We start from the raw sequence: 461,373 nt of genomic DNA, 5'->3' as shown, positions 1-461,373 counted from the left end.
CGCTTCTTTAATTAAAACCCTGTCGTCTGGATGCACTATGGACTTCCACAATTCAAAATTAATTTCAGCATCATAATCAATCCCAAGTATATCATTAAAAGTATTAGAGGTTTCTCCTAATAATGTTTTTATAAATAATTTAAAACTTCCAGTTTTTGCTATTTTTTGTGCCTCTTGTAATGCTTTTGCGCTTTCTTGTATTTTAACTTCGGATAGCTTACGTTGGGTAACATCTTGCATGGTTCCTATTATTTTTACAGCTCTCCCCTCACTGTCATACACCAGCTCTCCAATACCATGCACCCATAGCTCTTGCTTGGTATCTAATCTTAATATCCTGTATTCTTTATTAAACTTTATATTGTTTTTTATACCCTCTTCAATATAAGTCAGCATTCCGTCTCTATCTTCCGGATGAATAAGACTCCCCCATCCCTCCATTGTGTTTGGGTGTTCTTTATGAATACCGAACAATCGTCCTAGAATGGCAGACCCTTTCCAAGTCATTGTATTTAAATCCACGGTGTACGACCCAATGTTTGCAACTATCTGAGACTGTCTTAAATTATACTCACTTTCTTGAAGTTTTAATTCTGACTGTTTACGACTTGTAATATCTTGTATTGTACCTATAAAATTAACCGGTTTATCATGGTTATAAATAACTTCGCCTAAACCATGAATCCATTTTAACTCCTTTTTATCTTTAGTCAGTATTCTATATTCTAAATCAAATTTATGATCACTTTTCTGACTATTAATTAAAGCCTCTTTAATTATTAATCGGTCTTCAGGATGCACTATAGATTGCCATAATTTAAAATCTACGGGCTTGTCATACGGTATACCAATAATATCATTAAACGTATTAGAGTTTTCTGAAACTAAATCTTTTAAATTAAGGTTAAAACTTCCAATTTTAGCTATTTTTTGTGCTAAACGTAATGACCTTTCACTTTCTTGGATTATAATTTCGGACTCTTTTCTACTTGTTATATCTTGGATGGTTCCTATTAATTTGATAGGTTTAGCTTCATTATCAAAAAGTAATTCACCGACACCCAGCACCCAAATATTTTTATTATCAATTGCTCTAACAACCCTATATTCTCTGCTAAACTTCTTGTTATTTTTAACACAATATTCAAAATAGTCTAACAGTTCTGCTCTTTCATCTAGATGGATTAAATCGCCCCAGCTTTGTACTGTTCTAACGTAAGACTTATCAATACCTAAAATTTTATCTAAAACATCAGAGCTTGTCCAAGTCATGGTATCCAGCTCTACAGCATAAGACCCAATGTTACCCACAATCTGTGACTGTCTTAAAATATACTCGCTTTCAAAAAGTTTTATTTCTGCTTTTTTACGGTCGTTAATATCTTGAGTGGTTCCAATTACTTTAAAGGGCACTCCTAAACTATCCAAGACTAATTCTCCAAAACCATGTACCCACACAATTTTATTATTGTCTTTTCTAATAATCCTGTATTCCTTATTAAAACGTTCCCCCTTGACTAATACATTATGCTCAAAGTGATTTAAAACTTCTTCTTTATCTTCAGGATGAATAATGTTTACCCAGTCATCAACAATTTTAATTTTTTGATTTTTAAAACCATAAATATCATCTAAGACTTTTGAGCATTTCCAGGTTTTAGAAACCATATCAAACGAAAAAGTCCCAATATTAGCAACCGCTTGTGATTGCCTTAAATTATATTCGCTTTCTTCAAGTTTTACCGCCGCCTTTTTACGCTCTGTAATATCTTGCGTAGTTCCAATTATTTTTACTGGATTTGTATTACTATCAAAAAGCAACTCACCAATAGCATGTACCCAGATTTCTTGTTCAGTATTGATTTTTATTGCCTTGTATTCTATATTTATTTTTTTTCTATTATGAATACAGTAATCAAAATGTTCTAAAACTTCTTCTTTTTGTTCTGGATGAATGATTCTACACCAGCCATCTTTGTCTCTGATATAATGTTGATCAATTCCAAAAATATCATCTAAAACAGGAGAACTTCCCCATGAATCTGATTCTAAATCAATAGTAAAACTGCCTATATTAGCTACTATTTGAGACTGCCTAAGGTTATGCTCACTCTCTAAAAGTCTTATTTCTGCCTTTTTACGTTCTGTAATATCTCTGGCAATTGACAGAATTCTGTTTTCTTTTTCTCTTTTTGCTGAAACTTCAATATTAAGTATGGTCCCATCCTTACAAATTAGTTTTTTCTCAAAAATAACAGAGACACCAGACATTAGCCTATCATAGTGTTCAGTACTTTCTATAATGGGGCCAACAACAATATCTTTTAATTGTAATTTTGAAAACTCTTTTAGCGTGTAACCTAACTTTGTGTATGTTGCCTTATTAAAACTATGTATCTTACCATCAAACGAATACGTCAAAATAGCATCACTTGCATGATTGACAAGTGTTTTATACGACTCGTCTCTTTTCTTAATCTCGGCCATAATATTAAATTTTACAATGGCTATTTTGGCAAGATTAACTGCTGAATTTAACTCCTTAATATTACCTAAAGTAGGTGTTTTAATTGCACTACTATATATAGCAAAAGTCCCTAATACTTTGTTTTTTTCTGAAAGTATTGGAATAGACCAGCACGATTTTAAATTATACTTTAAAGCTAAATCCTTATAATCCACCCACAACGCATGTGTACTTATGTCCGCAACTATGATTGCCTTTTTTGTAAATGCAGCGGTCCCACAAGACCCAACTGATTTACCAATAGCTATACGCTTTATAGCCTTAGCATAAGCTTTAGGCAAACTTGGTCCTGATATAAAATTTAAATGAACTCCATCCTCTTCTAATAAACTTATAGACACATAAAGCTCTGGTCGACTTGCTTCATAATTATTAATGATGTGATTAAACACCTCTTTAATAGGCTTGTTGTTTGCTATTAGATCTAAAATAGCGTTTTCATTAATTAGTTTTAACTCAACTTTTTCGCGTTCAAAAATTTCTTTTTCTAAATCTTGATTTTTCTGTTCTAACTTACTAATTAAACGTTTACTGTATAATTTTAATACTTCTTGCTCTGTAAACTCTTCTTTAATTTTTGGTTTTTCCGCAGTGCTATCCGTTTCCAATAATGTTTGGATTAGGCCCAAAATCTTATCCGGGTCTGTTGGTTTTCTTAAAAAATGAGCAGCTCCAAGTTTCAGACCAAAATCTTCGTCTGTTTTCTCTGTATATGTAGAGGTGTAAAACACAAACGGAATGGCTTCAAAACGTTTGTCTTTTTTACAAGCTTGACAAAACATATAGCCATCCATAACTGGCATTAAAATATCAGAAACAATAAGGTCAACAGTATTATCTTCTAATTTATCAAGCGCTTCTTTACCGTCATTAGCTTCAATAACCGTGTACCCTTCTTTTTCTAATAACACCCTAAGAAGATATAGGTTTTCAAAAATATCATCTACTATTAATATTGTCTTCATATTATTTATTATTAGAATATGATAATGGTAATTTAAATGTGAAATTACTTCCTTTTCCTACTTCACTTTCCACCTCAATAGTTCCTCCAAGCTTATTAATTAAACTTTTACAAATAGAAAGCCCTAGCCCCGTACCCTCGTGTTGTTTGTTTTTATCTCCTTTTATTTGAACAAAAGGTCTAAACAGTTTACTAAGATCTTTATTATCTATACCAATACCTTGATCTATAATTTGTGTAACTAATAGTTTATCTTTCACTTCTACCTTTATTACAATTGTGCCTTGACTTGAAAATTTAATAGCGTTTGAAATCAAATTTAAAAGTATTTGTTCTACACGCCCTTCATCACTAACCAAAGTAATATCCATCTCGCTAATTTCTGTTCGAATATTAAGCCCTTTACTAGATATTTGAGGCGCTAAAAATGCTATTGTTTTGTCTAGAGAAACTAGATAATAAAAAGGACTAAATGACACTTTTAGTTTACCAGCTTCAATTTTAGAAATATCCAAAATATCATTAATCAAACTTAAAAGATGCTCTCCACTATTTTTAACCATTTTAATTTGCTTTTTCTGCTCATTATTTAATGGTCCTGCTATCTCTTTTAATAATAAACCTGTAAAACCAATTATGGAATTCATAGGTGTTCTTAACTCATGTGACATAGTTGCTAAAAAGGCCGATTTCATTAAATCTGCAGATTGAGCTTTGACTTTTTCTTTTTCTAATTCCTCAGTTCTTAACGCTACTAATTGTTCTAAATTATTCCTGTATTTTTCTAATTCAAATTCTGCCTTTTTTCGTTCAGAAATATCCACTAAAGTCCCTATGTAACCGTATAATTTATTATTAACATCATATAATCCACTTGTTTTAGCAGTAAGCCATAGTGTTTCTCCTTTTTTATTTAATAACTTAAAATCTGAAATTAAATCTTTTCCTTGACTAATTGCTAGCTTCCATTCTTTAGCCACCCTATTTTGATCATCTGGGTGTATTGCATTTACCCAACCCGAACCTAAAGACTCATTAAAAGTTAATCCAGAATATTTTATCCATTCTTCATTAACATAATTACATAGCCCTTCTTTATCCGATTGATAAATTGCGACAGGCGCATTAGATGATAACCGTTTAAATAATTGCTCACTATTTATTAATTTTTCTTCAGCCTCTTTACGCTCTGTCACGTCCTGTATCAAAGATAAAACAGTATCTACTTTTCCATCTGAAGATTGTAAAACAGAATTATACCATTGACAATAAATAACCTTTCCTGCTTTTGTATTATTACGGTTAATTATTGTGTTGCTTTTTACCTTACCACTTCTTAACTCGTTAGAAATACTCTCCGTTTTAGGTATATCTTCTTCAAAAACCAAATTTAAATCAATCAATTGTTTTCCTAAAGCTTCAGATGCTTTCCAACCAAAGATATTTTCGGCTTGTGCAGACCAGCTAGATACTATAAAATCTTTATCCCATTCTACTATCGCCAATGGAGAGTTATTTAAGTGTGTTGTCAAGCGTTGGTGCGCCATCCTAATTTCTTCGTCTGCTTTTTTAATTTCAGTAAGATCTCTTATTACCCCAATTATAAATTTATCACCATTACTATCAATAAATCGGGTTTTTTTACTAGAAAGAATTTTAACATTATTATTTAAACTAATAGTTTCTTCTGAAATGCTCTCCACACCGGTTAACAACACTTCTCTATCACTCTTCAAAATCTTTTCTTCTACTTGTGAAGAAAGATTATCCGTCATTTTCTTCCCAATAATGTCTACCCTAGGAAGATTAAAATTTAAACAAAAGGCATCGTTTACAAGTATAAATTGACTTTTATCATCCTTTACAAACACAGGATCCCCGATAGTATTAATAATATTATTTAAATATTTTTGACTACTAATAATTTGTTCTTCAGCTTCTTTACGTTCTGTTATATCAACTAGCATCCCAACATAACCATACAATTGATTATTTGTATCATACAAACCTGTAGTTTTTGCAGATAGATATGTTGACTTTCCTTTTTTATCAAGAAACCTATAATCTAATATAAACTCCTTTTTTGAGGCTACTGATTTTTCCCATTCTATCATTACGTAATCTCTATCGTCTGGATGTATTGCATTACACCATCCAGAATCTAGAGCTTCATTAAACGTTAACCCTGAATATTTCATCCATTCTTGATTAACATAATTGCAAGCACCATCTTGATCTGTTTGAAAAATAGCTACCGGAGCATTAGACGATAGACGCCTGAATAATTGTTCACTTTTTATTAGTTTATGTTCGGCTTCCTTTCTATCTGTAGTATCTAAAGCCATACCAATATAACCGTACAACTTATTTTGAGCATCATAAATCCCTACTGTTTTAACAGACACCCATGTGACTTTCTTGTTTTTATGAAGAAACCTAAATTCAGTTTCAATCTCATTATCTTCTGACAACATATATTTTTGCCATTCTACAAGAATCCTATCTTTATCATCGGGATGTATAGTATCTGCCCAACCATATCCCATAGCCTCCTCATAAGATAGTCCTGCGTATTCTGACCATCTTTTGTTTACATAACTACAAGCGCCCTCTGTATCCGTTTGAAATATTCCTGCAGGTGCCTTAGATGTTAAGCGTTTAAATAATTGCTCACTTTTAATTAATTTTTTCTCAGCTTCTTGGTTTTCAGATATATCTTTTGCTACAATACCCAAAGACAATGGTATATTAGTCTTTTCATCCTTAATTATAAACCCAGACATTTCTATTGGAAATAATTGTCCTGTTTTTAAATTTTTAAAGGTTGCTTTCCCATTCCATTCGCTTTTCCTATTAATTACTGTAGAATGCTCGTTTAATACTTTTTTACGTTTGTCGTCTGGAAAAACATGTGATATATTAAGAGGTAAATTGTCCTCTTGTTGCAACCCAATCATTTTTTTACCTTGTATGTTTAGGTAAATAGGTTTACCCTCTAAAGTTGCCAATCCAATAAAGTCATTACTAGTCTCAATTAGAGACAAAAGCATTTGATTATTAGCATCTACCTTTTTTTGTTCTGAAAGATCTCTTATGGTACCAATTATAAATTTATTGCCTTCTTTATCTATAAATCTAGTTTTTTTTGTAGAAATGATTCGTTTTTCTTTTCCTTCTAGCGTAAAACTTTCTTCAGATAAATCCTCAACACCTGTTTCTAGTACTTTTTTATCAACTTCAATAAATTTTTCCCAATCAGCCGATGATAATCCTTCTGGTATTGATCGATCCAAAAGTTGGCTTCTAGAACGATTAAACATTTTGCAAAATGCATTATTAACGATAATCATCTGGCTCTTGTCATTTTTTACAACAACAGGGTCTCCGATATTATTAATTATGTTTTCTAAATTTTGTTCACTTTTATCTAATAATGCTTCTGCATTTTTTAGAGCAGTGATATCATTAAAATAAATGGATATTCCGTCTGGAGATGGGTATATTTTATTTTCAAACCATTGGTCATATGGCGCATAATAGTCGTTAAAATAAACCGTTTCTTGAGTTTCAAAAGCTTTATGATAAGCCTTGTAAAAAGATTGCCCAACACCTTCAGGAAACTCAGTCCAAATATGTTTTCCTATTAAAGATTCTGGTTTCCTTCCTAAAAGATCTGCTGCTTTTTTATTAATATAAGTATAACACCAATTAGAATCTAGAGATACAAACCCGTCTGAAATATTATTTAAAGTATCATTTAACTTCCTGATAGTCCTTTTTTCGACTAACAAATCCAGATATTTTTTTCTGTAATTTAAAACAGAAAAAATTTCGTTATTGTTATTAGTTGTATTCTTAATTTTTTGAGCAATCTCCTCTTCTGAATCTTGAATAAACCCGATATAAGCGATTACTTTTTCATGAGCATCTAATATACTAGCAAAAAAAACAGAAACGGAAAATCTAACCCCATTTTTATGCATATAAACTACCTGAAATTCTCGCTTTACATAACCACTAGATTGTTTTTCAAATAACGCTTTATAATCCTTTCTATATTCTGGAGGCCAAAATGGAAATGGTAAATCAGCGTTAAGCAATTCCGTTTTATCAAAACCTGTAATTTGACTTAGCGCCGTGTTTACAAGAAGTATTTTTCCCTCAGTATTTGTTATTAGTAAACCATCCTGTAAGGACTCTATATAACTATCCGAAAAGCCATATAATTCTTGTAATTCTTTAATTAATATTTTTTCCAACTTACCCATAAAAATATATAGTTACTGCCCCTACATTGTCTTATAATATTTTTAATTATATCCAACAATTGTATATTTTATAAAAAACAAACGGTTTGATTGGAAAAAGATAATTCAATAAAATCAAAAAAGCGAATTAAATCTAAACATTACGATTAAAAACAACTTAGCCATAAACGTTAGAGCATATCGCCCTCCATTAACCTAAAAGAAAGCTGTTTCCTACAATAATAAATTAGTGAAAATTGAGCAAAAAAAACAATAAATAAATAAATAAATAATACAAAATGGCATTTACCTAATTTTTGATAAAACACAAAAATATTTGTATTTGATTTAAGCTTGTTATAAAAATAGTTTAGATCACAGCTTAACAATATACTGTTTTTACTTATTTGTAGCGCCTTTAGTTTTTAGATAAAAGAAGAACACTCTGACAGACTTATTGTATAAAGATTATATTCGTAAATAATAAACGTGACACTAGCTTATTATAATAAATGAAACAAACCAACCTTATATTACTAATAGCAACATTTTTGATTTTTATTAATTGCGAAAAAAAACCGTCGCAAAGCCATAAAACGGATGAAGCATTTGTACTATTTATAAATGCCGAAACCTACGCTAAATCTGTAAAAAGAATAGATAGTATTGCTAAAAATGACATTCTATCAAATCACAACACAGGACTTTTATACTACGAAAAAGGGAAAGCACTTGGTCATTTAGAAAAAGATATTGAAGCGATTGCAAGCTTTAAAAAAGCGTTAGTTTCATTTATTAAAGAAGACAATAAGATTTTTATCGCAAAAACCAATATGCTTATTGGAGATTCCGAAGCTTTTCTTTCTAGAAACGACAATGCCTTAATTCATATTGAAAAAGCATTAAACATTTTTAGGACTATTAGTGACAAAACAGGAGAAGCAAAAGCACTTAATTCCTTAGGGCATATTGCTTTTCAGAATAACAATTTAAAGCAATCTATAACCTATGTAAAACAAGCTGCAACTATCCAATTACAAACCAATAACAAGGAAGAGTTGTCTGCATCTTATAACAATATTGGTTTTATATTAGAACAATCAGACAGTTTAAAAATGGCTAAAGAGTACTACCAAAAAGCCATTGATATAAACAAAGACGTTAATCGTTTAAACTCAAGTCCACTACGTAATTTAGGTTATGTGTTTTTTATGGAAAAACATTACAAACAATGCGATTCTTTATATTTAAAGGCTTTAAAAATTGAAGAAGAAGCAGGAAGATTATCACTTCAAAAAGAAATATATGGTGTTTTATTAGAAAGCGCAATTAAAAATGAAAATTTTAAAAATTCGACAAAATATATTACAAAAAAAGACTCCGTTAATGACTTATTAACCAAAGCTGAAAATGTTGAAAAAATAAAACTAATAAAAGACCAATATAATCTTATTACTAAAGAAAAAGAGCTGAGTCAAGAGAAAAATAGTAATACTAAAAACAAAGTCATCTTTGCTATTTTACTGGGTTTATTATTGTTTTTAGTACTGTATATATTTCAAAAAAACAAAAACAGTAAATTAAAATTAAAACAAGAAAAACTCCTCTTAGAACAAAAGGTATTACAAACTCAAATGAACCCGCATTTTATTTTTAATGCGTTAACTGCTATTCAAAAAACCATTTTTGATAACGACCCTATAAAATCGGCATCTTACCTGTCCAAATTTGCTAAATTAATTAGACAAAATTTTGAGTTTGTTAGCAAGAAGGAGATTCATTTATCAGAAGATTTAGATGCCCTAAAAAACTATATAGAAACACAACAATTAAGGTTTGAAAACAAATTTGATTTCAACATAACTATTGATAATAATATTGATGCTTCTTATATTAAAATACCACCAATGTTATTACAACCATTTGTTGAAAACGCAATAGAACACGGTTTAAAACCGAAATCTGAGAAAGGGCTTTTAGAGATAAAAATCACCAAAGAAAACGACTTATTGTGCTTTAAAATTAAAGATAATGGTGTTGGATTAAGCAAATCGCTTAAAGCAACAGATAGAGAGCACGCTATAGACATCTTTAAAAAACGCTTACATTTAAGGAAATTAGACGAAAGCAAATTATTTTCCATCCATTCAAATAAAAACAGTCCAGGTACAACAGTCACGTTTTATTTAAATTTAATTTAATGTTTAAAGTAGCTATAATAGACGACGAAAAAAATGTGAGAATAGTAATTAAAAAATTACTAAACATCTTGTATTCTAATTGCGAGATTGTCGCAGAAATAGCATCTATAAAAGAGGCCAAACGCCTACTTCCACAAGTAAATCCCGATATTGTACTTCTGGATATTGAGTTGGAAGATGGTAATGCTTTTTCCTTACTAAAACAGTTACCTCAATTAGATTTTAAACTTATTTTTATTACCGCTTTTAATGCATATGCTATAAAGGCTTTTAAATTTAATGCATTAGATTATTTATTAAAACCTATTGATCCTTCAGAGCTACAACATGCGATTGACAAAGCACAAAAACACGTGTCAAATGCTAAAGAACTAAAGCTATTAATAGACAATATTGAAGAAGACAAAACGTCTCAAATTGTAATTAAAACCACCAATAAAATTCATTTTATCAACCTAATTGATATTTTGTATTGTCAAGCCGAAGGTGCCTACGCAAACATTATAACAAAAAAAGAATCTATTTTGGCGTCCAAAAATTTAAAGCATTTTGAAGACCTACTTTCAAGCCATGGTTTTATAAGACCTCATCAGTCCTATTTAGTTAACCAATTAGAAATAGATTTTATAAAAAACAACGCCTTAGTTTTAAAAAACAAAGTTGAAATCCCAATTTCTGTAAGGAAAAAAGCTGAAATTATTTTGTTGTTAGACTCCTAATTACAACGAATACAAAATTATTCGAGACGCTTATAAATTAACCTTTTGTTATTACTATTTACAATAGTATTTTTAATTAAAGTCGATTTATAACACGCTGAATAATGAACTTAATTTACTCTAAAAAAGAAAACCCAAAGCTCTATTTTACTATAGCTTTACTCCTCTTAGGGGTTTTCTTTACAGCTGCTTATGCTATAAACCAATACTTATGGCTTGTATTAGTGCCTATAACTTTTCTATTTACAAAAGGGCTTTATCTATTAAAACAAGAAGAAACACCTGTTTTAAAACTAGACAATGAGGGATTAACTTTATTAAAAGAAAACCAATCAAACACCTTATATATCTACCAAAATATAGTTGAAATTAAGATGAATTCTAACTGGTCTAATGGATTTATCAGAACAAAAAATAGTTCTAAAAAAATTCCTTTAGATTCAATAGGCATACCTATCACACAACAGAAAGAAATAGTCCAATTAATAAACAAGAAACTGGTTAAATAAGTTACAATGTATTCAACAAAAAAAATCAAACTTTATCTAACAATAGGTGCTTTGTTTATAAGTACAGTTTTATTTGCGCAAGTAACACCTGTAGAAAAAACAGCATTACAAGCCGTTTATAACGCACTAGATGGGCCAAATTGGAATAGTCAAAATGATGCAGATACTTCCGACGATTGGGATTTTACACAACCTGTAACTAGTGCGTGGTATGGAATTAGCGTTATTGGAACAAATATAGTAGAACTTCAACTTAGTCATTTTAACGACCAAAACAATTTATCAGGAGTAATACCTCCAGAAATTGGTGATTTTCCAGCTTTAACTAATCTAGAAATTGAATATGCAGATTTATCAGGAACAACAATTCCATTAGAAATAGGAAATTTAACAGCACTTGAAGTTTTAGAGTTAGGCTACAACAGTTTAGATGGACCATTACCTTCAACATTAGGAAACCTAACTAGTTTAAAACAACTAATTATTGATCACAATTCAACTTTAACAGGTACTATTCCAATAGAAATTGGTAACCTGTTGGATTTAGAAAGATTAAGTTTTAGTGACAATAATTTGTCTGGAGATATTCCATCAGAAATAACACAACTAACCAAATTGATATCCTTAGGATTGGATAGAAATCAATTTATTGGGCAAATTCCTACAGCTATAGGAAATCTAATTAAGTTAGAATATCTAACATTATGGGATAATCCTACACTAACCGGACCTTTACCAACTAGTATTGGCAACCTTGTTAGATTAATTAGCCTAGACATAAGTGATACTGCTGTTAATGGAAGTATACCTAACACAGTTTCTGGTATGATAGCCTTACAAAGGTTTCAAATGAGTAACTGTCAATTGTCTGGTAATATTCCTGGAGAGTTTGGAGTTTTACCAGTTTTAAGTTGGTTAAGACTTTATAATAATCAATTATCAGGCAACATCCCTCCTGGACTTGGTAATTCAAACTCCCTAAATAGAATAAACTTATTACAAAATCAATTATCTGGAAATATTCCAGCTGAGTTAGGAAATATACAAAGTTTAGAAGTCCTAAATTTAAGCGCTAATCAATTAACAGGTAACATTCCTGCTGAAATTGGAAATATTTCATCACTAGTAAGTTTAAATTTATATGATAATCAATTAACAGATTTACCTTGGCAATTATCAAATTTAAATAATTTAAGATTTGCAAATCTTGGTAACAACCAAATAAATGGTAGTATACCAATTGAATTTGGAAATTTTACTTCTCTTCAAAAATTAGAGATAAACAACAATCTGCTAACAGGTAATATCCCTTCAGAATTAGGAAATATTACAACCTTAAGAGAACTGCGTTTAGAAAACAACCAGCTAAATGGTACCATTCCTGCTTCTTTAGCAAGCCTTACTAATTTAGAAAGACTACGTATCAGTAACAATCAATTATCCGGAAGCATTCCTGACTTTACAACATTAAATTTATCAAGTTTATATATTAATAATAATCAATTTCAATTTGGAGATTTTGAAAATGAGTTTAACTCGTATGACACTAATATTACTTTTTTTGACGATAATCCTCAAGCCAAAGTAGACAACATAGAAACTAGAAACCTAAATACAGGCGACAATACCACAATAACAACAAACTGCAGTGGAACACAAAACAATTACAAATGGTTTAAAAATGGTACTACAGAAATCGTTGGTGAGACAAATGCAACTTTAATATTAAACAACTTACAACCTACAGATACAGGTATTTACCATTGTGAAATTACAAGTGATATAGTTACTGATTTAACCATTTTAAGAAATGAAGTTACTATTAGTGTTGCAAATCCGCCTTGTACAATACCACAATCTGAAATAGATGCATTACAAGCCATATTTACTTCTTTAGGTGGCGCCAATTGGACCAGTGAAACCGATGGTGTAGATCCAAATGATAATTGGGATTTTACTCAATGTCCAACTAATGATTGGTATGGTGTAGCTATAAGTAATATTAGCGGACAAGAACACGTAACCGAACTTAATCTTAGTAATTTTAATAGTCCAGGTCAAAACAATCTTTCAGGAACTATACCAAATGAAATTGGAGATTTTCCATTCCTAACCTTTTTGGAAATTGAATATGCAGATTTAGCAGGCACAACCATTCCAAATGGAATTGGAAACTTAACCAACTTATTAGAATTACATATAGGAAATAATGGCTTAGTTGGACCCCTACCAACAACAGTATCGGGATTAACATCTTTAACAGATTTTTATTTAGATAATAATGATATTACAGGTATTCCAATTGAGATTGGTCAAATGACTGCTTTAAAGAAAATAGACTTGAGAAGAAATGAGATTGTTATTATCCCAACAGAAATTGGTAATCTAGCAAATCTTACAAATTTAAATGTCAGTTTTAATTTATTAACAACAGTACCTACTACCATAAATAACTTAAGTACATTAACTTACTTAAATCTAAGTGAAAATGATAATTTAACCACTGTACCAGCTATTCCAAGCCTTACAAGCCTAGAATATTTGTTTCTTAACGATTGTGCTATTACGGGAGATTTACCATTAATAAACGCGCCTAATGCAATAAGAATAATAGATTTTTCGGATAATGATTATACAGGCGAAATCCCAATAGAATATGGATATTATAGTACTTTAGAAGAATTATTGGGTTATAATAACCCACAAATTGGAGGTGTTTTACCAACTACTTTTTCTGGTTTAAGTAGTATTGAACAAATAAGATTACAAAATACTGGCTTAAACGGAACTTTAATAGATGAATTATCTGGTCTTATTACATTAACACAATTAGATTTTAGAGATAATAATTTAACAGGTCAAGTGCCTAATACCTACGGGAACCTAATAAATCTTGATCGTTTTTATATTAGTAATAATAATTTAGATGGCGTAATTCCTGCTGCTATAGGAGACATTGATGCCTTACAATTTGTTTATTTTTTCAATAATAATTTTTCAGGAGTTTTACCAAATACATTTGATAATCATCCAAATTTGAATCGTTTTTTAGTTGGTAATAATGATTTTGAAGGTGATTTTCCAGATTTTTCTGGATCAACAAGTTTAACATGGTTAAGTTTTAATAGTTGCAACTATCAATTTGGTGATTTTGAAAATGAATTTAATTTTTACGATACTAGTATTTCTATTTTTGATGATAATCCTCAAGCCAAAGTAGACAATATAGAAACTAGAAACCTAAATACAGGCGACAATACCACAATAACAACGACCTGTAGTGGAACACAAAACAATTACAAATGGTTTAAAAATGGTACCACAGAAATTGTTGGTGAGACAAATGTAACTTTAATATTAAACAATCTACAAACTACAGATGCAGGAATTTACCATTGTGAAGTTACTAGTAATATAGTTACTGATTTAACCATTTTAAGAAATGAAGTTACTATTAATGTTACAAATCCGCCTTGTACAATACCACAATCTGAAATTAATGCACTATTAGCCTTATACTCAAGTACAAATGGCGCTAACTGGACTAGTGAAACAGATGGAGATACTACAAACGATTGGAATATTGCAAACCCAATAGAAGACTGGTTTGGGTTAACTATAGATTGTGCTAACAATACAGTTACTGAAATAAATCTAACACAATCCATAACAAATGGAAATAATCTAATTGGAGTAATTCCTCCTGAGATTCAAGATTTTATAAATTTAACGCTATTGAATTTAGGAAATAACAACATTTCTGGCACTATAATTCCTGAAATATATTCTTTAACTAATTTAGTCACTTTAGATTTAGAAGAAAACTTACTGTCTGGTACTATTTCTCCTCTAATTGCAAACCTGACTTTTTTAACCTATTTAGATTTAGAAGATAATGCAATAACTGGCACTTTAATTCCTGAAATTTATACACTAAATAGTTTATCAGTATTAAACTTAAGAGAAAATCAATTATCTGGTACTATTTCTCCTCAAATTCAAAATTTAACTAACTTAACTAATTTAAATTTATTTTCTAATCAACTTTCAGGAACAATTATTCCTGAAATTGGAAATCTTACTAATTTGGTTAGATTATACTTAGGTAGCAACCAACTAACTGGTAGTATTCCTCCAGAATTAGGAAATCTAACAAGCCTAAATTTATTATGGCTTAATAGTAATCAATTAACAGGAAGTGTACCAAATTCATTTCAAAATCTAACGTCACTAGCCCACTTCTATCTATTTAATAATAATCTTAGTGGAGCAATCCCAGACTTAACTGCGTCACCTTTATATTGGGTAGCAATACAGGGTAACGCATTTCAATTTGGAGACTTCGAAAATGAGTTTGCTGTTTATGATGCTATTTCAGTTGGTTTCTACGATTCGCCTCAAGCTAAAGTTGATGCAATTGAAACTCGAAACTTAAACCTAGGAAACAACACTACAATGGTTACCAATTGCAGTGGATCACAAAACAACTACCAATGGTATAAGAATAATACACCTTTAAATGATACTGGCACTTTTTCTGGAACACAAACAGCAACACTAACCTTAACTAATGTTCAATTTACTGATGCTGGAACGTATCACTGTGAAGTTACAAGCGATATTGTTACAGATTTAACTATAGAACGTAATGATATAACATTAAATGTAACGACTGCTTCTTATTCCATAAACTACATGTCTACTGTAAATGGTGCTATCGTTGGTGACGGCACAGACAACACTAATTATTTTGGACCAAATGATTATGGCGATTATGGAAATTGTGCTTCCGGAAATTGGAGATGGATACATGCTTTATGCTCAGATTGTTTAATTAATAATAAAGATGTTTCAGTAAAACAAAATAATGCAAATGGTTCTACTTGGTTTGCTGGAGGTGGTGCCTCAAGATACATGGTAATAGACTTATCTATGCCAAGAACTTTTAATGAATTAAGAGTTTTTCAAATGTTTAGTGATGGAAAAGTTACTAGTTTAAGAATGTATTCTCATTTAGACACTGCAACCGTACCATTTTATTCTGATGCTGGTTGGATACCTATTTTTACAGAAACTAGCATAGGTGCTGGAGCAATTACTGGAGACACTGTTAGTATGCCTACTATAATAAATTTCCCATACACAACTTCAAGGTTTTTATTAATTGAAGCAAAAAATGATGGATCATTAGGTAATGCGCCATTTACCGAAATAAGAGAATTAAAACTTTTTGATACTAATAGCGTAACACCTGCACCTATAGATGCAATAGAAACACCAGCTTTTACTCAAGTTGATGCAATATGTGAAGGCGAAGCTTTAAGCGCTTTACCGACAACCTCTAATAACGGAATTACAGGCACTTGGTCTCCAACTTTAAATACAACTGCAACAACAGAATATACTTTTACACCAGACTTAGGACAGTGTGCAGATACAGCAGTAATGACTATAACTGTAAATCCTGCCCCATCTGAACCAACAGGTTTAGCTTGCTGGGAAAGCAATACTTGGGACACAACTTCTTGTGCTTGGATAACTTCAGGAACGCAACCAACTGAACCAACTGGATTAGAATGTTGGGAAAGCAATACTTGGGATGCAACATCGTGCGCTTGGATTACTTCTGGTACACAACCAACAGAACCAACAGGTTTAACATGTTGGGAAAGTAACACTTGGGATACAACATCTTGCGCTTGGATTACTTCTGGTACACAACCAACAGAGCCAACAGGATTAGAATGCTGGGAAAGTAACACTTGGGATACAACATCTTGCGCTTGGATTACTTCTGGTACACAACCAACAGAGCCAACAGGATTAGAATGCTGGGAAAGTAATACTTGGGACGCAACATCATGTGCTTGGATTACTTCAGGAACACAACCAACTGAACCAACAGGATTAGAATGCTGGGAAAGCAATACTTGGGACGCAACATCTTGTACTTGGATAACCTCAGGAACACAACCAACTGAACCAACAGGATTGGAATGTTGGGAAACAAACTCTTGGGACGCAACTTCTTGTGCTTGGATTACTTCAGGAACACAACCAACTGAACCAACGGGATTAGAATGCTGGGAAACTAATACTTGGGACGCAACTTCTTGTGCTTGGATAACTTCAGGAACTCAACCAGTAGAACCAACAGGATTAGCATGTTGGGAAAGTAACACCTGGGATGCAACATCTTGCGCTTGGATTACTTCTGGAACACAACCAACTGAACCAACAGGATTAGCATGTTGGGAAACTAATACTTGGGACGCAACATCATGTGCTTGGATTACTTCTGGAACACAACCAACAGAACCTACGGGATTAGCATGTTGGGAAACTAATACTTGGGACGCAACATCTTGTACTTGGATAACCTCAGGAACACAACCAACTGAACCAACAGGATTGGAATGTTGGGAAACAAACTCTTGGGACGCAACTTCTTGTGCTTGGATTACTTCAGGAACACAACCAACTGAACCAACGGGATTAGAATGCTGGGAAACTAATACTTGGGACGCAACTTCTTGTGCTTGGATAACTTCAGGAACTCAACCAGTAGAACCAACAGGATTAGCATGTTGGGAAAGTAACACCTGGGATGCAACATCTTGCGCTTGGATTACTTCTGGAACACAACCAACTGAACCAACAGGATTAGCATGTTGGGAAACTAATACTTGGGACGCAACATCATGTGCTTGGATTACTTCTGGAACACAACCAACAGAACCTACGGGATTAGCATGTTGGGAAACTAATACTTGGGACGCAACTTCTTGTGCTTGGATCACTTCTGGAACGCAACCAAATGAACCAACGGGTTTAGCATGTTGGGAAAGTAACACTTGGGACGCAACATCATGTGATTGGATTACTTCAGGAACACAACCAACAGAACCAACTGGTTTAGAATGCTGGGAAAGTAATACTTGGGATGCAACTTCTTGTACTTGGGTTACTTCAGGAACACAACCAACACAACCAACAGGATTAGCATGTTGGGAAAGTAACACCTGGGATGCAACATCTTGCGCTTGGATTACTTCTGGAACACAACCAACTGAACCAACAGGATTAGCATGTTGGGAAACTAATACTTGGGACGCAACATCATGTGCTTGGATTACTTCTGGAACACAACCAACAGAACCTACGGGATTAGCATGTTGGGAAACTAATACTTGGGACGCAACTTCTTGTGCTTGGATCACTTCTGGAACGCAACCAAATGAACCAACGGGTTTAGCATGTTGGGAAAGTAACACTTGGGATGTAGCTTCTTGTACTTGGATAACCTCAGGAACACAACCAACTGAACCAACAGGATTAGCATGCTGGGAAACTAATACTTGGGACGCAACTTCTTGTGCTTGGATAACTTCTGGAACGCAACCAAATGAAGCAACTGGTTTAGAATGCTGGGAAAATAACACTTGGGACGCAACATCTTGTGCTTGGATAACCTCAGGAACACAACCAACTGAACCAACAGGATTAGAGTGTTGGGAAAGTAACACTTGGGACGCAATATCTTGCGCTTGGATAACTTCTGGAACGCAACCAACAGAACCAACGGGATTAGCATGTTGGGAAAGTAACACTTGGGATGCAACTTCTTGTGCTTGGATAACCTCAGGAACACAACCAACAGAACCAACTGGTTTAGAATGCTGGGAAAGTAATACTTGGGATGCAACTTCTTGTACTTGGGTTACTTCAGGAACACAACCAACACAACCAACAGGATTAGCATGTTGGGAAACTAATACTTGGGATGCAACTTCTTGTACTTGGATTACTTCAGGAACACAACCAACACAACCAACAGGATTAGCATGTTGGGAAACTAATACTTGGGATGCAACTTCTTGTACTTGGATTACTTCAGGAACACAACCAAATGAACCAACTGGTTTAGAATGCTGGGAAAGTAACACTTGGGACGCAACATCTTGTGCTTGGATAACCTCAGGAACACAACCAACAGAACCAACGGGATTAGAATGCTGGGAAAGTAATACTTGGGATGTAACTTCTTGTACTTGGATAACTTCTGGAACACAACCAAATGAACCAACTGGTTTAGAATGCTGGGAAAGTAACACTTGGGACGCAACATCTTGTGCTTGGATTACTTCAGGAACACAACCAGTAGAACCAACTGGATTGGAATGTTGGGAAAGTAACACTTGGGACGCAACTTCTTGTACTTGGACAACCTCAGGAACACAACCAACTGAACCAACAGGATTAGCATGTTGGGAAAGTAACACTTGGGACGCAACATCATGTGCTTGGATTACTTCTGGAACACAACCAACAGAACCAACGGGATTAGCATGTTGGGAAAGTAACACTTGGGATGCAACTTCTTGTGCTTGGATAACCTCAGGAACACAGCCAACTGAACCAACGGGATTAGCATGTTGGGAAACTAATACTTGGGACGCAACATCTTGTGCTTGGATTACTTCTGGAACACAACCAACCGAACCAACAGGATTAGCATGCTGGGAAATAACTACATTTAATTATTCAACATGTGATTGGGAAATAACAGGAACACATCCAGATTTTAATTTAACTGAATCAAATTTAGAAATTGATATTCAAAATTTAACGATTGAAATGGATGTTACAACTATTGAATACAACTACTCAATTGATGGCATTAATTATCAAACAGATAATACGTATTCTAATTTAGCAGCTGGTAACTATACTCTTTATGTATCAGATGAAAACAATTGTGTAGAAAAAACGATCGCTTTTGAAATAATCATCACTCGTTTTAAAGCTCCTAAATATTTTACACCAAACAATGATGACTATAATGATTACTGGCAAGTTCTTGATGTTGACAACACAATAAAACAAATTCAAATATTTGATAGATATGGAAAATTAATTAAACAAATAGATCCTAATTCTGTAGGTTGGGATGGCACTTTTAACGACAAACCTTTACCAACAAATGATTATTGGTACCTGATAGATTTACATACAGGAAATACAATACGTGGCCATTTTACATTAAAACGAGGCTAATAAATTATTTCGATTTGCAAAGATCAGTAGTTACTCTCTTAATTAAGAAATAAGATTTTTTTTAGCACAAAAGAACTATTTAAAAAAAACATTTTAGTAACCTACCCTATAAATCTATTTTGTTAGGTATCATCTGTTTTTTATTTGTTTTTTCACCTCTTGAAGTAGTTTGTTTAAGGTGTTCCCTTTTATGTAATTTTCGTTAATACGCATCGTTTTACCATCTGTAAATTTTAGTTTAACTAATCTAAAACGTAAATAGTTGCTTCTTTTGGCATAAATGGCCAAAATAAAAAAAGCATAAGGTGAAAACGTAAAATCAATTTCTTTTATATTGAAACTTACTAATTCATTCATTTTACGCTGTTTTGTTATAAGTCCTAAAAAGCGATGGGTTTTAAAATAATTTTCCGAAATCTCATAGGTTTTAACATTCCAAAGCCCTATTAAAACAATTATACTACCAAAAGTTAACCACCAAAAACTGGTGCGATGAGGTTTATAGAATTCAAGGTATAATCCAACAACTAAGAGCAAAACACCAATTATAATTAGCTGTAATTGCACATTGTAGTCTACTTTTGTTTTGATTTTTGTTTTTGATGTCTGCATTTTTAATTAAAAAACTTTAGTCATTTACTTCCCAATACAGAAATAAAAATATCAGCAAAAACAATACTTAACAAGGTGTTGGGTACAAAATAGATACAAGATAAAATAAATATACATTTTATTTTTTTTATCATTTTTCACTTTTACCCTAAAAGATAATGTCGCCTGTAATTTCTCCTTTTTTTCTATAATTTCAAATATAAGTAAAAACATTCTTACTTTAAATCATATTGAGAAAGAGCATCTCTATGGATTCGAATTATTTTATCAATTAAAGTAGTTGGTTCTATAACCTTAACACTATTACCATACATTAAAATACGTTCTATTAATGATCGATTAGGAATTACATCCAAAGAGATCTGAAACTCAATATCTGTATCTATAAGTACTTGTTGAGAATGATGCAAAGGTAACGTTTTTACATATTGTCCTTGCTCTGGACTAAAGGACAAAACTACTCTTTGCTTGATGTCTTCAGAATATACCATACCAATAACATCATGATACAAGTAATTAATATCCACATCTGTATTGGGTACAAATGTATTTTCTGTTAGTTGCACGTTGGACACTCTATCAATTCCAAAATTTCTAAATTCTTTTATTCCCTCCTGCTCTCCAACAATGTACCATCGATTAGCATACTCTTTTAATAAGTATGGTTTTAACAAACGTTTTGTGGTCGTGTTTTTTTGAAAATTATAATGTGTAAAACTAATTTCTCTATGTTGCTTTATAGCAGTTAAAAACAACTCTAAATACTGTATTCCTTTAAGCCCTCCGCTATTATCAAACGTAATATGCTCCAAAGACTTACTTTTACTTTTAAAACTTTCTTTTAATAAATCAGCTGTATTTACTAATTCTAAAAAACGAAGAAAGCTTTCAAAATTTGAACTATTTTCATAATTGATATAATAGCTGTTTTTAGAACTGTCATATAATACTTCAACCCCAAATTCATTTCTTAAATCATCAAAATCACGTTGAATCGTACGCTTAGTATGCTCAAAACCGTTTTCAAACAAAAAGTCTTTTATAGCTTCAAAGGACGTATCACGTCCATTTTTAATTTTTTCTATGATTAATGAATATCGTTTTATTTTACCTTGTACAGACATTTATATTGTTTAAGAAATTAATTCTAAACCAGCATAATCATTAACTAGTTCATTCCAGTTTACAGGTGTTTTTATAAAAGTTTCTTTGACCCCTCCAACTTTGGCAAAATCAATATTAACGTCATAACCTGATGTAGAATAATTGTTTTCAGTATACATTTTATGTTCTAATATTAAACCCTGTAAATCCTCTAAAAGATCATAATCTATACGATTTACATAATCAAGATATCTGATACCATGAATAGCTGTTTTTACACCATTAACAACCATGTAAATCTCAATACGGTTATACATATCGATACTGTTTATTTTATATTTTTTATCTGAATATTTACTTAGGTATTCTATGCCATTTCCAGAATCTAAATACGCTTGTAAATCTATTCGTGCTTGTTTATCTGTGGTTTGAGAAATCCCCAAACCACTATACAATACATCTAAAATACTCCCGTAATGCTGAAAAACCTGTTTTCTAGCTTCAATTGGTAACTCATGACGAAACTCTTTTTTTGTTTCTACCAAATCGGCTTTAGTAGGTGTTTCATTATGAGATTCACCATGAATATTGGATACTTGTCTTCTCCAATATTTAGTTTCAATGATGTAGCGGATGGCCATTAATTGTTGATTTGTTTTTTCAAGCTTTCCGCCCACTTATCAAAAGGATCTTTATTTCTAGTATAAAATTGAGAAGTTATATAATAATTTTCAAAGATTTCACTAGTTGTATAATACCCTGAACGTGAGTCTCTATCACTTCTACTCAAAGATTTCCCTTTTTGTCTCATAAATTCAAAATTGATATTAAAAACATCACCTGAATACTTCTTTGATTGTAGATTATCTATTTCTTTTAGAGAAATTAAGTTTTGAGCATATAACTCTTTAGTAATACGTCTAATGTAAGCGGGAACAGTTTCTTCTTTTTTCACTTCTTCCTCAGCTTTCTCAGATTTGAAACCATTGTCAATAAATTGAATAAATGATTTAATTGTATCTTTTGTATATGTATTTATTGTTTCTATTTTCGCGTTATTCTCATCTTTAAGTAATCCTTCTAAAATACTTCTAATTGTAGTATTCGATTTTTCGTTATCATTATTATCCCAATATATATGAGTTTTATTGTTATTAGTGGTCAATTTTTTAAACTCTAAATCAAATTTATCATCCTCTGGTGTAGTATATATAGAATAAATATCAACATCATCAATATCAAAATTTTTAATCTTTGTTAATTCACTTTTTGTTGACTTAATTTGTTTTGCCAACTGGTCTAAAGTTTTAGCTGAAAGAGTTATTTTGTTTTCTATAAGAAACACTTTCTTAATACATTTTTCTGCTGACACGAAATTTATCATTTGCGAATTTTTACCGCCATAATTTTCATCTTTATAACAAACAATTACTATATCTACTCTTTGTTTTTTTCCTTGTTCAAAAAACACTTTATATTCATACTTATAGATATTAAAGTTTTCATCATTTGTAATTACAGGCTCTAAGAATTTCTCTAAAAAGGTATAACCTAAAGAATGATCCGCCCTGGGATCTAACAAATAGCCCAGAAAAGCAGATATGTTATTTTCATTAATTGAGCCATGACCGTTTGCAAGAATTTTAAATATGTTCATTTATTTATCTGTATTATTTAAATTAATATAATTGAGTTAATCTACTCGTAAAACTTAAATCATGGGAACTAACTAAAGCCACTCCATAACCGTTTTGTGTAACAAATACTGGTTATATTGTTCAGACACTTTTTTAAAAGAGGATCTTTCTCCTTTATTTGTATTTACAAAATGATACGCTCTCATAGTTAAATCAAACTCTCTATGTGTCTTTAGTTGTAAAATATTAATGTTTACCGTTTTTAAACAATTAGCTACAAACTGTTTGAGTGCGCCTGTAGTAGATTGTATTTCATTAGAAGCCATATTCCCATATACTTCTAAATAATCTTTAAATTCATTTAACACGTTATCCATTGCTTTATTTTTTGATGAATGCAAATGTTATGCGATAACTACGACAAAACATGTCGTAACCACAAAAAAACTTTTAATCAGTTACGACTAAACCCGTATTTTGAGATTTATAAATGTTTTTTGAATCTATGGATGTAAGTAATCTCTTCCTTTTACAATTAAAAAAAATAAAGGCGCTTGAAAAGTTTAATATTAATACTACAATTTATCGCTATCTTCAGTTTTTGTGTAAGTAAAGGATAACTCTATTATATTTATATTGTCTTTTACTTTACTAATCATGTTTAGAATCCCTATTATTTGGAATATTCCCTTTCTTATTGCCTTAAAATTTAACTGCTTTTTGGAATCCTACTTAAAATCTCAGGTAATTTAATTCCGTAACGATAAAAATTCACATAGTGCTTATAAGCGTCTAAATGTAATTTATCTTTTTTTATATTTTTATTTTGGTTTTGATGAGAATAAATAATTAAGCAATCAAGAACCTTATTAGAATCTTCTTCTCCCAGTAATTTATACATTTTTTCCATCCTAGCATATCCACTTACTTGTCTAGCATCTCTCATTTGTATTTCTTGGTATTCATAATATGGTTTGTATTTTGCATCTACAACAAATTTACATGTATTATCTTCACTTTTTATAATATAATCTGGCTCTTGCCTATTCACTTTTTGATGATAAACAACTTCACCTTTACCCCTAAACTCTTCTCGCAATTTTTTAAAAACATATAGCTCAAATAACTTTGGCATATCGATCCAAAATGGTGGTGTTTTTATTTTATTTGCTTTAATATTGGAAATGTTATACCCGTACTTTTTAAGAATTAATTCAGCTAATTTTAAAGCTTGTGTATATTCTTTAAACATGGGGTTTGGTTTACTACTTTTTAATACTCTGATATCAACCTCTTCTTCTATATTTTCAAATACTGGAGAGATATAATTAAAAACTTCATTTAAATTTATTTTGGAATTAGTTTTAATTTTATCTAAAGCTGAACGCGTGAAGAGTAAAGCTTTTTTTAAAATTTTATTTTCTATTGAATTATACCCAAACTCTTCATATTGGCAAACAGTATAAAGCATTTTTTGTTTGCTATGATTTAATTTTAATGTACCATTTACTAGTATTTTCCCCTTTACTTTAGCATTTAAATTTCTCGTAACTTTGTAATACGACTTTTTTAATCCTTTGTTTACAATTTTTTTTAAAATCTGCAAATACTCTAATAATAACAAAGGTGTTAATTGATCCTGGTATTGCTCTATTTCTAACAAAGGCGCATCAAAATCTATTGTATACAATGATTCTAAATGTTCATAATTTTTAGGCTCTTCTAGTGCTTCAAAAAGCATAAACAAATAATCTATTTCTATATCTTCGTTGTTTACTTTTGGCTGGACGTAAATAGGAACATTAGTTTCACCTATCCAATCAACACCTATATAATAACCAGTTTCAAATTGACATTTCCCATCTTCAGATTGACTTAATTTATAGCAAAATTTATCTGTTTTATCACTAAATAATTTCTCTATAGTTCCGTTAACAGATATTTGATTACTAATAGATTCATTTCTTTTAGATAATAGATAACGATCTTTAGCTTTAAACTTGTTACCAAAATGTTCTCTAAGAATAATCATTTACAAAGCATTTATTTTCTCAATAATTTTTTCATCTCCACTATCTTTTAAGATTCCGTCTGTAACATATTCTCTTAAAATAGGTTTTATCTCATATTTTAATCGTAAATTAAAAGTGTCTTTTTCATGAATAAAGTAGCTGTGCCCCAACCAAACGTCTTCTACTTTAAACTCATCTGACAAAAAAACTGAAGACTCAAATATTGTTTCATCATTTACGGATGCTACATCATTTTTAATAAAGAACTTGGAAACGGCTATAAACTCATCCTTTGCAAATTCTAATGTTGGATCTTTAACTTCTTTATCTTTATTTAACTCTTCATTTGTTAGTACTTTTGGTAAGACATCTACAAAAGCAAAACGTCTTCTAATAGCATAATCAATATATCCAACACTTCTATCCGCAGTATTCATTGTACCTATTATGAAAAGGTTTTTAGGCAGTTCTATCCTAGAATCATCATCTATGACATATAAACTACTAACCTCTCTACCGCGATACTCTAAAGCATATATTAATTCACCTAAAACGGAAGACAAATTAGCTCTATTGATTTCATCAATTACCAGTACATAATTTTGATGTGGATTTTTAATAGCACTCTTAGAGATTTTAATTAAAATCTTATCTTCAGTAGTATAAGCTATATTATTATTATCATCAGATTTAGCGACTATTCCTCTAACAAAATCTTCGTAAGTGTATGAAGAATGAAACTGAACAAATTCGATAAAATCCGTTTCGTCTTCCTCTTCAAACTCCGACATAACGATCGATTGATTAGATTTAATTTTTTCTTTTAGATTTTTAGCTAGGGCATCCTCATATGATTTGTACCCACCTGTTCTTCCAACAACGTTAAATAGTTCCTCATTGTAGGATTTTATAATTTTATCGTATGATGGATTCCATACTTTACTATTTTCACTTTTTACTTTTACAGTCTTATGATCTAAAGCAATTATTTCAAATTCTTTATTACTCTTTCCCGTTAGCTTATCTCCCACTTTAAAAACAGATCTTATAAAAGCTGATGTAATGCGAACATCTCTATTTGGTAGCATAGAGTCTTCTATTTCAATAATAGCTTGATTGTTTTTAGTTAATTCCTTTGCGATTTTTTCTGCTAATCTTGTTTTACCAGTCCCCGGAGGACCTTGTAAAATTATTTGTTTCTTGTTATTAAGTAATTCTTTTATTTCGTTAAATTTCATAATAGGTGATAATCGTTGAATGTTTTTATTAAAATCTGAAATTATTTTATAAGGAGAACCTGAACTAAAACCAGAACTTAAAGATGTTCTTTTTCCTTTATTCCAATTAAATACAAGATTTTTAAGAAATAATTTATCGATATTCCTCCCTCTTTTTAGAATAGTTTCTTTTATCCAAATCACTAAATCATGCCAATGATTATTATTTTCTAAATTATGATAATATTGACCTGGTCTCCCATCCTTAGTTATTTTTTGAATAAATCCATTTTGGTTGTTGTTTGCTAATTGAAGTAATAAATTTCTAAAATCATTATCATTCTCAGAAATCATATCTTCTATTACTAAAATATTTATATCACTTTCCCCACTACCTTGTGGCCATTTGTGATGATTAATATCCAATAAGTATACATTTTCTCCAAAATGATCGTGTAATTCTTCAACATTTTTTACGTTATCTAAACCTCCTATTTCTTTATAAAATAAAGGTTTGGTTGTAAAGCACTGCTTATTAAAATAATACTTAGCTCTCACCACTTTATTCCCAAGCATTTTTTGAGAATCACTTGTAATATCTTCAACCTCTACGGTAAGTTGATTGAAAAAATCTATTGCTTTTAATAATTCTTTTGGTTCCATTTATCTTTTGACTTAAATTGATAGCTCCTTCCCTGATAATCAATTTTCTATTCTCAATTCACGTTTTATCTTCATTTCATTAAGAAATTTGATATTATTTAAAATATCTGTCTTATTCAAACCTTATATATTTAAATGCTTCCTTCCTTACAACAAACAACTATACTCTTCTTTAACAACAAGCTAAAGAGATCAATCTTGTTTTTTAATCAATTACTTCTTCATAACTTACTTCTTCAATATTTTCAAAGGAAAAATTTTGTACACTATTCATCCAGTTCTGAATATTTTCTCTATTTTTTAGAGCTTGATTGTAAGCATTACCGATATTGTTAATCTGGTTTTTAAGCTCAATTAAATTAGGTGCAAAGATTTTTATAAACTCATCTTGGTCATTTATTTTTTTTATTCACATTAATCTTCAATTATCTCTTTAAAATGTTCAAATATCATAACCATAGCTAAGGTATCTAACTCACAGTATTTAAGTAAAGCAGAGGACAATTCATTGATTTCTTCTTCTGTCATATCTGTATATTGTAATTTACCATATGCAGTTAAAGCTGCTCCTCCATTATCTATGTCTTCAATTTCAGATAAAGTATTCTCTAATTCTTCCTCACTCCAACCTTGAAATACGGAAGGCAACATTTTATAAGGGCTCTTCACAATACCATCCGTAATATTTAACCAAATATGATTTTCTGTAAAATTTTTACTTGTTAGATTAATTTTATTTATTGGCTGTGAGTATTTCTCTTGCAAAAATGCACTTGAGCTTAAAGATGCGGGCAATACTGCTTTAATTGAATTTGATCCTTTTGTTAAGGGATTATAATAGTAACGTTTCTCAACTTCCCATAAATCGACCATATCACGTTCTCCTTTCCATGACGTAACACTATCTCTTTTTGAGTGAGAAATATGCTGTATAAAATCTATCAGTTCTTTTTTATCTGTTTCATCTGAAGCAAATAATTGAACATAAATAGCATTTAAAATCGTGTTTTCATGACTAGAATACTTAAATATTGAGCCTTTATCAGTTTCAAGTGCTTTTTTCAAAGCCCTTATAAATTCAAAATTTGGAAAGAAACCAGCTTTATTATTAATGTATTCGTTAGCATGTTCGATTCTACCATCTTCATGATATATATGATGGGAGAATTGGAATGCAATTTGTTCGTAAGGCTTTAATCCTTTGTTAAAAGGTAAAGCAACTGTACTTGTTTCAAAATCAATAAAATGTAATGGATACTTCCATTTTCCCATTTCTTCTTTTAACCCATCTTTATCTACATAAATAGAGAAATCATTGTTAACTTCCTTTTCTATTTGCAACCATTGCCTATGTTTTGTCGTTAATTTTTCAGGATCTTCATTAAACCCTATATTATCTTCTGTCAATTGTTCTTTAAAGTAAATACCTTCTTCAAATAATATAGTTCCTCTTCTAAAGTTATGAACATCAAATATATTAGGCTTTTTAAAATCGTTTTCACTCCACTTATGTTGTTTCGTAAAACACTCCTTAAATCCAGATTTTAAACCCTGCTGTTCTTCATCTTCAGTACATTTATATTCACAACTTTTGCAAGCACTAAAACTAGTTGGCCAATTAGCATAACTATCATTAATATACTTTTCTTTAAAAAAGTCAATTGATTCTTGAAAAGTTAAACTATCATGATATTTATATTTGTTTGTTTCAATATCAGTTACAATTTGTGTAATATTTTTTCGGCCTAAAACAGTATTACCTGTTTCTTCTAGAACACTTACTTTTTTAAGTATTCCAGTTCTATTTTCTCCTTTGTTACTAATTCTAAATAATTGATTTAATCCATTAATACTAGCTTTCCTAGATTTGTCTGCCATCATTAAATATGATTGAATATTCCAACTAGGAAAACATAATTGCATTACGTGTTTTTGAAAGGCAATATCAAATAAATAAGGTTTCCAACCTGAAACCATTTTACCACTTTTACCTATTAAAAGATACTCATTGTCAGGTATAAAAGATTTAGACTTCACTTCAATAAGCTCAATATCATTTCCTTTTTTCACTAATACATCAACACGAATAAATAAGCCATCAATAAGAAAAGCAGGTTCGTAGATAATTACATTTTGTTGCTTTAGCAGATCTTGTGTCTGATGCCATAACAATTCATAATCCCAATCATTACCTTCTATCAATATTCCATTTGGATAATGTAATCTAGCTAATTCTTCTACTTGAAAACCTCCTTGTGCTAGCGCTTGTAAAAAAGGATCATCCTGCTTTTTATTAGCGTATTCTGTTTTACGTGTATAGTACAATTTATTTGGACATTCAAGCCCCAATTTAAATCGTGATTTTGAAAGTATTCTCATATTAAAAAATTTACAGAGGATTACTTATCTAGCTTATCAATAATCGTCCCTATTAAAGTCCCTCCTGCTGCGGTTAACAAGAATAATGGCATACCTATAGCTCCCCCTAAAGCAGCAACACCCGCTCCTCCAAAACCCGCTAAAGCTAAGGCTCCACCACCTCCAATAATACCAAGTTTCTCCGCCCAAGTTGCGTGCTTCCAATAATTCTTAGAATAAGAGCTAATATACTTAGTCGACATTTTAAATGCTTCAGAATTATTGAGTTCCTTTAAAGCTTTTAACTTTTGTTTAAAACTAAGAGACTTATTTTTTTGAATTTCTTTTACTCTTTTCGCCCATTTTAAAAGTTCTTTTTTTTCAATGTCACTTAGATGTTCAATTTTAACGTCATTACTCCCGTCTTTATCATTCATAAAAATTAATTGTTTTCATAATTTATAATTTTAGTAGAGACATTTATAATTCCTGTAACTAATTGATCTTGAAAAAATCTCCATTCATCAGGGTTACATACAATAATTAAGGTGTTTTTAGCTCGACTAATTGCTGTATTAATATTATTAAGACCACTTGACATAGTATTAGTACTATCTGTAAACCACGGTCTTTTTCCATTACCAATATCACATACCGAATATATAACAGTATCCCATTCTTGGCCTTGAGATTTATGCACTGTCAACACTTTATTTTGTCTTTGAAATTCTGGCAAGGCATTGGTTAAAGCTCTTACTTGTGCTGCATAGGGAGCTAATATTGCAACATCACTATCTTCTTTATAATTAGTATTTACTAAAGATTGTATTGCCTCAACCTCAGAGATATTTAAACGTGTATTATTTGTTCTATTAGTAGGGTTTTGTACTTGATAAACAATAATCTCTGTTTCCTCATTCTTTTTAGAATCAAAACCTTCTGGATAAACATGTTGTTTAAGCACTCTTGCTAGTGAATTACCAAATCTAAATGTACCTGTTAAATTAGATTTAACCATACTTTCAAAATCTGCATTGCTCCCTTTTAAATATCTAGACACTATAGTATCTAATGCATCATGTTTAAATAAATCTTCTAGATAAATAGCAGACTGATCCCAAACCATAACTGGTCTAAAATTTTGATTGCTTTGAATATCTCTTTTTGAAATCTCACAAACTGGAGGTAATTGCATATGATCTCCCAAAAGTGTAATTGGTACTTTCTGGTTAAAAAGTGTCATCGCTTTTATTATGTTGGAATAACCTGCCTCATCCAAGAAAATATGGTCTACTCCTAATTTTTTTTCTCTGAATCTAAACAGGTAAGTATCTAATGTAGCACCAATAATAGAAACATTTTTTAATCGCTCTTCTGTACTATAATTAGCCAATCTATCCTGCTCCTCTAAAAGTGTAGCATATTTAAATTGCAAGGTGTCTCTATCTAAATGATTATACTCTTTAGACAAAGACTCATAAACGGGTCTTTCATCTTCAATTTTATCAATTTTCGCATTTATAAGACACAGCAATTCATCTAGATTTTCAGCTGTTATTTTAGGTAAATTAAACCTTAAATATTCTAGATTAAAATTATCTTCTTTGTTTTCAATATTTTGTTCTAATTTATAAATACTAATTCTAGATTTATCAATTAAATCCTCCAATTCTGTTATGCTTTTTGATAACTTTTGCTCATTTAATTCTGCAAGTACCTGCTCATCAATTAAGCTATTAATGCTACTTTTGAAATCTACTTTTTTTGTGAAGATTGAAGCCAACATATATAAAACCGAATCTCGTTTTTTCTCCAAACTTTGTTTTTCACGAGTTATAGAATTTAACTGTAATTCAACTGTCTTTTTATCTAGTGTTAACTGCTCAAATTTAGAAGTGTTTTCTGAACGATTATCTTGAATAATTTTAACTAACTTATGGACTGAATTTAAATCATCAATTAGCAATAATGCTTCTTGTAATTTTTTTTGATTTTTAGTCTCTTTATCTACACCTAGTATACGTTTAATTATATCTAATTGTACATTAACCTGTTTTAATTGGTTTTCCAAACCAATAATTTCACAAACTTCCGGAAACTCATCAGCAAACTTTTTTGAAGGACCACCTAATCGTAATATATTATCACGATTAATACCAGCCTTATCTGTCATTTTTATAACACCTCTATAAATTTGCTCTAAAGCATGGTTTGTTGGTGCTACAATTGCTACTTTTTTATTATTTGCTATGTAATGCAGTATTGCATAACTTAAAACAAATTGTGTTTTACCAGTTCCTGGAGCTCCCCAAATGTAGGTTAAAGGTTTATTGAATATTATATCTAATGCATCTAGTTGTTCTTTAGATGGTTTTTCATTATCAAAAAATATATCTGATGAAGGTGTTTTTAAACTAGAAGCTTTTACAGGGATTGCAATATCATTACCATTTGTTTCATACCATTCTCTTACTCTATCTATCAAGAATTTCATATCTGAAACTATAATCCAATCATTAACATTAGCATTAATAAATTTGGGATATATCTCTGGCTTTACTTTTAATACTATGGTATTAGTATCTCTATCATAAACTTGTATTTTAATACTCTCTACAGTATACTCTGTATTAGAAGGAATGTGTTTAAAAACTAAGGTCTCCTCGTCAAAAATACTACCATTAATATTTAGTTTTATTCTTGTTTTACCAACCTTGTTTATACCTCTTACATTAATATTAAAGACACCTCTTCTATTATCCTCCAAATAATTATAGTAAACATTAGATGCCGAAATACATGTATTTCTAATTTCAGTAATTGTCATAAATAAATTAGTTAAATTATTGAAATTTGGTTAAATGTTCTTCAATATTTATTGGTTTCTCAAAAGCAGAGTCCATATAAAATGGTTTATAAAATTTAAAAATGTGATCTGGATTGTGCTTAATTATTTTTAAAAAACTATACTTCTCTAACAACGGTTTAAACTTTTCATTTTCTTTATCTGATAAACAATTAAAACATAACCAATGTAATTCGTCATCAGTTAATTGGGAATTTATTATTGAAGTATAAGAATATTGTAGTTTATAATTTTCTGTCTTGTCCTGTACAAATTCTTTTTCGTCAATCATTTTTATTATCCTGTACATGTTTCTATGATAATGAACGAAACCTGTATTAAGAGAGAAGTAGATTAAGTTATAAATGTCTTGAAATTTAGTAACTTCCTCATGACCATTTAATTCTAATTTTGAACATTCCATATTTTTATAATTAACTTTTAAAATATAATTTTAACAGCTGATTTTAGAGGCTTTTTCTAGTTGATTTTATTAAAAAAAGAACTCAAAACGCTAACTGGATCTTAGACTAGCTGTTTTATTCTCTCTAAAATTAATTTATTTTCCTTTCAATAAATTATCAAATGGTATAGTCGTTCTTATTCCGACAACTGCTCGTTTATAAAATTCATCTCCTGTTTCTTTAAATTTATCTTCAATATCTGTGAAATGAGTAAATAATTCAAAATTCACTATAGTGCTCTTTTTTAATTCACTTTTCTTCTGTAGACCAATTACCAATCCAAGTCCTAAATTCTTGAAGTTACCATTATATTTATCAGATTGAATGATTTCATTATAATCACCATAAATATGTAAATGTAAATTATCAATAATTTTTTTATTAATATCAAAAGCAATTTGATGTCTTTTAAATGTATCAAAATTTCCTAATAAATAAGCATTAGTTGTTTTTTCTATAAATCTATTACCATCTACTGTATTACCAATATTATTTTCGGTAACAATTTTTTCAGAACTTAACTCTGAAGAATTATTTGTTTCAGCATAAGAGTAATTAATAGAATATTGACCATTAAAAACATAAGCCCAATAATTTTTATAATCACAAGAAAGATTATTAACTTGATCATAAAACAAATTGAGTCCTAAGCCGAACTCATGATTCTCAGGAGTAATTTTCTCTATTTGCTCAGAAAAACTAAAGTTTGAATCATAAGTATATAATTTTTGAGTACCATACTTAGCATATAAATTTAACCAAACCAATCTAACCGAAGACCACTTAGATTCTAATTCGATTTTTTCCTTTTTTGAATCATAATCCTCCAATTCTAATGTTTCTAGTTTTATTTTTAAATCGTAAATTTTCTGTTTAATTTCTTTTATTTCAATTACACTTAAATTCGTATTATTTTTTATTTCTAACTTGTATGAACTTATTAAGTCATCAAGTAAAATCTTGTGATCGTCGTAATCTGTTTTCTTTAAATTTAATTTAGCTTTTTCAGAGTCTAAATCTAATTTATCCTCAAATGTAAACTTATACCTTGTTAATCCCCAAAATGACAAAACAAAGCTCTGATCCAATTTAATATTGATATCAGTACTATATTCTTCATTACTAAACACTGTAGATATATCATTTTTGATTCCTCCATCAAATTTAAAAGTACTTGTTGCTTTTAATTTTTTATCATTTTTTCCAAACCAGTTTTTACTTAGTGCTAAACTTAATTTTGGCTTGACAATATCTAAACTAACATAAGATCCCAAACTGCTTAAATCAGAATCTCCTAAAATAGCTTCTGTTAAGTAATTATTATAAATTTTGGTAAAGGATTTCGAACTAACATATTTAACTGTATCACTACTATTTTGAGCAGTAATTAAAAATGGAAAGAGAAGAAAAAAAGATAATTTTTTCATAATGGTTGGTTTTATTGGTTATTAATTAATAGCGTTTTATTTTTTTTTAAGCACTCAAGTCTTTAAACTGATCTTCTACTTGTTGCATGATTTCTTCTAAGATCTCGTTAAGTTTAGACAAACTTACATTATTACGAATTTCTTTCTTTACGGGAAACCGTATTACTGATTTTGAGTCACCATAAAATATAGTTGTAATTATAAGAAAAGAAGTACTATAAAAATAGTAAAGCAGAACAATTTTTTTATATTGTTAATCAGTTAAACTTTAACATGGTGTTCTCCGATATTAAATTGCTTCCCCACATATTCATTAAAAAAACAACACTTTTGTTAACAAAAAAAAGCGACATTTTCATGCCGCTTTAAATGTTTTCACAACGGAATAATCCTTATTGTGAATTGATTTCAAATTGTTATACAAATATATATTAAAAAAAATAATTTCAATTACGGTTTTCCGTAAACGTCCTAATTTTTATTTTTTTATTTTTATATAAATTAAAAACTCTTGTAGAATGAGAAAAATATTAGGATTGGATTTAGGGACTACATCTATTGGATGGGCTCTAGTAAATGAAGCTGAAAATAAAAGTGAAAATTCAGAAATCATTAAGCTTGGAGTAAGAGTCAACCCGCTTTCTATTGATGAGAAAACAAATTTCGATAAAGGAAAACCAATTTCTACAAACGCTGACAGAACCTTAAATAGAGGAGCAAGAAGAAATTTACAACGGTACAAACAAAGACGTGAAAATTTATTTGAGATTTTAGTAAAAAATAAATTAATCACGACTGAAACAGTATTAACAGAAACGGGAAACAACACGACTCATGAAACTTTAAGATTAAGAGCTAAAGCACCCAATGAGAAGATAGAACTAAATGAATTGGCTAGAGTACTTTTTTCAATCAACAAAAAAAGAGGGTATAAAAGTAGCAGAAAAGCAAAAAATGAAGATGAGGGAAATGCAATTGATGGCATGTCAATCGCAAAAGAATTATATGAAAATAATATTACACCAGGGCAATACGTATATAAGCTACTGTTAAATAAAAAAAAATATATTCCAGATTTTTATCGCTCTGATCTACAAAATGAATTTAATACAATCTGGGAATTTCAAAAACAGTTTCATCCTAATGTCTTAAATGATGAAATGTACAAGAAACTTGAAGGGCAAGGACAACAAAATTCCAGAAAAAGATTTCTTGCAATTCATGGTATTTATACGGCAGAGAACAAAGGAAAAAGAGACGCTGTCAAACTACAGCATTATAAATGGAGATCGGAAGCACCCCTTATTGAATTACCAATAGATAAGGTTGCTTATGTTCTAGTAGAGATAAATAATAATATAAATAAATCTAGCGGATACCTTGGTGCTATAAGCGACAGAAGTAAAGAATTACATTTTAAAAAAGAAACTGTCGGTCAGAATTTATATAGACAAATTAAAGCAAACAATCACACTTCTTTAAGAAGTCAAGTTTTTTATAGGCAAGATTATTTGGATGAATTTGAACAAGTTTGGGAAAGACAAGCTAAATATTACTCAGAATTAACTGCAGAATTAAAAAATGAAATCCGTGATGTAGTAATTTTTTACCAACGAAAATTAAAATCTCAAAAACACCTTATTTCTAATTGTCAGTTTGAAAAACAGCATAAAACTATACCTAAATCCTCTCCATTATTTCAAGAGTTTAAAATTTGGCAAAACTTAAACAATCTAGAATTTGAAAACATAAAAACAAAAGAAAAATGTGTCTTAGATGAAGACTTAAGAATTTCTCTTTTCGAAGAATTAAATTTAAGAGGAAGTCTAACAGAAAAAACAATATTAAAGTTTTGCGATTTAGATTCCACTTGGAAAAGTAATTTCACTCAGGGATTAGAGGGCAACAATACAAATAAAGCACTCTATAATATTTACCAGCATATTGCAACCGAAGAAGGTTATGGTTTTGATTGGGAAAAGAAAACTGCAAAAGAAATAAAAGAAGAACTAAAATTTATTTTTCCTCGAATCAATATTGATGCTACTATTTTAAATTTTGAAACCAAAATTGATGGACAGGCATTTGACAAACAAACAAGCTATCAATTGTGGCACTTACTATATTCTGCCGAAGATGACACAAAAATCTTATCGGAAGATAGCAAGGTTTATGGAAACTCTAATGTAGCTCTAAAAAAGAAGCTTCATACTAAATATGGTTTTAAACCAGAGTATGCCACCATGCTAGCCAATACATCTCTGCAAGATGATTATGGTAGTTTGTCTTCTAGAGCAATTCGTAAAATCATTGTTTTTTTACAAGAAGGCAATGAGTATTCAGAGGCTTGTGCTTTAGCAGGATATAACCATTCTAATAGCCTAACAAAAGAAGAATTAGATAAAAGGATTCTTAAACCAAGATTAGAGATACTGCAAAAAAACAGTTTAAGAAACCCTGTTGTAGAGAAAATATTAAATCAAATGGTTAACGTAATAAATCAAATTATTGATGAATACGGGAAGCCTGACGAAATAAGGATTGAACTGGCTAGAGATTTAAAAAAATCTGCAAAACAAAGGGAAGAAACTACAAAATTTATAAACTCTGCAACAAAAGTAAACGATGACATAAAGTCACTAATTCAAAAAGAATTTGGCTTTACTCCTACAAAAAATGATGTTGTACGTTATAAGCTATGGCTAGAACTTAAAAACAATGGGTATAAAAGCTTATTTACAAACAAATATATACCAAAAGAAAATATCTTTTCTAAAGATATAGATATTGAACATATTATACCTAAAGCCATTTTATTTGACGATTCTTTCTCTAACAAAACATTGGCATACAGAGCAGTAAACCTAAAAAAAGCAGATAGAACAGCAATAGATTTTATAGAACAAGAGTATAACAATGAAGATGTTAATAATTATAAATTAAGAGTAGAAAGTTTATATAAAAACGGAGATATTAGCAAAGGAAAATACAAGAAGTTATTAATGAGTTTAGCTAATTTACCGACAGATTTTATTGCACGAGATCTAGTTAACACACAATACATTTCTAAAAAAGCTAAAAGCATGTTATTTGAAGTATTTCAAAAAGTGGTTCCAACATCTGGTAGGATTACGGATAAATTACGTGGCGATTGGGATTTAATAAATGTAATGAAAGAGCTTAATTTACCTAAATACAGAAGTTTAGGATTAACAGAAACTCAAGAAAGAAAAGGTAATATAAAAATTGAAATAATAAAAGATTGGACAAAAAGAAATGACCATAGACATCATGCAATGGATGCACTTACTGTCGCTTTCACTACACATAATCATATTAACTACATAAACAATCTTAATGCCTCAAGGAATAAAGAAAGTGAATTGCATGCCATTAAAAACACTATTACTAAAGTTTATGAAAATACAATTGGAAATAAAAAAAGAAAATTTATCCCTCCAGTAATTAATTTTAGAGCTCAAGCTAAAAAGCATATTGAATCAATTTTAATTTCTTACAAAAACAAAAACAAGGTTGTAACTAAAAATATTAATAAATCTAAACTAAAAGGTAAAGACAACTTTAATATTAAACAACAGCTTACTCCTAGAGGTCAATTACATAAAGAAACTGTATATGGCAGCTCTAAAAGGGAAATGGAAAAACCCACCAAATTGAACAAAAGTTTTAATAAAGAAACACTAAAGTTAATTATTAACCAAAATTTAAAAACGGTTGTAACTAACCACTTAAAAAAATATAATGACAAACCTGAAGTTGCTTTCGATTCTAAAACAATAAAAAAAGACCCTATTCTTTATAAGGGTTTACCGTTAACAGAAGTTTTTTGTTTTGAAAAAATTTATACCATTCGAAAAAATGTTTCTCCAGATAATTTTAAAACAGAAAAAGATTTAAATAAAATAATCGATAAAAAAACAAGAGAAATTTTAAAACATAGACTTACTCAATTTGGAGCAAAACCTAAAGAGGCATTTGCTGATTTAGATAAAAACCCTATTTGGTTAAATAAAGAAAAAGGAATCACCATAAAGAGAGTCACTATAACAGGTGTTGCCAATGCAGAACCTTTACATTATAAGAAAGATCATTTTGGAAATGAAATTTTAGACAAAAACGGTAAAAAACAAGCTGTTGATTTTGTTAGCACAGGAAATAACCATCATGTAGCTATTTATAAAGATAACAAAGGTAAACTACAAGAAAAAGTGGTTTCTTTTTATGAAGCAGTAGCTAGAGTAAATGAGGGATTACCCATAATCAAAAAAGACTACAACATAAATTTAGGTTGGAAATTTCTGTTTACTATGAAACAAAACGAAATGTTTTTATTTCCTAATGACAATATAAATTTTAATGAAATAGACTTATTAGATAAGAAAAACTATGCTTTGATTAGCCCTTATTTATTTAGAGTACAGAAATTAACTAGTAAAGATTACTTTTTTAGACATCATCTAGAAACAACTATTCAAGATGATAAACAATTAAAAGGAATAACTTTTATTAGAACTGGCTTAAACAATATTGAGAATATTATAAAAATAAGAACCAATCATTTGGGAATGATTGTGCAAATAGGAGAATATTAAAAATGATAAAACAAACTATCTACATAGGTAATCCCTCCTATTTAAAATTAAAACAAAAGCAATTAGTCATACAGGAGCCTGAAACTAAAAAGATCAAAGGAACCGTGCCTATTGAAGATATTGCAATACTGATGTTAGACCATTATCAAATAACAATTTCTAACCAGCTTTTAATAAAATTACAAGGTAATAATGTGGCTGTAATTAGTTGTGACGAACATCATTTACCTTTTGGAATGATGCTTCCTATGTTTGGGCACTCAGAATATTCAGAACGATTAAAACATCAGCTAGCAGCATCAGAACCCTTAAAAAAACAATTATGGAAACAAACTGTTGAGCAAAAAATAAAAAATCAAAAGGCGTTATTAGCATTACACAACAAAATTTCAGAGCCACTAACAACATATCATTTAACTGTTAAAAGTGGTGACTCTACAAATAGAGAAGGTATCGCTGCTCAATTTTATTGGAAACACCTGTTTAATAACTTTTCTAGACAACGTTTTGGAGACGCTCCAAATAATCTTTTAAATTTTGGTTATGCTGTATTAAGAAGCATTGTTGCTAGAGCTATAGTTAGCAGTGGGTTATTACCTGTTATAGGTATTTTTCATAAAAACAAATACAATCCTTATTGCTTAGCAGATGACATAATGGAGCCTTACAGACCGTTTGTAGATAAATTAGTTTATAATTATATTTCTAACAATAATCCTCCTGAACTAAACAAAGTCGCAAAAGCAAAAATTTTAAGTATTGCTACTCAAGATGTCCTTATAGATGGACTGGTAAGACCTTTATTTATTGCTGTAACAACAACTACAGCAAGTTTATACAAATGCTTTACAGGAGAGCTAAGACACATCAAATATCCTGAACTAGATTAAAATGTCAACCAATAGATATAGTGCTTATAAAATTATGTGGGTATACGTTTTTTTTGATTTACCAACCGAAACTAAAAAAGAACGAAAAGCTGCTAATTTATTTCGCAAAAAATTAATAGATGATGGTTTTACAATGTTTCAATTTTCAATTTACTTAAGACATTGCACTAGTAGAGAAAATGCCAAAGTACATACTAGACGAGTTAAATTGAATTTGCCAATACATGGTAAAGTCTGCATTTTAAAAATTACTGACAAGCAATTTGGAAATATGGAATTATTTCATGGCATTAAAAAAGTAGACTTACCAAAACCCGTCCAGCAGCTGCAACTATTCTAAATAGGATCTATAAAAACTAATAAACCTCTATTTATTTACTAATAAAAGTCTTTATTTAAATTCAAAAAAGTAATCCCAATCTATTGATTTAACTCAATAAATTGGGATTGACCTTGTGATTGCTCACGTAAAAATACAATTTGAAATCAATTCACAACTGATGTGTCATTTTATATTTATTAAAGTTTCTTGTGATTGCTCACGTAAAAATACAATTTGAAATCAATTCACAACAACTTGAAACCGATGACATATTAAACAACTCTTGTGATTGCTCACGTAAAAATACAATTTGAAATCAATTCACAACCTTACGGAGCAAAGCCTTAGTCACTATGTTCTTGTGATTGCTCACGTAAAAATACAATTTGAAATCAATTCACAACAGTTTGTACGTGAAGCAGTAGCCGAAAAACCTTGTGATTGCTCACGTAAAAATACAATTTGAAATCAATTCACAACGGAGGACAATCTAAGCTATACATATTTAACCTTGTGATTGCTCACGTAAAAATACAATTTGAAATCAATTCACAACTTGCTAATTCCTTTTTAACATAGAGCGAAACTTGTGATTGCTCACGTAAAAATACAATTTGAAATCAATTCACAACACTCTCTAAGCTAATCTTTAACGCTTCCTGCTTGTGATTGCTCACGTAAAAATACAATTTGAAATCAATTCACAACTGTAATTTGGTTTTTTAAATAGCCATTATACTTGTGATTGCTCACGTAAAAATACAATTTGAAATCAATTCACAACACCATACATCAAGTGACGATTACTTTGTCTCTTGTGATTGCTCACGTAAAAATACAATTTGAAATCAATTCACAACTACCTCGATTTTTTGAGACTCAACAAGCAGCTTGTGATTGCTCACGTAAAAATACAATTTGAAATCAATTCACAACACTTTCTGTGGTATTTTCTATTATACATCACTTGTGATTGCTCACGTAAAAATACAATTTGAAATCAATTCACAACGCAACCATTTGCGCTTTCGTGTACTGCACTCTTGTGATTGCTCACGTAAAAATACAATTTGAAATCAATTCACAACAGTCGTGGGATGGTATTACAGTAATTAATGCTTGTGATTGCTCACGTAAAAATACAATTTGAAATCAATTCACAACTATATACCAAGAAGGAACAGTAGCTTTTTTCTTATGATTTCTCATATAAATATACAATTTGAAATTAATTTACAACTATTTAAAAGTTATTATTATTATTAATATTGGCTTACTTCTTGTGATTGCTTAAGTAAAAACACAATATGACATCTCTCCATTTACTGCCTTCTTTTACACCTCCTCTATAACACTCATAAATGATAATTAAAATAAAAAAAGTCTAGACTAAAATCTTTAAATGCAACAGAATTTTTAGGATCGGAATTATCTAATCCTTGATACAAGCCTAAGAAGGTATCAAAAGCTTATCAGAGACACCTATTCCTTATTTTTTATTGAAGACTAATCTATCTTTCAGGTCATCAATAACCACTTTCTTTTTGACAACTATCATTGCAGTTTTAAAACACCAGAAGTCTTCTCTTAAAGTTTAATCAATTAAAGCAGTTCTATCTGTTAAAAAATATTTTCCTTTTAGTTTTCGATTTGAATAACCGATGTGAAATTTAAAAAAAAGCACATGTTTTTGCTGTACCAATAGCCATTACTAGAATATTTTTTTGTACCAAAGTTCTTGCGGACTTGGAAACTGACCTGGCACTAATTCTGTTTCAATATCACCATCTGCATCTTTTTTATCGTAGAAATAGAAACCATCACTATTACTATTAAAGATAAATGGAATGTATAAAATATCTGTAAAACCAATATGTACTCATTCCAAACTGAACGAAGCAATGGAGTTACAATGTATTTAGCCTTAATATCTGATTCTGTTAGATCTTTTTTTATTCATATTACAATAAGTCTTAAGACTTCTAATAATTTTAATATTCCAATCAGTAATAAAGAGAGAGTTTAAATATAATTTTTTTTTATGAAATTGACATTACGGAAACCCTCATATTGTAAAATTACACCAATAAAACTAGTTAGCTAAACTAAAAAACCACATAAACAACTAAATAACAAAGTGTTAAAAAAAATATAAGATTCAAAAAAAAAGAACGTTGTTTGTTGACATTTTCTCAAAAAGCTAAGCCTACAGGTGGTTTAGACGTCAACAATAAAGAAACAATGTGTCAACATTTACAAATTTAAGAATGTTGCTTATTAGTTGCTTGATTGTTTATACCGTAAGTACCAGCTAGCATGGCTTTACAGTAATTAAGCAACAAATCAACTTATAGCTTCCAACATCTTTTTTGTAAACACATAATGACGTCCTTTGTGTTTAGACTCTTCCACAATAGGCTTATCTGCTGTAGAAAAAGACATATGATATTTAGTATATGTGCTGTTTTTTGGTTCTAATTGATATAAGTTTTTTATAGCTTCTGATATTTTAAAAGAACTAGTTCTAATATTGTTTTTACTTAGTTTATCGACTAAATCACCTACTGAATACTTCAACTCTTCTTTATCAAACTGTAAAAACTCATCAGACAGTATTTGCTCCATCTCTTTATTGATAAATGTTTTATTACCATTCATTAATACTGCTAAGGCACGAGTATATATCTGCTCTTTAGTAAACCACATTCTAGTTTTTCTAGGACTTACAATTTTTCTGTTTGTAATAAAATGAATAAAGTGTGGTAACTCGTTCTGTAATGTCTCTAAAAGGTTTGGATTATCTTCTGATAAGTCAAAGGGTATAATTTTACGCACCCAATACCTAGTTTCGGAATCATCTATGTACACAAAGTTTTCTTCGTTATTAGAACATAAAATAAACTTACCAAAAAAGTTACCTTCTATCTTATCCTTTCCTTTTGCTTCACTTTTATATGTTTTAGCTGTGGATAGGTTTTTTAAACGCTCACTATCTTCTCTTTTATCTAATAACACCTCATCGACTGCAATAATTAACTTAGATGCCCAGTCAGAATTAAACCGACTCCTAAAATCTTCGTTATTATTTATAGTCATGTTGTTTTGAAAAATTAATTTCATCCAATTAATAAAAGTTGTTTTACCTGTATTACGTTGATTACTTACTAAACATAAAATAGGTAAAACTTGCATTGGATTATGCCATAAAATACTGATATAATCTAACCCCATTTCAAACTGTTCTCCAAAAATATGCTGCAAAAACTTTAACGTTTCTGGGTAATCACCTTCGTTAATTTTATGATCTACCTTTTCATATTTATTATAAAAACTATTAATTACTGATTGGTAATTAATATGAGATGGAATTAAACAAAAACCATCATACTTTGACACTTTTTTAACGTAGTCCTTACCGTGGTCCGTAGTTATTTCTGACTTAGACCATTGGACAAGTTTTTTAATAGTATCCTTACTGTTTAATGGCATCATTACATTTTTAAAATATGTAGTACCGATTCTTAAATACTTATCTGTCATAGCTATACTTTTATTGTTAATAAAGATAACTTGGAACGGTCGAGGGTTTCATATTTTTTAGTGAACAACATTTCTATTATTACACCTTGCGCAGAAGGGTCCGCCCTGCATATTTCTTTTACTGTTTCTTCTATTTGAAAAAGCGGTAGCCTTGGCTTAAAACTAATTATTTGAATCCCTATATTTACTCTACGCATTAATTCACTTAGTATTCGAATAGATAATTCGGAATTATTATTGCTTAATTCCCTTAATATAATTTTGTTACATTCTTCTAGTACTGTTAAGCCATCTGGCTTGTTGTATGTAGTGTTTTTCATGGTTTTTTATTTATAAATTAGTATTTGTTGTTGTGTATCAAAATATGCTCTTGATCCATCAAATTGTGGAGAGAGATTTTTAATTAGGACTAACTTTTGTGCGCTTCCCGTTAATAGTTTTTGAATATCTCCTTTTGTTGCTGGTTTGTTTTCTTCTTTAGTAAATAAGCTAGTCGCCATATTAGTTGCCAAAGTTCCTACAGCTGCATTACCAATTCCAGACCAAGACATTTTGTCTTTTGTTGTTTGCATTTTCGGGTTTTCAAATTTAGGTGACAGTTGCTTTATTTTCTTTTTTTGATTAAAAGCATTTACTCTGCAACTGTTACTGCAATATTTTTGAATCCTTCTTCTTCTAGGGGTGTACTGTACACCACAATAGTTACAATTGTATGTATATCTATCCATTTTGCGTTAATTTAACGTTAGACTAACGCTTATTGAAATGGGTTTTTTAAAAGATAATCATTGGCTCTGTCATGAAGTGAAGCATTAGTTTCTTGCTTACCTTCTTTAATCCAATCCATGATTTCGGATTTTAAGAAATAGAGTTTACCCTTTTTATGATAAGGAATTGTGTTTTTATGAACTAATCCATATATACTTCCTTTTGTCATGGAAATAAATGTGGACAGTTCTTCAATGGTCATAAATTCATCTTCCTGAAGAGATTTGTCTCTGCTTAAAGAAAGATTTAATTGAGTAGTAATACGATTGACAAGCTCATTTATAGCTTCGTCATCCATTACAAAAAATTGTTTTTTGTTCATTCTAATTTAATTTATTAGTGATTAATTGTTATACAAAATTAGATTAACAACCTCTCTTAACTAGCTTAATGGATACGCTATGGATATAACATGGATACCATAAGAAACTAGACAACAAATACTTAAACAAAAAAAACCTTTAAAACAAAGTTGTTTTAAAGGTTAAAAAAATTACACATTTTATTATTCTTTATTATTTTATACTTAAATGATTAGAAAAATCAATTTTTAATTCCTCTTCAATTTCTTTTAGACCATGATTTTTTAATTTCACCCCCAATTCACTAATCTTTGATTTTAACTCGTTACGCTTAAATACAGAATATCCTTTTTGTGCCTGTTTATACAAATAACTATCACTAGCGCTTTTAACTTCAAATATCTCAAACTGATCTGTAGCGCCTATTATTAGTATTACCTTGGTTATTTCTGTTAATTTTAAATCCTTAAACCTGTATTTTAATAAGTGAATCAAAACAGCTCTCTCTTTAATGCTAAATTCATTTTGAATAGAATCTCTCGTACTTAAACCTGTATTATTAACGACTACATCACCTTTAACTGCTTCAGATCCGCCTGTTGATATATCTACGACATCCAAACCACGTGATTCGTTAGAATTGTTAGGATGTTTTATTTTAATCATATCTTTGAATTCTTCAGAGTTTTCAAAGCTAATATTTTCAAATTTTCGCCCATAAAAATAATCATATCTATCTAACTCATATACTAGCTTATAGTAACCGTGATAAACACTTAGGTGAATTTGTATTTCTGTAGCAGAATTTGACTCTGCTAGATTTTTAATAAAAACATCTAGTGATTTATGTCCTAACCTTTCATACTCAATTTTTATTTCATTATCAAAAATCAATAAATTAACTTCATCTTCAGTCAAATTCTCATCATACTCAGACCATTTATTCTCAAACAAGTCAACACAGGTTTTTAACCCACTATCTCTTAACTGATTACTAAGCTTTGATCTATGTTTATATAAATCATCTGTGATATTACTAAAAGTTTTATTGAAGCTCTTTTTTCTTGCCTTAGCTGATTTTAGTTTATTTATAGTTTCCGTTTTTATCTCTAAAAAAGTTTTTTCAAATTGCTCTTTATATATCTGTAAGTAATCCATCTAAATCTAGGTTAATTCTATTAGCTGCTATTATTTTATTCTTATCCATAACTTTGGTATATATCTGGGTAGTAGAAACATTTTTATGCCCTAATAGTTTAGAAACAGTGTAAATATCCGTCCCGTTTGCTAATTGAAGTGTTGCATAACTATGTCTAAAATTATGAAATGATATTTTCTTATTGATACCTGAGTCAATAATCCATTGTTTGAGAGGTCTAGTTACTTGTGTATACTTTATATCCTTAAAAACAACTCCCTGACCAACACCTTGCGCTTTTAGCAAACTGTAAGCCGAATCTGAAATAGGATGATTATTGATATTTCCTGTCTTTTGCTCTTTTAGCTGTATATAAGTACCTTGGTGTTTATCCTTATATATGGACTCCCATTTTAAGTTTAAAATATCTGAAAAACGAAACCCAGTTAAAGCAGCAAAAAAAGCCATGTGCTTAATCTTTTCTATTTTTATTTCAGTTTTCCATAAAACATCAAGCTCTTCCTCTGTTAAATACTGTCTATAAGTCTGCTCCTCTTTTATAAACTCTGCATGATCTGCTAAGTCGGTAAGTAAAAGATTTCTCTTATAGGCTTTTTTCAACACCCCTATAAAATGCTTATAATAGGTTGAAGCTGTATTAACGGATAATGTAAGTTTTGAGTCCGCTTTAAGTCTTTTAGTTTCCAATAAAAACAAACGGTACCTGTGTACATGTCCCTCATTTAATTGATGAGTTAAAATCTTGGCTCCAGCAAACTCCGTTAAATATTTTAAAGATGCTTTCCATGCTAAATAATTAGAATGACTAGTTGTGTTTAACTTCTCTCCAACCACCGATTTATAAAACGCTATAAAATTGACACTGATATTAACGTTTTCCTTAAAACCATATTCTTTTTCCCTAAACTGAACTAAACGTTTTGCTCTTATAATTTCAGCAAATTCAGACATCTCCTTATTATGCGCTTTCTGTTTAGCATCTTTAGGTTTGCCATATAATTTCAATTTTAAAAACTCTCGTCTAGTTTCTTTACCTGTTTTAGGATTGGTTATTGCAGGCCAATAATCTAGATATAAACTATACATATCATTAGCCAGTTTCTTTTTACGAACAGTTATATTTGCCATTATAATCTTTTAAAATCTAGTTAGTAGTCTGTCGATTTCAGTTCGCTTTACACGTATCAATCTCTCAGACAAATTAGAAGCCCTAAGTTGCCCTTCTCTAATTAATCTATATGTAGATCTTTTAGAAATATTCAAGAGTGCAGATGTTTCTTTTACAGTCAAATAATCCTTGACTTGAATAACCTCTAAAGGTTCAAGTTTAATTTTTAAGGTATTAGTATTTGACTTTTTTACCTTAGTGGTTCTTTTTCGCTTTTTGTATGCAATTTTAGCACAATTCCCTCCACAAAACCGTGTAACAGTAGTCTTTGCAACAAAAGGTGTGTTGCAATTTTCACAAACTCTATTAATTCGAATATTTGAACTCATTATAACTATTAATTTCTCCTTTTTTTTTGCATCATTAAGGAGATTTAAGATACATTAAGAGAAATTAGGTGTAATTAGGTGTAATTAGGTGCCATCATTTCGCCCTATGGTTCAAATATAAATAAAAACACGAAACGAGGTACAAAATAGGTACAAAAAATACTGAAACTTATTAAAATATAATAAAATTTCAGCATTTATAAAAACCGTAACTAATTGATAATGTGTGTTATAATTTATTTTGTTTTAGTATTTTTTAGTCATTTATTTGCCAATACAGAAATTAGCAAAAATATTACCTAGTAAATCATCACTAGTAATTTCGCCTGTAATTTCTCCAAAATGGTATAATGCTTGTCTAATATCAATTGCTAACAAATCTCCTGACAAACCAGATTCTAAACCATATTTTACTTTCTGAATTTCTTCAAAAGCTTTTAATAACGAATCATAATGTCTTGTATTAGTCACAATTGTTTCGTTATTACGAAGTGCTCCTGTATTTACAAAACCGATCAACTTGTCTTTTAACTCCTCTACTCCAAGTCCTGATTTAGCTGATAATAAATGAACACCTTCAAACTCAAGATTCAACCTATCTAACTCTTCTACATTTAGAGTATCTATTTTATTAGCAATAATTAAAAGCGGTTTTAATGGAAACCTATTTTTAATTTTTTCAATTTCTATTTTTAATCGTTTGCTTTCTGTTTTAAATTCTTCAGCAGAAAAAAGAAGCACAACAACTTGAGCTTGCTCCATTTTTTCGAAAGTTTTCTTGATACCGATACTTTCTACAACGTCTTTAGTTTCTCTAATTCCAGCAGTGTCAATAAATCTAAACCCTATACCTTCTATCACTAACTCGTCTTCAATAGTATCTCTAGTCGTACCTGCAATATCACTTACAATTGCTCTTTCTTCATTTAAAAGGGCATTTAAAAGTGTAGACTTTCCAACATTTGGTTCTCCAACAATAGCGACAGGTATTCCGTTTTTTATAACATTACCTACTGCAAAACTATCTATTAAGCGTTTTAATACAAAGGTTATTTTTTCGACTAAAGCTTGAAATTGAGAGCGATCTGCAAACTCTACATCTTCTTCTGCAAAATCTAACTCCAACTCGATTAAAGACGCAAAATTCATTAGCTCCTCTCTAAGTTTAGCTATTTCGCTAGAAAAACCACCACGCATTTGTTGCATTGCAATTTGATGCGATGCTTCATTATCACTCGAAATTAAATCTGCGACAGCTTCAGCTTGACTTAAATCTAATTTACCATTTAAAAACGAACGCAATGTAAACTCACCTGCATTAGCCATTCTACAACCACTTCTTAAAAACAATTGTATAATTTCTTGCTGTATATAAATAGATCCATGACAAGACACCTCTACAACATCCTCACCAGTATAAGAGTTAGGGTTTTTAAATACAGAAACTAATACTTGGTCAATAGTACGCTTATCATCCACAATATGACCTAAATGTATGGTATGTGTTTTCTGGTTTAAAAGTGTTTTTTGCTTCTTAACAGACTCAAAACAGCGGTCCGCAATTGCGATGGCATCCTTACCTGATAATCTTATAATAGCTACTGCTCCTGCTCCCGAAGCAGTTGCTAATGCTACAATTGTGTCGTTATAAATCATATTGCAAAAATAGACATAAAAAATTCAATTTTTATATTTTATATTTGTGAGAAATAATATTACTATGAAACCATATATCTTACTTTTTCTAGTCGCAACATTAAGTTTTTCTTGTAAACAAGAACCACAAAAGCCTCTTGTTTTTGGAACTAATATTGGTGACTACGCCCCTACATTTACAGCTAAAACACCTGAAGGAAAAGCGTTGTCTTTAGGAGATATTAAAGCAGATCTAATCATTCTAGATTTTTGGGCTAGCTGGTGTGGACCGTGTAGAAGAGAAAATCCAAACGTGGTAAAAATGTATAATAAATACCATAGTAAAGGATTAGAAATTGTTGGAGTATCTTTAGATAAGCAAGGCCAAAAGCAACGTTGGATAGATGCTATTGCTAAAGACAAACTAACTTGGAAACACTTATCAAACCTTGAAGGTTGGCAAGAACCAATTGCACAAATTTATGGTGTGCGCTCGATACCTGCAACCTATATTTTAGATGGTGACGGTAAAATAATTGCTAAAAACTTACGTGGTAAAGCACTTGAAGATAAGGTTGCCGAAATTTTAGGAAACTAGATTTTACCTAATTTTTGCATTACAAATAAAACAACTATTGGAATAGCTAACACTAACACCATTGTTAAATCTGTTTGTAATAACCTAGGCGCAATAATCAAAGTAGTAACATAACCTCCAACAGCACCTCCAAAGTGTGCATCGTGACCAATATTACCTATTTGCTTTTTCATTCCATAAATTGAATATAACAAGTAACCAATACCAAAGACCCAACCCGGAATTATAAAGTTAATTTGCATCCAAGGATCAAATAAAATAGCGGAATAGATAATTCCCATTACCGCACCACTGGCGCCAACTGCACTATAATGGTAGTTGTTTTTATTAAACACTAAGGACAACAAACTTCCAGCTACTAAACTTATTAAATAAATAATTACAAACTTGGTTTGCCCGACTCTTGCTATAACAAGCCATGCAAAAAAGAAAAGTGTAATCATGTTAAACAGTAAATGCTGCGGATTAACATGTAAAAAACCAGAGCTAAATATTCTAAATTGCTCTCCTCTTTTTATAGCACCAACATTAAATTTATACTTTTCAAAAAAAGCCCGATCTTCAAATCCTTTATAGGAAATGATAACATTTGCTGCAATAATTATAATAGTTATTAAATTGAAATTACCCATTATCTAGTTTAAGTTTAAATCAAATATAACATATATTTGTTCTAGCAAAATTAATAAGTATTCATGCAATTATTAGCCTACATTTTAATTTATCCTTTTTTATGGTTAATTTCCATTCTTCCATTCAGGCTATTATATGCTTTTTCTGATGGATTATATTTTTTAATCTACTATATTATTGGGTACAGAAAGAAAACAGTAAAAGAAAATCTTCATCTTGTTTTTCCTGATAAAGCTGAAGCTGAAATTAATGATATTAGAAAAAAATTCTATCATCATTTTTGTGATATGATTGTAGAGGCTATAAAATCTCTAACTATTTCTGAAAAACAAATGATGAAACGTATGACGTTTCCAAACATTGAAGAAATACATAAGCACGAAAACAATAATAAAAGTATTGTTTTAATGTGTGCGCACTATGGTAGTTGGGAATGGATTTTTATCTTACAAAATCATGTTAGTAGCAAAGGATATGCAGTTTACAAGAAATTAGCAAACAAACATTTTGACAAATTAGTCAAACGTATTAGGGCTAAATACAACTCTTACCTTATAACTACTAAGGAAACCGCTGCTACACTACAAAAAGCTAAAAGCAATAACGAATTAACTATAAACGGTTTTGTGTCTGACCAGAGCCCTAAACCACATAAAGCGCATCATTGGTTAGATTTTATGGGTATTAATGTCCCCGTCTATACAGGAGCTGAAATGCTAGCTAAACAATTAGATATGGCTGTGGTCTATTTTGCTGTTAAACGCGTTAAAAGAGGCTATTACCAAACGACGTTTACAACATTAGCGGAAGAACCTAATAGTTTTAAAGATTACGAGATAACGGATGCTTTTTTTAAATTAGTAGAAAACCAAATCCATGAAGCTCCGCAGTATTACTTATGGACACACAAACGCTGGAAACATCGTGATAAATCTCCTGAAGATTACAAATAGTATTCTAAAAAAAAGACCTCAAAATTATTTAAAATTCTGAGGTCTTTTTTTATAATAACGCCTACTACTTTCTCTATCAAAAACAGGTATTACATTTCAAACCAATCACTAACTCTTACATCGTTTTTTGGCACAAATGTTTTATGTATAAACTCATTATTTGCTTTATTATATTCATAATCTTTAGCCCATTCTTCATGGTTTTCTGCCAAAGCAATTAAGCTTTCGCAAACATAATCTACTTCGTTACATGTTGTTGTAGGGTGTATAGACATACGGATCCAACCTGGTTTACGTATTAAATCTCCTAAAGAAATCTGATTGACTAAACTAGTAGACTGTTCTTGATCTACATGTAATAAATAATGCCCGTAAGTACCAGCACAACTACAACCTCCACGAGTCTGAATTCCAAATTTATCATTTAGCAATTTTACACCTAAATTAAAATGTAAGTTATCTATATAAAAAGAAATCACTCCTAAACGTTTTTTTTGATCTCCTGCTAATATATTAATATTGTCAACATGGTCTAAATTACTAAATATTTGGTGCAGTAATTCATGCTCTCGATCCAAAATATTTTTAACTCCCATTTGATCCTTTAACTTTATAGCTAAAGCAGTTTTAATGGTTTGCAAAAAGCCTGGCGTACCACCATCCTCTCTATCTTCAATATTATCAATATACTTATGTTCTCCCCAAGGATTTGTCCAACTAACTGTACCACCTCCCGGACAATCGGGAACCATATTTTTGTAGAGTTTTTTATTAAACACCAATACACCTGAAGTACCAGGACCTCCTAAAAATTTATGTGGAGAAAAGAAAATAGCATCTAACGCTTCGTCTTCATCTTCTGGATGCATATTAATATCTACATAAGGTGCAGAGCAAGCAAAGTCCACAAAGCACACACCTCCATTTTTATGCATTAATTTAGCAATTTGATGGTATGGTGTTTCGATACCTGTAACGTTGCTTCCGCCTATTACAGAAGCTATTTTTAAAGTGCAATCTTTATATTTTTCTAAAAGAATTTCTAAATTTTCTAAACTAAATGAGCCATCATCGCCAGCAGGAATAACTTCTACCTTAGCCATAGTTTCTAGCCAAGACGTATGGTTAGAATGATGCTCCATATGTGTTACAAAAACAACAGGTCTTATTTCATCAGGAATTGTTGTAAATTTTTTTAAGTTTTCAGGTATTTTTAAACCTAAAATACGCTGAAACTTATTGACGACACTGGTCATACCGTTACCCGCAACAATCAAAACATCGTCCGCATTGGTATTAACATGTCCTTTAATAATTTGCCTAGCCTTGTGATAGGCATTTGTCATAGCAGTTCCAGATACCGTTGTTTCGGTATGTGTATTTGCTACAAATGGTCCAAATTGGTTTAGTAATTTATCTTCTATAGGTCTGTACAATCGTCCTGAAGCCGTCCAATCTGTATATATCATTTTTTGAGTTCCGTAAGGCGATTCAAATTCTTGATCTATACCAACAATATGTTTTCTAAATTTAGAAAAATAAGCTTCTAATTTAGACTTTTCAGTTCTTTGTGCTTTTGTAACGTACATAACTTATAACTTAAAGGTTAATATCCTTAGATGTTTGCAATCTGCTTAATCTCCGTAATAATTTTATCAGCTAAATTATCTGCTTCTGTTTGACTTTTAGCTTCCGTATAAATTCTAATAATTGGCTCTGTATTACTCTTACGTAAATGTGCCCAGCTTTCAGCAAAATCTATTTTAACACCATCAATAGTTGTTAAATTTTCGTTGCTGTATTTTTCTTCCATTGCCTTTAAAATAGCATCAACATCTAACGTAGGTGTTAATTGTATTTTCTTTTTACTCATAAAATAACTTGTATACGTTTTGCGTAATTCGCTAACGCTTAGCTTTCTTTCAGCTAACAAACTTAAAAACAAAGCAACACCTACTAAAGCATCACGCCCGTAGTGAGACTCTGGATAAATAATACCTCCGTTACCTTCACCACCAATGACAGCATTGTTCTTTTTCATTAAAGTTACAACATTAACCTCTCCCACTGCTGAAGCCTCGTATGTACCACCATGCTTTTCAGTAACATCACGAAGTGCTCTTGTTGAGCTCATGTTACTAACCGTATTCCCTGGGTTTTGACTTAATACCCAATCAGCACATGCAACTAAAGTGTATTCCTCTCCAAACATCTCTCCATTTTCGTCCATAAAAGCTAATCTATCAACGTCAGGGTCTACAACTATACCAAAATCGGCATTATGCTTTTTAACCTCAGCAGATAAATCACCTAAATGTTCTTTTAATGGCTCTGGATTATGTGGAAAATGACCTGTTGGGTCACAATATAATTTTACAGCTTCTACTCCTAAACGTTCTAATAATAAAGGAATAGCAATACCTCCAGTGCTATTTACCCCATCCACAACAACTTTAAAATTAGCGTCTTCAATGGCTTTTTGATTAACATATTCTAAATCCAATACTTCATCAATATGAATATCGATATAAGCATCATTTTTAGTAATTTTACCTAAGTCATCAACTTCAGCAAATGTCATAGCATCAGATTCTGCAATTTCCAAAATCTTTTGTCCTTCTGCTCCATCTAAAAACTCTCCTTTCGCGTTAAGCAACTTTAAAGCGTTCCATTGTTTTGGATTGTGACTTGCTGTTAATATAATTCCTCCATCTGCATGTTCCATTGGCACAGCAATTTCTACCGTTGGTGTTGTAGATAAATCTAAGTCTACAACATGTATTCCTAGACCAACTAAAGTATTCATTACTAAATTTTGGATCATATCTCCAGACAAACGTGCATCACGACCAACAACTACTTTATAGTCTGTTTTACTACGTTGTTGTTTTAACCAAGTTCCATAAGCTGCTGCAAATTTTACAGCATCAATTGGGGTTAAATTTTCTCCAACTGCCCCTCCAATAGTTCCTCTAATTCCTGATATAGATTTTATAAGTGTCATTCTCTAAATTTGTTTTTAAGTTTTAAAAAATAGCTTTCGTAATATTTAAACGAAAAATGCGCTATTGTTATGGTTAATGCAAAAGTTAATATATAAATAAGGACTATAGCAAAGCCATCATTAAATAAAGCGTGTTTTTGCAGTTTCAAAAATAAGAAAACTACAGCGTTTAAAGCGATAACATGAAACATATATAATCCGTAAGATATCTGTCCTAAATAATTAAGGGTTTTACTTCTAATTTCAACACCAAAATTATTAAGGCAAATACTATGTATAAATAAGCCAAACAATACCATAGTAAAAAGGTTAAATAACCACTCTTGTTTAAAAAACAATAGGCCTGTTGTAAAATACAATAGCGTTAAAACACAAATAGATAATGGTATTAATTTTGATTTTTTTAAAAATTTTAACTGCTTTTTCTCTTCCAATATGGCTACAATTCCTCCAAAAAACATATAGAAAAATACCATAGTAAATTCACTTAAAAAAGAAAAGGTTTCCAAATGATAAAAGATAAAGTAACCCCCAGTTAACAGACATAAAACAAATAAAATCTTGTTTTTATTAATCACAAATAATAATGGTGCAATCACTAAATAAAACTGTTCCTCAATACCAATAGACCATAATATTTCTAAAACACCGCCTGGCATAAATAAATCCTTAAATATATTTGGCAAGAAAAAAACACTCAATAAAATGCCATCCCATAAAGCATAATTGTTTTCAAAAGGAATCCCTAAGTTTGGAAGAATTACCCAATAATACAAAAAGCCAAAAATTACGATTAAATAATACAGTGGAAAAATTCTTAAAATACGTCTGACATAAAATTTCTTAATGGAAAACGTTCCTTTTTGCTTCTCATTATAAATTAATTTAATAATCAAAAAACCACTCAAAACAAAAAACATGCATACCGCTTCTGTCCCACGATTAAATATGGGAGCATCTAAAAAATACGGAAGTCCTTGATTGCGACACAATTGTGGTAAGTGAAAAAACACCACAAAACTAGCAAGTACAAAACGTAACACATCTAAATTAGGTAATCGATTCAAATTATATAATTTACAGGCTAAAAATACATATATTTATAAGATGAATTTTCTTGCGCACATATATCTTTCCGGAAATAACAAAAAAATAACTATTGGTAATTTTATTGCCGATGGTATTAGAGGTAATAAATACGATCATTTTGAAGACCAAATCCAAACAGGTATAAGATTACATTTACAGATTGACACCTTTACGGACGCCCATCCAACTGTAAGAAAAAGCACTAAACGTCTGCATGAAAACTATGGACACTATTCTGGAATTATAGTGGACATTTTATATGATCATTATTTAGCAAAAAATTGGTCCAAATATTCTGATGTTCCTTTAGAAGAATATATTGATGATTTTTATGAAACACTAGAAGATAATTTTGAAATACTACCACAACGTATTCAAAAAATGATGCCTCACATGCTAGCTGATAATTGGCTATTAAGTTATGCCACTATTGAAGGCATATCTAAAGTATTAGAAGGCATGAATAAGCGTACTAAAAATAGATCTAAAATGAATTTAGCTGTTAATGAGCTAGAAGAATTTTATAAAGAATTCGAAGCGGAATTCACTAGTTTTTTTGATGATTTAATAGCCTTTTCAAACCAAACCTTAGACACTTTACAATCTCAATAAAATGAAAAAACTTGTATTAGTTATTTGTCTCTCTGTTGCTTTTTACAGTTGTAAAACAGAACAAAAACGTGGTTTAATAGCAAAAAAAGCTATGGTCGTTTCTGCTAGAGAAGAAGCTTCTAAAATTGGAAGTGCCATTTTAGAGCAAGGCGGGACCGCTTTTGATGCCATGATAGCAACAGACTTAGCTTTAGCAGTATGTTATCCGTATGCCGGTAATATTGGCGGCGGTGGTTTTATGGTGTACCGTTTAGAAGACGGTAGCTTTGGCGCTTTAGATTATCGCGAAAAAGCTTCTAAACTAGCTACCAAAGACATGTATTTAGACAGTTTGGGTAATGTGATCCCTAACTTAAGCACAAAAGGAGCTTTAGCTGTTGGTATTCCTGGTACTATTGCAGGATTATTTGCAGTGCATGAAAAATTTGGAACACTGCCTATTGAAACAATTATGCAACCGGTTATAGATTTAGCAAATCGTGGATTTGTGGTTACAAAAAAAGACCAAGCCGTATTAGATGATAAGCGTGACGATTTTAACACTGTAAATAAAACACCAATCTTATTTAGTAACCATTGGAAAGCAAATGACACTATTAAACAACCTAATTTAGCAAATACGTTAAAAGCCATAATGACTAATGGTCGTGATGAATTTTATAAAGGTGAAACCGCAAAAAAGCTATCAGCATTTATACAAGACAATGGTGGGATTATTACTACCGAAGATTTAGAAAATTATGAAGCAGTTTGGAGAACACCCATAACTTTTGAATATGATAATTTAAACATCATATCCATGTCACCACCTTCTAGTGGCGGAATATGTTTAGCACAAATATTATTACAAATAGAAGATTATAAATTAGATGAATTTGGTCATAACAGTCTTAAAACAATTCAAGTTATTACGGAAGCTGAGCGTCGTGCCTATGCTGACCGCAGTTTTTACTTAGGCGACCCCGACTTTGTAACCATTCCGCAAAACCATTTAATTAGTGCTGCTTATCTAAATGATAGAATGGCTGATTTTAGTTTTGAAAAAGCAACACCATCATCAGAAGTGTCACACGGTAAAGTACAAATTATTGAAAGTGACGAAACAACCCACTACTCCATTGTGGATCAATATGGAAATGCCATTGCGGTAACCACAACATTAAATTCAGGATATGGTTCAAAATTATATAGTGAAGCACTAGGATTCTTTTTTAATAACGAAATGGATGATTTTTCAAGTAAACCTGGCATACCAAATGTCTATGGTTTAATTGGTGCAGAAGCAAATGCCATTGTCCCAGAAAAACGTATGTTAAGTTCTATGACGCCAACTATTGTAGAAAAAAACGGTAAATTGTATATGACGTTAGGTACGCCTGGAGGCTCTACTATTATTACGTCCGTGATGCAGACTATTTTAAATGTACACGAATTTGAAATGTCTATGCAAGAAGCCGTCAATGCTCCAAGGTTCCATCATCAATGGTTACCAGATACTATCAGAATGGAGCCTGACTCATTTTCTGAAGAATTAATAACACAATTACAAGCAAAAGGCTATTCTATAAATCAAGAAAATGCTGATGTTATTGGTAAAGTTGATGGGATATTAGTTTTAGAAAATGGAACATTAGAAGGTGGTGCCGATCGACGTGGTGATGATAAAGCTATTGGTTTTTAGAGTGTGTAATTTTATTTCAATAAAATTAAAACAAAGCAAAAACCAAGTGAATTAAACTAAAAAATATTCCTTTTTTGTCGCAATGCAACGACGTATCGCCTATTTAAGTTTTTATTAAAAAACATGTTGCTACTTGTAAAAGGTTACTCCATATTCATTAATTGATATTTCTAATAGAATCTGCAAAACCCAATTAATAACATCTTCATTACTTATAGGATTTTATATAACGCCTACATTTTTAGAGTAGTAAAGTATTTAACAAATAACACTAACCAATTAAAAACGTAGTATTTTTACTTCATTTTTTTAATTTTTAGATTAACAAAAGACAAAGAACATTTATATTTGTGTTGAAACAACCAATCCTTTTTAAGAATATTTTCTTCTAAAAGCATAGCACTTACAGTGAAAAAGAATAACTAAATATGATAAAAAAACTCTTTACAATAGTGTTTCTTTTTTTTACACTAATAAGCAATAGCACAGACTTTAATAAAGTAGAATTATCTAACATCAAAAAGGTCACAAAAACCAATACCTTTTCTAATTACACTATGCTTCTTAGTGCTACTGGTGAAGAATGCTCAGGAAATGGAAACATACAAATAGACATTAATGCTTCTGAAGTTGGTGCTACATTTGAGTTTTTAGTATATGCCATTTCCGATTTAACTACACCAATAAATAGCGAAACGGTATCCGAAGGACCAATTACGTCTACTAATTTCACTACCAACATAACAACTTTAACTAGTGGAACTTACCTTATCAGAGCTATCGAAACTATTGGCTCCGTTGAAACAATAATAGAACAAGAAATAACAGTACCCAATAATATAATTCCAATTACATTTGATGCCATTCAAGAAAGTGCTTGTTTAGGTACTATTAACGTATTATTAAACTCTGGTAATGTTTTAGAATATAGAGTTAAACAAGCAGGTGTGTTAATCGAAACGATTACTCAGGCTCAAATTGACGCTGGTGCAGCAAGTACATTTACAGATTTAGCTTTTGGAAACTACACTATAGAGGTTGAAGATATTTGTGGTGATATAGTAGTCCAAGGAATTAATTTATTAGATCAAGCTCCTAGCTATAGTAATCCTATCAACTACCCAACCAATATTGATGATAACGACTGCTCTCAAACAAGATTATTAATCTTAATTTACGAAAATCAAAGCTCAGGATCTATTACATCTGCTCTTGACGAAAATTTCTTCCCTTTTTCTGTAACCTTAACTTATGATGATGACGCAGACGGAAACAACACTGTTGTAAGTGACACATGGAACTCTATAGATCAAAATGGGTCATACTACAATCTTCCAACACAAAACACGCCATATAATGTAACCACGGAAGTAACTAACACATGCGGAACTACAGTTTATTTAAACACGATTACTTTTTCTGGTCCACCAAATTTGAATTACTCTATCCGCACCACGCAAGATTGCGGAAAGCAAAATCTATATTTTAGTAACTTTCAAAACTTTGCATTTCCTCTAACTATGGAAGTTGTAACAGCACCACCAGCGTTTGATATAAATAATGACCCCAATTTATACAACTCTATTTTTCCGGTTGGATCTAGTATTTCCGATCCTATTACTTCAAGCAACGCTTTTACTTTTGGAAATTATAATCTAGGTCTCCCTGAGGGTGATTATACCTTTTTATTTACAGACAGGTGTGGAAGACAGTTAAGCAGAAATATATACATGAGCATAGATAACTCTCCTAGAGAATTAAATATTAGAACCAGAGAAGGCTGTGACGAAACTGGTGGTTTAGAAATAAACATAACTAGAGAAAGCACTAGCGACATTACCTCTGCTGCTGGCTTTAATAGCCTAACGATTACCTCCGCTCCTGCAAGTTACACTGGCCCAACTATAATAGACTTATCGACATCCACTGTCAATAATTTTTTTGGAGATTTTGTATACATCTATGATTTACCAGCTGGTGATTATTCTTTTTTTGTAGACACAACATGTGGTTACTCTCTAACAGGTTCAAAAACTATTAATGGAGCTATTGTTGAAGATTTTGACACCGCAATTACATCTTTTTGTGGAAGTTTTAATCTTGATTTAAATGTCACATTTAATGTCAATAAACCATTATTCGTACTTCAAAAATTTAACACTACTGATGGTGTTTGGGCTAATATAAATAGCACCACTGCCGAGTTGACCAATTACTTAGATAATACTGTATTAAACCCAAATAGCACAACATCTGTTATATTAGCTAACTATCAAAATAATTACGGACAATTCATTACTAATAATGGATCGATTAATAACGTTACCGGCTCTGGATTATTTAGAATTTATTATTCATTTTTAAGAAGTGAAGAACAAGACCGTTGTTACAACACACTAGAAGAATTTACAATTGCAGATAATAATATTACGTTAGCCGATTTTGATGTAATCGATTGCGGAGATGGAAATAATGATTTATTTATAGATGCAATAGGTGTCAACTTAAACTATGAAATTATAAGCAGTGATGGTGTCCCGCTTAGCCCGACTATTAATAATGGCAACAACCCTGTTTTTACCAACTTAACACCAGGTCTTTATGTTGTTCAAATAAGTGATGATTGCGGTGCAGTAAGTCTATTTACAATAAACACTAATCAATCACAACCAATTGTCATTCAACCTTATGATTTATGTGTTGGAGAAAATGGATCGCTTACTATCAATACTCTATCTATTATTGATGTGACATGGACTAAAGATGGAGATCCAAGTTTTTCTGCAACAGGAAATGTCATAAATTTTGAACCTTATTCTGCCACAGATATTGGCACATACAATGCCACACTAACCTATAGCGCTAATCCTAATTCTTGTATCAATCAAACATTAAGTTACACCATTACTAATGGACCTCCCAATGCTGGTACTGGACAAACTGTAGATATCGCATTTATAGACACAACTTTAGAAAGCTTGTTTAGTTTTATTACAGGCCCTTATGATAATTATGGAACTTTTACTGAGACGACTGTAATACCTTCAGGAACACTTGATGAAAGTTTATGGGACGCTACGGGTTTAGAAGCAGGAACATACACTTTTGATTATACCGTGGATACCGGATGTAATGGTATTGATAGCACAACAATAACCATAACTATATTAGAAAGCGACTTAACAGCTGTTGACGATTCTGTTTTAGATATTTGTCCATCTACGGTTTATGATAATCTTATTAATGTATTAGATAACGACACTTATGGTCAACTCCCATTAGTGCAAACAGATTTTTTAGTAACCACAGAAGTCGACGATACCAATAATATTATAACTATAGATTCTATGGGAAATATAGATGTCGCTGGAACAAGTATCGAAGGACAAACCTATACATTACAATACAGAATTACTGAAATAACAAATAGTGATAACTTTGATATTGGAGAGGTGACCATAACAATTAAAAACATTACGGAATCTATTTGCCCTACATTTCCGACAAGCCAAACAACTGTGCAATGTTATGATGATATTCCGACCAGCACAACATTAAGTCAATCAGAATTTGAGGCACTTGGAAACGCTAACGCAGTTATTAACAGCAACAGTTGTGGAACCATTGAAATACGAGCTGAAAACAGTCCAAACAATGGAAACTGTAATCAAACTGTGACTAGAACATATACCGTTAGGGAATACTTAGACGCAAATAACAACAACTTATACGATGTTGGAGAACCTGTTTTTTACACCACTATCTGCACTCAAGAGTTTTTAGTAAACGACACAATAGCTCCGGTAATAACAGGAACAATAACTAATACAACTATAGATGGGTGCTCGTCTACTGATGCAAATACAGCTGCCACAACGGTCTCCGATTTAGAATTATTAGGGGTAACAATAACAGATGCTTGTGCAGCAAATACTAACCTAATTGTAACAAATATGGATACTGCATCAGGAAGCTATCCAACTATAGTCACAAGAGTTTACACTATTCACGATGTTTGTGGAAACAGTGCTACAGCAACACAAACAATAACTATTGAAGACAATCAAAACCCAACTATTACATGCCCACCAACTGTAACAGTTGAAGTTGATAGCACATTATGTTCAGCTACAAACGTAAATTTAGGGACACCACCAACTGGATCTGATAACTGTAATATAGCTAATATAACCAATGACGCACCGTCGACTTACCCTTTAGGAGACACCACAGTAACATGGACAGCAACAGACAGTACTGGCAATACAGCGACATGTACACAAATTGTTACCGTCGTAGATCTAGAAAACCCAACAATTGAGTGCCCACCAACGGTAGTAGCATTGGTTGACAATGGGTTGTGTGAAGCTAACAACGTAGACTTAGGCATTGCACCAATCGGCTCTGATAACTGCAACATTGCTAGTATAACTAATGATGCCCCTTTATCTTATCCGTTAGGAGATACAATTGTAACATGGATTATTACGGATGGGTCTGGTAACACAGCGTCGTGCGAGCAACTTGTTACAGTTGAAGATAATCAAGCGCCAACTATTACATGTCCAGCAGCAATTACAGTTAATGCTGATAATGGATTATGTACTGCAAGTAATGTTAATCTAGGCATAGTCCCTACTGGTCTTGATAATTGTAGTATAGCCAGCGTTACTAATAATGCTCCTGCAACTTATCCGCTAGGTAACACAGTAATAACTTGGACAGCTACAGACGGGTCAGGAAATACGGTCTCTTGTACACAAACAATCACAGTACAAGATAATGAAGTACCAAGTTTTACTGCGCCTGCTGATATTGAAATTCTTTCAGATATAAATTCTAATTATGATGCTAACGTAATCGTTACGGGAGATGTTACTGACGAAATGGATAACTGCTCCACAAATATAGAAGCAACTTATACAGATACAGTTTTAAATGGATCTTGTCAAGGTGCTTTTATAATTACTAGAACTTGGAGTTTAATGGACAGTAATGGTAATACGGCAGACAATCAAATACAAACTATAACCGTAACTAACAACACTATTCTTGCCAATCAAAACTTAGACAGTTATACGCTTTGTGACGATAATATAGAAACTGATGGAGACACATCAAACGATAGTAACACGTTTGACCTAAATTCGCAAAATACCAATGTTCTTAATGGTTTAAATACTGCCGATTACGCTGTGGGTTATTATGTATCTTTATTAGATGCGCAACTTGAACAGAATAGTTTACCAAATCAATATGATAATATAAGTAATCCGCAAACTATTTATACTAGAGTAGATAGCACGACACCAGGAAGTGAATGCTACGCTATATCTGAACTTACTTTAATGGTGCTTTCTTTACCAATAATTGAGTTAGCAGATCAATATGTACTATGTAGAGACACTAACGCTACAGAAGTTATAAACACTAATTTGGACCCAAACAACTACTCTTTTGAATGGTATTTTAATGATACACTACTACCTGGAGAAACTGAAGCATCCTTGGAGCCATCAAATACAGGAACTTATAGTGTTATCGCAATAGACAATATAACAGGTTGTCCAAGCTTACCTATAAATACAAGCGTAATATTTAATGAAGCTCCCATTATTACTACGGTAACAACTGCAGCCTTTGCTAACCAACACAATATAACGGTAACCGCTACTAGCGCTACAAGTCTTCACGAATTTAGTATTGATGGTGTTAATTGGTTTATGAACACTCCAAACAATAATAGTTATACCTTTAGTGATGTTACTCCTGGCGAATACACCATTTTTGTTAGAGACACTATTGGCTGTGGAGAAGATACTGTTACTGTCATGATAATTGACTACCCTCTATATTTCACGCCTAACGGAGATGGTACTAATGATACCTGGAACATATATGCTATCCGTAATCAGCCAGATGCTATAATTTACATCTTTGACCGTTATGGTAAATTGTTAAAGCAATTAACTCCGACAGGAGCTGGATGGGACGGAACATATAATGGAAATCCTATGCCCACTAATGATTATTGGTTTACAGTAGAATATATAGAACCAACTACCAATGTTAAAAAAATAATGAAATCTCATTTTACTTTGAAACGATAAACATTAAAAAAAAAATACACTTCGCACCACTTTTATTAACTACAGTCATTGGACACTAGAAAACGGAAAATTAAAAGGTGTGACGGATAAATGTGGTGACCATAAAACTATTGGTTTTTAGATTATACAATTTTAGACTTAACTTTGTCGTTTTAATAATATAAACTCATTAAATGAAACCAAAAAAAATAGTAAAAATCATAGCAGGTGTAATTATCTTTTTTACACTTCCTAGCTTGTTGTTTTTTGGATTTGTTTATTTTAAATATAACGAAGACTTACCTCCTGTTAATCAAACAGAAGCAGCAGATATATTAGCTCACAAAATGCTTATTGCATTAAACGCCGACGCTTATAAAGCGACTCATAATTTAGAATGGACATTTAGACGTAAACACCATTACAAGTGGAATAAAAAAGATAATTTGGTTGAAGTTAACTGGAAAGAATACAAGGTTGATTTAGATTTAAACACCCCAAATAATAATGTGGCTTACATTCATAATTTTAGGGTTGATAATGAGAAAAGTATCGAGTTGATACAAACAGCAACTGATTACTTTAATAATGATTCTTTTTGGTTAGTTGCACCTTATAAGGTCTTTGATAAAGGGACGTCCCGCAGTATTGTAAAGCACAATGGCAAAGATGCTTTATTGATTAATTACACACAAGGCGGCTCTACACCTGGAGATTCGTACTTATGGATTTTAGACGAAAACTATAAACCCACAAAATTTAAAATGTGGGTCGATATATTACCTATTGGCGGACTAGAAGCAACGTGGAGCGATTGGAAAACAACCCAAACAGGTGCAGTATTACCAACACACCACAAACTAATGTTTTTTGGTTTAAATATGGGTGACGTAAAAACTAGCTTATAAAAGCAGACTATTTAAGTCTCCAAATTTTAAACTCTTTCCTTTTGCCTTCTGCTTTAAAAACCACAATAAATCTACTTCCCCTTCTGCCCCACAAATTGTTGATCTTTAGACTTAAATAGCACATTAAAAGTGGTTAAACTTCCATAAATACGTGTAATGTATTGCTGTATATCAACTTTTTCTTGAACATCTAAATTACTAGCATTCACTTTTTGTTCCATCACTCGTAATCGATCTCTAACCATCGTTATTTTCTTAAAAAAGTCTTCAATTTTAATTTCTTTGCTTTTCAAATTACTATCGGCTGGTTTTAACTCTAACACTCCGCCTTTCCACTTATCTCCGATTGGCACAATTTCCGAGACATCGCTATATTTTTTCAATATTCTAACTAAACTACTTTCTATATCAAAAAAACTAACCGAATCCACCTCTCTTTCTGCTGCTTCAATTATTTCAAAATCATCATCTAAAGCAATGGTCTCTAATCCGTTTTCTATAAACGTAACCCAATACTGATTACTATCAAGGTTAGTAACAACTCCTTTTCCATGTTCTGGATGATTAATTCTTGATCCTATTCCTAATATTTGCATTATTAACTGTTTTTGTTCTTTCAAAAATAACAATTATTAAGAAAATCCTAACTAACCGGGCTTTAAAAAGAATTACAAAAAGCGTATATTTGCTACTTTGTCCGTTTCTGGATAATGTTTAAAAATGCTATGAAAAATTTTGAAGAAAACATAGAGGTTAAAGGTGCTAGAGCGCATAACCTTAAAAATATTGATGTCACCATTCCTCGCGAAAAACTAGTCGTTATTACTGGTTTATCCGGAAGTGGTAAATCGTCATTAGCATTTGACACTATCTATGCTGAGGGACAACGTCGTTATATTGAAACCTTTTCGGCTTATGCCAGACAATTTTTAGGTGGATTAGAACGTCCAGATGTTGATAAAATTGATGGGTTATCTCCCGTAATTGCTATCGAGCAAAAAACAACTAGTAAGTCACCAAGATCTACAGTTGGGACAATCACAGAGATTTATGACTTTTTACGTTTATTATTTGCTAGAGGTAGTGATGCCTATAGCTATAATACTGGCGATAAAATGGTGAGTTATAGTGATGACCAAATCAAGGAACTTATTTTAGAAAGCTATAAAGGCAAACGCATAAACATTTTAGCACCCGTGGTACGTTCTAGAAAAGGACATTATCGCGAGTTATTTGAGCAAATTGCAAAGCAAGGTTTTGTAAAAGTCCGCACGGATGGAGAAATCAAGGACCTGGTTAAAGGTATGAAACTTGACCGTTACAAAAACCATGATATTGAAATTGTAATTGATAGACTTAAAATTGATGATGGCGTTGATAATGACAAACGACTATCAGAAAGTATAAACACAGCCATGTACCATGGTGATGATGTACTTATGGTTATTGATCAAGACACACAAGAGGCGCGTTATTTTAGTCGTAGTCTGATGTGTCCAAGTTCTGGTATTTCTTACCCAAATCCAGAACCTAATAACTTTTCGTTTAACTCGCCAAAAGGGGCTTGCGACAATTGTAATGGTATTGGAACGCTATATCAGGTAAACGAAAATAAGATAATCCCAGACGACTCACTATCCATTAAATCGGGTGCTTTAGCACCTCATGGTTCTGAAAAAAAGAGTTGGATTTTTAAACAATTTGAAACAATAGCAGAACGTTATAAATTTAAATTAAGCGACCCGTACAAATCAATTCCAAAGGAAGCTAAACAGATTATAATGTTTGGTGGAAATGAAAAATTCTCAGTCGAAAGTAAAACGTTAGGTATTACAAGAGATTATAAAATAGACTTTGAAGGTGTTGCAAATTTTATAGAAAACCAATACAAAAACGCAGAGTCAACCTCTCTTAAACGTTGGGCAAAAGACTACATGGATAAAGTAGAATGTCCTGTTTGCGAAGGCGCTAGACTTAAAAAAGAATCTTTATACTTTAAAGTAAACGGTAAAAACATAGCTGAATTAGCTAATTTAGACATTAGTGATTTAGCCGTTTGGTTTAAAGAATTGCCAAAATATTTATCAGAAAAGCAAATTAAAATTGCTGAAGAAATTATAAAAGAAATCAGTGCTAGGCTTCAGTTTTTACTAGATGTTGGTTTGGATTATTTATCGGTAAACCGAAGCTCTAAATCCTTATCTGGTGGTGAGGCACAACGTATTAGATTAGCAACACAAATAGGATCACAATTAGTTGGTGTGCTTTATATTTTAGACGAACCTAGTATTGGATTACACCAACGTGATAACGAAAAACTGATTAATAGTTTGGTGTCTTTACGTGATATTGGTAACTCGGTAATTGTTGTGGAACATGATAAAGATATGATTGAGCGTGCCGATCATGTAATAGATATTGGTCCAAGAGCAGGAAAACATGGAGGAGAAATAATTAGTCAAGGTACCCCGAAACAATTACTAAAAGAAAACACATTAACTGCTAATTACCTTAATGGAAAACTAAAAATTGAAATTCCTAAAAAGCGTCGTGAAGGAAATGGTCTTTTTCTGGAACTTAAAGGCTGTACAGGTAATAACTTAAAAAATGTGTCTGTTAAGTTTCCTTTAGGAAAAATGATTGGTGTTACAGGCGTTTCTGGTAGCGGAAAATCTACGTTAATAAACGAAACCTTATACCCTATTTTAAATGCATACTACTTTAATGGTGTTAAAAAACCAATGCCTTATAAAAGCATTAAAGGTTTAGAGCATATTGATAAAGTTATTGACATAAACCAGTCGCCAATTGGACGTACTCCAAGAAGTAACCCAGCGACATACACTAAAACTTTTGACGAAATCAGAAGTTTATTTGCTAAAATACCCGAAGCGATGATCCGCGGTTACAAACCTGGACGTTTTAGTTTTAATGTTACTGGTGGGCGTTGTGAAACCTGTAAAGGTGGTGGTTTACGTGTTATTGAAATGAATTTTTTACCTGATGTTTACGTAGAGTGTGAAACCTGTCAAGGAAAACGCTTTAACCGCGAAACTTTAGAAATTAGATATAAAGGAAAAAGTATTAGTGATGTTTTAAATATGACTATCAATGATGGTGTTGAGTTTTTTGAAAATATTCCTAAAATTCATAGAAAATTAAAAACTATAAAAGATGTTGGCTTAGGTTATATTACCTTGGGACAGCAAAGCACAACGCTCTCTGGTGGAGAAGCACAACGTATTAAGTTAGCAACAGAACTTAGTAAACGTGATACCGGAAATACGTTTTATATTTTAGACGAACCAACAACAGGACTACATTTTGAAGACATTAGAGTGTTAATGATCGTTTTAAATAAATTAGCAGACAAAGGTAATACGGTCTTAATTATAGAACATAATTTAGACGTTATAAAAACCGTAGATCATATTATTGATATTGGTTACGAAGGTGGAAAAGGTGGCGGAAAAGTGATTGTAGAAGGCACACCTGAGGAAGTTGCAAAACATAAAAAAAGCTATACTGCTAAATTTTTAAAGAAAGAATTAGAATAAATAATACGAATAAGACTATATAGTACCTAAATTTATAAACTACAGAAATAAATAAAATAAAGGCAATAAGCCAAAAGAGAGACAAAATATGAGAGAAGAACAACATCCAAAAGGTTGGAACGAGAAAAAAACAAACGATTCTTGGGCGATTTTTAAAATCATGGGAGAATTTGTTAACGGGTTTGAAAAAATGAGTGCCATAGGACCATCGGTTTCTATATTTGGTTCTGCACGTACAAAACCTGATCATAAATATTACAAATTAGCAGAAGATGTCGCAGCAAAAATTGTAAATGCTGGTTACGGTGTTATTACTGGTGGTGGACCAGGAATTATGGAAGCAGGTAATAAAGGAGCGCATTTAGCTGGTGGTACATCTGTTGGATTAAATATCGAATTGCCTTTTGAGCAACACGATAATCCATATATCGATTCTGACAAAAGTATAAACTTTGATTACTTTTTTGTTAGAAAAGTAATGTTTGTAAAATACTCGCAAGGATTTGTTGTGATGCCAGGTGGTTTCGGAACATTAGACGAGCTTTTTGAGGCAATCACATTAATTCAAACTAATAAAATCGAAAAATTCCCTATTATCTTAGTCGGTACAGATTTTTGGGCTGGTTTAATGGATTGGGTAAAATCAACATTATTAGATAAGTTTGAAAATATTAGCGCCAAAGATTTAGATCTTATTCATTTAGTTGACACTTCTGATGAAGTAGTTGATATATTAGATGGTTTTTATAAAGATTATGAATTAAGTCCTAACTTCTAGAAAATAAAATAAGTCTGCACGACGTTTTAAAGGTGTCTTATTAATAGGCATCTTTAAAACTAATGCAAAAAAAGCCTTTAAAACAGATAATCATTGTTGTTAATATTCAACAACAAAGCAAATACTTAAGTTAACAACAACAAAAACAACACATTAAACATAGCATTACAAAATAACCCGTTATAGCACAAAACTATTAACACAGATTTTTCGTATTTATTCAAAGGATTGTACTAAATTTCGGATAGAGTAGACAACGTTAAACCATTTAAAGATTATTAGATTCAATTGAAATTAAATTATTCTATTTTTTTATTATTCTTACTTGGTAGTATTTCGGCTTTAAGCCAAAATAGCATGGATATTAATGCTTTATTTAATACCGAAAAACATACTATTGAAATTACACAAAACATACAGTATCAAAATAAAAGCAATACGCCTTTAGATACTATTTACTTAAATGACTGGAGCCACAGTTACTCTTCCAAAACAACTCCATTAGCAGAACGCTTTGCTGACGAATTTAAAACTACATTTCATTTTGCCGCAAACCAAGACAGAGGTTACACTGTCGTTACTAGTTTAAAACAAGCTAATCAAGACTTGTTTTTTGAGCGATTAAAAAAACAGCCTGACGTTATAAAAGTTGCATTAGACAAACCATTAGCACCCAACGCATCTTATAATTTGACTTTAAATTATATTGTTCAAATACCCAATAATAAATTTACAAGATACGGGGTTACCAATACTGGCGATTATAACTTACGTTTCTGGTACATTACACCCGCTGTATTTGACGGTAAATGGCACTATTACAGTAATAAAGATTTAGAAGATTTGTTTGTAGAGCCTGCAAACATAAATCTTACGGTGACCTATCCTAATAATTTTACGCCTATAAGTGAATTAGATTTGGTTGAAAACAATACTATAGATAGCCAAACATCGACCAAGTTTCAAGGTAACAATAGGATAAACACAAAATTATCTTTAGTAAAGACTAATGATTACAACACTGTTGAAACAGACTTTTTTAGTATTCAGTCTAATATTGACAATGAAGATTTGGATCCAACCAAAGTCGCATTAATATCAGATAAGGTTGCTCAATTTATTACCAGTAATTTAGGAGATTACCCTCATAAAAAAGTATTACTAACTTGGATAGATTATAAAAAAGATCCTATTTACGGTCTTAATCTATTACCTGATTTTATTAGACCATTTGAGGACACGTTTCAGTACGAATTAAAACTACTTAAAACGACCTTAAAAGTATATTTAGAAAACACCCTTTTAATCAATCCACGAGAAGAGCAATGGTTGTTGGATGGTATTCAGATTTACTATCTAAGAAAATATGTAGAAGTCTTCTACCCTAACCAAAAAATACTAGGAAAATTATCTAAGGTGTGGGGCGTTAAAGCTTTCCATGCAGCCGATCTAAATTTTAATGATCAATATCCCTTTTTATACATGCACATGGCACGTACTAATATTGACCAACCTATTGGGATGGCTAAGGATTCGTTATTAAAATTCAATAAAAATATATCCAATAAATATAAAGCTGCTATCGGTTTAGATTATTTAAACGATTTTGTTGGAGACTCCATTGTAGACAAAACATTAAGCAGTTTTGTAAAACAAACCAAACTAAAAAGAACCACGCCTCAGGACTTTCAAGCATTAATAACATCTAAAACAAACAAGGATCTTAATTGGTTTTTTGAAGATTACGTAAAAACTAATAAAAAGATAGATTTTAAGATTAAAAACGTAAAAAAGACTGAAGACTCTATTACCATTACTATAAAAAACCTAAGAAACAATAGCATGCCTGTTTCTTTATTTACTTTGGAAAACGACAGCATTACTTCAAAGCAATGGGTTAATGGTTTTACAGGAACAAAAAAAATTACAATTGCCAATAAGGATGTTGATCAACTAGCATTAAACTACGATTACACAATACCGGAGTTTAACCAACGTAATAACTATAGCAAACTAAATGGCTTTTTCTTAACAAACAAACCGCTACAATTTAGAGTATTTAAAGACATAGAAGACCCTAATTATAATCAAGTATTTTTTATGCCTGAATTTGCCTATAACTTTTATGACGGGCTATCTCCTGGTATAAAATTATACAACAAAACCTTATTGAGTAAGCGTTTTTTATACAATTTAAGCCCAAAGTATGGATTTAAAAGCAAGCAAGTGGTTGGTAGTGCTTCGTTAATTTACAATGCGCGACCTGAAAACTCTGACAACTACAGAACCAAATATGGACTTTCAGGGAACTACTATAATTATGCACCAAATTTAACTTACACCTCTTTTACGCCTTTTATCGATTTTAATTTTAGAGATCATAAAAACTTAAGAGATAACAAGCGTAAATTTTTATCTTTTAGATATATAAATATTAATAGGGAAATAGATCCTACTGGCGAGTTCGAAACTGAAGGAGAACCAAAATACTCCGTATTTAATACCAAATTTGGTATTATAGATAACAACTTAAAAGAGCACGCCTCTCTAATTACAGATCTACAACTGGCTAAAAACTTTGGAAAAATCTCTGCCACTTTAGAATTCAGGAATCTAAACGAACGCAACAAACAATTTAATGTTAGAGTGTTCTCTGGTCTTTTTCTTTATAATGATAGTTATCAAGATTCTGACTTTTTTAGTTTTGCTTTAGACAGACCAACAGATTATTTATTTGATTATAACTATCTGGGTCGTAGCGAGGAAACAGGTGTACTTAGTCAGCAACTTATAATTGCCGATGGTGGTTTTAAATCAAAACTAAAACACCCTTTTGCCAATCAATGGATGACCACCGTTAATACTAGTGCTACCCTATGGCGCTACATAATGATGTATGGTGATGCAGGGGTTATTAAAAATCAAAGCTTTAGTCCAGAATTTGTATACGATTCAGGTATTAGATTAAATCTAGTCGAAGACTATTTTGAGCTATACTTCCCGATATACTCCAATTTAGGATGGGAAATAGGACAACCTAATTACGATGAAAAAATACGCTTTATTGTAACCTTATCTCCTAAAACACTTCTAGGCTTATTTACACGACGCTGGTATTAGTAAATTCTTAACAAAATTTACTTTAACATGCGTAAATTATCGATTAACCAACTAAACCCAACTTATATTATTAAATTCTTAGTTTTTTAGGATTTTTTGATATTGCAGAACTGACAAATTATGATTAAATTTGTTTCAAATAATTCCTTAAAATATGCAAACAAAAGCTAACGCCAAAAAAGACTTGTCTTTTGAAGATTTTAAAAAAGAAGTACTTAACGACTATCACATTGCTGTAACCAGTCGTGAATGTAGTTTATTAGGACGTCGAGAGGTGTTAACTGGAAAAGCTAAGTTTGGAATATTTGGAGATGGTAAAGAAGTACCACAATTAGCAATGGCTAAAGCTTTCAAAAATGGTGATTTTAGATCGGGTTACTACCGTGACCAAACCTTTATGATGGCTATTGGAGAATTAACAATGCAACAGTTTTTCTCTGGATTATATGCAAATACAGATTTAGCAGAAGAGCCTATGTCTGCAGGACGCCAAATGGGTGGACACTTTGCAACGCATAGTTTAGATGCAAACGGAAACTGGAAAAACCTAACACAACAAAAAAACTCAAGTTCTGACATCTCTCCTACTGCTGGACAAATGCCACGACTATTAGGTTTGGCACAAGCTTCAAAAATATATAGAAATGTTAAAGGTATTGATACCACTAACTTTTCTGTAGAAGGAAATGAAGTTGCTTGGGGTACTATCGGTAATGCAAGTACAAGTGAAGGCTTATTTTTTGAAACTATTAACGCTGCTGGTGTTTTACAAGTACCAATGGTAATAAGTGTTTGGGATGACGAGTACGGTATTTCTGTGCACGCAAGACATCAAACTACTAAAGAAAACATATCTGAAATCCTTAAAGGATTTCAACGTGATAAAAATGCTAAAGGTTATGAAATCCTTCGTGTAAAAGGTTGGGATTACGCTAATCTAATTGCAACTTATGAAGAAGCTGCAAAAATAGCAAGAGAAGAGCATGTTCCCGTTTTAATACATGTTAACGAGTTAACACAACCTCAAGGACACTCGACATCAGGATCTCATGAGCGTTACAAAGATAAAGATCGTTTAAATTGGGAAGCTAAAAACGATTGTAATGTAAAAATGCGTGATTGGCTAATAGAAAACAATATAGCGACTGACGAAGAGTTACAAACAATTGAAAAAGGTATTAAAAAGCAAGTTAGAGATGCTAAAAAAGCAGCTTGGACTAGCTATTTAAAACCAGCATTATCTGAAAAAGAAGAGTTAGTTATACTTTTACAAACAGTTGCGGCATCAAGTCCTAACAAAGTGTTTATTGAGAAAATAGCTAACGAATTAGCCGCACTAACAGAACCAAATAGAAAAGATTCTGCTTCTGCTGCAAGACGTGCACTACGTTATTTAATTAATGAAAATACTTCAGAAAAACAACAATTATTAAACTGGATTGATACCTTTTTTGAAAAAGTACAACCTTTATATAGTTCAGATTTACACAACGAAAGTGATTCTGCTGCTATTCATATAAAAGAAGTAAAACCAACATACAGCCAAGACGCAGAAGACGTTGATGCACGTGTTATTTTAAGAGAAAACTTCGATTTTATTTTTAACAAATACCCAGAAACTTTAATTTTTGGTGAAGATGCTGGGAAAATTGGTGATGTAAATCAAGGTTTAGAAGGCTTACAAGACAAATATGGAGAATTACGTGTCTCTGATGTTGGTATTAGAGAAGCAACCATCTTAGGTCAAGGTATTGGTATGGCAATGCGTGGTTTACGCCCAATTGCAGAAATCCAGTATTTAGATTATATCATGTACGCACTTCAAATTATAAGTGATGATTTAGCAACTTTGCGTTATAGAACCAAAGGACGTCAAAAAGCACCGCTTATTATCCGTACTCGCGGACATAGATTAGAAGGTATTTGGCATTCTGGGTCACAAATGGGAGGTGTATTAAACTTAGTAAGAGGAATACACGTTTTAGTCCCTAGAAACATGACTAAAGCTGCTGGTTTTTATAACACTTTATTACAAAGTGATGAGCCTGCTCTAGTAGTAGAATGTTTAAATGGGTATAGATTAAAAGAACAGCTTCCAACTAATATTGGTGAATTTAAAACACCTATTGGAGTTGTAGAAACAGTAAAAGAAGGTGCAGATATTACATTGGTATCTTACGGTTCTACATTAAGAATTGTACAACAAGCAGCAAAAGAATTAGCTGAAGTTGGTATTGATGCAGAAATTATTGACGTTCAATCTTTATTACCTTTTGATTTAAATCATGACATTGTAAAAAGTGTACAAAAAACAAACCGTTTAATGGTTATAGATGAAGACGTTCCGGGAGGAGCATCTGCTTACATTTTAGACCAAATATTAAACAAACAAGACGCCTTTAAGTATTTAGACAGCCAACCAAAAACATTAGCTGCTAAACCGCACAGACCTGCCTATGGTACGGATGGAGACTACTTCTCTAAACCTTCTACAGAAGATGTTTTTGAAGCTATTTACGAGGTCATGCACGAAGCAAATCCTAGTAGTTTTCCCAAATTGAGATAATTACTTTTCAAACAATACCAAAGCACTTATATTTATAAGTGCTTTTTTTATATCTTTAAACTAAATATAACTTTTTTATTACATGAAACGCTATTCATCAATATCAAAAGTATTACCCCTTATATTACTTTTATTTAGTTTTTATACTCACGCTCAAAGAGAATCTGCCAATTGGTATTTTGGAGATAATGCAGGTATTCGGTTTTTTTCTGGCGATCCTGTTGCTGTATTAGACGGTAGCCTAAACACCAAGGAAGGTTGCGCCACAATTTCTGATCCTAGTGGAAATTTGTTGTTTTATACAGATGGGACATCCGTTTGGGATAGAACCCACGACCTCATGCCTAACGGTTATGGTTTAATGGGAGACAGTTCTAGTACAGAATCTGCTATAATAATCCCAAAACCCGGATCATTGTCTATTTATTATATTTTTACAACAGACAGACCTAATTATTATTTAACGCCAGACGATCCTATTGAAGGATTGAATTACACGGAAGTGGATATGAGCCTAAATGGTGGTTTAGGAGATATTGTTACAACTAATAAAAACAATCATTTAATTACTTATAATATTAGTGATGCTGTACAAAACGAATATAAAAACTCAGAAAAGCTAACTGCCGTAACGCATAATAATGGACAAGATATATGGGTTATTACGCAGTTTATGAATAAATTTTACGCTTTTAAAGTTACAAGTAGCGGAGTTAATGAAACACCCACCGTATCAACAGTAACACAGACTGTTTTCCCGCGTATTAATGATATAGGATCCAATGTTACAGCTATTGGTTATTTAAAAGTATCCCCAGACGGATCTAAGATTGCAATCGCACATAGTTCCACGTCATTAGGGAGCCCAACATTGGGTAAACGTAGGTCTGGAAAAGTATTATTGTATGACTTTAACAACACTACGGGTAACGTTACAAACGAAAAATTAATTTTAGAAAACTCTTATCCTTATGGTGTTGAGTTTTCGCCAAATTCTAAATTATTATATGTTACCGCAACACAATTTAGTATCGAAGATAGTTTTGTAGACAGTTCTCTGTTTCAATATAATACAGAAAGCAATAATATAGCAGGCTCACAATATACAGTTAATACATCTTCAAATGTTGCTGGAGCATTACAATTAGGAATTAACGGGAAGATTTATAGAGCAGGATATGCCATATTTAGTACAGGTACCCATCTGTCGGTTATAAACGACCCTAATTCGGTAGGTAATAATTGTAATTATACGCATAACTCTTTTTTCCTTCAAGGCAGAACGTCTCAAATTGGACTTCCTCCATTTATACAATCTATATTCAAGTTTTCTTTTGATTTTGAAGACACTTGCTATAACGACAACACTCATTTTTACATTACCTCAGAGGACCCTTATGATAGTGTTTTATGGGATTTTGGAGACGGAACAACTTCAACCGAAATTGAGCCTTACCATACATACGCGCAATCAGGAAATTATTTAGTAAAACTAATAATGACTTTAAATGGTATAGACTACCAACCTTTGCAAAAAATAGTAAAAATAGAATCAGTTCCAGATGTTATTCAAACACCTTACGATCTTATAACATGTGACTCATTTGATAACGACGCCACAGATGGCATAACTATTTTTAGTTTAAAAGATGCAAATATCGGGTTACTAATAGACCCTACAGAATATATTGACGTGTATTACTACCATACTTTAGATGAAGCCACAAGTGATATTGATAACCAATACGCAATTAACCATGACAACTATACTAACCAGTTTAATGAAGAAATTGTTGTAGCCAAAGTCAAATACCCTGATGCACTTTGTTATAGTATAGCCTACGTTAGATTATCAACTACCCAAGCTGTAGATGTTGGCATGTACCAACTAGAAGCCTGTGATCTATACAACTCATCTTCTGCCCTATTTGACTTAACCACAATAAGGGATCAAGTAATAGCTAATCTGCCATTAACAGGAGATATTACTGTCAAATTTTATCTTTCGCAAGCCAATGCTGCTGGAAACATAAATAGCCTTCCTGATACTTACAATTCTGGAAACAACCTACTTTATATCTCTATTAGTAATGAAAATGTTTGTTATGGCTATGGTCAATTAGAGCTTATTCTGCGTGATTTCCCCGACTTAGAAGATCAAAATATAGAAATATGCTCAAGAGATTTCCCTTTAACGTTAGAAACTGGACTAACACCCGCAGAGGTTGCCAATTATAATATTACTTGGAGCACGACTGAAACCACTAACAGCATAGTTGTAAATCAGCCTGGCATATACAACGTGACAATATCTGATCCGATTTTAAACTGTGAAAAATCTAGTGCTGTAATAGTTACACAATCCCCATTACCCGAAATAGAACAGGTGTTAATCGATGATTATACTGCAACTATTATACTTGCTGAAAGTCAAAGTACTTTCGAATTTGCTATGGACAACGCCAATGGTGTTTTTCAAGAATCAAATGTGTTTAATAATTTATCTCCAGGAATACACACTATTTATGTTAGAGATATAAATCAATGCGAAATCATCTCAAAAGATATAACAGTCATGGGGTTTCCAAAATACTTCACACCAAATAACGATTCTAATCATGATTATTGGAATGTGATAGGCTTGGAAGGAAACCAATATAATTTTATATTAATGTATATTTACGACAGATATGGAAAATTAATAACCATGTTTAATCCAACAACATCACTAGGATGGGATGGTAAGTATAATCAAAAGCTATTACCACAAAATGATTACTGGTATAAACTACGCTTGTCTGACGGGACGTATTACAGTGGTCATTTTACTTTAAGGCAATAAAAAATTACATGAAAGATCAAACAGCGTTAACCACTAGAGACTGGTTAGCAATAGAACGAACAAAACTTGCTAACGAGCGTACTTTTCTAGCCTATTTTCGTACGTTTTTAGTTATCCTAGGAACAGGAATAACCATTTTAAAACTAGACCTATTTGCGGACCTTAAAAACTATGGTATTACACTAATTGCAATAGCTCCAATTATTTTACTTATAGGCGTATTTAGATTATTTAAAGTTAAACGTACTATTAAAAAACATTATAAAGTTTAATTTTGAAATTAGTTTCGCTTACGCGGAAATAAAACATGTTGTAATGAAAGCAGTATCCGTAGTCACCATACGTAAAGAGTTAAAACACAAAACCAGCGAAGAGCTAGCTGAGCTTTGCTTACGTCTATCCCGATTTAAAAAAGAAAATAAAGAACTACTAACCTATTTGCTTTTTGAAGCAGATAGCGAAGCAGGGTATATTGAAACTGTTAAGGCTGAAATTGACGAACAATTTGAAATAATAAATACCGATAGCTTTTTTTACATTAAAAAAAGTGTGCGTAAGATTTTACGAAACACAAAAAAATACATCCGCTACTCGCTTAATAAAGAGACTGAAGTCGAACTACTACTCTACTTTTGTAAAAAGCTTAAAACAATGAAACCTTCAATTTCAAGAAATACAACGTTAACCAATTTGTATGATCGAAATATTGAAGCCATTACAAAAAAAATACTAGCATTACACGAGGACTTACAGTATGACTATACTATGGCGTTGGAGGATATGTAAAAACAGCTTAATATAAAACTACTCAAAAACAAAAAAGCCAACCTTATCGGTTGGCTTTTTAATATTATATTTAAAAGTATTATGCAGTTTGCATGTTATGTTTTCCTTCGTATACTTCTTCAATCAACTTTTTATTAAACGCTGGCAAATCGTCAGGATTACGACTAGTCACTAAACCTTCGTCTACGACTACTTCACTATCCTCCCATTTAGCACCTGCATTTACTAAATCTCTTTTAATGGAGCTAAACGATGTTACTTTACGTCCTTGCAATACGTCTGCCTCTGCTAATAACCATGGTGCGTGACAAATTGCTCCTACAGGTTTTTTATTTGCGAAGAAGGATTTTATAAACCGAATTGCTTCTGGATTACGCCTTAATTTATCGGGATTGATAACACCTCCAGGTAAAACAAGTGCATTATAATCGTCTTGACTTACTTGATCTAGAGTTTTATCTACGTCATAACTATTACTCCAGTTACCGTCTGCCCATCCTTTTATTTTTCCTGATTGTTCTGAGACGATGTGCACGTCTGCGCCTGCTTCTTTTAAAGCTTGCATTGGTTGTTTTAATTCACTTTCTTCAAATCCATTTGTTGCTAAAATCGCAACTTTCTTTCTCTCTAAGTTTTCCATTGTTCTGTTTTGGTTTTAGTTGTTACTATTTCGATTCACATCTAAAGTACTAAAAACACTAGTGTTTACAGAATTACAGCATTGATTTAACTTGGATTTAATAAGATTTGTTAAAGGATAATAGTTAAGTGTTAAATACTAAATTATAACGTTAAAACATTTAACTATTTAGGTTCAATAATTAAATATACAGAAGTACTATCACCAACATTTAAAACTTCATGTTCGCTAATTTTATCTTTAGACCAAGTCACACCAGTTGTTACAGGAATAGTCCGTGTGCCATTTGCATCTGTAATTTGAAACGTGCTTCCAGCTAATGTATAGCCAAAATGCGGTTTATGATAGTGCTTTTGGTGTCCAACATTGGGAGGAAATGTACACTTTAAAATACGTTGCTTTTTTGTTTCATTTAAAACCTCGCAAACTTTTTTCCCTTCCCAACCAGCCTCTAGCGGGTCTGGAAGTGTTTGTACTGTTTTGCATGCAGAAAATAAAACTAAAAATATGATTATATAATAGGGTTTCATGTTAAGATAAATAAAAATTAATACATGATTTTTACTAACATCTCCTTAAGCAAATCACCTTGTGGTACAGCATTACTATCCACACCTTTACTTTTACCATCAAACTCGCGCAGCGTTGCAATAACCTGACTTACTTTACGCATTGGATAATGTCGTGATGCCTCAATATATTCGTTAACAAAATAGGGGTTAACGCGCAGAGCTGAAGCTACAGCACGAGGATTTCGATCCGACATACCATGTAAATGTAACAGTTGAGAGAAAAAACTAAACAATAACGAAACGGTCAAAACCATCGGGTTATCTTTAGGGTTTTCAGCAAAATAATGTACGATTTTAAACGCTTGCGCTGTGTTTTTAGATCCTACAGCTTTACGTAATTCAAAGTTATTGTAATCTTTACTGATTCCAATATTTTCTTCGATATGATCTGGTGTAATCTGCGTGTCTCTAGGTAAAACTATCTGCAACTTATCCAATTCATTACTCAATTTACTTAAATCTGTACCTAAAAACTCTACTAGCATCTGGGATGCTTTTGGCGTAATAGAATATCCTTTTGGTGACAATACGCGACTAATCCAATCCGGAACTTGATTTTCATAAAGCTTTTTACTTTCAAAAACAACACCAGATTTTTTAATTTCTTTATAAACAGCTTTACGTTTGTCTACCTTTTTATATTTATAACAAATTACTAAAACCGTTGTAGGTTGCGGATTTTTGGCATAAGCTGCTAATTGATCGATGGTTCTAGCTAAATCTTGTGCTTCTTTTACAATTACCACTTGGCGTTCTGCCATCATAGGATAACGCTTAGCATTGCTCACAATATCTTCAACCGTTACATCACGACCGTACAAAACCATTTGGTTAAAACCACGTTCTTCCTCCGTTAACACGGTTTTTTCTATAAAATCCGAAATTTTATCAATATAATAGGCCTCCTCACCCATCAATAAATAGATAGGTTTAAGGTTCTTGTTTTTTATATCAATGACTAACTGTTTGACTTCGTCCAAAGGAAAAAATTTTAAAAATTTGGTTTTTGACTTATGAAGGTTAACTTTGAAGAAAACCGAATACAATTTAATGCAAGAGTTAAACTTTCCAAAGTTTGAGTTTCGATTCAAAAATAACGAAAATAAAGTATCTATTTTTGATGTTATACGTAAAAGATTTATGGTCTTACAACCAGAAGAATGGGTAAGACAACATTGCGTACACTATTTAATAACCGTTAAAAAGTACCCGATCTCTTTAATTAACGTAGAAAAGGAACTAAAAGTCAATGATTTAAAAAAGCGCTATGACATTGTTGTGTTTAACACGGATGGCACTATCCATTTAATTGTAGAGTGTAAAGCACCTAAAATAGAAATTAAACAAAATACGTTTGACCAAATAGCACGTTATAATTTGGCGTTAAACGCGACCTATTTAATGGTTACCAACGGTATTAATCATTATTATTGCAACATGGACTTTGAAGCAGAAAAGTATCATTTTTTACAAGATATTCCGGAATATAACGCGCAACACTAAATAAAATACCAAATAACAACTAAATATCTCTTTTTTGAATATAGCAGTAGTCATACTAAATTGGAATGGAAAAGCATTGCTTGAGCAATTTTTACCCGCTGTGGTCTCCTACTCTCAAGGTGCTACTATTTATGTAGCGGATAATGCATCCTCAGATGATTCTGTTGCATTTATAAAAGCAAATTATCCTGAAGTAAAAATTATTCAGAATAAAGAAAATGGTGGTTATGCTAAAGGTTACAATGATGCCTTACAACATGTTGAAGAAGCTATTTATTGCCTTTTAAATAGTGATATCGAAGTTACTCCAAATTGGTTGACGCCCATAGTTGATGCTTTTAAATCGGAAAGTGAAACTGCTATTATTCAACCAAAAATTTTAGACTACAAAGCTAAAACCAAGTTTGAATACGCAGGTGCAGCAGGAGGTTTTATAGATAAATACGGCTACCCTTATTGCAGAGGTCGTATTTTTGATACTATAGAAAAAGACACTAATCAATATCAAAATGCTCCTATTTTCTGGGCTTCAGGTGCTTGTTTCTTTATCAGGAAATCTACGTTTAGAGCATTACAAGGTTTTGATGAGACCTTTTTTGCACACATGGAAGAGATTGATTTATGCTGGAGAGCCTTTAATATAAACTATAACACAAAATACATTGGTGATTCAACCGTATATCACGTTGGAGGCGCCACTTTAAACGCTAGCAATCCCAAAAAAACCTATCTTAATTTTAGAAATAGCTTATTTACTATTACTAAAAATGCTAGCGGAAATTTACCTTCACTAATTTTTATAAGATTAATCTTAGACGGTGTTGCTGCTGCAAAGTTTTTATTTAATTTAAAATTTAAGCATATTTTTGCAATACTTAAAGCACATCTGTCGTTCTACAGGCATCTAAATTCGCTTTTAAAAGCAAGAAAACAAAGTCCGCAAAAAGCCAGTTATTTTACAAATAAGTCTGTTGTATGGTCTTATTTTGTTGATAAAAAGCGTAAATTTAGTCAATTATGATGCTTTTAGCAAAAATTTTGTTAAACCGTATTTTAACATTTTAATTATTTATACTTTTGACGAGTATAAATTTAATTTATCATTCAATAATTATGAAAAAAATCCTATTACTAAGTGCAAGTGCACTTTTATTATTAAGCTCATGTGTATCTAAAAAAGAATTTGCTGCATTAGAAGCAAAACAAAAAGAAACACAGGATTTATTAAACACAGCAACTGTAAAATTAAACTCTTGTTTAGCTGACGAAGCAGCATCTGCAGCTCGTCTTAAAGAAATTCAAGCACGTTTAACAGATATGAAAGCAAATAACCTTGCTTTAATTGAAAGTACTAAAGACATGACAATGTTAACTGCACAAGGTGCTAAAAACGTTGAAAAATCTTTAGAAAGTTTAAAAGAAAAAGATTTAAGAATTACAAGATTACAAGATGCGTTAACTAAAAAAGACAGTGTAACACTAGCTTTAGTAACAAGTTTAAAGAAAGAAGTTGGATTAAATGATCCAGACATCGAAATCAATGTTGAAAAAAGCGTTGTATTTATCTCTTTATCTGACAAGTTATTATTCCAAAGTGGAAGCTACTACATCTCTTCAAGAGCTAACGAAATTTTAGGAAAAGTTGCTACAGTAATTAATGGTAAGCCAAACTTTGAAGCAATGGTAGAAGGTCATACAGACAACGTACCTTACAATAAAGGTGGTGTGTTAGTTGACAACTGGGACTTAAGTGTAAAACGTAGTACAGCTATTGTTAGAGCATTACAAGATTTAGGTGTTGATCCTAAACAATTAATTGCAGCAGGACGTGGTGATCATTTACCTTTAGTTTTAAACGACTCTCCAACAAACAGAGCAATTAACAGAAGAACTAAGATTTATATCTTACCTAAGATTGATCAATTTTATGAAATGATTGAAACTGAAATGAAAAATTTATCTAAAGAATAAGTTTTCTTTTATATAAAACAGAAAAGCTCAACCGAAAGGTTGGGCTTTTTTTATGTACTTATTTAAAATGTCTTTTTATGTATAATACTTGTGTAAATACCCTTAAAAAACCTCAGCACTACAGGGATACACTCTATAATAACAGAAATTTAGTAAAGCCTTATTTATCGTGACACCACACAGACAACTCATTACCTGAAGGATCTAAAAACTGAAAACGACTACCACCAGGAAACGAAAAGATATCCACACTAAGTGTACCTCCAAATTCTAAAACTCTAGCCTTAGCTTGCTTTAAATTATCATGATAAATAACTATTAAAGCTCCATTACTTATAGCTTGTTCTGTTTTTTCAAAACCACCAGTAATTCCGCTAGCTTCAAATGCTACATAGTTTGCGCCATAATCTGTAAATCGCCATCCAAACGCTTTATTGTAAAAGGTTTTTACAGCTTCCAGATCATGAGCTTTAAACTCGATATAATTAATATGGTTGTTGGTTGGTTTCATTATTGACAAATTTCAAGATAGTCTGCTCTTTATTCCTAAATAAATTTAAAAATAAATCTTTTTCAATTTAATTGAATTAAAAAATCTCTATACTTCCTTTTCCTTCTCTAATAATTTCAGGCTGATCACCAGACAAGTCAATAATAGTAGAGCCCTGATTATCTCCGTAACCACCATCAATAACTAAATCGACAAGGTTACCCCACTTTTCTAGAATCAATTCAGGATCTGTAGTGTATTCTAATATAGTATCTTCATCTCTAATAGATGTAGATACTATTGGATTGCCCAAAGCCTTTACTATTTCTAAAGCAATGGCATTATTAGGTACACGTATACCAACCTCTTTTTTCTTCTTAAAAGCAGCTGGTAATGTTTTAGAGCCAGGTAAAATAAAAGTATATGGACCTGGTAATGCTCTTTTTAATATTTTAAAAGTTGAACTGTCTATTTGTTTTACGTAATCTGATAAATTACTTAAATCATGGCAGATAAAGGAAAAATTAGCTTTTTCAAGCTTAACCCCTTTTATTCTAGCAATACGCTCTAATGCTTTTGCATTAGTAATATCACAACCTAATCCATAAACCGTATCCGTAGGGTATATAATAAGTCCGCCTTTTTTTAAGACGTTAACAACCTTTTTAATCTCCTTTGGATTTGGGTTTTCTTCGTAAATCCTGATAAATTCTGCCATAATATTTAGTTTTATGTTTATCCTATAAGCTGAAGTTTTGCAAAACGTAATAATAATTTCTTTTTACCACCAAACTGAAAATTGATTTCTGCTTTAACATCCGCACCTTTGCCTTCAATACTAAGGACATCGCCTCTACCAAATTTTAAGTGTTTTACTATATTACCTACTGCTAATTCTCCTTCAATTAAGTTAGCCTCTGCCGATGGAACTACTTCTGAAGCTTTTTTTAATTTTTTTGGTACACTAATTTCGAAATTTACTGGGTCTTTCTTCTTTGCCACTTTCTTTTGTAATTTAGGTTGTATTGCTTTTTTAAATCTAATTTTGTTTGGTGGTGTATCTCCAAAAATATCTGCTGATAACATTGGGTTAATACGCCTTTCTTCTATTGGAGTAATTATGTCTAGAAACTGATCGTCTATTTCTTCAATAAAACGACTAGGTTCTGAGTCTACTAATTTTCCCCAACGGTATCTTGATAATGCATAAGTTAAATATGCTTTTTTCTCTGCTCTTGTTAATGCTACATAAAATAAACGACGTTCTTCTTCTAGTTCACTACGTGTATTCATACTCATAGCACTTGGAAACAAATCTTCTTCTAATCCAACGACAAAGACATTACTAAACTCTAATCCTTTAGACGAGTGAATAGTCATTAACGCCACGTGATCCGGATCTCCTTTATCACCATCTAAATCTGTTGCTAAGGCTACATCTTCTAGAAACTCTGCTAAATCATCTTTTGAATCAGCAATTTCTAATTGGCCTTCAACAAAATCTTTAATACCGTTTAATAATTCTTCGACATTCTCCAAACGCGTCACGCCTTCAGGAGTACCATCTTTATTAAACTCTTTGATTAAACCACTTGTTTTAGTTACATATTCTGCTAAATCAAAAGCATTTGCTGTTTGATTCATTACTTGATAACTTTTAATAAGCGTTACAAAATCTCTAAGCTTATTTTTAGTTCCCGAATTTATATTTATGTCTACGGTGTCAATATTTTCTAATAAACCGAAAATAGTTTTACCACTCTCATTAGCAGCAACCATTAAACGATCAATAGTTGTTTGACCAATACCACGACCTGGATAATTAATAACACGTTTTAAAGCTTCCTCATCAGAAGAATTTAAAATCAAACGTAAATACGCGGTCACATCTTTTATTTCTTTTCTTTGATAAAAAGACAATCCTCCATAAATACGATACGGAATACTTCTTTTACGCAAAGCTTCTTCCATTGCACGAGATTGCGAATTGGTACGATATAAAATAGCAAAATCACTGTTAGGTACGTGATCTGTCATTTTTGTTTCCCAAATAGCACTTGCTACAAAACGACCTTCGTCACCATCCGTTAAACTACGGTGCACTTGCACTTTTGGACCTTCATCATTTGCTGTCCAAACGATCTTTTCTAATTTTGTCTGGTTATGTTCTATTACTGAGTTTGCTGCACCAACAATGTTTTTTGTGGAACGGTAATTTTGCTCTAAACGGTACATCTTAACATTATCATAATCCTTTTGGAAATTTAAGATATTACTGATGTTTGCCCCTCTAAACGCATAAATACTTTGCGCATCATCCCCTACGACACATATGTTTTGAAAACGGTCCGCTAACGCACGCACGATTAAATACTGACTATGGTTTGTATCTTGATACTCATCCACCAAAATGTATCTAAACTTATCTTGATATTGTGCTAAAACCTGAGGAAATCTTGTTAATAACTCATTGGTACGTAAAAGCAAATCATCAAAATCCATTGCTCCTGCTTTAAAGCAACGCTCTACATAAGCCTGATATATCTCTCCCATTTTTGGACGTCTAGACATCACGTCAGCCTCCATTAATTCTGGATTATTAAAATAAGCCTTGACAGTAATCAAACTGTTTTTGTAAGATGAAATCCTGCTGTAAACTTGTTTTGTTTTATATAAATCTTTGTCTAAGCCCATTTCCTTTATGATAGATCCCATCAATTTCTGAGAATCTTGGGTATCATAAATAGTAAAATTACTTGGATATCCTAAATGATGTCCTTCAAAACGAAGAATTTTAGCAAAAACAGAGTGAAATGTTCCCATCCATAAGTTTTTAGCCTCACTAGCTCCAACTATTTCTGCAATCCTTCCTTTCATTTCCTTAGCCGCCTTATTGGTAAAGGTTAAGGCTAGAATATTAAATGAGTCAATACCTTTGCTCATTAAATAGGCTATCCTGTAGGTAAGTACACGTGTTTTACCCGATCCTGCACCTGCGATAATAATCATAGGTCCATCTACTTGAACGGTAGGCTCGTACTGTGCTTCGTTTAACTGACTTAGATACTTTTCCAAATTGCTTGTTTTTTTAAGGTTACAAAAATAGTTAATGTAACCGTTTTAACCCCTTGTATTTGTTAATAATTATAAACAATTACTCATCTTTTGTACCATCTCCTGCCATAGCAGAGATTAAACCTGCTTGTGTGTTTTTCCAAACAAAATTAAAAATAGACTTTGTACTATCTCTAGTCACTGTTTTAGTATCGCTATCTCTAAAGTTATCCGGCTGATTACTACTGTTTTTAGATACAAAAAGATTAATTATTCCAGAAAGCAGCTTGTTTTTCTCTTTCCCATTATCTTTAAGAATGATAATATCAAAATTAGTATACTTCGTCTTTAAATTTACTGTGGATGTGTTAGAATTTCCATCAATGGTGAAATAAGTCTTAATCAAATCACCTTCTAGCTTTAAATTTAAATTGGGTTGCATAAACGGATTTAAGTCGGCAGCTTTTAGTTTTCCCAATTCTGCTTTAAACACAAAATTGTCAGTTTTGTTAGCAACATCAAAACCCCAATTAACAGCAAGAGGAGTGCTTTCCATGAAAATACAATCTAAAGCAATTGTTGTTTGATTTGGCAACTGATAACCATTGCCTACGTTTTTTAATTGCCCATTAAAACGTTTAAAGTGCAATTGACCCGCATCATGATCCTGTTTTACTTTTTCTTCATAAATGATTGCACCATCTACTATATCCACTTGCTTGACTTGTAACTTAAAGTCCAAATCTCTTAACATTTTACTGTACAGCGGTTTTAGCGTCAAATCATCAACAACCAATTTATCACGGTAAATATTAAATACGGGCAAGTTAATAACTAATTTATCACTTGAAAACCCATTGATTTTTTTGTTTTCAAACGTAACCTTTTGGTTCTGAATTTCTATTTTTGGGATTCTCAAATCAAAATGATCACGTTCTGTTGTAATCACTTTAGACAATTCTTCTTTTGTATAATTCGTCTTTAGACTAAATCCTTCTATGCTAACATTGTTATTATCTAGTGTAAAGTCGTCTACAGTAATTGTTTCAAAAACACCTGCTTTATATTTTAAATTAGTACCATTTAAAATTGAATTTTTAAATACAAAAGGTACTTTGGAGTCTAATTTTGGTTCCATTACAAATTCAGTAATAGCAAAATCAAGTTTTTCTGCTTTAACAATTAACGAATCATTAGCACGATCAAAAATGACTAGATTAGCATTACTTATTGACAAATTATCTGCATGTAACACCTGCTTTAAATTATCCATTATAGATTGACCACCTGTCTCAGTACTCACTAAAGCATTATGATAATACGTGATTTTTGGATCTTTAAAATCAATAGTTTTAACCGCTATTTTATTGTTAATCATATAATCCCAATAACTAAACCCAGAAATAGAAAACGCCGTCATAGCAATTGTAGCATTGACTTTACCTGTTGTTTTTCCTGTAACTTTAAGACTAGGGTCTTCCAAATTAATATGCCCAGTTAAAAGGTTTAACTCTATATCCTGATAATCTAAAGCCATAGATTCTGGTAAATTAACGACAGCAGCTTTTATTTTGTTTTTTACTATTGCTTGCCCTACAAACAACAAAACTGTTGAAACTAAGACACAAATGGCTATTATTAGTGTTATTTTCTTTCTTTTTTGACTCATATTATAAAGATAACCGATAGATCCTAAATACCAATTTTTTACAAATATCTTAACATCAGTAGTACCTACCGTCTACTTAAGGGATTATAATCCTCTAAAACCAGAGTAATAAAGTGTTAAAAAAATGGTCATTTACTATTTTATAAAACTAATTGGCTTGTAATTATAGATAATCCTTATTTTTGATGAAACCTTTGATTAAAAATATGGATACATTTATAAACTTAATTTCAAATATTTCTTGGTGGCTTTGGATAATTATAGCACTTGTTCTTGTTGCTGTACGAGACATTTTTCAGAAAAAACACACCATTAGTCATAACTTTCCAATAGTTGGTCATTTTAGATATATGCTGGAAAAAATTGGTCCAGAATTAAGACAATATCTTGTTGCTAACAACAGGGAAGAGCTACCATTTAATCGTATTGAACGTGGTTGGATTTATGCTTCTGCAAAAAAAGAAAACAACTATGAAGGTTTTGGTACAGACCGCGATATTTATGCACATCAACACATATTTATAAATAATGCCATGATGCCTTATAAGGTTGCAGACTCGCATCCACACGCTACAGATAAATCGTTTTTACCTTGTGCTAAAGTTATGGGAGAACATAGTAAACGTAAAAAACCGTTTAGACCGGGTTCTATAATTAATGTCTCAGCGATGAGTTTTGGCTCGCTTTCCGCGAAAGCGGTAGAATCTCTAAACAAAGGGGTTAAAATAGCAGGCGCTTACCATAATACTGGAGAAGGTGGTTTATCTCCTTATCACAGTCATGGTGGAGATGTCGTGTTTCATTTTGGAACAGGTTATTTTGGTGTTCGTGCAGAAGACGGTGGTTTTTCTATGGAGAAAATGGTAAAATTAGTCGAAGACAATCCTTTTGTTAGAGCTATAGAAGTTAAACTATCTCAAGGTGCAAAACCTGGAAAAGGTGGCGTATTACCTGGTGCCAAAATAACACCAGAAATTGCAAAAATTAGAGGTGTTGAAGTTGGAAAAGACGTCCTATCGCCTCCTAATCACAAAGCGTTTTCTAACGTTCCAGAATTAGTAGATTTTATTGAAGCTATTGCAGAAAAAACAGGACTACCTGTTGGTATTAAAGCGGCTATTGGAAAGCTAGAGCAATGGGAAGAATTAGCAGATATTATGGTTAAAACTGGAAAAGGTCCAGATTTTATTACTGTTGACGGTGGTGAAGGTGGTACTGGTGCTGCCCCTCCAAGTTTTGCGGACCATGTTAGCTTACCCTGGGTGTACGGTTTTGGGGATTTATATAAATTATTTCAGAGTAAAGGCTTAAGCGAGCGTATTGTATTTATTGGTAGTGGTAAATTAGGTTTCCCTGCCAAAGCAGCAATGGCGTTTGCAATGGGTGCCGATTGCATTAATGTAGCACGTGAAGCTATGATGAGTATTGGTTGTATCCAAGCGCAAGTTTGCCATACTAACACGTGTCCAAGTGGTGTTGCTACGCAAAGTAAATGGTTGCAAAATGGTATTGATCCGACTTTAAAATCTGAACGTCTAGCACAATATTTTAGCACATTTAGAAAAGAGTTTGTCGAAATTACGCATGCTGCTGGATATGAGCATCCATGCGAATTTAAAATGACTGATATTGAAGTTAATGTAGATGATCACAATTTATCAAAAGAATTGGATAGTACTTATGGTTACACCAAAACAGTAGTTCCGTTTAACGGAATACAAAGTTTAAAAGATTGCAAATATTTAGGCGGAAAAGCTTAAATCAAACTATTACAAACTAAAAAAGAGGCTTCAATTGAAGCCTCTTTTTTTTACATAAATTTGAGTTTTATTTTATCGATTATCCTTTTCTTAATTTATTTACAACTAGAGTGTCATCTTGATAACAGTCAAACAGTTATTATGTTTAACTCTTTGAAAGGTTTCGACTACGCTCAACCTGACATTACGGTTTTAATTTATTTATAATAATTATGTTATTATTAATTAAACTCAAACTATAACACTAATTATCTCTTAATACATGTATGGCTGCGGATAAAGACTTAACTACGCCATTATTATCTGTATAACTTCCTGTAATTGTAATATCTATATACTGTCCTACTGTTCCAAAATTTGTAATTGTAGATGCTAATGTATTCGGCACACCGTGATCTATATTCAGGCTGTTTAGCTCAATTCCAATATATGAAGAACCATTATCTGGATGCGTCCCTAAAGTAGTTGCACTTCCGCTTATTAAAATACTTTCCCCAATATCGTTCTGACCACCAATACTTATAGAAGTAGAACTCCAAGAATCTGCAGTAATATTACTTAAAAAGTAGTCTACAGGATCATTATCTACTTGAAGTGTAATATATTCTGACACTGCGTTACAAGCTATTATATTTCCAACATCAGCACTTCCAAAATTATACGAGATAGTATCCGTTTCCTGAAATGTATCGTAGTCTACACCTTCTAAACTAAAACTTGTTAAGGCAGCACACTGAATAACAGATAACGTAAAATCGCCATTAGTTACAGATACCGATGCTAATTGATTGCCATAAATTATTGAGGCATAACCATTAGTTACATTTGTGTTTGCACAGTTAACTAAAGTACCACTAATTACAGTTGCTGTAACAGAAGGTAATACTAAACTATAATTAGTATCTACTGAAAAAGAACCGATGTTAGACGAAAACACCTCAACACCACATGGATCAAATGCTTTTAAAGTAAAAGCTTCGTTTATTGGAACAAAACCACAAATATTACCATCGCCATTAGTAAAAGCCGTTCTTCCATTAACTGCATTACTTTCAATAAGTTTAATATCAAGATTAGCTAATGGATTATTACTAGCATCCACAGCATTTATACATAAAATTACCGCAGGAAATGGCGCATCCCAGTTCCACCATGAAAAATGAGAAACTTCTCCTTGATACTTTCCGCCAACCAATGTTGCTTCTCCATCTTCCATCCAGACACCAGAAACCTCATCAAAATGCCATAATGGAATTGTTGCTGGTGCTACTCCGTTTTGTGCAGGATTTATAGGTAACTCTATTTGTGCCACACTTCCATCTGCAATATTCAATTTTTCCCCTGAAGCCCCTTTTAATTCAACATTTAACATCCCGTAAGACACTAAAACACGTTCTTCCCCATTAGCATTTTCAGCTTGCAAATTTCCTGGCATAATTGCTTCGATCGCAGGGTTAGACGTTTCTAAGTGATACATATACACATCTACATTTCCTGAATAAGCATTCCCGTTTTCATCTTTAAAAGCACCATCAAAACTCACTTTAGCGCCATTACTTAATGTAACCTCACTACTACTACCCGATGCTACTGTGCTTACTAGAGTTTCTGCTACAAGCATAATATTAATCATATTGGTTCCCGTAGTTGGCACTACAGATCGCATTCCTTTTAAATAACCAGGTTTTTGCGCGGTAATAAATCCCAATCGCTCTTTAACAGAAACATCATTAATTACAAACATTCCATTATTATCTGTAATTGCTGTTTTATTACCTATTGTAATATTTACATTATCTAAAGGTACAGAAGACTGATCTACAATACGTCCCATAAAATCCCGTTGAATATTAGAACCAAAATCTATTTGAGAATTCCCTGACGTACCTTCTGGCACTTCTGGCATATCAACAGATTCGTTAGGGTTACAAGATGTCAATACCATCATTAGCATGACCATTACACCAAGTATTAATTTAAAGTTTGCGTTTAAAGTTTTCATAATTTAAAGTTTTAACTGTTTAGAATTTATCATTTATATAGTTATATAAACTGATATTGATTTCTGTTACCCCTTATTAACATATTTTTTATAAATTATTTTAAAACATAACTCATATTTATCAGCTAACCTCTTATAATTCAGAAATAACAAGTCAAAAATAATGGATAGCTTTGTTTTTAAATAAATGTGCTTATTAATTAAAGTTGGTTAATAATCAAATCACATGCGCTTCCTTTATTACTTAATCTTGAAACACACCTAAAGTACCTTCGTAATGCCCCGTAAATGTTTCACCTTGCGCATTTACATATACGTAATCGACATCAATAGTACTTTGCGCTGGATTTGTAGTATCTATATTAATAGCATTTATAGTTAACACAGGAATAGGATTACCTGAGCCTTGCATATTTGTAGAGTCATCCATTGTTGGATTTCCATACTCCAACCCACTGATAAAATAAGGAGTTCCAAAAGATTGTACAGCCCCTATATAATCCTCGATTATAATAGTATTTGGTGTTAAGTTTGTAGATGAAAAGACATCGCCATAATATGTGTTACCAGCTGTAGGAGCAGAATTTGCTAAACTTGGATTATCACCTACTGTTAAATTAAAAAATACAAAATTAGAAAGGTTTAATGTAAATATATACTCATCTGCATCTAATGGCGCATTTGGGCTTGAGTCTCCATCTGCCATACGCGCATTTGAGAAGAAAAAATTGTATTCGTCTGGAAAACCGTCATTATTGTCATCGTCTTCATCAATTTCAAAATAAGCATTTGTTGTTTCGTAAAATACAGTGTTATGCGTAAAACCATCGGTTGGTGTTTCTGGAGTCGTTTGTGCATCGTCGTTATTATCACAACTAACTATTGTGATTGCTAGTAGCATTAAAAGTGTTTTTATTGTTTTCATAAGTAAGGTTTTATTTGTTTAATGATATAGATTACTATTGCACTTAGCTTTTAAATTTATAATAGGAAACACTAATAATTAATCTGTTTGCCTGTTATTTTCTAGCTATTTATTTATTCTATTAATATTTTTTTAGAAGAAAGACCTGTTGCAGTTTTTACTTGTAAAAAGTATAGACCATTAGCTAAGTTTGATGTATTTAAAGTGTTTTTTCCTTTTTTAAACTGACCTTGGTTAACTACTTGACCAGTTACACTTGTTAAGCTATAACTTGCTTCGGATTCTATAGAAACGGTTAGATTTTCTTTTGCTGGGTTTGGATAGGCTACAAAAATGGGTTGATTATTAGTCGCATCCTCTATTGATAATGTAGTCTCTATTTGTGTAGTTGCTGTATTGGTTATAATTGGCGAATTATAATCGAAAAAAATACTTGCAGTACTGTCTGCGATATCACCAATAGTAAAATCAGTTTTAGGTTTTATTTTAAAATAAACCCAACCATGACTACCTGGCTCATTAGTCGTACTGTCATCTAAGTAAATGTTTTCAAAAAAGAATTCAGCTTTATTATTGTCATACAACTTTGTAACAAAATTGTGACTTGCAGTCATTGGCTCAAAAGTGTCCCAATCTAAATCGCTATCTAAAAGTGTTTCAACTCTAATATTTATTGCAGATGCTGTACCCGTATTTTGAAAACGAATTCTAACATGTAAAAAGGCTGAAGCTTCCTGAACTGTAATGTATTCACCTTCTAAAAATATAGAATCATTTGGATCGTAAGAGCCAATGGTCATATCATCTACTATAGTTGTGTTGTTGGTAGAATCTATATCTCCTGTAGTTGTTGAAATATTTCCTATATAATTAAGTATGTCTCCATTGTTTACTGGATTATTAGTATCTGTTGGAGTATTTGTTGTTAAAAACACATCGACATATCTACTCTCAAAAGGTAATAAATTACTGTAATTCCAAGTTAGCAGATTTCCAACTTCAGATATTGGCGTTTCAGAAGTACTATTTAAAGTTTGCATATCCTCATCATATGAAAAATCAAAGCTTCCTGAAACAATAGCACTACCATTATTTTTATAAAAAACACGAACAGAAGTTTGAAAACCTGGACGTGCTTCAAATGTTGGTAATACATCAATACTTACGTCTTCTACTAAGCTATTTGCAGTAATGCAATAATCGACTACATCCGTATTTCCTGTGCTTGTAAATATGGATGTCTGACCACTTGGAGACACTGTAAAGAAAGAAGGATAATTTGGAGTTATTGATGTTGTACTAGAAGCATCTGGCGTATATAACGTGTAAACACCATTAGTATTAGTAAAAGTTAAACTAGAGACATTGTTACTTACGGTTGCAATTTTAGTATTTATAGATTTAACATCTGCAGCATCACAACCATTAACATCAAAGTCATAAGCAATAGTACCTGTTATTGTATTTGACATAGCAGGAATGAAAGAACAATTTTCTGCAAAAAACATTTGACTATCTATATTATTAAAGGTAGCGCTGGCATAGACAATATTATCCACGCAAATAAGTGATAAACTAGGATTGTTTTGTACCCGAAAATAAGAAGACGCCGAAAGATCTGTATTATTTCCATTTTTCATGTTTAAACTACTCAAATTATTATCGCTACAATATAATCTAGTCAATGCTGTGCGTTGTTGGGTAACATCTAAACTAGTTATTGCATTAAGTCTACAATCAAGATATGATATTAATGGGTTTTGTAACACATCTAAACTAGTAAGTTGATTATTTCTACAATCTAATATTGCTAAATTGGAATTTTGCGAAACATTTAAATCTGTAAGTTGATTATTCGAGCAAATTAAAGTCGACAACAATGTATTTGCATCAATGTCTAATGCAGACAATGTATTATAACTACAATCTAAATAAGTTAGTCCTGTATTCGGAATTAAATTTATGCTATTTAACTGATTCTGTTTTATTTTAATACTCTCTAAAGTATTAGAATTTGGTAATAGTATTGCTGTTATTTGATTAGAATTTAAATCTAATGTCTCTAGATTTAGCAAGCTGGTTAAGTCTAAACTACCAGCAATATTATTGTAACCAGCAATAACCGTTGTTAACGTACTAGTATTTGGCAATTGCAGCGATGATATTCCTGTAGAATAAGGAGCGCCATTATAGTTAATATTACTTGAACAATCTAAATAGGTTAACTGTGTTAAAGCTGAAATATTTAGACTAGACAAATCGTTAGTACTACAATTTAAATAGGTTAAATTTATAAAAGCCTCAATACCTGTAAAATCATTAATACCATAAACTTCAAGACCTCCTCCTCCAGTACAATTGGGATCCATTGGATCCATACAAGGATCCATCATCATCATGTATTGATAATTTGTAATTGTTAAACTGGTTACTGCCTCTGCTTCTGCTTCTTGTATATCACCATCATTATTAGTATCAATATTAGGATAATAGCTTATAAGCGCTTGTTTAAATTCTTGATCTGGGATATTAACAATTTGAGAATGTGCAGTAAAGCCACATAAAAATGTAAAACAAAAAAATAGTTTGTAAAAGTGTAAAGTTAGTTTCATGATTTCTAGCGTTTTTTAGTTAAGTTTTAGTATTCAACAACCTACATTAAGTTCTTGATAATCAAAATTATTAGAGATTGACCTGGATTAAGTATGCGAATCTTAAAAGTGCTTTTTTTAATTGATAAAACGTCGTTTTCATTTGATAATGTGTTTTATAAAAAAGAATCGACAATACTCACCTAAGTAAATATAATCGACTCTTATATAGACTAATAGCAACTCAAAAATAAGCATGAAACCTAATAAAAACTACCACCAATCTATTACAGGTTATTGTCATGCCACAAAAAACAGTTTTGATTCCATTATCGGTTTTCTTGTACAATAATTTAAAAGACATTATGTTTGTTATACTAAACAAACAACTTATGGAAGAACAATTATTAAATGTCGTCATGTATTCTGTCCCTTCAATAATCACAGGGGTTATCGCTTATCTTTTTTTTAGAGAACACATGCAGAATGAAGAAGAGCGTCGTAAATTTAATATTGTAAAAACCCTTAGTAAAGAGTCTTTACCGGTAAGACTTCAGGCTTATGAGCGTTTAGCATTGTTTTTAGAACGTATATCTCCAAACAAATTATTACTACGTGTGGCACCGCTGTCATCAGACAAACAAGCATATGAGGATTTACTAATAAAAAGTATCGAGCAAGAGTTTGAGCACAACCTATCACAACAAATTTATTTAAGCGACGACTGCTGGACTATAGTAACCGCATCAAAAAGTGCAACTATACAATTAATTAGAAAAGTAAGCATGAGCGAAAAAATAGACTCTGCAAGTAAACTTAGAGAAGCTATTTTAACAGAAATGCTTGACAAATCTGCACCAAGTAATGCCGGTTTACATTACATTAAAAAGGAAGTTTCGGAAATCTGGTAACCAAATTTTACAAAAAAAAAGCCCTATCAAACGATAGGTTTTTTTTTATGTACATAGTGCATCACTACAATGCATTTACACTTTATTTAATGGGCACAGTAGAGCTATACTCATCATGATTTTCATATTTACCTTGCGCATACAAATACCCTTGTAACCACCACTCTTCCATCAGTTTCTTATTAAAAATCAATGAGTTTTCTGTTAACTTAGTTGGTGTATAATATAGGTTTAGCTTCACATTTCTGTGTTTTGCAGCCAATTTTCCAATTGCAATATCCCCTTTTTCTACTTGATCTAACAAATGCCCAAAAAGGTTAATCATTAACGAAAACGGGTTTTTACCCAACACCTTGTTGTATTCCAAATTTTCGCTTTCTAAAACTATAGCATCCACTTCTGTAGCGCCACGCAAAATAGCTTCTCTTATTGGTATTACACAACCTAAACCACCATCTGCATACTCAAAACCATCTTTTATTGCCAATGACATAAACGGAATATAATTGCACGAAATCCAAACCCACTCGCAAAACTCCTCGTAGCTATAATCGTTTATAGACTTATACTCCACTCGGTTTTTAGATAAATTAGTAACCGTAACCACAACATCTTCTTTAGTGGCTTTAATTGTATCATATTCAGCTTTAGTAAAATGCTCTTTAATATGTTTTTTTAGGTTTTTACTTTCTCCAAAAGTTCGTTTTCGTTTAATAAATTGCAAGGCAGTATTAAAATAGTTAATCGACACATACTCTCTATCGCCTTTTTTCTTAACCACAAATGGATTAATACTAAAAATCGAATTCTGATTAACATGTGTATAAATATCGTAAAGCTTACCAATATTACCGGTAGCCAAATGCGGAATTAACAAACTTCCTGTAGATGTTCCCAAAAACATATCATACTGTTTTCCTTCTTGTTCAATTAAATGTTGCGCAACACCACCTGCAAATGCACCTTTACTTCCTCCTCCAGATATGACTAATGCTTTCAAATTATTGTTTTTGGTTATCCTGCAAATTACTAATTATAGATTTATATTTTTCATTTTCAGATAACAAATCTACAAGTTGCTTAGCAAAACTCTTGAAACGCCAATTGTGGTGCTTCGTCGCCTCTAAAAGATTTGTCAAAGCAACGGGATTAAACACACCCAAGCTAGACAAGGTTTCAAAAGCATTTTGTCGTCTTGAAAAGGGTTGCGTAGGATTTGTATAACCTACTAATTCATTAAAAAAAACTTCCGTTTTATCTTGCTCATACTCCGGTGTAGCAATAGCTAAAGCCAACCATAAGATTCTAATATTATAATTATTAAAACCGTAAATCGACTTTGTTTGCTCTAAATATAGGTTTCGCTTACGCGGAAAATTGGCCCATAGGTTATACAATGCTGCTTCAATAGTAATATAAGAAGCATCATTAAGCAACCCTTCATACTGCTTTTGATATTTTAAAGGAACCGTTCTCAAGCCTAAAGCCAAAGTTTGTCTTAACTGAATTTGGTCCGAATTAAATGCCTCTAAAATTAAATCGTCAGAAGTAGGATACTCTGGTTTTGATAACGCTTCCTCTAAAACCGAAACCTGAATAGCATGAAACCCATCAGGCAAAGTTGTAATTAAGCTAGACGGAATGTAATTATCATCTGCATCAGTCCTGAAACTTAAATATGGATTAGTCTGCTTGGTTATTAAAAACGAAGCGGTTTCATTGTCTTCTAAACTGGCTATCATTTGTCCCTCCAACAATGCAGGCGATTTTAACCAACGGTCCACAAATAACGTTAAGTCTTTTCCCGATTGTTTTTCTACTTCAGTTATAAAATTAGAAGTCTCAACATTTTTAAACGCATAACGGGTTAAGTAATCCTCTACAGCCTTTTTAAAGGCTCTGTCACCCACTTTTTCTCGTAAAACATGTAAAGCCCAAGCACCCTTTTTATAAAACGTTGTACTGCTAGATTTTGGATTTAAAAGCGCAGTACCATCTCCTGCTTCATCTTGTGCTTTTAATTCTACATAATACTCATAAAGCCTATTGTAGTAATACGCATCTCCAAATAGATCTCGCTCTGCCAAAAGCGCGTAATACGTTGCAAAACCCTCCTGCAACCAATGGTGCGTCCCCGAAGTTTCCGTAACCAAATCTCCAAACCATTGGTGCGCCAATTCATGCGCATTAACATTAACGTAGTTTTTATCTATAAAACTTGTGCTATCAATCATAAAATCGTCACTAAAAATAGTGCAACTCGTGTTTTCCATTCCTGAATACAAAAAATCTTTTACCGGTACTTGCTTATAGTTTTGCCAAGGATAAGGTACACCAATTTCGTCTTCTAAAAAATCAAACATTTGTTTGGTATATCGGTATGTTGGCTCAATTTTAGCAGAATCTTCTGGATAATAATACAATTGTATAGGTATTCCGCTTTTGGATGTAATTACCTTTTGTTCATATTTGCCAATAGCCAAGGCGACAAGATAACTTGACATTGGTTTTTGCATGTCGTAGTGCCAAGTGGTTGTTGAGTCGTTACTAATTTTATCGATTAATGCACCGTTAGCAATAACCTGATAGTCTTTATCATAAGTAATTGACAAGTTAAATTCGATTTTATCATTCATATCATCAATACTAGGTAACCAATGACTTGTGTACTTACCTTGTCCCTGGGTCCAAATTTGATGAGAGTTTTCTTTTTCAGTGAAGTAGAGCGCTTTTTTAGGCTTTACTCTATACTCGATATTTAACTCATGATACGAATTAGCTTCAAATTGTGGTTTATATATAATTTGCTTTCCGTCATACTCAAAATCAAGATCGTAATGGTCATCATAAAAATTGTTGATTTCAATGTTTACAGCGTCAATCATTAAAGAATCAAACGGCTTCAAGGCTTTATAAATATATTTAGCTTTCCCTTTAACAGTATTGTCTTTTTCAAAACTAACTTCAGCTTTAATAGATATAAAATCAATAAATTCAGTTTGTTGCGCTTTCGCGGAAAGACATAAAAACGTAATAAATAGCACTAAAAAGTATCTCATAAATAAATTTAAACAAGGATTAGACCAAAATACAAATTTTTGTAACGTGTTAACTCCTCTTTCTTTTGATTTCCTTTAAAGGGGAAACAAAATTCATTCATCTCTTTACAAAAAGAAGAGAATTGATTTGCAGTAAGGTCTTTATTGTATTCATTGATCTTGTCCTCTTTTTTTTGAAAACAACCTTCAGTTCGAGTGCCTTGACGCAAGAAAGGTGTATCGAGAACTCCACTTTCTTACAAATGCTTCTCGATACAATTTGCTCATGCTTCACAAATCACTCGAAATGACGCTACGCAGTAAAACACACAATAACAAGCACAAGACGTCAGTTCGAGTGCCTTGACGAAGGAAAGGCGTATCGAGAACTCTACTTTCTTATAAATACTTCTCGATACAATTTGCTCATGCTTCACAAATCACTCGAAGTGACGCTACGCAGTAAAACACACAATAACAAGCACAAGACGTCAGTTCGAGTGCCTTGACGAAGGAAAGGTGTATCGAGAACCAAACACTTTCTAAACTTTTATAAAAACCAACAATTACTTAAACCAAAATCAACTAAAGCAAGACAATGCCAATCGATTTAACTTTCTCTTTAAATCAAAATGCATTAATTTCGTTGTCTATGAGTACTAACTTACAAACTCCAATAGATTACCTAAAAGGCGTCGGACCAAATCGTGCAGATTTATTGCGCAAGGAGTTGGGTATTCACACCTATCAAGATTTAATAAATCTGTTTCCAAACAGATATTTAGATCGTACAAAATATTACAAAATCAACCAATTATTACCTAATGCTGCCGAGGTACAAATTATTGGTAAAATCACAAAATTTGAAGAGATTGCTCAGAAAAGAGGCAAGCGATTAGTTGCTACTTTTAAGGACGAAACTGGCACCATGGAATTGGTATGGTTTAGAGGTCAAAAATGGATTAAGGAAGCTTTAAAATTAAACGCAACTTATGTCATTTTTGGAAAAACAAACTTGTTTGCAAACAAGTATAATATGCCGCATCCTGACATCGAATTACTAACCGAACATCAGGCAAATTTACGAAGTGCAATGCAAGCCATTTACCCTTCAACTGAGAAGTTATCTAACAGAGGAATTAGCAATCGCGTGATGACAAAAATAATGCAAAATTTGTTCCTTGAAACCAAAGGAAGATTTGTTGAAACTTTGTCCGAAAAACTGCTCTCAGAAAACAAATTAATTTCGAAATCTGAAGCCCTTTTAAATGTTCATTTTCCGAAGGATCAAACAGCACTTTCTAAAGCCGAATTCAGACTAAAATTTGAAGAGTTATTTTACATACAATTACAATTAATTCTTAAAAATTTAATTCATAAAACTAAGATTAAAGGATTTCCTTTTGAAACCGTTGGCGCACATTTTAATACGTTTTTCAAAAACCATTTACCGTTTGAATTAACCAATGCGCAGAAGCGTGTATTAAAAGAAATAAGAGCAGATTTAGGTAGTAATGCACAAATGAATCGTCTTTTACAAGGTGATGTTGGCTCCGGAAAAACCATAGTGGCATTAATGTCAATGTTAATAGCGGTTGACAACGGTTTTCAAGCTTGCTTAATGGCACCGACTGAAATTTTGTCAGTACAACACTATAATGGATTACTAGAACTATGTAACAAATTAGAAATCAGAATTAAACTGCTTACAGGTTCAAGTAAAACTTCAGAACGAAGAGAGATACACAAAATGTTAGAAAGTGGCGAATTAGACATCCTAATAGGTACACATGCTGTTTTAGAAGACAAGGTTAAATTTAACAATTTAGGACTTGCAATTATTGACGAGCAACACCGTTTTGGAGTCAAGCAACGCTCTAAGCTTTGGAAAAAAAACACCCTTCCTCCTCACGTTTTGGTCATGACAGCAACTCCAATTCCAAGAACTTTAGCAATGTCTGTTTATGGCGATTTAGACATCTCTGTAATTGACGAATTACCACCCGGAAGACAACCCATAAAAACGGTCCACAGATACGACTCAAATCGACTAAAAGTATTCCGTTTTATTCGGGACGAAATTGCTAAAAAAAGACAAGTGTATATCGTCTATCCTTTGATCCAAGAAAGTGCTCAAATGGACTACAAAGATTTGATGGATGGGTACGAAAGTTTGGTGCGCGATTTCCCGATGCCAGAGTATCAAATTTCCATCGTTCATGGCAAAATGAAACCCGCAGATAAGGAGTTTGAAATGCAACGATTTGTTAAAGGCGAAACACAAATTATGGTGGCAACAACGGTTATAGAAGTTGGGGTAAATGTACCCAATGCTTCGGTCATGGTAATTGAAAGTGCAGAGCGTTTTGGACTAGCACAATTACACCAATTAAGAGGTCGTGTTGGACGTGGTGCAGAGCAAAGTTATTGCATCCTAATGACCAGTCATAAATTGTCAGAAAACAGTAAAACACGTGTCCAAACCATGACCAGTACAAATGATGGTTTTGAGATTGCAGAAGTGGATTTACGACTTCGTGGACCAGGAGATATTATGGGGACCCAACAAAGCGGAATTTTAAATTTACGCATTGCAGATATTGTAAAAGATAACGACATTTTGCAACATGCACGCTATTGGGCAAAAGACCTTTTAACTAAAGATCCAAGCTTAAGTAGTCCTGATAATGCAATTATATTAGAGACGTACCGACAAATGAGTAAATACAAAAACATCTGGAACTACATTAGCTAAGTTTATGACTACAAAAAACACTGACGTACTTATTATTGGCGCTGGATTAACGGGCTTAACACTCGCCTATTTACTTAAATCGCTAAACTTAAAGACGACTATAATCGAAGCTAATACACGTGTTGGTGGACGCATTGTAACCAAACGTAATACCAATGAAGCACCAATAGATCTTGGAGCAACATGGCTAGTACCTCAGCAAACAAATGTTTTAAACCTACTAAAATCATTACAAATTGATGTTTTTGAGCAGTTTTACGGTTCGACAGCTATTTATCAACCAGACCCCAGTAAGCAAGCACAACTAGTGTCTTTGCCTAATAATGACTCCGTAAGTTACCGCATCAAAAATGGGACACAAACACTAATTGAAACCTTAACAGATCAATTATACCAAACAAGCGTACACACCAACACTAGCGCTATTTCAATTCAGCTTAAAGCGGAATACCTCGAAGTAAAAACAAATAAGCAGACCTACCATGCAACCTATGTGGTTTCGACCTTACCTCCTGCCTTATTTAACCAAAACATTAGCCTAACACCAGAATTACCGGAAGTAATCACAGACACCTTATCCAAAACACATACTTGGATGCACAACTCAATAAGAGTGGGTTTTACCTATAAAACTCCTTTTTGGAAACATCCACAAAGCAGCGGAACGATTTATGCTAATTCAGGACCTTTACAAGAGTTTTACGACCATTCTAATGCTGAGCAATCTGCTTATGCGTTAAGTGGGTTTATGAGCTCTAATTTGAGCGATTTAAACAAAGAGCAACGTAAAAATCTAGCTTTAGAGCAATTACAAGGCTATTATGGTGACCAAGCGTTAGCGTATTTGAATTACGAAGAATGCGTTTGGATTGATCAAAAACATACAATTAAACCAGATAACAACTTTTTAATGCCACAGCAAAATAATGGGCACCCGCTTTATCAAGAACGCTATTTAAATGAAAAACTTTTTATAGCTGGAGCAGAAACTAGCGCTGTGTTTTCTGGAAAAATGGAAGCTGCGGTTAGTAGCGCAATGCATGTTTTTGATTCGCTTAAAGCGGAAATTAATTAATATTTAATTACTTCTCGATACAATTTGTTCATGCTTCTCAAATCACTCGAAGCGAGGAAGACACAACCAAACCCGCAAAACACTAATCAACTTAAGTGACATCACCTTAAAAGTATAAATTATAATTATCTTTGTGTAACGTATAAAGGCACAATGCCAAAACCTAAAAGCGAACTACAATTATGCTTCACCTTAAATTAGAAACCGATCCACGTTGGGTCACTATCGCCGAGTCTAACATAGAAGAAATCTTGACTGACCACGCCTGGTGCGAGCAAAAAGCAGCGACTAATGCGATTACCATTATTACGCATAACTCAGAAAAAGTAGATTTAGTTACAGAACTTTTAGAGCTAGCTAAAGAAGAATTGGAACACTTTCAGATGGTTCATGAAATTATTAAAAAGCGAGGCTACACATTAGGTCGCGAGCGCAAAGACCATTATGTTAACGAGCTGTATAAGTTTATGAACAAAGGCGGTAGCAGATTACAGTCTATGGTGGATCGTTTATTATTCTCTGCAATGATAGAAGCCCGTAGTTGCGAGCGTTTTAAGCTATTGTCAGAACGCATTAACGACGAAGAGCTTTCTAAATTTTACTACGACTTAATGGTTAGCGAAGCTGGACACTACACAACGTTTATCACTTTTGCTAGAAAATACGGTCAAGATATTGACGTGGATAAACGCTGGCAAGAATTAGTTGAGTTTGAAGGCGAGCTTATAAAAAGCTACGGGAAAAGTGAAGGTATTCATGGGTAACCCTTGCCCAAGTGCTTACTTAAGTTTTCATTTTACAAACCAAATAAACTCGTAAACTAAAATAATCCCTATGTCAAATTGGTACAACCAAGTTAACCACAAAACAGCACCAATACTTGAAGCGATAAAACAACAACCATTTATAAAACAATTAATGGATGGAACTTTACCACAATCCGTTTTTGAGTTTTATATTAATCAAGACGCTTTATATTTAGCCGAATACAAAAAAAATCTTGCTACTATCGGTGTCAAGTGTTCTGACAGTAATGAGACTCAGTTTTTTTTAGACGCTGCCACAGGAATTATTGCTGTTGAAAACGCATTACATCACGTTTTCATGAAATCAGTTACGTTTAACAACGTCCCCTCTCCTACTTGCGAGCTTTACACAAGTTACTTAACACGCATCATTAACAACCAAACATTAGAAGAAGGCTTGGCTGCTATCCTACCCTGCTTTACTATTTATAAAGCTATTGGAGATTACATTTTAGAACACCAAACTAACAAACAAAACAATCCGTATCAAGATTGGATCAATACTTATGGCGGAGCAGCTTTTGAAGCATCAGTAAATCAAGCAATAGCTATAGTTAATAAATACGCTGAATCTGCAAATAAAGACGTTTTACATAAAATGGAAGTAACCTTTACAAAAGCCTCTAAATTAGAATGGCTATTCTGGGATAGTGCCTATAACAAAGAACAATGGAAAATATAACTTCTAAATACAACACTGTCTTAACCATAGCAGGAAGTGATTCTGGCGGTTGCGCAGGCATACAAGCCGATATAAAAAGCATTAGCGCTTGCGGTGGATTTGCTACATCTGTCATAACAGCATCAACAGCACAAAACACAACAAGCGTTACCGATATACATCCTATGCCCATTGCACATATCAACAAACAGTTAGATGCTGTTTTAAGCGATATACAATGTCACGCAGTAAAAATAGGCATGTTACATTCTTCAGAAGTTATTAAAGCAGTAAGTGAAAAATTAGACTTTTATAATATTAAAAACATCGTTATTGACCCAGTAATGATTGCCACTTCTGGTGACAAATTAATCACGGACACTGCCATCAATGATTTAAAACAGTTTTTATCCAAAGCAACGTTAATAACGCCAAACATACCGGAAGCAGAACTACTAATAGGTCACCCTATCCAATTACAAAATTTAGAAGACACAGCTAAAACTATTGGACAAACATTCCAAACCTCAGTTCTACTTAAAGGAGGCCATTTAGATAATACTACAGATGTCATTACTGATGTTTTATATGTATTAGACAAGGACGATACTGTAATTATCACCAATCCTTGGTATAAAACTAAAAACACGCATGGGACTGGTTGTAGCTTATCGTCAAGCATTGCAACATATTTAAGCTTAAATAATGATTTAGAAACTGCAGTAAAAAAGGGATGTCATTATGTAAATCAAGCCATTTTTAATGGGCAACATAAAGTTTTAGGTCAAGGTAATGGGCCAATAAATCACTTTGGATTGTAGTTAGTTTAAATCACACAACAGTGTAATACAGTTAAAGGACTCTCAACTGAGTGTAAAATCATTCAGTATTTTGGAGAATATATTTTATATTCACAAACGCAATTCGTGACCCCAAAACAAAACCAACCTCATAAATGAAAATAGCACTTTATATCATATTAGGACTTGTGCTAATAATAGTCAGTTTCATTCTTTGGTTTAAAGTTTTTTATCTTCAAGTGCCTAAATTAAACATTCCTAAAAATACTAGTCAAAAAGAAAAAACAGTATTGATTGATCAATGGATACAGGTATTACAATCTAAAATAAAATTTAATGGCGGTATATTAATGCTCAAAGAACACAGACCCCTTTTAGCTAAAACCTATGGCTTTACAAATTTTAGTAAATCGAAACATCTAGACAACAATTCTGCGTTTAGACTAGCTTCACTATCAAAACAATTTACAGCAAGCGGCATCATGTTTCTAAAAGAAAAAACGCTGATAAATTACGATGATCTAGTGTCAAAGTACATTTCAAACTTTCCGTATCAAAATGTAACTATAAGACATTTACTAAACCAGACATCAGGAATACCCGATTCTTATATTGATTTAGCCAAAAAAACAAAAAAGGATATCGGAATACTAACTAATAAGAAAGCTGTAGAACTAATTCTAAAACACAATCCAAAACCTAATTTTTCGCCAAACGATAAATACGAATATTCCAACACAAACTATATAATTTTAGCACGACTAATTGAATTAGTTTCAAAGCAATCTTTTGAGCACTTTATGAAAGCTAATATTTTCATCCCTTTAGGCATGAATAACACTAGGGTTTGGAATCTAATTTCCGAAGACAAAACCTTTCAAGGTAAAACGGAAGGCTTTGAAGATTTTGCTAATGAAGTTAGAGAAATAAAACCCGGTTTTATAGATGGAGTTGCAGGTGATGGTGGCGTTTTTAGTAGTATTAATGATTTTGTAATTTGGGATCAGTTTTGGTACAAAAACAAACTAATTAGTGTCAATAATCTACAAGAAGCATTTAAAAAACCGACACTTAATAATGGCACAAAATCTAACTATGGTTTTGGTTGGGTAATTTTATCTGACAATACAGCTATGCACAATGGTAACTGGCTGGCAGCAAACACTTATTATGTAAGAAACACTAAAAAGAAAATGGGTCTCGTACTTTTGGATAATTCTTCAAACATGCTTTTTGACAAGATTATTAAAAATCTAATTAACTAATTTACTTAATAAATAAGTACGTATTATTTTTTTGTAATTTAACGTAAACAAAAGCACGCTAGCGCTTCTATTTGATAACACCATTAATTATGAAAAACATAATATACATCTTATTCTTAAGCTTAATCTGCGCTTGTAACACGGATGACAACACGGTAACACCTGAACAGACCAATAAAGTTCTATTACTAAAAGTCGACTTTCTAACACACCAATTTGAAGGCGGAAAAGAATTTACGTTTTCAGGGTCAGATAGCTTTACCATTTCATCAACATATAATCCACCAGGAGATTTTGGAGACATACAATTGTATTATAGTGAGCTGAATGAAAAGATTTTTGATGGAACCATTATTTGGTTAGGACTTGGCGAAAGAGCTTACCCAGACACATTAAACACAACCGAAACCTTTACTACCACCACTCAAACTTTGGACTTACCAGAACTTGACTTATTTGAAACAGTAACCTACGATCCGTCGGCATTTTATCCAGAAACTATAGCTTACTCTAATATCTGGAATGCTATCAGTAATTTAGAAGCTGTTACAAACTTCAGAAACTCCAATCCTCAAGGTAAGATTAATCTATTTTTGTATACACCAAGTGTTAGTATCGGAAACCCTGAACAATGGGACTGGTATGTCTATATCAAAAATTAAATGACCAACAATATAAAATACAGATGTACTACTTCTAAATCATACACTATCGATTTTTTAAATTTTGTGTAACAAAATATAAGTTTTCTCTTCTAATAAAATAAGACAGAATACATTTAAATAAATGAAGCGAATACACTTTGAAAATAATAAAAACTGGTTGTGGATTACCGTTTTAGTGCTATCCCTAATATTTATTCTTGTTGGTACATTTGAGTTAATAAAATTTGAGAACCCAAAGACAAACAACACTATTAATCTAGTCGGATATTGTCTGCAAATACTATATTACAGTAACCATTTTTGGAGAAAAAACTATGTCCAATGGAATAAAGCAAACATGATGATAAGGATTAACTCTTGGACAGGAAATAACATCCGTTTTAACACAATAGAAACAACCCAATTTATCGATAAAAAGCTAATTATAACCAAAGATAACGGAGACAAAGTCACTTTTGACATGACTAAAATACAAGAAGCTGATACGCAAAAACTACTAGATATAATCCTTAAAAACACTAGTATTAAATCGGTAAAAAAATAATTACAGCTTCTTTTTTTTATACAAAAAATCCTACAAAAAAAAACACTGTAATTCATACATATTTACTAAATTAGACTCCTAAACACATCACTAGTTTCTTAAAAACAACTTAGGAGTTATAAGAAGCTTATAAAAAATAAAAACAAACCTATGAAGAAAAAAATACTACTTATTTTAATTACAATTTTAAGCACTAATTGTTTTTCGCAAATTTCTTTCCAAAAAGGATATTTTATTGATAGTAACGAACAGAAAACAGAATGTTTGATTAAAAATGTTGATTGGAAAAATAATCCAACAGAATTTGAATATAGACTATCCGAAAATACAGAACAAACGAGGGCAACCATAAAATCAGTAAAGGAATTTGGTATTTACAACTATTCCAAACATGTAAGAAGTATTGTTGACATTGACAGATCAAGTGAAAATTTAGATCATTTAAGCACTAGCATAAATCCCATCTTCAAAAAAGAAGAACTATTTTTAAAAGTTCTAGTAGAAGGACAATCCAACTTATACCAATACGAAGATGGAAATTTAGTAAGATTCTTTTTTAGCAAAAACAACTCTGATAATATTGAGCAGTTAGTTTTTAAAAACTATATAACTTCAGGAGATTTAATAGGAGAAAATAATGGATATAAACAACAATTATTTAATGCATTAAAATGCCAAAATATTAAAGTTAAAGACATTAAGAAAATTAGTTATAAAAAAGAGGACTTGGTTAATCTTTTTGTCCAATATAATGCATGTAATAATTCTAAAACAATCAATTTTGATCAAAAACAAAAAAAGGATTTATTTAATTTAACTCCAAGGCTAGGACTAAACAGTTCTTCATTATTAATAAAAAACACAACATCCAACGCTAGGGATGCTGATTTTGGAAATAAAATAGGATTAAGATTAGGATTAGAAGCAGAAATCATATTCCCTTTTAACAACAATAAATGGGCTATTATTATAGAACCAACATATCAATATTTTAAATCTGAAAAAGAATTACCTACATCAAATGTTAAAGTAGATTACAAATCTATTGAGTTACCTCTTGGAATTAGACATTATTTCTATTTAAACAATGATTCAAAATTATTTATTAATGCTTCTTATATATTAGATATAACCAGTAACTCAAAAATAATTTATGATACTGGAGCTGAATTAGACATCGAAAAATCATCTAATTTAGGATTTGGTATTGGATATAAACAAAATGACAAATACAGCCTAGAATTAAGATACCATACAACTAGAGGTTTATTAAATGGTTACACAGCATATTATTCAGAATACAATACAATCTCAATAATACTAGGATACTCTTTATTTTAAAAACAACCAAAAAGACGCAACAAACCATACATAATACATTAAAACAGAAATACACAAACCTTAATTAATTGATATAAGTTTCTTGAAATTGAAATCACCAATCAAATAAAATACAATCTAGTCCTGGACATCCTTACGCTGACAAAAATTAAAAATTATTAAAAAACAGCGTTTTAATCGCTTTTACTATTAGAATTGCAGAACTATATTTATTTATGGAAATTTTTGACCATTTTGGATTGTATTTCTATTCAGTATGTCACGTTGCCAGTATTTCAAGATTTGATGCGTTAATAAATGAAACAACTGAAACTTTATACGTTCTGGGTGTCTTTTAGACTATTACAAATATTGCTGTTTCTCTTTTTTTATTTTAAAAAGCCGATGTTGGACTGCTAAAAAATATAAATACGTAACAAAGCAACAATACCAAATTATTCCAGACATTGAAAAATCAGGAGAAATAAATTACTAAATTCGAATCGTAATTTTAAATAAACCATTAGTATTAGCTAAAACTAAATTAGCATTACTAAAAAAATAGAATAACAGTATGAAAAGTGAATGGATTGTAAAATATCAGAACTCAGAGATTAAGGTTATAAACACTTGGTTTAACGGAGAAAGATTATTTGTAAATAATGAGTTGCAAGATGAGAGATACGGAATAATAAAATCTGACTTAACTGGACATTTAATTAATAAACATGGAGAGAGAGAACATATTAAAGTTAGTCTTGGCGGGGCTTTTACTATTAAATGCAGTGTTTTCATAGATGATAAAAAAGTAACACCAAAAAAAATAAAATAAAACCTCACCAAACCTAAAATAAAAAATGTGTAGTCAAAAACTTGGCGCAAAAAAGCATAGACCGTAATGGATATAAAAAACGATCAACAAAACAAGCTAACAGACATAAATAAGCCTTCTGAGCAACCCAACAACACAAGTTTAAATCCTGCTAATAGTAAGGAGCCAAATCAAGAAAAACCGGCTAAACGTATAAGACGACAAGCTACGGAGGCACAATTAAACCATCCATTACATGGCGTAAAGCTAGCTCAGGTTTTAGAGCGTCTAGTAGCGCATTATGGCTGGTCATATCTAGGCGATCGTACCAATATTAATTGTTTTATCTACAACCCTACCATGAAATCAAGTTTAGGCTTTCTACGAAGAACCGCTTGGGCTAGAGAGCATGTAGAGGACTTGTATATGGATATGGTAGAAGAGCAAAAGCAGACCCAAAATAAAAGCTAAAAAAAATAGTGTCAGATAAATTATAGCTCAGCAATTACTTTACAAAATAGTATTAAAATAGACATCTACTTAATATTGATTATCTTAAGTTTATTATTGCTAAAAAAACAAAAATGAATTTAAAAAACAAAACGATCACAACCGGATTTATTATTGCTGGATTAATGAATAGTTCTGTGTTAATATTTTCAAGATTCTTTACAAACACGACAATACCTGAATTTGACGCTCAAGTAATGTCTAATTTTGGATTGTTAATGATTTTTATATGGGGATTAGCCTATATTTCTGTTTCAAAAAAGTATAAAAATGTAAAATACCTAATTGCCATATTTTCTATTGAAAAATTCATTTATGGCTCTGTTTGGATTAATTGGATCCTTAACAATAGTATTTCGGATGTTTTTGAAAAAGATGTCATGGCTGGAATATTTTATTCCATTTATGGCATAAATGATTGGTTGTTTTTTCTATTTTTCACCTATGTCTTTATTGGTTTAATAAAAAACAAAAATAGTGCGTAAGCCTATAGAACAAGCTAGACTATCAATAAAAAAACTATACTCCCATTTTACAATTACAAGTTAATCCAAGCTATAAGACACCCCTAACGCCTGTTGTTTATAAAACGGGTATTATTTGTTAATAAGTGACCCAAATTTAAATTTAATATCATTCGGTTTTTGAATTAAAAAAATTAACTTCGTGTCAAACAACCAAACCAACTAATTACACTTTTTATTTAAGGTTAGTATTTGTTTACTGCAAGCATCCTAAAAGTAAATAAGCTTTTTAGTGCATGATTATAAACATTAACAAAAAGTCCTTATATCCATTTAAATACACGGGATATGTATAATAAAAGTAATTATATCACTAGTTGGCAACAATAAAACAAACGAATGAGATTTTCCGAAAGATTAGGTTATAAATCGATAAAACAAGAATTACAATTTGAAATCATAGATATCGAATTGAAAAATACACTTTGGACAGTATTTCTTGATAACTTTATAAATAAATTAGAACGAGACAATTACATTACTGGCAGGAAAGAACTTCATATATATACATATTCTCTTTGGTTAAATTTTTTCAAGCTACCTATAGATATATCACCAATATCCCAAGACCAATATGTAAGCAAAGATTCCTTAATTAATCATATTAGAAAATTCTTTTTTTCTGATGAAACAGAATGGTACGAAATTTATGATTTAATTGAATTTTCCGCAAAATATTCAAAAGGTGAATATTTTGAATTATTTAATAAAATTTTTGAAAGAGAAAAAGCTGGTTATAGATTTCTAAATTCTCAAATTGTACCAATTACATCCAAAGAAGAAATACAAGCAATTGAAGATGCTATAAGTAACAATGATGTTTTTAAATCAGTAAAAACACATTTAGAGACTTCTTTGAAATTGCTTTCAGACAAGCAAAATCCTGATTATAGAAACTCAATTAAAGAATCTATATCTGCAATCGAGTCTATGTGCAAGATATTTATAGGAGATGATAAATCAACATTAGGACAAACATTAAAGAAACTTGAAAATGACGGACATTTGCACCCAGCTTTGAAGAAAGCATTTAGTTCCTTATATGGTTACACGAGTGATGACGCAGGAATTAGACACTCACTAATAGAAAGCGACAGAGAAATTGATTTTTACGAAGCAAAATTTATGTTGACTACTTGTTCTGCATTTATAAATTTTTTAAAAAGTAGGATGTGAAATTACTGTTGCCAACACCGTATATAATTTATTGCTAGTTCTAGCCTACTTACGAAAATCCTCGCGGATTTTCTATTCGGTTTTTATTTGCTAAATTACGTGCTAAACCACGCAACAAACCATATACAAACACGTTGTAAAACATTTTAGAGAAACCAATAAAATTCTAACAATAATTAAACATTTGTGAGTAGTCTAAACGATATATTAGAGAATAACATTAAAACTTTAATTAATTCAGCAAAATCAGTTAGCGGAATTTCTCACCAAGGTCTGAAAGGAACTGGAAGGGAAGAGTATTTAGCTGAATTTTTAGAAAAATACCTGCCACATCAATGGGGAATTGGAAAAGGCTTGGTTCAAGATTCATTAGGAGATGTGTCTCACGAAAGCGATTTAATTATTTATGATCGAAACTCTCTACCACCAACTTTAGTTGGAAAGTCAATAAATATCTTCCCAATAGAATGTGTGAAATATGTATTTGAAGTTAAGTCAACTTTAAATTCTACAGAAGTAAAAACAACAATAGTAAAGTTTAATAAGCTTAAATCATTATATAGTGAAGAAAATGAAAAACCAATTAGAGTTTTATTTAGCTTTAATTCTGATTTAACAAAAAAAACAGACCTTGAGAGAATTAAAGAACTTGATGATGATTTCGATAGGAATTCAGCTATTCAAGTTTTAATAGTCATTGGAAAAGGATATTGGTTTAGAGCTAATAGAACATACACTGTAGTTGAAGAAAACAAAAATGTAACTACTCGTTTATATTATAAAAGAAAACCAAGTCCTGATGTTATTGAATTAAAATCATTCCTCTTTGGTCTTCTTGATACACTCAATCCAGAATTACCTTCTTTTGCTAAATATTTTAGAATTCCACCAGGTGTAGATGGGAAACTTTATGAAGAATTAGAAACAACAATTAAAGTTGAACCTTATGTTCCTGAAAAAAAGGAAAATTTAGATAAACTTTTAATAAAAAGTTCTTTATCTATTGCTCACAAGAGTATAGGCAGGCCTTCAAAAAACATATGGTCAATTTTAAAAATAAGAAAAAAAACTAAAAATTTATATCAGAATAAATTTATAACACAGTCAAATTACAAATTTACAAAGTATAGTATTCCCCAATGTCAAATTGAAATTAGTAATATAGGAAATGAAGAGTTTCTCATTAAATCTTGTAGTATATTAACTTCTAAAGGTTTGAATTTTTTCATAAATAATGATGACGCAGAAATAATTAGTTATCCAATTGTCATTAACCCAAAACAGACAATCATATTATCTTCCGGATTTTTGTGCTTTAAGAAGCACCCTAATTCAATTAAAATGGGAGGAGGATTTGTTTTTAAACAAGGAGATTTCTACGGTAATCACTCTTATAAATTTAAAGATATAATGCAGAATATTGATTATGGAGTTATTGAGATAGTAACAATAGACGGAACAAAAAAATATTCTGATGAGTTTCAACTAACTGAATTTATGCAAACTGATGAGAATAAAAATTACGACTTTCTATTGCTGTATAATCACTTAACACGTGCATTTTCAGGAGATGCTGATTATGTAAAACAAATCAATTCAAGTCACGGAAGAACAAAAAAAATAAAATAAAAAACGTTTTACAACACCGTTTATAATTTATTGCTAGTTCTAGCCTAATTACGAAAATCCTCACGAATTTTCTATTCAGTAATCATTTGCTAAATTAGGTACTTAAACACGCAACTAATCATACACAAAACCTTTAGGAGTAATAAACATTAAAAAAATAAATGAGAATATATATAGATAGCTTTAAAACAGAAGAAGAAATTACTAAAACCCTTAAAGAAAGAATAAAAGGTATAAAGCAAGATATTGAAGTTTATGATAATTCTGATATAAAGCAAATTAAAGGTCTTGATAAAATTATGACTAAAGACGTAATTAATTTCATGAATCAATCGGATATAATAATTCCTATTGTCACTTCTTCATATTTACCTAGCTCTCAAAAAAGCCTTAATGATTATTTAAATAAAATTTCTAATGATAAAGATAAATACTTAATACCATTTCTCTATAATAAATCAAACTGGTCATCTTTAAATTGGGTTGTTAAAAGCAATGTATTCCCTAATACAGCTTCTTCCTATATAGGCCTTGATGAAGACCAAAAATATAATGTGCTCAACAATTTAATTGAAACAATCGAAAACATTTTAATAAAAAGTAAAAAAACAGCATTAATGGAGGTGGAACAAAATTTAAACAAGACTTTAGATGAAAATAATATTGTCTTTATTTCTCACTCTCATGAGGATTCTGATTTCGCTGAATTACTAAAACTGAAACTCGAGAAAGAAAAGATAACTAGTTGGATTGATAATGAAAGACTAAAAATAGGACAAGATTGGAGAGAAGAGATTGATGATGGTATAAAAAATTCTTTAGCAATAATTGTAATAATGACGCCAGAAGCAAGAAAATCAGAATATGTAACTTACGAATGGGCGTACGCTTGGGGAAATGCAAAAAACATATTTCCCATTATGCTAAAACAGACTCCTCTGCATCCAAGACTTGAATCACTACAATATTTAGATTTCACAAATAAAGTATCAAGACCATGGAGTGACTTAATAGAATCAATTAAAAAAATAACGACCCCTAACAATTGATAAAACAAATAGCTTTATTTAAACCTGACAAACAATTAAACGAAACAACTAACATCTAAAAACCACTATTAACAAACCGTAACTTCCATAATTATAAGTTATTACACAACATGAAAGACTCATTCCTAATTTTAATAATTCTGTTTTTATATTTTAGTTGCAAAAAAGAAAACAACCATGAGACTGATGTGGAATTGTGCAACATTTTATTTAAAATGACTGAAGACGACCAAAGAATAAAGAATTTGCCTAAATTAAAATTTGGTTAAAAAAAAGTTAAAGACTCATTGTGGAAAATTCAAACCAAAATAGATAATAAAAACAGTGAATTACTTATTAAAATAACCAAAAAGAGAGGTTGGATAAGTAATATAGAAATAGGTTGTAAAAAAGACATGACACCAGTTGTTATTTTTAGACATGCTCCAAAAAATATTGGATAGAAATCGAACCATTAATTGAAAAAAAATTGGCTGAAAAAAGAATACCTAAAGGAGATTATTGGTTTATTAATAATCATTTAAAAGGTAAACCTTTAGATTTTGAAAGTGATTGAATTAAAATTATAATCGAACAAGGTAACGTGGCACTACAAAGTATAAAATTAATGGCTAGTTCTAACCTACTTGGAAAAAGTCCAATGGATTAAATATTAGTCTTTATTTTACATAATACAAAAACAAACTATCAACCCCTACTCTGCTAATAACAGATCCATAAACGCTGTAAACTCCGTTTTAAACTGTGTAAATTTTTCGCCTGTTGCCGGTCCATTAAAACCAGTATGTATTTTACGTACTTTTCCTTTTTTGTCAATAAATATTGAGGTTGGGTAACTTAATACATGGTTTAACATTGGTAGTTTCTCATTAGCTTTAGACTTACTTGTTGTCCCTGTTTGCGCTAATAGTATTGGATAGGTAATATTTAATCGGTCTTGTAAACGTTTAATAAAACTAAAGGCCTTAGCTTCGGTTTTAGCGTACTCAAACGCCAAGGCTACAAATTGTATGTCCTTTGATTTATTAGCGTTGTAATACTGTGTGTAGTACTTACTTTCGTCTAAACAATTAGGACACCACGTCCCCATTATTTGTACAACGGTTACTTTATTTTTAAACTGATTATCTGTTAATGAGATGGTGTTTCCATCTGCATCAGGAAAACTAAAGGCAAGCGTATCATAACCGTCTTTTAAATAGGTTAAAGCTTCGGCACTTTGCAACTGGTAATTAGCATTACGTTTGGCAGTAAAAGGTTCTTTCCAGTGGTTTCCAGAATAAAAATGTCCATTTATAGTACTATCTGTAACGGTTCCGGTAAATAAAAAGGCATGTGCACCATCAAAGGTAGACAGTTGCAATTGGTTACCATTTACAACACCTTCTAGGTAACGGTAATCTCCAGTTTCAGTCAAAAAAGTACCTGTTACTATATTATTCTCTTGTTTAAAAACGCCTTTTGCGACGTATGTATCTGCTTCAGTATCTGGACTAAATACGGTTTGCCAGTTTCCAGTAATATTAGTTTCCGCTTTAGCGTTACTATCAAATCTGGTTTTATTTTTAGAAGCTGTAAAGGCTTGTTGACGCCCTTTTTCTGCTACAACAAAACGTCCGTTTAAAGTTTGATCTTTAATTTTTGCTACTAACTGTCCTTCAAAAACAGGTAGTTTGATATAAACTGAGTCGTTTTTATACTCGATCTCATCCACTTCAATAACTTCTTCCGCATTATAAATCTCCAAAGTATTAGCATCTTTTACTTTAAAGGTAAAAGGTAACTTTTCTGTATCACTAACGGTTAACTCTGCTCTGTAGGTTCCAAAAGTCAGGAATTCGGTATCATTTTTATCGCAAGAAAAAAGAGAAATAGCAATCAATAAAAGAGAAATATAACGCATGGTAATCTTTATGTTTTTTTTTATAATAATCGTAATATCGCCAAAATACTTACAAAAAAAAAGACATTGCGTTAACAATGTCTTTTTAAATACTATTTGGTGTAAAAATTACTCTTTTACTGTTTCTAACTTAGAGATTGTTGCTTTTCTTTTTTCAATCTGCTCTTTAGTACTTTTAACAGCTGCATCATGCTTTGTTAGTTTAGCTTCTATTCTTTTAAATAGGGCTTCACGTTTTGCAATTTGCTCTTCAGACACTTTACCTTCTGCTTTTTGCTGCTCTAATTTAGCTTTTGCTTGTGTTAATCTTGCTTTTCCTTCTACAATTAACGCGTCACTTCTATTAAGTTTAGCATTGCTTTTATCCATTTTAGCTTTAACCTGCTCTAAACGTTGCTTTTTATAGGCTTCTTTATCACCTTTAAAAGCTTCACGCTCTGCTTTTAGTGCTTCTCTTTTTTTGATTACACTAACACGTTTTGCCATGTTTTGCTCTTTCATTGCGCCTTTAAGTTCTGCTTTTTCTTCAGCAGTAGCGTTTTTCATTTCATCTTTTAACGCGTTACGTTTGTCTTTCAATTCGCTTTTAAGTTCAGTTCTTTCTTCTTTTAAAGCCTCACGTTTATCATTTAATTCCGCTTTACCAGCTGTCATTTCTTCTTTACGTGCTTTCATTTCGGCTTTAGCCTCAGATTTCCCCGCCTTCATTTCGGCTTTACGTGCGTCTTTTTTGGCTTTCATTTCGGCCTTTTTACCGTTTGCCTTTTGCTCTAACTTATCTTTAGTTACTTCTTGCGCTACTAAAGTATCTTGAGCACCAAACATAAATAATCCGGCACATATTACTATTACTTTTAAATGTTTCATTTTAATCTTCGTTTTCAAGTTGATCTAATTCGTGTTCTAAATCTTCAGCATCTTGATCTAATTTATCTACAATGCTATCCGTTTCTACTTCAATAGTTTCTATTTGCTCTGTTGCTTTAATAGTCGCTTCATCCTTTTTTGTGTCTCTACAAGAGGTTACTGAAAATAGCAGAACTACTAATGCTATTTTAAAAATAGTTTTCATAATACGTTTTGATTTAATGATTTATAACTTTATAATGATACGTACAAACGCACACAATTAGATTAGACCACCTAGCACTAACGGACTAATAATAGACAAAATACATATTTATAAGTTGTAATGCGTAATAATTTAAACTTTTTGTCTGAAAGACCTAAATAAATCCTTGTTTAAAAAATGAAATAAAAGCCCGTTTTTAAAATGTAAAAACTACTAAGTATTGTTATATTTGTGGTCTTAATTAGTAGATAAATGAAGATTTCTTACAACTGGATTAAACAATTTATTAAAACCGATTGGTCTCCAGAACAAACTAGCGAATTACTTACAGATTTAGGACTTGAAGTAGAAGGTTTAGACCTATACCAAAGTGTAAAAGGTGGCTTAGAAGGTGTTGTTGTTGGCGAGGTATTAACTTGCGTGCAACATAGCAATGCAGACAAGCTTAAAGTTACCACTGTTAACATTGGACAAGAGCAACCAATACAAATTGTATGTGGTGCACCAAATGTTGCTGCTGGACAAAAAGTACCTGTTGCTACTATCGGAACGACTTTATATACTGAAGAAGGTGAAGCTTGGACCATTAAAAAAGGTAAGATTAGAGGTGAAGAAAGTCACGGAATGATTTGTGCTGAGGACGAGTTAGGTCTTGGTAAATCTCATGACGGTATCCTTGTATTACCAGAAGACACGACTATTGGTACGCCTTGTGCCGATTTATTTGATGTAGAAAATGATCAGGTTTTTGAAATTGGTTTAACTCCAAACCGTGCCGATGCGATGAGTCATTTTGGTACTGCCAGAGATCTAAAAGCCGGTTTACAACAAAAAGGAATTAATGTGGAATTGATTACGCCTAGCGTTAGTGCATTTCATGTAGATAGCAGAACATTAAAAATTGATGTTGACGTCCTTAATAAAGAGTTAGCCCCAAGATATTGCGGTGTCACAATTTCTGGTTTAAAAGTAGACGAGTCTCCAGAGTGGCTAAAAAATAGAATTAAAGCGATTGGATTGTCTCCAATAAATAACGTGGTAGATGCTACTAATTATGTATTGCATGATTTAGGACAACCGTTACATGCTTTTGATGCTAATAAAGTTACCGGAAATAAAATTGAAGTAAAAACAGTATCTACAGGTACAAAATTTACAACATTAGATGGTGTGGAGCGTGAGTTACACGAAGACGATTTAATGATTTGTAATGCTGAAAAACCAATGTGTATTGCAGGTGTTTTTGGAGGAATTGATTCTGGTGTAACAGAACATACTACAAATATATTTTTAGAAAGTGCTTATTTTAATCCTGTTAGCGTTCGTAAAACTGCGAAACGTCATGGTTTAAATACAGATGCTTCTTTTAGATTTGAACGTGGTATTGATCCAAAAATTACAGAATACGCTTTAAAACGTGCAGCTTTATTAATACAAGAAATTGCTGGAGGAGAAATTACTAGCGATATTGTAGATGTATACCCGAATAAAATTGAAGATTTTCAGGTTAGATTAAGTTTTGATAAGGTGACTAAACTAATTGGTCAAGAAATCCCTACCGAAACTATAAAATCTATTCTAACCTCTTTAGATATAAAAATAAACAGCGTTACAGAAACAGGTTTAGGATTAACTATTCCTGCGTTTAGAAACGATGTAACAAGAGAAGCAGATGTTATTGAAGAAATATTAAGAGTTTTTGGATATAATAATATCGAAACAAGCTCTAAATTAAACGCTTCAATCTCTAACGCATCTAGATTTGAAGATTACAAATTACAAAACGTAGTTGGTAATCAATTAGCTGCTCAAGGTTGGTTTGAGATCATGGCAAACTCTTTAACAAGTGCTAATTACTTAGCGTTATCTGATGAGTTAAAAACGGAGCATAACGTAGAAATGCTAAACCCGTTAAGTCAGGATTTAGGTGTTATGCGTCAAAGTTTATTGTTTTCTGGATTAGAAGCTTTAAGTCATAATATTAATAGACGTCAGTCTAATTTAAAGTTTTTCGAATTTGGAAAAACGTATCACGATTACAATGGTACGCGTGAAGAATACAAACATTTATCCTTATTTATTACTGGTTTTAAAACCGAAGAAAGCTGGTCTAATGTACCACAGGCAAAAACAAATTTCTTTTTATTAAAAGGAAGCATTGCTAGTTTGCTAGAACGTTTAGGTATTACACGATACCAAGAAAGTGCTACAAAAAGCGATGTGTTTTCTGAAGGCCTACAATTAAGTATTGGTAGAGATACGCTAGTTAATTTTGGAGTTTTAAAATCTAAAATCACGAAGCATTTTGACATTACACAAGAGGTGTTTTATGCAGATTTTAAATGGGACACTATTATTGAAGTTGCAAAACGTAATAAAATTAAGTTTACAGCCATACCTAAATATCCTGAAGTAAGACGTGATTTTGCGTTACTTTTAGATGACAGTGTTACTTTTGAAAGTTTACAGACTATTGCTAAAAAAACAGAAAAGCAATTACTTAAAAGTGTTAATTTATTTGATGTGTATCAAGGTAAGAACCTGCCAAAGGGTAAAAAGAGTTATGCCTTAAGCTTTACGTTTATGGACGAGCGTCAAACATTAACAGATAAAGTAGTGGATAAAGTAATGAATAAATTACAGAATAATTTTGAGCGTCAGCTTGGAGCAGAATTAAGATAATTATGGCATCGATACTTAAAAAGAACATCACTAATTTAATATCGGGCATTATATTTTTAGCTTATGGTTTTTATAGACTGTATCAATATTTAACAATAGGTTCTGAAGTGACATCAAGTCCTATACGACTTGTAATAGCTTTGGTGTTTTTTGGATATGGTATTTATGCTATTTATACGTATTTCAAAAATTTAAAAAAAGAACAAGCGTAAACACAACAAATTATGGAATCGTTAAGAAACAATAAATACTACAATTTATTTACAGGGCTTTTACTTCTTGGTTTTGGAGGTTTTAGACTGTATCAACATTATACCGCTAATCCAACCTTAAACACGTTTAGATTAGTAATAGCGTTTGCGTCTATTGGTTATGGTATTTATGCGCTCTATAATTTTACACAATTAAAAAAACAAGAGTAAGACAATAATACAACACTTTTAAAAAGCCTTCTACTTACATGGAAGGCTTTTTTGTTTTACAAACATTTATTAGAAAACGTTACTTTTTAACAAAATCATAGCTTTTATTTATTCTAATAGTATTTGAAATAGTTGTATATTTAAGTAACCACTTAAATTATAAGCTATGACAGACTACGTAAAAATATTTGAAGGCAATTTTATTATTGTACAATTAATAAAAACCCGATTAGAAGACATAGGTATCAATCCCGTAATTAAAGATGAAAACGAATCTGGTAGATTAAGCGGATTTGCAGGTGCTAGATTACCGGAGGTTTTTGTTCACGAAAGTGAAGTAGACAAAGCTTTACCTATTATTGAATCTATAAATAACGAAACAGAAGCTTAAGACATACTGTTTTGATATAAAAAAGCCTTCCATTTTCATGGAAGGCTTTTTTTATGCGTGTTGTACTTAAAATAACTTGTAAACTATACCGTATACATTTTATCACGTAACTCTTTGATTTTTTTGTCTTGCATATAATCGTCAAAAGTAGAATATCTATCAATAACTCCGTTTGGTGTTAACTCTACTACTCTATTTGCAACAGTTTGTGCAAACTCGTGATCATGTGTTGTAAATAACATGGTCCCTTTAAAGTTTTTTAAAGAGTTGTTAAACGCTGTAATACTTTCTAAATCTAAGTGATTGGTAGGCTCGTCTAATTGTAAAACGTTAGCTCTAGTCATCATCATTCTAGATAACATACAACGTACTTTTTCTCCTCCAGATAATACGTTACATTTTTTAAGGGCTTCTTCACCACTAAAAATCATTTTACCTAAAAAGCCTCTAATATGTACTTCTTCTCTTTCTTCTTCCGTTTGTGCCCATTGACGTAACCAATCTACTAAGGTTAAATCTGAGTTTTCAAAAAAGCTACTATTATCTAATGGCAAGTAAGACTGCGTTGTTGTAACACCCCAATCAAACTTTCCTGCGTCAGCTTTTAAATTATTATTTAAAATTTCGTAAAAAGCAGTTGTTGCTCTAGAGTCTCTAGAAAATAAAACAACCTTATCTCCTTTTTGTAAATTTAAATCAATGTCTTTAAACAAGTGTTCGCCTTCTAATGTATAAGATAATCCTTCAACATTTAAAATTTGATCTCCAGCTTCTCTATCACGATCAAAAATAATAGCAGGGTAACGACGACTTGTACGTCTAATATCTTCGATATTAAGCTTATCAATCATCTTTTTTCTACTGGTAGCTTGTTTACTTTTTGCTACGTTGGCAGAAAAACGACGGATAAAATCTTCTAATTCCTTTTTCTTCTCTTCTGCTTTCTTATTTTGTTGTGCATGTTGTCTAGCTGCTAATTGAGATGACTCATACCAAAATGTATAGTTACCAGAAAAGTGGTTTATTTTTCCAAAATCGATATCACTAATATGCGTACAAACGGCATCTAAAAAGTGTCTATCGTGAGAGACTACAATAACACAATTGTCATAATTAGCTAAAAAGTTTTCTAACCATGCAATTGTTTCGTAATCCAAATCATTGGTAGGCTCATCCATAATAAGGACATCAGGATTCCCAAATAGCGCTTGTGCTAATAACACACGTACTTTTTGCTTACCATCTAAATCGCCCATTAATGTGTAATGGTACTCTTCTTTGATCCCTAAGTTAGATAACATTGCTGCAGCATCACTATCTGCATTCCAACCGTTCATTTCTTCAAATCTTACTTGAAGTTCTCCTATTCTTTCTGCGTTTTCGTCTGTATAGTCTGCATATAAGGCATCTATTTCTGTCTTAATTTTATACAGTGCTTTATTTCCTTTTAAAATCGTTTCTAAAACAGTATCCGCATCATGCTTGTTGTGATCCTGAGTTAAAACAGACATACGTTTTCCTGCTTCTAAGTGTACTTGACCAGAAGTTGGATCTTGTTGTCCAGAAATAATTTTTAAAAATGTTGACTTCCCAGCTCCATTAGCTCCAATAATTCCGTAGCAGTTTCCATTATTAAAAGTGGTACTTACTTCATCAAAAAGCACGCGCTTACCGAATTGAACTGATAAATTTGATACTGATAACATATTCTTTGTTTTAATTTTGTGCAAAAGTAGAAAATTAACACGAAATAGAAGCTATAGTTTACTCTTTAATAAGTTTTAACAACGCCTTAACACGAGAACTCTGATGCAAGGCATATTTTTGTTTTAATATGATTTGCCCTTATAAACTAATATATGTCTTTTAGACCCATAATTTATACAATACTTTGCTTTAGCGTTTTCTTTTCTTGTAAGAAAGATAAGGATATGTCAGACGATAACACTGCTTTTTTTGGAGGCGAAATCATTAACCCTAGCAGCAAGTATATCGTACTTTATAAATCGTCCACCATTATTGACACGGTTTATCTAGACAAAAAAAACAGATTTAAATATAGCTTCAATAATTTTGAACCTGGTTTATTTAGTTTTTATGATGGTAAAGAATCTCAATCTTTATTAGTACAACCAGGTGATAGTATTATGGTACGGGTAAATACTATGGAATTTGATGAGTCCTTAGTTTTTAGCGGAATTGGTGCCAAAGAAAACAACTACTTAATGGATTTGTTTTTAGAAACTGAAAAGCAAGAACAAGAAGTTTTAGAGATTAGCCAATTAGAACCTAAAGTCTTTGACAAAAAACTATGCGATATCCGACGTGATAAATTAGATAAACTAAAAACGTTTTCTATAAAATACAATACGTCTGAGTTATTTAACACGTTTGCTAAAGCGAACATAGACTACAACTATTTTTACAGTAAAGAAGCGTATCCTTTTATAAACTACGGTAAAAATGAAAGTGATATTTTTAAAACCTTACCGGATAACTTTTTTGATTTTAGAAAAGAAATAAACTACAACAACAGCACTTTAAAGGACTACAGACCATACGTGTCTTTTTTAAGATTTCATTTTAACAATATAGCATTACAAGAGCATTTTAAGCATTCCGAAGACGATACTTATAACAATCAATCACTAGATTATAATTTAGATAAGCTAACGTTAATAGACGCTAAAATAAATGACACGTTTATTAAAAACAGACTGTTATATTATAACATGATTAAGTTTATTAATGTGTCTAAAAGTGTAGACGATTATGATACACTTTTAGCTTCTTTTGAAAAAAAGAGTACTAATAAGGAACAAAAATTTAATGCAACTAGTTTAGTAAATTCATACAAACTATTAAAACCTGGACATGTAATTCCTGATTTAATGGTTTTAGATAATAATGAGCAAGTACAGCATTTAAGAGCTATCATTAAAAAACCTACGTTAATTTATTTTTGGGATGTTACGGACCGTTACCATTTAAAGGTTTGCCATGAGCGTGCTAAAGACTTAGAGAAAAAGTATCCTGAGTTTGATTTTTTAGCCATTAGCATTAACCGTATTAGTGGTAAAGAGCAAACAGAAGTATTAAAACGCAACCATTTAGGATTTACAAACGAGTATCATTTTGAAGATGCGCCAAAAGCTATTGAGCAATTGTCTATAAGACCAATTAATAAGGTGTTTATTGTAGATAAAGACGCTAAGATTATTAATCCAAAAGCGAATATGTTTGACATTACTATTGAAAACGAAATGTTATCTTTAATTAATAAGTAAGCTAATATTACCAGATAAAACATAAAAAAAAGGACTGCAAATTGCAGTCCTTTTTTTGTTATAAAGTGTTTTACTTTAGTCCTTTTTATGATCGTCTTTCACCTCTTCATCTCTGTATTTACAACAGTCATGTACAGATCCATAAGCTTCGTCTGTAGCCTTTATTGCTTTTGTGTCATGTCCAACATTAGCAACGTTTTGCTCTATGGAAGCCAGGTCCGTTTTGTTCTCATCAAAAATCAATTTTAACTCATGTGTGTCTACACTCCAAATAGCACTTTTTACACCTTTAGTTTTAAAACATGCTTTTTCGATTCTTGATTTACACATCATGCAAACTCCATCAACCTCTAAGCTAGCTCTTTTGTTTTTGTCTTGTGCAAAAGTTACTGTGGTTGCAATCATTAATAATACTAATACTAGTTTTTTCATCTTATTGGGTTTTATTGTCTTTATTTAATTTTATATCTTAATCCTGCGTAATACATACTTCCAAAAATTGGGCCATATACAAAGTTAGTATCAAAACTTGAGCCAAACGGATTGTCTGCGCTTACAATTGGATTACTTTGTCTAACATTTGTAATGTTTTCGCCACCTAAATATACTTCTAATTTTGGAGAAAATACTCGTGTCATTTGTGCATTTAAGGTTCCTATTGTCCCTGAATACTCATCTAATTGATATTGCACTGGGTTATTAAGTGTTGACGGGAAACGTTGCTGACTTAACCAATTATAGGTTACATCAAATTTCCAATTACTATTATTTTTAATTTCAGTCTCATAAGACGCATTTGCAAACACACGGTGTTTTGGTGTCAATGGTTTGGTAAGTTTACCTGTTTGGTATTGCGTTTTAACATCGTAATACTTGTAAGCCGTTCTAATATTTAAATGTTCCAACAGATTATAATTTAACTCTACCTGAAAACTATTAGCATAGCTACTACCTTCTAAATTATAAAAACTAACTTCTTGTGCATTTTCTAAATCTACCACAACTTGATTCTGAAAATCTGTACGGTAAAAATCAAACGTTACATCGGCAGCTCTTCCAAACAGGTTAAATCCTTGTAAGTAAGACACACCATAATTCCATGCAATTTCAGGATCTAAACCATAAATATTTCCAGTAGTATTTAAAATTGAAATATTACGCGATGATGCAAACAAGTTCTGGTTTTCAGTAAAAATATTGGCACTACGCTTACCACGACCTACGGAAGCTCTAAAAGCTGATTTACTCCAAGGAGAGTAACGCATGTGTAGTCTTGGTGTAATAAATTCGCCTAATAAATTATGAGAATCCACACGTAATCCAGCGGTTAGCGTAAACATTTCTAAATTATCAAAAGAATACTCAAAAAACCCTCCAAAACTACGTTCCGTTCTTGCAAAACCTTGACCGATAGCAAACTCGTCATAATCATCATAAGTATAATTTACACCCGTTTTAATTTTGTGTCTAGAATCGTCAATAATAGAGTTATAAATAACATTAGAATAAATACTGGTATGATCAATATTATATTGGTTTAAACCAAAATAAGAATCTTGTTTATGATTACTAAACGCAAATTGGACACCCACACTTTGCCAAGGTATTTCTGGGTTTACATAGCCTAACTTAGCAGATAACTCATAACGCTCCGTATCAATCTCACTTCCCCAAGCATTTGTAGTAAGCTTGTCTGTGTTAGGATCAAAATCTAATTGTCCCGATTGTTTTTGGTCATTTAAATAGCGTAAGTTAATAAAACTAACAAACCCTTTTTCTGGATTTGTATATTGCCAACGGTTCATAACATTAACCTGATTATATAAAGGCATATCCATAAAACCATCGTTATTTACATCATGCTTTTCTTGGTGTGTATTACCATGTAAATACACCCCTGTACTCCACTTATCACTAACGTTTGTATTAAAATGTGTATTTAACTCTAAACGCGTACTGCTAGCGCCATAAAGATTTACAAAAAAGGCATTATCCGTTGTAGGCTTAACTAGCTCTGCATTAATCTGACCAGCAATACTCTCAAAACCATTAACAACACTACCCGCGCCTTTTGTAATCTGAATACTTTCCACCCAAGTCCCTGGAATAAAACTTAATCCAAATGCCTGAGAAGCACCTCTGATAGACGGTATATTTTCTGTAGCAATTAAAATATAAGGACTAGATAAACCTAACATTTTTATTTGTTTGGTTCCTGTTACCGCATCGCTAAAATTAACGTCTATGGACGGATTAGTTTCAAAGCTTTCTGACAAGTTACAGCACGCTGCTTTTAATAACTCGTCACTACTTACCAACAATGTATTTTGGGCTCTTAAATAAGACCTTGATGTTGCTTTTTTTCTAGACTGCACAACGACTTCATCCAAATCGCTTGTGGGATTTAAATAATGTGTAATTGCTTTTGCAGAAGTTATAGTAAGCGTATCCGATTTAAAACCAACATAACTAATTACTAGTTGCTTATATTCTGTAGTGTATGGTAACGTAAATTGCCCATTAATATCTGTAGATGTCCCCACACTTGTGCCTAACCAAATTAGGTTAGCGCCAAATAACGGTTGCTGTTTGGTATCTGGATTAGCCTCGTGTATTACACCTGTCAATTGGGTTTGACTTACCATTATAAATGGTAAAAAGCTAAATAAAATGAATAGTTTTTTCATAATTAATTATACATTTTAATTAGCATCCAAACTGCCATGATTAACATGATGGTATTTTCTATAAATGTGGCTTTGGTCATTGGTAGTTTTAAAGCTGTACCCAAACAGGCACATTGTATTGCTTTTTTATCTAAAAGTGCTTTGGTAACGCCTATTGTGGTGATTCCTAAAATTAAAATTGTTGCGCCTAATGCAAATGGTAATTGCATGCGTGTTAAAAATAGTAATCCTAAAGCTAGCTCCAAAAAAGGATAAATAAGTCCGTACTGCGGAATTGCTTTAGCTAACGGATCGTACATTTTAAAGCTTGTAGAAAACCCTTTTAAATCTAAGAATTTAAAAAAGCTAAAAACAATATAAAATAGGCCCATAAAATCTAGCATAAAACTAGCGGTATTCCAGGGTTTATAATTTAATAATACGGCTGCTGCCGAAATATAGCCGAAGATTAAAAACAAAGGAAACAGTTGCTTCCATTGGCTTTTTACTTCAACCGAAGCTAATACGTTTGGCGCTGCTTCCGTTTTACTAATTGTAAATTTTGATGGCAACCCATCCTGAAGTTGCTGTATAGTAATAGGTTTTGACAAGTCAATCTGTGCTTCGGCTTGTTCTAAATTTACCGAAACAGCTGTAACATGTTCTATGGATTGTAACGCTTTTTCAACTGAAGCCTTACATCCATTACAGGTCATACCTGTAACATTGTATGTGTGTGTCATTATATATAATTTAATAAATAGTACCATTATAAAGGTTCCGCGTAAGCGAAACTAATAAAAGCACAATATCAAATAATATAAACATCGTGAAGGACCTGATAATCTAATATCAGATTGGGTGGTGCATAATTTTTATGCGGAATGCTTTGCTTTGGTAAACTTTTAAATAAATGTAAGTAACTATAAACAAAGGTTGTAATTATGTATTGTGTGCTAAAATCTAGATCACTAAACGTGTTAAGTTTTAATTGATCCTGTCCTTTAATAACTTGTACGGTATCACTACAACACGATTTAGTTTTTGTAGGAGTAATAGTAGTATCCGCATCTACGCCACATTTTTTAGCTTTAGTAAAAACAGCGGTATCCACTAAATGATCGCCACAGTAATGACTCTCTATGGTAAAAGATAATGTTGAAAACAACACCACTAATGCCATAACAAAAGATACGCCTTTATTTATTACTGTTTTTATCACGGTACAAAAGTACAAAATAGTTTAATTACTACTGGTATTTAAAAAAAGGTTTAACATGTATTTTAAATTCGTACAATAATTTCGGCACAATTAGTGTTAAGTTATATCTTTGACAATTAAATACCAATTTTATGAAATTTAAATTAACCATATTAGTAACGCTTATAGCCTTAACATTTAGTTTTGGGCAAGACAACAATGCCTTTAAAAGTGGCGAAAAGCTAGTGTTTTCTGCTTCTTACAACATGTCTGGTATTTTAACTGATATTGCAGAAGTTAAAATGGAAGCTAATGAGATGAAAACAAGCGCTTCCACTCTATTACATTTAAAATGTACCGCAACAACATATAGTAACTTTGATAGCTTTTTTAAAATTAGAGATTTATATGAAAGTTATGTTAGCCCAAGAACGGTAACACCATATTTATATAATAGAGAGATTAATGAAGGTGGTTATTACAAATACGTAAAGTATAAGTACAACCATAAGGCTAATTTAGTGGAGAGCTTAATTAGAAAAAAGTCGAAAAACTTTGCTTCTGGATTTTGGGATAAAAATGAAAAAGTAAAAATAAATAATGGTACAAGAGATATTGTAGCTACTATATATAAAATTAGAACTTTGGATATTAAAAAAGCGCCTATTGGAGCTTCGGACACGTTTACTGTATTGTTTGATAACAAATTGACTACATTCAGTTTTAAATTATTAGCTAAAGAAACTATAAATACTGCTTTGGGTAAAAAAGAATGTTACAAACTAGCTATTGGTGCTGCAGGTACTAACGTACTAAAAGGTAATAACTCTAATATTTTATGGTTAACTGCAGACGAAAACAAAATACCTGTATATGCTAAGTTTAAAGTAGCTATTGGTAGTGGTGAATTAAAAATTAAATCTGCAACTGGTTTAAAAAACTAATATATTATGAGAAAAACAAGTATTATTTTAGGATTGATTTTTGCTGTTATTGCTGTAGTTTTAGCCGTATTACCGTTATATAAATTAGCATTTATCCCTGCTGTTTTGGCTTTTATTTTTGGAATTATAGCCTTTTTAAAATCAAAAAAGGAAGCAAAACCAACACATGTTATTCAGGTTATATTTTTGCTAACTATTATTAGTTTAGGATTAGCAACTTACAAAACAATCTTTACTGTATCCGAAGTTGGCGACACTAAAGACTTGCAACAAACAGAAGATAAATTAAACGAAGAAGCTAAAGAAGAATTAGACGATCTTATAATTATTGACTAAGAAACGCTTACCGTTTTATTTATAGATTTATATGGCTTTTTAAGCCTATGTTAAAATGAAAAAATAAGTTGGAAACAACTTATTTTTTCTTGTATTTTTGAAAGTATAACTTTATAAATACTTTTAAATGAAATCCTTACTTTCAATAGCCTCTTTAAGTCTATTATTTATTGCTTGTGGAAGCTCACAAAAAAGCAAAACAAACAATACAAAAGTGGCCGACCCAAGTGTGTACGCTGCGACTATTACACAAGACGATTTAAAAACGGCTTTGTACACCTTTGCTTCTGATGCATTTGAAGGTAGAGAAACTGGTGCCGAAGGGCAAAAAAAAGCTATCAACTTTTTAAAAGAACATTATATCCAATATGGTGTTCCTGCTGCTAAAAAAGATGGGAATTACTTTCAAAATGTCCCTTTACAATTACAATCTAAACCGGATGTTGCTTTAACTATAAACGGTAAAGCATTAAAAAATCTTGAAGATTTTGTATCTATAAACCCAATGGAAACTAGCCAACTTCAGGCTGGGGAGATTGTAAATCTTGGTTACGGAATCCAAGATGATGCTTTTTCTAACTACGGTACTATTGATATTAAAGACAAAGTCGTGTTTTTTATTAATGGCGAACCTAAAAACGCGGACGGTACTTATGTTATCTCTGGAACTAAAGCGGCTTCTAAATGGTCAAATTTTAGAGAAGAATTTGCTTTAAAAAGAGATTTAGCACTAGAAAAAGGCGCTAAAGCTGTATTATACTACAATCCTGATGTTTTTGCTATGGCTGCCTTACGTTATGGTACTTCTAGCGGTAGAATGAGTTTGGTAAGTACTGATAAAAACATGTTTTACTTTTTAGTAAACACACAGACCGTAAAAGCATTGTTTAACAAAGATATTACTAGTTATGATACGTCTTTTAAAAACGAAACTATTACCACTACTCTAGATTTAGATTACACTAACAATTCTAAAGCATTAGCGTCAGAAAACGTAGCTGCTATTATTAGAGGAAGCGAAAAACCAGACGAATACGTCATTGTTTCTGCACATTTAGATCATGAAGGTGTTAAAAATGGCGAAGTATATAATGGTGCTGACGATGATGGATCTGGTACAGTTGCTGTTTTAGAAATTGCTGAAGCATTTGCAAAAGCTAAAAAGGATGGTCATGGTCCAAAAAGATCAATGGTATTTTTAAATGTAACTGGAGAAGAAAAAGGATTATTAGGAAGTAGACATTATACGGACAACGATCCTATTTTTCCGTTAGCTAATACTGTTGCTAACCTTAACATAGACATGATTGGACGTATTGATCCTAAACGTAAAGAAGGTGACCGTAACTACATCTATTTAATAGGTAGTGATAAATTAAGTACAGAACTGCACGAGATATCTGAAAAGGTAAACACAAAGTATACTAACGTTGAGTTAGACTATACTTATAATGACGATAACGATCCTAATCGTTTTTACTACAGATCAGACCACTATAACTTTGCTAAAAACAATATCCCAGTAATATTCTATTTTAATGGTACACATGACGACTATCACAGACCAAGTGATACACCAGACAAAATTGAGTACGATTTATTAGAAAACAGAGCACGTTTAGTCTTTTACACTGCATGGGAATTAGCCAATCGTGATGAAAGAATAAAAGTTGATAAAGGAGAATAAAACTTCCTCATATCCCGTAATATTTACGGGATATGAGGAACAAAAGTAATCATATAACTAGTTGGCAATAATTTAAAAAAAATGAGGAAATCAATATTAATATTTTTAATTATCGGACTAACCAACTGCTTTGGACAAAACCAATCATTTGAAACTGAATCTGATATTGTAACATTTTTAAATCAACGTAAAGTAAATCTATCCGAACCAATTACTTTAAAAAACGGACTATTGACTACTAAAAATATTATGATGGGATTTGATGGAAAACCTGTCTATGAAAGCGAAGTCAAAATAGACCTAAACGATATTCTTGAAATAAAAACCGAATTTTATGAAAAGACAAATATTACTGCATTAAAATTTATTTCAAACACAGACAATTCCATTCAAGAAAAACAACTGAATTCAAACGAATTTCACAAAATAAAAACATCACAAATTAATTTACGTTTTGTAAAATCAGAAACTCTTGTTGATTTATTAAGTTTTTTTAAAAAATATCATTCAGACACTAGAATTGAAAATGACATATTAAAAAATGAACAGTTTGATACATTTATCCATAACTTTTGTATAGAAAAAGAATTCCAAGTCGAGAGAATTAAATTTCCTTTAAAATTAAGTTATAGAAAGGATTTTGAGAATTATAACGCACCATTATTTGATACTATAATTTCAAAGAAAAATTGGAAACACGATGACCTATATTATGACCAAGTCGCAAGATTTCAAATATATGACAACTTTCAAAAGACATTAAAAGACACGGACGAAAGAGTAGTTCATTATAAAGGAATAGAAAACGGAAGAGATTTAGCTTATTTCTTTAAAAGAATTAACGGACTATGGTTTTTAATAGCAATTGAAAACAAGAACGATTAAAAAACTATTGCCAACAATGTATAAAAATAATTGCGGTTTAGTGCTTAATCAAAAGTAGTTGCGTGTTTGCTACGTCTGATTTTCCTTCGGAAAATCCTCGCATGCAAACCCGCAACTATTCTTATACGAGACCGTTGTGTGTAATTAAAAAAACAAAACCGTAGAAAAATGTCTGATAAGAAAAAAACAAATTGGAAAACTACTGACAATAGATTTGTTGCATTTTTAGATTTACTTGGATTTAAGGACAAAGTAATGCGAAAATCTCACGATGAGATTTATGAGGAATTAAATAAAATTGCTTCTTTAAAAAAAATGATAGAATCATCAGTTAAAGATGATTATATAATGGAAAGTTTTGGAGATGTTGATATATATATTGTTAGTTTTTCAGACTCTATCGTTTTGTTTTCTAAAAATGATAGCATAGATAATTTCGTGTTTTTCACTTTTGCTTTAAAATTGATTTTTGCATCAACAATAAAAAATAAAATTGCGCTGAAAGGTGGAATTGCACACGGAACAATAAGTTTAAATAAATCTGAACAAATATATTTTGGACAAGCAATAATCGATGCGTATATAATAGAAGAAGATGTTAATTATTTTGGAATTGTTTGCCACAATTCAATGGAAAAATTTTTAAAGGAAAATCAAGAATTAGAAATGATAAAGAATAGTTATAAATTTATTAATACACCATTAAAATGTGGACTTATTAATCATTATAATTTAGACTACTTTAATCCTTTGTTTGATGATGAACAAAAAAACAAAAGCGATAAAGTCAAAATTGAATTTATCAAAGAAATATTTGAGAGTTTTTATGAAACTGTATCTGGAAGCCCGAGAAGATATGTAGATAATTCCATTAAACTTGTTCAATCTATGTATGATAATAATCAAGTAACATTAACATCAAGTAAAATAAAATAACTACACACAACAACGTGTATAATTAATTGTTGGGTTCTCGCCTATTCGGAAAATCCTACGGATTATCCTCTGGTTCGTTTTCTTTTATTATTTTAGACCTAGCCAACACAACTAACCATACACGAACACGTTAGCAACAAGTGTGTAAATCAGCAAACTACATTTTTAACCCAAAGTTTATTGTCTATTTAAAAAGGGAAATTCAGGTTGGTACGCTCTGAAAAAAATATATTCCTTTACCACATGTTTAATCAAAAAAGACAAACATATTAATTCTGAATTTTGGCTTACCCAAAGTCGATTTTTGCATCGAAAATTTTAGTAAAAAGATTGCTTTTAGCTTTTTACAAAATAGCTAAACTCTGAGTTTGATTATAACAGAATCTAATCTTTACGGCTGAATATTATGAAAATGGATTTTCCCCGGGTTTGTTTTTAAAGACGACAACTTAGTAAACCAATGGACAAAGCTGAATTAAAAAAAATAATGAAAGCTGAATAACGAAATTAAACCAGTTGCTAACAACGCGCATAATTAATATGCTTGGTTTTTATTGTCGTGAAATTCTGCCGAATTTCAATAATGGTTAGTTTTTATTTGCTAATTTAGTGGCTTAACGTCGCATACTTATCATGCACAAACACGTTAGCAACAAGTGTGTAAATCAGCAAACTACGTTTTTAACCCAAAGTTTATTGTCTATTTAAAAAGGGAAATTCAGGTTGGTACGCTCTGAAAAAAATATATTCCTTTACCACATGTTTAATCAAAAAAGACAAACATATTAATTCTGAATTTTGGCTTACCCAAAGTCGATTTTTGCATCGAAAATTTTAGTAAAAAGATTGCTTTTAGCTTTTTACAAAATAGCTAAACTCTGAGTTTGATTATAACAGAATCTAATCTTTACGGCTGAATATTATGAAAATGGATTTTCCCCGGGTTTGTTTTTAAAGACGACAACTTAGTAAACCAATGGACAAAGCTGAATTAAAAAAAATAATGAAAGCTGAATAACGAAATTAAACCAGTTGCTAACAACGCGCATAATTAATATGCTTGGTTTTTATTGTCGTGAAATTCTGCCGAATTTCAATAATGGTTAGTTTTTATTTGCTAATTTAGTGGCTTAACGTCGCATACTTATCATGCACAAACACGTTAGCATAAATATGAAAATACACTCTAAATAAATATGAATTGTCAAAACTGTGAAAATTCAAATGTTGAAATATTTTGTTCGAATTGCGGGCAAAAAAAAATCACAAAAAGGCTTTCTCTTAATGGATTTAAAAAAAATATTTTAGATGTATTTTTAAATTATGAGAATGTGTTATTTAAAACAATTTTCAAACTAATTACGAATCCAAGAAAAGTTATAATAGACTATATTTATGGCAAACGAAAAAGCTATTTCAATCCTATCAAATTACTATTAATTGTCCTAACAATAACCGCTATTTTACCAATTGGAGAAAACCTAACTACTGGAGAAAAGCCAATAGCATTGAAAATAATAGATAGTGAGTATTTCAAATTCTTTCAAATTTTAGTATTGGTTCCATCATATAGCCTTTTCTCATATTTATTTTTTAAAAAATATAAATATAATTTTGCTGAACACTTATTGATAAATACGTATTTTCACTCAATTACATCCTTACTTTTTATCCCTGTATATTTATTAAGAATAAGTAATATTGTAAATTTTAACAGTGGAGAATTAACTTTTTTTTTAGGTTTCGTTATTATGATTTTGCTTTACGGAAATCTTTTCAGGAAGAAAATAATATTAACCATATTCAAAACTATTTTGATTATGTTAATTGGAATTTCAATTTCTATGTTCTTAATATTTTTGATGATTAAATTGATTAATTTATTTGAATAAAATACTTATGCCAACACCGTATAAAAAACATAGCTAATAAGTGCTTAATTCAAAGACTTGGTGTATTTGCTAAGTCCGCCAAATTTTTAAATTTGGCTTTTAAGTATGATAAGTTAAAAACAAAATTTAAAAATTCGGCTAAGTGCTAAATCGAAATTTATCGTATATTTATATGCTACGTTTCTTATACAAATACGTTGTAAAACATTTGAGTGAACAGAATTCCAATCGACATATCGAAATCTAAAAAAGCTGAAAAACTGATTACGAGACAATGGTTTCTTGACAAATTATTCGACTATTTGCTTCCACTAATGCTTGTTGGAATGTTTCCATTTATAGCGATAATGGAATTCAATTCGAATTTAAACAAAGACGAACCGATTGGACTTTCTCTTGCTTTTCTAATTTTTACAATGATAATTGGAGGATTGATGATTTATTCAATTTTCAATGTTTATAAATTAAAGCGGATTAAAGGAATATCGAGAGGAAAAAACTCAAATCTGATTAAAAAGATTGCGAAAAAAAATGAGTGGAATATTTCAGCGAATAATCAACAAATAGCAATAATCAATTTTTCTTGGCAAGATTCAGGAACTGATTGGGGAAAACAAATGACAATAATTTACGATGGAACTGATTTGTTAGTGAATTGTATATCGTTCGGACTTCACTCAAGTCCTTCACCTTTTCATTGGTTTGCGAATAAAAGAAAAGTGAATAAATTAACAACGGAATTTGAAAACGGAATAAAAAACGTTTTACAACAACGTATATAATTTATTGCTTGGTTCTAGCCTACTTACGAAAATCCTCGCGGATTTTCTATTCGGTTTTTATTTGTTAACTTAGTTGCTTAACCACGCAACAAACCATATACAAACACGTTGCCAAGCATAGCGGAATTCCACTCAAACTGAAAAAACAGAACTTTAAAATCACCGAAATTCTGCCGACTCAAACTCCGAAAAACTTACTGTAAACTGAATTTCACTCTGGCGGAATTCTGATCAAACGGAATTTATATAGTTTGCGGAATTTAAGCAGCTTTGTGTGAAATTCAGACTGTTGAACCTCACTCAAATCCGAATTGAAAGCGGATGAATCTATTGCCGAATTCAAACTGTTGTGTTGAATTTCACTCAAACGGAATGACATTGATTATGTGAAATAATTAGCGAAATTCCACGCGTGGCAACAACGTGCATAATTAATATGCTTGCTTTATGCGTATCGTGAAATTCTGCCGAATTTCACTAATGGTTAGTTTTTATTTATTAATTTAGTTGACTTAACAACGCATACTAAGTCATGCACAAGCACGTTACCTGCAAGCTGAACAAAATGCTGAACTACGACCAAATATATAAGATTGGAGAAACACATTCTAATCGACCATTTAGAGGGAAAATTGAGAATTTTAACTTGGCTGAACCTGAAATTTCTCGTGGAGAAAAAGAGGTTGTTGAAATAATTCCTGTTAAACACTCAATGGGTGGAAAATCTCTTTATGATATTATTTGGACAACTAATGCATTTCCACTTATCGTGAGTGAAAGAGTAATTGAATTATTTAAATCAAACGGAATTACGGGTTGGAAAACTTATAACGTTAAAATCTACTCAAAAAAGAATGAGATTATCGACCAAAAATATTATGGACTAATAATAACTGGAAGATGTGGATATCAAGATTATTCCAAAAACTCAATAATTATGGATAAAATCGGAATTATGACAGAGCCACATTCAAAAGGTTTTTATTTTAAAGATGATTATTGGGATGGTTCGGACTTGTTTATGTGTAAGCCGAATGTAAATGGAGAATCAAATATGTTTAGGTTTTGTACTCAAAAATTAGCCGATTTAATAAAAAAAGAAAAAATAAATAATCTGTCTCTTGAAAAGGTAACTGACTTTTCGTTGTCAATTTCCCTGTACGACATTAAGCTGACTGAAAAGCAGAAATTAGAAATGGAAAAATTAAAAGCCAGCAGGTAACACCGTATATAAAAAATTGCTATTTTTAGCTAAATCAAAAGGTCGTTGCACGTTTGTTACGTCTGATTTTCCTTCGGAAAATCCTCGCACACAAACACGCAACTTTCCATATACATAAACGTTAGGCAACATATGAAAAAAACATTCGGAAGTTTAATAATAATTTGTTTTTCAATTTTAAGTTGTTCTAAATCCACGAGCATATCAGCCGAAAAAAATGATGTCTCTAAATATGGATTGAAAGGAAAAGTAAAGTCTATCGAAACAAACCTATACAATTTTGAAATAAAAAATGATTCTATTTTTATAGGTCAAGGAATAAACAACTTTGAATTTGACAGCTGCTCTTTAAAAGAGTTCAACCGTATTGGAATCTTAACCTACGAGAAAACTTATGAAAGTGAATTAAATTACTTTTATGATTCATCTAAAAGACTTACCAAACTAACTGAAAAATATAATAATGAAGATTCACCATCTGTGATTTATGAGTATGATTACAATCAAAAAGACAGTCTGACAAAAGTCATTTATAAAAATGATGATTTGGAAAGAAAAACGATATTTAAAAGAGACGAAATAAACAGAAGAATTAAACGAACTGATTATGTAAGTGATACAATTCAAATGACTTTTAAAGTTGACTACGATAAATCCGGAAATATAATCAACGAAAATACTTACATACAAAAATCAAAACCATCTAAATTAATATCACGAACATATAGTGAACAAAATTTACTGTTAACTGAAAAAATCACAGAATTTCGTTCTTATGACACTTTGAATTACAAAAACATATATTTATATAACAACGACTCAAAAGTTATCGAAATCAAGAATAACTTTATTCATGAAACGGACTATACACAAGTTCTTAAAAAGTACCATTCTGATGGCTGGTTAATTGAAGAACAATGGATTCCGAAAGGTAGTAGCTCTTTTGTTGTCACTACTCAAAAATTTGATAAATATGGAAATACTATTGAATTCTCAAGATTACCAAATGACTATACAGAAAGTGATATTTGGATTAGCAAATACAAATTTGATGAAAAAGAAAATTGGATAGAAAAACAGAAATTTAAGAACGATAAACCAGTCGTTTTAGTAAAAAGAAAAATCGAATATTATTAATAAAAATACGTTGCCTAACACCGTATAAAAATAATTGCGGCTTAGTTCTTAATCAAAGGTCGTTGCGTGTTTGTAACGTCTGATTTTCCTTCGGAAAATCCTCGCATACAAACCCGCAACTATTCTTATACAATTCCGTTGCCACACATTAGATGAACGTAATAGAATTCAATAAATATTGGGAATTAAACTATCCCGAATCAAATCCAATCGGATATAAATTGAGAAGTTATTATCCAAAAAGATGGTTACGAATCCATAGTTTACCCGAATCGAAACGATATGCAGAATCGGAAGAGGAATATCAGATAATTCTAAATAGACAAAATGAACTGATTTCTAATTTAATCGGAGAAAATTCTGATATAATAATTGCAACAGGACAATATGAATGGGAAACAACTAATAAATTATCTACAGAAATAGTTGAGTATTCAAATTTTGATAAAGTAAGGACAATCGATTTGCATAAAATATACCCAGAAGAATATGACGAGAATGATTTTTTTGGTGTTTATATAACGTCTGGTGTTTGGAGAAAAAACAATAAAAATGAACTGTTAAAAAATATTGCAGATGATGAATTTCGAGCAATGTTTGTTTGTCCGAAAAGAAATTGTATTGTAGCACCTTATGATGGCGGAATGGACATAATAGTTGACACTCAAGAGAAAAGAGACGAATTAAAAACTAAATATAAAGATTGGCTTTCTGAACGTAAAGATGGAATGTAGCGGAATTAAAAACGTGTGGCAACACCGTATATAATCCATTGCTAGTTCTAGCCTACTTACGAATATTCCTGCGGAATATTCTATTCGGTTTTTATTTGCTAAATTAGTGACTTTTACACGCAACGTATCATATACAAAACCGTTGCCAAGCATAGCGGAATTCCACTCAAACTGAAAAAATAGGACTTTAAAATAACCGAATTTCTGCCGACTCAAACTCCGAAAAACTTACTGTAAACTGAATTTCACTCTTGCGGAATTCTGATCAAACGGAATTTATATAGTTTGCGGAATTTAAGCAGCTTTGTTTGAAATTCAGACTGTTGAACCTCACTCAAATCCGAATTGAAAGCGGATGAATCTATTGCCGAATTCCAACTGTTGTGTTGAATTTCACTCAAACGGAATGACTGTGATTATGTGAAAAAATTAGTGAAATTCCACGCGTGGCAACAACGTGCATAATTAATATGCTTGTTTTATGCGTATCGTGAAATTCTGCCGAATTTCACTAATGGGTAGTTTTTATTTATTAATTTAGTTGACTTAACAACGCATACTAAGTCATGCACAAGCACGTTGGCAACAAGCTGAAAATGAAACCCAATAACAAACATATAATTGGAATATTATTCTTAATGGCAAGTCTGAACTCTTGCAAGTCTGAAATAAAGAATGAATTGACCGAAAAAACATTTCCAGTAGTAATTGAGGAATATTCAAAAAGCAAATTTCATCATTCTGACACAACAACTTTAACTATCCGAAAAAATGACAGCATAAACTTTCACTTATTTGGACTTGAAATTGATGGAGAGTATGAAATAATTATGGATTTACCTTTCGAATTCAATCTGAATGATAGTTCCCAAATTCTGATTGACAAAATTCCTGTAAAACTGGTTTCTGAAAAACAGTATTCTGACAAAAACAAACGGTTGACTGTCAAGAAATATTATTACGACATCGAAAATCAGGCAGATGAAGAAGGAAACTTTTTTGTGATGGAAGACAGAATTATAGCTTTTAGTTCAGATGCTTGGAATTTGCAAAAATTTTATAAATATGAGAATTCGAAAATTACCGAATTACTAAAAAAAGATACAACTGATTTCTTTTATAGATTTAAAAACGACAGAATAATTGAATAAAAGCCAGTTGCCAACAACGTGTATAATTAATTGTTGGGTTCTCGCCTATTCGGAAAATCCTACGGATTCTCCTCTGGCTCGTTTTCTTTTATTATTTTAGACCTAGCCAACACAACTAACCATACACGAACACGTTGTGGTGCATTTAAACAAACCCTAGAAATGAATTTAAAATTTGCCAAATATTTGATTATTATACTGCTTTTGGCAAATTGTGGAAAGCAAGAAACTGAAATAAAGAATTATGGATTGCCAAAAAGTGAAAGTGGAAGTTTAAATGTATCTCTTGAATTATCGGAATTTAAAAATTATGGAAAGCTCATTGACAGAATTCGTGAAATAACCTGCAATGATAGTATTCCAAAATTAGTTATTAAAGAAAAAAATATGATTCGCAATATATATCCGACTGAACTTTGTGAACCGATAATTTTTGACCCAGAAGGAAAACACTATGTTACTTTCCGAAAAGGAAAACCATACGAGTGGCAAACTATTATAGAAATATTAACTGACTCATTAAGCAAAAAACTGACTGAGGATTTTTCATATTATCGGAATTCGGAAAAACTTGAAAGTTTTCTGATTATTTTAGAATCCGAACGAAATGAAAAAACAAACGGAATTGAGAAATTTATAATTGACATAACAAAAGAATACGATAAACTAGAAACTGATTTGGAACTTAATTTTGCATTTTGGGAAGTAGTTCCATATTTGCCACCACCACCTGCAAATGAAAGCGAAAATGAATAAAAACGACACCACAACACCGTGTATAATTAATTGCTTTGGTAAGTGCTTATTTGGAAAATTCCTTCGGAATTTTCTCGCGTTCGTTTTTGTTTACTAAATTAGTTGCTGAAACACGCAACTAACCATACACAAAACCGTTGCCAAGCATAGCGGAATTCCACTCAAACTGAAAAAACAGAACTTTAAAATAACCGAATTTCTGCCGACTCAAACTCCGAAAAACTTACTGTAAACTGAATTTCACTCTGGCGGAATTCTAATGAAACGGAATTTATATAGTTTGCGGAATTTAAGCAGCTTTGTGTGAAATTCAGACTATTAAACCTCACTCAAAACCGAATTGAAAGCGGATGAATCTATTGTTGAATTCCAACTGTTGTGTTGAATTTTACTCAAACGGAATGACATTGATCATGCGAAAAAATTAGCGAAATTCCACGCGTGGCAACAACGTGCATAATTAATATGCTTGCTTTATGCGTATCGTGAAATTCTGCCGAATTTCACTAATGGTTAGTTTTTATTTATTAATTTAGTTGACTTAACAACGCATACTAAGTCATGCACAAGCACGTTGTGCAACATTAAACCGAACTATGATTAAAGATATATTTCTTTCATTTAAAGAGAACATTAAACAGAAAACAACAAATCCATTTTTCGGAACTTTGATATTAGTTTGGATTATCCACAATTGGGAATTAATTTATACTTTTTTCAACTTCGAATCAACAAGCAATTTAAAAAACAGAATTGATTATTTAAACATTCATCTGTCAACTATTCCATTCATAAAAAATTTATTTGTCTGCATAGGAATTACATTTGTTGTACTAATATTATCTTTTGTGTTTATCAATTTCAGTAGATTGATTATAAACATTTTTGAAAAAAAACTTACTCCTTGGATTTATAAGATAACGGACAAAAGTAGCATAGTATTGAAAGTAGACTATGAACTACTTCAAACCGAAAGAAATCAATTATTCAAAAAGGTCGAAGAAGAAAGAGCTGAAAAACTAAAATCACAAGGAGAAGTAAATAAATTAGAAGAAAAGATTTCCGAGCTATTATCTTCAGACGAAATTACAATTGATAATCTTATAGATTCTGAAAATCAAAAAACGACTAATAATAATTCTAAAATATTAGAACTTATTCTCAAAGACAAAAACAAAAAGGAAATTTTTGATAGACTTATTGACACAAGTAATAACGATGATTGGTTTGTAGTTAGTAAAGAAAATATTAAAGATGTAAACTACTTCTTAAGAACAAATGTTGTTGAGATTTCAAATAAAAGTACCAATAACTCTGATTATAGAAAATATGTATTTACAGACTATGGGAATAGTATTAAAAGAGAATATATAAATAAAACGTTGCACAACAACGTATAAAATTAATTGCTAGTTCTAGCCTATTTACGAAAGTCCTCGCGGACTTTCTATCTGTGATTTATTTGCTAACTTTAGTGCTTAAAACACGCAACTAATCTTATACAAACACGTTAGGCAACATTAGAAAAATGAAACAAACATTAATACTTCTTATTGGAATTTTAGTTTCCACAACAGCTTTTTCACAGAATAAAGCAACTGAATTATATACTTCTGGAAACTCGAATTTCAAATCGGGGAATTTTCAAGAAGCCATTTCAAATTATACTGAATTGATGGAAATAGTCGACGAAAAAAGTGTCCGAAAAACTTGTTTCATAAATCGTGGACTTTCCTACGATCGAATTAAAAAATATAATTTAGCAATTTCGGACTTTACAGAAGCAATTAAACTAGACAGTACTGATATGGCTTCATTCATTGACAGAGGACTTTCTTTAATGCACGCTGGAAAATTAGAAAGAGCAAAAGAGGATTATAATTATGTTGTCCTAAAGAACAATAACAATGGAATGATGGAAGCATCTCTTTATTGGCTAGCGCGAATTAATTACTCTCAAGGAAAATTTGAAGATGTAATTAAGAATTGTGATAAATATTTTACCATAAATCCAAAAGACCCAGAATTGTATTTCATTCGCGGAACTGCAAATGATATGTTGCGGAATTTTGAGCAATCAATAATTGATTATTCAAAAGCAATTGAATTGAAACCAAATTATGTGGAATCTATCGCGAATCGTGGAACTGCCAAAGTAAATCTTCTAACTGGAAACGGAAATTTGCAACCGAGCAAAAAAGAAACAAAAAGTGCGTGTAAAGATTTAAAGAAAGCGAAAGAATTAGGAGATAATGCTGTCGAGGATTTGATTTACATTTATTGTGGTAGAAAAGAAAAAAAGAAACGGAATTAATAACGTAGCCTAACACCGTGTATAATTAATTGCTTGCTTCTAGCCTACTTACGAACATTCCTGCGGAATATTCTATCTGTGATTTATTTGCTAACTTAGTTACTTAAATCACGCAACTAACCATACACAATCACGTTGCCATTCATTGGCGGAACGCACTGAAATATTGAAAAATTATGAATAAAAAAACAAAAGTTAGAATTATATGGTATTTGTCTTTTTTGATTCTTTTCTTAACGCTTTGGATAATTTTACATTTTGCGTTTGAAAATTTATCAAGTCAATATAAGGGAATAATTAGTAGTGGAATTGCAGGTTTACTATCCCCAAGAATATCGGAATACGAAAATCAATCAGGAAGACAAACCCAATTGAAATGGATTTTTATGAAAAAAGCAATTACAATGTGAAAACTGAACTAAAAGTCAAAACCCAATTGTTTGCGGAATTTAGCAAGTTGTGGAATTGCTCACTCAATCGGAACTGAAAAATTTAATAAGAATTATTATGACTAAACAAACTAAAGCAATAATAAAATCTAGTTTAATTTTTGGAATTGTTTGCGCTGGACTGATGGCTGGATTTGATTATTCTGACGGACAAGATTTCAGAATTTGGAAATCTATATTCCACGCTTCATTTTTTGGGATATTTATGGGATTTATGTCAAAATATAATCTAAAAAAACAAGCGGAAAAAGAAAATAACAAGCCTGAATAAAAACAACGAAATGGCAACACCGTGTATAATTAATTGCTTGTTTTAAGACTACTTACGAACATTCCTGAGGAATATTCTATCTGTGATCTATTTGCTAACTTAGTTCCTTAAATCACGCAACTAACCATACACAATCACGTTGCCATTCATTGGCAGAACGCACTCAAAAAATGAATAAAATGATTTTAAAAATATTAGTCGGAATTATTTCTATAGTGTTTAGCTTCGGTTTAACATTAATGATTAAACCACATATTGGTGTTTATGTAAAATCTGAAATTATTCTTAATATTCTGCAATTAATATTTACAATTGTTGGCTTCGGAGCAATTTATGGCGTAATAGATAAAAATCTATTGAAAAAATAATTAAAAACAGAAATTCTTGACTGAATGAAAATCATCACAGACTTTTAATCTTATTTACGGAATCGAAACCAAAACCGAATTATGCGGAATTTAGCAAGCTCTATAATTACTCACTCAATCGAAATTGAAAAAATTTGCGAAATAAATCGCTGACCGAATTCACTCAAACTCTAGAAAATCTAAAAACGGAATAAAGTCGAACAATTACAATTCTGAATAAAAACAACGAAATGGCAACAACGTGTATAATTAATGGCTAGTTCTCGCCTACTTACGAACATTCCTGCGGAATATTCTATCTGTGATTTATTTGCTAAATTAGGTGCTTAAACACGCCACTAATCATACACAAAACCATTGTAAAACATTGCAGAACGAAATCGGAAATAAAATACTGGAACTTTAAAAGATAAAAATATAATGGCTGAAAATAAAACAAAAAAAGGAGATTTAGGATTGATGATTGTTGCTGGGGGAATTATTCTAGTTGGAATTATTGGTCTCTTTTTCAACAGCACTTTTGGCGGAATTACTCTTGCTGTCGGACTTGGAATTTTATTAATGGGATTTTTATCAGAAAACCCTAAAAATAAGATTGAAAACAACAAAAATTGAAATTCATAATTAGATAAATAAAAACTGAAAAAGTTATTGCGGAATAAAACGCTGACTGAATTTTCTCAAACGTTGAAAATAAAAAAGGAATTCAATCGGAAAATACTGAATCGAAAAACAACGATTTTACAACACCGTGTATAATTAATTGCTTTGTCACTGCCGACTTACGAACATTCCTGCGGAATATTCTATCTGTGATTTATTTGCTAAATTACTCGCTTAACCACGCAACTAACCATACACATCAACGTTGCCAAGCATAGCGGAATTCCACTCAAACTGAAAAAACTGGACTTTAAAATCACCGAATTTCTACCGACTCAAACTCCGAAAAACTTACTGTAAACTGAATTTCACTCTTGCGGAATTCTGATCAAACGGAATTTATATAGTTTACGGAATTTAAGCAGCCTTGTGTGAAATTCAGACTGTTGAACCTCAATCAAATCCGAATTGAAAGCGGATGAATCTATTGTCGAATTCCAACTATTGTGTTGAATTTCACTCAAACGGAATGACATTGATTATGTGAGAAAATTAGCGAAATTCCACGCGTGGCAACAACGTGCATAATTAATATGCTTGTTTTATGCGTATCGTGAAATTCTGCCGAATTTCACTAATGGTTAGTTTTTATTTATTAATTTAGTTGCTTAACAACGCATACTAAGTCATGCACAAGCACGTTGCCAGTAATTAGAAAATGAACTACGAAATTTACATAATAATCGGATTTATAATTTTTCCTATTGGAATATTATTTGCTTATTACAAAGATTACAAACAGAATAAAACGGAATTCAAAGCATCTTTGAAAACACTTGGAAAAGGAATTGCTATGGCAATTAGTTATTCTTTAGTTTTTATCTTTTTGAGTACTTTATATAAAAATTTTATTCCCTTAAATAAAAACCACGGAATTGAATATAATTCAGAACGTGAAAAATTTGGAATTCCTAAAATTGGGAAGAATTGGGAAAACAGAAAATATCAATCTGACCAATTCACAACTTATTGGTGGAAAACCGAAAAAAAAGATGGGCATTTCAAGAAAATTATTGAATATGGAATTCTAAAAGCGGAATCTGAAACTGATTATTATAGAAAGAAAAATAGAAAAGGAACTTTTGCTTGGTCAAAATATAATTTTGGAAATAATACTTTTGAATATTTTATTGAAAAACCGAATGAAAATGAAATGTCAATAAGTAAAAAAGGAAAAGTAAAATATGGAAAACCAACAATTATTGTGAATATAAATAAATCTGAATTTGAAAAATATATAAATGAATAAAAAAACTACTGGCAACACCGTATAAACTTTATTGCTGGCTTCTCACCTACTTGCGAAAGTCCTCGCGGACTTTCTTGGTCGGTAATTATTTACTAACTTTACTGCTTAAAACACGCAACTAACCATACACAAAACCGTTGCCAAGCATAGCGGAATTCCACTCAAACTGAAAAAACAGAACTTTAAAATCACCGAAATTCTGCCGACTCAAACTCCGAAAAACTTACTGTAAACTGAATTTCACTCTGGCGGAATTCTGATCAAACGGAATTTATATAGTTTGCGGAATTTAAGCAGCTTTGTGTGAAATTCAGACTATTGAACCTCACTCAAATCCGAATTGAAAACGGATGAATCTATTGCCGAATTCCAACTGTTGTGTTGAATTTCACTCAAACGGAATTACATTGATCATCTGAAAAAATTAGCGAAATTCCACGCGTGGCAACAACGTGCATAATTAATATGCTTGTTTTATGCGTATCGTGAAATTCTGCCGAATTTCACTAATGGTTAGTTTTTATTTATTAATTTAGTTGCTTAACAACGCATACTAAGTCATGCACAAGCACGTTGTGCATAATTTATCAAAACCCTATAAAAATTGACATTTAAGGAAATTTATAATCTGACAATTAAATATTATCCATCCGAAATTGATATTACTGACGGAAAAATGGTTGAAAAAGGTAGCGGAAAATTTAAAAAGTTATCGGAATCGTGGAACGAAGCGGAATTGAAAACTGAAAAGGAATCTGATTTTATCAAACTAATGGTTTGGGGCATTTTTTGCGGATATCATAAAAAAGCAATTGACAACTTTATGAACGGAAAAAAGACAGTTTCTTTGAATGAATTGGATATGGAATATTTGAAATACAAGTTTGAGGAAAGCCTACTCAATACGGAAGATGATTATTACACTGAATTAAGAACAGAATATAAAACTGAATGAACAAAAATATTTTATTATTATTATTTCTCATATTTACTTGTTTAAGTTATGGGCAAAAGGTAGAAATTGATTCTACAGACACATTAATCTTTAATGACAAAAAAGTTTCTTTAGATTTAACGAGAGACGAACTGAAAGAAGTTTTTGGAAATCCCGATAGAATTACTTTAAAACATAATATCATCTGGACTTATGACGAGTTAGGGTTTATGATTTACATAAAGCCACAGACCCTGAAAATTATGAATATTACTATTAATTTCAAAAAGGAAACTCACGATTTTTCCCCAAAAGAAAAATTTAAAGGAACACTAATTATATTTGGTTCAGTTGTAACCGAATACACAACTTCTGCTGGGTTGAAAAGTATTGAAAAAGAAGCGATAAAGAGAAATAGGCCACCAGTTTATTCCATAAAAACATCAAATCATTCTATGCATTTCTTTCAAGATGAGAAAATGAAATCTGAATTATCAGGTTGCGAAATTAATCTGATATAAAAACTATGCACAACACCGTATATAATTTATTGCTAGTTCTAGCCTACTTACGAAAATCCTCGCGGATTTTCTATTCGGTTTTTATTTGCTAGATTAGGTGCTTAAACACGCAAAAAAACATATACAAGCACGTTGGCAGTAATTTGAAAAAAATGTTATGAAAAGAATTAAATTATTAATTATCTCTCTATCGTTAGTATTATTTTTTTCGTGTGAGAAAGATGACGTTAGAGAAGAATTACCTGGAACACCGACATCAATCTCTGGAACTGTTAAAGACTATCATCGAAATTTAGATGTGAATAGTTTTGAGATAAAACTAATTAAATATTGGTCGTGTCCTGGTGGAGGATTAGGACCCAATTATTGTACAAAAGAAATTGCAACAACTTATTCAGATATTGATGGAAACTACCAATTAGATTTTGACTACAATTTACGAAGTGATGAAAATTATCGATTAGCTTTTAATGAAACTGAAAACAACACCTATTATTATGAATTTGTTTCAAATTCTGGAGAATTTTATAGAGATTATGAAACTTCGAATTTAGTTGAGGGAGAAAATAATATTCTAAATTTAAATGCTTTTATTCCAATTGAATTAAAATTTAACCTCACTGTTTTAAATAATCACACACCACCTTTAATTACTGGAATAGAATATAATGACAATTTTGACTTTGGTACTGAATTTACCTATGATAATTTTAAGTCGTTTGAAAGAAAAACTCGACCAAATTCTGAAATTAATATTAAATTTTGGTATATCGAAAATTATAATTCAAATAGTCCGATTTTTCACTACGCACCAGTTGTTTCATATCAAACTGGCGAAAATGAATTAACTGAATTGGATTTTGAAATAGACTGCAATGGATTTTAAAAAACTACTGCCAACACCGTATATAATTTATTGCTGGCTTCTCGCCTACTTACGAAAGTCCTCGCGGACTTTCTTGGTCGGTAATTATTTACTAAATTGGTTGCTTAAACCACTCAACAAACCATATACAAACACGTTGGCAGTAATTTAAAAATGAGAGACGAAAAAGCTTATATATATTTTGATGAATATGGAAACACTCATTTAGATACTGAATCTAAGTCAGGAACTTTTTCTCATTTTATATATACTGCAATTGTTATAGATGAAAACAATTTAGAAAAGGCAATCGACATTAGACAAAAAGTTTCAGACAAATATCGTCAAGGTTCACCATTGAAATCTTCAAAAAAACTGCCTATTGACAAAAGATTAAAAATGATAACTGAGTTTAATGAGTTAGATTTTGGGATTTTCAGTTTAGTTATCGACAAAAGAAAAATTGACAATAAAAACCTTGAAGACAAAAAAACGTTTATCAAATTTTTCCAAAGGTTATTTTTGAAACAATTTGTAAACAGATATAAAAACTTCGAAATTTATTTTGATAAAACTGGAGATAAAGCGTTTAAAGAAAGTCTATATAATTATGTAAACAAACGTATTTTCTCACCTACTCTTTTTGAACCAGATAGAAAATATATAATTGCAGATGACAAGTATGAAGAACCTTTAATTCAAATAGCGGATTTTTTCTCAGGCTGTGTTGGAAAAATATATTGCGTAAGTCATAAAGATAAAGATGCGGACAAGATATTTGACGCTATTAATAAAAAACTATTTGTTGACTTTTTACCTTTCACTACCTCAAATTATTTGGGAAATTATAGCGAAGATTTAGATGCAAATGATAAAAAAATAAGAGAATTTTGCCTTAATTTAACTATTGAGTATCTGAAAACTAAAAAATGTACGATTGAAGAATCTGAGCTTTTAAAACACCTTTTACTTATTTTTAAAACTAACCCAAACAAACTCGCAGAGACTTATGAATTAGTAAATGTCCTAAAAAGAATAAACCCAAAGATTGAAAAAGAACAAATAAGAGAGATTATTTCTTCTCTGAGATATAAAGGCATTCTTGTTGTGAGTATTGAAGGAAAATATGGATACAAAATACCGAATAAAAAAAATGATTTAGTTGGTTATTACAATAGATATCTTAAAAGCATAATCCCAATGTTGACCAAAATTAACATTGCTAATAATGCAATAAAAAAAGAATATTTTGAAATTGACATTATTAATGAAAATGAAAGTTTGTCTCTTTTACAGAATTTAATTAATGTAGTAGAGTACAAAAAAATTGAATAAAAACTACTGCCAACAATGTATATAAAAAATAGCGCAAGTCATTGATGAAACTATGGTTTGGGCATTTTTGGAAAGTCGCCAAATTTTTAAATTTGACAAATTCCAAAAAATAAAATAATTAATAAAATTTAAAAATTCGGCTTGTGTTTATCCTAAAAGTAACCGCTTATTTTCAGCGCTACTTTTCATATACGAGACGTTACAACACATTAAAGCAAATTGGAAGAAACTAACAAGCCTAGATTAAATGTATTAATAAAAGCTCCGATTATAATTATTGCTATTGTTGTTTTAATTCTTGATTATAAACAATTAGTAGATTACTATACAACAGTTGGAAATAATGGTGGAATTTCTGAGTATTTCAAAATTGCATTTAGTACTTCAATTCTAAGGTCATCTCTTTTGCTTATCATTCCTTTCAGTGGAGTTTTTATTAATAATAAAATTGGATGGTTACTAATTTGTTCATTCTATTATTTTTGGCTTTTATTTTTTATTTATTTCTCTATAAGTACAGAATTAGAAAGAGACGGAACAATTGTGTTTGTTGCTGGTGTAATTATAATCTCTATCTTTTTATTATTATTAATGAATAGTTATGAAAACAGTAAATTAGTTTATGGAATAAAGAGAAGTGATTTATTAAAAACGAACATCGCTGCATTCATCATAGCAATAATTGAAATACTGCTTATAGTTTTATTGAATTTCACAAAAGCATAATATAACGTGTTGTAACAACGTGTATAATTAATTGCTAGGTCTAGCCTACTTACGAATATTCCTGCGGAATATTCTATCTGTGATTTATTTGCTAACTTAGTTCCTTAAATTACGCAACTAACCATACACAATCACGTTGGCATTAATATACCAGACCAACTCAAAAATCACATTTGAAATTAAAAATTGAATGATAAAAAAAAGAATCTTTAGATTTATTAAGCGATATGTAATCGGATTAATAATCTTTTTAATAATCGCTCTAATTGGACTTTATATCTATTTTGTAAAGGTAGACAAACTCGAATCCGAATAAAAAATACCTCAAATCACTTTAGAAAATCAGTTTGGAGAATTAAAATCGTTTAGTGATTATAAAGGAAAAGTACTTTTAGTAGATTTTTGGTTTCAAGGTTGCAAACCTTGTTTAGAAGAAATGAAATTTTTCCCTGAACTATTAAAGAAATATGATTCTGAATTAGCAATAATGAGTATAAGTATTGACCCAAAAGAAAAGACTGAATATCTTCTTGAGCAAAAACCTAAACCTTGGAATTTCTTGGTTTCTAACAACAAGAATTGGACATTTTATAATGACAATAGAAAAGACCAAAGTTTAGTGTATGAGTTAAAAATAGCTGAATATCCAACATATTTACTTTTTGACAAAAAAGGCGATTTAATAAGCACACCAAATAACGGAATTGCAGCTGTTGAAAATGAATTAAGTGGAATATTTGGTCACGATTTGACTTTTAAAACTGACAGATATAAAGAACTTTCTGAAAAGTTTCCTTATTTAGTCATTCCTTATACAATATTGGTTTTTCTGATATTGTTTATTCAATTATTAATATTTGGAATTAAGAAACTGATTGGAAATAAAAAATACTAATGCCAACACCGTGTATAATTAATTGCTTGTTTTAAGCCTACTTACGAACATTCCTGCGGAATATTCTATTTGTGATTTATTTACTAACTTAGTTCCTTAAATCACGCAACAAACCATATACAATCACGTTGTGGTGCATTTGAAAATGAGAACATCTTTAGAAATATTAGCCAAGGCAATAACTGAATACAGAGCTGAAGGAACAGAACTAATGAAAAGACTTGGAAACAAATTTGGCTATGATATTTTTGTTAATGAACAATATGAGGAATTTGTAACAAAAAGTAATCCTAAAGTTCCAAGAAAAGGAAAACTTTCAGAAAGAGTTAATTATGCTTTTCACGGAGGAGAATGTCATTTTCATAAAAAGAAAACACAGCAAAATATAGAAGTGATTTTATCAAATCCACCTAAATTTGGAAAAATAGATGCTTGGTTCTTAAAGTCATATTTAGACAGCACAGAGGAATACAAAGAGTATAGTGAAAAATTAGATTGGCAAGATTTGAAACCAATGTTAATTGAATTGTATCGGGCTGGATTTATAAAAGAAATAAAATGAATACAAGTTTGGAAAAAATATCATTTGAGACTGAATCATATTTAATTGACTCGACAAGTCAAGAGAGATATTTTCCGTTTTTGGAATTTGAATTCAATGAATCTGCTATTTATGAAAATGATATTCCGAAATACTTCTTAAGCTTTTCAGAAGATTTAAAATCAGTACACGAAGTCGGCAACTGGATAATGGATGATTTGGAAAAAAACGGACACAACTTAAGGCAGTTGATTATCGAGCTTGGTATTAGTTTTAATTTAAAATGGGATATTTTCTCATCGAATGTTGGAAAGATTGTAGAGGACAGTTGGAAAAGTGAAACGATTGAACTGATTAGGTTTAGCGACAATCTGATTAAAAAAACAAAAACGACACCACAACACCGCGTATAATTAATAGCTTGTTTTAAGCCTACTTACGAACATTCCTGCGGAATATTCTATCTGTGATTTATTTGCTAACTTAGTTGCTTAACTATACACAAACACGTTGTTGGTAATGAAAAAAATGATTGAATACTTTAACATATCTTCAGGAAATTGGTATTTCCTGCTAGTAATTATAATCTTATTATATTTAATAATTAATTGGATAGTTTGAAAATTTATTAAAAAAGGAATTTCAAAAACTATCGTAACTACAGTTTCTTCAATCATTCTAACACCAATAGTTTATTCTTTATTTATTACAATTTTCTTTTCGTTTGTATTTTATGAGTATCATCCTGAATCAAAATTTAACGCAATAGAATGGAATAAAAACAAAAATGATCGTCATCAAATGAGGAAAGACCTAATTGAAAGTAAATTATTAATTGGAAAGACCAAAAATGAGGTTATTGGAATTCTGGGAAAACCGGAGAATTACTTCAAAACAGAGATGGACACTTTAAAAAATTGGAATTATTCTATGGGGAGCGAAGGACATGGAATGGGTTGGAAATTTCACAATCTCGACCTTTATTTTAAGAATGGAAAAATAGAGTCAATTAAAAAAACAGAATTTATTGACTAAATAAACAATTTTAAGCTAGTTGTTGAAACAAAGTCTTTAACATAAGACATTCTTCTATAATTTTAATGACTTAAAAACGAGATATAGGCCTTACATAACTGAATAAAATTTAATTAGAAAGAGTGCCCCAATTATCAATATCGACAGAGTCTAAAGTTTAAGCAATTATACTAACCTTAATCCACTCTTCTATTCTCTATTTTATTCTTTTTTATTTAAATCCTTAAATTTAATTTTTAATAATAAATCGTTAACTTGAAACGTATATAGTTAATTACCAATCCTATTCAACTTATTTTACATCTAAACCAAAAATGAAAAATACTGTATTATTAATTTTAATTATTTTGCTAACAAGTTGTAGCGATGACGATAATGTACAACCTGCCAATCAAACTATGATTGACCAACCTATTAAAATGGTTACGGAATCAAACAAATGGTATCAAAATGGTAGTTCCGTATTCGAAAATGGCGCTACAGGTACTACAGAAACAACAAAAAGATATTTATTGTACTTTTTTGAAGGAGATACAATTATTAATGGGCTTGAATATAAAAAGATGTACAAAAAACAACTTGACTCTATTTTTCATAATCCTTTTTCTGGGGGTACAAATCAATTTATATCTACATTTAGTGACTTAAATTACACTGCAGCAATGCGAGAAGATGCTGAATCAGTATATTATATTTTTAGGAATCAAAATACAGAAGAATTGTATGCCAATTTTAACCTAAATCTAGGTGATGTTTTAAATTATAGATGGAATTCAAGTGAAACTGTTATTGAAATTGATTCAATACAAATTGGAACTAATTATTTAACTAAATATAAATTAAGTAATAACCAATATTTTTATGAAGGAATTGGTGCTTCATATGGATTATTTAAAGGTTGGGAAATTGGATTTGAAGGAGGCGTTTATTTATCATGTTTTAAACATGAGAATGATAAAATAGGAATTGATGAAGGACTAAATTTTGAAATTAATTCAAATTATTGCCCCGAAATAGAATAGTAAACAAATTACTAATACAGGTTTAATTTAAAGTATAGAAACCCTCGAGAGCTTTTTATTGGGACTAATGTACTAATCTTAATACTTGAAATTCGAAACTATTATAAAACATTAGTATCACATTCAATTAATCTAAATTTAAAAAAATCCAAACTGCAAAATAGGTTTATTTATTACAGAATAACAACAAAATGATTATAGAGCAAGAAGAAAAATTTAAAGAAGTACTTTCTAAAATAGAAGGCAAAATTAATGAACAAAGTTTTTTTAATAAATTCTTAGAATTGTATCCCGAAGTTTGGAAAAAACATAAAATTACGTTTTCAAAATTTAATAGAAGTAAACAATTTGGACAAACAATTCCGCTACCTAAACCTGAAGTCTCTTTACGAAAAGAAATTAGGGCTTGGTTACAAAAACAATTACACCATTAGAAATAGTTAAATTTCTTTCATTCTGTTTTTCCATGAAAAAATGGAGTGCTACTATTAATTGTTTTTGAAAACAAATAGCAAAATCTAGAAATAAAACACAACTACTAATACCATAACTTTAAAATAAACAACTTTTAACGTAAGGGTTTACTTAATTTATCTACTAACATCAAGTAATTAAATATACCTTGTTTTTATATGTCCGAAAAAAAGTTGATTTACATTACAGGAATACTTGGTCTGATAGCAAGTATAACTGTTGGTTTAGGAGAGTTTTTATTACACTACAGCAACCAGATAGTAGGTAATTCAGCGCATTATAATTTTTTTAAGTTTGTGCCAAGAGAGAATCTTATCTATGGGCACTTTTTGGCTGTTTTAGGAACACCTTTATATTTTGTTGGTTATTATCACATTTATAAAATGTTAAAGGGTAAAGAAAATAAATGGGCTTTTATTGTATTTACTTTAGGTGTTTTGGCTTTTACTGTTGGTGGCTTTTGGATTACTTCTAGAGCTTTTTTGGGAACAATAGTGCACCTACAAGATGATATTAATAGTACTGTTTATAGACAAATATTAGGTAACTACACTTTACTTAGTGAGTCATTAGTTCAAATATTACGAGTCATAATACTACTTTTATCCGCTTTCTTTATAATTGCAATTTATAAATCACCAACCTACTACAACAAATGGATGGCTATTACCAATCCTATTGTAATATTAATTTTAGTGTTTGCAGTTTACTTTATTATCCCATCTATCGGTAAGTATATTGCCCCCATAGCCATGAATGTCACTCATCTTATTCTATTCAGTTTATCATTATATCAATTTAATAAAAATTACAAATAATTAAATTATGAAATACTTAAAGTTTATATTTCTAGGTCTTATTACAATCATAATTCTGGCAGTACTATTACTTGCTTTTAGATTTGGAACAGATGGGAACAACCCGTATGATAATAAGATTGAAAATGGCATAACTCCAAAATTTAGTGAAGTATTAATCGATTTTAATCAGCAACATAATGGTAAAAAGTCTCTTCCTGTTATCGCATCTTCACTTATTGATATAAACAATGATGGTGTAGACGAAATATTTTTTGGTGGAGGTTTTGACCAACAGGATCAATTATTTCAATATAAAAACAATGCTTTTACTTCCATTTCTAAGAAGGTAAATTTACCTCAAAAAAGCAATTTAACAACATTAGCTTCAGCTTCTGCAGATTTTGATAATAATGGTTTTTCTGATTTAATTATCTCACGTGAAGATGGAATAACAATATATTACAACACTCAAGGTGTCTTTACTCCTAAAAAAGTAAAATATAATTTAGCGGATGATGCAACACCACTTGGCTTTGCATTAGGAGATATTGACAAGGATGGAGATATCGATATTTTTGTGTCTAACTATATTAGAAAAGAACAGATGCAAGGTCAAAATAACTTTACAAAAGGATATGGTCCAATCAGTCAGCTTCTGATAAACAATGGTGACAATACTTTTAAGGATAGCACGCAAAATTCAGGACTGGCTTATAACCACAATACTTTTATGGGCATATTTGTAGATATAGATAATGATAGCTGGTTAGATTTAATAGTAGCGCATGATACAGGAGAAGTTAGAACGTATAAAAACAATGCAGACGGAACATTTAAAATGATTACTAACCCTACTACAGATAAATACGGCTACCCAATGGGTATTGCTGTTGGAGATTACAACAATGATGGTAAAGTAGATTTTATGTTCTCTAATACAGGGACTACAGCCCCGCATTTTTTAGCACGAGGAGACGTTGATGAAAGTGAATTTAATTCTGATTGGATTTTCTTTGAAAACAAAGGAAACTTTGTATTTGAAGATGCGGCTGATAAGGTTAAAGTAGCAGATTTTGAATTCTCTTGGGGTGCAGCTATGGCAGACATGAATAATGATGGTTTGCAAGAATTAATTGTAGCAGAAAACTATGTAGAATTTCCTCCTCACAAAGTTTTTAAATTACCTGGTCGATTTTTAACTCAAAAAGAAGACCACACGTTTGTTGCTACTGAACAAGAAAGTGGTGTCGTAAATAAACACTTTGCTATTACACCATTAATTAGTGATTTTAATTTAGATGGTTACCAAGATTTAGTTTGGGTAAATATTTCTGGTCCAGCAAAAGTCTTTTTAAATAAGGGAGGAGATAACAACTACCTTCAATTAACTTTTTTAGAAAATGCTAAAAATATTGGTGCAAAAATTATAGTAACAACAACTTCAGGAAAAACAATAACAGAAGATTATATTATTGGAGAAGGATTAGTTTCTGATCAAAGTGCAACAATCCATATTGGCTTAGGTAAAGACAACATTAAAAGTACACAAATACACTATACTGATGGCACTGTACAGAACTTGGAGTCTATTAAGATTAATTCAAGAAGTATTGTTCCTAAATTAATTGAAGTACTAGAAAAGGCAGAAGAACTAAAATAATATGCTTAAATATGTCTTTTATTCTGTATTTATATTTGGAATATATGGCGCAGGAATTTTAGTTTATAATGAATTTAGTCAAGGTAATATTTGTCCAAAATTATTAAACATACCTGCCTGTTATATAATTTTAGCTTGTCTTGTAATTCCTTTTTTAGCACATGTCTTTAAAAAAGATAATATTATATATTTTACTGGCACAGGAATAGCTTGGAGTATTGCCTTTTATGGTTCTATCATGCAAATTTCGGGAGTTATTGAATGTCCAAAAACAAGTGCAGGTATCCCAATGTGTTATATTTCTTTTGCTATTTTCACCCTTTTGATAGTTCTAAAAATTAAAGAATTTAAAAAGGTGATGTAAAACAAACAATCGTTTCATTACTAATCAAATATTTTTGATTAAAAAGCGCCTTTAAAGCATTACTAAATAATAGAATTCTATTACTAGATTTTTAAATTCTAATCCAAAGTAGCTTATCCTTAAATAGTGACGTTAAAACAATGTTACAAAACAAGACGTTATCCTTTAAAAAAATCTAATTAACGTATCTTTGTCTACTATTAAAGTTAAAATTATGAAAGACAATACAATGCTTAATTATATTAAAGAAGTTATAAAAAATATGCCAACTGGTTGGTTAAATATAACAACTCATAGATTAGATATTTATAATGAAAAGCTAGCTAAAACTGAGTTTTTAGATCAGTTTGAAACTTTATATACTAGTAATAATTCAGATGCATCTGCATTAAATCAACTACCTACTGCGTATGACTATATTAGACTAGGGCATCCATTATCTTGTGTATTAGAATGGGCACTTGCCCATTTACATGATATTAAATCAGAGAATGTAATTAGTTTTGATTCAAAAATAGTTCCTGTTTTAGCTGTTTTAAGAAAAAATCTATTAGAAAATAAAAACACAACAATTTATTATACAGGTAGTTTACCAGAATGTTTTGATGAAGAAATCATAAAAAATATTTACGGCTATAAGTTTCAACTAAAGCAAGTAAACACAGCTGATGAGATTGTAGCATTAAATGACACAACGGTATTTATATCTCAAGAAGAGACTATTGGCGCTGCGAATTTAGACCCTAATATTGACTTTTTTATAAGCCTACACCAACATCTAGGAAGTATTTTAATAGTTAATGGTACAGCTAACGAAAATTATATCTCAGACATACAACATGTCCGTAGAAGAGAGACCGTTGCTATGACACCTGCAAACGCGCTTATAGCATTAAATGCATTAGTAGAACAGTCAATCATTAAAAACAAAACAATAGATCTTACAAACAAAAATAGTGTCTTAAACGCCATTAAAACCGTAACTAACACAACTACTAAACCGTTAGTAGCCTCTAGTGGTTTATCTATACAGTACGCTATTTTAATGGGGCTTATTCATGACGCTATTATAAACCATAAAGGAAAAGCTATTAAAATTATAGTGCCTCCAAATTGTTATGGTGGTACTAATGACCAGGCTAGACGTGTTGCTGCATGTATTAATAATGTGGATATCGTAGATTTACCAGTAGATGGTGATAATGATATGGTACAAAGTATTAATACCGTTTTAGATACCATAGCAGAACAAGATGCAGTCCCTTATATAATTGCAGAAATCCCTACAAATCCTAGGGTTGAAGTACCTAACTTAATTAAGTTAAAAGAAGCCTTAAGTAAAGTGCGTAAGACACCAAGCGGAGCAACAGCTATAGATCCTGTATTTATATTGGATCAAACATTCTGTCCAAATGTGCACTTTTTAGGTGAAAACGATATGTTGTCTACAGTTAGAACTATTTCTTTTGCTAGTGGGTCTAAATTCCCAAGTGGTGGACAATGTACTGCTGGTTACTGTGTTGGAAATACTAATACACTTGCTTTAATGGAAAAAATTGAAAATCATCTTATGCTTTGTGATAATGAGGCTACTGATTTTCAATATGACATCCTAGCAAAGCAATTACCTTCAATGAACCAAAGAATTAGCGATGCGTATAAAAACACACGTGAGTTTGTTAATTATATCCATGACGTGTTACCAGGCGCAAAAATCAACTTTGTCTCAGAAGCATTAGCTTCACAAGGGTTTACACCTTCTGTTTTTTCTTTAGATCTTCCTACAAAAGGTAATACAGATGAAGAAAAAGAAACGTATAAACGTGCCCTGAATTTAAAGTTGATAAACTTGATGATTACTGAAATCCCTAACGAGAGTAAGTTTTGTGTTAGTTATGGGCAATTAAAAGGGTGTTATTGGACTATTCCTGCAACCTCTACACAGGGAACGACTAAAGAGGGCGATAAGGATTATATTGTTCGTGCCTCACTATCTCCTAACTTAGATCTTGAATTACATAAAAAAGTATTTTTAGACTTTGTAAAAAGTATTTAATACTTGCTATAATTTAAGAAACTTTAATTATAATTCTTAAATTTATAAACTATCCTAAATAATATAGGCATGCATCTTTTAGGTGCATGCCTATATTATTTAGGATAGTTTGGCAACTATTATATAACCGTTTAATTTACAAACAAATGAAAGCGAAGACAACCTACTTGAAAGGAAAATCCATATTTATTGTTTCAATTATTGTAATAGCCATTACAGTGCTTACGGTTTATATTACAGGTATTAATTATAATAGAAGTATTACCTCAAACTTTTATCTGTCCTTGTCTATAATAGGTGCTGCTTTGTTTTTATTTATCACTTATGGCCTTTATAAAGGGATTGGATTAATAGACAACTTTCCTGCTTTTAAAAATTTTAAATTAAAAGAATCTATTACAAGTTCTTCTAACTTTACAGATTTCCCTGATATAGCTATAGCTGAAGGCATTTTAGGTATACTAATATCAATTGTATTATGGATAGCCATGTCAATCGCTTTTACACTACTTCTCATCTTTTTAGAAGCCTTCTTTTGGTTTTCGCTTTTTATATTACTCGGGATGTTGTATTGGGTCTTTTTTAGAGCATTAAAACTCGTGTTTTCAAAAGTAAAACAGACCAAAAATAATTTACTGTTATCTGTAAAATACGCGTTAAGTTATACCGCATTATATTTAGGATGGCTTTTTGCTATTGTTTACATCACAGAACAACTACGTTAACTACCATCTATTAGAAACATAATATTCGTTATAATAGAAACTAATCGATCGTTGTAATTGATGCCTAACCTTAACGTTACACTTTTTAAAGTTTAGCTTTTTAATCAGAATTTAGGCCACAAAAAAAGCTTCTCTTTTTCAAGAGAAGCTTCTTGCTTCTGGGTGGAAGACCGGGTTCGAACCGGCGACTTTCGGTACCACAAACCGACGCTCTAACCAGCTGAGCTACAACCACCATTTGTGCGCATTTAATAATGCGTGTGCAAAGGTAAATTATTTACTAGTTATTCCAAACTTTTTTTAAAAAAAATTTATTTTAAATCAAATAAACTATCCACTGCTGCGTAACGCTCTACAGTATAACCTTCTGCGTAATCCATATTTACTAGTCTACCTAGGTCTCTAGCTCTATATTTGACACTATCTGTAAAATTTTTACTAGAAATAGGTGTTTCTGGCTCTTTACTTGTCGGATCAAAGAACTGCGTTTTGTATGCTAAAACACTTTTCATCTTAATATCAAGGTATCCAGAAATATCTACAACAAAGTCCGGTTCAATAGTTTTCCATTGGATATAATGATAGACTTGCTTTGGTCGCCATTGTTTTTGAATAGTATTTTCAACCTTGGTTTCAATTTTTATTAATCCACTCAAAAAACAAGCATCACTAACTAATTTACTTCCTTTTCCGTGATCTATATGCCTATCATCAATAGCATTACAAAGTACAATCTCTGGTTGATACTTGCGTATCATCTTTATAATTTCTAATTGATGCTGCTTATCATTAACAAAAAAGCCATCTTTAAATCCTAGATTCTCTCTGTAAGCAACACCTAGTATGTTTTTTGCATCTTCAGCTTCCGTTTTACGGGTTAATGCTGTACCGCGTGTTCCTAATTCTCCTTTTGTTAAATCTACTATAACAACAGTTTTTCCTTTAGCTACTTCTTTTGCTATTGTACCTCCTGCTCCAAGTTCTACATCGTCTGGATGGGCACCAAATGCTAGTATGTCTACTTTCATCTTAATATTATTTATTCCAATCTTGTTTTTGTTCTTCAGTTAAAAAAGTCCAAGCTACTACTCTACTTTTCTTGTTTCCAATATTAAGGGCTATAGTAAGGACTTGTGTTGCGCCAAGCTTTTTAAGCGATTGATGCATTGTTTTTACGTTGTCTTTGTTTGATACTAGACTAGTATACCAAAAACTTTGTGTTTTTAATAAAGAGCTTTCGTATAAATAGTTATGTAAAAAAGCTTTCTCGCCTCCGGTGTACCATAACTCATGGGCTTGACCAGCAAAATTACGCACCATTTGATCCGTAGGTTTTCCTAATCCTTTAAGTTTACTAGTTGTTGCCTTTAGTGCATCTGCTTCATTTTTAAAAAATGGAGGATTACACATAGCAACTGTTATCTTATCAGTTTCGCTTAAAACACCATTTAAAATATGCGCATCATCTTGTTGTTTTTTAAGCTTAATTTTATCTTGTAGATTGTTTTTGTCTACAATGTTTTGGGCAGATTTAAGTGCTTGATCATTACTATCTACACCAATAAAACTCCAATCATGCACTGCATTACCTAATAATGGGTAAATACAGTTTGCACCTGTACCTATGTCTAAAACAGTAACATTCTCTGTTAATTTAGAACGTTCTAATAAATCTGCAATGTGATGGATATAATCTACACGTCCCGGAATTGGTGGACATAAAAAGTGATCTGGAAAATCCCAAAACTGAATATCATAATGCGATTTTAATAAAGCTGCATTTAAAGCTTTAACAGCTTTAGGGTTTGCAAAATCAATTGTTTTTTTATTATTAGCATTTGTAAAAATAAAGGGCTCTATGTTTGGATAGACCGTTGCAAGCTGAGTAAAATTGTAATCGTCAGTATGTTTGTTTCTTTTGTGCAAAATTTGAGTATTAGTAATTGTTATTAGTTAATTTTTATTTAATGGCACTAATTGCTTGTTTTATATCCGCTTTTAAATCTTTAGTTTCTTCTATTCCTAAAGAAAAACGAATTAATCCATCAGAGATACCTACCTCTGCTCTTTGTTCTGGTGTTAATAATGCATGTGATGTTTGTGTTGGTGATAATACGGTACTCTCAATACCTGCTAAACTAATAGAAGCTTTAATAAGCTGCAGCTGCTTCATAAATTGATCAGAATCAAATGCATCCTCCAATTCAAAAGACAACATTGCTCCGAAGCCTTTCATTTGTTTTTTTGCTAGTTTATGTTCTGGGTGTGTTTTTAAACCTGGATAATACACGTGTTTTACAAAGGGTTGTTTTGTTAACCATTTAGCCATTTTATTAGCATTTTTAGTTTGTGCTTTAACACGTAAACCCATAGTTTTCATGCTACGTTCTAACATCCAAACAGTAAAATCACTTAAACTACCACCATAATTTTTAGAGACATTCCAAATTAACTCCATATGCGCTACACTTCCGGCAACTGCACCAGCACAAATATCACTATGACCACCAAAATATTTGGTTGCGGAGTGCATGATTAAATCTATTCCAAACTCAGCTGGATTTTGATTAACAGGACTTGCAAATGTATTATCTATACTTGTTACTATATTTTTTTGTTTTCCTAATTTAGCTATTGCCTCAATATCAGTAATAGTTAAGAGTGGATTTGACGGTGTTTCAATATGAATTAATTTGGTGTTAGGCTGAATTGCTGCTTCAAAATCTTCGACCTTATAACCGTTAGTAAAAGTAAATTCTATATTTAACTTAGGAAACTCTTCTCTAATAAAATTAGAAGTCCCACCGTATAGTGTGTTTTGTACTACAATATGATCCCCTGCTTTTAAAAAAGCTAAAAACATATGACTAATAGCCGCCATACCAGAAGCAAATATCATTGCTGCTTCAGTGCTTTCCAAAGCTGCTATTTTTTTTACTAAATACTCTTGATTAGGTGTATTAAAATAACGTGGATAACGCTTAACATCCACATCCATAAACTGATATGATGAAGATAAATAAATAGGCGAAATAGCGCCTTTAAATTGTTCGTCAGGGACTTCTCCAACGTGTGTGCAAATGGTATTTAAACCGGGATTCTTTAATTTCATTTCACAAATACATTTAAACATGTAATTTAGTCATTTAATACTTCTTTATTAAAATAATCTGTACTATTATTAAAATATGCAGTCCTGATTTAACGACTCCTTAACTATAACTTACCTCACTTTTTTGTATTTTAAGAATTATGATAGCACAAGACAAAGAAGAAAATAAAAACATTTTAAAACAATCAATATCACATTTAGAGTTTTTAGGCTTTGAAAATATTAAAGCAGACTTACAAGGTTATGAGCAACCCTCTACATTTGTAAAAAAGGAAGATAACATGGTAATTGTACCAGATATTACTGCTTATAAGCGTACTAAAAAATATATTTTTGAATTAGGTATTAAAAGCAATAAGCCCAAAGCATTAAAAACAAAATGGCGATTATTAGATGTAGTCACACGGATGAAAGATCAACGATTTAAAATTATAACCACAAAAGGACATTATAGTTTTACCAATACAATGTTAAGTGAGTTGAACTTAGATAAAACACTAATGAAAATTTAAAATAAAACAAAAAAAACAGCATTTGCTGTTTTTTTTTTATGACTTAATCTTCTAGTTTACTTTGCTTAACAATTGCTTTTAGGCGCTCTTTTCTAGAGAGTTCTTCCTTTTTTTTCTTATTTAATTTTTTAGCCATTAGCTTAGAATGCTTGGCTTTGTTTTTGGTGTTTTTCTGACCTTTAGGCTTTGGCATAATCTTATTTTTTTGACCCTTTTAGTAATGTATTCTGTTCCTCTATTAAATCTGTTAATTTGGACAACAGCTCTATATCCTTTGGTGTTTTTACCGTTTTATTTTTGACATCCTGAGATTTATCTCTTAATTGGTTCATGGCTTTTACAACAATAAACACGGTCAAACCTACGATTAAAAAATCTAACATTACCTCAAACAACTCGCCATAATACACTGCAACTTCTTGTGTTGTAATTACACCTTCTGTATTTGTAATAGCATCTCTTAATATGTAACGCTTATTATGAAAATTTAATCCATCAGTCATTAGTGATAATGGTGGCAAAAACACTTTTTTAACCAACACATCAATAACCTTATTGAAGGATGCACCTATTATTATACCAATAGCCATATCCATCATGTTACCTTTTACAGCAAACTCTTTGAATTCTTTAAAAAATTTCATTTTAAACCTAATTTATATTCCGCGAAGATATTAAATAATAGAAAGCATCAAGTTTAATCTCTGGGTGTTTTATCATAAGCCTTAACCATAAGAAAAGCCCAAGCAAAGACACAAACAAACACTACTATCGAGAACCAAAAAACGATACTATTTCCTTCCATTATTTATCAGTTTTATATAAATCATTACACCTAAAAGTGTAGGCGCCCACAAACCAATAAAAATACCGTGCAATTGTTCTCCATTCAAAAACAAATACTCGGCAACTAAAATTATAGCTAAACATAATACTAAAAGTAATACGTTGCTTAATCCAATTTTTCTTATGTAATTCATTAATATTTTTATTATTTTTAACAAGTTAATCAATAAAACTAAAAAAACCAAAACCACCAACCAAAAGCTATTTTGACTGATTTATCTGTCTTTAAACGATAATATTATTTTTATTTAAATTAAAAAGTGTATTTCATCGAATAAAAAGACCTTTAAAAGGATAATCAAGAGAATGTACATATATTGGTCGAAGAAATTAACCTTACAACTGATTAACGCCCTTTATCATGAGAAAAGCTACTTTACTTTTACTTCTTACTTTTTGCAATTTTATTTTTGCCTCAAACACAACAACCACTTCAAATATAGATTCAGATAGTAGTATTCAAATTATTAGATTAAACTATACTGCACCAAATAGTGCTTCTAGAGAGTTATTGTTAGCTTTTACATCAGACAATGCTGCGACAGATGGTGTAGATTATGGTTATGACGCAACAGTAAGCAGCCCTTTTACTAATGATTTAAACTGGCTAATTGAGGATAACCGTTATGTTATACAAGGTGTTGGTGCTTTTGATAATAATAAACAATACTTATTTGGATTATATAATGAGTTTAGTGGTGAAGCAACCATAGAAATTACAAGTTTAGAAGATTTTGATACAGATATTGATATCTATATTTACGATGCTTTATTAAACACTTACACCTCAGTAAAAGACACAGCATACACAGTAACGCTAGATGCAGAAAACTACACTGATCGCTTCTATATTGCTTTTAACCAATCAGAAGAAAACACTACTGACGAAACTACTGACGAAACTACTGATGACACAAACGACGAAACAACAGATGATGATAACACAACAGCTGACGAAGACTCAAATACTGATGAAGATTCTGATGAAGATTCTGATGATGCTACTTCAGAAGAAGACACTACAGACAGCACTGAGGATACAAATACTGATCTTGGTTTAAAAATCAAATATATAAAAGGATTAAATCAATTAAAAATTAGCGTCAAAAACAATAACACAATTAGCAGTGTTATAGTATACAACAACAAAGGTGCGGTTTTAAAAACTAAGCAAAATATTAACGCTAAAAAAACCAACATTAGACTTAATAGAAGAAATAAAAGACTAATACTACATATCACTACAAATACTAAAACAATAATAAAACAGATTGTTTTACCAAGAAGGAACTAATACTGCTTAAGATAAGCACAAAAAAAAACTCACTATTTACTTAGTGAGTTTTTTTTGTACCTATTATAAGACTGGTAACTATTATTTTTTATAATACTTAGCGTATTTCCTGTATGAAAAGAAACCTATTACAGCAACCATTACTGCTGCTATTGCAATAAACTTAAAGCTTACTATTTGATCTCCACTAGCATAACTATGTAATCCTGAAAGGTAGAAATTAACTCCAAAATAAGTCATTAAAATACTACTAAACGTCACAATTGCCATTAAGTTAAAAAACCAGCGTCCACGTAACCCAGGTACTAATCGCATGTGTATTACAAAGGCGTATAACATAATACTAATTAAGGCCCATGTTTCTTTTGGATCCCATCCCCAATATCTTCCCCAACTTTCATTAGCCCATTGTCCACCTAAAAAGTTTCCAATAGTTAACATTACCAAACCGACAGTTAACGCCATTTCAGTAATTATAGTCAATTCTTTAATATTAATGTCCATCTTAGCTTTGTTATTAGAGTTAGTTAAGATCATTAATATTAATGACACTAATCCTAATATCATACCTAATGTAAATGGTCCATAACTAGCCACAATAACAGCCACGTGAATCATTAACCAATAACTATCTAATACCGGCTGTAAATTAGCAATAGCAGGATCCATCCAGTTCCAATGTGCAATCATTAAAATCATTGCAGTTACAAATGCTGTAGACGCTAATGTTAAATCACTTTTTCTTCCAAATGCTAAACCAAAAAACATAGTCGCCCAAGCAACATAAATCATAGACTCATAAGCATCACTCCAAGGTGCATGACCTGAGATATACCAACGCGCTATTAAACCTGCTGTATGTAAAATAAACAGTCCTAAAATAATAAATTTAAATACTGTAATACTTTTATTTAACCACTTATTACTAGACTTAAAGATTTGCCAAACAAGTAATAAAAACAATAAAGTACCAGCATACATGTACCAACTAAATAGCTTTTTAAACACATCATATTTGTTATATAATATCTCTGCATTTATCTTACTATCACTAAGCATTACATTAGCCCCTACCTTACCTTGCGACTTTTTGAAAGCTTCTAAAAGCTTCTCAGATTTTTCATAATCTTTAGACTTCTTAGCTTCATTTAAAGTATATAAATACCAATCAAAACTAGAACCAACAAAACTACCATAAATAGTATCTGTTATCTGTTGCTTATAACCTTCGTTTTTATATTCAAAAGGAGAAATCCATTTATTGTTTTCATCATCCGGAATCGGAAATATTTTTAAAGAACGTCCCTCAATAGCATTACTTAACAAGTTAATACGTTGATTGGTTTCCAAAAATTCTTTCTGAATCCCTGTTTGCGATTTTAAAGCCGATGCTTCTTCTAGATAAGGGTCTAACTTATATTTAAAGTCGTCCGTAAAAAAGTCTAATAATCTTGCAAATTCTTGATCCTTTGGAATACCGATCACGCTTCTAATAGAATCCGCTTTCTGTCTTTTTAAATAGATAATTGGTACATTATACCATAACATTGGACTTTCTTGAATACTCAAGAAAATCTGATTTGCAGTCAACCCTTCATAAGTTTCATGCTTTGTTAGTTTTCTTACCAACTCAGAAGAATACGTGTCAATAGGCATCATACGTCCATCTAAATCCTGAATAACAATATGACCAAACTTATCAGCATGGGCTTTTGGTGCCACATTTGCTTTTAAGATTGAATCTATTTGAAATTTTGAAGGTGCTTTACTCTCCTCCACTTCTTCATGACCATGTCCATCATTTGCGCTGTGCTGCTCTTGTTGAGCAAAAGTTGTTAAACTAAAACACAATAAAATAAGCGTCGTAATTTTAGCCTTTTTATTTTTAACCTTCTCTAACCCATTCTGTAAATCTCTAAACCTTGTGTGGTTAGCAAATAAAATAGCCATCATACCAAAATACAATAAGAAGTAACCTAAATAAGTAACCCAAGTCCCCCAATAGTCATGATTAACAGACAAAATGGTTCCTTTTAAATCTTTATCATAATCAGCTTGAAAAAAGCGGTATCCACGATGATCCAATATATTATTCATATAAATATGAAAATCAAAATCACCTTGTTCCTTATCTATAACTGTCACTTTACTTTCGTAAGAAGAATAGTTGTTTTCTGTACCAGGATATTTTTCAGCAATAAAATCGTTTAATTTTACTTCAAAAGGTAATTCTAATACTTTAGAACCATATTTTAAAGCAATATCTAAACCACCAACTTTAACTTGTTTAAAACGATTATTAGACCATTGACTACCCAATAATTTAACTTCTTTAGTTTCGCCATTAGCAGTAACATTAAGCACTACTGCGTTTTCATCTTGCTTTAAGAAACTTGCTTTTTTAACGACATCAAATTTTCCTTTTACAACAGGCTTAGGAAACACCAATTGCATATCTCCAATAACATATCTAGAACGCAGCATTAATGGCTGTATGGAATCTTTTATAAGTTTACCTTGTGCCATACTTGCCATAATCAAATATTCTCCTTCAAATGGAGAATGCACCATTAAACCGTCTGGTGTTGTTGTAATATTTACAGCCCCTTCCGTAGGTTTATCCAATGCCACTAATAAGTTATGGATGTTTTCTACTGTACCTTGTTTTAAAAAGTGATTGTGCGGTCCATTACCTCTAGCCTCAACAATTTTTAAGTAATTCTCACCAGCATCATCAGGTACAATATCTTCTTCTGCACCAAGAAAAAAGTTTGTTAATTCAAAACTAACTGGCGTGTTATTGTAATATGCGGTGTGGTCAAAGCTATTTTCCATTCTTCCAGAAAAATCTACTTCTTCATCAAACGGTAAACGTTGCGGTACACCGTCTATCATATAATCACCATCAATATATGCTGTAATGTATGTTTTTTGAGATAAAAACCCACTTTCAGTTTCTCCTTCTCTAATTGCAATCATTCCTTCAAAACCAAAGTAACGCGTAATACCAGCGCCTAAAATGATAAATATAAAGGCTAAATGCAGGGTTAAAGTCGCCCATTTTTCCTTTCGTAATAATCTAAATTTAAAAATATTACCAATAAAATTGATCATAAATAAAACCATGATAGCTTCAAACCACCAAGCGTTATAAATTAAATTTCTGGTATAAGGTGTTGGAGAAGTATCCATGTTTCTGTCCAGAATAGTTCCAACAGCCATTGCGGTTGCAAAAACAATAAATAAGACAGATGTTAATCGTGTAGAAAATAAGATTTTGGCGATTCTATTTTGCATAATAATAGGCCTTTTTTAGCTCGTGCAAATATAATCGTTTTTGTTGGTTATAATTCCTTTAAAACTTCCAAATCTTGTGTTAAAATTACGGTTTAGACTTTTGTCTAGCTTCAAAAATTTTCAAATACATAAATGTGCCCATTTTTCTTGCCCTACGCTTCGCATTATCAGCCATTTCACCTTCAAAAAATTGATCAATAGTTGCGTACCATAAATTTAACCAAAGCCCAAAATGTAGCTCTGTGATACTATGGTCTAACGTTGCATCTACTTTTTCATGCGCTTCTAGTGGGTTGCCAATATATTTATGGTCTAATTTTTTACCAATAAACAAACTAGACTCCCAAAACGTTGTTAAATGGTCTAAATGCGTGTCCCAATCTGTAATTATAGCATTAAAAATAGGACCTAACACTTTATCTGCTCTAACTTTTAAGTAAAACTGGTCTACTAAAAGCTTAACATCCTGACGGTTTGTAATGGCTTTTCTATTCATAGTAACAAAGATAAAGTTTTGTACTTTTAAATCTTTATTTTCTTAGTATTTTAGCGCTATGATTAAAATAGTTTTGCTTGGCGCAGGAAATGTGGCCACACACTTATATAAAGTATTTAAAGAAGCTTCTAATAATGAAGTTGTGCAATGGTACAACCGCAACCTAAAAGCTATTGAAACGTACAAAAACGAAGTAGACATTACCGATGACGTTAATGCGCTAATCGAAGCCGACGTTTATATTATTGCCATAAGCGATGATGCTATCGAGGCGTTAAGTGCGTCTTTACCTTTTGAAAACCGATTGGTTGTACACACCTCTGGAAGTGCCCGTTTATATGACATTGACCAAAAACATTATCGTGGCGTATTTTACCCTTTACAAACCTTTAGCAAGGATGTAGATCTAGATTTTACAACAGTCCCTATTTGTATTGAAACCTTAAGAAAAAAAGATTTTAAACTATTAGAAACTATAGGAGAAAGTTTGGGGTGTAAAACTTTTAAAGTAAATCCTAAACAGCGCCCTGCATTGCATCTAGCTGCAGTATTTGTTAATAATTTTACGAATCAAATTTATAGAATAGCACACGAAATTACAGAAAAACAAGGTGCCGAATTTGATATATTAAAACCATTGATTGCTGAAACTGCTAGAAAAGTGCAAGAAGTATCGCCTTATTTAGCGCAAACAGGACCTGCAAAACGAAATGATAAAAAAACAATAAAAAGACATTTAAAATTATTAGATAATCCACATCACGAAGACGTGTATAATCTAATGACAGAATCTATAAAAAAGACACATGGACGATAAAAGCTATAAAGAATATTTACACCAAGTAACAACATTTATTTTTGATGTAGATGGTGTATTAACAAACGGAATGATTACCATTACCTCTTCAGGAGAAATGATAAGACACATGAATGTCAAGGATGGTTATGCTATGAAACAAGCGTTAAATCATGGCTACAATGTTTGTATTATCTCAGGTGGTACAAACGAAGGTGTGCGTACTAGATTAAACCATTTAGGTATTAAAGACGTGTATTTAGGTGCACATCAAAAAGTAGTGCAATTTGAAGAGTATTTAAACAACAATCAAATTAAAGCAGAAAACGTTTTATATATGGGTGATGACATCCCTGACGTACCTGTTTTAAAATTAGTTGGTGTCTCTAGCTGCCCACAAGACGCTGTACCAGAAGTTAAACGTGTCTCTAAATATATATCGCACAAATTAGGCGGAGAAGGTTGTGTACGTGACGTCATTGAGCAAGTTATGAAAGTACAAAACAAATGGGATAGCGATTTTGACGCGCAAACATTTTAATATTATTTTTTGAGTCGTTCAAACAGAAGACATAACACAGGTTTTGGTTACATTGGTTCAGGCAACCATGCTTCGGTTTTTAACCGGAAACCAAAAGCTGTGTTTTCTCATTTAAAAACGCAACTAAATACAGAAAGTCAAAAACAATTTAAAACCGATTTTAAAACAACATCACTTTCTGATTTAGAAAAGCAAAAAATCAAAAACAAAATTAGAAAACAAGCTAAACAAAACACTAAAATTATGGTTGTTCTGACAGTATTCTTCTTAATTTTGATTAGCCTTTTAGCCATTAAAATGCTAGAAGGACTATTATCTTAAACAACCTGATACTTTACATTTTGAAACTACTTCAACTTATTCGTTTTAAAAACTTATTACTAATTGCATTAGTGCAATTTTTAATTAAATATGCCATGTTTCCGGCTTTTGGTGTTAGTACAACATTAACCCTTTTTCAATTCATTTTATTGGTACTAGCCACACTTTGTATTGCTGCTGGAGGGTATATAATTAATGATATTTTTGATGTCCAAGCGGACGCCATTAACAAACCACACAAGCTAATAATTGACAAATACATCCCAGAAGACAAAGCCTATATTTATTATATGGCATTTACTATAACAGGAGCTGTTTTAGGCTTCTATTTGTCGCATGTTATTGACAGAAGCACCTTTTTTGCCATCTTTGTTATAATAGCTGCATTATTATATATTTACGCCTCTTTTTTGCAACAAATTGTATTAGTGGGTAACATTATTATTAGCCTACTAGTAGGATTAAGCCTAATTATAGTTGGGGTTTTCGAGTTACTTCCTGCTATTAACCTACAAAATCAGTTTATTCAATCCTCTATGTTTGAGGTGCTTTTTGATTATGCGGTGTTTGCTTTTATTATATCTCTAATCAGAGAAATAGTAAAAGACATACAAGATATTGATGGCGATTATAAAATGGATTTTAAAACCTTACCTTTAGTCATTGGTACAACACGTGCAAAATATGTCGCTTTTGGTTTAACAATTGCGTTAATTGCTATTTTAACGTATTACATAACCACCTATTTATACATGAGAGAAGTTGCTGTAATCTATTTTTTAATAGCAGTAATTGGTCCATTAATTTATATTACAATCAAATTATTTACAGCAGAAACTAAAGGGCATTTTAAAACCATAAGTAATTTACTAAAACTAGTAATGCTTACTGGAATGCTATCTATGGTTGTTTACTTATTTATACTAAAGTAATTATGTTAAAAGAAAAACTAAAAGACAGACACATTATATTAGCTTCAGGTTCTCCAAGAAGACAACAATTTTTTAGGGATTTAGGCTTAGATTTTGAAGTCCGTTTAAAAGACACAAAAGAAGACTATTCAGAACATTTATTACACTACCAAATAAGTGATTATTTAGCCGAATTAAAAGCAATACCTTTCCTTGAAGAATTAGAAGATAAAGACATACTAGTAACTAGTGACACCATTGTTTGGCACAAAAGCAAAGCGTTGGGGAAGCCCGAAAGTAATGATGAGGCTTTTGAAATGCTTAAATCACTAAGTAACGCAACACATGAGGTAATTACTTCTGTGTGTTTTCACACCAAAAAGTTTCAAAAAACCGTAAATGCTATTACTAAAGTAACCTTTAAAGACTTTACTGATGACGAGATTTGGCACTACGTAAAAACCTATGCACCATTGGATAAAGCGGGCGCTTATGGTATTCAGGAATGGATTGGACAAATTGGTGTTATTAGCATTGAGGGCTCCTTTTTTAACGTAGTTGGTATGCCAACACATCTTGTTTACGAAACGTTAAATACCATTGCTGAAGAGTTTTAGAATTGTACTTTTATAGTTAAATCAATAACTATGACACCCGTAAAACACTCGCTTTTTATATTAGCTACCCTTGCCATGTTTAGCTGTAACACACAAAACAAACAAGAAAACAAGGCTATTGCTAAAGTCAAAACGATCAAAGCGGTCAAAACACCAAAAACCTTAGCTAGCAAAGCACCTGCCTTTAAGCCTAACAAGCAATTTAACGACTACTGGTACGCAGGAGAAGCTGAGATAACATCGTACCAATTAGACCAATCTAGATATGGAGAAAACAGAAAAGGAACGGCTGTTTTAGTCTTTGTTACAGAACCTTTTCTAGCAGACACACAAGTTAAAGCGGACCAAAACAATCCCACAAATGTTAATGTTTTAAAGCTAAATAGTACAAAAAAATTCAACACAGGTATTTATCCTTATAGCATTATGCAAAGCACGTTTTACCCGATTGCCAACAATCAGCATGCTATAAAAGTTAGTACTTCTGTCCAAGAATGGTGCGGACATGTATATACCCAATTAAATAATCGCGAGCAATTTCAAATCACATCGCACTCCTATTTTCAAGGTGAAGCAGACCAAAAATTTAATCTAGACAAAGCTGTTTTAGAAAATCAAATTTGGACGCAGCTACGTATTGACCCTAGTAGTTTACCTAAGGATAATTTTAAGATTATACCAAGCTTAGAGTTTACCAGATTAACCCATGCACCTTTAAAATCTTATAACGCTTTCGCGGAAAGTAAGCCGGGACAATACACACTTACTATTAAAGATTTAGACCGTCAACTAATAATCAACTACAATCCAGAATTCCCTTATCAAATACATAGTTGGGAAGACACACAAAATGGAAAAACCTCTAAAGCCACTAAATTAGCAACATTAAAGACAGCCTATTGGAATAAAAAAAGTAATGCAGATTTAGAGTTAAGAAAAACCTTGAAATTGGAATAAAAACTATATTTACAAAATAATTAAAATACCATATGTTTTTAGACCATTTACAATCAGAATTTGGTAGCTCTGCCATTCTGCTACTTGTATTTATTATTATTCGTTCCATTTTAAAAATTTCGATAAAAAAAATTGGACGTACCAGCGGGATCAATGATGCTAGGATTGGATTAATATCGCGCTACACCACGTTTACCTTGCTTCTAATATTTTTACTATTCTTGGCCTATATCCTTGGCGCAGAATTAGAAAATTTAGCAGTTATATTCTCCTCTGTTTTTGCAGTTATTGGCGTTGGTTTATTTGCAATATGGTCTATCCTGAGCAATATAACATCTGGAATAATCATGTTTTTTTCGTTCCCATATAAAGTTGGAGACAAAATAAAAATTCATGATAAAGACGCACCAATAGAAGCTATTATTGAGGACATTAGAGCATTTCAATTACATTTAAGACAAGATAATGGCGACTTAGTCACCTATCCAAACAACTTAATTCTGCAAAAAGCTGTAACTTTAGTACAAAAGGATGCAATCGAAGATTTTGGAGACATGCATTAATTATAGATTATGGCTAAAAAAAGACAAAAAAAACGTACCCAAAATTACAAAAAACAGATAGGACAAGTTCCTGGCGCTTTAATATATACAGGTAATAAATCAGATAATAAACTACATCTTCATGCTTTTGATTATAGTGATGAGGAGTATAAAGAAGCTGATCTACCAACAGTAGAAGATGCTTTTAATTTTAAAGATTCTGAAACCGTTACTTGGTTTAACCTTAATGGTCTAAATTTTATTGACCAAATCGAAAAAATTGGGCAACATTATAACTTACACCCGTTAATTTTAGAAGACATTGTAAACACATCTCAACGTCCTAAAATAGACGAGTATAATGACTACTTTTTTATCGTTTTAAAAATGATGTATTATGACGAGTCAGAAACTATTGTCTCTGAGCAAGTCAGCATGGTAATGGGTAAAAATTACGTCTTGACTTTTCAAGAAGCCGAAGGTGATGTTTTTGATGGTTTAAGAGAGCGTATTCGTCATAAAAAAGGACGTATTCGTGGCGAAGGATCTGATTATCTATTATACGCATTAATAGATGCTATAGTAGATCATTACTACGCTATTATCGAAACCATGGGGAACAAGATCGAAGATTTAGAGGACGAATTGTTTACCGGTTTAACACAAGAAGAAATCTCGCAACAAATACAAAATTTAAAGCGAGAAATACTAAAAATTAGACGTGCTATTTTTCCGCTTCGCGAAATTATTAATAGATTAGAAAAAAGCGAAGGAAGTCTTATTGACGAAAAAACAACACACTATTTTAGAGATGTCTATGACCATGTTATTCAGGTCACAGAAAATATTGATATATACCGAGAAATGATTTGGAGTTTAATGGATATGTACATGACCACCATTAGTAATAAAATGAACGAGGTCATGAAAGTATTAACCATAATGGCTACTATTTTTATTCCATTAACCTTTATAGCAGGTGTTTATGGTATGAATTTTAAAAACATGCCAGAATTAGACTCTCAAGATGGGTATTACATTGTCTGGGCTGTTATGATTGTTATTTTTATAGGAATGATAGTCTATTTTAAACGCAAAAAGTGGTTATAAAGTAATAAGACATCAAATAAATATTATAATATAAAACGATCCACTTTAGATCTTAGATTTAAAGGGGTATTTTATTTCCAATCGACACCTTTACTATTTTTATTTCTAGATTACTGTTTTATAGTATCTGTTTTCTCTAACCCCTTACCCCTTTTGCCTTTTGCCTTTTGCCTTTTGCCAACTGTTAATTTAAGTTAAAGAAAACTAAAAATACAATAATCACTACATGACTTGTTTATATTTGAATCACTATCAAATTATTATATACAACCATGCAAAAATTATTGGCTTCGCTCCTATTATTACTGTGCTTTTCATTGTCTACGCAAGCACAACAACCAGAAAAACTAAATGCCTCAGAAATACATCAAGCGGTTAAAAAACTAAACTTTTTAGGTTCGGTTTTATACTTAGCAGCGCATCCTGATGACGAAAACACAAGATTAATATCTTATATGTCAAACCATGTAAAAGCACGTACAGCTTACCTGTCTTTAACAAGAGGTGATGGAGGACAAAACTTAATAGGACCAGAAATCAGAGAATTATTAGGTGTTATACGTACGCAAGAATTGCTAGCTGCAAGACGCACAGATGGTGGAGAACAACGCTTTACTAGAGCTAACGATTTTGGTTACTCAAAACATCCAGATGAAACTCTAGCCATTTGGAATAAAAACGAAGTCCTTAGCGATGTTGTTTTAGCCATTAGACAATTTAAGCCAGATATAATTATCAATAGATTTGACCACAGAAGCCCGGGAACAACACATGGTCATCATACAAGTTCTGCAATGTTAAGTGTGGAAGCTTTTGATTTAGCAAACGATAAAAACGCCTACCCTGATCAAGTTAAGCAATACGGAACTTGGCAACCCCAACGCGAATTTTTTAATACCTCTTGGTGGTTTTATGGTAGCCAAGAAAAATTTGACGAAGCAGACAAAACCAATCTTCTAAATTTTGATATTGGTGTGTATTATCCATCTTTAGGATTATCAAACAACGAAATCGCGTCACTTGCCAGTAGTCAGCATTTATGTCAAGGTTTTGGACGTTTATCTCAAAGAGGTAGCCAAACAGAATATATCGAATTAATTAAAGGAGATTTACCAAAAGACAAATCCAATATTTTTGATGGTATTAATACGACTTGGACAAGAGTTACAGGAGGAGAAAAAATTGAAGCTATTTTAAAAACTGTTGAAACTAACTTTAAATTTGAAAATCCGGCCTCACATTTAGACCAATTATTACAAGCCAGACAATTAATTGAAGGTATTGATAGCCCACAATGGAAAACTCAAAAATTAAAAGAAATTAATAAAATAATTGAAGCGTGTGCTGGTTTATACCTAGAAGCATCGGCAAGCACACCCAATAGTGCAACAGGTCAAGTTATTGATGTAAATATTGAAGCCTTAAATAGAAGCGCTGCTGTTATTACATTAGAAAGCTACACCATTTCAAACAACAATGCAAAAAACAATTCAGCATTACTTTTAACGCCTAACGATAAGCAGGAGTTAAAAAAGCAAATTACAATCGCTTCTAAATTAAAACCTACAGCGCCTTACTGGTTAAACAAAAAAGGAAGCTTAGGAATGTATAAAGTAGAAGACAAAAACTTAATTGGTAAGCCAGAAACGCCTCGTGCTATTACTATAGATTTTAATCTAAATATTAATGGTTACCCGTTAACAATAACTAAAGACCTGATTTACCGTTATTCAAAACCTGATAAAGGTGAATTATACCGTCCTTTTGAAATTATTCCAGAAGCATCAGCTAAAATAGACCAAAAAGTAATCATTTTTGAGAATGATCAACAAAAAGACATTCCAGTTACGGTAAAAGCAGGTAAAGATAATTTAGATGGATATGTCTCTCTAGCACATCCAAAAGGCTGGTCAGTATTTCCTGAAAAGCAAAAATTTGAAATCGCAAACAAAGGTCAAGAACAAACCTTAATATTTACAGTTATACCTCCAAAAAATCAAAGTGAAGGATTACTAAGCCCTATGGTTTATGTTGGATCCAACGTTTATACTAAAGAGCTAGTTGAGATAGATTACGAGCATATTCCGTTTCAAACGGTATTACTACCAAGCGAAAGCAAAATAGTAAGATTAGACATCCAAAAGCGTGGTGAAAATATCGCTTATATAGAAGGTGCTGGAGATGTTGTTCCAGAAAGTTTAAAACAGATCGGATACAACGTTATGGTTTTAAAACCTGAAGAAATCACTGCCGAAAGGTTAAGTGCTTTTGATGCAGTTGTTGTAGGAATTAGAGCGTATAATATTGTTGATGCATTAAAATTTAAGCAAGATATTTTATTCGATTTTGTTGAAAAAGGAGGAAATATGATTGTACAATACAACACTAATCGTCGTTTAAAAACAGATCAAATTGCACCGTACGATTTAAAATTATCAAGAGATCGTGTTACGGACGAAAATGCTGAAGTTACATTACTTGCTCCAGAACATGACGTCTTAAATTTTCCAAATAAAATAACGTCTAAAGATTTTGAAGGATGGACACAAGAACGTGGCTTATATTTTCCGGACCAATGGGCTCCAGAATTTACCCCTATCTTATCTATGCATGATAAAGACGAAACTGCTAAATCTGGAAGTTTATTAGTCGCTAAACATGGAAAAGGACACTACATCTATACAGGATTAAGCTTTTTTAGAGAATTCCCTGCTGGTGTTTCTGGTGCTTACAGATTATTTGCTAATATGTTAAGTATAGGAAAAGAAAATAGTATTAATGATAATGGATTAAAAAACTAAATCATGCAAGACCAACCAAAATACCAATGGAAACCATTATACACAGTGCTTTTAGTAGCAAATGCGTTATATATCGTTGCGTTTTACTTAATCACTAAACTGTTTTAAATTATGCAAACTTTAGATTGGATTGTCCTAATTGGAACATTATTAACCATTGTCGTATATGGGACTTATCAAACCCGTGGCAGTAAAAATGTACAAGATTTTTTAAAAGGCGGTAGTAATAGTAAATGGTGGACCATAGGTTTATCTGTTATGGCTACACAAGCTAGTGCTATTACATTTTTAAGCACACCAGGACAAGCGTTTCACTCTGGGATGGGATTTGTTCAGTTTTATTTTGGATTACCTATTGCTATGATTGTGATTTGTATGGTGTTTATTCCACTATACCACAGATTAAAAGTATACACTGCTTACGAGTTTTTAGAGAATCGTTTTGACCGTAAAACGCGTACCCTTACAGCTGTTCTGTTTTTAATACAACGTGGATTAGCAGCAGGAATTACAATATTTGCACCTGCTATAATCCTATCGGCTGTGTTAGGTTGGAATTTATTATTATTGAATGTAATTATAGGTGTTTTAGTTATTATTTACACTGTTTCTGGAGGTACAAAAGCAGTAAATGTGACTCAAAAGCACCAAATGGTTGTGATTTTTACAGGAATGGTTATTGCTTTCATTTTAATATTAAACCAATTACCTGATGATATTACCTTTAAAAAAGCACTAGACATTGCAGGAGCAAGTGGTAAAATGGAGGTGTTAGATTTTTCTTTCGACCTAAATAATAGATATACTGTTTGGAGTGGATTAATTGGTGGTACGTTTTTAATGCTTTCTTATTTTGGAACAGATCAAAGTCAGGTACAACGTTATTTATCTGGAAAATCTGTAAAAGAAATGCGTTTAGGATTAATTTTTAACGGATTACTTAAAGTGCCAATGCAGTTTTTTATTCTGTTAGTTGGTGTTATGGTTTTTGTATTTTATCAATTTAACGAAGCACCAGTAAACTTTAACCCTACCGCAACAGAAGTTGTATTAAATTCAGAATACGCAGACCAATATAATGCGCTTCAATTAGAACAAAAAGAAATTTTTGACCTTAAAAAGGAAACCATCTCAGCATTTGCAAAAGCAGATGGTACGGTAAACCAAGAGTTAATAGCCAGTTATAACGCTAAAAGTGATACCATAAGAGCGCATGCTAGAGACTTAATAAAAAAAGCAGGAGAATCTAAAGGTTTAAAAGTAGAGAGTAATGATAAGGATTATGTGTTTATACACTTTATACTAAACAATTTACCAAAAGGCTTAATCGGATTATTATTAGCAGTTATTTTAAGTGCTGCTATGTCTAGTACGGCTTCAGAGCTTAATGCTTTAGCGAGTACAACAACAATAGATCTTTATAAACATAGAGTCGGCCCAAAAACTGACGAAGAAATGGTTAAAGCCTCTAGAGGGTTTACGCTACTTTGGGGTATCATGGCTATTGGAGTCGCCTGCGTCGCCAATTTAGCAGAAAACCTCATACAACTAGTTAATATTATTGGATCTATATTTTATGGTAACGTCCTTGGTATTTTCTTATTAGCATTTTTCTTTAAGCAGATTAAAGCCAATGCTGTATTTATTGCAGCATTAATAACGCAAGTATTAGTGATTGGATTATTCTTTTTAGATGAATATGAAATAATTAACCTACCCTTTTTATGGTTAAACTTTGTAGGTTGTGCTATTGTAATGGCTATTGCTTTTATAATTCAGGCACTATTTAATAGTACTGATAAAGTAACTATTTAGAGCTTAGTTTGTAAACATGAAACAGTAACCAAATCTGATAATTAAAATTCTAAACACATCAATTTGATAATATAACCTACTGATTTTAAGTAAAAACAGTAAAAAATGCAATTTTTAGCAACTTTGTAATACGCAATTCAAAACAAAAGAGTACTTTCGCGCCTTATTAAAAAAAGCACCTGTTATGAAGCGCATTAATGAGTATAAAAAACTATTTAACGTAGATCAAGATTTATCTTTAAAAACATTAAAAAAGTCTTACCGTAATTTAGTTAAAGAGTGGCACCCTGATAAATTTCAAGCAGGAGATGAAAAAGCTCAAGAAGCTGAATTAATGAGTAGAAAAGTAATTGATGGTTACCATTTTTTAGTTAGCATGTCTCCAGAGACTGTTGAAGCTAATAAAGAAGAGTATGCTGTTACTGTTACTAGTCCAATTATGGATTGGAAACATAAAGGATTACTTTTAGAAGTTACTTTTTTAAACGGAGATACTTACGAGTACTTTGGTGTAAACAAAGCATTATATATCAAATTTTCTCAAAGTGATAAACAAACACGTTTTGCTAAGCGTAGTATTTTTAATTCTTTTCCTTTCAGAAAAATTAAAAAGAGCGATGTTACTGCATAATTAAGCAAATTACATCCTATCTTTTATTACATAAAAAAAAGAGTTTCAGTTTAAAACTGAAGCTCTTTTTTTTGTTACTTATGTTTAATCAAGAGATTTACAACTTTTAAGCTTTTCTTATTTCACCTAATAGCTTTTGTCTTCTCCCTTTTGCCTTTTAACTCAAAAAAACTACTTATCCTTATTTTTTTCCTCAATCCACTTACTCATATATTTAGTGCTCTGCATGGTTTGATGCATTAGTATTTGTCCTAAAAAGTGATGTTGTCTGTGTGATTGTAAATCGGCTAACAAAGTTTCTACTGTATGCAAAACGTCTTTTGTATAAATAGCTTTATCATATAACGTGTTTATAATCATAAAACCGTTTTTCTGTTTTCCATTCCAATAAATCTTATTAGAGTGCAACTCTACTGCTTGTTTAGCAAAAGCTTTAGCATCATCTTCAATAAATGCATTAGTGTCTTTTAAAGTACCATACATCCCTTCTGCCCCAATAGTTGTTGTAACACAAGGTGTTCCGCTTTCCATTGCATCAATAAGTTTTCCTTTTAATCCAGCTCCAAAACGTAAAGGCGCTAAGCATACTTTAGCCTGCTCCATAACTTCCTTAACATTATCTGTATAACCTAATATAAAAAATCCATCTTCTGGTTTATTTAGTTGCTGTGCTTTTTCTGACACATAAGAACCATATATATGCATTTCTGCTTTTGGTAACGCCTTTCTTATAAGTGGCCAAATCTCTGTTTTTAAAAATACTACCGCATCAAAATTAGGCGGATGCATAAAGTTACCAATGGTTACAAAATGATTTCTATCTTTAAATTTAGGACTTTTTTTTTGTGTTTCAGGAGAAATAGGATCTAGTAAAAATGGCAAATAATATAATAAATGCTCATCAATATTAAATTGATTAACTAATATTTCAATTTCGACTTGAGATATAATAAACGATAAATCACAACGTAAAATACTTGCAATTTCACGTTTTGCAGTATCGTTTTGCAAATAACTAATATCAAACATTGCATTATCCTTCAAGGCTTGTTGACGTCCTTTACGTAAACTATGCAAATCCTCTGTATCTAATAATCTTAATGCATCAGGACATTGTTCTGCTACACGCCAACCAAATTGTTCTTCAACCATAAAACGGTCAAATAAAACCATACAAGGGTTTAACTCTTTTACAAAAACATCAAAACTACTATCGTTAAGTACAATATTTTCCGTGTTTACATTAATGCTAGACAAATCAAATGCATTGTCTGTTTTGGCACAAGCAGAAGCAAAAGTAATATCATAATTAGCAGATTGAAACACTTCAATAAGCTGCATCATCCTACTACCAGCAGCAGAACTTTTAGGTTCTGGCCATACAAATCCTATAATTAATAGTTTTTGATTCAAATTAGGGAGATTAAAAAATTAATAATTATTACTGAGGTTGTGGTGCTAAAGCATAACCTACTCTTACTTGTTCTACCCATTCCACGATGGCTTTTATTTGCGCATCCGTTAAATTAGCATCACCATGTGCCCAAGTGTAACTTGGTAATGGCATTTTCTTTTCTTCTACTTCTTCTGCTAATTCGTCAAATTTGTGGTCTTTCTTTTTTATAGAATAATCTGACCATTTAGAAACATCAAAATGCTTACGACCATCCTCTATATGATCCGCTAACCAATAGTTAACTGGCGTAATCTTACTGTACCATGGGTAATTAGTGTTACTACTATGACAATCCAAACATGCTGTTTCTAATATATTTCTGACCTCAGCAGATGGTTTTGTTTCTGTAAAAAAAGCGGTTAAATCCTCAGTGTTTCCTTCATTTTTTTCTGGCGAAAAGAATTGTGCTATCACTAAAGCCACTAATAAAATTAAACCAATCTTCTTAAATATTTTCATTTTCAGTATTTTTATGGCATAAAAATAAGAAATCTTTGAATACGGACGCTTTATATCAAGAATTAAATTATGTCAACCATTCTAGGGAAAAGCGTCTCTACTATGCTCAAATGCTACTTTCTGACACCAGATTAATTCCTAAAACATTAGATATTTTGTTTCGAGTTGATGATAAGATTTCGCCAAGAGCTGCATGGATTTTAGAATTTATGTGTAAAGAAAACCTAGAAGCACTAATCCCCTACTTAGATCAATTTACCCAAAACATGGGATTGGTCCATTTAGATTCGGCAGAAAGACCTGTTGCAAAAATCTGCGAATACCTAGCAAAAGCTTACTATGGAAAACCGCCTTCTGAGATAAAAAAGGCTTTACTTCCGAGGCATCGGGAAAAAATTATTGAAGCTTGCTTTGACTGGTTAATTAAAGATGCCAAAGTGGCTCCTAAAGCTTATGCTATGACCAGTTTGTTTTTATTTGGAAAAGAATACGATTGGGTGTATCCAGAATTAATGATTATTCTAGAACGTGATTTTGCATCTCAAAGTGCTGCTTTTAAAGCAAGAGCAAAGCAAATATTTAAAAAGTTAAAAAAATAAGGTCAAAATTTATCAAATTCTTAAACTGTAATCCTTTAGTCTTCCCGCTAAAAAAACTATATTTATAGCTTGTTAAAAAACAACTATTTATATGTCTTTAAATCAACTTAATGCGATCTCTCCAATTGATGGTCGTTACCGAAATAAAATTGAAAAATTACAAGATTTTTTCTCTGAAGAAGCCTTAATAAAATATCGCGTTTTAGTCGAAATTGAATATTTTATTGCCCTTTGCGAATTACCTTTACCTCAACTAAGCGGTGTAGATAGTAGTAAATTTGAAGCTTTACGCGACATTTACAAATCATTTACTACCGAAAATGCACAAGCTATAAAGGATATTGAAAAAGTAACTAACCATGACGTTAAAGCGGTTGAGTATTTTATTAAAGAACAGTTTGACGCTTTAGGTTTAAGTGAATTTAAAGAATTTATCCACTTTGGACTAACGTCACAAGATATTAACAACACTGCTATTCCTTTAAGTATTAAGGACGCAATGAATGAGGCTTACGTACCAGAATATTTTAATGTTTTAAACGAATTAAAACGTCTTGCTGAAGAGTGGAAAGATATCCCGATGCTAGCTAGAACACACGGTCAACCTGCCTCTCCAACACGTTTAGGTAAAGAGATTGAAGTTTTTGCAGTCCGTATGGAAGAGCAATTTAACTTACTAAATGACATACCAAGTGCTGCTAAATTTGGTGGTGCAACCGGAAATTTTAATGCACACAAAGTCGCTTATCCTAATATTGATTGGAGAGCTTTTGGAGGTAGTTTTGTACAAGAAAAGTTAGGTTTACAACACTCTTTTCCAACTACACAAATAGAGCATTATGACCATATGGCTGCTTTATTTGATTGTTTAAAACGTATCAATACTATTATTATAGATTTAGATAGAGACGTTTGGACGTATGTATCTATGGATTATTTTAAACAGAAAATTAAAAAAGGTGAAGTTGGTAGTAGCGCAATGCCACATAAAGTAAATCCTATTGATTTTGAAAACAGTGAAGGTAATTTAGGTATGGCCAATGCTATATTTGAACATTTATCTGCAAAATTACCAATTTCAAGATTACAACGTGACTTAACAGACAGTACGGTTTTACGTAATGTTGGTGTACCGTTTGGACATACTTTAATTGGTTTTGGATCGACTTTAAAAGGGTTAAGTAAACTATTACTTAATGCGCCTAAATTTGCACAAGACCTAGAAAATAACTGGGCAGTTGTTGCTGAAGCAATACAAACTATTTTAAGACGTGAAGGTTATCCAAACCCTTATGAGGCTTTAAAAGGCTTAACTAGAACTAATGAAGCTATAAATAAAGCGTCTATTTCAAATTTTATTGATACTTTAGAGGTCAGTGATGCTATTAAAACAGAATTAAAAGCAATATCACCAAGTAACTATACAGGAATATAATAATTATGATTAGCGACAAGAGTAGCATGGCCTTTTGCATTATCACATTAAGTTTGTTTTTTGTGGGAGGAATAACCGGTTTTTTAAATAACCCGCTTTATATGGGGATTACTTTTGTTGCCTATTTAATGGTAATTGTTAATATAGTTCTGATAAAAAAATCGGACACGGATGATGATTTTTTCGAATCAAAAATCGATAAATAACAAAAAAGGCTTATCCAATGGATAAGCCTTTTTTTATGTTTACTACTCTATAGTATCTTATTTAAAAAATGTCATTAGACTTTTAAATTGTGCTTGATCGATATCTGCATTCTGCAGTTTTTCTGATAGCTTAATTAACTGTTCTGGTCTCATATTGTCCCCAATGATTCTTACAATAGTAAATCCCATTTCTTTTGAACTTGCTAAAACCAAAAACTCGTCTATTTCATTATTATCGCCAACAGTGCTCACTTTTACGCTAACCCCATTATCTTTAAAGTCCATTAGCTCTTCATATTTTTTGTTTTCAAATACAATCTCAGCTTTAGCCAACTCTGCATTATAATCGTCTAAACTTCCTGATTTAGATTTATACGCTAAAACATCCAGCTTACTTACGGACTGGTACGCTTCCTGTTCTTCTTTTGTCAAATTAGCTTTAGAAAAATCGACTACATCCGTAGAAATATCTAAGGACATAAAGTCTGGTAACTCTTGATGGTCTACAAAATAGGTCTGTATTGAGTTTTGGTCTTTGCAACCTACTAACACTAAAGCAAGCATTAATAGGGATCCAATTAGTTTGATTGATAATTTCATAGTTTTATTTTTTAGCTTTCTTTTGTAACTCTTCGCCTCCTGGAAGGTTCATTTTTTGAGTTAATTTAGAAATTTGATTTAAATCTATATCTCCAGTTAAAGAGATCACAACGGTTTCGATGGTACGCTTTTCGTCATTAATTTCTATATCAGAATCTTTTGTAACCGATTCTAATCCATTAATAAACATCAGTAATTCGCTTACATGGTCTTCGTCTTTACCTTGTTTTACATAAAACTTCATAGCAACACCATTGTCCTTCACTTCCATTAACTCCTCTAAAGAATTACTACGTGTAGCAACCCATTTTGAGATGTTTTTAGCAATCTCTTTATCTCCAGTAGCCATAGTTTTAAAACTAGTGATACTATTAACCATTTCCATGTAGGCTTTTGCTTCTGCATCATCCGTATCTATGTCAATTTTGGCTAACATTTGAAACATTTTAGGTTTTATAGACACATAACTTACTTGATCGTTATCGCTATATTTTTCAAAGATATCTTGAGCCATTCCTGTTAATGGCATCATTAATATTGCCATTACTACTATTGTTATATATTTTTTCATTGTATTTGTATTTTAAATTATTTGGTTTATTTGATTTTTAGTGTTTTTCAATTTTTAAAATGCGACCTATTGGGTTTTCCATTTCTTTTAAATAGTCAACTTGTGTGCCAGCTTTAGAAATAGCTCCTAAATAAGTGACTTGTGCAGTCCCTTTATTAAAGGTTTTAGATACCAATTGCAAATACGATTTGGCTTGATTATAAGCTAACCTATCCGCATCTGTTATCACATCTTCTTTAGGTCTATTAAAGTAAATACCAACCATTAAAACTGCTACTGCTGCAACGCTTAACCATCTAGAATTAAATTTCTTTTTAGTATTTAGTGGTACGTTTTTAGTAAAAGTCTCTTGCTGGTTTACTGTATAGTAACCAAAAATAGCTTTATAATGCTCTAAATGGGGTGCAACAGTCTCTTGCTTAAAATAGTTTTTTAACTGTGCTTCTTCCTTTAAAGTGGTTTGGCCATCTTCGTACTTTTCTAGTAAGTCTTCTATATTATTTAACACCATAATTATGTGTACTTGTTAATTTTTCTCTTATTATTTTTCTTGCTCTTGACAATGCTACTCTTACTGCTGTTGGGTTCATGTCCAACATTTTTGCAATCTCATCAAAATCATATTGCTCGATGTCTCTTAATTGAACAACCATTTTTTGTTGTTCTGGCAGGTCTTCGATAATTTTAGCAACCCATTCTAAACTATCATTTACTTCTATTTGCCTTTGCAATGAAACACTATGATCTTGGTAATTGCTATGTACAATTTTTAAATTCTGTGATTGTTTCGATTTTAATTTATCCAAACAAAAGTTTTTGGTCATAGTCATGGAAAATGCTTCCACGTTTTTATAGTTTTCAATCTTAGTTTTATTCTTCCATAATTTTAATATCACCTCCTGTGTAGCATCCTCTGCTTCTTCACGAGACACTAGCAACCGTTTGGCTAAACGAAAGACCTTATCCTTAAAAGGCATTACTATTTTTAAAAACTCTAACTGTGTCATTTTTGGTTGGTTGGTTTCTAATACGACGAACGACTATTAAATTTGTTACAATTAATTTTCAATATAAAATAAAGTAAGTACTTTTATAAAGAAAAATTTAAATTATGACTATGAAAAAGACTTGGATATATGTCATGCTATTACTACTATGTCTTAGTATTACTGCGTGTTTTGAAGATCAAGATGATAACACTATAGCTAACACAGATATTAAAGATTTTGTGTGGAAAGGTTTAAACCTTTGGTACTTCTGGCAAAATGATGTCCCTGATTTAGCAGATGATAGATTTTCTAACGCTCAGGAATACGCTACTTTTTTAGATAGCTACAGTACACCAGACGCCCTTTTTGATAACTTATTATTTAACGAAGATCGATTTAGCTGGATTGTGGACGATTATTTTACACTAAACAACTCTCTTAACGGAATTTCTAAAAGTAACGGAATGGAGTTTGGACTTGGTACCATAAACGGTGGTCCTGATGTATTTGGTGCCGTACAATATATCCTACCAAATACTAGCGCATCATCAAGCACACTGCAACGTGGTATGCTTTTTCTAACCGTTGATGGCGTACAATTAACAGAAAGTAATTTTGGAGGTTTATTGTTTGCAGATAACGATACCTATACTATCGGTCTAGCCGAATTAGATACCACTAATAATTTAGTACTAACAGGAGAAACGGTAACATTAACTAAACAAGTTTATGAAGAAAATCCTGTATTAATTTCAAATACCTTTACTGTAGACGGTATTAAAGTAGGTTATTTAATGTATAACCGCTTTACAAGTAATTTTGACCAACAATTAAATGATGCTTTTGGAACATTTGTTGCAGAAGGTGTTCAAGATTTAGTACTTGATTTACGTTACAATCCAGGAGGAAGTGTAGGATCTGCAATTAACTTATCAAGTATGATCTCTGGAGAACCAACTAGTAACTTATTTTTAAAACAACGTTGGAATGATAAAATACAAGCCGCATTATCAGATGAAGATGTGAGCCGAAACTTTGTAGATCAATTATCAGACGGAACAACTATAAACACGCTTAACCTTAATAAGGTTTATATATTAGCACAAGGCACTTCTGCTTCTGCCAGTGAGCTAGTAATTAACGGTTTGACACCTTATATGGATGTAATACATATTGGAAATACAACTAGAGGAAAAAACGAATTTTCCATAACACTTTACGATAGTCCTGACTGCGCGTATTCTTGTACAACAGGAATTAACCCAAGCCATACTTGGGCTATGCAACCTTTAGTTGGTAAAAATGAAAATGCAGATGGCTTTTATCAATATGAAGCCGGTTTACAACCTACTATTCTTTTAGAAGAAACCGTATCTAATTATGGTGTTTTAGGACAACAAGACGAACCTTTATTAGCAAGAGCAATACAACATTTAACAGGTAATGGAAGATTTGGTACGACTACTGAAGCGTCTTCTAAATTTAGAATTAATAAAAGTTCTAACTTGCAAACATTAACAAGAGACAATATGTATCTTGATTCTGACGATATTCCCAATATCTTTAAATAAAATTGATAAAGCCTCTAAAGTTATTTAGAGGCTTTTACTTTTAGACTATAATTAAAACCAATACCTATTGAGCCATAAAACATACTTTAATTGGAGCACTGGCAAAGATTCGGCCTTAGCCCTTTACTATTTATTGCAAAACGACGACTACACTATCCAGCAATTAATTACAACAGTTAATACACATTTTAATCGTGTGACCATGCATGGTTTAAGACTAGAGTTGCTAACTGCACAAACTGAGGCTTTAAATATTAAATCCAGTCTAATAGAACTTCCAGAAATGCCAAGTATGGAAACTTATGAAGACATCATGCTAAAGGCTGTGACTGCGTTAAAAGATGACAATTTTACACATAGTGCATTTGGCGATATCTATTTAGAGGACTTAAAAGTGTATAGAGAAAACCAACTGGCCACACAAAACATAAAAACTGTATTTCCGTTATGGAAGCGCGATACAAAACAACTTATTACTGAGTTTTTGGCGCTTGGTTTTAAAACCATAGTGGTTTGTGCTAATTCTAAATACTTTGACCAAGATTTTGTTGGGACTATTATAGATGAAAATTTTATAGACAACCTACCTGAAGGTGTGGATCCTTGCGGAGAAAATGGAGAATTCCATACCTTTTGTTTTGATGGGCCAATCTTTAAAAACCCAATCCCGTTTACTATTGGAGAAAAAGTATACCGAGAATATAATGCACCTAAAACCGATGATAATGATATCTGTAAAAGTGATGCCGAAACTTATGGTGTTTGGTACTGCGATTTAATTCCGTAACTATCACCTAAAATATAAACCATAAAAAAGCCTCTAAATAATTTAGAGGCTTTTTAATGGTTGGTTGGTTTGTGGTTTTTTATTGACTATTTCTTAGTTAAAGTAAAACCCGTTTGGAGCACTACCTGCAATATTAGAACTTAATAAAGCACCTGATGTGGAGTATTCATAAAATGATCCATTAGAAGCAAAATCTGCTGCATCACCAATATAAATAACATCATCATTTACTGCAAAACCGTACATTACACCATAAGCAGATGTAGAGTTATAAGTTAAAATAGGTGTTTCTGATACTGTTGTATCTCCTAAATTAAAACTATATACAGATGCTTCTGAAGTAAAATATACAGCGTCGTCATCTATATTTAAATTTTTAGTTCCTGAAATAGTTGCTGGTATATCTAAAGTACTAGCAACAGTATTAGAATCTAAATCTATTTCCATAAATTTTCCAGAACCTGTTAAAACATAAACAACATCATCTGATACTGCAATAGAGTTAGATGTATTACCTGCGCCTAAATCTATATCCGTTACTGTTAAAGTATTAGTATCTACTACAGATACAGAATGTTCTGATCCATATTGGTTGTTAGTCGTTATTACTTTATCTCCAACAGCTGCTATACGGTCCAAATAATTACCAATTAACACCTGAGAAGTAGAATAATTTGTTAAATCAATTACAGTTAAAAAGTCATCCGTTACAGAAGCAAAACTAGCGTTATTAGTTACATACGCTTTACCGTCTACAACAACACCATATCTTGGACTTTCTAAATCAGTGCTGATAGTAGTGATATACTCAAAAGTATAACGATCAACAACAGTTACAGACCCACTTCCTGCAACGATAAATGCTCTTGTATCGTCAAAAAAGATATTCTGAATATAAATCCCCATCTCTTCAGCATCTGGATTTTCTATTCTAAAAACATCATCAGTTCTTGTTCCGTCTTCACCTATAAAAATTATAGAATTTGTAACAGAGTTACCTCCTCCTTCATTTAATACAAAATAACCATCTTCATAAGCACCTAAAGGCTCAGAATCAAACGGTATCATATCATCATCGTTACTACAAGAGGTTAGCAAAAAAGCACTTGCTACTGCTAAGAATAATATTTTTTTAAATTGTTTCATTGTACTGTTTTATTTATTAGTGTTTAAAAATTAAAGTTCAAATATGTATTAAAATGTGTACCTGGCATAAATCGCCCTAACACACTTTGATAATTATGGTTAAAAATATTGTTTAACTGTGCGCCAACCGTAATATTTTTCTTTTTACCTAAAGTATAGTCGATACCTAAATTAGATAAATAATACGCATCAATATTATACTTTGGATTGTTATCTGATTGTGTAAAAACCTCTCCCACAAATACGTATTGGTAATATGCGGATAATCGTTTGTAGTTATAACCTAAAGTTGCAGTTGCTTTATGATAAGGCACATAAATTAATTGTGCATTGCGTTGCTGATCTTCTGATATAGTATAGGCATAATTACTAGTTAAAGTCAATTGATTTTTACCAAAATAATGTGTTGCATTTAATTGCGCTTCTACACCGTAAGTTTTAACATGATCTGTATTTATAGGCCTCCAAACAGTAGTGGTTGGCAACCATCTGATCATATCCGTAATATCATTATAAAAACCTGTAACAGAAAAATCTACTGTTTTAAAAGTAAAAGTATTTCCTAATTCTAATTGATAAGAGGTTTCTGGTTTTAAATCTAGATTACCTCCACTTTGCCAATACAAATCATTAAACGTTGGTACTCTATAATTCTTAGACCCATTAAGTGTTATCGTATAAGCATCAGAGATATCATATTTTAAACCTAAACTATATAAAAAAGGACTTTTATAATTATCTGTTATTTCTTGTCTTGTAGTAATTTCATATAAAAAATTAGAAGTCACCTCTTGTTTAAACAACAAATTAAATCCTGTTACATTGCGCTTTACTTTGCTTATGCTAGAACCTTCTCCTGTATTCTGTGTATAATCTAAAACTGGGTTAATAGTAATATTGTCGCCTAGTTTATAAGACAAATCATACTTTAAAATTAAAGTATTCACACCTCCATCGGTATAATCATCTCTTTCAATATTAGAGAAATACTTATAACTTTCCGTTAAATAAGCCACTTTCAATTTTGAAGTAAAGCCGCCAAATAACCCTACATATTCTAAAAGATTTCTAGAATCTCGATTTTTATATTTAGATGGTGTTTCTGTTGGTAATTGTAAAGAAAAATGACGCTGACCATCATAAAAATTACTGTAAGCCTTGATTATATTGTTATCGTTAAACTTATACCCTAAATTTAAACCAATAGTATTACTATAAAATTCGCCATTCAAATTGCTCTTATTGCTATCCACATAATCGTAATCATTATCCGATTTTAAATAACTAACATTAGCATTAATACTTAATTTATCTGTAGAAAAATGCCCTTTATAAGTACTATTAATAGTATTAAAACTTCCGTAGTTAACGCCCACATAATGAGAATCTGTATTATTATAGGCAATCTTATTATTTAAATGGATAGATCCACCAATAGCACCACTACCGTATAACACGCTTCCTCCTCCACTTCTAACATCTATATTATCAAATAGTTTAGTATTTACTGTACTAAAATCGGTTTGCCCATTAAGTTGAGAATTAATATTAATACCATTCCAAATCACTGCTGTTTGTTGGGCTGTAGTCCCTCTAAACGATGGCGAAGACACCATACCATAACCATTTTCTTTAAAGTAAATAGTACTATTATTATTAAGTAAATGTGTCAGTAATGGGTTTCCTTTTTTTATGATACTATCGGACAGTTTTAAAACTGTTTGTGTATTAGTAAAGGCTTTCAACTTAATATCACTAAGCTCAATAACATCTAAATATTGGATAGAGTCCAACTGTGTTTGTGCAAAAGACACAACACTAAAACATACAGCAAGTAATAATATAATTGTTTTTTTCATAAATCTTAAAGACCCTTCTCCCGAAGATCTAGTTAGATGATGAATTTGGCAGGTCTCCTGACTTGCGTCTTGCTATTGGTCTTCCCATCTAATATAGACAGTGACATGAAGTGTAATAACAAGCGTTATAGCTTACAGTTGCGGGAACAGTTCTGGAATTAAACCAGATTCCCTTTTAATCCATTCAAATAAAGTTTGAATGAAACCAAAATTCGTCGCAAAAATACTATTTAAAATAATGTATTACCTATTTTTTCTTATTCATTTTATAGATTAAATAAATAAAGCCCACTAAAAAATGCACTAATATAATTCCTCCTACTATATATATTGTTAAATTTGAACCGTCCCTCATGACTAAAATTTTATATAAATTTACAGGAAATTATTCCGCTAAAGTGTTACTAATGTTACAAAACAAACCTATTTTACTCCTTTTAATTTCAACGTTTTTCTTTCTAAATTGTAAAGAAGACAAAGGTATTAGCGTTAAGCTTCCGCCTTTAGACAACGTTAAAAATAGTATCGCTTACGCTGAAGGTTTTAATATTACAAACCACAGTAATTTTTCAGTTTTAGAAGTCAATAACCCTTGGCCCAATGCCGAAAAAGCATACAAGTATGTACTGATTTCTAAAGAAAACGCAGCCAAAACATCGTTTATGAAAGACGAATATGATGGCATAATAATAACGCCAATAAAACAAATTGTGGTGACATCCACGACACATATTCCGGCTTTAGAATTATTAAATGAAGAAGCAACTTTAATAGGTTTTCCTGGAACTGATTATGTCTCTTCAGAAAAAACAAGACAACGTATAGATAATGGTAATATTAGAGAATTAGGTAAAAACGAAGGTTTAAATACTGAGGTATTACTTAGTTTAAAACCAGATGTTGTGATTGGCTTTGGTGTTGATGGTACTAGTAAATCGCTAAACACAATTAGCAAAGCAAATATACCCGTTATATATAATGGCGATTGGGTAGAAAAATCACCTTTAGCTAAAGCCGAATGGATTAAATTTTTTGGGGCATTGTATAACAAAACCAAGGAAGCTGATGCAATCTTCTTGACTATCGAAACAGATTATAAAGCAGCACAAAAACTAGCAAAAACGGTAAAGAATCGTCCAACAGTTTTAAGTGGAGCAATGCATAAAGACGTTTGGTATTTACCTAACGGAACAAGTACCGAAGCACAATTTTTAAAAGATGCCAATGTGGACTATTTATATGCAGATACTGCGGGTGCTGGAAGTTTAGCGCTAAGTTTTGAAACTGTTTTTGAAAAAGCTAAAAGTGCAGACCTTTGGTTAAGCCCTTCTTACTACCCAACTATGGACGCTTTAAAACAAGCCAATACACATTACACACAATTTGACGCCTTTAAAAATAATAACATCTATACGTTTGCAAACACAACTGGTAAAACTGGAGGTGTATTATATTATGAGCTTGGTCTGGCAAGACCTGATTTAGTCCTAAAAGATATTATTAAAATTTGTCATCCAGAATTACTACCAGATTACAAAACTTACTTTTTTAGACCTTTAAACTAGAAAACCCATAGTTACAGTATCCAATTACCAAGACAAAAATAGAAACTATTGAAAACAAATTACACAATACCATTTATAGTACTTTCAGTTATACTGTTGGTGCTTTTTTGTGTTAACATCAGCTTGGGTTCTATTTCTATTTCTTTTAAAACTATTGTAAGTAGTTTTTTTACGGATACTGAGTTACTTTCAAGCAAAGAATACATTATTCAAAACTACCGTTTACCAAAAGCCATTACTGCCATTTTAGTAGGGTCCGGTTTAGGCATTTCAGGATTATTAATGCAAACGTTATTCAGAAACCCGTTGGCTGGACCTTTTGTTTTAGGTATTACCTCTGGAGCCAGTCTTGGTGTCGCTTTAGTAATATTAGGGAGTAGTATTTTTGGCGGTTTTCTTGCCACGTTTTTACTAACAAAATGGAGTTTAGTAATTGCAGCCAGTTTAGGTAGTTTTTTAGTCCTACTATTAGTTTTAATCGTATCCTCTAAAGTTAGAGATACCATGGCTATTTTAATTATAGGGTTAATGTTTGGTAGCATTACAGCAGCAATAGTCAGTGTACTATCATACTTTAGTAGTGCAGAACAGTTACAACAATATATATTTTGGGGCTTTGGTAGTTTAGGCGATTTAGACTGGTCCGAAGTACAAGTTTTTACAGTTATTTATGTTATTGGAGTTATTTTTAGCGTGTTATCCATAAAAGGTTTAAACACCTTGTTATTAGGAGAAAACTATGCTAAAAGCTTAGGTTTAAACATTAAACAAAGTCGTTTACTTATTATTATTGCCACTAGCCTATTAGCCGGTACAATCACTGCATTTGCAGGACCAATTGCCTTTATAGGTTTAGCAATACCACACGTAACAAGACAGGTATTTAACACCTCAAACCATAAAATATTATTACCGGCAGTCTTTTTATTTGGCGCTATTATTATGCTAATTTGCGACAGCATAGCACAATTACCAAACACAGATTACCTTTTACCTATTAACGCTATTACCTCTTTAATTGGTGCGCCTGTTGTTGTTTGGTTATTGGTTAGACAACGTAAAATGGTATTTTAAAATAATAATAAAATCAACGCAACTTTTTAATTAGAAATAAGATAGTGCCAGAACACATAAAACATACCATCCTTAAAACTGAAAACCTGACTATAGGTTATGCTTCTAAAAAAGAAGACACTATAGTGGCGTCAAACATTACTATTGCTTTAAAAAAAGGCGAATTAGTGGGATTAGTTGGTGGTAATGGTATTGGAAAATCTACACTATTAAAAACATTAACCAAAGTGCAATCACCTATAAATGGTGCTGTTTTTATTAATGAAAAACAATTAAAAACATTTTCTAACTTAGAACTTGCAAAGACTTTAAGCTTAGTATTAACGGAGCCAATTGCTGCAAAAAATTTAACTGTTTTTGAATTGGTTGCTCTAGGACGTCAACCTTACACCAATTGGGTTGGTAACTTATCTGATAAAGATTTAGAAATTATTAATAAAGCAATTGACCAAACGACAATAGCCGACTTAAAACATAAAAAATGTTTCGAGCTTAGTGATGGTCAACTTCAAAAGGTAATGATAGCACGTGCTTTAGCACAAGACACAGATTTAATTATTCTAGACGAACCGACGTCGCATTTAGACATGTATCATAAAGCATACATCCTAAAACTGCTTCAAAAATTAGCAAAAGATACCGGAAAAACCATCTTGTTTTCGTCTCACGAAATTGATCTAGCCATCCAATTATGCGACAGTATGATTGTCATGTCAGAACAGGGCATTGTAAGTGACACACCTTGTAATTTAATCGAAAAAGGAGCGTTTTCTAAGCTATTCCCGGAAGATATGATTGTTTTTGATGAAAAAACAGGCAGTTTTAGGGTTAAAAAATAACTATTTTTTCTACTTAATTCTTTTTAATTTATAGCGAAGAATAAATGAATAAAAAAACATTATATTTCAATTAAAATTTAATGATGAAACTAAATCTATCTTATCTAATTTTCTTTTTCATTTTCAATTATAGCTTTTCTCAAAGTGACAAATTTAATGTCGAATTTGTTAGTGCTAAAAAAACAATAAAAGCAATAACAACATCTAGTTCTATTTACAAATCAAAAAATGTAAATAAAATTGTAGTTAAAATAAAGATTCAGTCTGTAGATAAAAAGGGAATGTTTGATCCCAATAAAATATCATTAATAGACCATACCAATAACTTGAGATTTAGACCAACTGATATTCTAGCTAAGAGATTTACTAATTTAATTCCATTCGATAAAGTTTCAAAAATAAAACCTGAACTTAAAAGAAATAAATATCTATATAATCCAGAAATTAAAGACACTTTTTTGGACTACATTTTTGAGGGTATTGAAAACGTAAATATGCTTTTTAATTACGGGAGTTCCAAAAAACCTGATTTATTAATAATGCATTTTCAACCAAAGAAACTGCGTTCGACAACGATAACAATCTTTTTTGCTTATCCTAAAAATGTAAAAACTGGCACTTTATATTATGGAAATGAAAAAATTTCTGACATCAGTATTTAACTATCTTTGACCAAACTACTTTTACATTAAATGAACGACAACATTATCCTTATTCTTGCTATTTTAATTGCTGCTGCTATTGGTGGTTATTTGGGTATGCTATTCACTAAACTAAAAAGTAAAAGCGAAAAAAGCACCTTGGAAGAGCGTAACACCAACTTACAACAGCAATTGTCGGACTTAAAACAATTTTATTCCGCTGAAAGCGAAAGACAAAACGCAACATTTAACACCCAATTACAAGATTTAAAACAAACTATTTCTAAAATTGAAATAGAACGCGAAGTCATCCGTCGTGAAAAGGATATTTTAAATGAAGATTTAGCTAGAAAAAATGCAGATTTTGAAAACTTACAGCAATTAAATCTAAAACGTGAGGAAGAAGTCGAATTACGTCAAGAACAACTACGCAAGGATTTTGAGTTATTAGCAACTAAAATTTTAGATGAAAAAAGCGAGAAATTCACACTTCAGAATAAAGAAAATATCAAAAACATTTTAAATCCACTACAGGAAAAAATACTAACCTTCGAGAAAAAAGTAGATGATACTCAAAAGGAAAGTATCAGTATGCATAGTGCTTTAAAAGAACAATTACTAGGTTTAAAAGATTTAAACCAACAAATGACTAAAGAAGCTACCAACTTGACTAGAGCCTTAAAAGGGGATAGTAAAATGCAAGGAAATTGGGGCGAATTAGTTTTAGAACGTGTCCTTGAAAAATCAGGTTTAGAAAAAGACAGAGAGTATTTTGTACAACAAAATTTTACTAGAGCAGATGGCTCTAGAGTGTTGCCAGATATTGTATTACACTTACCTGACAATAAAAAAATGATTATTGATAGTAAGGTGTCTTTAACAGATTACGAACGTTACGTTAATGCAGAAGATGACCAACGTGAGTTATATTTAAAAGCGCACATCAATTCTATTAAAAGACACGTTGACCAATTGTCTGAGAAAAAATACGAGGATTTATATGATATAGAAAGTCCTGATTTTGTATTACTTTTTATCCCCATAGAACCTGCTTTTGCAGTGGCGATAAATGCAGATAATTCGATTTACAATAAAGCTTTCGAAAAAAACATAGTTATAGTCACGCCTTCTACCCTATTAGCAACCTTAAGAACGGTTGATAGCATGTGGAATAACGAAAAGCAACAACAAAATGCTATCGAAATTGCAAGACAAGCTGGTGCGCTTTACGATAAGTTTGAAGGTTTAGTCAAGGACTTAACTGGCGTTGGCAAAAAGATAGACGATGCTAAAAAAGACTATTCTTCTGCCATGAATAAACTAGTAGAAGGAAAAGGAAACTTAATTACTAGTGTCGAAAAAATAAAAAAACTAGGTGCAAAAGCTAAAAAAGCATTGCCAGAATCAATAATAAAAAGAGCAGAATCTGACGATTAAAAAAACAAAAATATGATCAAATTTTTAATAAAAACACTAATTATTATTGTGCTTATAATAGCTGGATATTTTGCTTTTATCTATTTTGCTACTTATAGCGAAGGTGTACGAGCAGGAGAATTAGTTAAGTTTAGTAGCAAAGGTGTGATGTTTAAAACCTGGGAAGGCGAAGTTAGCCAAGGCGTTTCTGAAGCGCAACTTTTTGAATTCTCTGTAGAGGATAAAGAAAAACAGGTGATTAAAGATTTAAACCGTTTGCAAGGTAAATTTGTAAAACTGACGTATTTTGAACGTTACAAAACCTTCTTTTGGTTAGGTGACACAAAATATTTTATTACTAAAGTAGAAGAAGATAAAGAACGCCGATCTAATTACTAATTATGAAAGATTATAAAAAAGCAGATGCTTCGCGTATTAGCATATCAGAATTAATGTTGCCTTCCCACAGTAATTTTAGTGGAAAAATACATGGTGGTTACATCCTAAATTTAATGGATCAAATAGCATTTGCATGTGCGTCTAAACACTCTAAAAGTTATTGTGTTACCGCTAGTGTGGACACTGTCGATTTTTTAAGCCCTATTGAAGTTGGAGAATTAGTAACCATGAAAGCCTCAGTAAACTTTGTAGGTAATACGTCTATGGTTGTTGGTATTAGGGTCATTGCAGAAAACATACAAACAGGGGTTGTTAAACACTGTAACTCCTCTTACTTTACCATGGTATCTAAGGATGAACACGGAAAATCACAACAAGTTCCGGGTCTTATTTTAAATGATAAAGTGGAAGTGAAACGTTTTTTAAAAGCTATCAAGCGTATGGAAACTAAAAAACAACGTCAATATGAGTTTGATCATCAAGACTTCTCTCATGTAGACTACTTGCCTATTTTAAAAGAACACAAGGTTAGGATAGACTTACCCGAAAATTTTTAAATAAAAAAAGCCTTCATTTTAATGAAGGCTTTTTTATTGGGTTTACATTCTGTATTATTTACTTAAATACATTTTACGTCTTGCGTATAAATTGTAAAATTCGTCATCTTTTAAATCGTCGATAAACAAGATACTTTCTCCAGTACTTTTCATTTCTGGACCAAGCTTCTTATTTACATTATGGAACTTATTAAAAGAGAATACCGGCTGCTTGATAGCATAGCCTTCTAATTTAGGGTTAAAATCAAAGTCAGTCACTTTTTTCTCCCCTAACATTACTTTAGTTGCATAATTTACATAAGGCTCTCCATAAGCTTTAGAGATAAATGGTACCGTACGCGATGCTCTTGGATTAGCTTCAATGATATAAACAATATCCTCTTTTATTGCAAACTGGATGTTTATTAAACCAACAGTGTTTAATGCTAAAGCAATCTTTTTAGTATGGTCTTTAATTTGTTGCATTACAAACTCACCTAAGTTAAACGGTGGTAATGTTGCATTACTATCTCCAGAGTGGATTCCACAAGGTTCAATATGTTCCATTATACCAATAATGTATACATTTTCTCCATCGCAAATAGCATCTGCTTCGGCTTCTATTGCACCATCTAAATAATGATCTAAAAGTAATTGATTCCCTGGCATACGTCTTAATAAATCAACAACATGCTCTTCAAGCTCTTGTTTATTTATTACAATTTTCATTCCTTGTCCTCCAAGTACGTAAGAAGGTCTTACTAAAATTGGAAAGTCTAAAACATCTGCAATCGCAGCTGCTTCATCTGCTGTAGTAGCAATATCAAATTCTGGATAAGGAATATTGTTTTCTTTTAACATATTAGAAAACAACCCTCTATCTTCTGCTAAATCTAACGCTTCAAAGCTTGTTCCTAATATTTTAATACCGTATTTAGATAGTTTTTCTGCAAGTTTTAAAGCGGTTTGACCACCTAATTGCACAATAACACCTTCAGGTTTTTCATGTCTAATAATGTCGTAGATATGTTCCCAGAATACAGGTTCAAAATATAATTTATCCGCAGTATCAAAATCTGTAGATACTGTTTCAGGGTTACAGTTAATCATGATGGTTTCATAACCACATTCAGCAGCAGCTAAAACACCATGAACACAACAGTAATCAAACTCGATACCTTGACCAATTCTATTTGGTCCAGATCCTAGAACAATCACTTTTTTCTTATCAGAGACAATACTTTCATTATCTGCGTAACGTTTTCCGTCTGCAGTTTCTACGTCGTTTTCAAATGTAGAATAGTAATATGGAGTCTTTGCTTCAAATTCTGCAGCACAAGTATCAACTAGTTTATACACACGATTAATACCTAACGCGTCTCTTTTATTATACACTTGACTTTCTAAACAGCTCAACATATGCGCTATTTGTCTGTCTCCGTATCCTTTTTGTTTAGCTTCAAGAAGTAATTCTCTATCTATAGTATCGATAGTAAATGTTGAAATTTCTTTTTGCAATTGGTGTAATTCTTCATATTGACGTAAAAACCACATGTCAATTTTTGTGATTTCATGAATACGACTTAATGGAATTCCCATTTGAATGGCATCATAAATTACAAAGACTCTATCCCAACTTGCGTGTGTTAGTTTATCTATAATTTGATCGTAATTAGTATACCCTTTTCCGTCAGCACCTAAACCATTACGTTTAATCTCTAAAGATTGTGTTGCTTTATGCAATGCTTCTTGAAACGAACGTCCAATACCCATCACTTCTCCTACAGATTTCATTTGAAGCCCTAAAGTACGATCACTTCCTTCAAACTTATCAAAGTTCCAGCGTGGTATTTTTACAATAACGTAATCTAAAGTCGGCTCAAATAAGGCAGAAGTAGATTTTGTAATTTGATTTTGTAACTCGTCTAAATGATAACCTATTGCTAATTTAGCCGCAATTTTTGCAATTGGATACCCTGTTGCTTTACTAGCTAAAGCAGAAGATCTAGACACACGAGGGTTAATCTCGATAGCAATAATATCTTCATTTTCGTCTGGACTTACAGCAAACTGCACATTACAACCACCAGCAAAATCACCAATATTACGCATCATATGGATAGCCATATCACGCATTTTTTGGTATGTTTTATCACTTAATGTCATTGCTGGTGCCACAGTAATCGAATCTCCTGTGTGGATACCAATAGGATCCATGTTTTCAATAGAACAGATAATTACTACATTATCATTTGAGTCTCTAAGTAACTCTAATTCATATTCTTTCCAGCCTATTAAGGCTTTATCAATCATGACTTCGTGAATTGGAGAAATCTCCAGACCACGCGTCAATAACTCGTCAAAATCTTCTTCTTTATGGACAAAAGAGGCGCCTGCACCTCCTAAAGTAAAAGAAGCTCTAATAATTAATGGAAAACCGAATTCCTGAGCAATCTCTTTACCTTTTAAATATGATGTTGCAGTTGCTTGAGGTGCCATTGGAATTCCAATATCAAGCATTAATTCTCTAAACTGCTCTCTATCTTCTGTAATATTAATAGCATCAATATTTACTCCAATAATCTCTACATCAAAGTCTTTCCAAATACCTTTCTCGTCTGCTTCAATACATAAGTTTAAAGCTGTCTGCCCACCCATTGTAGGTAACACTGCATCGATATGTGGATGCTCTTTTAATATTTTAACAATAGACTTTGTAGTAAGAGGCAACAAGTAAACATGATCAGCCATACTAGGGTCTGTCATAATTGTTGCAGGGTTAGAATTGATTAAAATAGTTTCAATTCCGTCCTCTCTTAACGATCTTAAAGCTTGTGTACCAGAGTAATCAAATTCACACGCTTGCCCAATAACGATAGGACCTGAACCTATAATAAGAATAGATTTTAACTTAGGATTTTTTGGCATTTTTTCTTTATTTTTTTCGATTATAAAAATAGTAATTCTAGGATACAAAAAAAGGCGTTACACCTAAGTAACGCCTTTAAATTATTAACAATTGTTAATCATTATTTTTTATGTCTAGTTTCTGTAGAAACAGAAATTTTCTTTCTTCCTTTAGCACGACGACGAGCTAATACCTTTCTACCATTAGCAGAAGCCATTCTTTCTCTAAAACCATGTTTATTTCTTCTTTTTCTCTTTGATGGCTGAAACGTTCTTTTTGGCATTGTCTTATTTTTTTAAATCTGAATAGTATATGTTTTATTTAGTTTAGGGTTTCACCTAAAACTGAGCGCAAATATACAACGAGTTTTTTATTTCACAAACCTAATTTAAAAAATATTTTTAAAGATTTTTTTAGTTTCTTTGTACTCCATTAAAAAACACGCTTAAAAACGTTACAATACAAGTAACTCAGGGCTTATAAAATTATACATAATGTACAACAAAGTAATCAAATTAATTATAGCAATCGCAATTTTTGGTTTTGCAATCTATCAATTTATTGAAGGAAACATAGGTAACGGGATAATGTACATCTTTTTATCACTAATATTTGTCTTCTTATATTTTAAGAACGAATTTATTTTACTTGCCTTTTTAAAACTTAGAAAGCAAGATTTTCCAGGAGCTAAAAGGTGGTTAGATAAAATTAAAAATCCAGATACTGCCTTAGTAAAGAAACAACAAGGGTATTATAACTTTTTAAATGGTGTTATGGTCTCTCAAGATAATATGTCGGAAGCGGAGCGTTATTTTAAGAAAGCGGAACAATTAGGATTATCTATGGACCATGACATGGCTATGGTAAAATTAAATTTAGCTGGTGTTGCTTTATCTAAAAGAAGAAAACAAGAAGCGACAACCTTATTAGCCGAAGCACAAAAACTAGACAAACAAGGCATGTTAACTGATCAAATTAAAATGATGAAAGATAACATGAAACGTGCTCAAGCGCCAAAACAACATTTTGGTCAAGGCGGTTCTGTGCGTTCTCAAAAAAGACGTAGTAGATAATTAATATTATTTATCTAATAAAAAAACGTCCAACTAATCTAGATTTAGATTAGTTGGACTTTTTTTTTACAGCATATTTTACTTAAAGTAAAGGCGCCCAAAGCCTGCAATAGGCTTCTTGTATTCTTTCAAAGTTAGAGCGCTCTTCCCACGCTTGATAATCGACCACAATAGCATCTTCTAAATCTTGCATAAAAATAGCTTTGGCTTCTTTTGCTTTATCCTTACTATAAATCAAAGCATTGATTTCAAAGTTAATATTAAAGCTTCTGTAATCCATATTACAGGTTCCTATAGTGGTAAAAACATCGTCTACAACCATTGTTTTGGCATGTATAAATCCTTTTTCATATCTGTATACTTTGATATTAGCTTTTAATAACTGCTCTAAATAAGAGTTTGTTGCATGCTTAGCTGTCCAAGAATCCGATTGATCGGGAATTAATAAACGCACGTCTACTCCACTTTTGGATGCTACTTGCATAGCTGTTATGATTTGATCATTTGGTATAAAATATGGCGTTGTGATATACACATAGTGTTCTGCAGTAACAATAGCAAAGAAGATAGCCTCCATTATATTGGCCCAATCCGTATCAGGACCACTAGCTGCTATTTGTACAGGTTGCACATCCTTAACTTTATTTTGAGGAAAAAAAGAACGGTTTAACTCCAATGTGGTCTCTGATACAAAATTCCAATTGGTCAAAAATTGAGTTTGTAATGTAAAAACCGCCTCGCCTATTATTTTTAAGTGTGTATCTCTCCAATAACTTTTGCTTTCTGGATAGTTAACATAAGTATCGGATACGTTAATACCACCAACATAGCCAATTTCGCCATCAATAATTACAATTTTCCTGTGGTTTCTGTAATTCATCTTACCAGTAAATCTTGGAAATAACACTGGCATAAACGCGTAAAACTCGATATTAGCTTCTATTAGTTTTCTTTTCATTTTAGATGAAATCTTACTTCCTACATCATCAAAACTAAGCCTAACCTTAACCCCTTCCTTTGCTTTTTTACATAACAGCTCTAAAAATTGGGTACCAATCCTATCGTCTTTTAAAATGTAATATTCTATATGAATGTGTTGTTGCGCACTTTCGATATCTTTAAATAAAGATTGAAACTTGTTTTCTCCATTAATGATAATTTCGACATTATTATATTTAGTTAATGGCGATTTATCATTTCTCTGAAGCAAATGTATTAAACGGATTTGATCTTCTTCGATATTAGCTTCATAACTAGATAGCGTCTCAGGATCAATCTTTAAATCCTTATTTATGGACTTAATAAGCTTATTATTTAAAACATCTTTACGATTAAAAATTTTATTTTTTCTGTACTCTTGACCAAAAAAATAATATACAATCAGCCCAAAAAAAGGAAACACTAACAATACAATAATGTACGTTAGTGTTTTTGTTGGGTTTATTGACTTAAACAATATAGTAGTTACAGCTATAATCACTAATATATAGTTGATTACAATTGCAATTGTCCACCAATATTGACTAAAAAAGTCTAACATCTACGGTGTTGTTTGATAATAACCTTCTCTTGGAATATCAATAAAATATTCTTTTCTAGAGCTATTATTTAAATGTGGCTCTCTTAACCAAGGGTTATGTAATTTTAATATTTTGTAGTTAATTCCAAATTGCTTAGCAAAACCTGCAAAATCAGTTACCGCTGTATCTACAGCTACCTGATACGTTGGAACAGTTGTATATAAATCTTTATCTCTAAAGTTAAAGCCATACTTATCTGGGTTAGATAAAATTTCTTTTAAAGCTATAATTCTAAACACGTAACGTCCCGTTTCTTCACCTAATAACAAATCATAATAACTAGTAACGTCTTGTGCTTTTAAACGCTTAGAAATACCATAATTACCTGCATTATATGCGGCTGCTGCCGAAGTCCAAGATCCTAAACTCTTTTTAGCCTTTAATAAATAATCACAAGCTACTTCTGTTGCTTTTTCAAGATTGTAACGCTCATCCACATTATCATTAACTTCTAGACCGTGCTCGCGTCCAGTAGCTTTCATTATTTGCCAGAATCCACTAGCTCCTGCTGGAGACCGTGCATCTGTTAATCCACTTTCAATAACAGCTAAGTATTTAAAATCATCAGGAATACCATGTTTAGCTAAAATTGGTTCTATAATTGGAAAATATTTTTTGGCACGTTTAAACATTAATAATCCATTAGATTGCCAATAGGTATTAACCAAAAGCTCCTTATCCATACGCTCATAAATATCCGGGTTTGATAATGGCACAGCCTCTCCTGCAAAATCTAAATAACTAGGCATTTGTATAGCATAAACATTGTAGTCGTTTATGATTTGTTTCTCAAAATTTTCATCAGTTGGCGCATTTTGGTAGGCATTAATAAACAACATCCCTAATGCTGCTAACCCAACTATAGCTAAACTTTTTTGTACTATCTTCATCTTCTTATCTTTTTCTTTAAATTTAAAAAATTTTATTCAAATCGCTCTGTTTTTAAGCGATTAGTTTTGGTAGGTTTTCATTAAACCACTTATACTTATTTATTATCATAATATGCGTGCCACCCTTTATAGTAATGCAATCTCCTAGATTTGCAAACGGAAACACCATATCGTTATCACCATGGATATGCAAAACGGATTCCATTGGTTGATCTTGCTCCCAACACACTACTTGCTCTATCGCCCAATCTAAATACACTTTATCACTAACAGACAGGTACTTTTTATATAACTCCACACGTTTAGTAATAGTATTACCAAAAGCATATTTTGCTAACAAATCTATACTACTTACCAATTGTGTTGGCAGTATTTTATAGGCTTTAGTTGCTTTTAACAACTTCATACGTTTAGGCAACTCATGTTTTGTCTTTACACTAGAGACTATTATTAGCTTTTTAACTGCAATATGCTTACTCATTTCCTGAACTAAAATACCACCAAAAGAAACCCCTAGCAATACAGGATTGTCATGATTTATATCTTCGCACATCCGTTTTGCGTAGCTTGAAATCGATTCGTTTTTATTTGGCAACTTCCATTCTAGCCAATAAATTTTGTATTGATCTTCCGGTAATTTTATGTGCTCAAAAATGGTTGGATTGGCTGCCATTCCTGGCATTAGATAGACCGGTATTACTTGCTGATTCATAAGGTTTTAACACTAACAAAGCCTGTTGCTATTAGATTTATTCGTACATTTGCACGGTAAAGCTATAAAATAGTTTGGTACTATTTTTGAAACTCTCCGAATAATTAATAAAACTTTATAGATATGATTGATGCAGCTGAGTTAGTTGACAATGATTTTTTACGTCAATTTGAACTTAAAATTGATGATCATTTTGCTAAAATTGAATACTCTTTACAAGAACGAAAGATTTTTTTAACAAAACTGATTCTTCCAGAAGAGCTTGACAACGAGGAGTTTGTCGCAGAATTTTTAACTACTGTTTTTGACAATATAGAAGAACGCAACCTGAGTGTTGTGCCTACAAGTCCAGAAATAGCAAAGTTTATAAGACGTAACAGAAGATACAAAAAATTACTACCCGTAGGTCTTAGGATTTAAGACATTTAAAATCAAAATCAAAAAACCGAAGCTATTAGCTTCGGTTTTTTTTATGCTGAATGTACTTCAACAAAATCAAATCTAACCAATCCGTCATCATCAATTTTGGTAAGTTCTATATCATGTAATGTGTTTACTAACTCTGGATTCCAAGGTGATTTTACCTTAACATAATTGTCTGTAAAACCATGTATATAACCGGCTTTGTTTTCTGATTCAAACAACACTTTTCTTGTTGCTCCAATCTGACTTTCATAAAAAGCACGACGTTTTTTAGCACTTAATCCACGAAGCATTTTACTACGTTTTGTTCTAATATTTTTAGGCACTACATTATCCAATTCGGCAGCGACCGTATTTGCTCTTTCAGAATATGTAAAAACATGTAAATAAGAGATATCTAATTCATTTAAAAAATTATACGTCTCTAAAAAATGCTCTTCTGTTTCGCCAGGAAAACCAACAATAACATCAACACCAATACAGGCGTGTGGCATAACTTCTTTTATTTTAATAACACGATCAACATACAACTCGCGCATGTAACGACGTCGCATTGCTTTCAAAATAACATTGCTTCCACTTTGTAGTGGTATATGAAAATGAGGGACAAATGCTCTAGATTTACTAACAACATCTATGGTTTCATTTTTTAGTAAATTTGGTTCGATAGAAGAAATACGAAGACGTTCAATTCCTTCAACTTGATCTAGCGCTTCAACCAATTCTAAAAATGTATGTTCGTGCTTTTTATTTCCAAACTCACCTTTACCGTAGTCACCTATATTTACACCTGTTAAAACAATTTCTTTAATCCCTTTTGAAGAAATCTCTTTTGCGTTGCTAATTACATTTTGCAACTCATCACTTCTTGAAATCCCTCTAGCCAATGGTATTGTGCAATAGGTGCATTTATAATCACACCCATCTTGTACTTTTAAAAAGGCTCTGGTGCGGTCTCCTATAGAATAACTACCAACGTAAAAATCAGCGTCTTCAATCTCGCAAGAGTGAATTTCTCCTAAATCATTTTTAGTTAAATCGTTTAGGTAATCTGTAATCTTAAACTTTTCAGTAGCTCCTAAAACCAAATCCACACCATTAACATCCGCCAATTCTTGCGGTTTTAACTGCGCATAACACCCTACAGCGACAACAAATGCCTCTGGATTAGATTTTTGCGCTTGTTTAACTACTGTTTTAAAACGCTTGTCAGCATTTTCTGTGACAGAACAAGTATTTATTACATAAATATCTGCTGGATCGTTAAAATCAACACGGTCAAAACCTTCGTCCTTAAACGATCGTGCAATAGTAGAGGTTTCAGAAAAATTAAGTTTACAACCTAAAGTATAAAAGCCGACTTTCTTTTTAGTATTCAATTTAAAATAGTCTTTAATGCTAAGTAAGAATGTTTATATTTACCTAGTGTAATTACAAATTTGTGATTGCAAAATTACGTATTTTTTTTAAGCCAAAAACGTGTTTGGAAGCTTAAATAATGATTAACTAGTTGATGACTCTTTTTAACAGCAAACCCATTACATACTTTAGTCTACTTGCTTTTATATTATTAGCAACATCTTGTTTTAATAAAAAGCAAACCACTAAAGACCATCTTGTATTTAGATATAACGAACACAAAAACATTGGCTCTCTTGATCCTGCTTTTGCTAAAGACAATGCAGATATTTGGGCGGTAAACCAACTGTTTAATGGTTTACTCCAAATGGATGACAGTTTACTCGTAAAGCCAAGTATAGCAAAGTATTGGGCTATTTCTGACAACGCCTTAAATTACACCTTTACTTTAAGAAACGATGTTTACTTCCACAAGCATAAACTATTTAAAAAAGACTCGACCAGACTAGTTACTGCACATGATTTTGAGTACAGTTTTAATCGTATTTTAGATCCTAAAATAGCATCTTCGGGACGTTGGATTTTTAACAAAGTAGCTGGTTTTAAAGCCGTAAATGACTCCGTATTTAATATCACACTAAAACAACCCTTCCCCGCATTTTTAGGCTTACTAACCATGAAATACTGTAGTGTTGTCCCAAAAGAAATAACAACATATTATGGGACTGATTTTAGAGCAAATCCAATTGGTACCGGCCCTTTTAAATTTAAAAGATGGGAAGAAAACGTCAAATTGGTATTCAGAAAAAACAATAATTATTTTGAAACTAATAAAAGCGGTGAGAACCTGCCCTATCTAGAAGCAGTAGCCATTACTTTTTTACCAGATAAGCAAAGTGAGTTTATGCAATTTATCCAAGGTAATTTAGATTTTTTAAATAGTTTGGATGCGTCTTACCAAGATGAAATTTTAACCACCAAGGGACTATTAAGAGCAAAATATCAACCTACTATCGATTTAATACGAAGCCCCTATTTAAACACAGAATATTTGGCGTTTTATATGGATTCTGATTTAGATGAAATTCAATCTAAAAATATCCGTGAAGCCGTAAACTACGGGTTTGACAGACAAAAAATGATGACTTACCTGCGTAATGGTATTGGTATTCCAGCAACCGGAGGTTTTATACCAAAAGGATTACCTGGCTATAATGCAACTATTGGTTATACCTATCAACCAGAGAAAGCAAAAAAACTAATTAAAGATTACAAAGAGAACACAAATAAAACACCTAAGATTACTATTACAACAACCAGTAATTACCTTAATTTTTGCGAATACATACAACGTGAGTTAACAAAAATAGGATTAACTGTGGCTGTAGATGTCTTACCTGCTTCTACTTTAAAAGAAGGAAAAGCAAATGGGAAATTAGATGTATTTAGAGCCAGCTGGGTGGCAGACTACCCTGATGCACAAAATTATCTATCGTTATTTTATTCTGAAAACTTTGCGCCAAACGGTCCTAACTATACCCATTTTTCAAACGCTACTTTTGACACATGGTACAAGCACGCCTTTACGGAAACAAATGAAGTTGAAAGAATAAAGCTGTACACCAAAATGGACAGTTTAGTGCTTAAAAACACACCCATTGTACCATTGTACTATGATGAAGTTATTAGATTTTCTCAAAAAAACGTGACTGGTTTAGGGAGTAATCCTACCAATTTATTAGAACTTAAATACGTAGATAAAACACATTAAAAAGATGCTATTTTAGTAGATAAATGGTTATTTTCAATCTCCTTCTCTTCCACTAATCCTAGAATTATAAAATACTGAAACAAGGCGTAAAACAGCATAACCAGTATTTGATGATATGGTAACTCTGAATCATAAAACGACTGTAAAACGGCGGTTGAATCTGAACAAACACCAAATACCACAGCAAACATAATCAGATAAAAGCTTTTTTTGTTAACCGAATCCTTTCTCAAAAAAGCAAATAGTCCCATTAACATGGAAGCGAATATGTATATTATAGTAGGTATAAAAAAGTCTTTCAGGTTATCATACACAAACAATACAATTACAACTATATAAATAAAAATAACAACAAAAAAGGGCATTAAACTGGACATTTCAAAGTCCTTTTGATGAGAAAATCGTTTAGTATAAAACAACTTACCAATTATAAAAAGTGACATACCTGCTATGTACAAAATAGGGTTTTCATATAACAACAAGACTAAATCTCCAATCCAGAAAAACAATAAGCCTATATAAAAATAGATGTCATTTCTATGCTTTTGCTTTCGATTAAGTATAAAGTAATAAAACAGAATACATATAATCAACGATTTTGTCAAAAACCGGGTAGGCAATGGATTTTCTGTAAATTTCACATAAATATCTATAGCCAAGACCAAGAAAAACAAGACAGAAACGTATATTTTATTTTTAAAAAATGAAATCATTATAAGTAGGCAATAATTTAAAAGCTTTCAAATTTAAGGGGCCCGCAATATACTGTTATTTTTTACCGTAAGTGGCTTATCTTCAAATATTAATCCTAAAACAATTAAATATTGCCCCGCAGCATAACCAAACATTACTAAAAAATCTTGAAATAAAACATCGTCATAAAACATTTTTATAACCATTGTTGTTTCAGACATAATAAACAAACCAACTCCGTACAATACCAAATAATAGCTCTTCTTATTTACTACACCCTTTCTTATATAAGCAAAAAGTGTCATTAATAATGTGATAAAAAAGTAAAGTGTAATAGGAATAAAATATAATTTTAAATTATGAAAAATAAAATTATACACTATAGCTACAAACAAAAAACAAACTATAAAAAAAGGTATTAAACGATTGATACTAAAATCTTCTTTATGCGTAAATTTTAATGTGTAACATATTTTTCCAATTACAAATAGAATTAAACTAACATAAAATTTAACAATATTCAAATGATCAATAATTATAATATCTCCAATAAAAAAGATTATTAAACCAAAAACCAAAAAGTTTTTTTTAAGCTCTTTCTTTTTATAAAAATAAAAGATAGTAAACGATACAAGACTACCTACAGCTAATATTTTAGTTATATATCTATAAGGTATAACCTCTAGGTTAATCTTAGTATAAATGTCCAAAAACAATAAACTAAAAAAAATAATCGAAAAGTAAATTAGCTGTTTAGTCATAGCGTATAATTAAACATTTATTGGCTTTAATTTACTCGTAGATTTTGTTTCGTTTAAAACGCCAAGAATTATCAAATACTGAGATAAGCAGTAAAAAAACATAATTGTAATTTTATTATAGGCTATATCAGCATCATAAAACATCCTAAGTATGTTTATACTATCAGCCACCATGGAAGCAACAACCCCAAAAATAACTAACCAAAAGCTTTGTAGGTTAACTTCATTACTTCTTAAATAAGCAAACTGCATTAACATCATTACAACAAAAAGATATATCAATAATGGCAGAAAATAAAACCCTAACTCATTATAAACAATAGACATGATAACACTCATGTAACAAAAGCAAAAAAGCAAAAAAGGAATCAGTTTTGAAATTTTAAAATCCTTATTATTAAAAAAGCGTACAGAATAACAAACTTTGGCTATAATAAATAAAGCGGCTGCTATTAAAAAGTGATATGTATTACCGCTATTTCCCGCAATAAAAAAGACGTCTCCCGCCAAAAAACAGGCTAGAGAAATTATAATTAAGTTTTTTTTACGTGCGTCGGGCTGGCTTGTATTAATAAGATAAAAAAATAGCAAGCTAAAGCTTAAAAGCGTTTTTGATAAGTACCTATACATAACTAAATCTTCACTATTCTTAAAAAAAGAATCTAAGAGATATAGCAACAAGTATAGTACAGAAAATTTTAATGTACTTTTAAAAATAAATTTCATATAGACTATTGGGGAATCTAAGATAAAAATTTAATTTTTAAATTAACATAAAAGCCTTACTAAATATGGTTTAATTACTGATAATCAATATACGGTTAATCTTTTCTGTATTTTTTAGTCTCTTCAAAGACATGCGTTAAAATAGCTTCGTCCTCTGCAGAAAATTCTATACCTCTTCTAGACATAACAACTTTTGCAACTTCAAAAGCTTTAGATGTTAAATATGTAGTAAATCCTGAAGCACCACCCCAGCTGTAACTTGGCACAAAGTTTCTTGGAAAACCGCTACCAAAGACATTGGCATTAACACCTACAACGGTACCTGTATTAAACATGGTATTAATTCCACATTTACTATGATCTCCCATCATTAAACCACAAAATTGTAGTCCTGTTTTAGCAAAACGTTCTGTGTCATAATCCCACAATTTTACTTCGACATAATTATTTTTAAGGTTAGAGTTATTAGAATCTGCACCTATATTACACCATTCTCCTAAAACTGAATTCCCTAAAAAGCCATCATGTCCTTTATTAGAATACCCAAATAACACGGAGTTATTAACCTCTCCTCCTACTTTACTGTGTGGTCCAATGGTTGTAGCACCATATATTTTAGCACCAAGTTTTAATGTAGCATTATCACATAAAGCTAAAGGTCCTCTAACCAAACTTCCTTCCATTATTTCGGCATTTTTACCAATATAAATAGGTCCCGAACTTGCATTTAATGTCGCGAATTCTAATTTAGCACCTTCTTCAATAAAAATATGTTCTGGAGCAATTACATTATTGCTTACCGGAATTGGTTGAGATATTCTACCATCTGTAATTAAATCAAAATCCTGTTGGATAGCGTCTCCGTTTTTAGAAAAAATATCCCAAGTATGCGCTATAGTTGCAACGTCGTTATCAAATTCTATGGCTTCATAAGTATCAAAATCTATATCTTCTTGTGTATCCGTGGTGTAAAAAGCTATAATATCATCGCCTTTAAATATGGCTTGATTTTCTTTCAATCCTGAAATTAGCTCAACTAATTCACTATTTGGCAAATAAGACGCATTAAGCATTACATTTTCTTCCAACTCGACCATCGGATATTTATCAGACAAATAATCTTCTGTAACCGTTGTTGTAGTTGTACCAAGAAATAATTCCCATTTTTCTCTAATAGTTAAGATACCAACTCTGATATCTGCAACTGGTCTTGTATAAGTAAATGGAAGTAATTGATTACGTACTGGTCCGTCAAAAAGAATATAATTCATCTTAAAATGTAATTTAATAGTTAAAAGTCTTAATCCAACCTTTGTATTGATTTCTCAAAAATAGTCGAAATTTAGATAACAAAAAAAGCCTTTCACAAAAATGAAAGGCTTTTAAAATATAATTTGCGCTAAACTTATTTTTTAAATTTTGCGTATTTTGTTTTGAACTTATCAATACGACCAGCTGTATCAATTAATTTAGACTTACCTGTATAAAATGGGTGAGACGTTCTAGAAATCTCCATTTTTATTACTGGATATTCAACACCGTCAACCTCTAAAGTTTCGCTTGTGTTTGCAGTAGACTTTGTTAAAAACACGTCATCGTTTGACATATCTTTAAATGCTACCATTCTATAATTTTCTGGATGTATACCTTTTTTCATCGCTAAATGCTTTTTTATCTTAACTAAATTCGAGGTGCAAATTTAATCGTTTTTTACAAACTAACAACTAATTTCGTAAAAAACTTTATTGTTAATTTTTGTAACGTTTTATCGTACATTTATACTAACAAGTAATTAACTAACTAAAACAATTAAAAACATGGACAAAACTATTAAATCTATCGCAACTAATTTTGGTATTTACCTAGGTGCAATACTTGCTGCTATTACCGTTATTGCTTATGCAACAAATTTAGAAATTTTAACTGAGTGGTGGCTTGGTATTGGTTTATTTGTTATGATAATTGTATTTGGAATTATTTCTATTTCAAAATCTAAGCATGCCTTGGGGGGTTATATCAGCTTTAAAGAAGCATTTACAGCCTTTTTTGTTACTGTACTTATTGGTATTGTTATAAATAGCTTAGTAAGCATCATTATTTTTAACTTTATAGATCCGGAAGCAGCAATTACATTAAAAGAATTGGTAATAGAAAAATCTATCGAAATGATGAAAGGTTTTAACGCTCCAGAAGAATCTATAGCAGAAGCTTTAAGACAAATGGAAGAAGCACCAAGTCAATATGCTATTGGAAATGTAATACAATCATTACTTATTCAATTAGTAATATATAGTGTTATTGGACTTATCGTTTCATTAATAATGAAAAAAACTAACGAAGACCTATAATAGTTTTATATTTGAAATATATTTCAAATTAAATTATGAACATATCAGTAGTCATACCACTACTTAACGAAGAAGACTCTTTAACAGAATTACACCATTGGATTGCAAATGTTATGCAATCCAATGGTTTTTCTTATGAAATACTTTTTATTGACGACGGTAGTACAGACCAATCTTGGCAAACTATAGAAATGCTTCAAGAAAAAGACAACAACGTTAAAGGTATTAGATTTTTGAAAAACTTTGGTAAGTCTCAAGCGTTACACGCCGGTTTTGCTAAAGCTAAGGGCGATGTAATTATTACAATGGATGCCGATTTACAGGATAATCCAGACGAAATACCAGACTTATACAACATGATAACCAAGCAAGGTTTTGATTTAGTATCTGGATGGAAAAAGAAACGTTATGACAATAAGCTAACCAAAAACTTACCTTCCAAATTATTTAATTGGGCAGCACGTAAAACCTCCGGTGTCAAACTAAACGATTTTAATTGTGGCCTAAAAGCATATCACAAAAATGTAGTAAAAAACATTGATGTTAATGGAGAAATGCACCGTTACATACCTGTTTTAGCTAAAAACGCAGGCTTTTCTAAAATAGGAGAAAAGGTTGTAAAACACCAGGCCAGAAAATATGGCGAGACCAAGTTTGGTATGGATCGCTTTGTAAATGGCTTTTTAGACCTTATCACCATTTGGTTTTTATCAAGATTTGGCAAACGTCCAATGCATTTATTTGGCGCGTTAGGCGTTATTATGTTTGGTTTAGGTTTGATCTTTGCCATGTATTTAGGTATAGACAAACTCTTTTTTAACACCACAGGTAGACTAATAACACAAAGACCACCTTTTTATCTTGCGTTAGTAACCATGATATTAGGTTCGCAATTTTTTGTTGCTGGCTTTTTAGGCGAAATAATTTTACGTCAAAAATCAGACAAAAAACGTTATTTAATCAAAGAATCCCTAAATTTAGAAGCCCAAGCTATTAAATAACAGCTTCTTAAATATTAACCTTTTTGCAATTTCTTATTTTTGCAATCAATACTTATAACAATGAGACATATAGACCCAAAACTTTTAGAAAGAGTAAACACCTGGTTAACACCTGCTTTTGATAAAGACACACAAGATTATATTAAAAACCTAATCGCGGTAGAGCCTACAGAATTAAAAGAAAGTTTTTACAAAAACTTAGAATTTGGTACTGGTGGTATGCGCGGTGTTATGGGTATTGGAACCAATAGAATAAACAAATATACTTTAGGTAAAAATACACAAGGAATAAGTAATTATATGCACCAAGTTTTTCCTGGAGAAACACTTAAAGTAGCTATTGCTTTTGACTGTAGACACAATAGTAAGAGTTTAGCAAAAGTTGTTGCAGATGTTTTTTCTGCAAACAATATTAAAGTTTATTTATTTGAAGACTTACGCCCTACTCCAGAGTTATCTTTTGCTTTAAAACATTTAGGATGCCACTGTGGTATTGTACTAACAGCATCACATAACCCACCAGAATATAATGGTTATAAAGTGTATTGGCAAGATGGTGGACAATTAGTACCACCACAAGATGTCGAAATTATTAACCTAATTAATGCGCTTGATTATGCCGAAATTAAATTTGAAGCAAAACCAGAATTAATTGAATATATAGGAGAAGCTGTAGATAACGTATTTATTGACGCAGCAGTAAAAAACGGAAGTTTTGACACGCCTCAAAAAGATAAAGACAATTTAAACGTTGTATTTACATCGTTACACGGGACGTCAATAACCACTATTCCAGAAACTTTTAAACGTGCTGGATACAAAAATGTACATATTGTTGAAGAACAACGTGAGCCTAATGGCGATTTTCCAACAGTTAAATCTCCAAACCCAGAAGAACCTGAGGCACTTAAAATGGCTTTAGATTTAGCTAAAAAAGTTGATGGTGACATTGTTATAGGTACAGATCCTGACAGTGACAGAGTTGGTGTTGCAGTAAGAGGCCTTGATAATAAAATGATTTTATTAAACGGAAATCAAACCATGGTCATGATGACCGAGTTTTTATTACAACAATGGAAAAGTAAAAACAAAATAAATGATAATCAATTTATAGGAAGCACCATTGTATCTACTCCAATGATGTCTGCTCTTGCGGATGCCTTTAATGTAGAGTGCAAAATTGGACTAACTGGATTTAAATGGATTGCAAAAATGATTAAAGACTTTCCTAACCAAGAGTTTATTGGTGGTGGAGAAGAAAGTTTTGGTTTTATGGTTGGTGACTTTGTAAGAGACAAAGATGCTGTAACCTCTGCTTTACTTGCTTGCGAAATTGCAGCCCAGGCTAAAGCAAAAGGGAGTACTTTTTATAAAGAATTAATACAACTTTACACTAAACATGGCTTTTATAAAGAGCGTTTGATATCTATCACTAAAAAAGGTATTGAAGGTGCTCAAGAAATCAAACAAATGATGATTGATGCTAGAGAAAATCCACTAACAACAGTTAATGGATCTAAAGTAATCAAGATTGAAGACTATCAATTATCCGAAGCAAAAAACACGTTAGACAATACAACAACTGTAATAGACATCCCTAAATCTAATGTTTTAATTTACTATACAGAAGATGGTAGTAAAATTGCGTTAAGACCAAGTGGTACAGAACCTAAAATTAAATTTTACATTAGTGTAAACACGACTTTAGACAATGTGTCAGAATTTGAAGCTACGGAACAAAAATTGGAAAGCAAGATTGATGCTATATTAAAAGATATGCAGCTAAACTAAATGAAAAAAATAATACACCAACTTTTACCTTTTATAAAAAAGTTTAAAAAGCACGTCGTTTTTAACGTGCTTTTCAACTTACTATATGCCTTGTTTAGTGGGTTAGCATTTGTATCGCTAATACCTATGCTAAACGTTTTATTTGGATCCACAACCATAGTTCAAAAAGCACCTGTTTGGACTGGATTATCAGACATTAAAACCTATGGCGAACAACTTTTAAATTATAAAGTTAGTGGTTATCTAGAAAATGGTAACGCACAAATGGCATTAGTAATAGTTATTGCATTAGTGATTTCAACATTTTTACTTAAAAACCTATTTGGGTATTTTGCCAACCAACATATTATGTATCTCAAAAATGGCGTATTAAACGACCTAAGAAAGGATATGTATAACAAAATAATAAACCTTCCTTTAAGTTTTTATTCTAAAAGACAAAAAGGAGATGTAATGGCAAGGATATTAGGGGATATAAACGAAATGCAAAACTCCTTTTTTATAGTTCTAGAGCTTATCGTTAGAGAGCCAGCAACAATATTAATTTCATTATATCTTATGTTTTCATTTACATGGAAACTAACGCTTTTTGTACTACTTTTTATTCCTGTATCAGGATTTGCAATCTCTAGAATAGGGAAAAGCCTAAAAAGTAACTCATTAAAAGCACAACAGGAATCTGGAAAACTAATTTCTATTGTAGAAGAATCTTTATCAGGTTTAAAAATCGTTAAAGGTTATAATGCTGAAAATATTTTCTCTAATAATTTCACAAATTCATCTAATAAAATACTTAAACTATCTAATAGAATAGGTGTCAAAAATAATCTTGCAGGACCAGTAAGTGAAGTTTTAGGGATTGCTACAATCGCTGTATTATTATGGTATGGTGGACAACTTGTACTTGTCGACAAAATAATTAAAGGACCAGACTTTTTAGCTTTTATGCTATTAGCTTACAATATTTTAACCCCTGCAAAAGCAATTAGTAAAGCCTCTTACAAGGTTAAAAACGGAATGGCTGCTGCCGATCGTGTATTTGAAATTTTACACGAAGACGATAATTTAGCAGACCTACCTAACGCTACTGTTTTAAATGGTTTTGAAAGCGAATTAAAAGTTGATAATATCTCCTTTAAATATGATGATGACTATGTCTTAAAAAACTTTAGTATCAATGTTCCAAAAGGAAAAACTATAGCGCTTGTAGGGCAATCAGGTAGTGGAAAAAGTACAATAGCAAATCTAGTTACACGTTTTTACGACATTAATGATGGTAATATTACTGTTGATGGGCAAAATATTAAAAACGTCACTAAAAAGTCATTACGTAGTTTAATGGGACTTGTTACTCAAGACTCTATCTTATTTAATGATACTATTAAAAATAATATTTTAATAGGTAAACCAGATGCTACAGAAGCGCAAATAATTGATGCTTTAAAAATAGCCAATGCTTGGGAGTTTGTTAGCGAATTGCCAAACGGTATTGAAACTAACGTCGGTGATGCTGGAAATAATTTTTCTGGTGGACAAAAACAACGTTTAAGTATTGCTAGAGCTGTACTAAAAAATCCTCCAATTATGATATTGGATGAAGCAACGTCAGCTTTAGATACTGAAAGCGAACGATTAGTGCAAGTTGCCTTAGAAAACATGATGAAAAACAGAACGTCTATTGTCATTGCGCACAGGCTGTCAACTATTCAAAATGCAGATGAAATAATTGTCATGCAAAAAGGTCAAATTGTAGAGCAAGGTACACACACACAATTAATAGAAAAAGATGGTATGTATAAGCGACTAGTAGAAATGCAAAGCTTTGAATAATTTTACAAAATAGAATACATTAAAAAAGGATAAACATATGTTTATCCTTTTTTTTTAAGTCAATGTTAGATTTGGGGCTAACAACAAAATAATAACTATGCTGTAAATATAAAGTAATATTATTCAATAACAGCAAAAAACAACGTTTAATCGATAAAAAATAACACTTAACCGCTTAGTTTTATCATAACTACCTTTCTTACAGATTATTAAAAAACTAAACAAATAGTTCTTTTGTATATTAAACTTTCCTGCTATTTTAGAGTCTAATAATTAACATGTCCGACAACGAAACTATTTTAGTGCAGCAACTACAATCTGATAAGGATAAAAACGCTGCTTTTAAGTCTTTAATATCGCTTTACAAAGAGCGATTATATTGGCATATCCGACATATTGTAAAGTCTCATGATGATGCTGATGATGTTTTACAGAATACCTTTATTAAGGTTTTTAAAAATATTAATAACTTTAAAGGAGATAGTAAATTATACTCATGGCTTTATAGAATTGCAACAAATGAAGCCTTAACCCTTCTTAAAAGAAACGCGAAATTAAAAGATATTAATAATCAGGACATACAAGATTTAACAATTAACAACTTACAATCTGATGTTTATTTTGAAGGTGACGCCATTCAATTAAAATTACAAAAAGCAATTGCAACACTTCCTGAAAAGCAACAATTAGTTTTTAATATGAAATATTTTCAGGATTTAAAATACAGTCAATTATCAGAAATACTGGACACTAGCGAGGGCGCTTTAAAAGCATCTTACCATCTAGCATCCAAGAAAATAGAAGCATATTTAAAAGCAAATTAAACCATTTAAGATTTTAGTAGTCTTAGTAATAGAATGAAAAAAGAAAACCTAAATACAATTAACAATTCCGGATTTAAAGCCCCAAAAGATTATTTTGAAGGTTTAGAAGATGCTATCCTAACGCAAGCTAAGTTAGAAGCGCATTCTAAAACCGTTAGTTTTAAAGTTCCGGATAATTATTTTGAAACTATTGAAGACTCAATAGTAGCTAAACTAAATAAGCCTGAACCAAAAGTTTTTAATTTGTTTAGTAAAAAAGTAATTACATCTGTATCTAGTATTGCTGCAGCTATTGTTTTATTATTTAGTCTAAACCTTTTTAAAAGCACACCTACTCTTGAAAATTTAGACACAGCAACGGTAGAGAATTATATTTTAGATGAAATTGAAATTAATGAACTTGATTTATTAATTGATACTTCAGAACTATCACAAAATGATTTTATTAATTACGATTTAATAGAAATCGATGATTATATAGACGATATAGAGTTAAACGATTTATATCAAGACTAAAAAAAAACAGCTATGAAAACACACATTATAACAGTATTAATCTTGCTATTCTCTTTTAGTGCTATTGCACAAAGTGATCATGATAAGCAACATGAAAAACTAAAAGCGTTAAAAGTAGCGCATATTACAGAACAATTAAACTTTAGCACCAAAGAAGCGGAAGCTTTTTGGCCTGTTTACAATAATTTTGAAGCAGAAAAACACAAACTACGTGAAACTTCTACTGCTAAAAGAAATGATGTAGATTTAGAAAAACTAACAGATAAAGACGCAGAAACCTTAATAAAAGAAATGCAAGCCTTAGAACAAGAAAAAGTGCAGAGTTATAAGGTTTACATAGATAAACTTTCTAAAATAATTGGCTACAAAAAAATAGTTTTACTTTTTTCGGCAGAACGCACATTCAAGAAAAAAATGATACAAGAATATCGTAACAGACATAGAAACGATAAAAAATAAGAAAAAATAAGAAGCCATTTGGCTTCTTTTTTTTTGCATTAAACTTAACTTATTTAAATCTTATATTCTTTGAGTTAATAATTATGGAATTCTGAAATAAATTCAGAATGACGCCCTTTAATCATTTCAACCAATGACATAGATTTTATTAAAAAACAATGCTGTGTACTATGCTTTTAAAACAGTCTATTTAAACGTTAATTTACTAATCTTTTTATTCCCGGCTGCATACGCTGTAGTTTCGTCTATAAATCTAAGTGTATAATACCCATCGTCACTTAAATGCGTCCATGTATTACCAGCATCACTACTGTAATCAATACCCTTAAAACCAATAACAACTAATTGCTGCGCATTACTATTTGGTACGTATTGTACACAACTTCTATAACCTGGTCCAGAACCATCAGCCATAAGTTGCCATGTTTTTCCGCCATCAGTAGTCTTTATTTTATTAGCCACATTATCATCTGCTTTGGTGTAATCCCCGCCTACTGCAAAACCATTATTTTCATCATAAAAATCTATACTATAAATCCCTGTTGTTTCTAAGCCTTGTATAATTGGCGTCTCAAAGACTTCCCAAGTGTTTCCTTTATCCGGAGAATATAAAATACGACTAGCTTTACCACCAGTGGCTACCCAAGTTTTATCACCTACAATTGCTATATTAGTATCACTTGCTGCAAATGCAGCTTCACCCTCTTTTGCTTTTGGTAACACATCACACGATAGTTTTGTCCAAGTTTTCCCTCTATTTCTAGTAATAATGATACTTAAACAGTCGTCCGTAGGATCTCCTATTGCAATACCTTCACTGTCATTCCAAAATTCCATAGCATCATAAAATGCTTTTTCATGGTTTTCTTGATACACCACAGTATTTTTATGTAAATCAACATCCAAATTAAATACCAATGCTGGAGAAGCAATACTAACCCCAAATACACGGTTTTTGGTGACTGCCAAAGCTCTAAAATTTGGCGTTATAGTATCATGTTTTACAGTAATTGGAAATACTGATTTTACTTGATCAGTAACCGCTGCATTTTTATTAAAATACATTCCAAATTGCCCATTAGATGTAAGATAAACCAAACCTGTAGTGTCCATTATTTCAATAGCTCTTACATTTAAGGCATCATCTTCAATTAACGTTTCAATCTGAACAGCAGTAAAGGTTGTTTTAATTGGTTTTGGTACCGTTTTATATTTACCAACACCACAGCCTCCTAAACCCACTATTAGTGACAAACTAAAAACAAGGTATATTACTTTTTTCATAAATTTTAATATTTCTATAAAAATAGAAAAGCTCCACCATTACAGCGAAGCTTTCCTGAAAAATAATCAACCAAAATTATTTATCTTCAATTTCTAAGGTTTTAATATCTGCAATTAATTGTTGTACAGCAGTTTTATTTAAACCATTATATATTCCTCTGATGTGTTTATCCTTATCAATTAACACAAAATTTTCAGTATGTAAAAAATCATCATCCGTCTTTTCTCCCCCCAAATCTTCTTCAACAAAATAAGCTTGTCGTCCTAAGTCATAAATTTGTTTTCGATCTCCGGTTACTAAATGCCATTTATTAGAAATAACACCTTTACCTTCTGCGTAATGTTTTAATGTTGACACAGAATCTTTTACTGGTGTAACAGAATGTGACAATAATAAAACCTCAGCATCATCCTTAAATGCGTCTTGTAAAACAGACATGTTTTCCGTCATTTTTGGACAAATCCCAGGACATGATGTAAAAAAGAAATCAGTAACATAAATTTTATTATCAAACGTCTTCTCTGTAACTTCTTGACCATCTTGGTCCGTTAAATTAAACTTAGGTATTTTATGAAATGTACTTAAAGCTTCACTTTTACTATCCAACCAATGTGGTGTAAAACTGGCGTCACTATAGTAAGGAAGTCCATCTACCCTACTACTTTTTTCTTCTACTTGCTCTTTACAACTTAACACGATAAGTGTAATTAGAGCTATAATTATTAGGTTATATTTTTTCATCTTGAACTATTTCTTCTTCTAATTGAAAACATAAATTGGCTCTTTTTAGTCCAAAAATACGCCCGTTTTTAGCTTCGTAATTATTGTAAATCTTACCATTACGTCGCCATGCTTGTTGCATACCTTCTTCTTTACCATTTACAATAGTCATCTGTTTAAATTTTTCGCCAGAAACATACCATTGTTTTTGAATCCCATTTGCAATTCCGTTAACAAAAATAGACTCTGATCTTAAATTACTGTTAGACCACCAAGATCTAGAAATACCGTTTAATTTTCCTTTAGAATAAAACGCTTCAAAGCTTAATAATCCATCCAGAAACCATTTTTTAAAAGCGCCTTCTTTTTCTCCATTTAGATAGTCGACAGTTTCTGCTTTTTTACCGTTTGGATAATATAAAACCGAAACCCCACTAAAAGGCTTGTCTTGATAATACACAAGCCCTATGTTTTGTTTAAAGACTAATTTAGACTTAGGAATAACAACTTCAGACAATCCAATTTGAGCACTACTTGCCACGTCCTTTTTAACTGCTTTATCTTGACAATTAAAAAAGAATATAAAACTGAATAAAAAACAGCTTTTATTGAATATTGCTTGGAGTTCCTTGATAGTCACCTGGGAATAGTATATAGTATGCGTTTAAATATAATTCGTTTTCAATATGGTAATGGTACTCTGCAGTTGTTGTATGTTGTGTAGTACTTGTATGCCCTCCTGATGCGTCTAAATCTGTAGGGTATGTTCCTGTAGCGTTACATTTACGTCCATAAAGAAAAAAACCATCTGCTATAATACCAATTAACTCTTCATCATCATCAGACCAAGCTTTAGGCTCTAAATGGTAATGGTAACTTTGCGGTCCTGTATGTGCTGCTGTATAATCTAAAGATCCAACTGCGTTATCTAAAGGGACATTTGGTCCTTCCTCATCGTTATAAATCACTGATCCAGATACTGATATTCCAATTGCACCTAACCCCGTTGCTGTAGAGCTACTTGCTAGTTGTGGATCTGCAGATACTGTTAATGAATATGACCCATTAAAATCATCAATATTTCCAGGTGCCATTTGATCATAACTTGTTACCGTTGGCTCTACCCACAAAGCGTGATTTGAACTAGAAACGGTAGTCATTGTTTCTCCTCCAGGACCAACTAAAGATCTAGATACTGTATTTGACCAATATGGTGATGTGTGATCAGGCAATCCATTAGTCTGTATTGTTACATTTGTACCACTTAATGCTATTGATGTGTTAGTTGTACTAAACTCGCCAAAAGCAGCATGTAACGTTGCTGTAGTCCCTTCTGAGTCTGTATCTGTATCTGTACTAGATGATGCGTCATCATCACTACATGATACAAAGACTGCACATGCGGTTAATATTAAAAAAGATAATTTAAATACGTTTTTCATTTTATATAATTATTAGTGGTTTATATTCTTTAGATGCGTGTTAGAAAAAAAACTTGCGTTTTTTTTAAAAAATTAATTTCTTCCACCTTGAGGACGTCCTCCTTGTGGTCTTTGCCCTCTATTTTTTGAGGCCTTTTCTATCTCTTCTTTAGTAATAAAACCATCGCTATTACTATCTATTTTTGAAAAGTCTTCTTTTAAAGGACCTTTAACCTCTTTTACTGAAAGTTTACCATCTTTATTAGCATCCATCTGTTCTATTATTTGCGACGAATCTGGTCGTTCTCCTTGTCCATTTGGTTGTCCGTTTGGTGGTCCTTGTTGCTCTGCTTCTACTTCTCCCATAACGCAACGACCAACATAAGGAAACTGATTAGTCACTAAATACATATATTTACCATCTACAGTAATACCATTACACTCATCTAAATCTCCATAACCAGCTACATACTCGTAATCAGAGCCATATGTCCCGTCATGATGGCCACCAACAGCAATATCCATATGCTGCTTTGGATTATCATAAGTACAATCTTCTCCTTCTCTTGTTCCATCTAATAACTTAAAGCTTGGTTTGTATTGTCCGCTTTTAGAATAATACATAGGAAAACCATCATGTGCAAAACCAATATGAACTAAATCTTGTCCGCTATCAAATTTAGAAATCATTGATGTAGGTGTCCCGTGATAATGATACGCTCCGGTTGGTTGTACATGTGCATGATTAAAATCTAAACCAAGATCTATAACATCTTGAATAGCCTCTACACGGTAATTTTCTCCCGTATCACAAACCACCACCTCAGCAGTTTGAGGCTCAAATTTAATTCCGTTTAAAGCAACGCCTGGCTCTCTCATCCATTGTGCTTTTCCTGTGAACTTTGGTGTTACCGGAAATTTATAAGTAATATTTTGAGATGCTATAGTATTTGGGTTACCTGGATTAGGAAAGGTTCCTGTTTCATGATTTGGTAATGAGTTAGTAACCATTACACGAGTATCTCCAACAATAGTCACTTTAGTTTTAGTTCCAAAAGCACCATCCTCTAAATCATAATTACCGTAATAATTAGTTGTAGAATTAACGACACTTTCTGTGTCATGGGAATGGTTTTCTGAACCATCATGACTATGAGATGTTGTCTTTTTTTGACTATTACAACCATACAAAAGACCTATAATTACGACTGCTAAAATTTTAAATATATGTTTCATCTGTTAGTTTAAATTAATAAAAATTAATCTTTGTTTTTACGTTTAGGTTGCTCCTGATTATCATAAAAAGTTTTTAGCTCTTCCAAATCTAGTTCACCATCACTATTGGTATCAATCTCACTAAAATGATCCATTAATTCCAATTTCTTTTTAACAGCAACTTCTAATTCGTTTAATGTTCCGTCTCCGTTATCATCAACTTCCTTAAGTAGTTTTTTAGCTGAAATCTTTTTAGGCTTCTTTCCGTCTAACGAAGCTTTAAGCTCATCCAAATCTATTACCTCATCTCCATTAGTATCAATAACATCAAAATCCTCTGCTATTTTTCCTCTTTTATCATTTGCAGCTTCGTCTTTATCGATAACCTTATCTTTATTAGTGTCTAATTTTGAAAGAATCTCTGATGCATCCGGTTTACCACCTCGATCTTGGCCTTTTCCGCCACCTCTTCCGCCTTGACCACCACCCGGAGGTCCTTGAGCAAATACGCTAAAACATAATAGCATAGAAAAGAGTGTAAGTACTGTTTTTAATTGGTTATTTTTCATTTTGTTATACTGATTTATAACCTTTAGATGTGCTTTTTGCCTAAAACTTGTGCTTACCTACATTTTATTTTGTTAATCATTTAATTCATTATTTAGTTTTATAGCTATAGTCTGTGTTTTCGCCCTTAAACTCTCACTATTTACTAATTGGTTTTCGGTTTGTAAAAGCCGATCAACTAACGCATTTTGAAACTCTCTACTATTTAATAGCTCTGAATAGTTTGAGGCTTGCGAAAAAGCTTTAGCACGACTAAATTCAAAATCTCTCTCTGATATAATATCTAACAATGACACATGAGACTCTATTGCTGGTTGCAATCGATTAACAATAATATTTTCGATTTTATTTTCCTGACTTTCAAAACTATCAAGCTCATTTGGATAGTTAGCAATTAGATCTTTTAATAAAACACTTTCTATAAACTCAAATTTATTAGTACTATTAACTGAGTTTATTGCCCCATTATGAAGTTGAGTTGGTTTATAATTAACTTCTACAATAGCTTTTTTAATTTTATCTGTTAATTGCTCTTTCTCTAAACCAATACTTTTAATAGTCTGATTAATATTTTTTACATCTAAGGTGTATCTGTCAATCGACGAGTCTAATAGTGTCAGATTAGCATCTAATTCCTCATTTAGCGTTTGATATATTTTTAATTCTACAATCCTATTTTTTCTTATTTCATTCATACTATTAATCTTCCACGCTATTAATATTCCAATAACAATTAACAGTATCTCTCCTAAAGCATACACTAGATAACTCTTTGTTTTTCCTGAGAAGACTAATGAAAGTCTAATTTTCCTGAATACTTTCATTATTATTTATGTTTTAAAAGTTATAAACTCATCCTAATTAAAAGAGAAAAGGCCTCTTGAGTTTTACCTCATGAAGCCTTTAACTACCAATCAACCAAAACTTATCATTTTATATTTAATCTAAATAATCACTAACTGCTGCAGCTCGCGATGTAACATGTGTATTCAACTCGTTAACTGCATTTTGAAAGTCTGAACTATTTTCTAAAAAGCTATACCCTGCAACCTCTGATGTTGCATAAGGCTCAATTAAAGCTGCATAAGTTGCATACAAAGATTGCATTGTGCTAACACTAAAAGCATCATCCACCACTTCTTGTACATATGTATCATATTTTGTTTTATATACTGCATCTTGATATAAATAACCAATTAATGGCCATTCAGTACTATTTAATCCGGAAAAATCTAGTGGTAAAGACCCTCCCATTTTCCCTGTTTGTAAGGCTTCATTATTATCCCAAGGAATCCATGTTAATTTACTAGTATCCGGATTATTGTATAAAAAATAATTGTGTGTCATTCTGCCATACGTATCCCAGTTTTGAACCACTGTATTTACTGCTAAGTATTTTAAAAACACATCCGTATCTAATACAGCGTCTAGGTTTGTTCTCCAAGTCGCAGGGTCAGATGTTCTAGATCCATCATTTACGATAGCTAATAAACTAGCAACATCATCAAAATCGCCTTCATCTTCGTTTGTTTTTTTAACGTATTCGCTTTCATTATAAGAGCCCAACGCAAAACTTGCGGCATCACCATCTGGCTTGTATAAATTACCATCGTCATCAGAAAACTGTGTATCTAAAACCGTATCATCCACTTCTTCCACCATAGTATAAACTCCAAAATACTGTGGTCCATCTCCATGATCCACATACACTGTATAAAATGCGGTATGTGATGCTACTAATCCTGCATTTCTGAAAACATCTGTAGCTACTTTTTCACGTAACATAGACTTGTCGTCAAAGTTATTTTTAAGACTTAATTTTTTAAAGCCATAAAAACGTTGGTTATCTATTTGCGGATAATCATCTTCAAACTCGTCAAAATCTAATTTAAAAGATAATTTTAAAATCCCATTTTGCCAGCTAGTTTGTAAGCTAGAATTCCCTTTAAATCTTACACCAACACGGTACCATTCTTTACCATTATAAAATACTTCTGCCGGCACAAAAATTGGATCTTCATCTGTCTCGGTTAGACCGCCACCAGGTCCTCCAGCGCCAGCGCCAAATGTTCCGTAAAGATTTGTCATATCATCCAACATACTTTGCCAACGTGCTTCTGTAACAACAATATCCAATCGTTTTACTGCATTATCTTCAAAAACTTCATCAAAATTTGCATCGGCATCTTTACTATGCGTTTCTGCTGTCCAATCTGTGGTTTCAAAATCAGAATCGTCAGTATCTACAACAACTTCACCTTCTTCTTCTGTAGTCGTTACGACATCATCATCGTTATTACAAGAGCTAAAGGTTACTAATGTTATACTAAATACTACTGCGACTACTAATAGATTTAATTTGCTTTTAATGTATTTCATATTTTCTTTGGTAAAGTGGTTATGGTAAAAAAATTAGTTACGTGATTTTCTTTCTGGTTTAGGCGCTTTTTTAAATTCGGCTTCAGAAATAAATCCATCTTCATCTGTATCAATTTTATCAAAATCATTCTTTAAAGGTCCTTTGATTTCTGCTTTAGATAATTTACCATCCTCGTCCTTATCCATTTCTTCTAATAACTGACTAAATGTTGGCGGTTCTTTTTTCTGTCTATCATTAGATTGTGCGTTAACACTATTTACATTTAATACTGTTAATCCAAAAACTAATACCGCTGTACTTAATATGTTCTTTTTCATATCTAAATATTTTATTTGTTATGGTATTTAGATGTCTAGTTTTAAAATAACTTGTGCTTAGTTATGTTAAACAAAACACAAAAAAAAGACCTTCATATTATTGAAGGTCTTTATACTATTAATTATCTAGGTTATTTACTACTCTGGTCTCCTCGGATGTTCTGGACCAGGCATATCAAATCGTCGTGCTTTTGTTATAATACTTTTAAACTGCTCTTTTTGAGTGTCATCACACAACTGGTAAATACCTCTTAGCCTTTTAAACAATTCATTTTCCTTTAAAACAACTTTACCAGCTATGGACGTTGTTAAATTATTTATGTCCTGTTGATTTACGGAGGCTGCAGTGATGTTATCAAACAGTTGATCTTTTAACGATTTAATTTCATCTCCTACAGCACGCATAACCTTATGATGCTTAATCTCTAAACTTTTAAACTGTTCTAACTGCGCGTCGTCAAACTTTAACTCTGTAGCAATAAAATTACCCGACTCTTTTGGACCATTCTGACCAGGACGTCCAATATAATTGAATAGAAAAAAACCATTCATTATAATTAGTACAATTAATAAGAGATATAAAACTGTGTTTTTTTTCATGATTATAAATTGATTAATGAGCCATCTGTATTTGAGTTTAACCCGTAATCTGAGGCAAAACTAGAAATAGCTTCATTATATTTTGTGCTTTTTATTTGTTGTATTGCGTATACATTTAAAACAACCACGCAAACCAATGTTGCCAACTGTAACTGTGGCGTAAACCAATGCCATGACTTAGATGCTACTTCTTTTTCAGTAAATAAGCGTTGCATTGTTTTATCTTTAAAAAAAGGAGAGACAGTAACCGCGTCGATACTTTGGGCAGCGTTAATAGTCTGATCTATTTTATCTTGTATGTTTGTATTTGTTTTCATAATTCTTAGTTTTAGATGTTTTATTTTCAAAAAACTTGCGTCTAATTATGGTTTTTATAAAATTCTTTTAAAATAATTTGTAAATTCTTTTTAGCTCTAAACAATAAAGACTCGATAGAGCCAATACTCTTTTTTGTTATTTCGCTTATTTCTTTATAGCTTTTATCATCAATTTTATTTAATGTAAAAACAATACGCTGTGCTTCTGGCAGTTTATTAATTGCTAAAAACAAGGTTTCGCTAGTTTCTTTTTGCTCCATTACTAATCCAGGATGATTAATCTCTGTAAAATAACTAGCTTTATCTAAGTTATAATCGTTTCCTGATAGGGATTGTAAAAAGGCAAAACGTTTCTTAGCTTTCCCCTTCCTGATAAACTCTAAACATTTATTAGTTGCTATTCTATAAATCCAAGTAGACAATTTAGACTGTCCTTTAAATTTATTTATAGAATTAAAAACTTCTACAAACACCTCCTGCGCAATATCCTCTGCATCCTGTTTATTGGGCACAAACGACAAGCACGTCCCAAACACCTTTTGTTGGAAATCGTCCAAAAGCTTACCATAAGCAGCACTTGTTTGGTTTTTAAGTTGTTCTATAAATTCAGTTTCGGTCAAAAAAGGCAATTATTGTGTTAACTATATTTAGATGCATAAGTTTTAAAAAACTTGCGTTTATTTTAAAAATATTTTTTCAAAAGGTAAAACTATATATCTTAATACAAAAAAGCATCAAAAATTAGTGTTATTTAAGTAACTTTGCACGTTATTAAATACAAAAAAATGCGCTTACACAAAAATTTATGCTTTGCTACCGTTGATGGGTTATTATTAATCTTTAACGAAGGTCATTATGCTGATAAAGTTGTACAACAATTACTTAAACGTGACAAACGTTGGGGAAGTCGTGACAGAGGTTTTGTTGCCGAAACTACTTACGATATAGTACGTTGGAAACGTCTTTATGCAGAAATTGCTGAAGTAAAAGAACCATTTAACAGAGACGAAATCTGGCGTATGTTTGCGGTTTGGGCTACTTTAAAAGGAATTACACTTCCAGACTGGAAGTATTTTGAAAATACACCAACAAGAAAAATTAAAGGTCGTTTTGACGAGTTATCTAAGACTAGAAAGATTAAAGAATCTTTTCCAGATTGGATGGATGCGTTAGCCGAAAAAGAATTAGGTGAAAAAATATGGTCTAAAGAAGCAACTGCTTTAAACCAACAAGCTGATGTTGTCCTAAGAGTAAACACTCTTAAAACGACTAAAGAGAAATTAAAAGAAGAATTATTCGATTTAGATATTGAAACTGAAGAAGTACCAAAGCATGTTAATGCTTTAAAACTTGTCGAGCGTGCCAATGTGTTTACAACAGATATGTTTCAAAAAGGACATTTTGAAGTTCAAGATGGATCGTCTCAATTAGTTGCTGAATATTTAGAGGTAGAACCAGGAATGCGTGTGGTTGACACATGTGCTGGTGCTGGTGGTAAAACACTACACCTTGCATCTATAATGGAAAACAAAGGTCAAATTATAGCTTTAGATATTTATGCTAATAAATTAAAAGAACTAAAGCGTCGTGCAAAAAGAGCTGGCGCGCATAATATCGAGCCAAGACATATTGACTCCACAAAGGTTATCAAAAAATTATACGATCAAGCGGATCGTGTATTAATTGATGCGCCCTGTTCTGGATTAGGTGTATTAAGAAGAAACCCTGATGCGAAATGGAAAATGCAACCTGAATTTATTGAAAAAATCAAGGAAACACAAGCCGAAATTTTAAATAGCTACTCAAGAATGGTTAAATCTGGTGGTAAATTAGTGTATGCGACATGCTCTATCTTACCTTCTGAAAATCAAGAACAAGTTGCTAAATTTCTAGCTTCAGATAACGGAAAAGAATTTTCTTTAGTAAAAGACAAGAAAATTTTATCTCATCAATCTGGTTTTGATGGCTTTTATATGGCTTTATTAGAAAGAAAATAATTACAATTATATTTAAACACAACTACTATGAAACACTTTTACTTACTTTTTTCATTTTTAATCTCTGCATTAAGTTATGCACAACTAGCACCACCGACTGAGCTTCAAGCTTATTACAATGGGGTTGACTTTACAAAAACTCAATTAGATTTGTTTGATGATTTAGCGGCAACTACAGCTGCAAATCATACTAATGCTTTAAGTTACACACCAGGAATCTGGGAAGCTAGTAAAGTAACTGATGAGGATATTGACAACCCAAACAATGTTATTTTATTTTATGGATATAGCGATACAGACGGAAACGGTGTAACTGACAGATCTAGAAATAAAAATTTAAACGGAGGTGGTACTGGAGATTGGAACAGAGAACACGTTTTTCCAAACTCTTTAGCTAACCCTGATTTAGACAGTTCTGGTTCATCTGGACCGCCTTATGCAGACGGACACAACTTAAGACCGTCTGACGTACAAATGAACTCTAATCGTGGAAACAAAAAGTTTGCTGCGGGATCTGGAAATGCAGGAAATACTAGTACTAGCTCTAGCTTATGGTATGCTGGAGATGAGTTTAAAGGTGATGCTGCAAGAATAATTATGTACATGTATACTAGATATGGTACACAATGTCTTCCATCTTTTGCTGTTTCTGGAGCAACTAATAGTATTGACCCTAACATGATTGATTTATTGTTAGAGTGGAACGCTGAAGACCCTGTGTCTTTAATTGAAGATAACAGAAACGCTTACCATGGTGATTTATCTAATACCTATGCACAAGGTAACCGTAACCCTTTTATTGACAATCCATATTTAGCAACTGTTATTTGGGGAGGTACTCCTGCAGAAAACAGATGGGGAGAACAACCTGAGGCAGATACAGTAGCACCAACAGTCCCTACAGGATTAGTTGCAAGTAATCCAACAGAAGATACTGTTGATTTAACATGGACGGCTTCTACAGATGATACTGCGGTTGTAACCTATATTATATACGTAGATGGTGTTTTATACACATCAACTAACGGAACAGCAACTACATTTACAGTTACAGGATTAAACCCTGAAACTACATATGTCTTTACCGTTTTAGCTAAAGATGCAGCCAATAACTCATCAGCACAAAGTACATCAGATACTGCTACAACATTAGCAGGGACACCTGCTGGAACAAGTTGCATTAACCCTGTCGAACAAGATTTTGAATTAATGCCTGCAAACAGTAGCTCATACTCTTCAAGAACTTGGACAGATAGCTACGGAGAATGGAATGCAACTAGAGCTAGAACAGACCAAAACATAAACGGATCTAGAGCAATAGTAATTGACATGAGAACTAATAGTGCAGGTACATTAACTTCACCACTAATAGCAGGAGGTATTGCAGATCTTACATTAACAACGCAACAAGTGTTTTCTGGTTCAGGAGGTACGCTTAACATTTATGTAAATGGTGTTTTAAAAGGAGATGTAACTTATGACGCAACTGTGCAAACAGCTACCGTTTCTGGTATTAATACTGAAGGAAACATTACCGTAGTAATTCAAGATGATAGTGACTCTAGCGGAGCAAGAGTTGCAATTGACAATTTATTTTGGACGTGTTACGAAACATTAAGTACACCAGAATTTGATTTAAATCAAACTAAAATCTATCCAAATCCATTAAATGGATCGCTTTTAAATATTGAAGTAAAACAAGACACACGTTTTGAGATTTACGATATCTTAGGAAAAAGCATCATAACTGGTAATGTTACACCAACTAACAAAGAAGCAAATGTATCGCGTCTTAGTAAAGGTGTTTACATCATGAAATTAGAATCTGCTAATGGAACGATCACAAAAAAAATAATTAAAAATTAATTTTTTAATTTCTTAAAAAAAGCGACTCAGAAATGAGTCGCTTTTTTTTTGTTAAAAACCTAGTGAATAACTCTTAAATTAAGCAAGAAATATTACCTACAATTAGCACTAAAAAACCTAAATTTGTTTCTTTATAAAAAACAACACTCAAACTAAAAACATAATGATTCATTTCTTCGGAAACCAAAACAGTAAAGTCTTTGCTGTTCAAGCAACAAAAGAATTATCAACTCAAACCATCTCAAAGTTGACATGGTTATTTGGCGACCAACCAAAAATAGAACAAGCATCGTTAGATGCTTTTTTTGTTGGCCCAAGAGCTGCTATGATTACACCTTGGAGTACTAACGCTGTGGAAATCACCCAAAACATGGGTATTGAAGGCATCATCAGAATTGAAGAATTTGAAGCTTCAAGCAAAGATTTTAAAGGTTTTGACCCTATGATTTCTGAAAAATATAGTACCTTAACTCAAGAGTCATTTACTATTAATATTCAGCCAGAGCCTATCTTAAATATCGATGATATCTCAGCATATAACCAACAAGAAGGTTTAGCGCTAAACGATGAGGAAATCGCTTATTTAGATGGTGTTTCTAAAAAAATAGGACGACCATTAACAGACTCTGAAGTATTTGGATTCTCTCAGGTAAACTCAGAACATTGTCGTCACAAAATCTTTAATGGAACATTTATAATTGATGGTGAAGAAAAACCAACATCTCTTTTTAAATTAATTAAAGAAACAGCAAAGCAACATCCAAACACTATTGTTTCTGCTTATAAAGATAATGTCGCTTTTATAAAAGGTCCAAAAGTGGAGCAATTTGCACCAAAACGAGCTGATGTACCTGATTATTACACAAAAACAGATTACGATTCTGTTATTTCGCTTAAAGCGGAAACACATAACTTCCCAACCACTGTAGAACCTTTTAATGGTGCTGCAACAGGTTCTGGAGGAGAAATTAGAGACAGACTTGCTGGAGGAAAGGGATCTTTACCTTTAGCTGGAACAGCTGTTTACATGACTTCTTACTCTAGGTTAGAAGATAACAGACCTTGGGAACAAGCTATGGACGCACGTCCTTGGTTATACCAAACACCAATGGATATCTTAATTAAAGCTAGTAATGGTGCTTCGGATTTTGGAAACAAATTTGGACAACCACTTATCTGTGGTTCCGTACTAACTTTTGAGCATGACGAAACTAAAGATGCCAAACCTAATGAAGTCAAAGGATCTCAACGTAAATTAGGTTACGATAAAGTAATCATGCAAGCTGGTGGTATTGGATATGGTAAAGCAGACCAAGCATTAAAAGACACGCCTAAAAAAGGTGATAAAATAGTAATATTAGGAGGAGAAAACTACCGTATTGGTATGGGTGGTGCTGCAGTATCTTCTGCAGACACTGGAGAGTTTGCATCAGGGATTGAACTTAATGCTGTACAACGTTCAAACCCAGAAATGCAGAAACGTGCTGCCAATGCTGTACGTGGAATGGTAGAAAGTGAAGAAAACTTTATTGTTTCTATACATGATCATGGTGCAGGTGGACACTTAAACTGTTTATCAGAATTAGTGGAAGATACCGGAGGAACTATTGATTTAGATGCCTTACCTGTTGGAGACCCAACCTTATCTGCAAAAGAAATTATTGGTAATGAGTCTCAAGAACGTATGGGACTAGTTATTGCAGAAAAGCATTTAGAGCACTTAAATAGAATTGCAGACAGAGAACGTTCTCCAATATATACTGTAGGTGACGTAACAGAAAATCACAGATTTACATTCCAATCTAAAACCAAAGGTGATAAACCTATGGATTTAGCTTTAGAGGATATGTTTGGAAGTTCTCCAAAAACTATAATGACGGATACTACGGTTGCTAGAGATTATGGTAATTTAGAGTATACTCCTAACCAATTTCATAGCTACCTAGACCAAGTATTACAATTAGAAGCTGTAGCTTGTAAAGACTGGTTAACAAACAAAGTAGACCGTTGTGTTGGTGGTAAAGTTGCCAAACAACAATGTGTTGGACCATTACAAATACCACTTAATAATCTAGGTGTAATGGCTTTAGATTATAATGGTGTAGAAGGAATTGCAACATCAATTGGGCACGCTCCTATTTCTGGTTTAATTAACCCTATTGCTGGAAGTAGAAACAGTATCACAGAAGCTTTAACTAATATTATTTGGGCACCATTAAAAGATGGATTAGAATCAGTTTCGTTATCCGCTAACTGGATGTGGCCTTGTAAAAACGAAGGTGAAGACGCACGTTTATATGAAGCAGTTAAAGCTATTTCGGAATACGCTATTAACTTAGGAATCAATGTTCCAACAGGAAAAGATTCATTATCAATGAAACAGAAATACCAAAATGAAGAAGTTATTTCTCCAGGGACGGTCATTATTTCTGCAGCAGCAAATTGTAACAATATAAAAAATGTAATCGAACCTGTTCTTAAAAATAACGGTGGAGACATTTATTACATAAACATATCTCAAGACGATTTTAAATTAGGTGGTAGTAGTTTTGCACAAACACTTAATAAAATAGGAAACAGCACTCCTAACACTAAGGATGCCAAATTTGTAAAAACAGTATTTAATACAATACAACAACTAATAAAAGATAATCAAATTATTGCTGGTCATGATGTGGCTTCTGGTGGTTTAATTACAACTTTATTAGAATTATGTTTTGCTGACACTGATTTAGGTGCCACTTTAGACATTACTGCTTTAAACGAGAAAGATTCTTGTAAAGTACTATTTGCTGAAAATTCTGGTATTGTTTTTCAATCTAAAGATACCACGATAGAAAAAGTACTTTCTGATGCTAATATCACTTTTTATAACATTGGTAAAGTAACAACTGGTGACACTTTAAATATTACAAACGGAACAGAAAAATTATCTATGACTATCTCTAAATTAAGAGATACATGGTATAAAACATCTTTTTTGTTAGACCAAAAGCAAACAGCAAATGGGTTAGCAAAAACACGTTTTGATAATTTCAAAAATCAACCTTTAAATTATAAGTTCCCTGAACATTTTACAGGAAAACTACCAAGTATAGACACTACAAAACCAAGACCTAAAGCTGCAATTTTACGTGAAAAAGGAAGTAATTCTGAACGCGAAATGGCAAATGCTATGTATTTAGCTGGCTTTGATGTTAAAGATGTACACATGACAGATTTAATATCTGGTCGCGAAACATTGGAAGATATTCAGTTTTTAGGTGCTGTTGGTGGGTTTTCTAATAGTGATGTTTTAGGATCTGCAAAAGGTTGGGCTGGAGCAATAAAATATAACGATAACGCTAATAAGGTAATAAATAACTTCTTTAAAAGAGAAGATACTTTATCTGTTGGTATTTGTAATGGTTGTCAGCTCTTTATGGAATTAGAGCTAATTAATCCTGAGCATGATGTACATGGAAAGATGCACCATAACGACTCTAAGAAACACGAAAGTGCGTTTACATCAGTAACCGTTCAAGACAATAATTCTGTAATGCTTTCTTCTTTAAAAGACACTACTTTAGGGGTTTGGATAAGTCACGGAGAAGGTAAATTTAACTTACCAAAATCAGAGCAAGACTATAATATTGTTGCCAAATATGGTTATGATAGCTACCCATCAAATCCTAATGGCTCAGACTTTAATACTGCCATGTTGTGTGATAAAACTGGACGTCACCTGGTTATGATGCCGCATATCGAGCGTTCTACATTCCAATGGAATTGGGCAAATTATCCAGAAAACAGAACAGACGACGTCTCTCCTTGGATTGAGGCATTTGTTAATGCTAAAGAATGGATAGTTAATAAATAATAAAAAAATTACACCATAAACTATAAGTAATTTCATAAGTTTATGGTGTAATAATTCAGTACAAAAAGCTATTAATGAATTTTAGATACATAAAAAGCGCTAACACTAACCAGTTAGTTCAAAATTTTTATGAACTTAACGTCGCGGAAACCAGTATACCGCTAAGTTCAAAAATAATACCAACCGCACAGTCACATATTATATTTGTGGACTCAGAGGAAGGTATAGAAACAAATTTTAAAAGTATTACCTATAAAAGTTTAGGGTTAATAGTCTTAGGCCAGTCGTATAAATCATACACCTTAAAAGCTATAAAACCTTATTTTAATTTTGGTATTAGCTTCCACCCTACTGCACTTTATAAATTATTAAAGACAGACATCTCTAAATTTACAGATAAACATATCGACCTTTCAAAGGTAGACAGTCCTTTATATAGTTTACTTAATCCTATTTTTAAAGAAAACTTAAAAGGAGAAGCGCTAGCCTCTAAAATTGAAAATCAACTTGCTAAATTGGATATTTACGAAAGTAAAAACACCATACTAGTAGACGAAGTGATCAAAGTGATTTATGAAAGAGAAGGTATTATTAATGTGGAAGAATTATTAAAGATCTTTCCTATTTCTCAAAAAAACTTAGAAATTCAGTTTAAAAAAATAATAGGTTTAACCCCTTTAAAATTCATTAAATTATATAAGTTTTTATGCTTGATGAGACAGTACGAATCTAACAAAGCAACCATCTCTCAATTAGTAGATTACTACGCTTATTACGATTTTTCTCACTTTTCTAAAGACTTCAAGCTTTTTATGAATTTAAAGCCCGCAGACTACTTTAAAACCGAAAATAAATTTTTAAGTAATTATTTAAAAGAATAATTTTTACGATTATTTACATTTAATTTCGTTAGATTTTACATAATTTAGCTTAGAATTTGTGCATTTTATTTAATTTAAATGAAAGTTAAGGGATTCATTTAAACATAGTTAGTTATTAAATAAAAATCAAAAAGCATGTATTCACGCTATCAATCAGTTAGCTTAGGAGCTGTTTAATTACGGCTCCTTTTTTTTGCAACTGTTTGAATTAGAATTTAATTTTCATACTTTGCAATACTTATTAACTTCGCAATATATCAGATGATAGAAATTACTCGCCTTTTTGATTTCCCTTATTACCAACAAGAAAAACATAATTTAGATGCTGCTTTAGTAACTAAAAAAGATGGTGTGTGGGAAAAAACATCAACCCAAGAATACTTGGACAAAGCTAATGCTGTAAGTAGAGCTTTACTAAAACTAGGGGTCAATAAAGATGAAAAAATTGCTGTAATATCTACAAATAACAGAACAGAGTGGAATATTATGGACATTGGTATCCTGCAGTTAGGAGCTCAAAACGTACCAATTTATCCTACCATATCTGCTGAAGATTATGAATATATCTTAAACCACAGTGGATCTACCTATTGTTTTGTTTCTGATGCTGGCGTATTAGAAAAAGTAAACAAAGTTAGAGCTAAGACCCAAATAAAAGAAGTGTATAGTTTTGACCATATAGAAGGTTGTAAACATTACTCTGAATTATTTGAATTAGGAAAAGACACTGCTAATCAAGTAGAAGTTCAAAAAAGAATGGATAGTGTTAAGCCAAATGACTTAGCTACAATTATATATACATCAGGAACAACAGGAAAACCTAAAGGTGTAATGTTATCGCATGACAATATTACAAGTAACGTACTAAGTAGTGTACCACGCTTGCCTTTAGCACACGAAAACCCAAGAATACTAAGCTTTTTACCAATTTGTCACGTATTTGAACGTGTACTTATATACCTATACCAACACGCCGGTGTCTCTATTTATTATGCAGAAGGCATTGATAAAATTGGAGAAAATGCTCAAGAAATCAAACCTAATTTAATGAGTGTAGTCCCAAGACTACTAGAAAAAGTATACGATAAAATATATGCTAAAGGTGCCGAATTAACAGGTATCAAAAAAGGATTATTTATGTGGGCCATTAAACTTGGAGAGCAATGGAAACCCTATGGTGAAAATGGAGCTTGGTATGAGTTTCAATTAAAAATAGCCAACAAGTTGATTTTTAGTAAATGGAGAGATGCACTTGGAGGAGAACTAACAACTATGGTTTCTGGTAGTGCTGCATTGCAACCAAGATTAACACGTATTTTTTGTGCTGCTGGAATGCAAGTCATGGAAGGTTATGGTTTGACGGAAACATCTCCAGTGGTATCTGTTGGTCAATATGCTAACAATATGTTTAGAGTTGGTACGGTTGGAAAACCTATTGACGGTGTAGATGTTAAGATTGCTGAAGATGGCGAATTACTTATAAAAGGTAGAAACGTCATGTTAGGCTACTTTAACGATCCAGAAAAAACAGCTAGTGTAATGACTGGTGACTATTTTCATACAGGAGATAAAGGAGAAATTGATGCTGACGGATTCTTAAAAATCACAGGGCGTAAAAAAGAAATGTTTAAAACCTCTGGTGGTAAATATGTAATTCCAACACTTTTAGAAAACGAATTAAAACAATCAAGATTTATAGAGCAAATCATGGTTGTTGGTGAAGGCGAAAAAATGCCAGCTGCTATTATTCAGCCTAACTTTGAATTTATTGAAGAATGGATCCAAAGAAAATCATTAAATATTGAAAAAAATCCACAAGCAATTATTAGCTCTCAAATAGTAATTGACAGAATACAAGAAGAAATAAACGACTGCAATTCGCACTTTGGAAAATGGGAACGTATTAAACGTTTTGAACTAACGCCAGATGTTTGGTCTATTGATGGTGGACATTTAACACCAACATTAAAAATGAAACGGGATATCATTAAAGGCATCTATCAAGACCTTTATGATAAAATATACAGAAGTTAAACTTTCAAAAGCTATCTAAATTTAGATAGCTTTTTTTATGCACTAATTTTAAATTTACTATGCGTGCATAATAAATTTTTACTATCTTTACAATATCACTAAATAATTATGTTTAAAATATGAAGGACAAAACCATAGACTACATGCTTAGAACCACGTGGTTAGCTGTCAACAAAATGTATAATGAGGAGGCTGCTAAATTTGGGACTACAATGGCTACTGGTTTTACTTTGTTAAGTATTGATCAAGAAGAAGGAACCCCTTCTACGTCATTAGGTCCTATAATGGGAATGGAAGCAACTAGTTTGTCTCGTATTTTAAAACGCATGGAAGAATTAAATTTAATAGTGCGTAAACCAAATCCAAATGATGGACGCGGTGTACTAATCTATTTAACAGAGTTTGGAAAACAAAAACGTCAAGATGCTAAAGAGCGTGTATTAGTTTTTAATGACGCCATTAAAAATCATATTTCTGAAGAAAAGCTAAAACACTTTTTTGAAGTTTCTGATACTATCAACGAATTGATTTCAAACAAAAAAATATACAATCAAAAAGAACACATTTTAAAATAATATGAGCAAACGTAGAATTAAAAAAGTTGCGATTATTGGTTCCGGAATCATGGGATCAGGTATCGCTTGTCACTTCGCCAATATTGGTGTAGATGTATTACTATTAGACATTGTTCCTAGAGAACTAAACGACAAAGAGAAAGCTAAAGGTTTTACTTTAGAAGACAAAGTCGTAAGAAACAGATTAGTAAACGATGCTTTAACTGCATCTTTAAAATCTAAACCATCACCTATTTACAGTCAGGCTTTTGCTAGTCGTATCACTACAGGAAACCTAGAAGATGACATTGCCAAAGTCGCAGATGTAGATTGGATTATGGAAGTTGTAGTTGAAAGACTAGACATCAAAAAAATGGTGTTTGAAAACTTAGAAAAATACAGAACTCCAGGTACGTTAATTACGTCTAACACATCTGGAATCCCTATTAATTTTATGAGTGAAGGTCGTAGTGAAGATTTCCAGAAACATTTCTGCGGAACGCACTTCTTTAACCCTGCACGTTACTTAAAATTATTTGAAATAATACCTGGTCCAAAAACGGACCCTTCTGTTTTAGAATTTTTAAATGAATATGGCGAAAAATTCTTAGGAAAAACATCTGTTATTGCTAAAGATACGCCTGCTTTTATCGGAAACAGAGTTGGTATTTTTAGTATCCAAAGTTTATTTCACGCAGTTAAAGATTTAGATTTAACTATTGAGGAAGTAGATAAATTATCAGGACCAGTAATTGGTCGTCCAAAATCGGCAACTTTCCGTACGGTTGATGTTGTTGGTTTAGATACTTTGGTTCACGTGGCAAACGGAATTAGAGAAAACTGTCCTAAAGACGAACGTTTAGAGTTATTTGAACTACCAGATTTCATCAACACGATGATGGAAAACAAATGGTTAGGAAGTAAAACCGGACAAGGTTTTTACAAAAAAACGGTGTCTGCTGAAGGGAAAAAAGAAATTTTATCTCTTGACTTAAACACACTAGAATACCGTGCTGCTAAACGTGCAAAATTTGCAACTTTAGAATTAACGAAAACGATTAATAAAGTAGTTGACCGTTTTAAAGTATTAGTAAAAGGAAAAGATAAAGCAGGTGAGTTTTACAGAAAAAGCTTCACTGCATTATTTGCTTACGTATCTAATCGTATTCCTGAAATTTCAGACGAGCTTTATAAAATTGACGATGCCATGAAAGCTGGTTTTGGTTGGGAACACGGACCGTTCCAAATTTGGGATGCTATTGGAGTAGAAAAAGGAATTGAATTAATGAAAGCGGAAGGTTTAGAACCTGCTGCTTGGGTTAACGATATGGTTGCTTCTGGTAACACATCTTTCTATTCTGTAAAAGAAGGAGCTTCTTTCTTTTATGATATTGCGTCTAAAAAACAAACTAAAATACCTGGTCAAGACAGTTTCATTATCCTTGATAATATTAGAAAAACAAACGAAGTGTTTAAAAACTCTGGTGTTGTTATCGAAGATATCGGAGACGGAATCCTTAACCTAGAATTCCAATCTAAAATGAACACTATTGGTGGAGACGTTTTAGCTGGATTAAATAAAGCTATTGATTTAGCAGAAAAAGATTTTGCTGGTTTAGTAGTTGGTAACCAAGCTGCCAACTTCTCTGTTGGTGCAAACATCGGAATGATTTTCATGATGGCTGCAGAGCAGGAATATGATGAGCTTAACATGGCTATCAAATATTTCCAAGATTCTATGATGCGTATGCGTTATTCTTCTATCCCAACTATCTCAGCTCCTCACGGAATGGCTTTAGGTGGTGGATGTGAATTATCATTACACGCAGATAAAGTAGTTGCAGCAGCAGAAACTTACATGGGACTTGTAGAGTTTGGTGTTGGTGTTATTCCTGGTGGTGGTGGTTCTAAAGAAATGGCTTTAAGAGCGCAAGACCTTTTCCATAAAGGCGATGTACAATTAAACGTTTTACAAGAGCATTTCTTAACTATTGGTATGGCTAAAGTATCTACTTCTGCTTACGAAGCTTTTGACTTAAACTTATTGCAAAAAGGAAAAGATGTTGTGGTTGTAAACAAAGACCGTCAAATAGCAGTTGCAAAACAACACGCTATGCTAATGGCTAATTCAGGTTACACACAACCAGTAAAAAGAGATGACGTTTTAGTTTTAGGTAAACAAGCATTAGGAATGTTTATGGTCGGGACAGACTCTATGGAAGACTCTAACTACATTTCTGAACACGATATGAAAATCGCTAATAAATTAGCTTACGTAATGGCTGGTGGAGATTTATCTGAACCAACACGTGTAACAGAACAATATTTATTGGATTTAGAGCGTGAAGCTTTCTTAAGTTTATGTACAGAACGTAAAACTTTAGAGCGTATTCAGCACATGTTAACAAAAGGTAAACCTTTAAGAAACTAAGAAAAATGAAAACAGCATATATAGTAAAAGCATATAGAACCGCAGTTGGTAAAGCACCAAAAGGCGTGTTCCGTTTTAAAAGAACAGATGAATTGGCAGCCGAAACCATCAAGTATATGATGAAGGAATTGCCAGGTTTAGACCCAAAGCGTATTGACGATGTAATTGTTGGTAACGCAATGCCAGAAGGTTCTCAAGGATTAAATATGGCACGTTTAATCTCTTTAATGGGATTAGATATTGTAGATGTTCCTGGTGTAACTGTAAACCGTTTTTGCTCTTCTGGAGTAGAAACAATTGGTATGGCAACTGCAAAAATACAAGCTGGAATGGCAGATTGTATTATTGCTGGTGGAGCAGAAAGTATGAGTAGCGTACCAATGACTGGTTTTAAACCAGAATTGAACTACGATATCGTAAAATCTGGTCATGAAGATTATTATTGGGGAATGGGAAATACTGCAGAAGCTGTTGCAAAACAGTTTAAAGTATCTCGTGAAGACCAAGATGAATTTGCATTCAATTCGCATATGAAAGCCTTAAGAGCGCAAGCTGAAAATCGTTTTCAAGATCAAATAGTACCAATTGAAGTGGAACAAACTTACATTGATGCTAACGGAAAGAAAGCGACAAAATCTTACACAGTAACTAAAGATGAAGGACCTCGTGCAGGAACAAGTAAAGAGGCTTTAGCAAAACTTAGAGCAGTATTTGCTGCTGGAGGAAGTGTTACAGCTGGTAACTCGTCACAAATGAGTGATGGTGCTGCTTTTGTAATGGTTATGAGTGAAGACATGGTTAAGGAGTTAGGTTTAGAGCCAATTGCAAGAATGGTAAACTATGCTGCAGCAGGTGTTGAGCCTCGTATTATGGGTATTGGACCAGTAAAAGCTATTCCAAAAGCACTAAAACAAGCAGGATTAAAACAAGACGATTTATCTTTAATTGAGTTAAATGAAGCTTTCGCTTCTCAATCTTTAGCGGTAATTAGAGAGTTAGGTCTTAACCCAGATATTATTAACGTAAATGGTGGTGCAATTGCATTGGGTCACCCATTAGGATGTACAGGTGCAAAATTATCTGTACAACTTTTTGACGAAATGCGTAAGCGTGACATGCAAGGCAAATATGGTGCAGTTACCATGTGTGTTGGAACAGGTCAAGGCGCTTGCGGGATATTCGAATTCCTTAATTAATACAATACATGATTTCTGTCCGGTCGAGCGCAGTCGAGACTTTTTAAATCGGATAGTAAAAAAAAATAGCACTCGACTACGCTTGAACAGACAAACAATAATAAGTATAACAAGATTATAATATAGTTATGGCAACAGAAGAAAAAGATATATTAAGAGGAGGTCAATTCCTTGTAAAAGAAACAAATTGTGAAGACGTGTTTACTCCTGAAGATTTTTCAGAAGAACAATCAATGATGAAAGATTCTGTAATGGAATTCAACGATCGTGAGATCATTCCTCATAAAGCACGTTTTGAAGCTAAAGATTATGCATTAACTGAAGAGGTTATGCGTAAAGCTGGAGACATGGGCTTTTTAAGTGTCGCAGTACCTGAAGCTTTTGGTGGAATGGGAATGGGATTTGTTTCTACAGTATTAACTTGTGATTATATTTCTTCTGGAACTGGATCATTTAGTACTGCTTTTGGTGCTCATACAGGAATTGGTACTATGCCAATTACTTTATATGGTACAGAGGAGCAAAAACAAAAATACGTACCAAAATTAGCATCTGGAGAGTGGTTTGGAGCTTACTGTTTAACAGAGCCTGGAGCTGGATCTGATGCAAATTCTGGTAAAACAACTGCAGAGCTTTCTGCAGATGGAAAATCATACAAAATTAACGGACAAAAAATGTGGATCTCAAATGCAGGTTTCTGTAGTGTGATGATCGTTTTTGCTCGTATTGAAGGTGATAAAAATATTACTGGATTTATAGTAGAATATAATGGAGACACTCCAAATGGGATTACTTTAGGTGAAGAAGAACATAAATTAGGTATTCGTGCCTCTTCTACGCGTCAAGTATTTTTTAACGACACTGTTGTTCCTGCTGAAAATATGTTAGCTGGTCGTGGTGAAGGTTTCAAAATTGCCATGAATGCACTTAACGTTGGTCGTATTAAATTAGCTGCTGCATGTTTAGATTCTCAAAGAAGAATTTTAACTACTGCTGTAAATTATGCTAAAGAGCGTAAGCAATTTAAAACACCTATTGCAGATTTTGGAGCAATTAAAGTAAAGTTAGCTGAAATGGCTGCAAGTGCTTATGCTGGTGAATCTGCTACTTATAGAGCTGCTAAAAATATTGAAGACAGAATCGCAATGCGTGAAGCTGCCGGAAATACACATCAAGAAGCAGAACTTAAAGGTGTTGAAGAATATGCAATTGAGTGCTCTATCTTAAAAGTTGCTGTGTCTGAAGATGTACAAAATTGTGCAGATGAAGGAATCCAAATTTTTGGTGGAATGGGATTCTCTGAAGAAACGCCTATGGAGTCAGCTTGGAGAGATGCTAGAATTGCCCGTATATATGAAGGTACTAACGAAATTAACAGAATGTTAGCTGTTGGTATGTTAGTGAAAAAGGCAATGAAAGGTCATGTTGATTTATTAGGTCCTGCTTCTAAAGTACAAGAAGAATTAATGGGTATACCATCTTTTGATACACCTGATTACTCTGAGTTATTTTCAGAAGAAAAAATCATGATAGCAAAACTTAAGAAAACATTCTTAATGGTTGCTGGTGGTGCTGTTCAAAAATATGGTCCTCAATTAGAAGATCATCAACAATTATTAATTGCAGCTGCAGATATCTTAATTGAAATCTACATGGCAGAATCTGCAATTTTAAGAACAGAGAAAAATGTTAAGCGTACTAGCGAAAAAGAGCAATCTGCTCAAATCGCAATGGCTAAATTATATTTATATCATGCTGTAGATATCGTTGAAGAAAAAGGAAAAGAAAGTATTATTTCTTTTGCTGAAGGAGACGAACAACGTATGATGTTAATGGGGCTTAAGCGTTTTACAAAATATGCTAACTATCCAGATATCGTAGATTTACGTATCGAGATTGCTGAAAAAGTAAAAGCAGAAGGAAAATACTGCTTCTAAAAATTAAGTTTTAATTACCCTAAAAAAGCTGTTTTGTAATGAAACAGCTTTTTTTTTAATTCAAACAAAACCTAAGTCGTAAATTATTAGTTAAAAGCCATTTCAAATTGAAGTGGCTTTTTATTTTTCATTAATTTAGAAGAAATTTTAAAAGTAATGAAGCAACTCATCATTCTACTCTTTACAACACTTCTATTAATAAGCTGTAAGGAAGATAAAACTATTATTCCAAAACCAGCTAAACAACTTAAAGTTGTACACAAAGCAAATACTAGTCCAACAATAGATGGAAAAGCTACAGAAGCTATTTGGGAATCTTCAAAATGGTATCCAATTGATCAAAAATGGTTAGGAGACACCTACTCTCAAGACGATTTTAAAGGTCAATATAAATTAGCCTGGGACGCCAATGCTTTATATGCTTTAGTAGAAATACATGATGATTTACTAACTACAATAAACAAAGAGCCCTTAAAACTATGGTGGGATAACGATTGTGTCGAGGTGTTTATAGATGAAGATAATAGTGGTGGCGAACATCAATATAATCATAATGCTTTTGCCTATCACGTAGGATTAGATGGCAATGTCGTGGATATTGCACCTGGTGACATACCTGCATTATACAATAATCATGTCCAATCTAAACGCATCACTACTGGAACCACGTCTATTTGGGAACTTAAAATAAATATATATGACGATAGTTTTGTAGATGGAAAACAAAATAATCCAGTAACACTAAAAACGGATAAAAATATAGGATTTGCTATTGCATACTGTGATAATGACAAAAGTAAAACTCGAGAAAACTTTATTGGGTCTGAAGCTATTGAAGGAAAAGATAAAAATAGAGGATGGATAGACGCTTCCGTTTTCGGAACTTTAATTTTAAAAGAATAACTATGAAAAAGATATACCTTGTAATAAGTTTTTTAACTTTCACCTTAATAACAACAGCACAAACTAGCCAAAAGATATATGATATTATTGATGCTGTTTCCGCAGAACGCATTGAAAAAGACATTCAAAAATTAGTCGATTTTGGTACTAGAAACACCTTTAGTGATACTATTTCAGAAACTAGAGGAATTGGTGCTGCACGACGATGGATAAAATCAGAATTTGAAGCTATTTCTTCCGACTGTAAAAATTGCTTAGACGTCACGTATCAAAAAGACTTTGTTACTAAAGAAGGTAACAAACGCGTACCACACGATGCTTGGATTGTTAATGTTGTGGCTATTCAAAAAGGAACGAAATATCCAAATCGTTATATTATAATGAGTGGTGATATCGACTCTCGTGGAAGTGATACCATGGAGTTTACAAAAGATGCACCTGGGGCAAACGATAATGCTTCTGGTATGGCCGGAACTATTGAGGCTGCAAGAGTTTTGTCCAAATACAAATTTGAAAACAGTATTGTTTATGTTGGTTTATCTGGAGAAGAGCAAGGTCTTTTTGGCGGTGGTGGCTTAGCAAAATATGCTAAAGCGCAAGGTTGGGATATTATCGGAATACTTAACAATGACATGATTGGAAACATTAAAGGTGTTGATGGTGTTATTGATAATCGCACTTTTAGAATTTTTTCAGAACCTGTTCCTGCTAACGAAACCGAGAGAGAACGTACACTTAGACGTTTTTATGGTGGAGAAGTCGATGGAATTTCTCGTCAATTAGCCCGTTACGTACATAAAACAGTAAAAACATACATGCCAGAAATGAATCCGATGATGGTTTATAGATTAGATCGTTTTGGACGCGGTGGACACCATAGACCTTTTAACGACTTAGGTTTTGCAGGGATCCGAATTATGGAAGCGCACGAAAACTATGTACAGCAACACCAAGATATTAGAGAAGAAAATGGCATAAAATATGGCGATGTTATTGAGCACGTCAATTTTGAATACGCAAAAAAACTGACTACTGTTAACGCTATAAATATGGCTAATTTGGCTTGGGCACCTCCTGCTCCAAAAACAGTTGCTATTGGTGGTATTGTAGAACCTTCCGTTAAATTTAAATGGGATAAAGTTGAAGGTGCAATCGGTTATAAAATTTACTGGAGAGATACCACATCTCCTACTTGGGACAACAGTCGTTATGTTGGTGATGTCTCAGAATTTATGCTAGATGGCATCGTTATTGACAACTATTTCTTCGGGATTGCTTCTGTTGGAAAAGACGGTTTTGAAAGCCCTGTGGTGTTTCCTAATAAAATAATAAGATAAATTTCAGAATGAATAAAACACTAATTTCGACCTTAATTTTAGTTATTACGCTCTGTGTCAATGCAAATGCACAAGGCTTACTTCAAGAAAAAAACAAGTTTACGCATCAAGACACACTGCGCGGAAGTATCACGCCAGAGCGTGAATGGTGGGATTTAACCTATTATCATTTAGACATTAATGTTAATCCGGAGACCAAAACTATTGCTGGTAAAAACACAATTCAGTATACCGTTTTAAAACCAAACCAAGTATTACAAATCGATTTACAAGAACCGTTAGTACTTACTAAAGTGACTCAAAATGATAAAGCATTAGAGATTAAACACGATGGAAATGCACATTTTGTTACACTTAAAGACCAACAAAATATAGGCGAAACAAATAGCGTAATTGCATATTACGAAGGGAAACCACGTGAAGCTATTAGAGCGCCTTGGGATGGCGGAATCTCTTGGAAAAAAGACAATAATGGTAATCATTTTATTGCCTCATCCTGTCAAGGTCTTGGAGCTAGCGTTTGGTGGCCAAACAAAGACCACATGTATGATGAAGTTGATAGTATGGATATTAGTGTCACTGTACCAAAAGGTTTAATGAATGTTTCTAATGGAAGACTTAAAAGCGTTATTGATAATAAAGATGAAACTATAACTACCAATTGGCACGTTGCCAACCCAATTAATAATTATGGAGTCAATATAAATATTGGTAACTATGCTAATTTCTCTGAAGTTTATAAAGGTGAAAAAGGTGATTTAGATATGAATTACTTCGTCTTAAAAGAAAACCTTGAAAAAGCAAAAGAGCATTTTAAAGATGCCCCAAAAATGATGAAAGCATTTGAGCATTGGTTTGGACCGTATCCTTTTTACGAAGATAGTTTTAAGTTAGTCGAAGTGCCTTATTTAGGAATGGAGCATCAAAGCTCTGTAACCTACGGAAATAAATATATGAATGGCTATCTAGGTGATGATTTATCCGGAACAGGTTGGGGTTTAAAATTTGATTTTATAATCATCCATGAATCTGGACACGAGTGGTTTGCCAATAATATCACCAATATAGATATTGCAGATATGTGGATTCATGAGAGTTTTACATCTTATTCTGAAAACCTATTTTTAGATTACTATTACGGAAAAGAAGCTGCTGCTGAATATGTCATTGGTAAAAGAAAAAACGTAAGAAACGATAGACCATTAATAGGGCAATATAATGTGAACAATGAAGGCTCTGGAGATATGTATTACAAAGGTGAAAATATGTTACACACCTTACGTCAATTAGTTAATGACGACGAAAAATGGAGACAGATACTACGCACGTTAAATAGTAAATTTTATCATCAAACGGTAACAACACAGCAAATTGAAGATTATTTAGCAGAAGCATCTGGTTTAGATTTAAAAGGCTTTTTTAATCAGTATTTAAGGAGTATTAAAATTCCTGCTTTAGAATATAAAGTTGAAGGTAAAAAACTTAACTACAAATGGACTAATACCGTTGATGGCTTTGTAATGCCTATTCAAATTGAAATTAATGGTCAGTCCCAATGGATTTTGCCAACTTCAAAAAATCAAACTTTAAAATTAAAGTCTAAAAATTCTAAAGTAGTCGTGGATAGAGACTTTTATATTACGGTAAAAGAATTTTAAAAATGAATTTAGAAGAATACTATTTTAAATCAGACACAGCATGGCGAGAATGGTTACACATCAATCACGACAGTGATGACGGTATCTACCTCATCTTTTACAAAGTAAACCACAAAAACAAAAGTATGCGTTGGGAAGAAGCTGTAAAAGTAGCCTTGTGCTATGGTTGGATAGATAGTACTGTCAAGAGTTTAGGAGATGGAAAACGAAGGCAATACTTTTGTAAACGTAATCCTAAAAGTGTCTGGAGTGCACTTAACAAAAGACATATAAAAACCTTACTTGCCGAAGATTTAATGCATCCAAAAGGCTTAGAAATAATTAAAACAGGTAAGAAAAACGGAAGTTGGACTGCTTTAGATGAAGTTGAGAAAGGTATCATTCCAGAAGCATTACAATTGGCATTTGAAGATAATCCTAAAGCTTTTGAAAACTATAAAAACTTTGCCCCATCTTACAAAAAACATTATTTGTATTGGCTAAATCAAGCAAAACGAGAAGCTACAAAACAAAAGAGAATTGTAGAAATCATTAAATTTTGCGAAGCGAATATTAAATCTAGAAATACTTGGTAATATAATTATTTGAAAGGCTTTCCTTTTTTTTCGACTTAATATAAAATCGCAACACAATGAATATTCAAAAAATAAATTTCACTAATGCAGAAGGGCAACAATTAGTTGGTCGTTTAGAACTTCCAATAAATCAACATCCTCATAATTTTGCCATATTCGCACATTGTTTTACTTGTAATAAAAACTTATCTGCAGTAAAAAATATTACTCGCGAATTAACCTCTAATGGATTTGGTGTATTACGTTTTGATTTTACTGGATTAGGCGAAAGTGAAGGCGATTTTGAAAATACTAATTTTTCAGGAAATGTGGATGATTTAATTAGTGCCTCTAATTATTTAAAAGAAAACTATACCGCTCCTACCCTTTTAATTGGACATTCTTTAGGTGGCGCGGCTGTTATTTTTGCAGCTTCTACAATAGATTCCGTTAAAGCTGTTGCAACAATTGGAGCGCCTTCAAATCCAAAACATGTCGAGAATCTAATTAAAAGTAGTGTTGACGAAATAAAAGCTACAGGAAAAGCAAATGTAAATATTGGCGGGCGTCCGTTTACAATCAAAAAACAATTTTTAGACGACATAGAAACAAAGTCGTTGCCAAACGTTGCTAAAAACTTACGTAAAGCTTTGTTAGTAATGCACTCGCCACAAGACACTACGGTTGGAATTGAAAATGCAGAAGAAATTTACGTTGCTGCTAGACATCCAAAAAGTTTTGTATCTCTTGATGGTGCCGATCATTTATTAATGCGAAAGGAAGATTCTATTTATGTTGGAAGTGTAATAGCTAGTTGGGCAAAACGCTATATTTCTATCCCTAAAACAGATACGATTTCCACAACACACCAAGCAGTTGCAAGTCTAGATGCAGAAGATGGTTTTACTACACAAATGACTGTGGGGAGCCATACCATGATGGCTGATGAGCCTACTAGTTTTGGTGGAAATGATTTTGGTCCTTCACCATATGAGTTTGTTTCTGCGGGATTATCTGCTTGTACGGCCATGACTGTTCAGATGTATGTTAAACGAAAGGGTTGGGATTTGCAAAACATTGAAGTGCACACCTCGCATACTAAAGTAGCGAAACAGGTTGTTGAAAATGGTGAGCAAAAAGAAATCAAAGTAGACACTTTTAATAGAGAAATTAAACTAAAAGGAAATTTAGACGATAAACAAATACAGCGTATTCTTCAAATTGCTGATAAATGTCCAGTGCATAAAACACTACATAGCGATATAGACGTAGTAACTAAAATAGTTTAGTACCGTGTGTTTTTAATGTTACGGAAAGTTAAAATTAACTAATTTTTAAGAATTCTTGTTCATCAAATTCTTTAGAATAGTTGTTAATTATATCCCGTGAAAAAGAAGAACAAAAACTTAGCAAAATCGACACGTTGGTATCGTAAAACGCACCGAATTGTAGCGGTCTCATTATTACTATTTATAGTTATCATGAGTGCAACGGGTTTACTTTTAGCATGGAAGGACCAACTTGGTTTTAAACCTTCTACCGTAAAAGTAGCATCTAACAACACCCCTTTAATTTCATTAGCTAAAATAGAGCAAAACGCGATACAATATATTGATAGTCTTAAACTGTCAACCGCTATAAATAGGATAGATTACAGACCTAGAAAAGGTATTGCTAAAGTTAGATTTGAATACCATTTTACGGAATTACAAATCAATTGTTATACTGGGGAAATAATTTCGGCAAAAACAAGAACAGCAGATTTAATTGAAATGATTCATGATGGCTCTATTGTCGATTATTTATTAAACTTCAAAACGACGCCTCTAAAATTAATCTACTCCACGATTATTGGACTAGGCTTATTATTTATTTCTTTTAGTGGTTTTTTATTATGGTTAAAACCGAAACAGATTAAAAAAAATAAACGCATCCTATCAGAGCAGTAAACAATTAATAATATAAAAAAAGCAACCTCAAATTGAGATTGCTTTTTTTTTATTTATTCTAGTGTTATTATTTTATAATCCACTTATAAAACTACCATAAGGGTCTTTAAACTGAATCCCTTCCGTAAATCTATATTTACTTAATTGCTTATATTCTACTAAAGCCCAAAGTACAAATTCTTTAACAAAATAACTTTCTTGTTTTGTTAGTTTGGCTTGGTGTTTTCCTAATAAATCATCTAAAGGAGATACAGCATCTAATAGTGCTTTGTATTCTTTATCACGCAAACCATCTAACAATTCAAACCCTTCTGAATTATTAAAAAACCATGATACGATATCGTCATAAGGGCTTTCGTCTTCTTGCTTTTGAAGTTTTTCTATTTTAGGAAAAAACTCAGGAAATAAACTTTTAACTGCTTCACCAATTAAGTTATAAGCCACTTGTGCTGCGCCTTCTTGTTCTCCTTCATAAACCAATTCTACTTTACCTGTAATAGCAGGAATAATTCCTAAAAAGTCAGATAATCTAATGGTTGTAGTATCATCTCCATTCTTTAAAGCACGAAGTTCTGCAGTACTTAATAAGTTTTCAAAAGCGGTAATACTTAAACGTGCACTTACACCACTTTTTTCGTCAATAAAATCACTGTCTCTAGCTTCAAATACAATTTGTTCTAATAAGTCTTTTGCTAATTCTGGTACATGAATACTATCCTTTTGACGACCATCAGATTTAGCTTCTTGCTGCGTAATAATTTTAGCAGTTTCAATATCTTTTGGATAATGCGTTAAAATTTGCGATCCAATTCTATCTTTTAAAGGCGTTACAATACTTCCTCTATTGGTATAATCTTCAGGATTTGCAGTAAAAATAAACTGCATATCTAAAGGTAAACGCAATTTAAATCCTCTAATCTGTATATCACCTTCTTGTAGAATATTAAATAAAGCCACTTGTATTCTAGCTTGTAAATCTGGCAATTCATTAATAACAAAAATACAACGGTTTGCACGCGGAATCATTCCATAATGTATTACTCTGTCATCTGCATAACTCAACTTTAAGTTCGCTGCTTTTATTGGATCTACATCACCAATAATATCTGCAACAGTAACATCTGGAGTTGCTAATTTCTCTGCAAAACGCTCGCTTCTATGCATCCAAATAATTGGTGTTTTATCTCCTTTTTCTGCAATCAATTCTGTTGCAAAACGTGAGATTGGCTGTAATGGATCGTCATTAATTTCAGACCCTTCAACCACAGGAATATACTCATCCAATAAATTTAGCATTAAACGCGCTAAGCGGGTTTTAGCTTGACCGCGTAATCCTAAAAAGTTAATATTATGTCGTGATAAAATAGCACGTTGTAACTCAGGAATCACAGTATTTTCGTAACCATGCACACCTTCAAAAACAGTTGTTTTACTTTTTATTCTTTCAATTAAATTATCTCTTAATTCGTCTTTAATAGACTTACTTTTATATCCAGCTTTTTTTAATTCGCCTAAAGTTTTTATATTTTTTATTTCCATATCTAATTTTTAGAAAAGAGATAACAGACAAAAGAAAATAGACTTAACATTACGTCTTCTCTACTCTCTTTTTTCTATCCTCTTTATTCTTTTATTTTTTTCATTAATTGGAGTGAGAAATTTTTCACTTTTCACTCTTAATTCTTAACTAAAACACTATCCTTTAATTCTCTTTTTTCTGTTTGTTTCGTAATCTTCAAAAATCATCTCACCCAGTCCTTTCAAACCTGTATAAAAGGCTTTTCCTTGATTGGCATGCGTAAATTCTTCTACAAATTGCATTAGATAAGGATCTTGAGCAATCATAAATGTAGTGATTGGAATATGCAATTTTCTAGCTTGCTGCGCTTGTGAGTAGCATTTATTAGTGATGTATGGATTTAAACCATTACTATCTTTATAATAGGTTCCGTCAGGCAAACGTAAGCAACTTGGTTTACCATCTGTTATCATAAAAATTTGCTTGTTAGTATTACGCTTACGACGCAATAAATCCATTGCTAATTTTAAACCGGCTACGGTATTTGTATGGTAAGGTCCAACATTTAAATAGGGTAAATCTTTAATTTTAATTGGCCAAGCATCGTTACCAAAAACTAAAATATCTAAGGTATCTTTTGGGTAGCGTGTTGTAATTAATTCGGCTAAAGCCATCGCGACTTTTTTGGCAGGCGTAATTCTATCTTCACCATACAAAATCATACTGTGACTGATATCTATCATTAACACCGTACTCATTTGCGATTTATGTGTGGTTTCCTCAACCACCAAATCATCCTCGGTTAAATTAAAATCGCCAATACCATGATTAATTTGTGCGTTTCGCAAACTCTCCGTCATAGACACTTTATCCAAACTGTCTCCAAATTGGTAGTTTCTAAAATCGCCAGTATGCTCATCTCCTATTCCAACACCTTTACTTTTGTGGTTTCCGGATCCGCTGCGTTTAATATTACCAAATATTTGATCTAACGCAGATTGCCTAATAGCGCGCTCAGTTTTTGCTGTAATAGCGTTACCTTTTTTACCGTCTGGTTTAATTTCTTCACGTATGTAGCCTTTAGCTTTAAGGTCTTCTACAAAGTCGTCAATTGTATAATCCGGAGTCGTTAATTTGTATTCTTTATCTAACTCGCGAAGCCAATCTATAGCTTCGTCAAAATCTCCGGAGGTATGCGTAATCAACTCTTTAAAAACATCAAAAAGCTTTTCGAAAGGGGATTGTGAAGGGGCTTCGTATGGTTTAAATACAAAGCCTTTTCTGTTATTATTTTTGTTTTTCATGCAGTATAAAAATACGACATTTTAACACCAAAATAAATGTCTTAACATCTATTTAAGATAATGTTGATTAACTTTAGGCAAACTAATCAACCCAATATGAAAAAATTATCCTTTATCTTTTTACTACTCTTCTCTTTGACAGGGTTTTCGCAAGAATTCTCTATGGATTTAGTCAAAAACATGACACCAAGAAACATTGGTCCTGGCGGAATGTCTGGACGCGTTACATCTATAGACGTTGTACATAGTAACCCAGATATTATGTACGTTGGTACGGCATCTGGTGGTTTATGGAAATCGACTTCTGGTGGTATAAAATGGAACCCAGTATTTGACAAAGAAGTTACCGCATCTGTGGGAGCTGTTGCTATACAACAATCTAACCCTAGCGTTATTTGGGTTGGTACAGGAGAAGGTAATCCTAGAAATAGTTTAAATGGTGGTTACGGAATATATAAATCTTTAGACGCAGGAAAAACGTGGCAATCTATGGGTTTAGAAAACACGAGACATATCCATCGCGTAGTCATAGACCCAACAAATCCTGATATTGTTTATGCTGCTGCCATTGGTAGTCCATGGGGAGAACATCCAGAACGTGGTATTTTTAAAACAACAGATGGTGGTAAATCATGGAAAAAAATATTATTTGCTAACAATAAAACAGGAGCTGCAGACTTAGTTATGGATCCTACCAATCCTAACAAATTAATTGCAACACTTTGGGAGCACAAACGTGACCCTTGGTTTTTTAAATCTGGAGGATCAGGTTCTGGATTACATATTACACATGATGGTGGAGAACACTGGACTAAAGTAACAGAAAAAGAAGGTTTTCCTAAAGGAGAATTAGGGCGTATTGGTGTTGCAATTGCTGCTAATAAACCAAATATTATTTATGCTTTAGTCGAAGCTAAAAAAAATGCCCTTTACAAAAGTGAAGATGGTGGTTTTAAATGGAAAAAAGTAAATGAAAAAAGTGATATTGGAAATAGACCTTTTTATTATTCTGAAATATATGTAGACCCACAAAACGAAAACCGTGTGTATTCTGTTTACACCTATATAAATGTAAGTGAAGATGGCGGTAAAAACTTCAAGCAATTAATGCCTGCTTATGGCGCAGACAATGGTGTACACCCTGACCATCATGCTTGGTGGATCCACCCGACTAATGGTGATTTTATGATTGATGGTAATGATGGTGGATTAAACATTACAAAAGATGGTGGTAAAAACTGGCGTTTTGTTGGTAATATTCCAGTTGCACAGTTTTACCATATCAATGTAGATAATGAGTATCCATATAATGTATATGGAGGGATGCAAGATAATGGATCTTGGAGAGGTCCAGCTTACGTTTGGCGTGCACAAGCTATAAGAAATAGCTATTGGCAAGAAATTAGTTTTGGAGATGGGTTTGATGTCGTACCGGATAAAGACAATTCGCGTTACGGTTGGTCTATGAGTCAGCAAGGTTCTGTGAGCAGATACGACTGGCAGACAGGAAACAATTATACTGTAAAACCAATACATCCTGATAAAGATGTAATGCTTAGATTTAACTGGAATAGTGCTATAAATATTGATCCATTTGATAACAGCACCATTTATTTTGGTAGTCAATTTGTACATAAATCTACAGATAAAGGATTGACTTGGACGGTTATTTCTCCAGATTTAACCACTAACGATCCTGAAAAACAAAAACAGCACGAAAGTGGAGGTTTAACAATGGATGCAACGGGTGCAGAAAACCATTGTACTATTTTGGTTATCGAACCATCTGTTGTTGAAAAAGATGTGTTTTGGGTAGGTACAGATGATGGTCGTGTACATGTCACTAAAAATGGAGGACAGAGTTATGACGACGTTTCTAACAACCTAAGAGGTTTGCCAAAAGGAAGTTGGGTAGCGCAAATAAAAGCAAGTAATAAAAATAAAGGAGAAGCATTGCTTATCGCGAATGATTATAGACGTTTTAATTACACACCGTATGCTTACCGTACTAAAAACTACGGAAAGACCTGGGAACGTATCGTAGATGAAAATGATGTTAAAAGTTACACCTTATCTATTGTTGAAGATTTAGTAGAGCCAAACTTAATGTTTTTAGGGACTGATGATGGGTTATACATATCTGTTGATGCTGGAGATAAATGGACTAAATGGACTTCAGGTTTCCCTACGGTATCTGTAAAAGATTTAGTAATCCATCCAAGAGAACACGATTTAGTAATTGGTACTTTTGGACGCGCTGCTTGGGTATTGGATGATATTAGACCATTGCGTGCTATTGCAAAAAGCAAGCAGGTAATTGCTAATAAAATTCAACTATTCTCACCTCCTACTGCTTATCAAGCTGCTTACCAGCAGCCTACAGGAAGTCGATTTGGTGCAGACGCCATGTTTCATGGAGAAAACAGAGGTCGTGGTGCACAATTCACGTATTTAGTTAATCCGGTAAAAGCTTTAAAAGAAGATAAAAAAGATACAGATGATGATAACGCTGAAGCTGAAATAGAAGACAGTAAAAACGCTATCAAGTGGGATTCTATTTCACTTAAACTATACAACGGAGATAAGTTAATTAGAACCTTAAAACGTAAAGTTCCTGAGGAAAAAGGCCTACACAAATGGACTTGGTACATGGACGAAAAAGGAGGCGATAGACCTTCAAGAACCATTAGAAAACAAAAAAGAGAATCTGGTGGTGTTGATGTAAAACCAGGAACATACAAAGCTGTTTTAGAATATGGCGATCAATCTTCTGAAACGATGATCACGGTAGCTTCAGATCCTAGATTAGAGGTCTCTGCAAAAAATACGGACGACGTTTATGCAGCTTTAAAAGAAATACAAAACATGCGACAAATTGCTGCGGATGCCACAAAGCAATTAGCTAAAAATAAAACCTTAGCTGAAAAGTATAAAACAGAATTAACAGCATTAGATAAAGACAAGTATAAAGACCAAATAAAAGCCTCTAAAGACATTATTAAAGAGATAGATACGCTTTTAGATATCTATGTTGGAAAACAAGATAAGCGACAAGGAATTACAAAAACCTTAGATGTAAGTGTTAATAACAGATTAGGAGGCGCTTCTTGGTACACAGCAACAAGACAATCTGGACTAACAAGTACAGAACATACGTTGCTACAACATGCTAAAACCGATTTAAAAGCAGCACTTGATAAAACAAATAGCTTTTTTGATGAGACCTTTAAACCTTATTACCAGTCCATTATTAAGATAAATATGACTAAAGCAATAGATGAAATTAAAACCTTTACTTTAGATTAATTGTTTGTAATTTGCAAAAGCATAATTATCTGCTTAACTTTAAACAAATCAAATAAAAAAAATCATACAATGAAAAAAATATCATTACTACTATTAGTGTTAACCTTTGGCGTATTTATAAGCTGTAAAAAGGACAAAACACAACCTGAAACCGAAAAAACAGTAGCAGAAACTGCTAAAAAAATCAAATTAAAATTAGAATCTAAAAGCGGAAGTACTGCAACTGGAAATGCTGTTTTTACAGAAGAAGACGGAAAAATTAAATTTACTGCAATGTTAAGTGGATTAGAGCCAGGTATGCATGCAATCCATATTCATCAAACAGCAGATTGTTCTTCAGATGATGGAAAATCTACAGGAGGACATTGGAACCCAACTGGAGCACCTCACGGAAAATGGGGAAGCCCTGAAGGTTACCATAAAGGAGATATTGGAAACATGGAAGCAGATGCTAATGGACATGCAACAATTATGCTATCTACGGACGAGTGGTGTATTGGATGTGGAGACAAAAACAAAGACATTGTAGGAAGAGCAATTATTGTACATGCAGGTACAGATGACTACACAACGCAACCAACTGGTGCAGCTGGTGGACGTGTAAGCTGTGGTGGAATTATAGAATAATTACCCTACCATATTATTATAAAAAAATCGCTTTTAAGCGATTTTTTTATGCCATTAAATCATATCTTAGAAGTCACATTAATTCGTATATGGATTTAGACAATTTAGTAATACAATTTAAAAATAAGGACGAAAAAGCATTCGAGAAACTATACAATATGTATAGCGATAGCATGCATGGCGTTATTTACAATATTGTTAGAGATAACACTATTGCTGAAGAACTTATGCAAGACGTTTTTATAAAAGCTTGGCACAAATCAGATAGCTACGACGTTAAAAAAGGACGTTTTTTTACTTGGTTAATTAATATTGCTAGAAATGCGGCGATAGACAAAACAAGATCTAAAGCGTTTAAAAATGCAAGTAAAAACCTTAACTCCGATTTTTTCGTAGATATAATAGAGTCTCAAGATAATTTAGACAGTAGTACTGATGCTATTGGAATAAAGAAATTTGTAGACAAATTAGCAAAAAAATGTATCGAAGTTATAGAGCTATTATACTTTAAAGGCTTTACACAGAAAGAAGCTTCAGAAGAATTGAATATGCCTATTGGTACGATAAAGACTAGAAATAGAAATTGCATCAAAGAATTAAGAGAATCCGTATTATAATATGAACATTAACGACTACATAAACTCAGGTATACTAGAACTATACGTTGCAGGTCAGCTTTCTGAAACAGAGAGTAAAGAAGTGTATGACCTAATGTTAAAACACCCTGAAGTATTAAAAGAAGTTTTAGAGATTGAGGCAGCCATAGTAAAACTAACAGCAAGCGTCTCTCCTAAAAAAGATATTTCGTTTAATACTATTAAAGGGCGATTAAATAATAATAATAATAATAGTACTTCTGGTAAAGTTATTAGCTTAAATAGATCTAAAACTAAATGGATAAATTATTCAGGTTGGGCAGCTGCTGTAGTATTAGCAGGTGGATTAATTTGGACTATTAATATGAAATCTACTTTAGAAAATCAAATACAAACGGTTACGACGGAAAAAGACTTTTTAGAAATCCAGATGGAAACTTCTAAAACAGATTTAGCCGAAACTAAAAACTTACTAAATATAATTAGAGACAAAAGTATTATTAATATCCCTTTAGAAGGTCAAGCAGCCGCTCCAGGAGCTTATGCTAACGTATATTGGGACAAAAAAGATGATACAGTCTATTTAGATTTAAAAGGTTTACCGGAACCACCTGAAGGTAAAGAGTACCAAGTATGGTCGTTAACATTAAACCCGTTAACACCTACTAGTTTAGGTACAATAAACGACTTTATACAGGATGACAACAAGATTTTTAAGCTTAAAAACGTTAATAAATCTCAAGCTTTTGGTATAACGTTAGAGCCTGCTGGCGGAAGTCCGACACCAACAATGGAACAACTATACACATTAGGAGTATTAGCGTCATTATAACAAATCCTAATTTTAAATAGTAATAAAAAAGACACCCAATGTGGTGTCTTTTTTATTGGAGTACATTCAACTTATAAAAACACTACCAAAGGATTAGAAACAAGAAAGTGTTTGATAATTTAAATTATCAAACACTTTCAAAACAAACTAACAAAAACCAACCTTACTTTTTCATAGAATCAAACATTATACTTGTTAGTTATGCAATTAATTATTTCCCTAAATTGATTGCACTATACTTACGTAAATTTTATGGGTAAGGTTTTATTGTTTTTAAAACGAATAACTTAATGTCGTTTTAAAATAAAATGGTGTTCCTGGTGTAAAATGTATTTCTTCTACAGCCTGGGCTTCATTTTGTAATCTTGACTCTGTTAAAAACTGAGTTTCCTTCCAATCAGTATCAAAAACATTTTCAATACTTACGCCTAATTTCCATTGGGTATTAAAAGCATAGTTCAGGTTTAGATCGGTTACAAAATAACCTTCGGCTTGAACCGAATTATCCTCGTTTGCAGGTCTGTCATCCACATACCTGTAATTTATTCCTCCTGAAAAATTATTAATATCCTTAAAAGACACCCCACCTACTAAAGTAAAATCTGGAGCTAATGGTATATAATCGTTACCATCCGTTTCTTCTAAACTTCTTGCTCTAGTTAACGTTGCATCTGTATTAAAATAGACGTTGTCTGACAACTGATATCTTATCCCTAAATCCAATCCATAACGCTCAGATTTACCGCTAGGCTCAATAATTCCGGCATCACCAACGTACACAAATTCTTCTTCAGAAAACAAATACCATAATGCCGTATTTAAAACAACTTTACTTGATGGTTTCCAAATGTTACCAAAATCGACGCCATATGCTTTTGGTAAAGCATTATCTATATTTTGATTTAATACCACTCTAGAATCGTTTGAGTGAAATCCAATTCCTGATTTTAAAAACCATTGCAAATTATTATTCTGATTATATTGAATACTTAATTTTGGTAATACAGCAACTTCACTTTGTGTCAGATTACTATACGTATCACTTAATTGATCTTGGTACTGAAACTTGATATACTCCAAACGTACTGCTGGTGTAATTTTTACTTTTCCTAAATCAATTTCAGCATTAAAAAACCCATATAAATTACGCTGAATAACATCTCCTAGTTGTATATTTTCTAAAGTTGTTTTTCTATTTAAAGTATGTGACAATTCTATATCATTAACATCATCATATCGTAAACCAACTCCTGAAGTATAACTAATATCAAACGTATTATAATCTACGTTTTTTTTGAACTGTGTATTAAATCCAAAAATATTTCGGTTTTCTTTTTGCTTAATTTGATCTCCATTTATTGGGTCGTCCAAGAAAAAGGTGAAATTTGAATACAACTGAAACTTATAATTTGAATAAAACGCATTGGTTTGCATTTCAACATCATTATCTAAAACAGTACTGTGCTGAATATTAAAATTTGTACGACTAGTTTCTCCTCCTTCCGTATCATCTACCGCTCCAAAATTAGAAAGCGTTCCGTTATCTACTAAACGCTGCGGGATTTGCCCTGATGCATCCCATTGACTGGTAAAATGACTTAACGTTAACGCGACTTTAGAATTAGAGTTTATAAAGGCATTATACTTACCAATAAGGTTTAATCTATCAAAATTTTGTGGTGACTTAAAAGGACCGTCCGTTTCAATATATTCTACAGCAACATAGGCATTTTGAGAATTGTTTTTATCCAAAAGATTAAACATACCTAAAGTTCTAAGTGAATTAAACTGACCCGCAGAAAAACTAATTAAATTATCATCTAACTTGTCTTTAGTCTTAAAATCTACAAATCCAGCAGTATTAAAATCGCCATGATTAGCATAATAAGGTCCTTTTCCAAAACTAATTGTATTAATTGTTTCTGGTATTAAAAAGTGTAAATCACTATACCCTTGACCATGTGCATGAGACACCATATTAACAGGCATACCGTCTACAGATAGGCCAACATCAGTCCCGTGGTCTACATCAAAACCTCTTAAAAACAGTTGCTCAGCTTTACCACCACCAGCGTGTTGACCAATAATTAAACCAGGTACTTTCCTTAAAATTTCTTGAGAAGAATTTATAGGACTCGTCGCCAAATCAATCTTAACCATGCTATTAATAACATTAACCGGCTCTGTTAAAACCAACTCGTCTAATAAAAAAGCTTTCGTTTCTAAATTAATAATTAATGACGAATTTAAAAGCCCTTTTGTTAACAAGATGTTTTGCTTTTGATACCCTAGTAACCCAATAACTAAACTGTCTCCAACTTTAGTTTCATTAATTACAAATTGCCCTAATTGGTTAGTGTGTGCATGTTGTTTTGAGTTTTTATTATATACATAAGCATTCTCTAAAGGTTGATTGTCACTTAGAACAATCCCCTTAATAGTCTGAGCTTTAGCGGAAAAAATAAAACCTACTAAAACTATTAAAAGAAGTGATTTTTTCATGGGCGCAAATATTATAAATTATTGACATTTTTAAAAGTTAAAGGTCCTAATTCATACCCACTGTCTAATAAATCCTCTTTTAACATTGCAACTTCTTTTAACTTACCATTAGCCTTATAAATTTTTGCTAAATGATACTGTACTTCTGGTTCAAATGTTTTGCCCGCAACGTATTGTTCTGCTATTTTTAAAGCTTCGGTAGGATTATCATTATTAAAATAACTCCATGCTAATAAATCATAAGATAGCGGTGTTGGTCTATTTTCTACTTCTATTTTAGCTAAGGCAATTGCTTTTTCGCTTTTACTTTCTGCTAATATTTTTGAAGAATACACATTATACATATCGCCATAATCACGATCTTCAATTGCTAAAAAATAAGACTTTAAATAGTTATTTTTAATTAACTCTTTATTCTGAAATTCTGCAATTTCAGCCTTAAACAACAAATAATCTGGTGCATTATGTAATTGTGTAATGGCATCCAAAATACGATTAGCTTCTGTTGGATTTTTTTCATGAGAATAAACAATCCAAGCAATTCCTTTTTTAGCATAAGCGTCGTTTGGATTTAGAGCTAATGCTTTTAAATAATGATTATAAGATTGTTGTATTTGTCCATCGTGCCCATAAAAATCGGCAAGATTAGTATAAGACCATTCTTTTAAATTATCTAGTTTAGAAGACTCTGCTTTAGCTGTTGCTTTTTCTAAATATTTTATTGCCGAATCTAAATCGCCATTATGATCACTCCATTTAGACAATCTAATTAAATAACCAAAATTGTTTAAATCCTTAACCGTTTCTAGATAGTTTTTAGCTAGATTATAGTTCCCTAATTCCATATGCACATCAAAAAGCATTTTTTGAGTACCATCAAGGTTTTGACCATTTTCTTCCGCTTTATTAAGTAGTACTAAAGCTGATTTAAATTTATGTTGAGAAATATAATTACGTGCCAAAGCCCTTAAGTATCCGGCAGTTTTATATTGTGTTTTTTCGTTTAAAGTTACTAATGCATGTTCAGCATTTTTAAGATGACTGATAGATCCTGTAGATTTAAATAACCTAGATTCTGCACCTGCTATTTGAGATAAATAAGAAATTTGGTTTGGTGCTATCTCTAGCTTATTGGACCAAAAATCATATTCTGAAGTTGCATTGACCGTTTCAGTATTTGTTTTTAAAGATAAAAACTGGTTATAATCTTCTGGATTAGTAATGTTTTTAGTGTTTTCTGAACAACTAGTTGCTGTGATTATAACAAGTAGTAGCATGTATAGTTTTGTGTTCATAATGTTTTGTTGTTTGTTGTTTTGGGAAATGGAAATAATAAAAACCTAGAGTAAGTTAAAAGTACTCTAGGTTAAAATTTGGTCTACCAAGGAGACGCTAAATAAGGGAAAGATGTTAAAAATGCTTTATCATTTGCATCTACATTATCATTAGATAGTGTAGGGTTTTCGGTAAAATCTTCTCCACCAAAAATCAATAATAACTCTACAGTAATAACATCATCAGCCAAAGTACGCCCTGTTAAAACATTTGTACCGTCATAAAAAGTAGTTGTCCCGTCTAAAGACACATTAAGCACATCTGTAGCTAACAATCCTGTAAAAGTAGCAGCATCTTGTCCTAAAGCATTAGCGTCTCCTGCATTTGCAAAAGCTGGACTTAATGTTGTTAAGTTAGTTTCAAACATGGCTTGAAAAGCACCACTTTGAGCAGTTGGTACTGTTGTGTTAAACATATCTTTAGATCCTGAAGACACAAATACTGTATTTACAGCCGGTCTACCCATTTGGTCTTGTTGTGTATAAGTACCCGCAAAATCTGGTCCTGTTGGTGTAACTATACCTGTTGCATCATCATCGTCTGAACAGTTAAACGCTACCAATGTTAATAGAAGTACGGTAAATATATTTTTGAAATTTTTCATAATTTGTAAGTTTTAAAAAGTTTGTTATTATTTAGACTTAGATTCTACCCAAGTATTTATTGTTCCAGATCCACCAATCATTGCTTTTGGTACTTCAATTACTATAGACATTACATTACTACCAGCAAAAGTGTCTGTTCCAGGATTGTTAAATGCTGTAGCAGTACCACCAATAATTGCAGAATATTGGTTAAAATCAAAGAAAAAAGGATCATCTCTTGGTCCTGCAAAAGCAGTAATACCATTACTTGACTCAGTCATTGCAGTTTCACCATAAGCAGTAATATCTACTGCAGTTTGCGTTGCATTAGTCAAAATTGTACTACTTAAACCTGTTGTACCTGGAGCCACTGGTCCAAAAAAGTACATTTTACCATCTCTTGGTATAGCTTGGATTACTAAATCTTCAACATTGTCTCCTGTATTGTCAATGTTAAACTCGATCATGACGTTTTCGTCAAAACTAGCACTAGCTGATGCGGTAGGACTTAATAACCCTTGCACGTTTGCTACAAATACTAAATTGTTTGTGTCTTCACCCTGAAAAGCGTAAAAGTCTGTAATGTCACTTGTACCACCTTGTACTGCTGGGGCATCAATGTGATCTGCTGATAAGAAGAAGAAACTTGCTGCTGCAAATACACCTACTCCTAAAATAAATTTGAAATTTTTCATAATGTTTTTGAGATTTTTGTTAATTTATATTTTTGGTTCTCGAAGACACTTACGCAACTTTTACAATAGCGGTTTTATAAAAGTTTAGTTTTTTTGAAAAAATGTGAAAAATAATTTTAAAAAAGTATCTTTGACCTTATAATTACAAACAACAATGAACCCATCTGCTTCAGGCTGGATTAAAAAATTAATTAAAGAGCTAAAACCCGAAAAACTCTTTAAAGACAAAGACTTAGAAGTGTATTACAGACATTTTAGAGACTGTGGTTTTATATACGGAAGCAACGTAACGATTGTAAATAACTGGATTGAAAATGATGATTTTGAAGCAGACGAAATTTGTAAAATAAATTTAGTAATTGCTTTACTTATTGCCTATACTAACCATAATACTAGTCAAGATTTTTATACAGAAGTTGTTAATTTTTACAACACTATTAATAAAAAAAGAGTCTCTTTTTTACAATCTATAATAGCGTCTAAAGATGTAAAAGATCAAACCGAGAACATTATTAATAAGCGTATACAAATAGACGACAACCTTATTGATAAAAGTTTTAACTATTTTATTACCAACGCCTTACTTTTTGTAGATGTTTTAGCGTTTAGACAGTATTTAAAAACAGGCGCAATAAGTGAAAACTATATACAGCGCTACGAAGCTATAATAGAAAGTATTGTTTTGAATACTTTAAATAGTAAAAAAGAAAAATCTGAATACGATAAAAGTTTAATCAATCTGTTTGAGCAATCATTACGCTACCAGCGTGATACTGTGTTATTATATAACGAAGCTATTAAAAATGTGGATAGCAATTTATTTTCGCGCTATTGTTTAGACCTAGCAGCTATGGCTACTTGGACGGATGCAACATTGGATAACGAAGAAGTTGTATTTTTAAATACTTTAGGCGAAAACCTTAATCTAACACAACATCAGACAGACGAAGCTTCAAAAACCATTGAAGAATTTTATAAAACGTACAGACAAAAAGTACCGTTATTAGGCTCTAAAAATATTGTAAAAACATTTTACGATAACTCTACTAACATGGTGTTTAAGCTAATTAAACGTAACAGTAAACGCTTAACAAAGGAGTTATTAGAAAGTAAAGAACTGGTTATTTTATTATCAAAATCGACTGTTAGAGATTTAAGTAAAGAAGAACAAAGAAAAGTTCAGGAACAGTTACTTGACATCTTTAAATCGGTACCAAGTTTGGCTATATTTTTACTACCCGGTGGTGCTTTACTATTACCATTAGTAGTTAAATTTATACCTAAATTATTACCAAGTGCTTTTGATGACAACAGAATTGAAGACGAAGAAGAGTAAACATTACTCTAACCACTCTTTAAAATCCTTTACACGCTCTCTAGCCACAATAACCTCATCTTCATTATAATTGTTAAGCTTTATTTGTAAACGCGAATTAGTGTAGCTTATAATGTCTTTAATAGCATTTATATTAATAAAGAATTTACGATTGATTCTAAAAAAGGTATCTGGTTCCAATTCATTTTCCAAAGCCTCTAATGTGGTGTCTAATAAATAATTTCGACCTTCCGTAGTATATAGATAAGTCCCTTTGTTTTCGCTGTAAAAGCACTCTACATCATCAATATTTACTAATTTTAAATGTTGCCCTACTTTAACCGAAAACCGTTTTTTATAAACCCGGTCAATTGGATTAATCAATAACTTTTTAATATCCTCAAAATCTAAGGCAATATTAGTTTTCTGCGGAAGCCTAGTTTTGTATTTAGCAACAGCTGTTTCCAAATCTTCATCATCGATAGGTTTTAATAAATAATCGATACTATTTAGTTTAAAAGCTTGCAAAGCATATTCGTCATAAGCGGTTGTAAATATAATAGCCGATTTAACCTCAACCTGATCAAAAATCTCAAAAGACAAACCATCACTAAGCTGAATGTCTAAAAAGATAACATCTGGATGTGGGTTATTATTAAACCATTGGATAGATTCTTCCACCGAATGCAACATTGTTTCCGCAGTAATATCAATTGCTTCTAACATCCGTTTTAAACGTCTTGCAGATGGTTTTTCGTCTTCTATAATTATGACTTTCATTAGTACTATAATTTGGTTGGTTTGTTATATTATTTTACTCTATTATTCTAGATAGGTTTCAATTAAAAAAATTTAAGACTAATAGGCTATCGCTAGTTCTAATTAATTTTCAACTTATCCCTTACAACTTTTGCCTTTTGCCTTTTGCCTTTTGCCTTTTAAACTTCCTCTAATCACCTACTCCCAGCGTCTATTGTTCTTTTCTTTATTCATGTATTTTTCAATTTTACGCTGTTCCCAGTCTTTTCCAAAGAGGTAATCCGTACCAAAAACGCCTAAAAAATGAAACCCAACGCCTATTCCCCAAAATAAAGGAGTAGACCAGACAGCAAAACTCCAAAACGGTTCTCCTGACTTAGAATAAATCATTACTATTAAAAAAATATTAACGACAATATAGATTGCAAAGTGCCAATAAAAACCGACAATTTTATCCACTTTTTTCTTAGCTCTTAAATACGCTTCTTCTTTTTCAAATCTAGATTGCTGATTGTCTTCCAGATATGTATCAATGTCATTTTTCATAATGCGCTAATTTAATTATAACGTTGTTGATTATCCTCTTCCATAAACTTTCTAATCTTCTTGTCTTCCCATGATTTACCAAGCATACCATCATTTACAAACACTTTATAAGCGTGAAAAGATAAGCCTACCGCCCAACCAAACATTGGAAAGAAAAACCATTTATAGTCCCAACTTGTTTTATAATTAATAAAAATTAAAAACGGAATAACAATACAGTACGATATCAGGTTATAGTAAAACTCTTTTAATTCTTCTACATGTTTACGGGCTCTAACGTAAGAGTCGTCTAACTGTTTTTGTGGTATTTGTTTCATTATCAAAATTTCTTTACTAAGCATTGGTATTGACACTAAAAAACTAGTGCTATTCTGATTAATACTGACACGCTTATTAGTTAATAATTGGTAGCGTTGTTTGATATTTTCTAAGCCAACACCACTACTCTTTTTTACAATTTGTTTAGGTTGCAGATTGTTTTCTACAACTAGATTTTGTTCGGTTTCATAAATCTTAATATGTAACGGTTTGCCACTAGTAACAATATTATGCTTTACAGCATTTTCTAGTAACAACTGTAACGCTAATGGCACCACTTTACTTTCTGGGTCTAAAGCCTGTTCTGGAATATCAAAGATGATGCTGTCTTCAAATCTCATTTTAAGTAAAGACATATATGTTTTTGCGAATTTTAACTCTTCATCTACTGTAACTAATTCTTTATTTTTCTGTTCTAAAACATAACGATAAACTTTAGATAAGCTAGTCGTAAATTTTTGTGCGCTTTCTGGATTTTCTTCAATTAAACTAGTTAATACATTTAAGCTATTAAATAAAAAATGAGGATCCAATTGGTTTTTTAAAGCATCAAATTTTGCGCTTGCCGTACCAGCAATAACTTTTTGTTCTTTTAATTTATTTTTCTGAAATCTGTTATAAAAATAAACCACATGAAACACAGATACTATGGTCAACGTTATCCATAGCCCAAAGGAGTAACCACTCCATGACTCGTTAGCAATAAAAAATTTAAACGAGTTACCTACGTAAACAATAGATGTGAAAGCTCTTAATAAAAACAAGCCTAAAAGTGTAATTAACGTAGAACCAACAATACCTAGAAGGATTCTTTTAATATACGCTCCAGGTTTCCAATTGATACGTTCCATAAAACTAAAAAACGTCATATTAGAAAACCCTAAAACAAAAGCATATAACTGATAGAATATAAAATCCTCTATAAATTGCCCAACCGAATCGTAGCTAAATCCATTAGACATGTATTGTCCAACAACAAAAACTAAGCACCCAATTACAAAGGTTAAAGCAATATTTTTTAAAATTTTATTCATAGTTATTACTTTTAAAACACGCACTATAGCTATTGGTTACAAGCTTTAGTTAATTGTTCTGCACGCTCTTGTCCCCAATTTGGATCAAATGCTGTTTCTGGTTTAAAGTTAGCAAAAAGTTGCAGAGATTTTTCTATTTGCTCACAAAATGGCTTAGTATCTTTCCCAAAATACTTTGCGGTCCCCATATCCCATTCTGCTTTACTTAACATAACTCTTGGATTATCAGGCGCTAATTGTGCTGCTTGGCTATATAAAGCATTTATTTTACCAGATAACGTCATCCCATAAGTTGCACCATCACTAACTACATAAACCATGTGCAGCATAGCTTGCAAGACCATAATTTCGGGATTATCTTTAGACTGGGCAGTCGCATTATCCACAAAACCTTGTGCTTTTTTTAACTGAGCATCTAAAACATCTTTCTCTTTTAATTTAGAAAATCCGTCCAAGATTAATACTTGCGCAGCATAATATGAAGGCAACCAATTATCGGTTTCTGCAGTTGCAATGCGCTCAAATAAATTAGAAGCTTCTGTTATTTGACCTTGTTCCCAAAGCTCAAAAGCTTTGTTCATTCCTGATTTATACGTGGTTTGTGCTTGTAACATTGACGTTATAAAAAACACAATAGTAAAAGTTAATTTATACATGATTATAGAGTTATTAATTACACTACAAAGATGCTGCACAAACCGGCTTATTAAAAAAAAGCATGACCCAACTGTTATTTTTTTAGGCTGAATTGTAAGTCGTATTCAGTTACATAAACATAGCTATTGTATTTACCTGACAAAACAGTAACTTTAAATCATCAAAACCAGTTACTTATGTCTATTAAAACAGTCGAAATTATTGTATTTAGTATCATCGGATTATTAATACTCCTTAATTTACTTTTAAACATTAATAAGTATAAAAACGACACTATTAATGTTGTTATTAAAAACTGGAGTCACAATAAGTACTTTTTTATAACTTTTGTTTGGGGTGTATTTGGAGGTCACTTTTTTTTAGGTAGTAAAAAGCCTGTTTTAGATATTTTTATTACCCATTGGGAAATCCCGCCAATTGCATTAGTGCTAATTGTTATAATCATGATTATCTATGGTAGAAAATTACCTAAAGATTTAATTATAAAAACGAAACACCAAGTATTACTATTAATTTCTGGGCTACTATTTGGGCATTTTATATGGTCTCAACGCCATGAAGAGTTTATTAATTTCGCCTTAAACAATTAAAAATATGCAACCAATAAACCAACTGTTAGACCAAGATACTTTTATCAAAAAAGTACAGTATTTAATAATTACTTTATTTTTATTACTAATTGCATTTGATATTTATCTAGCTGTAGATACAACGACAGATAACGACACTATTAGCCGAATTATAAAAACTTATACTGATAATGGGTTATATGTCCTAACCTTTTTTTGGGGTGCATTAGCAGCAAATTTCTTCTTTACTACCAAACACGTTTTATTAGTTAGCGGTACCATTGGAAGTATAATTTTAGTCGTGCTTGCTTTTTTTATCTATTGGTTTAGCTTAGGAACAAAAGTTGAAACTTTTATTGGCCCCACGGAAAATGATATACGTATCGCACATGCTATTTACATGATCATTGGGTTTTTAATAGCATTTTTAGTTTGGAGACAGCGTGGTGTGCACGGGTAATAGATAAATTGAATTATATTTACATAAAAAATAATCATGTCATCAACATTCGCTGCAATAGATTTTGAAACTGCAAAAAGCCATCATATTTGTTCGGTAGGAATTGTGACGTTTAAAGACGGGGTTATTGTGGACGAGTTTCATGCGTTGATACAACCACCAAACAACGATTATAATTTTCACAACATACAAGTCCATGGTATTACTGAGGATGACACACGATTTGCACCAAATTTTAAAGCGGTATACCCTGAAATAAAAAAACGGATTTCGGGAATCACAACCGTTGCGCACAATGAGTCTTTTGACCGTACTGTTTTACAAAAAACGATGACAGATTATAACATTCCACATTCTGATTTGATTATGGAACATCGTTGGGAGTGTACATTAAAACTATATCGTAATAAAGGCTACAAACCAGCTAAATTAGACGCGTGTTGTAAAGTGCATAATATTGCACTAAAACATCACGACGCGTTATCTGATGCTAGAGCATGCGGTAAGTTGTTTTTAATTGCTCAATTTGAGTCTTTACCTTTGTTTTAACGGTTCTCGATACACTTCTCCTACGTCGAAGCACTCGAACTGACGTCATGTGTTTACTCACGCTTAAACAGAAACCTTATCACATTATACGCACATATCGCCACTTCGAGTGGTTTGTGAGGCACGAGCAAATTGTATCGAGAAGTTATTCAAACAGTAACGGTTCTCGATACACTTCTCCTACGTCGAAGTACTGGAACTGACGTGGTGTACTTATTCTTGTGTGAATACGCTTTAGTAGAACCTAAACAAAAAAAAATAGCAAACTGAGTTTTATCTCTGCTTACTATTAATTAATACTATTTAAAACGTTGCGTTTATTCAACATTATATGTAATCATACTACTGCATTCTGTAGTACTTCTTGTTCTGTAATAAGAAATGCTTCTATCGTCATTCTCTTTGGTTACTGAGTATGTGTTATCACAATACACCGTTATAAATCTAGTCCCCACAAAAGCATCATTTGTATTGTCTGCATCTACTGTATAATTGTAAAGATAACGTCCGTCTTCTATTTTCTCCCAGGTTCCATTTGCTGTTTCTACAGTTGCATAAAACTCCGCAAAAGTCCCATCGGAATTAAAGGTTATTAATATTTCTGAGTCTTCAAAAACACTTTTAAACCATCTGTCAACAAGCGTCCATTCTGTCCCGGTCCATTCGTCTAAAGTAGATTCTAAGCTTTCTGATCGGTACATTTGCCAATCCCCGATGACTTGGTTGACTTCTTCAGGATTGTCCGCAGTATCGTCATCGTTATTACACGACACAACACTAATTAGGGATAAGATAATAAAGGCATTTAAAACATAATTTTTCATAGCATTGAAAATTTAAAGTTAGTTATTTACTAATATAACCATTATGTACCTTTATTTCCTACCCTAGATGGCTTTTACTTTAAAAACCAAACTTTTAAAGATTATCTAATTGATTGTCTGTTCCCTTCTCACTAATCGTCCAAAAGAAACCTACGAAGAAAAACTGATCCGCTGCCGGACGTAATGCTCGCCTATTAAACCGCCCATTTAAATCTGCTGTGTTATCATACTGATAGCCATTAATATTTTTAAATCCTAAGGCATTGTTAACTGAAAAATATAAAATTTTTTGGGGACTTAATAAGTATGCCCAATTAACACTTAAGCTATTATAAGATTTAGTTTTTTGATTTAAAAAACCCGTTTGATTAGGATCTGTGTAAGTTCTACCTGAAGCAAAATTATAACTTAAACCTACTTGGCTTTTCCAGCTATCTATCCAATATTTACCAACAACGGATAAGTTATGTGTGTTAGCAAAATTAGGTTGTGCTGAGGTCGTGTAATTTTTATAATTACGTACTGTATCCAAAAATGAATAGCTGACCCAATAATCAATATTATTGATGCTTTTATTATCTCTAAAAAACAAATCTATTCCTTTTGCATAACCACTTCCTGAATTATCAAAATCAGTTTCAAAATTGGTAAAATCTGAATCATATTTAACTAAATCGCTATATTTTTTATAATAGGTTTCTGCTCTAAAAATTTTACCATCGGAATTAAACTGATAATTTAAAATATAATGTTGGGCTTGTTGTGCTTCTAAATTTTGATCAAACTTTAAAATAGCACTGTTAGGTTGTTGGAAAAAATTACCATACGCTAATGATAACTGGCTTTTACTACCTGTTTTATAAGCTAATGATGCTCTTGGAGATACTGTTACTTTATCAAATAACTGACTATACTCTGCACGAAACCCTGCTTTTAAAGCTAGTTTTTTAGAAAAGAAAATATCCGCTTCTGTAAATGCTGCTGTTAGATTATTATTATTATACCCATAATTAACATTATCTATAACTTGATCGTTGTAGTTTTCGTTGAATTTAGTAGCAAATTGTTCTGCTCCAAAATTTAATTTAAAACGATTACTGATTCGGTATTTTAGTTTTAACTTAGCATGTATAGAGTTTTCTGTAGTATTTATTTTACTATCAATTATACTAACCTTTCCTTTGGCGTAGGTATAACTTAAACCTCCAGAAATGGTCCAATCGCTATTTAAAACTTCTTTATAAGAACCATTAAAATAGAAGTTTTTATTATTTAAAGCAAAGGATAATCCATCTTCTAAATTAATGTCTTCCTGAACTAAACTAAAGTCTGAGGTATCAAAAGCGGAGTATAATTTTAAGATTCCATTGTCTGTTTTATGTCTAAAAACAGCTTCGCCAGAAACGGTTTGGAAAGGCTTTTTCCAATCGTTACGATCTTCAAACAACTCTAAATAGGGTGCTAAATTAATATACGACGCGTTAACGCTTAAACTGTTTTTGCCCCATATTTGTGTGTTTCCTAAACTAGCTCCGACACTCATGATACCAATATCTGTTTTTTCTTGATCAGGTTGATTTATGGTATTAAGCTCTAAAACACTAGATAAGGCTTGCCCATACTCGGCACTATAACCACCTGTTGAAAAGGTAATTCCGTCAAATAAAAATGGCGAGTAGCGACCACGCGTTGGAATGTTATTTGTGGTTGGAGCATAAGGCGTAAATACACGCATCCCGTCAATAAATATTTGTGTTTCTTCTGCTTCTCCTCCACGTACAAACAAGCGCCCATCCTCGGATACTGTTGTGGTCCCTGGTAAGGTTTGTAATGCGCCTACAAAATCGCCTAAAGCACTTGCTGTAGTAACTACATCCAAGGGTTTTAATACCGATACTTTACTATTATCTCCTGCTGCAAAGGTCCCGGCTGATATAACGACTGCGTCCAAAGTGTTTACGTCTTCTTTTAAGACTATTTTTATGTTTTTTAAAGCTGTTACTGTTTTGACTATTGTTAAGGTCTCAAAAGACACGAAAGACGTAACCAGACGTTGTTGCCCTGTGGCTGTTGTTGTAAAACTAAAACTACCATCGGCTAGTGTACTTGCGCCATCATACGTCCCATCTAGATATACATTTGCTCCTAAAACGGGTTGGTTATTGGTGTCTGTTACGGTACCTGAGATTGTGTTTTGAGATAGTCCTAGCGTACTGATAATTAATGTTAATAGGGTTAGTGCAAGTTTCATAATAAAAAATGGTTTTTGATTGTTTGACTCTGCAAAGATGCACGGAGGACTAAGGATTTTAAATTATTAAGTCCCGAAGTGTTGATTTTTATGGATGGGCTGCACTAAGACAACCTGAGCACACGCGTTAGCGGTTGTAGTGGTATCCTTTTTTTGCTGCCACTTATGGCAAAAAAAGATTTTAACGGAAAACGCGACCCTTGTGGTAACGCCCAAAAAAAATAATTCTAAATTTGTGTAACGTCTTTATAATTTTAACTACTAATAGTTAAACTAACCAAATAACCATTGAGTAAACCATTAGAACAAAATTTTGTTGAATTGTTAGAGCAGCACCAGAATATTGTACATAAAGTTTGTAGACTTTATACCAATAACTATGATGCGCACAACGATTTATTTCAGGAAATAACCATCCAGCTATGGAAGGCTTTCCCGAAGTTTAGAGGGGATAGTAAATTTAGCACTTGGATGTATCGTGTGGGCTTAAATACCGCCATTACATTATACAGAAAGTCTAAACGTACTATCAACACTCAGCAATTTGACACAGTACAGTTTAAGATTAGTGCAGAGGAATATGATAGCACTGAGGAGGACCAATTAAAATTATTATACAACGCTGTCCACCAATTAAATGATATTGAAAAGGCTTTAGTCTTTTTGTATCTGGAGGACAAAAATTATAGAGAGATAAGTGAAACAATGGGTATTACTGAGGTTAATGCTAGAGTGAAGATGAACAGAGTGAAAACCAAATTAAGAACCATTTTAAATCCGTAACCTATGGATGAATTAGAATTATTAAAAAAAGACTGGGTTAAGAGTGACGATAAATTTGAAAGAAAATCGACTGCCCAACTATATCCAATGCTATTAAAAAAATCGTCTAGCATTGTAAAGACGTTATTTTATATAAGTATTGCAGAACTGGTGTTTTGGGTCGCCATAAATACAATGCCTTTTTTGATGTCTGATGCTTACAGAGCCAAACATGAAGAAATGTATACTAGTAATATGTTTATAATTTTAAGCCTTTTGTCTTATGCTATTATATTACTTTTTGTGTATTTATTATACCGATCGCACAAATCAATTTCTGTTACAGACAATGCAAAAAAATTGATGCAAAACATATTAAAAACTAGAAAAATCATTAAATACTATGTGCTTTATAATTTAGTTTTGGCATCCGTATCAATGATCTTAGCGTTTATATACACTAGTAGTCATGACCCTTTATTAGCTGAAAAAATTGATCATTTTACTAACAAGCAATATATAGCAATGATTGGAATGTTTATGTTAGTTACTATCGTTTTTGTAGCTGTTATATGGCTGTTTTACAAGTTACTTTACGGTATCCTTTTAAGGCGATTAAATAGAAACTACAAAGAATTAAAGAAGATTGAAGTTTAATCTTTAAATAGTATTAGAATTAAAAAAGCCTCAAAGTAAATTTACTTTGAGGCTTTTTTATGGTTGTATGTTTTTTATTGAAGAATAGTGGCTACTAAGTTAAAAACTCACGTTTTTTATTAAGCTCTTCTTGTGCCAATAACTCCTTTTGAGGTATTACTTTTAAGAACGACGGGTGTTGCTCTATTGCATATTCTATTTGCTCTACGATGTCTGCAATAGTATCGTTTTCGTAATCAATTTTTAAAGGTTCTTTAATCTCGAAAGATTGATAAACGTTTTTCTTTTTAATTCGTAATCCCTTTTTATCAAAACTACGTCTAAAACCATCAATTACTATTGGTACTACTATTGGCTTATAACGTTTTATTATATGCGCTGTCCCTTTACGGATTGGCTTAAATGGTGTTGTGGTCCCTTGCGGGAATGTAACTACCCAACCGTCATCCAAAGCTTTTTTAATGGCAGAAATATCAGACATTTTTACTTGCCTGTTTATATCTTTACCTTGACTACGCCAAGTACGCTCTATACTAATAGATCCTGTGTAAGCAAATATTTTTGGTAGCAGACCTGATTTCATGGTTTCTTTAGCTGCCACATAATACATGTTTAGCTTTGGATTCCATAAATACCCCACATTTTTAATATTATCATCTCTCCCTTTTAAGGATGCATTAAATACATGAAACATTGCAATTACATCTGCAAAGTACGTTTGATGATTAGATATAAAAAGTACGTTAGTATCTGGTAAATTTTTTATAACGTCTGATCCTTCGATTTGCAAATCGTTAAAGCCTCTAAAGCGTCTGTGTGTAAACAGACCTAAGATTCTGATTAACCATTTTTTTACAAAAAGAATATGTCCAAAGGGATTTTTTTTAAATAAACCCATAGTTTTTTTTACATTTAGTAATAACAAATATAGAAAAACCTTTAACTTATAGGGTAGCTTTTAACAAGTCTTTGACTTCGCTTAGCATCATTGCTGTTGCACCCCAAACTAAATGTGTCCCTAAATAAAACGCAGGCACCTCAACATCAGTACCGTAACTAGTTTTAACTTTTTTAGAGGTTAGATTACTATCACTTAACAAATCAGAGAGATAAACCTCTAATAAATCCTCCACTTCTGTCTCTTGTTTGATAAAAGTCGGTGTCTTAATGGCTGCTCCAATATAAGGTTGCACATAAAAATTGCTTGGAGGAATGTATACTTGTGTCATTTTTTTATACACAGTGACTAGCTCTGGATGTACCCCAACCTCTTCATGCGTTTCGCGCAAAGCGGTGTGCATTAGATCACGATCTTCCTCTTCTACTTTACCTCCCGGAAATCCTACTTGCCCTGAGTGGACCCCTTTATAGGTTTTTCTTAAAATTAAAATCAGTTTAGTTTGCGCTTCCAAATCAGGGTAAAACAACGCTAAAACAGCACTTTGCCTTGCGTTTTTGATATTATCGCCTTGCTTTTTAACCAACTCTTGTCTGTAAGGTGGTACCATTTTAAGCTGAGAAGCTTCGGCTGGCAAGGGGATATTTTTTATTTTTGGTAACGCTATGATAAATTCATTAAAATTCATTTTAAAAATGCGCGTATTATTATTGGTTGGTTTTTGTTTTTTGTTTCTTAATTGTGAAGATAAACAATCCAAATCTAAAACAAAATCAAACACTCCTAAAACAGAGGTCAAAGTAGTAGAAAAAGATACAACTCCGCAACGCGAATTTCCTTATTTAGATAAGGATAACGTTATGGATTTTTTCTTGGATTACGAGCCTAAAAACCCAGAAAACAAAGTACGCATCTCTACTTCTATGGGTGATATTGACATATTATTGTACGACAAAACTAAATTCCATCGTGCTAATTTTATATTTCTAACTAAACAGCATGCTTTTGATAATACCCAGTTTCATCGTGTGGTAAAAAACTTTATCATTCAAGGAGGTAATACAGACGATTTACAAGTAGCTGCCAGACGTGGTAAAATTGGTAGATACCTTTTACCAACAGATACCAACCGCGGTTACACCCATAAAAGAGGTGTAATATCTATGCCGAGTAGCGATATTGAAAATCCTTATAAATTAGCCTCGCCTTATGAGTTTTTTATAACACAACAAAACGCCTTTCATTTAGATGGCGACTTTACAGTATTTGGAGAAGTTATAAAAGGGATGGATGTTGTAGACAAAATAAACGCTGTTGATATTGATAAAGCAGATTGGCCATTACGTAACATATATATTAAAAAAGTAGAAATTATAGAATAGCTGCTGACTTTTAAGTATTTTTAAACTGAAATTAAATTATCCATTTTATATGAAAAAAAACACTGTTTTCTCTATCCTAACTTGTTCTATTATATTGTTTAGTACAAGTTGCAAGAAAGATACTGATACTACTGAATCCTCTGAAACTATGAGCGACAATTTATTACTTCAAGACTATACAGGACCTTACGGTGGTGTTCCTGCGTTTGACAAAATGAAAGTCGAACAAATAGAACCTGCTGTTATTGCTGGAATGGAACAAGGCTTAAAAGATATTGAAGCCATTGCTAATAATACAGATGCACCTACTTTTAAAAACACTATCGAAGCAATGGAACGTGCTGGTAGTGGTTTAGACAATGTATTTACCTACTACGGGATTTTTGGTAGTAATATGAGTAGTCCAGAATTTAGAGAAGTACAAGGTAAACTAGCACCTAAATTATCTGAATACACGTCAAAAATTAATCAAAACGAAGCGTTATTTAAGCGTATTAAATCGGTTTATGATGCGTCACAAAAAACACCATTAGAAGCTGACCAACAGCGTGTTTTAGAATTGACTTACAAGCGTTTTGAAATGAATGGTGCCGAATTAGATGACGTTAAGAAAAAGCGTTATGCGGAAATTAATAAAGAGCTATCATCACTTTACAATAAGTTTGGAGACAATGTTTTACATGACGAAGAAAACTATATTACCTATTTAACAAAAGACCAATTAGACGGTCTAAGTGAAGGATTTATTAAGTCTGCAGCAAAAATAGCAACAGATAATGATAAAGATGGTCAATATGCCATTACCAACACTAGATCTTCAATGGATCCGTTTTTAACGTATAGCACAAATCGCGAATTACGTAAGCAAGTTTGGACAAACTATTACTCTAGAGGAGATAACGGAGATGAATTTGATAATAATACGCTTATCGCGGAAATTCTAAAACTAAGAAGAGAGCGTGTTGAATTATTAGGTTATAAAAACTTTGCCGAATGGCGTTTACAAGACCGTATGGCTAAAACACCAGAAAATGCTATGCAATTAATGCTTGCTGTTTGGCCTGCTGCTATTGCGAGAGTAAAAGAAGAGGTTGCAGATATGCAAACGGTTGCAGATGCGTCGGGACAAAAATCAGATATTGAAGCATGGGACTACCGTTACTACGCAGAAAAAGTAAGACAAAAAAAGTATAACTTAGATAGTGATGAGGTTAAACAATACTTACAACTAGATAAATTAACGGAAGCTTTATTTTATACTGCTGGTCGTTTATTCAATTATAAATTTACACCTGTTGCAGAAGGTAAAGTACCGGTGTTTCATGAAGATGTAAAGGTTTGGGAAGTAACAGACTTAGATTCTGGAAAAGCTATTGGTTTATGGTATTTAGATCCATTTGCAAGACCAGGAAAACGTTCTGGTGCTTGGGCAACAACTTATAGAAGCCACACTACACTTGACGGACCAAAAACAGTATTAGCGTCTAACAACTCTAACTTTGTAAAAGCAGCTCCGGGAGAAGCAGTATTAATTTCTTGGGATGATGCACAAACGTTTTTTCATGAGTTTGGACACGCACTTCACTTCTTCTCTTCTAATGTAAAATACCCAACCTTAAATGGAGGTGTTAGAGATTATACAGAGTTTCAAAGTCAATTATTAGAACGTTGGTTATCTACAGATGAAGTTATCAATCAATTTTTAGTACATAATAAAACAGGAGAACCAATTCCAGCTAGTTTAGTTGCTAAAATCAAAAAAGCATCAACTTTTAATCAAGGATTTGGTACTACAGAGTATTTAGCATCTGCTTTAATGGATATGAAATTACACCTTGCAGATCCTGAAAATATTGATATTGACAAATTTGAACGTGAAACGTTAGCTGAATTAAAGATGCCTAAAGAATTACCAATGCGTCACAGAACACCGCATTTTGGTCATGTTTTTTCTGGAGAAGGTTATGCAACAGCATATTATGGTTACATGTGGGCAGATGTCTTAACTAGTGATGCATCAGAAGCATTTAAAGATGCTCCAGGTGGTTTTTATGATAAAGAAGTGGCTGACAAATTAGTCAAGTATTTATTTGCTCCAAGAAACAGTATGGATCCTGCTGAAGCGTTTAGAAAATTTAGAGGACGTGACGCTAAAATTGAAGCTTTATTAAGAGATAGAGGGTTTCCTGTGCCAACAGAAAACTAAAACTAATGACCATTAAATAACAAAAGTTTTGATGCTTCTAGATACTTTTCTAGAGTGTTGAAACTTTTGTTTTTTATATAATATAATACACATGAATTTTATAGATTTTATTATTGGCGCACTTTTAGTTAATGCCATGCCACATCTTGTTTTTGGACTTACCAAAGCACACTTTCTAGGCTTATTTGGATACAGCTCAAAAGGAAACATTGCGTATGCAATATTGCAGTTAATAGCCTGTTGTTTACTTTTCTATTTTAACTATGGGTTTGATGCATTGCTAAATAATGGTATTTTTATGGGCGGATTAACGGTCCTATGTTTGTATTTTATATTCGGAAAACTATTGGTTGGTTTTTATGGAAAACAAAAACCTGAGTAAAATAATAAAAATTGCAAATACAGTAAAAAAATAAAAATGGTTTTAAACTACTGAAAAATCTAAAAAGATAGCGCCTAAAAACAAAAAGTAATAATGCCGTATCCTCTTGTTATCAAACCAAATAACTTTAAGCTGGTAAATCATATTTTAAGACGTTTTTTATAATTTCAGACCAACAGAATACGAAATAAAAATTAATTTTAGTCCTTATATAAGTTAGGTAAACTAACTTTAAATTTTACAGCAATTAACCTTACGGTGATCACTACAGCTCCTGCAATAACAAATACAAAGTCAGAAGCTAAAGGTAGTTTTATAATTAAAAAATAAGTAGCTCCTCCTAAAATACAGGCAGTAGCATACACCTCTTTTCTAAATATTACTGGGATTTCGTTACACAAAATATCTCTGATAACACCTCCAAAACATGCTGACATTGTTCCTAAAAAGACACAGATAATAGGATGTAAACCTGCAGAGATTCCTTTTTCAACCCCAACAACAGTATATAGTCCAATACCAATGGTATCAAACAATAGTAAAGATTTACGCAAATAATCAATTTTTGATCTAAACGCAACAGCAAAAATAGTAGACAAAATAACAACGTAAATAAACGTCATGTCCTTCATCCAACTTACTGGAGTTTCGCCAATTAAAATATCACGCAAAGTACCACCTCCTACTGCTGTAACAAATGCAATAATTAAAATTCCAAAAGCATCCATACGCTTGTTAAGCGCTACCAATACTCCTGAAATAGCAAATGCTATGGTTCCTAAAATGTCTATTATATAAAACATACTCTTTGAATAAAAAGCAAAATTAGCTTTTTAAAAGACAAAACTGACATAATGTAAACTTTTAATCCTATTTGATATTTGTATACTTCAAATACAAAAAAGCTTGCTATACTTAAACCTCCAAAGCAAACACATTACCCATTTCTTTTTCTAATTATATATTTTTAACCTATATTGGCTATGCTATTAATTAAATATTCTAAAAAAATGAAACGATTAGTTTTACTACTAACTGTCATTACCTTATCGTGCCTATCTCAAACTATACAGGCGCAGGATGTATATTCTCCTTGGACCGCAAGTTTAAGTACCAATGCTATTAATAATCCAACCAGATCACTTCCAGGAGATTTAGGTCGTTATAAAACATGGAATTGGGATCCTGCAGGATTTAAAATAGGCCTTGCTAGGCATTTAAAAGGGAGACTATCTTTTGAATCTACAATTTCGCTTAGCGGAATTAAACAAAACTATGTAAATATTGACGAAAAATTCTCTCTAATAGCTTTAGACGGTTTGTTTAAATATAACTTAGCAAATAGTTTTGTCTTAACACCATATCTAGTTTTAGGAGTTGGATATACTTGGCTTGATACTGTTGGAGCAGGAACTTTAAATGCAGGCGTTGGAATTAATGTATGGTTAACCTATAATTTTGGATTAACAGGACAAAGTATTTATAAACATGCTTTTGAGGACTACGGTTTACAACACTACCAACACTCTGTTGGTATAATTTTTAAATTTGGTGGCTCTGATAATGACAACGATGGAATTGTAAATAAGGAAGATGAATGTCCTAATATCTTTGGATTGGCCGATTTTAATGGTTGTCCAGATACTGATAAAGATGGCATTCCTGATAAAGAAGATAATTGCCCTGATACACCAGGTACACTTAATGGTTGCCCTGATAGTGACAAGGATGGCGTTCCTGATTTATATGATAATTGTCCAAACCTAGTAGGAGAAAAATCTAACAGAGGGTGTCCAATACCAGATACTGACAAGGATGGTATTATTGACACTTTAGATAAATGTCCGCAAATTAAAGGCTCTAAAAACAATAATGGATGTCCAGAGGAAAAACCTGAGCAAACCAAAGCAGTCATATCTAAAAAACCTGTTTTAATTTATTTTGAATTGAGTAAGGCCGAAATTGATGCTAAAAGTCAAAAAATATTAGACAATGTTGCTAAATTTATAAAGCAATCAGATATTAAATCCTACGAAATTTCAGGACATACAGATAACACCTCTTCAAAGCAAACTAACTTAAAATTATCTTTGGAACGTGCCAATGCTGTTAGAGCTTATTTAGTTGCGAAAGGTGTTGCTGAAACTAAACTGAAGACCGCTGGTTTTGGTGAAGAATTTCCAATTGATAAAACCAATACAGAAGTAGGAAAGCAAAAAAACAGACGGGTAGAAATTATTCCAATGCATTAAAATTACAATTGGGCAACTAAAAATAACAATTGGGTTATTTGTTTTTGAATACTAGCTGAATTTATTTCATTTTTGAAGTGTTAACCAATAAAAACATCACATTATGAAGACTTTAACGACATCAAATCCAATTAGCAACAAATTAGTATCCACTCTTTTTTTATTTGTATTAAGCATCACTTTTGCTTTTGGACAAACTAAAACAGTGGTAACCGAAGGTCAAAATATAACCGTAACCGTAAAGAATGTAAAAAACAATACGGGACAAGTTATGGTTGCATTACATACTGCAGACACATGGATGAAAGGACAAGGTCTACAGAATATTAATAGTATAATTGAAAATAACCAAGTCTCAATTACGTTTAAAAATGTAACTCCTGGTACGTATGCTATTATGGTATTACATGACGAAAACACCAATAACCGTATGGATTTTGACAATGGAATGCCAACAGAAAACTACGGAATGTCAAACAACCCGATGAGTTATGGACCGCCACAATTTTCAGAATCTAAATTTGAAATAAACACAGAAGACCTAGAGTTTAATATTAGATTCTAACAGACTAAAAAACTAGAATAGAGAAAGCCACTTTACAGTGGCTTTCTCTATTCTAAACGTTACATTTTAAGTTCTAAATGCTAATTAAAAATTAAGCAGTCTTTTTCTGAGTTGCATTACTAGCACTCAAAATATTTTTAATAATGGTCCGTTTAAAATAATCTAAATCGTATGGCTTAACAATAATATCATTCATACCAGATTCAAAAACAAGCACACGCTCCTCCTCTATCTCAACCGCTGTAAGCGCTATAATTGGAACTATCTTATTAAAAAGACGTATTTCTCTTGTGGCATCTATTCCGTTTTTTACTGGCATATTAATATCCATTAAAATTAAATCGTAAGTATTCTCCTTTACTTTAGCTATTGCTTCATCTCCGTTTTCGGCAATATCACATTGTACATTACTAATTTTAAGTATTTTTTTAGTGACAATCTGATTAATACGATTGTCTTCCACAATAAGAATTCGTTTGTTATTTAATAGTTTGAGATCAATTATAGGCGCTATCATTTCTTGCTCTTGTGCTACTTCTATTTTAAGAGGCAATGTAAATTTAAAAGTACAGCCTTTTCCTAAGTCACTTTCTACTACTATTTCACTTCCAGCTTGTTCTAATAATTTTTTAACAATAGGCAATCCTAGTCCTGTCCCTTGGTAAGAATTTGGTATGGCATTAACTTGTGAAAATTCATCAAAAATAGAACTCAGTTTAGACGCTTCAATCCCTGGACCTGTATCTTTAATAATAAACTCGACCTCAACAACAGTATCTGTTTTAGCCTTAGCATTAACAATAACGTCAATAACGCCGCGTTCTGTAAATTTACAAGCATTACCTACCAAATTCATTAATACTTGTGACAGTCTTATTAAATTACCTTTTAATAGAGGAGGGACTTCTTCGCTAACCTGAATATTAATCTCGTTATTATGTTGCAAACGGATATATTCAAATGAAGAGACAATGATGCTTATTTGATCTTTTAAATTGAAAGTAGATTCTTCTTTTGTGAAAAATTTATTTTCAATTTTATTAAACTGAAGCAAATCATTAATCAATGCCAATAAGTAATTAGCCGAAAACTTAAGTGTCTTCAAATCTTCTTTATGGCCATTAAGTGCTTTATCTTCTAACAAGATAGAACTTATCCCTACCACACCATACAAAGGTGTTCTTAACTCATGACTAATAGTTGCAAAAAACTTTTCTTTAGATTTAGCTAAGTATTCACTTTCCTCTTTAGCCACAAGATATTGACTATTTTTCAATTTTAAATCTTTTACTAAAACCTGTCTTTTCTCGCTTGATAAATAACTTATTACCAAAATAATAAGCAATAAGAAAATAATTAAAAAGACAATAAAAAGCAATCCATTTTTTTGCTCTGCCTTTTGCTCTAATAATTGCTTTTCTAACTCTTTAGATTTAATTTGTTCTTTATAACGTTCTACATTTAATTCTGCAGTAACCGCTTCAATTATATTATTTTCGACATCTTTTTCTTTCTTATCATCATAAAGACTTAAAAGCTTATCCACTTCATAAATTCCTTTATAATCCTTTTTGACTTCTAAAGCCTTTCTATAACCTTCGTAACCTTCAATCAAGGCGTCAACAAACTCAGTACCTTCACAAATTCTGATGGTCTCTTTAAACTTTAATATGGCTTCATCGGGTTTGTTTAATAATAGTAACATTTGACCCTGATTATGTATATGACTTGATAAATAATGCGGTGGATTACCCAAATCATTTAAATAACGCTCTGTTTCTTTAATGTAAAAACTACTATTAACGGGATCTTCTATTTCATTATAAATTCTAGCGACATTATGATGTATTACAAATAGACGCGTGGTGTCCTTTAAGCGTTTTGCTATTCCAATACTTTCAATATATTTATCAGCAGCTTTTTTTTTGTAATCTGTAAAATAATAAACATTAGCCAAATTATTTATAAATCTTAAAAGCACCGTACTGTCATTAGATACTTTAGCCTCTTCAAAAGATTTTAAAAATAAGACCTTGGCCCGAGCAGTATCCTTTATACGCAACATTGTGTTACCAATAACGGTTCTTAAATCATGAAGATATTTAGTACTATCAGTTTTTTTTGCTAGGTAAAGTGCGGTATCCGAATAAATTAAACTTGGCGCATAACTAGATTTATAATGCTCTTCTGTCATCCATGCAATAGTAGCTTCCACATGCTTAATTATCTCTGCGTTTGTTGAGTCTTTTGATATTTTAGGCAGGGATTCATTAATAGCCGTATAAGACGTTAAATCAGGTCCTATATTAGGTATTTCACTTTGAGAACGTCCGGAAATACTATAGAAAAAAATTAGAAAAAATAGGGTTTTGGTTAAGTTAGTCATAAAAAAGAAATGGATTTAGGGACTTTAATATAATACTTTTAAAATTATTCCTCAAATTATTCGCTCAAAAACACATCGGCAAGTTTCTATATTACAACAAATTACATGGATTTATTTAAGCCAAAAACTAGAAGACAAATAGCACTTCACTTACAAATTAAAGGATGCTTTTTTAAAATAAAAAGTGTCGCAAAAAAGATAAGTTATCAAACACTTTATAGTGGTTTAATGTAATTATAAAAAGATACTTTTAGCACCTCTAAAAAACAAAACCAACTAACCCTCTGCAACATAGATTGTAATTGTACTACTAATTTGTTTGAAATTGTCAATATTTCTATTAACTTAGTGATAGCTATTGCCAAATCAACCCAACCTATGAAATATCGCCGAATTATTTACACCAGTCACGCTACAAAACATTTTAATAAACGTAATTTATTAGACCTATTGCACGACTCCAGAGCTTTTAATGAAATGGATGGTATTAGTGGCGTTTTAATACATAAAGAAGGTTTGTTTTTGCAAGTTATTGAAGGTGAATCTTTATTTCTTGATGATTTATTAGAACGATTAAAAAGAGATCCTAGACACGACGATGTTACAATTATAGATGACCAACCTACGGATACCAAGCTTTTTCCTAAATGGAGCATGGGATGTGCAGATTTTGATGATCCATCATTGAGTTTAATACCAGGAATCCGAACAGACATTAGTAACCCAAAAGTTATAGACGATTTAATTAAACGACTACCTGAAGTAGCAACGCTATTAGCAGAAAACATAGAATAATATCCTAAGGCAATTCTAATTAAAACACATTAAAGCGTGTAAATAGAAGTTACAATAACACCTTTACCATCCGTAACTTTTACTGACAGGACTTGCTCTTTAGCTTTTACTTGTAAATTAAACGGAGCAGCTAAAAGATCTACACCACTTTTCTTTTTTAATCTAATACCTTGACCTGAAATAATATCTTTATTAGGCGTAAAATCATCTTCTGGAAGATGTTCTGTTAAAACAACGTATTTAAACCCCTTTAACTTAGGGACAATATTCGATATTTCTGTATTTGACAAATGTTGCAACACCTGTCTTAATATTATACAGTCGGCAGCTGGTAATTGGTCCACTGCAGCATCCAAACACTTAAATTCTAAGTGTGGTGCTTTAAAATTAGTTTTATTAAACGCAATAAGGTCAGACACAATATCTACTGCAACATATTTGCTGGTGTAATTAACCAATGCTTTACCAATATTAAAATCGCCACAACCCATATCACAAACTTCAATTGGCGATTTAAATGATTTTAAAAAATCTATTAAAATAGTAATATATGGTTTTACTAAATCCGGATTATGCGACCCATCTCCCGAGTAAAAATCTGACGTATTACCTCCCCAAAGTTTCATAGCATATACCTGCTCCATAGCAGCCTTAGTTGGCCACGGTGTTTTTATTACTTTAGTTTTATTAGCATTTGTCTTCATTAATTACTTTTTACTTTACACTTTAGATTTAGCAAACCTACAAATTATAAGTAATACTTAAGGTTACATAAAATAAGGCATAAAAAAAGAGCAACCTAAGTTACTCTTTAAATTTATATAATTTGCGCTAATTATAGGCTTTTTCCTAACCAAGCGTTCATCATCCAAATTGTTTTTTCTTGCTCAGAGATAAAATCACTAATCATAGAATTTGTTCCTTCATCATTTGCATCTCCTGCTGCATTTAAAATGCTACGTTCTAATTTTAATAATTCTGTTAAAGACGTTACAATTAATGCTACAGCCTCATCATCTTTAGACACACTATGTCCAACAGGTACTTTTGCAGACTTAATATAATCATCAAATGTATGTAATGGTGTTTCACCTAAAGTTAAAACACGCTCTGCAATTAAATCAACTTTTAAATTTGCATCCGTGTACAATTCTTCAAACTTAACATGTAAATCAAAAAAGTTTTTACCTCTAATATTCCAATGGATACCTCTTAAATTCTGGTAATATATCTGAAAATTAGCCAATAACTGATTTAACTGCCCTGCTAATTCTTTTGTTTTTTCTGTATCTAATCCTAGAGTATTTAATGTCATAATCCTATGTTTTATTTGTTATTCAAATTTACGATTAAATAATGCCTTTTAAATATAAGTTTTATTGATAGATGTTATATTTTTATAGTCTTAAACTATAAGCATGACTATAACACAATTATCATATGTTTTGGCTGTCGCAGAAAACCAAAATTTTACTAAAGCTGCTCAAAAGTGTTTTGTAACACAACCCACTTTAAGCATGCAAATTCAAAAATTAGAAGACCAATTGGATGTTTTAATTTTTGATAGAAGTAAAAAACCTATTGAACTGACTGAAGTTGGTAAAAAGATAGTTACTCAGGCTAGAAATATTGTTAATGAGTCTTATAGAATACAAGATATTGTTGATCAAGAAAAAGGGTTTATTGGAGGTGAATTTAAATTAGGTATCATCCCAACGGTTATGCCAACCTTATTACCTATGTTTTTAAACAACTTTGTTAAAAAATACCCTAAGGTTAAACTGAAAATTGAAGAGTTAACTACAGAAGAAATTATTACACGCATAAACGATGGGCATTTAGATGCGGCTATTGCTGCAACACCTTTAGAAAATGACACGATTAAAGAGCGTGTTTTATATTTTGAACCATTTGTAGCTTACGTCCCGCAGAATCATAGATTACGAGATAAGAAAACGTTAGAAACTTCGGATTTAGAGATTGAAGATATGCTATTGCTAGAAGATGGACATTGTTTTAGAGACGGTGTAATTAACTTATGTAAAGCATTTAAGAGCCATAACGACGATAAGTTTCAATTAGAAAGCGGAAGTATTGAAACCTTAGTCAAACTATCTAACGAAGGCTTAGGGATGACTTTAATGCCATATTTACATACTTTGGATTTAAATGAAAAGGACAAAAAGAATCTACATTATTTCTCAGAACCTTCTCCTGCAAGAGAAGTTAGTTTAATATACCATAAAAGCGAGCTTAAAATGCAAATTATAGAAGCTATGCAAGATGTAATCTCTGGTGTAATCAGAGGTGCTATTGCGTTTCAGAATGTGCAAATTATTAGCCCTATTTCAAAATAAAATCAAGTTATAAAATAAAAAAAAGCGACCTAATGGTCGCTTTTTTTTATGCCTTAAAGTGCAAAATTAACATAAACAGACAAACGTTGTTTGGACTTTACATTATTACCAAATAATTTTTGACTAACCGGTAACGTGTAACTAGCTCCAAAAATAAATTTATCAATAGCTAATTCTGATCCCAAACTAGCATTTAAGATGTTTCCATCGGTATCGCTTAAGGTTTCACCGTATTGTGTAATACTATCATAAACATCTCCTGATAATCCAACAAAAGGCATAATGTTCATTTTTTCTTTAGGTATAGCCGTAAAAAAATTAACTGCATAACTAAACTGATTCCCAAATTGATATTCGTTTTTATTCTCTCCTTTTAAATAATAACTTAGTAAAGTATTGACTCCAAATTTGTCACTCCCGTAGTTATATCCTAAAGAAAACACACCATCTACACTTCCAGTTCCTACCTGAAAACCCGGATTAATATTATCTGCCAAGCGTTGCTCAAATTGTCCAGTTGGCAATTTAATACCTAGTCCAAATTGCAGACTATGACCTGTTGGTTCTTTCGTGTTATTAAAATCAACCACATCATCAGATTTCTTTTTATAAAAAACATATTTATACCAACCAATAACGCTAGCATCTCCTAGCCCATTTAAATTTTCAGTAACGCCATTAAAATCTCGTGTTAGATCTTGATATGGTAAACTTCCTGTAACATAAAACGAGTCGTTTATTGGAATCTGAGCCCAAAGTTGATACGTATTAAATGTTTCTTTACTTATTGGCGAATTCTCGAAAATTCCGTTTCTAGATTCAAAATTTTGATAGATATAACGTACACCTACAAAATTAGCATTGCTTAAGGTTCCGAAACCAAAACTACCACTACTTGTCGAGCAACCACACAAGTCACATAAGACCTTAAAGGGTTCATGTTTTGTACATGGGTTTGCATGATTATGAGCTTCCGCTTTAGCGAAACCAACCATTAATACTGCGATAATTATATATTTAATATTCTGCAAAACGTTCATCTTCTAGAAATTGAGTATCGGTTAATGTTTTTAAGAAAGCTATTATACTTTCCTTTTCGTAATCTGTTAAGGTAATACCGTAACTGCCGTCAGGTCTTAGTAATAATGGATCCACATTACCATTATCTACTGCGTTAGCATCGTAAAAATCTAGCACGACTTCTAAAGTTGAAAACCGCCCATCATGCATATACGGATAGGTCACTTCTATGTTACGTAAACTTGGGACTTTAAACTTGTATAAATCATTAGGATCTTCTAAAATATTATAACGCCCTTTATCGTCCAATTGCGGATTTACAGGTAATCCATTATTTCTAAAAGATTGATCTGTAAAAAGGTCGGATGCATGACATCCTGCGCATTTATTCTGAAAGGTATTTAAACCGTCAAGCTCTATAGTTGTTAAGGTAACATTGTCTTCGTTTCTAACAAACTTATCGTATTTAGAATTGGAAGACACCATCATTAACATAAACTGAGACAAGGCTTTTAGCATATTTTCGCTACTAACCTCTCCATCATCAAATGCTTTATCAAATTGCTCTTGGTAATAACTTTCTGCTTGTAGTTTAGATATTACATTACTTAAGGTTTCTCCCATTTCTAGTTCGCTAGTTAATGGTATAATAGGTTGTAAATCTAAATGAGACGCTGATCCATCCCACATAAAAGAGGTTTGATACGCTAAGTTTTGAATGGGTTGCGCGTTTCTAAATCCAATACCACCATTAACACCATGGCTTAATGTATGTCCGTGATGTGTAAACGCAAATGCTTGCTCATGACAAAAGGCACAGGCAATAGCACCATTAGAGGATAATTTACCCTCGTAAAACAACTTTTTTCCTAGCTCAAAACCGGCTTCTGTAATTGGATTATTATCCAAATTATAAGCAATGTCTGGAAAATTAGAAGGTAATTCCATTTGTAAAGGTATGGGCACATAATCTTCTTGTTCTGTACTTTTAGAACAAGAAAAAAATGAGACCAAGCCTAAAATAATAAGGCTTAATTTTTTCATAATTATGAGATTTAATACACCATTAAAAACCATTAGATTAGTAATGGTGTATTAGTTAAATTAATCGTTGTGTACGTGGTGTACTTCAAACATTGTAGCTATGTTAGTTGCGATTATTGGTGTCTCATTAGCATCTGTATGTACTTGATCATAACCATCTGTAAAATTTACAGAAGTTGCACCATCAAATACTTTTGCTATATCTGCCTTAATATGTACTTCTGGAGCTTTATCCGCTCTTACAAACACCGTATTAGGAAAATCTAATGTTACTTCTTTGTAATTATCTAAAGCTGTACCAACGCTTCCCATATGTATGTTTAACGGTTGGTCCGTCATTGTAGAAGACGAGTATGTCCCATCTAATCGGATAAATTTATATCCAGAAGCCCAACTCCACATCATACCTTCTGCATCTGCTAAATCTAAAAAGTCTCCTTGACCTTCTGCTCCTAAAGCAAATCTGTCTTGATCAATACCAATACCAAAAGTTATCGATACGTAATCTGCTGCATCTACATTATCTAAACTAACATAGATTTCGCCTGCATTGTTACCATTTAATTCGTCGATAATAAATACATTCTCTTCTGTTGGATATTCAAAAACAGTCCCGTTTATGTCTGTAAATCTTACATTACTAATAATGTATTTTAAATTTTCTAGTGTAAAAGATTCTGAACCAGACTTGCTGTATGATGTCCCAAAGATAAAATCTTGATCACCTACACCGTTATCATATTTTAAAGTTAATGTACCTGATTGTCCTGTTAAATCGTCTTCTTGAATGCCGTCATCGTCTGAGGAACATGCTGTAATTACTGCGCACGCCAATAGTGCAAATGTATATTTGAATAATTTCATTTGTATAATTTTTAATTTTAAGTCGTAAGTTATTAAGCCTATTATGGCTTAAGCCGAAAATAAAAATTATGCAATGGGAGGTTTAAAATGAAAATACTCAAAGTCAAAAGAATAACTTTGATTGTAAGCTATAGGGATTTCTTTTTTTAATTGAAACAAGGCATCATTTACTATAGTATATTGATAATTACTATAAAATACCGGAAAAAATGACTCTGCTAAACTACTTATTGCAGTATTATTAGAATCGTCAGTAGTCGGAACCTGTAGTTGTTTTGCCAAGTGACATTTACCATTACAAGCTAATTGTGGCTTTTCCTTATTAACACAATAGGTATTTATGATATAATCTATATTTAACTGAAAATAGGCCACATAACCAACGTAATACATAGGTCGTATAGCAAAAGATAAAAACAATACTATTGTAAACAGCTTTTTCAGAAAAAAATATTTTTTGCAAATTTATATTAATTAGATGAAAACGGCTCTAAAAACTTGCGTAAACATATAAAAAAAAGCGACTAAAAAGTCGCTCTTCAATTATTTTATTAAGGGTTTAAATATATTAAACACTGATCTAGTTTAGGATTTTGTCTTACTAAAGACTCGATATAAAGCTTAAGCTCCTCTACCTCATATGGTAGTAATCGTTCTATAGCTTTTTGCACTTCTTTGCAAAATAAAGTTGTGTCAAAACTAACTTTTTGTAGTACAGTTTTAGTGTACTCAAACATTGCTCTTGCCATAATTAATTCTTAATTTAGTTAAATTTAAAGTAGTGTTGTAGTATAGGCTAAAGCGTTTATAAGTTTCGATTAAAGGTAGCAAAAAATGTTGTTCAAAACCGTAACCATCTAAACTTTAACAGTTAAAATAAAGTTAAAACGTTCAAATTAGAAGCGATTATCGCCATCCAACAAATCACCTAAACCACCTAAGATACTGCCTTCGCCTTTACTTTTACCACCTCTTGGTACGCTTTGTAAAACACGGCCTGCTAATCTACTAAATGGCAAAGATTGTATGTAAACAACACCTGGACCTTCTAGTTTGGCAAAAAACAAACCTTCGCCACCAAAGACCGTATTTTTAATACCGCCAACAAACTCGATGTCATAATTTATATCCTGTGTAAACCCAACAATACAGCCTGTATCAACTCTAAGTGTTTCGCCACGCTGCAGTACTTTTTTAGCCAAAGTACCACCTGCATGTACAAACGTTAAACCATCACCTTCTAGTTTTTGCATGATAAAGCCTTCACCTCCAAATAATCCTCTCCCTAGTTTTTTACTAAATTCAATCCCTACACTTACGCCTTTAGCTGCGCATAAAAACGCATCTTTTTGACAGACAAATTTTCCTTTATATTCTAATAAATCTATGGCTACAATTTTTCCTGGATACGGAGAAGCAAAACTAACTTTACGTTTACCGGTAAGGGTGTTATAAAAAGCGGTCATAAATAAACTTTCTCCAGTTAACAAGCGTTTACCTGCACCAAAGACTTTTCCTAAAAAACCAGTATCGTTTTGAGAACCATCACCAAAGATTGTTTCCATTTTAATGCCTTCGTCCATCATCATAAAACTTCCGGCTTCAGCAATAACACCTTCATCTGGATCTAACTCAATTTCTACATATTGCATTTCTTCACCAAAAATTTCATAATCGATGTCGTGTGCATTTAAATTGTTGCCTGATAGTTGCTCTTTTTGATACATATTGTTAAGGGTTTAATTTCTTATATGTTGCGTATTTATAAAATTTGTTACAAATAAAACTAGCTTTTTACTTTTACTGACCACTCAAAATTAAAAGTAGAAACCACTACTCCATCTTCATTAGTACCAACAGACTGCATCCAAAGTGTTTGACCTTTACCTGTTTTTATAGCTTCGGCTAAAGCCTCATCAACTTTTTTACCATCATTACAAACAAATGTAATTCTACCCGTCGCCTTTTTTGTAAACGTAGCATTGTTTGTAGTGACTAGCATAGATATTTTTTTACCAGAGTCTTTAATTTTCATAATCATCATGGCACCTGTAGAGAACTCTGCAGCCATACCCTGAACTGCCCAAAACATAGATTTAAAAGGATTTTGGTTAATCCATCTGTGTTTTACAGTCGTTATACATTGTTCTTCATTTAACACTTTTGTACGCACGCCACATAAGTAAGCAGATGGTAACTTAAGCATTGTAAAAGTATTGAGTTTACTAGGTGATATCTTCATTTATAAATCTATTTTCAGCTAAATTATCGAAAATAATCGAGAATACACTATGTTAAAATTATGTTAATACTTAGTACTTTGTATTGCATAATACCTTCCTAAAGATATATATTTGCATAAGAAACTATTATATACTTTTAAATTATGGTTACCAATCATCAAAAAAACTTAGCAACAATTATTCATTTATCGACGTTTTCTAGATTTATATTTCCATTTGGAAACATTATCGCTCCGATAGTATTATGGGTTGTTAATAAGGATAAATCTGACTTTATTGATACACACGGTAAACAAGCTATTAATTTTCAATTTAGCATATTACTGTACGCACTACTAATTGGTATTGTCTGCGTTCCTTTTTTTGCTTTTAGTGTCTTTAGTCATTTAGATATATTGGATTTTAATGCTTTTGATAGTATTAATATCAATATTACTAAGCCTTCACCCTTATTTTACATTGGAGGTAGTTTAGGAGCATTGGCGGTTATAGGATTTATAATAGAATTAATTCTAATAGTAAAAGCAAGTTTAAAAGCTAAAGACGGAGAAGATTATCACTATCCATTTACGATAGAATTTATAAAATAACGAGTATCATCAATCAATCAAATCATCAAAAAACGAACAGTTAATTATGAAATCACTTACAGAATTATGACACACACATCGCAAACCAAATTATCAACAATTACTGATGTCTGTGATGCAAATTGCATAAGACTTGTAAAAAACATTAGAAAAGACTTATGAAAATAGAAAACACAAAAGCACAAATGCGTAAAGGTGTTCTGGAATACTGCATCTTATCTGTCTTAAAAGATCAAGACGCTTATGTTGCAGAAATATTAGGGACACTAAAAGATGCTAAGTTACTAGTAGTAGAAGGTACAATATATCCTTTATTAACACGACTTAAAAACGCAGGATTACTCAACTACCGTTGGGAAGAATCTACATCGGGACCACCACGTAAATATTACGGTTTAACAGAAACAGGCCACCTATTTTTAAAGGAATTAACCACGACCTGGAACGAATTACAAAATGCAGTAAATATAGTAACATCAATTAAATCAACTAACAATGAATAAAACAGTCAACATAAATTTAGCAGGTATATTTTTTCATATAGATGAAGATGCATACTTAAAATTACAACGCTATCTTGAGGCTATAAAACGTTCATTTACTGACTCTCAAGGTCGTTCTGAAATTATAGCAGATATAGAAATTAGAATTGCCGAATTGTTTTCTGAACGCATGAGAACAGACCGTCAAGTTATTAGTAACAAAGAGGTTGATGATGTTATTACTATCATGGGACAACCGGAAGACTATCTTGTAGATGATGCCATTTTTGAAGACGAACCAACTCAAAAAAGCTACACAAGCTCTAGCTCAAAATCTAAAAATAATGGCTCTAAAAAATTATTTAGAGATACTGAAAACAGTTATGTTGGTGGTGTGTGTTCTGGATTAGCACACTATTTTAACATTGAAGTTGTTTGGGTTAGATTAATTTGGGTACTACTTATTTTTGGAGCTGGTACAGGTATTTTCTTATATATCATACTATGGATTTTTATTCCAGAAGCAACCTCTACTGCGGATAAGTTAACCATGACAGGAGAAGATGTCACCATTACAAACATCGAAAAAAAAATTAGAGACGGGTTTGATAGTGTTTCGGAAAATGTAAAAAATATAGATTTTCAAAAACATGCAGACAAATTTAAAGAAGGGTTTGACCAAGCTTCAGATAATATATCAGAGACCGTAAAAAAAATAGATACTAACAAGATTAAATCTAATAGTAAATCGTTTTTTGGAAGTTTAGGAGGCGTAGTTTCATCTTTATTTAAAGTGTTTTCTAAGTTTATAGGTATTGTACTAGTTATATCTTGTGTTGCAGGTATTATAGCTTTAACTGTAGGATTAATTATAGGTACCTTTTTTGATACTGATCTTAGCTTTTTTACCTCAGAATTTGTTAGAACCTATGACAGAACGGATGGTTTATTTTGGTTGTTACCTGTCTTAATTTTTATTGTTAGTGTTATTCCTATTATTTTATTTATCTATTTAGGATTAAAAATATTAGTAAAAAACTTAAAGCCAATGGGTAGCGCTGCTAAATACAGCTTAATTGGATTATGGGTATTAGCAGTAATAGGTATTGCAATTGTAGGTACAAAGCAAGGCTTAAGCTATAAGGAGCAAGCGTCAGATATTAAAACACAGCAGTTAACTAACATTAAAACTAATGACACGCTTGTAGTAAGCATGGATTATAATGACACGTTTGCAGAACGTTTTATTAGAGATTATGGTTTACAGCATACCAACGACGACAATGGTAATGACGTTGTGTTTTCTCAAGGGATTAGGTTAATTGTTAAATCTACAAAGGATAGTGTTGCTAAACTTAGAGTAGAAAAATCTGCCAGAGGTAGCAATATCAACAAAGCAAAAAACAGAGCTAAAAACATAAGTTATAATTACACTTTAGTGGACAACAACTTAATTTTAGACAATTACTTTACGGTTACTAATAACGAAATATCAAGAGATCAAGAAGTTGAGCTAACTTTATACTTGCCAGAAGGAACTGTTTTATATGCAGAAGAAAGCACATATAACTATCACCGAAACAATAGACATTATTACAATGATATTTTAGACAACGGAATGGAAGAGCATTTTTTATTAGTAAAACGTGCTAAATTAGAATGTTTGGACTGCGACACTGAAGAAACGGATGAAACCGAAATAAACAGTAATAATCAGTCAAACACTAATAACCAAAACCAATCTACACTAGTCGTTAATAATGATGGTATTGTTGCTAAAACCGAAAATTTAGATATTATAGTTAATGATGAAGGCGCAAAAGCAAGTACTAAAAACGTTAAAGTAACTATTAATGAAGAAGATGGAATAAATATTACAAACCATAAAAACAATAAATAATATTACAAATTAGTCAATCAATAATCAATCAAAAAAACAAACCGTTATGATCACCTTAATCGAGTATCTAGTAACAACAATCGTTTCTATTTTTATTTAAAAAAGAAACAAAAATCAATCAAAAAAAACCAGCCATTTCAAGCTTTCAAAAAAGTTTGGGATGGTTTTTGCTTATATTTGCATGTAACAAAACATAATAGATAATGACTAAACAAATACTTCTTATATTTTTAATTTTCTCTACGACTTTTGCTGTTGCTCAAAAAAAGCAAAAAGTAAAAGGTAGTCGTGTATTAACGACAGAAACGACCAGTATTAACGATTTTGAGCGCTTGGTTTTAAGCGAAAAATTTGAGGTTAGACTAGTCAAAGGAGATTCTGCAAGAATAGATATATTAACGGATGACAACCTACACGAACATATCAAAGTTATCTCTCAAGAAAATACGCTAAGCCTTAAAACAACAGGTAGACTTCAAGAAAAAAAATTAGAAATTATTATTTACTATAACGATGCTTTAAATACAATCGAGCTTAAAGAAGATGCAGAACTTAGCTCTACAAGTAGTTTAAAATTTGATGATCTAACACTAACAACATCGGATAACGCCAAAGCATATTTAACTATTGAAAGTGATTTATTTAAATTAATAAACAACGATAAAGCTAAAGCTGAACTTAATATTACAGCAAAAGCTGCAACATTAGAGCTAAATGGTAACAGTAAAGTTGAAGCGTTAATCAATGCTCCAAAAATAATAGTAGATATGCTAGAAAGTGCTGATGCAAAAATTGAAGGAGAAACTAGTAACTTAATATTGAATGCTGATAACTCTTCAGATTTTCATGGAGAAAAATTAACCTCTAAAACAGGAAAAATAACTACAGAAAACAGAGCACAAGCTAGTATTCAAACAACGGAAGCGCTTAACATTGATGCTTCTGGATCTTCAATTATCGAAATTTATGGTAGTCCAACCATAACAATTGATAATTTTGATGACAACGCGATATTGAAAAAGAAATACTAAGTTTAAATATTAAAACATAAAAAAAACCGAAGCAAATGCTTCGGTTTTTTTTATGCTATATATTATTTTTCTAATTGTAATTAGAAGTACTTACTTCAAAAGTAGAATCTTTAGCAGCTAAATAACGTTCTGCATCTAATGCAGCCATACATCCTGTACCAGCAGCAGTAATTGCTTGTCTGTATACGTGATCTGCAGCATCTCCACTTACAAAAACACCAGCGATGTTAGTTTTAGAAGTTCCTGGTTTAGCATTTATAATGTAACCTGTTTCGTCTAAATCTAAGAAGCCTTTAAAAATATCTGTATTTGGTTTATGTCCAATGGCAACAAAAAATCCAGTTGCAGGTATTAAATGTGACGCTTTAGTTTGGTTGTTAAGTACCTTAACACCTGTAACTACTTGTCCATCTCCAATAACCTCTTCTGTTTCCGTATTGAATAAAATCTCAATGTTTTCTGTGTTTTTAACACGTTCTGACATAATTTTAGAAGCTCTAAACTCATCACGTCTTACTAACATTGTAACCTTAGTACATAATTTAGATAAGTAATGTGCTTCTTCACAAGCACTATCTCCTGCTCCAACAATAACAACTTCTTGCTTTCTGTAGAAAAAACCATCACAAACCGCACAAGCAGAAACTCCACCTCCTAGTTTTAAGTATTTTTGCTCAGACTCTAAACCTAAATATTTAGCACTTGCTCCAGTAGATATAATTACTGTATCACAATGGATTTCCTTTTCTCCATTAACCCATACTTTATGTACGTCGCCTGAAAAATCAACTTTAGTAATCCAACCGTTTCTAACATCTGTTTCAAAACGCTCAGCTTGCTTTTGTAATTCCATCATCATAGCTGGACCTGTAATACCATCAGGATATCCAGGAAAATTTTCAACTTCATTTGTCGTTGTTAACTGTCCACCTGGTTGTGTTCCTTGGTATAAAACCGGTTTCATATTAGCTCTAGCTGCATAAATTGCGGCAGTATAACCTGCGGGACCAGAACCTATTATTAAGCATTTTACTTTTTCTATTGTCTCTGACATATTAATTTCATTTTATCTACTACAAAAGTAGAATTTTTATAAGGAAACTTACAACAGTCTTATTAAAAGTTATTATTTAATGATAACCTTTGACTATTGCCTTCCAAAGTACTTGTAGTAATAAGGGTTTGAAGATTATTCTCTAACTTTTTTGTAAACTAAAGTTATAAATAATCCAATAAAAATGAAGAAAAATAGCTTTGCTAAGAAAGCCAAATTACCAACTATATCTCCAAATCCTAAGACTGCAGATATAAACGATAATATAATAAGTGTAATTATCCAGCGTAACATTGTAGTGGGTATAATTTTGTATGATAATAAACGGTATGCTACTTAATTAGTTTTTTAACTAACATAAGCATACCATATTTTGAAAATAACTTTATCCCAGACTGCAACCAGTTTGCTGGTTGTATGGATTCCTTAAAATCGCCTTTCACGGATTTTAATTCTTCTAAAGCAATTTGTCGTTCTAAATTAAGACGCTTCAGACTAAGTTCAATATCTTCTTCTGTTTTGTAATTATTCATATTAATTAAAAAAAGTTTTAGCCATAGACTGTATTACTTTATTGTTGATATGCTTTCTAAAAGCATACAATAGTCCCGAAATCAACAAAAATACAAACCCGACAATTACACATCCTAAAGGTTGACTATCCAACTCATTACCAATAGCAATAGCACTAGCAACAGCCAAAAACATCAAACCTATTAGCGCTAAGCTTCCAATAATAAAAGCCTTAAAAACTAAACTAACAGAAGATGTTAATTGTTGAAAAACCTTTAACCTATAGTATTCATGAGACTTTTTTAAATACGTCTCACCTTTATCTACAGCCTCATTAGAAGATTCATTTATAGATTCAAAAACAGTCATACTATTTTTGAAGTTTTTTGTTCTTAGCCTTTAAGTCTTTTAATTTGTTCTCTAAGGTAGTAATAACGTCATCCGCTTTATAACTTGCATCAGACACTATAGTTTCTAATTGCACATCTAACGTGTGTTTTTTGTTTGTTAACGTGTCCGTTACTTGATCTTTTAAATGCAATGCTTCATTTGCAATTTTATCTTTAGTAGCAACCGCCTCTTCTTTTAATTTTTGTCTAGTCTTACTTCCTTTATCTGGTGCAAATAAAATTCCTAATGCTGCTCCTACTGCGCCACCTAATAATAATCCTAATGCTGTATTTGTGTTCTTACTCATTGTATAATTTTTTTTTGGTTAATAAATCAACTGATTGTTCTAGTATCAGCTTACACAAAGATAAAATTTATAGATTTAATTATTCTTAATAAAAATCTAAATAAAGTGATAAATCTATGTTAAATACCATCCTAAAACATTAAATATTATTGATAATTAATAATTTTAACAAAAACAAAATCATGAAAAAGCAAATAACAACCAAAAACCCTTATACTGGTAAGACTTTAGAAACTTATGATTATCATACCAAAAAAGAGATTGAAACTATTTTAGAATTATCACAATCTACTTTTAATTCTTGGAGTCAAACCGAAATACCTGAACGCACCAAATTACTAAAAAATGTTGCTAATCTTTTAGAGACTAATACACTAGAATATGCGCAATTAATGACAGCCGAAATGGGTAAACCTATCTCGCAAAGTATAGCAGAAATTAAGAAATGTGCCACATTATGTGACTTTTATATTACCAATGCTGATAAGTTTTTATCAGATCAAATTATTGAAACAGAAGCGCATGAAAGTTTTATAAGCTACGATCCTTTAGGTACAATACTATCTATAATGCCTTGGAATTATCCATTTTGGCAAGTCTTTAGATTTGCAGTACCAACTTTAACAGCAGGTAACGTCGGATTATTAAAACACGCGTCCAACACAACCGGAACTGCACTAGCAATGGAAAAACTATTTATAGATGCGGGCTATCCTAAAGGCTGTTTCCAAACTATTTTAGTAAACCATGACGATATAGAAACTGTAATAGCACATGACACTGTAAAAGCAGTTACCCTAACAGGAAGCGAAAAAGCAGGAAAAAGTATTGCTGTACTAGCTGCTAAAAATCTAAAAAAAACAGTGCTAGAATTAGGTGGTAATAATGCCTGTGTGGTTTTAGACGATGCTAATTTAGACAAGTATATAGACACTATGGTTAGTGCTAGAATGCAAAATAATGGACAAAGTTGTATTGCTGCAAAACGTTTTATAGTCACAGAGAAAATATATGATACCTTTTTAGAGCAGTTTACAGACAAAGTAAAAGCCCTAAAAATTGGTGATCCAGAACAAAAAGACACCTACACTAGTGTAATGGCCAGAGAAGATTTAGCCGAAGAATTAGAAAACCAAGTTACTAAATCGCTTGAAAAAGGCGCCAAAGTGCATTACGGTAACACAAGAAAAGGTGCGGCTTACCAACCTACAATTATCACAGAAGTGACTCCAAATATGCCCATTTTTGATGAAGAAACATTTGGACCTGTAGCAGCTATTATTAAAGCAAAAGACAAAAAAGAAGCTTTAGATTTAGCAAAAAACTCACGATTTGGACTCGGAACAATGATTTTTACCGAAGACATTAAAAGCATTTACCACAATATTAGTGATATTCCGGATGGTGCACTTTTTATTAACGAAATGGTTAAATCGGATCCTAGATTACCTTTCGGAGGAACAAAAGCCTCAGGATATGGTAGAGAATTATCTAAAGAAGGAATATTAGAATTTGTAAACATCAAGACCGTTTACATCAATAAGTAACAATTTTTGTCGATTTTGGCCAAAAAACCGCCGAAACCGTTCAAAAAAGGTCATAAAAAAAGCTTCAGTAAAAACTGAAGCTTTTTTGTCGGGGTGGCAGGATTCGAACCTGCGGCCTCCACGTCCCAAACGTGGCGCGATAACCGGGCTACGCTACACCCCGAGTGATTATCAATTTTCCGCAAAACGATATGTTTTTTGGAGGTGCAAATATACATCTTTTCCTTAAACTAAAGCTATTTTATTAATTTATTTTTCAAAAAAGATATTTTTTGACGAAAACGATTGAATTATTATTCAAAACTAATTTATAATTCCATAATTTGAGTAACACTCATCCTAAAGATTTTAGTAAATTTGCCTACTAAGATTTAATAAAATAATATGCTGATAATAGGAATTGCAGGAGGTACTGGTTGTGGTAAAACAACTGTTGTTAATCAAATATTAACTCAATTACCGGAAGGTGAAGTGGGAATAATATCACAAGATTCGTACTATAAAGATACGAGCCACCTGTCTTACGACGAAAGAATTAAAATTAACTTTGACCATCCAAGATCTATCGATTTTGACCTTTTAGAACAACATTTAAAAGATTTAAAAGCGGGAGAATCTATAGAACAACCTGTGTACTCTTTTGTAAAACACAACAGAACAGGCGATACAATTAAAACAAAACCAAGAAAAGTAATGATTGTGGAAGGTATTTTAATACTAACACACCCAGAACTTAGAGAGATGTTTGATATTAAAATATTTGTACATGCAGATAGTGACGAGCGTTTAATTAGACGATTAAAACGTGATATTACAGAACGTGGTAGAGATATTGACGAAGTATTAGCACGTTACCAAAACACATTAAAACCAATGCATCAGCAATTTATACAACCAATGATGGAGTATGCTGATATTATTATACCTAACAATAAATACAACACGGTTGCTGTAGACATTGTAAAGACTATAATTAACGAAAAACTACAATAAGCTAAGTCATGAAGTGGTATAAAAACATATATATAATTATCCTAATCATGTTTGGAGTATGGATGGTTTTTTTTGATACCAATTCTTTACTTAGTCATAACGAAGTCAACCAAGAACGTAATAAGTTGGAAGACGAGAAAACGTATTATCGAAAAGAAATAGTAAAAGATAAGAAGGCTATAAAAAAACTGACTAACGAAGACGGTTTAGAAACTTTTGCTAGAGAGAAATACTATATGAAAAAGGAAAACGAAGATATTTATATCATCGAATATGCAGATAGCTTAAAGACCAAAAACAATGAGTAACTCACTTTTTTCCGCATTTGAAAAAGTATCTTCTAAAGCTTGGAAACAAAAAATTCAAGTTGATTTAAAAGGTGCTGACTACAACGACAGCCTAATTTGGAAAACCAATCAAGGTATTGATGTCCGTCCGTTTTATCATCAAGATGAAATGGGTGAAACCTTTAAAATCCAACCACAACAGTGGGCTATTGGTCAGATAATTTTTGTTAAAAACGAAAAAGCATCTAACACAAAAGCATTAGACGCGATTGAAAGAGGTGCCGAAACCTTAAAATTTATTATTCCTAATAAAGCAGTTTCAATAGAAAAAACGTTAGAAAATATTGACCTAAGCACGACAACTATTCAGCTAGAGCTTTTATTTTCTGATCAAGACTATTTAAACAACCTGGCCAAAATTTCCGCGAAAGCGTTATTAATTTTTGACCCAATCGGGTTTTTAGCGCAAACAGGAAACTGGTTTGAAACCTCTAATACCAGCTTAATAATTAACAACCAAATTACGGTTAACACCACAGCATATCAAAATGCAGGTGCAACAATTATACAGCAATTAGCTTACGGATTATCGCATTTAAACGACTATTTTAGTGCACCAGATTTTGCTAATGCTACAGTAAAAACAGTTAATTTTAATGTCGCTGTAAGTACCAATTACTTTTTTGAAATAGCCAAACTTAGAGCATTACGTGTCTTATATAGCACATTGGCTGCAGAATATAATTGTGATGCCAAATTGCTAATACATGCCATCCCGACAAAACGTAATAAAACTATTTACGACTTTAACACCAACATGTTACGTACCACTACGGAATGTATGAGTGCTATTTTAGGTGGCGCAAATACGGTCTATAATTTACCGTACGATGCTATTTACCATAAGGATAACGAGTTTGGAGAGCGTATAGCGCGTAATCAATTATTAATTTTGAAAAACGAAAGCTATTTTGATGTTGTAAATAATGCTGCAGATGGGAGTTATTATATAGAAACGTTAACGTCTCAATTAGCAGAAAAAGCCTTAACTTTATTCAAAGAAATTGAGGCAAATGGTGGTTTTATTGCACAATTAAAAGAAGGTACAATACAGAAAAAGATTAAAGAAAGTGCTACCAAAGAACAAGAGCAGTTTGATGACGGTACAATCACACTTTTAGGAACCAATAAGCATCCTAATAAAAATGATAAAATGAAACATGATCTTGAGCTGTTTCCTTTTCTGAAAATTAATCCAAGAAAAACACTAATCCAACCTATCATAGAAAGGCGATTAGCAGAAACTTTAGAACAAAACAGATTAAAAACTGAATAAACTATTATTACACTATGAACACACGTATTTTTAAAATTGCATTAGTATTAGTTATAGCTTTAAATGTAAGCTGTAAAAAAAGTGAAGCAAAATTATCAGAATTTAAATACGCCGACCAACCGGACGCTGTGACTTGCAATTCTGGTTATGACGCTGTTATTAAAGAAGCATTGTATGCTTTTGAAAAAGATATACTTACTAAATACGATCAGAAAGGTCAAAACAAATTAAAAGCATATAGAGCGTATATTAATAATTCGATTTCTAATAGAATTAATTTAGAAGCGACCATTACACCGCACTCTAAAGCTATTTATGATGTACTTAAATCAAAACCAGAATTATGGGACGGTACACATTTAAACTACACAAGTCCAGTTGTTACTTGTATTATAGACAATATTAAAGACAAAAAATTACAACAAAGTTTGGTGTCTTTAATTAGTACAAATAGCATGAGATCAGAATTGTTTACGCCAGCATTAAGAAGCAGTTCGTCTTACGCTAGAGACACGTATTTAGCTACTTTTTTAGCTTTAGACTTATACTATTCTAAATTTAATACGGTAGACTTTAGTAAAGTAAACCTATCAAATAATATTGGCGAAGTACTGCCAGGAGATCTTGACAAAAAAGCTACTAATGCGACTATAACACCAAATACACCTGCTAAAAAGGACGACCACGCAGGACATAACCACGACTAATATATTGCACGCTTGAAAATAAAAATGATCATACCAATACTTCTAATGTTCTTTTTTTCTTGTAAAGAAGAGACAAAAGAAACGACTGTTAAAGATGATCTTTTTGGGCAATACTTTAATTTAGACAAAGATAATATTGATGTGTATTTACCTAATACATTACAACAATACACTGTAGATCAATATGCTGGATTGTTGGGCGCTATTGAAGACTCGGTTGCCAGACAAACCGAAATTATGCGTTTTAACATTTTAAAATACTCTAAAAAAAACGTGTATTTTTTTAGAACATTAAATCATACTACGGACGTGTCTATAAAAATGACTGACTATTTTCCTTTTAGTAAAGATGACTCTAGGTATATGTCGGCTTTAGTATCGCAATCTTGTCAAGAAAGTGCATCAGTATCTAATAGTACTTGTACCAAATTAAAGTCGGGATACTCAGGTAACAAGCAGACACAAGCCTTTATGGCTAAATATAAAATTGAGTCAGGGACAGAACCAACAAGTTATGCAACCATTTATGCGGTTAGTTCTAATTATAAATCTTTTATTATAACCTTTCGCTCTATGTTGAATAGGAAGTACAATACATTCATCCAAAAAACTATCGTCAAATAATGGCTAGAAAAGACCTTAAACATATCACCCTAAAATCGCCTATTAAAAAGGAAACGCAACACGTGTCTTCTTTTTTAACTGCGGAAGATATTATGGTTAAATCGGAATATACTAAGGCCGATTTAAAAGACGTCGATCACCTTGACTTTGTGGCTGGATTAGCGCCAAACTTACGTGGACCTTACAGTACCATGTACGTTAGAAGACCTTGGACTATCCGTCAATATGCTGGATTTAGTACCGCTGAAGAAAGTAACGCCTTTTACAGACGTAACTTAGAGGCAGGACAAAAAGGACTATCCGTTGCTTTTGATTTAGCAACACACAGAGGTTATGACTCTGATCACGAGCGTGTGGTTGGAGATGTTGGAAAAGCTGGAGTTGCAATAGACTCAGTCGAAGATATGAAAGTCCTATTTGACCAGATTCCGTTGGATAAAATGTCGGTATCCATGACTATGAATGGTGCAGTGTTACCAATCTTAGCGTTTTATATTGTTGCAGCAGAAGAGCAAGGTGTAAAACCAGAACAACTAGCCGGAACCATTCAAAATGATATTTTAAAAGAGTTTATGGTGCGTAATACGTACATCTACCCACCTACTCCGTCCATGAAAATAATTTCGGATATTTTTGAATATACTAGTAAGCATATGCCAAAATACAATAGTATAAGTATTTCTGGATATCATATGCAAGAAGCAGGTGCCACTTGCGATATCGAGCTGGCTTACACCCTAGCAGATGGACTAGAATATATTAGAAAAGGATTAGCAGCCGGAATGGATATAGACACCTTTGCACCGCGTTTATCCTTTTTCTGGGCAATTGGTATGAATCACTTTATGGAAATTGCTAAAATGCGTGCTGCACGTATGCTTTGGTCAAAATTAGTGAGTCAGTTTAATCCAAAAAACCAAAAAAGTTTAGCGTTGCGTACGCATTGTCAAACCAGTGGTTGGAGCTTAACAGAGCAAGACCCGTTTAATAATGTTGCCCGCACCACTATTGAAGCTACCGCAGCTGCTTTTGGAGGCACACAAAGTTTACACACCAATGCATTGGATGAGGCTATTGCATTACCAACAGATTTCTCGGCACGTATTGCACGTAACACACAAATATATTTACAAGAAGAAACCAATATTACAAAAACGGTAGATCCTTGGGCAGGTAGTTATTATGTCGAAAAACTAACACATGATATTACTGAAAAAGCATGGTCTTTAATTGAAGAAGTAGAAGCACTTGGTGGTATGACTAAAGCTATTGAAGCTGGTATACCAAAACTACGTATAGAAGAAGCTGCTGCTAGAAAACAAGCACGTATAGACTCTAGTCAAGACATTATTGTTGGGGTTAATAAATATGTTTTAGATGAAGAAGATGCTATTACAACCTTAGAAGTTGATAATCAAACGGTACGATTACAACAAATTGAAGGATTAGAAAAAATTAAAGCAGAAAGAAACACTGCCAAAGTTAACGATGCCTTAGCAAATTTAACAGAAGCAGCTAAAACAGGTAAAGAAAATTTATTAGCTTTAGCTGTAATTGCAGCGCGAGAGCGTGCAACTTTAGGCGAAATTAGTGATGCTTTAGAAGCTGTTTTTGGACGTTATAAAGCACAAATTAAATCTTTTTCTGGCGTGTATAGTAAAGAAATTAAAGACGATAAATCTTTTGCGAAAGCAAAAGCACTAGCAGATCAATTTGCAGAGCAAGATGGTCGTAGACCACGTATTATGATTGCTAAAATGGGGCAAGACGGACACGATCGTGGTGCAAAAGTAGTGGCTACCGGTTATGCAGATGTTGGTTTTGACGTGGATATAGGTCCTTTGTTTCAAACGCCTAAAGAAGCTGCAAAACAAGCAGTAGAAAATGATGTGCACATCCTTGGTGTGTCATCTCTTGCAGCAGGACACAAAACATTAGTCCCACAGGTTATAGAAGAGCTTAAAAAGTATGGCAGAGAAGATATTATGGTAATTGTTGGTGGTGTTATACCAAAACAAGACTACCAATATTTATTTGATGCTGGCGCTGTTGCTGTCTTTGGTCCTGGAACAAAAATTAGCGATGCGGCTATAAAAATATTAGAAATCTTGATTGATTAATCACGGTTTTTAAACACCAAATAACATAATAATAATAATAATAGTAAAAAGTGTAAGCTAACATAGCTTGCACTTTTTTTATGCGTTATAATTATACACAGTTTTGTTAATAACTGCACGGTAATTTTATTTAAAATCATTCGGGAATTAATATTAAAAAATTAACTTCGTGACAACAACCAAACCAATTAATTACACTTTTATGTATACTTTAGTTTAATTACTTAACTGGAACAAAAAGTAATCATATCCTTTAATATAATAGGGATATGGGGAATGTGAGTGATTGTATGACTAGTTGTAGCATAATTAAAAATAAACTATGGAAATTAATGAAATCACTTTATTAAAAAGTTACATTGATCAAATTGAGAAAGAAGATCTTAGTTTTTTAATTAAAGAAAAGGATGGTACAAATCTAATCCAAAGATTAAAAGCTTCAGAATTAATTAACGTAATTCAAGAATCAATTACTGCAATTAGAGAAGCTGATGAAATAAATATGCTCTACTCTTGTTCTCGTTTTTTTATTAGAAGAGAAAATCAAAGTATGATTGATATAAATCAAACTTTACAACAATTACTTGTTGCAATAAAAGCTAAAAACGCAACCACAATTGAATCTTGGGCATTATTATTTCAAACTTATATTCTTCAAACTGGTTTATTCTCTCTATTAGTTAAAAATGAAAAACCTGATGTAGTAACAGAGGTTAAAAAATTAAGGACAGAAAATAAAAATTTAAATAAAGAATTAAGAGTTAATTTTAATAAAGCCAAAGAATTAAAGGATTCCTTTGAAAACTTAAAAACAGAAGTTGAAACATTTAAGTCTGCTAAAGAGAGAGAATTAACTCAAATAACAAATAATTTAAATAGTACTAATCAAACTAAGTCTCAAATAGAGCAAACCAATTCTTCTATTTCTACTATTAAAACTTCAATAGATAAAAACTTAGCAGAAGTGCAAGCGTCAATAAAAGGTTATAATGATAAGATTAAGCAACACTCAGATAATATAAATGAAATAGAAAAAAGAATTCTAAATGAAGAGAAAATAGTTGAAAAACTAATAAGTACAAACTCTTCAGAATCAAAAAAATTAGAAACTCTTTCCAAAGAAGCTGATAGAATTCAAAAACAACTTGAAAAACTACTAACTCCTGCAATAGCTAGAGATTTACAATCAACTTTTCGAAAGAGAAAAGAATGGCTATTCGCATCAACAGTTGTTTGGCTAATTTTATCCATTTTAGCAGCATCATTTCTAGGTTGGTATATTTATAAACTTTTTGAAAGTGAAGAGTTTAGTTTTGAACTTGAGAAAGTTATTGTTGCTGGTATTCGATTGATTCCTATTGTTACAGTTTTATATTTTGCCATAAGACAATTTACTAAAACAAGAAGTTTAGAAGAAGAGTATGCTTTTCGTGAAAGTATCGCAACATCATTAATGGCTTATGCTGAACAAATTACTGGAGACCCAAGCAGAAAAGATCAATTGATTCAAGAGACAGTAAATAAATTATATGAATCTCCAACAAAAAGTAAAAAAATTACTTCTAAAACAAAAAATATTACTGAATCAAGTATGAAAGATATAATTGATTTAGTCAAAGAGATAAAAAGTATAGATGTATAAAAATGTGCCCAACAATGGCTATAGTTAATACGGGTTTTGGTGCTTAACCCAAAGTTTAGAGCTTTAAACTAAGTCCGCCAAATATTTTTGATTTGGCTTTAGAACAAAAAAGATAAAACAAAATAAAAAGTTTTAGCTAAGTGCTTAATCGGTAATTCAGTCATCTTAATTCCCGTACTAACCATAGCCGAGACGTTGTAAGTAATAAAAACTAACTCAGAAATATGAATGAAAACACTACAATTGAAATTGATCTATTTCAAATTCATTATTACCTAAAAAATAAATCTCATTCAATGGATGCTTTAACATTAAATAAAGTTGAGGCAGAGTTTCTAAAAATATCAAATGAGGTCTCTAAAATATTCGATTGTCAACTAATAATCGAATCACAGGCATTAGATGAAGGGGGTATTAAATCTACATATAAATTCCTTACTAATAAAAAAAACATCAAATATACTCTTGCTGTCGGAGTATTTACAACAACAATAATTGGAAATATACTCACTAACGTCATTAGCAATAGTTTGAATGAAGATAGGGAACAAACAGAATTGACAAAACATAAAACTAAACTTCAAATAGAAGATTTAGAATTAAAAAAAGATTCTCATAAACTAAGTTTAGAAAAAACACAATTAGAAATTAAAAATCTAAAACAACAGATAATTAAAGATAGCATAGAAATAAGTGAAAAATTAAAAAATAGCCAAGAAGAGATTGACGTTGAATTCGATGAAAAAGTATTAGATAATAAAATCTTAAGAACAATTAAGAGTAGTAAAATTAAAATCTCTAAATCAAATTTTTATAAAAATCTATCTAAAGACAATAAAGTTCAAAAAATTTCAACTCAAATTTTAAATAACCAAGGCAAACCTATTTCAGAAGAAAAAGTTGTGCTAAGAAATGACTTCAAAAAACATATTTATAAAGAAGAGGTTTTAGAACCAAAATATATAAACAATATTGAATTAGAAATTGTTTCTCCAGTTCTAAAAAATAACAAATTATCGTGGAGAGCTTTATATGAAGGAAAACCTATTTCCTTTTCAGTAAAAGATAAAGTCTTTAAAAATCTAATTCTTAATAAAGGTTTAAGTTTTAGTAATGGCACAAAACTTTTATGTGATTTAGAAATAAAATTAAAAATCAATAATAACGGTGAAATTAAAGAAGGAACCAAAACTATTGATAATGTTACACAAATAAAATATTTAGATGGAGACATTATAGATCTATAAAACACTACTTACAACAACTTATAAAATTAATTGCTAGGTTCTAGCCTACTTCTGAAAATCCTCTCGGAATTTCTTAGTCAGTAATTATGTAATTGATACACGACAACATTTGAAAACATAAAAAAACAAATATGAAAAAAATTTATCTCTCTATCCTTATTTTAACTTTTATTTTAACGAGCTGTGACAGTACTTCTCAAAACACAGATATAATATTAAAAGGGAAAATAGGAAAATTTGATGCTCAAATGGACTTAAAAAAAGATGGGGACTTTTTTAATGGTTTATTTACTTATGAAACTACTAACAATAAAAAGATAAAACTAAAAGGACAATTAGAAGGAGACAAATTAAGACTATCCGAATTTAATAACGATAACGAGATAACAGGTTTATTTATTGGAGATTATATAAATAATGACTATCGAGGGGAATGGAATGATGTAAATGGAAAAAACAAAGTTTCGTTTTTTTTTAGCGAAAGTAAACCTTCAGTAAAATCAAATGAAAAACAAGGGATTGCTGAATTAAAAAGTAAAGAACTATTAGAAACATATTTTAAACCTTATGAATATGTAACAGATAGTTTAGGTCGATATAAAATTAACAATGATTTATTTGATATCGAATTCTATAAAATTGAAAATTATAAATTAGATGGCAAACTATACTCCATAGCTATATTTGGTCATCATCCCCTTTACAAGTATGAGAATTATTACGAAAGAGGTGTAGGTACTTCTACAAATGGAAATGCAAAATTTAGCATTCTCAAATTTGTGAAAAATAGTAATAAATGGATTTTATTAAATCAATTTGATAATTTGGATATTGGCCATAGTACTGATGGAGAGGTTGAATTAGCTAAAATTAGGCAAATAGAAAATTTTACTTTTTTAGAACTTAAAGATGTTGAATTTTATGGCCAAGGTATTCATAGATATACTGAGATATTCAACACCACTAATTTTAAAAGTACATTTAAAACTACAAGCTGGAATTATAAAGAAAATATTGAAGAATATATAAGATCTCAAAATAAAAATTATTATGAAGACTATGTTCTTTCTGCGTCAGATGGCGCATCTAATAATCAGGACTACAATTTCATCATTAGGGATAATAAACTACATCTTATTAATGAAGAAAAAAATGCTGAATATGATGAAAACTCTAAAATTTGGAAAAATAAGGAAAACAACATAATTTATATTTTCAATGAAGAAACATTAATATTTGAGCTAAATGAATAGTTATTATTTAGAGAAGGAAAACTAAACGATTTAATAACACCGTAAATAATTAATTGCCAAACCAATGCAGAGAATTATAATATTAGCTATAATTATACAAGAGTAAATTCAACACTAACACCTAATTGTAATTAATTATGAAAGTTTTTAATTTAATCTTAATCCTTATATTTCTTTTAAGTTGTTCGGTTAATAAACAGACAATTCTAAATGATAAAGAAACTTATTATTTTTATTTTGAGAATAATGATAATACAATGAAGTATATATACGGTAAAATTAAAAATAGAAAAAAATATTTTTATCATATCGAAATGGCCGATAAAATATTTTTTGATGCAATAAAAAAAAATGACACATTTAATATAAAAGAATTAAAAGAACAAGATACAATTGGTCTAAATATAAAAGATTATGATTGGTTAAATCAATTTGATAACACATCCAAATATAGATTCTTCAATAAGAAACCTTTTAAAAAATATTATATTATAGAAAAAACTGCTAAAAAAGATGGATTAGATTTAATAGAAGTTAAATTTATTGATGAAATTAATTAAACACTAACCACAACAATGGCTATAAGTAATTGCTTGTTCTCGCCTACTTCTGAAAATCCTAGCGGACTTTCTTGCTCAGTAATTATTTACTAAATTAGTTGCTTGAATCACGCAAACAACCATACACAATCCCGTTAGGCAACATAAAGAGAAACGACATTGACAGATAGAAAAACCAACTTCAAAACCATTTGGCAAAGAGCTAAAATTAGACCAATATTACTACTTTTTGCATTTCAAGGAATTGCATTTGCATTATTACTCTTTCTTCCAATGGGATTGATGATGAATGCATTGGGAGATAGTTTCCCATTTGTTAAAAACGTGGAAAAAATCCAATCTGACGGAAAAAATGAAAACGCTGTTCTGACAAACATCAAAGGAATTAACAATATTGGTATTAACGGAAATAATCCTCAAATCTTGACCTATGAATTTGATTTTAATGGACAAAAAACAGAATCAAAGTTTAGTGTATTTGAACCTAACAAAACTGATATTTTAAAAATTGGAGATATTATTCCAATTAAACATTTCAACGGACAATCAATACCGTCAGAATTTGAGCAATACACTTTTAATATGAATTTTATGTATTATATAGCTGGAGTTATTCTGCTAATTGGACTAATTCTTTGCTATCTTCTATATTCACGAATAAATAAAGAAATCTTATTATATAAAACAGGCAGAATTATGGAGGGTAAAATAGTTTCAATAAGCCATAATAAAGGTTTTACATTTTCAAAATTTGGTTCTTCAATGGATGTGCATTATGAATATGGAAATAACGTTGCGAAATCGAGAACTAATAATTTTGCTTTGACAAATAATAAATCAACAGGAGATTCAATTAAAATTTTGGTTTCACAAGATGGAAACTCATCTTGTCTATATCCAGAATTGATTGCTAAAACTAATAATTGGAAAGAAAATAACGTTGCCTAACACCGTTTAAAAATAATTACGATTTAGAACTTGATTAAAAGGCAGTTATGTATTTACTAATTCCCATACACTAACACATTGTAAATAGCACGAATGAAAGCGATTTTAAAAATAATATTCATAGTTTTTTTGACTATTTCTAGTTGTAAAACAAAACAAATAGAAAAAACAGAACCGAAAACAAACGCACCAAAAGTTGAGTTTTCTGCATATGATTTAGGCAAAAGCGATTTACCTAAACTGAAAAGACAAGTAAATGATTATGAATTTGTCTTTACTATGGAGCAATTGGAAAAATTGACTTTAATGATTAGAGGATTTGAGAAAAACACAACTAATCAAATAGCAATCGTTTCAATAGAATCTATTGGGAAATACTCGGATTTTGACAAGTTTGCGGTTGATTTATCAAATTATAACGGAATTGGTTTAAAAGAAAAAGACAATGGACTGTCTATTGTTTTCAGTACAAATTTGAGAAAAATAAGAATTACGACAGGATTTGGAACTGAAAAAATTTTGACTGACAAAATTTGTAAAAATATACTTGATCAAACCATTATTCCTGAATTTAAAAACGGAAATTATTACACCGGAATTGAAAAAGGTTTGACGGAAATAATGGCAAAATGGAAATAAAGTACTGTTTACAACAATGTACAAATTAATTGCTATTTTAGCTTAAACAAAGGTAGTTGTCATTTTGTTACGTCTTATTTACCTGGGGAAAACCCTAGCATAAAAACTCACAACTTTCAATCTACAAAAACGTTACACAACATTTGAATGAAACATTTTTTAGTAATAATAATTCTTCTTACCTATAATCTCACAATTGCTCAACATTCGGAAAGATTAGAGGAAATTTTAAGCGAATTAAAAGAAGTCGATTCAAAAGCTGATACTATACACTATGGTAATGGAAAAGCTTGGTGGATAAGCACCCTAACAACCTACGAACATAATACTGAGAAATACTCTACTTATTCTGGATAACAAGTTCAATTTTACAAAAATGGACAAATCGCGAGCGAAACTTTAATGGACAAATATGGCAACATTCTCAGTTGGAAAGGATTTGACCTATTAGGAAATAAAACAATCGAATCTCTAACTACCGAAATTGACTCAGACGCATCGGACCTAAATGCATTTTTCAATTCTGAAAAGCATATAAACTTCAAAAAACATGTTAAACTATATAAATGTTCGAAAAAATTGGGTGTTTATTATTTACACAAGGAAGGTCAGAGAGTTAATGGAAAGAAGAAAGGTTTATGGAAAACCTATTCCGAAAATGGTGATGTGAAAAAAGAAAAAGCATACTAATAAATGTTTTACAACAACGCTTATAATTCATTACTATTTCTAACCTGTTTTTAAAGTTTTCACGCACTATCTATGCGGTTATTATTTGTTAGATCACATTATAAACCAAGCAAACAATCAAAGACACACTTTATACCACACATTTATAAAAAACACCCTAATTTAGTATTTTACCGATTGTTAGGTAATTAAATATTTTATTATATATTTGCAGCATGAGACCACAAAAAGTATTGGACATAGATATGTTAATTGGATTAGCCAGCGTGTTTCGCGCTAAAGGTTATGAAGGTGCTAGTTTAAAAGATCTAGCGGATATTACGGGTTTAAAAAAAGCGAGTTTATACCATAGGTTTCCAAACGGAAAACAAGAAATGGCGGAAGCAGTACTTTCTCATATAGACCAATGGGTTAAGGATAATATAGTGTCCGTTTTAAAAGATGATAATTATAGTCCAAAAATAAGATTACAACAAGCACTATCTCAAATCCGTGTCTTTTATAATCAAGGAGAAGAAACCTGTATTATACGTGCCTTTTCTATGCAAGCAGGATTAGAATTATTTGAACAACATGTCAAAGAGGGCCTTACCGAATGGCTTAATGCCTTTACTGAAATTGGTATACAATTAAACCTAACGCCTGCTGTAGCAGAAAAAAAAGCACTACAAACCTTAATAGATATTCAAGGTAGTTTAATACTTACTAAAGGATTACACGATGCCTCTATTTTTGAAACCACCATGCAAAACATTGAAAACAACTATTTAAACACCTAAAAAAAATTAAAACATTATTTTACCGAATGGTCGGTAATTAACTAATTTAAATAATAATACCATGAAAAAAGCAATAACACTTTACCTAATTCTTTTACTATTTGGATGTCATACAGACACCACTACAAAAAACAACACCATTACAAGCAAAACTACCAAAACGGAAACCACAACCTATAAAAAACTAGACGTTAATGGCGTAACAATTGCGTATCGCGAAGCCGGAAATCCTGACAAACCGACCATTGTACTACTGCATGGTTTCCCATCCTCCTCACACCAATACAGAAAAGTACTAAACACCTTATCAACCGACTTCCATTTAATAGCACCAGACTATCCTGGATTTGGAAATAGTGATTTTCCGTTGTCCACAGACTACGACTACACTTTTGACAATATTGCAACAACAATAGATACCTTTTTAGAATTAAAGGGATTACAATCTTACGCCATAATGATCCAAGATTACGGTGCACCTATTGGCTTCAGAATAGCAACCGCACATCCAGAAAAAATTACAGCTATAATTAATCAGAATGGAAACGCATATAAAGCCGGTTTAGGAGATGCTTGGGCAGACACACGACTATTATGGGCTAACCGAACTAAAACTACAGAAGACGCCCTCCTACCCGCTTTTACGCTACAAGGTTTGGAATGGCAATACACACACGGAACCCGAAATCCAGAAAACGTAAATCCGGACACCTGGCACTTAGATTATTTAAGACTATCTAGACCCAATGCACATAAAGTAAACATCGATTTATTTTACGATTACCAAAACAATATAAAACTATACCCAGAATGGCAACAATACTTAAGAGACAATCAACCACCACTGTTAATAGTTTGGGGTAAAAACGATGCCTTTTTTCCGGAAAGTGGTGCCGAAGCATTTAAAAAGGATGTTAAAAACATTGATTATAACATCTACAATACAGGGCATTTTGCTTTAGAGGAAGATGGCGAAGCCATTATTGAAAAGATCAGAAGTTTTATGAAGGGGTTAAACAAATAACTCCCAATTATTAAACAAAACCTTAAAAGTGTAAGCCAGTATAGCTTGCACTTTTTTTATGCGTTATAATTATAAACCGTTTTGTTAATAACTGCTCGGTAATTTTATTTAAAATCATTCGGGAATTAATATTAAAAAATTAACTTCGTTAAAACAAGCAAACCAATTAATTACACTTTTTATTTATAGTTTAGTTACTCAACTGGAACTAAAAGTAATCTTATCCATTATTAAAACAGGAATATGAGGAATGTGAGTGATTGTATGACTAGTTGTAGCACATTAACAAAAAAAACGCTTAAAAAGAATAAAATGAACGAAACACAAACACACGGATACAAATTAGCTTCAAAAGGAAAAAGATTAATTGCGACTATACTTGAAGGAATAATTTTTGGAATTATTATTTTAGGATTTTATCTAATTATGGGAAAATCTGCTTCTGAATTTTGGAATGATTTAGACAGTGACTTTGAATTTTTAGATATAGTTTACTCTTTAGTGACAGGAATAATTATTGGAGCAATATTTTACCCAATATTTATCGGAAATTTAGGACACAGAATATTTAATTTAAAAGTGATTTCAGAAGAAACAGGAAAAGATTATAATGAACCTGAAAAAGGAGCAATTAGAGAAGGTTTAAAACACGTACTTGGATTCTTGCTTATTCCAAGTATTTGGATATTATGGGATGAAAAAAATCAGAATTTATACGATAAAATAACGAAAACTTTAGTTGTCGAAAAAAACACGACTGAATAAAAAAACGTGCTACAACCCCATGTATAGAAAATTGCTATATTTAGCTTAATTTAAAACTTGTTGCGATTTTGTAAACTTCTGAATTTCCGCTGGAAATTCCTCGTTCACAAAATCGCAACTTTCCATATACATAAACGTTGTGTAACATTTGAAAAACAAACATTTGACTGAATTTCATAAACTTCCCGATTTACTTATAACAGAAATGAGTTTATTTCCAGAAGGGAATAAAACCATCATTGAGAACTCTGAAAACTGGACTTTAGAAATTGACTCAATTTGGAATTCTAAACGGATTGACCTTAATATAAAATCTCGAAAATCCGATTTACACTCTGAATTCACTCATTGTTTAATAAAAAAAGCATCATTAATAAGTTTAATTGCGCGATATGATAATTACAACTTATCAGGAAAGGCTAGTAATATTTCTGATTTTTTACTGACAAGCCCATTATCGTTAAACTTACTCAAATGCAGAAAAGCAAGTTTTGAACTTAAAGGAAAATATCTGATCTATAATTGTAGAATTGATCGTCGAGATAAACATAGTTTGTCGAATATCTTTATTCTGATTGAAAGATTGACCGAAGAAATTGATAAACTGTCTGATAAAAAAAATATTACACAACACATTGTATAATTAATTGCTTGGTCAATGCCGACTTACGAACATTCCTGCGGAATATTCTATTTGTGTTTTATTTGCTAACTTAGTCACTTAAACCCCAACCAACCTTACAAAATTCCGTTACCTGTATAATTTAATATCCCTATGAACAGAGTTATAACAACTATCTTTTTTTTACTATTTATAAGTTTTGGATTTGCTCAAAACGGAAAATTACTCTCGAAAAAATTGGTTGATATTTCCAAAACACCAATTTGGGATAGGATTTCCCAAGACAATGAATTGAAACCAAATTTTGAACATTTAAACAACTTGGATTTCTATTTCATTACTTACCAAAGTGATAGCCTGAAAGTTCGAGGTTTATTAATTGAACCTAAAAGTCAAGGAAAATATCCAGTTGTGATTTTTAATCGTGGTGGAAACCGAGATTTTGGAAGATTAACAGTTGCCACAATGATAATGTACACTTCAAAATTAGCAGAACAAGGTTATGTGATAATCGGAAGTAATTATCGAGAAAAAGATGAATTTGGAGGTACTGAAATTAATGACGTTCTGAATTTGACCGAAACAGTAAAAGACATTGAAAAAGCAAACTCGAATTGTATTGGAATGTTTGGCTGGTCGAGAGGCGGAATGATGACTTATTTGTCTCTTCAGAAATCGGACAAAATAAAAACAGCTATTGTCGGAAATGGAGCTTCTGATTTATTTGATACAACTGAATTCAGACCGAAAATGGAAACGAATGTATTTGCAGAGTGCATTCCTGAATATTGGAAAAATAAAGAATCGGAATTAAAAAAACGTTCGGTAATTTATTGGACAGACGAATTAGATAAAAATAGTAGTCTTTTAATATTATGTGGAACTAACGACAAACGAGTGAACCCAAAACAAGCTGAAAAGATAGCGACCAAATTAAAAGAAATCCAATATGACTTTGAGTTAAGGAAATTTGAGACTGACCATTATTTTACAGAATATAAAATAGAATTAAACGAAATGGTAATTGAATGGTTTGACAAACGATTGAAAAAATAAAAACTACAGGTAACACCGTGTATAATTAATTGCTTGGTCACTGCCGACTTACGAACATTCCTGCGGAATATTCTATCTGTGATTTATTTATTAATTTAGTTGACTTAACAACGCATACTAAGTCATGCACAAGCACGTTAGGTGCAAATACCAATCAGAACTCAAAATGAACGACAAATTAATCGGACATAAATTCAAATTAGTTAATTCTGAAAAAACAGGAATTACACTTGAATTGAATAGTTGGAGTACTGAAAATTTCATTGAAAAATACTCAGTAAGTTTCGACAATGAGAAAATAATTGAGCGAATAAAAGCAGAAAATATTTCTTTCGGAGAAAAGTTTCAAAGATTGACTTTTTTAATCGTCTAATAAGAGATATTCAATCTGAAGACGAAAAAACAAAAGAGTTTGCTTCCTAAATTCTTTGTAATTTTCTTGAATTTGATATTTCTGATTTTGAACTAAAAACCTTGAAAATCGGAATTGAGAAGATAATTGAACAGTTAAAAACCGAAAAGAATATTGACGCTGAACAAAAACTAGCAGAGGGACTTTTTGAATTTATTTATTCTGGAAAATTAAATAATAAAGAGAAATTAGAACTATTGGAAAGATTGACTGAAATTGATTCTTATCAAATATGTCAGTATTTAGATGACGAAGATTATTTGAAAATTCCGAAAGTAAAAAAATACGTTGAAAAGAATAAAACCAGTGGCTAACACCGTGTATAAAAAAATGCTAAATTAGTGCTTAAATAAAGTTAGTTGCGCTTTTGTTTCGTCTGATTTTCCTGCGGAAAATCCTCGCATACAAAAACGCATCTTTTCATACACAAAACCGTGGGCATTCATTGGGCAGAACCGTTAAAAATGAAAAATATGACATTTTAAGACCAATAACAATGACAGTTATTGCAATTGGAAGTTTAAAAAATGCAGAAGATAGAACTGAATTATTAAATGGAAACCTTTGGTTATGGTTTATTCTAATTGTTTTTATTGCAAGTTGGGTTGGTTTTTTTGTTAGGAAAAGTAAAGAAAACAAAAAATTAAATAGTTAATTATAGGAAAAGTAGTTTAAAGTCAGAATTGAAAATTGCATTTAATACAAAACGTTTGACTTTTAGCTCGTTTGCAGAATCGGAAACTGAACTGAAAAACAAAACACGAATTGAATGCGGAATTTAGTAAGTTGCGGAATTTCTCACTCAATCGGAATTGAAAAAGTTTGCGAAAAAATCGCTAACCGAATTCACTCAAACGCTGGAAAAACTGCAAACGGAATTAAGCCGAATAAGAATAAGTCTGAATAAAAATAACGAAATGCCAACACCGTGTATAATTCATTGCTGGTTATAGCCTACTTACAAAAGTCCTCGCGGACTTTCTATCTGTGATTTTTTTGCTAAATTAGTTATTTAAATCACATAATTAACAAAACACAATCACGTTATGCAACTTTTAAAAAATAATATGAATATGAGATTATTACTTTTCATTTCTTCATTGATTTTGATGTCATGTGGCGGAGTTAAAAAAAATATTGTAAAACCTGAAACGTATACAAAAGTAATACCCCAATTGAATGAAATAAAAAATGTAGAAATTGGAAGCCGAGTTATTTATAGAGAAAAAGGTCATCAGTATGATGCTATTAAACTAACAAAAGCATTTACTATCAAACTAGATGACGTTTTTAAAGTAATTGAAGAAGGCAAAATCTTTATCAATCAATATAACACAAATGAATATGATTTTTATAGTAGTTCTACTAATTCAGAATTTGGAGTTGCTATTCCTAAAAGTGATAAAAGTCCATTAATTTACTATAAAAGCGATATTGATGGAATTTACTCAACTGGATTAAGTTATAATGGTCTAACCTTAATAAAACCCAAAGAACAATTAGAATATATTCAAACAAATGTAAGCTCAAAGAATAAAGATTATTTTAAAGAAGAATTTATTTATAATGGTCGTGTTGGTAATGCACATAAATTCATTTATCGAGAATATATAAATGATTATGCAAGACCTGCTTTTACGCAAGAAGTGCAGTATGATTTATCAGAGAATAAAATTATTGGCTTTCGTGGCATGCGTATTGAAATTATTAATGCCTCAAACACAAAAATTGAATACAAAGTTTTAAATTATTTTGAAAAATAAAAACGTTACGAAACTACTTGTATTGTCCATTGCTTGAATCTAGCTGGCTTGTATTTGATAAGTTAGTTGTTTAAACCTCGTAACTAATTTTATATAAGCACCTCGTAAACCATATCACAACAATCATAATTATGGTAAAATTAATAATTAAATAGATTTAATCTTACATATATATAAATTGAAATATGAAACCGAGTACCTTAATAATTAATCAAGCACTAGACAAGAAAAAGTGTATCACATATTTCAATGGACATGATTTCCATTACATCAAAGAAGATAAAAATGTCAGTATATTAAATAAATCAGGCACAACACTTACTATTGAAGGAAGAAATATGCCAATGGAATTAAGTATTCTATTTAGAGATAAAAGCACTGAATTTTCTTTAAAATATGATGTAACAGTATTATTTGACACTGGAGACTTGCAAGAGGAACTTGAGAAACTTACTAGTGGATTAATGCAAGCAGAATTTAATTAGCATAATATCTTGCGCATATGAAACTAACCTGAATTGTTAAACGGGAATTCAAATCGCGTGGTAATTATTGCCAAAATATTCTGTCGAGAAAAGGAAAATAAAAACGGTTTACAAGACCGTGTATAATTAATTGCTGTAGCAAGTGCTGATCTGGAAAATTCCTGCGAAATTCCCTCTAGCTAATTTCATTTTCACAAAATTAGTTGCGTAAATACACCACTAATCATAAACAACAACGTTCTCAACAAGCTTAAAAAATGAACTACGCAAGAAACAAAATAGAACTTGAAGAAAATGGGTTTACCGTTTTAGCTCACTTATATTCGGACAACGAAATAAGTGAAATTTTAGCTTGTATCGAAAATACTGAACAGGACGGGAATTCGTTTATGAAAACAAAGGATTTATTTGCGATTAGACAATTAATCAAAAATGTACCTGAATTAAGTAATTTGTTGTTTAACAAAAAACTGACTGAATTAATTTCTGACCTTTCAGAATCCAAATATTTCTTGACAAAAGCCATTTATTTTGATAAACCAACCGAATCAAATTGGTTTGTTGCTTACCACCAAGATTTGAGCATATCGGTTGATAAAAAAGCAGATTCAAAAAATTATTTGAATTGGACTTTTAAAAAAGGACAACACGCAGTGCAACCACCTATTGAGATTTTACAAGACACAATAACAATTCGAATTCATTTAGACAAAACGAACAAAAATAACGGAGCGTTAAAAGTAATTCCAAAATCTCATTTAAAAGGAATAGTTCGTGCTGACTCTAAAGATTGGAACATAGATAGCGAATTTGTTTGTGAAGTAAAAAAAGGCGGAGCAATGCTAATGAAACCTTTGACATTACATGCTTCAAATAGAACAACAAACGGAAAGAAAAGACGAGTAATACATTTAGAATTTAATAAACATAAATTAACTAAACCGCTGGCTTGGTTGGAACATTTTGAAATAGAAAAGCCTGTTGCCCACTATGTATAAAATTAACATGCTTGTTTTATACGTGTCGCAAAATTCTGTCGATTTTCGCTAATCGTTAGTTATTATTTATTAATTTAGTTACTTAATCACGCATACTAAGTCATGCACAAGCACGTTGTGGTTAATATAAAAAACTCAAACTATGAAAAAAACTTTCCTACTTGTATTTATAATTATAGTTTCTTCTTGTAACCATAATGAAGAAAAACTAACTGCTAAAAAAGAAATTCTAGAAAAAGAAAATGATTCGCTGACTGAATTAATTTCTAAAACAGAAAACAATGTTGGAATGAATTTCACAAAGTTATTGGAACAGGAAACCCAAACTGAATCTGACTCAACTCTGATTCCTGAATACAAAAATCTTTTAGGAGAAAATGAGATATTCGATATTTACATTTGGGATAGAATCCAAACGATTTCGAATTTGAACAGTTACAACCAAATCGTTTCTGAATTTAGCGGTACATATCGTTTAAAACCAATTTATAATGATAAATACGCAGATGTAAATTTGATAAAAATAAAAAACGACAGTTGTTTTTTATTTAAAAACAAAGAACTAATTGTATCGGAAAAATTAAAAATTCGAAATTCTTCCAATAAGAATATTAAGGGAATAATTTATATTAAAAACTTCGGAATGACTTTACACTCTTCTGGATTTGGAACTGGAATATTCCTTAAAGATAGATTTTGTATGGATTGTGAACGTTTAGATTATTATAAAACGAAATAAATACTAACCACAAGACCGTGTATAATTAATGGCTGTAGTAAGTGCTGATCTGTAAAATTCCTACGGAATTCCCTCTAGCTAATTTCATTTTTGCGAAATTAGTTGCGTAAACACACCACTAATCATAAACTAAAACCAATCCAGTACTACGTTAATGAACGCAAAATACGAAAACTTACAGTCTACAATTAAAAGAAAATACAGTTTTAAATACAAGCCTGATTTTAAAGAAACATTCAAAACAGACATTGAAAACAATCAAATAATCCCATTAATTATTGAAGTTTTTGAAAAACTAGAATGGCCTATTGTTTACAGTAACAAAACAACTATTGAAGCCAAAAGAAAAAACGATTAGAATAAATTAACAGAGAAGATAACAGTCACAAAAAACGCATCAGGAAGGATTGAGGTGCATAGCAAAACACTACAAGGCAATTTTATTGATTTTGGAAATAACTCTAAAAGAACCGGTCTTTTTATTGCCCTTTTTAAAAAATTGGCTACAGAATATCAACAGACTGGAAAGTTAGATGAGTTAAAAACCAAATTAGAAAACGAAAATAGTTGGGCAGATTATAAAATACCATCAGAGTTACCTAACCCCAAAGTAACAAGACCACCAAATTTGATGTTAACACTATTAGGCGGAATGATTATTGCCATTTTATTTGGTGTTATCGTTGCCTTTCTAACCGTACATTTCACTTATTTTATCGGAGTTTATGAATTGGGTCTAGGATTAGGCATCGGATATTTATTCAGTCAAGTTTTAAAAAGCACCAACTATTTAGACTTTAGTATCACAAATATTATACTTGGCGCAATAGTGGTTGTAATGTTTATAACCAATCAATTTACGCAATACCAAATAATAATTTCTGAAAACAATTTTACAGGACTTGGCTTTTTTGAGTTTATGCGATTGCGTATAGAAAATGGTTTAAGCATCAAAAGTTTAAATACAGGTTGGATTGGATTGATCTTAAGTTATATTTTTCAGATGGTATTTCCGTTTTTAATAGCGATTAGTCAAATTTATATTTCGTCTTCAAAAACTATAATAGAAAAAATCCCAGAAAAAGTATTGGAGTATGCTATTTACCTTTTTGAAATGGAAAAATCAGAAAGCGAAGTTAGAGCACTATTAGCAGAAAAAGGATGGTCTAAAAAGTCTGATCAAGATGACGTTATCCTAGCTATTATAGAAATTAGCGGATTTAACCAAATGAGACGGGAATAACATTACTTTACAAGCCTTTTGTGCTATTCAATAAAGCGCAGCCAATTTTCTATTCATTTTTTATTTATTAAATTTAATACTTAAAACATACAGCGCAATCATAAATAATACCGCAAGTAATTTGAGAAAATGGCAAAATATTTAACAGACATAAGTATTGAAAGTGAATTTTCGCAAGAATTTTCAAATGGATTTACAAAATTAGACTTTAATAAAACCACCAAAGTTGTTCAAGACATCTTTTAGTATCTAATTCCAAATAAATTCACATTTGACGGCATTGGAAAATTAAATATTAGAATTACATCTAAAATTCCAGATAACACATATAAAGTAACAGCAGTTGGATTTTCTCAATACACTATTGGCGCATTTAATTTTGACAATTATTTTAATTTAAGCCAATACGAAAAAAACAAAGTCATCTTAAAAATACTTCAAAAGGTAATATCTGACACTTTAAAGAACAACACTGAAAAAGCGAAAATTTTACTTACCATTACGCATAAAATAAGTGAGCATGGATTTGTATATGAAACAGAGGATAAAAAACTATCTAAGTGGAATAAGAAACGTGATTTGAGAGTTTCTATAATTTATAGAATTGACCAAAATGGAGAAAATGCACATATTAAACTAGTCAATAAAAGTGGAACTAAAATTTTAGAAAAACATCTATTAAAAAATAGAATTTACGACTTTCATAACAATTTGTATAAAACCAAATGGAATGAAAATGAATTTCAGATAATCAATAGAGATGGAGCATTATTTAAAACATTTGATTTTGGAAAAACTACTAAAAACCCAGCATCTAATTAATTGATAGTTCTAGCCTACATATTAAAATCCGGCTCTATTGTTATATAAATTTAAATAGAACTACAATAATCCCTATTTTCATCTTCATTTACAACACCAATTATAAAGCATTACAAGTCAAACCGTAACGAGACTAACTAAACATAAAAATATAGCATAATAAAGGTTTTAAGATTTGTATCGTTTTGATTTATCCTAATGTTAACAACTAAGGTTTTTATTCCTCATAATTAATTGTATTTTTACGCTGGACTTTTAGCTTTAGTTAAAAGCTAAATTTTCATTAAAATCAATTTAAATTAATGGGTAAAATAATAGCAATTGCCAATCAAAAAGGAGGCGTTGGAAAAACAACAACCTCTGTTAACTTAGCAGCATCACTAGGTGTTTTAGAAAAAAAAGTACTTTTAATTGACGCAGACCCACAAGCTAATGCAACCTCAGGTTTAGGTATAGATGTAGAGACCGTAGAAGTTGGCACCTACCAATTACTAGAGCATACCAATACAGCTAGAGAGGCCATTTTAAAAACAGAAACGCCTAACTTAGATATAATTCCATCGCATATAGATTTAGTTGCTATTGAGATAGAACTTGTAGATAAGGAACAACGCGAATACATGCTTAAAAAAGCATTACAAGAAATTAAAGACGACTACGATTATATATTAATTGACTGTGCACCATCTTTAGGCCTATTAACCTTAAATGCGTTAACTGCTGCAGATGCTGTAATTATACCAATCCAATGCGAGTATTTTGCATTAGAGGGTCTTGGAAAATTACTAAACACAGTAAAAAGTGTACAAAAAATACACAATCCAGATTTAGATATTGAAGGCTTATTACTAACCATGTACGATTCGCGTTTACGCTTATCAAACCAAGTTGTAGAAGAAGTGCAAAAGCATTTTAACGATATGGTTTTTACAACCATTATACAACGTAACGTCAAGTTAAGTGAAGCACCAAGTTATGGAGAAAGCATTATAAATTATGATGCGTCTAGTAAAGGTGCCAGCAATTATTTAAGTTTAGCGAAAGAAATTATTACAAAAAACTCCTAATTTATGGCGAAAGCAGTTAAAAAACAGGCTTTAGGACGCGGACTTTCTGCATTATTGAAAGACCCAGAAAATGATATACAATCTGCAAAGGATAAAAATGCAGACAAAGTAATAGGTAATATTGTAGAGTTGGATTTGGATTCGATTGAAATGAACCCGTTTCAACCACGTACCAATTTTAACGAAGAAACATTACGCGAGTTAGCCTCTTCTATTAAAGAATTAGGTGTTATACAACCTATTACCGTAAGAAAATTAGGATTTGAAGATTACCAATTAGTCTCTGGAGAGCGTCGTTTTCGTGCTTCAAAATTAATTGGATTAAAAACAATCCCTGCTTACATTAGGATTGCGAATGATCAAGAAAGTCTTGAAATGGCTTTGGTGGAAAATATCCAACGTCAAGACTTAGACCCAATTGAAATAGCATTATCATACCAACGTTTAATTGACGAAATCCAGTTAACGCAAGAGCAAATGAGCGAGCGTGTTGGTAAAAAACGTAGTACAATTGCTAACTATTTGCGTTTATTAAAACTAGATCCAATTATCCAAACGGGTATGCGCGATGGTTTTTTATCTATGGGACATGGTCGTGCTATTATAAATATTGAAGATCAAAACGTACAATTAGATATATACGAAACTATTTTAAGCGAAAAATTATCTGTTAGAGACACAGAAACTTTGGTACGTAACTACAACACAACCAAAGAAGTAAAAGTGCCAGCTAAAAAGGAAACAGAAGAATTGCCAAAATATGTTAAAAAAGGGATTAGCTCTTTTTCAGAATACTTTGGGCATAAAATAGACGTTAAAGTATCCAATAATGGTAAAGGGAAAATAACAATTCCGTTCCATTCTGAAGAAGATTTTAACCGTATCAAAAAGCTAGTTGAAGGTGGTAAATAAGCCCTATTTTGTTTGTATTATATTCTGTTTATTTTGTGCATTATCTTTTGCTCAAGAGGAAACTACTGTCAAAAAAACAGATAGTACACAACAAACAGAAGACGTTACTAAAGTATTAAAGCAAAAGAAAAAAAAGAAAGCTGCTAAACCAGTTATCATAGATTCTACTGTATTAAAACCACAAAAAGCTTACGATCCTTTAGCACCGTCTAGAGCTGCATTTTACTCGGCAATATTACCAGGTTTAGGACAAGCTTATAATGGAAAATATTGGAAAATTCCTATTGTATATGCTGCTTTAGGAACAGGTATCTATTTTTACCTTGACAACAACAAACAATACAATCGTGTTAGAGATGCTTACAAAAGACGTTTGGCTGGATTTACGGATGACGAATTTCAAGACAGACTAACTGATGATGCGCTAAGAGAAGCACAAAAAAACTACAGACGTAATAAAGAATTATCCTTACTTGTTACCGTTGGTTTATACGCACTAAACATTATTGATGCCAACGTAGATGCGCATTTATTGCAGTATAACATCAACGACGACTTAAGTTTACGACCGCATTATCAAATTGAAGAATTTGATAATAAAGGACGTGTTGGACTATCTTTAAATTTCCAATTTTAATACACTCATGAAAATCGCTTTACTAGGCTATGGTAAAATGGGTAAAGCAATAGAAACTATTGCTTTACAACGTGGACACACCATAGTAATTAAAACCTCTCGAGACTCAGATTACAATATAAACGATGCAGATGTCGCTATAGATTTTAGCGTACCATCAGCAGCTTATAATAATATTAGCAATTGCCTTAACAATCAAGTGCCTGTAATTTCTGGTACAACGGGTTGGTTAGAGCAATACGACGACATTGTTTCGCTTTGCGAAAAACAAAAAGGAGCCTTTATTTATGCTTCTAACTTTAGTTTAGGGGTTAATATATTTTTTGAATTAAACGAAACTTTAGCCAAAATGATGGCCAAGCTTAACGATTACAAGCTTGATATAGAAGAAATACACCACACCCAAAAACTTGATGCACCAAGTGGTACTGCAATTACTTTAGCAGAAGGTATTATTAAAAACAATTCCGCGTATCAAGATTGGCAATTGGATACTGCCTCAGACAAAAACATTCCGATTATAGCAAAACGTATTCCTGAAGTACCTGGAACACATATTATAAGCTACACCAGTCCGATTGATACTATTAAAATAGAACACGAAGCTCATAATAGAGAAGGTTTTGCTTTAGGTGCTGTGATAGCTGCTGAGTGGTTAGCGGATAAAACGGGTGTATTTACTATGAAAGATGTGTTAAATATTGGGTAACTTTAATAAATTTAACAACATTTGCAACAATCAACTTATCAATAGACAATAATTATTACAACTATGGACGTTACACAGTGGATTATCTTTTTCTTAGTTATTCAATTTTTACATGGATTAGCCACGTGGAAATTATATAAAAAAGCGGATAGACAAGCATGGGAAGCCTTTGTACCTGTTTACAATGCTGTAATATTAATGAAAATTATTAATAGACCTTGGTGGTGGACCATTCTATTATTTTTACCAATAGTAAATCTTATTTTATTCCCTGTTGTTTGGGTTGAGATTGCTAGAAGCTATGGTAAGAATTCGGCATTAGATACATTCCTTGCTATTTTTACCTTCGGATTTTACAGCTTTTATTTAAACTATGTAGCAACGGATGTTACGCATAAAAAAGACAGAGATTTACAACCAAGAACAGAATTAGGAGATTGGGTTAGCTCTATTTTATTTGCTATTGTTGCGGCTACCATTGTACACACGTATATTATACAACCTTTTCTTATACCAAGTTCTTCTTTAGAAAAAACATTATTAGTCGGCGACTTTTTATTGGTAAGCAAACTACATTATGGACCTAGAGCGCCACAAACTACGGTTGCTGTCCCGATGATACATGATGCCATTCCTGGTACAACAACCCCTTCTTATTTTAAATTTCCGCAGTTACCAAAATTCAGATTACCTGCATTTCAAGATATAAAACGTAATGATATTGTTGTGTTTAACTGGCCTGTAGATACTTTAGTAGAAATTAACAAACCATACGGAGCAGTCCGTCATAAACCTATTGACAAAAAAACCAACTACGTAAAGCGTTGTGTTGGATTACCTGGAGATAACCTATCTATTAAAGATGGTTACGTTTATATTGACGGTGTTAAAAATGAATTACCAGACAGAGCTAAGCTTCAATTTTTTAATTTAGTTGAAACTAATACACCTTTAAATCAAGAATTTATTGATCAGTACAAACTTACTGAATGGGGACAAGTAAAAAGTATAAGTACTGCTAGATGGAATGATGACAAAGTTCAAAATTTAGTTAGAGCAAAAGGGTATCAGTTTGAAGTTATAAAACAAGATTCTGTAAAAACAATCCTTTTAGGAAGTGCAGAAAATGAGTTTATGAAAATAATGGGCATGTCCATTGAAAGTAATGCGGTATATGCAAATATGACCGATGACCTAGCGTCTGCGATGCGTAACGATCCTTACGTTAAAGAAATTACTAAACAACTATCTTCTAGCACTACAGAAAACATTTTTCCTAACACACCAGGTTATACTTGGAACAGAGACAACTTTGGTCCTATTTACATTCCTGAAGCGGGTAAGACTGTTGCATTAACTATAGAAAATTTACCACTTTATAAACGTGCCATAACGGTATATGAAGGTAATACACTTAAGGTTAACGGTAACCAAATTTCAATTAACGGAGACGTTGTAGATTCTTATACGTTTAAACAAGATTACTACTGGATGATGGGAGATAACAGACACAACTCTCAGGATGCTAGAATGTGGGGATTTGTTCCTTTTGATCACGTAGTTGGAAAACCTGTTTTTGTATGGATGAGTTATGATACCAATGGAAAAGGTATTAATAAAATACGTTGGGAAAGACTATTTACAACCGTTGGTGGTGAAGGCAAGTTAACGTCTTACTTTATTCCTTTTTTAGTGCTATTAGGACTAATTTTTGGATACAATAAATTTAAAAAACGTAAAAACGCTTAAACAATATATTAGTTAGCATGACTGCGAAACTGAGGGTTTAAACATTCTATTTAAAAATGAACATTCTATTACATCCGACATACTTCCCAAGCATAGCACAATTTGTAGCTATCGCACAAGCGGATAGTGTGACCTTTGAAATGTTTGATAATTTTCAGAAACAAACCTACAGAAACCGTTCTTACATTTATGGTGCTAATGGAAAACTAAAATTAAGTGTCCCAGTAATACACACACACAAAGAGCGCCAACTATACAAAGATGTCAAAATTAGTGATACAGAAAAATGGCAATTAATTCAGTGGAAAAGCTTAGAATCCGCATATAAAACCTCTCCTTTTTTCGAGTTTTATGAAGACGAGCTTAAACCGCTTTTTACAACTCCATCAGCATCTATATTTGATCATAATATCAAATGCTTTCAGGTTGTTTTAGATTGTTTACAGTTAGATGTGCCTGTAAAGTACACGTCTGAGTATGAAAAAGCACCTGTAGGTCTAAAAGACTATAGAGCTTTAGCAAATGCTAGACAAGAGCAACAACTAACATTAGAATCATATACACAAGTTTTTAGTATCAAACACGGTTATATTAGTAACTTAAGTATTTTAGATTTGCTTTTTAATGAAGGGACTAATGCCCTAAGTTATTTAGAAGCGCAACAATTACCTTAAATGATTAGACCATTTTTACACTACGGAATTCACTTTGGTCTACCACTAATAATAGCATTACTATTTTTTAAAGGCACTTGGAAGAAAGCTTATATAATTATGGTTTTAGGGATGCTAATAGATCTTGACCATTTATTAGCCTCACCCATTTTCTCAGCTAACAGATGTAGTATTAACTTCCATCCGTTACATAGCTATTACGCTATAGCAGTATACGTTGCTTTACTTATACCAAAAAAAACCAGATTAGTAGGTCTTGGATTAGTTATTCATATCCTTGCAGATACTACCGATTGTTGGTTAATGTAAATTAGAAAGACACTTTGGTCATGATTGGAAAATGATCAGAATACTCCACATCATAAGTTTTAAAACTATCGACACTGTAAGATTTATCTATTAATAGAAAGTCTATACGCACTGGAAAAAACTTGAAGTTATACGTACGCCCAAAACCGTTACCTTGTTGCTTAAAAGCATCTTTCATGTCTGCTTTAATAGTCTTATAAACGTATGAAAATGCAGAATTATTAAAATCGCCACAGATAATAACCTTGTATGGGCTTTTATTTTTGTGCTCTAAAAATAGTTTGGCTTGACTTTGCTGTAGTTTAAACGTCTCTCCTATTCCGTTTATTAGTTTTTCAGAATTCTCCGTTGTTAAACTTTGCACTCTAGGATCAATACGCAGCGATTGCAAGTGTAAATTATAAATCCTAACCGTATCCTTGCCTTTTACAATATCAGCAAAAATAGCGTTGTTTGCTGTATTAGGAAAAGCAACAGATCCAGAGTTAATAATTGGAAACTGAGAGAAAATAGCCTGTCCCATTTTAATCTTGTTACCCTCTAACTTTTCGTATTTATATTTATAAAACGAAAAATCGACATCGGCTTGTTTATGATACTCTTGAATACTTAAAATTTGCGGGTTTTCTTTTTTAACAAAGTCGACTAACTTTTCAGGAATCCCTTTTTCAGGAATCCAATCATAAAGGTTAAATAAACGCACATTATAGTTCATCACAGATAAACTATCTGTTTCGTCTTCTTCCCAATTAGAAAACTTATATAAAGACCCGAATAAAAAATAACCGATAGAAATTACAACCAAAGACAACATCAGTTGCTTTTTTATTTTAAATAGCCAATACACAAAAAACAAAACATTGAGTAGTATTAGAAAAGGTACGCCTAAACTTAGTACAGATAATGTGGCAAATGTTTTTGGTGGCACATGCGGTAATACGTAAGAAAGCAACAATAAAAAGGCCACAACAGAATTAACGAAGAAGACAACTTTCTCTAAAAATTTTAACTTCTTCATATATTATATCACTACTATTTACCTGCTTTAAATAAAAATTCTTTTTCTTCTTTAGACAAGCTATCATAACCACTTTTACTAATCTTATCTAAAATAATATCTACTTTTTTCTGATTATTAAATTGGTTAAATTCTTCTTTCTTAAATCCAGCCACTTTACTTTTTCTGTGTACTGTTTTCATGTTAGCTTTTTTTATTGTCTTTGTTGCTTTAAATAGAGAAGATACCCAATCCATAAAACGACTAAACCCCTTACCTATATCTTGACCTTTAGCTAATTGATTAGCATATAAAAACCCCAAAGCTGCACCACCTAAATGTGCTAAGTTACCGCCAGCATTACTACCACTTAAAACGTTTAAAACATCCAATCCAATTAAAAACGCACCAATCCACCATAACTTTAAGTTAAAGGTAAAAAACCTAATGTCCTTGTTTGGCATATAAGCACATAAAAATATAAGAATTGCTCTAACACCAGCAGATGCTCCAATTAAATACGCCGGTTGTAAAAAGACTTTAGGTAATAAATTATAACCTAATAAAAAGGCCAATCCACCTGAAATAATACCCATAAAGTAGATATTAAGCGCCATTTTAGGACTAAATAAATTAAGCATGATTCTACCTAAAAAGTAAAGCCATAACATATTAAATAGCATGTGTAACGGATCAAAATGAATAAACCCGTAAGTAATAATTGTCCAAGGTTTATACAAAAAACCTGTAAAATCACTTGGTAAACGTAACCAAACAAATAGCACAGGAACCAAACGTCTAAACAATAAGGCAAACAAAAACACAACAGCATTAATGGCTATAATTTTCTCTAAGACATTAAGTCTAGCGTACTTGTATTTTAGTTGCTCTATCTGATTCATCTATCTATCCCAACGATTTTTATTAAATTGTGTTTTACGCCAGTACCACATAATAACAAACCCCATAATAGCACCACCAACGTGAGCCAAATAAGCAGTATTACTAGGGCTAAAAAAGGACTGTCCTGTAAACGCTGATATAACATCTAAAAGTATAATTCCCGGAATAAAATATTTTGCTTTGATTGGGATTGGTAAAAATAGCATCATAAGCTCAGCATTAGGATTCATCATACCAAAAGCCGCTAAGATTCCCATAATACAACCAGAAGCTCCCACCATTGTACTGTTATTAATTAAAACATTTGTTTCAAATAACGACTGCACAACAGATTGATTAATCAAACTTGCATTAATATTATTTTCAGCCAAATAGGTTGTTAACTGTTGTTGTAACAACTGCCCTGTATACTGATTTCCGTCTAAAATATTAAAATTTATAATATCATTAATTGCTGATTTACTAAGCCCAGATTCAAGTAAACTTTTTAGAGCAGGCAAATAATCCCAATAATAACCTGACAACTGAAACAGTACGGCTGCTAAACCTGCTGAGAAGTATAAAAACAAGAATTTGTTTCGTCCTAAACGCTGTTCTACCGGTCCACCAAACATCCATAACGCAAACATATTAAATAGCAAGTGTGTAAAACCACCATGCATAAACATGTGCGTCACCACTTGCCAAGGTTTAAAAGCATCACTTGCAGGAAAATGCATTGCAAATAAATCATAAAACAAACGTCCGTCTCCAACCGTCATCGTACCAACAAACATTAGTACGTTTATGATAATTAAATGCTTAACTGTATCTGTTATTCTCATCATAACTTACATAAATTTTTTATCTAACTCATCCACAGTCATAGTAATAAATGTAGTTTTGTTAGTTGGTGATACGTTAGGTTCCTTACAACCAAATAAACGATTAACTAAATGTTCTTGCTCTTGGTTAGTTAGTGACTGTCCTGTTTTAATAGCTAAACTTTTTGCCATAGATTTTGCTAGTAAATCTGTTGCAGAAAAATTACTATCTGGCACTTCGTTTTCTACATCGCTTATTAATTGCTCCAAAATAATAGACACTTCACTTTCCGGCACATTTACAGGAACTCCTGTGATTTGCACGGTTTCCTTTTCTATAGATTGAAATATAAAACCTGTCGATTCTAAATCTTCTTTTAATTGGTTAATCAATGCTATTTCTTGATTAGAAAAATGCAATTCTAATGGAAATAATAATTGCTGACTAACGCCTTCTTTTATAGTAATATGTCTTAAAAAATCCTCGTACAACACACGTTGATGTGCACGATGTTGGTCAATAACTAACATTCCGGATTTAATAGTACTAATTATAAACTTGTTATTTAATTGATAGGTTGTTTGCTTTTGTTCTACCTCGTTTTCATTTTTAAAAAAGCTTTCGGTTTGAGGCTGACTTTCAAAATGAATTTCGCTAAAATCTGTAGTTGTTTTGGTTCCTTTAGATTCTAATCCTACATATAATCCGTCCCAACTGGCACCAGAATCTTTTTTAAATGAAGGACTACTAAATGATCCACCACCACTGCTACTCGCCACAGTTTTTGTTGGAGGTGTATCTTGCTTAAATGGATTAAAACTCCTATCTACTTCTACACTTGGCATCCCCTTTTGTTCATAGCTATATGGTGTATCCAAATTTGCATCACGATCAAAATCTAAAACAGGTGCAATATTAAACTGTCCTAAACTATGCTTTACTGCTGATCTTAATATGGCATATAACGTATGCTCGTCATCAAACTTAATTTCAGTTTTTGTTGGATGAATATTAATATCTATAGTTTGTGGATTTACCGTTAAATTTAAGTAATAACTAGGTTGTGCCCCATCTTTAAGCAACCCTTCAAATGCTGAATTAATAGCATGGTTTAAATAGGCACTTTTAATAAAACGATTGTTGACAAAAAAGAATTGCTCGTTTCTAGATTTTTTAGCAAACTCAGGTTTACCAACAAAACCAGAAATAATTAAAACTTCTGTTGCTTCTTCAACAGGTACTAATTTTTCGTTAGTTTTAGTTCCAAAAATATTTACAATACGCTGTCTGTAATTACTTGGAGGCAAATTATAGGTTTCGGTTCCATTACTAAACATAGAGAACCCTATGGATGGATGTGCTAAAGCCACACGATGAAACTCGTCAATAATGTGTCGTAATTCTACTGTATTCGATTTTAAAAAATTGCGTCTTGCAGGAATATTAAAAAACAAGTGCTTTACGGATAAAGACGTACCGGTTGGCGTAACAATAACCTCTTGAGACTTAACCTCACTACCTTCAATAACAATGGTAGTACCAAGCTCTTGATCGTCTTGTTTAGTTTTAAGCTCTACATGTGCAATTGCTGCAATACTAGCTAAAGCTTCTCCTCTAAATCCTTTTGTATTAAGTTTAAATAAATCGTCAGCAGATTTAATTTTAGACGTCGCATGACGCTCAAAACTTAATCTAGCATCAGTTGCGCTCATCCCTTTTCCGTCATCAATAACTTGGACTAATGTTTTACCTGCGTCCTTAATTATTAACTTGATAACCGTAGCATCTGCATCTATAGCGTTTTCTAATAGCTCTTTTACAACTGAAGCTGGTCGTTGTACAACCTCTCCTGCCGCAATTTGATTAGCAACGTGATCCGGTAATAATTGAATAATATCTGACATACATTTTGTTACGAAAAGAAGATGGAAAAATCGAAACCTATAACTAATAAGAATAAAAATATTAGAATGGCTACAATTACCAAGATGCGTCTATTGGCTGCTTTATCGGGACTGTTTTTAAACTCGTCAAAAGCATTATTAAATTTTTGTTTAAAGTTGGCATTTTCACCTACGGTAGTTCTATGCTCGTCAAACTTATGTTTTATCTCAAACGGACTGCCTTCACCTTTATAAAAACGAGGTGTGTAATCAAACTTTTTATTTTTACGTTTAGATAGCAATCCCATGGTATACTCTATTTTGTTTTAGATTCTAGGTAGTACATTAAAACACCAATAAAAATCAAAACACCTAAAAGTAAAAATAGGGTGTTTCCTTTTTTAGAGCTAGAAGACGTGCGTCTTGTCTCATCCCAACTAGTGTTTAAACTTTCTTTAAGTTTGGTAGCGGAGTCGCCCTCTTTAGAGAACCGTGACTGGTAGCTGAATTTCTTATTTTTCTTTTGACTAAACAAGCCTTAGTAGTTTTAATGTGAATACTACTCAAAAATACTGAAAATACTACAGACCTATAGATTATGAATGCTAAAAATTGTTAACAGATATTAAGCGTTATGACGTAATGCTGCCATTTTTAATGCTGCAACACCTGCTTCTACACCTTTATTACCATGTTTACCACCAGAACGATCAATAGATTGTTGCTTGTTATTATCCGTAAGAACACAGAAAATAACTGGTGTTTCATCAATAACATTAAGGTCTTTAATACCTTGTGCTACTGCTTCGCAAACAAAATCAAAATGCTTTGTTTCTCCTTGAATAACACTACCAATTGCAATCACTGCATCTACCCTTTGGTTTTGCATTTTTTTACAACCGTAAATTAACTCGTAACTTCCAGGAACATCCCAAACTGCAATGTTTTCAGGAGACACACCATGTTCTAAAAGTGTGCTTTTAGCACCTTCTAGTAAGCCTTGTGTGATATCCTCGTTCCATTCTGAAACAACAATCCCAAACCGAAATTGCTCTCCGTTTGGGATTGATGCTTTATCGTATGCTGATAAATCTGTTGTTGCCATAAACTAATTAGTTAGACATCGCTTGCGCTTTTCCAATAAATACTTCCGCTTGAGTAGCTTCTGGTGAGTTTGGATAATTGTCTTTAATTTTATTTAATAATGTTAAGGCTTCTTTAGCTTCACCTAAATCTAAAGCTGTAATACCTGCTTTAAATAAGTATGTTGGAGTAGTAAACTGATTGTTACGTAAGTTTGCTGCTTGCTTATAGTAGTCCAATGCGTTTTTAGTTTCAGTTAACTGAATAAAAGCATCTCCGATTGCACCTTTAGCCATAGGAGCTAAAGCCTCGTCATCACTTTCAAATTTGTCAAGATAAACAATCGCCTCTTGGTAATTTTTTGTGTTTAAGTAAGCCATACCTGCATAGTAGTTAGCAAGGTTACCAGCTGCTGTACCACTATATTGATCAGCGATATCAGTTAATCCTAATTTACCTTCTCCTCCTTTTAAGGCTAAGTTATATAAAGAATCTTGTCCTACAGTAGATGTTACTGCTTCATTAAAGAATTTTTGTGCTTGATACATATCATTCATCGCTTCACCTTGTTTAGGTTTAACAATAAATTGTTGATATACTAAATACATTAAAGCAAAAGCAGCTACAACACCAATAATAATAAAAATGTTTTTCTGATTTTTCTCTACAAACTCCTCTGCCTTATTTGCAGAATCATCTAATGTATTAAAAACTTCAGCGGTTGTTGAGTTGTCTTCAACTTCAATTTCCTTTTCTACTGTTGTTTTTGGTTTGTATCCTCTTTTCTTGTAAGTCGCCATATTAATTTTATTAATGCGCACAAAAATATAATTTTTCTTCAGAAATAAAAGGTTATTATTTGATAATTTTCAATAATTTGCACATCCTTACAAGGCTTCCCTTTTTTAAGCCCTCTATTTTAGCAACAACTCTATGATTTTAAAGTCCTTATCGCTTTTAAACTATAAAAATTTTGACTCCAAAACCTTCACCTTTAATGAGACCATAAATTGTCTTGTTGGTAATAATGGGGTTGGAAAAACAAATGTACTGGATGCTATTTACCATTTATCCTTTGGTAAAAGCTACTTTAATCCTGTTGCATCACAAAATATAAAATACGATGAAGACTTTTTTGTAGTTAATGGATCATACGATAAAGACGAAAAAACAGAAAATATAGTTGTCAGCTTAAAAAAAGGTCAAAAAAAAGTTATTAAGCGTAATAGTAAGGCTTACGAAAAATTTAGCGATCACATTGGTTTTTTACCATTGGTAATAATTAGTCCTGCAGATAGAGATTTGATTATTGATGGTAGCGATACTAGACGTAAGTTTATAGATAGTGTTATTAGTCAAAGTGATAAAAGTTATTTAAGTAGTCTTATAAATTATAATAAGATATTATCGCAACGTAATTCGCTTTTAAAATATTTTGCTGCCAACCACACTTATAATAATGATACTATTGAGGTGTACAATCAGCAATTACAGCTTTACGGAACGGAAATTTTTGAAAAAAGAAAACAGTTTTTAGATGCGTTTATTCCGCTATTTAAGTCAAGATACAAGGCTATTAGTAACAATAATGAAGAAGTAAGCCTAAATTATAAAAGTGATTTATTTGACAGTAGTTTAGAACAACTGCTTAGAAAAGCAATAAATAAAGACAAAGCACTACAATATACTAGTGTTGGTGTTCATAAAGATGATCTAGAATTTAATATTGGCGACTACCCTATTAAAAAATTTGGGAGTCAAGGCCAGCAAAAATCATTTTTAATAGCTTTAAAATTAGCACAATTTGATAGTTTAAAAGCAATTAGCGGAGATAATCCAATATTGTTATTAGATGATATTTTTGATAAATTAGACGAAACACGTGTGGCACAAATTATAAAACTAGTAAACGACGAAAATTTTGGACAAATATTTTTAAGCGATACACATGCAGACCGTACAGAAAACGCAGTAAAACAAGTCCACCAATCTTATGAAATTTTTAAATTATAACATGAAAAAACTATATTACGCACTTTGTATTATACTAGTCAGTTGTTCTCAAAATCCAGAAGATTTTAAACAACACGTTACTGGTTATTGGGAAATAAGTGAGGTTATCTTAAACGATGGCACTAAAAAACAATATAAAATAAATGAAACTATAGATTATATTGAAATCACTAATGACTCAATAGGAATTAGAAAAAAACTAAAACCAAACTTCAATGGTACCTATGAAACTTCCAAAGACATTGAGAAATTTGTATTTAAGATAGAAAACGATAGTTTAAACTTATATTACAAAACGCCCTTTTCTAGCTGGAAAGAAACTATATTAAAGGCTAGTGAAGACAAACTTCAAATTATAAACCAAAATAAAGTTTTATATTTATATAAACGCTACACACCTATAACAATAGACTAATGGCAAAACGCAATAACAATTTATTAAACATATCTGACGCCTTAAAAAACTTTGTAACAGAAAACAACCTTGAAAAAGGTTTAGACAAAGTTAATGTTAGGGATGCTTGGGCCAAGCTAATGGGTAATGGTATTAATAAATACACCACAGCAATCGAGTTAAAAAAAGACATCCTTTATGTACAACTTAGCTCTAGTGCACTTAGGGAAGAATTAAGCTATGGAAACCAAAAAATAATAACTTTACTTAACGAAGAATTGGGTAAAGATGTTATTAAAAAACTAATATTGAGATAATTACAACGTATTTAAAATATTATAGTAATTAAATTTTCGAAAAAAATAATATGTAATTACTATTTTATATTCTATCTTTGACTTTATTATTAACAAATTTTTTTTATTACAATGGCACAAGGAACAGTAAAATTTTTCAATGATTCAAAAGGATTCGGTTTTATTACTGAAGAAGGATCAGAAAGCGACCATTTTGTACACATTTCTGGACTTATTGATGAAGTTCGTGAAGGAGATGTCGTAGAATTCGACTTACAAGAAGGAAGAAAAGGTATGAACGCAGTAAATGTAAAAGTAGTATAATTATATATTTTCTATTTAAACTATTACAAAAAGAGCCTTTCCATTTGGAGAGGCTTTTTTAGTTATAACATGTAACACCTAAGTAATTGAAAATAAATACAATAAATATCATTTATTAATTTTATTGGTATCATCTTTGTAATAATTAAACTAATTAATATTAAATTTTATTACGATGAGTAAAGGCACAGTAAAATTCTTCAATGACGCTAAAGGATTTGGATTCATTACAGAAGAAGGTGTAAACAAAGACCACTTTGTACACATTTCAGGATTAACAGATGAAATACGCGAAGGCGACGAAGTTGAATTTGACCTACAAGAAGGAAAAAAAGGATTAAACGCAGTTAACGTTAAAGTACTTTAACAGCAACCATATATCTTTAACAAAAAAAGCCTCTCTATTTATTTAGAGAGGCTTTTTTTGTTCTATTGTTTCTAATTGACAATACTATCTTCAATTTTGTAAAAAACTAAAGTAGTAAACAAAAAAAATCCAGCTAAACGCTGGATTTTTTCTTAATTTATAGTGTTTTAAACTTAAAACATTTCACGTCCAGAAAAATGGAAAGCACCTTCAATAGCTGCATTCTCATCACTATCACTACCGTGTACTGCATTTTCTCCAATAGAAGCTGCATATAATTTACGGATAGTTCCTTCTGCTGCATCAGCAGGATTAGTAGCACCAATTAAAGTTCTAAAATCCTCTACTGCGTTATCTTTTTCTAAAATAGCAGCTACAATAGGTCCACGTGTCATGTACTCTACTAACTCACCATAGAAAGGTCTTTCGCTATGTACTGCGTAAAATGCTTCAGCATCTTGCTTAGTCATGTGTGTTAACTTCATTGCAACGATTCTAAAACCTGAAGCGTTAATTTTTTCTAAGATTGCGCCAATGTACCCTTTTTCAACAGAGTCAGGCTTAAGCATTGTAAATGTTCTGTTAGTTGCCATTTCTTTATTTTATTATTTATCTAATTTGTTTAAAAAAAACAATCTTTCTAATTAAAAAAAGTACCTGTTAATTTTCTGCAAAAGTAAGCCATTTATTAATAAAAACAATAAATTCAATTATTAAAAAATTGTATCTTCGTGGACTATGACAAAACAAGAGTACACAGACATAAATCAGTTATTGGCTACACCCAAAAAAATTGTAATTGTAAGCCACAAAAATCCAGATGGAGACGCTATTGGCTCTAGCTTGGCTTTGTTTCATTACTTAACAAAAACCAATCATTTAGCCACTGTAATCTTACCTAATGATTATCCGGATTTTCTAAAATGGCTTCCTGGTGAGGATTTAATTCTTAAATATGACAGCCAAAAAGAAGAAAGCGAAGCTAAATTAGCAGAGGCGGATATTGTGTTTACATTAGACTTTAATGCGTTTCATCGTGCTGGAGATATGGAAACTGTTTTAACAAACAATACGGCATTAAAAATAATGATTGACCATCATCAGCAACCAGATGACTATGCTAAATTCACCTATAGTGACGTTAGTATGAGCTCTACTTGTGAGATGGTTTATAATTTTATAGAAAACCTTAACGGTTTAGATGTAATAGATAGTAATATTGCCACAGCAATTTATGTGGGGATTATGACCGATACAGGGTCCTTTAGATTTAGATCTACGACCAGTGCTACACATAGGATTATTGCCAGTTTAATAGACAAAGGCGCAGATAATACTATGATACATAATCAAGTGTACGACACTAACAGTTATAACCGTTTACAACTTTTAGGATGCGCTTTAAGTAACTTAAGAGTTATTCCAGAATCTAGAGCTGCTTATATCACGTTAACTCAAAAAGAGTTACAACAGTTTGACTACAAAAAAGGAGACACAGAAGGGTTTGTAAATTATGCCTTATCCTTAAATAATGTGGTGCTTGCTGCTATTTTTATTGAAGATTTACAACAAGGCATTATAAAAATATCTTTACGATCTAAAGGTGATTTTTCAGTTAACAAAATGTCACGAGAGCATTTTCATGGTGGCGGTCATACCAACGCTGCTGGTGGAAAAAGCGATGATAATATCGAAAAAACTATCGAGAAATTTATTAGTATATTACCACAATACAATACCTTATTAAATGAAGCGTAATCTTGTTATTATACTATTAGTTTGTATTACAGCGTTAAGTTGTAAAACACCAGAAGCTAGAAAACCTGTGTCTGTAAATTCGGGTTCGTTTATAAATGAATCGATTGCTAGAAACAAAGCGCTTTATCAAAAAGAAACTAAAATCATTACAGATATTATAGCAGCACAACCGGAAAATAACTACCAAACTTCCGGTAATGGATTTTGGTACTATTATAATACAGAAGTCACTAATGATAGTCTACCAACACCAACGTTTGGCGACCTTGTAAAATTTAATTACAACGTAAAAGATCTTAATGGTAATGCTATTTACACAAAAGCAGAACTTAAAGATCAAAACTACGCAATGGATCAGCAAGAATTATTTTCTGGACTACGTGAAGGCTTAAAATTAATGCAAGCAGGAGAAGTTGCAACATTTATATTTCCGTCTCAAAAAGCCTATGGCTATTATGGAGATGAAAATAAAATTGGAACTAATATTCCAATTATTTGTGAAGTTTCTGTATTTTCGATTACCAAAAAAGAATAGTTATAAACCCAATAAAAATGAACAAATTAATTAACACAATGAAACTATTATTAATTGCCCTAATGGTAAGTTTAACTACCAATTCTTGTCAACAACAATACCCTGATTTAGAAGACGGATTATATGCAGAAATTGTAACTAATAAAGGGACAATGGTCGCAAAATTATTTTACGACAAAGTACCAGTTGTAGTCGCTAACTTTGTAGCTTTAGCAGAAGGGACGCATCCTCAATTAGCAGATTCTTTAAAAGGAAAACCATTTTATAACGGTATTATTTTCCATAGAGTAATGGATAAATTTATGATCCAAGGTGGTGATCCAACAGGAACAGGAATGGGAAGTGCTGGATTTAAGTTTTTTAGCGAATTTGATACAAGTTTAAGTCATGACAAAGCAGGAATCTTATCTATGGCTAACTCTGGAGGTTATGATACTAACGGAAGTCAATTTTTTATTACAGAAGTACCAAAGCAAAACTTAGATGGGTTTAACGCAGATGGTAGCTTAAAAAACTGTAATGGACGTGGTGTAAGTTGTCACTCTGTTTTTGGAGAACTTGTTCAAGGTTTAGAAGTACAAGATACTATATCTAACGTACCAGTAGGACAAAGAAACAAACCTAACGAAGATGTTGTGATTGAAAAACTTAACATTATCAGAAAAGGAAAAGCAGCTAAAGCATTTGATGCTCCTAAAGTATTTACAGAGCAAGAGCCTTTATTGTCTAAAAAATTAGAAGAGCAAAAAGCTAAAGAACAAGAAATAATTAAAGAAAAAGCTAAAGAAGCTGCAAGTAACTTTATTAAAGCAAATGCAGATATTAAAGGTGAGGTAAAAGAAATGCCAACTGGATTAGTAATGATTCATGATGCTAAGCCAAACGGAGTTACTCCTAAGCCTTCTGATCGTGTATTAATAGATTGTACAGGTCTTTTTGAAGACGGAAGTTTCTTTTTCTCTACAATTGCTGAAGATGCTAAAAAATACAATCAATATAATGAAGACGCTGCAAAACAAGGTGCATACCAAGCATTTGCAATGCCTTATAACGAGTCTGCAACTTTAGTTCCTGGATTTAGAGAAGCAATGTTAAACATGAATATTGGTGATAAAGCTAGAATTTTTGTACCAAGTTATTTAGGATACGGTGCTTCTGGACGTGGACCAGTACCACCAAATGCTAACCTTATTTTTGATATTGAAATAGTTAGCTTATCAACTAAATAAAACAAAATTCTGCTTAAGCAGAAATACCATTAAAAAGAGACTACTAAATTAAGTAGTCTCTTTTTTTTTGCTTTAAAACGACTAGTTCGCATTAGTATAACCAAAAATAAAAACTAAGTAAACTGCTTTGATAAACACAAAAAATAATTTGTATGCTAAATTATTAATCGTAATATTGCAATAAACTAATAAAGATTTAAAATGGGATTAGCCAAAACAGAAATGTTTACAGAAATAGACCAACTAATTAAGACTCTAAATACTGAGACTATATCCGCACAACGCAAAGCAGTGCTACAACCATTAACAGATTTTATTCAAGGTAAGGTTTCAAAAAACCAAACCATTAGACTAAATTTTATATGCACTCATAATTCAAGAAGAAGTCATTTAACACAAGTTTGGGCACAAACTATGGCGTATTACTTCAATATTAAAAACGTGTTTTGTTATTCGGGAGGGACAGAAGCAACAGCACTTTTCCCGATGGTAGCAGAAACTTTAGTAAAATCAGGATTTAAGATAAATCCCATTTCTAAAAACGAAAACCCTGTTTACAGTATTAAATATGCTGACACAGAACATCCAATAATAGGCTTTTCAAAAAAACTAGATGACGCTTTTAATCCAACATCCGGATTTGCTGCAATTATGACATGCTCTCAAGCAGATGGTGGTTGTCCGTTTATTGCTGGTGCAGAAATACGTATCCCAATAACTTTTGAAGACCCAAAAGCATTTGATAATACACCACAACAAGCTGAAAAATACACTGAAAGAAGCTTACAAATAGCAACCGAATTATATTACATCTTCTCACAAATAAACGCATAAACAATGGCAACTAAAAAACTAAGCTTTCTAGACCGGAATCTAACCTTATGGATCTTTGTAGCCATGGCTATTGGTGTTGGACTAGGTTATTTTATTCCAACATTCCCTGATATTATAAACTCATTTAGTAGTGGTACAACAAATATTCCGATTGCAATTGGATTAATATTAATGATGTATCCACCTTTAGCAAAGGTCAATTATGCTTTGCTACCTAAAGTATTTAGAAATGTAAAAATCCTATCTATTTCACTTATTCTTAATTGGATTATTGGTCCAGTATTAATGTTTGTTTTGGCCATTACTTTTTTACATGATTATCCAGAATATATGGTTGGACTTATTTTAATAGGTCTTGCACGTTGTATTGCAATGGTTTTGGTTTGGAATGATCTTGCTGAAGGTAGTAGCGAATATGGAGCAGGTTTAGTAGCATTAAATAGTATCTTTCAGGTATTTGCCTATAGTTTTTACGCTTGGTTATTTATAACCGTGCTTCCACCCTATTTTGGATTTGAGGGCGCTATTGTTGACATCTCAATAGCCACTATTGCAGAAAGTGTTGCAATTTACTTGGGGCTTCCATTTGTATTAGGAATTTTAAGCCGATTAATATTGGTAAAACTTAAAAGTGAAGATTGGTACACCAACAAATTTATCCCTACAATATCACCAATTACTTTAATTGCACTATTATTTACCATCGTAATTATGTTTTCTCTGAAAGGCGAATTAATTGTAGAAATACCGATGGATGTCCTAATTATCGCAGTGCCTTTACTTATCTATTTTACGTTGATGTTTATTATTGGTTTTTTCTTTACCAAAGCATCAGGAGCAGAATATGACAAGACAGCTTCAGTAGCATTTACAGCAGCCGGAAATAATTTTGAATTAGCAATAGCAGTGGCCATTGCTGTTTTTGGATTAAATTCCGGACAAGCCTTTGCAGGAGTTATCGGTCCTTTAGTAGAAGTTCCAGCTTTAATACTACTGGTTCGTGTATCCTTTTGGTTACGCAAAAAATATTATGGTAAAGCTTCGGCTTAAAGCCGAAAGTATTTACGGTTAATAGCACTTCTTTTGATTATCTAATTGCAGTTATAAACTTCCAATTTTATTAATGGGCCATTCTAAAACCCTTACAAAAAAGCACAATCTTAGGATGGTGCTTTTTTGTTTTCAATCGTATTTCCAAAAGAACATTTATCTTTTAACAGAAGACTATTAATCAACATAATCTTGACTTCTATATTTATACACTAAAAATAACTATTTGAAATTGTGAGAATTTATAACTAAATTAGTCTTTACTAAAAAAATAAAGAAAAATCATTTTAAGACTTTGTATTTATTCGTAAAGTAATTTCAACTAACCACATAATTATGAACAAAAAAAAACTACCAATATTAATCTTATTAATCGTGTTTATTCTCTTTTCTGCAAAAACATTCTTTGGAAAAGGATTAGAAAATGGTGTTGAAAACTGGAGATTTTACGCTTCTTTATTTGGTTTATTAATTGCGGTTTCTTTTCTTTTTGTTTTTCTAAAATCACTAAAAAAGACTAATTAGCGTGAATTAAACTCTACTAAACAAACAATGTCTGCTTAATAGAATGAACCGGCCTAAAATAAAAATAGAAAAAAATGTACTAGATAGATCAATCGAGGTTTTCACATGTATACTCATTCTTATTTCAGCAAGTTTAATTTTAATATACTACAATCAACTTCCTGAAAAAATACAAATTAATTTCAATTAGCCTTCAAAAGATGAAAATGGCTTTGGAACAAAAAACACACTTTGGGCAAGTCCAATAATCTGCGCAATAATTGCAATTTCAATTTATAAGTTAAACCAATATCCGTGGGTTTTTAATTACCCTATTACAATAACAACAACAAACGCAAAGTATAATTACAAAATGGCGACACAAATGTTGCGCCTTATAGGACTTACTATTGGAGTAATGTGCCTGACTATAACGGTAATTTCTATTTTTAATAGTCTTGGAAAAACCATAGCATTTCAAAAATATACTGATTCCTTATTTCCCATTATTTTGGTCGGTATTCCTGTTTATTTTATAATTAAAATAATAAAGAACACTAATAATTAATACCATCTCGTTTCAAAATTAATTTGAACACACACCAACTTGGCTTTCTGAAAAATTTGAACTAACTTCGTTGTGCAACGTTTGTAATGTATTGACCTAGAATACAAAACGCTGCATTTAGTAGTAATAATAAATAACCTCAAATGAAACACCTACATTTTATTCTAATTACATTTTTATTAACCTCATTTAGTTGTTTGGCACAATTTGGAGCTGATTATTCTTCCTATGGTTTTAATTTTATAAATGACGCCAATAATCAAGGTTTAAAAAATTGGACAGGAAATAATATTGACGACACCAATAAGTTTTACATTTATAAGCAGGACGAATTAAACAATTACGCACTTGAATTAAAACCTATAAACGAAACTTTAAGCATAAACTACAACGATTTTGGATACATGGATTTAAATCCTTGTGCTTTTAAAATAAATATAAGAGTCAAAATAAATCAATATTCAGGTAATGATGATGCGCTTACATTTACACTATTTACTGGTGCTAAAAAGGTCGAAATTGATTTTAAATCTAACGGAATATTTTACACCAACAACTTAAACACATCCCAATTAATTACAACTGCTCCTCCAATAAACCAATGGGTAACCTACTCTATTGCATTGGATAGTTGTAATGACATGGCGTCAATAATGTTAGAAAATGACGCGACTAATAGTTACACTTTAAGTCTACCAGACAATACCACTGCGCAAAATATAAACCTAGCAGCCACAACTAATGGAACAACTTCTTTTACATCAGAAATAGACCATTTATTTATCTACAGTAATCCTATAAAATGGTGGTTAGGACCGTCTAGTGCATTTATCAATGATACGCCTGCGGGTTACACTGGTACAACAGGAGATAGACAGCATTTTTTAACGTTGCCTAATGGCGAAAAAATTGGAATTAATGAAAACGGTGGTGGTTATGTTACTTTTACCGAGTTAACGCCTGGTGGCCCAAATCTAGATCCATTTCCTAAATTTGGATCAGGTGGTACAAAAACACTTAGAGGCTATTTTCATACTAATAAATTTAATCCTGTACAAGCTGGTGTTTCAAGTACATCTGGTGGACATTTAGCAAGTGTTATCTCACTTCCTAATAAATTAATGGTCGAGAGTTTTCCGTTACACTCGTATTTTCAAGATGATTTTATAGAAAACACGCCTTTAGTATTTCCTAATAATGAAACACTTGAAGACGAAAATCATCCTGCCATAATTGATGATGATGTTTATGATGAATTTGGTCTGGACATGAGACACGAATTAATGAGCGAATTAGACTTTAATTCCTCAATAGAAAACGTTACACAGACTAACGGAATATCTACCGTTAGACATGCAGCGGAGTGGGAATATATTAGACATTCCTCTTTTATTCTTCAGTTTCATGAAGTCACCGTTAATAAAAGACCAGAATTTGAAAGCTTTACTGGTGCTAACAACGACATGGGAGACATGAGACATAAGTTTGAATTCAGACTGAATAAAGACTTGGGGTACGAGTGGATTTTATGGAGAGACACCAACAACACCTGGCAATCATTACATGTGGAAGCAGTTGGCGATTCTAAAGAAATTCAAATTAATATAAATACACCATTAGAAAATCGCTTTTTAGTCTTTTCTACATCTTCCAATCCTGACACACCTGGAGCTGTCTCTTGGTTTTATCCTGAAAGTGATTTTAACGCTAGCTGTACTTTACAAAAAAGTAGAGTAAACAAAAACACAATAACGTCCATAGATAGAAGAAACTCCATGCGAATAGTTGCCGATTGGAGAAAAACAAACTGGTGTAGGATGAATTTATATATTAGAAACGAAGGATTGGCTGCACCATCCAATGGAGATCCAAATGTGTATGAAGCCTTCCAAATGGAAGCTTTACAACTGTTTGGTACACCAAATCAAATCCTTAGCGAAGTTTTAAATTATAATACTACCTTAGATACTGAAACAGTAAGTTTAAACAATACAACCATTGCTTACCCAAATCCTTTTTTATCCGAAATAACAATAAAAGGATCAAACCTTCTAAACAAAACAATAAAACTCTACAGTACCATAGGTAAAGACATTACTAATGCATTACACATAACATCTCGCACAAACAACCAAATACAACTTAAAATAAAAGGCTTAAATTCTCAAATGTATTTTCTGAAAATTGGAGACAAAACCATAAAAATTTATAAAGAATAATTCTATTTTAGAAATTTAAATTAACTTCGTTTTGAATAAAATTCAGGCCAACTAATAGGAAAATAGTATCATTTTATGAAAATAAAATTCAACAAAAAAAAGATTCGTGTAAATATATTTGTCGGACTAACATGTATTGCATTAGGCATATTTAATATCTTAGAAACGGACAAAAAAGAATGGTCAGATTTCGCCTACTTAGTGCTTGGAGCTTTGGCTATTACACACTATCTATACGATTTAAAAACACAGTATCTAACCATTAATAACGGTACTATTAGTAAAAATATACTATATGGTTTAGGAGGAAAAATACAGTTAAAAGATGTGACTCTTATCAAATCGTATGCAGGAGATTTTACGCTAATAACGGATAGTAAAAAATTTAAAATCGATGCCGAATTTATTGATGATACGTCTTTGGAGAAATTAAAAGAAGTATTATCAAATCTAAATTTAGCACCTGAGAATACACCTTTTAAAAAACAAGAGGCTTAATTACAACATTAAACACCACTTTTAATACCATAAAATAGCAAAAACTGACTACTACAATACATGGAACTAAGCCAGATTATTGATACAATATATCCGTTACCAACTGCTTCTAAAAACATAATAAAAGCAGCAATAACAGAAACGATATTACCAAAGGGTCATATTTTATTTAAAGCAAATAAAGTTGAAACTAGTATCTATTTTATCAAAAAAGGTATTGCAAGAGCTTATGCGTATTCTGATGCCAATCAAATCACGTTTTGGTTAGGACAAGAAGGCGATCCTATTGTATCCATGCAAAGTTATGTCAATAATCAAAAAGGTTACGAAGACGTAGAATTATTGGAAGAATGCGAGCTGTACGAATTAAAAACAGAGAAACTTCAGGACCTGTTTTTAGAAGATATTAAAATTGCAAATTGGGGTCGTAAGTTTTCAGAATTAGAACTTATTAAATCAGAAAAACGTCTCATTGCTTTACAATTTAATACTGCAACCCAAAGGTATTTGGCGCTACTTAAAAATTACCCTAGCATTTACAGCGTATACCTTTAGCGCATATCGCGTCCTATTTAGGCATCACTCAAGTTAGCTTAAGCCGAATTAGAGCCAACATAAAATAAATGTCGTTTTTATCATTTGATAAATAGTTTAACCAAAATATTTAAGACTTTTGTTCCGTTATATTCTTTATAAGAAATTGTAAAACTTTTTTACAATCACTACCTCAGAATACGGTAAACATTAATTTTAAAATATAGTTAAACATGTCAAAAACAATAGCATTTAAAACACATTATTTTCTATTTGTATTTATAATTCTTCTTGCAAGTTGCAATAATACTAGTAAAAAAAGCACTATAAAACCAACGGTTAGCAAAGAAACTAAAGCCTTAAAAAAGATATTATTTGTAGTTACTAGTCATAGTAAAAAAGGGGATACAGGAGAAAAAACAGGATACTATCTTGGAGAAGTTTCTCATCCTTGGGATGTTTTACATTCTGCCGGATATGAGATAGATTTTGTTAGCCCACAAGGTGGAAAAGCACCAGTTGATGCTTTTGATTTGACAGACTCTATAAACAAGAAATTTTGGAATAATACGATTTATCGTAATAAAATTGAGCATACTAAAACACCTAGCGAAATAAACCCAGAAGACTACATCGCTATCCATTATGCTGGTGGACACGGAGCAATGTGGGATTTTGCAAATAATACAGAAATTGCAGAAATAGCAAAGCAAATTTATGAAAACAATGGTGTAGTTAGTGCAGTATGTCATGGACCAGCAGGACTTGTAAACATTAAATTAAGTAATGGATCTTATCTTGTAGATGGCAAAAAAGTAAATGCTTTTACTAATGAAGAAGAAGTAAAAGTAAAACTAGAAAATGTGGTTCCTTTTTTATTAGAGGACCAATTAATAGCGCATGGTGCTATTTTTGAAAAGTCTGCACCTTTTACAAATCAAGTTGTTTCTGATCAGAGACTAGTTACAGGACAAAACCCACAATCTGCCCATAGTGTTGGAAAAGCAACCTTAAATGAATTACAAAAACTAACTAAAAACGCACAATAAATGAGTGGAGAAAAAAACTTAGCAATGCTTTTAAAATCAATGAAGCCAAAGCATAATATAGGCGAATTTGTATTTTGTAAAACTGAAGATTTAGATCAAATAAAATTAAGTCAAGTTATAATGACTTTTAAAGAAGACGAAAGCACTACCGTTATTGCAAAAAAAGAAGTAGCAGATCAATTAGGTTTAGAGTATACGTTTATAGCCTCTTGGATCACACTTACTGTACACTCCTCTTTAGAAGCAGTAGGATTAACAGCTGCCTTTTCTAATGCTTTATCAGACCATGGTATTAGCTGTAATGTTGTTGCTGCCTACTATCACGATCATATTTTTGTTGACACAAAAGATACAGCAAAGGCAATGGAAGTCTTACATGCCTTTTCAAAATAAAGTTTTGGTTATTAATCTAATCGGTTTAAAAAACAGAGCGTAATCACAAGAACTAATCATTAAGATATGAATTGGATATTATTAATAATCGCTGGACTTTTTGAAGTCGGTTTTGCAACTTGTCTTGGAAAAGCCAAAGAAGCCTCAGGAATGGAAGCCACAAATTGGTACATTGGTTTTGTACTGTGTTTAGGTATAAGTATGGGACTTCTTTTAAAAGTAACGCAACACCTTCCTATTGGTAATGCTTATGCCGTTTGGACAGGTATTGGAGCTGTAGGAACTGTACTAGTCGGAATTTTAGTCTTTAAAGAGCCCACAACCTTTTGGCGCCTGCTTTTTCTTATGACTTTAATTGCATCCATTATTGGTTTAAAAGTGGTTTCGCATTAAAAAACACACTAAAAAAAGCATCAAAAAAGCACACTCTTAAGGTTGTGCTTTTTTCTTTTTTAATCTAATTTTAAAATAACTAGTATTTTCTAGCAGTAGATAATAGCCTATTTGACGTTATCAAAATTTTCTACTAACTTCGTTTAAGTTCTAATATTAATTATTATCCTTTGCTAGTCTCATATGGATACTACTACTACTACTATGATTTAAATTGGCAGAAAAAATGGTTTAAAGCGCGGTTAACGAGTTAAACAAATAACAGCTGATTCGATGACATTAATCTCACGATACAGAAAGGAACTAATAGGCTTAAGTAAACTAATTTAATACAAACCCAAGAGTTTTGATAACTATGAAATAATTCTAACAAGAGAAAAATGAAAACTATTACTAATAATAACGTTTTTAATTAATGCTACTAAATCCTAAAATTAAATATTTTACAATAAAACAGAATTTGACATTTGTGTTGTGTTCCTCTTTGATTATTTGGTCTTGGATGTTTATTGCTTCCTTTATAGACAGAGGAAACGATCGTGGATTGATTACCATTATTGGAATTATAGCTTTAACATCACTAAATTTTTCACTGTTTTTATCTGAAAAAAAATTAGATAATTTTGTTATGGCATTACTGCTATTATTAACTTCCATTCTTTTGATTTTTATTCTTTCATTTACTTTGGGCCTTTATATCCAAAGCCTAACAGCATTAAGCTGGTGTGGATTTATTGTTCCTATTGTAGCTTCTGGAATTTTAATATTTCTAAATATTCGTCGATTTATATCCTTTCCAAACAACAAAATAGCGTTTTGGTCTATATTTTCTATTCCAACCATAATGGTTTTTATTATCAGTTCCATGCCTTTTTATGATGGTGTTTTTGCTCATGACTTTGGAATAGGTTTTTTAATCTCAATATATTTAACGTCCACATTTATTACAATCGGAATTTTATGTAGATTTAAAAAAACGACTCACAAATAGCATAAATAATTGGCTATTAACTACAACAAATGATACAGAAATCACTAAAAAAAGCACACTCTTAAGGTTGTGCTTTTTTCTTTTTTAATATAATTTCAAAATAATTAGTATTTTCTAGCAGTAGATAATAGCCAATTTGACGTTATCAAAATTTTCTACTAACTTCGTTTAGCTTAGGGTGTAATTCATTAAAATGAAATCAAATTTATTATTCATTTTATTCAATTTTAAAAAGAAATCATGACTGCAAAACAATATATAAAAACTGGTGAAGGCGAAAATTACAATTACTCTCAAGACCACTGTTTTGTTAAACTATCATCAAGAGATACTAATGGCGAACTATGTTTGATTGAAGATACCTTAAAACCAGGGTTTCATTTAAAGCGTCATCATCATAAAATTATGACTGAAGTTTTTTATATGCTTGAGGGCCAAATAGAGCTTATTTTTGACGATGAAACAATAATTCTAAAGGAAGGCGATACTGTAACGGTACCTCCTAAAGTTTGGCACGAAGCGATTTGCACAGCAGGAGGGAAAATGCTTACTATATTTAAAAATGGTCAATTTGATGTTTTTTTAGAAGAATTATCCAAAATGACTGATGCGGATTTCTCTAATGCAGAATTAATGAAATCTGTCTCCAATAAATTTGATATCTACGAAGCGTAAAAACGGTGTACAATACAGATCATAATGTAATACGTTAGAATCAAATTTGTTATACACTAGCACCAATTAAAAATGACAGAAAAAGAACAATTAGAATCAATTAAAACAATACACCTAGCAGGTGGTTGTCTTTGGGGAGTCCAAGAATTTTTAAAACACATCCCTGGCGTGATTGATACTCAGGCTGGTCGAGCTAATGGCTATACACAATCTACTAAAACAGACTATGATGGTTTTGCAGAATGTGTCAAAACAATCTTTGACTCTTCTCTTGTTTCGCTTGAAGATTTGATACATTATTTTTTAGAAATCATTGATCCATATAGTGTCAACAAACAAGGAAATGATATAGGAGAAAAATATCGCACAGGTATCTACAGCACGGACAAAAATCTTCTTTTAAAAGCAAAACAGTGTATTAAGACAATAGAGCAAACGCTAAATGATAAAAATAAAACCACAAAAAAAGTAGCTATTGAAGTACTTCCGCTAACAAATTTTGTCCCAAGTGATGCAGAACATCAAGATAGATTAACCTTACACCCTAGTGACTACTCTTACTGCCATATCCCTTTAGACTTACTCTATAAGTACAAAAACAACAATTAGCATGCAGTTAATCAGCTATAATGCAGTCAAAACGGTGCTTAAACTAAAAATAGAATTACCAATCGTAATAGGATTATCTATTCTTAATTAACAAGACTTAAGAGCTATTCCTTTACATATTTATTTCTTTTATTTAGGTATTGATTAATGGCCAAAGAAGCAAAAATTAGACTTCCACCAATTAAAATTTTCTTAATATCTGCCTCCTTATTCCAAATAAGAATGTTAACAATTAATCCTAACGGAATCAATGCATTGTTCATAATTGCTAAGGCACCAGTGTTTACCCTAATAACACCTTGGTTCCAAAAAAAGTAGCCTAAACCTGAAGCCACAGCACCTAAGTATAATAGCACACCCCACTGTACTGGTGTCGTTGGCATTTTTTCGGTTGAACCAAAAACAAAAAAAGCAATTAGTGATACTATAAACGCTCCAATAAAAAATAACCCAAAAATAGTATGCTTTGGTGTCCTTTCTAATTCAGGTGTAGATTTTAATAAATACTTGTAAGCAACTTGACCAACAGCAAAGCACAAATTAGCACCTTGAGTAATCAAAAAACCAAAAACTACGTTTTCACTTATACTGGAATATTGAATATAAGCAGCACCTAAAACAGCGATTAAAGCAGTTAATAAAAAGCCTTTATGAAATTGCTTACTTAAAATATCATTTAACAACGTAATATAAATGGGTGTAAACACACTAAAAAGTAATACTTCGGGTACAGTAAGATAGTTAAACGACTGAAAATAAAAACAATACATCAAACCCAATTGTACCGCACCAATTGCGGTAAGTTTAAAAATTGTTTCCTTTTTTAATTTAGTAAGTCTCAAAAATGGTAAAAATAGCAGTGTCGCAATACCAATACGCATCAATACAGAAAACCACGCATCTACATACCCAGAAAGGTATACACCAATTAAACTAAATGAAAAAGCCCAAATAATAGTCACTCCAAATAAATACCTCATAAAAATATCCTTAATCAAATAATGAGGTTAAATAGCACATAAGACATAGCCAAGACTAACTGTTTTATTAATCTATATCCATTACCAACAAAACGCTAGTAAATAACCTTCATTTAAAAGCGAATATAAAAATTTAAGATGATGAATATTAATTAAACCTTCCGGAGAAACTATTATATTAAACAAAACGCTTGATTAATTGAAAATCTGAAACAAATAAAAACAAAATCACCTATTTGACTTTGTCATTTTTTTCAACTAACTTCGATTAACTTCGAATATAATTCATTGAAACGGAATTATATTTGCTATACGTTAGGTATAATTTAAAAAAAGAACAGTGAGAAAAACAGCTACTAAATTAATCTTGATAATTATACTTAATTTATTTACGGTAAATAATTTATGTGCTCAAAATACAAATAGACATTATGAATTTAAAATAGATAGCACTAAATTAATTTTAGGAAATATAATTATTATAGAAATTTATACTGAATCAAATGATATAGAAGTTGAATTACCTAAAAGCAAATCGTTTAAATTTATAGGGGTTAAGACTGATTCTACTCAACTAACATCAAAAATCACTAACATATCTAATACACCGAACTCAAATAGATATATTAAAATTGCGCAATTCGAAATAAAAGAAGCAGGTGAACTAAACTTTCCTTCAATTAAAATAATCACACCAACTGTTACTTTTAAAACGGAAGAACAAAAGATAAGAGTCATGACTATTGAAGATTATAAAAATAAAAACAATAGCTTTCCCTTTATAAATAATGAAGAACATCCGGAGATTAAGAAAGGTATTCTTAGTGAATTTGTGTTGACAAAAAACAAATCTTATAATCCGAAAGACACACTATTTGGTTCAATTAGAATTTATACGCGCTTTTCAAACCCAATTATACCATACGGAATTGAGAAATCAAAAAACGAATGGGATATAATCCCTATAAACAAAAAAGGAATTTCAAATGGGTTAGTAAAAAAGAATGGAAAACTATACCAATGTTATGACATCTACTTTTTGAAAATAGCTTCACATAATAAAAAAAATGAAAGTTTTAAAAATTTTAATCTAAAGTCCATTATTAAAGTGCCTTTCGAAAAATCAAAAGGATTGCTTGCAACAATATACAGAAACTATATAGTCCAGAAAATCATAACTACCGAGCTAACGGAGTAGAGATAAATCGCATAAAAATAAGCCCTCTTACTTTTTAGGAATCTCCTTTAATACCTCTAATACAAAAAGTCTAGTACTTTTATACAAAAAAAATATTTTGATAAACCCTATCTTACCTAAAACCTGGATAAAGGTTGATAATTGTTTGAATATGTAAGGTTTTTCTCTTAAATTAGTTTCAACTTAAATTTTATTAAAAAAAACTAAATGAGAAAAATACTAATTTTGACATTATTTTTAATTTTTTATCATACTCAAACAGCACTGAGTCAAAATGAAATAAAAATAGAGAAACCTGAAAATTCTAGACTTACAAAAGTTTTGAATAACTCAGAATTAATTGGAGAGAATAAAGACAATTATTTATCTGTAAGGATTTATGCAATAGACAACGGTAGTACTAGTGCTGGATATGCAAGTTGTGAAGTTTCACATAATTTACTAATTGCAGTCTCAGAATTTGACGAAGAGCCTAATCAAAATCTTTTCGAAATCGGAACTTTTTATAATCCTAAATTTGTAAAATGGACCAACAAAGAGGAAAATGAAAAAGAATTTGAGATTGAATACGGTCCTAATAGCAAACGACAAACTATAAAACTAAAAATAAATATTGAGGAACTGAAAATAGAAAAATAAAGTAAAAATAAAAAAAGCACAACCGTAAGATTGTGCTTTTTCTATTTTATATAATACGACTTAAAAATATTACTTTTTAGGAATCTCTTTTAATATCTCTAATACAAAGTTCCAGTATTTTTTAGCAGACGATATTTGTGCACGCTCATCAGGACTATGTGCGCCTTTTATGTTTGGTCCAAAACTAATCATTTCCATATCTGGATAGTTTTGCCCTAAAATACCACATTCTAAACCAGCGTGACAAGCAGCAATATGTGCTTTTTCGCCATTTAACTTTTGGTATAAATTATCTAACACTTTTAATATAGCGCTATCCATGTTTGGTGTCCATCCTGGGTAATCTCCTGATAGCTCAACCTCACAACCTGTAAGCTCAAATGCAGAACGTAACGTGTTTGCTAAGTCCATTTTACTACTTTCTACAGAGCTACGTGTTAAACACCCTATTTTTACGTGACCATCCTTAACAATTACTCGTGCAATGTTATTAGATGTTTCTACCAATTCTGGAATATCTGCACTCATACGGAACACACCGTTTAAAGCAGCGTAAATAGCACGTGTTAATCCTTCTTGAACACCAAGATCCATCATTAATTCTGGAGTTTCTGTTTTAGAGACTTCAATAACTAAATCTGGTTCCATTGTTTTAAGTTCGGTTTTAATACTATTACCTAACTCCTCCATTTCGCTGATAAAAGCAGCTTCGTGTACAGTGTCTATTGCAACTACTGCTCTACTTTCTCTTGGAATAGCGTTACGTAAACTTCCACCATCAATTTCCGAAATACGTAAACCAAAGTTTTCAAAACCATCAAATAATAAACGGTTCATTATTTTATTAGCATTACCTAAACCTTCGTGAATTTGCATACCCGAATGTCCACCTTGTAAGCCTTTTACTTTTACTTCAAATCCTGTTTTAAATTCAGGTGTTTCTTCTTGCTCATAAGTTCTTGTTGCTGTAACATCAATACCTCCTGCACAACCAACACCAATCTCATCATCTTCTTCTGTATCTAAGTTTAATAAGATTCCGCCAGTTAACAAACCACCTTTTAATCCCATTGCACCTGTCATACCCGTTTCTTCATCAATAGTAAACAATGCTTCAATTGCTGGATGTGGTATGTCTGTACTTTCTAAAAGTGCCATAATGGTCGCCACTCCTAATCCGTTATCTGCACCAAGCGTTGTTCCTTTTGCTTTTACCCAGTCACCTTCCACTACCATTTGGATCCCTTGTGTGTCAAAATCAAAATCGGTATCTGCATTTTTTTGGTGCACCATATCTAAATGAGATTGCATTACAATAGTCACACGATCTTCCATACCTGCAGTTGCTGGTTTTTTGATAATCACATTTCCAACCTCATCTTCTATAACTTCTAAACCTAAATTGGTACCAAAGTCTTTCATAAATTTAATCACGCGCTCCTCCTTTTTAGAAGGTCTTGGTACTGCGTTTAAATCTGCGAATTTATTCCATAATGCTTTTGGCTCTAAAGCTCTAACGTCTTGACTCATTTGTATAGTTTTAATTGAATTACAAAAGTACAAATTGCAGATGCATTTAGACACCTTTTTAAGTTAGAAATAACAGAATCCTTTTTATTTAAAACGAATCTTCAAACCAGTCGTTTGTTATTTTTTTTATAAAATTGAAACGTTCTTCAAAAAATTGAATGTCCTCTTTTTCATTTTCTTTGTTATAACCTAATATGGAAAACTCACCTTCATCTACAATAAAACCATACTTATTATTAAAACTAAAATCGACTAATGCTACTTGCTTTTTATTAGCATTATAACACGTTTTATCGTTGTACAAATCCCCTTTATAAAGCATTAAACAGGTCCCCTTATTTATCATTTCACTTAAATTAGAACGCGTTGCATCATATACAAAACCAGATGAATTATTAGCTAATATTTCCTTTATTTCTTGTAATCGTGTTCCATTTGCCTGATGGGCATGATATATCAAAACCATATATTTTGGTGCGGCTTCTGGAATGGAATCATTTTTCATTTTAACACCTATTTTCTCTTCGGTAGGAAAGCCTTCGGTTTTGAGAAGTTTTAGTAAACCATCATTAACGCGCTCTGTAGTATCATATAATCCTGCACTTTCAAATTCTCCTTTAGCGTGTCGCGCATAATCTTTTTGATCTAATTTAATCAACGCCTCTAGCCCGTCTATTAAATTTTGATTTAAGCCCGTTTTATACTGTTCTCTTAATTTAGGGTATTTAATTAAAAAATCACTCCAATAGGATGTTTTCCTCAATTTATTAAAAATTTGATTATTAAAATAACTAAGAGGAATGCCTTTCAAAATCAATTTTTCACACCAAATTACTGCTGTTTTATAATCTCTCGATAACGTTGTTGCTCTTACTGCATTATGCAAATCTCTAGCAAATACATATTGATCCTTGACGAGAAATTTAATATATTCCTTTTTTGCATTACCATATTGACGTTTTATAATATAATCTTCAGCACTTTCTGTAACTTTATAATACCAAGTTTTTTCAGGTTTAGAAATAGTGTCTTTATAAATTTCTTGTACATTATTACGAATAATGTATTTAAAATAGTCGTCATTGGACTTACTGTTTTTCATTAAGACTTTATTTGCTTTTCTTTTTTGAGCTCTTATATTTTCAGTGTCAAAGACTAATTTTCCAATTTCAAAAATTTCTGTATAACAGTTTTGCAAACCAAATGTTAATATGGAATTAAGGCTTACTTTAGCTGTTATTTCAAACTCCCTATTACTACCATTTTTAGTTTTATATTTTTTATAGTTATTGAGATAGAAAGAAGGAAAAGAATCTAAAACAACTGGGGATATAACTTCTTTACCATCCTTCTTATAAAAAATATCATTCTCATATTTTATCGTGTTTTTTATGATATAAAGTTTGGATAGTGTGTCTTTTTTTTGCCCTATAGATACATTAACATTATTCTTATACGAATAACTCGACTCATTTTCAACCCAAATATGGTCATTTTTAGTCCAACCTCCTGTCACGCTCCCCTTGATATTAACAGTACTATCTTTAACATTAAATTTAAAAGACTGGAATTCTACATCCAAAAAAAACATTCTGAATTGTTCATTTATAGTACAATTTGTTTTATCGACTGAAAAACAATCTACACCATAATTAGTTAAACCTTTATATTCCTTCTCGTTAGTATAATAAGTTAGCGTGTCTCCTTTTGTCAAAGATCTAGTGTTAGACCAAGATTTAACACCAGGTAACCAAAAATTATAAACATGATGGTCCGTTTTGTAAGCCATTAAATCTTTTTGATTAAACGCAATGGTTTTATCTGCTGTCTGAGCAAATAGACTACCTGTTAATAACATAGTAGTGATAAAAATGAACAATAATTTTGATTTGGTTGGCATTTAGTTTGATTTTAGACTTTATAAACTTAAATCGTATATTAAATATTGCCCACTGTTAATTTTATAAACTTGTATTATAGAAGCCTTATAAACAAAAAACTAACCCAATCGCTACTCCTGATGGTAGTGGCATCCTTTTTTGCAAAAAAAGATATAACGGACAGCAGGTAGAAACCTTTTAAATAAACCTAAGTGATTGGTCCTAATTTTTAATTATTTTTGAGTCATGCTAAAAAACAAAAAACTGTGGATTGCCCTACTGATTATACCTATGTATATATTGGTTAAAGTTTCGGCTAAATTCCCAGACACGGTCGAGGTTGTGTATAGTAATGGTTTGTATCCTGTTATTTCTAAATTGTTTAGATATACTTTGGGTTGGTTGCCTTTTAGTTTTGGCGATTTGTTATATGCTTTTGGGATAATTTTTATCATTCGTTGGTTAATTTTAAACGTAAAACGCATCTGGAAAGATACCATAGGCTGGCTGATTGATGTGTTTGCTACTGCGAGTGTTATTTTTATTGCGTTTCATTTATTTTGGGGTTTTAATTATTACCGAAATCCTTTGCATAAAAATTTAAATTTAGAGGACGATTATACTACTGAGCAATTAATTACAGTGACTAAAAACTTGATTGAAAAATCGAATACCATACAACTACAGATTACTAAAAATGATAGTTTAAAGGTCGAATTACCATTTACTAAATCCGAAATTCTAGCATTAACGCCTAAAAGTTATGAGGCTTTAAAAACTGATTTTCCGCATTTGGAATACCACCCTAAAAGTTTAAAAAAATCGTTATTTAGTGTCCCATTGACGTACATGGGTTTTAGTGGTTATCTAAATCCGTTAACTAGCGAAGCACAGGTGGATTATATGATCCCGGTGTATAAATTTCCGACAACTGCTGCGCATGAAGTGGCACACCAATTAGGCTACGCTAAAGAAAACGAGGCTAATTTTATTGGTTTTTTAGCAACCATTAGCAATACTAATATCTACTTTAAATATTCTGGTTACACCTTTGGTTTAAGGCATTGTCTAGGTGAAGTTTTTAGACGTGACCCTGATCTATACTACCAATTATTACCAACTATTAATAAAGGGATTTTAAAAAACTATCAAGAGGTTAGAGATTTTTGGAATGACTACCAAAATCCGTTAGAACCTATTTTTAGATCCACTTACACAACCTATCTAAAAGCTAACAACCAAGCTAAAGGTATGGATAGCTACAGTTACGTGGTGGCGTTATTGGTTAATTATTTGGAAAATAAAACCTTATAAAAACGTTAAAATCCTATTTGAGGTTTGTTTGGCATATTGGCTTATGCTTATATTTAGTGTTTAAACAACCTTAAACTATCAACCAATGATTAAAAAATGGGCAGCATTAAGCCTGCTGTTGTGCGGTTATTTTTCTTTTGCACAAGAGTACGTTCCAAAAAACGATGGCGTAAAAACCAACACGTCTAATTACACAGCTTTAACAAACGCTAAAATTTATGTCACTCCTAATCAAATTATTGAAAAAGGAACCTTACTTATTAAGGATGGTAAAGTAGTCTCTTCTGGAGCATCTGTTACTATCCCGAAAAACGCTGTTGTTATTGATGTGACTGGTAAATCTATTTACCCTTCTTTTATTGATATTTATTCAGATTTTGGTGTAAAAGCACCAGATCGTGCTTCTGGAGATAGAAGAAACCCACAATATGATGCTAGTCGCGAAGGTTTTTACTGGAATGACCATATTAGACCCGACCAAAATGCAATAGACTTATTTGAGTTTGATAGCAAGAAAGCTCAAGAATTACGTAAAGCTGGTTTTGGTGTTGTAAACTCGCATATTGATGATGGTATTATCCAAGGGACTGGTGTTTTAGTAACACTAGCAGCTTATGGTAGTGATGCTACTAGATTATTGGACGACAGGGTTGGTCAGTATTCTGGAACGTCTAAAAGTAAAACCTCTAGACAGGCTTATCCAACATCCTTAATGGGGACTATGGCGTTATTACGCCAAGTAAACCATGATGCAGATTGGTATGCTAAAGGTAATATTAAAGAAAAAGACCGCGCTTTAGAAGCGTATATAGCTAACAAAAATCTGGTTCAGTTTTTTGATGCTGGCAAAAAGATAAACGCGTTACGTTTTGACAAATTAGGAGATCAATTTGGTATCCAATATGTATTTGTTGGTGGTGGTGATGAGTATGAGTTGATTAGCGATATTAAAAACACCAACGCTAAATTTATCTTACCATTAGATTTTCCGGATGCGTATGATATGGAAGACCCGCTTTTAGCACAGTCTGTTAGTCTTGAAGATTTAAAAGCTTGGAACCAAAGCCCTGCTAATCCTAAAATTTTAGCCGAAAACAATATTCAGTTTGCGTTAACGACTCACAAATTAAAAGATGCTAAAGCGTTAATGCCGAATCTTTTAAAAGCTATTGCATATGGTTTAGATAAAACTAAAGCTTTAGAAGCATTAACGACTATTCCTGCCGGAATTATTGGAAAATCTTCAGAACTTGGTCATCTTAAATCTGGTGCTTATGCTAACTTTTTAATTACTTCTGGTGATGTTTTTGATAAAGAAACTACCATTTACGAAAACTGGGTAACTGGTATCAAAGACGAATTAACAGCAATGAATACCCAAGACTTACGTGGTAGCTATACTTTTAATTTTGACAATACGGCGTATGAGTTAGAAATTTCTGGTGAGATTGAAAAACTAAAATCCAAGGTTAAAACAAGTACTAAGGAATATGGTTCTAAAATAAGCTTTAGTGATAATTGGATGCAATTAACGTTTGCTGCTGCAGATAGTACTAAAAAGGACTTTATAAGAGTAGTCACTAACGTTACCAACCCAAAAACATTAAGCGGTAAATTATTTTATCCTAATGGTAACGAAGGGACATTTTTTGCAACTAAACAGGCAAAAGACGCTAAAAAGGAAGACAAAAAAGACAACGAGGACAAAGACGATAAAACACCAACTATATATCCTGTAACGTATCCAAATATGGCGTATGGTATGGAAAGCCTACCTCAACAAGAAACGTTATTGTTTAAAAACGTAACGGTTTGGACTAACGAGAAAGATGGTATTATTAAAAATACAGACGTTTTAATTAAAAACGGAAAGATTGCCAAAATCGGTACTAATTTAAGTGCTGGTAATGCAACTGTTATTGACGGAACAAACAAACATTTAACGTCAGGGATTATTGACGAGCACTCGCATATTGCAACAGAAAGTGTCAACGAAGCAGGACACAACAGTACTGCCGAAGTAACTATTGAAGATGTTTTAGATGCTGAAGATGTAGACATTTACCGTAACCTTGCTGGTGGTGTTACTAGTATCCAAATATTACATGGATCTGCCAATCCAATTGGAGGACGATCGGCTATTATTAAATTAAAATGGGGAGAAAAAGCCGATAATCTAGTCTACCAAAACAGCCCTAAATTCATCAAATTTGCTTTAGGAGAAAATGTAAAACAAGCCAATTGGGGAGACAATGCTAAAACGCGTTTTCCGCAAACCAGAATGGGTGTTGAGCAAGTGTTTACTGATTACTTCCAACGTGCGCAAGAGTATGATGCTTTAAAGAAAAGTGGAAAACCTTACCGTAAAGATTTAGAGTTAGAAACTATTGCCGAAATTTTAAATAAAGAACGTTTTGTCTCTTGTCACTCTTACGTGCAAAGTGAGATTAATATGCTAATGAAGGTTGCCGAAAAATTCAATTTTAGAATCAACACATTCACACATATTTTAGAAGGTTATAAAGTAGCGGACAAAATGGTAGAACACGGTGTTGGAGGCTCTACATTCTCTGACTGGTGGGCTTATAAATACGAGGTTAACGATGCTATCCCTTTTAACGCGCCAATCATGCACAACGCTGGTGTTTTAGTTGCAATTAATAGTGATGATGCAGAGATGTCTAGACGTTTAAATCAAGAAGCTGCTAAATCTGTAAAATATGGAGATATTAGCGAAGAAGACGCTTGGAAATTTGTAACATTAAATCCTGCTAAATTATTACATATCGATGATCGTGTTGGTAGTATTAAAGTTGGTAAAGATGCAGATGTTGTGTTATGGAGTGATAACCCATTATCTATTTACGCTAAAGCTGAAAAAACAATCATAGAAGGAAAAGTTTATTTTGATTTAGAGCGTGATGCTAAACTAAGAGAGACTATTAAAAAGGAAAAAAACGAATTAACAATGCTAATGCTGCAGGCTAAAAACAAAGGGTTAAAAACAAAACCTATTGAGAAAAAAGAAAAAGAGCTATTGCATTGTGATTCTATTGACCACCAACAGTAGTCAATACCTAAAGTAAAACGTAAAATATACACTCATAAATTTTTCGCTTAAGCGGAAATAAAACGATAATAAATCATGAGAACACTCAAAATATTAATCCTGACGTTATGTGTTTCGGCAATTAGTTTTGCACAACAAACGCCTGGAGATAAACAAACCCAAGCCATTACTATTGAAGGTGCAACAGCACATTTAGGAAATGGTGATGTTATTGAAAACGCTTTAATAATGTTTGAAAATGGTACACTAACTTTTGTTGGTAGTGCTAACTCAAAAATTGCAAGAAAAGGAACCATTATTGATGCCAAAGGTAAACATGTATACCCTGGCTTTATTGCACCAAATGCGACTTTAGGTTTAGTTGAAGTTGATGCTGTACGTGCTAGTGATGACGAAGACGAAGTTGGCGCTATGAATCCGCACATCCGTAGTCTAATTGCTTATAATACCGAATCTAAAGTAGTAGAATCCATGAGACCTAATGGTGTTTTAATGGCGCAAATCACACCTCGTGGTGGACGTATCTCTGGAACATCAAGTGTTGTACAATTAGATGCTTGGAACTGGGAAGATGCAGCGATTAAGGCTGATGATGCGATTCACTTAAACTGGCCAAGTAACTACTCTAGAGGACGCTGGTGGTTAGGAGAACCAAATGTTTTAAAAGGAAACAAAAACTACGCTAAAGAGATTGAAGAATTAACCAATTACTTTGCACAAAGCAAAGCCTATAACGCTAATAAAACGACACCAAAAGACTTACCTTTTGAAGCGCTAAACGGGTTAATGGATGGTAGTAAAAGACTTTTTGTACATGTAGATTATGAAAAAGGAATTACCGATGCAATCAATTTTGCTAAAGCAGAAAACATAAAACACCTTGTTATTGTTGGTGGTTATGAAGCTAATAATGTTGCCGACCTATTAAAGCAAAACAACATCCCTGTATTATTACAACGTACACATTCTAGACCAAAAGGAGACGATCATGATTACGACTTGCCATACAAATTAGCAACGCAATTAGTAAATTCAGGTATTTTAGTTGGTTTGGAAAATGCTGGAGATATGGAACGTATGAACACTAGAAACTTACCCTTTTTAGCTGGGACAACCGTAGCACACGGATTAACAAAAGCACAAGCACTAAGCTTAATAACATTAAACACTGCTAAAATATTGGGTGTAGATGACATCGTGGGCTCTTTAGAAGTTGGTAAAGACGCTACCCTTTTTATTAGCCAAGGTGATGCTTTAGACATGAGAACAAACAAACTGGACCAAGCTTTTATCCAAGGTCGCACTATTAGCTTAGAAACGCACCAAACAGAATTATACAAGCGTTATTCTGAGAAGTATAAGAAATAAACAGTACTAATTTTAAAACTATAGCTATGAAATATTTTTTGACACTTAGTTTAACACTTGTAAGTTACTTAGGTTTTTCGCAAGAAATTATAGTAGAAACTAATACTAGTAAGCCAGTACAAGTAATAAATTATCCTGATTTTGATAATGTGTATGATAGACTAAAAGCTATTAGCACTAATATTAATGAAACACTAGTCCTAATTGATCGTTTAGATGAAATGAGACAAGGTCAATTGATAATAAACACAACTAATATCGGAAAATCTTTTGAAGGCGTTACATTAGATATAAGACCAAGTTTAGATATAGAATTACAAAACGTAATGTATACCGGCACATTTCTAAATCCTAATGGAAATAATCGGATAAGCTTTAAAAAATAAAAAAAGCGACCCAATGGGTCGCTTTTTTTTATAATATTAATCGTAGTATTTACTCTACTACAGTTGCAGCTTCTGGCTTTGCAAATGTACTTGCAGGTAATGCTTGCTTAGATAAAGTAACATCAGTAAACTGTAAATCGTTACGTTTTTTAACTGGTAAATTATCTTCAACAATATACCATGTTAAAGTCTCAGGCAATACCATACCTTCAACAGTATGCCAATTACTATATTTAATAAACGACCATTTTTCGCTTTTAGCTTTACTATTAAAAGTAACAGTATATGCTAACCATTCCATTTTAAATGTTGTTGGGTTGTAATACAACACATACTCGTCATCAGATGACTCTCCTACGCCATTATCATAACTAATTTTAATTCCAGGATATTCAACACCTTCAAAACTTAAAGGTTTTGTAACTTCATAGTTAATTCCGCTATCAGCCAATACAAATGGCATTGTATGAAAATAGAACATTAAATTATAATAAAACTTTGGGTTACCTTTATAAACCTCAGCACTTTTATTATCTAACCATACGGTCTTACCATCATATCCTAAAACGTGATCTGGCATTGTAATTAAAGACTGTCTAGATTTTAAATTTACAGCAGTTACCTCTTTACCGTTTGGCTTATTCATTGTAAACGCAACAGATTGCATCTGATTCCAATTATCCAAACCACCATGTGCCTTAAATACATTAGATATATTTTCTGGATAGATTGACGTTGTTACGTCAAGTGTTTCTTTTGAGTAATCTGTTTCAACTGTTGTTCCGGTTTTAACTTCACCTTTACAAGAAAAAAGTAATAATCCTAAGGCTAAAGTGTACACTAATTGTTTCATTTATATTCTGTTTTATTTAAGTATTTTAATTGAGTCGTAATTAATTGTATTCATTACAAAAAAAGCTTCAGTTAAATACTGAAGCTTTTAATTAGTTTAATGTTGTCTTTAATTTACAAAATTTGCTTTTTCAGGCTTGTCAAATAACGATTGATCTGGAGCTGTTTTTGTTAATTTAATGTTTGTAAAAACATTTGGTGCTTTTGGAGTCGTTGGCTTATCATCTTTAAAACCGTAACCTGTTATAACTTTAGGTAAAATTAAACCGTTTACAGATTGCCATTCGCTATATCTTCTAAAGTGTAACTCCTTAGTATCTATTCCAGGTACAAAGTTTACAGTATATCCTAACCATTCCATTTTAAAAGTATCCTCATTATAGTATAGCACATATATATCTTCTGGTGTTGCTCCAACTCCATTATCGTAAGAAATTTTAATTCCAGGATACGTCACACCTTCAAAAGTAAGTGCTTCCGCCTCAGAAAATTTAATTCCGTCGTCAGACAAAATAAAAGGCATTGTATAAAAATAGAACATTAAGTTATATCCAAATTGAGGATCATAACCTTTATACTCTACGTTAGATTTATTCAATAACCATGGCTTTTGACCATCAAAACCAATGGCGTGATCTGGGGACTCTATCTTAGCTTTTCTATTCTTTAAATCTGTAATGGTAATTTCTTGTCCTGATGGTTTTACTTGTGTAAATTCTAAAGCTCTCATAGATTTCCAAAGCTTCAAACCACCATGAGCATCAAATACTTTTCTTAAGTTCTCAGGATATTTTGTCATATCGATTTCAACTATTTTTTCTGTTGTATCAGCAGTAATAGTGGCCTCTTTTTTTGTTTCTGTTTTACAAGAAAACAATAATAACCCTAGGGATAATGTGTAAAATAAATGTTTCATTTAAATATTGGTTTTTTAGTATTCTTTACTTGCGCGAAAATAATTACTATTCTTTACATAAAAAAAGTTATAATTTTTATTTAACATTTCATTTTAATATTTCAAAAACCTTGCATTTACTAGGGTTTACGATATCGTTTGCGAACATAACATCTAAATTTTTCTTAGTAAATGCCTAGCATGGTATACTGCAAGAATTACCTTAAATTTGTACAATCTAAATCAAAGGGTACACAAATTAGCATGAGCAATAAACAAATAAGTAGCACTCAAAATCCATTAATAAAACACATTGTTTTATTAAAAGACAAATCTCGCGAACGTAAAAAAACAAATACTTTTGTTTTAGAAGGTGAACGCGAAATACAATTGGCTTTAAACGGACAGTATGCTATCGAGACTATTTTAGTGTTACCTGAAATTTATGACACCAAAAAACTAATTGATTTCCCTGATACTATCGATATCATTGAAGTCTCTAAAGACGTCTACCAAAAAATAGCTTATCGCGAAACTACGGAAGGCATTATGGCTATTGCTAAAAGTAAACCGCATCAATTAGAGTCTATTGTTTTTAATAATAACAATCCTTTAATTTTAATTGCCGAAGCTCCTGAAAAACCAGGTAATATTGGTGCTATTTTACGTACTGCGGATGCTGCTAATGTAGACGCTGTGATTATTGCAAATCCAAAAACAGACTTATACAATCCAAACATTGTACGTTCTAGCGTTGGTTGTATTTTTACTAATCAAATTGCAACAGGAACAACTGAAGATATTATCGCCTTTTTAAATCAAAATAATATTGCTATTTACAGCGCTATTTTACAAGATGCTGTGCATTATCACGAGCAAGATTATAGTAAAGGAAGTGCTATTGTAGTTGGTACGGAAGCTGATGGTTTAAGTGATATTTGGCGAAAAGCATCTAAGCAAAATATAAAAATACCTATGCAAGGTGCCATAGACTCCATGAATGTGTCTGTTGCAGCTGGAATATTAATTTTTGAAGCTAAACGTCAGCGTAATTTTAAATAATCTAATGACAGCAACTACTTTGTTTTATATTTTAATAGCTATTATAACCATCAGTTTTATAATTGATAACATTTTAGATGCGCTTAACGCGAAACATTATAACGATGCTTTGCCATCAGAATTACAAGATGTTTATGATGACGCAGAATACAAAAAATCGCAACGTTATAAAGCTACTAACTATAAATTCGGGTTGCTTACCTCAACGTTTTCATTACTACTTACATTAGGATTTTTCTTTTTTGATGGTTTTGCTTACGTAGATCAAATAGCTAGACAATTAACAGAACATTCTATTTTAATTACTTTAATTTTCTTTGGAATAATCATGTTAGGTAGTGATGTACTAACCACTCCCTTTTCTTACTACAAAACCTTTGTTATCGAGGAACAGTTTGGGTTTAATAAAACCACAAGAAAAACCTTTATCCTAGACAAAATTAAAGGTTGGTTTATGACCATTTTTATTGGTGGTTTAATATTAGGTGCATTAACTTGGTTTTATCAAACTACAGGTTCAACATTTTGGATATATGCTTGGTTATTAATAACCGTTTTCACGGTGTTTGTTAACCTGTTTTACTCTAGGCTAATTGTCCCTATATTTAATAAACAAAGTCCATTAGAAGTCGGAAGCTTGCGCACTGCAATCTCTGACTATGCCAACACTGTAGGTTTTAATTTAGATAAAATTTATATCATTGATGGTTCTAAACGTAGCACAAAAGCAAACGCTTATTTTTCTGGTTTTGGAAGCGAAAAACGTGTCACACTTTATGACACTTTAATTAATGACTTAAATGAAGATGAAATTGTTGCTGTCTTGGCACACGAAGTTGGTCATTACAAAAAGAAACATATTATTTTTAACTTAACAACCTCTGTAATATTAACCGGGTTTACCTTATATATTTTATCGCTTTTAATAGAAAATCCAATGTTAAGTGAAGCATTAGGTGTGGCAACACCAAGTTTTCATATTGGACTAATTGCGTTTGGTATTTTATATTCGCCTTTATCCGAAATTACAGGATTATTAATGAACTGGTTTTCACGTAAGTTTGAATACCAAGCCGATAATTATGCTAAAACCACCTTTAAGTCTGAACCTTTAATTACGTCGCTTAAAAAATTGTCTAAAAATAATTTAAGTAATTTAACGCCTCATCCAGCCTATGTCTTTATGCATTATTCGCATCCTACATTACTGGAAAGAATTAAAAATTTAAGACAATAATTTTACCTTGATTTATTTTTTGTTTTAACTTGTAGTCAAATCGTTATTATGAAAAAAATCAGCTGCTACTTAGTACTATGTTTAGTGTTTTTTGGATGTAAAGACAACACACAAATCATAGATCCAATACCAGAACACGACACGTTTACAATAGCTTCTAAAGCAGTAAACGAAACTAGAGTTATCACTGTTTGGACACCTCCCGAATATAAAACATCTACTACTACCTTCCCTGTATTGTATATGCCTGACGGCGGAATTAAAGAAGATTTCTCGCATATTGCTAATACACTTGCAGAACTTATAAAATCAAAAAGCATTTCTCCAATTATTCTTGTTGGAATAGAAAATACGGACAGAAGAAGAGATTTATCCGGATTTTCTAAAGTTAAAGAAGATGAACAATATTGTCCATTAACGGATGGTGCTAAAAACTTTAGAGCATTTATTACTGATGAGTTATTTCCTGAAATCAATTCGCGTTACCGCACAAATGAAAGAAAGGGTATTGTTGGCGAATCTCTAGCTGGTCTTTTTGTTGTCGAAACCATGTTGCTAAAACCAGATACTTTTAATTTTTATATAGCTATGGATCCATCATTATGGTGGAATGATATGCACTTAGTCAAAACTGCATCGGATAAATTAGCTGCATTAAACAATAAAGAAATTAAATTTTGGTTTGCAGGGTCTGACGCTAAAGACATATCCATTGCGACAAACACATTAGACAAACTATTAAAAGCAGAGGCGCCAGAAAACTTAATTTGGCAATACTCTGATGCCCCTAATGAACAGCACAACACCATTTTTAGAGCAACTAAAGACAAAGCTTTTAAATGGACGTTACAGTAATTGCTTATCACTTATAGTAACTAAAACAAAAAACAATGTTTAGACATCAAGGCAAAAGCAGAAACTTAAAACATAATCTGCGAATTGCTACGGTATTATCCTTTGTTGCCGGAATTGTTAATGTTGTAGGCTTTTTAGCTTTCAAACAATTAACAACAAATGTAACAGGTCATTTTGCACTATTTATTACGGACGTTGCTGATCTTGACGTTTGGAAAGGAACGATCTATTTTCTATATATATTCTCATTTTTATTAGGATCCTTTACCTCTAGTTTTTTAATTGAATTTTTTAAAGAAAACAAACAGCTAAATGTTTACGTTTTACCCACACTTATTGAATGTTTTATCTTAATATCTATTGGCTGTTTAAGTAATTTTATAATTATCACTTCTCCCAACATTATTGTTTGCTTGCTTCTTTTTGCAATGGGGCTTCAAAACTCTTTTGTAACTAAAATTTCAAATGCAGTTGTTAGGACCACACATCTTACTGGTCTTTTTACCGATCTAGGTATTGATCTTTCTCTATTGTTTTTTTCAAAATTTGACACCATAAGAGCAAAACTAAAAGCAAATATTAAACTTCGTATTTATATCATTTTATTCTTTTTTGCTGGTGGACTTATTGGTGGATTCTTTTACTCTAGAGTAAACCTAAAATTGAATACCTTGATTATAGGTGCTGTCATTTTACTAATAAGTTTGTTCTATGATGATCTTAGGTATAAAGTAATAAAGACTAGAAGAAAAAAAATCAAATAATAGTAATTAACTAATATTTCTAAAAGAACAAAAGCCCTATTAATCACAAGTCCTAAATTAAACCATTAATAAAACTAATAGTCCAAGTATCAAATCATACCTCATGACACGATACTTAATACTAGTACTCCTCTTTTTAGGAACACAATTGTCTGCTCAAAATAACATAAATCATTTAACAGCTACAATTATTGGTTCTGGATCACCTAAATATAATACAGAACGTTCCGGACCGTCAGTATTAATCACTTATAAAAACACACAAATATTGGTGGATATGGGTAATGGTACTCAGGCCAATCTAAACAAAAACAATACTAAGATTAAAATGCTTGATGGCTTACTATTTACACATCATCATTTAGACCATAATGAGGAATTTGCGCCAATTTTTATTCAATCGTTACTTGGTGGAAATAAAATAATAATTGCAGGTCCAAAACAAACCGCTTCTATAGTTGATAATATTTTAGATATTTATGAAGAAGACATCGCATATAGACTCTCTAAATCCGATAGAGGTTTAAATGATGTTATATCCAACTTTACAAGTAAAAACCTAACAGAGAATACTCCCTTTTATATCGGAGACATCAAAGTGTCATACACCTTAGTAAATCATACTATTGAAACTTTAGCCTATCGATTTGATGTTGGTGATGAATCTATTGTAATTTCTGGAGACTTAACCTATTCTGAATCATTACCAATTTTAGCTAAAAATGCGGACTATTTAATAATGGATTCTGGTGGTGCAATTGCGGCTGGTTCTAAAAGAAATGCTACAAATAACAAGACTAACAAACAGTCAACTAAAGAAAAAGCCCATGTTAATTTAACAGAAAGCTCTAAAATGGCTAAAGAAGCCAATACTAAAAACTTAGTATTAACGCACTTTACATTTGCAACAATTGATGAAGAAGCAACGACTACCCAAATTCGTGAAAATTATAATAACACAGTGTTGTACGCTCAAGACTTAATGGTTATTACTTGTAATGACAGTATAGTTGAAAATAATAAAACACAAGTTGACCCTAAACAACTGTCTGAAATAAACACTCCAAATTCAGTACCAAATTTCGTGAATATGCTGAAAAGAATGGATGATAATAGGGATGGAAAGATTTCGAAAACCGAAGCCAAAGGAAAACTAAAAGAAAATTTCACAAATAGAGACAAAAATAATGATGGCTATATCACTGAAGATGAACTATCCAAAAGGAATCAATAAAAACAGTATAACAAACTATTGTAAACAAATCCTCCTAATACTCCTCCTGTAAGGCGCTTTGAAGATTATAATGTGTAAAATTAAAACCTGTTTCTTCAACTTTTTGAGAACTTACACGTTGGCTCTCAAATAACAAGATATGCATATCTCCTAAAACAAGCTTCATTGCAAACTCCGGAATATTAGGTAATAGTAATGGTCTTTTTAATTGCTTTGCTATTGCTTTTGTTAAATAAGTATTAGTCTCTGGATTTGGTGCTACACCGTTATAAACACCTTCTAATTTATGCTCTAAAACATGTAAAAACAAATTAGCAAGATCTGAAATATGTATCCAAGATTGCCATTGTTTACCAGACCCAAATGCCGCACCGACGCCAAACTTAATAGGTTTAGCCATTTCTGGAAGCGCTCCGCCTTTTGCAGATAAGACTAATCCAATTCTAACTTTAGAAACCATAATATCCAAACTAGAAAAGGCATCTACTGCTTGCTCCCATTGTTCCACCACTTGACCTAAATAGGACGTGCTAACTTCTTTCGAGTCCTCCGTATAATAATTAGTTAATGAATTTGGATAAATACCAATAGCACTAGCTGAAACAATTTGAGTAACTTGATTAGGATTATTTTGCAATGTATTGAATATTAATTGAGAGGTCTGAACACGACTTAACAAAATAGTCTTTTTATACGCTTCTGTCCAACGTTTAGAAATGCTAGCACCAACCAAATGGATAATTGCTTGCACATCTTCTAAGCACGTTACATCAATCTCATTTTTAGCGGGATCCCAATAAAAACCTTTGTAGTTTTCGGCTTTAGACAATTTGGATTTACTTGTTGTTAAATAATTAACAGCAATATTATTTAAGCGACATTGTTTTACAATTTCGCTTCCAATTAATCCTGTTGCTCCCGTAATTAAAATTCGCATTACTTTTTTTATTAAAAATACGAATAAGTAATACTAACTTTTAACGGTTTAAGTAAGCTTTAACGTTTAATTATAAGAATAAAAAAACACTTCGGAAAACTAAAGTTTTACAGCTCTTAAAATATGACGTTTATTTGGCGGTCCCGGTAATCGATCTACTTTAAAACCTGCACTAATCATAGCACGTCTTGCTGCACCTTGTGCACAATACGTAATTAATATACCGTTTGTTTTAAGCGCCTCGAACATAATTTTAAAAATAGGCTCTGTCCATAATTCTGGTTGTGCACCTGGACCAAACGCATCATAATAAATGACATCATATTGTGCTTTGTCCTCTAATTTAAAAATATCAAGATTACGCTTTTCAAGACTAAATTGATCTGTAAGCTGATGTTGCTCTTCCCAAGAGACATCGTGCATTTGATTAAAAACCGATTGCTTGTCTTTTTTCAAAAATAAATCAGGGTAATTTAATTGTGCTACAATATCTAGTCCTACAGGAAAGGTTTCTATACCAACATAGTTGATATTTACTGGCAATGCTTCTGTTTTTAAAAACGTATTAAAAGCATTTAACCCAGACCCAAAGCCAACTTCTAAAATAGAACAGGATTGTTTTAAGTCCTGCTCCTTTTCAGAAGACAAAACAGAAAACAATCCTGCATTTATATATACAAAGTTAGACTCTTCTATTGCTCCATAAGTAGAATGATATAAGGCATTATACTTGGGATGTAACAAAGTTGAAGATCCGTCTTTTGTTAATTCTATTTGTGGTTTCACTATTTAGTATCTACTAATAGTACACCATCTGCTTCAAAAGAATACGTACGTTTTGGTTCTGTAATTTTCTCAATTTCTTCTTTAGATGCGCCTTTATCTTCAGCATAATGACGTTGCTCATCTACAGGCACCTCTTTAACATATGCCATTCCATTTACAATTACCATTTGTCCAGCAATGTCTTTTGGCATAAAAAAACCATAGTCTTTAAACTTTACCATCACTTCATTACCATCTCCTAAATCTGCTGTCATCCAACAACCTTTAGCTTGGCAAACTTCTTTTACTTTTAACGTTACTTTAGCAGGAATACTATCTCCAGACTTTAAATCTTTATAATGCGCTATCATGGATCTAGATGCAATAGCGTCGTTAGCTATAATCTCTTTTCCAAACGGCTTAAAAGTAATAGCATCTGCTCGCTCCGTTGCTTCTTTTTTAGCAACTTCTGATGCATCTTGCTGCTTAGTGTCGTTTTTACAAGCAACTATTGTTACTAATAGTGCTAATAAGATGAAATAATTTCTCATGGTGTTATCTATTAAATTATGTTATTCAAAGATAGTATTTTAAGTGCAATAGCATACTTTCTAATTTATATTTCTGTATTTTTGTGTCAGAAAAACAACCACAAAATATGGCAGCTTTAACCAAAAACGACATAAAAATTACACGAACTGAATCTTCAAAAATAAGTTCGATTGATTTTAACAATTTAGCATTCGGACAAGTATTTTCTGATCACATGCTAATTTGCGATTATAAGGATGGTAAGTGGCACACTCCAGAGATTGTTCCTTACAGCCCAATTACTTTAGATCCATCAGCGAAAATTTTTCATTATGGACAGTCTATTTTTGAAGGTATGAAAGCCTACAAAGATGATAAAGAAGATGTCTTTATGTTTAGGCCTATGGATAATGTAAGACGCTTAAATGTGTCTGCTAAACGTTTATCTATTCCTGAGTTACCAGAAGCGTATTTCATGGAAGGTTTAAAAGCCCTTTTAGAAGTGGAAAAAGATTGGATCCCAACTGCAGAAGGAAGTTCTCTATATATTAGACCATTTATTTTTGCATCAGGAAAAGGATTTCATGCCTCTCCTGCTGATGAGTATAAATTTATTATTTGTGCGGCACCTTCAGGCGCTTATTTTTCTGGAAAAGTTAATGTATTAATAGAAGAAACGTACTCACGTAGTGCAAACGGTGGTGTAGGATTTGCTAAAGCTGGTGGTAATTATGCTGGACAGTTTTATCCAACACAATTAGCAAAAGCAAAAGGATACCAACAAGTCATTTGGACCGACGATACTACGCACGAATTTATAGAAGAAGCTGGTGCGATGAATGTCTTTATTCGTATTAACGATACCCTTTTAACATCTCCTGTAAGTGACCGTATTTTAGACGGAATTACAAGAAAAAGTATTTTACAGTTAGCAGAAGCTGAAGGTTTAAAAACAGACGTTAGAAAAGTAAAAGTTAGTGAGTTAGTTGAAGCATCTAGAAATGGAAGTTTAAAAGAAATGTTTGGAGCAGGAACAGCTGCAGTAATTTCTCCAATTTCTGGTTTTGGATTTAGAGGCGAAGATTTTATAATTCCAGAACAAGACGCTTCTTTTGCATCAAAATTAAAAAATCGTATTGTAGCAATACAAACTAATAAAGTTGAAGACCCATTTGGATGGCGTGTAAAACTTTAATTAGAACATATAAATATATCTAGTTTTAGATAGCAAAAAAAAAGCAACCAATTGGTTGCTTTTTTTTGCACTTATGTGTTAATAAATTACTTATCCAATATTGCTTTTATATTTGGCTTAAAATAATTTGGTCCCTTTAATACTTTTCCATCTTCGCGATAAATAGGTTCTCCGTCTTCACCTAATTTACTCATGTTACTGCGTTGTATTTCGTTAAATACTTCTTCAATTTTATGTTGCATACCATGCTCTATAATAGTACCACATAAAATATATAACATATCTCCTAAAGCATCTGCAACTTCGACTAAATCGTTATTTTGTGCAGCCTCTAAATATTCTGCATTTTCCTCTCGCATTAGCTCAAAACGCAATTTATTTTTAGCCTCACCTAAATCCGCTTTTGGCGCCTCTTTATGTCCTATTTTAAAAGCTGTATGAAAAGCTTTTACTGCTTCAATTTTATCTTGCATGTAATTGTTGTTTTATTCTTTGATGTTAGTCCTTAGTTTTAGTAATTTTGCTTAAAAATAAATTATGTTTAGTAAAGGACAAATCGTTTTTGGAGTTTTATTCGCTATTGCTTTTATTTTAGTGCTTATAAGAATGTACAGAAAAGATTTAAAACTACATAAAGCACACTTTAAAGGTGTCCCATGGGTACTTCTAGCCTTCCTTGGTTTTATTGGGATGATTGTGGCTATTAAAGTTATATTTAAATAAAAACGACACTATTTTTAAGTAATAAAAAAAGCCTTAATCTAATTTAGATTAAGGCTTTTTAATTTCCGCGTAAGCGTTATAATTTTAGTTTACTTCTGGTAAAAAATTGTAGTTTTTACTGTAAAATAACATTTGGCCATCAAAACTTTCTGGCTGTGTTACTTTAATAGCAGTAATCTCTCCGTCCGCATTTGTTTCTGGCACTAAAACAGGATTTACAAAACCACTATAAGCAGGAGATGTAAATTGTTTGTTACGCTCTAAAACTTCTTTATGAATCGCTTGGTCCACTTTTACACCATAACCTTCTACTAAGTCTTCTACAGCTTTATAATCTCCTTCAGACTTGATACGTTGTGTTTCGCGCAATAACTCTCCAAAAAGACCATGTAATTTCTCATAATCATTGATGTTAAAGTATGTTTTTCCATCACGTGTTATTTTTTCTATAACATTGTCTGCTTTTCCTTTTTCAAATACCCAAGCACTAACCCATTGTCTGTTACGCATATGTGCTTCTTCTACTTCGTCTCCGATATTTAATCTAATTAATTGCGTCATTAAACCATTACGGATGTAACCATCATAAGCAGCCATACCAACGTTTTTCCAATCGTCAACCAATCCTAAATCCTGAATTTTTGGGTTATATAAATAGTATAAGCCAACTAAATCAGCACGACCTTCTTCTAAAGTAGAAGCATAATTTTTAAGCGTTTCTTTAGTTTCTCCAACACCCGGATTTAATTGTCCTGAGGCGTGACCAATAACTTCGTGTAAAGCAGTATGTAACTTATCTGCTACTTGTCCGTATTTTTCTTCTAAAACATACTCTTCATCATCGTTTACAAATTCTTTTAAACGACCTGTACTTCCAGCATTGTTGTAAGCATGAATGATGTTACCTAAAGACACTGACTTACTTCCAACAGCTGCACGAATCCAGTTAGCGTTTGGTAAGTTTACACCAATTGGTGTACTTGGTGATGCATCTCCTGCCTCTCCTGCGACATTTACTACCTTATAAGTTACACCAACCACATTTTTCTTTTTGTGTGCATCCATTAAAGGTGAATTATCTTCAAACCATTGTGCGTTTTCTGATAATACAGCCATTTTTGCTGACATGTCAAAATCGTTGATTTGTACAACTGTTTCGTAAGATCCTCTGTAACCTAATGGGTCATTATAAACTTCAATAAAACTATTAATATAATCTACATTTCCTGCAGTAGCAGCAGTCCAAGCTACGTTATAATTATCCCAAGTTTGTAAATCTCCTGTTTTGTAGTATCTAATTAAAAGCCCCAAAGCAGTACCTTGTTCTTTATTTTCTGCAACGCCTTTTGCTAATTCTAACCATTTAACAATTTGGTCAATAGCTGCACCGTATAAACCACCAGACTTATACACACGTTCTTTCAAAACACCATTCTCTTTAACTAACTGAGAGTTTAAACCATATGATAATGGTTTATCTGGGTTTGGCGATTTCATTTTTTTGTAAAACGATTCTACATCTGCATTAGTAACACCAGGTCCGTAAAAGTTAACAGCAGATAATGCAACATTATCAACCCCTTTAGATAGGTTTACTTTTTTGCTATCTATATCATTAAACAAGACATTAAATGCTTCTCCAGCTAACGTTGTGTTAGTTGCAGTCATAATTTCTTGTAAATACTCTTTAGAAAAATCTGGCTTAAGCTTATCGTTAGAATAGTGGTGGTGGATACCATTACTAAACCATACACGTTTTACGTAAGCATCAAAAGCTTTCCAATCTGCAGTAGCTTTATCTCCTGAAAAGTTAGTATAGATATTTTCTAATGCTTTTCTGATTTTTAGATTATGTCTGTAGTTTTGGTCCCACATTATATCGCGACCTGCCAAACCTGCTTGTGTTAAATAATACACTAATTTTTGTTCCTTTAAGGTTAGATTTTCCCAACCCGGAATTTGATATCGTAGTATTTTAATATCTGCAAATTGCTCGACATTAAAGTCAAAAGCTGTTTCGGCTTTTGCTGTTTCCTGTGTTGCTGGCTTTTCTGCCTTATCATTACCACAAGAAAACAATAGTGTTGCAACAAACGCAGCACTTAGTATTGATTTTAGTTTCATAATTAATATAGTTTTTTAAAAGTCTTTAAAGATAAGAATTTAACAAATTGTAAATTGATTATCTTTGAAATAACTAACTATTTAATTTTGCTCAGAATGAAATACATAAAGTACCTATTGTTTCTTTTATTAATTGCAATTATAGCAATAGCTATTTATGTAGCAGTACAACCTAATGATTATACAGTAACTAGAAGTAAAACTATACAAGCACCTGCAAGTCTAATTTACAATGAAGTTATTGATTTTAAAAACTGGGAAGATTGGAATGCTTGGATTGAAGAAAAGCCAGAAATGACTATTACTTATCCTGAGCAAACAAAAGGTATAGATGGCGCTTATTATTGGACTGATAATGGCGAAACGGGCACAATGACCACAACAGATAACAATCCAAATAAATCGATAACACAAGTCATGCAATTTGGAGACTATCCTAGCTCTGATGTTATATGGAATTTTACACCAAACCCTGACGGAAGTACGGCGGTAAAGTGGACCATTTCTGGGAAAAATTTACCGTTTGGATTTAAAGCATATAGTGCGTTTTCTGGAGGGATGGACAAGCAAATAGGACCGTATTATGAGCGTAGTTTGGACCTTCTAGATCGTAAGGTTACAGAAAGCATGAAACAACATAGCATAACAATAAATGGTGTTACGGAACATGGTGGTGGCTTTTATGTATACAACACCACTTCTTCTAAAATGGAGACTTTTAAAGGAAAAATGGAGCAAATGTTTCCAAAATTAAAACAATATTTTAAGGACAATAATATCACGCCATCTGGAGCACCATTTGTAATTTATCATAAATGGGATTTAGAGAATAATGCAGTTATGTTTTCTTGTGCAATGCCAACTGCAGATCGTATTATTACTTCTCAAGATGATATATTAACTGGACAATTAGAACCTTTTAGCGCTTTAAAAACAACCTTAAAAGGAAACTATTCTCACTTAGAAAAAGCATGGAATACTGCAATGAGCTACCAAACAGATAACAACTTAGTTGCAGATAAAACAGGTGTAACTTTGGAAGTATATGTGACAGATCCAACCAACACACCAAATCCATCAGATTGGATTACAGAAATATATTTACCTATACTAATAGAAAACAACACAACTTTAAGTAATTAAATGAAACAACTTGTATTAGTCTTTGTAGGTGGTGGTTTTGGAAGCGTCCTGCGTTATATTATTGGAAAAGCACTTAATAATACTGAAAACGGGATTCCGTATGGCACCTTTTTAGCCAATATTTTGGGTAGTTTATTAATAGGGATTATTCTAGGTTTAGCCTTAAAAAACAACACCCTTAACAATAATCAAACGTTATTATTAGCAACTGGTTTTTGTGGTGGATTCACAACTTTCTCTACGTTTGCTTATGAGAATCACTTGTTTTTAAAATCAGGAGATTTTACAAGTTTTGCTCTTTATACTATTACCAGTTTTATACTTGGTTTTTTAGCAGTATTTTTTGGGATGTGGGTTGCTAAACAATTTTAATCTAGTCTTTTTTATACTTTTTAACTCCAGCTTCAATGCGCAAATATAAAATGTTTTCGCTTGGTACAATGGGGCAAGAATACTTTTTATTATAAGCACAATAGGGATTATACGCCCTATTAAAGTTTATAACCATTTGGTTATTTTCCGGCAACTTAACCTCGACATAACGTCCGCCCTTATAGCTTTCTTCTCCGTTAGTATTATCCATAAATGGCAAAAACAGAGCTTCCTCCTCGCCTAGTTGCTTTACAGATTCGATATTTTGATAGACGTTTAGATTTTGCTCTTTTCCGTCTATAGTAAAAGTAACTTCGCCATATTTTACATAATCTACTAAACGATCTGTAGTTGTTTTCATTTTAAAAGAAGACTCATTTGGTGTTCTTTTAAACGCTGCAGTAACTACGTAAGTACTATCAAATTTAAAAAAATCTAAACTTCTAAAGGCTTTACGGTCACTATCCTTTAAAGGCGATTTTGCTGCATCTTTAAAATTAGCATTCATTTCGCGTTGGTACTCAGTATCTCCTAACAAGGGTAGCTTATCTTGAGCACAGCTTAATGTAACAGAAATTATGATAAATAAAACAACAACTTTTTTCATAAATATAGACTTAGTTATTTGGGTTAAACGAAGGACTAATAGTCATATTGCTATTAGATTTATAAGATTGTAATAAATCCTGAGAAAAGGCATCAAAATTTTTAGCTTCTGATAAGACTTTTATTTTATCGGGATCAAAACTACCTTTTAAATAAAACGCTGTCGTTTTTAAATTATTACTATTAAAAATAATGACATCTGTTAAAATGTTACCACGTTCTTTGACCGAAATAATTCTAGTCTCGGCAACCTCATTTTTTCTAAACATATCAGTAAAACCAGAGTTTGTAACTGCATTCATTTCAGAAATAACAGAGGCTCTTCTTTGCTCGCTTACCTGTTCTAATTGGATGTATTTTAAATCTTGTAAATTTCCAATAACACTTTTTGTTTGCACAGAAACCGAACTTAGCAAAGCTTTCATAAAATTAGGCACTTGAAAAGACGTCGCACCCAAGTCTGTTTTATGAGCATTATAAAACCCTTGAAATGAAGCGCTTCCGCAAGAAAAAAACAGCGTAAAAAGTGATATGATAAATAGTGTTTTTTTCATTTATAAAAATTTATTTAATTGTGGTTTAAAAAAATAGGCTGTTCAAAAATACAACTTAATAAAAATTTTTGTCTAGATTTGAACTCAATAAAGCAAAAAAAAATGAATTTAGTCATTACATATTTAACTAAACAAACCTCTTGGAGACATTCAAGCAGTTGGACCTGTTATATGTTATGCTGATTTAAATATCAATTTATACAATACAAAAAAGTCCAACCTAACCGTTGGACTTTTTACATTTATACTAACTACCAAACCAATGAAAAAACTACTAAAAAATTACATAAGCACTTTTGACGGACTGTCAAAAGAAGTATGGTGGCTGTCTTTAATTACCTTAATTAACAGAGCCGGTACCATGGTTATTCCTTTTTTGTCTTTGTATTTAACAGAAGACTTAGGATTTACTTTGTCAAACGTCGGTACAATAATGACCGCTTTTGGACTTGGATCTGTCATCGGATCATGGTTAGGCGGAAAACTAACCGATAAGATTGGTTACTATAAAATAATGGTTTTTAGTTTATTTATTTCTGGCTTCATGTTTATTGGCTTGCAATACCTAAAAACAATTTACACCTTGTCCTTAGGTATTTTTGCTTTAATGGTTGTTGCAGATATGTTTAGACCAGCCATGTTTGTAGCGTTAAGCGCCTACAGTAAACCCGAAAACAAAACTAGAAGTGTCACTTTAATTAGATTAGCTATTAATTTGGGCTTTTCTGCAGGTCCCGCTGTTGGAGGTTTAATAATTGTTAGCTTAGGTTATGGTGGTCTATTTTGGGTAGACGGTATTACTTGTATTGCTGCCACACTATTATTAATAAAGGTGCTAAACCCTAAAAAGACACGCGTACAAGATGAAATTAAAGTAGACAACCCCTACTCTGCCTATAAAGACAAACCGTTTATTATCTTTTTATTTGCACTGTTTTTGTTTGGTTTTATATTCCTGCAATACTTTTCTACAATGCCTTTATATTACAGAGAAAGACACTTGTTAAGCGAATTAGAAATTGGATTACTACTAGGTGCCAATGGTTTTTTTATCTTTTTATTAGAAATGCCATTAATTAAGTATTTAGAAAATACGCGCTTTGCTAAGACGTCACTAATATTATTTGGTGCTTTTTTAACTGCCATTAGTTTTCTAATTCTTAATTTTTCTAACTGGTCAGGCATTCTAATTTTTGCTATGTTTTTAATGACGCTTGGCGAAATGATAGCTTTTCCTTTCGCTAATGCGTTTGCATTACAACAAGCTAAAAAAGGAAACCAAGGAGAATATATGGCATTATATTCCATAGCTTTTTCTTTTGCCCACATCTTTGGTCATAAATCAGGAATGGAGCTTGTAGAAGGTGTCGGCTATGACAACACATGGTATATCATGACTGTCTTAGGTGGTTTATGCATGCTACTTTTATATATCTTAAATCAATTTATAAAACGTAAAAAATTAGTTAGATGAATTTAAACCAAGTCACTATATCATCTGTTAATTTAGAAAAAGCTGTGGCATTTTATACTTTATTAGGTCTCAAACTTATTGTAGATGCGTTACCGCGTTACGCAAGGTTTGAGTGTCCTGATGGAGACGCTACATTTTCTATTCATTTTAATGAAAATAAACAACAACACAATAACACTATCGTTTACTTTGAAGATGAAAATTTAGAAGCTTTAGTTTTTCAACTGAAACAAAAAGGTATTACTTTTATATCAGAACTAGAACACAAGTCATGGCTTTGGACCGAAGCCCATCTTTTAGATCCCGACGGGAATAAAATTATATTATTTAAAGCTGCCAAAAACCGAAAAAATCCACCTTGGCGCATAAACTAGATTATGAAACATATACTATACCTTTTTACTGTATTACTTTTTGTTAGCTGTAATTCTTCTGAAACTAAAAAAGAAGATAAAACTAATACTAGTCCTATAGAAGAAACTAAAATAAAAAAGCAATTCCCAGATTTAAAACCAGACCGTTATAATGTAGCGTTTTTAATTATGGATGGCACATTTAATACTGAATTAACTGCCCCTTATGATATTTTTCAGCACACTATATTTAGAGATAGTATAAAAGCTATGAATGTATTTACGGTTGCTAATACAGACCATCCAATAACTACATTTGAAGGTATGCGTTTGCTACCTGATTACAACTATATTAAAGATAGCTTACCCAAAATTGATATACTAGTTGTGCCAAGTGCAGAGCATCATTTAGATACAGATTTAAACGATATAGCATTAATCAATTTTGTTAAACAAGTAGATAAAACTGCCACATTTGTAACCTCGCATTGCGATGGTGCTTTTGTATTAGCTGAAGCTGGTGTCTTAAACAATAAAGTATCCACAACGTTTCCAAGTGATATTGATACCATGCGTAAACGCTACCCAGATTTAGATATTAAAAAAGAGGTGCTTTTTGTGCATGATGGTAAATATATTACGTCTGCTGGAGGTGCTAAAAGCTTTGAAGCAGCCTTGTATTTATGTGAGTATTTATATGGTAAAGAGGTCGCACAATCCTTAGCTGGAGGCTTGGTTATAGATTGGGACTTAAATACCGTACCACACCTAATTGTAAAGTAAATTAAAATTTTTTAATAGAATTATTTTTAACAACGTGAGACAAGATAATTTGTGTTTTGCATTCGCCATACACAATTAACTGATCTATAAATGCTTCTAAATGTTTGTGGTTTTTCAATACCACTTCCATCACTATGTTTTCGTTACCCGTAATTCTATAGCAATTTACAACCTCATCAAGTGTTTTTACTTTTTCAAGGAAAGGCTTTAATTTTCCCATAAACGCTTGTAAAGTAATTAACGCCTTAAGTTGGTATCCTACTTCAAAAGGAGAGATTAATGTAATGTGATTTTGGATAATTCCTAAATCCTCCATTTTCTTAATACGCTCTGAAACAGCAGGAGAGGTAATTCCTACTTGTCGTCCAATAGCAGCGTTTGATTGTCTTGAATTTTGTTGCAAACACTTTAAAATCTTCCAACTTAGGTCATCAACAATCATATTAAAGTATTTTTATAAAATTATTTAATTATTAAAGCAAATATACATATATACTTTAAAATCGAAAGATAAAAATACAAGCTTGTTATTATTTTTGATAAAAAAGAAAAAGTAAAATGTCGGCTCCAATTCCTTCTCATCTTTCAGAACTACCTATATATAAGCAAGCTATGCAAATATTTATGTTGTCTAGAAATATTTCTAGTTACTTAAATCATGATTTAGCGTATTTATACGACGATGGTAGAGAGGACTCAAATATTTATGTATCTGGAGATATTGTACAGCAATCTGTGTCTTTAGCACCAGAGATTATTAGTGCGGAACTAGAACATTGTCATTATAAAAAGCATAGACATATTGCGTCCGTAAACCTATTAACCAATAGGTTATACAAGAACTGTAGTCGTTTAGAATCTTGTAATAGTAATGGTAAAGATTATTTACCAATATTAAAAAGAGAAATCCGTAAGTTTAGAAAACTACAAACTACTTGGATGTTAACGCTGTAGATTTTAAGTAAAATCTACTATCCTCGCATTATACATAAAGGAGTCTTGAAAGGCCTTAATTTTTGCATTAAACGTTTCAGAAAAAATTACAAATTTGGCTTTGGGTGCACTTTCGCTTAATCTTAGAATATAGTTATGAAAGTTATTTCTTACAATAAAATCAGCATCATGCAGCATAAACAACTGTAATTCACCTAAATGCAAACTATTTAAATGATATAACTTGCTTAATCGTTTTGGTGTAGCAATTAGTATATCAACACCATAATACACTTCTTCACGTTGTTTTTCTAAATCATACTCTTCATAAGCACAATATAAACGTAAATCTGTTCTTTTTGTAAACACTTCAAAACGCTCCCTTAAATCTAAAGCAGCTTTTTTATCTTTGACTACAATTAATGCTCTTGCAGAATCCTCAAAAGCTTCAGCACCCAATTTTTGAATGGTACTAATAATCATTGCTGTAGTCTTACCGCAATCTTTTGGACCAATAGCATACACATCGCTTCCTGCTTTTATTAAAGGCATCACTTGTTTTTGAAACGGATTAGTAGTTTCAAAACCTGCTTTTTCAATATTTTCTTTTAATGAAGGATGGTATTTCTTGAAAGACATTTATTTAATTATGATAAGTAAACTATTAGTGTAATCTGTAGTTGGCAAAGATACTAATTAATGGCACATTTTACAGTCTGCTTTATCTTTAACTTCTCCAACCAAAAAACCATCATCATTAACCACAAAATCACAACAGCCTACAAAACCTTGTGCAATTAGTTTTCGTCCGCGTTGTATTTGAGATTTAACTGTTGGTAATGCCAAATGTAATTGTGCTGCAATCTCTGATTGCTTTACACCTTTTATATCACTTAAAAATAGTGGATCTCGATACTTTTTAGGCAAACTTTTAATAATCCCATGTAAACAATCAACTTCTGTATGTTCTAATTTTTGTTCTTCAAAAATAAAATCTTCGTCAGTCGTTTCATAAACTATTTTTTGACTTCTAAAATAATCTAAAACAGTATACCTTGCTATAGAAAACAACCAAGACTTCAGTTTGTCTTTATCTTTTAAAGTATTTAATTTAGTGTGCACTTTTATAAACGTTTCTTGCAATAAATCGTCCGCTACCACAGCATCTTTTACTTTACTAAAAATAAAATATTTGATGTCGTCTGCATGTAATTTCCAAATGTCTTGAGTATCCATAGTTATGTATTAAAAGAAACGCTAATCTTAGTATAAAGTTACCAAAACTAGCGTTATTATTACTTCTTTTAAGTGTTGCTTAACAGTTGCAATTTGTACAAGTACAATTATCGCAAGTACAATTTTGGCAATTTCCTTTTGAGCAACCGTCACAGTTACAATTACAGTCTTTATTTTTCATGATATCTATTTTTATGTTCATATAATAGACGTGAATACTTTAAAAAAGATGCAAAACATGTAAATTATTTTTTAATACTTGATTATCGTACTACTATTTTCGCGTCATGAACAATAGGAAAATTGCATGAATTAGCTATAAAACAAAGTTGATTAGCTTTAGTATGAAGACTTTTTGCCAACTCTTTTTGACTTGCGTCTTTTATACTTACAACTGGTTTTAATCTTACCGTTTTAAAACTACCACTACCTGAAGCATTGACTTCTAAATCGCCTTCAGCATTATCTGTATAACTTAATACTTCTATATTATTTTGAGCACAGACGTATAAATAAGACATCATGTGGCATGATGTTAACGCCGATAATAATAAATCTTCAGGGTTGTATAACGTGTCATCTCCTCTAAATGGTTTTGCTGCGGATACTTTTAAAGGCGTTGCTTTGTTCTCTATCAGCACCTCATGATTACGACTGAAGGTTCTTGGGTTTTTAGTGCTTTCGCCTTCATTTATATTCCAATTTATAGTAGCTTGAAAAGTATGATTGATAGACATATTTTTTTTTATTGAATATAAAAAAAGCGTTTCAGATTGAAACGCTTTTTTTGTTTTATGTATTGATATTATTGGTTTACTCTTAATGACAAACGCTAGTTTATCTTTTTCGTTATTCACGAAAAGTAATTTTCTTAGATCCCAAATCAAGTTTGGGATAAGCGATTCACTCACTTTTCGTAAAAACGAAAATTATTTTCTTAGATCCCAAATCAAGTTTGGGATAAGCGATTCGCACCATTTTTACAAAAAATAAAAATGGGCTCTCTGCTTACATGTTACGACGATACTGTCCCCCTACTTCAAATAAAGAAGACGTGATTTCTCCTAAACTACATACTTTACAGACTTCCATTAAAGCCTCAAATATGTTTTCGTTATTAATAGCACGTACTTGTAAATCTTTTAACAAGGCTTTTGTTTCATTTGCCTCATGAAGATTTGCTAACGTTTTAATCTGGAATTGCTTTTCTTCTTCTGTTGCTCTAATGACTTCCGCAGGAATAACCGTTGGTGATCCTTTACTACTTAAGAAGGTATTTACGCCAATAATTGGGAATTTCCCGTTATGCTTTAACGTTTCGTAGTATAAACTTTCTTCTTGTATTTTACTACGTTGGTACATGGTTTCCATTGCACCAAGAACACCACCTCTTTCTGTAATTCTATCGAATTCTAAAAGCACCGCTTCTTCTACTAAATCTGTTAATTCTTCAATAATAAAAGAGCCTTGAATTGGGTTTTCGTTTTTATTTAATCCTAATTCTTTATTTATAATTAATTGAATTGCCATCGCACGTCTAACCGATTCTTCTGTAGGTGTTGTAATAGCCTCATCATACGCATTTGTGTGTAATGAGTTACAGTTATCATAAATAGCATACAAAGCTTGAAGCGTTGTACGAATATCATTAAAGTCAATTTCTTGAGCGTGTAAACTACGTCCTGACGTTTGAATATGATATTTCAACATTTGCGCTCTTGCATTAGCACCATACTTGTGCTTCATTGCTTTTGCCCAAATTTTACGTGCCACGCGACCAATTACAGCATATTCTGGATCAATTCCGTTTGAGAAAAAGAATGATAAGTTTGGACCAAATTTATTGATGTCCATACCACGACTTAAATAATATTCCACGTAAGTGAAACCATTAGATAACGTCAACGCTAATTGCGTAATTGGGTTTGCACCTGCTTCTGCAATATGATACCCAGAAATTGATACTGAATAAAAGTTACGCACGTTATTCTCGATAAAATACTCTTGAACATCTCCCATTAGTCTTAAGGCAAATTCTGTAGAGAAAATACAAGTATTTTGTGCTTGATCTTCTTTTAAAATATCTGCTTGAACCGTCCCTCTTACTTGCGCAATGGTATTCTTTTTAATCTCTGCATAAACGCCTGCTGGTAACACTTGATCTCCTGTAACACCAAGAAGCATTAAGCCTAACCCATTGTTTCCTTCAGGTAACTCGCCATTATAAGATGGACGCACTTTACCTTTATAAAGCTTAACAATTTTTGCTTCAACTTCTTTTTCAAGACCGTTTTCTTTAATGTAAAACTCACATTGTTGGTCGATAGCAGCATTCATAAAAAATCCTAATAACATAGGTGCAGGACCATTAATTGTCATACTTACCGACGTCATAACATTTGCTAAATCAAAACCAGAGTACAGTTTTTTAGCATCGTCTAAACAACAAATACTAACTCCTGCATTACCAATTTTACCATAAATATCTGGTCTTAAATCTGGGTCGTTTCCGTAAAGCGTTACACTATCAAAAGCGGTAGACAAGCGTTTTGCTGGTAAACCTGCACTTACATAGTGAAAACGTCTGTTGGTACGCTCTGGCCCACCTTCTCCTGCAAACATACGTGCTGGATCTTCTCCAGTACGTTTAAATGGATATAATCCCGAAGTATATGGAAATTCTCCTGGTACGTTTTCTTGTAAATTCCAACGTAATAAATCGCCCCAAGCTTGATACTTTGGTAAGGCTATTCTTGGGATTTGTAAGTGTGATAATGACTCAGAATGTGTTTCAATCTTAATCTCTTTATCTCTTACTTTAAAACTATAAATTGGATTTTTGTATTTGTTTACTTTCTCGTCCCAACCTGTAATCACTTCCCAATTGTAAGGATCTAAGTTTAATTTAACACGGTCAAATTCGCCAACTAAAAGTTTAACAAAGTCTTTATTATCGGTTGTTGCTACAACTGATTCTGAAGCTATTCCAGCTTTATCTAATGCTACAGTTCCTTCTAAAACAGATTCAATAGTTTTATAAATTCCGTAAAGTTTTTGCGCAACTTCAACTTGTGTATTTGCTGTTTTGTCATAGGCACGATTACTTTCTGCAATTTCAGATAAGTAACGTGTACGTGAAGGTGGAATAACGAAAATTTTCTCGCTCATTTCCTGAGAAATTTCAAATGTCGATTTTAAAACAGAATCCGTTTTCTCTACTAACTTATCCATGATGGCTTTGTAAAGCGTATTCATCCCTGGATCGTTAAATTGCGACGCAATAGTACCATAAACTGGTAAATCATCTTGGTGTACATCCCAAAGATTATTGTTACGCATGTATTGTTTTTTAACATCACGAAGGGCATCTAAAGACCCACGTTTGTCAAATTTATTGATGGCAACCAAATCTGCAAAATCAAGCATGTCGATTTTTTCTAATTGTGTTGCTGCACCAAATTCTGGAGTCATAACGTATAAAGCTACGTCAGAATGTTCCATAATTTCTGTATCAGATTGTCCAATTCCAGAGGTTTCTAATATAATTAAATCGTATTCCGCAGCTTTTAAAACCTGAACGGCTTCATTTACATATTTAGATAATGCTAAGTTAGATTGACGTGTTGCTAAACTACGCATGTATACTCTTGGCGAGTTGATAGCATTCATTCTAATTCTATCACCTAAAAGTGCTCCTCCTGTTTTACGCTTAGAAGGATCAACAGATACTAAACCAATTGTTTTTTCTGGAAAATCGACTAAAAAGCGACGCACTAACTCGTCTACTAAACTAGATTTACCTGCTCCACCTGTTCCTGTAATTCCTAAAACTGGTGTTTTAGACGCTTTATTTTTAATATGAATTTTATCTAAAGTCGCTTTAGCAACGTCAGGAAAGTTTTCTGCCGAAGAAATAATCCTAGCAATTGCTTTAGGATTTTTAGTAGGCAAAATATCCAACTCGTTACTTAAAACATCTCCAATAGCAAAATCCGATTGTTCAACTAAGTCATTAATCATGCCTTGTAATCCCATAGCACGTCCATCATCCGGAGAATAGATACGAGAAATACCGTAATCCATTAAATCCTTGATTTCTGAAGGTAAGATTACACCACCACCACCACCAAAAATCTTGATGTGCTCTGCGCCTCTTTCTTTTAATAAATCATACATGTATTTAAAATACTCGTTATGACCACCTTGGTAAGAGGTTAAACAAATAGCATTTGCATCCTCTTGAATTGCGGTGTTTACCACTTCGTCCACACTTCTATCGTGTCCTAAGTGGATTACCTCAACTCCTGTAGATTGGATAATACGACGCATGATATTTATGGACGCATCATGACCATCAAATAAGGCTGCTGCTGTTACTATTCTAACTTTATATTTTGGTTTGTATGGTGTTGCTTGTGTCATTCTTAAAATATAATGGGTTTTGAGGTTGCAATTTACGGAATATTCAAAAATATTGCTCTATAATCTGTAATTATCTAAAAGTTAAAAGCAAAAATAATAAGATGGCTTTTTTAGAGTAATTTTAGTCACTAATACCTATTGAAAATGAACAAATTAACCATCTTAATACACTGCAGTGATCAATCAGGAATTATTGCTAGCGTCACAAATTTTATTGCCACTAATAAGGGTAACATTGTTTATATAGATCAGTACGTAGATAGAGAGCAAAATATATTTTTTATGCGCTTAGAAAGCGAATTTGAAAGTGCTACATTTAAAACTGAGGCTTTCAAACATACTTTTAAGCAAGATTTAGCCAATCGTTTTAAAATGAAATGGCGTATTTACTCTACCGAAACAAAACCAAAAATGGCCTTATTTGTATCAAAATATGACCATTGCTTGTATGATATTTTGGGACGTTATAACTCTGGAGAACTAGAAGTGGACATTCCGTTTATAATTAGTAATCACAACACACTAAAACCTATTGCTGATAGTTTTAATATTCCGTTTTATCATATTCCAGTAACTAAAGAGACCAAAGCGCAAGCGGAAGACCAACAATTAGAATTATGTAAAAAACATGGTATTAACTTTATTGTTCTAGCGCGATACATGCAAATTGTATCTAGTAAAATTATAAGTCAATATCCAAACAAGGTGATTAATATACACCACTCTTTTCTACCGGCTTTTGTTGGTGCAAAACCATATCACTCCGCTTACAAACGTGGTGTAAAAATTATAGGTGCTACTAGTCATTATGTTACGGAAGCATTAGACGCTGGCCCGATTATTGAACAAGATGTTGCACGTGTGTCGCATACACATGCAATAGCCGATTTAATTGCAAAAGGACGTGATTTAGAAAAAATAGTTTTAGCCAACGCAATAAAACTTCATATTAAACGTAAAGTGATGGTTTTTAATAATAAGACTGTTATTTTCTCTTAATTTAGAATAATAGACACACACTTTTTAAGCTTGGTTTTATTCATTTTAAAAAGAAAACTAAAATAAAATGCAATTTTTGAATTAAAAACGCATCTTATTAATAGGTATATTTGTGCCTTAAATTATACAACATGAAAAAAATATTAGCCTTACTTATTGTTTTAAATTTTACTGCTTGCGCAGAATTACAGCAAGTTGTCAACCAATTACCTCAATCAGGAGGGATTAGCGATTTAGATATTGCTGGCGGACTACGAGAAGCTTTAGACTTAGGTATTGACAAACAGGTCTCTAAATTGACACAAACAGATGGTTTTTTTAAAAACGAATTAGTTAAAATTTTACTTCCAGAAGAATTACAAAAAGTAGACAAAGCGTTACGTGACATTGGTTTAAGCAGTTTAGCTGACGAAGGTTTAAAGGTTTTAAACAGAGCAGCTGAAGATGCAGTTGGAGAAGCGACACCTATATTTATTAATGCAGTTAAAGACATTACTTTTACAGATGCTAAAAACATTTTATTAGGTAGTAACGATGCTGCTACGCAATACTTAACAAGTAAAACACAAACGGCTTTATATGATAAGTTTAATCCTGTAATTAAAGCCTCTTTTGATAAAGTTGGTGCTGATCAAATTTGGTCTAACTTAATAAATAAATATAATGCTATACCTTTTACTAGTAACGTTAATCCTGATTTAACAGATTATGTTACAGGTGAAGCTTTAAAAGGTGTTTACAAAATGATTGCTGTTGAAGAGCAAGATATTAGAACTAAAGTGGGATCTAGAACAACTGCTTTACTTCAAAAAGTATTTGCTTTACAAGATTAACCGTTTTGTTAAACTTAGAATAATACTAAGTTAACATATAAATAAAATATATACTAGATATTTGCTGTGTAAAAGCGTCGCACTCAGACTCCTTTTATTGAGTTAGTTTAGTTAGTTAATAGAGTCTATTTTTTGTGGTAAAGAATGGGCTCTTTTACTTTTTACGATTTTATTGTTAGTTTTTCTTTTTTTATTAAAAAAATAAAAGTAATTTAATTACCTGAAAAACAACCTATAACAACTATGACTAGCCCCAATCTAATCAGACAAGAACAAAACAAACTAAACGAGCGCTATAAAGCATTAATCGAGCGCTCTTACAATTTGCGGCAAACAGATCACGAAGCAAGTGACGTTTCTGCCTATCAAGCGGTCAAGCTTTTAAACAAGATGAATAAACTAAATTATTTAGCTAGAGAAAGTCTAAAGGCCCTTTCTTAATTGCTTAAAGTAACTAAACGCTTGTACTAATCTTGATCCATACCACGAAAAATATTCTCCGTCAACCAAAATTGTTTTAGTATTTACAAATTCGGATTTATGTTTACTTTTAAATGGATAAGGCTCGCTGGAAAGTAACACCAGGTCCAAACTATCTTTATCCTGAATCTTAGCAATATCCACTTGAGGATATCGCTTTTGATTAGCATAAATATTATCTAATTTATTTAATTGAAGTAAGTGGTTAATAAATGTATTATTGGCTGCTACCATCCATGGATCTTTCCAAATAAAATAAGCGACTTTTAAAGTGGGTTTGTCATTTATGTACGCTTTAAAATCCATTAAGTTAGTTGTGATTTTAGCCTTAATACTTTCTGCTTTTGCATCAACATTAAATAGTTGTCCGTATTGCATTATAAGCGCTAAGCAATCTGTAATTGTAAAAATATCGGATACATGCACCGCACAGATGGATTGACAATCTTTTACAATAGCTTCTGTATTTTCTTCTTTGTTACACAAAATAATATCAGGCTTTAAAGCTTTAATCTTTTCTAGATTAATTTGCTTTGTGCCTCCTACAACCTGCTTTTCTCCTTTTAAATGTATTGGATGTATACAAAACTTAGTAAGACCAACAATAGTATCCTCTAAACCTAAATCGTACAATAATTCGGTTTGAGAAGGCACTAACGAGATGATACGTATTGGTGTGGTATCAAATGTTAACACATTACCTATTTGATCTTTAATTTTCATTTAATTATTACTTTAACGGAATGTTACTCCTCTAAATAATGCGATACTGAAATATATTCAGCATGACGTAAAGTTCTTATTTTATCTATAAATTACAATAGTCTAAGTATTCTAATCCTCTATGATAATAATTAACTTACTTTAATAATAATGCGATACTGAAACAAGTTCAGCATGACGTAGCGAGACAACATTATTTTTACTGACACCAATAATGTGATGCTGAAATAAATTCAGCATGACGGAGCGTTCAATTATTTATTTATTTATTATTTAAAACAACTTCCATTTGTTGTTGTAAGTCTTCTGCTTTAGCTGCTGCTGCTTGTGCAAAATCGTCGTTGCTTGAAGCATAAATAATCCCTCTAGAAGAATTGATTAGTAGTCCAACATTTTTGCTCATTCCATATTTACACACGTCTTGAAGATTTCCGCCTTGAGCGCCCACACCTGGAACTAATAAAAAACTATTTGGAACTATTTTTCTGATCTCAGCAAAATACTCGGCTTTAGTTGCTCCAACAACGTACATTAAATTTTCAGAATTCTTCCAATTTTTAGACGTTTCTAAAACTTGTTTGTACAACTCTTTTCCTTCTACTTGCTTGGTCTGGAAATCAAAAGCACCTTGGTTAGATGTCAATGCTAGCATTATTGTATGCTTATCTTTAAAGGCTAAAAAAGGCTCTACCGAATCTTTTCCCATGTATGGCGCAACAGTAACACTATCAAATGCTAAGTCTTCAAAAAAGGCTTTTGCATACATTGTACTAGTATTACCAATATCACCACGTTTAGCATCTGCTATTGTAAAAATATCTGGATGGTTATCATTAAGATAGTTTATTGTTTTCTCTAATGCTTTCCATCCTTTTAAACCATATGCTTCGTAAAATGCGGTATTAGGTTTATAAGCCACACATAAATGATGTGTTGCATCAATTATTGCTTTATTAAATTCGAAAATAGGATCTTCGGTTTGTAATAAATGTTGTGGAATTTTATTTAAATCGACGTCTAGTCCGATACACAGAAAAGACTTCTTTTTAATAATTTGTTCTGTTAGTTGTTGTGTTGTCATGCTATAAAAAAAGCCTCAATGAAGAGGCTTGATATTAAATATGTTCGTCACTAGCTTTTAATTTCTCTGTATTATCAGCTAATTGTAATTCGTCAATAATTTTTTGGATATCTCCATTTACAATATTTTGCAAATCGTATAACGTCAATCCAATTCTGTGATCCGTAACACGACCTTGAGAATAGTTGTAAGTTCTAATTTTAGCACTTCTATCTCCAGAGGTTACCATGGTACCACGCAATGCTGCATCTTCTTCGTTTTTCTTAGCTAACTCCATGTCGTATAAACGCGAACGTAATACTTTAAAAGCTTTCTCTTTGTTTTTATGCTGCGATTTTTGATCTTGACATTGCGCTACTAATCCTGTTGGTATGTGCGTTAAACGTACTGCAGAATATGTTGTGTTTACAGATTGACCACCTGGTCCTGAAGAACAGAAAAAATCTACACGTACCTCTTTTGGGTTAATCTCTACATCAAATTCCTCTGCTTCTGGAAATACCATTACAGTGGCAGCACTTGTATGCACACGTCCTTGTGTTTCTGTCTGCGGTACACGTTGTACACGGTGTACACCAGCTTCAAACTTCAAAGTCCCATAAACATCGTTACCAGTAACTTCAAATTGGATTTCTTTAAAACCACCATTTGTACCTTCGCTATAATCTACAGTATCTACTTTCCATCCTCTAGCTTCACAGTATTTACTGTACATTCTAAATAAATCTCCAGCAAAAATACTTGCTTCATCCCCTCCTGCTCCTGCTCGTAATTCTACAACAGCATTCTTAGAATCCTCCGGATCTTTAGGTATTAGAAGCACACGTATATCGTCTTCTAATTTAGGAATTTCCACTTTAGCTTCTTCATATTGCATTTTAGCCATTTCGACCATTTCGGCATCACTACCATCTGCTATGATTTCTTCCGCTTCTTTTAAATTTTCAGTAAACTCAAGATAAACCTCGCGCTTATCCATTAAAAGTCGTAAATCTTTATATTCTTTATTTAGTGCAACGTAACGTTTTTGATCGGTAATAACATCAGGTTGGATTATTAAATCGCTAACCTCATCAAAACGTTGCTTTACTATTTGTAACTTCTCTAACATCTTCTTCTTAAAATTGTGAAACAAAAATACGATAATTTATGAATTTTCAATACTTTATAGTAGTTTGCTTACAATTAAAATATTAGCGCCTTTTTACCGTTAAAACTATATGTTAAATCAGTTTATTGCCATACTATACTATTACCGCACCTTTGCTATATGGTCTCTTATTATTAATATTTTACTATTAATAACAAGCAGTTCCTACCTAATAGTTGCCCTTATAACTAAACTATTTTTAATAATTTTGCTATATTACATCGTCTCTCAAACGGATGCAAAACAAAAATTAGTTTTTTATAAAAACCTAGGCATCTCTGATTTAAAACTTTTTGGTTTTTTATATAGCATTGACGCTTTAGTAACTATTGCTTTTTTAAGTCTAATCCACCAATTTATATAGATACACTTTGATTTTTGAGATAGATAATGTAGAACTTTACTTTAGTGAAAAACGCATATTAAATGGCATTTATTTAAAGGCTGAGACCGGTAAAGTAACAACTTTATTAGGCAGTAATGGTTCTGGAAAAAGTTGCGTATTAAGTATTGCTTTTGGTACGCTTATCGCGAAATACAGCCACATCCGACTGGACAGTAAACCTTTATTAAAACCACTATATCTTACCAAAGCTGCTGCTTATTTACCACAACACAACTTTACACCAAATCAAGCTAAGGTCAATACCTTATTTACACTATTTAATGTTAGTTGGAGAAACTTTATTAAAGACTATCCTGAATTTAAAATCTACAAAAACAACACAATAAAGACCTTATCCGGTGGAGAAAGACGTGTGGTCGAAATATATTTAATACTAAAAAAGAAAGCTAAAATTATATTTTTAGATGAGCCCTTTAATGGTGTGGCTCCGTTATATATTGAAAAAATTAAGGCATTAATTATTGAAGAAAAAAAACACAAAGCAATTATACTAACAGACCACAGATACACCGAGGTTATTGAAATTGCAGACACAATATATTTAATAAAAAATGGATGCTCAAAATTAATTGAGACCCTTACAGAATTGGAAGATTACAAATACTTATCTCAAGGTAGTTTGTAGTAACTAACTTTTAATCTGTTCTTGATTATTAAAAAACACATAATAGCCCAAGCACATAAACCCTAAAAAGTATAGGATTCTTTCTGTAAAGAAAAACAAATCCGCATCAAAAAAATTAGCAACAAATCCGCTTAAATCTGTAAAAACAAACAAAAAAGTAAAGCCTGTAAAATAAACTGCTTTCTTAGAATCGTTTAAAAAGTAATATTTAGCAGCTAAGGCACATGATAAAACACAAACCACCCAATACGCTTGTATTGATAAGATTTGAGTGTAGTCCAACTCATTAGTAGTTTCTGCTACCGCCTTATAACCAATTAAAATATTAATTGCTATAACGACTACAAATAATAACGTAATAGTATTTCCTAATTTTTGAAATTTGAGCTTAGCAGAAAGCATAACACACAATATTAAAAAAGCCACCATCTTTATAACTGAATAAATCTCAATTACATACGGCTGTAAATAATACAAATCAAAACCATCCGCAATAACTAATAACGTTACAAATGGTAACAGCAAACGGTCTTTAACCCCTAAAAACAAGAAGAAGATTAGGTATAAAAAGCTAGATACCAGTCTAATAATCTGACTATAAAAAAAATCCAAAAACACTATTGATGTTATATTAATTATAACAACAACAAGAGTGACTATGTTAAAAAAGGATTTAGATTTCAAATATTGCTTTTTATAAATATAGCAATTAAAAATCTACTATCACACCAATTCCTAATAGTTGTTTCCACTGTAAAGCTGCTCCACGCTCCACAAACTCATCCTCCACATTTGTTTCTTCAATAATCTTAACATCATTATCGTATCTAATATGAGATCCTAAGGTTGCTTTTACAAAATCGTTAACCTTAAAATCAAACACAACTTCCCAGTCCACATCTATATTTCCAAAACTATTTAAATAATCGGTATATAAACTTACTCGGTTTTTTAGGTATACATTTTCTAATACTTCTGTTTCGTAAGCATTAGTGAGCAGAATACCCATTTCCGTCCTCACATTTTCACCGTTTTTAATTTTATTACCCAAAGTATCAAATACTGCTTTTTCGACACCAAACGCGCCAGAATCAGCTAACTCTTGATCTAAGACAAAAGTAGCTTTAAACGTTAAAGGGGACATGTAGAAGGATAATTTTTCGATATTCTTACCATATTCCACACCACCTCCGATAAATAAATATCCCGGAGCCATAAAACTAGAAATAGAATTGTCTCTATTTGGATAATTATATCCGTTGGTGTATTGTGTTTTAAAATTAAAACGCCCTGAATAATACCAATTAGTAATGGTGTCTTTTCTGTAACCAATGGTAGAAATTAACTCAAGCTCATCTTCAGTTTTACGTAACTTCTGACTTTCTTGCTTATTTACTCCATAGCGTGTTCTAACCTCGTTAAACCATATTAGATTGTTTTTTTTATAACGTAAACTAGATTTAATTGCTAATAATGCCGAAATTGAATTAGCGCCACCAGCATTCCAATTAACAAAAGTTACTTCGTTAATATCTACGCCAATCTTGTTTTTTTGTTTCCATTTAATGGTATCAACAACTTTTACTTCAGGTTCCGTTTGCGCGACCAAATTAGTAACGCAAAACATGAAGCACATTATAAAAATGTATCTCATATTTTTTAAAAATTAATTAGTAATTAATATTCAAACGTTCCGTAAGGACTTTCTATTGTTAGTTTTTTAGAATCTGAAGCTTCAACACGACCAACAACCTGTGCATTAACATTATAAGATTTTGAAATTGCAATAATTTCTTCTGCTTTTTCTGGAGATACATAAATTTCCATTCTATGCCCACAATTAAATACTTGATACATCTCTTTCCAATCTGTTTTAGATTGTTCTTGTATTAGCTTAAATAATGGAGGTACAGCAAATAAATTATCCTTAACAATATGAAGGTTATCTATAAAATGTAAAATCTTAGTTTGTGCTCCTCCACTACAATGTACCATTCCGTGGATATCTTCACTTGTATATTTAGATAAAATATCTTTAATAATTGGCGCATACGTTCTTGTTGGAGACAATACTAATTGTCCAGCATCTAATGGAGAGCCTTCTACTTTATCTGTTAATTTTACTTTTCCAGAGTACACCAAATCTTCTGGTACAGCAGCGTCAAAACTTTCTGGATATTTTTTAGCTAAATAATTATCAAAAACATCATGTCTTGCAGAAGTCAATCCGTTACTTCCCATACCTCCGTTATAGCCTTTCTCGTAAGTTGCTTGACCAAAACTTTCTAAACCAACAATTACATCTCCTGCTTTTATATTAGCATTGTCAATAACGTCGCTACGTTTTATTCTAGCGGTAACAGTAGAATCTACAATTATTGTTCTAACCAAGTCACCAACATCTGCTGTTTCTCCTCCAGTACTATGTATTGTTACTCCAAAACCTTTTAAGTCTTCAATCAACTCTTCGGTACCATTAATTATAGCCGATAATACTTCACCAGGAATTACACTTTTGTTACGTCCTATTGTTGAGGATAACATGATATTGTCGGTTGCTCCAACACATAACAAATCGTCAATATTCATTATTAAAGCATCTTGGGCAATACCTTTCCAAACAGACACATCACCGGTTTCTTTCCAATACATATACGCTAAAGACGATTTTGTCCCTGCGCCATCTGCATGCATAATCAAGCAATACTCCTGATCGTTAGTTAAATAATCTGGTACAATTTTGCAAAATGCTTTAGGAAACAAACCTTTGTCTATATTCTTAATCGCATTATGCACATCTTCTTTTGATGCAGATACACCTCTTTGACTGTAACGTTTTGAAATTTCTGAACTCATTGTGTTGTGTTAAGCAACAAAGATATTTATAAATAAAAAGCACACAAATATTTGTGTGCTTTTATAAGTAAATTTACAAACGGGTTATTAACTACTTCCAGTCAGGCATTTTTGCATTTTCTATTAATATTGTAATCTCTGACAAGGTTGCCAAACTTAATTTAGTAACATTTTGTTGTGATACACCATCATTAGATGTATTTACGTAAATAACCTCTGCTTCATTAGGAGAAAACTTAGGGTCTAAATCATTGGTTCCTGCAGCTTTTGAAGTCGAAATATCCGTTGCTGTCATAGTACCAATGTTATAAATAAACATATGCGTATCTAACTGCCTGTATTCTGCGTTTTGATTACCAGAAATATCATAACTGTATAATAATTGAGAACCATCAAACGCATAATCTAAACCACCAGCTGCTCCAGCTACACCTTGCAACACATAATCAATAATAACTCCTGAATTATTGATTGTATAAATCTCTACATTGTACCCTACAGTATTATTTGTTTTTACAGCCATACGCTGCGTACTTTGGTTCCAATCTACTTCTGTAATAAAATTACCATTTAGTGTCTGGTGTATTTGAGTAACGCCAGAACCGTTAGTATTAATTTTATATAATTTATCAAAACTTGCATAAGTAAATTTGGTATTACTGTTGGTCCATTCAAAATCCAACTCCTCTAGATTAAATCCATTTACAGGAATACTATTAGTTACCTGTGTTACATTAGCACCATTTAGGTCCATTGTATAAATATGAGTTTGTCCTCCGTTAGATCTTAAAAAGGCTAATTTGTCTACATTACTAGCTTTTCTTGGTCTCCAACTATTACTACTTGAAGATGTTAATTGATATTCATTACCGTCAGAATCTGCTGAAAAGATCACATTGTTTCCATTAATTTTTCTTGTAAAAAACAATCTATTATCCGGAAACTCTAATGTTTCAAAATTAAAAGTAGTGCTTATTACAACATCATTTATGTTGTCTGAAGCGGATACTTGCCAAAAGTATTTTGTACCATAGTCTAAGCCCGAAACTGTTAATGTCGTGTCTATTATATCCGTATACATTAATACGTCAGAATTCTGATCGTTTAAAATCTGAACTTCATATACCAAATCATCTTCTTCAGGATCAGAACCAGTCCAAACCAAATCTAAAGTTAAACTTTGACCAGTACTATTATTAGCAGGAGCGCTAAGTATAGGTGCATTTGGTGCATTATTATTTGCTGTCTCCACATCTAATTCGAAAATAACATTTACGCTATTATCCTCCGTAACAGTAGACGATTCAAATTTAGATAAATACCCGTCTTTTTGCGCCTCTATAGCATAGGTACCAACAGTTACATTATTGATTACAAACTCACCAGAAGCATCAGTAAAAACGATACTTGTTCCTGGGTTTGTAGAAATCTTTGTGTTTTCTAATGGTATATTATCGCCTTTAGACACGACTTTACCAGTAATTGCTCCCGTACCACTAAGTGACACTTTATCTTCACTACAGCTAACCATAGCTATTAAAACTAAGATTAAACTTATATACTTTGAAATTATTTTCATCTGTTTCAATTATTTAAATGTTAAATTAAAATTTAACAGATTGTTTAATTATTTTTATTTTCCTGACGAGCTGCTTTTATTTTTTCTTGCATCTGTCTACGATTTGCTTTTTTTGTCGCTTTCAACTCAGCGCGTTCCAATCTTTTCTCCTCTTTACGTTGATTAAATTTGGTATTGGGTTTAGACAAGTAAAAATTGACACCAACTCCAAAACGATAAAACATATCGTCAACTTTTCCAGCAACAACACCGTCAACCTTATCTGAAAACACAAGATTATGCTCTCCATAAATATAGACTCCTAAATTATCTTTAACCAAATACTCTAACCCAAAGCCGGCTTGCACTTTAGGATCTATAGCTTCAAAATAATTAGAAGCGTTAGTCCCTACTCCTGCAAATAAGTATGGTGTTAAGTTATCATATGGCAACACGCTATATTCTAAATTTAAATCAAAAGACATAAAACCTTCGTTTAAAACCTGTTTGTTTTCTAAATTAAATTTATTGTAGGTAAACCCCAAGTTTAAATAAGGGTTTAAAGTTTTTTTAAATCCAATTTTACTATTAAATTCTGGCTGAGGATCAGGTAAATCTCCATTTATTAACGTCCCTCCTAATGCTGCAGTAACCGCATAATTTCCGCGTCTTTCTGTTAGAAAACGCTCATACAGCTCCGTAGAAATTGCTTCATCCTTTTCTGCATCATAATCTGCAATTAATTTAGCTGTAGACTCCTCGCTTAATCGTGGTAGCCAAACCTCATCTTTTATACCTTCAATAATCAAAGCTTCTACTGCCTTTTCAATAGCTTCTTTCATTGCTAATTGAACTGGTTCATTTTTTGTAAACCCGATTTCTGTTTCAAGTAACCTTTGATACTTAACGTATTTAAATAAGTTAGCTGATACTGCTTGAGATAAAATAGTTTTTGAAATATAAACTGTTTTCAAAATTTTACCCGTAGATGTTGATACTGCTCTAAGGTAAACCGTTATTCTGTCTTGTCTGTATTGTGTAGAGCTTCCGATACCTAAATAACGTGCTCCTGCACCACCGGTAATGATATTAGTGTCATAAGATATAACACCACCTTCTAGTAAAACACCTGCATATAATAATGCTGGTAAAACGGGTTCGTTAGGATTTTTATTTTTTCTATACTCGTCTCTTGTAGATCTTATTATGTTTCTTTCGTTAAGTAGATTACCTAAGTTTTCTCTTTCAATAACAGTAAACCATTTAGAATCTTCCAATGCTTTAATCAACATAGTTGTACCTCCTTGAGATACTGCTGTACTAAACGTACTTCCATTTTCTACAGCTTTATATTGCCCTGTTTGATCTTTAAAATTATATACACCAGCAACTACTGGATTTTGAGGTAATGGAAAAGCTTCCAACTTACTAGTAACAGGACTTGTTTCTCCAATTCTCGCACGTTCTTGCTCGTAAGGCTGATTAAAAAAGGCACCACAGCTAGTTAGTAATAAAAAAAGTATGACTGCAAACGCAGGTCTATAATTTAACATAATGTATCGATAAGAATTAGTTAGGGACTATAATTTGTGTTTGCTCTCCTGTGTCTGTATCTAGGATATTGACCACTAATCCTTCAGCAGAATCATATATTTCTAAGGCTAAACTACCAAAGCTAAAATTACCTTCCTGTAACTCGTCTCCAAGTTGAGTTTGAAAGAGTGATCTTGATAATTGACTTAAGATTTGTCTGTTTAAATTTTCGGCGAAAGCCTCTAAAGAGCTTTCATCATCACCTTGATTAGCATCGGGATCTGTAAAAGAGTTTTGCGCGTTGGCAGAACTTAATAACCATTGGTAATTAAAAGTCTCGCCTCCAAATGCAGGATTAATTGGCTTATAAGATAATTGTTGTCCGACACAAAAATAACTTGTAAAAAATAACGATAGTATAAGTAGTTTTTTCATGATAAAAATAATTAATAGCGTTTAATTGTTTTTGATTCTTTTTCGAGTTTTTTGAAATGTTTATATACACTTATTATAGCGTAATCGTTCATTTGCTTTAAATACTCAGTACTTGGTCTTACAAAAAACGAAAAAATCTTATCATCACCAACTATAACCTCTATTTTCGTGTTTCGCCCTAAGGCTAAAATCTCTTTTATTGTAACCACTTTATTTCCGTTTATATTGTTTTGAGAGTACAAGGAATAAAACAGTTTATAAAAATCGCGTCCTGGTTTTGTTTTAGTATCTTCTACTACAATCCCATTTAACTCAAGGCCATCTTTTTTCTCAACACTAATGTCCTGAGATTTTTCTTGTTCTTGTTTTAATTTTTCTAAAAGCAGTTTCTTTTTTTGAGCTTCGTCTTCAGAATCGTCATTAAAAACAATTCTATCTTGACCAATAATTTTATTATCTAAATCGTAAATTAAAAGTACTGCTATAGTTTTTAATTTATCATCTAAATTGAGTGTAATAGAAGATAAATCTACTTTTGTATTTGCTGACAAAATAAATCGCTCACTACTTTCTTCGATTATATTATTTACACTTTCTACTTTACTAAAAACAATAAATTTATAAATTAAACTTTTAGTTATTTCTGTTTTATTAAAGGCTGTACCCTTAATAACCGTAAAATCGTTTTGCTGATTAGTTTGTATTTTAGCTTCTACGTCATTGTTTATTAATTGTGCAGAAACTTTTATGGAAGTATCGTTAACTTTATTAGCAATATCTTTTTTGATGTCAAGACTATTTTGTCCATCATCATTTAATACAACCCTATCTTTACCTATAATGGCATTATTAGCGTCGTAAATTAAAAGTAGAATTATAAGCTTTGTGTTTTTATCAAAATTAATTGATGTTGTAGACAAATCTTTTTGCTGGTTTACATCAATAACAAACTCACCGCTTTGCTGGTTTTTAGATTTGTTATTATTTTGATCTGTTTTAAAAACAGATAACTTATAACTTAAGCTTTTTTGACTTCCAGACTTATTTATTGCAACCCCTTTAATATTAAGGTAATTATTATCTTGATTGACATCAAGCTTTGCCTCCACTTCTGTATTGTACAATTGCGAATAACCTACTGCCGTAAAGAGAAAGACAATAAGACATGTTATTGTTTTTTTGCTAGTACATAAAAACATAACATTATTGTTGTTAAAAATTTCTAATAATTATAGATTGATCTTGTCCTTGCATGGATATTTTAATTTTTTCTGACAAAGAGTTTGATCCAAACATGGTTAAATTTTGATTATTACCGGTTTGATTTATTGTTGCATTTCTAACATCCGATTTAAAAGGACTGTAATCTAAAAAGGTATTATTATCTCCTTTTTGAATAACCGTTTCTGTTAGTTTTGTACTATTTAAATCCAAGACTGTAACATTTTGATTACCATTTTGTATAATAGTAATATCACTTTCAAATGATTCTGTAATACTTACTAAATCATTATTATCACCTATTTGCGCAATAAAAACAGAATTTTCTGTAGACGCAAAACTAGTTGCCGTATCAGTTTGGTTTAATAAAAAATTTTCTTGGGAAGACTGTGTATCAAAACTAGAGATTGCATCAGTATTATCTGTTGCTTCAAAAGTTTGAGCTGTAATTAAACTACTTGAGGTTAATATAGAAACAGCTATTATAAATTTAAAGATAGTTTTCATAGTCTTATGTTTTTTTTAGATACAACCTACCTGTAAGGTATAAAATATATCTGTTATAAAAAGTATAAGAGCAAATTAATGCTCTTATACCTTATAATTATTTTAATAAAACAATTTACTTTATAAAAGCTTATGCTTAGTTATTCTGTGAAACTGTAGACCCATTACCGTTACCAATTTGGTTTACAGTACTAACATGCGTATTACCATTTTGGTCTACTGTACTTTGGTTAAAGTTACCATCTTGATTTACTGAACTTGTATGTCCCATACCATCTTGATCTACTGTACTAGAGTTAAAGAAACCATCTTGCACTACTTGAGAGTTGTTACCCATTCCTGTTTGAGTTACAGCAGAACCATTAAGAGAACCTAATTGTAACACTCCAGAAATATTACTATTTCCTGTTTGAGTAGTACTAGAACCGTTACCTGTACCATCTTGAAGCACTGTACTATCGTTAGAGTTTCCTACTTGCATAGTTGTCTGACCATTTAAAGTTCCGTTTTGTTCAACATCACTGTCATTTAAATCTCCAACTTGAACAACAAAAGAACCGTTAGTGTTTCCAACCTGAAGTACATAAGACTCGTTAGAGTTTCCTAATTGACCTGTTACAGATCCGTTAGCATCACCTGTTTGACCAGTTGTAGCTATATTTGAATTTCCAAACTGACCTGTAATTTGTCCATTTGAATCTCCATATTGACTAGCAGTCGCATAGTTACTAATACCTGCTTGATTTGTTTCAGAATTATTACTATCACCTACTTGCGCAGTATAAGCATAATTAGAATTTCCAAACTGATCTACTGAAGATGTGTTAGCATCACCCCACTGGTACACTGTTGCACCATTATCATTTCCTGTTTGAGCAATAGTAGACATGTTATCATCACCCCACTGAGAAAGCATTGATCCATTATCATTTCCTGTTTGATCTACTTCTGAATCATTATCATCACCCAATTGAGTAACTAAAGAACCGTTATCATTACCTTGTTGATCTACTTCTGAATCGTTACCGTTTCCTGTTTGAACAACTTCAGAATCATTAAACGTTCCTTGTTGTGCAGTATCTGCGAAGTTAGAATCTCCTACAGAGAAAATAGTACTTGTATTGTCACTACCTCCTTGGTAAGTACGTGCAATGTTAGCATTTCCTTGGTGATCAACTTCAGAGTCATGGTTGTTACCATATTGATTAACACTAGAGTCGTTAAAAGTCCCTTGCTGTGCAGTATCTGCAAAATTAGAATCTCCTACAGATAATATTGTACTAATATTATTGTTACCACCTTGATACGTACGTGCCGTATTTAAATTTCCTTGGTGATCAACTTCAGAGAAGTTATCGTTTCCTACTTGATTAACCTCTGAATCATTAAAAGTACCTTGTTGTGCAGTATCTGCAAAGTTAGAATCTCCTACAGAGAAAATAGTACTTCTATTGTCATTACCACCTTGGTATGTACGTGCAATGTTAGCATTTCCTTGGTGATCTACTTCAGAAAAGTTAGCATCTCCCATTTGATTAACATCAGAATCATTACCATCTCCTTGTTGTGCTGTATCAGCAAAGTTAGAATCTCCGTCTTGGCTAATTGCACTAATGTTAGAATCTCCAACTTGACTTACAACAGCCTCGTTATCGTTACTTTCATTACCTGGCGTAGCACTTAATTGACTTACTGTAGAAGCGTTGAAATCTCCAAGTTGATTTACTCTAGCTTCGTTTCCGTTACCTACACGAGAAATTGCACCTGTACTGTTTACAAAACCTTGTCTTACAACAGAAGCATTTTGTCTTCCATCTTGATCAACATCTGCAGCGTTATCATCTCCTGCTTGATTAACTTGAGAACTGTTTAAACGTCCGATTGAATTTACGTCTGAAGCGTTATCGTCTCCATGTTGTACTACTGTAGATCTGTTAATAGTACCGTTTTGATTTACAATTGATCCGTTTGAATCTCCTAAAGATTCTACATCAGAGTCATTTGTCATTCCTGTTTGAGAAACAGCAGAAGCGTTTCCGTTTCCTGTTTGAGCAACATCACTGTTGTTTGATTGTGCAAACATCATAGTTCCACACATAAGCGCAGCTGCGCTGAAAAATAATTTTTTCATCTTGAATATATATTGATTAATAGCTCTGTAAAGATATAGAAATATTTGATTGGTAAATTTCGATAACAAAAAAAAACGAGGCAATTAACAGTATATTCGTTAAGACTCTGTTTTTACACGTTGAAATACAAATAAATTACGATTTTTCCTACTTTATTTTACTCCCGAAAACCAAGCTAAAACCCTAATATGCTTGAATCTACGTAGAACTACGTATATAAAAAACAAAACAAAGAACATGAGAATACAAACATAAAACTAGCACCTAATAATTTGAACATAAAAAAAAAGGATTCAGTAAACTGAACCCTTTTTAGATATACTAAAAGCACAACATTAATTACTTATTATTTAGTCATTCTGCATTACAGAAGACACATTGCTATTCCCTGTTTGAGCTACATTACTAATATGAGTATTACCATATTGACCAACATAACTTTCGTTCTCATCTCCAACTTGCATCACATTTGACAAGTGATCAACACCGTCCTGAAACACATCACTATCGTTTAAATCTCCTTCTTGTGTAACATTAGACAAATGCAAAGAACCAAATTGAAACGTATACGCATCATTATCATCACCATCTTGATCTACATTACTCTCACTATTATCTGAATACTGTATTACCTCAGCTGCATTTCGATTACCATATTGATCAATATCAGATTCATTAAAAAATCCCATCTGATCATTTAAAACCTGGTTATTATCTCCATCTTGACGCACAACACTAGAGTTATCCCCAATAGTTTGCCAAACATTAGACACGTTTGTATCCCCAACTTGAGAAACATAAGCATCATTATAAAAACCATTTTGATATACTCCTGATATATTATTATCACCTACTTGAGCATTGTAAGCGTAATTACTATTACCCTCTTGACGCATAGTCGAAGCATTGTCATCAGAACCTTCTGAATCACCATATTGATCTATATAACCCCAATTAGAAACGCCATCTTGAGCTACAGTCGCTTCGTTACCATCATTTTCACCCGCTCCAGTACCGTAACCTTGATGAACTTCCGCATAATTGCTACTTCCTATTTGAGATATAAAAGTCTCGTTTTCATCTCCTAAAGAATCTACATCTGAATTATTTGCAACACCGTCTTGCATTACATCAGACACATTAGAATCACCCCACTGATCCACATCCGAGATATTAGTCATTCCCGTTTGCGAAACCTCAGAATCATTTCCGCTTCCTACTTGATCAACTTTACTGTTGTTTGATTGTGCAAACATTACTGCCCCACAAATTAGCGCTGCTGCGCTGAAGATTACCTTTTTCATTTTGAATATATATTAATTAATAGCGCTGTAAAGATATAGGTTTAATTGATTCATAATTTTTAACAACCAAAACAAATGGTGCTTTACATAGTATATTCGTTAAGACACACTTTTTAAGTGTTGAAAAACAAATTAATTAAGATTTTTCCTGCTTTATTTTTATTCAAAAAACACTACTAAATCCCAAATAAGCTCCCACCTACGTAGAACTACGTAGTGAAATCACTTACAAAAAAAAAAAAAAAAAAAGGGCTTAACAAAATGTCAAACCCTTTTTGCCTATCAATACATAATTACTACTTAATTACTTTGTGTTACTGTTGAAGTGTTACCATTTCCAATCTGATCTACATCACTTACATGAGTATTACCTGTCTGTGTAACAATACTATTATTAGCATTACCATTTTGAAAAACATCACTAGTATGCGATAATCCAACTTGAGTTACATTACTAATATTACCCATTCCATTTTGTGCAACTGTTGATAAATGTAAATCTCCTGATTGCGCAACTGTACTTGTATTAGCATTTCCTGTTTGAGCAACAATTGACGTATTATCATTACCTGCTTGTGCTACAGAAGAACCATTAGAGTTCCCAATTTGATCTACATCAGACGAGTTATCATTTCCATTTTGAGCTACCGAACTGTTATTCAAATTTCCTAATTGTTCCACATCAGAATCATTTAAATCTCCAACCTGAGCGACAAAAGACCCGTTATTATTACCTATTTGAGAGACATAAGACTCATTATCACTTCCTGTTTGAATTTGAGAAGAACCATTTGCATTCCCTATTTGATCAGTAGTCGATAGATTAGAGTTTCCTGTTTGAAAAACAGCACTACTGTTAAAGAAACCATCTTGATTAACATTAGAATCGTTCAAGTTACCATCTTGATCTACGTCAGAAGTATTATTTCCACCATCTTGCGAAACATAAGATGTATTATCGTCACCAATCTGATCTACATCACTGGTATTGTAGTCTCCAGGGTATCCTTGAAAAACGTCAGAGTCGTTATTGTCACCATCTTGAGTAACACTACTATCATTAAAATCTCCCCATTGATCTACATTAGAGTTGTTATCATCCCCATCTTGATCTACGATACTTGTGTTGTCATCACCAGCAAAACCTTGTAATACATCAGAAATATTATTATCCCCGTCTTGATTAACACTTGAGTCATTTCTATCTCCACCTTGATCAACTTCCGAAGTATTAGAATCTCCATCCTGCCAAACATAAGATACATTATCATCACCAACTTGGTCTACAGAACTAACGTGATTGTTTCCATTATACCCTTGTAAAACATCAGAGTCATTATTAACTCCATCTTGAGACACATCATTATCATTAAAGTCACCCCATTGGTCTACGTAAGAATCATTACTAGTTCCATCTTGATCAATTGAAGACGTGTTATCATCTCCATCTTGCCATACAAAAGAATCATTACTAGTACCATCTTGATCTACTGTACTTGTATTACGATTTCTTAAAGGTCCATACCCACTAGCTTGTCTTACCTCAGAAGCATTTGAAGTTCCATTTTGATCTACAGCAGAATCATTGTCGTCTCCAACTTGATCTACATCTGAATCATTTGTTAAACCTGATTGAGTAACTGCCGAAATGTTGTTGTTACCTTGAGATAATACTGAACTGTTGTTCGATTGTGCAAACATTACCGTCCCACACATTAGCGCTGCTGCGCTGAAAAATAATTTTTTCATGTTAAATATATTTTAGATTAATAGCATGATAAAATTAGTGAGTTTTATAACATCAAATTTAAATTACCACTTAAAACTTTGAAAATCAAACACTTATTCGATAAAAAGAAGTTTATCAACGACGAAACGAAACTATTTGTAGGAAAATATATTCAATAATAAATATTTAACGCATTGATTTTCAGTATTTTAAATACGTAGTTCTACGTACAAATTTGAACAAAAAAGCTAAAAACAAAACTAAAGCGGTTAAACTAAAGTTTTATTCATTACTTATAGAATAAAAAAAATCCACATTAATATGTGGATTTTTGTTACTGGTTATCAATCTTACTATTTAGTAAACAATAATTCTCTGTATTTTGTTAGAGGCCACAACTCGTCATCAACCAACAATTCCAATTTATCACAATTATACCTTATGGCATCAAATAAAGGTTTAACATTATTACAATATGCTAAAGCCTTTTTCTCTAAATTTTCATTTTTATTAGATTTCTTACGGACTTCTGTCATTTTAGTAACATTAGCATTAATAGATTCTATATGCCCTGATATCTGTTCAATTAAGTTTAACTGCTCTTTAGCAAACGCTTTAAACCCTTCACCATAAATAGATTTTAATCCCTTCACGTTTTTAATTAATACATTTTGATACCTAACAGCAGTAGGAACAATATGGTTACGTGCAATATCTCCTAAAACACGACTTTCAATTTGGATACGTAAAACATAATCCTCCATTTCAATTTCATATCTAGCTTCGGACTCTACCTTATTCATAACACCTAGTCCTTCAAAAAGATCTAGCGTTTTTTTAGACACTTTTGCTTTTAAAGCAATTGGCGTGGTTTTATTATTACTTAACCCTCTTTTCTTAGCTTCTTTTTCCCAAGCTTCACCATAACCATTTCCTTCAAATAATATGTTTTTAGACTTTTTAATATACTCTCTAAGAATATTAAAGATGGCGTCATCTTTTTTCATATCCTTTTTATCAATTAAAGCATCTACTTCTGACTTAAAATCTATCAATTGTTTTGCCACAATACTATTTAAAACAGTCATTGGGTTAGCACAATTAGCAGTTGAGCCTACTGCTCTAAACTCAAACTTATTTCCTGTAAAAGCAAAAGGAGAAGTCCTATTACGGTCTGTATTATCCAATAAAACGTCTGGTATCTTACCAACTACATTTAGCTTTAAATCTGTTTTTTCTTCTGGAGATAATTTACCATCAGTAACATTTTCTAATTCGTTTAAGGTCTTAGTTAGTTGCTCTCCAATAAATACCGAAATAATTGCTGGAGGCGCCTCATTTGCTCCTAAACGATGATCATTACTCGCAGATGCTATTGCAGCACGAAGCAATTCTTCGTTATCATTAACCGCCTTAATTGTATTAATAAAAAAGGTTAAAAACTGAAGATTACTCATTGGTGTTTTTCCTGGACCTAATAAATTAACACCAGTATCCGTGCTTAAACTCCAATTATTATGTTTCCCAGAACCATTGACTCCAGCAAAAGGTTTTTCGTGAAATAACACTTTAAAATTATGTCTGTCTGAAATCTTATCCATGACATCCATCAATAATGAATTATGATCAACCGCTAAATTAGCTTCGTCATAAATTGGAGCTAATTCAAACTGGTTTGGCGCTACCTCGTTATGCCTAGTTTTTACAGGTATACCCAATAGCATGCATTCGGTTTCTAAATCACGCATAAATGCCATCGCTCGATTTGGTATAGTTCCAAAATAGTGATCATCCAACTGCTGCCCTTTAGCCGGAGAATGCCCTAAAAGCGTGCGACCAGTCTGCACAATATCTGGTCTTGACATCGCTAAATCACGATCTATTAAAAAATACTCTTGCTCCCATCCTAAAGACGCATTTACTTTTCTAACGTTTTTATCAAAATACTTACATACTGCAACAGCTGCACTATCCACAGCTTGCAATGCTCTTAACAACGGAGTTTTATAATCTAAAGCTTCTCCTGTGTAAGACACAAAAACAGTAGGAATACATAATGTTGTACCATAAATAAATGCCGGAGATGTTGGGTCCCAAGCCGTATAACCACGCGCCTCAAAAGTATTTCTAATTCCCCCATTAGGGAAACTAGACGCATCAGGTTCTTGCTGTACTAATTGTCCGCCTCCAAATTTTTCTATAGCTAAACCTCCTCCAATAGTTTCAAAAAAAGCATCATGCTTTTCTGCAGTTGCACCTGTTAAAGGCTGAAACCAATGCGTATAATGCGTTGCTCCTTTAGAGATTGCCCATTCCTTCATTCCTGTAGAAATATGATCAGCAACTACTCTATCTATTTTTTTTCCTAATTGTATAGCATCTCTAACGCTTTCAAAAGCTTCTTTAGTCAAATATTGACGCATTGTCGACTCATTAAAAACATTACTTCCAAAAATTTCAGAACGACGTTGTTTTTCTTCAATAACAATCGGTTTACGCTTTAATGACTCTTTTATAGCATGAAATCTTAATGTTGACATATATACTTGTTTATTTAATTATTTTACGAAATTACAAAATTTACCACACTCAAAATATCATACCCTAAAAAAAACAGGGTTATTAACATCTTTTTAATAAATTTAAGATTTATACCCTTGTTTTTTAATGGGTAAATTCATTTTTATTTTATATTTGTCGTAACATATAACTAAAAAGTATTTTTACCATGACTAAATCTAAATTAGAATATATCTGGCTAGATGGGTATCACCCAACGCAAAACATGAGAAGTAAGACTAAAGTTGAAAACGATTTTAGCGGAAAATTAGAAGACTGCCCAGTATGGTCTTTTGATGGATCTTCTACAAAACAAGCTTCAGGTGGAGCATCTGACTGTTTATTAAAGCCAGTTGCAATTTATCCAGATCCTGCAAGAAGAAACGGTTTCTTAGTAATGACAGAAGTTTTAAATGCAGATGGTACACCACACGTATCAAATGGTAGAGCTACTATTGAAGATGAGGATAACGATTTCTGGTTTGGTTTTGAGCAAGAATATTTTATCATGGATACAAAAACACAAAAGCCTTTAGGATTCCCAATTGGCGGATATCCTGCACCACAAGGTATGTACTACTGCTCTGTTGGTGGATTACATACTCATGGTAGAAGTTTAGTAGAAGAGCATGCCGATTTATGTATCGATGCAGGTTTAAACTTTGAAGGAATTAACCAAGAGGTTGCTTCTGGACAATGGGAATACCAATTATTTGCTCAAGGTGCTAAAAAAGCAGGAGACGAAATTTGGGTATCAAGATACCTTTTAGATAGATTAACAGAACAATATGGTTACTATATAGAGTACCACCCAAAACCATTAGGTAAAGATATGGATTGGAATGGTTCTGGAATGCACGCTAACTTCTCTAACACTGTTTTAAGAACATGTGGTTCTCAAGAAACATACGAGAAAATTTGCGAAGCATTTAGACCAGTAGTAAAAGAACACATTGCGGTTTACGGAGAGTTTAACGACCAACGTTTAACTGGTGATCATGAAACAGCATCTATCCATGACTTTAGCTATGGTATTTCTGATAGAGGAGCATCAATACGTATTCCAATTATCACAGTAGAGAAAGGATGGAAAGGATGGTTAGAAGACCGTCGTCCAGCTTCAAACGGTGATCCATACAAAATAGCAGGTCGTATTATTAAGACAGTAAAATCTGCTAATATTAGCTAATAACAGCTATTGATTACATAGTTAAATCCAAAAAAATGCTTTCTATAAATTATAGAAAGCATTTTTTTATATCATAAAACCAACGGTCAACGTAATACTAATTGACATTTATAAGGTGTTATTTTTAACCTCTAAATACAAGTAGAATAAAAATACCATATAGTAATACCAATCCAAAACCTTTAATCTTTCCTATTTCATGTCGTTTTGGTAATAATCCTAATATTAATACTAGAGATGCAAAAATCAGCATCCAGAAAATATCTCTAGACAAAATAAGTGGCTCTGTTACAGGTATTGTTTTAATCATAGATGTCAATCCTAAAACAGATCCAATATTAAAAATATTAGACCCAATTAAATTCCCTAAAGAGATCGCTTTTTCCTTTTTAGCAGCAGCAATAACAGATGCAGCTAATTCTGGGACACTAGTACCAATAGCAATCATAGTCACCCCAATAACAGCTTCACTAACACCTAAACTGGTTGCAATTTGCGTTGCTCCTTTTACTAACCACTCACTACCAAAGTATAATGCTGCTGCACCAATTAGCAACCAAATTCCGATTTTAAAATTAGAGACAACCGCTAAAGCATCATCTACCTCTTCTAAATCGTCAGTAGATTTCTGAGTTCTTATTAAGTATACTATAAATACAATTAAACCTAAAAACAAGATCAATCCTTCAAGTGCAACCAACTGGTTATCGTTCCATAAAAAGTAATATAACGCTATAGAAAACAACATCATAACCGGCCATGTTAACCTATAAAAAGATTTATCTATAGCAATAGCGCCAACTATAGCAGTAATTCCTAATACCAAGCCAATATTAGCAATATTAGACCCTACGACATTATTTATAGCAATTGCAGGCGACCCTTTTAAAGCCGCTTGTAAACTAACCAGTAATTCTGGTGCAGACGTTGCAAAAGACACAACCGTCATACCAATTACAATTTTAGAAATACTAAGTTTAAACGAAAGCGCTACAGACGATCGTACCAAAAACTCTCCTCCTACCACTAATAATACAAAACCTAAAATAAGATATGCTACACTCATAAAAAATATAATTTTTGCGAAGATACATTTTGAAATCTTAATTAAGAATTTGGATTTCTATTTTTTCGCTAAAGCGGAAAGTCTTTCGTTGAAAACTAAAAAAATAGTTAAAAAACTAGAGTTATAGTTGTATAACTATTTTTTTAGTTATGTTTGTTTTGTACAAAAATGATACTCATGCAAAAACTAACAAATAAAGAAGAAGAAATTATGCACATCCTATGGAAGCTAGAACATGCTTTTGTAAAAGATGTCATGGCAGCCATCATAACAGACAAGCCGCATTATAACACACTATCAACAATGATTAGAAATCTTGAAGAAAAAGGCTATGTTAGTTATGAAGCTTTTGGTAAAACACATCGCTACTTCCCTATCGTTGCCAAAGAGGACTATCGTAATAAGTTTATGAACACCGCTATAGACAACTACTTTAATAGTTCTTATAAAAATGTAGTTTCTTTTTTTGCTAAAGAAGAAAAAATAAGCGTTGACGAGCTAAAAGAGATTATTCGTTTAATAGAAAACCAAGACTAAACATGGACTACTTTTTAAAAGCTTCGGCAATTATCATACTATTTTACGCGTGCTACAAATTATTTTTACAACGCGATACCTTCTTTCAGGCCAACCGTTGGTTTCTGTTAATAGGATTATTTATTGCAATAGTATTACCACTTGTAATTATTCCTATTTATATAGAATACACTCCAAGACCAATACAATTTTTTGAAACCTCAGCAACCACGTTCCCGACACAACAAACAACCCAAGCTCCTCCATTTGATTATTGGCAGCTATTACCTTTTATATATTTAGCAGGCGTACTATTTGTAACAACAAAAGTGACACTTCAATATATATCATTAAACAGGTTATTAAAAAATCAAAAGAAAACAAAAACTGAACAGTTTACATTTATTGAAACTGAAGCTAATATCGCACCTTTTTCCTTTTTTAATCGCATCGTATTTAACAGCAACCAATTCACTAAAAACGAACTAGAACATATTATAACACACGAAAAAGTACACGCCAAGCAACTACACTCTTTAGACATTTTATTAACCCAAATCGCAACCATCTTATTTTGGTTTAACCCGTGTATTTGGCTTTACAAAAAAGCTATGCAACAAAACCTTGAGTTTATTGCGGACCAAGAAGCTCAGAACACTATAGCATGCTCCAAAAGTTATCAAACCGTATTATTAAAAGCTAGTTTAACTACCAATCAATTGGCTGTTACCAATAATTTTTATCAATCATTAATCAAAAAACGAATCGTTATGTTACAAAAATCACAATCCAAAAAAAGCAATCAGCTTAAGTTTACAATTGTACTTCCTTTTTTAGCCTTGTTTTTAATGAGCTTTAATATAAAAGAAGTTTATATCGCTAAAGCGGAAACTATGCAAGATACCACAGCGTCTAATATTTTTACAATAACTTCAAATACTACCGATCAAGAGATTAAAACTATTAAAGACCAATTAGAAGCACAAACAGATGGTTTAAAAATTAAGTTTTCTAATTTAAAAAGAAATAATTTTGGTCAAATCATTTATTTAGCAATAGCCTCTAAAAACATAGGTCAGTATGAATTTGAAGAACGCTATATTTCGCAAAACAAAGACGACCAACCTATTAGCAACACCCTTATAAAAGTTGATAAAAATCAGATCCATATTATTACCAATCAAAACAACACAATGACATCAATCAGTAAAGATTGGACTATTAAAATAGGAAATAACGAAGAAGTAATCAATAACATTAAAGAAGAGGACCAATTACCACATAAGACAGTAACATTGCTGCCTAATAACATATCTCAAGATACAACACACGCAACAAACAGCACGTTTAAACTTAATAGCCTAAGCTACAAACAAAATAACAAAGACATTGATGCTAGCTTAAACGAATACTCAAAACCTAAAATTAAAAACGATTCTACGTTAGTTTTAATTGATGGTAAAAAAACAAGTCTATCACAATTATCAAGTTTAGACCCAAATACTATAAAATCAATGACTGTGATAACTGACAAAGAGCAAATAAAAAAATACGGGTCAGAAAAAATAGATCATGTCATTATACTTACAACAAAAGATAGCAACCTGAATACAGGTCAAAATCCATCTTCAAATAAAAAAAACAACCCATGGTCTATTAACTATGAAGTAACTAAAATTAAAACAATTAAGGGCAACTCAAAGGAAGATGATGCTTTTATAAGCAATCAATTAAACACTATTTATTCAAATAAAACAATTTCTGAAAAAGCACTATTAATTGTTAATGGAAAAAAGACAAATGCGAAAGATTTAAGATCAATAGACCCATCTATTATAGATAATATAAGTGTATTGAAAGACGAAGATGCGATTGAAGCTTATGGTGAAGAAGGGAAAAATGGAGTCATCATTTTGAAAACATCCACAAATACAGAAAACAACTCTTGGGATGTAAACTATGGTATTTCAAGCACTACTTATACTGACGATGAAACCCCTGCTAAAAACAACATGGTAAATCCATCTTCAAATAAAAAAAACAACCCATGGTCTATTAACTATGAAGTAACTAAAATTAAAACAATTAAGGGCAACTCAAAGGAAGATGATGCTTTTATAAGCAATCAATTAAACACTATTTATTCAAATAAAACAATTTCTGAAAAAGCACTATTAATTGTTAATGGAAAAAAGACAAATGCGAAAGATTTAAGATCAATAGACCCATCTATTATAGATAATATAAGTGTATTGAAAGACGAAGATGCGATTGAAGCTTATGGTGAAGAAGGGAAAAATGGAGTCATCATTTTGAAAACATCCACAAATACAGAAAACAACTCTTGGGATGTAAACTATGGTATTTCAAGCACTACTTATACTGACGATGAAACCCCTGCTAAAAACAACATGGTATTACATATAACCAAAAACACACCTGACTTAGTTTTAGAACAACATAAAAAGCAATTAGAATCTTTAGGTAAAAAATTAGAATATTTAACACTAAGAAGAAATAGCAAAAAAGAAATAACAAAACTTAAAATGTCTATCACAAATAATAAAGGTGCAAACTCAAAAGTATTATACCAATCCAACAAAGGAATCCCTGCTATAAATATAACCATAGATGCTGGCGGAGAAGTAAATATAGAATCACAAAAGCAAGATTAAATCAAGTTAACTGCATAAAAAAAAAGACCTTCAATTGAAGGTCTTTTTTTAATTTATAAACTATTATAATTAGTTGATTATTATCTTTTTTATTAGACGTTCGCCTTCAGCTTCAATAGTAACTAAATACAAACCACTTGATAGTTTCAAATCAATATAACTATTATTACTAATAGTTTGTGTTAGTACAGCTCTTCCTTCAGCTGAAAATACAGCAACCTTATAACTTGACATGTTACCCGAAATATATAATTTATCTAAAACTGGGTTGGGATATACTTTTATTGTTTCGGTTGTAAAACCAGCAACACTTAATGATTGATTCCAAATATTACCAACCTGGTCTCCCCAAATATATTCTACTAAATCGGGCTGATCAATAAACGGATTTCTGTTAATCTGCCATTCGTAAATCACATTATTTCTATTCATTTCAAAATCATCTGGGGGATCATTTCTATGCCAATCCAAAAGTGTTTGCAAATCTCCCATTTGCCCCGATGTTGTTGGATATCCGTTTTCTATACTTAACCCATTATATCTAATTTGCATATATAAAACACTTCTTGCAACATCCCCTTTAAAACTGCCTAATGTGCCCGAAGGTCCATTATATTGCCCGTAATGTTGATTACTTCTATTACTGTTTTCTGGTCCATCTGCAGCACGCAATGCATGCGCATCACTATTACCGTGTCTTAAAGAGTCTGCTGTAGTTGCCCACCACACATCTTTACCATCTCCAACATCATCCAAGTCTATACTATTATATCCCGCCAATGACCTTGGAAAAGTGTGCTCTCTATTCCACTTGCCAGTATTATCTGATGTGGTTTGAAAATCTAATTTAGGCTTACCTTCTTCTTTATAGACCAACCACACTTGATTACTGTTTTCTGGATTTTGATCCGCTTCTTCTAATATAGTAATAACATCTCTGTAAGTTTGACCTCTTACTAATGCAGGATTAGCAACTATATCTTGTAAAGCTTGCTGTAAGTCTGCATCTGACAAACCATCTAAACTGTCATAATAACCAGAAGGTTGTGTACCCGAAACAATTCCAAATGTTGAATTTAAAGGCGTCCCAAAAGGTGCCACAACAAAATCGTTATCCACAACGCGAGTTGTTAAATTATTATTTAACGCAATAAATGTTGTTGGCAAATTAGTTACTACTAATTTTAAAACCTCATCCCCTTCGTCAAAAGCATCGTCAATTATTGTTATTGTAGTTGTTACCGTATTTTGTCCTGCAGGTATCACTAAATTAGTGCTTCCCGTATAATCCGAAGTATTAAAACCATAATTATCTAAAGTAAAATCAATAGTTAGATCTGTTGTAACATTTTGCTCTGTAGTAAACGTGACATCAAATGCATCGCCTTCGTTAAAAAAACCGGCAGTAATAGTTGTAAAAACACCATTTAAAACCACTCCACTTCCATCATTTAAAGCTCTTGGTGTTGGTGTAGTAGAAACATAAGTTATACTATTAGCGTTGGCTAAACCATCGTCAAAACGTTGGATTGAGTTAGTGTTATTACTTGACCCTTCGTTAATTTGCTCAGAAGCACCTAATAATGCCATTAAGCCAGTATCATTAGCATCACTGGTATCATACACCAAAACATCTACTAAATTAGTCTGTGTTGCTAAAGTCCCTTCTAAAAAATCTGTATCATCGCCTAAATATAAAGCAACTGCATCCGCACCATTCTGAATTAAATTAGTTGGAATAGTTACTTGTGGAAAAGGTGACACATTACTACTACCTATTAAAAGCAATCCATTTATATCTGTAGTGTAACCATCTAAATCTAAAGCGAAATAACTAGAATCGCCACCACTTGTAGAGCCATTAAAAAGCACTAAAACATAACCATCTAAAGCAAAGTTTGGAACACTTGATAATAATTCTATAAACTCATGGTTATCAATATTGTTACCTTCAAAGGTAGTATCGCAATCCAGCTCATTAATTACAACCGTTTGAGAATACCCCAAAACTGAAAAAAGAAAAGAGGCTAATAGAGTAATTTTTTTCATACTTATTTTTTTTGCGAAAATAGTATTTAAAAATAGGTAAGCTTTTCTTCTAGTATTAAATTAAAATTAACAAATTGCAAAAACAGCATATTATTACTAGAAAAAGCATCATAAATTAAACAAGCGAATAATTGTTACTCGTCTCTTTTATCCTTTTTCATAACAATAGTTCTATAAGGAAACGGAATCTCAATACCTTCTTGATCAAAACGCTTTTTAATGCTTTCTAAAACATCTATTTTAATCTGGAAACTGTCACTAAAATCTTTAGCCCAAGCCCAAGCACGTATGGTCACAGAAGAATCGTTAAGCTCCGTTAACGCTGTTTTTACCATTGGCTTACCATCTTGGATATCTATTTCTGTACGATTATCGAATATAAGTGGATGCTTTTCGCATTCTTCCCTCATTATTGTCTTGGCCAATACAACATCACTGTCGTAAGAAATACCAATCTCTATTCTCTCGCAACATTTTAATTCACCTAAATCGTAGTTTATCAACTTCTCTTTATTCATGATAGCATTTGGGATGACAATCATTTTATTTTCAAAGTTTCTAATAACCGTGTGACGCAAAGTAATGTCCGTAACACGACCTACCATGGTATCTGTTACCTTAACGGTGTCTCCTATTTTAAAAGGTTTAAAAACAATTATAAAAATACCACCAATTAAATTAGACAATGCTTCTTGAGATGCAACACCAATAATAAGCGCCAATACTCCAGCCCCACCTAAAGCGGTTTGTGCCACACCTTTTAAAGATGGAAACGCTAATAAACACAAGATAAAACCAAATAAATAAATACCAACAATTACTACCGACCTTAAAAACTTTATACTAGTAGGGTCTTGATTACTTTCTATCTTTTTTTGGATATCTAATTTAAACCACAAATTAATGGTCGTTGCAACAATTACAGTTACAGCCAACACAAGCCCGACGTATAACACCGTTTTAAACTCATGAATCACAATACTTTTATCGTCATTCTCTACAAAAAGATAACTTAGAGCAATAATTCCTAAGATAATCCAAAGCGCATTTAATATTTTTTTAAGCAAGTTGGTCGATTTTGGTGCTTCTGTTGGAAACTTCCTTTTCTTTTCTTTTACAACCCACTTGTGTAGCATGTTAGTTAACACGCGTAATATTATAACAATAACTATTACAAAAATGCTGTAAATAAGATCTTGCTGATGTACTTTAAAAAAATCAATCATTGCTATTATTTATTAGTTTGTTACCTTTTTTAGTTGGTTTTTAAATTTTGATACACATTTACATATCGTTTATGTTTAAATATACCCCCAAATTAACACCCCTAAATCTACTACAAAAATAGAACGCGCTATTATACTGCAAATTTACTACTAGTTTGGATGCTTAAAAATTACTTCTATTAAAGTTTTGTTATAAAAAAAAGTGAGCAGTAAAAAGAAAAATTTTAAAATAGAAAACAATAGAATTCAAATAATTCCGCTAATCTTAAATCAAACAGCCCTACTCCAAAGTAAAACCTAAAAAAAACGCCCTACAATTATTATAAATCAAAACCATAAACACGATTTAGAGTTACACATTATAACTTTGATAAAGATATAAAAGTAAAAATCGAAACACATGACGTTTATTTACTTATATAAGTAAAGTCAAATGTATCAATATCCCTGTTTTTGCTTGGTAGATATTATTTAAAAAATATATCTTCAAAAAACAATCCTGAAAATGGATGTAATTACTAACCCTTTAAACTACAAAATTATGCTAACACTTGCCAAAATGATAATCGACATTTTAACATCGGTTATACTGTAAACCATAAAATGTAAAACTTAGTCTAGAATAAGTTTTACCATTTTATTTAAAACTCTAAATCATTAGGCAGATAGTCACTAAAGCTATAATTTTGAACCCTAATTAAAAGGGAATGAAAAAAACATTTTTTAAGTTTTTATCTAAAGTTAATAAACTTATACTACCAAGTTATACAAAGCAAAAACTGGATCTAAGCAAAGCCTCTAAATTACAGATGGCTATTTTTGGCTGGAAGGTATTTGTAACTAAAAACGCATTAAATTAAAATTAATCGTCAAATAGTTTTGATGTTAATATAAATAATCCATATATTTGCACCCACGAAAAAAAAAGGCCTCGTGGCGCAACTGAATAGCGCACTTGATTACGGCTCAAGAGGTTACTGGTTTGAATCCAGTCGAGGTCACTTAGTAAAACCAGCATATTTCAATAATATTTGAAATTGCTGGTTTTTTTTTATCCTGTATTTTCCTAAAAAACACAATTAATTAATCATTAAAATAAGATTACTTGTATTTTTAGGGACGACAACTATTACTTAATGACACTAACAGATAAAAAATACCAAAGCATACACTTAATTGTATTGATTGTATTAGTTACACTACTGTGGAATACCCTATTGGTCTATCCTATTAAATTGTTTGTGGTAATGCTTCATGAAATGAGTCATGGATTAATGGCTATTGCTTTTGGCGGACAAATAATTGAAATACAAATTAGTCAACACATTGGAGGCTATTGCTTATACACGATCTCTCCTACTTTTTGGAGCGAATTTATGACCGGAAGTGCCGGTTACCTTGGTAGCTTATTCTGGGGCTCTCTAATACTAGTCTTAGCTGTCAAATCAGAACGGGACAAGTACATTACATTGCTTATCGGGATGATCTTAATAATACTTTCTTACTTTGTTTTACAATCTGGCGAGTTTTTTGGTACCGCTATGACCTTTGGACTTGGTCTTTTTATGCTAATTGCATTTAAATACTTTGGTACTTTTTTTCACGATTTATGGCTTAAATTTTTAGGAATAACCTCTTGTGCTTATGTTATCTTAGACATAAAAGGAGACTTAATAGACAATAGTAATATTGGAAGTGATGCTGACGCTATTGCAGCATTAACAGGTATACCAAGTGTGCTTGTTGGTGTAATTTGGATGGTTATAGCCGTAATTACTATGTTTATGGTGCTGCGCTATGTATACCAAAAACAAAAAGCAGAAGCTAACGTACTGTAAAAAATACTTTAAAAAAGTTACTTCTTTATTTCTAATGCTTACTTTTAAGTAATAAATACTAGTATTATGAAAAAAAATATGGGAGCTTTAGATAAAAGCTTAAGAGTATTAGCAGCTATATTTATAGCCTTACTTTATTATCTAGATATACTTAGCGGAATGGTAGCCTATGTCTTAATGGCTGTAGCAATCGTGTTTTTAATAACAAGCTTTGTCAACTTTTGCCCACTGTATGCCATTTTAGGCGTAAATACTTGTAAAAGAAAATAACAAGCATAAAAAAAAAGAGTCTTTATAATTAAAGACTCTTTTTTTTAAATAATTTCTGCACTTAACCCTGCTTCTAGCAGCATTGTGCATCGTGGTTCCAACTCTTTATAAGCACCTGTTTTAACCGTGCATTGCCCTTTATAATGCACTAAAATAGTACATTGCTCTGCTTGCTCTGGTGTATGATCACAGGCATAAATTAAACTATCTATGACATGATCAAATGTATTTACATCATCGTTATAAACAACAATTTCATTGTTTGGCTTCTCTAAAGTATCGACCTCGTGTTGTTCTTGTATTTTCTCTTTTGTACTCATACGTACTTCTTTTTGGTATAAAAGTAAAAAATTATTAGACATAAAAAAAGGCTTCTGTCGCAACAGAAGCCTTTTTAATACGTATTTAACTAAATATTAATACATTATACGTAATGCATTAACATCATCAGTACCAAACTCTCCATCTTCACTTGTACTAAAACAAGCTAACATTACAGACGTCGCTGGATCATTTCCACCTAAATCAATTGCTCCGATAGATCCTGCACCTTCATTTTGGTTTTGACCACAACTAGCTCTGTTAAACCAATCTGTGTGTCTAAATCCAATAGAATGTCCAATTTCATGAGTAATAACATGCTCTACTACATTAGTATCATAACTATCTAAACCGTACAATTGTACAAATTTATTTGGGTTACCATTACTGGGAAAACCTGCCGATCCACCAGAACCAGACTCATTTGGGTTATGATACACTACCATGTCTTTAGATTGGTAGTTGGTTCCGAATGTTAATTGAAACGAAATTGAAACTCCGCTTAATGCATTATAATTATTAACAGCCCATTGTAAAGCTGTTCTCTCTTTTGAAGACAACGCATTGCTACCTCCTGTATAACCAATAATTGTAATGGTTTTACCTTGAGAAACTAGGTTGTTTGTACGATAGTTTCGATCTGTAGAAGCCTCGTCTTCAAGACTTAAGACTTCTTCTTCACTCATAAAAATATCACCTTCTACCTCAATCATTTCTTTTGTGGTACCGTCGGGTAATAAAAAATCGACTAGTTTGACATTATTAGTGTTGATTTGCGCATTGGCTAATTTTTCTAATACTTTTGCCGAAATTTCTTTTTTTGCTATTGCTTCTTCTTCAATAGAGGTTGTTTCTTCTTTTTGACAGGATTGTAATCCTAAAATAAAACACAGGCTGGCTAGAGCCATAAATTTAATTTTGTTCATTTTGGTTGAATTTTAAATTAATAAATGGTTTGCTTTACGTAAAATGTTTCACATGATCTTTAAACGTTAGTTTAAGGGTATTTTGCTATTAACCAAATGTGAGATAATTATCAAGTCAAAGGTAAATGATTAAAAAAGAAGAATGTTGCGGTTTTTACCACAAAAAATAGCGTTTTTACATTAAAAATGTTAAAACGCTATTTTATTAATAATAAAACTAGATTTTTAGCTCTAATTTATTGCTTTTCAAATTTAAGTGCAACCCAATTATTTCTTGTTAATGTATCTTTTAAAACAAGCTGGTTATCGTTACACTCCTTTTCTATCATTGGGATGTCTTCTTGGTAAAAACCACTTAAAAACAGGCTGCCTTTTGCATCAAGACATTTTGAATATGTTGCAATGTCGTTTAATAAGATGTTACGATTAATGTTTGCTATAATGGTATCGTACTTTTTATCTTTTAAAAGCGCTGCTTCCCCCTCATAAACAGAAATATGTTTACAATTGTTACGCTCCACGTTTTCTAAGCTATTTAAGTAGCACCAGTTATCAATATCTATAGCATCTAATGGTTTTGCACCTTTCATCTCTGCTAGTATCGCTAAAACAGCTGTACCGCATCCCATATCTAAAACGGACTTGCCTTCAAAATCGTTTTTAAGAATATGCTGGATCATCATGTGTGTGGTTTCATGATGCCCTGTTCCAAAACTCATTTTTGGTTCGATGATAATATCATATTCTGTATCAAACTTGTCATGGAATGGTGCACGTACTGCACACAGATCATCGACTACTATTGGGTTAAAGTTTTTCTCCCACTCTTCGTTCCAATTGGTTTGCTCAATTTCGTCAAAGGTATATGTGATTTTAAACTCGTCTGACTTTAATATTTGGATATCGTCCAAAATAGTATCGTAATACTCTTCTTTTTGGATGTATGCTGTAACCCCTTCTTCGGTCTCTACAAAGCTTTCAAATCCTGCGTAACCTAATTCTGCAATAAGAATTTCTGTTCCTGGTTGCATTGGTTGCACTTTAAAGTAATACCCTATGTAAATAATATTTGACATTTTAATTTGTACTGTATTTTGCAGATTAGCCTGCGTTAGCGGTTGTAGTGGCATCCTTTTTTTGCTGCCATATATGGCAAAAAAAGATATAACGGAAGACGCGACCCTTGTGGTAACGCCCAAATTATTCTGAATTTTGTTTGTGTTTAAAAGGCGTTTACGATCGCGTAAAAATCTTCAGCTTTTAAGGCTGCTCCACCAATTAATCCACCATCTACGTCTGGTTTTGAAAAAATTTCTTTGGCATTTGCAGGTTTTACACTACCACCGTAAAGGATTGTCATGTCATCCGCTACTTGGTTACCGTATTTGTCATTTAATGTTTTACGGATAAATTTGTGCATGTCTTGTGCTTGTTCTGGACTTGCTGTTTCGCCAGTTCCAATTGCCCATACAGGCTCATAAGCCAACACGATATTTTTGAATACTGAAGCCTCTAAATGAAACAATGCGTTTTTAATTTGACTTTCCACTACTGCTTCATGATTTGCAGCTTTACGGTCTGCTAGTTCTTCTCCAAAACAGAAAATGACACGCAAATCTTTTGATAAGGCTTGATCTACTTTTTTAGCTAAAATAGCATCATCTTCGTTAAAATACGCACGACGCTCTGAATGTCCTAGGATTACCGTTTTTATACCTACGCTTTTAAGCATATCTGCATTAACCTCTCCGGTATATGCACCGTTTTCTGCAAAGTGCATGTTTTGTGCAATAACCTCGATATCGTCTTCTCTAGTTGCTTCATAAGCATGCCATAAGTTAGTATATGTTGGCGCAATCATAACCTCTGCATTAGATGTTTTTGTTTGCTTTTTTAAATCTGAAATTAATGCTTCTGATTGTGGTAAATCATTATTCATTTTCCAGTTTCCGGCTACTATGTTTTTTCTCATGACGTTGTGTTTTATTCTAATTTAACTTTTGGATCTAACCAAGTGTATATAATATCTACAAAAATATTAATTATAATGAATAGTAAGGCGATAATTAACACAGAACCCATAATTACAGGTAAATCTAAGGTGTTAAGCGCATTTACAATTTCTTTTCCTAATCCGTTCCATCCAAAAATATACTCCACAAACACTGCGCCTGCTAGCATACTTGCAAACCACCCTGATATTGCAGTGACTACTGGATTTAGTGCATTTTTAATGGCGTGCTTTTTTATAATCTGAAACTCTGATAAGCCTTTTGCTCTGGCTGTTCTGATATAATCTTGATTAAAGACTTCTAATAAAGAGTTACGCATTAATTGTATCACGACTGCTAATGGTCTAATCCCTAAAACAATTGCTGGTAGGATTAAGTTTTTCCATTTAATGTGCATTTTTTCGCCAAAATCATCCAACTCGTAAAGGCTACCTGTCATTTCTAGATTGGTATATTTATGTAATACAAACCCAAATAACCATGCAAATAATATGGCACTAAAAAAAGACGGTACGCTCATCCCTAAAGTACTTAATATTTGAATAATTTTATCTAAAAATGTGTCTTTTTTTAATGCTGAAATCACACCTAATATAACGCCTAAAAAGATTGCGATTAATATTGCCGAAACTGCTAACACAAACGTATTGGGTAAGGTCTCTGATAATACTTGGCTTACTTTTTTGCCTTGTTTGGTAAAGGATTCCCGTAAGTACGGAAATTTTATAACTGTAGTTGTGTTACCTATTGCAAACAGTTGTGTTGCTGAATATTTATTTTGACTTAAATAGGTATAGTCACCTTCTGTTTTAGAATGAAATGAGATTGGTGACAAATCGTTTAAATAATAAAAATACTGCGTCGCAACAGGCTTATCAAAACCATACTTTTTTTTAATAATGGCTAATTGCTGACTATCCTCGTTTTGACCCAACATCATTTGTGCTGGATCTCCTGGAAGGACACTAAATAAGAGGAATATAACGGTTACCACACCAAATAAGGTGAGTAATGCATACAGGGTTTTATTTAGTAAATAGGTTATCAGATTGTTTTATTTATTTTAGATACGTTGTTCTACTGCTTTACAAAAAAATGTGCTTCTCGATACATTTTGCTCGTACCTCACAAAACACTTGAAGTGACGTTATTATTTTTTAAGCGTAATTTTAATCACACTCGTAATATTTTTTTGTGTGTCTATATTTAGTGAGTCCAATTGTGTTCTGTCTTTAAATACATCCATTCTCTCAATAGTTTCTGGATCCAAAGCCTCTGTCTCTGCTTTTGTTGCCAAAGCATCATCAATAAAATAAGCAGTAACCTCCTGAACTAATTTAGGTGCTGGACGATCAACTTTAGGCAATGCTAATTGGTCAATATCATTCCAATGTACTTTTTGGATAATGGTTCCTTTTTCTAATTTTAATAATCCTGGATTAGAGCGGATGATTGTTTTTAAAGCAGTTTCATCACAGAAATAGTAATCAAAACCTAACTTGTAATCGGACTTAACTTGCGCTACTTTATCCTCTCCAGAGGCTGTTAAACCAATAACATCATAACCGTTAGCAATTGCCATATCCGATGCTATTTTTATCGCTTTTAAACCCTCTGTTTCTGATATTGCCAAATTATAATTAACAATTAGTAACACGTGCGGTCTTGTTAAAATATCTTGCGTAAAGTCCTCACCATCTTTTTCTATTGAAAAATCATGGATTGGTGGCTCATAACCTTCAGATATTGTTTTAGTAGTTACACCTACATATGTACCTGTAGATTCTGGATATGATCCGCTTGTCATGTATGCCTTTTCTGTACCGTTCTCATCAAATACCCAAGTGTATTCTATTACAGGTTGTGGTGCATCTTCCGGAACAATCATGTTATCTGTAATGTTGTTTCCTATTTTAAAAGGTCTAAAGTCAATTGATGGTAAATGCATTAATACGTGGTATGCAAATCCTAAACATGCTATAAAACTTAATAAAGACAGTATGGTTGTGGTTAACTTTCCAAAAAATGGTTTGACGTGTTTTATTCCGAAGAAAATAATTAGAATTAAAACTAACAGAAAAACGTCTTTACCAAAGCTTTCCCATGGGTCCATCTTCATGGCATCACCAAAGCATCCGCAGTCTTTTACTTTATCAAAATACGCTGAGTAAAATGTTAAGAATGTAAAAAAGATAATCATTAATAATAAACTCCAAATCGTGAATTTAGGCTTGTATCCAATAATTAAAAAGATACCTAAAAGCACTTCAAAAACAACTACTATTATTGAAATCCCTAAAGCATAAGGAATAAAAAATGGTAAATCTAAAACGGTTGGACCAAAATACTCCTCTAATTTAAAAGCAAATCCAATAGGATCATTAAGCTTTATAAATCCCGAAATAATAAAAAATATACCAACAAATATTCTTAAAAAACCGACTATGTATTTCATAACTATAATTAAATATCAAATTGCAAAAGCAATTTTATTGTTCTGTTAAATGTATCATGGCAAAAATGGCGTAATTAATCATGTCTTGATAATTAGCATCTATCCCTTCGCTTACAATTGTTTTTCCTGAATTGTCTTCAATTTGCTTAACACGTAATAATTTTTGTAAAATTAAATCCGTTAAACTACTTACACGCATATCTCTCCAAGCCTCTCCATAATCATGGTTTTTGTCTTGCATTAACTGTTTTGTTGCTTTGACCTGTGCATCGTATAAAACCGTAGCTTCTTCAACTTCTAAATCAGGTTGCTCTACCACGCCTTTTTCTAACTGGATTAAAGCCATAATGCAATAGTTGATAATCCCGATAAATTCGCTTTGCTCGCCTTCGTCAACTTTACGCACATCATTTTGTTGCAGACCTCTAATACGTTGCGCCTTTATAAAAATCTGATCTGTTAAAGATGGTAAACGTAAAATGCGCCAAGCACTTCCGTAATCCGTCATTTTATTAATAAAAAGGTCGCGACAGGTTTTTATAACAGTATCGTATTGTTTTGAAGTATCTTGCATATTTGATAAACTCTAATTGAATTTTGCGTAAATTTCGCATAAAATTATTTAAACGTCAAGGTTTAGGGTTTAAAGTTTTACTAAGCTTATCCCAACACCATATATAAGTGTACAAATGACAATAAATTGTAAAGGCAAACTTATAGATTTAAGTACTCCAAAAGTAATGGGTATTTTAAATGTTACACCCGATTCTTTTTTTGATGGCGGACGTTATAAAGACGAAACTTCTATTTTGAATCAAGTCAAAAACATGCTAGATCAAGGCGCTACTTTTATAGATATTGGTGCTTATAGTTCTAGACCAAATGCGCCGTTTGTATCTGAAGACGAAGAATTGCAGCGTATTTTACCAATAATCAAACTTCTGGCAGATAAATTTCCTGATATCAATATTTCAGTAGACACGTTTAGAAGTACTATTGCGAAAGCAACAGTTGAGGCGGGAGCTGCTTTGATTAACGATATTTCGGCAGGTCATTTAGATAACAACATGCTGCAAACCATCGCTGATTTACATGTCCCTTATATTATGATGCATATGCGAGGTACGCCTCAAACCATGCAAACAATGACGGTTTATGATAATTTAATAAAAGACATAAACTTTTATTTTTCAGAGCGTATTGCAACAGCTCGTGCTTTAGGCATTATTGATTTAGTTTTAGATCCTGGTTTTGGTTTTGCTAAAACATTAGAACAGAATTTTGAACTACTAAATAATTTTGAACTTTTAAATATTACCGAATTACCATTACTAGCTGGTCTATCCAGAAAATCTATGATTTACAAAACGTTAGACACTACAGCAAATAACGCCTTAAACGGGACCACTGCTTTACACATGATTGCTTTGCAAAAAGGCGCTAAAATACTGCGCGTGCATGATGTTAAAGAAGCTCAAGAATGTATCACACTTTACAATCAATTACATGCTTAACAGATTATTATTTATCAGTATAGTGCTTTTATTTTTTTCCTGCGGAAATGAAAAACTACTGGAACTACCAGAAATACAAAATGCAGACATAACAGAAGTTTTAGACGTCTCGCCTGCCTATATTTTTTATGATGAAACCAAACAAGATAGTGTCGAGTTAAACCGAAAAAACTTAATTATATCTACAAATTGGTTATTTAATGTTGACAAACGTTTAACGCTAGAACAAGCGTTACCATCAATAATAAAACTACAAGAGAAAAAGCGTAATGCAACTATGCATAAAAATGAAAAAGCTAGAAATTATTATACTTGCAATGATACGAGCATTAAAAATTTAGGGTTTATTGATTTTACTGATGTTGAGTATCATTTAAATTACACTGAAACCAAATATGAAGATATTGAAATAGATGATAATTCATTTGACATAAATCTTATTATTAATAGTCTTGAAGATATTACTATAAATTCTTTTATGATTTTAGGAGAAACGAATTTGGACAAATTAAATGATTATCTAAAAGAAAAACTTAACGATTTAAATCTTGACGATAAGGAACATGGAGGCGACTTTTATAATCTGCAAATAGGTTTCAATAAAAGTTTAAATTTTCAAGATTACATATCTATAAAATCAAAATTATTGCATTTCAAAAATGAAAGGACTGTTATTAATAAAATCGAGCATATCTTTTAACCCAATTATATTAAATTTACAAAAACACTTTTCCCTTGGAAATATTTAAAGACATTTTAAAATTCAGTTGGATAGACATGATCGACGTGGTGTTAGTAGCACTACTACTATATTACGTTTACAAACTAGTAAAAGGTACTGTTGCCATTAATATCTTTATTGGTATTGTGGTTATCTATTTTATCTACCTTACGGTAGAAGCCTTAAAAATGGTCTTACTTACCAAGATTCTAGGTGGTTTTATTAGTGTTGGTTTTATTGCCTTAATTATTGTCTTCCAACAAGAAGTCAGAAAGTTTTTATTGATGATTGGAAGCACCAATTTTGCCAGCAGGCGTAAGTTTTTAAGTCAGTTAAAATTTTTAAAGATAGAACAAGGGACATCTACAGATATTGATGCTATCATCTCTGCCTGCAATAAAATGAGTAGTACTAAAACAGGTGCTTTAATTGTTTTAGAACGTAATAATAATCTTGATTTTATTGCTAATACAGGTGACGAAATGAATATCAGAGTCACGCAACCTATTATTGAAAGTATCTTTTTTAAAAATAGCCCATTACATGATGGTGCCATTATAATACAAGATAATATTGTAAAAGCAACACGTGTTATTTTACCTGTAAATAACGAAAAAAACATTCCGCAACGTTTTGGTTTACGTCACCGTGCAGCAGTTGGTGTTACGGAGCGTACAGATGCTATTGCAATTGCTGTAAGTGAAGAAACAGGCCAAATTTCTTGTTTTAGGAATGGAGAATTCCTTCCGTTTGAAGACACTATTGAATTAGCAGAAATTTTGAAGAATGATTTAGAATAAGTTTGAATTCAACATCTTTAAAAGCCAAAACAACACACCTCTTATACATTTTACATTAATTGAAAGATTATAGCAATGGACATTAACTACAATCAAAAAGACAAAACAATTGACATTAAAGATGGGTTAAAATCCCAGTATTTTATGATCAAAGCATTAATGATTCTAAACCTTATTAATGCCCTTCTTAATGTCTCTTATATTAGTGAAGACGGAATTGGTTTTATGCAAATCATTTGGCTAATATTAGGGATTGTATCAATAGTAGTCTTATATTTTTTCTTTTTCAAAAAATCAAGTAAAGAAAAAATTGAAATTAAAACAATAGAACGATTAACAGAAAAAACCGTTTTTGGTTCTAAACGAATGTCTTTAAAATTAACAAATGGAAAAAGTCGCGATTTAGCATATCTAAAAACTTCTGAAGAAATTTCTAAAGTAAAAAAAATGCTTGCTAAAATAGGTGTTCCGGTTTAAGGCTAATTTAAATCTAAATTACCTGATTTTATTCTTCAATAATAATCAAATATTAGTCATTAAAAATCAATAACTACTATATGCCTTAAGGGTAATTACATTTCTGCTTAAGCAGAAATTAAGCCACCTTCTCTGCTTGTAAGAACTGTACTTCGTATAAATTCTTATAATACCCATTTTCTTTTTTAAGCAACTCGTCATGTGTTCCTTGCTCCACAATTAAACCGGCATCCATAACAATTATATTATCTGCCTTCTGGATGGTTGCTAATCTATGAGCAATAACTATAGACGTACGTCCTTTTGTTATTTTCTCTGTTGCTGTTTGTATTAATTGCTCTGAATACGAATCCACAGAAGACGTGGCTTCATCTAACACCAAAATACTTGGATTGGTTACATACGCACGTAAAAAAGAAATTAATTGTCGTTGTCCTGAAGATAACATCACACCTCTTTCCTTAACGTTATAATGGTAACCGTTTGGCAAACTCATAATAAAATCGTGTATTCCAATATCTTTGGCTGCTTTTACAACATCAGCTTCAGTAATACCTGGACTATTTAATGTTATATTATTTAAAATAGTATCTGCAAACAAAAACACATCCTGTAACACAACTGCTATTTGCTGTCTTAAAGAAACTAAAGTATAATCCTTAATATCTGTATTATCAACAGCTATAGTACCTGAATTAATTTCGTAAAAACGATTTAATAAATTAATAACTGTACTTTTTCCTGCTCCTGTAGCACCTACGATTGCAACTGTATCTCCAGCATTAACATTAAAACTAATGCCTTTTAAAACTTCTTCATCTTCAACATAACTAAAATGTACCTTATCAAAATTGATAGCGCCTTTAAAATTATCTGCTATTAAGTGTCCTGAATTATCAATATGAGAGGTCGTATCTAATATTTTAAAAACACGATTAGAAGCAATCATACCCATTTGAAGCGTATTAAACTTATCTGCTATTTGACGCAAAGGTCTAAACAACATCGGGATCATGGTAATAAACATAAACAAATCTCCAGGCGTAACATTACTGCCTTCAACTAATATATTTAAACCACCAAACCATACGACTAAACCTGTTGTTAACGATCCTAAAAATTCTGCAATTGGAAAAAATATCGAGTTATACCAAACCGTTTTTAACCAGGCTTTTTTATGACGATTATTAATTTCTTTAAAGTTTTTATACTCGGTATCTTCCCTTGTAAAGAGTTGTAATATTTTCATACCCGTAACACGCTCTTGCACAAACGAGTTTAAGTTAGACACCTCATTTCGTACATCTTCAAACGCACGTTTCATGTAACGTTGAAAAATTTTAGTTGCAAATAAAACAATAGGTAAAGTCACAAATACAATTAAACTTAACTGCCAATTGTAATATAACATAGCTCCAGAAATAACTACCATAACTAGTAAATCTCTGATAATTGTAAATAAGCCATCCCCAAAAACAGAAGCAATACGCTCCATATCTGTGACCGCTCTTGTAATTAAAACACCAACAGAAGAGGTATTAAAATATTTCATTTTAAAACTAAGGATATGGTCAAATAATTTAACACGTATGTCTTTTACCATTTTTAATCCTAACCATGAAGAATAGAATATAAAAAACAACTGAAGTACAACTTGCGCCACCAATAAGACAATCATTAAAACAATTAGATAAACAAAACCATTGTAGTCCTTTTTAACCAAATGCTCATCAATAATTTCTCTAAGTAATACAGGCGTTGCAATACTTAAAGCGCCTAATATCAATACAGATAAAATCAAACCATAAAATACGGTTCTGTAAGGTTTTGTGTATTTAAACAAGCGTTTAAACAACTCTAAATCAAATATGTTTTCTTTTGTCTTAGTCATTTAGTTTTATTGTATCAGGGTAAGCGACTTCTGTTAAATATAATCCCTTTGCAGGAACAGAAAAACCAGCATTACATCTGTTTTTTGATTGTATAATAGTATGTAAATCTTCAACTTTAATCTTACCAACACCAATATTAATCAATGTACCAACTATAGCTCTTACCATGTTTCTTAAAAAGCGATCGGCTTTAATCGTAAACTGTAACTCACCATCAATTAGTTTCCATTGGGCTGCCATAATATTACAATTGTATGTTTTGACATCCGTATGTGTTTTTGAAAAGCACTGAAAATCTTTGTAATCAAACAAAATTTTTGTCGCTTCATTCATTTTCTCAATATCTAAAGCATGCTTCAAAAAATAAGCTTGATCTACATTAAAAGGACTTTTTTGCAATGCTACACGATATAAATACGCTCTGCTTGTTGCATGAAAACGTGCATGCATATCTTCCTTGACTTTAAAAATAGATTGAATAGCAATATCCTCTGGTAAAAACGAGTTTAATTTATACTGCAATTTATCTGCATTAAAAACAACCGCTGTATCAAAATGCGCAAATAACTGTTTAGCATGTACACCCGCATCTGTACGTCCTGCTCCCATCACAACAATGGTTTCTCCTAAAATAGTAGATAAAGCCTTTTCCAAAACCTCTTGTACAGATATAGCGTTTGGTTGTTTTTGCCAACCATGATAATTTGTTCCGTTATAAGATAATTCTATAAAATAGCGCAAGAAAGCTGTATTTTTACATATTAAAAAGCAAAGATAATATAAAGACAGAAGCTTAAAGTCCGAAGCCTTATTTTTTAAGAATAGTTTACATAAAATAAACAAAACAGGCAACAGTAATACTTAAACGCAACGTCCTGAAAAAAACTCAGCATAAATGAAAAAAATATTATTACTATCCGATACTCACAGTCATATTGATGATGCGGTTTTAAACCATATCAAACAAGCAGACGAGGTTTGGCACGCTGGAGATATTGGAGATTTAAAAGTAACAGATGCTATTAAAGCCCTTAAACCTTTACGTGCCGTTTGGGGAAATATAGATAATGATAAAGCTAGAGCTGAATTTCCTGAAAACAATAGATTTACTATTGATGGTGTTGATGTTTGGATTACACACATTGGTGGTTATCCAAATAGATATAATATTAGAATTAGAGAAGAAATAAAGGCAGACCCTCCAAAACTTTTTATCTGTGGACACTCACATATCCTAAAAGTTATGCCAGACAAAAAGCTAGGATTATTACACATGAATCCCGGCGCAATCGGCATACATGGGTTTCACAACGTGAGAACTATGTTACGCTTTACAATAGATAATGGAAAAATTGATAATCTAGAAGTTATAGAATACCCAAGAAAATAAAAGACTTAATAAAACTGCTATAAAACAAAAAAACCGAAGCTTTCGCTTCGGTTTTTTCTCGCACTAATACTACTAAGATGTTAGGTTTAACGTAATCGATCCACAGATTTGACAAGATCTTCATCCTTCTTAATGGCTCTGTTTGATAAAATCAAAAAGACGATAGAAATAACAGGAAGGAAGATCCCAACACCTTTCTCAGAAACATCACTTGCTTCTCCAGATGCGCTTAGGGTTCGGTACACGAAAAATCCTAGTAAAATTAAATTTAATATCTGATTTAGTCGTCCCAACATAAATTGAGACTTTCTATTTTTATAACTGAAAATTGAAATTAATGCTAACACCGCAGACCCTAAGAACAAACCAAAAATAACTAGTTCATCTTTTGCATGAACTACGACTTCATTAGTTGTTGTCCATAAATCAAAAGTGAAGATTAACCCACCAGAAACTACAGCAACAATTAATAAATAAACAGTTTGAATGCGTTGTAACATATAAAAATTTCAAAATATTGAAAAACAAAAATATAGTTTCTTTTCCTATAAAAGAAACATCTAGCGCTAAAAATTAGCATAAATAACAAATCACAATCACAAACTTCTGTACATCAATTAAAAAGGAATAAACATAGACACATAAATAAAAAATTGAAATAAATGTTGTATAATTGCAGTAACGCAATGCAACACTCACACTAGCAGAACGTTAATTCTTCAGAAGTATATCTTATTTTCTTCAAGAAATAAACAATTCAAATTACATCAACACATAAGTTAATTCAACATCAATGTTTGAAATCTCACAATTAAAAGAAATGAAGCTTCCTGAATTGCAGGATATAGCTAAAAAACTGAGCGTATCAAAGTTTCGTTCATTAAAAAAATTAGACTTAGTATATCAAATACTTGATAAACAAGCAGCAGATCCAAAAGCTGTTTTAGAAGTAAAAAAAGAGGATACTCCTGTTAAAAAAGCGCCAGTAAAAAAGGCAGCTCCCGTAAAAGCAGAAACTACAGATAAGCCAACTGCTCCAAAGCCTAAAAGAGCCAGAGTTAGCAAGCCTATCCAAAAAGCAGCACCTACTGCGCCACCGCAATTAGATTTAAAACCGGAAGCAGAAGCAGAAGTTGTAGTTAAAAAAGAAGTGAGTGAAAAAGAGGTTAAAGCAAAAGCACCTGCTAAACCACAACCAAAAAAACCAGTTCACAATCATCAAAAAAATAAGCAGTCTAACGACAGTAAAGACGATAAGCAAAGCGACAACAAGCAGCCTAACCGTCCTAAACATGCTAACCAAAAAAATCAGAAAAATCAGAAAAATGGTAACCAGCATAACGGTAACAAAGACAACCGTAACCGTTACAGAGAACCAGATTTTGAATTTGACGCAATAATAGAAAGCGAAGGAGTCTTAGACATCATGCAAGATGGTTATGGTTTTTTACGTTCTTCAGATTATAACTACCTATCATCACCAGATGATATTTATGTATCGCAATCTCAAATCCGCTTATTTGGATTAAAAGTAGGAGATACAGTATTAGGTCAAGTAAGACCTCCAAAAGAAGGCGAAAAATATTTCCCGTTAATTAAAGTAAGCAAAATAAACGGTCAAAACCCAAATGTGGTTAGAGATCGTGTTGCTTTTGAGCATTTAACACCTTTGTTTCCACAAGAAAAATTCAATATTGCCGAAAAGCAAGCGACTATTTCTACAAGAATAATGGATTTGTTCGCGCCAATAGGTAAAGGACAACGTGGTATGATTGTATCACAGCCAAAAACAGGTAAAACAATGCTTTTAAAGGATGTCGCCAATGCTATTGCAGCAAACCATCCTGAAGTATACCAAATGATATTACTAATTGACGAGCGTCCTGAAGAAGTAACAGACATGCAACGTAATGTTCGTGGAGAAGTTATTGCTTCTACTTTTGATAAAGAAGCGCATGAGCATGTAAAAATTGCTAACATCGTATTAGAAAAAGCAAAACGATTGGTAGAATGTGGACACGATGTTGTAATCTTATTAGATTCAATAACACGTTTAGCCAGAGCATACAACTCCGTACAACCAGCATCAGGAAAAATACTTTCTGGAGGTGTAGATGCAAATGCATTACACAAACCAAAACGTTTCTTTGGAGCTGCACGTAATATAGAAAATGGAGGATCACTAACTATTATTGCAACAGCATTAACAGAAACAGGATCTAAAATGGACGAAGTTATCTTTGAAGAATTTAAAGGTACCGGTAACATGGAGCTACAATTAGATCGTAAAATATCTAACCGTCGTATTTTCCCTGCAATTGATTTAACATCATCAAGCACACGTCGTGACGATATCTTATTAGACGCAACAACCATACAACGTATGTGGGTAATGCGTAAGTACCTTGCAGATATGAACCCTGTAGAAGCTATGGAATTTATAAATGACCGCTTTAAACAGACTAGAAACAACGAAGAGTTTTTAATCTCAATGAATGGTTAGACACTAAAACACATAAACTAAAAAAGCCTTAACAATCGTTAAGGCTTTTTTATGCGCTAAAGCAAACATTTAAGCTTACTAGTTCTATTTTCTTTTAGGGCGTTACCTATATCCTGATTCAAGCTCAGGCTAAAGGTCGCGTCATCCGTTACAAGTTTTGGCTCAAAGCGCAAGCTCGCCAAAAGCTATCCACTACTACCGCTAACGCAATACCAGAGAACATTACTTTAAATATATAATAAAGACAACCAAAATGTAAGGCACAAAAAAAAGCGCTCCATAAAATGAAGCACTTATAATTTTTAATAATTAAAAGCTAGTTATAAAGCAGCTACGTGCTTAGATAAACTAGATTTTAAGTTAGAAGCTTTGTTAGTATGAATAATATTCTTCTTAGCTAATCTGTCTAACATAGACACTACAGAAGGAAATAAAGCTTCAGCTTCTTTCTTATCTTCTAATTCACGTAATTTTTTGATAGCATTACGAGTAGTCTTATGTTGGTACTTATTTAACAAACGCTTAGCTTCGTTACTTCTGATTCTTTTTAAAGTTGACTTGTGATTTGCCATTTTTGTTTCCTTATTTTTTTTTATAAAAATTGTAGCCCGTAGGGGAGTCGAACCCCTCTTACATGGATGAAAACCATGCGTCCTAGCCGATAGACGAACGGGCCATTTGATTATTGAGAGCGCAAATATAAAACATATTTTTTAAACTTGCAAACTTTTCAAATAACTTAGCAACGTTTCCATTGCGGGTGCAAATATACAACTATATTTAAGTGTTGCAACAATTTTTACAAAAAAAATTAAAAAAACTTTAATAAGCTTTCGCAAATAATACGCGACGTCCTGATTCTCTGCCAGTAAGCACACAAATTCCTTTTTCAATTTTTCCGTCTAAAGGAAGACATCTGATTGTAGCTTTGGTAATTTCCTTAATTTTATCTTCAGTTTCGGCAGTTCCATCCCAATGTGCAGAAATAAATCCACCCTTTTCTTCTAAAACTTTTTTAAATTCTTCAAAAGTTTCTACTTCTGTGATGTGCGTATCTCTATAATTTAAAGCTTTCTTGTACAAAGTATCTTGTATTTCTGTCATTAAGCCCTCTACTCTATCCGTTAAAGTATCTAATGCAACAACTTCTTTAGTTAGAGTATCACGTCTAGCAAGCTCCACTGTACCGTTTTCTAAATCTCTTGACCCTATCGCTATCCTTAATGGCACACCTTGCAATTCGTGCTGTGCAAACTTAGCACCTGGTCTATACGTATCTCTATTATCAAACTTCACAGAAATATTTTTACTTCTTAACTCTGTCATTATACCATTAACCACTTCTGTAATAGCTGCCAATTGTTCGTCTGTCTTATATATAGGAACAATAACAACTTGGTTTGGTGCTAATTTTGGAGGTAATACTAATCCATGATCATCACTATGTGTCATAATTAGTGCACCCATTAACCTTGTAGATACTCCCCAAGATGTTGCCCATACATATTCTTGCTTTCCTTCTTTAGATGTAAACTTAACATCAAATGCTTTAGCAAAGTTTTGTCCTAAAAAGTGAGACGTTCCAGCTTGTAGTGCTTTTCCATCTTGCATTAAAGCTTCTATACAATACGTTTCATCAGCTCCAGCAAAACGTTCGCTTTCTGTTTTCAATCCTTGAATAACAGGAATAGCCATAAAGTCTTCTGTAAACGTCGCGTAAACGTTATTCATTAATTCTGCTTCAGTAATCGCTTCTTGTTTTGTTGCATGTGCTGTATGTCCTTCTTGCCATAAAAACTCTGCTGTACGTAAAAATAGACGTGTACGCATTTCCCAACGCACCACATTAGCCCATTGATTAATTAATAATGGTAAATCTCTATACGATTGTACCCAACCTTTAAAGGTGCTCCAAATAATAGCTTCACTAGTTGGTCTTACAACTAATTCTTCTTCAAGCTTAGCATTAGGATCAACTCTAAGTTTTCCTGGTTTATCTGGATCGTTCTCAAGTCTGTAATGCGTAACTACTGCGCACTCCTTTGCGAAGCCTTCAGCATTCTTTTCTTCAGCTTCAAACAGACTTTTAGGGACAAATAATGGAAAATAAGCGTTTTGATGTCCAGTTTCTTTAAACTTTTTATCTAATTCTGCTTGCATCTTCTCCCATATTGCATAGCCGTAAGGTTTTATAACCATACAGCCTCTTACTGCCGAATTTTCAGCTAAATCAGCCTCTACAACCAATTCGTTATACCATTTGGAATAATTTTCAGCTCTACTTGTTAGTTTTTTACTCATATACAGTATTTTGGCACAAAAATTGTGATTATGTTAAATAATAAAATAGTTCAGCAAAACTAACTATTTTTGTAATGTTCAACAATTAAAAACAACACGTTATGAAATTAATTAACTACTTATCTAACAAAATACCCGCTTTCACGGTTCTTTTAGCTGTTTTAGCTTTAAGTTCATGCGGATCTTACCAATATGTTGGACAAACAAGTGATGGCATCTACGGGACTACTACCGAAAATGTAGAACAAGAAACTGTTGAACTACCAGCAGAAAACAATAATGACTACTACACTAACTACTTTAAAGAAAAAGCGTTAGACGCCGAAGTGTACAGCCAAAATAATGATGATGTATTTACGGATATTGACTCTTACCAAGGATCTTATGATGAGTCTTTAGAAGAAAACAATCAAAATGCAGGTTGGGGAGCAACTAACGAGGTTGTTGTTATCAATGTGTATGACAATGGTTTTAACAACAACTTTGGTTGGGGTTACAATAACTGGGGTTATAACAATTGGGGTTATAACAACTGGGGTTACAATAACTGGGGCTGGAATAGACCTTGGGGATATAATAACTGGGGTTGGAATGCAGGATTTGGTTACGGATACGGATGGAATAACTGGGGATGGAATAATGGATTCAATAATCCTTATTGGGGTAATGGTTACGGATACGGTTATGCAAACCATAATGGCTACCATAGAAGAGGTATTTCTTACAACTCAGGAAGACGTGGTAACTATTCAAGCAGAAATGGTTTATCAAATACTAGAATAAACTCAAGAAGCACAACAACAAGATCAAGGTCAACTACTAGAACAAGATCTAACACAACAACTAGACCTAGAACAAGTACAACAACTAGACCTAGAACTAACACAACTACTAGACCAAGAACTAGTACTAGACCAAGAAGTAATAGCACAACACCAAGAACAAACAATTCTACACCTAGAACTAATAATTCTACACCTAGAACGTCAACTCCGTCAAGAAGCTCTACTAGAAGTAGCTCTTCTTCAAGAAGTAGTTCTTCATCTAGTGGAAGTTCAAGAAGAGGAAGAGGTTAAAATTGAAAAGGAAAAAAATTAAAAAAAAATCTATGAAAAAAGTAATCATATTAATAATGGGTGTCTTATCCATATCAATAAGTCAAGCCCAAAATATTAATGACGCCTTAAGATACTCTACTGGTGAAATTTTAGGAACAGCTCGTTTTCAAAGTATGAGTGGTGCTTTTGGAGCATTAGGAGGAGATTTAAGTGCTATTAGTATTAACCCTGCAGGATCTGCTGTTTTTACAAGTAGCTATGCTTCGTTCTCTTTAGGTGTTGATAATAAAGATACTGATACTAATTATTTTAATGGAAGAGGAAATGCTTCAAACTCCGATTTTAACTTAAATCAAGGTGGTGGTGTTTTTATATTTGAAAACAAAAAAACAGACTCTCCTTGGAAAAAGTTTTCTTTGGCTATAGAGTATGATATTACTAAAAATTACGACAACGACTGGAAAGTTAACGGAACAGGAAACACAAGTATTGGTGAATACTTTCTTGCAAATGCACAAGGTTTGCGATTTGACGAGATATCAGCATTTCCAGGAGAAACAACCTCTCAAGCTTATTCAGAAATAGGTAGCGCGTATGGTTACACTAACCAACAAGCTTTTTTAGGGTACGACTCTTATATTTTAGAGCCTGCCAACACAAATGATGATAATACTTTATATAGCAGTAATATTGCAGGAAATTCTTTTCAGCAAGACTACAATTACATCGCGACTGGATATAATGGAAAAATAAGTTTTAACATTGGAACACAATATGGAGAAAACACCTATTTCGGATTAAATCTTAATTCTCATTTTCTAAACTATGAGCGTTTTACTAGTTTTTATGAAACGAATAATGATGCAGCATCTGTAGTTAAAGAAGTATTATTTGAAAATACCTTAGCCACAAATGGATCTGGATTTTCTTTTCAGTTAGGAGGAATCTTTAAATTAACTAACGAGCTAAGAGCAGGAATAACTTATGAGTCTCCAACATGGATGAGTCTTGAAGATGAAACAACACAATATGTTGAAACATTTGTTTCTGACGAAAATCTAGGTGATTTTTATCAAGTTGTAGACCCAAATATTTTAAATATTTTTGAAAGCTATAGAATACAAACACCTAGTAAAATAACAGGTAGTTTAGCATATGTTTTTGGAACACAAGGTTTAATTAGTGTAGATTATTCAAGGCGTGATTACAGTAAAACAAAATTTAAACCAACATCAGACCCCGCTTTTAGCGCAGAAAACGCTTTAATGGCAAATGTGTTAACTGCTGCTTCCACTTACAAGATTGGTGCGGAATATAAAGTAAAACAATTTAGTTTTAGAGGTGGTTACAGAATAGAAGAAAGCCCATATGCTGATGACACTATAATAGGTGACCTTACAGGTTACTCTTTAGGATTAGGGTACAACTTTGGTAATACTAACCTAGACTTAGCTTACACGAGCTCTAAACAAGACAGAAGCAAACAGTTTTATAATGTTGGTTTAACCAACCCTGTTGCCTTAGATACTAAAAACTCAAATATTACTTTAACCTTAGGGTTTAAACTATAAGTCATATTTAATTTATATAAATTAAAAACCTGAACGAATGTTCAGGTTTTTTTTTATGCCTAATGCCTAATGCCTAATGCCTAATGCCTAATGCCTAATGCCTAATGCCTAATGCCTAATTTAAAATAATAGTAATTACAAAATAGAAGTACTAAAAATTTAGATAAAACTAATCTATTACCAACCAAGATATATTCTACCCCTATAAAACTAAACAAGACACCACCAAAAAGCAGTAAAGCATGCTTCTAAAAGCGTTAAAAACATTAGATCTGTATATGTACAAGATCAAAGTGCTAGTGTTAAAGATGGCGAAGTTGTTGACTTTAGAGTTAATTTAAAAATCACTTTTGAAGTAAACTAATACGTTTCTTTAAACTTATAATAAGTATAAAAAAAAAGCCTGAACATTTATTTGTTCAGGCTTTTTTTGTTGATAGCATGTTGTTTCTATAACACTTATCGCTTTAAGGTAAAGTGTGCCTTAAATTGTTTTTTAGTATTATCTGGATCATTTGGTTCTCTATAATCTACAGTAAACCAATAGTCACTGGTTGGCATTGGGTTACCATTATAAGTTCCATCCCATCCTAATCCTGTTGGGCTTAGTTGTTTTAATAACTTACCGTATCTATCAAAGATATAAATCACTGCATCTGGTTGATCTCCGATACCGTAGATATTCCATGTGTCATTAAAGCCATCATCATTTGGTGTAAAGAAATGTGGGTAATCCATTATTGATACCGGTAAACTTGTTTCTCCACATCCATTAATATCTCTTACGGTTACCACGTGATCTCCTGCGCCTACATCTGTAAAGGTGTATGTACCATTGTTTGGCACGTTAACTTCCCATGGACCATCGTCAATACTAAATTCGAATGCTGAAACACCACTTCCTGTTGCTGTCACTAAAATATTGTGTACTTCAGCAAAGGCTTCTGTTAAGACTTCGGCCTCTAGTGTTGGTGGTTCGCTTTCTTCAACTATAGTTGTTGCTATTGTTTCGCACATCGTTGTACTACTTGAGCTTATGTCCGTAACAATTACAGTATAGTTACCGCCTTGTGTTGGCTCTAAACTACTTCCTGTTTCTCCTGGGATTGTAGTAGTTTCTAATAACCACTCAAAGCTATAATCGGTTGTGTTTAATCCTGTGTCTATTATTGGCGCACTTACTACTTCTGTTCCGTTAGTGTTAATACATAATATGTAACTAGCCTCTAACTCAACTTCTGGTAATGGGTTTACTTGTAATGTTACTTCTGCTGTTTCGTAACACACTGAAGTATCTACCATAGCACCTGTTCCTGAACCATCATCTGCCATAGTATCGTTATCTACACGCACATAAACCACTTGTGGGTTAATCGTGTTTTCATATAACATTGGTAATGGTGATACACCTGCATCTGCATCTGCTTGACTAACATAGTAGCTTACAATATAGTTTGCTGGATCTTGACCATCTAATACATCAGGATTTAATGTTGTTAAATCAAATGGCATACTGTCGTTTGTAGTATCGCCATCTGTTTCCATAGTATCATCACACAACTCATATAAAATTGGAGTCATATCAGGATTGGCTTGTGCTGCTTCCTGTACTTCGATTGTAAAACTTGTTCGTACATCACAACCTGTTAGGTTATTGGTAATATCTACCGAAATTACTTCTGGGTTAGTGGCATTGGTGTAGTTTGATGGTGTTGCAATGCTAGTCCCATCGGCTGCGAAAAATGTTACTGTAAAATCTGTAGCGCTTTGCGTCCCTAAGATTTCGTCTATTTTAGTTTCTAAATCAAAAGCATAAGCCCCATCATTAAATAACTCGCAATAAATATAATCTTCAATTGGGCTAACTTCTGGTAATGGATTAACTATGATATCAAAACTAACAATTGTATAACATCCTGTTCCACCTGTTCCTATTTCATCGGTTCCGTTAGTCACACGCACATAAATAGTTTGTGGTGTTATAGCGGTTCCTGGATTTGTAGGATCTTCATTGCTATGCATTGTTGGGTCAACTATTGGTGTTGTTCCCATTAATGCCTCATCTAAATCTGTGTAGTAACTTAAATGTCTTGGGTCGCTTGGATTACTTCCTTCTCCGTTTAAAATTACAGCTGCGTCTTGTGTTAAATCAAAAAGCTCTATTAAATCGTTTGGTCCTACCACATCTACATCATCACATAATATAATATCATTTGGATTTTCCAATGGTGTTGGATTTGGTAACACACGGATGGTTAATGTTGTGAATGAGAAACATCCCGTATTAGAATCGGTAACTCTAACATAAACCGTTTGAGGGTTTGCAGGATTAGTTCCCACCATCATGTTGGTATATAATGTTGGGTCTGCAATTACGTTTACATCTGCTTGTGCATCTGCTTGTGTTTCGTAATAAGCAACTGTCCAACTTACGTTTCCTGCGGTGATTTCATCATCTTTAAGTGTTAAATCAAATGTGGCCATGTCATCATTATTTTCATAATAATTAACATCTAATTCGTCACAAATAGCTAATGGTGTTGGCTGTACTAATACTGGTGGAAAATCCACTATTATTTCGAATTGCCCTGTTGTGACACAACCATTGGCATTACTTACTAATCTGATATAGATGGTTTGTTGTCCACTAGTTGTATTGGTATAGTTACCCGTGTTTACTATTGGACTGTTTCCACTTGCTGCGTTTAATGCTGTAGTATGATAGGTTAATGTAAAATCTGCAGGGTTTTGTGTGCCTAAGATTTGTGGTGTCATTACCGTATCAAAATCAAATTGATTAAAACCATCATTATTATCATCACACACAACATAATCGTCTAGTGTTACTGGTACTACAGGAGATAATTGTACTTCTAATGGTAAAACAACTATTGTAAAACAGCCTGTAATATCATTTTCTGCACGTACATATACCATTTGGTTAGTCGCTACAATATTTGTGTATGGACTAATTAATGGGTTGATAGCACTAATAGCATCTGCTTCTGTTTCGTGGTAGCTAATACTTACGTCTGGTTCTCCATTTAATATACTTGACGTTTGGCTATCCAAATCAAAACTTGCAAAACCATCGTTATCAATATCACATTCTAATAAAGCTGTTGGATTAGCTTCTGGTGATGGTGTTGGGTTAACGTCTAATCTAAAGGTTATTGTACTAACACAACCGGTAATATCATTTTCTGCTCTTACAAATACAGATTGTGCATTAGCGACATTAGTATAAGGACTAAAGATTTGATCTGAAGCGATTGCATTGTCGGCACCTGCTTGTGTGAAGTAATACGTTAATGTAATTCCTGTTTGACCATTTAAGATTTCTGCATTAGCATCTTCTAAGGTAAACTCTTCCTGCGCTAACGCTGGTACTTCACCTGGTAAATCGTTATCATTACATAAAACTAATGGTGATGCTTGCAATAATACTGGTAATGGATTTACTATTAAGTCCATTGTTGTTATTATAGAACATCCGTTGGCATTGTCCGCTATTACGACCCAAACAGTATCCATATTGGGTGTCGTATTAGTATAAGCGTTTGGTGTTGCTATAGCATTTTGAGGTACTGCTGCGTCTGCTGCAGTCGCATAATAGGTAATGCTATAATCTGTTGCTGCTAAATCGTTAGTGGCATCGGCATCTAATTGATTAAGTATTTCCGGATTATTTAATTCTAAATCAAATTGCGCTAAACCATCTGCATCCGTATCACAAACTTCTAATGGACTTGGGTCCGTAATTTGTGGTGTAGGATTAACAATTAATACTAATTCTTCAAAACTAGCACAAGACGTGGCAATAGTTGCACTTTCCACACGAACATAAATGGTCTGTGTGTTCTCTGAAATATTATTATATGGACTTGTTACCGGGTTAACATTAAGTAATGCATCACTAGATGTTTCATGATATGTTACTGTTAATCCTGGTGCGCCTGCTGTAATTTCTGCTTCAGCATCTGTTAACATAAAAACACCATAACCATCACTATCTGGATCACAGAATGTTAAATCTGTAGGGTCAAATGTTACTGGCGCTTGCTCTACTTCTAACTGTAATGTTGTTGTTGTAAAACATGTTGTATTAACATCCATAACTCTTACAAATACAATTTGTGGGTTACTAATATTATCGTAAGGTATTGCTAATGCATCAGTCCCTGAATCTGCTTCCGCTTGTGTTAAATAATAACTTACTGCGTATGCAGGGTTACCTCCACTTATTTCGTTGTTTTTAAGACTTAAATCAATTGAAGTTAAACCATCAGGCGTACCATTATCACAAACAATTAAGGGGGTTGGAGTTACCGCTACAGGTTCTGGATAAACCGTTACTGCAACATTAGTCGTTGTAGGACAAGCTCCATTAGTTGAATAATCAATACTATAAGTTGTATTAGAAATACCTCCAGTAATTAATCCGGAAGCCGCGTCTAAAACAACAGTATCTCCTGCTGCTGGTGGTGAATTAAAAGTAAAAGCACCTCCTGTTAATCCTGTAATAGTCGCTATTGCACCATCACAAGTAGGAGTATATGTAAATGAAGAGTCATCTGCCGAAAGTACATTCAACACCTGAGTGCTAGTCCCTGTACAAGCACCAGCTGTGGTATACTCTATAGTATAACTTGCTCCTGGTGTTGCAGAAGTTACCGTTCCGGTATTCACATCTATAACAGCTGAATCTGAAACCGCAGGGTTAAATGAATAAGTCCCGCCAGATGTAACTACAGAGTCCACTGTACCTCCATTACAATCCGCTAACACTGTAAATCCTGGATCATCTTGATTTAAAACCGTTACATTTTGGAAACTATCATCTGGACAAGGTCCTGACGTGGTGTACTGAACAGTATAAGTTGTTCCAGAAACACCTGAAGTAACCTCTCCAGTTGCTACATCTATAACTGCACCATCAGAAACTGATGGATTAAAAGCAAATACACCTCCAGTGTCTCCAATAATATTCATTGTTGCTCCATCACAATTTTCAATAACAGAGAATGTTGCATCTTCCGAAGTAAAAACGGTTACATCTTGAGTACTACTTTCTGGACAACTTCCTCCTGTAGTATATTCAACAGTATATGTTGTACCCGATGTACCGGCAGTAATTGTTCCGGTAGCTGCATCAATAACAGCTCCATCTGTAGGTATTGGATTAAAAGTAAATGTACCACCTGGAGTAGCTACTGTATCTACTGTACCTCCATCACATGTTGGTAACATTGTAAATGAGGCATCGTCAGTACTCTGAACAAGTAAAACTTGATCTGTAGAAGACGGACATACGCCTGCTGTCGTGTGTTGTATTGTATAACTAACACCACTAAGTCCATTAGTAACTTCTCCTGTAGCTGCATTTATTGTTGCACCATCTCCTAAATCAGGATTTAGAGTAAATGTTCCACCTGTTGTGGCAACAGTGCCAATAGTTCCACCAGAACAATTTGGCATTACTGTAAAAGAGGAATCATCATTTGCAGTTACAATTAGGTCAAAAACAGGTGTTGGAGACGCAATATAACATGCAGCATCACCAACCACTTGGACTCTAACATAAATAGGTTGTGGATTTACGGTATTGGTATAATCACTAACTAAAGCAGTACTTGCTATTCCCGCGTCTGCATCTGCAAAACTTAAATAATAAGTAACAATAAAGTTAGCAGAAGATTGTGTCCCTAAAATAAATGGATTTTGACTTTCTAAATCAAAAGGTGCAAATCCATCATTTGATGCGTCATCACAAGTAACCATGTCTGGCGCAGGATTAATTGTTGGTTGAGTCGTTATATTTAAAGTAAATGTTTCCGTTTCAAAACAACCCGATGTTAAATATTCTATTCTAGCATAAATAGATTGAGGCACTCCTAACACAGCAGTAGAACTATAACTATTTGGTGTTGCAATCGCTCCTGTACCACTTGTTGCATCCGCTAGACTTTCGTAATAAGTGATGTTTAAATCACCAGCTATAGCAGATGAAGCAGTCATAACAGCATCGTTTTGAGTCAAATCAAAAACATATGGTGCAGCACCTGGATTACATAAAAACAAATCATTTGGTAAATCATTATCTATTTCTGGTAAAACATCGATACAAACAACTTCAGTATATTCACATCCAAAATCATCCGTAGTTCTATAAGTGTAACAGTGTGTACCCGCTGTTGCTGGTTGCACCGTAATATCATTACCTGTAGTCGCAGTAATTGAAGAATCTGCATCCCATCCTTCTGTCACCGTTGTTGGTGTAAAAGATAATTCTGGCGGTTGTAATGCTGGATCAAACTCAATACTCCAAGAAAAGATATACCCATTATCAGCTCCTATATTATCTACTACTCTAATGGTCCAATCTCCATTTAATGGACTCCCTAATAAAGAATTAAAACTCTCTACAGGTAAATATGTACCTGGTGTCCAAGAATTCCCTGGTGGGTTTGAACCAGCCGTAACCGTAGTAGCATTAGCTAATAAAACTGTTCCCGACATAGAAAAACAATAATCTGCACCAACTCCAGGAATATTTGAATTATCATCATTGGCACCTCCAAAATAAGTACCACCGCCAGATTGACCAAACAACTGCACTTCTAAGCCTGTAGGCCCTGTTATAAATATATCTAAATCTCCTGAATAGGAATGCTCCATATTAACACAAACACTTGTTATTTGATTAATATCCGTTAAGGTTAAAGAAGACTCATAGCAATCCACTGTTATAGATGTTTCGTAAGATGCCCCGCTACCATCAGGTAAAAATGTTGTACCACTTACTGGTGGTGTACAGTCATTAATAAATTGTACTGGATTTACAACGCCATTTAAAGTTGTAGAGTCTCCAAAACAAATAACACTATCCACTGCATCAGTTCCTGTAAAATCAGGAGTTGTACCAACTTGTATTACTTGATTAATTAGATTAGTATTATTACAACCGTCAGGGTCCGAACTAGTATTAGCATCAGTAACATTTAAATTAACAATATACACCCCTGGCGTACTATAAGAAAATGTTGCCGATTGTCCAGCAATAAAATTACCATCACCTAAATCCCACTCGTAACTAGCCCCAGTACCATCTACTGAAAATGTTGCGCTTCCGTCTAAAGTAATAGGCTCATCCGCACAAACTCTAATATAACCATCACCATTTGGTGCTGGTGTTGCTGTATCTATTTGAGATACTATTGTTTGACAAGGTTCAAAACAAGAAATGGTTGCTGCCCAACCTGAAGCATTGGGTGCCCCATCCGAGATAAACTGAATCGTTAAGCACCCTGAAACGTTATCTTGAGTCGCACTTACAAAACCAGGGTTAGCCGATGGGCCACCTCCCGAGAATGGTCCATAAGCCGCTGCAGAAACATCATCACCATTAAAAATGTTCATAACATCCGTGTTCAGTCCTGTACTAAAAGCGGTAAAATCTAACTGAACTAAATTACCCGGCGTATCTGGACAAATAGTTAAAATAAAACTTTCGTTATCACCATAATTAGCTGATGGCCCTCCCGAATCGTAAAATACACCACCACATTGATTAACGGTAGCGGTTTGCATTAATACATCTTGAGAGAAAGCGATAAATGAATTTAATAATATAAGAGCTACTAAAAACTTTTTCATTGGTATATGTTTATGATATAATAGTCAGTGTAATCTAACTAATAAATTATTTTCTAAAGGTTTGCGATTTGATAATTATGAAGTACTCCGTATTATCAATTCTATATATGCTAGAACCTACTCCAAAAAACTGAAGGTTATATTTTAACACATTAAAAGTTGAAGCATCATAAGATGCATCAGCTACAAGGTTTTTATTATAATTATTAAAAAGACCAACCTCACTTAGCAACTTATACTTTGCAGTATTACCAACTAAACTTGTTATTTTCTCAATAGATACTCTATTTCTAAGTAAATGCTTAAAATCTTTAATACGCTGAGGGTAACTTAACACATACGTTTGTAGCTTATCTTGATACACTTCTTTAAGCATAGCCATCTCTGATGCTGTTAAAGGTGCCTCAACATTTTTGTTGTATTTAACTAATTGTGTTTTTGCTTTTTTTTCAGTCTGTGCCTCACTTTGTTGAGAAAACAACAATAAGCCAAATAATAGGGTATAGAAAACGCTAAGTCTCATGGTTTTTTTAGGATAAAATTAGATTCGAAAATTAAGAAAATTTTAATAAACAATATGTTAATACCGTTATCTAATTAACTTTTTTTTTACACTTATACATATAACAAGTACATTTAACAAAACCCTACCCTCAATCAAATTTATTTATTGTTTATCTTTGCAAACTATTTTAAACACCATTTTACAGACTTTATTTAAATGAAGATTGAAAACAATATAGACGACAACGATGCTATTGGCGAAAACCATATTGGCACAAATCACGATACTCCATTAAGAGCCGATGCTTTTGACTTATCAGATGCTGATAAAATTGAGAGCATAAAAAAAGACGTCACTAAAATATTAGAGACTTTAGGTTTAGACTTAACTGACGACAGTTTAAAAGGTACACCTAACCGTGTTGCAAAAATGTTTGTTAACGAGATTTTTGGAGGGTTACACCCAGATAAAAAACCAAAAGCATCGACTTTTGACAACAAATATCAATACGGAGAAATGCTAGTAGAAAAAAACATAACCGTTTACTCTACTTGCGAGCATCATTTACTTCCAATAGTAGGACGCGCACATGTTGCTTATATCTCCAACGGAACTGTAGTTGGACTTTCTAAAATGAATCGTATTGTAGATTACTACGCAAAACGCCCACAAGTACAAGAGCGTTTAACAATACAAATTGTAAAAGAATTACAAAAAGCTTTAGGTACGGATGATGTTGCTTGTGTTATAGATGCAAAACATTTATGTGTAAACTCTAGAGGAATTAGAGATATTGAAAGCAGCACAGTAACTTCAGAATTTGGAGGGCAATTTAAAAAGAAATCTACTAGACACGAATTCTTAGAATATATTAAACTAGAGACAAAATTTTAGTAAACAGCAATGGAACTTTACAAACATCAAAACATAAAAATATACAACTCTTTATCAGGAGAAAAAGACAACTTTAAATCTATTAACGAGGGTTATATTGGCATGTATGTTTGTGGACCAACCGTTTACAGTAACGTCCATTTAGGAAACGTTAGGACCTTTATGTCCTTTGATGTGATCTTTAGATATCTTAAACATCTTGGATACAAAGTCCGCTATGTTAGAAATATTACCGATGCCGGACATTTAGAAAATGATGCGGATGCTGGCGAAGATAAAATTACTAAAAAGGCAAGGTTAGAAGAGATTGAACCTATGGAAGTTGTACAACGTTACACAGTAGATTTTCATAACATATTAAATACATTCAATTTTTTACCACCAAGTATAGAGCCTACTGCAACCGGTCACATTATTGAGCAGATAGAGTTAATTAAAACCATTATTGACAATGGTTTTGGTTACGAGGTTAATGGCTCTGTCTATTTTGATGTACATAAATATAACCAAACTAACAATTACGGTATTTTAAGTAAACGTAAGTTAGAAGATTTAATACATAACACTAGAGCACTAGACGGGCAATCGGACAAGAAAAATCCACAAGATTTTGCCCTTTGGAAAAAAGCCGAACCTACGCATATCATGCGTTGGCCATCTCCTTGGAGTGACGGTTTTCCTGGATGGCATTTAGAATGTACTGCTATGAGTACTAAATATCTTGGGGATCATTTTGATATCCATGGTGGCGGAATGGACTTAAAATTCCCGCATCACGAGTGCGAAATTGCTCAAAATCAAGCAGCACTAGGAAAATCTCCAGTAAACTATTGGATGCACGCCAACATGCTAGAGCTTAACGGACAACGCATGTCTAAATCTACGGGTAATACTGTAAACCCTGACGAGTTATTATCCGGTAATAATGCCTTTTTTAGTAAAGCCTATACACCAAGTGTTATTAGATTTTTTGTAGCACAATCATCATACCGTAGTATTTTAGACCTTACTGATGACGGGTTATTAGCCAGTGAAAAAGGGTACAATCGTTTAATGGAAGGCGTAAGCCAACTAGACCATTTAAAAACATCAAAAACATCTACATTAAACATTGACGCTTGGAAGCAAAAATGTTACGATGCCATGAATGATGATTTTAACACACCAATTGCAATTGCAAACTTATTTGAAGGAGTTAAATACATCAATCAAATAAAAGAAGGAACTGAGACAATTTCAGCGCAAGATTTAGAAACTTTTAAAGCAACAATAAACGCTTTTGTATTTGATATTTTAGGATTAAAAAATGACAAAGCAGCAGCCGGAACTGGAACAGATAAATTAGCTGGAGCCGTACAACTATTAATCAAATTACGTCAAGAAGCTAGGATCAATAAAGACTTTGCTTTATCCGATCAAATCAGAGACGAGCTAGCGGAAGCAGGAATACAACTTAACGATGGTAGAGAAGGCACAACCTTTTCTACAAACTAAATAAATTACCCAAGTCCTTTCTTCAAGAAAGGACTTTTTTATTATGAAAAAAATAATAATCGCACCATTCCTCTTTTTAATTAAGGTTTATCAAAACCTCATCTCTCCATTTACACCCGCAACTTGCAGATACCAACCTACCTGTTCAAGTTACACCAAAGAAGCCTTACAAAAACACGGATTACTTAAAGGATTAAAATTAAGCATTAAACGCATTTTTAGCTGTCATCCATGGGGCGGTAGCGGTTACGACCCAGTACCCTAATTATTTGGGCGTTTTAACAGGCTGTCCGTTATATCTTTTTTAAGAAAAATAAAAAAGGATGCCACTTCCATCCCTAACGCCTCTGCGACAATATTTAGTAATAACATTAATTTATTGCTAAACCTTTGCAAAGTAATTCTGATAAATACAGCATAAATACTATATTTACAACTCCAAAAAACAAACTATGTACATACTTAAATTTGATTGGAATCCTTTAACAGGAATCGACATAATAGGTAATTTTAAAATACACTTTTATAGCTTAATGTGGATAGCAGCATTTGTTATCGGGCACGCCATAATGAAACGTATTTTTAAACGCGAAAAAATAAATCTAGAATTTTTAGATCCTTTATTTATATACACCGTTTTAGCAACCATGCTTGGTGCACGTTTAGGACATGTTATATTTTATCAACCTGAATTATTTACTAAAGACTTTTTTAGCGTCTTTTTACCGTTTAAATTTAAAGGCGGAATTGAGTTTCAAGGCTTTCAAGGATTAGCAAGTCACGGAGCAGCAATAGGTATTATTGTCGGGATGTACTTGTACCGCAAAAAATACAACTACAAATCTTTAATGTGGATTTTAGACCGTATTGTTATACCTGTAGCTTCTGGAGCTATTTTTATAAGATTAGGTAATTTTATAAACTCAGAGATTATTGGAAAAGTAACCGACTCTGATTTAGGCGTTAGATTTGTACAAAACTTTTATAATAAATATGAAATTGTACAAAAAACAGGTATTGAAGACGTTAAAAAAGCCTATGCTTCTATAACTGATAATCCAAATATGGTAGAGCTATTAAACGCTGTACCTTATAGACATGCTGCACAATTATATGAGTCGTTTTGCTATATTTTTGTATTCTTAATTTTATGGTTTGTTTATACTAAAACAACCAAAAAAGATCAAACTGGATTTTTATTCGGGTTCTTTTTAATACTACTTTGGAGTGTTAGATTTTTTGTCGAATATGTTAAAGAACCACAAGGAGACGAATTTATTAATTGGTTTGGACTTAACACTGGACAATGGTTAAGTATTCCTTTTATTTTAATTGGTCTTTATTTTATGTTTATTTACAAACCAAAAACTGTTATCAAATAATGAAACTATTTTTAAAACCTTATACTCTTATTTTAATTGTGCTTATCGCGTTTAGCGTTTCATCTTGCAAAGAAGACAAAGCTATTACACCTGTTAAAATAGAATTTAAAAAAGAAGGAGAACTAACCCTTTTTAAAGGCACTACAGACACAATAATTAAAGTCTTTAATATTGAGGTAGCAAAAACGGATTACGAGATACAAACCGGTTTAATGTACCGTGACAGCATGAAGGATAACCAAGGGATGTTATTTGTGTTTCCAGAAGTAAGACAACGTTCTTTTTACATGAAAAACACACGTATGCCTTTAGATTTAATCTTCTTTGACCACAACAAACGTATTGTTAGTTTTCAAGAAAACGCAAAACCAATGGACGAAAGCGGTTTACCGTCTAACACGCCAGCACAATTTGTTTTAGAACTTAACGCAGGAATGGCGCAAAAGCTATTACTTGATGTTGGTGATAAAATGGACTATTTTGAGTACATCTTAGAAAAGTAAATTAATCTTATGTCTATTGAAACTTTTAAAATACAAACTGGCTTAAACAGATGTATTTCGGTTTCAAAATTCAAACCAAAATTATCTAATAACAAAAGCATTGTTATATCATCCGCAACAGGTGTTTTACAAAGATATTATTCAAAATTTGCTTTACATTTTGCGGTATTAGGGTATACTATTTACACTTTTGATTATTCAGGCATTGGAGACTCTGATGCCAATAATTTAAAAGAAAACACGTGTAACCTTAATGATTGGGCTATTGACCAAAGCAAGGTTTTAGCTTTTGCAAAAAAAGAAAATACAGCACACAACTTAACACTTGTTACACATAGTATTGGTGGGCAACTTATTGGATTAAATCCAAACATTAAGTTAGCAGATTCTATTATTATGGTTTGCTCTCAAAGTGGCTATTGGAAATTATTTAATGGTTTTGCACGTTTTAAAATGTATACATTTTGGCATGTATTAATACCTGTTCTAACACCTTTATATGGTTATTTTCCTGCTAAACATTTAGGTCTTTTTGAAAACATCCCAAAACAAGTGGTGTACCAATGGAGAAAATGGGGCCTACATCCTGAGTATTTCCTTTCGGAATATAATACCAACGATTTACAGTTTAAAAACATTACTTGCGACGTTGTATCCATAAGCTTTCCTGAAGACGCGTTTGCTTCTAAAGCCAGTGTAGACTGGCTAACTAATAGATTTAGTAAAGCTACTGTAAATAGGCAGCATATTATCCCTAAAGATATAAATACCAATACAATTGGTCATTTTGGCTTTTTTAAAGAGTCTTTTAAAAATCCACTTTGGTCATTTACTAAACATTGGATAGAAAAAAACGACTTAAGCTAATTAGCCCGCGTTAAGGATTGATGTGGAAATCCTATTTGTGAGGCACGAGCAAAAAGATTGTAACGGAAAGCCTGACGCACTTTTGCAACTAAAAGCAAAAGTGGGTAACGTCCTAAAAAATCATATGGATTGATTTAATAAGATTACTTAACTCTACTCGCAATGACGCAAAACAAAAAAGCCTTTCTAAATTAATAGAAAGGCTTTTTTTATACTGTTTAGTTTATGACTACTTCACTACTGTTTCGTCAACTACTACTTCTTTCTTTTTTAATGCGTCTGCTGCATTTCCTTTTTTAACAAAGTCAAACATGATTGGCGTTGCTATAAATAAAGATGAGTAAGTACCTACTACTACACCAATAATTAAGGCAAACATAAATCCTCTAATTGAGTCTCCTCCAAAAATAAAGATTGCTAATAATACTACTAAAGTAGTTAAAGATGTATTTAACGTACGACTTAATGTACTACTTAATGAGGTATCAATTACTTTATCAAATGCCCACTCTGTATGCTCGTTAAAAAATTCACGAATTCTATCAAATACTACTACCGTATCATTTAATGAGTATCCAATTACTGTAAGGATTGCTGCTATAAATGCTTGGTCGATTTCCATTGAGAATGGCATAAACTTGTATGTTAAAGAGAATACTCCTAATACGATGATAACATCATGGAATACTGCTGCTACTGCACCAAGTGAGAATTGCCATCTCTTAAAACGGAATAAGATATATAAGAACACTACAACTAAAGATCCTAAGACCGCCCAGAAAGACGCTTGCTTAATATCATCTGCAATTGATGGACTTACTTTATATTGATCCATAATACCTACTTGCTTATTAGCTTTAGATAGGTCTTTAAAATCTTGGAAAGAAACACCTGTTAAATAAGGTTGTAATGCATCAAACATTTTAACTCTTACTTCTTCGTCAATTTCGTTAGCTGTTTCGTTAATTTTATATTTAGTAGATATTTTTAAGTTATTCTCGTCACCAACAGTTTTTACTGTAGCACTTCCAAAAACATCTTGAGAAGCTAAAATACCTTCTATTTCTGCTGCACTTACTGGCTCTGCAAATCTAACCTGCGTTGTACGTCCTCCAACAAAATCAATACCTTGATCTAAACCATTCATGAATAAAGATCCTAAACTTATAACTAATGCTACTGCAGAAATCATGTAAGCAACTTTACGTTTTTTAAGAAACTCTATATTAATGTTTCTAAATAAGTTTTTAGTTAAACCTGTTGAGAAGTCTAATTTTCCACCTTTGTCTGCATACCAGTCTACTAATAATCTAGTAATAAAAATTGCAGTAAATAATGATGTACCAATACCTATTAATAAAGTAGTTGCAAATCCTTTAATTGGACCTGTACCAAATATAAATAAGATTAATGCTGTTAAACCTGTTGTAATGTTGGCATCTAAAATTGAAGATAATGCATTACTAAATCCATCTTGGATGGCCGCTTTTTGATCTTTACCTTTGGACAACTCTTCCCTGATACGTTCAAAGATAAGTACGTTTGCATCCACAGACATACCAATTGTTAATACAATACCTGCAATACCAGGTAACGTTAATACTGCTCCAATACCTGATAATACACCAAAGATTAATAAGATGTTAAATAACATTGCGATGTCTGCAAATAAACCTGCTTTACCGTAGTAAAATGCCATCCATATTAAAACTAATGCTAATGCAATACCAAAAGACATTGTACCACTATCAATAGCTTCTTGACCTAAAGATGGTCCTACTACACTACTTTGAATAATCTGCGCACGAGCTGGTAACTTACCTGCACGTAATACGTTTGCTAAATCCGTAGCTTCGCTTAATTTAAAGC

The 461,373-nt window shown here is 32.0% G+C and carries 422 protein-coding genes, 4 tRNA genes, 3 pseudogenes, 1 CRISPR repeat array and 1 riboswitch (2 of these 431 only partly in view); of the genes and pseudogenes, 250 read left to right on the top strand and 179 right to left on the bottom strand.

The window, feature by feature from the left end:
* On the bottom strand, nt 1-3,492 hold the 5' portion of the coding sequence (locus tag ACZ2G2_RS11905; RefSeq protein WP_470392295.1) for a PAS domain S-box protein. 3,063 nt of this gene lie to the left of the window's left edge; 3,492 of the gene's 6,555 nt are visible here — the first part of the coding sequence; the start codon lies at nt 3,490-3,492; its stop codon lies off the left edge, out of view.
* Between the two features lies 1 nt (nt 3,493).
* Nucleotides 3,494-7,750: a PAS domain S-box protein gene (locus ACZ2G2_RS11900; protein WP_470392293.1), complete on the bottom strand. Its 4,257-nt coding sequence runs from the start codon at nt 7,748-7,750 to the stop codon at nt 3,494-3,496.
* A 500-nt stretch (nt 7,751-8,250) separates the two neighbouring features.
* On the opposite strand from ACZ2G2_RS11900, the gene ACZ2G2_RS11895 reads away from it, so the two are divergent.
* The 4 genes from ACZ2G2_RS11895 to ACZ2G2_RS11880 all read left to right on the top strand — a co-directional run bounded on the left by ACZ2G2_RS11895 (nt 8,251) and on the right by ACZ2G2_RS11880 (nt 20,224).
* Nucleotides 8,251-9,939 (top strand): tetratricopeptide repeat-containing sensor histidine kinase, encoded by a 1,689-nt coding sequence (locus ACZ2G2_RS11895; protein WP_470392292.1) that lies wholly within the window; start codon nt 8,251-8,253, stop codon nt 9,937-9,939.
* Nucleotides 9,939-10,658: a LytR/AlgR family response regulator transcription factor gene (locus ACZ2G2_RS11890; RefSeq protein ID WP_101202305.1), complete on the top strand. Its 720-nt coding sequence runs from the start codon at nt 9,939-9,941 to the stop codon at nt 10,656-10,658. The genes ACZ2G2_RS11895 and ACZ2G2_RS11890 overlap by 1 nt, the downstream gene beginning before the upstream one ends.
* Before the next feature lie 104 nt (nt 10,659-10,762).
* Nucleotides 10,763-11,167: a hypothetical protein gene (locus tag ACZ2G2_RS11885; RefSeq protein WP_272023942.1), complete on the top strand. Its 405-nt coding sequence runs from the start codon at nt 10,763-10,765 to the stop codon at nt 11,165-11,167.
* A 6-nt stretch (nt 11,168-11,173) separates the two neighbouring features.
* Entirely contained in the window at nt 11,174-20,224 is a 9,051-nt protein-coding gene (locus ACZ2G2_RS11880; protein WP_470392290.1) for a leucine-rich repeat domain-containing protein, read from the top strand.
* Between the two features lie 129 nt (nt 20,225-20,353).
* Here the strand turns inward: ACZ2G2_RS11880 and ACZ2G2_RS11875 are convergent, their stop codons facing one another.
* The 12 genes from ACZ2G2_RS11875 to ACZ2G2_RS11820 all read right to left on the bottom strand — a co-directional run bounded on the left by ACZ2G2_RS11875 (nt 20,354) and on the right by ACZ2G2_RS11820 (nt 34,563).
* A complete protein-coding gene (locus ACZ2G2_RS11875) occupies nt 20,354-20,836 on the bottom strand; it encodes a hypothetical protein (protein WP_470392288.1) in 483 nt (160 codons plus the stop codon).
* Between the two features lie 215 nt (nt 20,837-21,051).
* Nucleotides 21,052-21,960, bottom strand: a complete 909-nt coding sequence (locus ACZ2G2_RS11870; RefSeq protein WP_470392287.1) for a helix-turn-helix transcriptional regulator — start codon at nt 21,958-21,960, stop codon at nt 21,052-21,054.
* 9 nt (nt 21,961-21,969) lie between these two features.
* Nucleotides 21,970-22,617, bottom strand: coding sequence for a hypothetical protein (locus tag ACZ2G2_RS11865; protein WP_470392285.1), 648 nt, complete (start codon nt 22,615-22,617; stop codon nt 21,970-21,972).
* Nucleotides 22,581-23,597 (bottom strand): PDDEXK-like family protein, encoded by a 1,017-nt coding sequence (locus ACZ2G2_RS11860; protein WP_470392283.1) that lies wholly within the window; start codon nt 23,595-23,597, stop codon nt 22,581-22,583. The genes ACZ2G2_RS11865 and ACZ2G2_RS11860 overlap by 37 nt, the downstream gene beginning before the upstream one ends.
* Before the next feature lie 72 nt (nt 23,598-23,669).
* Nucleotides 23,670-23,954 (bottom strand): hypothetical protein, encoded by a 285-nt coding sequence (locus tag ACZ2G2_RS11855; RefSeq protein ID WP_470392281.1) that lies wholly within the window; start codon nt 23,952-23,954, stop codon nt 23,670-23,672.
* Nucleotides 23,955-24,286: 332 nt separating this feature from the next.
* On the bottom strand, nt 24,287-25,609 hold the full coding sequence (locus ACZ2G2_RS11850; RefSeq protein WP_470392279.1) for a 5-methylcytosine restriction system specificity protein McrC: 1,323 nt from the start codon (nt 25,607-25,609) through the stop codon (nt 24,287-24,289).
* Complete coding sequence (locus tag ACZ2G2_RS11845) at nt 25,610-27,469, bottom strand: AAA family ATPase (RefSeq protein WP_470392277.1); 1,860 nt, start codon at nt 27,467-27,469, stop codon at nt 25,610-25,612.
* 414 nt (nt 27,470-27,883) lie between these two features.
* The gene (locus tag ACZ2G2_RS11840) at nt 27,884-29,848 is read right to left on the bottom strand and encodes a DUF2779 domain-containing protein (protein WP_470392276.1); all 1,965 of its coding nucleotides are present in this window, start codon (nt 29,846-29,848) and stop codon (nt 27,884-27,886) included.
* Nucleotides 29,849-29,868: 20 nt separating this feature from the next.
* The gene (locus tag ACZ2G2_RS11835; RefSeq protein WP_470392274.1) at nt 29,869-30,264 is read right to left on the bottom strand and encodes a hypothetical protein; all 396 of its coding nucleotides are present in this window, start codon (nt 30,262-30,264) and stop codon (nt 29,869-29,871) included.
* A 5-nt stretch (nt 30,265-30,269) separates the two neighbouring features.
* On the bottom strand, nt 30,270-32,654 hold the full coding sequence (locus tag ACZ2G2_RS11830) for a DEAD/DEAH box helicase (RefSeq protein WP_470392272.1): 2,385 nt from the start codon (nt 32,652-32,654) through the stop codon (nt 30,270-30,272).
* Nucleotides 32,655-32,670: 16 nt separating this feature from the next.
* Entirely contained in the window at nt 32,671-33,096 is a 426-nt protein-coding gene (locus tag ACZ2G2_RS11825; RefSeq protein ID WP_470392270.1) for a putative phage abortive infection protein, read from the bottom strand.
* 135 nt (nt 33,097-33,231) lie between these two features.
* Nucleotides 33,232-34,563: a hypothetical protein gene (locus tag ACZ2G2_RS11820; protein ID WP_470392268.1), complete on the bottom strand. Its 1,332-nt coding sequence runs from the start codon at nt 34,561-34,563 to the stop codon at nt 33,232-33,234.
* A gap of 518 nt (nt 34,564-35,081) precedes the next feature.
* On the opposite strand from ACZ2G2_RS11820, the gene cas9 reads away from it, so the two are divergent.
* The 3 genes from cas9 to cas2 are packed head-to-tail and all read left to right on the top strand — an operon-like array spanning nt 35,082 to nt 40,406.
* A complete protein-coding gene (gene cas9, locus ACZ2G2_RS11815; protein ID WP_470392266.1) occupies nt 35,082-39,176 on the top strand; it encodes a type II CRISPR RNA-guided endonuclease Cas9 in 4,095 nt (1,364 codons plus the stop codon).
* A 2-nt stretch (nt 39,177-39,178) separates the two neighbouring features.
* On the top strand, nt 39,179-40,066 hold the full coding sequence (gene cas1 / locus ACZ2G2_RS11810) for a type II CRISPR-associated endonuclease Cas1 (protein WP_470392264.1): 888 nt from the start codon (nt 39,179-39,181) through the stop codon (nt 40,064-40,066).
* Between the two features lies 1 nt (nt 40,067).
* On the top strand, nt 40,068-40,406 hold the full coding sequence (gene cas2, locus ACZ2G2_RS11805; protein ID WP_470392262.1) for a CRISPR-associated endonuclease Cas2: 339 nt from the start codon (nt 40,068-40,070) through the stop codon (nt 40,404-40,406).
* A gap of 112 nt (nt 40,407-40,518) precedes the next feature.
* Nucleotides 40,519-41,628: a CRISPR direct-repeat array (repeat unit 46 nt; unit sequence CTTGTGATTGCTCACGTAAAAATACAATTTGAAATCAATTCACAAC).
* Nucleotides 41,629-42,731: 1,103 nt separating this feature from the next.
* Here cas2 and ACZ2G2_RS11800 read toward each other — a convergent pair.
* From ACZ2G2_RS11800 to mnmE, 8 genes are all read right to left on the bottom strand, one after another.
* Complete coding sequence (locus ACZ2G2_RS11800; RefSeq protein ID WP_470392260.1) at nt 42,732-43,928, bottom strand: primase-helicase family protein; 1,197 nt, start codon at nt 43,926-43,928, stop codon at nt 42,732-42,734.
* A gap of 2 nt (nt 43,929-43,930) precedes the next feature.
* The gene (locus ACZ2G2_RS11795; protein ID WP_470392258.1) at nt 43,931-44,248 is read right to left on the bottom strand and encodes a hypothetical protein; all 318 of its coding nucleotides are present in this window, start codon (nt 44,246-44,248) and stop codon (nt 43,931-43,933) included.
* A 6-nt stretch (nt 44,249-44,254) separates the two neighbouring features.
* The gene (locus ACZ2G2_RS11790; RefSeq protein ID WP_470392257.1) at nt 44,255-44,656 is read right to left on the bottom strand and encodes a hypothetical protein; all 402 of its coding nucleotides are present in this window, start codon (nt 44,654-44,656) and stop codon (nt 44,255-44,257) included.
* Nucleotides 44,657-44,685: 29 nt separating this feature from the next.
* On the bottom strand, nt 44,686-45,018 hold the full coding sequence (locus tag ACZ2G2_RS11785) for a helix-turn-helix transcriptional regulator (protein ID WP_470392256.1): 333 nt from the start codon (nt 45,016-45,018) through the stop codon (nt 44,686-44,688).
* Nucleotides 45,019-45,211: 193 nt separating this feature from the next.
* Nucleotides 45,212-46,156, bottom strand: coding sequence for a hypothetical protein (locus ACZ2G2_RS11780; protein ID WP_470392254.1), 945 nt, complete (start codon nt 46,154-46,156; stop codon nt 45,212-45,214).
* Nucleotides 46,134-47,285: a site-specific integrase gene (locus ACZ2G2_RS11775; RefSeq protein WP_470392252.1), complete on the bottom strand. Its 1,152-nt coding sequence runs from the start codon at nt 47,283-47,285 to the stop codon at nt 46,134-46,136. Before ACZ2G2_RS11775 ends, ACZ2G2_RS11780 begins: the two co-directional genes overlap by 23 nt.
* 9 nt (nt 47,286-47,294) lie before the next feature.
* Nucleotides 47,295-47,654: a helix-turn-helix domain-containing protein gene (locus tag ACZ2G2_RS11770; protein WP_470392251.1), complete on the bottom strand. Its 360-nt coding sequence runs from the start codon at nt 47,652-47,654 to the stop codon at nt 47,295-47,297.
* Nucleotides 47,655-47,918: 264 nt separating this feature from the next.
* On the bottom strand, nt 47,919-49,310 hold the full coding sequence (mnmE, locus tag ACZ2G2_RS11765) for a tRNA uridine-5-carboxymethylaminomethyl(34) synthesis GTPase MnmE (RefSeq protein ID WP_090842126.1): 1,392 nt from the start codon (nt 49,308-49,310) through the stop codon (nt 47,919-47,921).
* A 64-nt stretch (nt 49,311-49,374) separates the two neighbouring features.
* Between mnmE and ACZ2G2_RS11760 the strand changes: the two genes are divergently transcribed.
* Nucleotides 49,375-49,887 carry a peroxiredoxin family protein gene (locus ACZ2G2_RS11760; protein ID WP_470392248.1) on the top strand — a complete coding sequence of 171 codons (513 nt, stop codon included), beginning with the start codon at nt 49,375-49,377 and terminating at the stop codon, nt 49,885-49,887.
* Here the strand turns inward: ACZ2G2_RS11760 and ACZ2G2_RS11755 are convergent.
* Nucleotides 49,884-50,519 (bottom strand): rhomboid family intramembrane serine protease, encoded by a 636-nt coding sequence (locus ACZ2G2_RS11755; RefSeq protein ID WP_090842122.1) that lies wholly within the window; start codon nt 50,517-50,519, stop codon nt 49,884-49,886. The genes ACZ2G2_RS11760 and ACZ2G2_RS11755 overlap by 4 nt on opposite strands.
* A 63-nt stretch (nt 50,520-50,582) precedes the next feature.
* On the opposite strand from ACZ2G2_RS11755, the gene ACZ2G2_RS11750 reads away from it, so the two are divergent.
* A complete protein-coding gene (locus tag ACZ2G2_RS11750; RefSeq protein ID WP_090842120.1) occupies nt 50,583-51,473 on the top strand; it encodes a lysophospholipid acyltransferase family protein in 891 nt (296 codons plus the stop codon).
* Nucleotides 51,474-51,562: 89 nt separating this feature from the next.
* Here the strand turns inward: ACZ2G2_RS11750 and ACZ2G2_RS11745 are convergent, their stop codons facing one another.
* From ACZ2G2_RS11745 to ACZ2G2_RS11735, 3 genes are read right to left on the bottom strand one after another with little or no spacing between them, the layout of a single operon-like run.
* A complete protein-coding gene (locus ACZ2G2_RS11745; protein ID WP_470392245.1) occupies nt 51,563-53,062 on the bottom strand; it encodes an aminotransferase class V-fold PLP-dependent enzyme in 1,500 nt (499 codons plus the stop codon).
* A 26-nt stretch (nt 53,063-53,088) separates the two neighbouring features.
* On the bottom strand, nt 53,089-54,477 hold the full coding sequence (glmM, locus tag ACZ2G2_RS11740; protein WP_470392243.1) for a phosphoglucosamine mutase: 1,389 nt from the start codon (nt 54,475-54,477) through the stop codon (nt 53,089-53,091).
* Nucleotides 54,474-55,544 (bottom strand): acyltransferase family protein, encoded by a 1,071-nt coding sequence (locus ACZ2G2_RS11735; RefSeq protein ID WP_470392242.1) that lies wholly within the window; start codon nt 55,542-55,544, stop codon nt 54,474-54,476. The genes glmM and ACZ2G2_RS11735 overlap by 4 nt, the downstream gene beginning before the upstream one ends.
* A gap of 40 nt (nt 55,545-55,584) precedes the next feature.
* Between ACZ2G2_RS11735 and ACZ2G2_RS11730 the strand changes: the two genes are divergently transcribed.
* The 4 genes from ACZ2G2_RS11730 to ACZ2G2_RS11715 all read left to right on the top strand — a co-directional run bounded on the left by ACZ2G2_RS11730 (nt 55,585) and on the right by ACZ2G2_RS11715 (nt 64,856).
* Complete coding sequence (locus ACZ2G2_RS11730; RefSeq protein ID WP_470392241.1) at nt 55,585-56,178, top strand: acyl carrier protein phosphodiesterase; 594 nt, start codon at nt 55,585-55,587, stop codon at nt 56,176-56,178.
* A 1-nt stretch (nt 56,179) separates the two neighbouring features.
* A complete protein-coding gene (ggt, locus tag ACZ2G2_RS11725) occupies nt 56,180-57,859 on the top strand; it encodes a gamma-glutamyltransferase (RefSeq protein WP_470392240.1) in 1,680 nt (559 codons plus the stop codon).
* Between the two features lie 428 nt (nt 57,860-58,287).
* The gene (locus tag ACZ2G2_RS11720) at nt 58,288-63,969 is read left to right on the top strand and encodes a T9SS type B sorting domain-containing protein (protein ID WP_470392238.1); all 5,682 of its coding nucleotides are present in this window, start codon (nt 58,288-58,290) and stop codon (nt 63,967-63,969) included.
* A gap of 173 nt (nt 63,970-64,142) precedes the next feature.
* Nucleotides 64,143-64,856: a hypothetical protein gene (locus ACZ2G2_RS11715; protein ID WP_470392237.1), complete on the top strand. Its 714-nt coding sequence runs from the start codon at nt 64,143-64,145 to the stop codon at nt 64,854-64,856.
* A gap of 71 nt (nt 64,857-64,927) precedes the next feature.
* Here ACZ2G2_RS11715 and ACZ2G2_RS11710 read toward each other — a convergent pair whose 3' ends face one another.
* The gene (locus ACZ2G2_RS11710) at nt 64,928-65,452 is read right to left on the bottom strand and encodes a hypothetical protein (RefSeq protein WP_470392236.1); all 525 of its coding nucleotides are present in this window, start codon (nt 65,450-65,452) and stop codon (nt 64,928-64,930) included.
* 129 nt (nt 65,453-65,581) lie between these two features.
* Between ACZ2G2_RS11710 and uvrA the strand changes: the two genes are divergently transcribed.
* The 7 genes from uvrA (at nt 65,582) to ACZ2G2_RS11675 (ending at nt 78,505) form a co-directional block, all read left to right on the top strand.
* On the top strand, nt 65,582-68,413 hold the full coding sequence (gene uvrA / locus ACZ2G2_RS11705) for an excinuclease ABC subunit UvrA (RefSeq protein WP_470392235.1): 2,832 nt from the start codon (nt 65,582-65,584) through the stop codon (nt 68,411-68,413).
* Nucleotides 68,414-68,501: 88 nt separating this feature from the next.
* Nucleotides 68,502-69,191, top strand: coding sequence for an LOG family protein (locus ACZ2G2_RS11700; protein WP_470392234.1), 690 nt, complete (start codon nt 68,502-68,504; stop codon nt 69,189-69,191).
* A gap of 288 nt (nt 69,192-69,479) precedes the next feature.
* Nucleotides 69,480-72,311 (top strand): gluzincin family metallopeptidase, encoded by a 2,832-nt coding sequence (locus ACZ2G2_RS11695; RefSeq protein WP_470392233.1) that lies wholly within the window; start codon nt 69,480-69,482, stop codon nt 72,309-72,311.
* Nucleotides 72,312-72,465: 154 nt separating this feature from the next.
* Entirely contained in the window at nt 72,466-74,877 is a 2,412-nt protein-coding gene (locus ACZ2G2_RS11690) for an alpha-ketoacid dehydrogenase subunit alpha/beta (protein ID WP_470392232.1), read from the top strand.
* A gap of 82 nt (nt 74,878-74,959) precedes the next feature.
* Entirely contained in the window at nt 74,960-77,719 is a 2,760-nt protein-coding gene (locus ACZ2G2_RS11685) for a T9SS type B sorting domain-containing protein (RefSeq protein WP_470392231.1), read from the top strand.
* Nucleotides 77,720-77,727: 8 nt separating this feature from the next.
* On the top strand, nt 77,728-77,991 hold the full coding sequence (locus tag ACZ2G2_RS11680; protein ID WP_090842091.1) for a DUF202 domain-containing protein: 264 nt from the start codon (nt 77,728-77,730) through the stop codon (nt 77,989-77,991).
* Nucleotides 77,992-78,034: 43 nt separating this feature from the next.
* Nucleotides 78,035-78,505: a hypothetical protein gene (locus tag ACZ2G2_RS11675; protein WP_101202291.1), complete on the top strand. Its 471-nt coding sequence runs from the start codon at nt 78,035-78,037 to the stop codon at nt 78,503-78,505.
* A 79-nt stretch (nt 78,506-78,584) separates the two neighbouring features.
* On the opposite strand, the gene ACZ2G2_RS11670 is transcribed toward ACZ2G2_RS11675, so the two are convergent.
* The 3 genes from ACZ2G2_RS11670 to holA form a co-directional block, all read right to left on the bottom strand.
* Nucleotides 78,585-79,145: a type 1 glutamine amidotransferase domain-containing protein gene (locus ACZ2G2_RS11670; protein WP_470392230.1), complete on the bottom strand. Its 561-nt coding sequence runs from the start codon at nt 79,143-79,145 to the stop codon at nt 78,585-78,587.
* A gap of 164 nt (nt 79,146-79,309) precedes the next feature.
* Nucleotides 79,310-79,675: a cupin domain-containing protein gene (locus tag ACZ2G2_RS11665; RefSeq protein WP_090842085.1), complete on the bottom strand. Its 366-nt coding sequence runs from the start codon at nt 79,673-79,675 to the stop codon at nt 79,310-79,312.
* Between the two features lie 17 nt (nt 79,676-79,692).
* Nucleotides 79,693-80,697, bottom strand: coding sequence for a DNA polymerase III subunit delta (gene holA / locus ACZ2G2_RS11660; RefSeq protein WP_470392229.1), 1,005 nt, complete (start codon nt 80,695-80,697; stop codon nt 79,693-79,695).
* A 70-nt stretch (nt 80,698-80,767) separates the two neighbouring features.
* On the opposite strand from holA, the gene ACZ2G2_RS11655 reads away from it, so the two are divergent.
* The 3 genes from ACZ2G2_RS11655 (at nt 80,768) to ACZ2G2_RS11645 (ending at nt 83,191) form a co-directional block, all read left to right on the top strand.
* Nucleotides 80,768-81,220, top strand: coding sequence for a type I restriction enzyme HsdR N-terminal domain-containing protein (locus ACZ2G2_RS11655; RefSeq protein ID WP_090842083.1), 453 nt, complete (start codon nt 80,768-80,770; stop codon nt 81,218-81,220).
* Between the two features lie 34 nt (nt 81,221-81,254).
* Entirely contained in the window at nt 81,255-82,241 is a 987-nt protein-coding gene (locus tag ACZ2G2_RS11650) for a glycosyltransferase family 2 protein (protein WP_470392228.1), read from the top strand.
* A 92-nt stretch (nt 82,242-82,333) separates the two neighbouring features.
* Entirely contained in the window at nt 82,334-83,191 is an 858-nt protein-coding gene (locus ACZ2G2_RS11645; protein ID WP_090842079.1) for an OmpA/MotB family protein, read from the top strand.
* A 160-nt stretch (nt 83,192-83,351) separates the two neighbouring features.
* Here ACZ2G2_RS11645 and ACZ2G2_RS11640 read toward each other — a convergent pair whose 3' ends face one another.
* From ACZ2G2_RS11640 to ACZ2G2_RS11625, 4 genes are all read right to left on the bottom strand, one after another.
* Nucleotides 83,352-83,702: a VOC family protein gene (locus tag ACZ2G2_RS11640; protein WP_470392227.1), complete on the bottom strand. Its 351-nt coding sequence runs from the start codon at nt 83,700-83,702 to the stop codon at nt 83,352-83,354.
* A 76-nt stretch (nt 83,703-83,778) separates the two neighbouring features.
* Complete coding sequence (locus tag ACZ2G2_RS11635; RefSeq protein ID WP_101202284.1) at nt 83,779-84,399, bottom strand: L-threonylcarbamoyladenylate synthase; 621 nt, start codon at nt 84,397-84,399, stop codon at nt 83,779-83,781.
* A gap of 17 nt (nt 84,400-84,416) precedes the next feature.
* Complete coding sequence (locus ACZ2G2_RS11630; protein WP_090842073.1) at nt 84,417-86,756, bottom strand: ATP-dependent helicase; 2,340 nt, start codon at nt 86,754-86,756, stop codon at nt 84,417-84,419.
* A gap of 79 nt (nt 86,757-86,835) precedes the next feature.
* Complete coding sequence (locus ACZ2G2_RS11625; RefSeq protein ID WP_470392226.1) at nt 86,836-88,404, bottom strand: hypothetical protein; 1,569 nt, start codon at nt 88,402-88,404, stop codon at nt 86,836-86,838.
* A 206-nt stretch (nt 88,405-88,610) separates the two neighbouring features.
* Here ACZ2G2_RS11625 and ACZ2G2_RS11620 point away from each other — a divergent pair, with 206 nt between their 5' ends.
* On the top strand, nt 88,611-90,164 hold the full coding sequence (locus ACZ2G2_RS11620) for an FMN-binding glutamate synthase family protein (protein ID WP_470392225.1): 1,554 nt from the start codon (nt 88,611-88,613) through the stop codon (nt 90,162-90,164).
* Nucleotides 90,165-90,408: 244 nt separating this feature from the next.
* On the opposite strand, the gene ACZ2G2_RS11615 is transcribed toward ACZ2G2_RS11620, so the two are convergent.
* From ACZ2G2_RS11615 to ACZ2G2_RS11605, 3 genes are all read right to left on the bottom strand, one after another.
* Nucleotides 90,409-92,166, bottom strand: coding sequence for a carboxypeptidase-like regulatory domain-containing protein (locus ACZ2G2_RS11615; RefSeq protein ID WP_470392224.1), 1,758 nt, complete (start codon nt 92,164-92,166; stop codon nt 90,409-90,411).
* 244 nt (nt 92,167-92,410) lie between these two features.
* A complete protein-coding gene (locus tag ACZ2G2_RS11610) occupies nt 92,411-93,091 on the bottom strand; it encodes a hypothetical protein (RefSeq protein WP_470392223.1) in 681 nt (226 codons plus the stop codon).
* 113 nt (nt 93,092-93,204) lie between these two features.
* Nucleotides 93,205-95,703 carry a T9SS type A sorting domain-containing protein gene (locus ACZ2G2_RS11605; protein ID WP_470392221.1) on the bottom strand — a complete coding sequence of 833 codons (2,499 nt, stop codon included), beginning with the start codon at nt 95,701-95,703 and terminating at the stop codon, nt 93,205-93,207.
* Nucleotides 95,704-96,074: 371 nt separating this feature from the next.
* Between ACZ2G2_RS11605 and ACZ2G2_RS11600 the strand changes: the two genes are divergently transcribed.
* Complete coding sequence (locus tag ACZ2G2_RS11600; RefSeq protein ID WP_470392219.1) at nt 96,075-96,593, top strand: DUF7935 family protein; 519 nt, start codon at nt 96,075-96,077, stop codon at nt 96,591-96,593.
* Nucleotides 96,594-96,675: 82 nt separating this feature from the next.
* On the opposite strand, the gene ACZ2G2_RS11595 is transcribed toward ACZ2G2_RS11600, so the two are convergent.
* Together ACZ2G2_RS11595 and ACZ2G2_RS11590 are read right to left on the bottom strand one after the other, a co-directional pair.
* Nucleotides 96,676-97,593 carry a patatin-like phospholipase family protein gene (locus ACZ2G2_RS11595; RefSeq protein ID WP_090842065.1) on the bottom strand — a complete coding sequence of 306 codons (918 nt, stop codon included), beginning with the start codon at nt 97,591-97,593 and terminating at the stop codon, nt 96,676-96,678.
* A gap of 1 nt (nt 97,594) precedes the next feature.
* A complete protein-coding gene (locus tag ACZ2G2_RS11590; RefSeq protein ID WP_470392217.1) occupies nt 97,595-99,652 on the bottom strand; it encodes a M1 family metallopeptidase in 2,058 nt (685 codons plus the stop codon).
* Nucleotides 99,653-100,283: 631 nt separating this feature from the next.
* On the opposite strand from ACZ2G2_RS11590, the gene recG reads away from it, so the two are divergent.
* From recG to ACZ2G2_RS11515, 15 genes are all read left to right on the top strand, one after another.
* The gene (gene recG / locus ACZ2G2_RS11585) at nt 100,284-102,386 is read left to right on the top strand and encodes an ATP-dependent DNA helicase RecG (protein ID WP_470394914.1); all 2,103 of its coding nucleotides are present in this window, start codon (nt 100,284-100,286) and stop codon (nt 102,384-102,386) included.
* Nucleotides 102,387-102,390: 4 nt separating this feature from the next.
* Complete coding sequence (locus tag ACZ2G2_RS11580) at nt 102,391-103,461, top strand: flavin monoamine oxidase family protein (RefSeq protein ID WP_470392216.1); 1,071 nt, start codon at nt 102,391-102,393, stop codon at nt 103,459-103,461.
* 182 nt (nt 103,462-103,643) lie between these two features.
* On the top strand, nt 103,644-104,225 hold the full coding sequence (locus ACZ2G2_RS11575) for a MiaE family protein (RefSeq protein ID WP_090842059.1): 582 nt from the start codon (nt 103,644-103,646) through the stop codon (nt 104,223-104,225).
* Between the two features lie 70 nt (nt 104,226-104,295).
* Nucleotides 104,296-104,949, top strand: a complete 654-nt coding sequence (gene tenA, locus ACZ2G2_RS11570) for a thiaminase II (protein ID WP_090842057.1) — start codon at nt 104,296-104,298, stop codon at nt 104,947-104,949.
* On the top strand, nt 104,937-105,749 hold the full coding sequence (gene thiD, locus ACZ2G2_RS11565; RefSeq protein ID WP_470392213.1) for a bifunctional hydroxymethylpyrimidine kinase/phosphomethylpyrimidine kinase: 813 nt from the start codon (nt 104,937-104,939) through the stop codon (nt 105,747-105,749). Before tenA ends, thiD begins: the two co-directional genes overlap by 13 nt.
* A gap of 134 nt (nt 105,750-105,883) precedes the next feature.
* Nucleotides 105,884-106,993 (top strand): serine hydrolase domain-containing protein, encoded by a 1,110-nt coding sequence (locus ACZ2G2_RS11560; protein ID WP_470392212.1) that lies wholly within the window; start codon nt 105,884-105,886, stop codon nt 106,991-106,993.
* 89 nt (nt 106,994-107,082) lie between these two features.
* Nucleotides 107,083-107,655 (top strand): hypothetical protein, encoded by a 573-nt coding sequence (locus tag ACZ2G2_RS11555; RefSeq protein ID WP_470392210.1) that lies wholly within the window; start codon nt 107,083-107,085, stop codon nt 107,653-107,655.
* Between the two features lie 124 nt (nt 107,656-107,779).
* Nucleotides 107,780-108,202, top strand: coding sequence for a hypothetical protein (locus ACZ2G2_RS11550; RefSeq protein ID WP_470392209.1), 423 nt, complete (start codon nt 107,780-107,782; stop codon nt 108,200-108,202).
* 150 nt (nt 108,203-108,352) lie between these two features.
* Nucleotides 108,353-109,543: a porin family protein gene (locus tag ACZ2G2_RS11545; protein WP_470392208.1), complete on the top strand. Its 1,191-nt coding sequence runs from the start codon at nt 108,353-108,355 to the stop codon at nt 109,541-109,543.
* A 553-nt stretch (nt 109,544-110,096) separates the two neighbouring features.
* Complete coding sequence (locus ACZ2G2_RS11540; protein ID WP_470392206.1) at nt 110,097-110,354, top strand: hypothetical protein; 258 nt, start codon at nt 110,097-110,099, stop codon at nt 110,352-110,354.
* Between the two features lie 66 nt (nt 110,355-110,420).
* Complete coding sequence (locus tag ACZ2G2_RS11535) at nt 110,421-110,804, top strand: VF530 family protein (RefSeq protein ID WP_470392205.1); 384 nt, start codon at nt 110,421-110,423, stop codon at nt 110,802-110,804.
* A 113-nt stretch (nt 110,805-110,917) separates the two neighbouring features.
* Nucleotides 110,918-111,328: a hypothetical protein gene (locus tag ACZ2G2_RS11530; RefSeq protein ID WP_470392204.1), complete on the top strand. Its 411-nt coding sequence runs from the start codon at nt 110,918-110,920 to the stop codon at nt 111,326-111,328.
* Nucleotides 111,329-111,706: 378 nt separating this feature from the next.
* Complete coding sequence (locus tag ACZ2G2_RS11525; protein ID WP_470392202.1) at nt 111,707-112,543, top strand: AbiJ-NTD4 domain-containing protein; 837 nt, start codon at nt 111,707-111,709, stop codon at nt 112,541-112,543.
* A gap of 186 nt (nt 112,544-112,729) precedes the next feature.
* Entirely contained in the window at nt 112,730-114,172 is a 1,443-nt protein-coding gene (locus ACZ2G2_RS11520; protein ID WP_470392200.1) for a DUF6602 domain-containing protein, read from the top strand.
* Between the two features lie 161 nt (nt 114,173-114,333).
* On the top strand, nt 114,334-115,221 hold the full coding sequence (locus tag ACZ2G2_RS11515; protein ID WP_470392198.1) for a toll/interleukin-1 receptor domain-containing protein: 888 nt from the start codon (nt 114,334-114,336) through the stop codon (nt 115,219-115,221).
* 694 nt (nt 115,222-115,915) lie between these two features.
* Here ACZ2G2_RS11515 and ACZ2G2_RS11510 read toward each other — a convergent pair.
* From ACZ2G2_RS11510 to ACZ2G2_RS11500, 3 genes are all read right to left on the bottom strand, one after another.
* Nucleotides 115,916-117,124 carry a TlpA disulfide reductase family protein gene (locus ACZ2G2_RS11510; RefSeq protein WP_470392197.1) on the bottom strand — a complete coding sequence of 403 codons (1,209 nt, stop codon included), beginning with the start codon at nt 117,122-117,124 and terminating at the stop codon, nt 115,916-115,918.
* 108 nt (nt 117,125-117,232) lie between these two features.
* Nucleotides 117,233-117,991, bottom strand: coding sequence for a hypothetical protein (locus tag ACZ2G2_RS11505; protein WP_090842029.1), 759 nt, complete (start codon nt 117,989-117,991; stop codon nt 117,233-117,235).
* A 1-nt stretch (nt 117,992) separates the two neighbouring features.
* Entirely contained in the window at nt 117,993-118,196 is a 204-nt protein-coding gene (locus ACZ2G2_RS11500; RefSeq protein WP_090842027.1) for a hypothetical protein, read from the bottom strand.
* A gap of 252 nt (nt 118,197-118,448) precedes the next feature.
* Between ACZ2G2_RS11500 and pheT the strand changes: the two genes are divergently transcribed.
* From pheT to ACZ2G2_RS11480, 4 genes are all read left to right on the top strand, one after another.
* Nucleotides 118,449-120,878: a phenylalanine--tRNA ligase subunit beta gene (gene pheT, locus ACZ2G2_RS11495; protein WP_470392195.1), complete on the top strand. Its 2,430-nt coding sequence runs from the start codon at nt 118,449-118,451 to the stop codon at nt 120,876-120,878.
* A 2-nt stretch (nt 120,879-120,880) separates the two neighbouring features.
* Nucleotides 120,881-121,090: a hypothetical protein gene (locus ACZ2G2_RS11490; RefSeq protein WP_470392193.1), complete on the top strand. Its 210-nt coding sequence runs from the start codon at nt 120,881-120,883 to the stop codon at nt 121,088-121,090.
* A gap of 12 nt (nt 121,091-121,102) precedes the next feature.
* Nucleotides 121,103-121,300, top strand: a complete 198-nt coding sequence (locus tag ACZ2G2_RS11485) for a hypothetical protein (RefSeq protein ID WP_090842020.1) — start codon at nt 121,103-121,105, stop codon at nt 121,298-121,300.
* A gap of 166 nt (nt 121,301-121,466) precedes the next feature.
* A complete protein-coding gene (locus tag ACZ2G2_RS11480; protein WP_090842018.1) occupies nt 121,467-121,691 on the top strand; it encodes a putative signal transducing protein in 225 nt (74 codons plus the stop codon).
* Nucleotides 121,692-121,774: 83 nt separating this feature from the next.
* Here the strand turns inward: ACZ2G2_RS11480 and ACZ2G2_RS11475 are convergent, their stop codons facing one another.
* On the bottom strand, nt 121,775-123,397 hold the full coding sequence (locus tag ACZ2G2_RS11475) for an ABC-F family ATP-binding cassette domain-containing protein (RefSeq protein ID WP_470392190.1): 1,623 nt from the start codon (nt 123,395-123,397) through the stop codon (nt 121,775-121,777).
* A 225-nt stretch (nt 123,398-123,622) separates the two neighbouring features.
* Here ACZ2G2_RS11475 and ACZ2G2_RS11470 point away from each other — a divergent pair, with 225 nt between their 5' ends.
* Nucleotides 123,623-124,978, top strand: coding sequence for a TlpA family protein disulfide reductase (locus tag ACZ2G2_RS11470; protein WP_470392188.1), 1,356 nt, complete (start codon nt 123,623-123,625; stop codon nt 124,976-124,978).
* A gap of 75 nt (nt 124,979-125,053) precedes the next feature.
* On the opposite strand, the gene ACZ2G2_RS11465 is transcribed toward ACZ2G2_RS11470, so the two are convergent.
* From ACZ2G2_RS11465 to ACZ2G2_RS11450, 4 genes are all read right to left on the bottom strand, one after another.
* Nucleotides 125,054-125,410 (bottom strand): heavy-metal-associated domain-containing protein, encoded by a 357-nt coding sequence (locus tag ACZ2G2_RS11465; RefSeq protein WP_470392186.1) that lies wholly within the window; start codon nt 125,408-125,410, stop codon nt 125,054-125,056.
* A gap of 20 nt (nt 125,411-125,430) precedes the next feature.
* A complete protein-coding gene (locus ACZ2G2_RS11460) occupies nt 125,431-127,665 on the bottom strand; it encodes a TonB-dependent receptor (protein ID WP_470392185.1) in 2,235 nt (744 codons plus the stop codon).
* Nucleotides 127,666-127,667: 2 nt separating this feature from the next.
* On the bottom strand, nt 127,668-128,387 hold the full coding sequence (locus ACZ2G2_RS11455; RefSeq protein ID WP_090842008.1) for a heavy-metal-associated domain-containing protein: 720 nt from the start codon (nt 128,385-128,387) through the stop codon (nt 127,668-127,670).
* A 68-nt stretch (nt 128,388-128,455) separates the two neighbouring features.
* A complete protein-coding gene (locus ACZ2G2_RS11450) occupies nt 128,456-128,866 on the bottom strand; it encodes an HYC_CC_PP family protein (protein WP_282068296.1) in 411 nt (136 codons plus the stop codon).
* 131 nt (nt 128,867-128,997) lie between these two features.
* On the opposite strand from ACZ2G2_RS11450, the gene ACZ2G2_RS11445 reads away from it, so the two are divergent.
* The 34 genes from ACZ2G2_RS11445 to ACZ2G2_RS11280 all read left to right on the top strand — a co-directional run bounded on the left by ACZ2G2_RS11445 (nt 128,998) and on the right by ACZ2G2_RS11280 (nt 160,574).
* A complete protein-coding gene (locus ACZ2G2_RS11445; protein ID WP_470392182.1) occupies nt 128,998-129,789 on the top strand; it encodes a DUF3108 domain-containing protein in 792 nt (263 codons plus the stop codon).
* Between the two features lie 6 nt (nt 129,790-129,795).
* Nucleotides 129,796-130,125 carry an FUSC family protein gene (locus ACZ2G2_RS11440; protein ID WP_470392180.1) on the top strand — a complete coding sequence of 110 codons (330 nt, stop codon included), beginning with the start codon at nt 129,796-129,798 and terminating at the stop codon, nt 130,123-130,125.
* Between the two features lie 127 nt (nt 130,126-130,252).
* Nucleotides 130,253-131,812 (top strand): M28 family peptidase, encoded by a 1,560-nt coding sequence (locus tag ACZ2G2_RS11435; protein ID WP_470392178.1) that lies wholly within the window; start codon nt 130,253-130,255, stop codon nt 131,810-131,812.
* An 81-nt stretch (nt 131,813-131,893) separates the two neighbouring features.
* Complete coding sequence (locus ACZ2G2_RS11430) at nt 131,894-132,697, top strand: DUF4348 domain-containing protein (RefSeq protein ID WP_470392176.1); 804 nt, start codon at nt 131,894-131,896, stop codon at nt 132,695-132,697.
* Nucleotides 132,698-132,865: 168 nt separating this feature from the next.
* The gene (locus ACZ2G2_RS11425) at nt 132,866-133,633 is read left to right on the top strand and encodes a hypothetical protein (RefSeq protein ID WP_470392174.1); all 768 of its coding nucleotides are present in this window, start codon (nt 132,866-132,868) and stop codon (nt 133,631-133,633) included.
* Nucleotides 133,634-134,829: 1,196 nt separating this feature from the next.
* Nucleotides 134,830-135,525, top strand: a complete 696-nt coding sequence (locus ACZ2G2_RS11420; RefSeq protein ID WP_470392173.1) for a DUF3667 domain-containing protein — start codon at nt 134,830-134,832, stop codon at nt 135,523-135,525.
* Between the two features lie 212 nt (nt 135,526-135,737).
* Nucleotides 135,738-136,307 (top strand): hypothetical protein, encoded by a 570-nt coding sequence (locus ACZ2G2_RS11415; protein WP_470392171.1) that lies wholly within the window; start codon nt 135,738-135,740, stop codon nt 136,305-136,307.
* A 565-nt stretch (nt 136,308-136,872) separates the two neighbouring features.
* Nucleotides 136,873-137,529: a hypothetical protein gene (locus tag ACZ2G2_RS11410; RefSeq protein ID WP_470392169.1), complete on the top strand. Its 657-nt coding sequence runs from the start codon at nt 136,873-136,875 to the stop codon at nt 137,527-137,529.
* Between the two features lie 132 nt (nt 137,530-137,661).
* Nucleotides 137,662-138,666, top strand: coding sequence for a hypothetical protein (locus ACZ2G2_RS11405; protein ID WP_470392168.1), 1,005 nt, complete (start codon nt 137,662-137,664; stop codon nt 138,664-138,666).
* Nucleotides 138,667-138,818: 152 nt separating this feature from the next.
* Nucleotides 138,819-139,400, top strand: a complete 582-nt coding sequence (locus ACZ2G2_RS11400; protein ID WP_470392167.1) for a DUF3885 domain-containing protein — start codon at nt 138,819-138,821, stop codon at nt 139,398-139,400.
* A gap of 596 nt (nt 139,401-139,996) precedes the next feature.
* Nucleotides 139,997-140,551 (top strand): hypothetical protein, encoded by a 555-nt coding sequence (locus tag ACZ2G2_RS11395; protein ID WP_470392165.1) that lies wholly within the window; start codon nt 139,997-139,999, stop codon nt 140,549-140,551.
* Between the two features lie 162 nt (nt 140,552-140,713).
* Entirely contained in the window at nt 140,714-141,307 is a 594-nt protein-coding gene (locus tag ACZ2G2_RS11390) for a hypothetical protein (RefSeq protein ID WP_470392163.1), read from the top strand.
* 941 nt (nt 141,308-142,248) lie between these two features.
* Entirely contained in the window at nt 142,249-142,707 is a 459-nt protein-coding gene (locus ACZ2G2_RS11385; protein ID WP_470392161.1) for a hypothetical protein, read from the top strand.
* Nucleotides 142,708-142,835: 128 nt separating this feature from the next.
* Nucleotides 142,836-143,621: a tetratricopeptide repeat protein gene (locus tag ACZ2G2_RS11380; protein ID WP_470392160.1), complete on the top strand. Its 786-nt coding sequence runs from the start codon at nt 142,836-142,838 to the stop codon at nt 143,619-143,621.
* Between the two features lie 507 nt (nt 143,622-144,128).
* Nucleotides 144,129-144,341 carry a hypothetical protein gene (locus ACZ2G2_RS11375; RefSeq protein ID WP_470392159.1) on the top strand — a complete coding sequence of 71 codons (213 nt, stop codon included), beginning with the start codon at nt 144,129-144,131 and terminating at the stop codon, nt 144,339-144,341.
* A gap of 179 nt (nt 144,342-144,520) precedes the next feature.
* The gene (locus tag ACZ2G2_RS11370) at nt 144,521-144,709 is read left to right on the top strand and encodes a hypothetical protein (protein ID WP_349374291.1); all 189 of its coding nucleotides are present in this window, start codon (nt 144,521-144,523) and stop codon (nt 144,707-144,709) included.
* Nucleotides 144,710-145,129: 420 nt separating this feature from the next.
* Nucleotides 145,130-145,324: a hypothetical protein gene (locus ACZ2G2_RS11365; RefSeq protein WP_470392158.1), complete on the top strand. Its 195-nt coding sequence runs from the start codon at nt 145,130-145,132 to the stop codon at nt 145,322-145,324.
* Nucleotides 145,325-146,030: 706 nt separating this feature from the next.
* The gene (locus ACZ2G2_RS11360) at nt 146,031-146,621 is read left to right on the top strand and encodes a hypothetical protein (RefSeq protein WP_470392157.1); all 591 of its coding nucleotides are present in this window, start codon (nt 146,031-146,033) and stop codon (nt 146,619-146,621) included.
* A gap of 604 nt (nt 146,622-147,225) precedes the next feature.
* Nucleotides 147,226-147,576, top strand: coding sequence for a hypothetical protein (locus tag ACZ2G2_RS11355; protein ID WP_470392156.1), 351 nt, complete (start codon nt 147,226-147,228; stop codon nt 147,574-147,576).
* Nucleotides 147,573-148,076, top strand: a complete 504-nt coding sequence (locus tag ACZ2G2_RS11350) for a DUF7738 domain-containing protein (RefSeq protein WP_470392155.1) — start codon at nt 147,573-147,575, stop codon at nt 148,074-148,076. The genes ACZ2G2_RS11355 and ACZ2G2_RS11350 overlap by 4 nt, the downstream gene beginning before the upstream one ends.
* A gap of 157 nt (nt 148,077-148,233) precedes the next feature.
* Nucleotides 148,234-148,962, top strand: a complete 729-nt coding sequence (locus tag ACZ2G2_RS11345) for a hypothetical protein (protein ID WP_470392154.1) — start codon at nt 148,234-148,236, stop codon at nt 148,960-148,962.
* A gap of 153 nt (nt 148,963-149,115) precedes the next feature.
* The gene (locus tag ACZ2G2_RS11340) at nt 149,116-150,276 is read left to right on the top strand and encodes a DUF3800 domain-containing protein (RefSeq protein WP_470392153.1); all 1,161 of its coding nucleotides are present in this window, start codon (nt 149,116-149,118) and stop codon (nt 150,274-150,276) included.
* A 219-nt stretch (nt 150,277-150,495) separates the two neighbouring features.
* Nucleotides 150,496-151,002, top strand: coding sequence for a hypothetical protein (locus ACZ2G2_RS11335; RefSeq protein WP_101202582.1), 507 nt, complete (start codon nt 150,496-150,498; stop codon nt 151,000-151,002).
* Between the two features lie 319 nt (nt 151,003-151,321).
* Nucleotides 151,322-151,897 (top strand): TlpA family protein disulfide reductase, encoded by a 576-nt coding sequence (locus tag ACZ2G2_RS11330; RefSeq protein ID WP_470394913.1) that lies wholly within the window; start codon nt 151,322-151,324, stop codon nt 151,895-151,897.
* Nucleotides 151,898-152,042: 145 nt separating this feature from the next.
* The gene (locus ACZ2G2_RS11325) at nt 152,043-152,459 is read left to right on the top strand and encodes a DUF6896 domain-containing protein (RefSeq protein WP_470392152.1); all 417 of its coding nucleotides are present in this window, start codon (nt 152,043-152,045) and stop codon (nt 152,457-152,459) included.
* 8 nt (nt 152,460-152,467) lie between these two features.
* A complete protein-coding gene (locus ACZ2G2_RS11320) occupies nt 152,468-152,851 on the top strand; it encodes a hypothetical protein (RefSeq protein ID WP_470392151.1) in 384 nt (127 codons plus the stop codon).
* A 388-nt stretch (nt 152,852-153,239) separates the two neighbouring features.
* Complete coding sequence (locus ACZ2G2_RS11315) at nt 153,240-153,473, top strand: hypothetical protein (RefSeq protein ID WP_470392150.1); 234 nt, start codon at nt 153,240-153,242, stop codon at nt 153,471-153,473.
* A gap of 314 nt (nt 153,474-153,787) precedes the next feature.
* A complete protein-coding gene (locus ACZ2G2_RS11310) occupies nt 153,788-154,495 on the top strand; it encodes a hypothetical protein (RefSeq protein ID WP_470392149.1) in 708 nt (235 codons plus the stop codon).
* A 191-nt stretch (nt 154,496-154,686) separates the two neighbouring features.
* On the top strand, nt 154,687-154,929 hold the full coding sequence (locus tag ACZ2G2_RS11305; protein WP_090839535.1) for a hypothetical protein: 243 nt from the start codon (nt 154,687-154,689) through the stop codon (nt 154,927-154,929).
* 198 nt (nt 154,930-155,127) lie between these two features.
* Nucleotides 155,128-155,787, top strand: a complete 660-nt coding sequence (locus ACZ2G2_RS11300; RefSeq protein ID WP_101203119.1) for a DUF6796 family protein — start codon at nt 155,128-155,130, stop codon at nt 155,785-155,787.
* Between the two features lie 7 nt (nt 155,788-155,794).
* Nucleotides 155,795-157,429 carry a CRTAC1 family protein gene (locus ACZ2G2_RS11295; protein ID WP_470392148.1) on the top strand — a complete coding sequence of 545 codons (1,635 nt, stop codon included), beginning with the start codon at nt 155,795-155,797 and terminating at the stop codon, nt 157,427-157,429.
* Nucleotide 157,430: 1 nt separating this feature from the next.
* Nucleotides 157,431-157,793: a hypothetical protein gene (locus ACZ2G2_RS11290; RefSeq protein WP_470392147.1), complete on the top strand. Its 363-nt coding sequence runs from the start codon at nt 157,431-157,433 to the stop codon at nt 157,791-157,793.
* Nucleotides 157,794-158,007: 214 nt separating this feature from the next.
* A complete protein-coding gene (locus ACZ2G2_RS11285) occupies nt 158,008-159,849 on the top strand; it encodes a PLP-dependent aminotransferase family protein (protein WP_470392146.1) in 1,842 nt (613 codons plus the stop codon).
* A gap of 146 nt (nt 159,850-159,995) precedes the next feature.
* Entirely contained in the window at nt 159,996-160,574 is a 579-nt protein-coding gene (locus tag ACZ2G2_RS11280) for a hypothetical protein (protein ID WP_470392145.1), read from the top strand.
* Nucleotides 160,575-160,734: 160 nt separating this feature from the next.
* Here the strand turns inward: ACZ2G2_RS11280 and ACZ2G2_RS11275 are convergent.
* The 4 genes from ACZ2G2_RS11275 to ACZ2G2_RS11260 form a co-directional block, all read right to left on the bottom strand.
* Nucleotides 160,735-160,810, bottom strand: a tRNA-His gene (locus tag ACZ2G2_RS11275).
* A gap of 75 nt (nt 160,811-160,885) precedes the next feature.
* The gene (gene bshB1, locus ACZ2G2_RS11270) at nt 160,886-161,602 is read right to left on the bottom strand and encodes a bacillithiol biosynthesis deacetylase BshB1 (RefSeq protein ID WP_470392144.1); all 717 of its coding nucleotides are present in this window, start codon (nt 161,600-161,602) and stop codon (nt 160,886-160,888) included.
* A gap of 7 nt (nt 161,603-161,609) precedes the next feature.
* On the bottom strand, nt 161,610-162,500 hold the full coding sequence (gene rlmF, locus ACZ2G2_RS11265) for a 23S rRNA (adenine(1618)-N(6))-methyltransferase RlmF (RefSeq protein WP_090839547.1): 891 nt from the start codon (nt 162,498-162,500) through the stop codon (nt 161,610-161,612).
* A gap of 34 nt (nt 162,501-162,534) precedes the next feature.
* Entirely contained in the window at nt 162,535-163,686 is a 1,152-nt protein-coding gene (locus ACZ2G2_RS11260) for a trans-sulfuration enzyme family protein (RefSeq protein ID WP_470392143.1), read from the bottom strand.
* Nucleotides 163,687-163,826: 140 nt separating this feature from the next.
* Here ACZ2G2_RS11260 and ACZ2G2_RS11255 point away from each other — a divergent pair, with 140 nt between their 5' ends.
* The gene (locus ACZ2G2_RS11255) at nt 163,827-164,198 is read left to right on the top strand and encodes a hypothetical protein (protein WP_090839551.1); all 372 of its coding nucleotides are present in this window, start codon (nt 163,827-163,829) and stop codon (nt 164,196-164,198) included.
* Between the two features lie 43 nt (nt 164,199-164,241).
* On the opposite strand, the gene ACZ2G2_RS11250 is transcribed toward ACZ2G2_RS11255, so the two are convergent.
* From ACZ2G2_RS11250 to ACZ2G2_RS11240, 3 genes are all read right to left on the bottom strand, one after another.
* Complete coding sequence (locus tag ACZ2G2_RS11250; RefSeq protein WP_281847182.1) at nt 164,242-164,391, bottom strand: hypothetical protein; 150 nt, start codon at nt 164,389-164,391, stop codon at nt 164,242-164,244.
* 4 nt (nt 164,392-164,395) lie between these two features.
* Entirely contained in the window at nt 164,396-164,842 is a 447-nt protein-coding gene (mscL, locus tag ACZ2G2_RS11245; protein WP_470392142.1) for a large conductance mechanosensitive channel protein MscL, read from the bottom strand.
* A 147-nt stretch (nt 164,843-164,989) separates the two neighbouring features.
* Nucleotides 164,990-165,178 carry a hypothetical protein gene (locus tag ACZ2G2_RS11240; protein ID WP_090839555.1) on the bottom strand — a complete coding sequence of 63 codons (189 nt, stop codon included), beginning with the start codon at nt 165,176-165,178 and terminating at the stop codon, nt 164,990-164,992.
* A gap of 227 nt (nt 165,179-165,405) precedes the next feature.
* On the opposite strand from ACZ2G2_RS11240, the gene ACZ2G2_RS11235 reads away from it, so the two are divergent.
* Nucleotides 165,406-166,338 (top strand): hypothetical protein, encoded by a 933-nt coding sequence (locus ACZ2G2_RS11235; protein ID WP_470392141.1) that lies wholly within the window; start codon nt 165,406-165,408, stop codon nt 166,336-166,338.
* Nucleotides 166,339-166,419: 81 nt separating this feature from the next.
* Here the strand turns inward: ACZ2G2_RS11235 and ACZ2G2_RS11230 are convergent, their stop codons facing one another.
* Both ACZ2G2_RS11230 and ACZ2G2_RS11225 read right to left on the bottom strand, forming a co-directional pair.
* Nucleotides 166,420-169,635 carry a cytochrome c biogenesis protein gene (locus tag ACZ2G2_RS11230; RefSeq protein ID WP_470392140.1) on the bottom strand — a complete coding sequence of 1,072 codons (3,216 nt, stop codon included), beginning with the start codon at nt 169,633-169,635 and terminating at the stop codon, nt 166,420-166,422.
* A gap of 85 nt (nt 169,636-169,720) precedes the next feature.
* A complete protein-coding gene (locus ACZ2G2_RS11225; RefSeq protein WP_090839561.1) occupies nt 169,721-170,131 on the bottom strand; it encodes a group III truncated hemoglobin in 411 nt (136 codons plus the stop codon).
* A gap of 58 nt (nt 170,132-170,189) precedes the next feature.
* Between ACZ2G2_RS11225 and ACZ2G2_RS11220 the strand changes: the two genes are divergently transcribed.
* The 11 genes from ACZ2G2_RS11220 (at nt 170,190) to ACZ2G2_RS11170 (ending at nt 181,173) form a co-directional block, all read left to right on the top strand.
* A complete protein-coding gene (locus ACZ2G2_RS11220; protein ID WP_470392139.1) occupies nt 170,190-170,948 on the top strand; it encodes a Rossmann-like and DUF2520 domain-containing protein in 759 nt (252 codons plus the stop codon).
* On the top strand, nt 170,938-171,468 hold the full coding sequence (locus tag ACZ2G2_RS11215) for a KdsC family phosphatase (RefSeq protein ID WP_090839566.1): 531 nt from the start codon (nt 170,938-170,940) through the stop codon (nt 171,466-171,468). Before ACZ2G2_RS11220 ends, ACZ2G2_RS11215 begins: the two co-directional genes overlap by 11 nt.
* Before the next feature lie 9 nt (nt 171,469-171,477).
* Entirely contained in the window at nt 171,478-171,789 is a 312-nt protein-coding gene (locus ACZ2G2_RS11210) for a hypothetical protein (protein ID WP_470392138.1), read from the top strand.
* Nucleotides 171,790-171,809: 20 nt separating this feature from the next.
* A complete protein-coding gene (locus ACZ2G2_RS11205; protein ID WP_470392137.1) occupies nt 171,810-172,721 on the top strand; it encodes a geranylgeranylglycerol-phosphate geranylgeranyltransferase in 912 nt (303 codons plus the stop codon).
* 2 nt (nt 172,722-172,723) lie between these two features.
* The gene (locus ACZ2G2_RS11200; protein ID WP_090839572.1) at nt 172,724-173,317 is read left to right on the top strand and encodes a Maf family nucleotide pyrophosphatase; all 594 of its coding nucleotides are present in this window, start codon (nt 172,724-172,726) and stop codon (nt 173,315-173,317) included.
* 30 nt (nt 173,318-173,347) lie between these two features.
* Nucleotides 173,348-174,274, top strand: a complete 927-nt coding sequence (locus tag ACZ2G2_RS11195; RefSeq protein ID WP_470392136.1) for a septum formation inhibitor Maf — start codon at nt 173,348-173,350, stop codon at nt 174,272-174,274.
* 32 nt (nt 174,275-174,306) lie between these two features.
* Nucleotides 174,307-174,837, top strand: a complete 531-nt coding sequence (locus ACZ2G2_RS11190; RefSeq protein ID WP_090839578.1) for a mechanosensitive ion channel domain-containing protein — start codon at nt 174,307-174,309, stop codon at nt 174,835-174,837.
* A gap of 9 nt (nt 174,838-174,846) precedes the next feature.
* Nucleotides 174,847-175,926: a magnesium/cobalt transporter CorA gene (gene corA, locus ACZ2G2_RS11185; RefSeq protein ID WP_101203131.1), complete on the top strand. Its 1,080-nt coding sequence runs from the start codon at nt 174,847-174,849 to the stop codon at nt 175,924-175,926.
* A gap of 272 nt (nt 175,927-176,198) precedes the next feature.
* The gene (locus tag ACZ2G2_RS11180) at nt 176,199-178,727 is read left to right on the top strand and encodes a PIG-L family deacetylase (protein ID WP_470392135.1); all 2,529 of its coding nucleotides are present in this window, start codon (nt 176,199-176,201) and stop codon (nt 178,725-178,727) included.
* A gap of 111 nt (nt 178,728-178,838) precedes the next feature.
* Nucleotides 178,839-180,542, top strand: a complete 1,704-nt coding sequence (locus ACZ2G2_RS11175; RefSeq protein ID WP_470392134.1) for a sodium:solute symporter family protein — start codon at nt 178,839-178,841, stop codon at nt 180,540-180,542.
* Nucleotides 180,543-180,726: 184 nt separating this feature from the next.
* Nucleotides 180,727-181,173, top strand: coding sequence for a KTSC domain-containing protein (locus ACZ2G2_RS11170; RefSeq protein WP_101203134.1), 447 nt, complete (start codon nt 180,727-180,729; stop codon nt 181,171-181,173).
* A gap of 171 nt (nt 181,174-181,344) precedes the next feature.
* On the opposite strand, the gene ACZ2G2_RS11165 is transcribed toward ACZ2G2_RS11170, so the two are convergent.
* On the bottom strand, nt 181,345-182,586 hold the full coding sequence (locus ACZ2G2_RS11165) for a glycosyltransferase (protein ID WP_470392133.1): 1,242 nt from the start codon (nt 182,584-182,586) through the stop codon (nt 181,345-181,347).
* 28 nt (nt 182,587-182,614) lie between these two features.
* The gene (locus ACZ2G2_RS11160) at nt 182,615-183,088 is read right to left on the bottom strand and encodes a heme-binding domain-containing protein (RefSeq protein ID WP_090839591.1); all 474 of its coding nucleotides are present in this window, start codon (nt 183,086-183,088) and stop codon (nt 182,615-182,617) included.
* Between the two features lie 35 nt (nt 183,089-183,123).
* On the opposite strand from ACZ2G2_RS11160, the gene ACZ2G2_RS11155 reads away from it, so the two are divergent.
* A complete protein-coding gene (locus ACZ2G2_RS11155; protein ID WP_470392132.1) occupies nt 183,124-183,687 on the top strand; it encodes an adenylosuccinate lyase in 564 nt (187 codons plus the stop codon).
* A gap of 91 nt (nt 183,688-183,778) precedes the next feature.
* Nucleotides 183,779-185,122: an adenylosuccinate lyase gene (gene purB, locus ACZ2G2_RS11150; RefSeq protein WP_101203138.1), complete on the top strand. Its 1,344-nt coding sequence runs from the start codon at nt 183,779-183,781 to the stop codon at nt 185,120-185,122.
* A gap of 263 nt (nt 185,123-185,385) precedes the next feature.
* Here purB and ACZ2G2_RS11145 read toward each other — a convergent pair whose 3' ends face one another.
* From ACZ2G2_RS11145 to ACZ2G2_RS11130, 4 genes are read right to left on the bottom strand one after another with little or no spacing between them, the layout of a single operon-like run.
* Entirely contained in the window at nt 185,386-185,928 is a 543-nt protein-coding gene (locus tag ACZ2G2_RS11145; RefSeq protein ID WP_470392131.1) for a DUF4252 domain-containing protein, read from the bottom strand.
* A 4-nt stretch (nt 185,929-185,932) separates the two neighbouring features.
* Nucleotides 185,933-186,499: a DUF4252 domain-containing protein gene (locus ACZ2G2_RS11140; protein ID WP_470392130.1), complete on the bottom strand. Its 567-nt coding sequence runs from the start codon at nt 186,497-186,499 to the stop codon at nt 185,933-185,935.
* 37 nt (nt 186,500-186,536) lie between these two features.
* The gene (locus tag ACZ2G2_RS11135) at nt 186,537-187,010 is read right to left on the bottom strand and encodes a hypothetical protein (RefSeq protein WP_090839602.1); all 474 of its coding nucleotides are present in this window, start codon (nt 187,008-187,010) and stop codon (nt 186,537-186,539) included.
* A complete protein-coding gene (locus ACZ2G2_RS11130; protein ID WP_470392129.1) occupies nt 186,997-187,506 on the bottom strand; it encodes an RNA polymerase sigma factor in 510 nt (169 codons plus the stop codon). The genes ACZ2G2_RS11135 and ACZ2G2_RS11130 overlap by 14 nt, the downstream gene beginning before the upstream one ends.
* Before the next feature lie 110 nt (nt 187,507-187,616).
* Between ACZ2G2_RS11130 and ACZ2G2_RS11125 the strand changes: the two genes are divergently transcribed.
* Both ACZ2G2_RS11125 and ACZ2G2_RS11120 read left to right on the top strand, forming a co-directional pair.
* The gene (locus ACZ2G2_RS11125) at nt 187,617-189,059 is read left to right on the top strand and encodes a S41 family peptidase (RefSeq protein WP_470392128.1); all 1,443 of its coding nucleotides are present in this window, start codon (nt 187,617-187,619) and stop codon (nt 189,057-189,059) included.
* A gap of 67 nt (nt 189,060-189,126) precedes the next feature.
* Nucleotides 189,127-189,846 (top strand): Dph6-related ATP pyrophosphatase, encoded by a 720-nt coding sequence (locus tag ACZ2G2_RS11120; protein ID WP_470392127.1) that lies wholly within the window; start codon nt 189,127-189,129, stop codon nt 189,844-189,846.
* Between the two features lie 93 nt (nt 189,847-189,939).
* On the opposite strand, the gene ACZ2G2_RS11115 is transcribed toward ACZ2G2_RS11120, so the two are convergent.
* Nucleotides 189,940-190,992: a hypothetical protein gene (locus ACZ2G2_RS11115; protein ID WP_470392126.1), complete on the bottom strand. Its 1,053-nt coding sequence runs from the start codon at nt 190,990-190,992 to the stop codon at nt 189,940-189,942.
* A 23-nt stretch (nt 190,993-191,015) separates the two neighbouring features.
* Entirely contained in the window at nt 191,016-192,851 is a 1,836-nt protein-coding gene (locus tag ACZ2G2_RS11110; RefSeq protein WP_470392125.1) for a TonB-dependent receptor plug domain-containing protein, read from the bottom strand.
* Between the two features lie 31 nt (nt 192,852-192,882).
* A riboswitch (cobalamin riboswitch) is annotated at nt 192,883-193,076 on the bottom strand.
* A 182-nt stretch (nt 193,077-193,258) separates the two neighbouring features.
* Between ACZ2G2_RS11110 and ACZ2G2_RS11105 the strand changes: the two genes are divergently transcribed.
* The 7 genes from ACZ2G2_RS11105 to ACZ2G2_RS11075 all read left to right on the top strand — a co-directional run bounded on the left by ACZ2G2_RS11105 (nt 193,259) and on the right by ACZ2G2_RS11075 (nt 199,342).
* A complete protein-coding gene (locus ACZ2G2_RS11105) occupies nt 193,259-194,416 on the top strand; it encodes an ABC transporter substrate-binding protein (RefSeq protein WP_470394911.1) in 1,158 nt (385 codons plus the stop codon).
* A gap of 48 nt (nt 194,417-194,464) precedes the next feature.
* Complete coding sequence (locus tag ACZ2G2_RS11100; RefSeq protein WP_470392124.1) at nt 194,465-195,490, top strand: FecCD family ABC transporter permease; 1,026 nt, start codon at nt 194,465-194,467, stop codon at nt 195,488-195,490.
* 44 nt (nt 195,491-195,534) lie between these two features.
* Nucleotides 195,535-196,329: an ABC transporter ATP-binding protein gene (locus ACZ2G2_RS11095; protein ID WP_470392123.1), complete on the top strand. Its 795-nt coding sequence runs from the start codon at nt 195,535-195,537 to the stop codon at nt 196,327-196,329.
* An 80-nt stretch (nt 196,330-196,409) separates the two neighbouring features.
* Nucleotides 196,410-196,991, top strand: a complete 582-nt coding sequence (locus ACZ2G2_RS11090; RefSeq protein WP_470392122.1) for a hypothetical protein — start codon at nt 196,410-196,412, stop codon at nt 196,989-196,991.
* Between the two features lie 30 nt (nt 196,992-197,021).
* On the top strand, nt 197,022-198,407 hold the full coding sequence (locus ACZ2G2_RS11085) for a DNA recombination protein RmuC (protein WP_470392121.1): 1,386 nt from the start codon (nt 197,022-197,024) through the stop codon (nt 198,405-198,407).
* Nucleotides 198,408-198,419: 12 nt separating this feature from the next.
* On the top strand, nt 198,420-198,785 hold the full coding sequence (locus ACZ2G2_RS11080) for a 6-phosphogluconate dehydrogenase (protein ID WP_272022653.1): 366 nt from the start codon (nt 198,420-198,422) through the stop codon (nt 198,783-198,785).
* A 2-nt stretch (nt 198,786-198,787) separates the two neighbouring features.
* Nucleotides 198,788-199,342, top strand: a complete 555-nt coding sequence (locus tag ACZ2G2_RS11075) for an acyl-CoA thioesterase (RefSeq protein WP_282068353.1) — start codon at nt 198,788-198,790, stop codon at nt 199,340-199,342.
* A gap of 54 nt (nt 199,343-199,396) precedes the next feature.
* Here ACZ2G2_RS11075 and carB read toward each other — a convergent pair whose 3' ends face one another.
* On the bottom strand, nt 199,397-202,249 hold the full coding sequence (gene carB, locus ACZ2G2_RS11070; protein WP_470392120.1) for a carbamoyl-phosphate synthase large subunit: 2,853 nt from the start codon (nt 202,247-202,249) through the stop codon (nt 199,397-199,399).
* Nucleotides 202,250-202,350: 101 nt separating this feature from the next.
* Nucleotides 202,351-202,512 carry a 50S ribosomal protein L34 gene (gene rpmH / locus ACZ2G2_RS11065; RefSeq protein ID WP_090839625.1) on the bottom strand — a complete coding sequence of 54 codons (162 nt, stop codon included), beginning with the start codon at nt 202,510-202,512 and terminating at the stop codon, nt 202,351-202,353.
* Between the two features lie 211 nt (nt 202,513-202,723).
* On the opposite strand from rpmH, the gene ACZ2G2_RS11060 reads away from it, so the two are divergent.
* Entirely contained in the window at nt 202,724-203,302 is a 579-nt protein-coding gene (locus ACZ2G2_RS11060; protein WP_470392119.1) for a tetratricopeptide repeat protein, read from the top strand.
* 82 nt (nt 203,303-203,384) lie between these two features.
* Here the strand turns inward: ACZ2G2_RS11060 and cls are convergent, their stop codons facing one another.
* From cls to ACZ2G2_RS11045, 3 genes are read right to left on the bottom strand one after another with little or no spacing between them, the layout of a single operon-like run.
* Nucleotides 203,385-204,842 carry a cardiolipin synthase gene (cls, locus tag ACZ2G2_RS11055; RefSeq protein ID WP_090839629.1) on the bottom strand — a complete coding sequence of 486 codons (1,458 nt, stop codon included), beginning with the start codon at nt 204,840-204,842 and terminating at the stop codon, nt 203,385-203,387.
* Nucleotides 204,843-205,772 (bottom strand): lytic transglycosylase domain-containing protein, encoded by a 930-nt coding sequence (locus ACZ2G2_RS11050; protein ID WP_090839631.1) that lies wholly within the window; start codon nt 205,770-205,772, stop codon nt 204,843-204,845.
* A gap of 52 nt (nt 205,773-205,824) precedes the next feature.
* Nucleotides 205,825-206,484: an alpha/beta hydrolase family protein gene (locus ACZ2G2_RS11045; RefSeq protein ID WP_272022657.1), complete on the bottom strand. Its 660-nt coding sequence runs from the start codon at nt 206,482-206,484 to the stop codon at nt 205,825-205,827.
* A gap of 123 nt (nt 206,485-206,607) precedes the next feature.
* On the opposite strand from ACZ2G2_RS11045, the gene ACZ2G2_RS11040 reads away from it, so the two are divergent.
* Nucleotides 206,608-206,904, top strand: coding sequence for an N-acetyltransferase (locus ACZ2G2_RS11040; protein WP_177183523.1), 297 nt, complete (start codon nt 206,608-206,610; stop codon nt 206,902-206,904).
* A gap of 50 nt (nt 206,905-206,954) precedes the next feature.
* Here ACZ2G2_RS11040 and mtaB read toward each other — a convergent pair whose 3' ends face one another.
* Entirely contained in the window at nt 206,955-208,286 is a 1,332-nt protein-coding gene (mtaB, locus tag ACZ2G2_RS11035) for a tRNA (N(6)-L-threonylcarbamoyladenosine(37)-C(2))-methylthiotransferase MtaB (RefSeq protein WP_090839636.1), read from the bottom strand.
* 134 nt (nt 208,287-208,420) lie between these two features.
* Between mtaB and ACZ2G2_RS11030 the strand changes: the two genes are divergently transcribed.
* The gene (locus ACZ2G2_RS11030) at nt 208,421-210,037 is read left to right on the top strand and encodes an ABC transporter substrate-binding protein (protein WP_470392118.1); all 1,617 of its coding nucleotides are present in this window, start codon (nt 208,421-208,423) and stop codon (nt 210,035-210,037) included.
* Here the strand turns inward: ACZ2G2_RS11030 and ACZ2G2_RS11025 are convergent.
* From ACZ2G2_RS11025 to ACZ2G2_RS11005, 5 genes are all read right to left on the bottom strand, one after another.
* Nucleotides 210,034-210,678 (bottom strand): lysoplasmalogenase family protein, encoded by a 645-nt coding sequence (locus ACZ2G2_RS11025; protein WP_470392117.1) that lies wholly within the window; start codon nt 210,676-210,678, stop codon nt 210,034-210,036. The two genes, ACZ2G2_RS11030 and ACZ2G2_RS11025, sit on opposite strands and share 4 nt — an antisense overlap.
* Before the next feature lie 105 nt (nt 210,679-210,783).
* Entirely contained in the window at nt 210,784-211,491 is a 708-nt protein-coding gene (locus ACZ2G2_RS11020; protein ID WP_470392116.1) for a lysoplasmalogenase family protein, read from the bottom strand.
* A gap of 9 nt (nt 211,492-211,500) precedes the next feature.
* Complete coding sequence (locus tag ACZ2G2_RS11015; protein WP_470392115.1) at nt 211,501-212,121, bottom strand: lysoplasmalogenase family protein; 621 nt, start codon at nt 212,119-212,121, stop codon at nt 211,501-211,503.
* Nucleotides 212,122-212,312: 191 nt separating this feature from the next.
* A complete protein-coding gene (locus tag ACZ2G2_RS11010; RefSeq protein ID WP_470392114.1) occupies nt 212,313-213,488 on the bottom strand; it encodes a GlmU family protein in 1,176 nt (391 codons plus the stop codon).
* A gap of 134 nt (nt 213,489-213,622) precedes the next feature.
* Nucleotides 213,623-213,874, bottom strand: coding sequence for a type B 50S ribosomal protein L31 (locus ACZ2G2_RS11005; protein WP_090839648.1), 252 nt, complete (start codon nt 213,872-213,874; stop codon nt 213,623-213,625).
* A gap of 160 nt (nt 213,875-214,034) precedes the next feature.
* Between ACZ2G2_RS11005 and ACZ2G2_RS11000 the strand changes: the two genes are divergently transcribed.
* From ACZ2G2_RS11000 to ACZ2G2_RS10970, 7 genes are all read left to right on the top strand, one after another.
* Nucleotides 214,035-214,565: a DUF4199 domain-containing protein gene (locus tag ACZ2G2_RS11000; RefSeq protein ID WP_470392113.1), complete on the top strand. Its 531-nt coding sequence runs from the start codon at nt 214,035-214,037 to the stop codon at nt 214,563-214,565.
* A 35-nt stretch (nt 214,566-214,600) separates the two neighbouring features.
* Nucleotides 214,601-215,566, top strand: a complete 966-nt coding sequence (locus tag ACZ2G2_RS10995) for a glycosyltransferase family 2 protein (RefSeq protein WP_470392112.1) — start codon at nt 214,601-214,603, stop codon at nt 215,564-215,566.
* Nucleotides 215,567-215,626: 60 nt separating this feature from the next.
* A complete protein-coding gene (locus ACZ2G2_RS10990; RefSeq protein ID WP_470392111.1) occupies nt 215,627-217,357 on the top strand; it encodes a phospho-sugar mutase in 1,731 nt (576 codons plus the stop codon).
* A complete protein-coding gene (locus ACZ2G2_RS10985; protein WP_470392110.1) occupies nt 217,358-219,187 on the top strand; it encodes an ABC transporter ATP-binding protein in 1,830 nt (609 codons plus the stop codon).
* A 278-nt stretch (nt 219,188-219,465) separates the two neighbouring features.
* Nucleotides 219,466-220,011, top strand: a complete 546-nt coding sequence (locus ACZ2G2_RS10980) for an RNA polymerase sigma factor (protein ID WP_090839658.1) — start codon at nt 219,466-219,468, stop codon at nt 220,009-220,011.
* 33 nt (nt 220,012-220,044) lie between these two features.
* On the top strand, nt 220,045-220,527 hold the full coding sequence (locus tag ACZ2G2_RS10975; protein WP_090839660.1) for a hypothetical protein: 483 nt from the start codon (nt 220,045-220,047) through the stop codon (nt 220,525-220,527).
* A 12-nt stretch (nt 220,528-220,539) separates the two neighbouring features.
* Nucleotides 220,540-220,986, top strand: a complete 447-nt coding sequence (locus tag ACZ2G2_RS10970) for a hypothetical protein (protein WP_090839662.1) — start codon at nt 220,540-220,542, stop codon at nt 220,984-220,986.
* A 186-nt stretch (nt 220,987-221,172) separates the two neighbouring features.
* Here the strand turns inward: ACZ2G2_RS10970 and ACZ2G2_RS10965 are convergent, their stop codons facing one another.
* The 12 genes from ACZ2G2_RS10965 to ACZ2G2_RS10910 form a co-directional block, all read right to left on the bottom strand.
* Nucleotides 221,173-222,270, bottom strand: coding sequence for a WD40/YVTN/BNR-like repeat-containing protein (locus ACZ2G2_RS10965; RefSeq protein WP_470392109.1), 1,098 nt, complete (start codon nt 222,268-222,270; stop codon nt 221,173-221,175).
* 76 nt (nt 222,271-222,346) lie between these two features.
* Nucleotides 222,347-223,012: an SCO family protein gene (locus tag ACZ2G2_RS10960; protein WP_090839666.1), complete on the bottom strand. Its 666-nt coding sequence runs from the start codon at nt 223,010-223,012 to the stop codon at nt 222,347-222,349.
* Entirely contained in the window at nt 222,999-223,532 is a 534-nt protein-coding gene (locus tag ACZ2G2_RS10955; protein ID WP_470392108.1) for a toxin-antitoxin system YwqK family antitoxin, read from the bottom strand. The genes ACZ2G2_RS10960 and ACZ2G2_RS10955 overlap by 14 nt, the downstream gene beginning before the upstream one ends.
* A 64-nt stretch (nt 223,533-223,596) precedes the next feature.
* Entirely contained in the window at nt 223,597-224,433 is an 837-nt protein-coding gene (locus tag ACZ2G2_RS10950) for a YHYH protein (RefSeq protein ID WP_470392107.1), read from the bottom strand.
* Between the two features lie 72 nt (nt 224,434-224,505).
* Nucleotides 224,506-225,648: a YHYH protein gene (locus ACZ2G2_RS10945; protein WP_470392106.1), complete on the bottom strand. Its 1,143-nt coding sequence runs from the start codon at nt 225,646-225,648 to the stop codon at nt 224,506-224,508.
* Nucleotides 225,649-225,671: 23 nt separating this feature from the next.
* Nucleotides 225,672-226,196 carry an EF-hand domain-containing protein gene (locus ACZ2G2_RS10940; RefSeq protein WP_157823416.1) on the bottom strand — a complete coding sequence of 175 codons (525 nt, stop codon included), beginning with the start codon at nt 226,194-226,196 and terminating at the stop codon, nt 225,672-225,674.
* A 72-nt stretch (nt 226,197-226,268) separates the two neighbouring features.
* Nucleotides 226,269-227,018 (bottom strand): hypothetical protein, encoded by a 750-nt coding sequence (locus tag ACZ2G2_RS10935; protein WP_470392105.1) that lies wholly within the window; start codon nt 227,016-227,018, stop codon nt 226,269-226,271.
* Nucleotides 227,019-227,133: 115 nt separating this feature from the next.
* Entirely contained in the window at nt 227,134-228,573 is a 1,440-nt protein-coding gene (locus ACZ2G2_RS10930; RefSeq protein ID WP_470392104.1) for a CotH kinase family protein, read from the bottom strand.
* Nucleotides 228,574-228,606: 33 nt separating this feature from the next.
* Entirely contained in the window at nt 228,607-228,891 is a 285-nt protein-coding gene (locus tag ACZ2G2_RS10925; RefSeq protein ID WP_090839687.1) for an EF-hand domain-containing protein, read from the bottom strand.
* A 138-nt stretch (nt 228,892-229,029) separates the two neighbouring features.
* Nucleotides 229,030-229,491, bottom strand: a complete 462-nt coding sequence (locus ACZ2G2_RS10920) for a Spy/CpxP family protein refolding chaperone (protein WP_470392103.1) — start codon at nt 229,489-229,491, stop codon at nt 229,030-229,032.
* Between the two features lie 2 nt (nt 229,492-229,493).
* The gene (locus ACZ2G2_RS10915) at nt 229,494-229,808 is read right to left on the bottom strand and encodes a hypothetical protein (protein WP_470392102.1); all 315 of its coding nucleotides are present in this window, start codon (nt 229,806-229,808) and stop codon (nt 229,494-229,496) included.
* Between the two features lie 41 nt (nt 229,809-229,849).
* The gene (locus ACZ2G2_RS10910) at nt 229,850-230,428 is read right to left on the bottom strand and encodes an RNA polymerase sigma factor (protein ID WP_090840120.1); all 579 of its coding nucleotides are present in this window, start codon (nt 230,426-230,428) and stop codon (nt 229,850-229,852) included.
* Nucleotides 230,429-230,593: 165 nt separating this feature from the next.
* On the opposite strand from ACZ2G2_RS10910, the gene ACZ2G2_RS10905 reads away from it, so the two are divergent.
* The 15 genes from ACZ2G2_RS10905 (at nt 230,594) to ACZ2G2_RS10835 (ending at nt 252,964) form a co-directional block, all read left to right on the top strand.
* Complete coding sequence (locus tag ACZ2G2_RS10905) at nt 230,594-231,805, top strand: RsmB/NOP family class I SAM-dependent RNA methyltransferase (RefSeq protein WP_090839692.1); 1,212 nt, start codon at nt 230,594-230,596, stop codon at nt 231,803-231,805.
* Nucleotides 231,806-231,832: 27 nt separating this feature from the next.
* Nucleotides 231,833-233,671 carry an endonuclease gene (locus ACZ2G2_RS10900; RefSeq protein ID WP_470392101.1) on the top strand — a complete coding sequence of 613 codons (1,839 nt, stop codon included), beginning with the start codon at nt 231,833-231,835 and terminating at the stop codon, nt 233,669-233,671.
* A gap of 163 nt (nt 233,672-233,834) precedes the next feature.
* Nucleotides 233,835-237,530, top strand: a complete 3,696-nt coding sequence (gene purL / locus ACZ2G2_RS10895; RefSeq protein ID WP_470392100.1) for a phosphoribosylformylglycinamidine synthase — start codon at nt 233,835-233,837, stop codon at nt 237,528-237,530.
* A gap of 74 nt (nt 237,531-237,604) precedes the next feature.
* Nucleotides 237,605-238,411: a helix-turn-helix domain-containing protein gene (locus ACZ2G2_RS10890; protein ID WP_272022683.1), complete on the top strand. Its 807-nt coding sequence runs from the start codon at nt 237,605-237,607 to the stop codon at nt 238,409-238,411.
* 261 nt (nt 238,412-238,672) lie between these two features.
* Complete coding sequence (locus ACZ2G2_RS10885; RefSeq protein WP_470392099.1) at nt 238,673-240,445, top strand: AMP-dependent synthetase/ligase; 1,773 nt, start codon at nt 238,673-238,675, stop codon at nt 240,443-240,445.
* Between the two features lie 119 nt (nt 240,446-240,564).
* Nucleotides 240,565-241,020, top strand: a complete 456-nt coding sequence (locus tag ACZ2G2_RS10880) for a MarR family winged helix-turn-helix transcriptional regulator (protein WP_090839702.1) — start codon at nt 240,565-240,567, stop codon at nt 241,018-241,020.
* A 1-nt stretch (nt 241,021) separates the two neighbouring features.
* Nucleotides 241,022-243,430 carry a 3-hydroxyacyl-CoA dehydrogenase NAD-binding domain-containing protein gene (locus ACZ2G2_RS10875; protein ID WP_470392098.1) on the top strand — a complete coding sequence of 803 codons (2,409 nt, stop codon included), beginning with the start codon at nt 241,022-241,024 and terminating at the stop codon, nt 243,428-243,430.
* Nucleotides 243,431-243,435: 5 nt separating this feature from the next.
* On the top strand, nt 243,436-244,626 hold the full coding sequence (locus tag ACZ2G2_RS10870; protein WP_101203173.1) for an acetyl-CoA C-acyltransferase: 1,191 nt from the start codon (nt 243,436-243,438) through the stop codon (nt 244,624-244,626).
* A gap of 128 nt (nt 244,627-244,754) precedes the next feature.
* The gene (locus ACZ2G2_RS10865) at nt 244,755-246,563 is read left to right on the top strand and encodes an acyl-CoA dehydrogenase family protein (RefSeq protein ID WP_470392097.1); all 1,809 of its coding nucleotides are present in this window, start codon (nt 244,755-244,757) and stop codon (nt 246,561-246,563) included.
* Nucleotides 246,564-246,719: 156 nt separating this feature from the next.
* Nucleotides 246,720-247,466 (top strand): CBM9 family sugar-binding protein, encoded by a 747-nt coding sequence (locus ACZ2G2_RS10860; protein WP_470392096.1) that lies wholly within the window; start codon nt 246,720-246,722, stop codon nt 247,464-247,466.
* A 2-nt stretch (nt 247,467-247,468) separates the two neighbouring features.
* A complete protein-coding gene (locus tag ACZ2G2_RS10855; protein ID WP_470392095.1) occupies nt 247,469-248,803 on the top strand; it encodes a M28 family peptidase in 1,335 nt (444 codons plus the stop codon).
* An 8-nt stretch (nt 248,804-248,811) separates the two neighbouring features.
* Nucleotides 248,812-250,461: a M1 family metallopeptidase gene (locus tag ACZ2G2_RS10850; protein ID WP_470392094.1), complete on the top strand. Its 1,650-nt coding sequence runs from the start codon at nt 248,812-248,814 to the stop codon at nt 250,459-250,461.
* Between the two features lie 2 nt (nt 250,462-250,463).
* The gene (locus ACZ2G2_RS10845) at nt 250,464-251,036 is read left to right on the top strand and encodes a YdeI/OmpD-associated family protein (protein WP_470392093.1); all 573 of its coding nucleotides are present in this window, start codon (nt 250,464-250,466) and stop codon (nt 251,034-251,036) included.
* Between the two features lie 56 nt (nt 251,037-251,092).
* Nucleotides 251,093-252,304, top strand: a complete 1,212-nt coding sequence (locus tag ACZ2G2_RS10840) for a bifunctional alpha/beta hydrolase/OsmC family protein (RefSeq protein ID WP_470392092.1) — start codon at nt 251,093-251,095, stop codon at nt 252,302-252,304.
* Between the two features lie 96 nt (nt 252,305-252,400).
* On the top strand, nt 252,401-252,964 hold the full coding sequence (locus ACZ2G2_RS10835; RefSeq protein ID WP_470392091.1) for a PepSY domain-containing protein: 564 nt from the start codon (nt 252,401-252,403) through the stop codon (nt 252,962-252,964).
* A 72-nt stretch (nt 252,965-253,036) separates the two neighbouring features.
* On the opposite strand, the gene ACZ2G2_RS10830 is transcribed toward ACZ2G2_RS10835, so the two are convergent.
* Nucleotides 253,037-254,503, bottom strand: a complete 1,467-nt coding sequence (locus tag ACZ2G2_RS10830; protein ID WP_470392090.1) for a MoxR family ATPase — start codon at nt 254,501-254,503, stop codon at nt 253,037-253,039.
* 156 nt (nt 254,504-254,659) lie between these two features.
* Nucleotides 254,660-255,787: a vWA domain-containing protein gene (locus tag ACZ2G2_RS10825; protein ID WP_470392089.1), complete on the bottom strand. Its 1,128-nt coding sequence runs from the start codon at nt 255,785-255,787 to the stop codon at nt 254,660-254,662.
* 96 nt (nt 255,788-255,883) lie between these two features.
* On the opposite strand from ACZ2G2_RS10825, the gene ACZ2G2_RS10820 reads away from it, so the two are divergent.
* The 4 genes from ACZ2G2_RS10820 to ACZ2G2_RS10805 all read left to right on the top strand — a co-directional run bounded on the left by ACZ2G2_RS10820 (nt 255,884) and on the right by ACZ2G2_RS10805 (nt 261,148).
* Complete coding sequence (locus ACZ2G2_RS10820; protein WP_470392088.1) at nt 255,884-259,093, top strand: VPS10 domain-containing protein; 3,210 nt, start codon at nt 255,884-255,886, stop codon at nt 259,091-259,093.
* Between the two features lie 69 nt (nt 259,094-259,162).
* Complete coding sequence (locus ACZ2G2_RS10815) at nt 259,163-259,720, top strand: superoxide dismutase family protein (RefSeq protein ID WP_090839728.1); 558 nt, start codon at nt 259,163-259,165, stop codon at nt 259,718-259,720.
* An 89-nt stretch (nt 259,721-259,809) separates the two neighbouring features.
* On the top strand, nt 259,810-260,337 hold the full coding sequence (locus ACZ2G2_RS10810) for an RNA polymerase sigma factor (protein WP_090839730.1): 528 nt from the start codon (nt 259,810-259,812) through the stop codon (nt 260,335-260,337).
* A gap of 1 nt (nt 260,338) precedes the next feature.
* Complete coding sequence (locus tag ACZ2G2_RS10805; RefSeq protein ID WP_470392087.1) at nt 260,339-261,148, top strand: anti-sigma factor; 810 nt, start codon at nt 260,339-260,341, stop codon at nt 261,146-261,148.
* A 273-nt stretch (nt 261,149-261,421) separates the two neighbouring features.
* Here the strand turns inward: ACZ2G2_RS10805 and ACZ2G2_RS10800 are convergent, their stop codons facing one another.
* From ACZ2G2_RS10800 to ACZ2G2_RS10785, 4 genes and pseudogenes are all read right to left on the bottom strand, one after another.
* Complete coding sequence (locus ACZ2G2_RS10800; protein WP_470392086.1) at nt 261,422-263,650, bottom strand: TonB-dependent receptor; 2,229 nt, start codon at nt 263,648-263,650, stop codon at nt 261,422-261,424.
* Nucleotides 263,651-263,661: 11 nt separating this feature from the next.
* Nucleotides 263,662-264,945: a tetratricopeptide repeat protein gene (locus ACZ2G2_RS10795; protein WP_470392085.1), complete on the bottom strand. Its 1,284-nt coding sequence runs from the start codon at nt 264,943-264,945 to the stop codon at nt 263,662-263,664.
* 83 nt (nt 264,946-265,028) lie between these two features.
* Nucleotides 265,029-265,958, bottom strand: a pseudogene (locus ACZ2G2_RS10790) (DUF4331 family protein).
* Nucleotides 265,959-265,991: 33 nt separating this feature from the next.
* A pseudogene (locus ACZ2G2_RS10785) lies at nt 265,992-266,264 on the bottom strand (DUF4331 family protein); the annotation flags it as partial.
* 154 nt (nt 266,265-266,418) lie between these two features.
* Here ACZ2G2_RS10785 and ACZ2G2_RS10780 point away from each other — a divergent pair.
* Nucleotides 266,419-267,600 carry an LETM1-related biofilm-associated protein gene (locus ACZ2G2_RS10780; RefSeq protein ID WP_470392084.1) on the top strand — a complete coding sequence of 394 codons (1,182 nt, stop codon included), beginning with the start codon at nt 266,419-266,421 and terminating at the stop codon, nt 267,598-267,600.
* A 3-nt stretch (nt 267,601-267,603) separates the two neighbouring features.
* Here ACZ2G2_RS10780 and ACZ2G2_RS10775 read toward each other — a convergent pair whose 3' ends face one another.
* From ACZ2G2_RS10775 to ACZ2G2_RS10760, 4 genes are all read right to left on the bottom strand, one after another.
* Nucleotides 267,604-268,359 carry a LytR/AlgR family response regulator transcription factor gene (locus ACZ2G2_RS10775; RefSeq protein WP_090839744.1) on the bottom strand — a complete coding sequence of 252 codons (756 nt, stop codon included), beginning with the start codon at nt 268,357-268,359 and terminating at the stop codon, nt 267,604-267,606.
* Between the two features lie 177 nt (nt 268,360-268,536).
* Nucleotides 268,537-268,884 carry a 2TM domain-containing protein gene (locus ACZ2G2_RS10770; RefSeq protein WP_470392083.1) on the bottom strand — a complete coding sequence of 116 codons (348 nt, stop codon included), beginning with the start codon at nt 268,882-268,884 and terminating at the stop codon, nt 268,537-268,539.
* Between the two features lie 11 nt (nt 268,885-268,895).
* Entirely contained in the window at nt 268,896-270,236 is a 1,341-nt protein-coding gene (locus ACZ2G2_RS10765; RefSeq protein ID WP_470392082.1) for a 2TM domain-containing protein, read from the bottom strand.
* A gap of 29 nt (nt 270,237-270,265) precedes the next feature.
* Nucleotides 270,266-270,892 carry a hypothetical protein gene (locus ACZ2G2_RS10760; protein WP_470392081.1) on the bottom strand — a complete coding sequence of 209 codons (627 nt, stop codon included), beginning with the start codon at nt 270,890-270,892 and terminating at the stop codon, nt 270,266-270,268.
* 177 nt (nt 270,893-271,069) lie between these two features.
* On the opposite strand from ACZ2G2_RS10760, the gene ACZ2G2_RS10755 reads away from it, so the two are divergent.
* Genes ACZ2G2_RS10755 through ACZ2G2_RS10745 form a run of 3 tightly spaced genes read left to right on the top strand, consistent with a single transcriptional unit; the run spans nt 271,070 to nt 272,471 of the window.
* The gene (locus ACZ2G2_RS10755; RefSeq protein WP_282068429.1) at nt 271,070-271,483 is read left to right on the top strand and encodes a hypothetical protein; all 414 of its coding nucleotides are present in this window, start codon (nt 271,070-271,072) and stop codon (nt 271,481-271,483) included.
* A gap of 4 nt (nt 271,484-271,487) precedes the next feature.
* The gene (locus tag ACZ2G2_RS10750) at nt 271,488-271,922 is read left to right on the top strand and encodes a hypothetical protein (protein WP_470392080.1); all 435 of its coding nucleotides are present in this window, start codon (nt 271,488-271,490) and stop codon (nt 271,920-271,922) included.
* A gap of 36 nt (nt 271,923-271,958) precedes the next feature.
* Nucleotides 271,959-272,471 (top strand): 3'-5' exonuclease, encoded by a 513-nt coding sequence (locus ACZ2G2_RS10745; RefSeq protein WP_090839755.1) that lies wholly within the window; start codon nt 271,959-271,961, stop codon nt 272,469-272,471.
* 317 nt (nt 272,472-272,788) lie between these two features.
* Here the strand turns inward: ACZ2G2_RS10745 and ACZ2G2_RS10740 are convergent, their stop codons facing one another.
* Both ACZ2G2_RS10740 and ACZ2G2_RS10735 read right to left on the bottom strand, forming a co-directional pair.
* Entirely contained in the window at nt 272,789-273,295 is a 507-nt protein-coding gene (locus ACZ2G2_RS10740; RefSeq protein WP_470392079.1) for a hypothetical protein, read from the bottom strand.
* 94 nt (nt 273,296-273,389) lie between these two features.
* Nucleotides 273,390-275,546, bottom strand: a complete 2,157-nt coding sequence (locus tag ACZ2G2_RS10735; protein WP_470392078.1) for a TonB-dependent receptor — start codon at nt 275,544-275,546, stop codon at nt 273,390-273,392.
* A 288-nt stretch (nt 275,547-275,834) separates the two neighbouring features.
* On the opposite strand from ACZ2G2_RS10735, the gene ACZ2G2_RS10730 reads away from it, so the two are divergent.
* Both ACZ2G2_RS10730 and ACZ2G2_RS10725 read left to right on the top strand, forming a co-directional pair.
* Nucleotides 275,835-276,329 (top strand): RNA polymerase sigma factor, encoded by a 495-nt coding sequence (locus ACZ2G2_RS10730; protein ID WP_101203196.1) that lies wholly within the window; start codon nt 275,835-275,837, stop codon nt 276,327-276,329.
* 3 nt (nt 276,330-276,332) lie between these two features.
* The gene (locus ACZ2G2_RS10725) at nt 276,333-276,965 is read left to right on the top strand and encodes a hypothetical protein (RefSeq protein ID WP_272022709.1); all 633 of its coding nucleotides are present in this window, start codon (nt 276,333-276,335) and stop codon (nt 276,963-276,965) included.
* A 94-nt stretch (nt 276,966-277,059) separates the two neighbouring features.
* On the opposite strand, the gene ACZ2G2_RS10720 is transcribed toward ACZ2G2_RS10725, so the two are convergent.
* Nucleotides 277,060-277,863, bottom strand: coding sequence for a lysophospholipid acyltransferase family protein (locus ACZ2G2_RS10720; protein ID WP_090839765.1), 804 nt, complete (start codon nt 277,861-277,863; stop codon nt 277,060-277,062).
* 46 nt (nt 277,864-277,909) lie between these two features.
* Entirely contained in the window at nt 277,910-278,551 is a 642-nt protein-coding gene (locus ACZ2G2_RS10715) for an NUDIX hydrolase (protein ID WP_470392077.1), read from the bottom strand.
* Between the two features lie 7 nt (nt 278,552-278,558).
* Between ACZ2G2_RS10715 and ACZ2G2_RS10710 the strand changes: the two genes are divergently transcribed.
* The 3 genes from ACZ2G2_RS10710 (at nt 278,559) to ACZ2G2_RS10700 (ending at nt 281,833) form a co-directional block, all read left to right on the top strand.
* Nucleotides 278,559-279,245: a peptidylprolyl isomerase gene (locus ACZ2G2_RS10710; RefSeq protein WP_090840122.1), complete on the top strand. Its 687-nt coding sequence runs from the start codon at nt 278,559-278,561 to the stop codon at nt 279,243-279,245.
* 49 nt (nt 279,246-279,294) lie between these two features.
* Nucleotides 279,295-281,451, top strand: coding sequence for a M3 family metallopeptidase (locus ACZ2G2_RS10705; protein WP_470392076.1), 2,157 nt, complete (start codon nt 279,295-279,297; stop codon nt 281,449-281,451).
* Nucleotides 281,452-281,542: 91 nt separating this feature from the next.
* Entirely contained in the window at nt 281,543-281,833 is a 291-nt protein-coding gene (locus ACZ2G2_RS10700) for a hypothetical protein (RefSeq protein WP_470392075.1), read from the top strand.
* Nucleotides 281,834-282,033: 200 nt separating this feature from the next.
* On the opposite strand, the gene ACZ2G2_RS10695 is transcribed toward ACZ2G2_RS10700, so the two are convergent.
* Entirely contained in the window at nt 282,034-282,636 is a 603-nt protein-coding gene (locus ACZ2G2_RS10695; protein WP_282068438.1) for a trimeric intracellular cation channel family protein, read from the bottom strand.
* Between the two features lie 207 nt (nt 282,637-282,843).
* Here ACZ2G2_RS10695 and ACZ2G2_RS10690 point away from each other — a divergent pair, with 207 nt between their 5' ends.
* Complete coding sequence (locus ACZ2G2_RS10690) at nt 282,844-284,085, top strand: OmpA family protein (RefSeq protein WP_470392074.1); 1,242 nt, start codon at nt 282,844-282,846, stop codon at nt 284,083-284,085.
* 103 nt (nt 284,086-284,188) lie between these two features.
* The gene (locus ACZ2G2_RS10685) at nt 284,189-284,650 is read left to right on the top strand and encodes a DUF2141 domain-containing protein (protein WP_470392073.1); all 462 of its coding nucleotides are present in this window, start codon (nt 284,189-284,191) and stop codon (nt 284,648-284,650) included.
* A gap of 91 nt (nt 284,651-284,741) precedes the next feature.
* Here ACZ2G2_RS10685 and ACZ2G2_RS10680 read toward each other — a convergent pair whose 3' ends face one another.
* Nucleotides 284,742-287,036, bottom strand: coding sequence for an ATP-binding protein (locus tag ACZ2G2_RS10680; protein ID WP_470392072.1), 2,295 nt, complete (start codon nt 287,034-287,036; stop codon nt 284,742-284,744).
* Nucleotides 287,037-287,414: 378 nt separating this feature from the next.
* Between ACZ2G2_RS10680 and ACZ2G2_RS10675 the strand changes: the two genes are divergently transcribed.
* Nucleotides 287,415-287,831, top strand: coding sequence for a BLUF domain-containing protein (locus ACZ2G2_RS10675; protein WP_281847099.1), 417 nt, complete (start codon nt 287,415-287,417; stop codon nt 287,829-287,831).
* A 29-nt stretch (nt 287,832-287,860) separates the two neighbouring features.
* Here ACZ2G2_RS10675 and ACZ2G2_RS10670 read toward each other — a convergent pair whose 3' ends face one another.
* Together ACZ2G2_RS10670 and ACZ2G2_RS10665 are read right to left on the bottom strand one after the other, a co-directional pair.
* Complete coding sequence (locus ACZ2G2_RS10670) at nt 287,861-288,535, bottom strand: class I SAM-dependent methyltransferase (protein ID WP_101203203.1); 675 nt, start codon at nt 288,533-288,535, stop codon at nt 287,861-287,863.
* A gap of 131 nt (nt 288,536-288,666) precedes the next feature.
* On the bottom strand, nt 288,667-289,146 hold the full coding sequence (locus tag ACZ2G2_RS10665) for a Dps family protein (protein WP_090839784.1): 480 nt from the start codon (nt 289,144-289,146) through the stop codon (nt 288,667-288,669).
* Between the two features lie 103 nt (nt 289,147-289,249).
* Between ACZ2G2_RS10665 and ACZ2G2_RS10660 the strand changes: the two genes are divergently transcribed.
* The gene (locus tag ACZ2G2_RS10660; RefSeq protein ID WP_090839786.1) at nt 289,250-290,188 is read left to right on the top strand and encodes a hydrogen peroxide-inducible genes activator; all 939 of its coding nucleotides are present in this window, start codon (nt 289,250-289,252) and stop codon (nt 290,186-290,188) included.
* Between the two features lie 53 nt (nt 290,189-290,241).
* On the opposite strand, the gene ACZ2G2_RS10655 is transcribed toward ACZ2G2_RS10660, so the two are convergent.
* The 7 genes from ACZ2G2_RS10655 to ACZ2G2_RS10625 form a co-directional block, all read right to left on the bottom strand.
* Entirely contained in the window at nt 290,242-291,228 is a 987-nt protein-coding gene (locus tag ACZ2G2_RS10655) for a transporter family protein (RefSeq protein WP_470392071.1), read from the bottom strand.
* On the bottom strand, nt 291,206-292,252 hold the full coding sequence (locus tag ACZ2G2_RS10650) for a cytochrome-c peroxidase (RefSeq protein ID WP_470392070.1): 1,047 nt from the start codon (nt 292,250-292,252) through the stop codon (nt 291,206-291,208). Before ACZ2G2_RS10650 ends, ACZ2G2_RS10655 begins: the two co-directional genes overlap by 23 nt.
* A 60-nt stretch (nt 292,253-292,312) precedes the next feature.
* On the bottom strand, nt 292,313-293,116 hold the full coding sequence (locus ACZ2G2_RS10645) for an MbnP family protein (RefSeq protein ID WP_470392069.1): 804 nt from the start codon (nt 293,114-293,116) through the stop codon (nt 292,313-292,315).
* Nucleotides 293,117-293,182: 66 nt separating this feature from the next.
* Nucleotides 293,183-293,509, bottom strand: a complete 327-nt coding sequence (locus ACZ2G2_RS10640) for a hypothetical protein (protein WP_470392068.1) — start codon at nt 293,507-293,509, stop codon at nt 293,183-293,185.
* Between the two features lie 158 nt (nt 293,510-293,667).
* Nucleotides 293,668-293,865: a hypothetical protein gene (locus tag ACZ2G2_RS10635; RefSeq protein ID WP_090839797.1), complete on the bottom strand. Its 198-nt coding sequence runs from the start codon at nt 293,863-293,865 to the stop codon at nt 293,668-293,670.
* A 147-nt stretch (nt 293,866-294,012) separates the two neighbouring features.
* The gene (locus ACZ2G2_RS10630; RefSeq protein ID WP_470392067.1) at nt 294,013-294,843 is read right to left on the bottom strand and encodes a TIGR00266 family protein; all 831 of its coding nucleotides are present in this window, start codon (nt 294,841-294,843) and stop codon (nt 294,013-294,015) included.
* A 59-nt stretch (nt 294,844-294,902) separates the two neighbouring features.
* Nucleotides 294,903-295,358: a DUF4442 domain-containing protein gene (locus tag ACZ2G2_RS10625; RefSeq protein ID WP_272022725.1), complete on the bottom strand. Its 456-nt coding sequence runs from the start codon at nt 295,356-295,358 to the stop codon at nt 294,903-294,905.
* Between the two features lie 144 nt (nt 295,359-295,502).
* Between ACZ2G2_RS10625 and ACZ2G2_RS10620 the strand changes: the two genes are divergently transcribed.
* The 4 genes from ACZ2G2_RS10620 (at nt 295,503) to ACZ2G2_RS10605 (ending at nt 299,362) form a co-directional block, all read left to right on the top strand.
* Nucleotides 295,503-295,949 (top strand): DUF4870 domain-containing protein, encoded by a 447-nt coding sequence (locus ACZ2G2_RS10620; protein ID WP_101203209.1) that lies wholly within the window; start codon nt 295,503-295,505, stop codon nt 295,947-295,949.
* Nucleotides 295,950-296,107: 158 nt separating this feature from the next.
* Nucleotides 296,108-296,452, top strand: a complete 345-nt coding sequence (locus ACZ2G2_RS10615) for a PadR family transcriptional regulator (protein WP_090839805.1) — start codon at nt 296,108-296,110, stop codon at nt 296,450-296,452.
* Nucleotides 296,445-298,331, top strand: a complete 1,887-nt coding sequence (locus ACZ2G2_RS10610; RefSeq protein ID WP_470392066.1) for a PspC domain-containing protein — start codon at nt 296,445-296,447, stop codon at nt 298,329-298,331. The genes ACZ2G2_RS10615 and ACZ2G2_RS10610 overlap by 8 nt, the downstream gene beginning before the upstream one ends.
* A gap of 203 nt (nt 298,332-298,534) precedes the next feature.
* Nucleotides 298,535-299,362: a GIN domain-containing protein gene (locus tag ACZ2G2_RS10605; RefSeq protein WP_090839809.1), complete on the top strand. Its 828-nt coding sequence runs from the start codon at nt 298,535-298,537 to the stop codon at nt 299,360-299,362.
* Between the two features lie 70 nt (nt 299,363-299,432).
* On the opposite strand, the gene trxB is transcribed toward ACZ2G2_RS10605, so the two are convergent.
* Nucleotides 299,433-300,416 (bottom strand): thioredoxin-disulfide reductase, encoded by a 984-nt coding sequence (gene trxB, locus ACZ2G2_RS10600; protein WP_101203211.1) that lies wholly within the window; start codon nt 300,414-300,416, stop codon nt 299,433-299,435.
* Between the two features lie 184 nt (nt 300,417-300,600).
* Here trxB and ACZ2G2_RS10595 point away from each other — a divergent pair, with 184 nt between their 5' ends.
* Nucleotides 300,601-300,756 carry a hypothetical protein gene (locus ACZ2G2_RS10595; RefSeq protein ID WP_232782602.1) on the top strand — a complete coding sequence of 52 codons (156 nt, stop codon included), beginning with the start codon at nt 300,601-300,603 and terminating at the stop codon, nt 300,754-300,756.
* Here the strand turns inward: ACZ2G2_RS10595 and ACZ2G2_RS10590 are convergent.
* From ACZ2G2_RS10590 to ACZ2G2_RS10580, 3 genes are read right to left on the bottom strand one after another with little or no spacing between them, the layout of a single operon-like run.
* Nucleotides 300,749-300,949, bottom strand: coding sequence for a hypothetical protein (locus ACZ2G2_RS10590; RefSeq protein WP_090839816.1), 201 nt, complete (start codon nt 300,947-300,949; stop codon nt 300,749-300,751). The two genes, ACZ2G2_RS10595 and ACZ2G2_RS10590, sit on opposite strands and share 8 nt — an antisense overlap.
* 1 nt (nt 300,950) lies before the next feature.
* On the bottom strand, nt 300,951-301,298 hold the full coding sequence (locus ACZ2G2_RS10585) for a hypothetical protein (RefSeq protein WP_090839818.1): 348 nt from the start codon (nt 301,296-301,298) through the stop codon (nt 300,951-300,953).
* Nucleotide 301,299: 1 nt separating this feature from the next.
* Nucleotides 301,300-301,626, bottom strand: a complete 327-nt coding sequence (locus ACZ2G2_RS10580) for a YtxH domain-containing protein (protein ID WP_090839820.1) — start codon at nt 301,624-301,626, stop codon at nt 301,300-301,302.
* A gap of 182 nt (nt 301,627-301,808) precedes the next feature.
* Between ACZ2G2_RS10580 and ACZ2G2_RS10575 the strand changes: the two genes are divergently transcribed.
* Complete coding sequence (locus tag ACZ2G2_RS10575; RefSeq protein ID WP_281847089.1) at nt 301,809-303,173, top strand: NAD-dependent succinate-semialdehyde dehydrogenase; 1,365 nt, start codon at nt 301,809-301,811, stop codon at nt 303,171-303,173.
* An 88-nt stretch (nt 303,174-303,261) separates the two neighbouring features.
* Here ACZ2G2_RS10575 and ACZ2G2_RS10570 read toward each other — a convergent pair.
* Nucleotides 303,262-303,336: transfer RNA gene (locus ACZ2G2_RS10570), tRNA-Pro, on the bottom strand.
* A gap of 221 nt (nt 303,337-303,557) precedes the next feature.
* Between ACZ2G2_RS10570 and udk the strand changes: the two genes are divergently transcribed.
* The 35 genes from udk to ACZ2G2_RS10395 all read left to right on the top strand — a co-directional run bounded on the left by udk (nt 303,558) and on the right by ACZ2G2_RS10395 (nt 332,984).
* The gene (udk, locus tag ACZ2G2_RS10565; protein WP_090839824.1) at nt 303,558-304,166 is read left to right on the top strand and encodes a uridine kinase; all 609 of its coding nucleotides are present in this window, start codon (nt 303,558-303,560) and stop codon (nt 304,164-304,166) included.
* A gap of 8 nt (nt 304,167-304,174) precedes the next feature.
* On the top strand, nt 304,175-304,474 hold the full coding sequence (locus tag ACZ2G2_RS10560) for an FtsB family cell division protein (RefSeq protein WP_090839826.1): 300 nt from the start codon (nt 304,175-304,177) through the stop codon (nt 304,472-304,474).
* The gene (locus ACZ2G2_RS10555) at nt 304,467-305,789 is read left to right on the top strand and encodes a methylmalonyl-CoA mutase subunit beta (RefSeq protein ID WP_470392065.1); all 1,323 of its coding nucleotides are present in this window, start codon (nt 304,467-304,469) and stop codon (nt 305,787-305,789) included. The genes ACZ2G2_RS10560 and ACZ2G2_RS10555 overlap by 8 nt, the downstream gene beginning before the upstream one ends.
* Before the next feature lie 14 nt (nt 305,790-305,803).
* The gene (locus ACZ2G2_RS10550; RefSeq protein ID WP_090839830.1) at nt 305,804-306,496 is read left to right on the top strand and encodes a hypothetical protein; all 693 of its coding nucleotides are present in this window, start codon (nt 305,804-305,806) and stop codon (nt 306,494-306,496) included.
* A 24-nt stretch (nt 306,497-306,520) separates the two neighbouring features.
* On the top strand, nt 306,521-307,120 hold the full coding sequence (locus ACZ2G2_RS10545; RefSeq protein ID WP_470392064.1) for a hypothetical protein: 600 nt from the start codon (nt 306,521-306,523) through the stop codon (nt 307,118-307,120).
* Complete coding sequence (scpA, locus tag ACZ2G2_RS10540; RefSeq protein WP_090839834.1) at nt 307,120-309,240, top strand: methylmalonyl-CoA mutase; 2,121 nt, start codon at nt 307,120-307,122, stop codon at nt 309,238-309,240. Before ACZ2G2_RS10545 ends, scpA begins: the two co-directional genes overlap by 1 nt.
* 322 nt (nt 309,241-309,562) lie before the next feature.
* Nucleotides 309,563-310,882, top strand: a complete 1,320-nt coding sequence (locus ACZ2G2_RS10535) for a hypothetical protein (RefSeq protein WP_470392063.1) — start codon at nt 309,563-309,565, stop codon at nt 310,880-310,882.
* A 224-nt stretch (nt 310,883-311,106) separates the two neighbouring features.
* Nucleotides 311,107-312,129, top strand: coding sequence for a hypothetical protein (locus ACZ2G2_RS10530; RefSeq protein WP_470392062.1), 1,023 nt, complete (start codon nt 311,107-311,109; stop codon nt 312,127-312,129).
* A gap of 131 nt (nt 312,130-312,260) precedes the next feature.
* On the top strand, nt 312,261-313,382 hold the full coding sequence (locus ACZ2G2_RS10525; RefSeq protein WP_470392061.1) for a hypothetical protein: 1,122 nt from the start codon (nt 312,261-312,263) through the stop codon (nt 313,380-313,382).
* A gap of 257 nt (nt 313,383-313,639) precedes the next feature.
* Complete coding sequence (locus tag ACZ2G2_RS10520; RefSeq protein ID WP_470392060.1) at nt 313,640-313,942, top strand: hypothetical protein; 303 nt, start codon at nt 313,640-313,642, stop codon at nt 313,940-313,942.
* 159 nt (nt 313,943-314,101) lie between these two features.
* Nucleotides 314,102-314,890 (top strand): hypothetical protein, encoded by a 789-nt coding sequence (locus ACZ2G2_RS10515; RefSeq protein WP_470392059.1) that lies wholly within the window; start codon nt 314,102-314,104, stop codon nt 314,888-314,890.
* Between the two features lie 93 nt (nt 314,891-314,983).
* Nucleotides 314,984-315,529: a TPM domain-containing protein gene (locus tag ACZ2G2_RS10510; protein WP_470392058.1), complete on the top strand. Its 546-nt coding sequence runs from the start codon at nt 314,984-314,986 to the stop codon at nt 315,527-315,529.
* Nucleotides 315,530-315,676: 147 nt separating this feature from the next.
* The gene (locus tag ACZ2G2_RS10505; protein ID WP_470392057.1) at nt 315,677-315,886 is read left to right on the top strand and encodes a hypothetical protein; all 210 of its coding nucleotides are present in this window, start codon (nt 315,677-315,679) and stop codon (nt 315,884-315,886) included.
* 548 nt (nt 315,887-316,434) lie between these two features.
* The gene (locus ACZ2G2_RS10500) at nt 316,435-316,998 is read left to right on the top strand and encodes a TetR/AcrR family transcriptional regulator (RefSeq protein WP_470392056.1); all 564 of its coding nucleotides are present in this window, start codon (nt 316,435-316,437) and stop codon (nt 316,996-316,998) included.
* A 61-nt stretch (nt 316,999-317,059) separates the two neighbouring features.
* Complete coding sequence (locus ACZ2G2_RS10495) at nt 317,060-318,022, top strand: alpha/beta fold hydrolase (RefSeq protein WP_470392055.1); 963 nt, start codon at nt 317,060-317,062, stop codon at nt 318,020-318,022.
* A 312-nt stretch (nt 318,023-318,334) separates the two neighbouring features.
* A complete protein-coding gene (locus tag ACZ2G2_RS10490; RefSeq protein ID WP_470392054.1) occupies nt 318,335-318,787 on the top strand; it encodes an RDD family protein in 453 nt (150 codons plus the stop codon).
* A 148-nt stretch (nt 318,788-318,935) separates the two neighbouring features.
* Entirely contained in the window at nt 318,936-319,430 is a 495-nt protein-coding gene (locus ACZ2G2_RS10485) for a hypothetical protein (protein WP_470392053.1), read from the top strand.
* Between the two features lie 132 nt (nt 319,431-319,562).
* Complete coding sequence (locus ACZ2G2_RS10480) at nt 319,563-320,465, top strand: alpha/beta hydrolase family protein (protein ID WP_470392052.1); 903 nt, start codon at nt 319,563-319,565, stop codon at nt 320,463-320,465.
* Nucleotides 320,466-320,939: 474 nt separating this feature from the next.
* Entirely contained in the window at nt 320,940-321,191 is a 252-nt protein-coding gene (locus ACZ2G2_RS10475; protein ID WP_470392051.1) for a hypothetical protein, read from the top strand.
* Nucleotides 321,192-321,373: 182 nt separating this feature from the next.
* Nucleotides 321,374-321,532: a hypothetical protein gene (locus ACZ2G2_RS10470; protein WP_470392050.1), complete on the top strand. Its 159-nt coding sequence runs from the start codon at nt 321,374-321,376 to the stop codon at nt 321,530-321,532.
* A gap of 114 nt (nt 321,533-321,646) precedes the next feature.
* On the top strand, nt 321,647-321,784 hold the full coding sequence (locus ACZ2G2_RS10465; protein WP_470392049.1) for a hypothetical protein: 138 nt from the start codon (nt 321,647-321,649) through the stop codon (nt 321,782-321,784).
* 139 nt (nt 321,785-321,923) lie between these two features.
* Entirely contained in the window at nt 321,924-322,640 is a 717-nt protein-coding gene (locus ACZ2G2_RS10460; protein WP_245741126.1) for a hypothetical protein, read from the top strand.
* A 185-nt stretch (nt 322,641-322,825) separates the two neighbouring features.
* Nucleotides 322,826-323,125 (top strand): hypothetical protein, encoded by a 300-nt coding sequence (locus ACZ2G2_RS10455; protein WP_470392048.1) that lies wholly within the window; start codon nt 322,826-322,828, stop codon nt 323,123-323,125.
* A 257-nt stretch (nt 323,126-323,382) separates the two neighbouring features.
* Nucleotides 323,383-324,123 carry a phytanoyl-CoA dioxygenase family protein gene (locus ACZ2G2_RS10450; protein WP_470392047.1) on the top strand — a complete coding sequence of 247 codons (741 nt, stop codon included), beginning with the start codon at nt 323,383-323,385 and terminating at the stop codon, nt 324,121-324,123.
* Nucleotides 324,124-324,265: 142 nt separating this feature from the next.
* Nucleotides 324,266-324,862: a hypothetical protein gene (locus ACZ2G2_RS10445; RefSeq protein WP_101203222.1), complete on the top strand. Its 597-nt coding sequence runs from the start codon at nt 324,266-324,268 to the stop codon at nt 324,860-324,862.
* Between the two features lie 154 nt (nt 324,863-325,016).
* On the top strand, nt 325,017-325,220 hold the full coding sequence (locus ACZ2G2_RS10440) for a hypothetical protein (protein ID WP_470392046.1): 204 nt from the start codon (nt 325,017-325,019) through the stop codon (nt 325,218-325,220).
* Between the two features lie 141 nt (nt 325,221-325,361).
* Nucleotides 325,362-326,105, top strand: coding sequence for a hypothetical protein (locus ACZ2G2_RS10435; RefSeq protein WP_470392045.1), 744 nt, complete (start codon nt 325,362-325,364; stop codon nt 326,103-326,105).
* A 579-nt stretch (nt 326,106-326,684) separates the two neighbouring features.
* Nucleotides 326,685-326,927, top strand: coding sequence for a hypothetical protein (locus ACZ2G2_RS10430; protein ID WP_470392044.1), 243 nt, complete (start codon nt 326,685-326,687; stop codon nt 326,925-326,927).
* Nucleotides 326,928-327,229: 302 nt separating this feature from the next.
* Nucleotides 327,230-327,994: a ParA family protein gene (locus ACZ2G2_RS10425; RefSeq protein WP_470392043.1), complete on the top strand. Its 765-nt coding sequence runs from the start codon at nt 327,230-327,232 to the stop codon at nt 327,992-327,994.
* A 3-nt stretch (nt 327,995-327,997) separates the two neighbouring features.
* Nucleotides 327,998-328,906, top strand: coding sequence for a ParB/RepB/Spo0J family partition protein (locus ACZ2G2_RS10420; RefSeq protein WP_090839868.1), 909 nt, complete (start codon nt 327,998-328,000; stop codon nt 328,904-328,906).
* Nucleotides 328,896-329,543: a DUF5683 domain-containing protein gene (locus ACZ2G2_RS10415; RefSeq protein ID WP_281847078.1), complete on the top strand. Its 648-nt coding sequence runs from the start codon at nt 328,896-328,898 to the stop codon at nt 329,541-329,543. Before ACZ2G2_RS10420 ends, ACZ2G2_RS10415 begins: the two co-directional genes overlap by 11 nt.
* 7 nt (nt 329,544-329,550) lie before the next feature.
* Nucleotides 329,551-330,252, top strand: a complete 702-nt coding sequence (gene dapB / locus ACZ2G2_RS10410; RefSeq protein ID WP_470392042.1) for a 4-hydroxy-tetrahydrodipicolinate reductase — start codon at nt 329,551-329,553, stop codon at nt 330,250-330,252.
* 63 nt (nt 330,253-330,315) lie between these two features.
* On the top strand, nt 330,316-332,001 hold the full coding sequence (lepB, locus tag ACZ2G2_RS10405) for a signal peptidase I (protein WP_470392041.1): 1,686 nt from the start codon (nt 330,316-330,318) through the stop codon (nt 331,999-332,001).
* 56 nt (nt 332,002-332,057) lie between these two features.
* Nucleotides 332,058-332,675, top strand: a complete 618-nt coding sequence (locus tag ACZ2G2_RS10400) for a WbqC family protein (protein WP_470392040.1) — start codon at nt 332,058-332,060, stop codon at nt 332,673-332,675.
* Nucleotides 332,676-332,984 (top strand): DUF6122 family protein, encoded by a 309-nt coding sequence (locus ACZ2G2_RS10395; protein WP_090839880.1) that lies wholly within the window; start codon nt 332,676-332,678, stop codon nt 332,982-332,984.
* 1 nt (nt 332,985) lies between these two features.
* Here the strand turns inward: ACZ2G2_RS10395 and ACZ2G2_RS10390 are convergent, their stop codons facing one another.
* The 8 genes from ACZ2G2_RS10390 to ACZ2G2_RS10355 form a co-directional block, all read right to left on the bottom strand.
* Nucleotides 332,986-334,002, bottom strand: coding sequence for an endonuclease/exonuclease/phosphatase family protein (locus ACZ2G2_RS10390; protein WP_101203229.1), 1,017 nt, complete (start codon nt 334,000-334,002; stop codon nt 332,986-332,988).
* Between the two features lie 14 nt (nt 334,003-334,016).
* Nucleotides 334,017-334,883: a rhomboid family intramembrane serine protease gene (locus tag ACZ2G2_RS10385; protein ID WP_470392039.1), complete on the bottom strand. Its 867-nt coding sequence runs from the start codon at nt 334,881-334,883 to the stop codon at nt 334,017-334,019.
* Nucleotides 334,884-335,711, bottom strand: coding sequence for a rhomboid family intramembrane serine protease (locus tag ACZ2G2_RS10380; protein ID WP_090839885.1), 828 nt, complete (start codon nt 335,709-335,711; stop codon nt 334,884-334,886).
* 3 nt (nt 335,712-335,714) lie between these two features.
* Complete coding sequence (gene mutL, locus ACZ2G2_RS10375) at nt 335,715-337,592, bottom strand: DNA mismatch repair endonuclease MutL (RefSeq protein ID WP_470392038.1); 1,878 nt, start codon at nt 337,590-337,592, stop codon at nt 335,715-335,717.
* 8 nt (nt 337,593-337,600) lie between these two features.
* A complete protein-coding gene (locus ACZ2G2_RS10370) occupies nt 337,601-337,879 on the bottom strand; it encodes a riboflavin synthase subunit beta (RefSeq protein ID WP_101203233.1) in 279 nt (92 codons plus the stop codon).
* Between the two features lie 8 nt (nt 337,880-337,887).
* On the bottom strand, nt 337,888-338,106 hold the full coding sequence (locus ACZ2G2_RS10365) for a hypothetical protein (RefSeq protein ID WP_090839891.1): 219 nt from the start codon (nt 338,104-338,106) through the stop codon (nt 337,888-337,890).
* Between the two features lie 90 nt (nt 338,107-338,196).
* Entirely contained in the window at nt 338,197-338,676 is a 480-nt protein-coding gene (gene ribH / locus ACZ2G2_RS10360) for a 6,7-dimethyl-8-ribityllumazine synthase (protein WP_101203235.1), read from the bottom strand.
* Nucleotides 338,677-338,683: 7 nt separating this feature from the next.
* Nucleotides 338,684-339,475, bottom strand: coding sequence for a tetratricopeptide repeat protein (locus tag ACZ2G2_RS10355; protein WP_345740268.1), 792 nt, complete (start codon nt 339,473-339,475; stop codon nt 338,684-338,686).
* A gap of 112 nt (nt 339,476-339,587) precedes the next feature.
* On the opposite strand from ACZ2G2_RS10355, the gene recF reads away from it, so the two are divergent.
* The 5 genes from recF (at nt 339,588) to ACZ2G2_RS10330 (ending at nt 342,048) form a co-directional block, all read left to right on the top strand.
* Nucleotides 339,588-340,667 (top strand): DNA replication/repair protein RecF, encoded by a 1,080-nt coding sequence (gene recF, locus ACZ2G2_RS10350; RefSeq protein ID WP_272022746.1) that lies wholly within the window; start codon nt 339,588-339,590, stop codon nt 340,665-340,667.
* Between the two features lies 1 nt (nt 340,668).
* A complete protein-coding gene (locus ACZ2G2_RS10345; RefSeq protein WP_281847072.1) occupies nt 340,669-341,082 on the top strand; it encodes a lipocalin family protein in 414 nt (137 codons plus the stop codon).
* A complete protein-coding gene (locus tag ACZ2G2_RS10340; RefSeq protein WP_090839898.1) occupies nt 341,082-341,378 on the top strand; it encodes a DciA family protein in 297 nt (98 codons plus the stop codon). The genes ACZ2G2_RS10345 and ACZ2G2_RS10340 overlap by 1 nt, the downstream gene beginning before the upstream one ends.
* 111 nt (nt 341,379-341,489) lie before the next feature.
* Nucleotides 341,490-341,681 carry a cold-shock protein gene (locus tag ACZ2G2_RS10335; protein WP_090839900.1) on the top strand — a complete coding sequence of 64 codons (192 nt, stop codon included), beginning with the start codon at nt 341,490-341,492 and terminating at the stop codon, nt 341,679-341,681.
* 175 nt (nt 341,682-341,856) lie between these two features.
* Nucleotides 341,857-342,048, top strand: coding sequence for a cold-shock protein (locus ACZ2G2_RS10330; RefSeq protein WP_090839902.1), 192 nt, complete (start codon nt 341,857-341,859; stop codon nt 342,046-342,048).
* A gap of 173 nt (nt 342,049-342,221) precedes the next feature.
* On the opposite strand, the gene ACZ2G2_RS10325 is transcribed toward ACZ2G2_RS10330, so the two are convergent.
* Complete coding sequence (locus ACZ2G2_RS10325; protein WP_101203237.1) at nt 342,222-342,641, bottom strand: nucleoside-diphosphate kinase; 420 nt, start codon at nt 342,639-342,641, stop codon at nt 342,222-342,224.
* Between the two features lie 145 nt (nt 342,642-342,786).
* Here ACZ2G2_RS10325 and ACZ2G2_RS10320 point away from each other — a divergent pair, with 145 nt between their 5' ends.
* From ACZ2G2_RS10320 to ACZ2G2_RS10265, 12 genes are all read left to right on the top strand, one after another.
* Nucleotides 342,787-343,806, top strand: a complete 1,020-nt coding sequence (locus tag ACZ2G2_RS10320; protein WP_470392037.1) for a DHH family phosphoesterase — start codon at nt 342,787-342,789, stop codon at nt 343,804-343,806.
* Nucleotides 343,796-344,341, top strand: coding sequence for a gliding motility-associated peptidyl-prolyl isomerase GldI (gene gldI, locus ACZ2G2_RS10315; RefSeq protein ID WP_470392036.1), 546 nt, complete (start codon nt 343,796-343,798; stop codon nt 344,339-344,341). The genes ACZ2G2_RS10320 and gldI overlap by 11 nt, the downstream gene beginning before the upstream one ends.
* Nucleotides 344,342-344,358: 17 nt before the next feature.
* Complete coding sequence (locus tag ACZ2G2_RS10310; RefSeq protein WP_470392035.1) at nt 344,359-345,570, top strand: peptidylprolyl isomerase; 1,212 nt, start codon at nt 344,359-344,361, stop codon at nt 345,568-345,570.
* 201 nt (nt 345,571-345,771) lie between these two features.
* Complete coding sequence (locus ACZ2G2_RS10305; RefSeq protein ID WP_470392034.1) at nt 345,772-346,404, top strand: arsenate-mycothiol transferase ArsC; 633 nt, start codon at nt 345,772-345,774, stop codon at nt 346,402-346,404.
* A gap of 3 nt (nt 346,405-346,407) precedes the next feature.
* Complete coding sequence (arsB, locus tag ACZ2G2_RS10300; RefSeq protein WP_470392033.1) at nt 346,408-347,454, top strand: ACR3 family arsenite efflux transporter; 1,047 nt, start codon at nt 346,408-346,410, stop codon at nt 347,452-347,454.
* Nucleotides 347,455-347,790: 336 nt separating this feature from the next.
* The gene (locus ACZ2G2_RS10295; protein WP_470392032.1) at nt 347,791-347,979 is read left to right on the top strand and encodes a hypothetical protein; all 189 of its coding nucleotides are present in this window, start codon (nt 347,791-347,793) and stop codon (nt 347,977-347,979) included.
* 690 nt (nt 347,980-348,669) lie between these two features.
* Nucleotides 348,670-350,745, top strand: coding sequence for a T9SS type A sorting domain-containing protein (locus ACZ2G2_RS10290; protein WP_470392031.1), 2,076 nt, complete (start codon nt 348,670-348,672; stop codon nt 350,743-350,745).
* A 75-nt stretch (nt 350,746-350,820) separates the two neighbouring features.
* Nucleotides 350,821-351,243 (top strand): hypothetical protein, encoded by a 423-nt coding sequence (locus ACZ2G2_RS10285; RefSeq protein WP_282068488.1) that lies wholly within the window; start codon nt 350,821-350,823, stop codon nt 351,241-351,243.
* A 60-nt stretch (nt 351,244-351,303) separates the two neighbouring features.
* On the top strand, nt 351,304-351,798 hold the full coding sequence (locus ACZ2G2_RS10280; RefSeq protein ID WP_470392030.1) for a cyclic nucleotide-binding domain-containing protein: 495 nt from the start codon (nt 351,304-351,306) through the stop codon (nt 351,796-351,798).
* Between the two features lie 212 nt (nt 351,799-352,010).
* Nucleotides 352,011-352,826, top strand: a complete 816-nt coding sequence (locus ACZ2G2_RS10275) for a type 1 glutamine amidotransferase domain-containing protein (RefSeq protein WP_470392029.1) — start codon at nt 352,011-352,013, stop codon at nt 352,824-352,826.
* Entirely contained in the window at nt 352,827-353,219 is a 393-nt protein-coding gene (locus ACZ2G2_RS10270) for an ACT domain-containing protein (protein ID WP_470392028.1), read from the top strand. It abuts the gene before it with no gap.
* A gap of 66 nt (nt 353,220-353,285) precedes the next feature.
* Nucleotides 353,286-353,612, top strand: a complete 327-nt coding sequence (locus ACZ2G2_RS10265) for a DMT family transporter (protein ID WP_470392027.1) — start codon at nt 353,286-353,288, stop codon at nt 353,610-353,612.
* Between the two features lie 408 nt (nt 353,613-354,020).
* Here the strand turns inward: ACZ2G2_RS10265 and ACZ2G2_RS10260 are convergent, their stop codons facing one another.
* Nucleotides 354,021-354,269 (bottom strand): hypothetical protein, encoded by a 249-nt coding sequence (locus ACZ2G2_RS10260; protein WP_470392026.1) that lies wholly within the window; start codon nt 354,267-354,269, stop codon nt 354,021-354,023.
* Nucleotides 354,270-354,305: 36 nt separating this feature from the next.
* Nucleotides 354,306-354,479 (bottom strand): hypothetical protein, encoded by a 174-nt coding sequence (locus tag ACZ2G2_RS10255; RefSeq protein WP_470392025.1) that lies wholly within the window; start codon nt 354,477-354,479, stop codon nt 354,306-354,308.
* A gap of 364 nt (nt 354,480-354,843) precedes the next feature.
* Here ACZ2G2_RS10255 and ACZ2G2_RS10250 point away from each other — a divergent pair, with 364 nt between their 5' ends.
* Both ACZ2G2_RS10250 and ACZ2G2_RS10245 read left to right on the top strand, forming a co-directional pair.
* Complete coding sequence (locus ACZ2G2_RS10250; protein WP_470392024.1) at nt 354,844-355,278, top strand: cupin domain-containing protein; 435 nt, start codon at nt 354,844-354,846, stop codon at nt 355,276-355,278.
* A 72-nt stretch (nt 355,279-355,350) separates the two neighbouring features.
* On the top strand, nt 355,351-355,887 hold the full coding sequence (locus ACZ2G2_RS10245) for a peptide-methionine (S)-S-oxide reductase (protein WP_470392023.1): 537 nt from the start codon (nt 355,351-355,353) through the stop codon (nt 355,885-355,887).
* A gap of 104 nt (nt 355,888-355,991) precedes the next feature.
* Here ACZ2G2_RS10245 and ACZ2G2_RS10240 read toward each other — a convergent pair whose 3' ends face one another.
* A complete protein-coding gene (locus ACZ2G2_RS10240; RefSeq protein ID WP_470392022.1) occupies nt 355,992-356,867 on the bottom strand; it encodes an EamA family transporter in 876 nt (291 codons plus the stop codon).
* A 340-nt stretch (nt 356,868-357,207) separates the two neighbouring features.
* Between ACZ2G2_RS10240 and ACZ2G2_RS10235 the strand changes: the two genes are divergently transcribed.
* The gene (locus ACZ2G2_RS10235) at nt 357,208-358,065 is read left to right on the top strand and encodes a hypothetical protein (protein WP_470392021.1); all 858 of its coding nucleotides are present in this window, start codon (nt 357,208-357,210) and stop codon (nt 358,063-358,065) included.
* A gap of 207 nt (nt 358,066-358,272) precedes the next feature.
* Nucleotides 358,273-358,704 (top strand): hypothetical protein, encoded by a 432-nt coding sequence (locus ACZ2G2_RS10230; RefSeq protein WP_470392020.1) that lies wholly within the window; start codon nt 358,273-358,275, stop codon nt 358,702-358,704.
* Nucleotides 358,705-358,773: 69 nt separating this feature from the next.
* On the opposite strand, the gene ACZ2G2_RS10225 is transcribed toward ACZ2G2_RS10230, so the two are convergent.
* Together ACZ2G2_RS10225 and ACZ2G2_RS10220 are read right to left on the bottom strand one after the other, a co-directional pair.
* Nucleotides 358,774-360,234, bottom strand: coding sequence for an aminoacyl-histidine dipeptidase (locus tag ACZ2G2_RS10225; RefSeq protein WP_090839952.1), 1,461 nt, complete (start codon nt 360,232-360,234; stop codon nt 358,774-358,776).
* 88 nt (nt 360,235-360,322) lie between these two features.
* Complete coding sequence (locus ACZ2G2_RS10220; RefSeq protein WP_470392019.1) at nt 360,323-362,134, bottom strand: hypothetical protein; 1,812 nt, start codon at nt 362,132-362,134, stop codon at nt 360,323-360,325.
* Nucleotides 362,135-362,360: 226 nt separating this feature from the next.
* Between ACZ2G2_RS10220 and ACZ2G2_RS10215 the strand changes: the two genes are divergently transcribed.
* From ACZ2G2_RS10215 to ACZ2G2_RS10200, 4 genes are all read left to right on the top strand, one after another.
* Complete coding sequence (locus tag ACZ2G2_RS10215) at nt 362,361-363,428, top strand: DUF3810 domain-containing protein (RefSeq protein ID WP_470392018.1); 1,068 nt, start codon at nt 362,361-362,363, stop codon at nt 363,426-363,428.
* 85 nt (nt 363,429-363,513) lie between these two features.
* On the top strand, nt 363,514-366,498 hold the full coding sequence (locus ACZ2G2_RS10210) for an amidohydrolase family protein (protein ID WP_470392017.1): 2,985 nt from the start codon (nt 363,514-363,516) through the stop codon (nt 366,496-366,498).
* 75 nt (nt 366,499-366,573) lie between these two features.
* Nucleotides 366,574-367,866 carry an amidohydrolase family protein gene (locus ACZ2G2_RS10205; protein ID WP_470392016.1) on the top strand — a complete coding sequence of 431 codons (1,293 nt, stop codon included), beginning with the start codon at nt 366,574-366,576 and terminating at the stop codon, nt 367,864-367,866.
* Nucleotides 367,867-367,892: 26 nt separating this feature from the next.
* A complete protein-coding gene (locus tag ACZ2G2_RS10200) occupies nt 367,893-368,252 on the top strand; it encodes a hypothetical protein (protein ID WP_470392015.1) in 360 nt (119 codons plus the stop codon).
* Nucleotides 368,253-368,301: 49 nt separating this feature from the next.
* On the opposite strand, the gene ACZ2G2_RS10195 is transcribed toward ACZ2G2_RS10200, so the two are convergent.
* Together ACZ2G2_RS10195 and ACZ2G2_RS10190 are read right to left on the bottom strand one after the other, a co-directional pair.
* Nucleotides 368,302-369,105 (bottom strand): DUF6503 family protein, encoded by an 804-nt coding sequence (locus ACZ2G2_RS10195; RefSeq protein WP_470392014.1) that lies wholly within the window; start codon nt 369,103-369,105, stop codon nt 368,302-368,304.
* Nucleotides 369,106-369,213: 108 nt separating this feature from the next.
* The gene (locus tag ACZ2G2_RS10190; protein ID WP_282068511.1) at nt 369,214-370,020 is read right to left on the bottom strand and encodes a DUF6503 family protein; all 807 of its coding nucleotides are present in this window, start codon (nt 370,018-370,020) and stop codon (nt 369,214-369,216) included.
* Between the two features lie 243 nt (nt 370,021-370,263).
* On the opposite strand from ACZ2G2_RS10190, the gene ACZ2G2_RS10185 reads away from it, so the two are divergent.
* From ACZ2G2_RS10185 to ACZ2G2_RS10165, 5 genes are all read left to right on the top strand, one after another.
* The gene (locus ACZ2G2_RS10185; RefSeq protein WP_470392013.1) at nt 370,264-371,061 is read left to right on the top strand and encodes a TrmH family RNA methyltransferase; all 798 of its coding nucleotides are present in this window, start codon (nt 370,264-370,266) and stop codon (nt 371,059-371,061) included.
* A 4-nt stretch (nt 371,062-371,065) separates the two neighbouring features.
* Nucleotides 371,066-372,298, top strand: coding sequence for a M48 family metallopeptidase (locus tag ACZ2G2_RS10180; protein WP_470392012.1), 1,233 nt, complete (start codon nt 371,066-371,068; stop codon nt 372,296-372,298).
* Nucleotides 372,299-372,346: 48 nt separating this feature from the next.
* Nucleotides 372,347-373,153 carry an alpha/beta hydrolase gene (locus ACZ2G2_RS10175; protein ID WP_281847045.1) on the top strand — a complete coding sequence of 269 codons (807 nt, stop codon included), beginning with the start codon at nt 372,347-372,349 and terminating at the stop codon, nt 373,151-373,153.
* A gap of 35 nt (nt 373,154-373,188) precedes the next feature.
* Nucleotides 373,189-373,917, top strand: coding sequence for a YoaK family protein (locus ACZ2G2_RS10170; protein ID WP_470392011.1), 729 nt, complete (start codon nt 373,189-373,191; stop codon nt 373,915-373,917).
* A gap of 103 nt (nt 373,918-374,020) precedes the next feature.
* Nucleotides 374,021-375,151, top strand: a complete 1,131-nt coding sequence (locus ACZ2G2_RS10165; protein ID WP_281847044.1) for an MBL fold metallo-hydrolase — start codon at nt 374,021-374,023, stop codon at nt 375,149-375,151.
* 34 nt (nt 375,152-375,185) lie between these two features.
* Here ACZ2G2_RS10165 and ACZ2G2_RS10160 read toward each other — a convergent pair whose 3' ends face one another.
* The 3 genes from ACZ2G2_RS10160 to ACZ2G2_RS10150 all read right to left on the bottom strand — a co-directional run bounded on the left by ACZ2G2_RS10160 (nt 375,186) and on the right by ACZ2G2_RS10150 (nt 377,404).
* Nucleotides 375,186-376,088 (bottom strand): TIGR01777 family oxidoreductase, encoded by a 903-nt coding sequence (locus tag ACZ2G2_RS10160; protein ID WP_470392010.1) that lies wholly within the window; start codon nt 376,086-376,088, stop codon nt 375,186-375,188.
* 99 nt (nt 376,089-376,187) lie between these two features.
* Nucleotides 376,188-376,874 (bottom strand): tRNA (5-methylaminomethyl-2-thiouridine)(34)-methyltransferase MnmC2, encoded by a 687-nt coding sequence (mnmC2, locus tag ACZ2G2_RS10155; protein WP_470392009.1) that lies wholly within the window; start codon nt 376,872-376,874, stop codon nt 376,188-376,190.
* Nucleotides 376,874-377,404 (bottom strand): DUF4920 domain-containing protein, encoded by a 531-nt coding sequence (locus tag ACZ2G2_RS10150; protein ID WP_470392008.1) that lies wholly within the window; start codon nt 377,402-377,404, stop codon nt 376,874-376,876. The genes mnmC2 and ACZ2G2_RS10150 overlap by 1 nt, the downstream gene beginning before the upstream one ends.
* A 107-nt stretch (nt 377,405-377,511) precedes the next feature.
* Here ACZ2G2_RS10150 and ACZ2G2_RS10145 point away from each other — a divergent pair, with 107 nt between their 5' ends.
* Complete coding sequence (locus ACZ2G2_RS10145; protein ID WP_101203262.1) at nt 377,512-378,579, top strand: branched-chain amino acid aminotransferase; 1,068 nt, start codon at nt 377,512-377,514, stop codon at nt 378,577-378,579.
* 86 nt (nt 378,580-378,665) lie between these two features.
* Here the strand turns inward: ACZ2G2_RS10145 and ACZ2G2_RS10140 are convergent, their stop codons facing one another.
* Nucleotides 378,666-379,052 carry a nucleoside triphosphate pyrophosphohydrolase family protein gene (locus ACZ2G2_RS10140; RefSeq protein WP_282068522.1) on the bottom strand — a complete coding sequence of 129 codons (387 nt, stop codon included), beginning with the start codon at nt 379,050-379,052 and terminating at the stop codon, nt 378,666-378,668.
* 64 nt (nt 379,053-379,116) lie between these two features.
* On the opposite strand from ACZ2G2_RS10140, the gene ACZ2G2_RS10135 reads away from it, so the two are divergent.
* On the top strand, nt 379,117-379,302 hold the full coding sequence (locus tag ACZ2G2_RS10135; protein WP_090839988.1) for a hypothetical protein: 186 nt from the start codon (nt 379,117-379,119) through the stop codon (nt 379,300-379,302).
* Between the two features lie 84 nt (nt 379,303-379,386).
* Here the strand turns inward: ACZ2G2_RS10135 and ACZ2G2_RS10130 are convergent, their stop codons facing one another.
* A complete protein-coding gene (locus ACZ2G2_RS10130; RefSeq protein WP_470392007.1) occupies nt 379,387-381,426 on the bottom strand; it encodes a dipeptidyl-peptidase 3 family protein in 2,040 nt (679 codons plus the stop codon).
* Between the two features lie 96 nt (nt 381,427-381,522).
* Between ACZ2G2_RS10130 and ACZ2G2_RS10125 the strand changes: the two genes are divergently transcribed.
* Both ACZ2G2_RS10125 and crcB read left to right on the top strand, forming a co-directional pair.
* Nucleotides 381,523-382,569 (top strand): SRPBCC family protein, encoded by a 1,047-nt coding sequence (locus ACZ2G2_RS10125; protein WP_470392006.1) that lies wholly within the window; start codon nt 381,523-381,525, stop codon nt 382,567-382,569.
* A complete protein-coding gene (gene crcB, locus ACZ2G2_RS10120; protein WP_090839994.1) occupies nt 382,570-382,941 on the top strand; it encodes a fluoride efflux transporter CrcB in 372 nt (123 codons plus the stop codon).
* 1 nt (nt 382,942) lies between these two features.
* Here the strand turns inward: crcB and ACZ2G2_RS10115 are convergent, their stop codons facing one another.
* The gene (locus ACZ2G2_RS10115) at nt 382,943-383,548 is read right to left on the bottom strand and encodes a DUF1684 domain-containing protein (protein WP_470392005.1); all 606 of its coding nucleotides are present in this window, start codon (nt 383,546-383,548) and stop codon (nt 382,943-382,945) included.
* 10 nt (nt 383,549-383,558) lie between these two features.
* Complete coding sequence (locus ACZ2G2_RS10110; protein ID WP_090839998.1) at nt 383,559-384,101, bottom strand: DUF4252 domain-containing protein; 543 nt, start codon at nt 384,099-384,101, stop codon at nt 383,559-383,561.
* A 262-nt stretch (nt 384,102-384,363) separates the two neighbouring features.
* On the opposite strand from ACZ2G2_RS10110, the gene ACZ2G2_RS10105 reads away from it, so the two are divergent.
* The 3 genes from ACZ2G2_RS10105 to ACZ2G2_RS10095 are packed head-to-tail and all read left to right on the top strand — an operon-like array spanning nt 384,364 to nt 386,711.
* Nucleotides 384,364-385,575: an MDR family MFS transporter gene (locus ACZ2G2_RS10105; RefSeq protein WP_090840000.1), complete on the top strand. Its 1,212-nt coding sequence runs from the start codon at nt 384,364-384,366 to the stop codon at nt 385,573-385,575.
* The gene (locus ACZ2G2_RS10100; protein ID WP_101203268.1) at nt 385,572-385,949 is read left to right on the top strand and encodes a VOC family protein; all 378 of its coding nucleotides are present in this window, start codon (nt 385,572-385,574) and stop codon (nt 385,947-385,949) included. Before ACZ2G2_RS10105 ends, ACZ2G2_RS10100 begins: the two co-directional genes overlap by 4 nt.
* 3 nt (nt 385,950-385,952) lie before the next feature.
* The gene (locus ACZ2G2_RS10095) at nt 385,953-386,711 is read left to right on the top strand and encodes a DJ-1/PfpI family protein (RefSeq protein WP_470392004.1); all 759 of its coding nucleotides are present in this window, start codon (nt 385,953-385,955) and stop codon (nt 386,709-386,711) included.
* A gap of 1 nt (nt 386,712) precedes the next feature.
* Here ACZ2G2_RS10095 and ACZ2G2_RS10090 read toward each other — a convergent pair whose 3' ends face one another.
* Entirely contained in the window at nt 386,713-387,153 is a 441-nt protein-coding gene (locus ACZ2G2_RS10090) for an Lrp/AsnC family transcriptional regulator (RefSeq protein WP_090840006.1), read from the bottom strand.
* A gap of 116 nt (nt 387,154-387,269) precedes the next feature.
* Between ACZ2G2_RS10090 and ACZ2G2_RS10085 the strand changes: the two genes are divergently transcribed.
* A complete protein-coding gene (locus ACZ2G2_RS10085; RefSeq protein WP_090840008.1) occupies nt 387,270-387,665 on the top strand; it encodes a hypothetical protein in 396 nt (131 codons plus the stop codon).
* A gap of 3 nt (nt 387,666-387,668) precedes the next feature.
* Here the strand turns inward: ACZ2G2_RS10085 and ACZ2G2_RS10080 are convergent, their stop codons facing one another.
* The 4 genes from ACZ2G2_RS10080 to ACZ2G2_RS10065 all read right to left on the bottom strand — a co-directional run bounded on the left by ACZ2G2_RS10080 (nt 387,669) and on the right by ACZ2G2_RS10065 (nt 393,302).
* On the bottom strand, nt 387,669-388,283 hold the full coding sequence (locus ACZ2G2_RS10080) for a DEAD/DEAH box helicase (RefSeq protein WP_101203271.1): 615 nt from the start codon (nt 388,281-388,283) through the stop codon (nt 387,669-387,671).
* Between the two features lie 57 nt (nt 388,284-388,340).
* Complete coding sequence (locus tag ACZ2G2_RS10075; RefSeq protein ID WP_470392003.1) at nt 388,341-388,880, bottom strand: sigma-70 family RNA polymerase sigma factor; 540 nt, start codon at nt 388,878-388,880, stop codon at nt 388,341-388,343.
* A gap of 263 nt (nt 388,881-389,143) precedes the next feature.
* The gene (locus ACZ2G2_RS10070) at nt 389,144-389,617 is read right to left on the bottom strand and encodes an OsmC family protein (protein ID WP_470392002.1); all 474 of its coding nucleotides are present in this window, start codon (nt 389,615-389,617) and stop codon (nt 389,144-389,146) included.
* A 271-nt stretch (nt 389,618-389,888) separates the two neighbouring features.
* Nucleotides 389,889-393,302, bottom strand: coding sequence for a methylmalonyl-CoA mutase family protein (locus ACZ2G2_RS10065; RefSeq protein WP_470392001.1), 3,414 nt, complete (start codon nt 393,300-393,302; stop codon nt 389,889-389,891).
* 144 nt (nt 393,303-393,446) lie between these two features.
* Between ACZ2G2_RS10065 and purU the strand changes: the two genes are divergently transcribed.
* The 3 genes from purU to ACZ2G2_RS10050 all read left to right on the top strand — a co-directional run bounded on the left by purU (nt 393,447) and on the right by ACZ2G2_RS10050 (nt 395,575).
* Nucleotides 393,447-394,301, top strand: coding sequence for a formyltetrahydrofolate deformylase (purU, locus tag ACZ2G2_RS10060; protein WP_470392000.1), 855 nt, complete (start codon nt 393,447-393,449; stop codon nt 394,299-394,301).
* A gap of 131 nt (nt 394,302-394,432) precedes the next feature.
* Nucleotides 394,433-395,134, top strand: coding sequence for a DUF4197 domain-containing protein (locus ACZ2G2_RS10055; RefSeq protein ID WP_090840017.1), 702 nt, complete (start codon nt 394,433-394,435; stop codon nt 395,132-395,134).
* Between the two features lie 243 nt (nt 395,135-395,377).
* Nucleotides 395,378-395,575 carry a Lacal_2735 family protein gene (locus tag ACZ2G2_RS10050; protein WP_090840019.1) on the top strand — a complete coding sequence of 66 codons (198 nt, stop codon included), beginning with the start codon at nt 395,378-395,380 and terminating at the stop codon, nt 395,573-395,575.
* Here ACZ2G2_RS10050 and ACZ2G2_RS10045 read toward each other — a convergent pair.
* The 3 genes from ACZ2G2_RS10045 to prfA all read right to left on the bottom strand — a co-directional run bounded on the left by ACZ2G2_RS10045 (nt 395,558) and on the right by prfA (nt 398,529).
* The gene (locus ACZ2G2_RS10045) at nt 395,558-396,337 is read right to left on the bottom strand and encodes an ABC transporter substrate-binding protein (RefSeq protein WP_470391999.1); all 780 of its coding nucleotides are present in this window, start codon (nt 396,335-396,337) and stop codon (nt 395,558-395,560) included. The genes ACZ2G2_RS10050 and ACZ2G2_RS10045 overlap by 18 nt on opposite strands.
* A gap of 262 nt (nt 396,338-396,599) precedes the next feature.
* Nucleotides 396,600-397,418, bottom strand: a complete 819-nt coding sequence (gene pyrF / locus ACZ2G2_RS10040) for an orotidine-5'-phosphate decarboxylase (RefSeq protein WP_090840023.1) — start codon at nt 397,416-397,418, stop codon at nt 396,600-396,602.
* Nucleotides 397,419-397,452: 34 nt separating this feature from the next.
* Complete coding sequence (gene prfA / locus ACZ2G2_RS10035; RefSeq protein ID WP_101203276.1) at nt 397,453-398,529, bottom strand: peptide chain release factor 1; 1,077 nt, start codon at nt 398,527-398,529, stop codon at nt 397,453-397,455.
* Nucleotides 398,530-398,939: 410 nt separating this feature from the next.
* Between prfA and ACZ2G2_RS10030 the strand changes: the two genes are divergently transcribed.
* Nucleotides 398,940-399,599: an ATP-binding cassette domain-containing protein gene (locus ACZ2G2_RS10030; protein WP_090840029.1), complete on the top strand. Its 660-nt coding sequence runs from the start codon at nt 398,940-398,942 to the stop codon at nt 399,597-399,599.
* Between the two features lie 3 nt (nt 399,600-399,602).
* Here the strand turns inward: ACZ2G2_RS10030 and ACZ2G2_RS10025 are convergent, their stop codons facing one another.
* From ACZ2G2_RS10025 to ACZ2G2_RS09970, 12 genes are all read right to left on the bottom strand, one after another.
* On the bottom strand, nt 399,603-400,211 hold the full coding sequence (locus ACZ2G2_RS10025; RefSeq protein ID WP_470391998.1) for a hypothetical protein: 609 nt from the start codon (nt 400,209-400,211) through the stop codon (nt 399,603-399,605).
* 97 nt (nt 400,212-400,308) lie between these two features.
* A complete protein-coding gene (locus ACZ2G2_RS10020; protein ID WP_101203280.1) occupies nt 400,309-401,253 on the bottom strand; it encodes a DUF3078 domain-containing protein in 945 nt (314 codons plus the stop codon).
* 23 nt (nt 401,254-401,276) lie between these two features.
* The gene (locus tag ACZ2G2_RS10015; RefSeq protein WP_470391997.1) at nt 401,277-402,455 is read right to left on the bottom strand and encodes an AIR synthase related protein; all 1,179 of its coding nucleotides are present in this window, start codon (nt 402,453-402,455) and stop codon (nt 401,277-401,279) included.
* Nucleotides 402,456-402,546: 91 nt separating this feature from the next.
* Nucleotides 402,547-404,034 carry a carboxypeptidase regulatory-like domain-containing protein gene (locus ACZ2G2_RS10010; RefSeq protein ID WP_470391996.1) on the bottom strand — a complete coding sequence of 496 codons (1,488 nt, stop codon included), beginning with the start codon at nt 404,032-404,034 and terminating at the stop codon, nt 402,547-402,549.
* A 44-nt stretch (nt 404,035-404,078) separates the two neighbouring features.
* The gene (locus ACZ2G2_RS10005; RefSeq protein WP_090840039.1) at nt 404,079-405,566 is read right to left on the bottom strand and encodes a CsgG/HfaB family protein; all 1,488 of its coding nucleotides are present in this window, start codon (nt 405,564-405,566) and stop codon (nt 404,079-404,081) included.
* Nucleotides 405,567-405,582: 16 nt separating this feature from the next.
* On the bottom strand, nt 405,583-405,981 hold the full coding sequence (locus tag ACZ2G2_RS10000; RefSeq protein ID WP_090840041.1) for a curli production assembly/transport component CsgF: 399 nt from the start codon (nt 405,979-405,981) through the stop codon (nt 405,583-405,585).
* A gap of 11 nt (nt 405,982-405,992) precedes the next feature.
* On the bottom strand, nt 405,993-407,105 hold the full coding sequence (locus ACZ2G2_RS09995) for a CsgE family curli-type amyloid fiber assembly protein (protein WP_470391995.1): 1,113 nt from the start codon (nt 407,103-407,105) through the stop codon (nt 405,993-405,995).
* Between the two features lie 88 nt (nt 407,106-407,193).
* The gene (locus tag ACZ2G2_RS09990; protein ID WP_470391994.1) at nt 407,194-407,709 is read right to left on the bottom strand and encodes a hypothetical protein; all 516 of its coding nucleotides are present in this window, start codon (nt 407,707-407,709) and stop codon (nt 407,194-407,196) included.
* 136 nt (nt 407,710-407,845) lie between these two features.
* Nucleotides 407,846-409,840, bottom strand: a complete 1,995-nt coding sequence (locus ACZ2G2_RS09985) for a beta strand repeat-containing protein (RefSeq protein WP_470391993.1) — start codon at nt 409,838-409,840, stop codon at nt 407,846-407,848.
* Nucleotides 409,841-410,191: 351 nt separating this feature from the next.
* The gene (locus tag ACZ2G2_RS09980; protein WP_470391992.1) at nt 410,192-411,145 is read right to left on the bottom strand and encodes a hypothetical protein; all 954 of its coding nucleotides are present in this window, start codon (nt 411,143-411,145) and stop codon (nt 410,192-410,194) included.
* Nucleotides 411,146-411,445: 300 nt separating this feature from the next.
* Nucleotides 411,446-412,894 carry a hypothetical protein gene (locus ACZ2G2_RS09975; protein WP_470391991.1) on the bottom strand — a complete coding sequence of 483 codons (1,449 nt, stop codon included), beginning with the start codon at nt 412,892-412,894 and terminating at the stop codon, nt 411,446-411,448.
* 333 nt (nt 412,895-413,227) lie between these two features.
* A complete protein-coding gene (locus ACZ2G2_RS09970; RefSeq protein ID WP_090840053.1) occupies nt 413,228-415,414 on the bottom strand; it encodes a glutamine synthetase III family protein in 2,187 nt (728 codons plus the stop codon).
* Between the two features lie 188 nt (nt 415,415-415,602).
* Between ACZ2G2_RS09970 and ACZ2G2_RS09965 the strand changes: the two genes are divergently transcribed.
* Nucleotides 415,603-416,622, top strand: a complete 1,020-nt coding sequence (locus ACZ2G2_RS09965) for a glutamine synthetase beta-grasp domain-containing protein (protein WP_101203288.1) — start codon at nt 415,603-415,605, stop codon at nt 416,620-416,622.
* 124 nt (nt 416,623-416,746) lie between these two features.
* Here the strand turns inward: ACZ2G2_RS09965 and ACZ2G2_RS09960 are convergent, their stop codons facing one another.
* Nucleotides 416,747-417,688, bottom strand: a complete 942-nt coding sequence (locus ACZ2G2_RS09960) for a calcium/sodium antiporter (RefSeq protein WP_090840057.1) — start codon at nt 417,686-417,688, stop codon at nt 416,747-416,749.
* Between the two features lie 177 nt (nt 417,689-417,865).
* On the opposite strand from ACZ2G2_RS09960, the gene ACZ2G2_RS09955 reads away from it, so the two are divergent.
* A complete protein-coding gene (locus ACZ2G2_RS09955; RefSeq protein WP_101203289.1) occupies nt 417,866-418,225 on the top strand; it encodes a BlaI/MecI/CopY family transcriptional regulator in 360 nt (119 codons plus the stop codon).
* A gap of 2 nt (nt 418,226-418,227) precedes the next feature.
* Nucleotides 418,228-420,879 carry a M56 family metallopeptidase gene (locus ACZ2G2_RS09950; RefSeq protein WP_470391990.1) on the top strand — a complete coding sequence of 884 codons (2,652 nt, stop codon included), beginning with the start codon at nt 418,228-418,230 and terminating at the stop codon, nt 420,877-420,879.
* Nucleotides 420,880-420,948: 69 nt separating this feature from the next.
* On the opposite strand, the gene ACZ2G2_RS09945 is transcribed toward ACZ2G2_RS09950, so the two are convergent.
* Nucleotides 420,949-422,928: an endonuclease gene (locus ACZ2G2_RS09945; RefSeq protein WP_470391989.1), complete on the bottom strand. Its 1,980-nt coding sequence runs from the start codon at nt 422,926-422,928 to the stop codon at nt 420,949-420,951.
* Nucleotides 422,929-423,062: 134 nt separating this feature from the next.
* Entirely contained in the window at nt 423,063-424,154 is a 1,092-nt protein-coding gene (locus ACZ2G2_RS09940; RefSeq protein ID WP_470391988.1) for a mechanosensitive ion channel family protein, read from the bottom strand.
* A 707-nt stretch (nt 424,155-424,861) separates the two neighbouring features.
* On the opposite strand from ACZ2G2_RS09940, the gene ACZ2G2_RS09935 reads away from it, so the two are divergent.
* From ACZ2G2_RS09935 to ACZ2G2_RS09920, 4 genes are all read left to right on the top strand, one after another.
* Nucleotides 424,862-425,014: an SsrA-binding protein gene (locus tag ACZ2G2_RS09935; protein ID WP_470391987.1), complete on the top strand. Its 153-nt coding sequence runs from the start codon at nt 424,862-424,864 to the stop codon at nt 425,012-425,014.
* 67 nt (nt 425,015-425,081) lie between these two features.
* A tRNA-Arg gene (locus ACZ2G2_RS09930) sits at nt 425,082-425,155 on the top strand.
* Between the two features lie 135 nt (nt 425,156-425,290).
* Nucleotides 425,291-425,992: a M50 family metallopeptidase gene (locus ACZ2G2_RS09925; RefSeq protein ID WP_470391986.1), complete on the top strand. Its 702-nt coding sequence runs from the start codon at nt 425,291-425,293 to the stop codon at nt 425,990-425,992.
* Nucleotides 425,993-426,058: 66 nt separating this feature from the next.
* Nucleotides 426,059-426,262 carry a YgaP family membrane protein gene (locus ACZ2G2_RS09920; RefSeq protein WP_090840071.1) on the top strand — a complete coding sequence of 68 codons (204 nt, stop codon included), beginning with the start codon at nt 426,059-426,061 and terminating at the stop codon, nt 426,260-426,262.
* A gap of 44 nt (nt 426,263-426,306) precedes the next feature.
* Here the strand turns inward: ACZ2G2_RS09920 and ACZ2G2_RS09915 are convergent, their stop codons facing one another.
* From ACZ2G2_RS09915 to ACZ2G2_RS09885, 7 genes are all read right to left on the bottom strand, one after another.
* Nucleotides 426,307-426,582: an ATP-dependent Clp protease adaptor ClpS gene (locus tag ACZ2G2_RS09915; RefSeq protein WP_090840133.1), complete on the bottom strand. Its 276-nt coding sequence runs from the start codon at nt 426,580-426,582 to the stop codon at nt 426,307-426,309.
* 96 nt (nt 426,583-426,678) lie between these two features.
* Nucleotides 426,679-427,509: a M57 family metalloprotease gene (locus tag ACZ2G2_RS09910; protein ID WP_470391985.1), complete on the bottom strand. Its 831-nt coding sequence runs from the start codon at nt 427,507-427,509 to the stop codon at nt 426,679-426,681.
* 236 nt (nt 427,510-427,745) lie between these two features.
* A complete protein-coding gene (gene prmA, locus ACZ2G2_RS09905; RefSeq protein ID WP_470391984.1) occupies nt 427,746-428,585 on the bottom strand; it encodes a 50S ribosomal protein L11 methyltransferase in 840 nt (279 codons plus the stop codon).
* Nucleotides 428,586-428,731: 146 nt separating this feature from the next.
* A complete protein-coding gene (gene tpiA / locus ACZ2G2_RS09900) occupies nt 428,732-429,481 on the bottom strand; it encodes a triose-phosphate isomerase (protein ID WP_470391983.1) in 750 nt (249 codons plus the stop codon).
* An 11-nt stretch (nt 429,482-429,492) separates the two neighbouring features.
* A complete protein-coding gene (locus ACZ2G2_RS09895; protein ID WP_281847188.1) occupies nt 429,493-430,569 on the bottom strand; it encodes an ABC transporter permease in 1,077 nt (358 codons plus the stop codon).
* Nucleotides 430,570-430,671: 102 nt separating this feature from the next.
* Nucleotides 430,672-431,976 carry a BT_3928 family protein gene (locus ACZ2G2_RS09890; RefSeq protein WP_470391982.1) on the bottom strand — a complete coding sequence of 435 codons (1,305 nt, stop codon included), beginning with the start codon at nt 431,974-431,976 and terminating at the stop codon, nt 430,672-430,674.
* A gap of 34 nt (nt 431,977-432,010) precedes the next feature.
* The gene (locus tag ACZ2G2_RS09885) at nt 432,011-432,550 is read right to left on the bottom strand and encodes a DUF1599 domain-containing protein (protein WP_470391981.1); all 540 of its coding nucleotides are present in this window, start codon (nt 432,548-432,550) and stop codon (nt 432,011-432,013) included.
* A 115-nt stretch (nt 432,551-432,665) separates the two neighbouring features.
* On the opposite strand from ACZ2G2_RS09885, the gene folP reads away from it, so the two are divergent.
* From folP to ACZ2G2_RS09865, 4 genes are all read left to right on the top strand, one after another.
* A complete protein-coding gene (gene folP / locus ACZ2G2_RS09880; RefSeq protein ID WP_470391980.1) occupies nt 432,666-433,490 on the top strand; it encodes a dihydropteroate synthase in 825 nt (274 codons plus the stop codon).
* On the top strand, nt 433,483-434,190 hold the full coding sequence (locus ACZ2G2_RS09875) for a hypothetical protein (RefSeq protein ID WP_470391979.1): 708 nt from the start codon (nt 433,483-433,485) through the stop codon (nt 434,188-434,190). Before folP ends, ACZ2G2_RS09875 begins: the two co-directional genes overlap by 8 nt.
* 35 nt (nt 434,191-434,225) lie before the next feature.
* On the top strand, nt 434,226-435,011 hold the full coding sequence (gene cdaA, locus ACZ2G2_RS09870; protein WP_232782599.1) for a diadenylate cyclase CdaA: 786 nt from the start codon (nt 434,226-434,228) through the stop codon (nt 435,009-435,011).
* 75 nt (nt 435,012-435,086) lie between these two features.
* Nucleotides 435,087-435,488 carry a hypothetical protein gene (locus tag ACZ2G2_RS09865; protein ID WP_470391978.1) on the top strand — a complete coding sequence of 134 codons (402 nt, stop codon included), beginning with the start codon at nt 435,087-435,089 and terminating at the stop codon, nt 435,486-435,488.
* Nucleotides 435,489-435,606: 118 nt separating this feature from the next.
* On the opposite strand, the gene ACZ2G2_RS09860 is transcribed toward ACZ2G2_RS09865, so the two are convergent.
* Both ACZ2G2_RS09860 and truA read right to left on the bottom strand, forming a co-directional pair.
* Nucleotides 435,607-437,379: an ABC transporter ATP-binding protein gene (locus ACZ2G2_RS09860; RefSeq protein ID WP_090840093.1), complete on the bottom strand. Its 1,773-nt coding sequence runs from the start codon at nt 437,377-437,379 to the stop codon at nt 435,607-435,609.
* Entirely contained in the window at nt 437,372-438,121 is a 750-nt protein-coding gene (gene truA, locus ACZ2G2_RS09855) for a tRNA pseudouridine(38-40) synthase TruA (RefSeq protein ID WP_470391977.1), read from the bottom strand. The genes ACZ2G2_RS09860 and truA overlap by 8 nt, the downstream gene beginning before the upstream one ends.
* A gap of 154 nt (nt 438,122-438,275) precedes the next feature.
* Between truA and ACZ2G2_RS09850 the strand changes: the two genes are divergently transcribed.
* Complete coding sequence (locus ACZ2G2_RS09850; protein WP_470391976.1) at nt 438,276-438,770, top strand: metallophosphoesterase family protein; 495 nt, start codon at nt 438,276-438,278, stop codon at nt 438,768-438,770.
* A gap of 86 nt (nt 438,771-438,856) precedes the next feature.
* Here ACZ2G2_RS09850 and ACZ2G2_RS09845 read toward each other — a convergent pair whose 3' ends face one another.
* Complete coding sequence (locus ACZ2G2_RS09845; protein WP_470391975.1) at nt 438,857-439,270, bottom strand: DUF4293 domain-containing protein; 414 nt, start codon at nt 439,268-439,270, stop codon at nt 438,857-438,859.
* A gap of 293 nt (nt 439,271-439,563) precedes the next feature.
* Here ACZ2G2_RS09845 and rho point away from each other — a divergent pair, with 293 nt between their 5' ends.
* Nucleotides 439,564-441,273, top strand: a complete 1,710-nt coding sequence (gene rho, locus ACZ2G2_RS09840) for a transcription termination factor Rho (RefSeq protein WP_470391974.1) — start codon at nt 439,564-439,566, stop codon at nt 441,271-441,273.
* A gap of 320 nt (nt 441,274-441,593) precedes the next feature.
* Here rho and rpsT read toward each other — a convergent pair whose 3' ends face one another.
* The 3 genes from rpsT to proS form a co-directional block, all read right to left on the bottom strand.
* Entirely contained in the window at nt 441,594-441,845 is a 252-nt protein-coding gene (gene rpsT / locus ACZ2G2_RS09835; RefSeq protein ID WP_470391973.1) for a 30S ribosomal protein S20, read from the bottom strand.
* Nucleotides 441,846-441,877: 32 nt separating this feature from the next.
* Nucleotides 441,878-441,949: transfer RNA gene (locus ACZ2G2_RS09830), tRNA-Glu, on the bottom strand.
* 146 nt (nt 441,950-442,095) lie between these two features.
* The gene (gene proS / locus ACZ2G2_RS09825) at nt 442,096-443,574 is read right to left on the bottom strand and encodes a proline--tRNA ligase (protein ID WP_470391972.1); all 1,479 of its coding nucleotides are present in this window, start codon (nt 443,572-443,574) and stop codon (nt 442,096-442,098) included.
* A gap of 101 nt (nt 443,575-443,675) precedes the next feature.
* Here proS and ACZ2G2_RS09820 point away from each other — a divergent pair, with 101 nt between their 5' ends.
* The 3 genes and pseudogenes from ACZ2G2_RS09820 to ACZ2G2_RS09810 all read left to right on the top strand — a co-directional run.
* The gene (locus tag ACZ2G2_RS09820) at nt 443,676-444,650 is read left to right on the top strand and encodes a hypothetical protein (RefSeq protein ID WP_470391971.1); all 975 of its coding nucleotides are present in this window, start codon (nt 443,676-443,678) and stop codon (nt 444,648-444,650) included.
* Nucleotides 444,651-444,682: 32 nt separating this feature from the next.
* On the top strand, nt 444,683-446,203 hold the full coding sequence (locus tag ACZ2G2_RS09815; RefSeq protein WP_470391970.1) for an OmpP1/FadL family transporter: 1,521 nt from the start codon (nt 444,683-444,685) through the stop codon (nt 446,201-446,203).
* 226 nt (nt 446,204-446,429) lie between these two features.
* A pseudogene (locus ACZ2G2_RS09810) lies at nt 446,430-446,567 on the top strand (dodecin family protein); the annotation flags it as partial.
* A gap of 95 nt (nt 446,568-446,662) precedes the next feature.
* Here the strand turns inward: ACZ2G2_RS09810 and ACZ2G2_RS09805 are convergent.
* Nucleotides 446,663-453,859 carry a T9SS type B sorting domain-containing protein gene (locus tag ACZ2G2_RS09805; protein WP_470391969.1) on the bottom strand — a complete coding sequence of 2,399 codons (7,197 nt, stop codon included), beginning with the start codon at nt 453,857-453,859 and terminating at the stop codon, nt 446,663-446,665.
* Nucleotides 453,860-453,905: 46 nt separating this feature from the next.
* Entirely contained in the window at nt 453,906-454,382 is a 477-nt protein-coding gene (locus ACZ2G2_RS09800) for a hypothetical protein (protein ID WP_470391968.1), read from the bottom strand.
* A gap of 198 nt (nt 454,383-454,580) precedes the next feature.
* Here ACZ2G2_RS09800 and folE point away from each other — a divergent pair, with 198 nt between their 5' ends.
* The 6 genes from folE to ACZ2G2_RS09770 all read left to right on the top strand — a co-directional run bounded on the left by folE (nt 454,581) and on the right by ACZ2G2_RS09770 (nt 459,504).
* On the top strand, nt 454,581-455,258 hold the full coding sequence (gene folE, locus ACZ2G2_RS09795) for a GTP cyclohydrolase I FolE (RefSeq protein ID WP_090841173.1): 678 nt from the start codon (nt 454,581-454,583) through the stop codon (nt 455,256-455,258).
* A gap of 9 nt (nt 455,259-455,267) precedes the next feature.
* Nucleotides 455,268-456,752 carry a cysteine--tRNA ligase gene (gene cysS / locus ACZ2G2_RS09790; RefSeq protein WP_470391967.1) on the top strand — a complete coding sequence of 495 codons (1,485 nt, stop codon included), beginning with the start codon at nt 455,268-455,270 and terminating at the stop codon, nt 456,750-456,752.
* A gap of 43 nt (nt 456,753-456,795) precedes the next feature.
* Nucleotides 456,796-457,017 (top strand): membrane protein insertion efficiency factor YidD, encoded by a 222-nt coding sequence (gene yidD / locus ACZ2G2_RS09785; RefSeq protein WP_090841177.1) that lies wholly within the window; start codon nt 456,796-456,798, stop codon nt 457,015-457,017.
* A gap of 187 nt (nt 457,018-457,204) precedes the next feature.
* Nucleotides 457,205-458,134 (top strand): prolipoprotein diacylglyceryl transferase, encoded by a 930-nt coding sequence (gene lgt, locus ACZ2G2_RS09780; RefSeq protein ID WP_470391966.1) that lies wholly within the window; start codon nt 457,205-457,207, stop codon nt 458,132-458,134.
* On the top strand, nt 458,134-458,637 hold the full coding sequence (locus tag ACZ2G2_RS09775) for a DUF192 domain-containing protein (RefSeq protein WP_281847655.1): 504 nt from the start codon (nt 458,134-458,136) through the stop codon (nt 458,635-458,637). Before lgt ends, ACZ2G2_RS09775 begins: the two co-directional genes overlap by 1 nt.
* 9 nt (nt 458,638-458,646) lie before the next feature.
* Nucleotides 458,647-459,504: an alpha/beta hydrolase family protein gene (locus ACZ2G2_RS09770; protein WP_470391965.1), complete on the top strand. Its 858-nt coding sequence runs from the start codon at nt 458,647-458,649 to the stop codon at nt 459,502-459,504.
* 229 nt (nt 459,505-459,733) lie between these two features.
* Here the strand turns inward: ACZ2G2_RS09770 and secDF are convergent, their stop codons facing one another.
* Nucleotides 459,734-461,373, bottom strand: the 3' portion of a protein-coding gene (gene secDF, locus ACZ2G2_RS09765) for a protein translocase subunit SecDF (RefSeq protein ID WP_101203411.1). The gene runs 1,375 nt beyond the window's last position; the window shows 1,640 of its 3,015 coding nt (coding positions 1,376-3,015); its start codon lies beyond the right edge, outside the window; its stop codon occupies nt 459,734-459,736.

The sequence above is a fragment of the Olleya sp. KKT75 genome, assembly GCF_055635485.1.
The sequence above is the reverse complement of the archived record's forward strand: the minus strand, read 5'-3'. Positions and strand labels throughout refer to the sequence as shown.

Coding starts and splice junctions, on each gene's coding strand:
- ACZ2G2_RS11895 (WP_470392292.1), top strand. CDS start 8,251: ATGAAACAAACCAACCTTATATTACTAATAGCAACATTTTTGATTTTT.
- ACZ2G2_RS11890 (WP_101202305.1), top strand. CDS start 9,939: ATGTTTAAAGTAGCTATAATAGACGACGAAAAAAATGTGAGAATAGTA.
- ACZ2G2_RS11885 (WP_272023942.1), top strand. CDS start 10,763: ATGAACTTAATTTACTCTAAAAAAGAAAACCCAAAGCTCTATTTTACT.
- ACZ2G2_RS11880 (WP_470392290.1), top strand. CDS start 11,174: ATGTATTCAACAAAAAAAATCAAACTTTATCTAACAATAGGTGCTTTG.
- ACZ2G2_RS11875 (WP_470392288.1), bottom strand. CDS start 20,836: ATGCAGACATCAAAAACAAAAATCAAAACAAAAGTAGACTACAATGTG.
- ACZ2G2_RS11870 (WP_470392287.1), bottom strand. CDS start 21,960: ATGTCTGTACAAGGTAAAATAAAACGATATTCATTAATCATAGAAAAA.
- ACZ2G2_RS11860 (WP_470392283.1), bottom strand. CDS start 23,597: ATGAACATATTTAAAATTCTTGCAAACGGTCATGGCTCAATTAATGAA.
- ACZ2G2_RS11855 (WP_470392281.1), bottom strand. CDS start 23,954: ATGGATAACGTGTTAAATGAATTTAAAGATTATTTAGAAGTATATGGG.
- ACZ2G2_RS11850 (WP_470392279.1), bottom strand. CDS start 25,609: ATGATTATTCTTAGAGAACATTTTGGTAACAAGTTTAAAGCTAAAGAT.
- ACZ2G2_RS11845 (WP_470392277.1), bottom strand. CDS start 27,469: ATGGAACCAAAAGAATTATTAAAAGCAATAGATTTTTTCAATCAACTT.
- ACZ2G2_RS11840 (WP_470392276.1), bottom strand. CDS start 29,848: ATGAGAATACTTTCAAAATCACGATTTAAATTGGGGCTTGAATGTCCA.
- ACZ2G2_RS11835 (WP_470392274.1), bottom strand. CDS start 30,264: ATGAATGATAAAGACGGGAGTAATGACGTTAAAATTGAACATCTAAGT.
- ACZ2G2_RS11830 (WP_470392272.1), bottom strand. CDS start 32,654: ATGACAATTACTGAAATTAGAAATACATGTATTTCGGCATCTAATGTT.
- ACZ2G2_RS11825 (WP_470392270.1), bottom strand. CDS start 33,096: ATGGAATGTTCAAAATTAGAATTAAATGGTCATGAGGAAGTTACTAAA.
- ACZ2G2_RS11820 (WP_470392268.1), bottom strand. CDS start 34,563: ATGAAAAAATTATCTTTTTTTCTTCTCTTTCCATTTTTAATTACTGCT.
- cas9 (WP_470392266.1), top strand. CDS start 35,082: ATGAGAAAAATATTAGGATTGGATTTAGGGACTACATCTATTGGATGG.
- cas1 (WP_470392264.1), top strand. CDS start 39,179: ATGATAAAACAAACTATCTACATAGGTAATCCCTCCTATTTAAAATTA.
- cas2 (WP_470392262.1), top strand. CDS start 40,068: ATGTCAACCAATAGATATAGTGCTTATAAAATTATGTGGGTATACGTT.
- ACZ2G2_RS11800 (WP_470392260.1), bottom strand. CDS start 43,928: ATGACAGATAAGTATTTAAGAATCGGTACTACATATTTTAAAAATGTA.
- ACZ2G2_RS11795 (WP_470392258.1), bottom strand. CDS start 44,248: ATGAAAAACACTACATACAACAAGCCAGATGGCTTAACAGTACTAGAA.
- ACZ2G2_RS11790 (WP_470392257.1), bottom strand. CDS start 44,656: ATGGATAGATATACATACAATTGTAACTATTGTGGTGTACAGTACACC.
- ACZ2G2_RS11785 (WP_470392256.1), bottom strand. CDS start 45,018: ATGAACAAAAAACAATTTTTTGTAATGGATGACGAAGCTATAAATGAG.
- ACZ2G2_RS11780 (WP_470392254.1), bottom strand. CDS start 46,156: ATGGATTACTTACAGATATATAAAGAGCAATTTGAAAAAACTTTTTTA.
- ACZ2G2_RS11775 (WP_470392252.1), bottom strand. CDS start 47,285: ATGGCAAATATAACTGTTCGTAAAAAGAAACTGGCTAATGATATGTAT.
- ACZ2G2_RS11770 (WP_470392251.1), bottom strand. CDS start 47,654: ATGAGTTCAAATATTCGAATTAATAGAGTTTGTGAAAATTGCAACACA.
- mnmE (WP_090842126.1), bottom strand. CDS start 49,310: ATGATTTATAACGACACAATTGTAGCATTAGCAACTGCTTCGGGAGCA.
- ACZ2G2_RS11760 (WP_470392248.1), top strand. CDS start 49,375: ATGAAACCATATATCTTACTTTTTCTAGTCGCAACATTAAGTTTTTCT.
- ACZ2G2_RS11755 (WP_090842122.1), bottom strand. CDS start 50,519: ATGGGTAATTTCAATTTAATAACTATTATAATTATTGCAGCAAATGTT.
- ACZ2G2_RS11750 (WP_090842120.1), top strand. CDS start 50,583: ATGCAATTATTAGCCTACATTTTAATTTATCCTTTTTTATGGTTAATT.
- ACZ2G2_RS11745 (WP_470392245.1), bottom strand. CDS start 53,062: ATGTACGTTACAAAAGCACAAAGAACTGAAAAGTCTAAATTAGAAGCT.
- glmM (WP_470392243.1), bottom strand. CDS start 54,477: ATGACACTTATAAAATCTATATCAGGAATTAGAGGAACTATTGGAGGG.
- ACZ2G2_RS11730 (WP_470392241.1), top strand. CDS start 55,585: ATGAATTTTCTTGCGCACATATATCTTTCCGGAAATAACAAAAAAATA.
- ggt (WP_470392240.1), top strand. CDS start 56,180: ATGAAAAAACTTGTATTAGTTATTTGTCTCTCTGTTGCTTTTTACAGT.
- ACZ2G2_RS11720 (WP_470392238.1), top strand. CDS start 58,288: ATGATAAAAAAACTCTTTACAATAGTGTTTCTTTTTTTTACACTAATA.
- ACZ2G2_RS11715 (WP_470392237.1), top strand. CDS start 64,143: ATGAAACCAAAAAAAATAGTAAAAATCATAGCAGGTGTAATTATCTTT.
- ACZ2G2_RS11710 (WP_470392236.1), bottom strand. CDS start 65,452: ATGCAAATATTAGGAATAGGATCAAGAATTAATCATCCAGAACATGGA.
- uvrA (WP_470392235.1), top strand. CDS start 65,582: ATGAAAAATTTTGAAGAAAACATAGAGGTTAAAGGTGCTAGAGCGCAT.
- ACZ2G2_RS11700 (WP_470392234.1), top strand. CDS start 68,502: ATGAGAGAAGAACAACATCCAAAAGGTTGGAACGAGAAAAAAACAAAC.
- ACZ2G2_RS11690 (WP_470392232.1), top strand. CDS start 72,466: ATGCAAACAAAAGCTAACGCCAAAAAAGACTTGTCTTTTGAAGATTTT.
- ACZ2G2_RS11685 (WP_470392231.1), top strand. CDS start 74,960: ATGAAACGCTATTCATCAATATCAAAAGTATTACCCCTTATATTACTT.
- ACZ2G2_RS11680 (WP_090842091.1), top strand. CDS start 77,728: ATGAAAGATCAAACAGCGTTAACCACTAGAGACTGGTTAGCAATAGAA.
- ACZ2G2_RS11675 (WP_101202291.1), top strand. CDS start 78,035: ATGAAAGCAGTATCCGTAGTCACCATACGTAAAGAGTTAAAACACAAA.
- ACZ2G2_RS11670 (WP_470392230.1), bottom strand. CDS start 79,145: ATGGAAAACTTAGAGAGAAAGAAAGTTGCGATTTTAGCAACAAATGGA.
- ACZ2G2_RS11665 (WP_090842085.1), bottom strand. CDS start 79,675: ATGAAACCCTATTATATAATCATATTTTTAGTTTTATTTTCTGCATGC.
- ACZ2G2_RS11655 (WP_090842083.1), top strand. CDS start 80,768: ATGCAAGAGTTAAACTTTCCAAAGTTTGAGTTTCGATTCAAAAATAAC.
- ACZ2G2_RS11645 (WP_090842079.1), top strand. CDS start 82,334: ATGAAAAAAATCCTATTACTAAGTGCAAGTGCACTTTTATTATTAAGC.
- ACZ2G2_RS11640 (WP_470392227.1), bottom strand. CDS start 83,702: ATGAAACCAACCAACAACCATATTAATTATATCGAGTTTAAAGCTCAT.
- ACZ2G2_RS11635 (WP_101202284.1), bottom strand. CDS start 84,399: ATGGCAGAATTTATCAGGATTTACGAAGAAAACCCAAATCCAAAGGAG.
- ACZ2G2_RS11625 (WP_470392226.1), bottom strand. CDS start 88,404: ATGAGTCAAAAAAGAAAGAAAATAACACTAATAATAGCCATTTGTGTC.
- ACZ2G2_RS11620 (WP_470392225.1), top strand. CDS start 88,611: ATGGATACATTTATAAACTTAATTTCAAATATTTCTTGGTGGCTTTGG.
- ACZ2G2_RS11615 (WP_470392224.1), bottom strand. CDS start 92,166: ATGAAAACTTTAAACGCAAACTTTAAATTAATACTTGGTGTAATGGTC.
- ACZ2G2_RS11610 (WP_470392223.1), bottom strand. CDS start 93,091: ATGAAAACAATAAAAACACTTTTAATGCTACTAGCAATCACAATAGTT.
- ACZ2G2_RS11605 (WP_470392221.1), bottom strand. CDS start 95,703: ATGAAACTAACTTTACACTTTTACAAACTATTTTTTTGTTTTACATTT.
- ACZ2G2_RS11600 (WP_470392219.1), top strand. CDS start 96,075: ATGGAAGAACAATTATTAAATGTCGTCATGTATTCTGTCCCTTCAATA.
- ACZ2G2_RS11590 (WP_470392217.1), bottom strand. CDS start 99,652: ATGAGATACTTTTTAGTGCTATTTATTACGTTTTTATGTCTTTCCGCG.
- recG (WP_470394914.1), top strand. CDS start 100,284: ATGAGTACTAACTTACAAACTCCAATAGATTACCTAAAAGGCGTCGGA.
- ACZ2G2_RS11580 (WP_470392216.1), top strand. CDS start 102,391: ATGACTACAAAAAACACTGACGTACTTATTATTGGCGCTGGATTAACG.
- ACZ2G2_RS11575 (WP_090842059.1), top strand. CDS start 103,644: ATGCTTCACCTTAAATTAGAAACCGATCCACGTTGGGTCACTATCGCC.
- tenA (WP_090842057.1), top strand. CDS start 104,296: ATGTCAAATTGGTACAACCAAGTTAACCACAAAACAGCACCAATACTT.
- thiD (WP_470392213.1), top strand. CDS start 104,937: ATGGAAAATATAACTTCTAAATACAACACTGTCTTAACCATAGCAGGA.
- ACZ2G2_RS11560 (WP_470392212.1), top strand. CDS start 105,884: ATGAAAATAGCACTTTATATCATATTAGGACTTGTGCTAATAATAGTC.
- ACZ2G2_RS11555 (WP_470392210.1), top strand. CDS start 107,083: ATGAAAAACATAATATACATCTTATTCTTAAGCTTAATCTGCGCTTGT.
- ACZ2G2_RS11550 (WP_470392209.1), top strand. CDS start 107,780: ATGAAGCGAATACACTTTGAAAATAATAAAAACTGGTTGTGGATTACC.
- ACZ2G2_RS11545 (WP_470392208.1), top strand. CDS start 108,353: ATGAAGAAAAAAATACTACTTATTTTAATTACAATTTTAAGCACTAAT.
- ACZ2G2_RS11540 (WP_470392206.1), top strand. CDS start 110,097: ATGAAAAGTGAATGGATTGTAAAATATCAGAACTCAGAGATTAAGGTT.
- ACZ2G2_RS11535 (WP_470392205.1), top strand. CDS start 110,421: ATGGATATAAAAAACGATCAACAAAACAAGCTAACAGACATAAATAAG.
- ACZ2G2_RS11530 (WP_470392204.1), top strand. CDS start 110,918: ATGAATTTAAAAAACAAAACGATCACAACCGGATTTATTATTGCTGGA.
- ACZ2G2_RS11525 (WP_470392202.1), top strand. CDS start 111,707: ATGAGATTTTCCGAAAGATTAGGTTATAAATCGATAAAACAAGAATTA.
- ACZ2G2_RS11515 (WP_470392198.1), top strand. CDS start 114,334: ATGAGAATATATATAGATAGCTTTAAAACAGAAGAAGAAATTACTAAA.
- ACZ2G2_RS11510 (WP_470392197.1), bottom strand. CDS start 117,124: ATGCGTTATATTTCTCTTTTATTGATTGCTATTTCTCTTTTTTCTTGC.
- ACZ2G2_RS11505 (WP_090842029.1), bottom strand. CDS start 117,991: ATGAAACATTTAAAAGTAATAGTAATATGTGCCGGATTATTTATGTTT.
- ACZ2G2_RS11500 (WP_090842027.1), bottom strand. CDS start 118,196: ATGAAAACTATTTTTAAAATAGCATTAGTAGTTCTGCTATTTTCAGTA.
- pheT (WP_470392195.1), top strand. CDS start 118,449: ATGAAGATTTCTTACAACTGGATTAAACAATTTATTAAAACCGATTGG.
- ACZ2G2_RS11490 (WP_470392193.1), top strand. CDS start 120,881: ATGGCATCGATACTTAAAAAGAACATCACTAATTTAATATCGGGCATT.
- ACZ2G2_RS11485 (WP_090842020.1), top strand. CDS start 121,103: ATGGAATCGTTAAGAAACAATAAATACTACAATTTATTTACAGGGCTT.
- ACZ2G2_RS11480 (WP_090842018.1), top strand. CDS start 121,467: ATGACAGACTACGTAAAAATATTTGAAGGCAATTTTATTATTGTACAA.
- ACZ2G2_RS11475 (WP_470392190.1), bottom strand. CDS start 123,397: ATGTTATCAGTATCAAATTTATCAGTTCAATTCGGTAAGCGCGTGCTT.
- ACZ2G2_RS11470 (WP_470392188.1), top strand. CDS start 123,623: ATGTCAGACGATAACACTGCTTTTTTTGGAGGCGAAATCATTAACCCT.
- ACZ2G2_RS11465 (WP_470392186.1), bottom strand. CDS start 125,410: ATGAAAAAACTAGTATTAGTATTATTAATGATTGCAACCACAGTAACT.
- ACZ2G2_RS11460 (WP_470392185.1), bottom strand. CDS start 127,665: ATGAAAAAACTATTCATTTTATTTAGCTTTTTACCATTTATAATGGTA.
- ACZ2G2_RS11455 (WP_090842008.1), bottom strand. CDS start 128,387: ATGACACACACATACAATGTTACAGGTATGACCTGTAATGGATGTAAG.
- ACZ2G2_RS11445 (WP_470392182.1), top strand. CDS start 128,998: ATGAAATTTAAATTAACCATATTAGTAACGCTTATAGCCTTAACATTT.
- ACZ2G2_RS11440 (WP_470392180.1), top strand. CDS start 129,796: ATGAGAAAAACAAGTATTATTTTAGGATTGATTTTTGCTGTTATTGCT.
- ACZ2G2_RS11435 (WP_470392178.1), top strand. CDS start 130,253: ATGAAATCCTTACTTTCAATAGCCTCTTTAAGTCTATTATTTATTGCT.
- ACZ2G2_RS11430 (WP_470392176.1), top strand. CDS start 131,894: ATGAGGAAATCAATATTAATATTTTTAATTATCGGACTAACCAACTGC.
- ACZ2G2_RS11425 (WP_470392174.1), top strand. CDS start 132,866: ATGTCTGATAAGAAAAAAACAAATTGGAAAACTACTGACAATAGATTT.
- ACZ2G2_RS11420 (WP_470392173.1), top strand. CDS start 134,830: ATGAATTGTCAAAACTGTGAAAATTCAAATGTTGAAATATTTTGTTCG.
- ACZ2G2_RS11410 (WP_470392169.1), top strand. CDS start 136,873: ATGCTGAACTACGACCAAATATATAAGATTGGAGAAACACATTCTAAT.
- ACZ2G2_RS11405 (WP_470392168.1), top strand. CDS start 137,662: ATGAAAAAAACATTCGGAAGTTTAATAATAATTTGTTTTTCAATTTTA.
- ACZ2G2_RS11400 (WP_470392167.1), top strand. CDS start 138,819: ATGAACGTAATAGAATTCAATAAATATTGGGAATTAAACTATCCCGAA.
- ACZ2G2_RS11395 (WP_470392165.1), top strand. CDS start 139,997: ATGAAACCCAATAACAAACATATAATTGGAATATTATTCTTAATGGCA.
- ACZ2G2_RS11390 (WP_470392163.1), top strand. CDS start 140,714: ATGAATTTAAAATTTGCCAAATATTTGATTATTATACTGCTTTTGGCA.
- ACZ2G2_RS11380 (WP_470392160.1), top strand. CDS start 142,836: ATGAAACAAACATTAATACTTCTTATTGGAATTTTAGTTTCCACAACA.
- ACZ2G2_RS11375 (WP_470392159.1), top strand. CDS start 144,129: ATGACTAAACAAACTAAAGCAATAATAAAATCTAGTTTAATTTTTGGA.
- ACZ2G2_RS11370 (WP_349374291.1), top strand. CDS start 144,521: ATGATTTTAAAAATATTAGTCGGAATTATTTCTATAGTGTTTAGCTTC.
- ACZ2G2_RS11365 (WP_470392158.1), top strand. CDS start 145,130: ATGGCTGAAAATAAAACAAAAAAAGGAGATTTAGGATTGATGATTGTT.
- ACZ2G2_RS11360 (WP_470392157.1), top strand. CDS start 146,031: ATGAACTACGAAATTTACATAATAATCGGATTTATAATTTTTCCTATT.
- ACZ2G2_RS11350 (WP_470392155.1), top strand. CDS start 147,573: ATGAACAAAAATATTTTATTATTATTATTTCTCATATTTACTTGTTTA.
- ACZ2G2_RS11345 (WP_470392154.1), top strand. CDS start 148,234: ATGAAAAGAATTAAATTATTAATTATCTCTCTATCGTTAGTATTATTT.
- ACZ2G2_RS11340 (WP_470392153.1), top strand. CDS start 149,116: ATGAGAGACGAAAAAGCTTATATATATTTTGATGAATATGGAAACACT.
- ACZ2G2_RS11325 (WP_470392152.1), top strand. CDS start 152,043: ATGAGAACATCTTTAGAAATATTAGCCAAGGCAATAACTGAATACAGA.
- ACZ2G2_RS11315 (WP_470392150.1), top strand. CDS start 153,240: ATGAGGAAAGACCTAATTGAAAGTAAATTATTAATTGGAAAGACCAAA.
- ACZ2G2_RS11310 (WP_470392149.1), top strand. CDS start 153,788: ATGAAAAATACTGTATTATTAATTTTAATTATTTTGCTAACAAGTTGT.
- ACZ2G2_RS11305 (WP_090839535.1), top strand. CDS start 154,687: ATGATTATAGAGCAAGAAGAAAAATTTAAAGAAGTACTTTCTAAAATA.
- ACZ2G2_RS11300 (WP_101203119.1), top strand. CDS start 155,128: ATGTCCGAAAAAAAGTTGATTTACATTACAGGAATACTTGGTCTGATA.
- ACZ2G2_RS11295 (WP_470392148.1), top strand. CDS start 155,795: ATGAAATACTTAAAGTTTATATTTCTAGGTCTTATTACAATCATAATT.
- ACZ2G2_RS11290 (WP_470392147.1), top strand. CDS start 157,431: ATGCTTAAATATGTCTTTTATTCTGTATTTATATTTGGAATATATGGC.
- ACZ2G2_RS11285 (WP_470392146.1), top strand. CDS start 158,008: ATGAAAGACAATACAATGCTTAATTATATTAAAGAAGTTATAAAAAAT.
- ACZ2G2_RS11280 (WP_470392145.1), top strand. CDS start 159,996: ATGAAAGCGAAGACAACCTACTTGAAAGGAAAATCCATATTTATTGTT.
- bshB1 (WP_470392144.1), bottom strand. CDS start 161,602: ATGAAAGTAGACATACTAGCATTTGGTGCCCATCCAGACGATGTAGAA.
- ACZ2G2_RS11260 (WP_470392143.1), bottom strand. CDS start 163,686: ATGAAATTAAAGAATCCCGGTTTAAATACCATTTGCACACACGTTGGA.
- ACZ2G2_RS11255 (WP_090839551.1), top strand. CDS start 163,827: ATGATAGCACAAGACAAAGAAGAAAATAAAAACATTTTAAAACAATCA.
- ACZ2G2_RS11250 (WP_281847182.1), bottom strand. CDS start 164,391: ATGCCAAAGCCTAAAGGTCAGAAAAACACCAAAAACAAAGCCAAGCAT.
- mscL (WP_470392142.1), bottom strand. CDS start 164,842: ATGAAATTTTTTAAAGAATTCAAAGAGTTTGCTGTAAAAGGTAACATG.
- ACZ2G2_RS11240 (WP_090839555.1), bottom strand. CDS start 165,178: ATGAATTACATAAGAAAAATTGGATTAAGCAACGTATTACTTTTAGTA.
- ACZ2G2_RS11235 (WP_470392141.1), top strand. CDS start 165,406: ATGAGAAAAGCTACTTTACTTTTACTTCTTACTTTTTGCAATTTTATT.
- ACZ2G2_RS11230 (WP_470392140.1), bottom strand. CDS start 169,635: ATGCAAAATAGAATCGCCAAAATCTTATTTTCTACACGATTAACATCT.
- ACZ2G2_RS11225 (WP_090839561.1), bottom strand. CDS start 170,131: ATGAATAGAAAAGCCATTACAAACCGTCAGGATGTTAAGCTTTTAGTA.
- ACZ2G2_RS11220 (WP_470392139.1), top strand. CDS start 170,190: ATGATTAAAATAGTTTTGCTTGGCGCAGGAAATGTGGCCACACACTTA.
- ACZ2G2_RS11215 (WP_090839566.1), top strand. CDS start 170,938: ATGGACGATAAAAGCTATAAAGAATATTTACACCAAGTAACAACATTT.
- ACZ2G2_RS11200 (WP_090839572.1), top strand. CDS start 172,724: ATGTTAAAAGAAAAACTAAAAGACAGACACATTATATTAGCTTCAGGT.
- ACZ2G2_RS11195 (WP_470392136.1), top strand. CDS start 173,348: ATGACACCCGTAAAACACTCGCTTTTTATATTAGCTACCCTTGCCATG.
- ACZ2G2_RS11190 (WP_090839578.1), top strand. CDS start 174,307: ATGTTTTTAGACCATTTACAATCAGAATTTGGTAGCTCTGCCATTCTG.
- corA (WP_101203131.1), top strand. CDS start 174,847: ATGGCTAAAAAAAGACAAAAAAAACGTACCCAAAATTACAAAAAACAG.
- ACZ2G2_RS11180 (WP_470392135.1), top strand. CDS start 176,199: ATGCAAAAATTATTGGCTTCGCTCCTATTATTACTGTGCTTTTCATTG.
- ACZ2G2_RS11175 (WP_470392134.1), top strand. CDS start 178,839: ATGCAAACTTTAGATTGGATTGTCCTAATTGGAACATTATTAACCATT.
- ACZ2G2_RS11170 (WP_101203134.1), top strand. CDS start 180,727: ATGAAGCGCATTAATGAGTATAAAAAACTATTTAACGTAGATCAAGAT.
- ACZ2G2_RS11160 (WP_090839591.1), bottom strand. CDS start 183,088: ATGAAAATATTTAAGAAGATTGGTTTAATTTTATTAGTGGCTTTAGTG.
- purB (WP_101203138.1), top strand. CDS start 183,779: ATGTCTTTAAATCAACTTAATGCGATCTCTCCAATTGATGGTCGTTAC.
- ACZ2G2_RS11145 (WP_470392131.1), bottom strand. CDS start 185,928: ATGAAATTATCAATCAAACTAATTGGATCCCTATTAATGCTTGCTTTA.
- ACZ2G2_RS11140 (WP_470392130.1), bottom strand. CDS start 186,499: ATGAAAAAATATATAACAATAGTAGTAATGGCAATATTAATGATGCCA.
- ACZ2G2_RS11135 (WP_090839602.1), bottom strand. CDS start 187,010: ATGGTGTTAAATAATATAGAAGACTTACTAGAAAAGTACGAAGATGGC.
- ACZ2G2_RS11130 (WP_470392129.1), bottom strand. CDS start 187,506: ATGACACAGTTAGAGTTTTTAAAAATAGTAATGCCTTTTAAGGATAAG.
- ACZ2G2_RS11125 (WP_470392128.1), top strand. CDS start 187,617: ATGAAAAAGACTTGGATATATGTCATGCTATTACTACTATGTCTTAGT.
- ACZ2G2_RS11115 (WP_470392126.1), bottom strand. CDS start 190,992: ATGAAACAATTTAAAAAAATATTATTCTTAGCAGTAGCAAGTGCTTTT.
- ACZ2G2_RS11110 (WP_470392125.1), bottom strand. CDS start 192,851: ATGAAAAAAACAATTATATTATTACTTGCTGTATGTTTTAGTGTTGTG.
- ACZ2G2_RS11105 (WP_470394911.1), top strand. CDS start 193,259: ATGTTACAAAACAAACCTATTTTACTCCTTTTAATTTCAACGTTTTTC.
- ACZ2G2_RS11090 (WP_470392122.1), top strand. CDS start 196,410: ATGATGAAACTAAATCTATCTTATCTAATTTTCTTTTTCATTTTCAAT.
- ACZ2G2_RS11085 (WP_470392121.1), top strand. CDS start 197,022: ATGAACGACAACATTATCCTTATTCTTGCTATTTTAATTGCTGCTGCT.
- ACZ2G2_RS11080 (WP_272022653.1), top strand. CDS start 198,420: ATGATCAAATTTTTAATAAAAACACTAATTATTATTGTGCTTATAATA.
- ACZ2G2_RS11075 (WP_282068353.1), top strand. CDS start 198,788: ATGAAAGATTATAAAAAAGCAGATGCTTCGCGTATTAGCATATCAGAA.
- carB (WP_470392120.1), bottom strand. CDS start 202,249: ATGCCAAAAAATCCTAAGTTAAAATCTATTCTTATTATAGGTTCAGGT.
- rpmH (WP_090839625.1), bottom strand. CDS start 202,512: ATGCCAAAAAGAACGTTTCAGCCATCAAAGAGAAAAAGAAGAAATAAA.
- ACZ2G2_RS11060 (WP_470392119.1), top strand. CDS start 202,724: ATGTACAACAAAGTAATCAAATTAATTATAGCAATCGCAATTTTTGGT.
- cls (WP_090839629.1), bottom strand. CDS start 204,842: ATGTTAGACTTTTTTAGTCAATATTGGTGGACAATTGCAATTGTAATC.
- ACZ2G2_RS11050 (WP_090839631.1), bottom strand. CDS start 205,772: ATGAAGATAGTACAAAAAAGTTTAGCTATAGTTGGGTTAGCAGCATTA.
- ACZ2G2_RS11045 (WP_272022657.1), bottom strand. CDS start 206,484: ATGAATCAGCAAGTAATACCGGTCTATCTAATGCCAGGAATGGCAGCC.
- ACZ2G2_RS11040 (WP_177183523.1), top strand. CDS start 206,608: ATGATTGATGCAGCTGAGTTAGTTGACAATGATTTTTTACGTCAATTT.
- ACZ2G2_RS11030 (WP_470392118.1), top strand. CDS start 208,421: ATGACTCTTTTTAACAGCAAACCCATTACATACTTTAGTCTACTTGCT.
- ACZ2G2_RS11020 (WP_470392116.1), bottom strand. CDS start 211,491: ATGACTAAACAGCTAATTTACTTTTCGATTATTTTTTTTAGTTTATTG.
- ACZ2G2_RS11015 (WP_470392115.1), bottom strand. CDS start 212,121: ATGTATAGGTACTTATCAAAAACGCTTTTAAGCTTTAGCTTGCTATTT.
- ACZ2G2_RS11010 (WP_470392114.1), bottom strand. CDS start 213,488: ATGAATTATATTCTTTTTGACGGACCAGTACGTAATCAATTACTTCCA.
- ACZ2G2_RS11005 (WP_090839648.1), bottom strand. CDS start 213,874: ATGAAAAAAGGTATACATCCAGAAAATTATAGAATGGTAGCATTTAAA.
- ACZ2G2_RS11000 (WP_470392113.1), top strand. CDS start 214,035: ATGGACAAAACTATTAAATCTATCGCAACTAATTTTGGTATTTACCTA.
- ACZ2G2_RS10995 (WP_470392112.1), top strand. CDS start 214,601: ATGAACATATCAGTAGTCATACCACTACTTAACGAAGAAGACTCTTTA.
- ACZ2G2_RS10990 (WP_470392111.1), top strand. CDS start 215,627: ATGAGACATATAGACCCAAAACTTTTAGAAAGAGTAAACACCTGGTTA.
- ACZ2G2_RS10985 (WP_470392110.1), top strand. CDS start 217,358: ATGAAAAAAATAATACACCAACTTTTACCTTTTATAAAAAAGTTTAAA.
- ACZ2G2_RS10980 (WP_090839658.1), top strand. CDS start 219,466: ATGTCCGACAACGAAACTATTTTAGTGCAGCAACTACAATCTGATAAG.
- ACZ2G2_RS10975 (WP_090839660.1), top strand. CDS start 220,045: ATGAAAAAAGAAAACCTAAATACAATTAACAATTCCGGATTTAAAGCC.
- ACZ2G2_RS10970 (WP_090839662.1), top strand. CDS start 220,540: ATGAAAACACACATTATAACAGTATTAATCTTGCTATTCTCTTTTAGT.
- ACZ2G2_RS10965 (WP_470392109.1), bottom strand. CDS start 222,270: ATGAAAAAAGTAATATACCTTGTTTTTAGTTTGTCACTAATAGTGGGT.
- ACZ2G2_RS10960 (WP_090839666.1), bottom strand. CDS start 223,012: ATGAAAAAATATAACCTAATAATTATAGCTCTAATTACACTTATCGTG.
- ACZ2G2_RS10950 (WP_470392107.1), bottom strand. CDS start 224,433: ATGAAAAACGTATTTAAATTATCTTTTTTAATATTAACCGCATGTGCA.
- ACZ2G2_RS10945 (WP_470392106.1), bottom strand. CDS start 225,648: ATGAAACATATATTTAAAATTTTAGCAGTCGTAATTATAGGTCTTTTG.
- ACZ2G2_RS10940 (WP_157823416.1), bottom strand. CDS start 226,196: ATGAAAAATAACCAATTAAAAACAGTACTTACACTCTTTTCTATGCTA.
- ACZ2G2_RS10935 (WP_470392105.1), bottom strand. CDS start 227,018: ATGAAAGTATTCAGGAAAATTAGACTTTCATTAGTCTTCTCAGGAAAA.
- ACZ2G2_RS10930 (WP_470392104.1), bottom strand. CDS start 228,573: ATGAAATACATTAAAAGCAAATTAAATCTATTAGTAGTCGCAGTAGTA.
- ACZ2G2_RS10925 (WP_090839687.1), bottom strand. CDS start 228,891: ATGAAAAAGAACATATTAAGTACAGCGGTATTAGTTTTTGGATTAACA.
- ACZ2G2_RS10920 (WP_470392103.1), bottom strand. CDS start 229,491: ATGAAAAAAAACACAGTTTTATATCTCTTATTAATTGTACTAATTATA.
- ACZ2G2_RS10915 (WP_470392102.1), bottom strand. CDS start 229,808: ATGAAAACAAATACAAACATACAAGATAAAATAGATCAGACTATTAAC.
- ACZ2G2_RS10905 (WP_090839692.1), top strand. CDS start 230,594: ATGCGCTTACACAAAAATTTATGCTTTGCTACCGTTGATGGGTTATTA.
- ACZ2G2_RS10900 (WP_470392101.1), top strand. CDS start 231,833: ATGAAACACTTTTACTTACTTTTTTCATTTTTAATCTCTGCATTAAGT.
- purL (WP_470392100.1), top strand. CDS start 233,835: ATGATTCATTTCTTCGGAAACCAAAACAGTAAAGTCTTTGCTGTTCAA.
- ACZ2G2_RS10890 (WP_272022683.1), top strand. CDS start 237,605: ATGAATTTTAGATACATAAAAAGCGCTAACACTAACCAGTTAGTTCAA.
- ACZ2G2_RS10885 (WP_470392099.1), top strand. CDS start 238,673: ATGATAGAAATTACTCGCCTTTTTGATTTCCCTTATTACCAACAAGAA.
- ACZ2G2_RS10880 (WP_090839702.1), top strand. CDS start 240,565: ATGAAGGACAAAACCATAGACTACATGCTTAGAACCACGTGGTTAGCT.
- ACZ2G2_RS10875 (WP_470392098.1), top strand. CDS start 241,022: ATGAGCAAACGTAGAATTAAAAAAGTTGCGATTATTGGTTCCGGAATC.
- ACZ2G2_RS10870 (WP_101203173.1), top strand. CDS start 243,436: ATGAAAACAGCATATATAGTAAAAGCATATAGAACCGCAGTTGGTAAA.
- ACZ2G2_RS10865 (WP_470392097.1), top strand. CDS start 244,755: ATGGCAACAGAAGAAAAAGATATATTAAGAGGAGGTCAATTCCTTGTA.
- ACZ2G2_RS10860 (WP_470392096.1), top strand. CDS start 246,720: ATGAAGCAACTCATCATTCTACTCTTTACAACACTTCTATTAATAAGC.
- ACZ2G2_RS10855 (WP_470392095.1), top strand. CDS start 247,469: ATGAAAAAGATATACCTTGTAATAAGTTTTTTAACTTTCACCTTAATA.
- ACZ2G2_RS10850 (WP_470392094.1), top strand. CDS start 248,812: ATGAATAAAACACTAATTTCGACCTTAATTTTAGTTATTACGCTCTGT.
- ACZ2G2_RS10845 (WP_470392093.1), top strand. CDS start 250,464: ATGAATTTAGAAGAATACTATTTTAAATCAGACACAGCATGGCGAGAA.
- ACZ2G2_RS10840 (WP_470392092.1), top strand. CDS start 251,093: ATGAATATTCAAAAAATAAATTTCACTAATGCAGAAGGGCAACAATTA.
- ACZ2G2_RS10830 (WP_470392090.1), bottom strand. CDS start 254,503: ATGGAAATAAAAAATATAAAAACTTTAGGCGAATTAAAAAAAGCTGGA.
- ACZ2G2_RS10825 (WP_470392089.1), bottom strand. CDS start 255,787: ATGAAAAACAAAAATAATAACAGAAAAGGCTTTGTATTTAAACCATAC.
- ACZ2G2_RS10820 (WP_470392088.1), top strand. CDS start 255,884: ATGAAAAAATTATCCTTTATCTTTTTACTACTCTTCTCTTTGACAGGG.
- ACZ2G2_RS10815 (WP_090839728.1), top strand. CDS start 259,163: ATGAAAAAAATATCATTACTACTATTAGTGTTAACCTTTGGCGTATTT.
- ACZ2G2_RS10810 (WP_090839730.1), top strand. CDS start 259,810: ATGGATTTAGACAATTTAGTAATACAATTTAAAAATAAGGACGAAAAA.
- ACZ2G2_RS10805 (WP_470392087.1), top strand. CDS start 260,339: ATGAACATTAACGACTACATAAACTCAGGTATACTAGAACTATACGTT.
- ACZ2G2_RS10800 (WP_470392086.1), bottom strand. CDS start 263,650: ATGAAAAAATCACTTCTTTTAATAGTTTTAGTAGGTTTTATTTTTTCC.
- ACZ2G2_RS10795 (WP_470392085.1), bottom strand. CDS start 264,945: ATGAACACAAAACTATACATGCTACTACTTGTTATAATCACAGCAACT.
- ACZ2G2_RS10780 (WP_470392084.1), top strand. CDS start 266,419: ATGAACCCATCTGCTTCAGGCTGGATTAAAAAATTAATTAAAGAGCTA.
- ACZ2G2_RS10775 (WP_090839744.1), bottom strand. CDS start 268,359: ATGAAAGTCATAATTATAGAAGACGAAAAACCATCTGCAAGACGTTTA.
- ACZ2G2_RS10770 (WP_470392083.1), bottom strand. CDS start 268,884: ATGAAAAATGACATTGATACATATCTGGAAGACAATCAGCAATCTAGA.
- ACZ2G2_RS10765 (WP_470392082.1), bottom strand. CDS start 270,236: ATGAATAAAATTTTAAAAAATATTGCTTTAACCTTTGTAATTGGGTGC.
- ACZ2G2_RS10760 (WP_470392081.1), bottom strand. CDS start 270,892: ATGTATAAATTAACTTTTACTATTGTGTTTTTTATAACGTCAATGTTA.
- ACZ2G2_RS10755 (WP_282068429.1), top strand. CDS start 271,070: ATGTCTATTAAAACAGTCGAAATTATTGTATTTAGTATCATCGGATTA.
- ACZ2G2_RS10750 (WP_470392080.1), top strand. CDS start 271,488: ATGCAACCAATAAACCAACTGTTAGACCAAGATACTTTTATCAAAAAA.
- ACZ2G2_RS10745 (WP_090839755.1), top strand. CDS start 271,959: ATGTCATCAACATTCGCTGCAATAGATTTTGAAACTGCAAAAAGCCAT.
- ACZ2G2_RS10740 (WP_470392079.1), bottom strand. CDS start 273,295: ATGAAAAATTATGTTTTAAATGCCTTTATTATCTTATCCCTAATTAGT.
- ACZ2G2_RS10735 (WP_470392078.1), bottom strand. CDS start 275,546: ATGAAACTTGCACTAACCCTATTAACATTAATTATCAGTACGCTAGGA.
- ACZ2G2_RS10725 (WP_272022709.1), top strand. CDS start 276,333: ATGGATGAATTAGAATTATTAAAAAAAGACTGGGTTAAGAGTGACGAT.
- ACZ2G2_RS10720 (WP_090839765.1), bottom strand. CDS start 277,863: ATGGGTTTATTTAAAAAAAATCCCTTTGGACATATTCTTTTTGTAAAA.
- ACZ2G2_RS10715 (WP_470392077.1), bottom strand. CDS start 278,551: ATGAATTTTAATGAATTTATCATAGCGTTACCAAAAATAAAAAATATC.
- ACZ2G2_RS10710 (WP_090840122.1), top strand. CDS start 278,559: ATGCGCGTATTATTATTGGTTGGTTTTTGTTTTTTGTTTCTTAATTGT.
- ACZ2G2_RS10705 (WP_470392076.1), top strand. CDS start 279,295: ATGAAAAAAAACACTGTTTTCTCTATCCTAACTTGTTCTATTATATTG.
- ACZ2G2_RS10700 (WP_470392075.1), top strand. CDS start 281,543: ATGAATTTTATAGATTTTATTATTGGCGCACTTTTAGTTAATGCCATG.
- ACZ2G2_RS10695 (WP_282068438.1), bottom strand. CDS start 282,636: ATGTTTTATATAATAGACATTTTAGGAACCATAGCATTTGCTATTTCA.
- ACZ2G2_RS10690 (WP_470392074.1), top strand. CDS start 282,844: ATGAAACGATTAGTTTTACTACTAACTGTCATTACCTTATCGTGCCTA.
- ACZ2G2_RS10685 (WP_470392073.1), top strand. CDS start 284,189: ATGAAGACTTTAACGACATCAAATCCAATTAGCAACAAATTAGTATCC.
- ACZ2G2_RS10680 (WP_470392072.1), bottom strand. CDS start 287,036: ATGACTAACTTAACCAAAACCCTATTTTTTCTAATTTTTTTCTATAGT.
- ACZ2G2_RS10675 (WP_281847099.1), top strand. CDS start 287,415: ATGAAATATCGCCGAATTATTTACACCAGTCACGCTACAAAACATTTT.
- ACZ2G2_RS10670 (WP_101203203.1), bottom strand. CDS start 288,535: ATGAAGACAAATGCTAATAAAACTAAAGTAATAAAAACACCGTGGCCA.
- ACZ2G2_RS10665 (WP_090839784.1), bottom strand. CDS start 289,146: ATGACATTAAATACTCTAGGATTAGATACAGAAAAAACAAAAGAATTA.
- ACZ2G2_RS10660 (WP_090839786.1), top strand. CDS start 289,250: ATGACTATAACACAATTATCATATGTTTTGGCTGTCGCAGAAAACCAA.
- ACZ2G2_RS10655 (WP_470392071.1), bottom strand. CDS start 291,228: ATGAACGTTTTGCAGAATATTAAATATATAATTATCGCAGTATTAATG.
- ACZ2G2_RS10650 (WP_470392070.1), bottom strand. CDS start 292,252: ATGAAAAAATTAAGCCTTATTATTTTAGGCTTGGTCTCATTTTTTTCT.
- ACZ2G2_RS10645 (WP_470392069.1), bottom strand. CDS start 293,116: ATGAAATTATTCAAATATACATTTGCACTATTGGCGTGCGCAGTAATT.
- ACZ2G2_RS10640 (WP_470392068.1), bottom strand. CDS start 293,509: ATGTATTACGTTGGTTATGTGGCCTATTTTCAGTTAAATATAGATTAT.
- ACZ2G2_RS10635 (WP_090839797.1), bottom strand. CDS start 293,865: ATGGCAAGAGCAATGTTTGAGTACACTAAAACTGTACTACAAAAAGTT.
- ACZ2G2_RS10630 (WP_470392067.1), bottom strand. CDS start 294,843: ATGTATCAAAAAGAGCAACTATCAGGCAACAATTTAAATGCACACGAC.
- ACZ2G2_RS10625 (WP_272022725.1), bottom strand. CDS start 295,358: ATGAAGATATCACCTAGTAAACTCAATACTTTTACAATGCTTAAGTTA.
- ACZ2G2_RS10620 (WP_101203209.1), top strand. CDS start 295,503: ATGGTTACCAATCATCAAAAAAACTTAGCAACAATTATTCATTTATCG.
- ACZ2G2_RS10615 (WP_090839805.1), top strand. CDS start 296,108: ATGAAAATAGAAAACACAAAAGCACAAATGCGTAAAGGTGTTCTGGAA.
- ACZ2G2_RS10610 (WP_470392066.1), top strand. CDS start 296,445: ATGAATAAAACAGTCAACATAAATTTAGCAGGTATATTTTTTCATATA.
- ACZ2G2_RS10605 (WP_090839809.1), top strand. CDS start 298,535: ATGACTAAACAAATACTTCTTATATTTTTAATTTTCTCTACGACTTTT.
- trxB (WP_101203211.1), bottom strand. CDS start 300,416: ATGTCAGAGACAATAGAAAAAGTAAAATGCTTAATAATAGGTTCTGGT.
- ACZ2G2_RS10595 (WP_232782602.1), top strand. CDS start 300,601: ATGAAGAAAAATAGCTTTGCTAAGAAAGCCAAATTACCAACTATATCT.
- ACZ2G2_RS10590 (WP_090839816.1), bottom strand. CDS start 300,949: ATGAATAATTACAAAACAGAAGAAGATATTGAACTTAGTCTGAAGCGT.
- ACZ2G2_RS10585 (WP_090839818.1), bottom strand. CDS start 301,298: ATGACTGTTTTTGAATCTATAAATGAATCTTCTAATGAGGCTGTAGAT.
- ACZ2G2_RS10580 (WP_090839820.1), bottom strand. CDS start 301,626: ATGAGTAAGAACACAAATACAGCATTAGGATTATTATTAGGTGGCGCA.
- ACZ2G2_RS10575 (WP_281847089.1), top strand. CDS start 301,809: ATGAAAAAGCAAATAACAACCAAAAACCCTTATACTGGTAAGACTTTA.
- udk (WP_090839824.1), top strand. CDS start 303,558: ATGCTGATAATAGGAATTGCAGGAGGTACTGGTTGTGGTAAAACAACT.
- ACZ2G2_RS10560 (WP_090839826.1), top strand. CDS start 304,175: ATGAAGTGGTATAAAAACATATATATAATTATCCTAATCATGTTTGGA.
- ACZ2G2_RS10555 (WP_470392065.1), top strand. CDS start 304,467: ATGAGTAACTCACTTTTTTCCGCATTTGAAAAAGTATCTTCTAAAGCT.
- ACZ2G2_RS10550 (WP_090839830.1), top strand. CDS start 305,804: ATGAACACACGTATTTTTAAAATTGCATTAGTATTAGTTATAGCTTTA.
- ACZ2G2_RS10545 (WP_470392064.1), top strand. CDS start 306,521: ATGATCATACCAATACTTCTAATGTTCTTTTTTTCTTGTAAAGAAGAG.
- scpA (WP_090839834.1), top strand. CDS start 307,120: ATGGCTAGAAAAGACCTTAAACATATCACCCTAAAATCGCCTATTAAA.
- ACZ2G2_RS10535 (WP_470392063.1), top strand. CDS start 309,563: ATGGAAATTAATGAAATCACTTTATTAAAAAGTTACATTGATCAAATT.
- ACZ2G2_RS10530 (WP_470392062.1), top strand. CDS start 311,107: ATGAATGAAAACACTACAATTGAAATTGATCTATTTCAAATTCATTAT.
- ACZ2G2_RS10525 (WP_470392061.1), top strand. CDS start 312,261: ATGAAAAAAATTTATCTCTCTATCCTTATTTTAACTTTTATTTTAACG.
- ACZ2G2_RS10520 (WP_470392060.1), top strand. CDS start 313,640: ATGAAGTATATATACGGTAAAATTAAAAATAGAAAAAAATATTTTTAT.
- ACZ2G2_RS10510 (WP_470392058.1), top strand. CDS start 314,984: ATGAAAGCGATTTTAAAAATAATATTCATAGTTTTTTTGACTATTTCT.
- ACZ2G2_RS10505 (WP_470392057.1), top strand. CDS start 315,677: ATGAAACATTTTTTAGTAATAATAATTCTTCTTACCTATAATCTCACA.
- ACZ2G2_RS10500 (WP_470392056.1), top strand. CDS start 316,435: ATGAGACCACAAAAAGTATTGGACATAGATATGTTAATTGGATTAGCC.
- ACZ2G2_RS10495 (WP_470392055.1), top strand. CDS start 317,060: ATGAAAAAAGCAATAACACTTTACCTAATTCTTTTACTATTTGGATGT.
- ACZ2G2_RS10490 (WP_470392054.1), top strand. CDS start 318,335: ATGAACGAAACACAAACACACGGATACAAATTAGCTTCAAAAGGAAAA.
- ACZ2G2_RS10480 (WP_470392052.1), top strand. CDS start 319,563: ATGAACAGAGTTATAACAACTATCTTTTTTTTACTATTTATAAGTTTT.
- ACZ2G2_RS10470 (WP_470392050.1), top strand. CDS start 321,374: ATGACAGTTATTGCAATTGGAAGTTTAAAAAATGCAGAAGATAGAACT.
- ACZ2G2_RS10465 (WP_470392049.1), top strand. CDS start 321,647: ATGCGGAATTTAGTAAGTTGCGGAATTTCTCACTCAATCGGAATTGAA.
- ACZ2G2_RS10460 (WP_245741126.1), top strand. CDS start 321,924: ATGCAACTTTTAAAAAATAATATGAATATGAGATTATTACTTTTCATT.
- ACZ2G2_RS10455 (WP_470392048.1), top strand. CDS start 322,826: ATGAAACCGAGTACCTTAATAATTAATCAAGCACTAGACAAGAAAAAG.
- ACZ2G2_RS10450 (WP_470392047.1), top strand. CDS start 323,383: ATGAACTACGCAAGAAACAAAATAGAACTTGAAGAAAATGGGTTTACC.
- ACZ2G2_RS10445 (WP_101203222.1), top strand. CDS start 324,266: ATGAAAAAAACTTTCCTACTTGTATTTATAATTATAGTTTCTTCTTGT.
- ACZ2G2_RS10440 (WP_470392046.1), top strand. CDS start 325,017: ATGAACGCAAAATACGAAAACTTACAGTCTACAATTAAAAGAAAATAC.
- ACZ2G2_RS10425 (WP_470392043.1), top strand. CDS start 327,230: ATGGGTAAAATAATAGCAATTGCCAATCAAAAAGGAGGCGTTGGAAAA.
- ACZ2G2_RS10420 (WP_090839868.1), top strand. CDS start 327,998: ATGGCGAAAGCAGTTAAAAAACAGGCTTTAGGACGCGGACTTTCTGCA.
- dapB (WP_470392042.1), top strand. CDS start 329,551: ATGAAAATCGCTTTACTAGGCTATGGTAAAATGGGTAAAGCAATAGAA.
- lepB (WP_470392041.1), top strand. CDS start 330,316: ATGGACGTTACACAGTGGATTATCTTTTTCTTAGTTATTCAATTTTTA.
- ACZ2G2_RS10400 (WP_470392040.1), top strand. CDS start 332,058: ATGAACATTCTATTACATCCGACATACTTCCCAAGCATAGCACAATTT.
- ACZ2G2_RS10395 (WP_090839880.1), top strand. CDS start 332,676: ATGATTAGACCATTTTTACACTACGGAATTCACTTTGGTCTACCACTA.
- ACZ2G2_RS10390 (WP_101203229.1), bottom strand. CDS start 334,002: ATGAAGAAGTTAAAATTTTTAGAGAAAGTTGTCTTCTTCGTTAATTCT.
- ACZ2G2_RS10385 (WP_470392039.1), bottom strand. CDS start 334,883: ATGAATCAGATAGAGCAACTAAAATACAAGTACGCTAGACTTAATGTC.
- ACZ2G2_RS10380 (WP_090839885.1), bottom strand. CDS start 335,711: ATGATGAGAATAACAGATACAGTTAAGCATTTAATTATCATAAACGTA.
- mutL (WP_470392038.1), bottom strand. CDS start 337,592: ATGTCAGATATTATTCAATTATTACCGGATCACGTTGCTAATCAAATT.
- ACZ2G2_RS10370 (WP_101203233.1), bottom strand. CDS start 337,879: ATGGGATTGCTATCTAAACGTAAAAATAAAAAGTTTGATTACACACCT.
- ribH (WP_101203235.1), bottom strand. CDS start 338,676: ATGGCAACAACAGATTTATCAGCATACGATAAAGCATCAATCCCAAAC.
- recF (WP_272022746.1), top strand. CDS start 339,588: ATGATTTTAAAGTCCTTATCGCTTTTAAACTATAAAAATTTTGACTCC.
- ACZ2G2_RS10345 (WP_281847072.1), top strand. CDS start 340,669: ATGAAAAAACTATATTACGCACTTTGTATTATACTAGTCAGTTGTTCT.
- ACZ2G2_RS10340 (WP_090839898.1), top strand. CDS start 341,082: ATGGCAAAACGCAATAACAATTTATTAAACATATCTGACGCCTTAAAA.
- ACZ2G2_RS10335 (WP_090839900.1), top strand. CDS start 341,490: ATGGCACAAGGAACAGTAAAATTTTTCAATGATTCAAAAGGATTCGGT.
- ACZ2G2_RS10330 (WP_090839902.1), top strand. CDS start 341,857: ATGAGTAAAGGCACAGTAAAATTCTTCAATGACGCTAAAGGATTTGGA.
- ACZ2G2_RS10325 (WP_101203237.1), bottom strand. CDS start 342,641: ATGGCAACTAACAGAACATTTACAATGCTTAAGCCTGACTCTGTTGAA.
- ACZ2G2_RS10320 (WP_470392037.1), top strand. CDS start 342,787: ATGACAAAACAAGAGTACACAGACATAAATCAGTTATTGGCTACACCC.
- gldI (WP_470392036.1), top strand. CDS start 343,796: ATGAAGCGTAATCTTGTTATTATACTATTAGTTTGTATTACAGCGTTA.
- ACZ2G2_RS10310 (WP_470392035.1), top strand. CDS start 344,359: ATGAACAAATTAATTAACACAATGAAACTATTATTAATTGCCCTAATG.
- ACZ2G2_RS10305 (WP_470392034.1), top strand. CDS start 345,772: ATGGGATTAGCCAAAACAGAAATGTTTACAGAAATAGACCAACTAATT.
- arsB (WP_470392033.1), top strand. CDS start 346,408: ATGGCAACTAAAAAACTAAGCTTTCTAGACCGGAATCTAACCTTATGG.
- ACZ2G2_RS10295 (WP_470392032.1), top strand. CDS start 347,791: ATGAACAAAAAAAAACTACCAATATTAATCTTATTAATCGTGTTTATT.
- ACZ2G2_RS10290 (WP_470392031.1), top strand. CDS start 348,670: ATGAAACACCTACATTTTATTCTAATTACATTTTTATTAACCTCATTT.
- ACZ2G2_RS10285 (WP_282068488.1), top strand. CDS start 350,821: ATGAAAATAAAATTCAACAAAAAAAAGATTCGTGTAAATATATTTGTC.
- ACZ2G2_RS10280 (WP_470392030.1), top strand. CDS start 351,304: ATGGAACTAAGCCAGATTATTGATACAATATATCCGTTACCAACTGCT.
- ACZ2G2_RS10275 (WP_470392029.1), top strand. CDS start 352,011: ATGTCAAAAACAATAGCATTTAAAACACATTATTTTCTATTTGTATTT.
- ACZ2G2_RS10270 (WP_470392028.1), top strand. CDS start 352,827: ATGAGTGGAGAAAAAAACTTAGCAATGCTTTTAAAATCAATGAAGCCA.
- ACZ2G2_RS10265 (WP_470392027.1), top strand. CDS start 353,286: ATGAATTGGATATTATTAATAATCGCTGGACTTTTTGAAGTCGGTTTT.
- ACZ2G2_RS10260 (WP_470392026.1), bottom strand. CDS start 354,269: ATGGAAGTTAATAATAGCAGTAATGCCATAACAAAATTATCTAATTTT.
- ACZ2G2_RS10255 (WP_470392025.1), bottom strand. CDS start 354,479: ATGGAACTGATAATAAAAACCATTATGGTTGGAATAGAAAATATAGAC.
- ACZ2G2_RS10250 (WP_470392024.1), top strand. CDS start 354,844: ATGACTGCAAAACAATATATAAAAACTGGTGAAGGCGAAAATTACAAT.
- ACZ2G2_RS10245 (WP_470392023.1), top strand. CDS start 355,351: ATGACAGAAAAAGAACAATTAGAATCAATTAAAACAATACACCTAGCA.
- ACZ2G2_RS10240 (WP_470392022.1), bottom strand. CDS start 356,867: ATGAGGTATTTATTTGGAGTGACTATTATTTGGGCTTTTTCATTTAGT.
- ACZ2G2_RS10230 (WP_470392020.1), top strand. CDS start 358,273: ATGAGAAAAATACTAATTTTGACATTATTTTTAATTTTTTATCATACT.
- ACZ2G2_RS10225 (WP_090839952.1), bottom strand. CDS start 360,234: ATGAGTCAAGACGTTAGAGCTTTAGAGCCAAAAGCATTATGGAATAAA.
- ACZ2G2_RS10220 (WP_470392019.1), bottom strand. CDS start 362,134: ATGCCAACCAAATCAAAATTATTGTTCATTTTTATCACTACTATGTTA.
- ACZ2G2_RS10215 (WP_470392018.1), top strand. CDS start 362,361: ATGCTAAAAAACAAAAAACTGTGGATTGCCCTACTGATTATACCTATG.
- ACZ2G2_RS10210 (WP_470392017.1), top strand. CDS start 363,514: ATGATTAAAAAATGGGCAGCATTAAGCCTGCTGTTGTGCGGTTATTTT.
- ACZ2G2_RS10205 (WP_470392016.1), top strand. CDS start 366,574: ATGAGAACACTCAAAATATTAATCCTGACGTTATGTGTTTCGGCAATT.
- ACZ2G2_RS10200 (WP_470392015.1), top strand. CDS start 367,893: ATGAAATATTTTTTGACACTTAGTTTAACACTTGTAAGTTACTTAGGT.
- ACZ2G2_RS10195 (WP_470392014.1), bottom strand. CDS start 369,105: ATGAAACAATTAGTGTACACTTTAGCCTTAGGATTATTACTTTTTTCT.
- ACZ2G2_RS10190 (WP_282068511.1), bottom strand. CDS start 370,020: ATGAAACATTTATTTTACACATTATCCCTAGGGTTATTATTGTTTTCT.
- ACZ2G2_RS10185 (WP_470392013.1), top strand. CDS start 370,264: ATGAGCAATAAACAAATAAGTAGCACTCAAAATCCATTAATAAAACAC.
- ACZ2G2_RS10180 (WP_470392012.1), top strand. CDS start 371,066: ATGACAGCAACTACTTTGTTTTATATTTTAATAGCTATTATAACCATC.
- ACZ2G2_RS10175 (WP_281847045.1), top strand. CDS start 372,347: ATGAAAAAAATCAGCTGCTACTTAGTACTATGTTTAGTGTTTTTTGGA.
- ACZ2G2_RS10170 (WP_470392011.1), top strand. CDS start 373,189: ATGTTTAGACATCAAGGCAAAAGCAGAAACTTAAAACATAATCTGCGA.
- ACZ2G2_RS10165 (WP_281847044.1), top strand. CDS start 374,021: ATGACACGATACTTAATACTAGTACTCCTCTTTTTAGGAACACAATTG.
- ACZ2G2_RS10160 (WP_470392010.1), bottom strand. CDS start 376,088: ATGCGAATTTTAATTACGGGAGCAACAGGATTAATTGGAAGCGAAATT.
- ACZ2G2_RS10150 (WP_470392008.1), bottom strand. CDS start 377,404: ATGAGAAATTATTTCATCTTATTAGCACTATTAGTAACAATAGTTGCT.
- ACZ2G2_RS10145 (WP_101203262.1), top strand. CDS start 377,512: ATGGCAGCTTTAACCAAAAACGACATAAAAATTACACGAACTGAATCT.
- ACZ2G2_RS10140 (WP_282068522.1), bottom strand. CDS start 379,052: ATGCAAGATAAAATTGAAGCAGTAAAAGCTTTTCATACAGCTTTTAAA.
- ACZ2G2_RS10135 (WP_090839988.1), top strand. CDS start 379,117: ATGTTTAGTAAAGGACAAATCGTTTTTGGAGTTTTATTCGCTATTGCT.
- ACZ2G2_RS10130 (WP_470392007.1), bottom strand. CDS start 381,426: ATGAAACTAAAATCAATACTAAGTGCTGCGTTTGTTGCAACACTATTG.
- ACZ2G2_RS10125 (WP_470392006.1), top strand. CDS start 381,523: ATGAAATACATAAAGTACCTATTGTTTCTTTTATTAATTGCAATTATA.
- crcB (WP_090839994.1), top strand. CDS start 382,570: ATGAAACAACTTGTATTAGTCTTTGTAGGTGGTGGTTTTGGAAGCGTC.
- ACZ2G2_RS10115 (WP_470392005.1), bottom strand. CDS start 383,548: ATGAAAAAAGTTGTTGTTTTATTTATCATAATTTCTGTTACATTAAGC.
- ACZ2G2_RS10110 (WP_090839998.1), bottom strand. CDS start 384,101: ATGAAAAAAACACTATTTATCATATCACTTTTTACGCTGTTTTTTTCT.
- ACZ2G2_RS10105 (WP_090840000.1), top strand. CDS start 384,364: ATGAAAAAACTACTAAAAAATTACATAAGCACTTTTGACGGACTGTCA.
- ACZ2G2_RS10100 (WP_101203268.1), top strand. CDS start 385,572: ATGAATTTAAACCAAGTCACTATATCATCTGTTAATTTAGAAAAAGCT.
- ACZ2G2_RS10095 (WP_470392004.1), top strand. CDS start 385,953: ATGAAACATATACTATACCTTTTTACTGTATTACTTTTTGTTAGCTGT.
- ACZ2G2_RS10090 (WP_090840006.1), bottom strand. CDS start 387,153: ATGATTGTTGATGACCTAAGTTGGAAGATTTTAAAGTGTTTGCAACAA.
- ACZ2G2_RS10085 (WP_090840008.1), top strand. CDS start 387,270: ATGTCGGCTCCAATTCCTTCTCATCTTTCAGAACTACCTATATATAAG.
- ACZ2G2_RS10080 (WP_101203271.1), bottom strand. CDS start 388,283: ATGTCTTTCAAGAAATACCATCCTTCATTAAAAGAAAATATTGAAAAA.
- ACZ2G2_RS10075 (WP_470392003.1), bottom strand. CDS start 388,880: ATGGATACTCAAGACATTTGGAAATTACATGCAGACGACATCAAATAT.
- ACZ2G2_RS10070 (WP_470392002.1), bottom strand. CDS start 389,617: ATGTCTATCAATCATACTTTTCAAGCTACTATAAATTGGAATATAAAT.
- ACZ2G2_RS10065 (WP_470392001.1), bottom strand. CDS start 393,302: ATGACACAAGCAACACCATACAAACCAAAATATAAAGTTAGAATAGTA.
- purU (WP_470392000.1), top strand. CDS start 393,447: ATGAACAAATTAACCATCTTAATACACTGCAGTGATCAATCAGGAATT.
- ACZ2G2_RS10055 (WP_090840017.1), top strand. CDS start 394,433: ATGAAAAAAATATTAGCCTTACTTATTGTTTTAAATTTTACTGCTTGC.
- ACZ2G2_RS10050 (WP_090840019.1), top strand. CDS start 395,378: ATGACTAGCCCCAATCTAATCAGACAAGAACAAAACAAACTAAACGAG.
- ACZ2G2_RS10045 (WP_470391999.1), bottom strand. CDS start 396,337: ATGAAAATTAAAGATCAAATAGGTAATGTGTTAACATTTGATACCACA.
- pyrF (WP_090840023.1), bottom strand. CDS start 397,418: ATGACAACACAACAACTAACAGAACAAATTATTAAAAAGAAGTCTTTT.
- prfA (WP_101203276.1), bottom strand. CDS start 398,529: ATGTTAGAGAAGTTACAAATAGTAAAGCAACGTTTTGATGAGGTTAGC.
- ACZ2G2_RS10020 (WP_101203280.1), bottom strand. CDS start 401,253: ATGAGATACATTTTTATAATGTGCTTCATGTTTTGCGTTACTAATTTG.
- ACZ2G2_RS10015 (WP_470391997.1), bottom strand. CDS start 402,455: ATGAGTTCAGAAATTTCAAAACGTTACAGTCAAAGAGGTGTATCTGCA.
- ACZ2G2_RS10010 (WP_470391996.1), bottom strand. CDS start 404,034: ATGAAAATAATTTCAAAGTATATAAGTTTAATCTTAGTTTTAATAGCT.
- ACZ2G2_RS10005 (WP_090840039.1), bottom strand. CDS start 405,566: ATGTTAAATTATAGACCTGCGTTTGCAGTCATACTTTTTTTATTACTA.
- ACZ2G2_RS10000 (WP_090840041.1), bottom strand. CDS start 405,981: ATGAAAAAACTACTTATACTATCGTTATTTTTTACAAGTTATTTTTGT.
- ACZ2G2_RS09990 (WP_470391994.1), bottom strand. CDS start 407,709: ATGAAAACTATCTTTAAATTTATAATAGCTGTTTCTATATTAACCTCA.
- ACZ2G2_RS09985 (WP_470391993.1), bottom strand. CDS start 409,840: ATGAAAAAATTATTTTTCAGCGCAGCTGCGCTTATGTGTGGAACTATG.
- ACZ2G2_RS09980 (WP_470391992.1), bottom strand. CDS start 411,145: ATGAAAAAGGTAATCTTCAGCGCAGCAGCGCTAATTTGTGGGGCAGTA.
- ACZ2G2_RS09975 (WP_470391991.1), bottom strand. CDS start 412,894: ATGAAAAAATTATTTTTCAGCGCAGCAGCGCTAATGTGTGGGACGGTA.
- ACZ2G2_RS09970 (WP_090840053.1), bottom strand. CDS start 415,414: ATGTCAACATTAAGATTTCATGCTATAAAAGAGTCATTAAAGCGTAAA.
- ACZ2G2_RS09965 (WP_101203288.1), top strand. CDS start 415,603: ATGACTAAATCTAAATTAGAATATATCTGGCTAGATGGGTATCACCCA.
- ACZ2G2_RS09960 (WP_090840057.1), bottom strand. CDS start 417,688: ATGAGTGTAGCATATCTTATTTTAGGTTTTGTATTATTAGTGGTAGGA.
- ACZ2G2_RS09955 (WP_101203289.1), top strand. CDS start 417,866: ATGCAAAAACTAACAAATAAAGAAGAAGAAATTATGCACATCCTATGG.
- ACZ2G2_RS09950 (WP_470391990.1), top strand. CDS start 418,228: ATGGACTACTTTTTAAAAGCTTCGGCAATTATCATACTATTTTACGCG.
- ACZ2G2_RS09945 (WP_470391989.1), bottom strand. CDS start 422,928: ATGAAAAAAATTACTCTATTAGCCTCTTTTCTTTTTTCAGTTTTGGGG.
- ACZ2G2_RS09940 (WP_470391988.1), bottom strand. CDS start 424,154: ATGATTGATTTTTTTAAAGTACATCAGCAAGATCTTATTTACAGCATT.
- ACZ2G2_RS09935 (WP_470391987.1), top strand. CDS start 424,862: ATGAAAAAAACATTTTTTAAGTTTTTATCTAAAGTTAATAAACTTATA.
- ACZ2G2_RS09925 (WP_470391986.1), top strand. CDS start 425,291: ATGACACTAACAGATAAAAAATACCAAAGCATACACTTAATTGTATTG.
- ACZ2G2_RS09920 (WP_090840071.1), top strand. CDS start 426,059: ATGAAAAAAAATATGGGAGCTTTAGATAAAAGCTTAAGAGTATTAGCA.
- ACZ2G2_RS09915 (WP_090840133.1), bottom strand. CDS start 426,582: ATGAGTACAAAAGAGAAAATACAAGAACAACACGAGGTCGATACTTTA.
- ACZ2G2_RS09910 (WP_470391985.1), bottom strand. CDS start 427,509: ATGAACAAAATTAAATTTATGGCTCTAGCCAGCCTGTGTTTTATTTTA.
- prmA (WP_470391984.1), bottom strand. CDS start 428,585: ATGTCAAATATTATTTACATAGGGTATTACTTTAAAGTGCAACCAATG.
- tpiA (WP_470391983.1), bottom strand. CDS start 429,481: ATGAGAAAAAACATAGTAGCCGGAAACTGGAAAATGAATAATGATTTA.
- ACZ2G2_RS09890 (WP_470391982.1), bottom strand. CDS start 431,976: ATGAAATACATAGTCGGTTTTTTAAGAATATTTGTTGGTATATTTTTT.
- ACZ2G2_RS09885 (WP_470391981.1), bottom strand. CDS start 432,550: ATGCAAGATACTTCAAAACAATACGATACTGTTATAAAAACCTGTCGC.
- folP (WP_470391980.1), top strand. CDS start 432,666: ATGACAATAAATTGTAAAGGCAAACTTATAGATTTAAGTACTCCAAAA.
- ACZ2G2_RS09875 (WP_470391979.1), top strand. CDS start 433,483: ATGCTTAACAGATTATTATTTATCAGTATAGTGCTTTTATTTTTTTCC.
- ACZ2G2_RS09865 (WP_470391978.1), top strand. CDS start 435,087: ATGGACATTAACTACAATCAAAAAGACAAAACAATTGACATTAAAGAT.
- ACZ2G2_RS09860 (WP_090840093.1), bottom strand. CDS start 437,379: ATGACTAAGACAAAAGAAAACATATTTGATTTAGAGTTGTTTAAACGC.
- ACZ2G2_RS09850 (WP_470391976.1), top strand. CDS start 438,276: ATGAAAAAAATATTATTACTATCCGATACTCACAGTCATATTGATGAT.
- ACZ2G2_RS09845 (WP_470391975.1), bottom strand. CDS start 439,270: ATGTTACAACGCATTCAAACTGTTTATTTATTAATTGTTGCTGTAGTT.
- rho (WP_470391974.1), top strand. CDS start 439,564: ATGTTTGAAATCTCACAATTAAAAGAAATGAAGCTTCCTGAATTGCAG.
- rpsT (WP_470391973.1), bottom strand. CDS start 441,845: ATGGCAAATCACAAGTCAACTTTAAAAAGAATCAGAAGTAACGAAGCT.
- proS (WP_470391972.1), bottom strand. CDS start 443,574: ATGAGTAAAAAACTAACAAGTAGAGCTGAAAATTATTCCAAATGGTAT.
- ACZ2G2_RS09820 (WP_470391971.1), top strand. CDS start 443,676: ATGAAATTAATTAACTACTTATCTAACAAAATACCCGCTTTCACGGTT.
- ACZ2G2_RS09815 (WP_470391970.1), top strand. CDS start 444,683: ATGAAAAAAGTAATCATATTAATAATGGGTGTCTTATCCATATCAATA.
- ACZ2G2_RS09805 (WP_470391969.1), bottom strand. CDS start 453,859: ATGAAAAAGTTTTTAGTAGCTCTTATATTATTAAATTCATTTATCGCT.
- ACZ2G2_RS09800 (WP_470391968.1), bottom strand. CDS start 454,382: ATGAGACTTAGCGTTTTCTATACCCTATTATTTGGCTTATTGTTGTTT.
- folE (WP_090841173.1), top strand. CDS start 454,581: ATGAAGATTGAAAACAATATAGACGACAACGATGCTATTGGCGAAAAC.
- cysS (WP_470391967.1), top strand. CDS start 455,268: ATGGAACTTTACAAACATCAAAACATAAAAATATACAACTCTTTATCA.
- yidD (WP_090841177.1), top strand. CDS start 456,796: ATGAAAAAAATAATAATCGCACCATTCCTCTTTTTAATTAAGGTTTAT.
- lgt (WP_470391966.1), top strand. CDS start 457,205: ATGTACATACTTAAATTTGATTGGAATCCTTTAACAGGAATCGACATA.
- ACZ2G2_RS09775 (WP_281847655.1), top strand. CDS start 458,134: ATGAAACTATTTTTAAAACCTTATACTCTTATTTTAATTGTGCTTATC.
- ACZ2G2_RS09770 (WP_470391965.1), top strand. CDS start 458,647: ATGTCTATTGAAACTTTTAAAATACAAACTGGCTTAAACAGATGTATT.